Source organism: Corallibacter vietnamensis, assembly GCF_039537875.1.
In the GTDB taxonomy this organism is placed as follows: Bacteria; Bacteroidota; Bacteroidia; order Flavobacteriales; family Flavobacteriaceae; genus Corallibacter; species Corallibacter vietnamensis.
This window is the reverse complement of record NZ_BAABBI010000001.1, coordinates 717,226-1,178,598: the sequence shown is the minus strand read 5'-3', so window position 1 is coordinate 1,178,598 and position 461,373 is coordinate 717,226. Positions and strand designations below refer to the sequence as shown.

At 32.3% G+C, this 461,373-nt stretch carries 422 protein-coding genes, 6 tRNA genes and 2 pseudogenes (2 of these 430 cut by a window edge); 198 read left to right on the top strand and 232 right to left on the bottom strand.

Translation table 11 applies throughout. From position 1 onward, the window contains the following. The 7 genes from ABD690_RS05385 to lspA all read left to right on the top strand — a co-directional run. A protein-coding gene (locus tag ABD690_RS05385; RefSeq protein ID WP_344728045.1) for a bifunctional nuclease family protein crosses the window boundary here: on the top strand, positions 1 to 189 show its 3' portion. 426 nt of this gene lie to the left of the window's left edge; only the last 189 of its 615 coding nucleotides appear in the window; the start codon falls outside the window, past its left edge; the stop codon is at positions 187 to 189. 17 nt (positions 190 to 206) lie between these two features. Further along, positions 207 to 1,919, top strand: a complete 1,713-nt coding sequence (locus ABD690_RS05380) for a NupC/NupG family nucleoside CNT transporter (RefSeq protein ID WP_344728041.1) — start codon at positions 207 to 209, stop codon at positions 1,917 to 1,919. A gap of 91 nt (positions 1,920 to 2,010) precedes the next feature. Next, positions 2,011 to 2,835 carry a thymidylate synthase gene (locus tag ABD690_RS05375; protein WP_344728036.1) on the top strand — a complete coding sequence of 275 codons (825 nt, stop codon included), beginning with the start codon at positions 2,011 to 2,013 and terminating at the stop codon, positions 2,833 to 2,835. Between the two features lie 146 nt (positions 2,836 to 2,981). Further along, a complete protein-coding gene (locus ABD690_RS05370; RefSeq protein WP_344728033.1) occupies positions 2,982 to 3,905 on the top strand; it encodes a dihydrofolate reductase in 924 nt (307 codons plus the stop codon). Positions 3,906 to 4,040: 135 nt separating this feature from the next. After that, positions 4,041 to 5,597, top strand: a complete 1,557-nt coding sequence (locus ABD690_RS05365) for an NAD(P)/FAD-dependent oxidoreductase (protein ID WP_344728031.1) — start codon at positions 4,041 to 4,043, stop codon at positions 5,595 to 5,597. Between the two features lie 73 nt (positions 5,598 to 5,670). After that, a complete protein-coding gene (fabD, locus tag ABD690_RS05360) occupies positions 5,671 to 6,552 on the top strand; it encodes an ACP S-malonyltransferase (protein WP_344728028.1) in 882 nt (293 codons plus the stop codon). Positions 6,553 to 6,594: 42 nt separating this feature from the next. Next, entirely contained in the window at positions 6,595 to 7,080 is a 486-nt protein-coding gene (gene lspA / locus ABD690_RS05355; protein WP_344728025.1) for a signal peptidase II, read from the top strand. Positions 7,081 to 7,123: 43 nt separating this feature from the next. Here lspA and ABD690_RS05350 read toward each other — a convergent pair whose 3' ends face one another. The 3 genes from ABD690_RS05350 to ABD690_RS05340 form a co-directional block, all read right to left on the bottom strand. Beyond that, positions 7,124 to 7,315 (bottom strand): hypothetical protein, encoded by a 192-nt coding sequence (locus ABD690_RS05350; protein ID WP_344728021.1) that lies wholly within the window; start codon positions 7,313 to 7,315, stop codon positions 7,124 to 7,126. Positions 7,316 to 7,511: 196 nt separating this feature from the next. Then, positions 7,512 to 8,531 (bottom strand): UDP-glucose 4-epimerase GalE, encoded by a 1,020-nt coding sequence (galE, locus tag ABD690_RS05345; RefSeq protein WP_344728017.1) that lies wholly within the window; start codon positions 8,529 to 8,531, stop codon positions 7,512 to 7,514. Next, complete coding sequence (locus ABD690_RS05340; protein WP_344728014.1) at positions 8,524 to 9,642, bottom strand: DegT/DnrJ/EryC1/StrS family aminotransferase; 1,119 nt, start codon at positions 9,640 to 9,642, stop codon at positions 8,524 to 8,526. Before ABD690_RS05340 ends, galE begins: the two co-directional genes overlap by 8 nt. Before the next feature lie 70 nt (positions 9,643 to 9,712). Between ABD690_RS05340 and ABD690_RS05335 the strand changes: the two genes are divergently transcribed. Both ABD690_RS05335 and ABD690_RS05330 read left to right on the top strand, forming a co-directional pair. Beyond that, positions 9,713 to 10,975, top strand: coding sequence for a 3-deoxy-D-manno-octulosonic acid transferase (locus ABD690_RS05335; RefSeq protein ID WP_344728011.1), 1,263 nt, complete (start codon positions 9,713 to 9,715; stop codon positions 10,973 to 10,975). Positions 10,976 to 11,097: 122 nt separating this feature from the next. Continuing rightward, positions 11,098 to 11,472, top strand: coding sequence for a hypothetical protein (locus ABD690_RS05330; protein ID WP_344728009.1), 375 nt, complete (start codon positions 11,098 to 11,100; stop codon positions 11,470 to 11,472). A 516-nt stretch (positions 11,473 to 11,988) separates the two neighbouring features. Here the strand turns inward: ABD690_RS05330 and ABD690_RS05325 are convergent. The 3 genes from ABD690_RS05325 to mutS all read right to left on the bottom strand — a co-directional run bounded on the left by ABD690_RS05325 (position 11,989) and on the right by mutS (position 14,891). Further along, positions 11,989 to 12,073: transfer RNA gene (locus ABD690_RS05325), tRNA-Leu, on the bottom strand. Positions 12,074 to 12,105: 32 nt separating this feature from the next. Beyond that, a tRNA-Gly gene (locus ABD690_RS05320) sits at positions 12,106 to 12,177 on the bottom strand. Between the two features lie 98 nt (positions 12,178 to 12,275). Next, positions 12,276 to 14,891: a DNA mismatch repair protein MutS gene (mutS, locus tag ABD690_RS05315; RefSeq protein WP_344728007.1), complete on the bottom strand. Its 2,616-nt coding sequence runs from the start codon at positions 14,889 to 14,891 to the stop codon at positions 12,276 to 12,278. Between the two features lie 122 nt (positions 14,892 to 15,013). Between mutS and ABD690_RS05310 the strand changes: the two genes are divergently transcribed. The 6 genes from ABD690_RS05310 (at position 15,014) to arsB (ending at position 18,838) form a co-directional block, all read left to right on the top strand. Further along, the gene (locus ABD690_RS05310; RefSeq protein WP_344728005.1) at positions 15,014 to 15,544 is read left to right on the top strand and encodes an RNA methyltransferase; all 531 of its coding nucleotides are present in this window, start codon (positions 15,014 to 15,016) and stop codon (positions 15,542 to 15,544) included. After that, positions 15,544 to 16,200 carry a class I SAM-dependent methyltransferase gene (locus tag ABD690_RS05305; protein ID WP_344728002.1) on the top strand — a complete coding sequence of 219 codons (657 nt, stop codon included), beginning with the start codon at positions 15,544 to 15,546 and terminating at the stop codon, positions 16,198 to 16,200. Before ABD690_RS05310 ends, ABD690_RS05305 begins: the two co-directional genes overlap by 1 nt. Positions 16,201 to 16,273: 73 nt before the next feature. Then, a complete protein-coding gene (locus tag ABD690_RS05300) occupies positions 16,274 to 16,603 on the top strand; it encodes an ArsR/SmtB family transcription factor (protein WP_344727999.1) in 330 nt (109 codons plus the stop codon). Between the two features lie 60 nt (positions 16,604 to 16,663). Further along, entirely contained in the window at positions 16,664 to 17,134 is a 471-nt protein-coding gene (locus ABD690_RS05295) for a DUF6428 family protein (protein ID WP_344727994.1), read from the top strand. 13 nt (positions 17,135 to 17,147) lie between these two features. Then, positions 17,148 to 17,780 carry an arsenate-mycothiol transferase ArsC gene (locus ABD690_RS05290; RefSeq protein WP_344727990.1) on the top strand — a complete coding sequence of 211 codons (633 nt, stop codon included), beginning with the start codon at positions 17,148 to 17,150 and terminating at the stop codon, positions 17,778 to 17,780. A 2-nt stretch (positions 17,781 to 17,782) separates the two neighbouring features. After that, positions 17,783 to 18,838 (top strand): ACR3 family arsenite efflux transporter, encoded by a 1,056-nt coding sequence (arsB, locus tag ABD690_RS05285; RefSeq protein ID WP_344727986.1) that lies wholly within the window; start codon positions 17,783 to 17,785, stop codon positions 18,836 to 18,838. Between the two features lie 47 nt (positions 18,839 to 18,885). On the opposite strand, the gene ABD690_RS05280 is transcribed toward arsB, so the two are convergent. Beyond that, positions 18,886 to 19,242: a DUF983 domain-containing protein gene (locus tag ABD690_RS05280; protein WP_344727981.1), complete on the bottom strand. Its 357-nt coding sequence runs from the start codon at positions 19,240 to 19,242 to the stop codon at positions 18,886 to 18,888. A gap of 92 nt (positions 19,243 to 19,334) precedes the next feature. Between ABD690_RS05280 and ABD690_RS05275 the strand changes: the two genes are divergently transcribed. Continuing rightward, the gene (locus ABD690_RS05275; protein ID WP_344727976.1) at positions 19,335 to 20,210 is read left to right on the top strand and encodes a helix-turn-helix domain-containing protein; all 876 of its coding nucleotides are present in this window, start codon (positions 19,335 to 19,337) and stop codon (positions 20,208 to 20,210) included. Positions 20,211 to 20,236: 26 nt separating this feature from the next. On the opposite strand, the gene ABD690_RS05270 is transcribed toward ABD690_RS05275, so the two are convergent. Continuing rightward, a complete protein-coding gene (locus ABD690_RS05270) occupies positions 20,237 to 20,725 on the bottom strand; it encodes a GyrI-like domain-containing protein (RefSeq protein WP_344727972.1) in 489 nt (162 codons plus the stop codon). Further along, a complete protein-coding gene (gene folK / locus ABD690_RS05265) occupies positions 20,715 to 21,848 on the bottom strand; it encodes a 2-amino-4-hydroxy-6-hydroxymethyldihydropteridine diphosphokinase (protein WP_344727969.1) in 1,134 nt (377 codons plus the stop codon). Before folK ends, ABD690_RS05270 begins: the two co-directional genes overlap by 11 nt. A 71-nt stretch (positions 21,849 to 21,919) precedes the next feature. Here folK and ABD690_RS05260 point away from each other — a divergent pair, with 71 nt between their 5' ends. The 9 genes from ABD690_RS05260 to ABD690_RS05220 all read left to right on the top strand — a co-directional run bounded on the left by ABD690_RS05260 (position 21,920) and on the right by ABD690_RS05220 (position 31,841). Continuing rightward, positions 21,920 to 22,624, top strand: coding sequence for a queuosine precursor transporter (locus ABD690_RS05260; protein ID WP_344727967.1), 705 nt, complete (start codon positions 21,920 to 21,922; stop codon positions 22,622 to 22,624). Between the two features lie 84 nt (positions 22,625 to 22,708). Further along, positions 22,709 to 25,360: an AsmA family protein gene (locus ABD690_RS05255; protein ID WP_344727965.1), complete on the top strand. Its 2,652-nt coding sequence runs from the start codon at positions 22,709 to 22,711 to the stop codon at positions 25,358 to 25,360. Positions 25,361 to 25,533: 173 nt separating this feature from the next. Beyond that, complete coding sequence (locus tag ABD690_RS05250; RefSeq protein WP_344727963.1) at positions 25,534 to 26,397, top strand: sigma-70 family RNA polymerase sigma factor; 864 nt, start codon at positions 25,534 to 25,536, stop codon at positions 26,395 to 26,397. 33 nt (positions 26,398 to 26,430) lie between these two features. Next, complete coding sequence (gene rpsU, locus ABD690_RS05245) at positions 26,431 to 26,625, top strand: 30S ribosomal protein S21 (protein WP_344727960.1); 195 nt, start codon at positions 26,431 to 26,433, stop codon at positions 26,623 to 26,625. Between the two features lie 3 nt (positions 26,626 to 26,628). Beyond that, positions 26,629 to 27,072, top strand: coding sequence for a GNAT family N-acetyltransferase (locus ABD690_RS05240; RefSeq protein ID WP_344727958.1), 444 nt, complete (start codon positions 26,629 to 26,631; stop codon positions 27,070 to 27,072). Between the two features lie 121 nt (positions 27,073 to 27,193). Next, positions 27,194 to 28,480: a sodium:solute symporter family protein gene (locus ABD690_RS05235; RefSeq protein WP_344727954.1), complete on the top strand. Its 1,287-nt coding sequence runs from the start codon at positions 27,194 to 27,196 to the stop codon at positions 28,478 to 28,480. 10 nt (positions 28,481 to 28,490) lie between these two features. Then, positions 28,491 to 29,624 carry an amidohydrolase gene (locus ABD690_RS05230; protein WP_344727952.1) on the top strand — a complete coding sequence of 378 codons (1,134 nt, stop codon included), beginning with the start codon at positions 28,491 to 28,493 and terminating at the stop codon, positions 29,622 to 29,624. Continuing rightward, positions 29,617 to 30,762, top strand: coding sequence for an alanine racemase (gene alr / locus ABD690_RS05225; RefSeq protein WP_344727950.1), 1,146 nt, complete (start codon positions 29,617 to 29,619; stop codon positions 30,760 to 30,762). The genes ABD690_RS05230 and alr overlap by 8 nt, the downstream gene beginning before the upstream one ends. Positions 30,763 to 30,767: 5 nt before the next feature. Then, on the top strand, positions 30,768 to 31,841 hold the full coding sequence (locus ABD690_RS05220; protein WP_344727948.1) for an alanine racemase: 1,074 nt from the start codon (positions 30,768 to 30,770) through the stop codon (positions 31,839 to 31,841). Here ABD690_RS05220 and ABD690_RS05215 read toward each other — a convergent pair. Then, a complete protein-coding gene (locus ABD690_RS05215; protein ID WP_344727946.1) occupies positions 31,838 to 32,632 on the bottom strand; it encodes a DUF2797 domain-containing protein in 795 nt (264 codons plus the stop codon). The two genes, ABD690_RS05220 and ABD690_RS05215, sit on opposite strands and share 4 nt — an antisense overlap. A 41-nt stretch (positions 32,633 to 32,673) precedes the next feature. On the opposite strand from ABD690_RS05215, the gene ABD690_RS05210 reads away from it, so the two are divergent. Further along, the gene (locus ABD690_RS05210) at positions 32,674 to 34,188 is read left to right on the top strand and encodes a GH3 auxin-responsive promoter family protein (protein WP_344727939.1); all 1,515 of its coding nucleotides are present in this window, start codon (positions 32,674 to 32,676) and stop codon (positions 34,186 to 34,188) included. A 213-nt stretch (positions 34,189 to 34,401) separates the two neighbouring features. Here the strand turns inward: ABD690_RS05210 and ABD690_RS05205 are convergent, their stop codons facing one another. Continuing rightward, positions 34,402 to 35,277: a MerR family transcriptional regulator gene (locus ABD690_RS05205; protein WP_344727935.1), complete on the bottom strand. Its 876-nt coding sequence runs from the start codon at positions 35,275 to 35,277 to the stop codon at positions 34,402 to 34,404. A 150-nt stretch (positions 35,278 to 35,427) separates the two neighbouring features. Between ABD690_RS05205 and ABD690_RS05200 the strand changes: the two genes are divergently transcribed. From ABD690_RS05200 to ABD690_RS05180, 5 genes are all read left to right on the top strand, one after another. Next, a complete protein-coding gene (locus ABD690_RS05200) occupies positions 35,428 to 36,852 on the top strand; it encodes a fasciclin domain-containing protein (protein WP_344727931.1) in 1,425 nt (474 codons plus the stop codon). A 100-nt stretch (positions 36,853 to 36,952) separates the two neighbouring features. Further along, positions 36,953 to 38,422 (top strand): phytoene desaturase family protein, encoded by a 1,470-nt coding sequence (locus tag ABD690_RS05195; RefSeq protein WP_344727926.1) that lies wholly within the window; start codon positions 36,953 to 36,955, stop codon positions 38,420 to 38,422. Beyond that, positions 38,419 to 39,255: a phytoene/squalene synthase family protein gene (locus ABD690_RS05190; protein ID WP_344727924.1), complete on the top strand. Its 837-nt coding sequence runs from the start codon at positions 38,419 to 38,421 to the stop codon at positions 39,253 to 39,255. Before ABD690_RS05195 ends, ABD690_RS05190 begins: the two co-directional genes overlap by 4 nt. Before the next feature lie 18 nt (positions 39,256 to 39,273). Next, positions 39,274 to 39,726: a sterol desaturase family protein gene (locus ABD690_RS05185; protein WP_344727921.1), complete on the top strand. Its 453-nt coding sequence runs from the start codon at positions 39,274 to 39,276 to the stop codon at positions 39,724 to 39,726. A gap of 3 nt (positions 39,727 to 39,729) precedes the next feature. After that, a complete protein-coding gene (locus tag ABD690_RS05180; protein ID WP_344727919.1) occupies positions 39,730 to 40,416 on the top strand; it encodes a lycopene cyclase domain-containing protein in 687 nt (228 codons plus the stop codon). A gap of 45 nt (positions 40,417 to 40,461) precedes the next feature. On the opposite strand, the gene clpX is transcribed toward ABD690_RS05180, so the two are convergent. The 6 genes from clpX to ABD690_RS05150 all read right to left on the bottom strand — a co-directional run bounded on the left by clpX (position 40,462) and on the right by ABD690_RS05150 (position 45,816). Beyond that, the gene (clpX, locus tag ABD690_RS05175) at positions 40,462 to 41,694 is read right to left on the bottom strand and encodes an ATP-dependent Clp protease ATP-binding subunit ClpX (protein ID WP_344727915.1); all 1,233 of its coding nucleotides are present in this window, start codon (positions 41,692 to 41,694) and stop codon (positions 40,462 to 40,464) included. Positions 41,695 to 41,722: 28 nt separating this feature from the next. Continuing rightward, positions 41,723 to 42,397: an ATP-dependent Clp endopeptidase proteolytic subunit ClpP gene (gene clpP, locus ABD690_RS05170; RefSeq protein WP_344727912.1), complete on the bottom strand. Its 675-nt coding sequence runs from the start codon at positions 42,395 to 42,397 to the stop codon at positions 41,723 to 41,725. A 95-nt stretch (positions 42,398 to 42,492) separates the two neighbouring features. Continuing rightward, positions 42,493 to 43,821, bottom strand: coding sequence for a trigger factor (gene tig / locus ABD690_RS05165; RefSeq protein ID WP_344727909.1), 1,329 nt, complete (start codon positions 43,819 to 43,821; stop codon positions 42,493 to 42,495). Positions 43,822 to 43,936: 115 nt separating this feature from the next. Then, entirely contained in the window at positions 43,937 to 44,284 is a 348-nt protein-coding gene (locus ABD690_RS05160) for a phage holin family protein (RefSeq protein ID WP_344727907.1), read from the bottom strand. 43 nt (positions 44,285 to 44,327) lie between these two features. Then, complete coding sequence (locus ABD690_RS05155; RefSeq protein ID WP_344727905.1) at positions 44,328 to 45,098, bottom strand: alpha/beta fold hydrolase; 771 nt, start codon at positions 45,096 to 45,098, stop codon at positions 44,328 to 44,330. 4 nt (positions 45,099 to 45,102) lie between these two features. Continuing rightward, positions 45,103 to 45,816, bottom strand: coding sequence for a pyridoxine 5'-phosphate synthase (locus ABD690_RS05150; RefSeq protein WP_344727901.1), 714 nt, complete (start codon positions 45,814 to 45,816; stop codon positions 45,103 to 45,105). A gap of 91 nt (positions 45,817 to 45,907) precedes the next feature. On the opposite strand from ABD690_RS05150, the gene ABD690_RS05145 reads away from it, so the two are divergent. From ABD690_RS05145 to murI, 8 genes are all read left to right on the top strand, one after another. After that, positions 45,908 to 46,567, top strand: a complete 660-nt coding sequence (locus ABD690_RS05145; RefSeq protein WP_344727898.1) for a CBS domain-containing protein — start codon at positions 45,908 to 45,910, stop codon at positions 46,565 to 46,567. A gap of 4 nt (positions 46,568 to 46,571) precedes the next feature. Beyond that, positions 46,572 to 47,456, top strand: a complete 885-nt coding sequence (locus ABD690_RS05140; RefSeq protein WP_344727896.1) for an NAD kinase — start codon at positions 46,572 to 46,574, stop codon at positions 47,454 to 47,456. 99 nt (positions 47,457 to 47,555) lie between these two features. Next, the gene (gene porG / locus ABD690_RS05135) at positions 47,556 to 48,245 is read left to right on the top strand and encodes a type IX secretion system protein PorG (RefSeq protein ID WP_344727892.1); all 690 of its coding nucleotides are present in this window, start codon (positions 47,556 to 47,558) and stop codon (positions 48,243 to 48,245) included. A gap of 58 nt (positions 48,246 to 48,303) precedes the next feature. Continuing rightward, a complete protein-coding gene (gene uppS / locus ABD690_RS05130; protein WP_418513040.1) occupies positions 48,304 to 48,987 on the top strand; it encodes an undecaprenyl pyrophosphate synthase in 684 nt (227 codons plus the stop codon). Continuing rightward, positions 48,920 to 51,595: an outer membrane protein assembly factor BamA gene (gene bamA, locus ABD690_RS05125; RefSeq protein ID WP_344727885.1), complete on the top strand. Its 2,676-nt coding sequence runs from the start codon at positions 48,920 to 48,922 to the stop codon at positions 51,593 to 51,595. Before uppS ends, bamA begins: the two co-directional genes overlap by 68 nt. Positions 51,596 to 51,768: 173 nt before the next feature. Next, on the top strand, positions 51,769 to 52,770 hold the full coding sequence (locus ABD690_RS05120; RefSeq protein ID WP_344727881.1) for an OmpH family outer membrane protein: 1,002 nt from the start codon (positions 51,769 to 51,771) through the stop codon (positions 52,768 to 52,770). 44 nt (positions 52,771 to 52,814) lie between these two features. Then, positions 52,815 to 53,324: an OmpH/Skp family outer membrane protein gene (locus ABD690_RS05115; protein WP_344727879.1), complete on the top strand. Its 510-nt coding sequence runs from the start codon at positions 52,815 to 52,817 to the stop codon at positions 53,322 to 53,324. 64 nt (positions 53,325 to 53,388) lie between these two features. Further along, positions 53,389 to 54,168: a glutamate racemase gene (gene murI, locus ABD690_RS05110; RefSeq protein ID WP_344727877.1), complete on the top strand. Its 780-nt coding sequence runs from the start codon at positions 53,389 to 53,391 to the stop codon at positions 54,166 to 54,168. Between the two features lie 4 nt (positions 54,169 to 54,172). Here the strand turns inward: murI and ABD690_RS05105 are convergent, their stop codons facing one another. From ABD690_RS05105 to ABD690_RS05090, 4 genes are all read right to left on the bottom strand, one after another. After that, positions 54,173 to 54,685: a gamma carbonic anhydrase family protein gene (locus ABD690_RS05105; protein ID WP_344727875.1), complete on the bottom strand. Its 513-nt coding sequence runs from the start codon at positions 54,683 to 54,685 to the stop codon at positions 54,173 to 54,175. Between the two features lie 12 nt (positions 54,686 to 54,697). Next, positions 54,698 to 55,432, bottom strand: coding sequence for a LytR/AlgR family response regulator transcription factor (locus tag ABD690_RS05100; RefSeq protein WP_344727873.1), 735 nt, complete (start codon positions 55,430 to 55,432; stop codon positions 54,698 to 54,700). Positions 55,433 to 55,446: 14 nt separating this feature from the next. Beyond that, positions 55,447 to 57,606: a tetratricopeptide repeat-containing sensor histidine kinase gene (locus ABD690_RS05095; RefSeq protein ID WP_344727871.1), complete on the bottom strand. Its 2,160-nt coding sequence runs from the start codon at positions 57,604 to 57,606 to the stop codon at positions 55,447 to 55,449. A gap of 224 nt (positions 57,607 to 57,830) precedes the next feature. Further along, positions 57,831 to 58,832 carry a PorP/SprF family type IX secretion system membrane protein gene (locus ABD690_RS05090; protein WP_344727869.1) on the bottom strand — a complete coding sequence of 334 codons (1,002 nt, stop codon included), beginning with the start codon at positions 58,830 to 58,832 and terminating at the stop codon, positions 57,831 to 57,833. 248 nt (positions 58,833 to 59,080) lie between these two features. Here ABD690_RS05090 and ABD690_RS05085 point away from each other — a divergent pair, with 248 nt between their 5' ends. The 4 genes from ABD690_RS05085 to ABD690_RS05070 all read left to right on the top strand — a co-directional run bounded on the left by ABD690_RS05085 (position 59,081) and on the right by ABD690_RS05070 (position 61,577). Continuing rightward, positions 59,081 to 59,983: a NifU family protein gene (locus ABD690_RS05085; RefSeq protein ID WP_344727867.1), complete on the top strand. Its 903-nt coding sequence runs from the start codon at positions 59,081 to 59,083 to the stop codon at positions 59,981 to 59,983. Between the two features lie 74 nt (positions 59,984 to 60,057). Then, positions 60,058 to 60,258 (top strand): dodecin family protein, encoded by a 201-nt coding sequence (locus tag ABD690_RS05080; protein WP_344727865.1) that lies wholly within the window; start codon positions 60,058 to 60,060, stop codon positions 60,256 to 60,258. Positions 60,259 to 60,305: 47 nt separating this feature from the next. After that, positions 60,306 to 60,662 carry a DUF1304 domain-containing protein gene (locus tag ABD690_RS05075; RefSeq protein ID WP_344727863.1) on the top strand — a complete coding sequence of 119 codons (357 nt, stop codon included), beginning with the start codon at positions 60,306 to 60,308 and terminating at the stop codon, positions 60,660 to 60,662. A 102-nt stretch (positions 60,663 to 60,764) separates the two neighbouring features. Then, a complete protein-coding gene (locus ABD690_RS05070; protein WP_344727861.1) occupies positions 60,765 to 61,577 on the top strand; it encodes a mechanosensitive ion channel family protein in 813 nt (270 codons plus the stop codon). Positions 61,578 to 61,582: 5 nt separating this feature from the next. Here the strand turns inward: ABD690_RS05070 and tsaB are convergent, their stop codons facing one another. The 34 genes from tsaB to ABD690_RS04900 form a co-directional block, all read right to left on the bottom strand. Beyond that, entirely contained in the window at positions 61,583 to 62,257 is a 675-nt protein-coding gene (tsaB, locus tag ABD690_RS05065) for a tRNA (adenosine(37)-N6)-threonylcarbamoyltransferase complex dimerization subunit type 1 TsaB (RefSeq protein WP_344727859.1), read from the bottom strand. Between the two features lie 2 nt (positions 62,258 to 62,259). Then, a complete protein-coding gene (locus ABD690_RS05060; protein ID WP_344727857.1) occupies positions 62,260 to 63,600 on the bottom strand; it encodes a TolC family protein in 1,341 nt (446 codons plus the stop codon). Then, positions 63,587 to 64,699 (bottom strand): efflux RND transporter periplasmic adaptor subunit, encoded by a 1,113-nt coding sequence (locus ABD690_RS05055; protein ID WP_344727855.1) that lies wholly within the window; start codon positions 64,697 to 64,699, stop codon positions 63,587 to 63,589. The genes ABD690_RS05060 and ABD690_RS05055 overlap by 14 nt, the downstream gene beginning before the upstream one ends. 22 nt (positions 64,700 to 64,721) lie before the next feature. After that, complete coding sequence (locus tag ABD690_RS05050) at positions 64,722 to 65,966, bottom strand: ABC transporter permease (protein WP_344727853.1); 1,245 nt, start codon at positions 65,964 to 65,966, stop codon at positions 64,722 to 64,724. Between the two features lies 1 nt (position 65,967). Beyond that, entirely contained in the window at positions 65,968 to 67,197 is a 1,230-nt protein-coding gene (locus tag ABD690_RS05045; RefSeq protein WP_344727851.1) for an ABC transporter permease, read from the bottom strand. Further along, the gene (locus ABD690_RS05040) at positions 67,190 to 67,891 is read right to left on the bottom strand and encodes an ABC transporter ATP-binding protein (RefSeq protein ID WP_344727848.1); all 702 of its coding nucleotides are present in this window, start codon (positions 67,889 to 67,891) and stop codon (positions 67,190 to 67,192) included. The genes ABD690_RS05045 and ABD690_RS05040 overlap by 8 nt, the downstream gene beginning before the upstream one ends. A gap of 129 nt (positions 67,892 to 68,020) precedes the next feature. Next, positions 68,021 to 68,932, bottom strand: coding sequence for a carboxypeptidase-like regulatory domain-containing protein (locus tag ABD690_RS05035; protein ID WP_344727844.1), 912 nt, complete (start codon positions 68,930 to 68,932; stop codon positions 68,021 to 68,023). After that, positions 68,932 to 69,159 (bottom strand): hypothetical protein, encoded by a 228-nt coding sequence (locus ABD690_RS05030; RefSeq protein ID WP_344727840.1) that lies wholly within the window; start codon positions 69,157 to 69,159, stop codon positions 68,932 to 68,934. Before ABD690_RS05030 ends, ABD690_RS05035 begins: the two co-directional genes overlap by 1 nt. Next, entirely contained in the window at positions 69,152 to 69,688 is a 537-nt protein-coding gene (locus ABD690_RS05025) for a DUF420 domain-containing protein (protein WP_344727836.1), read from the bottom strand. The genes ABD690_RS05030 and ABD690_RS05025 overlap by 8 nt, the downstream gene beginning before the upstream one ends. Beyond that, on the bottom strand, positions 69,681 to 70,427 hold the full coding sequence (locus ABD690_RS05020) for an SCO family protein (RefSeq protein ID WP_344727832.1): 747 nt from the start codon (positions 70,425 to 70,427) through the stop codon (positions 69,681 to 69,683). The genes ABD690_RS05025 and ABD690_RS05020 overlap by 8 nt, the downstream gene beginning before the upstream one ends. Continuing rightward, complete coding sequence (locus tag ABD690_RS05015) at positions 70,417 to 71,136, bottom strand: hypothetical protein (RefSeq protein WP_344727828.1); 720 nt, start codon at positions 71,134 to 71,136, stop codon at positions 70,417 to 70,419. The genes ABD690_RS05020 and ABD690_RS05015 overlap by 11 nt, the downstream gene beginning before the upstream one ends. A 145-nt stretch (positions 71,137 to 71,281) precedes the next feature. Beyond that, positions 71,282 to 71,665 carry a cytochrome C oxidase subunit IV family protein gene (locus ABD690_RS05010; RefSeq protein WP_344727825.1) on the bottom strand — a complete coding sequence of 128 codons (384 nt, stop codon included), beginning with the start codon at positions 71,663 to 71,665 and terminating at the stop codon, positions 71,282 to 71,284. A 23-nt stretch (positions 71,666 to 71,688) separates the two neighbouring features. Continuing rightward, a complete protein-coding gene (locus ABD690_RS05005) occupies positions 71,689 to 72,669 on the bottom strand; it encodes a cytochrome c oxidase subunit 3 (RefSeq protein ID WP_344727821.1) in 981 nt (326 codons plus the stop codon). Between the two features lie 126 nt (positions 72,670 to 72,795). Continuing rightward, positions 72,796 to 73,377, bottom strand: a complete 582-nt coding sequence (locus ABD690_RS05000) for a cytochrome c oxidase subunit 3 (RefSeq protein WP_344727819.1) — start codon at positions 73,375 to 73,377, stop codon at positions 72,796 to 72,798. Positions 73,378 to 73,382: 5 nt separating this feature from the next. After that, positions 73,383 to 74,276, bottom strand: a complete 894-nt coding sequence (gene cyoE / locus ABD690_RS04995; RefSeq protein WP_344727816.1) for a heme o synthase — start codon at positions 74,274 to 74,276, stop codon at positions 73,383 to 73,385. 62 nt (positions 74,277 to 74,338) lie between these two features. Beyond that, positions 74,339 to 76,450 (bottom strand): gliding motility protein RemB, encoded by a 2,112-nt coding sequence (locus ABD690_RS04990; protein WP_344727815.1) that lies wholly within the window; start codon positions 76,448 to 76,450, stop codon positions 74,339 to 74,341. A gap of 117 nt (positions 76,451 to 76,567) precedes the next feature. Beyond that, entirely contained in the window at positions 76,568 to 77,359 is a 792-nt protein-coding gene (locus ABD690_RS04985) for an energy transducer TonB (protein ID WP_344727811.1), read from the bottom strand. Positions 77,360 to 77,473: 114 nt separating this feature from the next. After that, positions 77,474 to 78,190: an energy transducer TonB gene (locus tag ABD690_RS04980; RefSeq protein ID WP_344727807.1), complete on the bottom strand. Its 717-nt coding sequence runs from the start codon at positions 78,188 to 78,190 to the stop codon at positions 77,474 to 77,476. A gap of 61 nt (positions 78,191 to 78,251) precedes the next feature. Next, positions 78,252 to 78,632, bottom strand: coding sequence for a VanZ family protein (locus ABD690_RS04975; protein WP_344727803.1), 381 nt, complete (start codon positions 78,630 to 78,632; stop codon positions 78,252 to 78,254). Then, a complete protein-coding gene (gcvH, locus tag ABD690_RS04970) occupies positions 78,625 to 79,005 on the bottom strand; it encodes a glycine cleavage system protein GcvH (protein ID WP_344727799.1) in 381 nt (126 codons plus the stop codon). Before gcvH ends, ABD690_RS04975 begins: the two co-directional genes overlap by 8 nt. Before the next feature lie 111 nt (positions 79,006 to 79,116). Continuing rightward, positions 79,117 to 86,382: a T9SS outer membrane translocon Sov/SprA gene (sov, locus tag ABD690_RS04965; RefSeq protein ID WP_344727794.1), complete on the bottom strand. Its 7,266-nt coding sequence runs from the start codon at positions 86,380 to 86,382 to the stop codon at positions 79,117 to 79,119. Positions 86,383 to 86,388: 6 nt separating this feature from the next. Then, complete coding sequence (gene ruvA / locus ABD690_RS04960; protein WP_344727790.1) at positions 86,389 to 86,970, bottom strand: Holliday junction branch migration protein RuvA; 582 nt, start codon at positions 86,968 to 86,970, stop codon at positions 86,389 to 86,391. A 64-nt stretch (positions 86,971 to 87,034) separates the two neighbouring features. Beyond that, positions 87,035 to 89,329: an NADP-dependent malic enzyme gene (locus ABD690_RS04955; protein ID WP_344727786.1), complete on the bottom strand. Its 2,295-nt coding sequence runs from the start codon at positions 89,327 to 89,329 to the stop codon at positions 87,035 to 87,037. A 42-nt stretch (positions 89,330 to 89,371) separates the two neighbouring features. Beyond that, a complete protein-coding gene (gene queG, locus ABD690_RS04950; protein WP_344727783.1) occupies positions 89,372 to 90,304 on the bottom strand; it encodes a tRNA epoxyqueuosine(34) reductase QueG in 933 nt (310 codons plus the stop codon). Further along, entirely contained in the window at positions 90,304 to 91,644 is a 1,341-nt protein-coding gene (locus ABD690_RS04945; RefSeq protein WP_344727778.1) for a cytochrome P450, read from the bottom strand. The genes queG and ABD690_RS04945 overlap by 1 nt, the downstream gene beginning before the upstream one ends. Continuing rightward, positions 91,645 to 92,667 (bottom strand): Holliday junction branch migration DNA helicase RuvB, encoded by a 1,023-nt coding sequence (ruvB, locus tag ABD690_RS04940; protein WP_344727774.1) that lies wholly within the window; start codon positions 92,665 to 92,667, stop codon positions 91,645 to 91,647. A gap of 69 nt (positions 92,668 to 92,736) precedes the next feature. Further along, complete coding sequence (locus ABD690_RS04935) at positions 92,737 to 94,527, bottom strand: cytochrome c oxidase subunit I (RefSeq protein WP_344727769.1); 1,791 nt, start codon at positions 94,525 to 94,527, stop codon at positions 92,737 to 92,739. A gap of 37 nt (positions 94,528 to 94,564) precedes the next feature. Further along, a complete protein-coding gene (locus ABD690_RS04930; RefSeq protein ID WP_344727755.1) occupies positions 94,565 to 95,635 on the bottom strand; it encodes a cytochrome c oxidase subunit II in 1,071 nt (356 codons plus the stop codon). 27 nt (positions 95,636 to 95,662) lie between these two features. Then, a complete protein-coding gene (locus tag ABD690_RS04925) occupies positions 95,663 to 97,042 on the bottom strand; it encodes a quinol:cytochrome C oxidoreductase (protein WP_344727751.1) in 1,380 nt (459 codons plus the stop codon). A gap of 25 nt (positions 97,043 to 97,067) precedes the next feature. Next, the gene (locus tag ABD690_RS04920) at positions 97,068 to 97,625 is read right to left on the bottom strand and encodes a c-type cytochrome (protein WP_344727747.1); all 558 of its coding nucleotides are present in this window, start codon (positions 97,623 to 97,625) and stop codon (positions 97,068 to 97,070) included. Position 97,626: 1 nt separating this feature from the next. Then, entirely contained in the window at positions 97,627 to 98,163 is a 537-nt protein-coding gene (locus tag ABD690_RS04915; protein ID WP_344727742.1) for a DUF3341 domain-containing protein, read from the bottom strand. 3 nt (positions 98,164 to 98,166) lie between these two features. Then, positions 98,167 to 99,891 carry an NrfD/PsrC family molybdoenzyme membrane anchor subunit gene (gene nrfD, locus ABD690_RS04910; RefSeq protein ID WP_344727738.1) on the bottom strand — a complete coding sequence of 575 codons (1,725 nt, stop codon included), beginning with the start codon at positions 99,889 to 99,891 and terminating at the stop codon, positions 98,167 to 98,169. A gap of 35 nt (positions 99,892 to 99,926) precedes the next feature. Further along, entirely contained in the window at positions 99,927 to 103,127 is a 3,201-nt protein-coding gene (locus tag ABD690_RS04905; RefSeq protein WP_344727734.1) for a TAT-variant-translocated molybdopterin oxidoreductase, read from the bottom strand. A gap of 29 nt (positions 103,128 to 103,156) precedes the next feature. Next, positions 103,157 to 104,446, bottom strand: a complete 1,290-nt coding sequence (locus tag ABD690_RS04900) for a c-type cytochrome (protein WP_344729297.1) — start codon at positions 104,444 to 104,446, stop codon at positions 103,157 to 103,159. A 214-nt stretch (positions 104,447 to 104,660) separates the two neighbouring features. On the opposite strand from ABD690_RS04900, the gene ABD690_RS04895 reads away from it, so the two are divergent. Continuing rightward, on the top strand, positions 104,661 to 105,065 hold the full coding sequence (locus tag ABD690_RS04895) for an SPOR domain-containing protein (RefSeq protein ID WP_344727731.1): 405 nt from the start codon (positions 104,661 to 104,663) through the stop codon (positions 105,063 to 105,065). A gap of 32 nt (positions 105,066 to 105,097) precedes the next feature. Here the strand turns inward: ABD690_RS04895 and ABD690_RS04890 are convergent, their stop codons facing one another. The 5 genes from ABD690_RS04890 to rimP all read right to left on the bottom strand — a co-directional run bounded on the left by ABD690_RS04890 (position 105,098) and on the right by rimP (position 110,961). Beyond that, positions 105,098 to 105,790: a T9SS type A sorting domain-containing protein gene (locus ABD690_RS04890; RefSeq protein ID WP_344727730.1), complete on the bottom strand. Its 693-nt coding sequence runs from the start codon at positions 105,788 to 105,790 to the stop codon at positions 105,098 to 105,100. A 9-nt stretch (positions 105,791 to 105,799) separates the two neighbouring features. Then, the gene (locus ABD690_RS04885) at positions 105,800 to 106,378 is read right to left on the bottom strand and encodes a phage tail protein (protein ID WP_344727729.1); all 579 of its coding nucleotides are present in this window, start codon (positions 106,376 to 106,378) and stop codon (positions 105,800 to 105,802) included. A gap of 93 nt (positions 106,379 to 106,471) precedes the next feature. Next, positions 106,472 to 109,225 (bottom strand): translation initiation factor IF-2, encoded by a 2,754-nt coding sequence (gene infB, locus ABD690_RS04880; RefSeq protein WP_344727725.1) that lies wholly within the window; start codon positions 109,223 to 109,225, stop codon positions 106,472 to 106,474. A gap of 30 nt (positions 109,226 to 109,255) precedes the next feature. Beyond that, positions 109,256 to 110,488 carry a transcription termination factor NusA gene (gene nusA, locus ABD690_RS04875; protein WP_344727722.1) on the bottom strand — a complete coding sequence of 411 codons (1,233 nt, stop codon included), beginning with the start codon at positions 110,486 to 110,488 and terminating at the stop codon, positions 109,256 to 109,258. Between the two features lie 11 nt (positions 110,489 to 110,499). Then, positions 110,500 to 110,961: a ribosome assembly cofactor RimP gene (gene rimP / locus ABD690_RS04870; protein ID WP_344727719.1), complete on the bottom strand. Its 462-nt coding sequence runs from the start codon at positions 110,959 to 110,961 to the stop codon at positions 110,500 to 110,502. 165 nt (positions 110,962 to 111,126) lie between these two features. Between rimP and ABD690_RS04865 the strand changes: the two genes are divergently transcribed. After that, positions 111,127 to 111,951 (top strand): universal stress protein, encoded by an 825-nt coding sequence (locus ABD690_RS04865; protein WP_344727715.1) that lies wholly within the window; start codon positions 111,127 to 111,129, stop codon positions 111,949 to 111,951. Between the two features lie 49 nt (positions 111,952 to 112,000). Here ABD690_RS04865 and ABD690_RS04860 read toward each other — a convergent pair. Further along, a tRNA-Gln gene (locus ABD690_RS04860) sits at positions 112,001 to 112,073 on the bottom strand. A 152-nt stretch (positions 112,074 to 112,225) separates the two neighbouring features. On the opposite strand from ABD690_RS04860, the gene ABD690_RS04855 reads away from it, so the two are divergent. Both ABD690_RS04855 and ABD690_RS04850 read left to right on the top strand, forming a co-directional pair. Next, positions 112,226 to 115,570 carry a DUF2723 domain-containing protein gene (locus tag ABD690_RS04855; RefSeq protein WP_344727712.1) on the top strand — a complete coding sequence of 1,115 codons (3,345 nt, stop codon included), beginning with the start codon at positions 112,226 to 112,228 and terminating at the stop codon, positions 115,568 to 115,570. Further along, positions 115,570 to 116,238 carry a polysaccharide deacetylase family protein gene (locus tag ABD690_RS04850; RefSeq protein WP_344727709.1) on the top strand — a complete coding sequence of 223 codons (669 nt, stop codon included), beginning with the start codon at positions 115,570 to 115,572 and terminating at the stop codon, positions 116,236 to 116,238. Before ABD690_RS04855 ends, ABD690_RS04850 begins: the two co-directional genes overlap by 1 nt. Here the strand turns inward: ABD690_RS04850 and ABD690_RS04845 are convergent. From ABD690_RS04845 to ABD690_RS04820, 6 genes are all read right to left on the bottom strand, one after another. Next, complete coding sequence (locus ABD690_RS04845; protein ID WP_344727707.1) at positions 116,219 to 116,515, bottom strand: thioredoxin family protein; 297 nt, start codon at positions 116,513 to 116,515, stop codon at positions 116,219 to 116,221. The genes ABD690_RS04850 and ABD690_RS04845 overlap by 20 nt on opposite strands. Positions 116,516 to 116,660: 145 nt before the next feature. Next, positions 116,661 to 117,896, bottom strand: a complete 1,236-nt coding sequence (locus ABD690_RS04840; RefSeq protein WP_344727703.1) for a metallophosphoesterase — start codon at positions 117,894 to 117,896, stop codon at positions 116,661 to 116,663. Positions 117,897 to 117,957: 61 nt separating this feature from the next. Further along, positions 117,958 to 120,426, bottom strand: a complete 2,469-nt coding sequence (locus ABD690_RS04835; protein WP_344727699.1) for a beta-mannosidase — start codon at positions 120,424 to 120,426, stop codon at positions 117,958 to 117,960. Then, positions 120,419 to 121,615, bottom strand: coding sequence for a PNGase F N-terminal domain-containing protein (locus ABD690_RS04830; RefSeq protein ID WP_344727697.1), 1,197 nt, complete (start codon positions 121,613 to 121,615; stop codon positions 120,419 to 120,421). The genes ABD690_RS04835 and ABD690_RS04830 overlap by 8 nt, the downstream gene beginning before the upstream one ends. Continuing rightward, positions 121,612 to 122,313, bottom strand: coding sequence for a copper homeostasis protein CutC (locus ABD690_RS04825; RefSeq protein ID WP_344727695.1), 702 nt, complete (start codon positions 122,311 to 122,313; stop codon positions 121,612 to 121,614). Before ABD690_RS04825 ends, ABD690_RS04830 begins: the two co-directional genes overlap by 4 nt. Positions 122,314 to 122,319: 6 nt before the next feature. Next, positions 122,320 to 124,590, bottom strand: coding sequence for a glycoside hydrolase family 20 protein (locus ABD690_RS04820; RefSeq protein ID WP_344727692.1), 2,271 nt, complete (start codon positions 124,588 to 124,590; stop codon positions 122,320 to 122,322). A gap of 41 nt (positions 124,591 to 124,631) precedes the next feature. Between ABD690_RS04820 and ABD690_RS04815 the strand changes: the two genes are divergently transcribed. The 4 genes from ABD690_RS04815 (at position 124,632) to ABD690_RS04800 (ending at position 130,406) form a co-directional block, all read left to right on the top strand. Then, positions 124,632 to 127,613: a GH92 family glycosyl hydrolase gene (locus ABD690_RS04815; RefSeq protein WP_344727690.1), complete on the top strand. Its 2,982-nt coding sequence runs from the start codon at positions 124,632 to 124,634 to the stop codon at positions 127,611 to 127,613. A 19-nt stretch (positions 127,614 to 127,632) separates the two neighbouring features. Continuing rightward, positions 127,633 to 128,943 (top strand): sugar MFS transporter, encoded by a 1,311-nt coding sequence (locus tag ABD690_RS04810; RefSeq protein ID WP_344727688.1) that lies wholly within the window; start codon positions 127,633 to 127,635, stop codon positions 128,941 to 128,943. Continuing rightward, a complete protein-coding gene (locus ABD690_RS04805) occupies positions 128,940 to 129,947 on the top strand; it encodes an isoaspartyl peptidase/L-asparaginase family protein (protein ID WP_344727686.1) in 1,008 nt (335 codons plus the stop codon). Before ABD690_RS04810 ends, ABD690_RS04805 begins: the two co-directional genes overlap by 4 nt. Positions 129,948 to 130,157: 210 nt before the next feature. Continuing rightward, positions 130,158 to 130,406, top strand: coding sequence for a hypothetical protein (locus ABD690_RS04800; RefSeq protein ID WP_344727684.1), 249 nt, complete (start codon positions 130,158 to 130,160; stop codon positions 130,404 to 130,406). On the opposite strand, the gene ABD690_RS04795 is transcribed toward ABD690_RS04800, so the two are convergent. Continuing rightward, positions 130,407 to 131,816 carry an aldehyde dehydrogenase family protein gene (locus ABD690_RS04795; RefSeq protein ID WP_344727682.1) on the bottom strand — a complete coding sequence of 470 codons (1,410 nt, stop codon included), beginning with the start codon at positions 131,814 to 131,816 and terminating at the stop codon, positions 130,407 to 130,409. Positions 131,817 to 131,931: 115 nt separating this feature from the next. Here ABD690_RS04795 and ABD690_RS04790 point away from each other — a divergent pair, with 115 nt between their 5' ends. From ABD690_RS04790 to ABD690_RS04770, 5 genes and pseudogenes are all read left to right on the top strand, one after another. Beyond that, positions 131,932 to 133,737 carry a tetratricopeptide repeat-containing sensor histidine kinase gene (locus ABD690_RS04790; RefSeq protein ID WP_344727680.1) on the top strand — a complete coding sequence of 602 codons (1,806 nt, stop codon included), beginning with the start codon at positions 131,932 to 131,934 and terminating at the stop codon, positions 133,735 to 133,737. A gap of 10 nt (positions 133,738 to 133,747) precedes the next feature. Then, positions 133,748 to 134,434 carry a LytR/AlgR family response regulator transcription factor gene (locus ABD690_RS04785; RefSeq protein ID WP_344727676.1) on the top strand — a complete coding sequence of 229 codons (687 nt, stop codon included), beginning with the start codon at positions 133,748 to 133,750 and terminating at the stop codon, positions 134,432 to 134,434. 129 nt (positions 134,435 to 134,563) lie between these two features. Further along, entirely contained in the window at positions 134,564 to 136,936 is a 2,373-nt protein-coding gene (locus ABD690_RS04780; protein ID WP_344727673.1) for a T9SS type A sorting domain-containing protein, read from the top strand. Between the two features lie 209 nt (positions 136,937 to 137,145). Beyond that, the gene (gene polA, locus ABD690_RS04775; protein ID WP_344727670.1) at positions 137,146 to 139,989 is read left to right on the top strand and encodes a DNA polymerase I; all 2,844 of its coding nucleotides are present in this window, start codon (positions 137,146 to 137,148) and stop codon (positions 139,987 to 139,989) included. A gap of 20 nt (positions 139,990 to 140,009) precedes the next feature. Continuing rightward, positions 140,010 to 140,963: pseudogene (locus ABD690_RS04770) on the top strand (bile acid:sodium symporter family protein). On the opposite strand, the gene ABD690_RS04765 reads toward ABD690_RS04770, so the two are convergent. Continuing rightward, the gene (locus tag ABD690_RS04765; protein WP_344727668.1) at positions 140,960 to 141,343 is read right to left on the bottom strand and encodes a Fur family transcriptional regulator; all 384 of its coding nucleotides are present in this window, start codon (positions 141,341 to 141,343) and stop codon (positions 140,960 to 140,962) included. The pseudogene ABD690_RS04770 and the gene ABD690_RS04765 overlap by 4 nt on opposite strands. Positions 141,344 to 141,434: 91 nt before the next feature. Between ABD690_RS04765 and ABD690_RS04760 the strand changes: the two genes are divergently transcribed. The 10 genes from ABD690_RS04760 to asnS all read left to right on the top strand — a co-directional run bounded on the left by ABD690_RS04760 (position 141,435) and on the right by asnS (position 152,260). Continuing rightward, complete coding sequence (locus tag ABD690_RS04760) at positions 141,435 to 142,337, top strand: NAD(P)/FAD-dependent oxidoreductase (protein WP_344727664.1); 903 nt, start codon at positions 141,435 to 141,437, stop codon at positions 142,335 to 142,337. A gap of 281 nt (positions 142,338 to 142,618) precedes the next feature. After that, positions 142,619 to 143,074, top strand: a complete 456-nt coding sequence (gene rplM / locus ABD690_RS04755) for a 50S ribosomal protein L13 (RefSeq protein ID WP_344727659.1) — start codon at positions 142,619 to 142,621, stop codon at positions 143,072 to 143,074. Continuing rightward, complete coding sequence (gene rpsI, locus ABD690_RS04750; RefSeq protein ID WP_344727655.1) at positions 143,074 to 143,460, top strand: 30S ribosomal protein S9; 387 nt, start codon at positions 143,074 to 143,076, stop codon at positions 143,458 to 143,460. Before rplM ends, rpsI begins: the two co-directional genes overlap by 1 nt. A gap of 181 nt (positions 143,461 to 143,641) precedes the next feature. Then, positions 143,642 to 144,415: a 30S ribosomal protein S2 gene (gene rpsB, locus ABD690_RS04745; RefSeq protein WP_344727651.1), complete on the top strand. Its 774-nt coding sequence runs from the start codon at positions 143,642 to 143,644 to the stop codon at positions 144,413 to 144,415. 103 nt (positions 144,416 to 144,518) lie between these two features. Continuing rightward, a complete protein-coding gene (tsf, locus tag ABD690_RS04740; RefSeq protein ID WP_344727647.1) occupies positions 144,519 to 145,484 on the top strand; it encodes a translation elongation factor Ts in 966 nt (321 codons plus the stop codon). A 155-nt stretch (positions 145,485 to 145,639) separates the two neighbouring features. Further along, complete coding sequence (gene pyrH, locus ABD690_RS04735; RefSeq protein WP_344727645.1) at positions 145,640 to 146,347, top strand: UMP kinase; 708 nt, start codon at positions 145,640 to 145,642, stop codon at positions 146,345 to 146,347. A gap of 61 nt (positions 146,348 to 146,408) precedes the next feature. Next, positions 146,409 to 146,966, top strand: a complete 558-nt coding sequence (gene frr / locus ABD690_RS04730) for a ribosome recycling factor (RefSeq protein ID WP_344727642.1) — start codon at positions 146,409 to 146,411, stop codon at positions 146,964 to 146,966. A 59-nt stretch (positions 146,967 to 147,025) separates the two neighbouring features. After that, positions 147,026 to 148,309, top strand: coding sequence for a DUF5686 family protein (locus ABD690_RS04725; RefSeq protein ID WP_344727639.1), 1,284 nt, complete (start codon positions 147,026 to 147,028; stop codon positions 148,307 to 148,309). A 59-nt stretch (positions 148,310 to 148,368) separates the two neighbouring features. Then, a complete protein-coding gene (locus tag ABD690_RS04720) occupies positions 148,369 to 150,792 on the top strand; it encodes an efflux RND transporter permease subunit (RefSeq protein ID WP_344727637.1) in 2,424 nt (807 codons plus the stop codon). Positions 150,793 to 150,826: 34 nt separating this feature from the next. After that, the gene (gene asnS, locus ABD690_RS04715) at positions 150,827 to 152,260 is read left to right on the top strand and encodes an asparagine--tRNA ligase (protein WP_344727633.1); all 1,434 of its coding nucleotides are present in this window, start codon (positions 150,827 to 150,829) and stop codon (positions 152,258 to 152,260) included. Positions 152,261 to 152,332: 72 nt separating this feature from the next. On the opposite strand, the gene ABD690_RS04710 is transcribed toward asnS, so the two are convergent. The 12 genes and pseudogenes from ABD690_RS04710 to ABD690_RS04655 form a co-directional block, all read right to left on the bottom strand. Beyond that, a complete protein-coding gene (locus ABD690_RS04710; RefSeq protein WP_344727631.1) occupies positions 152,333 to 153,625 on the bottom strand; it encodes an HlyD family secretion protein in 1,293 nt (430 codons plus the stop codon). After that, complete coding sequence (locus ABD690_RS04705; RefSeq protein WP_344727626.1) at positions 153,626 to 155,812, bottom strand: peptidase domain-containing ABC transporter; 2,187 nt, start codon at positions 155,810 to 155,812, stop codon at positions 153,626 to 153,628. A gap of 25 nt (positions 155,813 to 155,837) precedes the next feature. Further along, the gene (locus tag ABD690_RS04700) at positions 155,838 to 156,743 is read right to left on the bottom strand and encodes a hypothetical protein (protein WP_344727624.1); all 906 of its coding nucleotides are present in this window, start codon (positions 156,741 to 156,743) and stop codon (positions 155,838 to 155,840) included. Positions 156,744 to 156,799: 56 nt separating this feature from the next. Further along, entirely contained in the window at positions 156,800 to 157,045 is a 246-nt protein-coding gene (locus tag ABD690_RS04695) for a hypothetical protein (protein WP_344727622.1), read from the bottom strand. Positions 157,046 to 157,183: 138 nt separating this feature from the next. Beyond that, positions 157,184 to 157,516 (bottom strand): annotated as a pseudogene (locus ABD690_RS04690) (TlpA family protein disulfide reductase); the annotation flags it as partial. 149 nt (positions 157,517 to 157,665) lie between these two features. After that, on the bottom strand, positions 157,666 to 158,625 hold the full coding sequence (locus ABD690_RS04685; protein WP_344727618.1) for a hypothetical protein: 960 nt from the start codon (positions 158,623 to 158,625) through the stop codon (positions 157,666 to 157,668). Positions 158,626 to 158,634: 9 nt separating this feature from the next. Further along, positions 158,635 to 158,910, bottom strand: a complete 276-nt coding sequence (locus tag ABD690_RS04680) for a hypothetical protein (RefSeq protein ID WP_344727616.1) — start codon at positions 158,908 to 158,910, stop codon at positions 158,635 to 158,637. 132 nt (positions 158,911 to 159,042) lie between these two features. Then, positions 159,043 to 160,509, bottom strand: coding sequence for a TlpA family protein disulfide reductase (locus ABD690_RS04675; protein WP_344727614.1), 1,467 nt, complete (start codon positions 160,507 to 160,509; stop codon positions 159,043 to 159,045). Positions 160,510 to 160,584: 75 nt separating this feature from the next. Then, on the bottom strand, positions 160,585 to 160,830 hold the full coding sequence (locus ABD690_RS04670; protein WP_344727611.1) for a hypothetical protein: 246 nt from the start codon (positions 160,828 to 160,830) through the stop codon (positions 160,585 to 160,587). 122 nt (positions 160,831 to 160,952) lie between these two features. Then, positions 160,953 to 161,537 carry a DsbA family protein gene (locus ABD690_RS04665; RefSeq protein ID WP_344727609.1) on the bottom strand — a complete coding sequence of 195 codons (585 nt, stop codon included), beginning with the start codon at positions 161,535 to 161,537 and terminating at the stop codon, positions 160,953 to 160,955. Continuing rightward, positions 161,512 to 162,555 carry a vitamin K epoxide reductase family protein gene (locus ABD690_RS04660; RefSeq protein ID WP_344727606.1) on the bottom strand — a complete coding sequence of 348 codons (1,044 nt, stop codon included), beginning with the start codon at positions 162,553 to 162,555 and terminating at the stop codon, positions 161,512 to 161,514. Before ABD690_RS04660 ends, ABD690_RS04665 begins: the two co-directional genes overlap by 26 nt. 131 nt (positions 162,556 to 162,686) lie before the next feature. Then, positions 162,687 to 163,364 carry a response regulator gene (locus ABD690_RS04655; RefSeq protein WP_344727603.1) on the bottom strand — a complete coding sequence of 226 codons (678 nt, stop codon included), beginning with the start codon at positions 163,362 to 163,364 and terminating at the stop codon, positions 162,687 to 162,689. A gap of 178 nt (positions 163,365 to 163,542) precedes the next feature. Here ABD690_RS04655 and rpoN point away from each other — a divergent pair, with 178 nt between their 5' ends. Together rpoN and ABD690_RS04645 are read left to right on the top strand one after the other, a co-directional pair. Further along, positions 163,543 to 165,000, top strand: coding sequence for an RNA polymerase factor sigma-54 (gene rpoN / locus ABD690_RS04650; RefSeq protein ID WP_344727601.1), 1,458 nt, complete (start codon positions 163,543 to 163,545; stop codon positions 164,998 to 165,000). 47 nt (positions 165,001 to 165,047) lie between these two features. Next, positions 165,048 to 165,605, top strand: a complete 558-nt coding sequence (locus ABD690_RS04645) for a hypothetical protein (RefSeq protein ID WP_344727598.1) — start codon at positions 165,048 to 165,050, stop codon at positions 165,603 to 165,605. Here ABD690_RS04645 and ABD690_RS04640 read toward each other — a convergent pair. The 10 genes from ABD690_RS04640 to ABD690_RS04595 all read right to left on the bottom strand — a co-directional run bounded on the left by ABD690_RS04640 (position 165,600) and on the right by ABD690_RS04595 (position 172,227). Then, on the bottom strand, positions 165,600 to 166,319 hold the full coding sequence (locus ABD690_RS04640) for a porin family protein (protein WP_344727596.1): 720 nt from the start codon (positions 166,317 to 166,319) through the stop codon (positions 165,600 to 165,602). The two genes, ABD690_RS04645 and ABD690_RS04640, sit on opposite strands and share 6 nt — an antisense overlap. Before the next feature lie 89 nt (positions 166,320 to 166,408). Continuing rightward, entirely contained in the window at positions 166,409 to 166,894 is a 486-nt protein-coding gene (locus ABD690_RS04635) for an ExbD/TolR family protein (protein ID WP_344727592.1), read from the bottom strand. Positions 166,895 to 166,907: 13 nt separating this feature from the next. Continuing rightward, positions 166,908 to 167,543: an ExbD/TolR family protein gene (locus ABD690_RS04630; protein WP_344727587.1), complete on the bottom strand. Its 636-nt coding sequence runs from the start codon at positions 167,541 to 167,543 to the stop codon at positions 166,908 to 166,910. A 5-nt stretch (positions 167,544 to 167,548) separates the two neighbouring features. After that, on the bottom strand, positions 167,549 to 168,001 hold the full coding sequence (locus ABD690_RS04625) for a hypothetical protein (RefSeq protein WP_344727583.1): 453 nt from the start codon (positions 167,999 to 168,001) through the stop codon (positions 167,549 to 167,551). Positions 168,002 to 168,025: 24 nt separating this feature from the next. Beyond that, on the bottom strand, positions 168,026 to 168,805 hold the full coding sequence (locus tag ABD690_RS04620; RefSeq protein WP_344727579.1) for a MotA/TolQ/ExbB proton channel family protein: 780 nt from the start codon (positions 168,803 to 168,805) through the stop codon (positions 168,026 to 168,028). A 75-nt stretch (positions 168,806 to 168,880) separates the two neighbouring features. Then, positions 168,881 to 168,968 (bottom strand) — tRNA-Ser (locus ABD690_RS04615). A 74-nt stretch (positions 168,969 to 169,042) separates the two neighbouring features. After that, complete coding sequence (locus ABD690_RS04610; protein WP_344727574.1) at positions 169,043 to 170,071, bottom strand: asparaginase; 1,029 nt, start codon at positions 170,069 to 170,071, stop codon at positions 169,043 to 169,045. A gap of 2 nt (positions 170,072 to 170,073) precedes the next feature. Beyond that, entirely contained in the window at positions 170,074 to 170,841 is a 768-nt protein-coding gene (locus ABD690_RS04605) for a TatD family hydrolase (protein ID WP_344727572.1), read from the bottom strand. A 64-nt stretch (positions 170,842 to 170,905) separates the two neighbouring features. Continuing rightward, a complete protein-coding gene (locus ABD690_RS04600; RefSeq protein ID WP_344727570.1) occupies positions 170,906 to 171,643 on the bottom strand; it encodes a tetratricopeptide repeat protein in 738 nt (245 codons plus the stop codon). Positions 171,644 to 171,645: 2 nt separating this feature from the next. Further along, positions 171,646 to 172,227 carry an RNA polymerase sigma factor gene (locus tag ABD690_RS04595; protein WP_344727568.1) on the bottom strand — a complete coding sequence of 194 codons (582 nt, stop codon included), beginning with the start codon at positions 172,225 to 172,227 and terminating at the stop codon, positions 171,646 to 171,648. A gap of 141 nt (positions 172,228 to 172,368) precedes the next feature. Here ABD690_RS04595 and ABD690_RS04590 point away from each other — a divergent pair, with 141 nt between their 5' ends. From ABD690_RS04590 to ABD690_RS04565, 6 genes are all read left to right on the top strand, one after another. Beyond that, entirely contained in the window at positions 172,369 to 172,812 is a 444-nt protein-coding gene (locus ABD690_RS04590; protein WP_344727566.1) for a hypothetical protein, read from the top strand. Between the two features lie 85 nt (positions 172,813 to 172,897). Next, positions 172,898 to 173,920, top strand: a complete 1,023-nt coding sequence (locus tag ABD690_RS04585; RefSeq protein ID WP_344727564.1) for a hypothetical protein — start codon at positions 172,898 to 172,900, stop codon at positions 173,918 to 173,920. A 75-nt stretch (positions 173,921 to 173,995) separates the two neighbouring features. After that, entirely contained in the window at positions 173,996 to 175,954 is a 1,959-nt protein-coding gene (locus tag ABD690_RS04580) for a DUF7849 domain-containing protein (RefSeq protein ID WP_344727562.1), read from the top strand. Next, entirely contained in the window at positions 175,845 to 178,526 is a 2,682-nt protein-coding gene (locus ABD690_RS04575; RefSeq protein ID WP_344727560.1) for a CHAT domain-containing protein, read from the top strand. Before ABD690_RS04580 ends, ABD690_RS04575 begins: the two co-directional genes overlap by 110 nt. Continuing rightward, positions 178,519 to 178,983 carry a retropepsin-like aspartic protease gene (locus ABD690_RS04570; RefSeq protein ID WP_344727558.1) on the top strand — a complete coding sequence of 155 codons (465 nt, stop codon included), beginning with the start codon at positions 178,519 to 178,521 and terminating at the stop codon, positions 178,981 to 178,983. The genes ABD690_RS04575 and ABD690_RS04570 overlap by 8 nt, the downstream gene beginning before the upstream one ends. Positions 178,984 to 179,034: 51 nt before the next feature. Next, on the top strand, positions 179,035 to 179,667 hold the full coding sequence (locus tag ABD690_RS04565) for a response regulator (RefSeq protein ID WP_344727555.1): 633 nt from the start codon (positions 179,035 to 179,037) through the stop codon (positions 179,665 to 179,667). 727 nt (positions 179,668 to 180,394) lie between these two features. Here ABD690_RS04565 and odhB read toward each other — a convergent pair. Then, positions 180,395 to 181,612, bottom strand: a complete 1,218-nt coding sequence (gene odhB, locus ABD690_RS04560; RefSeq protein WP_344727552.1) for a 2-oxoglutarate dehydrogenase complex dihydrolipoyllysine-residue succinyltransferase — start codon at positions 181,610 to 181,612, stop codon at positions 180,395 to 180,397. 31 nt (positions 181,613 to 181,643) lie between these two features. After that, a complete protein-coding gene (locus ABD690_RS04555; RefSeq protein ID WP_344729295.1) occupies positions 181,644 to 184,400 on the bottom strand; it encodes a 2-oxoglutarate dehydrogenase E1 component in 2,757 nt (918 codons plus the stop codon). Positions 184,401 to 184,516: 116 nt separating this feature from the next. On the opposite strand from ABD690_RS04555, the gene ABD690_RS04550 reads away from it, so the two are divergent. Next, positions 184,517 to 185,047: an alpha-ketoglutarate decarboxylase gene (locus ABD690_RS04550; protein WP_344727550.1), complete on the top strand. Its 531-nt coding sequence runs from the start codon at positions 184,517 to 184,519 to the stop codon at positions 185,045 to 185,047. Here the strand turns inward: ABD690_RS04550 and ABD690_RS04545 are convergent. Continuing rightward, on the bottom strand, positions 185,044 to 185,394 hold the full coding sequence (locus ABD690_RS04545; protein ID WP_344727548.1) for a hypothetical protein: 351 nt from the start codon (positions 185,392 to 185,394) through the stop codon (positions 185,044 to 185,046). The genes ABD690_RS04550 and ABD690_RS04545 overlap by 4 nt on opposite strands. Then, entirely contained in the window at positions 185,394 to 186,368 is a 975-nt protein-coding gene (locus ABD690_RS04540) for a polyprenyl synthetase family protein (protein WP_344727545.1), read from the bottom strand. The genes ABD690_RS04545 and ABD690_RS04540 overlap by 1 nt, the downstream gene beginning before the upstream one ends. Positions 186,369 to 186,491: 123 nt before the next feature. Between ABD690_RS04540 and ABD690_RS04535 the strand changes: the two genes are divergently transcribed. From ABD690_RS04535 to ABD690_RS04505, 7 genes are all read left to right on the top strand, one after another. Beyond that, the gene (locus tag ABD690_RS04535) at positions 186,492 to 187,097 is read left to right on the top strand and encodes a TetR/AcrR family transcriptional regulator (protein ID WP_344727543.1); all 606 of its coding nucleotides are present in this window, start codon (positions 186,492 to 186,494) and stop codon (positions 187,095 to 187,097) included. A 1-nt stretch (position 187,098) separates the two neighbouring features. Next, positions 187,099 to 188,433 carry a TolC family protein gene (locus ABD690_RS04530; protein ID WP_344727541.1) on the top strand — a complete coding sequence of 445 codons (1,335 nt, stop codon included), beginning with the start codon at positions 187,099 to 187,101 and terminating at the stop codon, positions 188,431 to 188,433. 20 nt (positions 188,434 to 188,453) lie between these two features. Further along, positions 188,454 to 189,626, top strand: a complete 1,173-nt coding sequence (locus ABD690_RS04525; RefSeq protein WP_344727539.1) for an efflux RND transporter periplasmic adaptor subunit — start codon at positions 188,454 to 188,456, stop codon at positions 189,624 to 189,626. Between the two features lie 10 nt (positions 189,627 to 189,636). After that, complete coding sequence (locus ABD690_RS04520; RefSeq protein ID WP_344727537.1) at positions 189,637 to 193,155, top strand: efflux RND transporter permease subunit; 3,519 nt, start codon at positions 189,637 to 189,639, stop codon at positions 193,153 to 193,155. 114 nt (positions 193,156 to 193,269) lie between these two features. Beyond that, positions 193,270 to 195,024: an aspartate--tRNA ligase gene (aspS, locus tag ABD690_RS04515; RefSeq protein ID WP_344727535.1), complete on the top strand. Its 1,755-nt coding sequence runs from the start codon at positions 193,270 to 193,272 to the stop codon at positions 195,022 to 195,024. Positions 195,025 to 195,069: 45 nt separating this feature from the next. Then, on the top strand, positions 195,070 to 196,857 hold the full coding sequence (locus ABD690_RS04510) for a chloride channel protein (protein ID WP_344727532.1): 1,788 nt from the start codon (positions 195,070 to 195,072) through the stop codon (positions 196,855 to 196,857). A 2-nt stretch (positions 196,858 to 196,859) separates the two neighbouring features. Continuing rightward, positions 196,860 to 197,096: a hypothetical protein gene (locus ABD690_RS04505; protein ID WP_344727531.1), complete on the top strand. Its 237-nt coding sequence runs from the start codon at positions 196,860 to 196,862 to the stop codon at positions 197,094 to 197,096. Here ABD690_RS04505 and ABD690_RS04500 read toward each other — a convergent pair. Beyond that, positions 197,093 to 197,542 carry a nucleoside deaminase gene (locus ABD690_RS04500; protein WP_344727529.1) on the bottom strand — a complete coding sequence of 150 codons (450 nt, stop codon included), beginning with the start codon at positions 197,540 to 197,542 and terminating at the stop codon, positions 197,093 to 197,095. The genes ABD690_RS04505 and ABD690_RS04500 overlap by 4 nt on opposite strands. Positions 197,543 to 197,604: 62 nt before the next feature. After that, on the bottom strand, positions 197,605 to 200,322 hold the full coding sequence (locus ABD690_RS04495) for a T9SS-dependent M36 family metallopeptidase (protein WP_344727527.1): 2,718 nt from the start codon (positions 200,320 to 200,322) through the stop codon (positions 197,605 to 197,607). Between the two features lie 148 nt (positions 200,323 to 200,470). Between ABD690_RS04495 and dxs the strand changes: the two genes are divergently transcribed. Next, positions 200,471 to 202,243, top strand: a complete 1,773-nt coding sequence (gene dxs / locus ABD690_RS04490; protein WP_344727525.1) for a 1-deoxy-D-xylulose-5-phosphate synthase — start codon at positions 200,471 to 200,473, stop codon at positions 202,241 to 202,243. 9 nt (positions 202,244 to 202,252) lie between these two features. Here dxs and dgt read toward each other — a convergent pair whose 3' ends face one another. After that, positions 202,253 to 203,593: a dGTP triphosphohydrolase gene (gene dgt, locus ABD690_RS04485; RefSeq protein WP_344727523.1), complete on the bottom strand. Its 1,341-nt coding sequence runs from the start codon at positions 203,591 to 203,593 to the stop codon at positions 202,253 to 202,255. Between the two features lie 212 nt (positions 203,594 to 203,805). On the opposite strand from dgt, the gene ABD690_RS04480 reads away from it, so the two are divergent. Then, the gene (locus tag ABD690_RS04480; RefSeq protein ID WP_344727521.1) at positions 203,806 to 205,074 is read left to right on the top strand and encodes a hypothetical protein; all 1,269 of its coding nucleotides are present in this window, start codon (positions 203,806 to 203,808) and stop codon (positions 205,072 to 205,074) included. Between the two features lie 151 nt (positions 205,075 to 205,225). Continuing rightward, a complete protein-coding gene (locus ABD690_RS04475) occupies positions 205,226 to 208,096 on the top strand; it encodes a TonB-dependent receptor (protein WP_344727519.1) in 2,871 nt (956 codons plus the stop codon). Positions 208,097 to 208,168: 72 nt separating this feature from the next. On the opposite strand, the gene ABD690_RS04470 is transcribed toward ABD690_RS04475, so the two are convergent. Continuing rightward, positions 208,169 to 208,525, bottom strand: coding sequence for a toxin-antitoxin system YwqK family antitoxin (locus tag ABD690_RS04470; protein ID WP_344727517.1), 357 nt, complete (start codon positions 208,523 to 208,525; stop codon positions 208,169 to 208,171). Between the two features lie 294 nt (positions 208,526 to 208,819). Here ABD690_RS04470 and ABD690_RS04465 point away from each other — a divergent pair, with 294 nt between their 5' ends. The 3 genes from ABD690_RS04465 to ABD690_RS04455 all read left to right on the top strand — a co-directional run bounded on the left by ABD690_RS04465 (position 208,820) and on the right by ABD690_RS04455 (position 214,103). Further along, complete coding sequence (locus ABD690_RS04465) at positions 208,820 to 211,111, top strand: inorganic phosphate transporter (protein WP_344727515.1); 2,292 nt, start codon at positions 208,820 to 208,822, stop codon at positions 211,109 to 211,111. A 294-nt stretch (positions 211,112 to 211,405) separates the two neighbouring features. Further along, positions 211,406 to 212,140, top strand: a complete 735-nt coding sequence (locus ABD690_RS04460) for a LytR/AlgR family response regulator transcription factor (protein ID WP_344727513.1) — start codon at positions 211,406 to 211,408, stop codon at positions 212,138 to 212,140. 1 nt (position 212,141) lies between these two features. Then, on the top strand, positions 212,142 to 214,103 hold the full coding sequence (locus ABD690_RS04455) for a tetratricopeptide repeat-containing sensor histidine kinase (RefSeq protein ID WP_344727510.1): 1,962 nt from the start codon (positions 212,142 to 212,144) through the stop codon (positions 214,101 to 214,103). Here ABD690_RS04455 and ABD690_RS04450 read toward each other — a convergent pair whose 3' ends face one another. Then, positions 214,104 to 214,670 (bottom strand): DUF3109 family protein, encoded by a 567-nt coding sequence (locus ABD690_RS04450; RefSeq protein WP_344727508.1) that lies wholly within the window; start codon positions 214,668 to 214,670, stop codon positions 214,104 to 214,106. Positions 214,671 to 214,758: 88 nt separating this feature from the next. On the opposite strand from ABD690_RS04450, the gene ABD690_RS04445 reads away from it, so the two are divergent. Then, positions 214,759 to 215,340, top strand: coding sequence for a MarC family protein (locus tag ABD690_RS04445; protein WP_344727506.1), 582 nt, complete (start codon positions 214,759 to 214,761; stop codon positions 215,338 to 215,340). A 206-nt stretch (positions 215,341 to 215,546) separates the two neighbouring features. Further along, positions 215,547 to 216,149 carry an FAD-dependent oxidoreductase gene (locus ABD690_RS04440; RefSeq protein ID WP_344727504.1) on the top strand — a complete coding sequence of 201 codons (603 nt, stop codon included), beginning with the start codon at positions 215,547 to 215,549 and terminating at the stop codon, positions 216,147 to 216,149. On the opposite strand, the gene ABD690_RS04435 is transcribed toward ABD690_RS04440, so the two are convergent. From ABD690_RS04435 to ABD690_RS04420, 4 genes are all read right to left on the bottom strand, one after another. After that, positions 216,146 to 217,735, bottom strand: coding sequence for a S41 family peptidase (locus tag ABD690_RS04435; RefSeq protein WP_344727502.1), 1,590 nt, complete (start codon positions 217,733 to 217,735; stop codon positions 216,146 to 216,148). The genes ABD690_RS04440 and ABD690_RS04435 overlap by 4 nt on opposite strands. Before the next feature lie 42 nt (positions 217,736 to 217,777). Further along, positions 217,778 to 218,209, bottom strand: coding sequence for a deoxycytidylate deaminase (locus ABD690_RS04430; RefSeq protein WP_344727500.1), 432 nt, complete (start codon positions 218,207 to 218,209; stop codon positions 217,778 to 217,780). A gap of 98 nt (positions 218,210 to 218,307) precedes the next feature. Beyond that, positions 218,308 to 218,898, bottom strand: a complete 591-nt coding sequence (locus ABD690_RS04425) for a HupE/UreJ family protein (RefSeq protein WP_344727498.1) — start codon at positions 218,896 to 218,898, stop codon at positions 218,308 to 218,310. A 184-nt stretch (positions 218,899 to 219,082) separates the two neighbouring features. Continuing rightward, positions 219,083 to 219,469, bottom strand: coding sequence for a MerC domain-containing protein (locus ABD690_RS04420; RefSeq protein WP_344727496.1), 387 nt, complete (start codon positions 219,467 to 219,469; stop codon positions 219,083 to 219,085). 360 nt (positions 219,470 to 219,829) lie between these two features. Between ABD690_RS04420 and ABD690_RS04415 the strand changes: the two genes are divergently transcribed. From ABD690_RS04415 to ABD690_RS04405, 3 genes are read left to right on the top strand one after another with little or no spacing between them, the layout of a single operon-like run. Beyond that, entirely contained in the window at positions 219,830 to 220,459 is a 630-nt protein-coding gene (locus ABD690_RS04415; RefSeq protein WP_344727494.1) for an ABC transporter ATP-binding protein, read from the top strand. After that, positions 220,456 to 221,664, top strand: coding sequence for an ABC transporter permease (locus ABD690_RS04410; protein ID WP_344727492.1), 1,209 nt, complete (start codon positions 220,456 to 220,458; stop codon positions 221,662 to 221,664). Before ABD690_RS04415 ends, ABD690_RS04410 begins: the two co-directional genes overlap by 4 nt. Then, on the top strand, positions 221,654 to 222,112 hold the full coding sequence (locus ABD690_RS04405; protein WP_344727490.1) for a hypothetical protein: 459 nt from the start codon (positions 221,654 to 221,656) through the stop codon (positions 222,110 to 222,112). Before ABD690_RS04410 ends, ABD690_RS04405 begins: the two co-directional genes overlap by 11 nt. Before the next feature lie 57 nt (positions 222,113 to 222,169). Here ABD690_RS04405 and ABD690_RS04400 read toward each other — a convergent pair. Then, positions 222,170 to 222,251, bottom strand: a tRNA-Leu gene (locus tag ABD690_RS04400). A gap of 153 nt (positions 222,252 to 222,404) precedes the next feature. Between ABD690_RS04400 and ABD690_RS04395 the strand changes: the two genes are divergently transcribed. From ABD690_RS04395 to pth, 3 genes are all read left to right on the top strand, one after another. Further along, on the top strand, positions 222,405 to 223,346 hold the full coding sequence (locus tag ABD690_RS04395; protein WP_344727488.1) for a ribose-phosphate pyrophosphokinase: 942 nt from the start codon (positions 222,405 to 222,407) through the stop codon (positions 223,344 to 223,346). Between the two features lie 23 nt (positions 223,347 to 223,369). Beyond that, on the top strand, positions 223,370 to 223,996 hold the full coding sequence (locus ABD690_RS04390) for a 50S ribosomal protein L25/general stress protein Ctc (RefSeq protein ID WP_344727486.1): 627 nt from the start codon (positions 223,370 to 223,372) through the stop codon (positions 223,994 to 223,996). Positions 223,997 to 224,075: 79 nt separating this feature from the next. Next, the gene (gene pth / locus ABD690_RS04385; RefSeq protein ID WP_344727484.1) at positions 224,076 to 224,711 is read left to right on the top strand and encodes an aminoacyl-tRNA hydrolase; all 636 of its coding nucleotides are present in this window, start codon (positions 224,076 to 224,078) and stop codon (positions 224,709 to 224,711) included. A gap of 54 nt (positions 224,712 to 224,765) precedes the next feature. Here pth and ABD690_RS04380 read toward each other — a convergent pair whose 3' ends face one another. Further along, complete coding sequence (locus ABD690_RS04380; protein WP_344727482.1) at positions 224,766 to 227,498, bottom strand: reprolysin-like metallopeptidase; 2,733 nt, start codon at positions 227,496 to 227,498, stop codon at positions 224,766 to 224,768. 176 nt (positions 227,499 to 227,674) lie between these two features. Then, positions 227,675 to 230,443 (bottom strand): T9SS type A sorting domain-containing protein, encoded by a 2,769-nt coding sequence (locus ABD690_RS04375; RefSeq protein ID WP_344727480.1) that lies wholly within the window; start codon positions 230,441 to 230,443, stop codon positions 227,675 to 227,677. Between the two features lie 210 nt (positions 230,444 to 230,653). Here ABD690_RS04375 and ABD690_RS04370 point away from each other — a divergent pair, with 210 nt between their 5' ends. The 13 genes from ABD690_RS04370 (at position 230,654) to ABD690_RS04310 (ending at position 242,367) form a co-directional block, all read left to right on the top strand. Further along, positions 230,654 to 231,592: a bifunctional riboflavin kinase/FAD synthetase gene (locus tag ABD690_RS04370; protein ID WP_344727478.1), complete on the top strand. Its 939-nt coding sequence runs from the start codon at positions 230,654 to 230,656 to the stop codon at positions 231,590 to 231,592. Further along, positions 231,579 to 232,913, top strand: a complete 1,335-nt coding sequence (locus ABD690_RS04365) for an HTTM domain-containing protein (RefSeq protein ID WP_344727476.1) — start codon at positions 231,579 to 231,581, stop codon at positions 232,911 to 232,913. Before ABD690_RS04370 ends, ABD690_RS04365 begins: the two co-directional genes overlap by 14 nt. Before the next feature lie 64 nt (positions 232,914 to 232,977). Beyond that, a complete protein-coding gene (gene serS / locus ABD690_RS04360) occupies positions 232,978 to 234,249 on the top strand; it encodes a serine--tRNA ligase (RefSeq protein WP_344727474.1) in 1,272 nt (423 codons plus the stop codon). Between the two features lie 438 nt (positions 234,250 to 234,687). Then, positions 234,688 to 236,466, top strand: a complete 1,779-nt coding sequence (locus tag ABD690_RS04355) for a tetratricopeptide repeat protein (RefSeq protein ID WP_344727472.1) — start codon at positions 234,688 to 234,690, stop codon at positions 236,464 to 236,466. Between the two features lie 44 nt (positions 236,467 to 236,510). Further along, entirely contained in the window at positions 236,511 to 236,834 is a 324-nt protein-coding gene (locus ABD690_RS04350; protein ID WP_344727470.1) for a DUF4286 family protein, read from the top strand. A gap of 5 nt (positions 236,835 to 236,839) precedes the next feature. Beyond that, complete coding sequence (gene rsmA, locus ABD690_RS04345) at positions 236,840 to 237,616, top strand: 16S rRNA (adenine(1518)-N(6)/adenine(1519)-N(6))-dimethyltransferase RsmA (RefSeq protein WP_344727468.1); 777 nt, start codon at positions 236,840 to 236,842, stop codon at positions 237,614 to 237,616. Positions 237,617 to 237,638: 22 nt separating this feature from the next. Beyond that, complete coding sequence (gene mgtE / locus ABD690_RS04340) at positions 237,639 to 239,012, top strand: magnesium transporter (protein WP_344727466.1); 1,374 nt, start codon at positions 237,639 to 237,641, stop codon at positions 239,010 to 239,012. 122 nt (positions 239,013 to 239,134) lie between these two features. Then, complete coding sequence (locus tag ABD690_RS04335; protein WP_344727464.1) at positions 239,135 to 240,070, top strand: 2-hydroxyacid dehydrogenase; 936 nt, start codon at positions 239,135 to 239,137, stop codon at positions 240,068 to 240,070. 9 nt (positions 240,071 to 240,079) lie between these two features. After that, positions 240,080 to 240,490, top strand: a complete 411-nt coding sequence (locus tag ABD690_RS04330; RefSeq protein WP_344727462.1) for a response regulator transcription factor — start codon at positions 240,080 to 240,082, stop codon at positions 240,488 to 240,490. Between the two features lie 108 nt (positions 240,491 to 240,598). Next, a complete protein-coding gene (locus ABD690_RS04325; protein ID WP_344729293.1) occupies positions 240,599 to 240,970 on the top strand; it encodes a VOC family protein in 372 nt (123 codons plus the stop codon). 34 nt (positions 240,971 to 241,004) lie between these two features. Beyond that, the gene (locus ABD690_RS04320; RefSeq protein ID WP_335972652.1) at positions 241,005 to 241,514 is read left to right on the top strand and encodes a DUF4199 domain-containing protein; all 510 of its coding nucleotides are present in this window, start codon (positions 241,005 to 241,007) and stop codon (positions 241,512 to 241,514) included. A gap of 6 nt (positions 241,515 to 241,520) precedes the next feature. Beyond that, the gene (locus tag ABD690_RS04315; RefSeq protein ID WP_344727459.1) at positions 241,521 to 241,979 is read left to right on the top strand and encodes a DUF1801 domain-containing protein; all 459 of its coding nucleotides are present in this window, start codon (positions 241,521 to 241,523) and stop codon (positions 241,977 to 241,979) included. A gap of 1 nt (position 241,980) precedes the next feature. Then, the gene (locus ABD690_RS04310) at positions 241,981 to 242,367 is read left to right on the top strand and encodes a VOC family protein (protein WP_131508719.1); all 387 of its coding nucleotides are present in this window, start codon (positions 241,981 to 241,983) and stop codon (positions 242,365 to 242,367) included. A 62-nt stretch (positions 242,368 to 242,429) separates the two neighbouring features. Here the strand turns inward: ABD690_RS04310 and ABD690_RS04305 are convergent, their stop codons facing one another. Genes ABD690_RS04305 through ABD690_RS04290 form a run of 4 tightly spaced genes read right to left on the bottom strand, consistent with a single transcriptional unit; the run spans position 242,430 to position 247,017 of the window. Then, complete coding sequence (locus ABD690_RS04305; RefSeq protein WP_344727455.1) at positions 242,430 to 243,446, bottom strand: carboxypeptidase-like regulatory domain-containing protein; 1,017 nt, start codon at positions 243,444 to 243,446, stop codon at positions 242,430 to 242,432. Continuing rightward, positions 243,433 to 245,265 carry a GNAT family N-acyltransferase gene (locus ABD690_RS04300; RefSeq protein ID WP_344727453.1) on the bottom strand — a complete coding sequence of 611 codons (1,833 nt, stop codon included), beginning with the start codon at positions 245,263 to 245,265 and terminating at the stop codon, positions 243,433 to 243,435. The genes ABD690_RS04305 and ABD690_RS04300 overlap by 14 nt, the downstream gene beginning before the upstream one ends. A 22-nt stretch (positions 245,266 to 245,287) precedes the next feature. Then, complete coding sequence (locus ABD690_RS04295; RefSeq protein WP_344727451.1) at positions 245,288 to 246,538, bottom strand: aspartate kinase; 1,251 nt, start codon at positions 246,536 to 246,538, stop codon at positions 245,288 to 245,290. After that, entirely contained in the window at positions 246,538 to 247,017 is a 480-nt protein-coding gene (locus tag ABD690_RS04290) for a GNAT family N-acetyltransferase (RefSeq protein ID WP_344727449.1), read from the bottom strand. Before ABD690_RS04290 ends, ABD690_RS04295 begins: the two co-directional genes overlap by 1 nt. Positions 247,018 to 247,139: 122 nt before the next feature. Here ABD690_RS04290 and fbp point away from each other — a divergent pair, with 122 nt between their 5' ends. Further along, positions 247,140 to 248,147: a class 1 fructose-bisphosphatase gene (gene fbp / locus ABD690_RS04285; protein WP_344727447.1), complete on the top strand. Its 1,008-nt coding sequence runs from the start codon at positions 247,140 to 247,142 to the stop codon at positions 248,145 to 248,147. Between the two features lie 70 nt (positions 248,148 to 248,217). Here fbp and ABD690_RS04280 read toward each other — a convergent pair whose 3' ends face one another. Both ABD690_RS04280 and ABD690_RS04275 read right to left on the bottom strand, forming a co-directional pair. After that, positions 248,218 to 248,937, bottom strand: a complete 720-nt coding sequence (locus ABD690_RS04280; RefSeq protein ID WP_344727445.1) for a tetratricopeptide repeat protein — start codon at positions 248,935 to 248,937, stop codon at positions 248,218 to 248,220. Between the two features lie 71 nt (positions 248,938 to 249,008). Further along, positions 249,009 to 251,309 carry a M28 family peptidase gene (locus ABD690_RS04275; RefSeq protein WP_344727443.1) on the bottom strand — a complete coding sequence of 767 codons (2,301 nt, stop codon included), beginning with the start codon at positions 251,307 to 251,309 and terminating at the stop codon, positions 249,009 to 249,011. 125 nt (positions 251,310 to 251,434) lie between these two features. On the opposite strand from ABD690_RS04275, the gene ABD690_RS04270 reads away from it, so the two are divergent. The 5 genes from ABD690_RS04270 (at position 251,435) to ABD690_RS04250 (ending at position 257,259) form a co-directional block, all read left to right on the top strand. Then, entirely contained in the window at positions 251,435 to 251,902 is a 468-nt protein-coding gene (locus ABD690_RS04270; protein WP_344727441.1) for a CBS domain-containing protein, read from the top strand. A 221-nt stretch (positions 251,903 to 252,123) separates the two neighbouring features. After that, the gene (locus ABD690_RS04265; RefSeq protein ID WP_344727439.1) at positions 252,124 to 254,319 is read left to right on the top strand and encodes a tetratricopeptide repeat protein; all 2,196 of its coding nucleotides are present in this window, start codon (positions 252,124 to 252,126) and stop codon (positions 254,317 to 254,319) included. Continuing rightward, positions 254,316 to 255,047: a LytR/AlgR family response regulator transcription factor gene (locus ABD690_RS04260; RefSeq protein ID WP_344727436.1), complete on the top strand. Its 732-nt coding sequence runs from the start codon at positions 254,316 to 254,318 to the stop codon at positions 255,045 to 255,047. Before ABD690_RS04265 ends, ABD690_RS04260 begins: the two co-directional genes overlap by 4 nt. A 134-nt stretch (positions 255,048 to 255,181) precedes the next feature. Further along, on the top strand, positions 255,182 to 255,772 hold the full coding sequence (locus tag ABD690_RS04255) for a hypothetical protein (RefSeq protein ID WP_344727434.1): 591 nt from the start codon (positions 255,182 to 255,184) through the stop codon (positions 255,770 to 255,772). 92 nt (positions 255,773 to 255,864) lie between these two features. After that, positions 255,865 to 257,259 (top strand): leucine-rich repeat domain-containing protein, encoded by a 1,395-nt coding sequence (locus ABD690_RS04250; RefSeq protein ID WP_344727432.1) that lies wholly within the window; start codon positions 255,865 to 255,867, stop codon positions 257,257 to 257,259. A gap of 222 nt (positions 257,260 to 257,481) precedes the next feature. On the opposite strand, the gene ABD690_RS04245 is transcribed toward ABD690_RS04250, so the two are convergent. The 3 genes from ABD690_RS04245 to ABD690_RS04235 are packed head-to-tail and all read right to left on the bottom strand — an operon-like array spanning position 257,482 to position 259,108. Beyond that, a complete protein-coding gene (locus ABD690_RS04245) occupies positions 257,482 to 257,832 on the bottom strand; it encodes a hypothetical protein (RefSeq protein WP_344729291.1) in 351 nt (116 codons plus the stop codon). After that, positions 257,832 to 258,362 carry a GNAT family N-acetyltransferase gene (locus ABD690_RS04240; RefSeq protein ID WP_344727430.1) on the bottom strand — a complete coding sequence of 177 codons (531 nt, stop codon included), beginning with the start codon at positions 258,360 to 258,362 and terminating at the stop codon, positions 257,832 to 257,834. The genes ABD690_RS04245 and ABD690_RS04240 overlap by 1 nt, the downstream gene beginning before the upstream one ends. Positions 258,363 to 258,412: 50 nt before the next feature. Further along, complete coding sequence (locus tag ABD690_RS04235; protein ID WP_344727428.1) at positions 258,413 to 259,108, bottom strand: spermidine synthase; 696 nt, start codon at positions 259,106 to 259,108, stop codon at positions 258,413 to 258,415. A 139-nt stretch (positions 259,109 to 259,247) separates the two neighbouring features. Here ABD690_RS04235 and ABD690_RS04230 point away from each other — a divergent pair, with 139 nt between their 5' ends. Then, entirely contained in the window at positions 259,248 to 259,580 is a 333-nt protein-coding gene (locus ABD690_RS04230) for a single-stranded DNA-binding protein (protein ID WP_344727426.1), read from the top strand. A gap of 56 nt (positions 259,581 to 259,636) precedes the next feature. Here ABD690_RS04230 and ABD690_RS04225 read toward each other — a convergent pair whose 3' ends face one another. Both ABD690_RS04225 and ABD690_RS04220 read right to left on the bottom strand, forming a co-directional pair. Beyond that, positions 259,637 to 261,418 (bottom strand): ribonucleoside-diphosphate reductase subunit alpha, encoded by a 1,782-nt coding sequence (locus ABD690_RS04225; protein ID WP_344727423.1) that lies wholly within the window; start codon positions 261,416 to 261,418, stop codon positions 259,637 to 259,639. A gap of 21 nt (positions 261,419 to 261,439) precedes the next feature. Further along, a complete protein-coding gene (locus tag ABD690_RS04220; protein ID WP_344727420.1) occupies positions 261,440 to 262,714 on the bottom strand; it encodes a ribonucleotide-diphosphate reductase subunit beta in 1,275 nt (424 codons plus the stop codon). Positions 262,715 to 263,182: 468 nt separating this feature from the next. Between ABD690_RS04220 and ABD690_RS13505 the strand changes: the two genes are divergently transcribed. Next, entirely contained in the window at positions 263,183 to 263,416 is a 234-nt protein-coding gene (locus ABD690_RS13505) for a hypothetical protein (protein WP_425554913.1), read from the top strand. A gap of 297 nt (positions 263,417 to 263,713) precedes the next feature. Here ABD690_RS13505 and ABD690_RS04210 read toward each other — a convergent pair whose 3' ends face one another. The 7 genes from ABD690_RS04210 to metG form a co-directional block, all read right to left on the bottom strand. After that, positions 263,714 to 263,890: a hypothetical protein gene (locus tag ABD690_RS04210; protein ID WP_344727418.1), complete on the bottom strand. Its 177-nt coding sequence runs from the start codon at positions 263,888 to 263,890 to the stop codon at positions 263,714 to 263,716. Positions 263,891 to 263,964: 74 nt separating this feature from the next. After that, entirely contained in the window at positions 263,965 to 264,483 is a 519-nt protein-coding gene (locus tag ABD690_RS04205; protein ID WP_344727416.1) for a ferritin, read from the bottom strand. Positions 264,484 to 264,568: 85 nt separating this feature from the next. Continuing rightward, entirely contained in the window at positions 264,569 to 265,468 is a 900-nt protein-coding gene (locus tag ABD690_RS04200; protein ID WP_344727414.1) for a DMT family transporter, read from the bottom strand. 80 nt (positions 265,469 to 265,548) lie between these two features. Beyond that, a complete protein-coding gene (locus ABD690_RS04195; RefSeq protein ID WP_131506278.1) occupies positions 265,549 to 265,878 on the bottom strand; it encodes a DMT family transporter in 330 nt (109 codons plus the stop codon). Then, positions 265,875 to 267,995: a Tex family protein gene (locus tag ABD690_RS04190; RefSeq protein WP_344727410.1), complete on the bottom strand. Its 2,121-nt coding sequence runs from the start codon at positions 267,993 to 267,995 to the stop codon at positions 265,875 to 265,877. The genes ABD690_RS04195 and ABD690_RS04190 overlap by 4 nt, the downstream gene beginning before the upstream one ends. A 79-nt stretch (positions 267,996 to 268,074) precedes the next feature. Then, positions 268,075 to 269,478 (bottom strand): hypothetical protein, encoded by a 1,404-nt coding sequence (locus ABD690_RS04185; RefSeq protein ID WP_344727407.1) that lies wholly within the window; start codon positions 269,476 to 269,478, stop codon positions 268,075 to 268,077. A gap of 2 nt (positions 269,479 to 269,480) precedes the next feature. Continuing rightward, the gene (gene metG, locus ABD690_RS04180; RefSeq protein ID WP_425554912.1) at positions 269,481 to 271,580 is read right to left on the bottom strand and encodes a methionine--tRNA ligase; all 2,100 of its coding nucleotides are present in this window, start codon (positions 271,578 to 271,580) and stop codon (positions 269,481 to 269,483) included. A 73-nt stretch (positions 271,581 to 271,653) separates the two neighbouring features. Between metG and ABD690_RS04175 the strand changes: the two genes are divergently transcribed. Together ABD690_RS04175 and ABD690_RS04170 are read left to right on the top strand one after the other, a co-directional pair. Further along, positions 271,654 to 272,670: a S66 peptidase family protein gene (locus ABD690_RS04175; protein ID WP_344727404.1), complete on the top strand. Its 1,017-nt coding sequence runs from the start codon at positions 271,654 to 271,656 to the stop codon at positions 272,668 to 272,670. Positions 272,671 to 272,716: 46 nt separating this feature from the next. After that, on the top strand, positions 272,717 to 273,076 hold the full coding sequence (locus ABD690_RS04170; RefSeq protein ID WP_344727401.1) for a YraN family protein: 360 nt from the start codon (positions 272,717 to 272,719) through the stop codon (positions 273,074 to 273,076). Here ABD690_RS04170 and ABD690_RS04165 read toward each other — a convergent pair whose 3' ends face one another. Both ABD690_RS04165 and mfd read right to left on the bottom strand, forming a co-directional pair. Next, entirely contained in the window at positions 273,077 to 274,387 is a 1,311-nt protein-coding gene (locus ABD690_RS04165; protein WP_344727399.1) for a TlpA family protein disulfide reductase, read from the bottom strand. A 21-nt stretch (positions 274,388 to 274,408) separates the two neighbouring features. Next, a complete protein-coding gene (gene mfd, locus ABD690_RS04160; protein WP_344727397.1) occupies positions 274,409 to 277,762 on the bottom strand; it encodes a transcription-repair coupling factor in 3,354 nt (1,117 codons plus the stop codon). 208 nt (positions 277,763 to 277,970) lie between these two features. Between mfd and ABD690_RS04155 the strand changes: the two genes are divergently transcribed. Next, the gene (locus ABD690_RS04155; protein WP_344727395.1) at positions 277,971 to 278,402 is read left to right on the top strand and encodes a TerB family tellurite resistance protein; all 432 of its coding nucleotides are present in this window, start codon (positions 277,971 to 277,973) and stop codon (positions 278,400 to 278,402) included. An 80-nt stretch (positions 278,403 to 278,482) separates the two neighbouring features. On the opposite strand, the gene ABD690_RS04150 is transcribed toward ABD690_RS04155, so the two are convergent. Both ABD690_RS04150 and ABD690_RS04145 read right to left on the bottom strand, forming a co-directional pair. Then, complete coding sequence (locus ABD690_RS04150; RefSeq protein WP_344727393.1) at positions 278,483 to 280,582, bottom strand: M13 family metallopeptidase; 2,100 nt, start codon at positions 280,580 to 280,582, stop codon at positions 278,483 to 278,485. Between the two features lie 105 nt (positions 280,583 to 280,687). Further along, entirely contained in the window at positions 280,688 to 281,200 is a 513-nt protein-coding gene (locus tag ABD690_RS04145; protein ID WP_344727391.1) for a hypothetical protein, read from the bottom strand. 152 nt (positions 281,201 to 281,352) lie between these two features. On the opposite strand from ABD690_RS04145, the gene ABD690_RS04140 reads away from it, so the two are divergent. Both ABD690_RS04140 and ABD690_RS04135 read left to right on the top strand, forming a co-directional pair. Next, the gene (locus ABD690_RS04140) at positions 281,353 to 282,297 is read left to right on the top strand and encodes an NAD-dependent epimerase/dehydratase family protein (protein ID WP_344727389.1); all 945 of its coding nucleotides are present in this window, start codon (positions 281,353 to 281,355) and stop codon (positions 282,295 to 282,297) included. Between the two features lie 108 nt (positions 282,298 to 282,405). Beyond that, a complete protein-coding gene (locus ABD690_RS04135; protein WP_344727387.1) occupies positions 282,406 to 283,005 on the top strand; it encodes a hypothetical protein in 600 nt (199 codons plus the stop codon). 42 nt (positions 283,006 to 283,047) lie between these two features. On the opposite strand, the gene ABD690_RS04130 is transcribed toward ABD690_RS04135, so the two are convergent. Then, a complete protein-coding gene (locus tag ABD690_RS04130; RefSeq protein ID WP_344729287.1) occupies positions 283,048 to 284,292 on the bottom strand; it encodes an NAD(P)/FAD-dependent oxidoreductase in 1,245 nt (414 codons plus the stop codon). 109 nt (positions 284,293 to 284,401) lie between these two features. Here ABD690_RS04130 and flxA point away from each other — a divergent pair, with 109 nt between their 5' ends. From flxA to flxY, 33 genes are all read left to right on the top strand, one after another. Further along, the gene (gene flxA / locus ABD690_RS04125) at positions 284,402 to 285,922 is read left to right on the top strand and encodes a flexirubin biosynthesis tyrosine ammonia-lyase FlxA (protein WP_344727385.1); all 1,521 of its coding nucleotides are present in this window, start codon (positions 284,402 to 284,404) and stop codon (positions 285,920 to 285,922) included. 123 nt (positions 285,923 to 286,045) lie between these two features. Beyond that, positions 286,046 to 287,176: a WG repeat-containing protein gene (locus ABD690_RS04120; protein ID WP_344727383.1), complete on the top strand. Its 1,131-nt coding sequence runs from the start codon at positions 286,046 to 286,048 to the stop codon at positions 287,174 to 287,176. A gap of 56 nt (positions 287,177 to 287,232) precedes the next feature. Then, entirely contained in the window at positions 287,233 to 287,964 is a 732-nt protein-coding gene (flxB, locus tag ABD690_RS04115; RefSeq protein WP_344727381.1) for a flexirubin biosynthesis SDR family reductase FlxB, read from the top strand. A gap of 11 nt (positions 287,965 to 287,975) precedes the next feature. Then, entirely contained in the window at positions 287,976 to 289,208 is a 1,233-nt protein-coding gene (locus tag ABD690_RS04110; protein ID WP_344727379.1) for a beta-ketoacyl-[acyl-carrier-protein] synthase family protein, read from the top strand. Further along, entirely contained in the window at positions 289,201 to 289,443 is a 243-nt protein-coding gene (locus ABD690_RS04105; RefSeq protein ID WP_344727376.1) for an acyl carrier protein, read from the top strand. Before ABD690_RS04110 ends, ABD690_RS04105 begins: the two co-directional genes overlap by 8 nt. Positions 289,444 to 289,463: 20 nt before the next feature. After that, the gene (locus ABD690_RS04100; protein WP_344727374.1) at positions 289,464 to 290,357 is read left to right on the top strand and encodes a lysophospholipid acyltransferase family protein; all 894 of its coding nucleotides are present in this window, start codon (positions 289,464 to 289,466) and stop codon (positions 290,355 to 290,357) included. Next, positions 290,354 to 291,277 carry a dialkylrecorsinol condensing enzyme DarA gene (locus ABD690_RS04095; RefSeq protein WP_344727372.1) on the top strand — a complete coding sequence of 308 codons (924 nt, stop codon included), beginning with the start codon at positions 290,354 to 290,356 and terminating at the stop codon, positions 291,275 to 291,277. The genes ABD690_RS04100 and ABD690_RS04095 overlap by 4 nt, the downstream gene beginning before the upstream one ends. 14 nt (positions 291,278 to 291,291) lie before the next feature. Continuing rightward, a complete protein-coding gene (gene darB / locus ABD690_RS04090; protein ID WP_344727370.1) occupies positions 291,292 to 292,425 on the top strand; it encodes a dialkylresorcinol biosynthesis protein DarB in 1,134 nt (377 codons plus the stop codon). Between the two features lies 1 nt (position 292,426). Next, on the top strand, positions 292,427 to 292,858 hold the full coding sequence (locus ABD690_RS04085) for a hotdog family protein (RefSeq protein WP_344727368.1): 432 nt from the start codon (positions 292,427 to 292,429) through the stop codon (positions 292,856 to 292,858). Next, positions 292,858 to 293,313, top strand: a complete 456-nt coding sequence (locus tag ABD690_RS04080) for a hotdog family protein (RefSeq protein ID WP_344727366.1) — start codon at positions 292,858 to 292,860, stop codon at positions 293,311 to 293,313. Before ABD690_RS04085 ends, ABD690_RS04080 begins: the two co-directional genes overlap by 1 nt. A gap of 7 nt (positions 293,314 to 293,320) precedes the next feature. Further along, complete coding sequence (DarG, locus tag ABD690_RS04075; protein ID WP_344727364.1) at positions 293,321 to 293,731, top strand: flexirubin biosynthesis protein DarG; 411 nt, start codon at positions 293,321 to 293,323, stop codon at positions 293,729 to 293,731. Beyond that, positions 293,721 to 294,719 carry a BtrH-related acyltransferase DarH gene (darH, locus tag ABD690_RS04070; RefSeq protein ID WP_344727362.1) on the top strand — a complete coding sequence of 333 codons (999 nt, stop codon included), beginning with the start codon at positions 293,721 to 293,723 and terminating at the stop codon, positions 294,717 to 294,719. Before DarG ends, darH begins: the two co-directional genes overlap by 11 nt. A gap of 3 nt (positions 294,720 to 294,722) precedes the next feature. Continuing rightward, positions 294,723 to 295,466 (top strand): ABC transporter ATP-binding protein, encoded by a 744-nt coding sequence (locus ABD690_RS04065; protein WP_344727360.1) that lies wholly within the window; start codon positions 294,723 to 294,725, stop codon positions 295,464 to 295,466. Next, positions 295,459 to 296,727: an ABC transporter permease gene (locus ABD690_RS04060; protein WP_344727358.1), complete on the top strand. Its 1,269-nt coding sequence runs from the start codon at positions 295,459 to 295,461 to the stop codon at positions 296,725 to 296,727. The genes ABD690_RS04065 and ABD690_RS04060 overlap by 8 nt, the downstream gene beginning before the upstream one ends. Further along, positions 296,705 to 297,151, top strand: a complete 447-nt coding sequence (locus ABD690_RS04055; protein ID WP_344727356.1) for an acyl-CoA thioesterase — start codon at positions 296,705 to 296,707, stop codon at positions 297,149 to 297,151. Before ABD690_RS04060 ends, ABD690_RS04055 begins: the two co-directional genes overlap by 23 nt. Beyond that, entirely contained in the window at positions 297,144 to 298,295 is a 1,152-nt protein-coding gene (locus ABD690_RS04050; RefSeq protein ID WP_344727354.1) for a beta-ketoacyl synthase N-terminal-like domain-containing protein, read from the top strand. The genes ABD690_RS04055 and ABD690_RS04050 overlap by 8 nt, the downstream gene beginning before the upstream one ends. 6 nt (positions 298,296 to 298,301) lie before the next feature. Beyond that, positions 298,302 to 299,363 carry a methyltransferase gene (locus tag ABD690_RS04045; RefSeq protein ID WP_344727352.1) on the top strand — a complete coding sequence of 354 codons (1,062 nt, stop codon included), beginning with the start codon at positions 298,302 to 298,304 and terminating at the stop codon, positions 299,361 to 299,363. A 1-nt stretch (position 299,364) separates the two neighbouring features. After that, a complete protein-coding gene (locus tag ABD690_RS04040; protein WP_344727350.1) occupies positions 299,365 to 299,988 on the top strand; it encodes a 3-oxoacyl-ACP synthase in 624 nt (207 codons plus the stop codon). A gap of 1 nt (position 299,989) precedes the next feature. Continuing rightward, positions 299,990 to 300,247, top strand: coding sequence for a phosphopantetheine-binding protein (locus ABD690_RS04035; RefSeq protein ID WP_344727348.1), 258 nt, complete (start codon positions 299,990 to 299,992; stop codon positions 300,245 to 300,247). Between the two features lie 88 nt (positions 300,248 to 300,335). After that, positions 300,336 to 301,541: a beta-ketoacyl-[acyl-carrier-protein] synthase family protein gene (locus ABD690_RS04030; protein WP_344727346.1), complete on the top strand. Its 1,206-nt coding sequence runs from the start codon at positions 300,336 to 300,338 to the stop codon at positions 301,539 to 301,541. Beyond that, the gene (locus ABD690_RS04025; RefSeq protein ID WP_344727344.1) at positions 301,542 to 302,606 is read left to right on the top strand and encodes a beta-ketoacyl synthase N-terminal-like domain-containing protein; all 1,065 of its coding nucleotides are present in this window, start codon (positions 301,542 to 301,544) and stop codon (positions 302,604 to 302,606) included. It begins immediately after the preceding gene. A 98-nt stretch (positions 302,607 to 302,704) separates the two neighbouring features. Then, positions 302,705 to 303,376, top strand: coding sequence for a polysaccharide deacetylase family protein (locus tag ABD690_RS04020; protein WP_344727342.1), 672 nt, complete (start codon positions 302,705 to 302,707; stop codon positions 303,374 to 303,376). After that, positions 303,369 to 303,986, top strand: coding sequence for a flexirubin biosynthesis/transport protein LolA2 (gene lolA2, locus ABD690_RS04015; RefSeq protein ID WP_344727340.1), 618 nt, complete (start codon positions 303,369 to 303,371; stop codon positions 303,984 to 303,986). The genes ABD690_RS04020 and lolA2 overlap by 8 nt, the downstream gene beginning before the upstream one ends. Further along, complete coding sequence (gene lolB2 / locus ABD690_RS04010; RefSeq protein ID WP_486303587.1) at positions 303,967 to 304,581, top strand: flexirubin biosynthesis protein LolB2; 615 nt, start codon at positions 303,967 to 303,969, stop codon at positions 304,579 to 304,581. The genes lolA2 and lolB2 overlap by 20 nt, the downstream gene beginning before the upstream one ends. 14 nt (positions 304,582 to 304,595) lie before the next feature. Then, on the top strand, positions 304,596 to 305,267 hold the full coding sequence (locus ABD690_RS04005) for a porin family protein (RefSeq protein ID WP_344727335.1): 672 nt from the start codon (positions 304,596 to 304,598) through the stop codon (positions 305,265 to 305,267). Between the two features lie 6 nt (positions 305,268 to 305,273). Continuing rightward, positions 305,274 to 305,639 carry an ApeI family dehydratase gene (locus ABD690_RS04000; RefSeq protein WP_344727333.1) on the top strand — a complete coding sequence of 122 codons (366 nt, stop codon included), beginning with the start codon at positions 305,274 to 305,276 and terminating at the stop codon, positions 305,637 to 305,639. Positions 305,640 to 305,643: 4 nt separating this feature from the next. Beyond that, positions 305,644 to 306,135 carry a hypothetical protein gene (locus ABD690_RS03995; RefSeq protein WP_344727331.1) on the top strand — a complete coding sequence of 164 codons (492 nt, stop codon included), beginning with the start codon at positions 305,644 to 305,646 and terminating at the stop codon, positions 306,133 to 306,135. Continuing rightward, positions 306,136 to 306,783 carry a hypothetical protein gene (locus ABD690_RS03990; RefSeq protein ID WP_344727329.1) on the top strand — a complete coding sequence of 216 codons (648 nt, stop codon included), beginning with the start codon at positions 306,136 to 306,138 and terminating at the stop codon, positions 306,781 to 306,783. A 49-nt stretch (positions 306,784 to 306,832) separates the two neighbouring features. Then, positions 306,833 to 308,029 (top strand): DUF2062 domain-containing protein, encoded by a 1,197-nt coding sequence (locus ABD690_RS03985; RefSeq protein ID WP_344727327.1) that lies wholly within the window; start codon positions 306,833 to 306,835, stop codon positions 308,027 to 308,029. Then, complete coding sequence (locus ABD690_RS03980) at positions 308,022 to 311,702, top strand: MMPL family transporter (protein WP_344727325.1); 3,681 nt, start codon at positions 308,022 to 308,024, stop codon at positions 311,700 to 311,702. The genes ABD690_RS03985 and ABD690_RS03980 overlap by 8 nt, the downstream gene beginning before the upstream one ends. Before the next feature lie 13 nt (positions 311,703 to 311,715). After that, positions 311,716 to 313,236, top strand: coding sequence for a phytoene desaturase family protein (locus ABD690_RS03975; RefSeq protein WP_344727323.1), 1,521 nt, complete (start codon positions 311,716 to 311,718; stop codon positions 313,234 to 313,236). A 16-nt stretch (positions 313,237 to 313,252) separates the two neighbouring features. Continuing rightward, positions 313,253 to 314,923, top strand: a complete 1,671-nt coding sequence (locus ABD690_RS03970) for a C45 family autoproteolytic acyltransferase/hydrolase (RefSeq protein ID WP_344727321.1) — start codon at positions 313,253 to 313,255, stop codon at positions 314,921 to 314,923. Continuing rightward, positions 314,920 to 316,209 (top strand): flexirubin biosynthesis putative acyl-CoA ligase FlxY, encoded by a 1,290-nt coding sequence (flxY, locus tag ABD690_RS03965; protein ID WP_344727319.1) that lies wholly within the window; start codon positions 314,920 to 314,922, stop codon positions 316,207 to 316,209. The genes ABD690_RS03970 and flxY overlap by 4 nt, the downstream gene beginning before the upstream one ends. A gap of 23 nt (positions 316,210 to 316,232) precedes the next feature. Here flxY and ABD690_RS03960 read toward each other — a convergent pair whose 3' ends face one another. Then, on the bottom strand, positions 316,233 to 316,787 hold the full coding sequence (locus tag ABD690_RS03960) for a PH domain-containing protein (RefSeq protein WP_486303586.1): 555 nt from the start codon (positions 316,785 to 316,787) through the stop codon (positions 316,233 to 316,235). A 271-nt stretch (positions 316,788 to 317,058) separates the two neighbouring features. On the opposite strand from ABD690_RS03960, the gene ABD690_RS03955 reads away from it, so the two are divergent. The 3 genes from ABD690_RS03955 (at position 317,059) to ABD690_RS03945 (ending at position 319,659) form a co-directional block, all read left to right on the top strand. Beyond that, positions 317,059 to 318,270: a tyrosine-type recombinase/integrase gene (locus ABD690_RS03955; protein ID WP_344727315.1), complete on the top strand. Its 1,212-nt coding sequence runs from the start codon at positions 317,059 to 317,061 to the stop codon at positions 318,268 to 318,270. 28 nt (positions 318,271 to 318,298) lie between these two features. Beyond that, positions 318,299 to 318,931 carry a helix-turn-helix domain-containing protein gene (locus tag ABD690_RS03950; protein WP_344727313.1) on the top strand — a complete coding sequence of 211 codons (633 nt, stop codon included), beginning with the start codon at positions 318,299 to 318,301 and terminating at the stop codon, positions 318,929 to 318,931. 71 nt (positions 318,932 to 319,002) lie between these two features. After that, a complete protein-coding gene (locus ABD690_RS03945) occupies positions 319,003 to 319,659 on the top strand; it encodes a winged helix-turn-helix transcriptional regulator (RefSeq protein ID WP_344727311.1) in 657 nt (218 codons plus the stop codon). Positions 319,660 to 320,363: 704 nt separating this feature from the next. Here ABD690_RS03945 and ABD690_RS03940 read toward each other — a convergent pair. The 18 genes from ABD690_RS03940 to ABD690_RS03855 all read right to left on the bottom strand — a co-directional run bounded on the left by ABD690_RS03940 (position 320,364) and on the right by ABD690_RS03855 (position 340,910). After that, complete coding sequence (locus ABD690_RS03940) at positions 320,364 to 320,660, bottom strand: hypothetical protein (RefSeq protein WP_344727309.1); 297 nt, start codon at positions 320,658 to 320,660, stop codon at positions 320,364 to 320,366. After that, entirely contained in the window at positions 320,650 to 321,228 is a 579-nt protein-coding gene (locus tag ABD690_RS03935; RefSeq protein ID WP_344727307.1) for an XAC2610-related protein, read from the bottom strand. Before ABD690_RS03935 ends, ABD690_RS03940 begins: the two co-directional genes overlap by 11 nt. 9 nt (positions 321,229 to 321,237) lie before the next feature. Further along, on the bottom strand, positions 321,238 to 322,173 hold the full coding sequence (locus ABD690_RS03930; protein ID WP_344727305.1) for an endonuclease/exonuclease/phosphatase family protein: 936 nt from the start codon (positions 322,171 to 322,173) through the stop codon (positions 321,238 to 321,240). 4 nt (positions 322,174 to 322,177) lie between these two features. Beyond that, positions 322,178 to 322,924, bottom strand: coding sequence for a transglutaminase-like domain-containing protein (locus tag ABD690_RS03925; protein WP_344727302.1), 747 nt, complete (start codon positions 322,922 to 322,924; stop codon positions 322,178 to 322,180). Continuing rightward, complete coding sequence (locus ABD690_RS03920) at positions 322,917 to 323,570, bottom strand: flagellar motor protein MotB (RefSeq protein WP_344727300.1); 654 nt, start codon at positions 323,568 to 323,570, stop codon at positions 322,917 to 322,919. The genes ABD690_RS03925 and ABD690_RS03920 overlap by 8 nt, the downstream gene beginning before the upstream one ends. A 1-nt stretch (position 323,571) precedes the next feature. Further along, positions 323,572 to 325,083 carry a hypothetical protein gene (locus tag ABD690_RS03915; protein ID WP_344727298.1) on the bottom strand — a complete coding sequence of 504 codons (1,512 nt, stop codon included), beginning with the start codon at positions 325,081 to 325,083 and terminating at the stop codon, positions 323,572 to 323,574. Positions 325,084 to 325,175: 92 nt separating this feature from the next. Then, complete coding sequence (locus ABD690_RS03910) at positions 325,176 to 325,946, bottom strand: hypothetical protein (protein WP_344727296.1); 771 nt, start codon at positions 325,944 to 325,946, stop codon at positions 325,176 to 325,178. 13 nt (positions 325,947 to 325,959) lie between these two features. Continuing rightward, on the bottom strand, positions 325,960 to 329,331 hold the full coding sequence (locus ABD690_RS03905) for a hypothetical protein (protein ID WP_344727294.1): 3,372 nt from the start codon (positions 329,329 to 329,331) through the stop codon (positions 325,960 to 325,962). A gap of 6 nt (positions 329,332 to 329,337) precedes the next feature. Continuing rightward, positions 329,338 to 330,816 (bottom strand): hypothetical protein, encoded by a 1,479-nt coding sequence (locus ABD690_RS03900; RefSeq protein ID WP_344727292.1) that lies wholly within the window; start codon positions 330,814 to 330,816, stop codon positions 329,338 to 329,340. Positions 330,817 to 330,819: 3 nt separating this feature from the next. Then, on the bottom strand, positions 330,820 to 331,248 hold the full coding sequence (locus tag ABD690_RS03895; protein ID WP_344727290.1) for a hypothetical protein: 429 nt from the start codon (positions 331,246 to 331,248) through the stop codon (positions 330,820 to 330,822). Positions 331,249 to 331,250: 2 nt separating this feature from the next. Then, the gene (locus ABD690_RS03890) at positions 331,251 to 332,720 is read right to left on the bottom strand and encodes a hypothetical protein (RefSeq protein ID WP_344727288.1); all 1,470 of its coding nucleotides are present in this window, start codon (positions 332,718 to 332,720) and stop codon (positions 331,251 to 331,253) included. Positions 332,721 to 332,788: 68 nt separating this feature from the next. Further along, positions 332,789 to 334,078 (bottom strand): Piwi domain-containing protein, encoded by a 1,290-nt coding sequence (locus tag ABD690_RS03885; RefSeq protein ID WP_344727286.1) that lies wholly within the window; start codon positions 334,076 to 334,078, stop codon positions 332,789 to 332,791. A gap of 8 nt (positions 334,079 to 334,086) precedes the next feature. After that, a complete protein-coding gene (locus ABD690_RS03880) occupies positions 334,087 to 334,677 on the bottom strand; it encodes a hypothetical protein (RefSeq protein WP_344727284.1) in 591 nt (196 codons plus the stop codon). Then, positions 334,664 to 334,903 carry a hypothetical protein gene (locus ABD690_RS03875; protein WP_344727282.1) on the bottom strand — a complete coding sequence of 80 codons (240 nt, stop codon included), beginning with the start codon at positions 334,901 to 334,903 and terminating at the stop codon, positions 334,664 to 334,666. The genes ABD690_RS03880 and ABD690_RS03875 overlap by 14 nt, the downstream gene beginning before the upstream one ends. A gap of 28 nt (positions 334,904 to 334,931) precedes the next feature. Beyond that, on the bottom strand, positions 334,932 to 336,824 hold the full coding sequence (locus ABD690_RS03870; RefSeq protein WP_344727280.1) for a DUF262 domain-containing protein: 1,893 nt from the start codon (positions 336,822 to 336,824) through the stop codon (positions 334,932 to 334,934). A gap of 576 nt (positions 336,825 to 337,400) precedes the next feature. Next, a tRNA-Asn gene (locus ABD690_RS03865) sits at positions 337,401 to 337,474 on the bottom strand. Between the two features lie 70 nt (positions 337,475 to 337,544). Beyond that, entirely contained in the window at positions 337,545 to 338,891 is a 1,347-nt protein-coding gene (gene rseP / locus ABD690_RS03860; protein WP_344727278.1) for an RIP metalloprotease RseP, read from the bottom strand. Between the two features lie 78 nt (positions 338,892 to 338,969). Further along, positions 338,970 to 340,910 (bottom strand): M1 family metallopeptidase, encoded by a 1,941-nt coding sequence (locus tag ABD690_RS03855; RefSeq protein ID WP_344727276.1) that lies wholly within the window; start codon positions 340,908 to 340,910, stop codon positions 338,970 to 338,972. 119 nt (positions 340,911 to 341,029) lie between these two features. On the opposite strand from ABD690_RS03855, the gene ABD690_RS03850 reads away from it, so the two are divergent. From ABD690_RS03850 to ABD690_RS03835, 4 genes are all read left to right on the top strand, one after another. Beyond that, on the top strand, positions 341,030 to 341,701 hold the full coding sequence (locus ABD690_RS03850; RefSeq protein ID WP_344727274.1) for an SCO family protein: 672 nt from the start codon (positions 341,030 to 341,032) through the stop codon (positions 341,699 to 341,701). A 73-nt stretch (positions 341,702 to 341,774) separates the two neighbouring features. Beyond that, positions 341,775 to 342,002, top strand: a complete 228-nt coding sequence (locus ABD690_RS03845; RefSeq protein WP_344727272.1) for a FeoA family protein — start codon at positions 341,775 to 341,777, stop codon at positions 342,000 to 342,002. Next, positions 341,999 to 344,098, top strand: coding sequence for a ferrous iron transport protein B (gene feoB, locus ABD690_RS03840; protein ID WP_344727269.1), 2,100 nt, complete (start codon positions 341,999 to 342,001; stop codon positions 344,096 to 344,098). The genes ABD690_RS03845 and feoB overlap by 4 nt, the downstream gene beginning before the upstream one ends. Before the next feature lie 7 nt (positions 344,099 to 344,105). Next, complete coding sequence (locus tag ABD690_RS03835; protein WP_344727267.1) at positions 344,106 to 344,249, top strand: FeoB-associated Cys-rich membrane protein; 144 nt, start codon at positions 344,106 to 344,108, stop codon at positions 344,247 to 344,249. A gap of 34 nt (positions 344,250 to 344,283) precedes the next feature. Here ABD690_RS03835 and ABD690_RS03830 read toward each other — a convergent pair whose 3' ends face one another. Beyond that, positions 344,284 to 344,700: a hypothetical protein gene (locus tag ABD690_RS03830; protein WP_344727265.1), complete on the bottom strand. Its 417-nt coding sequence runs from the start codon at positions 344,698 to 344,700 to the stop codon at positions 344,284 to 344,286. A gap of 22 nt (positions 344,701 to 344,722) precedes the next feature. Beyond that, positions 344,723 to 345,379 (bottom strand): metal-dependent transcriptional regulator, encoded by a 657-nt coding sequence (locus tag ABD690_RS03825; protein WP_344727263.1) that lies wholly within the window; start codon positions 345,377 to 345,379, stop codon positions 344,723 to 344,725. Positions 345,380 to 345,479: 100 nt separating this feature from the next. Here ABD690_RS03825 and ABD690_RS03820 point away from each other — a divergent pair, with 100 nt between their 5' ends. Genes ABD690_RS03820 through ABD690_RS03800 form a run of 5 tightly spaced genes read left to right on the top strand, consistent with a single transcriptional unit; the run spans position 345,480 to position 351,706 of the window. Next, positions 345,480 to 347,735, top strand: coding sequence for a TonB-dependent receptor (locus tag ABD690_RS03820; protein WP_344727261.1), 2,256 nt, complete (start codon positions 345,480 to 345,482; stop codon positions 347,733 to 347,735). Positions 347,736 to 347,777: 42 nt separating this feature from the next. Further along, positions 347,778 to 348,692 (top strand): metal ABC transporter solute-binding protein, Zn/Mn family, encoded by a 915-nt coding sequence (locus ABD690_RS03815; protein WP_344727259.1) that lies wholly within the window; start codon positions 347,778 to 347,780, stop codon positions 348,690 to 348,692. Further along, positions 348,692 to 349,426: a metal ABC transporter ATP-binding protein gene (locus tag ABD690_RS03810; protein ID WP_344727257.1), complete on the top strand. Its 735-nt coding sequence runs from the start codon at positions 348,692 to 348,694 to the stop codon at positions 349,424 to 349,426. Before ABD690_RS03815 ends, ABD690_RS03810 begins: the two co-directional genes overlap by 1 nt. Next, positions 349,426 to 350,553 carry a metal ABC transporter permease gene (locus tag ABD690_RS03805; RefSeq protein WP_344727255.1) on the top strand — a complete coding sequence of 376 codons (1,128 nt, stop codon included), beginning with the start codon at positions 349,426 to 349,428 and terminating at the stop codon, positions 350,551 to 350,553. Before ABD690_RS03810 ends, ABD690_RS03805 begins: the two co-directional genes overlap by 1 nt. After that, a complete protein-coding gene (locus ABD690_RS03800) occupies positions 350,546 to 351,706 on the top strand; it encodes a metal ABC transporter permease (RefSeq protein ID WP_344727253.1) in 1,161 nt (386 codons plus the stop codon). The genes ABD690_RS03805 and ABD690_RS03800 overlap by 8 nt, the downstream gene beginning before the upstream one ends. A gap of 1 nt (position 351,707) precedes the next feature. Here ABD690_RS03800 and ABD690_RS03795 read toward each other — a convergent pair whose 3' ends face one another. The 3 genes from ABD690_RS03795 to ABD690_RS03785 are packed head-to-tail and all read right to left on the bottom strand — an operon-like array spanning position 351,708 to position 353,145. Then, a complete protein-coding gene (locus ABD690_RS03795) occupies positions 351,708 to 352,130 on the bottom strand; it encodes a hypothetical protein (protein WP_344727251.1) in 423 nt (140 codons plus the stop codon). Between the two features lie 55 nt (positions 352,131 to 352,185). Continuing rightward, a complete protein-coding gene (locus ABD690_RS03790) occupies positions 352,186 to 352,371 on the bottom strand; it encodes a hypothetical protein (RefSeq protein WP_344727249.1) in 186 nt (61 codons plus the stop codon). Beyond that, on the bottom strand, positions 352,372 to 353,145 hold the full coding sequence (locus tag ABD690_RS03785) for a TerB family tellurite resistance protein (RefSeq protein ID WP_344727247.1): 774 nt from the start codon (positions 353,143 to 353,145) through the stop codon (positions 352,372 to 352,374). It abuts the gene before it with no gap. Positions 353,146 to 353,262: 117 nt separating this feature from the next. On the opposite strand from ABD690_RS03785, the gene ABD690_RS03780 reads away from it, so the two are divergent. The 5 genes from ABD690_RS03780 (at position 353,263) to ABD690_RS03760 (ending at position 356,806) form a co-directional block, all read left to right on the top strand. Continuing rightward, positions 353,263 to 353,673: a BrxA/BrxB family bacilliredoxin gene (locus ABD690_RS03780; protein ID WP_344727245.1), complete on the top strand. Its 411-nt coding sequence runs from the start codon at positions 353,263 to 353,265 to the stop codon at positions 353,671 to 353,673. Positions 353,674 to 353,734: 61 nt separating this feature from the next. Next, the gene (locus ABD690_RS03775; protein WP_344727243.1) at positions 353,735 to 354,472 is read left to right on the top strand and encodes a lysophospholipid acyltransferase family protein; all 738 of its coding nucleotides are present in this window, start codon (positions 353,735 to 353,737) and stop codon (positions 354,470 to 354,472) included. Between the two features lie 10 nt (positions 354,473 to 354,482). Next, on the top strand, positions 354,483 to 355,466 hold the full coding sequence (locus ABD690_RS03770) for an acyl-ACP desaturase (protein ID WP_344727241.1): 984 nt from the start codon (positions 354,483 to 354,485) through the stop codon (positions 355,464 to 355,466). 2 nt (positions 355,467 to 355,468) lie between these two features. Next, entirely contained in the window at positions 355,469 to 356,125 is a 657-nt protein-coding gene (locus ABD690_RS03765; RefSeq protein ID WP_344727239.1) for an HD domain-containing protein, read from the top strand. 114 nt (positions 356,126 to 356,239) lie between these two features. Continuing rightward, positions 356,240 to 356,806, top strand: coding sequence for a Crp/Fnr family transcriptional regulator (locus tag ABD690_RS03760; protein WP_344727237.1), 567 nt, complete (start codon positions 356,240 to 356,242; stop codon positions 356,804 to 356,806). Between the two features lie 133 nt (positions 356,807 to 356,939). Here the strand turns inward: ABD690_RS03760 and ABD690_RS03755 are convergent, their stop codons facing one another. From ABD690_RS03755 to ABD690_RS03720, 8 genes are all read right to left on the bottom strand, one after another. Beyond that, positions 356,940 to 358,013 (bottom strand): PA0069 family radical SAM protein, encoded by a 1,074-nt coding sequence (locus ABD690_RS03755; RefSeq protein WP_344727235.1) that lies wholly within the window; start codon positions 358,011 to 358,013, stop codon positions 356,940 to 356,942. Between the two features lie 107 nt (positions 358,014 to 358,120). After that, positions 358,121 to 358,750, bottom strand: a complete 630-nt coding sequence (locus ABD690_RS03750) for a hypothetical protein (protein ID WP_344727232.1) — start codon at positions 358,748 to 358,750, stop codon at positions 358,121 to 358,123. 8 nt (positions 358,751 to 358,758) lie between these two features. After that, a complete protein-coding gene (locus tag ABD690_RS03745; protein ID WP_344727230.1) occupies positions 358,759 to 359,541 on the bottom strand; it encodes an enoyl-CoA hydratase/isomerase family protein in 783 nt (260 codons plus the stop codon). 5 nt (positions 359,542 to 359,546) lie between these two features. Beyond that, on the bottom strand, positions 359,547 to 361,001 hold the full coding sequence (locus tag ABD690_RS03740; protein ID WP_344727228.1) for a sensor histidine kinase: 1,455 nt from the start codon (positions 360,999 to 361,001) through the stop codon (positions 359,547 to 359,549). 59 nt (positions 361,002 to 361,060) lie between these two features. After that, positions 361,061 to 361,612, bottom strand: coding sequence for a CopD family protein (locus tag ABD690_RS03735; RefSeq protein WP_344727226.1), 552 nt, complete (start codon positions 361,610 to 361,612; stop codon positions 361,061 to 361,063). Between the two features lie 4 nt (positions 361,613 to 361,616). Further along, the gene (locus tag ABD690_RS03730) at positions 361,617 to 362,969 is read right to left on the bottom strand and encodes an MATE family efflux transporter (RefSeq protein WP_344727223.1); all 1,353 of its coding nucleotides are present in this window, start codon (positions 362,967 to 362,969) and stop codon (positions 361,617 to 361,619) included. Continuing rightward, entirely contained in the window at positions 362,959 to 364,002 is a 1,044-nt protein-coding gene (hemH, locus tag ABD690_RS03725; RefSeq protein ID WP_344727221.1) for a ferrochelatase, read from the bottom strand. The genes ABD690_RS03730 and hemH overlap by 11 nt, the downstream gene beginning before the upstream one ends. Before the next feature lie 17 nt (positions 364,003 to 364,019). Next, positions 364,020 to 364,922 (bottom strand): helix-turn-helix transcriptional regulator, encoded by a 903-nt coding sequence (locus ABD690_RS03720; RefSeq protein ID WP_344727219.1) that lies wholly within the window; start codon positions 364,920 to 364,922, stop codon positions 364,020 to 364,022. Between the two features lie 191 nt (positions 364,923 to 365,113). Between ABD690_RS03720 and hemA the strand changes: the two genes are divergently transcribed. The 12 genes from hemA to ABD690_RS03660 all read left to right on the top strand — a co-directional run bounded on the left by hemA (position 365,114) and on the right by ABD690_RS03660 (position 378,093). Further along, on the top strand, positions 365,114 to 366,376 hold the full coding sequence (gene hemA, locus ABD690_RS03715) for a glutamyl-tRNA reductase (RefSeq protein ID WP_344727217.1): 1,263 nt from the start codon (positions 365,114 to 365,116) through the stop codon (positions 366,374 to 366,376). After that, positions 366,369 to 367,943 carry a hydroxymethylbilane synthase gene (gene hemC / locus ABD690_RS03710; RefSeq protein WP_344727215.1) on the top strand — a complete coding sequence of 525 codons (1,575 nt, stop codon included), beginning with the start codon at positions 366,369 to 366,371 and terminating at the stop codon, positions 367,941 to 367,943. The genes hemA and hemC overlap by 8 nt, the downstream gene beginning before the upstream one ends. Before the next feature lie 59 nt (positions 367,944 to 368,002). Further along, the gene (gene hemE, locus ABD690_RS03705) at positions 368,003 to 369,028 is read left to right on the top strand and encodes a uroporphyrinogen decarboxylase (RefSeq protein WP_344727213.1); all 1,026 of its coding nucleotides are present in this window, start codon (positions 368,003 to 368,005) and stop codon (positions 369,026 to 369,028) included. A gap of 5 nt (positions 369,029 to 369,033) precedes the next feature. Further along, complete coding sequence (locus ABD690_RS03700) at positions 369,034 to 369,567, top strand: GNAT family N-acetyltransferase (protein ID WP_344727211.1); 534 nt, start codon at positions 369,034 to 369,036, stop codon at positions 369,565 to 369,567. A 27-nt stretch (positions 369,568 to 369,594) separates the two neighbouring features. Further along, positions 369,595 to 370,884 (top strand): Na+/H+ antiporter NhaA, encoded by a 1,290-nt coding sequence (gene nhaA, locus ABD690_RS03695; protein ID WP_344727209.1) that lies wholly within the window; start codon positions 369,595 to 369,597, stop codon positions 370,882 to 370,884. A gap of 2 nt (positions 370,885 to 370,886) precedes the next feature. Next, positions 370,887 to 371,795 carry an oxygen-dependent coproporphyrinogen oxidase gene (hemF, locus tag ABD690_RS03690; RefSeq protein ID WP_344727207.1) on the top strand — a complete coding sequence of 303 codons (909 nt, stop codon included), beginning with the start codon at positions 370,887 to 370,889 and terminating at the stop codon, positions 371,793 to 371,795. 11 nt (positions 371,796 to 371,806) lie between these two features. Beyond that, entirely contained in the window at positions 371,807 to 372,796 is a 990-nt protein-coding gene (hemB, locus tag ABD690_RS03685; RefSeq protein ID WP_344727205.1) for a porphobilinogen synthase, read from the top strand. A gap of 25 nt (positions 372,797 to 372,821) precedes the next feature. Further along, positions 372,822 to 373,910, top strand: a complete 1,089-nt coding sequence (locus ABD690_RS03680; protein WP_344727203.1) for a CNNM domain-containing protein — start codon at positions 372,822 to 372,824, stop codon at positions 373,908 to 373,910. Beyond that, a complete protein-coding gene (locus tag ABD690_RS03675) occupies positions 373,910 to 374,383 on the top strand; it encodes a methylated-DNA--[protein]-cysteine S-methyltransferase (protein WP_344727201.1) in 474 nt (157 codons plus the stop codon). Before ABD690_RS03680 ends, ABD690_RS03675 begins: the two co-directional genes overlap by 1 nt. Positions 374,384 to 374,418: 35 nt before the next feature. Further along, positions 374,419 to 375,570 (top strand): serine hydrolase domain-containing protein, encoded by a 1,152-nt coding sequence (locus ABD690_RS03670; protein WP_344727199.1) that lies wholly within the window; start codon positions 374,419 to 374,421, stop codon positions 375,568 to 375,570. A 4-nt stretch (positions 375,571 to 375,574) separates the two neighbouring features. Continuing rightward, positions 375,575 to 376,288, top strand: a complete 714-nt coding sequence (locus ABD690_RS03665) for a 3'-5' exonuclease (RefSeq protein WP_344727197.1) — start codon at positions 375,575 to 375,577, stop codon at positions 376,286 to 376,288. A gap of 116 nt (positions 376,289 to 376,404) precedes the next feature. Then, entirely contained in the window at positions 376,405 to 378,093 is a 1,689-nt protein-coding gene (locus tag ABD690_RS03660) for an ABC transporter ATP-binding protein (RefSeq protein WP_344727195.1), read from the top strand. A gap of 397 nt (positions 378,094 to 378,490) precedes the next feature. Here ABD690_RS03660 and ABD690_RS03655 read toward each other — a convergent pair whose 3' ends face one another. The 9 genes from ABD690_RS03655 to trhO form a co-directional block, all read right to left on the bottom strand. Next, positions 378,491 to 379,144, bottom strand: coding sequence for a 3-oxoacid CoA-transferase subunit B (locus ABD690_RS03655; RefSeq protein WP_344727193.1), 654 nt, complete (start codon positions 379,142 to 379,144; stop codon positions 378,491 to 378,493). A gap of 4 nt (positions 379,145 to 379,148) precedes the next feature. Beyond that, the gene (locus ABD690_RS03650) at positions 379,149 to 379,850 is read right to left on the bottom strand and encodes a CoA transferase subunit A (RefSeq protein ID WP_344727191.1); all 702 of its coding nucleotides are present in this window, start codon (positions 379,848 to 379,850) and stop codon (positions 379,149 to 379,151) included. Positions 379,851 to 379,946: 96 nt separating this feature from the next. Next, positions 379,947 to 380,246 (bottom strand): DUF805 domain-containing protein, encoded by a 300-nt coding sequence (locus ABD690_RS03645; protein WP_344727189.1) that lies wholly within the window; start codon positions 380,244 to 380,246, stop codon positions 379,947 to 379,949. Between the two features lie 324 nt (positions 380,247 to 380,570). Continuing rightward, complete coding sequence (locus ABD690_RS03640) at positions 380,571 to 381,680, bottom strand: TlpA family protein disulfide reductase (RefSeq protein ID WP_344727187.1); 1,110 nt, start codon at positions 381,678 to 381,680, stop codon at positions 380,571 to 380,573. A gap of 441 nt (positions 381,681 to 382,121) precedes the next feature. Then, positions 382,122 to 384,473, bottom strand: a complete 2,352-nt coding sequence (locus tag ABD690_RS03635; RefSeq protein WP_344727185.1) for a penicillin-binding protein 1A — start codon at positions 384,471 to 384,473, stop codon at positions 382,122 to 382,124. A gap of 2 nt (positions 384,474 to 384,475) precedes the next feature. Then, positions 384,476 to 384,970, bottom strand: a complete 495-nt coding sequence (locus tag ABD690_RS03630) for a gliding motility lipoprotein GldH (protein WP_344727183.1) — start codon at positions 384,968 to 384,970, stop codon at positions 384,476 to 384,478. Continuing rightward, on the bottom strand, positions 384,960 to 386,132 hold the full coding sequence (locus ABD690_RS03625; protein ID WP_344727181.1) for a PSP1 domain-containing protein: 1,173 nt from the start codon (positions 386,130 to 386,132) through the stop codon (positions 384,960 to 384,962). Before ABD690_RS03625 ends, ABD690_RS03630 begins: the two co-directional genes overlap by 11 nt. A gap of 119 nt (positions 386,133 to 386,251) precedes the next feature. Then, on the bottom strand, positions 386,252 to 387,256 hold the full coding sequence (locus ABD690_RS03620) for a radical SAM protein (protein WP_344727179.1): 1,005 nt from the start codon (positions 387,254 to 387,256) through the stop codon (positions 386,252 to 386,254). After that, positions 387,257 to 388,327, bottom strand: coding sequence for an oxygen-dependent tRNA uridine(34) hydroxylase TrhO (trhO, locus tag ABD690_RS03615; protein ID WP_344727177.1), 1,071 nt, complete (start codon positions 388,325 to 388,327; stop codon positions 387,257 to 387,259). 456 nt (positions 388,328 to 388,783) lie between these two features. On the opposite strand from trhO, the gene recA reads away from it, so the two are divergent. From recA to ABD690_RS03595, 4 genes are all read left to right on the top strand, one after another. Then, positions 388,784 to 389,785, top strand: a complete 1,002-nt coding sequence (recA, locus tag ABD690_RS03610; RefSeq protein WP_344727175.1) for a recombinase RecA — start codon at positions 388,784 to 388,786, stop codon at positions 389,783 to 389,785. Between the two features lie 109 nt (positions 389,786 to 389,894). After that, positions 389,895 to 390,305 carry a hypothetical protein gene (locus tag ABD690_RS03605; protein ID WP_344727173.1) on the top strand — a complete coding sequence of 137 codons (411 nt, stop codon included), beginning with the start codon at positions 389,895 to 389,897 and terminating at the stop codon, positions 390,303 to 390,305. A gap of 28 nt (positions 390,306 to 390,333) precedes the next feature. Next, positions 390,334 to 390,879, top strand: coding sequence for an RNA polymerase sigma factor (locus tag ABD690_RS03600; RefSeq protein ID WP_344727171.1), 546 nt, complete (start codon positions 390,334 to 390,336; stop codon positions 390,877 to 390,879). Further along, positions 390,880 to 392,514 carry a porin family protein gene (locus tag ABD690_RS03595; RefSeq protein ID WP_344727169.1) on the top strand — a complete coding sequence of 545 codons (1,635 nt, stop codon included), beginning with the start codon at positions 390,880 to 390,882 and terminating at the stop codon, positions 392,512 to 392,514. 78 nt (positions 392,515 to 392,592) lie between these two features. Here the strand turns inward: ABD690_RS03595 and ABD690_RS03590 are convergent, their stop codons facing one another. After that, the gene (locus ABD690_RS03590) at positions 392,593 to 393,333 is read right to left on the bottom strand and encodes a lysophospholipid acyltransferase family protein (protein WP_344727167.1); all 741 of its coding nucleotides are present in this window, start codon (positions 393,331 to 393,333) and stop codon (positions 392,593 to 392,595) included. Positions 393,334 to 393,432: 99 nt separating this feature from the next. Between ABD690_RS03590 and trpS the strand changes: the two genes are divergently transcribed. Beyond that, positions 393,433 to 394,401 (top strand): tryptophan--tRNA ligase, encoded by a 969-nt coding sequence (gene trpS, locus ABD690_RS03585; protein ID WP_344727165.1) that lies wholly within the window; start codon positions 393,433 to 393,435, stop codon positions 394,399 to 394,401. A gap of 159 nt (positions 394,402 to 394,560) precedes the next feature. On the opposite strand, the gene dprA is transcribed toward trpS, so the two are convergent. Beyond that, a complete protein-coding gene (dprA, locus tag ABD690_RS03580) occupies positions 394,561 to 395,664 on the bottom strand; it encodes a DNA-processing protein DprA (protein WP_344727163.1) in 1,104 nt (367 codons plus the stop codon). Between the two features lie 104 nt (positions 395,665 to 395,768). On the opposite strand from dprA, the gene ABD690_RS03575 reads away from it, so the two are divergent. Together ABD690_RS03575 and ABD690_RS03570 are read left to right on the top strand one after the other, a co-directional pair. Then, the gene (locus ABD690_RS03575; protein WP_344727161.1) at positions 395,769 to 396,707 is read left to right on the top strand and encodes an HU domain-containing protein; all 939 of its coding nucleotides are present in this window, start codon (positions 395,769 to 395,771) and stop codon (positions 396,705 to 396,707) included. 89 nt (positions 396,708 to 396,796) lie between these two features. Beyond that, entirely contained in the window at positions 396,797 to 397,306 is a 510-nt protein-coding gene (locus tag ABD690_RS03570; protein ID WP_344727159.1) for an acyl-CoA thioesterase, read from the top strand. Between the two features lie 8 nt (positions 397,307 to 397,314). Here the strand turns inward: ABD690_RS03570 and ABD690_RS03565 are convergent, their stop codons facing one another. From ABD690_RS03565 to ABD690_RS03460, 22 genes are all read right to left on the bottom strand, one after another. Continuing rightward, a complete protein-coding gene (locus ABD690_RS03565) occupies positions 397,315 to 398,097 on the bottom strand; it encodes a hypothetical protein (protein WP_344727157.1) in 783 nt (260 codons plus the stop codon). Positions 398,098 to 398,164: 67 nt separating this feature from the next. Next, complete coding sequence (locus ABD690_RS03560) at positions 398,165 to 399,394, bottom strand: murein hydrolase activator EnvC family protein (RefSeq protein ID WP_344727155.1); 1,230 nt, start codon at positions 399,392 to 399,394, stop codon at positions 398,165 to 398,167. Further along, positions 399,394 to 400,173: a lipoprotein insertase outer membrane protein LolB1 gene (gene lolB1, locus ABD690_RS03555; protein WP_344727153.1), complete on the bottom strand. Its 780-nt coding sequence runs from the start codon at positions 400,171 to 400,173 to the stop codon at positions 399,394 to 399,396. Before lolB1 ends, ABD690_RS03560 begins: the two co-directional genes overlap by 1 nt. Further along, the gene (locus tag ABD690_RS03550) at positions 400,173 to 401,534 is read right to left on the bottom strand and encodes a tetratricopeptide repeat protein (RefSeq protein ID WP_344727151.1); all 1,362 of its coding nucleotides are present in this window, start codon (positions 401,532 to 401,534) and stop codon (positions 400,173 to 400,175) included. Before ABD690_RS03550 ends, lolB1 begins: the two co-directional genes overlap by 1 nt. Before the next feature lie 6 nt (positions 401,535 to 401,540). Continuing rightward, positions 401,541 to 401,840 (bottom strand): antibiotic biosynthesis monooxygenase family protein, encoded by a 300-nt coding sequence (locus tag ABD690_RS03545; protein ID WP_344727149.1) that lies wholly within the window; start codon positions 401,838 to 401,840, stop codon positions 401,541 to 401,543. A gap of 9 nt (positions 401,841 to 401,849) precedes the next feature. Further along, positions 401,850 to 402,869: a sugar phosphate nucleotidyltransferase gene (locus ABD690_RS03540; RefSeq protein ID WP_344727147.1), complete on the bottom strand. Its 1,020-nt coding sequence runs from the start codon at positions 402,867 to 402,869 to the stop codon at positions 401,850 to 401,852. A 92-nt stretch (positions 402,870 to 402,961) separates the two neighbouring features. Further along, entirely contained in the window at positions 402,962 to 403,396 is a 435-nt protein-coding gene (dut, locus tag ABD690_RS03535) for a dUTP diphosphatase (protein WP_344727145.1), read from the bottom strand. Position 403,397: 1 nt separating this feature from the next. Then, a complete protein-coding gene (locus tag ABD690_RS03530; protein WP_344727143.1) occupies positions 403,398 to 404,858 on the bottom strand; it encodes an oligosaccharide flippase family protein in 1,461 nt (486 codons plus the stop codon). A 146-nt stretch (positions 404,859 to 405,004) separates the two neighbouring features. Further along, positions 405,005 to 405,865, bottom strand: coding sequence for an ATP synthase F1 subunit gamma (gene atpG / locus ABD690_RS03525; protein WP_344727141.1), 861 nt, complete (start codon positions 405,863 to 405,865; stop codon positions 405,005 to 405,007). A gap of 48 nt (positions 405,866 to 405,913) precedes the next feature. Beyond that, on the bottom strand, positions 405,914 to 407,494 hold the full coding sequence (gene atpA, locus ABD690_RS03520; protein WP_344727139.1) for a F0F1 ATP synthase subunit alpha: 1,581 nt from the start codon (positions 407,492 to 407,494) through the stop codon (positions 405,914 to 405,916). Positions 407,495 to 407,523: 29 nt separating this feature from the next. Continuing rightward, complete coding sequence (gene atpH, locus ABD690_RS03515) at positions 407,524 to 408,060, bottom strand: ATP synthase F1 subunit delta (RefSeq protein ID WP_344727137.1); 537 nt, start codon at positions 408,058 to 408,060, stop codon at positions 407,524 to 407,526. 8 nt (positions 408,061 to 408,068) lie between these two features. Next, a complete protein-coding gene (locus tag ABD690_RS03510) occupies positions 408,069 to 408,569 on the bottom strand; it encodes a F0F1 ATP synthase subunit B (RefSeq protein ID WP_344727135.1) in 501 nt (166 codons plus the stop codon). A 101-nt stretch (positions 408,570 to 408,670) separates the two neighbouring features. Continuing rightward, positions 408,671 to 408,859, bottom strand: a complete 189-nt coding sequence (gene atpE, locus ABD690_RS03505) for an ATP synthase F0 subunit C (protein WP_004569351.1) — start codon at positions 408,857 to 408,859, stop codon at positions 408,671 to 408,673. Positions 408,860 to 408,898: 39 nt separating this feature from the next. Further along, a complete protein-coding gene (atpB, locus tag ABD690_RS03500) occupies positions 408,899 to 410,041 on the bottom strand; it encodes a F0F1 ATP synthase subunit A (RefSeq protein ID WP_344727090.1) in 1,143 nt (380 codons plus the stop codon). 116 nt (positions 410,042 to 410,157) lie between these two features. After that, positions 410,158 to 410,529 carry a DUF6168 family protein gene (locus ABD690_RS03495; RefSeq protein ID WP_344727088.1) on the bottom strand — a complete coding sequence of 124 codons (372 nt, stop codon included), beginning with the start codon at positions 410,527 to 410,529 and terminating at the stop codon, positions 410,158 to 410,160. Between the two features lie 2 nt (positions 410,530 to 410,531). Continuing rightward, positions 410,532 to 410,759 carry an AtpZ/AtpI family protein gene (locus tag ABD690_RS03490; protein WP_344727086.1) on the bottom strand — a complete coding sequence of 76 codons (228 nt, stop codon included), beginning with the start codon at positions 410,757 to 410,759 and terminating at the stop codon, positions 410,532 to 410,534. Further along, entirely contained in the window at positions 410,731 to 411,138 is a 408-nt protein-coding gene (locus tag ABD690_RS03485; protein WP_344727084.1) for a bactofilin family protein, read from the bottom strand. The genes ABD690_RS03490 and ABD690_RS03485 overlap by 29 nt, the downstream gene beginning before the upstream one ends. 18 nt (positions 411,139 to 411,156) lie before the next feature. Beyond that, the gene (gene porW / locus ABD690_RS03480) at positions 411,157 to 413,718 is read right to left on the bottom strand and encodes a type IX secretion system periplasmic lipoprotein PorW/SprE (protein ID WP_344727083.1); all 2,562 of its coding nucleotides are present in this window, start codon (positions 413,716 to 413,718) and stop codon (positions 411,157 to 411,159) included. A gap of 106 nt (positions 413,719 to 413,824) precedes the next feature. Continuing rightward, the gene (locus ABD690_RS03475; RefSeq protein ID WP_344727081.1) at positions 413,825 to 414,532 is read right to left on the bottom strand and encodes an ABC transporter ATP-binding protein; all 708 of its coding nucleotides are present in this window, start codon (positions 414,530 to 414,532) and stop codon (positions 413,825 to 413,827) included. A gap of 13 nt (positions 414,533 to 414,545) precedes the next feature. Further along, positions 414,546 to 416,027: a DUF5687 family protein gene (locus ABD690_RS03470; RefSeq protein WP_344727079.1), complete on the bottom strand. Its 1,482-nt coding sequence runs from the start codon at positions 416,025 to 416,027 to the stop codon at positions 414,546 to 414,548. A 45-nt stretch (positions 416,028 to 416,072) separates the two neighbouring features. Then, positions 416,073 to 416,762, bottom strand: coding sequence for a hypothetical protein (locus ABD690_RS03465; protein ID WP_344727077.1), 690 nt, complete (start codon positions 416,760 to 416,762; stop codon positions 416,073 to 416,075). Positions 416,763 to 416,805: 43 nt separating this feature from the next. Beyond that, complete coding sequence (locus tag ABD690_RS03460) at positions 416,806 to 417,144, bottom strand: PadR family transcriptional regulator (RefSeq protein ID WP_344729285.1); 339 nt, start codon at positions 417,142 to 417,144, stop codon at positions 416,806 to 416,808. 112 nt (positions 417,145 to 417,256) lie between these two features. On the opposite strand from ABD690_RS03460, the gene ABD690_RS03455 reads away from it, so the two are divergent. Then, a complete protein-coding gene (locus tag ABD690_RS03455; RefSeq protein ID WP_134198367.1) occupies positions 417,257 to 418,312 on the top strand; it encodes a ferredoxin--NADP reductase in 1,056 nt (351 codons plus the stop codon). A 151-nt stretch (positions 418,313 to 418,463) separates the two neighbouring features. Here ABD690_RS03455 and ABD690_RS03450 read toward each other — a convergent pair whose 3' ends face one another. Both ABD690_RS03450 and ABD690_RS03445 read right to left on the bottom strand, forming a co-directional pair. After that, the gene (locus ABD690_RS03450) at positions 418,464 to 419,489 is read right to left on the bottom strand and encodes a glycosyltransferase family 9 protein (RefSeq protein ID WP_344727073.1); all 1,026 of its coding nucleotides are present in this window, start codon (positions 419,487 to 419,489) and stop codon (positions 418,464 to 418,466) included. Between the two features lie 25 nt (positions 419,490 to 419,514). After that, on the bottom strand, positions 419,515 to 420,123 hold the full coding sequence (locus tag ABD690_RS03445) for a DUF4254 domain-containing protein (protein WP_129759747.1): 609 nt from the start codon (positions 420,121 to 420,123) through the stop codon (positions 419,515 to 419,517). Positions 420,124 to 420,193: 70 nt separating this feature from the next. Here ABD690_RS03445 and upp point away from each other — a divergent pair, with 70 nt between their 5' ends. Continuing rightward, positions 420,194 to 420,853: a uracil phosphoribosyltransferase gene (upp, locus tag ABD690_RS03440; RefSeq protein ID WP_344727070.1), complete on the top strand. Its 660-nt coding sequence runs from the start codon at positions 420,194 to 420,196 to the stop codon at positions 420,851 to 420,853. Here the strand turns inward: upp and ABD690_RS03435 are convergent. Next, the gene (locus ABD690_RS03435; protein ID WP_344727068.1) at positions 420,842 to 421,768 is read right to left on the bottom strand and encodes a DUF6427 family protein; all 927 of its coding nucleotides are present in this window, start codon (positions 421,766 to 421,768) and stop codon (positions 420,842 to 420,844) included. The genes upp and ABD690_RS03435 overlap by 12 nt on opposite strands. Before the next feature lie 79 nt (positions 421,769 to 421,847). On the opposite strand from ABD690_RS03435, the gene ABD690_RS03430 reads away from it, so the two are divergent. Beyond that, complete coding sequence (locus ABD690_RS03430; protein ID WP_344727066.1) at positions 421,848 to 422,075, top strand: DUF6341 family protein; 228 nt, start codon at positions 421,848 to 421,850, stop codon at positions 422,073 to 422,075. On the opposite strand, the gene purD is transcribed toward ABD690_RS03430, so the two are convergent. After that, complete coding sequence (gene purD / locus ABD690_RS03425) at positions 422,070 to 423,341, bottom strand: phosphoribosylamine--glycine ligase (RefSeq protein ID WP_344727064.1); 1,272 nt, start codon at positions 423,339 to 423,341, stop codon at positions 422,070 to 422,072. The genes ABD690_RS03430 and purD overlap by 6 nt on opposite strands. A 56-nt stretch (positions 423,342 to 423,397) precedes the next feature. On the opposite strand from purD, the gene ABD690_RS03420 reads away from it, so the two are divergent. Both ABD690_RS03420 and ABD690_RS03415 read left to right on the top strand, forming a co-directional pair. Continuing rightward, positions 423,398 to 424,735: a phenylacetate--CoA ligase family protein gene (locus ABD690_RS03420; RefSeq protein WP_344727062.1), complete on the top strand. Its 1,338-nt coding sequence runs from the start codon at positions 423,398 to 423,400 to the stop codon at positions 424,733 to 424,735. Continuing rightward, positions 424,736 to 425,899, top strand: coding sequence for a glycosyltransferase family 4 protein (locus tag ABD690_RS03415; protein ID WP_344727060.1), 1,164 nt, complete (start codon positions 424,736 to 424,738; stop codon positions 425,897 to 425,899). It begins immediately after the preceding gene. On the opposite strand, the gene ABD690_RS03410 is transcribed toward ABD690_RS03415, so the two are convergent. The 29 genes from ABD690_RS03410 to ABD690_RS03270 all read right to left on the bottom strand — a co-directional run bounded on the left by ABD690_RS03410 (position 425,896) and on the right by ABD690_RS03270 (position 455,345). After that, on the bottom strand, positions 425,896 to 427,254 hold the full coding sequence (locus tag ABD690_RS03410) for an undecaprenyl-phosphate glucose phosphotransferase (protein WP_344727058.1): 1,359 nt from the start codon (positions 427,252 to 427,254) through the stop codon (positions 425,896 to 425,898). The genes ABD690_RS03415 and ABD690_RS03410 overlap by 4 nt on opposite strands. Next, positions 427,255 to 428,241: a UDP-glucuronic acid decarboxylase family protein gene (locus ABD690_RS03405; RefSeq protein WP_344727056.1), complete on the bottom strand. Its 987-nt coding sequence runs from the start codon at positions 428,239 to 428,241 to the stop codon at positions 427,255 to 427,257. It lies immediately after the preceding gene. Beyond that, positions 428,241 to 429,551, bottom strand: a complete 1,311-nt coding sequence (locus ABD690_RS03400; protein WP_344727054.1) for a UDP-glucose dehydrogenase family protein — start codon at positions 429,549 to 429,551, stop codon at positions 428,241 to 428,243. Before ABD690_RS03400 ends, ABD690_RS03405 begins: the two co-directional genes overlap by 1 nt. An 88-nt stretch (positions 429,552 to 429,639) precedes the next feature. Beyond that, a complete protein-coding gene (locus ABD690_RS03395) occupies positions 429,640 to 430,389 on the bottom strand; it encodes a WecB/TagA/CpsF family glycosyltransferase (protein WP_344727052.1) in 750 nt (249 codons plus the stop codon). After that, entirely contained in the window at positions 430,367 to 431,584 is a 1,218-nt protein-coding gene (locus ABD690_RS03390; protein ID WP_344727050.1) for an O-antigen ligase family protein, read from the bottom strand. Before ABD690_RS03390 ends, ABD690_RS03395 begins: the two co-directional genes overlap by 23 nt. Then, on the bottom strand, positions 431,550 to 432,698 hold the full coding sequence (locus ABD690_RS03385) for an O-antigen ligase family protein (protein ID WP_344727048.1): 1,149 nt from the start codon (positions 432,696 to 432,698) through the stop codon (positions 431,550 to 431,552). Before ABD690_RS03385 ends, ABD690_RS03390 begins: the two co-directional genes overlap by 35 nt. Positions 432,699 to 432,702: 4 nt before the next feature. Beyond that, complete coding sequence (locus ABD690_RS03380; protein WP_344727046.1) at positions 432,703 to 433,563, bottom strand: glycosyltransferase family 2 protein; 861 nt, start codon at positions 433,561 to 433,563, stop codon at positions 432,703 to 432,705. Then, entirely contained in the window at positions 433,556 to 434,038 is a 483-nt protein-coding gene (locus tag ABD690_RS03375) for a hypothetical protein (protein WP_344727044.1), read from the bottom strand. Before ABD690_RS03375 ends, ABD690_RS03380 begins: the two co-directional genes overlap by 8 nt. Positions 434,039 to 434,045: 7 nt before the next feature. Then, positions 434,046 to 435,512 carry a lipopolysaccharide biosynthesis protein gene (locus tag ABD690_RS03370; protein WP_344727042.1) on the bottom strand — a complete coding sequence of 489 codons (1,467 nt, stop codon included), beginning with the start codon at positions 435,510 to 435,512 and terminating at the stop codon, positions 434,046 to 434,048. 12 nt (positions 435,513 to 435,524) lie between these two features. After that, complete coding sequence (locus tag ABD690_RS03365; protein WP_344727040.1) at positions 435,525 to 436,367, bottom strand: sulfotransferase domain-containing protein; 843 nt, start codon at positions 436,365 to 436,367, stop codon at positions 435,525 to 435,527. 27 nt (positions 436,368 to 436,394) lie between these two features. After that, complete coding sequence (locus ABD690_RS03360; protein ID WP_344727038.1) at positions 436,395 to 437,420, bottom strand: NAD-dependent epimerase; 1,026 nt, start codon at positions 437,418 to 437,420, stop codon at positions 436,395 to 436,397. Between the two features lie 49 nt (positions 437,421 to 437,469). Continuing rightward, a complete protein-coding gene (cysN, locus tag ABD690_RS03355; RefSeq protein ID WP_344729283.1) occupies positions 437,470 to 438,723 on the bottom strand; it encodes a sulfate adenylyltransferase subunit CysN in 1,254 nt (417 codons plus the stop codon). 65 nt (positions 438,724 to 438,788) lie between these two features. Next, positions 438,789 to 439,694, bottom strand: a complete 906-nt coding sequence (gene cysD, locus ABD690_RS03350) for a sulfate adenylyltransferase subunit CysD (RefSeq protein ID WP_131506372.1) — start codon at positions 439,692 to 439,694, stop codon at positions 438,789 to 438,791. Further along, on the bottom strand, positions 439,694 to 440,218 hold the full coding sequence (locus ABD690_RS03345; protein ID WP_344727035.1) for a hypothetical protein: 525 nt from the start codon (positions 440,216 to 440,218) through the stop codon (positions 439,694 to 439,696). Before ABD690_RS03345 ends, cysD begins: the two co-directional genes overlap by 1 nt. Next, a complete protein-coding gene (gene cysC / locus ABD690_RS03340) occupies positions 440,208 to 440,813 on the bottom strand; it encodes an adenylyl-sulfate kinase (RefSeq protein WP_344727033.1) in 606 nt (201 codons plus the stop codon). Before cysC ends, ABD690_RS03345 begins: the two co-directional genes overlap by 11 nt. Position 440,814: 1 nt before the next feature. Continuing rightward, a complete protein-coding gene (locus ABD690_RS03335; RefSeq protein ID WP_262732445.1) occupies positions 440,815 to 441,243 on the bottom strand; it encodes a DUF2061 domain-containing protein in 429 nt (142 codons plus the stop codon). Further along, complete coding sequence (gene cysQ, locus ABD690_RS03330; RefSeq protein ID WP_344727031.1) at positions 441,244 to 442,044, bottom strand: 3'(2'),5'-bisphosphate nucleotidase CysQ; 801 nt, start codon at positions 442,042 to 442,044, stop codon at positions 441,244 to 441,246. Between the two features lie 3 nt (positions 442,045 to 442,047). Continuing rightward, entirely contained in the window at positions 442,048 to 443,265 is a 1,218-nt protein-coding gene (gene wecC / locus ABD690_RS03325) for a UDP-N-acetyl-D-mannosamine dehydrogenase (RefSeq protein WP_344727029.1), read from the bottom strand. A 2-nt stretch (positions 443,266 to 443,267) separates the two neighbouring features. Next, a complete protein-coding gene (gene wecB / locus ABD690_RS03320; RefSeq protein ID WP_344727027.1) occupies positions 443,268 to 444,392 on the bottom strand; it encodes a non-hydrolyzing UDP-N-acetylglucosamine 2-epimerase in 1,125 nt (374 codons plus the stop codon). Positions 444,393 to 444,580: 188 nt separating this feature from the next. Next, the gene (locus tag ABD690_RS03315; protein ID WP_344727025.1) at positions 444,581 to 445,636 is read right to left on the bottom strand and encodes a GDP-L-fucose synthase family protein; all 1,056 of its coding nucleotides are present in this window, start codon (positions 445,634 to 445,636) and stop codon (positions 444,581 to 444,583) included. A 9-nt stretch (positions 445,637 to 445,645) separates the two neighbouring features. Then, the gene (gene gmd, locus ABD690_RS03310) at positions 445,646 to 446,764 is read right to left on the bottom strand and encodes a GDP-mannose 4,6-dehydratase (RefSeq protein WP_344727023.1); all 1,119 of its coding nucleotides are present in this window, start codon (positions 446,762 to 446,764) and stop codon (positions 445,646 to 445,648) included. A gap of 94 nt (positions 446,765 to 446,858) precedes the next feature. Further along, positions 446,859 to 447,716, bottom strand: a complete 858-nt coding sequence (gene rfbD / locus ABD690_RS03305; RefSeq protein ID WP_344727021.1) for a dTDP-4-dehydrorhamnose reductase — start codon at positions 447,714 to 447,716, stop codon at positions 446,859 to 446,861. Continuing rightward, the gene (gene rfbC / locus ABD690_RS03300) at positions 447,717 to 448,259 is read right to left on the bottom strand and encodes a dTDP-4-dehydrorhamnose 3,5-epimerase (protein WP_344727019.1); all 543 of its coding nucleotides are present in this window, start codon (positions 448,257 to 448,259) and stop codon (positions 447,717 to 447,719) included. It abuts the gene before it with no gap. Next, positions 448,260 to 449,126, bottom strand: coding sequence for a glucose-1-phosphate thymidylyltransferase RfbA (gene rfbA / locus ABD690_RS03295; RefSeq protein WP_344727017.1), 867 nt, complete (start codon positions 449,124 to 449,126; stop codon positions 448,260 to 448,262). 1 nt (position 449,127) lies between these two features. Then, positions 449,128 to 450,180, bottom strand: coding sequence for a dTDP-glucose 4,6-dehydratase (gene rfbB, locus ABD690_RS03290; protein ID WP_344727015.1), 1,053 nt, complete (start codon positions 450,178 to 450,180; stop codon positions 449,128 to 449,130). After that, on the bottom strand, positions 450,170 to 451,240 hold the full coding sequence (locus ABD690_RS03285; protein ID WP_344727012.1) for a hypothetical protein: 1,071 nt from the start codon (positions 451,238 to 451,240) through the stop codon (positions 450,170 to 450,172). The genes rfbB and ABD690_RS03285 overlap by 11 nt, the downstream gene beginning before the upstream one ends. Positions 451,241 to 451,253: 13 nt before the next feature. Further along, complete coding sequence (locus ABD690_RS03280; protein ID WP_344727010.1) at positions 451,254 to 452,945, bottom strand: DUF6909 family protein; 1,692 nt, start codon at positions 452,943 to 452,945, stop codon at positions 451,254 to 451,256. 28 nt (positions 452,946 to 452,973) lie between these two features. After that, a complete protein-coding gene (locus ABD690_RS03275) occupies positions 452,974 to 454,476 on the bottom strand; it encodes a GH3 family acyl-acid amido synthetase (protein ID WP_344727008.1) in 1,503 nt (500 codons plus the stop codon). Further along, positions 454,476 to 455,345: a M23 family metallopeptidase gene (locus ABD690_RS03270; protein ID WP_344727005.1), complete on the bottom strand. Its 870-nt coding sequence runs from the start codon at positions 455,343 to 455,345 to the stop codon at positions 454,476 to 454,478. Before ABD690_RS03270 ends, ABD690_RS03275 begins: the two co-directional genes overlap by 1 nt. A 120-nt stretch (positions 455,346 to 455,465) precedes the next feature. Between ABD690_RS03270 and tatA the strand changes: the two genes are divergently transcribed. Continuing rightward, positions 455,466 to 455,645 (top strand): twin-arginine translocase TatA/TatE family subunit, encoded by a 180-nt coding sequence (tatA, locus tag ABD690_RS03265; protein WP_344727003.1) that lies wholly within the window; start codon positions 455,466 to 455,468, stop codon positions 455,643 to 455,645. A gap of 75 nt (positions 455,646 to 455,720) precedes the next feature. Here tatA and ABD690_RS03260 read toward each other — a convergent pair whose 3' ends face one another. From ABD690_RS03260 to ABD690_RS03250, 3 genes are all read right to left on the bottom strand, one after another. Continuing rightward, the gene (locus tag ABD690_RS03260) at positions 455,721 to 456,695 is read right to left on the bottom strand and encodes a DUF4837 family protein (protein WP_344727001.1); all 975 of its coding nucleotides are present in this window, start codon (positions 456,693 to 456,695) and stop codon (positions 455,721 to 455,723) included. A gap of 24 nt (positions 456,696 to 456,719) precedes the next feature. Next, positions 456,720 to 458,303, bottom strand: coding sequence for a LysM peptidoglycan-binding domain-containing protein (locus tag ABD690_RS03255; protein ID WP_344726999.1), 1,584 nt, complete (start codon positions 458,301 to 458,303; stop codon positions 456,720 to 456,722). An 87-nt stretch (positions 458,304 to 458,390) separates the two neighbouring features. After that, on the bottom strand, positions 458,391 to 459,581 hold the full coding sequence (locus tag ABD690_RS03250) for a phosphoglycerate kinase (protein ID WP_344726997.1): 1,191 nt from the start codon (positions 459,579 to 459,581) through the stop codon (positions 458,391 to 458,393). 166 nt (positions 459,582 to 459,747) lie between these two features. Here ABD690_RS03250 and ABD690_RS03245 point away from each other — a divergent pair, with 166 nt between their 5' ends. Beyond that, the gene (locus tag ABD690_RS03245; RefSeq protein ID WP_344726995.1) at positions 459,748 to 460,902 is read left to right on the top strand and encodes a DNA polymerase III subunit; all 1,155 of its coding nucleotides are present in this window, start codon (positions 459,748 to 459,750) and stop codon (positions 460,900 to 460,902) included. A 26-nt stretch (positions 460,903 to 460,928) separates the two neighbouring features. Here ABD690_RS03245 and ABD690_RS03240 read toward each other — a convergent pair whose 3' ends face one another. Beyond that, on the bottom strand, positions 460,929 to 461,373 hold the 3' portion of the coding sequence (locus tag ABD690_RS03240) for a DUF4249 domain-containing protein (protein WP_344726993.1). 401 nt of this gene lie beyond the right edge of the window; only the last 445 of its 846 coding nucleotides appear in the window; the start codon falls outside the window, past its right edge — the gene reads right to left on this strand; its stop codon occupies positions 460,929 to 460,931.

Here is a 461,373-nt window from a genome sequence, read left to right as displayed (position 1 = left end):
GAAAGCCCTGCAAATGAAGACAGTATTTTAGTAGATGATTTAATTGCTGAAGAAGTAGAAACAGGAAACCCTCAAGAACAGTTTAAAGGTAAAACACTTGAAGAATTACACAACCTTCTAGATGAAGCTGTTGCTAATGAAGACTATGAAAAAGCAGCAAAAATAAGAGACGAAATCTCTAAACGTTAACTAACTTTCTAAAACAAATGAAACATTTTTTACTAGCGATTACTGCTATTTTTTTTGGATTAACATCATCCGTATTCGCTCAAGACATAGAAAAAAAATGGCATGTTGAAGCAGTAGCTCAAACAGTTAATGATTCTCTTGCAACAATAAAAAAATCTGACACTTTAACTCTTGATGATAGTGCTTTTAAAATCACCAATCAATCTAGAACAAAAGCAACTGGTGATTACATGTATCAAAACAGCTTACTTGTCGCTTACTATGCCACGCCAAAAGAGCATACAGTACGCTATAAAATTAAAGATCTAACAGATTCTACACTAGTTTTAACAACTAAAAACACAACATATACGCTTTCATCAGTAAAAAATTTAGATGACGTTGCGGCAACAACATTAAGTAAATCTGAAGATACCATTATTCCTAGTCAAGGATTTTCTATGCAGAGTCTTGCCAGAGGAGCTTTAGGAATGCTCGTGCTTTTATTTGTTTCTTTTATATTAAGTAAAAATCGTAAAGCTATTAACTGGAAAACCATAGGTTTTGGTTTAGCCGCACAATTATTACTGGCTATTGGTGTTCTTAAAATTCCTTTTGTTCAAAAATCATTTGAATTTGTCGGAAAAATATTTGTCAAAATATTGGAGTTCACACAAGCTGGTAGTGAGTTTTTACTTGGCGGTATGATGGACGTAGAAAGTTTCGGGTTCATTTTTGTTTTTCAAGTATTACCAACCATTATTTTCTTTTCAGCGCTTACCTCATTATTATTTTATTTAGGAGTTATACAAGTAGTCGTAAAAGGCATGGCTTGGATTTTAACAAAATTATTAGGTATCTCTGGCGCCGAAAGTTTAAGTGTTGCTGGTAATATCTTTTTAGGTCAAACAGAAGCACCCTTAATGATAAAAGCCTATTTAGAAAAAATGACTAAATCTGAAATACTATTAGTCATGGTTGGCGGTATGGCCACAGTAGCTGGTGGTGTTTTGGCGGCTTACATTGGTTTTTTAGGCGGTGGTGATCCTGAATTAAAAGTTTTTTATGCTAAACACTTACTTACAGCCTCTGTAATGGCAGCTCCTGGAGCTATTGTTATTTCTAAAATATTATATCCGCAACAAGCAAAAATAAATTCAGAACTCGAAGTTTCTCAAGAAAGTATTGGTTCTAATATTTTAGATGCTATTGCTACAGGAACTACTGAAGGCTTAAAACTAGCAGCTAATGTTGGAGCAATGCTACTCGTATTTGTAGCCTTTATTGCTATGATAAATTATGGGTTTGGTAAACTAGGTGGCATTGTAGGGTTAAACACATGGATTGCTCAAAATACGCCATATACGGCATTTTCTTTAGAGTTTATTTTAGGATACATATTTGCGCCATTAATGTGGCTTATAGGTGTCGCTAAAGAAGACATGGCGCTTATGGGACAATTACTAGGTATTAAACTAGCAGCTAGTGAATTTGTAGGATATATTCAATTAGCAGAATTAAAAAACGCATCAAGCATCATGCACTTAAAGTTTGAAAAATCTATTATAATGGCAACTTATATGCTATGTGGATTTGCAAACTTCGCCTCAATAGGTATTCAAATTGGTGGTATTGGATCACTAGCTCCTGGCCAACGAAAAACACTTTCTGAATTTGGATTAAGAGCATTAATTGGAGGAACAATTGCATCCTTATTATCAGCAACTATAGCAGGAATGATTATAGGATAAGCAGTTAATAACTTTTTATATCATTTAAGGGTTATATCTTTTTGATTTAACCCTTTTTTATATTTTTATTTTTTCAGAAAAAGCAAAAATCATGAAGCAATATTTAGATTTAGTAAAGCATGTTTTAGAACACGGCAATGAAAAAGGAGATCGCACAGGCACTGGAACAAAAAGTGTTTTTGGTTACCAAATGCGATTTGATTTAAGCGAAGGATTTCCTATGGTAACAACTAAAAAGTTACACTTAAAATCTATTATTCATGAGTTATTATGGTTTTTAAAAGGAGATACCAATATCAAATATTTAACTGATAATGGCGTGCGCATTTGGAATGAATGGGCTGACGAAAAAGGAGATCTTGGACCTGTTTACGGACACCAATGGCGTAACTGGAATAGTGATGAGATTGACCAAATAAAGGAAGTCATTGAAACTCTTAAGAACAACCCAAATAGCAGACGCATGCTAGTTTCTGCTTGGAACCCTTCAGTATTACCAGATACATCAAAAAGTTTCAGTGAAAATGTAGCCAACAATAAAGCTGCTTTACCACCTTGCCATGCGTTTTTTCAATTTTATGTAGCTAACGGAAAATTATCTTGTCAATTATATCAACGTAGTGCTGATATTTTTTTAGGAGTTCCTTTTAATATTGCATCTTATGCGTTACTAACAATGATGATGGCACAAGTATGTGGTTATGAAGCAGGAGATTTTATACACACATTTGGAGACGCACATATTTACAGCAATCATTATGAGCAATTAGAGTTACAATTATCCAGAGAACCAAGGCCACTTCCTAAAATGCAATTGAATCCTGAAGTAACAGATATTTTCGACTTTACTTTTGATGATTTTACATTAGTAGATTACAATCCGCATCCACATATAAAAGGAGCCGTAGCTATTTAAAACCTTATAGCTACTCTTTATCTCACCTACAAACAAACCCCATAAACTATTCAATACAAATAAAATACAAAACAAACATCTCTAGCGTTGATTAATATTTTTTTATGAAAAAGCAGTAAATTTATTGTCTCATTTATTTTAAAATTATGTTCGGAAAGAAAAAGCAAACACCTCAAATAGATAAAGAGCAATTAGAACTTATAAAAACAGCTCAAAAACGTATTAAGCAAAAAAAACGCTTGTATGCTCATTTTATAGTTTTTATTATTGGTGCTGTTTTTTTAATTCTCGCTAACACTGCTTTAGGTATTGGTGAAACTATAAAACCTCTTGGAGTTGACTGGTTTGTTTATGCTATTTTACTTTGGTTCTTTTTATTTGTTTATCACTTTTTTAATGTATTTGTAACATCAAAATTTTTAAGTGAAAAGTGGGAACAAAAACAATTAGATAAATTAGTAGCACAACAACAAGAACGTATAGACGCAATAAAGGAAAAACTACTTATTGAAGAAACGCAAATTGCAAAACGAGAAGTGCAAAAAACACTTCAAGAGAAAAAGAAAGCAAACAAATCATCAACGCTAACAATAATTGTAGCTGCTGGTGAAGATAATGCTATAGGCAAAGACAATGATTTAATATGGCATTTAAGTAACGATTTAAAACGATTTAAATCCTTAACCAATGGGCATCACATTATTATGGGACGCAAAACTTTTGAAAGCTTTCCAAAACCACTACCAAACAGAACTCATATAGTTATCACAAGACAAGAGCGTTATCCTGCACCAGACGGAGTTATAGTTGTAAACAACCTAGAAGACGCTCTAGATGCTGCTCGACTAGACAAGCAACCATACATTATTGGTGGTGGCGAAATATACAAACAAGCTTTGTCTCTTGCTGACAAAATTGAACTCACGCGTGTTCATGGTACATTTGATGGCGCCGATACATTTTTCCCGATAATTGATAGAACTATTTGGAAAGAAACCAATAGTGTATTTCATGATAAAGATGAGAAACATCAATACAGTTTTTCTTTTATAACATATGAAAGAATTTAAAGAGAAGAACTATTGAGTTTACTTTGATCTAACACCTATAATCAAATTACAATCACTGTTTTTACATATAGACTTTAAACAAAACTCTCAAAATTTAATCTGTTACATTTCACGCTTTTTGCCTAATTTCGCTTTATGGTAAAAGAGGTACAATTACGTGTTTCTCTTCAAGAAGAAGAGCGCACGGATATTTTGGTTTTAAAATCGGCTAAAGCTTTAAAAATTCCAAAAGAAGACATTTCTGGTATAAAAGTAATGCGTAAATCTATTGACGCACGTAACCCAAAAATAATTTTCAATTATAAAGTTGCTGTTTATATCAAGGAGCCATTACCTCAATCATCACAATATACTTTTAATTATAGTGATGTTTCTAATGCTAAACCTATTCATATTATAGGATTTGGTCCCGCTGGCATGTATGCAGCTCTTCGCTGTATTGAACTTGGGTTTAAACCAATCGTTTTAGAACGCGGTAAAGATGTTCAAAATAGACGCCGTGATTTGCGTGCTATAAATCAAGATCATTTTGTTAACGAAGACTCTAATTATTGTTTTGGCGAAGGTGGTGCAGGCACTTATAGTGATGGCAAACTCTATACAAGAAGTTTAAAACGTGGTGATGTTCGTCGTATTTTTGAAAACCTGGTTTATCATGGTGCTACAGATCAAATTTTGGTAGATGCGCATCCTCATATTGGTACAAACAAATTACCTAAAGTTGTTCAGAATATCCGTAAAACTATTTTAAAATACGGTGGCGAAATACATTTTGAATCTCGCGTTACTGACTTTATTATTAAAGACAACCGCATACAAGCAATTCAACTAAAGAATGGTGATGAGCTAACTGCTAACCGCGTTATATTAGCAACAGGACATTCGGCTCGTGATATTTTTTATTTATTACACAAAAAAAACATAGCCCTAGAAGCTAAATCGTTTGCAATGGGAGTTCGTGTTGAACATCCGCAGCATATTATTGATTCCATTCAATATCATTGTCAAGGTGAGCGTCATGACTTATTACCAGCAGCGTCTTACAGTTTGGTACAGCAAGTAAATGAACGTGGTGTATACTCTTTTTGCATGTGTCCTGGCGGATTTATTGTTCCTGCTGCAACAGCAAATGGAGAAGTTGTAGTAAATGGTATGTCACCATCTAAACGAAATAATGAATTTGCTAATTCAGGCATTGTTGTTGAAATAAATGCTGATAAAGATTTATTCAAATATGAAGCGTTTGGTGTTTTAAAAGGTCTTGAATACCAAAAAGATTTAGAGCGCCTTGCTTACACAGCTGGAGGCCGTAGCCAAGTTGCGCCAGCACAACGCTTAACAGATTTTGTTGAAGGCAAATTATCAAATGATTTAAACCCTACATCATATCAACCTGGTTTAAACACATCACCAATGCATTCTTTATTACCAAAGCTTATAGGTAGTCGTTTACGTCAAGGATTTAAAGCCTTTGGAGAAAAAATGAAAGGCTACTATACAAGCGAAGCAAATATTATAGGTGTTGAGTCTAGAACATCATCTCCGGTAAGCATTCCTAGAAATAGCAAATTAGAACATCCTGAAGTGGCTGGATTATTTCCTTGTGGCGAAGGCGGTGGTTATGCTGGCGGCATAATAAGTGCTGCTATGGATGGCGAACGCTGTGCTGAGGCGGCTGCCGCAGGTTTATAAATAAAGGGATTAGTAAACCATCCGTTCTCTAAAAAAAATATTCCTATTTTTGCAGCATTAAAATTCAGAACACATGAACGCATATATTTTTCCAGGTCAAGGTGCCCAATTTTCAGGAATGGGATTAGACCTATATGAACAATCAACATTAGCTCAAGAATTATTTGAAAAAGCGAATAACATTTTAGGGTTTTCAATCACTGACACCATGTTTGAAGGATCTGCAGATGATTTAAAACAAACTAAAGTGACGCAACCTGCTATATTTTTACATTCGGTTATTTTAGCAAAAACATTAGGAGATAGCTTTAAGCCTGATATGGTTGCTGGACATTCATTAGGCGAGTTTTCTGCTTTGGTTGCCAATGGTGCCTTAAACTTTGAAGATGGTTTAAAGTTAGTTTCTCAACGTGCTTTAGCTATGCAAAAAGCTTGTGAATTACAACCTAGCACTATGGCTGCTGTTTTAGGTCTAGATGATGCTATTGTAGAAAAAGTTTGTGCCAATACAGATGGTATTGTTGTTGCAGCAAACTACAACTGCCCAGGACAGCTAGTTATTTCAGGAGAAGTAGAAGCGATAAACAAAGCTTGTGAAGCGTTAAAAGCAGAAGGTGCTCGTCGTGCTTTAGTATTACCTGTTGGTGGAGCTTTCCACTCGCCGCTTATGGAACCTGCACGAGAAGAATTGGCAGCTGCTATTGAAAACACGGCATTTAGCAAACCTATTTGTCCTATTTATCAAAACGTATCTACTACAGCTGTTACAGATGAGAACACAATAAAAGCTAATCTTATATCACAATTAACAGCTCCTGTAAAATGGACCCAATCCGTGCAACAAATGATTACTGATGGTGCTACATTATTTACTGAAGTTGGTCCAGGTAATGTATTACAAGGCTTGGTAAAGAAAATAAACAGAGAAGCCCAAACAGCATCTGCTTCTAAATAAGTCTTTTTTTAAAACATTGTTTACAAACACAAATTAGGTAATATGAAACTTTCTCGTAATGCTTTAATCAGCATCTTAATTATTGTTAGCATTGCGCTAGATCAAATTTCTAAAGTTTTGGTACGACTATATGTAACCCCGTATCAAGAAACAGAATTAATAGGCAAGTATTTTATACTAACAAATGTTGAGAATTCTGGAGCATTTTTGGGCATGGGAAGCGACTTAAACCCAACTTTACGTCTAATCTTTCTTTTATTACTGCCTATAGCTGTTTTAGGATATGTGCTATTTCATATTATAAAAAATAAAGATTTAGATAAATGGTCATTAATGGGCTTTTGTGTTATCATAGGTGGCGGAATAGCCAATGTTTATGACCGCATAGTTTATGGATCTGTAACAGATTTTTTTCATATCGATTTAGGTGGTGTTCTCAAGACTGGTATTTTTAATGTAGCCGATATGTTTGTAATGCTAGGCCTCGGATTTTTAATTTTAGGAAATTTTAAAAACAAAAAAGCATAAATAAAAAAGCCTCTGAATTTTCAGAGGCTTTTTTGTATTGAATTTACCTGGCTAAATTACAAGCTTCGCAATCTTTAATTTCCCCATAATAAGTTTCGCGATACTTATGGAGAGTTTTATAAGGAACACTTAAAAATTGCTTTCTAATATAGGTCACTTTGGTTAATAATTCACCCATCTTTGGGGTGTGTCTTTTCTCGTCTTTTGTTTGTCTTTTTACAGTAATCAGTTTCATAATATCATTTATCATTAAATACAAAGAAACAAACTTATATACCCAATTCCAAAAAACCAAAGTTAAATCATTGTTAATCAATGTGTTATTTTAAATTTGACAATTATATTGCTATATGATTAAAATATTTACAATTTAAACAGACATCTGTTTAGAATATTTTAATCGCTAAAAAGCCTTTTTTTAATATAAATATCTAGTTTTTCAACTTTTTTTGCCAATTCCATGCAGATCGCATTGCGTCATCAAGTGATAATTTTGATGTCCAACCTAATACATTATTAGCTTTTTCAGTATCTGCATATGCAGCAATTACATCGCCTTCTCGTCTATCTGCAATTTTATAGTTTAGTTTTTCTCCAGATACACGTTCAAAAGATTTTACTACTTCCAAGACAGAACTTCCTGTTCCTGTTCCTAAATTGAAAACCTCATAATTACTATCATTAGATCTAGATAACAACCGCTCTAGCGCTATAACATGTGCTTTGGCAAGATCCACTACATGAATATAATCACGAATACAAGTACCGTCTTGTGTAGGGTAATCATCTCCATAAACAGATAATTGCTCTCTAATTCCTATTGCTGTTTGGGTAATAAAGGGCACTAAATTTTGAGGTACTCCTATTGGCAACTCTCCAATATGCATAGACTCATGAGCTCCTATCGGGTTAAAATATCTTAAGGAAATTGCGTTTAAATCTTCATTTACCTTACAGGTATCTTTTATTATTTTTTCACCTATTTGTTTAGTGTTTCCGTAGGGTGACTCTGCAGGTTTTACTGGTGCACTTTCTTTTATTGGCAGCGTATCTGCTTGACCATAAACAGTACATGAAGAGCTAAAAATAAAGTTTAATAACTTTAAACCTTTTAATTCTTGAAGTATATATATAAGTGTATTTATGTTATTTTCATAATACAATAATGGGTTCCCAACACTTTCACCAACAGCTTTACTTGCTGCAAAATGTATAATCCCCTCTATATCTGCATGTTTTTTAAAAAACGCTTGTACTTTAGATTTTTCTCTTAAATCTAACTTTTCAAATTCTGGTTCTTTTTTTGTTATAGCAGTAATACCTTCTAAAACATTGATAGATGAGTTTGATAAATTATCAATAATAACAACATCAAATCCTTTGTTTTGAAGCTCTACAACAGTATGCGAACCTATAAAACCTAGCCCGCCAGTTACCAATATTTTAGCCATTAATAAATACTTTTATTTTTTCAGCTATAAAATTGATTTGCTCATCATCAAGCTCTGTATGCATTGGTAGCGATATAACCTCTTTTACTAATGCATTAGTTACATTAAAATCTGCCTCATTATATCTTTCATCTTGATAAGCTTTCTGTCTATGCAACGGAATTGGGTAATAAACACCACAAGGTATACCGTTTTCGTTTAAGTATTTGACTAAAGCGTCTCGATCTACACCATTTAATTTTAAAGTATATTGATGATAAACATGATTATCAGCTGTACCACATTCAAAAGGTGTTGTTATACTATCAATGTCTTTAAATGCTTCGTTATATTTTTTTGCTGCGTCTCTTCTTGCTTGATTGTAAGCATCTAAATGCACCAATTTAGCATCTAAAACAGCTGCCTGAATAGAATCTAACCTAGAATTTACACCTACTACGTCATGATGGTAACGCTCATACATCCCATGATTAACTATCCCTCTTATGGTATGTGCTAATGCATCGTCATTTGTAAAAATTGCACCTCCATCACCATAGCATCCTAAATTTTTAGAAGGAAAAAAAGATGTTGAAGCTACATGCCCTATAGTTCCTGCTTTTGCTTTTTGTCCATTACTGTAAGTATATGTCGCTCCTATTGCTTGTGCGTTGTCTTCTATCACATATAAATTATGCTCATGAGCAATCTCCATAATTGCCTCCATATTAGCACACTGCCCAAATAAATGAACAGGCACAATCGCTTTGGTTTTTGGCGTAATAGCCTTTTTAATAGCGTCTACATCAATATTAAAAGTATCTGGCTCAACATCAACCAACACAGGTGTTAATTGTAGTAAAGCAATCACCTCAACGGTTGCAGCAAAAGTAAAATCGGCCGTGATCACTTCATCTCCTGGTTTTAACCCAAGTCCCATCATGGCTATTTGCAGAGCATCTGTACCATTAGCACATGGTATAACATGCTTAACACCTAAATAGTTTTCTAAATTTTTTTGAAACTCATGAACCTTTGGTCCATTTATAAATGTTGTTGTCTCTATCACCTCTTGAATAGCTGGATTAACAACATCTTTTATACCGGAATATTGACCCTTTAGGTCAACCATTTGAATTTTTTTCATATCCTACGAAATTACAAAATTAGCAAACGTAAACCAATGAAATTTTACCAAAGAAATGTATTTTAGCATCAAAGAAAGAACTTTGGGTATTTTTTACAATTTTACTATTTATCTGGCTCAATTTGTATTGCACGTTTTATCTCTATTTAATGCTAAAATTAAATTGGGTGTGCGTGGTCGTAAAGAGACATTTCAAAAATTGAAAAATGCGATTCAAAAAAACGACAAAACACTCTGGTTTCATTGTGCTTCTCTTGGAGAATATGAACAAGGCCTTCCTGTTTTTAGAGCGTTAAAAAGTCAATTTCCTACACACAAAATTGTATTAACCTTCTTCTCTCCTTCTGGTTATGAAATAAGAAAAAACACAGATATTGCTGATGTTGTTGTGTATTTGCCTCTTGACTCAAAACATAACGCCAAACACTTTTTAAACATGGTAAATCCGGAGCTTACCATCTTTGTGAAATATGACATTTGGCCTAATTATTTGAAAGAGGTTAAAAAACGAAATTTAAAAGCCATTTTAATCTCTGCTCTTTTTAGAAAAAATCAATCTTTTTTTAAATTTTACGGAAAAGGTATGCAAGAAGCTTTATTTGCTTTTGAACATATTTTTACCCAAGATAATGACTCAAAAGAACTTTTAGAATCTATAAATTATAATTCGGTTACCATTTCTGGAGACACAAGGTTTGACAGAGTTTATAATCAATTAAAAATTGACAACACTTTAGACTTTGTTAATACATTTAAACAAAACAAACTATGTGTTGTAGCTGGTAGCACATGGCCTGAAGACGAAAATTTACTGATAGACTTTATAAACAATCACCAAAATGATAACGTGAAATTTATCATAGCGCCTCATAATATTAAGTCAAATCAAATAAGCAAACTAAAAAGCAGTCTCAATAAAAAAACAATTTTATTCTCTGAAAAAGATAGTAATGATCTCTCTCAATATCATGTTTTAATTATTGACACCATTGGGTTATTATCCAAAATATATAGCTATGCAAACATTGCTTACGTTGGTGGAGCCATAGGAAACACAGGATTACACAACACACTTGAACCTGCGGTTTTTGGAGTTCCTATAATTATTGGTAACCATTATGAAAAATTTCCTGAAGCTAAAAGCATGATTAAAAATCAAGGCATGTTTAGTATTTCAAATCAAGGTGAATTAAACATTATTCTTTCAGATTTGATTACAAATCAAACTAAACGTGAACATTCAGGCCGCTTAAACTTTGCGTACATAAAAAAAAATAAGGGTGCCGTCATCCAAATTATAGATTTCTTACGTAAATAGAATGATTTTAAATTTCGAAATAACACCCTATGTTAAAAAATGTTAAAAAACACTTGCATAGTTAACCAATAAGTTGTTACATTCGTATTTATTATAATAATTAACACTAAAACTTTAAACTAATGAAAAAATTAATTTTAAGCGCCGCTTTATTATTAGCTATAGGCGTAACTTTTACTTCTTGTAGAGATGAAAAAAAAGCTGAAGATGTTGAAAACAGTATAGAAAATGCTGCTGAAGCTACTGAAGAAGCTGTAGAAAATGCTGCTGAAGCTACTGAAGAAGCTGTAGAAGACGCTACAGAAGCTACTGGTGATGCTTTAGAAAATGCTGCTAACGCAACTGAAGATGCTTTAGAAGATGCTGGTGATGCTGCTGAAGAAGCTGTAGATAAAGCTGGTGACGCAGTAAACAATGCTGCTGACAAAACTAAAGAAGCTGCAGACAAAGCCGCTAAAGCTGCTAAAGACAAAGTGGACGAATTAAAAGCTCACTAATCCTTTAACGGTAAAAATTCTATAGCCCATACTTTTGTATGGGCTTTTTTTATGCCTAATTCACACAGCTCATCATAGTTAATTAAATAACTTTCAAAACTAAAGTTTATTTAATAAATAATTGGATTTCTCTTTTATAGGGTCTACTGATTTAGCAGCAATAATTTCATGCTATGCACTCGAAAAATTGATAAAAATTTTTCTGATAGCCACTTTCTTGGCGACCAAAGTTTAACTGGTGCTGCAATTGCAGATTCCTTATTACTTAATTATTTACAAACTGATCTACTGAACAAATAGTAAACTTAAACGACCTAGCATACAAAGAAATAATTTTAGTTAAGGCTAGGAAAACACTAGCCGCTATAGCAATGATAATAATCGCATTATTTTTACTACTAAGATACTTAAAAGGCAGTATAGCAGTTACTCCCATTTTCACTTATAAAGAGTTTATAATCAAAAACGCAAACAATTATAAAACAAAAAAAGCCTTACATTTCTGTAAGGCTTTTGTACTGAAGGCGGGACTTGAACCCGCACGGCCATAATGGCCATTGGATTTTAAGTCCAACGTGTCTACCAATTCCACCACTTCAGCATCTTGGTATATTTTCAAGAAAGTATTTCAAGAGCGAAAGACGGGATTTGAACCCGCGACCCTCACCTTGGCAAGGTGATGCTCTACCCCTGAGCTACTTTCGCAGTCTTTTAAATGAACGTGCAACGTTGTCATTGCGGATGCAAATTTAATATATTTATTATAATACCAAAGGTTTTTTTAAAAAATAATTAAAAATATTTTAAACCATCTTTTTTTTAACCAACATTCGCTTTATTTCATTGAGCTTCATCAAGGCTTCAACAGGTGTTAAGGTATCAATATCGGTATGCAAAATTTCTTCTTTAATCTGCTCTAAAAGAGGATCATCCAAATTAAAAAAGCTTAATTGCATCTCGTCATCTTTTAATGTTTTTACTTTATCTGTGAGTTCTTCACTAGAATGCGACTTCTCTAATTTTTTTAAAATTTTATTTGCTCTATGTAAAACTTGTTGCGGCATTCCTGCCATTTTTGCTACGTGAATACCAAAACTATGTTCACTTCCTCCTGCTACAAGCTTTCTTAAAAAAAGCACATTATCTTTAAGTTCTTTTACGGAAACATTGTAATTTTTTATTCTATTAAATGTTTCTGTCATTTCATTTAGCTCATGATAGTGAGTCGCAAATAATGTTTTTGCTTTTGCTGGGTGTTCATGTAAGTATTCACTAATTGCCCATGCTATAGATATACCATCATACGTACTTGTACCGCGACCAATCTCATCAAGAAGCACTAAACTTCGCTCTGAAATATTATTCAAAATTGAAGCTGTTTCATTCATTTCTACCATGAAAGTAGATTCTCCCATAGAAATATTATCACTTGCTCCTACTCGGGTGAAAATTTTGTCAATCAATCCTATTCTAGCTGATTTTGCTGGCACAAAACTTCCTGTTTGGGCTAATAAAACAATTAAAGCAGTTTGACGCAATATAGCTGACTTACCAGACATATTAGGCCCAGTAATCATAATCATTTGTTGCTTTTCTCTATCTAAATATACATCATTTGCAATATAGGCTTCACTTGGAGGCAGCTGTTTTTCTATTACAGGATGGCGACCTTCTTTTATATCTAAATCATACGAATCATCAATTGTTGGATACACATAATTACTATCATTTGCCAATTGTGCAAAACCGCACAAGCAATCAATTTTTCCTATTAAAAAGGCATTTTGTTGTACAGGCTTAATGTATTGTGTCATCCAATGAATTAGTTCAGAAAACAATTGTTGTTCAATAGTAAGAATACGCTCTTCTGCACCTAATATTTTAGCCTCATATTCTTTGAGCTCTTCAGTAATATAACGCTCGGCATTAACTAATGTTTGTTTTCTAATCCATTCTTCTGGAACTTTATCTCTATGCGTATTTCGCACCTCTATGTAATATCCAAATACGTTGTTTGATGCTATTTTTAGTGATGTAATTCCTGTACGTTCACTTTCTCGCTCAAGCATCTTATCTAAATATTCTTTCCCTGAAGTTGATAATGCCCTAAGTTCGTCAAGTTCATTAGAAAACCCTTTTGCAATGGTATGTCCTTTTAGGACATTTACTGGCGCATCTTCATTAAGTGTTTCTTTTATTTTTTCACGAAGCACATCACAACTTTGCAAGGTATCACCTATAACTTTTAAGGCGTCATTATCACAATTTGTTGCTATAGCTTTTATAGGCACAATAGCTTCTAGTGAATTTTTAAGCTGAATCACCTCTCGCGGGCTTACTTTTGCGGTTGCTGTTTTAGAAATTAGGCGTTCTAAATCGCCTATATGTTTTATATGGTTTTGAATCTTTTGAAGTGTAGGTGCATTTTTACTTAAAAAATCTACAACCTCATGACGTTGTTTTATTTTTTCAACATCTTTTAGCGGCAAAGCTAACCAGCGTTTTAATAAACGTCCGCCCATTGGCGAGATCGTTTTATCAATCACATTTAGTAAAGTAACCGCATTATTATTGGTAGAATGATAAAGTTCTAAATTTCTAATAGTAAACTTATCCATCCAAACATAGTCATCTTCAGCAATTCTACCAACAGATGTAATATGCTGGAGTTTGTTGTGTTGCGTTTCCGCTAGATAATGTAATATAGCTCCAGAAGCTATAATCCCTTCGTGCAAATCTTCAATACCAAATCCTTTTAAAGTTTTAGTATTAAAATGCTTTATAAGTGTTTCGTTAGCGTAGTCTGTTTGGTATACCCAATCTTCTAAATAAAACGTATGGTAATCTTGCCCAAACACTTCATTGAAATGCATCCGTTTTTGTTTTGAAACCAAAACTTCGCTCGGGTTAAAGTTCTGTAGTAGTTTATCAATGTATTCAGCATTTCCTTGAGACGTTAAAAACTCTCCAGTAGAAATATCTAAAAATGAAATACCAATAAACTGCTTACCAAAATAAACAGAGCATAAAAAGTTATTTGATTTAGATTTTAATACTTCATCATTAAGTGCTACACCAGGTGTTACCAATTCAGTAACGCCTCGCTTTACAATAGTTTTGGTTTGTTTAGGGTCTTCAAGCTGATCACAAATAGCAACACGCTCACCTGCTTTTACCAATTTGGGCAAATATGTATTTAAAGAATGATGCGGAAAACCTGCTAACTCGGTTTCACTGTCACTACCTGCTCCACGCTTGGTTAATATAATATCTAATATTTTGGCCGTTCGCACAGCGTCTTCACCAAAGGTTTCGTAAAAATCACCCACTCTAAACAATAATAAAGCATCTGGATATTTTGCTTTAATTGCATTGTACTGCTTCATTAATGGTGTTTCTTTCTTTGCTTTTTTTGCCAACGGTAAACTGGTTTTTATGTGTTACTTTTGCCTAAAATGTAGGATTGCTAAAGTAGTTATTAATTTAAGTTTTCTAAAACGTAGAAAGCAGAAGTTATTTACAATTATCAGAAGAAATTAACATGCGAAAATTAAAAAACAGCGAATTAGACCGATTGAGTGTTGACGAATTTAAAGATTCAAAAAAAACACCTATCATCATCATATTAGACAACATTAGAAGCCTAAATAACATCGGCTCAGTGTTTAGAACAAGTGATGCCTTTTTAATTGAAAAAATATATCTATGCGGTATTACTGCAAAACCACCACATAAAGACATACACAAAACAGCACTAGGCAGTACCGAAACTGTTAATTGGGAATACGTAGAAGACACTCTAGAACTCATAAAAAAACTAAAACAAGAAGGTGTTAAAATAGCCTCTATTGAGCAAGCCGAACAAGCCACAATGCTTGATAAGTTTGCACCTGAAACCAATACTACCTACGCACTTGTTTTTGGTAACGAAGTAAAAGGTGTGCAACAAACTGTTGTTTCTGAAAGTGATTTGGTTTTAGAAATACCACAATATGGCACCAAGCACTCTCTAAATATTTCGGTAAGTTGTGGTGTTGTGGTTTGGGATGTGTTTAGCAAAATGAAGAAATAGTGTCTAAAAAAAGCAAAAAGCCTTGGCCTACCAAAGCAGTTATGGAGCAAATCTATGACAAGCATTTTTGGGGCGGCAAGGAATTCGATTTTTATTCTGGTGACGGTTCACATAAAGCAAGTATTGTTACACCCTATTTACAAAGTGTAAGCGCGTTTTTAAAAAACCAAAACCCTAAACTGTCTGTTAGCGATTTAGGCTGTGGCGACTTTAATATTGGAAATCAGCTAACACAATTTACCAAACATTATCACGCGATAGATATTGTTGCACCTCTTATAGAAAGAAATAGAAAATTATATCAAAGCAACAATATTGAGTTTTATTGTTTAGATATTTCTAAAGACGATATTCCGCTTGCCGATTGCGTTATTTTACGACAAGTCTTACAACATCTATCCAATACCGAAATACAAGATATTTTAAACAAAATTGCACATTATAAATACATAATTCTAACAGAGCATATTCCCTTAAGCAAATTCACTCCCAATAAAGACATCATAGCTGGACAAGGCATTAGATTAAAACAGCAAAGCGGCGTCCTTATTCAGGAACCGCCTTTTAATTTTAAAACAACTAGCGAAGCAGTTCTTAACGAACATATTTTACCCCATAAAATGGGACGCATTATTACAACACTTTACACAACATAAACTTAAAATCACACAAAATGTTTTGCAGTTAATTTTATTCATCGTAATATTGCAATATAATAATAAACTGATTATGGGATTAGCCAAAACCGAAATTTTTACTGACAGCCAAAACGAAATCGCAACCTTTGCAAAAGTATTTGGTCATCCTGCTCGTGTTGCTATTTTACAGTACCTATTTGAATTAAACACGTGTGTTTGCGGCGATTTGGTAAACGAAATAGGTTTGGCGCAACCCACTATTTCACAACACTTAAAAGAGCTAAAACAATTAGGTTTAATAAAAGGAACTATTGAAGGAACAAGTGTTTGTTATTGTATTGACACTGATAACTGGGCAAAAATGAAACGTATTATGAACGCGTTTTTAGATCAAGATCTTTCTAAAAATGATTGCTGCTAGTTAAAAAAATTTATTCATATTAATCGTAAAATCGCAATAAACAAATTAAACATATCATCTATGACACTAAAAGATATAAAAACAGCTTTAAAAACATTAGATAAAATTGCTTTTCAATTACCAAATGGACAATTAGTACCAAGTCATTTTCACGTAACAGAAGTAGGCAAAGTATCCAAGCATTTTATTGATTGCGGCGGAACTGTGAGGCATGAAGACGTTGTAAACTTTCAGCTTTGGAATGCCAATGATTACAACCACAGGTTACATCCTGAAAAATTGATTCATATTATAGAACTCTCAGAAAAAACATTAGATATCAACAATAATCTTGATATTGAAGTGGAATACCAAGGTGAGACCATTGGAAAATTTGGTTTAGACTTTGACGGGACCAATTTCCTTCTTACAACAAAACAAACGGATTGTTTAGCAAAAGACAACTGCGGCATTCCTGAAAAAAAGCCTAAAATAAAATTAGCAAGCTTAAATGATGAGCCTTGTTGTTCACCAGATGGTAACTGCTGCTAAAAAAACAAAACAAATGACAACAACACAAGACACCTTATTTCTAGAGATAGAAACGATTATTAAAAGCCTAAACACTAATATAATTTCACAAGAACGAAAAGAGATTTTACAACCGCTTGTTGATTATATTCAAGATAAGGTTTCAAACAAACAAGCCGTACGCATAAACTTTATATGCACACACAACTCTCGCCGAAGTCACCTATCCCAAATATGGGCACAAACCTTGGCGCATCATTTTAATATAGAACATGTGGTTTGTTATTCCGGTGGCACTGAAAGTACCGCATTGTTTCCTATGGTGGCTGAAACACTGAAAAATTCTGGTTTTAATATTGAAACTATTAGCCAAGGAGACAACCCTATTTACAGCATAAAGTATTCAGACAATGCTCATCCAATTATAGGTTTTTCAAAAAAATTGGACGCAACATTCAACCCTAAATCTGGATTTGCTGCTGTTATGACATGCTCTCAAGCAGATGACGGCTGCCCGTTTATTGCTGGTGCAGAAAAACGTATTCCAATTACTTTTGATGACCCAAAAGCTTTTGACAACACACCGCAACAAGCTGAAAAATACAACGAACGTAGTTTACAAATTGCATCTGAAATGCTATATGTTTTCTCACAAATAAGCGCTTAAAAATGGCACAAAAAAAACAATTAAGCTTTCTAGACAGAAACCTGACCTTATGGATTTTTGTAGCTATGGCGCTTGGTGTTGCCCTTGGTTATTTCTTTCCAAAATTTCCAGATGTAATCAACACTTTTAGTAGTGGAACTACAAATATTCCTATTGCAATAGGTTTAATTTTGATGATGTATCCGCCATTAGCAAAGGTGAATTACAGTTTGCTTCCTAAAGTATTTAAAAACACAAAAATCCTATCCATTTCATTAATCCTAAATTGGATTATTGGACCTGTATTAATGTTTGTCTTGGCCATCACTTTTCTTCGTGACTATCCAGAATATATGACAGGCTTAATTTTAATTGGACTTGCAAGATGTATTGCTATGGTTTTAGTTTGGAACGATCTAGCTGAAGGAAGCAGTGAATACGGCGCTGGATTAGTAGCGCTAAATAGTATTTTTCAAGTGTTTGCTTATAGTTTTTATGCATGGATTTTTATTACTGTATTACCTCCATATTTTGGTTTTGAAGGTGCTATTGTTGATATTTCTATTGCTACTATTGCTGAAAGTGTTGCTATCTATCTAGGCATCCCATTTTTGCTAGGCATTTTAAGTCGCGTAATTTTAATAAAGCTAAAAGGTGAAACTTGGTATACACAAAAATTTATCCCAACGATTTCTCCTTTAACTTTAATCGCATTATTATTTACCATAGTGATTATGTTTTCATTAAAAGGTGAATTAATTGTTGAAATACCTATGGATGTATTAATTATTGCCATTCCGTTGCTGGTTTATTTTACATTGATGTTTATTATTGGTTTTTTTGTTACCAAAGCTACTGGCGCTGCATATGATAAAACAACATCTGTTGCATTTACCGCTGCTGGTAATAATTTTGAATTAGCTATTGCTGTTGCTATTGCTGTTTTCGGTCTTAATTCCGGACAAGCTTTTGCAGGTGTGATTGGACCATTGGTAGAAGTACCTGCGCTAATTTTTCTTGTAAAAGTATCTTTTTGGTTGAAAAAGAAGTATTATAAAAAAAGCCTTGCATCTAACTAATATGCAGGCTTTTTTTTCTAACAAAACATTACGTTTAAATACTAAAATCAATTATTACTTTTATAAAATAAATATATCCAAATAGACCTTGATAGTTTGTAGTTGAAAGTGCTTAACAATAATGCTATGACAATAATAACTGCAAACACTCTCAATGGCGATAAATCTACCATATACCAGAACAGAAAAAGGCTCGCTATCATTTGAGCAGCCGCTAGCGTATAACTCACAAACATAGCCCCAAAGAAGAACCCAGTTTCTTTTTCAAATTTAAAGCCGCATTCCTGGCAAGTTGGGTTCATTTTAGGTATGTTAAACATCAAAATGTTACCTCCTTTTTTGAATATCTTACCACGCTTACAATTGGGACATTTACAACTTAAAGCATCAACTACTTTACTCATAACCTAACATATTTACTTTATGCAAAATTAAGACCTGTTTTTATTGTAAATACTATAAAATTTGCGCCATTATTTGTACTTTTAAGACATATATGAAAATCCCTATTTTAAATATTAGTCAATTTAAAAAACATTCTCATCACAATGATGTGTATATTAACACATTTTCAAATCACATAAAGCGCAACAAGAATTTAATAAACAAACCACATAGTCATAATTTTTATCTCTGCGTTCTTTTTACTAAAGGCACAGGAACACATGAGATTGATTTTAATTCCTACACCATAACACCAGGAAAAATCTTTTTTTTAAAACCAGGACAAACTCATTTTTGGAAATTTGAAACACCACCTGAAGGCTATATATTTTTTCATTCTCAAGAGTTTTATGAGCTAGCATTTTTAGAACACACATTACAAGCGTTTCCTTTTTATTATTCGTATCAAAATCCTCCTGTACTTGACACAACAGAAGAAAAAGCAGAAGATTTACAGCGTCTTTTTAAAAATTTACACTCTGAATATTTACAAAACAATGTATTACGAGAATTAAAAATAGTCAACTTAATAAACCACATTTACATAGATCTCACTAGAATGTATATCCTTGATACCGATTTTGAGGAAGTAAAATTCAATAGTTATTCAAGAATTATAGAAAGCTTGGAAACGTTGGTAAACATTCATTTTCAAGAAGAAAAATTTCCCAAATTTTATGCAGACAAACTAAACATAAGCACAAAACATTTAAATAGAGTTGTAAAAAAAACAATTAACAAAACTACAAGTCAACTTATCGCTGAACGCACAATTCTTGAAGCAAAAAGACTTATGGTACATTCTCAAGATAGCTTAACAACTATTTCGCATACACTAAACTTTTCAGATTATGCTTATTTTTCAAAATTTTTTAAATCAAAAACAGGATTGACTCCACTTAATTTCAGAAAAAAATATTTTGATTAACACTATTACTGGAGTTAGAAAGGCACTTATGACACTTTTTTAACAGGAATCCAAACGGTCTCTTCGTTGATTTGGTTTTGTGGGTTGTAAGTTTCTGGAAGCTTTTCAAAATGAGGTCTATCATCAATGACATATTCTGAATTTGGTAACCATTCTTTTAAGACAAACTGCCAAATTTTAGGAAAATCAGCAACAGTTCCTTTGTAGTCTATGACTAAATAATCGCCTCCTTTTAGTGTAAGTGATTCCATGCCTTTTGGAACAGTGTTTAAGTCTGTAACCTCAACAGCAACCCATTTATCAAATAATGATTCAGGTGTGATGGTTTTAAAATGTTGTTGTTTATAATCTTGAATAGAAAAAGCGTGAGTACCTATTCGGTTAATAATCTCATGTCTACGAGGCATAAAAGCACGAGCTAACTTTGCCATTTCAATATGCATGGTTTGAAAGTTTACAGACATTTTCATTCCAATAGCATATATGTCTTTTACGGTAATAATACTATACTTCATTACTAATTTCGTTTAATATCCAAAGGTAATCTTCACGATTCTTCACAAAATCCTTATCAGAGATATCAATTATTTTAACGTTAAGCTCTGTTTTATTTTTTAAGAAGTCTAAATACCCAGCATTGATTTTTTCCAGATAAGCATTCTCTATATTTTGCTCATAATCCCGACCACGTTTTTTTATGTTTTCTTGTAAACGTTCTGTGTTTTGATACAAATACACATACAACTCTGGTTTTGCAATATCTTTATACATGAGATAAAACAGTTTTCGGTAAAGCTTAAATTCATCATCAGGTAAAGTGATTTTTGAAAAAATCAAAGATTTATATATATCATAATCACTTACAATAAAATCTTTAAACAAATCTAATTGTGATAAATCATCGCTTATTTGTTGATATCTATCTGCCAAAAAGGACATTTCTAACGTAAACGCATAACGTTTAGCATCTTCATAAAACTTTGGTAAAAACGGATTGTCTGCAAAACGTTCTAAAATCAATTTTGCATTAAAATCATGAGATATTTTGTTTGCCAAACTAGTTTTCCCTGCACCTATATTGCCTTCTATAGCTATGTAATTAAAGTTAGAAAGTTTGTATTGTTTACTAGGGTTTTTCAGCCAAATATTAATAGGCTCTAAAACACTTTCATCTTGGCATTCTTGCAGTAATTCAGATATAGATTTCTTAAAAACAGGATGTATTATTTTTGCTGCTATCTCGCTTAAAGGCTGTAGTACAAAACGCCTGTTCTGTAACTCTGGGTGTGGCACTTGTAACGCTTGATTCTGAATTATTTCTTCATCAAAAAATAGCACATCCAAATCTATTGTTCTAGATTCATAGGTATTTACATCACTTCTCGTTCTACCTAGTTTTGTTTCTATTTGCAATAAGGCTTGAATAAGTTCATCTGAAGGTAATTCAGTTTCAATAAGCGCACAAGTATTTAAAAAATCGGCTCCATCAAAACCTATTGCTGGCGTATTGTAAACTTTTGCAATAATATTAACCTTACCAATCTCTTTAAAAATAAGATTTATGGCATCTTGCAAGTGTTTTATTCGGTCGCCCTTATTACTGCCTAATGATATATAAACTTTGTGATGTGTATTCATGGAAAAAACAAAATAACTAAAAGAAAATTTAATAGCTTATATTTACGTTGCCTATTTATTCACAATTTCAAATGACCTTAAAAGACAAGCTTTTAGCGCAACGCATTTATTTATTATTAGCTGCATTATTTATAACCTCTTTGGTGGTTTCTAATTTAATTTTTCAAAAGTTTTTTTATTGGTATCCTTTTGAAGTAGAAGTTTTTGGTACAAAATTATTTGAAATATCTGTAGGCATCTTACCTTATCCTATTACGTTTTTAATCACAGACTTGATTAGCGAAATATATGGCAAAAAACGTGCTAACCAAGTGGTTGTTACTGGTATTTTTGCTTCATTGTTTTCGTTACTTATTGTGTTGGTTTCTGATATGGTTCCTGCAACTACTTGGTCTCCTGTTGGTAACGAACTCTTTTCTACCGTTTTTGGCAGCACAGCTATTGCTGTAACAGCCAGTATGCTAGCTTACTTATTTGCGCAATTTGTTGACATTCAAATTTATCATTTCTGGAAACGACTTACAAAAGGAAAATATTTATGGATTCGTAACAATTTCTCAACGTTTTTCTCACAATTTGTAGATACCTTTACCATCTTAATGTTACTATGTTCTTTCAATATTATAGAATGGGATAAATTTGCAGGTTTACTTGTTGCTGGTTTTTTGTTTAAAGTGCTTATAGCTATTCTTGACACACCGTTTTTATACCTTGGTGTTTACATCTTTAGGAAGCGTTTTAAATTAAAAATTAATGAAGAAATAAGCTTGATATAAAACTATTAAAGTTTTATTAAACATTTGCCTAATGGCAACCATTCTTCTATTTTATATCGTATATACCTCAAACTTATCAAGTACATGAAAAAAGCTTTAAAAATCATAGGAATCTCTTTACTAATCATATTCCTTTTACTACTAGCAATTCCATTTGTTTTTCAATCTAAAATAAAAGATATCGTTAAGCAAACTATAAATAATAACTTAAACGCTCATGTTGAATTTAGCGATGTAAATTTAAGTTTCATAAAAAGCTTTCCTCAAGCCCAAGTAGATGTTAACGATTTAGTAATCACTAATTTTGAACCTTTTAAAGATGAAAAACTAGCTACAGCAAAATCTATTTCTTTAAACATGTCAATTAAAGAATTATTTAAAAAAGCTAGTGAAGGCCCAATTGTTATTAACGAAATATACCTTGACGAAGCTTTAGTCATACTTAAAACCAATAAATTTGGCGACACTAATTTTGACATTGCAAAAAAAAGTGAAGAAACTACGACTGAAGCACCTCAAGACACTACCAAAGGATTTTCTTTAGATGTTAAAGATTATGCCATTACTAATAGCGCACTAACGTATCTAGATGAGAGCTCAAATACAACCTTTTACATAACCGAACTTAACCATTCAGGAAAAGGAACGTTTTCAGGTGATGTTTCAGAATTAGACACCAGCACAAGTGCCAGAGTAAGTTTTAGTATGGATAGCACTGAATATTTAAGCAACAATGATATAAAGTTAGATGCCTTAATTGATTTAGATTTAACCAATAGTAAATATACCTTTAAGGAAAACAAAGCTTACATAAACCAATTACCATTAGAATTTCAAGGCTATGTGCAGCTACTTGACAATGGCCAAGAAGTAGATATAACATTTAAAAATCCTGGTTCTGATTTCAAAGATTTTCTTGCTGTAGTTCCTAAAGAATATTCTAAAAATATTGAAAACGTAGAAACTTCTGGAAACTTTAAAATAAATGGTATGGTTAAAGGTTTAGTTTCTGAAAAAACCATTCCTCAATTAAATATTAATGTCTTATCAAATAATGCGTCTTTTAAATATCCTGATTTACCAAAACGTGTTCAAGATATAAGCATAAATGTTGCTATAAAAAATAACACAGGCAATGTTGATGACACTTATGTAAACATTAGCACTTTAAACTTTAAGATAGATCAAGACATGTTCAAATCGTCTGCGACACTTAAAAACTTAACAACTAACATGCTTGTAAACGCCAATATTGATGGTGTATTAAACCTATCTAATCTTACAAAAGCTTACCCTATAGAATTAGAAAAAGAGTTAAGCGGAATTTTAAAAGGGAAACTTCACACGGCATTTGATATGAATGCTATTGAGACCAATGCCTATGAGCGTATTAAAAATGACGGTTCTGTATCTGTAACAGATTTTGTTTTCTCATCAGAAGACATTGTAAACCCTATCCATATCAAAAAGGCTGACATGACCTTTAACCCTGGAACTGTTTCATTAAACCACTTTGAAGCAAAAACAGGAAGCAGTGATTTAAACGCAAAAGGCTCTATTAAAAACCTTTTAGGATTCTTATTAAGTGATAAAAACCTGCAAGGAAACTTTAATGTTGACTCAAACATGTTTAAGGTTAGCGATTTTATGGTTGAAAGCGATACTGCTGAAGCAAAAAACAACAAAACCTCATCGGATGAAGAGTCATTAAAAATTCCAGCCTTTTTAGATTGTACGCTTTATGCCGATGCTAAACACGTAGTTTATGATAATCTAGATCTAAAAAACGTTAAAGGAACTCTTGTAATAAAAGATCAACAAGCCACATTAAGTAATTTGACATCTAATATATTTGATGGGCAACTTGCTGTGAACGGTAATGTTTCTACAAAAAACGACACACCAACCTTTGATTTAAATCTGGGAGCTGATAATTTTGATATTTCAAAATCTTTTAAAGACTTAGACTTACTTCAAGCATTAGCACCAATTGCCAAAGTATTACAAGGAAAGTTAAACTCTACAATTAACCTAAAAGGAAATCTAGATGAAGAATTTTCTCCAGATTTAGCATCAATTTCTGGTGATGCTTTTGCTGAATTATTAACTTCTGATATTAACACAGAAGACAGCAAGCTATTAAGTTCTTTAAATGGCGCATTAGGCTTTGTAGATTTTAATAAACTAAACTTAAAAGACCTAAAAACAAAACTAAACTTCAATAATGGTAATGTAGATATAAAACCATTTAACATAAAATATGAAGATATAGACATTCAGGTCTCTGGAGCTCATAATTTCAACAAAACTATGAACTATGGCGTTGTTTTTAATGTACCTGCAAAGTATTTAGGCAGTGACATAAATAGGCTTATTGGTAAAATAAACGATCCGGAAGTAAACAAAATTGCTATTCCTGTTACAGCAAACATTACAGGAACATTTACAAATCCTTCTATAAAAACCGACTTAAGTTCTTCTGTTACTACCTTAACAAAAAAACTTATTGATATAGAAAAACAAAAACTTTTAAATCAAGGCTCAAACGCTATAAAAGATTTACTGGGAGGAATAAGCAATAACAACAACTCCCAAACACAAAACCAAACAACATCAGATACCACTAAAACAAATTCAACAAACAATAATAATGCAGTACAACAGGGTATTAAAAATGTTCTTGGTGGCTTATTAAACAAAAAGAATAATAGCAAAAAAGAAGACTCTATAAACTAAAAACAACCTTAAGAAAAAGTCAAATCACTATTTTAATGAAAAATCACTAAAAAATTCAGCTTTTTTCAATTGAATTATAGATTTTTTACAAAGAAATCGCTTTTTTCTTGCATATTATAAAAAAAAAGTTATGTTATAAAGATAGATATTGAGTATTAATCTAAACTTTATACATGAGGCAATTAAAAATCACCAAGCAGGTTACCAACAGAGAGTCTAAATCTTTAGACAAGTATTTACAAGACATAAGTAAGCTCCCATTAATAACCGCAGAGGAAGAAGTTGAATTAGCGCAACGTATTAGAGAAGGTGATCAAGCTGCTTTAGATAGATTAACAACCGCAAACTTACGTTTTGTTGTATCGGTTGCAAAGCAATACCAAAATCAAGGATTAAAACTCCCTGATTTAATAAACGAAGGAAACGCCGGTTTAGTAAAAGCCGCTAAACGTTTTGATGAAACCCGAGGTTTTAAGTTTATATCTTATGCCGTTTGGTGGATTCGTCAATCTATATTACAAGCACTTGCAGAGCAAGCAAGAATTGTTAGGTTACCATTAAATAAAATTGGTTCTATAAACAAAATAAACAAAGCATATTCGCATTTAGAGCAAGCACATCAACGCCCTCCAAGTGCCGAAGAAATTGCTAAAGAACTAGATATGACTGTTAGCGATGTAAAACAGTCTATGAAAAATTCAGGGCGTCATTTATCCATGGATGCACCTTTAAAAGAAGGTGAAGACTCTAGCTTATATGATGTTGTAAAATCTGGAGAATCTCCAAACCCTGATAAAGATTTAATGAACGACTCTTTAAATGTTGAAGTTAATCGCGCTTTAAACACATTATCACAAAGAGAAGCTGATGTTATTAGACTATATTACGGCATTAGCAACGAACAGCCAATGAGCCTAGAAGAAATAGGAGAAACTTTTGGACTAACTCGTGAGCGTGTAAGACAAATAAAAGAAAAAGGTATTCGTAGACTACGACATACTTCAAAAAATAAAATATTAAAAACCTATTTAGGATAGTCCTAGATAATAATCATTTACTAAAAACAACTTATGTTAAAAATTGAAATCAAAGAAGGAGAAAACATTGAACGCGCATTAAAACGCTACAAACGTAAACACCGTAACGTAAAAGTTATGCAAAACATCAGAGAAAAACAATATTTCACAAAACCCTCAATAAGACGTAGACGCGAAGTTCAAAAAGCGGCCTACATTCAGAGTTTAAGAGACCAAGAAGACATATAATTTATGAATGTATTCAAAATTTATAATGCTAATACAAAACCAACTCAAACAGAAAAAGAAACCATAATAAACTTCCTGCATACTCATTTGCAGGAATATGGCGATGAAAAGACAGATATTTCAAAATGTCTAGATTACGCTGTAAAAGACAACATTTCTGCACATGGTGGTTTTGTATTAGTTATTAAAGATCAAGAAGGCATACAAGGAATTACAATTATAAACGAAACTGGAATGCATGGTTACATTCCAGAAAACATTTTAGTTTACATTGCCGTACACAGTAACGCAAGAGGAAAAGGCATCGGTAAACAATTAATGCAAAAAGCGATAGAGTTAACAAAAGGAGATATCGCACTTCACGTAGAACCAGAAAATCCAGCACTACACTTATACAAAAAATTAGGTTTCGAGAACAAGTACCTTGAAATGAGACTTAAAAAATAAGTATTATGCACCCTATTGATATTGCTGTATTTGCTATATACATGATTATTGTATTAGCAATAGGCTTTTATTATTACAAAAAAACAAAAGTGCAAAAGATTATTATGTAGGCGGCAACAGCATGAAAAGCTGGCACATCGGGCTTTCTGTAGTTGCTACCGATGTTGGCGGTGGTTTCTCTATAGGCCTTGGAGGTTTAGGTTTTGTAATGGGACTTTCAGGCTCCTGGATGCTACTTACTGGTTTAATAGGCGCTTGGATTAGTGCTGTTCTCTTAATCCCAAAAGTGATAAATGAAGGGCATAAATTTAATTTACTAACCTTTCCCGAGCTTTTAAAACGAAACTATGATAAAAAAGTAGCACTTGTTGCTGGTATTATATCTTTCATAGGATATTTAGGCTTTACCTCATCTCAACTTTTAGCAGGTGCAAAACTTGCCGTTGGCACATTTCCAGAGTTAAGCTTAACAAATGCTTTAATTATTATGGGAACTGTTGCTATGCTATACACAGTTTTTGGAGGTATTAAAGCTGTTATTTACACAGACACTTTTCAGTGGATAATATTAATGTCTGGTTTAATTTTCATTGGTATTCCTGTTTCTTTTTATGCTTTAGGCGGTCTTGATGGAATTTTAAAAGTTTTGCCTAATGAATTTTTCAGATTAGATAACATCACATGGATACAAATGCTCAATTGGGCCATTACAATCATTCCTATTTGGTTTGTTGGTATGACATTATATCAAAGAATTTACGCTTGTAAAAATGAAAAAACAGCAAAAAAAGCCTGGTATATAGCAGGTATTTTTGAATACCCAATTATGGCTTTTATGGGAGTTGCGCTTGGACTTTTATCTAGAGTTGCTGTTGAACAAGGCATGTTTGCTACTGATGGTTTTTTAACAGCCGCTAATTTAGATCCAGAAATAGGGCTACCTCTATTATTAAAAAACATATTACCTGTTGGACTAATGGGATTAATGATGTCTGCTTACTTTTCAGCCATAATGTCTACAGCAGATAGCTGTTTGCTTGCCGCTTCTGGAAACTTTACAACAGATATTTTAGGACTTAATGACAAAAACCCTAAAACGATAAAAATATCTCAAGTAATTACTTTTATCGTTGGATTTGTTGCCATTTTAATTGCCACAGCCATGACTAGCGTTTTAGATCTCATGCTTCTATCCTATTCATTTATGGTTTCTGGTTTATTAGTCCCTGTTCTTGGAATGCTTTACTCAAAAAACAAAAAACCTTTAGCGGCATTATTAGCCATGCTTTTTGGTGGATTTTCAACATTAATCATTACCTTTTTAGAAGTTCAAATTCCTTACGGATTTGATCCTATATTGATTGGTATTTCTATCTCATTAGTTACTTATTTAATCGTGAAAAAATAACACCATTCTTGTGGAAACAGACTATTTAAAGCTATTTAGACAAAACCTTCATAAGCAACCTGAACTTTCTGGAAGCGAAAAAAACACTGCAAAAACTATTGCTAGTGAGCTTAAAAAATACAATCCTTCTAAAATTATAACAAACCTTGCTGGTTTTGGAGTCATTGCTATTTTTGACAGCAACAAAAAGGGTAAAACCATTGTTTTTCGAGCAGAGCTAGACGCACTTCCTATTCAAGAAACCAACACATTTCCACATGCTTCTAAAACAAGTCATGTTTCTCATAAATGTGGTCATGATGGTCATAGCACCATACTTATTGGTTTGGCTCAAGCACTTCAAAAAAATCCGTTAAAAAAAGGAAGCGTTGTTTTACTATTTCAACCAGCTGAAGAAACTGGACAAGGCGCTAAAGCTATATTACAAGAAACAAAATTCACAAACTTAAAACCTGATTTTGTATTTGCGTTACATAATGTACCTAGTTATAAAAAAGGCACTATTATTTGCAAACCGGATACATTTACGCCTTCTGTAGTAAGCTTGGCTATAACACTAAAAGGTAAAACATCTCATGCAGCTGAACCAGAACATGGCATCAATCCAGATTTAGCTTTACACGAGCTCATTTACAAAATAAAGATGCTGGCAAACCCTAATCAGTCAAAAGAAGATTTTTCAACGATAGCTACAGTTTATGCATGTTTAGGCTCTAAAGATTACGGTATTTCTGCTGGAGAAGGCGAGCTTCATTTTACTATCAGAACATGGACTCCCAAACAATTAGAAATTTTAAAACAAGCTATAAAGAACTTAACTCAAGAAGTATGCTCAATACACAACTTAAACTTTGAAATTGATTGGTTTCAGGAATTTTCAGCAAATAGAAATAACCAAGACGCCTTTGACATTATTGAAAGTGCAGCTAAAAGCAATCATTTCGAATTTATAAATAAAGAACACCCTTTTAAATGGGGTGAAGATTTTGGTTTATTTACACAACATTATAAGGGCGCTATGTTTGGTTTAGGTGCTGGAACAGAAACACCAGCCTTGCATAATCCTGACTATGATTTTCCTGACGACATCACATCATATGGCGTTACAATGTTTCACACAATTTTAAAACTTATTTATGCCTAGCTCATTCATTGAAATAAATAAAAATGCATTAGCAAACAATATAAAACACATCACATCTCTTATTGATGATAACGTTGTTATATCATCTGTTTTAAAAGGAAATGCCTACGGACATGGAATTAACATCATGGTTCCTGCTCTACAAGAAATTGGTATAAACCATTTTTCTGTATTCAACTCATTAGAAGCACAGCAGGTTTACAATAGTGCAAAAGGCAATTTTACGATTATGATAATGGGCGATATTAATGATGAAGATGCAGAATGGGTTATTGATAACGAAATTGAATTTTATGTTTTCAACTTACACAGAATAGAAAACATGCTTAAAATTGCTGTAAAAAAACAAAAACCAATAAACATTCATTTAGAAATTGAAACCGGTATGAATCGCACTGGTTTTAATAAAGAAAACTGGAATGAGCTCGCTGAACTTATCAATAAAAATAAGACGCACATCAATGTAAAAGGGATTTGCACGCATTATGCAGGTTCAGAAAGCATTAGCAATTATATGCGTATTAAACAGCAACGACAAGCATTCAAAAAAAGCATTAAATACTTTAAGAGTCAAGATATCAAGCCAGAACGCATTCACAGTTCTTGTAGCGCAGCCATATTGGTATATCCTAAAGATAATTTTGATATGGTACGCATTGGTATTTTACAATATGGGTTATGGCCAAGTCGTGAAACATTTATTTCTCATCTCACAAAAAAGAAACTAACCAACGATCCTTTAACACCTATTCTTTCTTGGAAATCTTATGTTATGGACATAAAACACGTTTCTAAAGGCGAATATATTGGTTACGGAAATTCTTATCTCGCTGAAACAAATATGACAATTGCCTCTATCCCGGTAGGTTACAGCTATGGTTATAGTAGAAGCTTGAGTAATCAAGGTCGTGTTATCATTAAAAATTCCAGACTTAGTGTCATTGGAATTGTCAACATGAATATGCTGTTAATTGATATCACAACCAACGAAAACATAACTATTAAAGATGAAGTAATTCTTATAGGAAGCAATAATGCTTTAGAAATCACTGTTTCCTCTTTTGGTAACATTACAGATCAACTTAATTACGAAGTTCTATCTAGAATAGATAAAGACATTCCTAGAACTATAAAATAAACACTATGGCATTTTTTACATTAAACAAAGCGTCACTTACACACAATTACCGTTATTTACAAAAACTGTTCAGCAAGAACGACATGTCTTGGGCTCCGGTATTAAAAATGCTTTGCGGTAACGAAAAATATATTGAATTTATTTTATCTCTAGGTGACGAACAAGTTTGTGATGCCAGGTTATCTAACCTAAAAACGATAAAAAAGTTAAAACCTGGAATAGAAACAATTTACATAAAACCTCCCGCCAAACGAAGCATTAAAAACATTATAAAATATGCAGATGTAAGCTTCAACACTGAATACACAACAATAAAATGGCTTTCAGAAGAAGCAAAAAAGCAAAATAAAATTCACCGAGTCATTATCATGATTGAACTAGGCGACCTTCGCGAAGGTATTATGGGAGATCATTTAATGGATTTTTATAAAAAGATTTTTCAATTACCAAACATTAAAGTAGCTGGTATAGGCACAAACTTAAATTGTTTAAGTGGTGTTATGCCTAGTAAAGACAAGCTTATACAACTATGCTTATACGAACAACTGATTGAAGCAAAATTTGACCAAAAAATTGATGGCGTTTCTGGAGGATCATCGGTTATGGTACCACTTCTCCTTAAAGGCATTGTACCACAAGGAATTAATCATTTCAGAGTTGGTGAAACCCTATTTTTTGGTAGTGATTTATTTACAAACGAAACCATACCCGGAATGAAAGACGATATTTTCACACTTCATTCTGAAGTAATTGAAATCACTGAAAAACCAAGTGTTCCTTATGGAAATTTAGAAAAAAATCCATCAGGAGATATGTTTGAAGTTGACGAAACTAAATTCACTGATATTCAAAAACGCGCCATATTAGATATTGGTTTACTAGATATTTCTAAAGTAGATTTTTTAAAACCACTTGATAGCTCGTTAAACTTTGTTGGTGCAAGCTCTGATATGCTAGTAATTGATATTACAAATGCAAAAAAAGACTACAAAGTAGGCGACATTATTACTTTTAGAACCGATTACATGGGTGCATTACGCGTTATGAATTCAGAATATATTGAAAAACGATTTATTTAATTTATAGTAATTGCTACTACCAAACCTTCATTAGCTCTTACATTAAAAACGGTATCATCTTCAAAAATGAGATATTGCCCTTTTACACCAACCAACTTACCTGTGTAATTTGGTGTTTTTTTAAGATTTAAACTTTTTGGCTTTGTAGGATATTTTATAACAGGGAATTGCAATTCTGTTTCTTTATTTGATGCTATAAAATACGCTTTGGCTTCGTCAGGAATATATTGTTTTAAGCGTTCTCGCCAAGTTACCAAATCTTCATCTTGAATTTCATTTTTCAACATAGTTCGCCAATTTGTTTTATCACTAACATGATCTTTTAAGGCAACTTCTGTAATGCCTGCCAGGTAGCGATTTGGCACCTCAACAATTTCAATAGCTTCATGAGCTCCCTGATCTATCCAACGTGTTGGCACCTGGCTTTTTCTAGTTACTCCAACTTTTACATTACTAGAGTTTGCCAAGTATACAATATGTGGCTGTAATTGTACTTTTTTCTCGTAAGCCAGATCTCGATCTTCTTTGCCTAAATGTGCTGTACTTAATTCTGGACGCATAATCCAATCAGCAGCTTGCGGAATATCAAAAAAACAACTTTTACAAAACCCTTGCCTATAAATAGGCTTATCTAAACCGCAGTTTAAACATTGATATTTAACAAATTGAATCGTTATAGTAGAATTTAGCAACTGATTCATGGTTAAAAAGTCATTATCAAACACCAAATAATATTGAATTGGCTCTGAATATTCACTCTCCATTTTTGTTAGAACACCTTGGTAGGTCATAAAAAAAAGTATTATTTTTAAAACTTAAATATAATGCAAATATGCCAATTCCTATAGTAAATTCTATTGCTTCCTGGTTTTTAAAAAAACGATTTCATCAAATTGAGTTATTTTTAAAATACCCTAATGAAGTTCAGCAAGAATTGCTTTCGCATCTTTTAAACAAAGCAAAAGACACTGAAATAGGCAAACAGTATGATTTTCAATCAATAAGTGATTACAAAACTTTTGCCGAACGCATTCCTATTTCTACTTATGAAGATTACCAAGACAATATAGAACGTTCTCGTAAAGGTGAAAACAATATTTTTTGGCCAGAACCTATTAGATGGTTTGCTAAATCTAGTGGCACAACAAGTGCTAAAAGTAAGTTTATACCAGTAAGTGAAGACTCTCTTGAAGATTGTCACTACGCAGCTAGCAAAGATTTGCTTTGTATGTATTTAAACAATAATGAAGCTTCTCAACTATTCACAGGAAAAAGTTTAAGACTTGGGGGCAGCAAAGAATTATACAAAGAAAACGGTACCGTATTTGGCGATTTATCAGCTATTTTAATTGACAATATGCCTTTTTGGGCAGAATTTAGTAGTACGCCAAGCAGTAAGGTTTCTTTAATGAGCAATTGGGAAGAAAAAATGCAAGCCATTGTAGATGAAACCATAAACGAAAACGTTACTAGTTTAGCTGGTGTTCCGTCATGGATGCTTGTGTTGCTTAACAATGTATTAGAAACCACAGGTAAAAAAAATCTTTTTGATATTTGGCCAAATTTAGAAGTCTATTTTCATGGTGGCGTAAGTTTTGTTCCTTACAAAGATCAATATAAAAGCATATTACCAGATAACAATTTTAGGTATTACGAAATTTACAATGCCTCTGAAGGCTTTTTTGCCATTCAAGATTTAAATAAATCTAGTGAACTCTTGTTAATGCTAGATTACGGTATTTTTTATGAATTTATACCAATGGACACTTACGGAACTAAAAATGAAAAAGTGATTCCTTTAAGTCAAGTTGAAAAAGATAAAAACTACGCCGTTATTATTACCACAAATGCTGGATTATGGCGCTATAAAATTGGAGACACTGTACGTTTTACCTCAATAAGTCCGTATCGTATAAAAGTCTCTGGACGCACAAAGCATCATATTAATGCGTTTGGCGAAGAGTTAATTATTGAGAATGCTGAAGATGCTTTAAAAAAAGTGTGTAAAAAAACTAAATCTGAAATAGTTGATTATACTGCCGCACCAATTTTTATGTCTGGAAAAGAAAAAGGCGCTCATGAATGGTTGATAGAGTTTAAAACAGCACCACAAAACATCGACTATTTTAATGAATTATTAGACAACGCTTTAAAAGCTTTAAATTCAGATTACGAAGCAAAACGTCTTAACAACATGACGCTTAATAAACCTAAAATACATATTGGCAGACAAGGTTTATTTTACGATTGGTTAAAACAAAACAACAAGCTTGGTGGTCAACATAAAGTACCTAGACTTTCTAATACACGAGATTACCTAGATGATCTTTTAAAACTCAATTCTTAAGTTACCTTTTAACGGATAAAATAGCTGTTAAATTTCAGTTAACGAGTATTCTATTAGGTTTATCTAAAACAAAGCTTGGTAATTTTTTTCTTACAAATAAATAAATAGTTTTACACCGCTATTAATTCCTGTTAAAACATAATAACACATAGTGTTAACGTATTAATTAACATCCATTAAAATATCAGCCACTCCCCAAAAGAGTGGCTTTTGTTATTTATTGTAATCAGCTAATGTGTTGATCAACACATCTGGGTGAGACAGAAAGTTAATACGATTGTCATTAATATAATCATCTAAAATTTCAGGATTTCCAGACACCAACAACGGAACACTTATTTGACTTAAAATCGCTTCTATTCTTGACTTGATAGAGTCTTGATTTGGTGTTATAAACATTGTTAGCAAAGCTTTAGGGCTCACAAAATCTACTACTTGTTTTATGTTTTCTGTAGGAACATTTTGCCCTAAATAATAAACTTTCCAACCTATTTGCATTGCTAAAAAATATGCAAGCAGTAAACCTATTTCATGTTGCTCATTTTCAGTTAAAAACATAACTATTACTGGTGCATCTTCTTTAGGATACGGTAAAGCACTTATTGAAGAAAACATTTTTTTCTTGATGAGATTAGAAATAAAATGCTCTTGTGCCGGTATAACTTTACTAATTCCCCAAAGAATACCTATTTGTGCTAAAAATGGATAAATAATTTGAGTTGTTACATTGAGTAAGCCTTTTTTAGCTATTTGAGTATTTAAGTTTTTCTCAAAAGCAACTTCATCCATCTTCAATGTACAAATTATTAAAATACTAACATCATCTTCTTGAGAACCATTTAAAAGCTTTTCAGCAATCACGTCGTTAATTTCAGCATCGCTCATTTTATCAATTTTGGATATTCTAAAACCATTTCGGGTTAGAATACCAATATTTAATAACCGCTTTAACTGCTCATCTGTATAGTATCTAATATTGGTATCTGTTCTTTCAGGCGTAAGAAACGTATATCGCGTTTCCCATTTACGTAAAGTATGAGCTTTAATACCAGTTAAAGCCACGATTTGTGCCATTGAATACGTACTCATGTCTAATTTTTTACAAGACAAAGTTAAACAAAAAAGCACAAGAAACAATCAACGCAAAATTATTTTTGTCTAACTTTTTTAATTTTTATGTAGACAAATTGATTTTTGTTTGTATATTTGTCCAAGTTAAACAGAAAAAATATAGACAAAATGAAAACAAAATTCTTTTATCTCGTCCTAGTAAATCTGTCATTACTATTAAGTTCTTGTAGTAATGATGATGATTTCACAGTCCCACAATCTGTAAACTCCGAACAAAGCATAGTCAGTATTGCATCAGACACACCTGAATTGTCTGTATTAGTTTCTGCACTTACAAGAGCTGACGGAAATTTAGTGAACGTGCTTAATGGCAACGGACCTTTCACAGTACTTGCACCTACAAATACTGCTTTTAACAACTTTTTAAGTGACAATGGCTTCAATTCACTTGACGATGTACCTACAGATGTATTATCGCAAATACTACTAAACCATGTAATTATGGCTGATGTTAAATCAACTGATTTAACAATATCAGGTTCAGGCTACGCATCAGGAAGTGCCACAGGAGCTAATAACCAAAACATCAGTATTTATTTCAACACTGAAAATGGTGTAACTTTTAATGGTATTGCCAATGTAACTACTGCTGATGTAGATGCTAGCAATGGTACTATACACATTATTGATGCTGTTTTAGGCTTGCCAGACATTGTAGATTTGACTGTTGCTAATTCAAACTTTTCTAGTTTAGTTGCTGCCTTGGGAGCAGCAGATGGTGATTTAGTAACTGTACTGCAAGGCAGTGGTCCTTTTACTGTTCTAGCTCCAGACAACAATGCATTTAACACCTTTCTAGATGGAACACCTCTTGAAGATGTTGATACAGCAACACTTTCTCAAATATTATTAAATCATGTTGTTGCTGGCTCTGCCATTACATCAAACATATTGATTGATGCTGGTTCTGGATACACAAATACAGCGGCAACAGCAGCAAACAGCAATGCTTTGAGTTTATATTACAACACAAGCGATGGCGTTACATTTAATGGTACATCTACTGTAATGTCTGCAGATATTGTTGGCACTAACGGCATTATCCATGCTGTAGACGCTGTAATTGATATTCCAACGGTTGTAACGTTTGCTGCTGCAGATCCAAACTTTTCAACACTTGTCACAGCTTTAACAGATTTAACGCCTAATACGGACTTTGTATCTATTTTATCTAGAACGGAAGGCGGAAATTCTGATGGTATAAATCCGGACTTTACCGTATTTGCTCCAACAAATGATGCCTTTGATGATTTAGCTTCAATCCCTGAAGAAAGCGCACTTACACAAGTGCTTTTACACCATGTAATAGGAGGCGCCAATGTAACCTCATCAAATTTAAATAATCCAGGAAACACTACTGCACAAACCCTGCAAAGCGACAATATAACTATTACGCTACCAGGTAGCGGAGATAATATTGCAAATATTACAGATGGTTCTGGTAGTTCAGATGTAGGAATTATTGCTGTAGATGTTCAAGCTGGTAATGGTGTTATACATGTTATAAACAAAGTTATGATTCCAAACCTGTAATATGAGATCTTAAAGACATTATGAAAAAGAAAGATGGTGAGTTTTAATTAATAGATAGTAAACCGGTAATCTTCAGGTTATCGGTTTACTTAAACAAACAATGGCTACAAAAAAAATAATCATAATAGGTTCTGGGTTTTCATCACTTGCCGCATCATGTTATTTGGCAAAACAGGGATTTGATGTTACTGTTTTAGAAAAAAACAAAACCGTTGGTGGTCGTGCTAGACAACTAAAAAAAGACGGATTCACTTTTGATATGGGTCCAACATTTTATTGGATGCCTGATGTGTTTGAACAATTTTTTGGAGACTTTAATTCCTCAACAAAAAATTATTACAATCTAACAAAACTCAATCCTGCTTATAAAATTTACTACGGAAAAAATGACTCAATAAGCATCTCTGATAATTTTGAAAATATAAAAGACACCTTTGAAAATGTAGAAAAAGGAAGCGGTAAAAAACTTGAAAAATTTATATTTAAAGCTCAAAACAATTATAACATTGCGATTAAAAACCTAGTTTACAAGCCAGGACAGCATGTTTTTGAGATTATAAACTCTAAAACCATTTTAAAACTTCATGAGTTTATACTTACAATTAAAAAACAAGTATCTGGCTATGTTAAAAACAAGAAACTTCAAAAGATACTAGAGTTTCCTGTATTGTTTTTAGGAGCCAAACCTAGCAATACGCCTTCGTTTTATAATTTCATGAATTATGCCGACTTAAAACTTGGCACTTGGCATCCTGAAGGCGGTATGTATGAGGTTGTAAAAGGCATTACCACACTTGCTCAAAGTCTTGGTGTAAAAATTATTACTAATAGTGATGTAGAGAAAATTAAAATCACCAATAAAAGAGCCTCTGGAGTATTAACAAAAACTGGATTTTTTCCATGCGATATCGTATTAAGCGGTGCAGATTATCATCATACAGAAACATTACTTCCCCAAAAATTAAGACAATACTCTGAAACTTACTGGAACAAAAAAACCTTTGCGCCATCTGCATTAATGTTTTATGTTGGGTTTAATAAAAAACTAAAAAATGTATCACATCATACTTTATTTTTTGATACAGATTTTGAAACCCACGCCAAAACAATTTACAACACAAAAAAATGGCCCAAAAAGCCATTGTTCTATGCTAGTTTTCCAAGTATAACAGATAACAGTTCTGCTCCCACAGGAAAAGAAACAGGTATTTTTTTAATACCAATTGCTCCAGATATTGAAGATACACCAGCTATTAGAGAAACTTATTTTAATCAACTTATAGAGCGTGTTGAGAAAATTACTGGAGAATCTGTAAAAGCGGATATTCTTTTTAAAGAATCATACTGCGTTAGCAATTTTAAAGAAGATTACAACTCCTACAAAGGAAATGCTTACGGATTAGCAAATACACTTTCTCAAACGCATGTTTTAAGACCAAAACTAAAAAGCAAAAAAGTAGATAATCTTTACTTCTGTGGTCAGCTTACTGTTCCTGGCCCAGGTGTTCCTCCATCATTAATATCCGGAAAAATAGTAAGTGATTTAATAATAAAATATCATAAAAAATGAAACAGCTATTTGATACCTCAAGCTTAAAGTGCAGTAAAATAGTTACAAACACTTACAGCACATCATTTTCATTGGGCATAAAACTTTTTGCGCCATCAGTGAGACCGCATATATATGCTATTTATGGTTTTGTTAGATACGCTGACGAAATTGTAGACTCTTTCAACGCTTACAATCAGGAAGACTTATTCAAAGATTTTGTGAACGATTACAAAAAAGCTTTAGATAGAAAAATAAGTCTAAACCCAATTATAAACGCTTTTCAAGAAGTAGTTCATAATTACAATTTACATACATATGCAGATGATTTTCTCAAGCGTATGGAATCTGATTTATTTATAACAGATTATACAACTAGAGAGGCTTATGAAAACTACATATATGGATCTGCTGATGTGGTAGGATTAATGTGTTTACGTGTTTTTGTTAATAATGACGAAACAAAATTTAACGAGCTAAAACACGCTGCAAAACATCTTGGATCTGCTTTTCAAAAAATAAATTTTTTAAGAGACATTAAAGATGACATAGAACAATTAGGCCGCTCTTATTTTCCTAACTTATCTAACAAAACACTAAATAGCCTTACTAAAGAAGAAATAATCGCTGATATAAACACAGATTTGATTGAGGCTTATTCTGGCATAGTAAAACTACCATTAGAAAGCAGATTTGGAGTTTATATAGCTTACAGATATTATTTAAAACTTCTTAAAAAACTTAAAAAAGCTGATTCTGAAAAAATCCTAAAAGGACGCATTAGAGTTTCTAACACTTTAAAATTTTTAATTTTCACAAAGTCTTACATAAGATATAAGCTAAATGTTTTATAATACACACGCTCTAATAATATGGTAACTATTTTATTATACAGTATTGTAACTCTTGCTACATTTTTATTAATGGAAGCCATAACTTGGCTTACACACAAGTATATTATGCATGGCTTTTTATGGTATTTACATAAGGACCATCATCAACCAAAGTATCCGCATGTTTTTGAAAAAAATGATGCTTTCTTTATCATATTTGCAACTCCTAGTATTCTACTATTCTATTTTGGTGCTGTGCCTAGTTTAAACTTTTTGTTTTTTATTGGATTAGGTATTTTTTTCTACGGAGTTACTTATTTTTTAATCCACGATGTACTTATTCATCAGCGTTTTAAATGGTTTAAAAAAACAAAAAACAAATACCTTATAGGACTTCGAAAAGCTCACAAAGTACACCACAAACACCTTGGCAAAGAAAAAGGAGAATGTTTTGGATTACTATATGTCCCTAAAAAACATCATAAAAAATAGCGTATGAAAGCTTATACTTACTTATTGGTAGATTTAGCTTGTATCTCAATACCTCTAATTGCTAGTTTTTATAAAAAACATGCTTTTTACAAAGACTGGAAGCCATTTATTAAGGCCAACCTTATTATTGCGCTTTTATTTTTGATATGGGATGCGTTATTTGTTCAAAAAGGCATTTGGGGTTTCAACAACACGTACCTAACTGGCTTTTATATAACAAACCTTCCTATTGAAGAAATCCTATTCTTTATCTGCATTCCTTTTTCATGTGTCTTTACATATTTTTCTACAATATATTTAATAAAAAACAACCCGTTAAAAAACATACAGCGCTATATAACACTTATTGTTTTATTAATTTTGCTTTTTACTGCTATTATAAATTACAATAAACTCTATACCTCGGTTACTTTTTTTGTTACTAGCGCCTACTTAAGCATTCATCTATTAAAAAAAACAGACTTATCTTATCATTATCTAAGTTACATATTGGTGCTTCCTTTTTTCTTTATAAGCAACGGCATTTTAACAGGTAGTTTTATAGTGGCTCCTATTGTGTGGTACAATGATGCCGAAAACCTAGGAATACGCCTAGGAAACATTCCTATAGAAGATTCAATTTATGGTTTACTTTTGATAATAAGCAATATTGATTTATATCGTTATTTTAAACAAAAAAGTCATTCGTAAAATATTACAAATGACTTTTGTTTTTATATTAAAACCTACTTTACGTTAAGAAACTGCCTTTAGTTTTTTTAATGTGATTTTAGTTAATTTTTCTTCAGTATAAGCTTTAGTTACTTTAAGCTCTTTTTCTTTACTTCCTGGCAACTCAAACATAGCATCAGTAAGCACTTCTTCACACAATGAACGCAATCCTCTAGCCCCTAATTTGTATTCAATAGCTTTTTCAACAATATAGTCTAAAGCGCCATCTGTCATACTAAAAGCAATGTCATCCATTTCAAACAGTTTTTTATACTGTTTTATAATGGCGTTTTTAGGCTCTGTTAAGATAGCTCTCAATGTTTTAGCATCTAAAGGATCCATGTATGTTAGCACTGGAAGTCTTCCTATTATTTCTGGAATTAATCCAAAATCTTTTAAATCTTTTGGAATAATGTACTGCAATAAGTGCTCGTGGTCAACACGCTCATCAGACATTGATGCGCTATAACCAACAGCCTGCATATTAAGTCTTTTTGAAATAATTTTATCTATCCCATCAAAAGCTCCACCAGCAATAAATAAAATATTTTCTGTGTTAACTTCAATAAACTTTTGATCTGGATGTTTACGTCCTCCTTTAGGCGGCACGTTTACAGTTGTTCCTTCAAGAAGCTTGAGTAGAGCTTGCTGAACGCCTTCTCCAGATACGTCTCTAGTTATTGAAGGATTATCACTTTTACGAGCTATTTTATCAATCTCGTCAATAAAAACAATCCCTTTTTCTGCTTTTTCTAAATTGTAATCTGCTGCTTGTAATAAACGTGTTAAAATGCTTTCAACATCTTCTCCTACATAACCAGCTTCGGTTAACACAGTAGCATCTACAATAGCTAATGGCACATTAAGCATTTTTGCTACGGTTTTTGCCATTAAGGTTTTTCCTGTTCCGGTTTGTCCTACCATAACGATATTACTTTTTTGTATTTCAATATCGTCATCAGAAGGTGTTTGTAATAATCGCTTGTAATGGTTGTAAACAGCCACAGACATTACTTTTTTTGTCATTTCTTGACCAATAATATACTCATCAAGAAATGTTTTTATTTGCTGTGGTTTACGCAACATAAGCTCGGCAGACAAGTCGGTATTATCACTTTGTTTTGACTCTTCTAAAACAATACCATGTGCTTGTTCTATACATCTGTCACAAATGTGTGCATCTAGCCCAGCGATTAATAAGTTTGTTTCGGGTTTTTTTCTACCACAAAACGAGCATTCTAAATCTTCCTTTGCCATAAATCAGTTTTCTTTTCTTTTTTTAGAATTATTCACGAACTAAAATCTCGTCAATCATTCCATATTCTTTTGCTTTATCAGCTTTCATCCAGTAGTCACGGTCACTATCTGCGTATACTTTGTCGTAATCCTGACCTGAATGTTTACTAATAATGTTATAAAGCTCTTCTTTTAATGTTAATATTTCTCGTGCTGTAATTTCAATATCACTAGCTTGACCTTGCGCTCCTCCTAATGGTTGGTGAATCATAACACGTGAGTGAGATAAACCGCTTCGTTTTCCTTTTTCTCCAGCACATAATAATACAGCACCCATTGATGCTGCCATTCCTGTGCAAATAGTTGCTACATCTGGTTTTATAAACTGCATCGTATCATAAATTCCTAAACCAGCATAAACACTACCTCCTGGTGAATTGATATATATTTGAATGTCTTTAGATGCATCTGTACTTTCTAAAAACAATAATTGTGCTTGTATAATATTTGCTACTTGATCGTTAATGGCTGTTCCCATAAAGATAATACGATCCATCATTAAACGAGAAAACACATCAAAAATAGCGATGTTCATTTGGCGTTCTTCAATAATATTTGGAGTGAGGTTTGTTGGATACATACTACTCATTATTTTATTGTAATACGTACTACTAATCCCTTGATCTTTTATAGCGAATTTCTCAAATTCTTTTGCGTAATCCATAGTTTGTCGTGATTGTTTTAATGAAATAAAAAGGCGTTAAAATATAAAATTTCAACGCCTAAATATAAGGATTTATTCTTTAAAAGTTTGTTAACTTATTTATCGCCGTAAACTTCTTTTATAAAGTCATCGTAAGTAACTTCTTTTGCTTTAAGGTTTGCTTTTTCTTTGTAGATATCAAGCAATCTTTGACTGATAATTTGTTCTGATATACGACGTGCTTCATCTTGATTTGATAAAACTCTAGCTGCAATATCTTCTAATTCTTTATCTGAAGGATTCATTTGACCAAATTGAGCCATTTGCGCTTTTATCATTTGCTTGGCATGGTCTTTAATATCATCCATAGTTACCTTAATGTCGTTTTCTACGATAAGTTTACTTTCAATTAATTGGTAACGTAAGCTTTTTTCAGATTTTTCGTACTCTTCTTTTGCTTGCTCTTCTGTTAATTCTTTTTCGCCTGCAGTTTGCATCCATTTTGTTAAAAACTCTGATGGTAAATCAAATTTAGTATTGTCTACTAAATATTCAGTTACATCATTTAATAACTTTTGGTCTGCTTGTTGCTTAAATTGTTTTTCAGCGTCTTCTTTTATTTTTTCTTTTAATTCTGTAACACTTTTTACAACGTCTTTACCAAATAATTTATCAAATAATTCTTGATCTAAATCTGCTAATTCACGTTCGTTAATTTCTGTTACAGTAAAAGTTACTTCAATGTCTAAGCCATGAACATCGTCATGTGTTAATTTAAGAGCGTGCATTAATTCATGCTCATCATCATAAAGTCCTTTTGTTTTAAGTTTGATAACATCACCTACTTTTGCTCCTACAAATTTCTTTTCGGTTGCTTTTCCTTTAAATTTATCTAAAGTTAAGGTTACGGTGTTTTCAATCTCTTTTTCTTCGTTTTTAAAAGTACCTGTTACTTCGCTATCTTTTGCTATTTCGTCTTGAGAGATTAATTTCCCGTATTGTTTTTGAATGTTTTCAATTTGATCATCAATCATTTTATCTCCAGCTACAATTGTATAACTAGTGATAGCTTTTTTAGATTTTAATTCTACATCAAATTCTGGTGATAATCCTAATTCAAATTCAAATGATAGTTTGTCAGAATCCCAATCTAAATCATCTTGAGGCTTTGGTAGCGGATGCCCTAAAACGTCAAGTTTCTCTTCTGTTAAATATTTGTTTAATGCATCTTGAAGTAATTTGTTTACTTCATCAACCAACACAGCTTTTCCGTATTGTTTTTTCACCATTCCCATTGGCACGTGTCCTTTTCTAAATCCTGGAATGTTTGCTGTTTTACGGTAATCTGATAAGATTTTTTCTACTTTATCGCTATAATCTTCTTTAGCAATATCAACCTTTACCACAGCATTTAATGCGTCAATGTTTTCTCTTGTAATATTCATCGTGTTATGACATAAGCCCAAAGGGCATTTTTAAAACTATTATTTAATTAAAAAGGGTTGCAAAAGTATAACTTTTTTACAACCCTACAAAGTTTTTAACAGCTTGTGTTTCAGTCTATTTTTTATCGTCTTTTAAAAGTGAATATAAAATAGATTGCATCAGTGATAGTAGTAAGCTAAATAGCAAGGCTGTCCAGAAGCCACTTACGCCAAACCCATCTATAAATTTATCTGCCAATAAAATGATACATGCATTGATAACTAGCAAAAACAATCCTAATGTTACAATGGTAATTGGCAATGTAAGTATTACCAAAATAGGTTTTACTATAGCGTTAAGCAGTCCTAAAACTATGGCTACAATGATTGCTGAACCAAAACCTTCAACAGCAGCTCCTGGCAAAAGTTTTGCTAAAATAACAACTGCTACAGCTGTTAATAATACTCTAATAATAAGGTTCATAAAAATTGGTTTTTTAGTCTCTTTTCATAAAGATACAAAAAACCTATGATGCTTTTACAAACGCTATTACAGCATTATAAAAATCTTCAGGATTTTCAGCATGTAACCAGTGACCTGCATTGCTTATAGTTACTATTTGCGCTTCAGGGAAATGATTTTTTATAAGTGTTTCGTCCTGTTGTGCTATGTACTCACTTTTATCGCCTCTTAAAAAAAGTGTAGCTCCGTCAAACTTGGCATGCATAGGTAATGCTTCACCTACTTCTCCTACATGTTTTTTTAGCGCATCTAAATTCATGCGTAAAGCAAGTGTCCCTTTTTCTACCCAATACAGGTTTTTTAGTAAAAATTGACGTGTTCCAAAATCTGATACGTAACGAGATAATTGTTCATCGGCTTCGCTACGACTTTTTAGCTCTGAAAAGTTTAAACTGCTTAACCCTTCTAGTATGGTATCATGATGTATTGGGTAATATCTAGGTGAAATATCGGCAACCAACAATTTAGAAACCAATTCAGGGTAAGTTGAAGCAAAAAGCATTGCTGTTTTGCCTCCCATAGAATGCCCTAGAAGTACAATGTTTTTAAGTTGGAACTTATCACAATATTGTTTTAAATCTTCAACAAGAAGTTCATAATCAAAAGCATCAGAATGAAAACTTTTTCCGTGGTTACGTTGATCAATCATATGAACCTCAAAACCTGTTTCACTAAATTTTTTTCCTAATGTTTTCCAGTTATCCCCCATACCTAAAAAACCATGAAGTATGATAAACGGCGTGCCTTCTCCTAATACATTTGCATGTAAATCCATAATGTTATTTTAGTTTTCGTAAATACATTTGAACAACGTTTTCTATTCCTAAATATAAGCTCTCAGAAATAAGTGCATGACCAATAGACACTTCTAATAAGCCAGGAATGTGCTGTTTAAAAAACTGAATATTATCTAACGATAAATCATGTCCTGCATTTACACCCAAGCCAAGCTCATTGGCCAACTCAGCACATGCCGCATAAGGCTTTATAGCTTCATGATTACCTAAACTATATTGATGTGCAAAAGCTTCTGTATACAATTCTATTCTATCTGTTCCGGTTTCTTTAGCGCCTTCTATTTGTTTTAAATCTGGATCTACAAAAACGGATGTTCTAATTCCATTTTGTTTAAACTCCTGAATCATTTCAACTAAAAAATCCTTATGCTTAATGGTATCCCAACCTGCGTTACTAGTTATAGCATCTACAGCATCAGGCACCAAAGTTACCTGCGTAGGCTTTATCTCTAAAACCATATTGGTGAATTTTTCTATTGGATTACCTTCTATATTATATTCGGTATATACTTCAGACTTTAAATCATAGGCATCTTGGTAACGAATATGTCTTTCATCTGGTCTTGGATGAATAGTAACACCTTCTGCTCCAAATTTCTGAACATCTTTAGCAAATTGCACAACATTGGGCATATCGCCTCCACGAGAATTTCTTAAAGTTGCTATCTTATTAATATTTACACTTAACTTTGTCATAAGTTTTATTTTAAGAATACAAAAATACAAACTCAATCACGCTTATTGTAGCATTTTTTAATTAATTTGCAGGAACAACAAAAACACATTTATGAATCTTTCAGACTACATAATAAACGACATAAAGCCTATTTTAATAACAGACAAAATAAGTGATATGCAGTTGTTATTTAATCAATTGACATACTCTCATATTCCTGTTAAGAATGAAGACAATGTGTATTTGGGTTGTTTATCAGAAACTGATGTACATTGTTTTACTAGTAATAAAATCATTTCTGAATGTCATCATGCAATAGAGGGCTTTTTTGTAAGAGACAATACGTTATGGCTTGATGTTCTAGAAGCATTTGCTCAAAACTCAACAAACATTATGCCTGTGCTTGATAGTCGCAACACCTATTTGGGTTACTACGAGTTAAATGATGTTATAAACCTTTTTAATGAAACACCTTTCTTTTCTGAAGCAGGCGCTATACTTATTGTTGAAAAAGGATTTAACGATTACTCCTTTAGTGAAATAAGCCAGATTGTAGAATCTAACGACGGAAAGCTGCTAGGCGCTTTTATTTCAAAAATTGAAAATGACGTTGCTCAAATTACTTTAAAAATTGGTAATACAAGCCTAAATGATGTTGCACAAACATTTAGACGTTATAGTTATAATATTATTTCTGGTCATGAAGAAGACAACTACATACAAAGCCTAAAAGATCGTTCTGAATATTTAGACAAATACTTAAACATTTAGCGTAATGAAAATAGCCATTTTCGGACAATTCTATCATATTAACGCTGAAGAAGCGGTTAAAATTCTTTTTGATTATTTAAACAAGCATCACCTAAAAGCATTTATAGAGGAAAACTTTTTTAACATAATAAACAGCCAGTTAAAGACGCAAAAAAACTACGACAGTTTTAATACGTTTACCAATCTTGATAAAAGCTTTGATTTGCTTATTAGTATTGGTGGAGACGGAACTATACTTAGAGCCATTACATTGGTAAAGGATCTAGGTATCCCTATAGTAGGTATAAACACTGGTCGTTTAGGATTTTTAGCAACGATTCAAAACGATTATATTACCACAGCTATAGACCATATTTTAAAAGGCAACTATAAAATATCTGAACGCAGTTTATTAGAAATTAAAACCACACCCGAAAACCCTGATTTAGTTGACATCAATTTTGCTCTAAACGAAATTGCTGTAAGTCGAAAAAACACAACATCTATGATTACTGTAGAAACACAGCTTAATAATGAATACCTTACTTCTTACTGGAGTGATGGCCTAATAGTTGCCACACCTACAGGCTCTACAGGATATTCCTTAAGTTGTGGCGGTCCAGTTATAACACCAGACACAAACAGCTTTGTATTAACACCTATCGCGCCACACAACTTAAGCGCACGACCGTTAATTATTCCTGATGCAACTGAAATTCAACTTAAAGTAAGTGGCCGTGAAGAAAATCATTTAGTATCACTAGATTCTAGAATTGCAACATTGAGTAACGAAACCCTTATCACAATAAAAAAAGCACCTTTTAAAATCAAAATGATTGAATTGTTAGATGAAAGTTTTCTAGATACATTAAGAAAAAAGCTACTTTGGGGTGAAGACCGACGTAATTAAGCAATAAATTTTAATAAAAGCTGTTTTATCCTAATACAATTTGATTCAAATTGTTATAGGCTAATCTTATTTATTATATTTGCAAACTTTTGAACATTTATGAGGTATTTAACCACAATAGTAATTATCATATTAACAAGCCAATTAAGCTACTCTCAAACCCATGAACTAGGTGTGTTTTTGGGAGCAAGTAATTTTATTGGAGACGTTGGATCAACAAGTCATATTGCTCCTAACAGTCCAGCTTTTGGAGGTATTTATAAGTGGAACAGGAGCCCAAGACACGCATTTCGTTTTTCTTTAATATATTCAGAACTAGAAGGAAAAGATTCTGAATCTGATGACCCTAGACGTATAGAACGAGACTATAGTTTTAAAAACCAAATTATTGAAGCATCATTAGGTATAGAATTTACATTTTTAGATTATGACTTACATGATGAGCGCCCAAAAACAACACCTTATTTATTTACTGGTATTACTGCTGCTTATCATGACAACTTCTTTTTCTCAAAAAACAGAGGTTTAATTTCTGAAGACACTTCTAGTATTGCATTTGGTATCCCGATGGTTTTAGGTATAAAAACCAGTATTCTTGGCAACTTTATTTTAGCTGCTGAAATTGGTGCCCGTTACACATTTTCTGACGAAATAGATGGTAGCGTTCCTGATTATGACAATGAAGCTCCTGCAGCTTTTGGAAACACAAATAATAATGATTGGTATGTTTTTACTGGAGTAACCTTAACATATACCTTTGGTAAAAAACCATGCTTTTGCTCTTTTTAATGTGGATTTAAAAAAACAAATACATACAAACGCCTTACCCAAACACATTGCCATTATTATGGATGGTAATGGACGCTGGGCTAAACAAAAAGGTATGCTACGAGCTTTTGGTCATGAAAATGGCACCAAAGCGGTAAGGCAAGTTGTAGAAGGATGTGCTGAACTTGGCGTTGAAAACCTAACGCTTTATGCGTTTTCAACAGAAAACTGGAACAGACCTAAAATTGAAGTACAAACACTTATGAAACTTCTTGTTTCTTCCTTAAAAAAAGAAATAAGTACACTTCAAAAAAACAATATAAAACTAGCAACCATAGGCAATTCCGAAGCTCTTCCTGAAAAGGTTTATAAAGAGTTACAAGATGTTATTGAAAAAACAAAAGATAACAATAGGATGTGCCTAACATTAGCTTTAAGCTATGGCTCTAGAGAAGAAATATTAAATACAGTTAAAAAAATAAGCCTTAAAGTTAAAAATAATATAATTTCGCCTGAAAAAATTGATGAATCGGTTATAAATAAGCATCTTTACACGCAAAATTTACCAGACGTAGATTTACTTATTAGAACCAGCGGCGAACAACGTATAAGTAATTTCCTACTATGGCAAATTGCTTATGCTGAATTATATTTTACAAATGTGCTTTGGCCTGATTTTACAAAGCACCATTTGTATGAGGCCATTATTGACTATCAAAAAAGAGAACGAAGATTTGGGAAAACAAGTGAACAAATTAACTAAACAACTACCTTTGAAAACATATTTAAGTTTAACACTTACCTTATTACTTATAGTAGTTTGCCATAATACCAATGCGCAAGAATTAAATTACAATGATGGCAAAACATATACCATTGGAGACATTACTGTTTCTGGTGACACCCATTTTAGTGCACAAACAATAGTGACCTATTCTGGCTTAAGAAAAGGCGAAGAAATTCTTATCCCAGGTGAAGAAATTAGCAAAGCCATTAAAAAACTTTGGGACTCTAATTTATTTAATGACATCAATATATACCTATTAAAAACTGAAGGCAATGTTGCCTATCTTGAAATAAGACTCTCTGATTTACCTGAATTAAATGAGCTTAAAATCAATGGAATTAAGAAGTCTAAAAAAGAGAAAATTATAGAAGAAAACAAATTAGAAAAAGGTGTTAAGGTAACCGAAAACCTAATTACAACAACAAAAAATTACCTAATAAACAAATATAAAAAGGACGGCTTTTACAATGCAAAAGTTTACATAAATACCATAGAAGTAAATGACTCTATAGAGAAATCAAGAGTTAATATGGTTTTAAACATTGACAAAGGGAAAAAGGTAAAAATAAAAGACATTATCATTACGGGCAATGATTCTATAAAATCAAGAAAGCTACGTAGAGCGATGAAAAACACAAAACAAAAAAGCATCAAAAACCTTTTTAAACGCTCTAAATATATAGAAGCTGATTACAAAGATGACCTAACAAACCTTGTAGATAAATATAAAGAGAACGGATACAGAGACGCACGTATAATTTCAGACACGCTTATCGTAAACGACAAAAAAAATGTCACATTAAAGATTGATGTAGAAGAAGGTACTAAATACAAATTTGGTGATATTAAGTTCATAGGTAACACAGTTTACAGCGACAAAGTATTAAGCAGTATATTACGCATTGAAAAAGGTGACACATATAACGGTGTACTGCTAGACAGACGTATTGCAGACAATACTAAACCTGATGCTGATGATATAACCAACCTATATCAAAACAGCGGTTATTTATTCTCAACCATAAACCCTGTTGAAGTTAATGCTGAAGGAAATGTCATAGACATGGAAATAAGAATTTCTGAAGGTAAACCTGTATATTTTAACAACATTTCTGTAACAGGAAATGATGTTACAAATGATAATGTTATATACCGAGAATTATACACAAGACCAGGGCAGTTATATAGTAAGTCTAATGTGGTAAGAACCATAAGACAGTTAAGTCAATTAGGCTTTTTTGATACAGAAAAAATAGCAACCAATTTCAAAAACCCAAATCCAAACGAAGGTACAATTGATTTGGAATATGGCCTTGAAGAAACTGGTTCTAGTCAAGTTGAATTACAAGGAGGCTACGGTGGTGGTGGCTTTATTGGAACTCTAGGATTATCGTTTAATAACTTTTCGTTAAAAAACATATTTAATCCTGATGCATACCACCCAGTACCACGAGGTGACGGACAAAAATTAGCGCTTCGTTTACAAGCTAGCCGTTTTTACCAGACCTATAGTTTTTCTTTTACAGAGCCTTGGCTAGGAGGAAAAAAACCTGTTCAATTCTCAACATCATTATCACACTCAAGACAGTTTTTATATAACTCTTACACTGGTGAAGCTGATAAAGACAAGCGTTTCAATATTACAGGTATTACATTAGGTCTAGCAAAACGACTTACCATTCCTGATGATTACTTTACGTTATCACAAGCTATAAGTTACCAACATTATGACTTAAAAAACTACAACACTGGTTTATTTACATTTGGTGATGGTTACTCTAACAATTTAGCATACACAATAGGTATCAGTAGAGATAATAGAGGGAATGATCCTGTATTCCCACAAAGAGGATCGTTATTTAGCTTAACAGCAAAACTTTCTGTGCCTTACTCATTGTTTAACAACGTTGATTATGAAGCGTTAAAAAACGAACGTGATGAAAAACAAGCTGTCGTAAATGATGCTAATGAAACGACAACTGTAAGAAATAGTGCTGCAGACCGTATTGCCGAAATAGATCAAGAACGCTTTAAATGGTTAGAGTTTTACAAAATAAAATTTAAAGCAGAATGGTATACAGAACTTGCTAAAAAGCTTGTTTTAAGACCTAGTTTAGAGTTTGGATTTTTAGGAGCCTACAATCAAGATCGTGGTGTAATTCCTTTTGAAAGATTCTTTCTTGGTGGAGATGGTTTAGGAGGTTATAACCTAGATGGTAGAGAAACTATTGCTTTACGTGGTTATGAAAACCAAAGTTTACAACCAGCAGACGAGAATGGATTTTCTACACAAGACGGTGGTACCATCTATAATAAATTCTCTTTAGAGCTTCGTTACCCTATCACATTAAAAGCATCAGCAAAAATTTATGTTCTAGGCTTTTTAGAAGGTGGAGTTTCATATAATGATTTTCATGACTACAACCCATTTGATTTAAAACGTTCAGCTGGATTAGGTTTACGTATTTTTATGCCTGCTTTTGGTTTATTAGGAATAGATTTTGGTCATGGATTTGACCCTGCAACAGGACAAACAAGCAAGAGTGGTTGGCAAACACACTTTATAATTGGACAACAATTTTAATTTTGGCACGATATTTTCTATAAACAAATTGATTATTTTAAACCCTGAATTAAAATTTTTAAAATTAAAATTCGTTAATTTTGAAAACATTAATTCAAAAAAGGGACAGAATAATAATCATCTGTCATTTTTTTAAGAATTTATTATGCTATTAAATTATAAACATGAAACAGATGAGATTTAAAGTTCTTTTTTTAGTGATCGCAGTATTTATGATAAGCTTATCTAGCTTCTCACAACGAGGTGTTAGAATAGGTTACATAGATACAGAATACATACTTGAGAACGTTCCAGAATATCAAGAAGCTACATCGCAGCTAGAATCTAAAGTGCAAAAATGGAAAACCGAAATTGAAACCCAATTAAGTGGTATCGAACAAAAGCGCAAAGATTTAAGCAACGAAAAAGCCTTATTAACAAAAGAACTGATTGAAGAGCGTGAAGAGGACATTGCTTTTGAAGAAAAAGAAATATTAGATTATCAACAAAAACGATTTGGGCCTAATGGCGATTTAATAATTCAAAAAAAGCAATTAATACAACCTATACAAGATCAAATTTTTGCTGCAGTTCAAGATATCGCTGCAAAAAGAAAATACGATTTTGTGTTTGACAAATCAGCAGATGTTGTAATGCTTTACTCGGCAGATCGTTTTGACTTCAGCGAAGAAGTTATTAGATCTATAACTAGAAGTGCAAAACGTAAACAAGCACAAACCAGAGCCGAGCGCCGAATGGCAGAACAAGAAAGTGTTGTTCCTGAAGTAAACAAAGAGCTAGAAGCAAGAGAAAAAGAAGCTAGTAATCGTAGAGACAGTATTATGGATGCTAGAGAAGCTAGAAAACTTGAAATTCAAAGAAGACGTGACAGTATTATTCAAGCTCGTGCTAAAGCAAGACAAGACAAACTAGATGCTAGAAACCAAACCAGCAACGATGACACGGCATCTGAAGAAGAAACTGTAGAAGAAAACAAAACAAGCGACCAAAATCAAGAACCAAAAACAAGAGAAGAAATTCTTGAAGAACGACGCCAAAAAAAATTAGCTGATAGAGAACGTAGAAAATTAGAATTAGAAGAACGTAAACGACAAATACTAGAAGAGCGTGCAAAGGCTAAAGAAGAAAGAGAAAGTAATAATAATGAACAGTCTGACGAAGACGAAGACAATTAACAATAAATAACTTAAACACACATTAATACTTAATTAAAATTAAAATGAAACAATTTAGAACCCTTTTATTTGCAGCAGTACTATTTTTAGGAGCAACAAGTTTTATGCAGGCTCAAAGTAAAGTTGCTCATATCAATACGCAAGAATTAATTCAAGCGATGCCAGAATGGAAAACCGCTCAAGGTGAAATGGATAAATTAGGTAAAACCTATGAAGCTGATATTAAAGAAATGGTAACTACATATCAGAATAAAATGAAGCAATACGAATCTGAAGCTTCAACAAAAACTGATGAAGAAAACCAAAAACGTTTAGTTGAAGTACAAACTATGCAACAAAACATTCAGCAATACCAAGGTACTGCACAACAAGAAATGCAAAAGAAAGAAGTTGAATTACTAAAGCCTATTACTGAAAAAGCTAAAGCAGCTATATTAAAAGTAGCTAAAGCACAAGGTTACCAATACGTGCTTGACTCTACTCAAGGTGGTGGCGTTATTATGGCTGATGGTAAAAACTTACTTGAAGATGTAAAAAAAGAATTAGGATTTTAATTTAAACCCTAATAAAAATCTAAAAAAAGCCACTTTACATAAGTGGCTTTTTTATTTTTGTAATATGAGTAAACAACCTATTGGTGTTTTTGATTCTGGTGTTGGCGGCACTTCCATCTGGAAAGAGCTTAACTTACTATTACCTAATGAGAGTACAATCTATTTAGCCGATAGTAAAAATGCACCTTACGGCAACAAGTCTAAACAAGATATTATAGACTTAAGCATAAAAAACACCGAACTACTTATCAAAAAAGGTTGTAAAATTATTGTTGTAGCCTGTAACACGGCAACAACAAACGCCATAAAAATACTACGAGACAAATATGACATCCCATTTATAGGTATTGAACCTGCTATTAAGCCTGCTGCTTTAAACACAAAAACAAAAGCCGTTGGTATTTTAGCCACAAAAGGAACGCTATCTAGTGAACTGTTTCATAAAACATCAGATTTATATAGTAACGGGATAAAAGTTATAGAACAAGTCGGTGAAGGCCTTGTACCACTTATTGAACAAGGACAAATAGGTAGCGAAGAAATAAAAACACTTTTAAAAAAATACTTAAAACCTATGATTGATGCTGAAATTGATTATTTGGTTTTAGGATGTACACATTACCCCTATCTGATTCCTGAATTGCTCAAACTACTCCCTAAACATGTAAAAATTATAGACTCTGGTGAAGCTGTTGCAAGACAAACCAAAGCTATTTTAGAAAAAGAACACCTTTTAAACCAGCTTCCTATTACTGCAAAACACACATTTTACAGTAATGCTCATCCGGATGTTATGACAACACTATTAGGAAATAAAAATAAGGCTGAATATCTAGATTTTTAGTTCTCTATTTAAACCAACTAGAATACTTCACATAGTTATTAGCAATACGGTCAATCTCTCCAGAAATTAATTCCTTACTTATATCCTTGACTTTTTTTGCTGGAACACCCGCATAAATGCTTCCTGCTTCTACTCTAGTGTTTTGTGTAACAACTGCTCCTGCCGCAATAATACTATTACTTTCAATAACACAATCGTCCATAACAATGCTTCCCATACCAATGAGCACATTATCATGAATAGTACAACCATGTACAATGGCGTTATGACCAATAGATACATTATTACCTATAGTTGTTGGTGACTTTTGATACGTTGCATGAATTACAGCGCCATCTTGTACGTTTACTTTATTACCCATTTTTATAAAATGAACATCGCCTCGTATAACAGCATTGAACCAAACGCTACATGTATTTCCCATAATCACTTCTCCTACAATAGTGGCATTTTCTGCGATGTAGCAATCGTCTGGTATTTGTGGTTGTTTTCCTTTTACTGGTTTTATGATTGGCATTTGTATTATTTTTTATTTAAAGTAAGACAATAAATTAGACTTTTTTGAAGCAGATACTAGTATTTCTTTTCCGTTACTTAAAACAACACTACCGCCTTTTCCTTTAACATACTTTACAACTTCATTGATATTTACTAAATATGATTTATGTACTCTTACAAAACTATCGTTGCTTAAAGTATCTTCAAAATGTTTTAATGTTTTACTTACTACTTTTTTCTTATTGGTAGTAAGATATATTTCTGTATAGTTATCATCAGCTTTACAAAATAGAATGTCGGCTGTATTAATAATCTCAAAACCATCTTGCTGCGGTATAGTTACCTTCCCATTTATCTGTGTTGTTTTTGGCACTAACACCTGATCTTGCAAAGCTTGTTCTTTGGTTTTTATTTCTGTTACATAATCAACGGCTTTTATAAGCTCATCTATGGAAATAGGTTTCATTAAATAATACGAAGCGTGTGCGTTTAGCGCATCTATTGCATAATGATTATAAGCGGTCACAAAAATGGTTTCAAAAGCTACATCACCTACCTTATCCAATAGATCAAAAGCATTTCCGTAAGGCATTTCTACATCTAGAAAAACAACATCCAAGTCATGATTTCTAATAAGTACCAAACCTTCTTCAATATTTTCAGCTTCTCCAATAACATTTACATTGGGGCAATATTTTTTAAGATAATTTCTTAAAATATCTCTACTTGCAGCTTCATCTTCTACTATTATAGCGTTTAGTTTCATAAGTTTAATTTTCTTTATTTCCTTAACGTAACAACCACTTTTGTTCCTGTATCTTGAGCGTTTGATAAATCATCTACAAATACATCTACTTTATCTTTATACATCGTATTTAAGATATTTACACGTTTTTTTATGTTATTCATAGCTGTAGATTTTTGTTTTTTCTGATGATCTGTTTTAAGAGATCTAGATCGGGCTCTTCCTACTCCATTATCGGTTATTGTTATCGTGATTTCTGACGCTGTTTTTTTACTAACTACAATTTGTAACAAACCTTTTTCGGTTTTGTAACGCAAGCCATGCCATACCGCATTCTCTATATATGGCTGAAGTAACATTGGTGGAATTTGAAAATCTTCTACCTCAACATTGTCATTTACAATAATGGAATAATCAAACTTATCTTGAAAACGAAAATGTTCTAACTTGGTATATAACTCTAGTAGCTCAATTTCTTTCTCTAAGGGAATAAAGTCTTTTTCACTGTTTTCTAAAACAGTACGCATTAAGGTTGAAAAATCTGACAAATACTTGTTTGCGGTACGCTCATCGTTTGTAGCTATAAAGCTATTTACCGAGTTTAAAGCATTAAAAATAAAATGCGGATTCATTTGACTTCGCAAAGATTTTAATGCCAATAAATTGTTTGCAAGACGTTGTTGTTTTATGTATTTAAACATAAAATATGCTGTAACCAATAGTAAAACTAAACCTCCAATAAGTGAGTAAATTACAAGTTTTTGACGCTTATTTCGCTCGGCAGTTAACTGATACTTGCTTTCAGCAAGTTGGCGTTCATTTTCCAGACTCATTATACGATTTTGCTTATTTGCTAAATCTCTACTAAATCTTGCTGCTTGTATAATTTCTTGTTCCTTTTTTATATAAAGTTCGTCAACTAATCGTTCGTAAACTTTTGCTGTAGATAGTGCTTTGTTATAATCTCCTGCATCACGATATACTTCAGAAAGCTTTCTTGTAGCATCTTTTTGAATGACCAAATCTTCTTTATCTTCGGCAACCTCAATACTCTTCTTTAAGTACGGAATGGCTTTTTCATAATCATTTTGCATGGCATAAGCTGTACCTATTTTATAGTTTTGCTTTTGAATTGTTATTGGGCTATCATTTGAAATAATTGAATCTTTTTCAATATCCTGAACGTCCTTTACAACTTCTTCTCTCAAGGCAATTTCAGCTTCAATAGCGTTATTTTTACTTTGAAACTCGGCAACCTTTTCTTTCTCTTCTACTGCACGTTTCTTACTTTGTTGTGAGGCTAAACTCATTGCAGATTTGTAAAAAGATTCTGCTAAATTTGTAGCACCCATTTTTTCATAAGCCTGGGCTATTTTAGAATTTAAATCGGTTATTTTAGGTGATAGTTTTTTATCCTTGGCTATTTCAAGAGCTTTTTTATAGGTATTTAAGGCTGTTTTTAAATCTTCTGTTTTTAAATAAACATCTGCAAGACCTTCGTACTTTGTTGTTATTTGCCAATTAGATAGCTCTGGCTCTTCTAGTGAATTATAAAGCTCAATACTCTCTTGGTAGTTACCATTAAGTTCATATGCTTTGGCCAATTTTAACTTTACTTCATTAGTTTGCACATTATTGAGGCTTATTCGGTAATTTGATATTGCTAAATCGTATTGTTTCCAGTATGCGTTAACATCTCCTAAAACTTCATAAACTTCTGAATTTTGCTTTACAGACTTACTCTCTGCTAAGGCTTCTGTTACAAATTGAATACTTTTTTCTGCATCAGATTTGAGATATACCAACGCAGAGTCTATTAAGGCATTGAACTGTTTAGGGCTTTTATATTTGCTTTTTACAGAGCTTGATGTAATAGCAGGCTCTACAATTACATCTATACGCTCTCGGCTATTAATAGTGTAATAAATGGTATTGAAATCTTTGTGTCTAATTATAAGCTCATCGCCATATTTAACCTGAATTCTAAAGTCTCCAGCTATATTGGTTGTTGTGTAAGCTCCGCCATTTACTTCTATATTTACTTTTGCTATGGGTTTTCTAGTATCTTTTTCTGTTACAGAGCCTCTTACTGTAAAAATCTCATCGTTGTTTAACGACTTAAATCTTTGAGCAGACAAGCTGTTTACCTGTAAGTAAACAACAAAAAAAATGATACACTTTAAAACTATTTTCATGTAAATATTGGCTTCAAAATATAAACTTACGCACTTTAACTGATAAAATAAAATAGCCTGTAGCCGGAATTAAAAGCTTTAATATGCAATTACAAGGTATAACTAAATAAGTATATAGTATCACTCATTTTAACAACCTATTTACTCATTCATAGTTTTTAAATAAAAAAAGCGCCTTGAATATAAGTTCAAGGCGCTTTTTTATTTTATAATAAGATGAATCATTAGTTTACTGCAGGACAATTACAGTGGTAACGCTCTTTTCTACAGTTAAAGTTATAACCAAGCGTTATTTGATGAAAACCACTATTATTAAACACTACAGAGTTTGCTTGATAAGCATACGTATAAGCAAACATGAAATTGTTATAGTTTACACCTACAAGTGGTGAAAAATACTGAAGTTTTTGACTGCTTACGCTGCCATTCTCATAATATTCAGCACCATCAAAACTACGTCTGTAAGACAAACCTGCCCAAAGCTTACCAAACTCCATTTCTTTGTAAACTTTTGCATTAACATCTATAGATGATTCTTTTGTAGCATCTTTATATTGATACATAAGTGATGGTTCATAAGACCACTCACTACCATATTTGCCAAACACAGTTCCGGCAGATACTAAATAACGTCTTAAATTACTAGTAAACTGACGATCATTATTTATACCTTCATTTTTTAAAATGTTTTTTACCGTAGCGTGTGCATAAAAGTTATACAAGTGGTAAGAGAAACCAAAATCCATATTAAAATTAGTAGAACTTTGTTCTATACCTGCAATAATAGGATCGAAAGGTTCGTTTACAAACGCAGTTTCGTCAAGTTTATATTGAATAGCACCTACGCTTAAACCAAACGATAACATGTTTAAGTCTAACTCACTTCTTGAAAACATAATATGGTGTGCATACGTTACATACGCACCGTTTTGAGAATGGTAACCATTTTTATCTGAATAAAAAATAGCACCAATACCTGATTGTGAATCTCCTATTCTTCCATTAGCACTTATTGTTAAAAGTTTAGGCGCATCTTCATGACCAAACCATTGCTGGCGACCTGTCATTCTTATTTTAGCACAATTTGCTGCACCTGCCATAGATGGATGAATTAAATAATAGTTATCTGTTAGATAATCTGTATAAACAGGAAGTCCTTCTTGAGAGTTTGCAAATTGTGTGAAAAATATCACTGATACTAATATGTAGAATCTTTTCAACATCATAAATTTAGTTTTCAGGGCAGACTGATTAAAACTTATCGTCTGTTTTTATCTTATATAAACTTGTTTTTGACCATAAAATTATAATCAGAAGCCAAATATATAAAATTTACTTTTTACAAAAGGCATCATAATAGTTAAAGCCTTTTAATATTCTGAATTTTTAAATCGATTTTTTTTCAAAAAAACAATAATGGCCAAATATATGGATAACTGAAGTTAACTTTTAGTATTTTTGTAAAAAAAATAAAATGAGTCAATATCAAGTTTCAATAAAAGAAACTAACAATCATACCATAATAAAATTTGAGGTAAACACCTTTATTACCCAACATCAAAGTTTTGAATTTAACAACATAGATGATGCTAAAAACTCTCCGTTAGCGCAACAGTTATTTTACTTACCGTTTGTAAAAAAAGTTTACATTTCTGGTAATTTTATAGCTGTAGAGCGCTACAATATTGTTGAGTGGAAAGATGTACAAGAAGAAGTAGCACAACAAATTGAAGCATTCTTAAATAATGGAGGCGTTGTTGTAGAAGAAGATGCTCAACCTAAAAAGGTTCCCGTAACAGTATATGCGGAAAGCACACCAAATCCTGCAACCATGAAATTTGTTGCAAACAAAAAGCTTGTTACAACATCTTATGAATTTACTTCTATTGATGAAGCCATTGTGTCTCCTTTGGCTAGCGAATTATTCCATTTTCCTTTTGTGAAAGCTGTTTTCTTTGATGAAAACTATGTGTCTATTACAAAATATGACATGGCAAATTGGACAGATATTACAATGGAAATTCGTGAGTTTATAAGAAGCTATATCGAGCAAGGTAAAGAAATTTTAAAACCAGATGCACAACAAGTTTTAAAGAAAACAACTGAACAACTAGACGAGTCTTTTGAGGCGCTTGATGATACGTCAAAAGAAATTGTAAATATTCTTGAAGAATATGTAAAACCTGCTGTAGCTAGCGATGGTGGAAATATTCAGTTTGAATCTTACAATCCAGATAGTAAAGTTGTAAAAGTTATTTTACAAGGTGCTTGTAGTGGTTGTCCGTCTTCAACATTTACTCTAAAAAGCGGTATAGAAAATATGCTTAAAGAAATGTTGCAAGGAAAAATTTCTACTGTAGAAGCTATAAACGGCTAAATAAGTGACTAAATAGCTTTTATGGTGTCAAAAAAATAAGTAACTTTAAAAGTATACTTATAAACGACAAAATCATGGCAGTATTAAAAGTTATAGAAGTCTTATCAAACTCTGATAAGAGCTGGGAAGACGCAACTAAAAAGGCTGTAAAAGAAGCCTCTAAAACAGTAAAAAACATACGTTCTGTTTATGTTCAAGACCAAAGCGCCATTGTAAATGGTGATAATGTAACAGAATTTAGAGTAAATCTAAAACTCACTTTTGAAGTTAAATAACCTATAAAAAATCACCTGTAAAAAGGTGGTTTTTTGTTTTTATGACTATGACGTTATTGATATATATACTTTTAGGGTTTATTGCTTTTGAACATTTGTACTTTTTATATTTAGAAATGTTTCTTTGGACAACAAAAAAAGGCATAAAAGCATTTGGGTTAAAATCAAAGGAATTTGCTGAAGACACAAAAGTATTAGCAGCCAACCAAGGTTTATACAATGGTTTTCTTGCTGCTGGTATTATTTACGCACTGTTAAACAACAATATGAATTTTGCTGTTTTCTTTTTGACTTGTGTTTCTATAGCTGGTATATACGGTGCATATTCTACAAAAAAGATTACGTTATTTTATATTCAAGCCGTTCCAGCTATTATGACACTTATTCTAGTACTATTAACATAAATTCAACACATAGAATTTTGTGTTTCAATTTTTAACCTTATATTAAATTTAAGTGTTTATCACTTTATTATTTTTACATATTAATTAATTTAAAACAAAAACATGGATTTAGAAAAATGGACAAACACAGCCGTTGAATTTGCAACCGAATACGGCTTAAAAGTCATTGGCGCAATTGTATTTTGGATAGTTGGCTCGTGGATTATTAAAAAAATCATGAATGCTACTAAAAAACTTATGACAAAAAGCAATTATGATGAAAGCCTTCAAAAATTCTTAATAAACCTATTAAGTTGGGGATTAAAGATATTGCTAGTTATAACACTATTAGGTGTATTGGGCGTGCCAACCACATCATTTGCTGCTGTATTAGCTGCTGCTGGACTAGCTGTAGGTATGGCGCTTCAAGGGTCTCTAGGCAACTTTGCTGGTGGCGTTTTATTAATGATTTTTAAACCTATTAAAATAGGTGACCTAATAGAAGCTCAAGGAGAGATAGGTGTTGTTAAAGAAATAGAAATATTTACTACAAAATTAACAGGCTTATCAAATAAAGAAATTATTATTCCTAACGGTGCTTTATCTAACGGTAATATTGTAAACTATTCAACTGAAGGAACAAGACGTGTAGATTTAGTGTTTGGTGTGGGCTATGAGTCTGACATAAAACAAACCAAAGAAGTACTAATGAATGTACTTACATCGCACCCTAAAGTTTTAAAAGATCCTGCACCTGCTGTTACGGTATTAGAGTTGGCAGACAGTTCTATTAATTTTGCTGTAAGACCTTGGTCTAAAACTGAAGATTACTGGGCTGTTTACTTTGATGTAACAGAACAAACTAAAGAAGCGCTTGATGCTGCTGGTATTGAAATACCTTATCCACATCAAGTAGAAATTCATAAAGGTGAATAAAACTTTTATTTAGATTTTGGCTTTATAGCAACAAAATCTTTTAAGTAATATGGTTCAAAATAAGCGACGTCTTCTACGTCGCTTATTTTATATTTATTATAAGCTAATAAACTCATACTACTTGCCGATGGTAATTTATCTTCAATAAAAACGGCATTTTTATGAGTCACAACTGTTTTAGTTTTTTCTACCGCGTTACCAATAAAGTAAACAGTTCCGCTTTCTAAATATGTACTAAAAGATGTTGTTTCAATAATTTTTGCCTCTATATCCTGAATAGGTTTATAATCAGCATCAAAAACAGCCGTATAAGCCTCCATACGCCTTGCGTCAAGCATTGGTACTATAACACCGTTTTTTGCTTTAACTTGGTGTGCTAAAGCCTCTAATGTTGAAACTGCTATTAACGGCTTATTTAATGCAAAACAAAGCCCTTTTGCTGCAGACACACCTATACGAAGTCCTGTATAAGATCCAGGCCCTTTACTTATAGCTATAGCGTCAAGCTGTGAAGGCTCAATGTTATTTTCTTTAAGTAGTGTATCTATAAACACGTGTAAGCGTTCGGCATGTGAATAACCGTTATTGTAATCTTCTTTTAAAGCAAAAGTCTCTCCTTTTTTTGAAAGAGAGACTGAACAGTTTGTTGTTGCTGTTTCTATGTTTAGTATAAGTGCCAAAATTATTCTGTCAAAGGTTTACCAAGGTAGAAATCTAATACTTTTGTTTTAAATACAAAATCATATTTTGCATTTATCAATGAAGCTTGAGCATTTACTAATCGAATTCTTGTCTGTTCTAAATCAAATGCATTCATCGCTCCAATATTATAACGTTCTTGAGAGTTTTTAAAAGCTAATTCTTGTGATTCTAATGATTTTTTTGCTGCTAAAAACGCTTTATATGCTGCTTGAGCATCTGTAAAAGCTCGTTGTACGTTAGATTCTAAATTTAGTTTTGCTTGATCTAAATTAAGTTTACTATTATTCTCCTGAATTAAAGATTTAGCAACTGCGGTTTTGTTTTGAAATCTTGAAAAAATAGGAATTGACACACTTAAATTGAATGTATGACCTTTGTTAACATCAAGCTCTCTAAAAAAAGCTTGTTTTTGAAAATCATTTTTAGATTCACTCCAAACGGAACCAAAACCATAACTAAAACCGACAGATGGATAATAACCTGATTTAGATATTTCAGTGCTTAATTCTGCATTCTCAATATTTTTTTCAGCAACTTTAATTTCATTTCTATTAGCCATAGCATAATCTAGAACCGGATCTACACTGTTATATAGTAACGCTTCTGATGGAGAGCCTATCTCAACAACTGCAACATCAAAACCTTGAAAAGGAACTTGAAGCAATTGTGATAATGATAATAATGATAGCGTATAATTATTCTCTGCTATTGTTACATTTTGCTCGTCAGCACTTAATGTTGCTTCAGAATCATAAATATTTGCTCTTGGCTGAACGCCTGCATCTACTAATGATTTTACTTGGTCTAATTGCTTTTTTGAAAACTCATATTGTGCTTTTGCTGTCTCTAAATTTTCAATATTAAACAAGACATTTAAATAAGCATTAACTACGTTTAATGAAATATCATCTTTAATTCTAGCTAATTCTAGCTTATTTATTTCTAGATTCAGTTGTGATTGCTTGTAAAGGTTTAATGTTCTAAATCCGTTAAAAACATTTTGATTAACTCCAAGATTATAACTAAACGAATGTGTTGTTTGGTTATTAATCCTTTGATTTGTTACTTGATCAAATCCTGAACCAATACTTAATCTTTCTCCTAAACTTCCACTCACAGATGGTAAAAAGTTACCTTTTGCGGCTATAATATCTTGTTCATTTGACAATAGTGTATTTTCTCCTTGCTTTATTGTTATATTATTCTCTAAAGCATAATCTACACATTCTTTTAATGTCCATTTTTTTTCTTGAGAAAAGCTATTAAAAGAGACAGCTGCAAATAAAACAGCACCTGCTAGTAGTTTATTAATTTTCATCATTGTTATCTTTTGATGCTTTATTCCACACTTTAATTTTATCGCCTTCTGCAACACCTTCTACTATTTCTACATTAATTCCGTCAGAAATACCTAACTCAACATATTTTTCTTCGTATGAGCCGTCGTCTTTTTTAATTTCAACATAAGGCTTTTCTGTAATTCTATTAAACTGTAATAATGCTTCTTTTATTACTAGAATACTATCCTTGCTTTCCATTTCAATTTCAGCATTTGCACTGTATCCTGCTCTTATTTTTGTAGATTGTTCTACTTGTACATCTGCTTTAATAGTAAATTGTACGGCTCCGTTTTCTTCTAATCCCTTTGGAGCTACAAATGTAAGTTTTGCAGGAAACTCTTTTTCATTTATCGCTCCTAAAACTACAATAATCTCTTTGCCTTCTTCTAGTTTTCCTACTTCAGCTTCATCAACTTTTCCTTCAAAAATCATTTTGCTCATATCTGCCACTAAAGCAATTGTAGTACCCTCGTTAAAGTTGTTACTTTCTATTACTTGATCTCCTTCTCTAACAGGTATTTCTAATACAGTTCCAGATATTTGGGCTATAATGTTTGTGTTTGCAGAACTGCCTCCTGAAAGCGATCCTTGTCTTATAATTTGATAATCATTTTGTGCTTGGTTTAGAGATTCTCTTGCTTGGTTTAGAGATAGCTCACTGTTCTCAAAATCTTGTTTTGATATAACGCCTTTATCAAATAACGCTTTATTTCTATCGTAAAGGGTTTTGGCGTTATTATATGATAGTTGAGCTGTTTTTATTCGACTGTTGGCGCTTACCAAACTTTGTTCATTAGGCACAACTCTAATTTTTGCTATTAAATCACCTTTTTTTACAACATCACCTTCTTCTACCATAATTTTGTCTACAATACCAGAAATTTGAGGTTTCAATGCAATTTCTTCTTCGGGATTAAGCTTACCTGTTGCGACTACTTTAGTTTTAATAGACGTATAAAAAGGTTCTTCTACTTTAAATTCCTCTACTTCTTTAGAGTTGGAGTCTTTAAAGTATTTTATTACCAAAACAAATAGCACTAGTAGTACTATACCAATAATTATTTTTACTGTTTTATTCATTTTAAATTTATGATTGATTATTCTATTCTTCTCTTAATGCTTCTATAGGTTTTATACTTGTGGCTTTGAACGCTGGAATAAGCCCTATTAAAGTGCCTAAAACTACCAAAATAATAAGAGCCACAAAAACAACTGTAATAGAAACTGATGCGTTTACAATAGCTGCGTCGTCACCTTGCCCAAAAGCAGCATCCATAGCAATAAGTATCCAGCCGCCACTTATTATTCCCATAAAACCAGCTAGTAGTGTAATAAATACGGCTTCTACTAATATTTGTCGTTTTATTTCATAAGGTGTTGCGCCTAATGCTCGCCTTACTCCTATTTCTTTGGTACGTTCTTTTACTGTTATAAGTAATATATTGCCTATGGCAAATACACCTGCTATAAGTGTTGCTATACCTACAAACCAAGTTAAAAATTGCATTCCTGTTAAGAAACCTGTCATTTTAGCAAATTCGTTTCCTAAATTAAAACTTCCAAAAGCTCGGTTATCTTTAGGGTGAATACGGTTTAAGTTTTTAAGTAATAATTTAGAATCTTCTTCTATTTGTTTTATATCAAAATCTGGTTTTCCTGTTATCATCATCCAGCCTATACGATCTCCTTGATTGTATATTTGTTGGAAGGTTGTAAATGGAATGTGCATATCTGATGATGGTCCCATATTCATATTACCGTCTTCAAAAATACCAATAACCAAAAAGTTCATTTCGTTAATTTGAATGAGCTCTCCCATGGCTTGCTCATCTTTTTCAAAAAGTTGTTTATAGACATTTTCAGAAATAACAACTACTTTTCTGTTATTATCTATATCATTTTGATTTATAAATCGCCCATGGATAAGCTTTTTCTTTTGTACTTTATCTAAAAGTGGATAATCACCATTGACACCAAATGTTCCTGATAAAAAATTGCGAACTACAGTTGCCTGGTTTTGATTTCTAGGCACGACAAACTCAATTCCTTCTATATTCTCTTCAACCTTTATTGCATCTGATAATGATAACTTTACTTGCTTACCCTCTTGAAAACCTTTGAACGGTTTACTTGTATTTTGCCCCCAAATAAAAACACTATTTGTTGCAAAATCACCAAAAAGTCTATTAAAGGCATTCTCTAAACCTCGAGCAGAGCCTAATAAACCTATAAGCAATAAAATGCCCCACCAAACGCCTACCATAGTAAGTATAGAACGAAGTTTGTTTTTGCTTAAACTATCAAAAACCTCTTGCCAGGTATCTCTATCTGTTAAAAATTTAAACATATTAGTCGTCTCTTAATGCTACAATAGGTTTTATTTGTGATGCTTTTTTTGCTGGTAAATATCCTGCTATAGAACCTGCTAAAATTAATGTGATAGTTGCACCTATTATTAATGAAGGTTTTACGCTTGGGTCTTTTATAAAATATGTTTCTAGCATAGGTCCTGCCCATTCTAAAACACCCATTCCTACTAATAAACCAACATAACCAGCTATGGCAGTAATAAGAATAGATTCTATTAAAATTATAGAAATTATAGATTTTGGCGTAGCACCTAATGCTTTACGAATACCAATTTCTTTAGTGCGCTCTTTTACTATAAAAATCATAATGTTGCTTATTCCTACAACACCTGCTATTAGTGTACCAAAACCTATGATTAAAATTATAATTCCTAAAGCTCCTGTCATTTGTCCAACATTTTTGTTGGCTTCAGCCATGTTTTGAATTCTTATAGCTCTTTGATCTGAAGAAGCCACATCAAAACGGTCTTTCATTTTATTGGTAATGGTTCTACCAAAACTAATGGCTTCATCATAATCCATTTCAGGATTATAGGTCAAGTTAATTTGATCAATATAGTCGTTATTACCATAAATACGCTGTGCAGTAGATACGGGCATATAAATGATACGCTCTTCATTATCGTTTCCTTCATCAGTAAATACACCTACAATTTTATATTGAATGCCATTAAGGTTTATATACTTTCCTAAAGCTGTTGTTTTAAGAAATAAGTCTTCTTCAACCAACCGGCCAATAACGACAACTTTAGATTTTTCGTCTATATCACGCTGGTTTATATAACGTCCTTCTTTTATAGAAGTTACTTCTAAATATTGATGATCTGGATGAACGGCTCTTACCGAGTAGCTATTTTTTTCGTTTCTAAATGTTGCAGTAACATTTCTATAAATTCGTGCTGTGATGTATTGTACTTTATCTGAAAACTCTTCCTTTACATAGTCATAGTCTTCATTTTTAAACTGAATACGTCTGCCTGCTTGTAATCCCTTATGTGCCTTTGCTGTTCTGCCTGCGTAAATAAAAATTGCATTATTAGCATCGTCATTAAAGGCGTCAGAAAACGTGTTTTCTAAACCTTTAGCTAAACCAAATAGTATTGCAAATAATAAAATAGCAAACGCCACTGTAAATCCTGATAATAGACTTCGTGTTCTATTTTTATTTATACTTTGAAATATTTCACGCCAAAGATCTAAATCAAACATATTGTTCTGCTCTTACTTGTTCTACAAAAGCATCTTCCATAATAACACCATCTTTTAAACGAACAACTCGCTTACACATGCTTGCTATATCTTCTTCGTGAGTTACCATGAGTATGGTTTTGCCTTCATCATTTAATTGCTGAATAAACGCCATGATTTCATGAGACGTTTTAGTATCTAAAGCACCTGTAGGCTCATCTGCTAATAATAATTTAGGATTTGCTGCTAAAGCTCTAGCAATTGCAACACGTTGTTTTTGACCTCCTGACAACTCATTAGGTAAATGGTGTGCCCAATCTTTTAGACCTACTTTTTCTAAATGAAACAATGCTTTTTCTTGTCTTTCAGAACGTTTCATACCTTGATAATATAATGGTAATGCTACGTTTTCAAGAGCGTTTTTATAGTTTATAAGATTAAATGATTGAAATATAAATCCTAGAAATTTATTTCTATAAATGGCTGCTTTCTTTTCAGTAAGGTTTTTAATAGGAACTTCGTCTAGAATGTAATCGCCTTCATCTGCTTCGTCTAGCATTCCTATAATATTTAGCAATGTAGATTTTCCAGAACCGGAAGACCCCATAATTGCTACCATTTCTCCTTCTTTTACAGAAAGATCAATACCCTTTAATACATGCAAACTAGAATCTCCTATTGGATAAGATTTATGTAGTTTTCGGATGTTTAACATACCAAATATTTTGATTGATTGTTTTGTCTTATACACATTAGACTATAAACAGCCTAGAATGTTACAATAAAAATAAATAATATTTATTGAGAGGTGCTTTTATAAGTGTTAAACATTTAATAAAGTACATTACTGTTTTTCAAACTGAACGCCTATTTTCATCATTGGATTTGCGTAGTAATAACTTGTTTTACCAAAGGCTTTCCATTTCATTTTTCTCGTCATATGTGTCCATAATTGCCCTCTGTAACTTGACCAAGTAAGTGCTTGCTCATTATAAGTTACAACCAAGTTTGGCGCAGTGAGATACATAGTTTTTTTAGGCTGATTAGGTTTTGGATTTATTGCTTCTATACAAGCACAAATTCCTGAATTGGAAAAAGGCATATAAGTCTCATTAAGGTTTATAGTTACCTTCTGGTTTTTATTTTTTGGCTTTATGATACTATCAAAACTTGACAGTGGCGTATCAGGAATGTTTTTGGCTTTATTAAATTCATAAAATTTAATTCTATAATATGTAGGAAACATATCATAACCTTCTCTAGGTTTTTTCTTTTTAAGATCAAAAGAAACCCATAGTAGCTTACCTTTTTTACCTTCTTTGTTTTCTATATACAAGCATCGCTCATAACCATAAGGCACAGAAGATCTAAATTTTATTTTACTACGATTAACTCCTAAAGTTTTTACTGATGTATAGGTCTTTTTTTTATTGGAAATAAGAACTTCATCTAAAATAGATTGTGATTCTAAAAGTATAATCTTTACAAAGGTTTGATTTATTAGAGAGTTTACTGGAATTTTTTTAGTCTGGTATCCTAGTTGAGAAACAAATATTGTATCCCCTAAATGTTTACTAACATTAAAATTAAAAACTCCTAAACTATCAGCCGATGTGCCTATGTTTTTATTCAGAATACTTACATTAGAATATGGTAATGGCTCATCATTTACAGCTGTGATTTGTCCAGAAATGTTTTGTGCTTGTATGTTATTTAGTACTACTAACCCAAAGAAAACACAAAACAGATATTTCATTATTTTTTTTTGGTTCTAAATTTTCTGTAAATAAAAAACCCTATTCCACCTACTAAAATATAAGGTATTGCCATAAGGTAAATAATACCATCATTAATTCCTTTTGCTGTGGCTTGTCCTTCTTCACTTTCTAAAACAGCACGACACATAGCACACTGGGCATTGGCACTAACAAAACTTATTACTGTAAAAACAAGAACTAATATATTTCGCTTTAAATTATACATAGTAAGGAGAGATCATAACATAAACAATTACGCCTGTGGCAGCAACATACAACCATAACGGGAATGCTATACGGGCTATTTTTTTATGACGCTCAAAGTTTTTAGTTATTGCGCGCACATAAGTAATTAACACAAAAGGTATAATAATGATGGATAACAAAATGTGTGTTATCAGAATAAAATAATATATATATTTCACAATACCTTCTCCACCAAATTTTGTTGAATCACTAGTCATATGATAAGCTACATACATAGCTAAAAAAGCAACTGAAAGCATAATGGCAAATTTCATTAGCTTTTCATGAAGTGCTTGTTTTTTTGTTTTTATTGCCCAAAAAGCTATAATTAATACTATTGCTGTGATTGCATTAATGGTTGCATAAATAGGAGGCAAAAATGTTAAAGGCTCAACATTAGGGATTTTAATTCCAAATAATACAGCTACTACAATAGGTATTAGTACTGACAATACAACAATCCATTTATTGTATTTTTTTTCGTCTTGAAGTGTCTCCTGATTATTCATTTAATAGTTTTTTTATGTCTTCTTTTAGCATGGTGATTTCTTCTTTTTGACCGTCTTCATCAACCTTTTCTTCTTGACTAATAACACCAGCATAGAAAATTTTAGGGTTATCAAAGTTGTCTTTTCTTGATCTTATAAAACCATTTTTATCAATAAGTGCAAAATTTCCAGAATGTTCAAAACCACCATCAATGTTTTCATTTTCGCCTACATAGATGTTAAATCCTTGATTAGCTAATTTGTAAATAGCTTCTTCATCTCCTGTCATTAAATGCCAATTAGGATTTGTAATACCATATTGGTCTGCATAAGCCTTTAAAACCTCGATTGTATCATAATCAGGATTGATTGTAAAAGATGCAACGCCAAAATTTTCAAACTCTTTAAAAGCATTTTGAATTTGTACTAAATTTTTATTCATTTTAGGACAAATTGTTGGGCATGTTGTAAAAAAGAATTCAACAACATAAACTTTACCTAAATAATCTTTTTCGGTAATTGTCTTTCCGTTTTGATCTGTAAAAGTAAAGGCTGGTACTTTTTTAGGTTCTCCGTTTATTTTAATAAACTCTAAAGCAGAATCATCGCTAAAGTTATTATCTTGACCTTGGCTCATTCTATCGTTACGAGTAATGTCATTGTTTTTTACTCTGTCAATAATTTTTGGAATAAAAATAATTCCAAATACTAATATGATAAATGCAATGCCTACGTATGAATAATTTGTTTTATTGCTCATGATGTGTTTTTAAATCGTTTGCTCTTCTGGTATTTGAGTCAAAATTTCCTTTACGTTTTTGTCTATATTCTGTAAATAAAACGCGCATATCTTCACTCATTTTATTTTTAAGTTCGGCTACTTCTATACAATTATATGAATATAATGAATATATAGCTGCTTGCTTTTCTATCTCATTATCTGTACGATCATCTAGACGACCTCTCTGGTTTAATTCCTTATCAATTATAAAAACATTGCTTGAAGAAAGATTATCATCTAGTTTAAAATTTGCATTTAAACTATTAAAAAAAGCCTGAATAGATTGCCCATCTGCAAATGCAAATTGCCAATACTCTAATGGCTCGTACTTCATTATTTCTTGCTTTAAACTTGCTAATTGATGTTTTGCCTCATTAGGTAAAACAACAACTATTTGAAAGGTTTTAAATCCTTTAAACTTATCGTAAACTAGTTCTTTAAGGTTTAAGGCTTCGGTAAGTCTGGATTTGGGGTTACTTCCCAAAAAGCTTAATACGGTTAAGTGATTTTCTAAATTTACAGGTAAGCCTTCTTCTGTTGAAAAATTAACAAGCTCGCTAACTTGAGGTTTTACAACATCTAGCGCATTGTAATTATGCTTTGCTGGATATAGAAACAATAAAAATGTAACTGGAAGAAAAAACAAAATTCCTAGTATCAGGTTTCTTTTTACTTGTTTTGATATCATGTAAGTATGTTTTTATTTACATATAAATAAACACTATGTGTTTTACTTTTTAAGAACAACATAAAGTGTTTGTTATTGATATGCAAAAATAAAAAAAGGCGGTTTAAAAAACCGCCTTTTTTATCTATTTAACGTTGTTCTATTATTAAAACCCGTGTTGTTTTATGTATCCGTTTTCATAAACGCTCTGTACATAACCACCTTCTTGTAATAATATGAAAACTAGGTAACAAATTAAGAATACTGCTGTCCATACAACAACGCGTCTTAATCCTGCTGTTTCATCTCTCATGTGCATAAAATCCCAAGTGATATAATATGCTTTTACTATTGTTAAGATTATAAAAATCCAATTAAGAATTTTCATTCCAATAAAATGCTCATTTAAAGCTTCAGGCTTATAGATACCTAATACTACTTCAATCGCTGTGATAATAGAAAGTAAAATTAATACTCCCCAAATTTTTTGTTGATTAGATTTGAATTTAACAAATCCTCTAAATATTTCTAATTTATGTGCGTCTGCCATTTTGAATGATATTATCTAATTAATTAAACTAGGTAGAAGAATGTAAATACAAATACCCAAACTAAATCTACAAAGTGCCAATAAAGACCTACTTTCTCAACCATTTCGTAGCTTTTTCTTCTCTCGTAAGTTCCTATTATTACGTTAAAGAAAATAATGATGTTTAACACGACTCCTGAAAGTACGTGGAATCCGTGAAATCCTGTGATAAAGAAAAAGAAGTCTGCAAATAAAGGAGAACCATACTCATTATGTTGCAAATTAGCTCCTTCAACAATTACAGCGCCATTATTTTTAAGTTCTTTAATAGATTCTTCTCTTGAAAGTACTGTTTTATGACCTTCTTCATTAAGCAACTGTGTTCTTACTAAAACATTTTCATTTGCAACAACACCGTTTATAACCTCATCTACAGTGTAAGCTGGTAGTTCAGTTTCATCAACAAACCAAATACCATTCTTGCGCTCGTGAGTTGTTCTTTCTTTATGCTCAATTAATGCTACATCTCTTAATGCGACTCTATGTCCATCTGTATCTACCAATTGAAGAATGTTTCCTCCTTTAGTTTCAATAGCACCATAATCTCCTTTAATGAATGTTGCCCATTCCCAAGCTTGAGAACCAACAAATATAACACCACCAATAATGGTTAAGAACATATACAAGGTTACTTTAGCCTTGTTCATATGATGACCTGCATCAACAGCAAGTACCATAGTTACAGATGACATAATAAGTATAAATGTCATAAACGCTACGTAAATCATAGGTAATTCTTGCCCATGTAAAAACGGAACGTGAGTAAACACTTCATCAGCTATAGGCCAATAGTCAATAAATTTAAATCTTGAAAACCCGTAGGCAGCTAAAAACCCAGAAAACGTTAAAGCATCAGAAACGATGAAAAACCACATCATCATTTTTCCATAACTCGCCTTTAAAGGCTCGTTTCCTCCACCCCAAGTTTTACCTTCTGTACCAGTATTTACAACTGTAGTATCCATATGTTTGGTTTAGTTATTAAAAGTTGCACAAAAATAATCATTTTATTTTTCTAAAGAAATATCCCTTGCTAAATTTTAAAGACTCTAAATAAGATATCGCTTTAGTTGATTATTTTATATTATTATTTATTTAAAAAAGTATAAAAAGAAAAATAAGTATAACCACAGAATATCAACAAAATGCCAAAATGTTGCCGCTAGTTCAAACCCTAACATGTTTTCTGCTGTATATTTATTTCTAAAATGGTTTATAACTACTACTAACAAGCAAATTAAACCAACTACAACGTGCAGTATATGTACAATTGCAATAAGGTAGATGTAAGACATTGTTACATTACTTGTTGGGCCTGTAAAATTATATCCTGCGTTGATAATATCTCTAAACCCAGAAAACTGATTATAAATAAAAATAATTCCTAAAGCAAAGGTAACTAGCAACATACTTGTTGCTAATGGTCTGTTATTATTTTTCAAAGCATATTTTGCTACAAGTAGTGTTACACTACTTACAAGCATAATTACAACACTCATCATGAACGCTTCAGGCATTTGAAAATCGCTTAACCAATCTGGTCTGGTGCTACTCACAACAAACGCACTTGTCCAGCCTGCAAATGACATTACTAATGAAATAATGCCAAACCAAAGCATCATTTTTTTTGCTCTACCTGTTTTTTCTTGTATTGTTCCTTGGGTTAAATCCATGGTTTTTATCTTAAAAATTTATCTAATACGTATACTATTTGAAGTAATGTGATGTAAGAAACACTAGCCAGCATAAGTTGTCGTGCTGCTACAACAGTCATTTTTTTGTACAACTGAATTGCGTAATATAACATACCTAACCCTAGCAAAAACACAACAATAGCTGATACGGGTGTTAAACATAATCGGCCTGTAAAACCAAATACTGGTACAATAGAAACTAAAATTGTCCAAACAGTATACATGATTGTTTGTACGGCAGTACCTTTATCTTGCTTTCCTGTTGGCAACATAAAAAAGCCGCCTTTCTTATAATCGTCAAACAAAAACCAACCTATGGCCCAAAAATGAGGAAATTGCCAAAAAAACTGAATTGCAAACAAAGTGCCTGGCTCAATACCAAAATCATTAGTTGCTGCAACCCAACCTAACATAAATGGAATAGCTCCTGGAATAGCTCCAACAAAAACAGCTAGTGGTGTTTTAGTTTTTAACGGTGTATAAGCACATGTATATAAGAATATAGAAATAGCGCCAAACATAGCCGTTTTAGGGTTAATAACATACAAAATAGCTATCCCCAAAATTGTAAAAACACAAGCAATTACAAAGGCTGTAGATACTGACATACGCCCAGAAGGAATAGGTCTGTTTTTTGTGCGTTTCATTAACGCATCAAGATCTTTTTCTATAATTTGATTGAAAGCATTAGAGGCTCCTACCATAAAATAGCCGCCAAGTGCAAGCAATACTAAAGTTTGATAGTTTACTGTTTCAACTCCCAGCAAATATCCAGCTAGCGATGAAAACACGACACTTACAGACAAGCGAATTTTTGTAATTTCTTTGAAGTCTGAAATTAGTGATGGTCTTGCTGTTGAAGTAATTGTTTTACCCAAAGTGATATCTTGCTTTATCGCTGATTATATTGCGACTGCAAAGATACTTTGAAAAGTTAATTCTACAAATCAAAATACCAATTAAATAAATCGGTACGGATTCCAAAATTAAACCAAACCGTATTAGATTTAAAAGTTGATACTGTTTGCGCTTCAGGATTAAAGTCTCTAAAAGTTACATCAGCAAATATTCTTAAGTTAGTTGCAGGGTTTATAACATAACCCGCTTGTAAGTTTCCAAAAAAAGTGGTTGTATTATTACCTTGACCAATAACAACACCTGTATCATAAGGTCTCTCATTATAATTACGGTAAATATCTCCACCATAACTAAAGTCGTCTGAGCCGTCATTAAAATCAAAACCACGCTCGCCAACAACAAGTTTTGCATTACCAAACCAACGTTTATAATGATAACGTCCTATAAGGATAAACTCACTAAAGTTTGCTCCCCAAAGATGCGCCATAGATTGGTTATTATGCCCATAGTTTAAAAAAGTAGTATTATGAGAGTATGTATAAGGTCTTACACGGTTATATTCTGCTTGAAGCATTAAATTTTTTAGCTTAAAAGCATTGTAATATTTTATCCCTAATTGGTACCCGTTTTTATTTTTCCAACTTTTATTTCCTGCGGATACATCACTCAACGAAAATTCATCTAAAATAAACTGTCCATAAACATTAATATTATCATTTATTTTATATTTCGCTGAAAGCCCCATAATAGCATTTCCAGAATCCTGACCTGTTTCAAACTCTATTGCTCGGTAAAATATAATGGGGTTAATATAATTGATATCAAAACCTCTATTTGCTGTTTTTGCCCAAATAACAGATTCAAAAAAACCAATATTTAATCGTTTGGTAGCATTCCAACTTAAAAAGTGTGTTGCCATATACTTACTTAAGTAAGCCCCGTTTATATCAGTAGCACTTGGTCTTACATCTTTAAGCCACATCCATGTATTGGTATATTTTATTTTCCAAAAGGTGGTGTTCAGTTTTAAAAAAGGCGAAGGACTTGCTACATCACTAACAAATAAGGACCTATAACCATCGCCAATAAAGTTTTTACCGTGACCAAACTGTACGTTAAAAAACGATACTGGTGTGTAAGACAAATAAGCTTCGGCTACTGGATAATCAAAGGCATCAGTATTAAATCGCTTTGCAATACCTCTGCCTGGCACAATGCCTGCTTCGTCAACGGCTTTTATTGATTCAGCATATTGATTATAGTATTCAGGAAAGCGGCCTTGACTTTCAAAAACCGATGCATAAAAATTAAATTTCTTTCCTAAACCTCCTTGAATATTTACACCTCGAGTATTATTATATGTTGTTCCAAAACTTGCATCAGTATCTTTTCCTACTTCAAAATCAAAAATAGGATCTATTGCAAACCAATAATGTTTAGCCTCAACACGTACCAAACGTTCGTTCCATAATTTTCTTGATACAAAAGAATCTGATCCTTTTTTTAACGAATCTTTTTCTGCTTTGAAATCATAATATCTTGAAACATCTTCATAAACATAAGGCTTTGAAGCTGTATGACTATTAGTACCAACTAAATTTATGCTTCGGTCAAATCTAGAATAATAACTGTGTGTAAACGGAATATTTAGCTGACTTTTATATTCTTTTCTTGAGTACGGTGTCAACTTTTTATTTACACTATCATACTCGGTTTTTGAAGCTTTCTCTAATGCTGTTAGCTCATTAGGATTTGCTGGTGATTTTGATAAATCTTGGGTTGTAACAGCTTGGTTTACCAACGGAATTTTAATAGGAATAGAATATTGTTTAAATGTTGGGTTACCGTTATAAGTTGCAGGCTTTATTTTAGGCAATTCATCAAAAACACGTTTAGCTTCTTCTTTAAGCGATTCGTATACAGCATCAACATAAATAACTCTAAAACTTCCTTCTTTATCAACTTCAAAAAGCACAACGACATCACCTTTATAGTTCTCTGAAGTTACCGTTTCAGGAACATTAAACGTATTAAATATATGTGTGAAAATTTTATTATCGAAACATGATTGCAACATCTCTAGATCTACATTATCACACTCGGAAAATGTTGGTGGTTTTTCGTATAAAAAATTGGTTTGTGCTAAAAAACTATATTGAATAAATAGAAAGCTTATTATTACAAATTTCTTCATGTTGATACGTATGAATTTGAATGTTGAAAGATACTATTTTTTTAATAACAGCCATATAAAAAGCCGTTATCTAAATACTTAATAACGGCTTATAAAAAATAACATTATGTAATGGCTTTAATTTCGCACATCAAACCGAATTGGTAATGCATAAAGTACTTCTACATTTTTTTCACCATGTTTTCCTGGTGTCATTTGAGGTAGTTTTTCTATAACCTTGTTTGCTTCTTTCTCTAATTGTGGATGTGGTGCTCTAGACTTTATATCTACTACGTGTCCGTTTTTATCAATTTTAAAAAGCACATTGATTCTTTGAATTCCTGAAAGCCCCAAATCTTGTGCTAAATCAGTATTAAATTTTTTTTGAACGAATTTTGACATTTTTTGAGACAAGCATTCGCGTCGTTCTTCATTTGATGTTGCATATTCACAACCAGGAAAAATTGGTACTTGTTCTACTAGCATAACATTCATAGGAGGTAAATCTACCGGTGGTTCGTAAACAGTAACACTTCCTGGATCGAGAACCGGTTCATCTGAAGTTGTTTGTGGAAAAATCTCGGATTCCTCTTGAGAATCATCATCATTGTCAACAACGTCTGGTTCTAAATAGGGATCATAACTACGCTTTGTTTCCTGTTGTTTTTCAGGTTGCTCTTCATAAACCGCATACGTTTCATTATAAACATAGAGATCTTCTTGTGGAAGGTCATGAATAACTTCTGCTGCGTAAGTTTTTGTTTTAAATGTCATTTGAAACAACCCATAGGTTACAAACAGAGACAGTATTAGTCCTATTTGAAAATAGAGCGTTGAGTTTTTTTGTAAATTTGCATCATGCTTTTGTGGCTTTTTTGTACGAGACTCGTTTTGGCGAATGAGCTCGTGATTCTTTTTAATAGAATTCATAATAATATCGTTTAAATGTTAATATTATTATAAAATCACAATAAGCATACCAAAAAAGAAATCCCGTTATAAAGTTTATAACGGGATTTTAATTTTTTAGAAAAACGTCAGTATTTACTGCACTTGGAATTTAATTGGTAAGTAGTAAGGTACTCTTACAGCTTTACCTCTTTGCATTCCAGGTTTCATTTTAGGTAGCATATTTACTACACGTTGTGCTTCTTGCTCTAATTTTGGGTGTGGAGCTCTTGACTTAACATCTACAATGTTTCCGTTTTTATCAATTTTAAAGAATACACTAATTTTTTGTACTCCTGATAGTCCTAAATCTTGAGCTAAATCTGTATTAAACTTTCTAGCGATGAACTTATTTATCTTTTGGTTCATACATGCTTTTTTAGCATTGTTATCTCCTTTTTCACATCCAGGAAAAACTGGTACATTTTCAATTATTGCAAAAGGTACTTCAACGTCTTCTTCTACTTCTTCTACTTCTACTTCTTCTACTTCTACAATTTCTTCTTCTTGACTTGTTTCTGTAGACTCTATAACTGTTTCTTCCACTTCTTCTTCGTCTTCAACAACCTCAATAACTTCTGGTGCTGCTGGTGGCGGTGGTGGTGGCGGTGGTGTTTGAAGTGTTTCAGTAATAGGAACTTCTTCTTCTAATTCTTCATCTAGGTTTAATTTACCTATATCTACAGTTACTTTGTCATAGGTTTTATAATTTATAGCATAGTTTGCTAAAAATAACATTAATGCAAGACCGATTGCAAAAAACAGCGAACTGTTTCTACCTACATTTGCTTTAGGATTTTTTTTAGGTTCCATATTATTCTTTTTTTCCTGATTGCTAAAATAACCATTTATCTGGCAAAAAAGCAAACGATTATTATTTTTTAACTTCTGTTTTTATTTTATATAACAGTATTATAACCGCTATAAGTACTCCAGTTGTGTTTGATAAGATGTCAAACACATCAAAAACTCTTGTGCTTGTGAACACCTCTTGTAATACCTCAACCATTATGCCAAAAATTATTACTGCTACGGCAACATAAACCAAGGCTTTTATTGGCTTTAGTTTAAACTGCTTTTTTATAGTGTAATACCATAGTGAGGTTAAAATGGTATAGGATAAAAAATGAAAAATTTTATCACTATATGATGGTGCTACATCGTCTACGCTATCAAAATCAATAGTGATTAGGCAAAGTGTGGTGAGCACAATGGTATAACCTATTGAAATGAGTAACGCAGATTTATTATGCACCTATCAAATCTTTATAATCACTTGCAGACATTAAGTTATCAAACTCTGAAGTATCAGAACACTTTACTTTTATCATCCAGCCATCTCCATAAGGATCTGAATTTACTTTTTCTGGTTCATCTTCTAGAGATTCGTTAAACTCTATTATTTCACCAGATACTGGTAAAAATAAATCTGACACGGTTTTTACGGCTTCTACGGTACCAAAAATCTCTTCGGCATCTAGTGTTTCGTCTACTGTTTCTACTTCTACATAAACAATATCTCCTAGTTCGCTTTGAGCAAAATCAGTAATACCAATTGTTGCTACATCACCATCTATTTTTACCCATTCATGGTCTTTTGTGTAGTTTAAATCTGCTGGAATATTCATTAGTTGTATTTATTAATTTCTGTTGACAAATGTATTTATTCAATTTATAAATTCAAACAAATAATACTAACTGTTTTATAATTTGTGACTAATTTTTACTTCTTATAAAAATTAATTCCCAAAATTATAACGCAAGGTTATTCCTGAACGTATTGTTGTTTGAGGAAATGCTGTTGAAATGGCATACTCTGAAAAAGCGTAATCAAAATAGAAAAGCGCTGTTAAACTCTTACTGAAAGAGTAATCGGCAGAGAATTTGGCAGACCATATTGTTTGTCCAGATGTTATCTGGTTATTATCGACATCTAAATATCTTATAATTGTTTTATTGTCACGACGAGAAACATCTGCTTTCATATTTATATCGCTAACAATGGTCTTTCTTGGCCCGGCTAATTTTGATTTAATTTTTACGTCTTTCACTCTATATCCTAGTCCTAAAATATATTCGTTACCTTGAACCTCTGTCATTAAATTATTGTCAAAACTTAATGATAACAATCTGTCTTTTTTCATTTCTGCAAGGATCTTGATTGAGTTATTCATCTCCATATCTATTCGCAGAAGTGGGCTAAACATTTCAGATAAGTTTATGTTACTATATAGAGTTTCGTTTTTATAATTACCGCCTTGGTTTATGGCGTTTTGTGGCTGGTCATCATAAGCTACACTAAAATCTATTGGTTTATAATCTAAATTTGACCTGTATTGATTTATTGTGTAATTAGAACGATAACCATGAACTAATGAAAAACGTTTAAATCTATCTTTAAACCATTTTAAGTTCATCAATCCTGTATATTTAATATCCCAGTTTGGTATTGGGATATCTCGTAATGCAGATAATTTTACCTTACCAGCATCTTGTCCTGAATATGCAGCTAGAAATGCAGGTAATAAAACAGACTGACTTGTTTTTCCAAATCCTTTTGGAAAGCCGTTAACGTCATTATTTTCAAAATTGTTAGGATTATTTAAATCTATACCTCTTTCTTGTGCTAGTCTACGAGCTACCAAAAGTCTGTTTTCTTTAAACTCATTAAAGGCTTTTGATTGCGCTTCATCACTACTACTAAATGCTGTTTTTATTAAAACAGTAGAGATGTTGAAGTTTCCGTAAGTATTAGGTGTTAATGATTCGTACTCATATTCACCATTGAAATTATTTACACGATAGTTTTCGGTATAGTTTTCAGAATAAACTCTGTTTCCTACTAAATCTATTTGTAAATCATTAAGCGGTTCAACATTTGCTGAAAAGTCTAATTGTTTGGTTTTATTTGTTGTGTATTGCTCATTAAATTCTGGATATAATGTCAACCATCCTTTTCTTGCAGCTTCTTCTCTTACATCTCTTTGACTACCAAATGTAAATCCTGTAGTTGGCTTTAATGTCCCTATAAAGCCTGGCGATTGTGTATATCCTGGTAAATAGGTTCCGTTTGTTTCAGAATAGTTTAATTGAATTCGTTTAACACTCGTTAATAAATCTATACCTGCATTTAAGAACTTGGCACCTGTATTTTTTGATTTTTTAGGGGCAGCATCTTTATTGTCTACAGCTCCGGGAGGCATTGTTTTAGACGTACGTCTAGCTGCTAGAGAAGCAGATCCGCCTCTTCTTATGTTTTTCTTTTTAAGGCCTATATAGTTATACAACTTACTCATATTTAAAGTTGTATTAATGTTATGCTGATTTGCGTTTGAAATTGTATTTCCTAAATCGTATGTTTTACCATCTACTTCTAGGTCACCGAATAAATCTGAACCTTTTTGCCATTGAAATTCTCCACTATAAGAATAAGTAGCATTTATAAAGTTAAATGTTGGTATCTTATTTATTGGTATTTCATAGTTAATTCCTAATTGTTGATATTGACTATTTGGGTCTCCAAAATCAAAAAATCCGTCCCAAATATCTAATTCAGGGTCTTGCTTTCCGTTTATAACATCATCTATAAAATAGTTTCTAACAATATTATTATTTGATGCTGTAAAGTTTAATTGCAAAGATTTTGTTAGGTTATAGTTTAGGGTGTAACCAAAGTCAAAAGTATAGTTACGTCTAAAAAGTTCTTCAAGTGCAATGTTTGCTCCTGTTAAATCTGTGTCTCTGAATTTTTGCTTATTATACTGTCTGTTAAAGTTTGTTGTAATTGTGAAGTTAGACGGCAATAAGTTAAGATTAAAATCTTTTAATAGTTTCCAGTATTTACCAGTAAACAATGAATCATTTTTCTTAAAAGGCTCAATATTTACAGGCTCAAAATTATGTGCATAGTTTACTCCTGCTCTTAAGCTTTTGTCTACAGAGTTTTCTATTTCAAAATCTCTATGCTCTACCTTATTATAAGAATAGTTGAATGTTAAATTTTCTACATCATAGAATCTAGGTTTTGCATCTCCTGTTCTGTTTTTCTTAACTCCTATAAAGTTTATACTTTTTCGTTTTGTATAATCTTCTGATTGTTCTAAAATTTGATCTTCTTCAGCGCTAGAGTTTGCAGCATCTAATCGAGATTCTAAAGTTAAATCTTTATAAAATTGATCATATTTTGGTGTTATTGTTTCTTCTCCTACACCATAGTTAAAAGGAATTTGAATACCCCATTTTTTTGGTAATAACTGTCCAACATTCACATTTGTAACAACATCATATTGAACAACATCTTCTCTACTACGCTCATTAGGGCCTTGCTCTATAGTTCCAAATCCTGCTGTACTTTGTCTACCAGTAGCACTTACTGTAGCAAAATCTGCTATGTTTGAATCCATGCTTAAAACAGCTGCCCAACCGCCTTCATTATCTAATTCAGCTAATCGTAATTCATTATACCATAAGGTTGCACACTCTTCAGTAGTTGAAGCATTTTTGACTCCTACCATTAAGGTTCTAATGTCTCCAAAGTTAGGATTTCCTTTTATAGCAACACGTTGTTGCCCTATAACATAAGGTGCATATTCATTTACAGAATTTGCACTTACAACTTCGTTTACAACATCATAAAAAGTTGCATTAGGACTACTTATATTACCATCACTTATTGCTCTAGCTTTTATATCTTGAAGTACTTTTAACGGAATATTAATCTCGTTTTCAGTAGGCCATAATGCTGCACTAGAAATACCTTGAGAAACTTTTAACGGAACTTCTATTTGATAATAGTTTTGAGTTAAATCGTTACCCATTCTTATAAAACCTACTAAATCGCCATCTGCTAATCCAGGAGTTTCTCCCGGTTCAGCATGCATAAACATTCTCAATCGCTTGTATTGACGCATATCTACACTAATGTTTTTGTAAACAGCTCTTGCATCATGAGATTCTAAATCGCACACATTAGCTACTAATGATTGCTCATTTTGACGAATTACAGTATTGTTATTAAACAACTCTTCTGGTGTAACTCCTGGAGGAGATTGATAGCTACCATCGTTTTCAAGTGTACTAATAACTCCTATACTAAAATCTGTATTATCTAATTCAGGATCTCCTAAATCTTCATCAAGTGTTTGTGTGTAACGTCTCCATTCGCTTCTTACTAAATCTAATGTTCCAAAACGAAAAACAGTTGCTTCTGAAAACTCTTTAAGATACATACGAGCAAAACGAATAGATCTTAAATCTGAAATACCTCCTATAGCATTGGTAAATTCACTAACAGGGATTCTAAATTGATACCATTTTGGGATTACTGTTTGACCATTAGGTAAAACTCTAAATTCAGAATCTTTTATATCTACAACATAAGGGTTGTTTATATTTAATGATGCTGGTGTGATATCTAACTCATACTCAAAATAACTATCTATTGTATTCATTGTATTATCACGGTTTACATCTTCTACATCTGGTTGTGTGGTTGCTCCACGATTTGTATCAGAAAACGTATCTGGTGAATTGCCTTCTACACCATTGTATCTTTTATAACGATCAAATACATTACCAGAAGCATTTAAAAAATAAGCATAATTATCATTTGCAGGATCAGGTAATGCTGCATAATTAGGAAATGCTTGTTGCTCTTCTGCATCATCATAACCATCATAACCTACATCTTGATTGGCGCGTTGTTGTCCTGTTGTATCAAAGGCATAAATCAATGATTGGTTTTGTGGATAAACTGTTCCCCAAGATGATTGTGGTAACATAGCTGCATTTCCATCATCAGGCAAACCGTTTTCATACAGTTTTCTTCCATCTTTTATAATATCTTCTGAAATATTCCCTAAATTGAATACTAATTTTCCTCCTGGATTTGCACTATTTTCTTGATATGGATCTTGTAACCAAAACTCAATATACTCAACATTGGCCTGTTCAAAATCAGTAGAGGTTAACTGTCTTGTTATACCTGCCCAAGAGTTTTCTGGGTTTGTAAGTGTGTTTGAAGGAATATCAACTCCTGTTGTTTGAAAGTTATAAGGACCTCTTTCTGATGGATAATATGCTAAATCTAAAGTGTATAAAACTGTTGTTTGCCCTTGAGCTATATCTTGCTGTGGAAATAATTCATTTATAAAAACACGGCTGGTAAAAAGGCTTGAAATATCTTCATCTGAAATTCCATCTGGACTTTGATTACTGTAAAAAATTGGATCAATAGTATACCAGTTTAATAAAGCTCTTCCAAACCCGTTTTGAATTCCTAAATCATCATCTCCAGGCACGCTACCTGGAAGTAATCTTGGTCTACTTGAAAGAAACCATGATTGTGGTGATTTTAAATCAATATTATTTTGTGTTCCTTCAAAATCATCAATATAAGATGTTGCTTCTCCTTGAAAATCGGTTCCTTTTGGTGCTCCTGGAGCTAGATAGGCAAATTCTCCTCTTAAAGAAATGTTTGAAGGCACATCGGTATCGATATTAGGTAATTTATTGACCATTCGTGTTAAGAAAGGTACTTCGGTAGAGTAATTACCATTTAAACCAAATATGTGGTTGTTAATTGGCTCTTGACTATAATTTGCTTTTTGAGTTATTGGTCGTTCATTTAAATGTAACCATGTTGCCCCTAAAACAAAATTCTCATTAAATTTATGTTCAACATTAATTCCTGTAAAACGTTTGGTTTGTTGCCCAAAAATCGCATTGTTTTCGGTAGATACTTGAATAGGTGTATTTGAAGCTTTTAATGCTTCATCTAGTATTTGAACTGTTCCTAATTGGTAATTTACTGTATAATCTACACCTTCTACAAGTGTTCTTCCTCCTGCTGTAACATTTACTGAACCTCTTGGTACGTTAAAAGCGCCTATTGAAATCCCATCACTACCTGAAGATTTGTAACGCCCTTTTATTTTAAACTTATTCTTATCTGCTTCTTCTAAAGCAGCTGTTTTAGTTTCTTTATAAAGAACATCAAACACATATTTTGCTTGGTTAGGGTTATAAGTAGCATCGTTATTATAATCTTCTGTACCAGTAGATAATACCTCAAATAAATATTCCCCAAAAGGTTCTGCTTTTGTGAATATTATTTTTCCGTTTTGAGGTAGCACAGTGATGCCTGAAACAAAATCAAAAAACCCATCACCGCCTTGTTGCGGATCGTTATTAAAGTTTAATCTATCTAAATTAAACAGCCTTAATAATGTTGTATTCTCTATTAACTCATCACTTGGTGTTGATGGCGTAATCGGGTTACCGTTTATATCAACACCAAAAGTTCCACCTACTGGTGAAATAAAATTTAAAGGAGATGCTTCGTTGTAAAAAATATTTAGTTTAAAATCTTCTTGACTTAATTGATATGCTCCAGTATCATAAATGTTTTTCATCATCAAATCCCAAATAGGTTGATTTACATTTGTTACTGGACTTTTAAGTAATTTAACTATTAAGCTATTGTTAGTCACAACAGGTATTGTTCCTGTTCCTCCTGTATTATCTATTCCTGTTGCATCTACTCCATCATTTGCAAATTCTCCTACTTGGTATACTTGACCTCCCACCGTATATTGGAAAGCAACACCTAAAACTTCATCATTGTTTAATCTCTGGTTTAGAGAGATATAACCAAGTTGTGAGTTTAATGTATATTCTTGTCCTTCTTGTAATTTTCTGGCATTTTCTAATTTTGCATAATCTGAACCTTCATTAACGCTAGCTGATAAGCTGCCAAAGCCTTGTTGTACTGTTGCTATATCTCTTATTGCTGTTGTTAGAATAGATCCTGAACCTATTCTTGTAGGGTCAAAATCATTATTACCGTTATTTGGATAAGCATTTGGTCCTGCATTGATAAAGCCTCCAGGAATTGGATTTAAGTAAATATTATTGGCATTAGGATCTGGATTTGATTCACCTAAATCTTGTAATGCAACAACATTTCTAACGTTTTCTGTTTGATTGCTTCTATTTGTAACCCAAACTTCAACTCTGGTTATTTGTACATTGGTATTTATAAATGGATAGTTTTCTAATGCTTTATCATAATTATCTCTAAAATAATGCGCTAAAAAGAAGTGTCTATTCTCATCGTAATCTCTAGCAAAAAAGTCAAATTCTTCTAAAGTACCGCCACCTTGAGCTACAACAGTTCTTGTATCAGATTTTTGTTCAGAAAACACACCGGTAATAGTTGTTTTTCCAAATTGCAACTGTGCTTTTACACCAAATAAACTTTGTGCGCCTGTTATTAGAGAACTGTTAAGAGGCATACTTACGTTACCAACTTCAATTTTCTGGATAATATCATCTTCTGTTGGTGTGTATTCTAATTTTATTAAATTTTGAAAGTCAAAAGTAGATTCTGTATCATAATTGGCTGTTACTTGCAACCTAGTACCTACTTTACCTAATAAGCTTAAACTAATTCTCTGATCAAAATCAAAAGTAAAACTACTTCGGTTTCTTGGTGAAAATGCTGGATTATCTTGTTTTGTAAATAAAATTCCTAAATCCATTTCTACAGATCCTTGCGGAATTACCTCTATGGTATTACTACCAAAAATGGTTTCAAAAAAGCCTGAATTCACATAAAATTCTGGAAGTAAATTTTTTTGTTCTTCTTCAGTTCCTTCTTTTTTACCATCAAAAGCATCGGTTTTTTGCTTATAATATTCTTTTAATTTCTCTTTAATAACTAAATCCTGAAACTCTTCTGGTGTAAGAATAATTGGGTAGTTTATATTGAAATTACCAACGGTTTCTGTATAAATATATCTATCTGTTATTGGGTCATAAGTGTATTTAGACTCTATACTGTTAGGGTTAGGCATTTGTAAATTACCTAAACTATGTCCTGTTTTGATGGAGTCTTGAGCTACAGGCTCTTGAGACCAAGCAATAGATGTAAGCAATAATATAAAAACAGTGAGTAAGCGTGTTTTTTTTGATATACAAAAGTTATAGTTGGTTATAGTATTCAAAATATATTATAAGTTTTTTAATGCTTGTTTTATGATTGTTTCCACATCTGCATCTGACTGCATTTTTAGGATATTATCCACAACGCGCTCTGATTGCTTTTTTTGAAAACCTAAAACATCTAAAGCAGATAACGCTTCATCTTTATTTGTATTGCTTTGCGGAGCCGAAAGTTCATCAATATCATAAACTTTCAAAATTTTATCTTTTAAATCCAAAATTACTCGTTGAGCAGTTTTAGCTCCTATTCCTTTAATAGATTGGATTAAAGCAACATTTTCTGTGGCAATACCTTCTCTTATTTCTTTTGGCGATAATGATGAAAGCATGGTTCTTGCTATACTAGCTCCAATACCGTTTACTGAAATTAATAGTCTAAAAATTTCTCGTTCACTTAATGATGAAAAACCAAATAGGGTATGTGAATCTTCTTTTACTTGAAGATGTGTAAATAACTTTATATTCTCCTGATCTGGAATTTTTGAAAAAGTATGTAAAGATATATTAAGTAAATAACCAACGCCATTACAGTCTATCGTAACATCGGTTGGGTTTTTCTCTACAAGTTTACCTTGAATGTGTGTAATCATCAACTAACTATAATTAAACCTCTCAAATGTAATAAAATTATTCACATTATTGAGGCTTACATTATTAACGTTCTTTTTTGGTGGCTTTTAAGTATTCCTTTTGCTGGGCATCTATTACTGCTATGGCGGTCATATTTACAATTTCATCAACACTTGCTCCTAGTTGTAAAATGTGAACTGGCTTTCTCATACCCATCATAATTGGCCCTATTGAATCTGCCTTGTTTAGTTCTTTTAGTAACTTATAGGTAATATTAGCCGATTCTAAATTTGGAAAAATTAAAGTATTCACCTTTTTGCCTGCTAATTTAGAAAACGGGAATGTTGCTTGTAGCATATCACTATTTAGTGCAAAATCTGTTTGCAACTCACCGTCTACTAATAAATTAGGGTGTCTTTTGTGTAAATAAGCAACAGCTTCTCCTACTTTGGTTGCTGTTTGATTTTTTGAAGAACCAAAATTAGAATATGAAATCATTGCCATTACGGGTTCCATACCAAACATTTTCACAACTCCGGCTGTCATTTGGGCTATTTTGGTTAAGTCATTCGCAGAAGGATTTATATTTATTGCTGTATCGCTTAAAAACATAGGACCTCTTTGTGTCATTAACACATTGGTGGTTGCTAACCTGCTTGAGCCTTCTGCTAATCCTATTAGTTCTAACATTGGTTTTACTACAGACGGATAATTTCTTGAATATCCTGATACTAAGGCATCTGCATCACCTTGATTTACCATCATAGCTGCAAAATAGTTACGCTCTCTCATTATTTTTTGTGCAGAAAATAATGTCACACCTTTACGCTTGCGCTGATCCCAATATACTTTAGCATATTCATTTTTTCTTGACTCTTCTTCATCTGATTTAGGGTCAATAATAGGAACATCGGCATCAAACTCAATTTCATCTTTTAAAATCTCTATTGTTTCTTTTCTTCCTAATAAGATTGGAAAGGCAATGCCCTCATCATAAGCTATTTGAGCTGCCTTTAAAACATCTAGCTGATCAGCTTCTGCAAACACCACGCGTTTTGGGTTGATTTTTGCTCTATTCAGTAAAAGTCTTACTGTTTTATTATCAGAACCTGAACGCTCTAAAAGTTCTTCTTCGTATTTTTTCCAATCTGTAATTGGCTCTTGTGCAACACCGCTTTCCATAGCTGCTTTTGCTACAGCTGGTGGAATTTGAGATATTAATCTAGGATCAAATGGTTTTGGAATAATATAGTCTTTACCAAATGCCAATCGTGTTTCTCCATAAGCTATATTTACTTGTTCTGGCACTGACTCTTTGGCTAAACGTGCTAACGCAAGTACCGCTGCCATTTTCATTTCTTCGTTTATTTTTGTTGCTCGAACATCTAAAGCACCTCTAAAAATAAACGGAAAACCTAATACGTTATTTACTTGATTAGGATGGTCACTACGACCTGTTGCCATAATAATATCTTCTCTAGTATCTACTGCTAAATCATAGGCTATTTCTGGATCTGGATTTGCCATAGCAAATACAATTGGGTTATTAGCCATGGATTTTAGCATCTCTGGAGATACAATATTTGAAGTTGATAAGCCTATAAATACATCAGCATCTTTCATGGCTTCATCAAGCGTGTCAATTTTTCTATGAGTTGCGAATTCTGCTTTTTCTTTAGTTAAGGTTTCTCTGTCTTTTCTTATGACACCTTTACTATCTAGCATAACCATGTTCTCTAATGAAGCTCCACATGATTGATAAAGTCTTGAACATGAAATTGCAGCTGCTCCAGCACCACTAATAACAATTTTTACATCTTCAATTTTTTTATCAGCTAGCTCTAATGCATTTATTAATGCTGCTGCAGAAATGATAGCCGTTCCATGCTGATCATCATGCATAACAGGAATATCTAATTCGTCTTTTAATCTTCGTTCAATTTCAAAAGCTTCAGGAGCTTTAATGTCTTCTAAGTTTATACCGCCAAATGTTGGTGCAATATTTTTTACTGTAGCTATGAACTCTTCTATGTTTTCTGTATCAATTTCAATATCAAAAACATCTATATCTGCAAATATTTTAAAAAGAAGTCCTTTACCTTCCATTACAGGTTTTGAGGCTTCTGGACCAATATTTCCTAATCCTAAAACAGCAGTTCCGTTAGAAATTACAGCAACTAAATTTCCTTTAGTTGTATACTTATAAACGTTATTTACATTTTTTGCTATTTCTAAACAAGGTTCGGCAACGCCTGGTGAATATGCCAATGATAAGTCTCTCTGACTTGCATATTTTTTTGTAGGTACTACTTTTATTTTACCTGGTGTTGGTTTTGCATGATAAACCAATGCTTCTCTTCTCCTGCTCTGTTTACTCATAAAAATGATTTAGTATCAAATACAAATGTAGTAAACTATCAATTAATCACTATGGTTTAAAAACTTAATATTTCGTGTTAACCCAGAATACTTGGTTCGCTTTACTGCTGATTTTTTAAAGACTTTTTTAAATGTTTCTTCGGTAATTTCTTCCCAATCCTTTTTGGTCATGTCTAAAAGCTCTGGATGTGGATTGAATAATGGCTCATTATGCGGTTTTGAAAACCGGTTCCAAGGGCATACATCTTGGCATACATCACAACCAAACATCCAATCGTCTGTTTTGTTTTTAAACTCTGAAGGTATGTTGTTTTTTAACTCAATGGTTAAATACGAGATACATTTACTACCGTCTACAACATAAGGCTCTGTAATGGCTTGTGTTGGGCATGCATCTATACAGGCGGTACAACTACCGCAATGGTCTGTGGTTGGTGTATCGTAATCTAATTCTAAATCTATGATTAACTCTGCAATAAAATAAAAAGAGCCAACTTTTTGTGTTAATAGGTTACTGTGTTTTCCTATCCAGCCCAAACCACTTTTTGCGGCCCAAGCTTTGTCTAAAACTGGGGCTGAATCTACAAAAGCACGACCGTGAACATCGCCAATTTCATCTTGAATAAATTGTAATAGCTGCTTTAACTTATCTTTTATTACAAAATGATAATCGGTTCCGTAAGCATACTTTGATAGTTTGTAGCTTTCGGTGTTTTGAGTTTGTGAAGGAAAATAATTAAGTAGTAACGACACTACGCTTTTAGAGCCTTCTACTAGTTTTGTTGGATCTAAACGCTTATCAAAATGGTTTTCCATATAGCGCATTTCTCCATGCATATTGGCGTTTAGCCAACGTTCTAACCTTGGTGCTTCAACTTCTAGAAACTCTGCTTTACTTACACCACATGACAGAAAACCTAGCCTTTTAGATTCCTCTTTTATAAGCTTTGTGTATTTTGATTTATGGTTATTCATTAAGCTCGAGGTTGAAACCTAACAATGGCGTTTTTAGGCTTAAGCGTTATTAATGGATTTATTTCTATGGTATCTTTAGTTGGATGTATTTCAAATTTATATAGCATTTCAGAAATAGCTATAATCATTTCATACATAGCAAAATTGTTTCCGATGCATTTTCTTGGTCCTGCTCCAAATGGAAAATATTGCGATGAATAATTTTTAGCCTTTTCGGGAGAAAACCGATTGGGGTCAAATTCCTCCGGGTTTTCCCACAGGTTTTTATGTTTATGAATTTCTATAATAGATAATAAAATGCTACTCTCTTTTTTAAACTGATAGTTTTTAAAACTATCATCTTCTAAATTAACACGGTCAATAAAATACGCAGGCGGATACAACCTTAAAGTTTCTTCAACAACCTGTTTTGAGTAAGAAGACATAGAAATAGCAGACATTATATCGGTATCATGTTGCTCTAATACTTGTTTGTATTGTTGTGCTACTTTTTTTTGCCAATCGGGATGTTGCGCTAATAATTGCACTGAAAAACTTAAAGCGTTTGCTGTTGTTTCATGACCTGCTACAAACAAAACTAATATCTCATCTATTAACTGCTCATCACTCATTTGTGAACCGTCATCATAACGTGTTTGCAGGAGCATATCTAACAAATCGTTATACACAGTTGAAGAATTCCTACGCTTATCAATAATAGCTTGTAAAATATCTCTAGAAGCTTTTGTTCGCGACAAATGCTTTTCTATAATCCCGAAATGTTTAAAATACCACGACAAGTAAGGTTGTCTTAATTCCTTGACTAACATCTCTTGATTTTCTTCAGTTACATCTTGAAGTAGTTTTATTTCACTTTCAGATGCTGCATTGCTAAACAATGCTTTTACAACAACTTTAAACGCTAAATTGCTAAACATTGGTAAAACGTCAATGTCTTTATTAGGCTGAATACGTCTTAACTCATCAACAATGGTTTCTTTAATAACCGTTAGTAAATGCTCAATGTGTTTTTTATGAAATGCTGGTTGAATAAGTTTTCGTTGGGTTCGCCAATGGTTACCTTCTGCTGTAAGAAGTCCTTTTCCTAAATACTTAGCAAGGTCTTTAGTTTGAATTGGTGATTTTTTATAATTTTTCCAGTTTTTTTGTAATACATATTCTGCTAATGCTGCATCTCTAGAGAATATTGCATAGCTTTTGGGTCCTATATTTAATTTAAAAGTATCGCCATAACGCTCAAAGTTTTTATGATGAAATGGCAATGGGTTATTAAGTATAGATATTGCTTGTCTTAAAAAAGTAAAGGTTGAAACTTCTGGTATGTTTTTTACAACACTCATTTAAAATAAACCTCCTTGGGTACCACCTTTTATTCGACCAAGATGCTTGTAAGCTTGTTCTGTAACTTCTCTTCCTCTAGGTGTGCGTAAAATAAATCCCTGTTGAATAAGAAAAGGTTCATAAACTTCTTCAATAGTTTCGGCACTTTCGCTAACAGCTGTTGCTAATGTTGTTATACCAACAGGACCACCTTTAAACTTATCTATTATTGTTAAAAGTATTTTATTATCCATCTCATCAAGGCCATGTGCATCAACATTAAGAGCTTCAAGTGCAAACTTGGCTATCTTTATATCTATACGCCCATTTCCTTTTATTTGAGCAAAGTCACGAACACGACGTAATAAAGCATTAGCTATTCTTGGTGTTCCTCTACTTCTTCCTGCAATTTCAACTGCGGCTTCCATAGATATTGGTACATTTAATATAGAAGCACTACGTTGCACAATAGTAGTTAGTAACTCTGTATTATAATACTGTAATCTGCTTTGAATCCCAAAACGTGCTCGCATTGGCGATGTTAATAAACCAGATCGTGTGGTAGCTCCTACTAAAGTAAAAGGGTTTAAATTGATTTGAACGGTTCTAGCATTTGGCCCAGACTCAATCATAATATCGATTTTGTAATCCTCCATAGCAGAGTAAAGATATTCTTCAACTATAGGGCTTAATCTATGAATCTCATCTATAAAAAGAACATCTCTTTCATCTAAATTAGTTAGTAAACCTGCTAAATCTCCTGGTTTGTCTAATACTGGACCTGATGTAATTTTAATACCTACATTAAGTTCACTTGCTAGAATATGTGCCAATGTTGTTTTTCCTAATCCTGGAGGCCCATGAAACAGTGTGTGGTCTAAAGCTTCATCACGAAGATTTGCAGCTTTAACAAACACCTGAAGATTTTCTAAAACTTGATCTTGACCTGTAAAGTCATTAAATGACAATGGCCTTAATCTTTTTTCGACATCTACCTCTTCTGGAGTATAACTATGATTTGTAGGGTCTAGATTTTCGTTCATAAAAACAAAGATAAAGAAAAAGCCTTTCCGTATTGGAAAGGCTTTTGAATATTATTATAATAAAGAATTTTAATGTTGTAATTCTTCTTCTCCTTCTTTTAGAGGTACATCTTGAGGAACAAAATCTACATCATGTCCTGGTTTACTATAATCATAAGCCCAACGGTGTACATGAGGAATTTCTCCAGGCCAGTTACCATGAATATGCTCAACTGGTGTAGTCCATTCTAAAGTTGTAGATTTCCAAGGGTTCTTTGTTGCTCTCTTACCGTAGAACATGCTAACAAAGAAGTTGTATAAAAATATAACTTGGAAAACCGCTCCTACTATAGCAAATACAGTAATAACTACGTTTACATTCGCTAAATCGTCAAATAATGGAAACGCTGAATTAGTATAATAACGTCTTGGTAATCCAGCCATTCCTATAAAGTGCATTGGGAAGAATACGCCATAAGCACAAATTGCTGTTACCCAGAAGTGAATATAACCAAGATTTTTGTTCATCATGCGTCCAAACATTTTTGGATACCAGTGATAAATTCCAGCAAACATACCGTATAGTGCAGATATACCCATTACTAAATGGAAGTGAGCAATAACAAAATATGTATCGTGAACGTTAATATCTAAAGCACTATCACCTAAAATAATTCCTGTTAATCCTCCTGTTATAAATGTAGATACGAAACCTATAGAGAATAACATGGCAGTGTTCATTTGCAGATTACCTTTCCAAATTGTTGTTATCCAGTTAAAGGCTTTTACCGCAGATGGAATTGCAATTAATAATGTTGTAAAAGTAAATACAGATCCTAAAAATGGATTCATACCTGAAATAAACATATGGTGACCCCAAACAATCGTTGATAAAAATGCAATTGCTAAAATAGATGCAATCATAGCACGGTAACCAAAAATAGGTTTACGTGAGTTTGACGCCATAATTTCTGATACCATACCCATTGCAGGTAGAATAACAATATATACTTCAGGGTGTCCTAAAAACCAGAATAAATGTTCAAATAAAACTGGAGATCCACCTTGGTAGTGTAATACTTCTCCTTGAATGAAAATATCTGATAAGAAGAATGATGTTCCGAAACTTCTATCCATGATAAGTAATAACGCTGCAGATAATAATACAGGGAATGATACTATACCAATAATAGCTGTTACAAAGAATGCCCAAACTGTTAAAGGTAGTCTTGTCATAGACATTCCCTTTGTTCTTAAGTTTATTACAGTTACTACGTAGTTAAGAGAACCTAAAAGTGATGACGCAATGAATATAGCCATAGATACTAACCATAATGTCATACCCATACCAGAACCACCTTGTGCCATTGGTAAAGCTGATAAAGGTGGATAAATTGTCCAACCTGCAGCAGCAGGTCCAGCTTCTACAAACAATGAGATAATCATTATAACACTAGATAAGAAAAACAACCAGTAAGATACCATGTTAAGGAATCCAGAAGCCATATCTCTTGCTCCAATTTGTAACGGAATTAATAAGTTACTAAATGTACCACTTAATCCAGCAGTTAATACGAAGAATACCATTATAGTACCGTGTATTGTAACTAATGCTAAATAAATATCAGCATCCATTACACCATCTGGAGCCCACTTACCTAAAAGAGCTTCAAATAATACGTTAGGTTCTTCTGGCCATGCAATTTGCATACGAAACATAATAGACATAAAAACACCTATAACTCCCATAATAGTACCTGTAATAAGATACTGTTTAGAAATCATTTTGTGATCTTGACTAAAAATGTATTTAGTTATAAATGTTTCTTTATGATGATGTCCGTGGTCGTCGTGTGCGTGTGTATCTGCGTGTGTTGACATAATCTAATATATAATACTTTTAAAAAACCGTTATTAATTACTTAAGTAAAGAATCTTTGAATTCTTTTTGTTCTTTCATCCAAGCTTCAAACTCTTCTTGAGTTTCAACTACTATTTTCATTTGCATGTTATAGTGTGATTTTCCACATATTTTATTACAAAGTAATAGGTAGTCAAATTCGTAGCGATCTAGTGGAGCTTCTCCTTTTGTAGCTAGCTCTTTACTTTTTTCTACTCTAATTTCATTAATATGTTGAACTTTCTCTATAATTTGAGGAGTTTGTCTCATATCTGCTGTAGTAACAGTAGGTGTAAATCCAAACTGTGTTATCATACCAGGCACACAGTTCATTTGTGCTCTAAAGTGAGGCATGTAAGCAGAGTGTAACACATCTTGAGATCTCATTTTGAATAACACTGGTCTTCCTACAGGCAAGTGAAGTTCTTTAGTGATAACATCATCTTGAGCGTTAGGATCAGACTCATCAACTCCTAATATGTTTGCATTATCAAGATTTATTAATCTTACGTTTGCTTTCCCTAAAGTATTGTCTTTCCCAGCATATCTTGCTGTCCAACTAAATTGTTGTGCATATAATTCTACAACAATTGGATCTTCATCTTGGTCTATATTCATAATGCTTGTCCAAGTAAATAATCCATAAATTATTAAACCTGCTAAAACAATTACTGGTATAATTGTCCAGATAGCTTCTAATGTATTGTTATCAGCATAGAATAATGCTTTTTTACCTTTTTCACCTCTGTATTTGTAAGCAAAATAATGAAGTAAAAATTGTGTAACTGTTTGAACTATAAATATGATAACTAATGATATAATCATTAAGTTATCTATTTGTGGTCCGTGTTCTGAAGCAGAGTTAGATAATAATGGTAAATCACCCCATTTAACAAAACATACAATGGTTATAATGTATATGAAAGCTAGGAATCCTAGCATTAAATAGGCGTTTAATTTATTATCATAGTCGGTTGCTACCGAGCTATCACTTGATGAGCCCACTTGAGCTAAATCAAATATTTTTACCATTTGCCAAATGGCAACAGCTATGAAAAGTACTATTATAATTGTTAAAAAAGCTGTCATTGTCTTTTCTCTTCTTTAATTAATTTTTTAATAATGAAAATGTTCACTCTCTTTAATAAATGGGTTTCCTTTTGCTAGTAAAGGTGCTTTTGTTAATGCTGTAAATACTATAAAGATAAACAAGCCTGCAAATAACAAAATTGAACTAATTTCAGGAATTCCAATAAACCATCTATCTCCTACAGTTGCAGGCATTATCATATTAAAGACATCTATATAGTGACCAAATAAGATAACTATTCCTGCCATAACAATAAACCATGGCACACGTTTATAATCACTATTCATTAATACTAATAATGGGAATATGAAGTTTAATGCTACCATACCTAAGAATGGTAATTGGTAATCATTGAATCTTGTAACAAAATATGTTACCTCTTCTGGAATATTTGAATACCATATTAACATAAATTGAGAGAACCATAAGTATGTCCAGAAAATACTAATAGCGAACATAAACTTTCCTAAATCATGAATATGACTATCGTTTACAAACTCTAAATAACCTCTAGATTTTAAGTAGATAGTAGTTAATGCAATAACTGTAATACCACTTACAAACATACTTGCAAATACATACCATCCAAAAAGAGTACTAAACCAGTGAGGATCTACACTCATAATCCAATCCCATGACATCATAGATTCTGTGTAAATATAGAATACTAAAAATGCTGCAGATATACGGAAGTTCTTTTTGAAGTTGCTGTTGTCATTAACATCGGCATTATCTTGTGCTATAGAAAATTTTCTAGAAAATTCTCTATATAAAGCCCAACCAGCAATAAAAATTAAGCCTCTTATTGCAAAACCAGTAATGTTTAACCATCCTGATTTTCCTTGAATTAGTTTGTCATGAGCAACTACATCTGGATCCATCCATATAAATATATTGTAATGACCTATTGTACCTGATGCAATAGCGATAGCTAGTACAATAATTGCTCCTGGTAACATGTAGGCAGTAATAGCTTCCATAACTCTAAATAAAACAGGAGACCATCCTGCTTGAGCTGCATATTGAATAGCATAAAAAGCAAGTACACCTAGTGCTATCATAAAAAAGAAGAAAGCAGCTACATATAATGCAGACCAAGGTCTGTTTGCTATTTGATGCTGTACATGTTCAACATGTTTTTTGTGCTCATCAACATGTGTTTCAGCTGAATCATTATGATTATTTGCTTCGTGTGAATTTGTTACTGCGTGTTCTTCATGACTTGTTGAAGCATGAGCAGTGTCTTCTACGTGTCCACCACCATGATGAGATGCTTCAGCTGCAAGAATGGCTTCTACATCTTCAAAAGATTTATGAGATGTCATAAAACCAGAAATAACACCTATTGCTCCAATGATCATTAATGCAATAGAAAGTGTCTTTAATTTATTTGAGAATGTGTACATATCTATAATATAATCTTTATCTATCTTACTTTTCTAGTTTCGTTTTCAAATCTAAAACGTAAGCTACTACTTGCCAACGCTCTTCTTCATTTAACTGATTTGCATAAGAACCCATAGCATTTTTACCATAATAAATTACGTGATAAATACTTCCTTCTGTAATGGCTCTTCCTACGTCATCATAGCTTGGTATACCAAGTATTTTTTCTCTCTTTACAAGATTACCTTGTCCATCTCCTTTTGTTCCATGACAGATAGCACAATAAATATTGTAAAGCTCTTTACCTCTTTCTAAATCAATTTCGTTAGAGTCTAACGGGTTTAGTAGTGTTGCTTTAGCAAGTTCAAATCCTTCTGTTGTGTTTTCTATTTCGTAAGGTGTAAAGCCTCTTGGAATAGTACCATCAACAGGAAGTTGAGCTTCTACACCGTTTTTAAATGCATCAGATTCTGAATATGTTTCATAACCAACTGGTTCATACATATTAGGCATGAATTGATAGTTTGGTCTTGAGTCTTTTTTACATGACACAACCGCTACTAATACTAATGCTATAAATGAAATTTTAATTAAGCTTTTCATATTAATGTGCTTCTTCTTTATCTACAATATTAATTTCTACTGCTCCAGTTTCTTTAAGTAAGCTTTCTAGTTCACTTTCATTATTATGAACAGCTATTTCCATTAAGAAATGATCATCTGTTGTTCTTGGGTCTGGATTTTCTGCCTTTTTAAATGGCCACATTCTACTACGTAAATAAAATGTTATTACCATTAAGTGAGCCGCGAAAAATACTGTAAGCTCGAACATAATAGGTACAAATGATGGCATGTTTTCTATATAACTAAAGCTTGGTTTACCTCCTATGTTTTGAGGCCAATCTTCAATCATGATAAAGTTCATCATTGTAACAGCAACTGTTAAACCTACGCAACCATATAAGAAAGCTGTTATAGCTATACGTGTTGGTGCTAATCCCATTGCTTTGTCTAATCCGTGTACTGGAAAAGGTGTGTATACCTCTTCTATATGATGTTTTGCAGCTTTTACTTTCTTAACTGCAGCCATTAGTACATCATCGTCTGTATAAATAGCGTGTATTACTTTTGATACTTCCATTATCTACGCTTGATTTATTAATGATTTTGCTTGTCCTGACCAATCATCACGTTCTGCTCTTCCTGGGAAAGAACCTGTAATTTCGTCTAACAAGTCATATTCTTTTTTAGTCATCTTACTTACTTGGATAAATGTGTAGATACCTATGCTATTTAAAGCTTCTTCCATTTTTGGTCCTACTCCATTTATCTTTTTTAAGTCATCAGCTGTTTGTGTTGTAGAATCAAATGTTCCTATACTAGCTAACAAGCTGTTTACCTTTTCAGAGTTATCTACTTTAGATGTATTTTCTGTAATTGCAGCACCAGAAGTTCTTGCATCAGCTCCTGTACCAACTAAACTATCACCTCTTTCTCTAATATTTTTATAACGCTCTCCTGAAGATTTTAAAATTGTTTTTACTTCAGCTTGAGCTATTACAGGGAAAGTTCTTGAGTATAATAAGAATAGTACAAAAAAGAATCCTATAGTACCTATAAAAATACCTATATCTACAAATGTTGGTGAGAACATAGTCCATGAAGATGGTAAGTAATCTCTATGTAATGATGTTACAATAATTACAAAACGCTCAAACCACATACCTATATTTACTACAATAGAAATAAAGAATGAGAACATAATACTTGTACGTAGTTTTTTGAACCACATAAACTGCGGAGAGAATACGTTACAAGACATCATCATCCAGTATGCCCAAGCGTAAGGTCCTGTTGCTCTGTTTAAGAACGCATATTGCTCATATTCTACTCCAGAATACCATGCAATAAACAGCTCTGTTATATAAGCTACACCTACTATAGAACCTGTAATCATAACTACAATGTTCATTAGCTCTATATGCTGTACTGTAATATAATCTTCTAGATTACACACTTTTCTCATTATAATAAGAAGTGTATTTACCATGGCAAATCCAGAGAAAATCGCACCTGCAACGAAATAAGGAGGGAAAATTGTAGTATGCCATCCTGGTATAACTGACGTTGCGAAGTCAAAAGATACAATAGTATGTACTGAAAGTACAAGTGGTGTTGCCAAACCTGCTAATACTAATGACACCTCTTCAAAACGTTGCCAATCTTTTGCTCTACCTGTCCAACCAAAACTTATTAAAGAATATATTTTCTTTTGAAAAGGTTTAACAGCTCTATCACGAATCATTGCAAAATCAGGTAATAAACCAGTCCACCAGAAAACTAATGATACTGATAAGTATGTTGAAATCGCAAAAACATCCCAAAGTAATGGTGAGTTAAAGTTAACCCATAGTGAACCAAACTGGTTTGGAATTGGTAACACCCAATATCCTAACCATGGACGCCCCATGTGAATGATAGGGAACAATCCTGCTTGTACTACAGAGAAAATTGTCATTGCTTCTGCAGAACGGTTAATTGCCATTCTCCATTTTTGACGGAATAAAAGAAGTACAGCAGAAATAAGTGTTCCTGCGTGACCAATACCTACCCACCAAACAAAGTTAGTGATATCCCAGGCCCAACCTACGGTTTTGTTTAAACCCCAAGTACCAATACCTGTTGATACGGTATATAATATACATCCAATTCCCCAAAGAAAAGCTACCAGTGAAATTCCAAAAACTATCCACCACTGCTTATTTGCTTTACCTTCAATTGGTCTTGCTACATCCACAGTAACATCGTGGTATGATTTTTCGCCTGTAACTAAAGGTCTTCTAATAGGTGCTTCGTAATGAGACGCCATAATTTGTTTATAATTGTTTCTTAATAATTCTTTTGTTAAGCTTCGGTTGTATTTCTAACTTTAGTTTGATATACAACATTTGGTTTTGTTCCAACGTGTTCTAATAAGTGATAAGCTCTATCATCATCTTTTAAATGTGAAACCTTACTTTCTTTATTGTTAATGTCACCAAAAATCATTGCCCCACTACTACAAGCAGCTGAACATGCTGTTTGGAATTCATCTTTACCTACTTCTCTACCATCACGTTTAGCATCAAGCACTGTTTTTTGAGTCATTTGAATACACATTGAACATTTTTCCATAACTCCTCTTGAACGCACTACAACATCAGGGTTTAGAACCATACGTCCTAAATCATCATTCATATGGTAATCAAACTCATCATTTTCACTATATAAGAACCAGTTAAAACGTCTTACTTTATAAGGGCAGTTGTTAGCACAATATCTTGTACCTACACAACGGTTATAAGCCATATGGTTTTGACCTTGACGTCCGTGTGAAGTTGCTGCAACAGGGCATACAGTTTCACATGGTGCGTGATTACAATGTTGACACATTACTGGTTGGAAAGCTACTTGAGGATTATCTGCTGGATGCTCCATTTCGCCAAAACCACCAAGAGAACCTTTGTCACCCCAAAGTCCTGAAAACTCATCTTTCTTCACATCATCTTCAGCAAAAGTATCTTCTGAAGAATAATATCTATCTATACGTAACCAGTGCATATCACGGCTACGTCTTACTTCTTCTTTACCTACAACAGGAACATTGTTTTCTGCATGACATGCTATAACACAAGCCCCACATCCAGTACACGCATTTAAATCTATTGAAAGGTTAAAGTGATGTCCAATTGAACGATCAAATTCATCCCAAAGATCAACATCTGGTGATGTTACAGGTGTTTCTTCATGATCTAAAGACACAACTGGTATAGCATTCCAGTGATTTTTATCTTTGGTATTAAATATTTCTAATGTTGTTTCTTTTACAATATCGCCACGTCCCATTAGGGTGTTGTGTAACTGAACACAGGCAAATTCGTGCATTCCAGAAGCTGGAGATACACTTACGCTCTGAACTGTATTAAAGTCTTGATACAGTGTGTAAGCATTTACACCTGTTTTCATCTCATCTTTTATACCTAGCGTTCTACCATATCCAAATGATAATCCTACAGATCCTTTGGCTTGACCTGGCTGAATAAGTACAGGAACATTTTTTAATGTTTTTCCGTTTACAGTAACATCAGCATAGCTTCCGTCTAATGCGCCAGTTGCTACATGCTCATTTTTAAGTCCGATTGCATCTGCATCGGCTTTAGATACTGTTAAATAGTTATCCCAAGATACTCTAGATATTGGATCTGGGAATTCTTGTAACCATGGGTTGTTGGCTTGTTGACCATCTCCCATTCCTGTCTTGCTATATAATGTAAGTTCTAATCCTGAACCAGCTTTTGCAGAAGACGCTAAAGCTCTTGCTGCTTCACCTCCAGAAGGTGCCGAAATTGACGTAGTCTCTTCTGAAGTTTCTTCAGATTTTTTAAGACCTAAACCTTCAGCAACATCGTCTATAATTCCTCCTACTAAAGTTTTGTCATCACTCTCTGATGCTGAACTAGTGCTTGATGTTGTAAATCCTTCAGCTACAAAAACACCATCATGTAATGCTTTATTAAAAGATCCTCCACCTAGAACACTTTGGTTCCATGTTTGTTTTATGTAGTCATGATAAGACATGCTACTACCATTCCACTTAAGCAATGCTTCTTGGAATTGTCTTGTATCAAATAATGGGCGAATTGTAGGTTGCATTAATGCAAAGTGCCCTTTCTTGATTTCAACATCACCCCAAGATTCTAAATAATGTGGTGCTGCTGCAATATATTGTGTTTCAGAAGCTGTTTCATCTGCTTTTAATGAAAAAGCAATAGATAGCTCTGTGTTTTTTAATCCTTCAGCAAAATCTGCTGCATTTGGTAATGTATATAATGGGTTAACACCACTCATGATGATACCACCTACATTTCCAGCTTTCATATCAGCAACTAATTTAGCAACTGCTTTATCGTTACCTTGTCTTGTTTTAATAGGTGATGAAGCATCAAAGGCTTTACTGTTTAAGTAACTGTTTATTTCAAGAGCAACTGTTTGCGCGTTTACATCTTGAATTCCTGTTATAACAACACCTTTACTTCCTGCCTTTTTAAGACGAGATGCAGCTTTTTGAACTGCCTCATCAATATGTGCTGGTAACTCACCAGAAACAGAACCTCCAACTATGTAACTATATAGTTTAGCTAAAGCTACTTTTTGCTGACTTGGCGTTAATGGCACTCTTTTATCAGCATTTGCTCCAGAAAGCGACATGTTAGACTCAAACTGTGTATGATGAGACATTACTCCATTTTTAGGAATACGTCCTTTTGCATACCCAGAATCAAATCCACCACCTTGCCAATCTCCTAAAAAGTCAGCTCCAACAGAAACTATGGTCGTTGCTTTTTCAAAATTGTAACTAGCAAGACCACGTGTACCATATTTAGCTTGGTACGCATCCAAAGCTGCTGATTCAGACACAGCATCGTAAACTACATGACGTACATTACCATACTTTGCTTTGAATTCAGAAATCAACTTGCTAGTTGATGGACTTGCAAATGTTTGCGTTAGCAACACAATTTGTTTTCCTGCTGTTTTTAAGTCTGTTAATTTTTGATTTGTTTCAATATCAAATGCACTCCAAGAAATAGCATTCCCTTCTTTCATTGGACCTTGAACCCTCATGCTGTCGTACAATCCTAAAACAGATGCATTAACTCTAGCGTTAGCACTACCGTGAGTAGTTGCCAAAGTATTATTCTCTATTTTAATTGGACGTCCTTCTCGAGTTTTCACTAAAACACTTGCAAAATCATACCCATTAGCAATTGTAGTTGCGTAGTAGTTTGCCACACCAGGAATAATTTCTGTAGGCTGAACCACATAAGGAATAGACTTAATTACTGGTCCTTCACAGGCGGCTAAAGAAGCTGCTGCTGTACTAAAACCAACATACTTTAAGAAATCACGACGTGTTGTTTTAGAACCTTCTAACGACTCTTTATCACCTAAAAACTCGTCAGTTGGAATTTCTTGAACAAATTCGTTTTGTTTTAGCGTCTCAACAATAGAGCTATTCTCGTTAAGCTCTTCAACACTTTTCCAGTATTTCTTGTTTGATGACATATTATATAATTGAATTACTTCTTAATAAATTAATAATGACATTTACCACATTCCAATCCACCCATTTGAGCAGCTGTTAATTGGTCTACACCATACTTTTTAGATAACTCTTCGTGAATCTTAGTATAGTATTCGTTGTCTTTTACTTTTACGTTTGTTTCTCTGTGACAGTTAACACACCAACCCATTGTTAATGGCGCATGTTGCTCAACAATTTCCATTTCTTGAATAGGACCATGACATGTTTGGCACTCTACACCAGCAACAGTAACGTGTTGTGAATGGTTAAAGTAAACAAAGTCTGGAAGGTTGTGTATACGAACCCATTTAACCGGTTGAGAATTTCCTGTGAATTTTTGATCAGCATCACTCCATCCTGCAGCTGCATATAATTTTTGAATTTCACCATCATAAAATTCTTTAGAATACTCTGGAGACGTTTCACCATTATACTCATAAATTGATTTATGACAATTCATACATACATTTAACGAAGGAATTCCTGATGTTTTACTTACTCTAGCTGAAGAGTGGCAATACTTACAGTCTATACCATTATCACCAGCGTGAATTTTATGAGAAAAATGAATTGGCTGAACTGGTTGATACCCTTGATCTACACCAACTTGCATTAAATACCCATAAACAAAATAAGCACTGGTCAACATTAAGAAAATTACAGTAACTAATACTAAAAATTGATTTTTCGCAAATGCTTTCCAAAGCGGCAATCTTTTATCTTCTACCGGCAACTCAACACCTTTAGCTTCAGCAAAACGCTTTAATGTGCGTCTTACTAAAATAAGCGCCATTGCTAATAAAGCAAATAACAACGCTAGCGCACCTAAAATAAGCTCGTTAGATGCAGCGCCAGAATTTGTACTTGTTGCCTGACCATCTACAGCTCCTTCAGGTTTTGGATCAACAGGAGGCTCTTCAGCTGTATAAGCTAAAATATCATCAATATCTTTCTCTGATAATTGAGGAAAAGCAGTCATTGCAGAACCACCATACTCATCAAATATTTTGTTTCCGTATTCATCACCTGCCTTTATCATAGACGAACTGTTATGAACCCAATCATAAATCCACTGTCTATCAAGACCAGCTTCTTCTAACCTTGACTCCACATTACGAAGTGCAGGCCCAGTCATTTTCTTATCAAGCTTATGACAAGAAGCACAGTTGGCATTAAATAATGATTTTCCATTTGCGGGATCTCCTTCTTGAGCAAAAAGAGAAGTTGAAATTGTTAGCAAAAAAAGAACACTTAACTGAAGTACTTTCCTACTTAACTTACGGTGATTCACCTGTTTCATATTATTGGTTGAATTAACTTCTAAACTTTGGTATGATTTTTTCATCTAATAAAATAAAAAAACACAGTTATAAAATCTCTCGCAAAAGTAACACTTATAGTCGATTTTAGAAATGTTAGATATGTGTTAATTTATAATTTAGAGGAATTCTAAATAATAAATTAGCACAAATTTAAGTTTATAAGACATACATTTGCATTAAATCCCATTGAAAATGATAATATTGAGACAAAAATTCACGAAGTTTTTTGCTTTTACTGCACTAATGTTCTACTGCGGTAGTTATGCCCAAAATGGAAGTTTATCTATTAATCAAGATCAAAAAATAGATAAACTACTTGCTATTAAAAAAGATATTAACACTTCTGAAAACGGTTCTGATCGATATAAAATTCAGATTTTTTCAGGAAATAGAGATGGTGCTACTACTGCTATAAGGAATTTTAAAGATGCGTTTTCTAAATGGAAAGCCACTGATGTTTATGAAACACCGAACTATAAGGTTTGGATTGGAAATTTCAGAACCCGTTTAGAGGCTGATAGAGCTTTAGTTGAAATACAAAAAAAGTTCCCAAATGCTTTCAGGTTTAAGCCTAAAAAGGAAAAAGAAATTGAATAAAAAAAGCGGCTGTTGCCGCTTTTTTTATGTTATTATTTTTTAATAAGCTTTTGATAAAAGACGTTATTATCATAACTCTCTAACTTGACAATATATATTCCCGATTGACATTTAGAAATATTTATTTCCTGTAAATTATTATTGATTTTTATTACTTCTTTTCCATTAAGTTTAAAAATTTGCACCGACTTAATATAGTTATTTTCATCTTTTAAGGTAACAAAGTCACTTGCAGGATTAGGATATAATGACACATTAGCTGATAACAATGCTTCATCTGTATACAGAGTAGTGTCTTGTACATCTCCAGAAAGAAGGGCGTTACTAGTTGATAAGCTACCTCCACAACCTGACCCAGTTATGACTGTGTTTTCAACCCAAGTTCCTAATAATAAACTAGGCGGATTTGGAATTGAAGCTTCAGTATTATAATAAATTAGATATGAGCTAGAAAAATCTCCATTGCCATCATCTGCAATAAACTCCCAACGTGTAGAAACTTCATTCCAAAAAATTTGAAATTCACAAACACCTATTCCGCCACAATCTTGACTTCCATCAACTGGATTGGTTATAAATATATTTCTTCCTGTAGTATCTTGACCATCATTTACGAATGTATAATCTTGATCATCAAACAAGGGATGACAGCCATTAAACTCTATTTGTGCTTGACTTGATATTCCTATTAGGATAAAAATAAAGCATATTGTAATATTTCTCATGGTATGTAATTAATTTCTGCTTGGATATATTCCTTGAACACAAATAACATAACGCAATCCTAAATAAGGCTGTTTGTTATTTATTGGAGAATTCTGTCCTTGACTTGATATCATATTGCTATTCATTGTGGTTGGCGTTCCTGATGATGCATATTCTTTATCTAATAATTTTGTTCCAGCAGGATAATTACCAGTTGGGTCTGAACTTGTGCCATCTTCAACAAACGCATTAACAGCATGGTTATGTGATGGCATTTGAGCTACTGTAAGCACATTGCTTTCAACACCTCCAACTTCACCTTGAACAACTGGAGACAAGCCATTGCCTTGACCAATACCTACAGGAACACGGCCTCTTAAATCCGGCAATGCAAATGTTGTAACACCATCTCCTCCATAAGTTGTACCTAGTAAAGAATATAATGCTGCATTTTGATTTATTGGCAATAATTGTCCTTCACAAGACATCCAGCCTCTTTGATTAAAGTTTACAGCTGTTAGTTTAATATCTCCTAGATAAGCATCTTGAGCCTGAATTGCGCTACTTAAGCAAATAAATAATAGTAGTGTAGTAATAGTTTTTTTCATGATTAATAGTTTATGTAATTGATTATCACTAAGGTACAATATAAAATAAAAAGAGCGGCCTGATGGCCGCTCTTTTTTCTTTATAAAAACTGATTATTTCAATTTCTTTTTAACTTCTACTTCTCTAAATGCTTCAATAACGTCACCTTCTTTAATGTCATTGTAGTTTTTAATTTGCATACCACAATCGTAACCTTTAGAAACTTCTTTTACATCGTCTTTAAATCGTTTTAGAGATGCTAATTCTCCAGTATAAATAACTACACCATCTCTAATTAAACGTACTCCAGCATTTCTATAAATTTTACCTGAAGTCACCATACAACCAGCAATACTACCAATTTTAGATACTTTGAATATTTCTCTAATCTCTGCATTACCTGTAATTTCCTCTTTAAGCTCTGGAGAAAGCATTCCTTCCATAGCGTCTTTAAGGTCGTTTATAGCATCGTAAATAATAGAGTATGTTCTGATATCTATTTCTTCTTTATCAGCTATTTGACGTGCATTACCCATTGGTCTTACATTAAATCCGATAATAATGGCATCTGATGCTGATGCTAATAAGACATCACTTTCTGTAATTGGCCCAACACCTTTATGGATGATATTTACTTGTATTTCTTCAGTTGATAATTTTTGGAATGAATCTGTAAGTGCTTCAACAGATCCGTCCACATCACCTTTAAGAATTATATTCAACTCTTGGAAATCACCTAAAGCAATACGACGACCAATCTCGTCTAATGTAATATGACGTTGAGTACGTACAGATTGCTCTCGCTGTAATTGTGTACGCTTTGCTGCAATTTGTTTTGCTTCACGCTCGTCTTCAAACACATTAAATTTATCACCTGCTTGTGGCGCACCGTCTAATCCTAAAATTGATACTGGTGTAGATGGTCCTGCTTCTGCAATATCTTTACCTCTTTCGTCATGCATAGCTTTTACCTTACCACTATTTTTACCTGCTAAAACATAATCTCCTATACGCAATGTTCCTGCTTGTACTAAAATAGTAGATACATATCCACGTCCTTTATCAAGATAAGCTTCAACAACAGTTCCTTGCGCTGATTTATTTGGGTTTGCTTTAAGCTCTAATAATTCAGCTTCTAGCAACACTTTTTCTAATAATTCCTTAACACCTGTTCCTTGTTTTGCTGATATATCTTGGGATTGAATTTTACCACCCCAATCTTCTACTAATAAATTCATATTAGCAAGACCTTCTTTAATTTTATCAGGATTTGCGGTTGGTCTATCTATCTTGTTTATAGCAAATACAATTGGTACGCCTGCTGCTTGAGCATGAGAAATTGCTTCTTTTGTTTGTGGCATGATATCATCATCAGCAGCAATTACAATAATAGCAATATCTGTTATTTGCGCACCACGCGCACGCATTGCAGTAAAGGCTTCGTGACCTGGTGTATCTAAAAATGCAATTTTTTGACCGTCTTCCAATTGTACGCCATAAGCTCCAATATGTTGGGTAATTCCACCTGATTCTCCTGCAATTACATTCTCTTCACGAATATAATCTAAAAGTGATGTTTTACCGTGATCAACATGTCCCATTACAGTTACAATAGGAGCTCTTTCTACTAAATCTTCTGGTTTATCTTCAACCTCTTCTATAGACTCTTCAATATCAGCGGTTACAAATTCTACCTCATAGCCAAATTCTTCAGCTACAATAGACAGGGTTTCTGCATCAAGACGTTGGTTCATAGTAACCATCATACCTAGCGACATACATGCTGATATAATTTGTGTTACAGAAACATCCATCATGGTAGCTACCTCGCTAGCTGTAACAAACTCTGTCACTTTAAGAATCTTGCTTTCTGCTGCTTGACTCTGTAAGTCTTTTTCAGTTTGTTCTCTGTGCTGATCTCTTTTCTCTCTACGGTATTTTGCTCCTTTTCCTTTGTTAGATTTTCCTTGAAGTTTTTCAAGGGTTTCTCTTACTTGTTTTTGTACTTCTTCTTCGCTTGGTTCTTCTTTAACAATATTACGTCTTCCTTTTCCTGAACCAGATTTTCCTCTAAATCTGTTATTGTTTCCAGAATTTCCACCTCCTGTATTGTTAGGCCCTCCAGCTTTACTTATACGACGACGTTTTCTCTTGTTATTAGAGTCTTTATCGTCTTTTTTCTTTTCTTCTTTTTTCTTTTTAGGCTTATTAAATTGAGATAAATCAATTTTGTCTCCTGCAATTTTTGGCCCTGTTAACTTTTGATATTTTGTTTTTAGGGTTTCTTCTTCAGGTGGCTTTTGTTCTGTTTTAGGTGTTTCCTTTTTAGGAGCAACAACTTCTTTTTTAGGCGTTTGTTTTATGGGAGTTTTTGCAGAATCGTTTTTCTTTTCTTTCGGTTCTACTTTTTCTTCTTTTTTAACGTCCTTTTCTGGCTGATTAGTTTGGCTTAAAGTTTCTTTTTCAGGCTCTTTTGGAGCGTCCTTCTTTTTAGAGTCCAAGTTTATTTTGCCAACTTGTTTTGGTCCAGAAATAGACTTTTTGGCTTTAATAACTTCAGCTTCTTTTGCTTCGGCTTCTTTTCTTGCCTTTTCTTTTTGTTTTTCTTTCTCTTCAAGTTCGCGCTCGCGTTGTACTCTAAGGGCTTCTTTTTCTTTATGCTTGGCCTCACTAACTTCTTTAGACGCCATTTTTTTGCTAGCATCTGTTTGAAATTCATCAGAAAGTGTTTTATACACTTCTTGAGTGATTTTTGTAGTTGGTCGCTTCTCTATTTCGATGCCTTTTGAATCTAAAAATTCAACAGCACGATCTAAAGAAATATTGAGCTCTCTTAATACTTTATTTAATCTAATTGTTTCAGCCATAAATTGCCTTTAATATAACCTAAAATCTGTTTATTCTTCAAATTCTTCTTTAAGAATTCTTATAACCTCATTAATTGTTTCTTCTTCTAAATCTGTTCTCTTAACTAAATCATCAACATCTTGCTCTAACACGCTTTTTGCTGTATCTAAACCTACTTTGCTGAATTCTGCAATAATCCAAGGTTCTATTTCGTCTGAGAACTCTGTTAACTCTACATCTTCTTCTGCTCCTTCTCTAAACACGTCTATTTCATAACCGGTTAATTGACCTGCTAATCGTATGTTGTGTCCGCCTCTACCAATTGCTTTACTTACTTCTTCTGGCTTAAGTATTGCTTCGGCACGTTTATTTTCTTCATCTATTTTTATAGATGTTACTCTTGCTGGGCTTAACGCTCTTGTTATGTATAGTTGTAAGTTGTTTGTAAAGTTAATTACATCTATATTTTCGTTTCCTAATTCTCTAACGATACCGTGTATTCTAGATCCTTTCATACCTACACAGGCTCCTACTGGGTCTATTCTATCGTCATAAGAATCTACGGCTACTTTTGCTTTTTCGCCTGGAATTCTTACTACTTTCTTTACTGTTATTAAACCATCAAAAACTTCTGGTATTTCTTGTTCAAATAGTTTTTCTAAAAATACTGGAGATGTTCTAGACATGATAATGGCTGGCTTATTTCCTTTTAGCTCAACGTTTTCTATAACGCCTCTTACATTATCTCCTTTCCTAAAAAAGTCTGATGGTATTTGTTTGTCTTTAGGTAAAACTATCTCATTTCCTTCGTCATCTAATAAAATAATTGCTCTATGACGAATATGATGTACTTCTGCAGTGTAAATATCTCCTATTAAGTCTTTAAACTGCTTGTATATGTTTGTATTATCGTGTTCGTGAATTTTAGAAATAAGGTTTTGTCTTAATGCTAAAATTGAACGACGTCCTAAATCTATTAATTTTACTTCTTCAGATACATCTTCACCAACTTCAAAATCTGGTTCTATTTTTCTAGCTTCACTTAAAGATATTTCTTGATTAGGTTCTTCTACTTCTCCATCTGCTACAACAACACGGTTTCTCCAAATTTCTAAATCGCCTTTATCTGGGTTTATAATGATATCAAAATTATCATCATCTCCAAATTTCTTTTTCAATGCATTTCTAAATACATCCTCTAAAATCGCCATTAATGTTACACGATCTATTAGTTTGTCGTCTTTAAACTCTGAAAAAGATTCAATTAACGCAAGATTTTCCATGCTCTTCTAAATTAAAATTTAATCATAACTTTTGCTTCTACAATATTTTCATAAGCTATTTCAGCTTGTTTCTCTACAGTTACTTTCCCTTTCCCTACTGGTTTAGGTTCGCGAGATTTCCACTGTAATACAATTTCATTTTCTGTTGCGTTTAAAAGATTTCCATTTATAACATTATCTGAAGTTTTTACCTCTAATGTTCTTCCTATGTTTTTAACAAACTGTCTTTTATTGGTTAACGGTGAAGCTGCTCCTGCAGATGCAACTTCTAACGAGAAGTCTTGTTCTTCTCTATCTAGATTATGCTCTACAGCTCTGCTGATATATATACAATCATCAACGGTTACTCCGTTGTCACCATCAATAATAACTTTTATGCTATTGTCACCACCAACAGTCATTTCAATAAGAAATAAATCCTGTCTTTCTTCTAGTGCTTGACTTAATAATTTTTCTACAGTTGTTCTAAACATTTCTTGGTATAAAAAGAGGGGACTTTTCGTCCCCTCATTTAATCTTTTTTCTTACAACGCTGCAAATATACAACTTTTATATTGATTTACATAATGATTGAAATGTCATTTTTTATTCTTAAATTTAAGAATCAGACTTATTACTTAACAGATTACCTATATTTTATGAAAAAAATACTTGTTCCTACAGACTTTTCTAAAGAAGCTGAAAACGCTTTAAAAGTTGCTGCACATTTAGCAAAAAAACACAATTCAGAAATTTATTTACTTCATATGCTTGAGCTACCATTAGATCAAGTTGACATGTTAAGCCAACATAGCGAACTTCCCGAAGCTATGTTTTTTATGAAGTTAGCTCATCAAAAATTTGAAGAGACAATGTCTCAAGACTACCTTAATGATGTTACAGTTCACGAAACTGTAGATTTCAATCAGACTTTTACGGGCATTTCTAACACATGTAAAGAGCATGGTATCGATTTGATTATTATGGGATCTCATGGTGTTAGCGGCATTAAAGAGATATTTATTGGTTCTAATACCGAAAAAGTTGTTCGCTCATCTGACATACCTGTTTTGGTAATAAAAAATCATCATGATGCTTTTGAAATAAATAATTTTGTTTTTGCTTCAGATTTTAAAAATGATAACAAAGAAACTTACAAACAAGCATCTCAATTAGCGTCATTATTTAACGCTAAAATTCATTTACTTTTAGTAAATACCGCAGGCAACTTTATAACTACATCAAAAGCAAATAGTAGAATTTTAGATTTTATTAAAGATACAGATTTCAAAAATTACACTATAAATATTTACAATGATGAAAGCGTAGAGAAAGGTATTTTAAATTTTTCTCATGAAATAAACGCAGATTTAATTGGCATTAGCACACATGGCAGACAAGGTATAGCTCACTTTTTTAACGGAAGCATTAGTGAAGATTTAGTGAACCACGCAAAACGCCCCGTAATTACCTTTAAGATATAACCTAAAAGTGATATAAATAAAAAACCTCCTAAAATAGGAGGTTTTTTTGTTGGCCTACTAGGGCTCGAACCTAGACTCTTCTGGACCAAAACCAGACGTGTTGCCAGTTACACCATAGGCCATCGCTTTATTGCGGTTGCAAATTTATAACAAAGTTTTATTTTGACAAACATTTTTTAAAGAAAAATATTTTTCAATACTTAACGTTTCCTTAAAAAGACCTTTCATTACATAATTATTGTTAAATTCGCTTCGGTTTTAAAACACAGAATACATGACACATATTAGCTTTAAAAAATGGAATACCATTTTAGGTTGGTTAGCCTTTTTAATTGCTTTAATAACATACAGCTTAACCGTTGAGCCAACCGTAAGCTTCTGGGATGCTGGAGAATACATCCTCACCTCTTCTAAATTACAAGTAGGACATCCACCTGGCGCTCCACTATTTCAAATGTTTGGCGCCTTCTTTTCTATGTTTGCACTAGACCCAAGTCAAATAGGTTTGGTTATGAATATGATGAGTGCTGTTTCTAGTGCATTCACCATTTTATTTATGTTTTGGACCATTACATTATTACTAAAAAAATTAATTTCAAAAGATGATACGCTTTCTGAATCTCAAAAAATAGCCGTTCTAGGCAGTGGTTTAGTGGGTAGTTTAGCCTTTACTTTTACAGATTCATTTTGGTTTAACGCCGTTGAAACCGAAGTGTATGCCATGGCAACACTTATTATGTCTGTTTTATTTTATTTAGGCTTACGCTGGGAACAAGACATGCACAAGCCTCGCGGTAATAAATGGCTTATTTTAATTGCCTTTATTATAGGACTTTCGTTTGGAGTTCACTTTATGGGGTTATTAACTATTCCTGCAATTGGATTAATTTATTATTTTAAAAACTATAAAGAAATAACAGTAAAAAACTTCATTATAGCCAATGCTATTTCTGTAGCTATTTTATTATTTGTTTTTAAATTGTTAGCACCTAACATTCTACGCTTTTTTAGTAGTTTAGAAATATTCTTTGTAAATACTATTGGTTTACCATTTAATTCCGGAACCATTATTGCAGGACTTATTATTGTTGCCTTTGTATATTTTGGATTAAAATATACCAGAGAGAAACAATACAAGCACCTTAATACGACTTTACTTTGCATCACGTTTATCGTAATCGGGTTTTCTTCTTGGATGATGCTTCCTATTCGTGCTAATGCTAATGTGGTAATTAATGAGAATGACCCTTCTGATGCCAGAGAGCTTTTAGCGTATTATAATTTAGAACAGTATCCTGAAACACATTTATTTTACGGACCACAGTTTACAGATCAATATTCAGGGTTAGATGAAATAGAGCCTTATGTTGATGACAAACCTAATTATGAAAAAGACGATAAAAATGGTAAATACGTTATTATAAACGATTGGAAAAATGCCAAGCAAAATTACAACCACAAACACTCGTCAATTCTTCCACGTATGTGGAGCCCTGAAAACGCAGAAAACTATATGATATTTACCGGGTTTTTAGATTTTAATCTAAAACCAGAATATCAAATGGAAAATAGGCTTCGTAAAGCTGTTTCTGATTTTAAAAACGATGTTGTTCAAGGCCTAATTGACTATGAAGACTATAACAGATTTTTAAAACAGTTTGGTCAATACATTGATGTTGAAAAACCTTCATTAGGAAGCAACATCACTTATATGCTAGAATACCAGTTAGGTTATATGTATTGGCGCTATTTTATGTGGAACTTTGTAGGACGTCAAGATGACATTCAAGGAAAACTTGACAATCACGGAAATTGGTTAAGTGGCATTAAATTTATTGATGAGTGGCATTTAGGCTTATCACAAGACAACTTACCTAGCGATGTAAAAAACAACAAAGCCAGAAACACCTATTACTTTTTACCATTTATTCTTGGGTTGATAGGACTATTTTTCTTGTTTAACACAGACAAAAAACGCTTTTGGGTAATGTTGGTGTTTTTCCTTTTCACAGGATTAGCGATACAAGTTTACACCAATGTAAGACCTTTTGAACCAAGAGAACGTGACTATTCGGTAGTAGGTTCATTTTATGTATTTGCCTTATGGATTGGATTTGGTGCTTATGCCATTTTTAATTTCTTAAAAACACGTATTCAATCAAAGTTTTTACCAATAGGCATTACTTTGGCTTGCCTAGTTTTAGTTCCTGGTATTCTTGCTGCAAACAATTGGGATGACCATGATAGATCCAACAAGAAAACAGCTTTAGCTATGGCTAAAATGTATTTAGACTCTTGTGCTGAAAATGGTATTCTTTTCACTATTGGTGACAATGACACCTTTGCCCTTTGGTATGCTCAAGAAATTGAAGAATATCGCCGCGATGTTCGCATTATTAACACAAGCTTATTTCAAACAGATTGGTACATTGATCAAATGAAACGTAAAGCTTACGAAAGTGACCCAATTCCTTCACAACTTACACATGATCAATACAAATTTGGCACGCGTGATTACATCATGAAAAAAACATATTATCTTGATGCCAGAGGAAACCCAAAACCAACCATAAACACAGACACTTTATTTATCAAAGACTTTTTGGATTTTGTAACTAGCGAAAACCCAAAAACAAAGTTCAAATACATATTAGAATTACAAGGTGAAGACCCTAGTTTTTATCCGTTGCAATTTCAAAAGGCTAATTATTTCCCAGTTGAACATGTTAGAATACCTGTAAACAAGGAAAATGCTATAAAATATGGTATTGTAAAAGAAAAAGACTCAGCTAAAATTGTTGATTATTTAGATATAACTATTGATGATAGCGCTTTGTACAAAAACCGTTTATTAATGCTAGATATCGTTGCCAACAACGATTGGAAACGTCCTATTTATTTTACTGGAGGCGCATTTGGTAATGATGATTACATCTGGATGAAAGACTACTTACAACTTGACGGAATGACCTACAAACTTGTTCCTATAAAAACACCAATTGACAGGGCAAATCCGTTTGACATGGGTCGTGTTGACAGTGATTTAATGTATGATAAAGTAACTAAATGGGATTGGGGAAATAGTGGCGACCCTGACTTATATCACGATACAGAAACGCGTAAAAACTCTATTACATACCGTGGTAATTTAGCACGACTTATAGAGCAACTCATTAACGAAGACAAGCCTAAAAAAGCCGAAGAGATAGCTGATATAGCCATGAAAAACATGCCTGTTAATTACTATGGATATTACACCCTTTTAGAACCATATATTAGTGCATATTATGAAGTAGATGCCCCAGAGAAAGCTAGAAAGCTTTTTAAAGAAGTTTCTAAAAAATACCAAGAAACCCTAACCTATTATAGCTCGCTAACTGTAGATAAACAATATGAGGTTATTGAAGACATTATTACAGACATTGAACGTTACAAAGGGCTTGTTGATGTAGTAAAAGAGTACGATAAAGAAATGGCTATAACAGAAACTAAGACGTTTACTAACTATTTAAACTTGTTTAATCATTTTTATCAAGATGAACCAAGCTATCGAGACAGACCAGCTGAACCAGATTTAGCTCCAGAAACTAAAATAGATAGTTTGCTAATTGAAGAATAATGAGTTTAACAACACCTGTTAAAATACCAAAACTAATAAAAGGCATGTTCCCAAAATACATTTGGAACATGCCTTTAAACATAGATAAAACAATTTATCTAACCTTTGATGACGGCCCAACTCCTGAAATTACCGGTTGGACTCTAAAAACGCTTAAGCAATATAATGCTAAAGCGACTTTTTTTTGCATAGGAAATAACGTTGAAAAATACCCAGAGATTTTTAATAGCATTCTAAAAGACGGGCATGCCGTAGGAAACCACACGCACAATCACATAAAAGGCTGGAAAACAAAAACGAAAGACTACCTTAAAAATATAGAGAAAGCCCAAAAGGTTTTTGCATTGCATGTAGAAAGCAACGAACATCAAGTATCACGACTATTTAGACCACCATATGGCCAAATAACACCCAAACAAGGAAAAAATATTTTAAAAAAAGGGTACCAAGTAGTTATGTGGGAAATTATCTCTATAGACTGGGATAAAAATATAGCCCCAGAAACCTGTTTTAAAAACGTAATAAACACCGCTAAAAACGGAAGCGTGATTGTGTTTCATGATAGTGTTAAAGCATCAAAAAATATGATGTACGCACTTCCTAAAGTTTTAGAATATTATAGTAAAAAAGGGTATGCCTTTAAAGCTATCACAAGTACTCCTGAATAATACCTATAAGCGTATTAGCATCTTGTTCACCGCTATGACGCCATTTCATTTCGCCGTTTTTATAAATAATTAATGTTGGCAAACCTTTTACACGAAGTGCTTCTGCTAGTTCTTTGTTTTTGTCAACATCAATTTTTATGACCTTGGCTTTATCTCCAAGCGCAGCAGCTACATCACGCAACACAGCATGCATTTCTTTTGATTGCTCATTCCATTCTGTAAAAAAATCTAACAGAACAGGAATATTTACATCTATTAAATCTCCAAATTTTGACATACTTTAAAGTTTTAAGCCAAATGCAGTAATATAAACCTACACATTTATTTATTATTCTTATTTGACAGCCTAATTATACCCATCTAGCAGTGTGCTATTTATAAAAATACGCAATTTCTTAATAATAAAATAGGTTGAAGAGCAACTAAACGTTTTTAGTTGCTTTTTTTAGTTCAATAACAGTAATTTCTGGCCATATACCAACACGCCCTGGGAATGCGTGATAGCCAAATCCTCGATTTACATTTATATAACGACCAAACTCCTTATACAATCCTGCCCATTGTTTATAGACATACTGCGACGGACTCCATTTAAAAAAGCCTGGTATCTCAATACCCATTTGCAAACCATGAGTATGTCCGCTTAAGGTAAGCTGGTAATTAAAGTCGTCTTTTTTCACCTTATATTCCCAATGAGAAGGATCATGCGACATTAAAATCTTAAAATCATTCTGGCTAACTCCTTGGGTTGCTACCTCAAGATCTCCAGCTTGATTAAAACCTTTTCCCCAGTTCTCAACACCAATTAAAGCTAGCTTTTGGCCATCTTTTTCGATATATCGATGTTCATTTAACAATAAGTCAAAACCTATTTTAGGGTGAATACCTTTAACTGCTTCAAAGTTTTTAATCTTATCTACACGATGTTCCCAATCAACATAATCACCGTAATCATGATTTCCTAGCACAGAAAACTTACCATAAGGTGCCTTTAACACTTTAAAAACATCTATCCAATCATCCATTTCAGAGGCAACATTGTTTACAATATCACCTGTAAAAAGCATTAAATCAGATTTTTGCTCATTAATTAAATCTACACCATACTGTATTTTTTCTTTGTTAGTAAAACTACCGGAATGAATATCAGTTATTTGCGTTATCGTAAAGCCATCAAAAGCTTCTGGTAAATCATCAAATTCTAAATGATATTTTAAAACCTTATAGTTATATCGTCCTTGAATAATACCATAAATGAATCCTGCAAACGGAATAGCAGCAAGCCCTAATGCTAATTTAGCCACAAAAGTACGCCTACTGGCTAGAGGCATGGTTTCTCCTGGCATGAAAAACGATATCAGTTTTTGAATAATTCGCACAACATCTTCCCCAAACATCATTAAAATTAGTACCGCTTTAGGAATTAATATAGTCAACATAAACCCAACAGCATACTGGAATTGTAATGTTTGCCCCATACTTCTAGGGGTTGAAAAAATAACGTAAATTAAATTGATATATACTAAAGCAGAAACTCCCAACCAAACCCAACGTATAACGCGGCTTTTGGTTACTGTTTTTAAAGCTTGAAATGCATAAATTTCTGCTATAAGAATAATAACAGATAGTATGATTAGTCTAATAACCCAACGAGACATAAAGTATGTTTATCATGAAACAAAGATAACTGTTAAAAACTCAAGGTCTTTTAACATCTTGTTAAAGTTGATTCAAAGTTTTAATTTTAAGATTGCTTAATGAGGCTGATTGTGTTTTAAACACAATGCGTTTTTCTTCATTTGGCAACAAGTCAAAATAGTTGTCGGAAAAGCGTCCTTTTTCATTACAAAATAAAAACACATCTTTTTGAAGCGTTTTACTTTGCAAAACAATTTCAAAACCTTCATCTACTTTAAGTATTTTTTTCTGAATAGTTTCTTTTACTAAATTCAAATCTTTAGGTTTCTCCAAATAAAAGTATGATTTATAATCTTTAAATTCAGTAACAACTACCACGTCATTGAATGCTATATTTTTGTTTTTTAAAGGAATCTCATATATCAAGTTACTTGAGTTTTCTGGCACATCAATTACCGAAGCGCTTTCCCAAATTTTAACACCGTAAAAGTCCATAATCTTAACAGAAAAAACACCTGAAAGCGATTTATAATTATCATTTACAACAAACAAATTAAGATCATCTCCTTCTAATTTTGAAGAAATCAATACATTTTCAAAACTACGTTTTGCCTTGTAATGCAAGGCTTTCCAGTTTCCAAAAAAATCAATACTAGACCACGAAACAGCAGGCCAACAATCATTGAGCTGCCAATACAGTGTTCCCATATTATAAGGCCTTGCCCGGCGTTGCGCCTCAATACCTTTGGTAATACCATAAGCCTGTAACAACTGACTCACATACACATAGTCTTCCACGTTATCAGGAACAGGAAAGTCCCGTTGCATATAGGCATCGATGATTTGAAATCCTCTAGAGTGTTTTTGGTGGTTTTTAAATGCTTTAGAAGTAATATTTAGCGTATCATTTTGATTGATATAATTAATCACTTCATAACTTGGAAATGACTGAAAGCCAAACTCACTCATAAATCGTGGCACATGCGTTTCTAAATGCTCAAATGGATAACCATCATGCCAAATCCACCAATCATGCGCATCGCCTTCAAATTCGTAGTTTGGATTGCCGCGACCATATTTTGGAGAACTTTCCCAATAATCAACATTTGAATATTGTCTGACCGTTTTGGGCAAAATAGAATCAAAAACCTTTAAATAATTTTCCCAAATCTCACTTTTTTCGGCTTCACTTCTATCGGCTTGCCAGCCCCAACGATGCCAACCTTCAGAGCTTTCATTATTACCACACCACAACGCCACAGATGGATGGTTTCGCAAACGCTTCACATTATCAATAGCCTCTTGCTGTACATTTTCTAAAAACGTATCATCACCTGGATACATAGCACAAGCAAACATGAAATCTTGCCAAACCAAAATGCCTTTTTCATCACATAAATCATAAAACACATCATTCTCATAAATGCCGCCACCCCAAACACGAAGCATATTCATATTAGCATCAACAACATCATTCAACAACTGCTCATAATGCTTGTTTGTGACTTGATTTTGAAAACTATGCTGTGGAATGTAATTGGCTCCCTTGGCATATACTGGAATGCCATTAACCTTAAAATAAAATGATTCGCCCAAGCTATCTTTTTCAGTAACTAAATCAATTGTTCGTAAGCCTACTTTTTTAGAAACACTATCTAAAATAGTTTCTCCATCTTTTACAACCACTTTTACATCATACAAATAAGGCTCGCCTAAATTATGAGGCCACCAGCGCTTTGGATTTTTGATATTAAAAATAATATCTGATTTATCTTGTTTTGAATATGACGTATTCAATGTATCATTAACATAAATATCATAAGTCACATGACTTTTATCTTCTGAAGAAACCGAAACATTCAAAATACATCTCGCAATCGAATCATTTAATACTTTCTGCTCAATATAAATATCTTCAATTTTAAAATCATCCCAAGTTTCTAAATTTACATCTCGCCAAATGCCACTTACATTGAGTTTTGGTCCCCAATCCCAACCGTATTGAAATTGTGCCTTTCTTGTAAAAATTCGGTTTCCTTCCGGTAATGTGTAATGTAATTTTGATTTAGCTTCCGCTTCATGCTTTGAGGTATTTTCAAATAGAATTCGCAAGCTATTTTTAGCTTTTAATAACGGCTTAACATCTACCGAAAACTCACGAAATGCATTATTGGTTTTCAAGATAAGACTATCATTTAAAAACACAGATGCATACGTATCTAAACCTTCAAAATTCAACACTATGTGCTTTCGCTTTAAAGTTTCAGGAGTAACTTTAAAATGGGTTTTATATTCCCAATTGGTTTGTGAAACCCATTGCACATCCTCTTCATGATTACCAATAAAAGGGTCTGGAATTTTATTGTGTTGCAACAAACCTGAAAACACATTTCCAGGAACATTAGCTGGTAACCAATTGGTAGTATTTTCAGCTTTAAATTGCCAATTAGAATTTAAAGAAATGGTTTCTGGCACATGGTTTTTATCTTGACAACCATGCAAAACCATAAAGGTGAAAATAGCCAAAGAACATTTTAATAAATTACTCATCATAAACTAAATATGCTGAAACCATCCAATAATTAATTTTATCATCTTCCAAGGCTTGCGCTTCAGGAATTGCAAACTCAAAAATATGTGTTCCTTTTTCTAGGTTTCCAAGAGAAATCACTTCTGGCTTCACATCGCTTCCAGGACACCAATTTGATCTTGAGTAGTCTGACGAAGCAATACGTTCTTCTATCTCTTCACCTTTCCAAGTAGCTTTTTCCATCCAAACACCTGAAGTTGGATTAAAACGCCTGAAGCTAGCGCAATCGTCACGCCAAGGAACAAATTGCTTAATAACCGAATCGTTGAGTTTAATGATATTTTCTTTTTTGGTAAATTCATCACCTTCTGCATGTCCGCCATGACCAGTAGTTATGTAGTACAACCTGGCATTTTTCAGGATTTTATCTGTTGGAATTTCAATTTTTAAATTACCTCTTGAAAAAGCATCATAAAATTTTTGATCCGCAGCATATTTTGCTGTATTAACTACAGGAATAACGCCTTGTTTCTTTTTTGTATGATTAGGAATGGTGCTTTCTTCAAAATGTAAATTGACCGAAATGTTATACCCTTCTTTGGTCCACGTATCAATAAAAACACCTATGTAAACTTCATTTTCAAGAAGTGGCAATAACTGGGTAATATCTTGCTGCCATGTTACTTGTTCTTCCCATTTTGGAATGTAAACAGGTTTTAAAGCTTCTACACGTTTATCTTCATTAAAAAAACCAATACCAAAAGGTGTCATAAAGCGTAAAAGCTCAATATTAGGTTGATAGATTTTATCATCAATTACTGCTGTTTTAATACCAGGAAAACTATCTGTAAACTGTTCTTTTTTAAGTGTTTTATTTTCTAAATCTAAAAAGCTTAAATCTGCAGAAGCAGGAACAACAAACAAAGAACCTGATTTGTCCCAAGGATCACCGTTTGATGTTAGTGTGACATCCGCAATAACTTTAGGCTGAATTTTGTATGTTGGTAATGTCACTTTTTTAAGTAATACGCGACCAGCATCTAACCGTAAAATACTATCCGATTTTTTAATAGAATCGTTTTTAAAAGCCACATCAAAATATAAGTTGGTATTATTAAAAACCTCAACATCAGTATTTCCAATGGGTTTAATTTGCGGTTTACAAGCACTTACTACAACAGCAAAGATTATTAAGAATTTTATTTTCATGTATGAATAATTTTTAGAATAGTTTTTATTGTATCTACATCTGATACCGTTTGAGGATTTTCACCAAAGAACACTGAAGATTCTGTAGCAATCACTTTTGAAGCCGAAGTATGAATTTCCTCAAATCCTGCTTTTTTAAATTCGGCGATATTTTCAACATTAACTCCACTTCCTACAAGAATTTTTATTTTTCCTTCGGATTGTTTTTTTAAAGATTTAAGTAACGCTATACCATCTAAAGCTTTAGGATGTTGCCCTGAAGTTAGAAGACGATCAGCACCTAAATTTATTAATTCTTTTATTGATTTTTCTGGATTCGGCACACAATCAAAGGCACGATGAAATGTAAACGACAGCGGTTTGGATAATGCTATTAGTGCTTCAGTTCGTTTTAAATCTATAGTAGAATTCTCATTTAAAACACCTGATACAATGCCTTTGACTCCAAGATTTTTGCACATTTGAATATCCTGTTTCATGATGTCAAATTCTGCATCAGAATAACAAAAATTACCACTTCGTGGTCTAATCAATACAAAAACAGGAATATTTAAAACTTCAACAACTTCTTTGATGAGTCCGTAACTTGGTGTGATACCACCTAAAGACAATTCACTACACAATTCTATACGATGTGCTCCTGCTATTTGAGCATTTACAGCTGATTGATAGGAATTGGCACAGATTTCTAACAACATTCTTTTTTAATTAATTATTATTTCATCAATAAAGGTCCATGCTTTATTTCCTGAACCTTGCCTTCCTTCTGGAATAACGCCATAATTTGGAATTTTCAACTTAATAAACCTCGTTTTTAATTTACGGTTGAATGATGTATTCACTAAAATATCATTTGTATTGGGAATATTTATACTTTCTATTTCAGAATCAAATGTAAACTCTATTTTTTTAGGCGCATAAATCCATTGTCCTTGCCCGTTGTAAAAACGCGTTTTAATTGAATTAATTTCCATCGCTTTGCCCAAATCAATAGTTATCTCTACATCATCGCCCCAAAACCCTAACCATTCTTTATCGCCATAACGCGAATCGCTTCCTGAAATACCGTTTATTAAACCTTGAGCTCCACTGCCTGAATACACTTTACTGGGATCAGGATTTAGGGTGATATTTTTACCCACAGCTTTATGATAATTAAAGGTTTCAGTAAATGTTGTTCCTAGTTGCTTTTTCTCATTAAAAACAGCAGCTGTTATAGTCATATCTTCTGTAAAAGGAATAGGTTTCTTATAAACCTGTGACTCTTGTGTTGGCAAAGAACCATCTGTTGTAAACCGAATAATTTTATCTTTAATTAATGTTTCTAATTTATAAGAAGGCACGCCTTGTTCTGAAATCAATTCACCTTCTACCTCATATAAATGATTGGCATAATTAATTTCCAACGCTTCCAAACGCTTATTAAAAGCTTCTACTCTTGATACAAAATCTTCATAGTTTATATTTTCTCGTTTACTCCACGCTATTTCACTCATGGCAAGAGCTCTTGGAAACACCATGTATTCAACTTGGTTTTCTTTAGGAATATATTCGGTCCATAAGTTCCCTTGAACACCTAAAACATATTGCGACTCCTCTTGATTTAACGCCTCTGGAATAGGATTAAAACTATATACTTTTTCTAGCGGCAAATAGCCTCCAATAGCTAGTGGTTCGTCTTTATTAGTAGATTGATAATAATCAAAATAACAATGACTAGTTGGTGTCATTATAACGTTATGATGTTGCTTGGCAGCTTCAACCGCACCATTGGTTCCTCGCCATGACATAACCGTGGCATTGGGCGCTAATCCGCCTTCTAAAATCTCATCCCAACCAATGATTTGTTTACCTTTATTATTTAGATATTTTTCTATACGCTGAATAAAATAGCTTTGTAACTCGTGCTCGTCTTTTAATCCTTCTTTTTTAATTCGGTTTTGACAAGCCTCGCATGTTTTCCAATGCGTTTTTGGCGCTTCATCGCCACCAATATGAATATATTTACTTGGAAATAATGTGATAACCTCATCTAAAACATCTTGTAAAAACACGAATATTTCATCTTTTCCAGCGCAAAAAATATCATCAAAAACGCCCCAAGTTTTTGCTACTTTTATAGAGTCTTCATGACAACCTAATTCAGGGTAAGCTGCAATAGCTGCTTGTGCATGACCAGGCATTTCAATCTCCGGAATCACTTTTATATGTCGGTTTTTAGCATAAGCCACAACATCTTTGATGTCTTCTTGTGTGTAAAATCCACCATAGCGTTTGCCATCATAAGTTGAGGGTTGATCAGAAAAATGTCCTACCAAGGTTTCATCTCTAAAAGCTGCTGTTTGTTGTAGTTTGGGATATTTTTTTATTTCTATGCGCCAACCTTGATCGTCTGTTAAATGCCAATGAAAAGTATTCACTTTTAGCATCGCCAAAGCATCAATATATTTTTTGATAAATTCTACTGAAAACATATGTCTAGCAACATCTAGATGCATACCTCGATACTGAAATCTCGGCGCATCTTCTATCTTCAAACACTGTATTGCTATTTCTCTGCTTGCAAAAGAACCATTTTCAAAACCAACAGGTAATAATTGCCTTAAAGTTTGTACAGCATAAGAAGCACCTTGATCTGTTTTTGCTTTAATAGTGATTTGACTAGGAGTTATCTCTAGCTGATATCCCTCTGGGTTTTTGATATTTTCATCTTTAATAAATGTAATATCATTGTTGTCTTTAATTTTTATCGAGCTACCTTCTTCTATAAATGTTTTTAAAAAATCAGCAGATGTCTTAAATGCAACATCATATTGCATCCCTATATTACTGCTTAAAATAAAATATGATTCACTTACAACCTTTTCATTAGGAACGGGGATTATTTGAGAAGCAACAACTTCTGTAGGTTTTTGATCGCAATTAAAAATCAAAATCAGAAAAACAATAGAAACAAAAAAATTCTTGGTTAGCATTTTAGTATATTAGATGCTTTAAATTTAGCAATCTAATTTTAATGAAACTTCATTTTTTACCTCTATTTATTACGATTTTATCAATTACAAGCTGCAAGAAACCTTCGCCTTCTACGCCTGCTCAAAAAGACAAATCTTTAATTTCTTATGTTAATCCGTTTATTGGTACTGGTGGTCATGGTCATACCTATCCTGGAGCAACTATGCCTTTTGGTATGATGCAACTATCTCCAGATACGCGACTTGATGGTTGGGATGGTTGCTCTGGTTATCATTATTCAGATGAATATATCTATGGCTTTTCACATACACATTTAAGCGGAACAGGAGTTTCTGACTATGGTGACATTTTATTGATGCCAACAAACAAGGTTGCTTTTAACAATGGAGCTGACGGACAATCAGGTTACAGAGCACATTTTTCTCATGACAACGAAATGGCTGAACCAGGTTATTATAAAGTACATTTAGATTCTACAGAAATTGATGTGGAACTGACCGTTTCTAAACGAAGTGGTATACATAAATACCTATTTCCTTCTTCTGAAAATCAATACGTGATTTTAGATTTAGACCATCGCGACCAACTTTTGGACTATAAAATTCAGATGGTAGATAGTCAATCGATTAAAGGTTATAGACATTCCAAAGCTTGGGCAACAGACCAACGTTTGTTTTTTGACATGCATTTTTCAAAATCTATTGAAAGCATTTCTTATGTTGAAAATGATACTGAAGTTTCTAAAAACTACAAATACCAAAGCAAAAAGGCTGCTATAAAATTCAAAAACCCAAACAATGATCCTATTTATATTAAAATAGGTATTTCAGCAGTTGATGAAGCTGGCGCTAAACGCAATTGGGAAACTGAAATAGGAGACAAAACCTTTGACGATATTAAAACCGAAGCTCAAAACACTTGGGAGCAGCAACTAGAAAAAATTGTGGTTGAAAGCACAAATAATGACTACAAAACCAACTTTTACACGGCATTATATCACACTATGATTGCGCCAAACTTATATCAAGATGTTGATGGAAGATATCGTGGTATGGATTTGGAAATTCATGAAACCAAAGATTTTGAGTATTACACAGTATTCTCGCTTTGGGACACCTATCGTGCAGCGCATCCGCTTTACACCATTATTGAAGAAGACCGAACGAACGATTTCATCAATACATTTTTAGCAAAATACGACGAAGGCGGCATCATGCCAATTTGGGATTTAAGCGCTAATTACACGGGTTGCATGATTGGTTATCACGCAGTACCTGTAATTGCTGATGCTTACTTAAAAGGGATTCGTGGGTACAACACCGAAAAAGCTTTTGAAGCCATGAAGCACAGTGCAACACGAGATAAGTTAGGATTGAAAAGCTACAAAGAACTTGGGTTTATTCCTGTAGAAGAAGAAAGCGAATCTGTTTCAAAAACTTTGGAATATGCCTATGACGACTGGACCATTGCTCAAATGGCAAAAGCCATGAACAAAACCGAAGATTACAAAACTTATACGGAACGTGCGCAATATTATAAAAACAGTTACGACCCAGAAACCAAATTTATGCGTGGTCGTTTTAGAAATACATGGTTTGCACCTTTTGACCCTTATGAAGTGAACTTCAATTATACCGAAGCTAATTCTTGGCAATACAGTTTTTATGTGCCGCAAGATATTTCTGGGTTTATAAACTTATTAGGCGGAAAAGATAAACTCGAAATCCAATTAGACACGTTATTTACTGCCAATGACAAAACTTCTGGGCGTCATCAAGTAGACATCACAGGTCTCATTGGGCAATATGCACATGGTAATGAGCCAAGTCATCACATGGCTTACCTTTATAATTTTGTAAATAAGCCACATAAAACTCAAGAACGCGTTCACCAAATTTTAACCGAATTATACACTAACACACCTGATGGTATTTCGGGTAATGAAGATTGTGGACAAATGAGTGCTTGGTATGTGTTTTCATCAATGGGATTCTATCCTGTTACGCCAGCAAGTAATCAATACATTATTGGCACACCTTTATTTGACAAAGCCACAATCAATCTAGAAAATGGTAAGCAATTTAATATCGTAGCAACTAACTTAAGCGATAAAAACATTTACATTGAGCATGTTTACCTCAACGGAAAATCGCTTGACAGAACATTTATTTATCACAACGAAATTGCAGAAGGTGGCACATTAGAATTTAAAATGACCGACAATCCAGCTGTTTGGGGAAGTCAAGAAGGACAAGAACCTAATACAAGCATTGACGAACATCTCGTTGTTCCTGTGCCTTTTATTGCAAAAGGCGATGTCGCTTTTAAAGGTGAAACTGAAGTTGTTTTAGAAAATGTAGATAATGAAGTTTCCATTTTTTATAGTTTGAATGATGAAGATTTCAAATTATACGATGCGCCTTTTACAATTTCAGAAGCTACAAACTTGAATGTGTATTCAGAAAAAAACAAAATCAAAAGCGCAACGGTTGAAACCAAGTTTTATAAAATAGACCCTAACCTTTCTATTACTCTTGAAACCGAATACGCCAACCAATATAATGGTGGTGGTAATGATGCCTTAATTGATGGCATTCTTGGAACTCAAGATTTTAGAACTGGTACTTGGCAAGGATATCATAATACTGATTTGATAGCAACAGTAGATTTAGGAAAAGAAACCCATGTTAATCTGGTTACCATAAACTTCTTGGAAGACCAACGCTCTTGGATATTTTATCCTACTGAAGTTGCTTGTTTTGGTTCCACTGATGGTGAAAATTTCGAATCTATAGGAAAATATAGTTTATATGAAATAGTACCTTCTGATGAAGTTGACATTAAAAATGTAGAATTTATTATAGAAAACAATGCAAACTATCGATTTAGTAAACCACTAAAAAACAACTATCGTTACATAAAAATAAAAGCCAAAACACTAGGCGAACTCCCAAAATGGCATTTAGGTCACGAACACGACGGAAGAAGCTGGCTATTTGCTGATGAAATTACTATTAAATAAAACTAACTAACATTTAATCATGACCCAACAAAAATCCTATCGCTCATCATTCATTCTACTTACTGTATTATTTTTCCTTTGGGGATTTATAACAGTTTTAGTCGATTCCCTCATACCTCGATTAAGAGAGCTTTTCACACTCACCTACTTTCAAGCAGGTATGGTTCAATTTGCGTTTTTTGGTGCCTTTTTCTTACTGTCAATTCCTGCGAGTTACATCCTCTCAAAAATTGGTTATAAAAAAGGAATTATTCTAGGCTTGGTTACTATGGCATTAGGCTGCTTGTTGTTTTATCCTGCAGCCTCATATCGTGTATTTGGAATATTTATGTTGGCTTATTTTATTTTAGCTGGAGGCATTACCATTTTACAGGTAGCAGCAAATCCGTATGTTGCAGTTTTGGGTTCTGAAGATGGTGCATCTAGTCGATTAAATTTATCGCAAGCCTTCAATTCATTAGGAACTGCAATTGCTCCTGCCATTGGTGCATTGTTCATTTTAAGTGATAAAATTAAAACTAAAGACGAAATAGGTGCTTTGGTTGGCACTGCTAAAGAACAATATTTAATTGCTGAAGCTTCAGCTGTTCAAACACCTTTTATTGGTCTAGCATTGTTTATCGTACTTATTGCTATCTATTTCTTTTTTGCTAAACTCCCAAAACTTATCAGCGAAACCGAAACAGGAACTTATAAAGATGCCTTAAAGCAGAAAAACCTTATGCTTGGTGTATTTGGCATTTTCTGTTATGTAGGAGCCGAAGTTGCTATAGGTAGTTACTTGGTAAATTATTTTATGGATATGAATTTAGTATCACTCATCAAAGAAGAAGGGTTTATGAAATCAATCGCTGAATCACTACTAAATTCTGGTTTAGCTGAAAAAGATGACAAAGCAGTTGTTGGTGTATTTGTTACCTTTTATTGGTCAGGTGCTATGATAGGACGTTTTATAGGTTCGTACTTAACCAAAATCATCAACCCTGGAAAAGTACTTGGTATATTTGCTACTTGTGCTGTTGCTTTAATCTTGCTATCTATAAGCACAACAGGGTTGGTCTCCATGTGGAGTATTTTAGCGGTAGGATTATTCAATTCTATTATGTTCCCTACTATTTTCACATTGGCTATTGATGGTATTGGGTCGTTAAAACCAAAAGGTTCAGGGCTTTTATGTACTGCTATTGTTGGTGGAGCTATTATTCCGCCTGCATACGGATTTCTAACAGATAACATTGGATTTAAACCTGCTTTGTTTTTGGTGATTTGTGCTTATACTTACATCTTGTATTATGGTTACCGAAACTCTAAAAAAACTTTTAATCTATGAAACGCAGACACTTTATAAAAAACGCTTCACTTACAGGAGTTGGATTAACCGTTGGTTCATCATTAATTGCATGTGCTCAAGAGAATTCAAAAAACGAAAAAACTTCAGTTGTTGCAAACCCGAAAGCATCACTTCCATTAGTTATTGCGACTTGGAATGTACCTAATGCTACTTCAAAAGCTTGGGAAACTCTAAAAAAAGGAGGTTCTGCATTAGATGCCGTTGAAAAAGGCTGCATGGTTGAAGAAGCTGATGTCAATAATACTTCCGTAGGAAAAGGCGGTTTACCAGATCGTGATGGTCGCGTAACGTTAGATGCTTGCATTATGGACAAGCATGGTAATTGTGGTTCAGTAGTATATCTTGAAAATATTGTACATGCCGTTTCAGTAGCCCGTAAAGTTATGGAAGACACACCACATGTTATGCTTGCTGGAAAAGGCGCTGAACAATACGCCTATGAATTAGGAATGCCAAAGGACAACTTACTAACGGAATCATCAAAAAAAGCTTGGGAGGCATGGAAAGTAAAAAGCGAGTACAAACCTATTATTAACATTGAAAATCACGATACTATTGGCATGCTTGCTATTGATGAAAATGGCGATATTTCTGGTGCCTGTACAACAAGTGGTCTTGCTTATAAAATGGCTGGTCGTGTTGGTGATAGCCCAATAATTGGTTCTGGTTTATTTGTAGATAACGAAATTGGTGCTTGTGTAGCTACTGGATTGGGTGAAGAAGTTGTAAAAACAGTTGGTAGCTTTCTGGTGGTTGAATTGATGCGCCAAGGTAAATCGCCGCAAGAAGCTTGTGAAGAAGCTATAAATCGTATTGTTAGTAAACCTAATAGCAATTACAAGGATTTTCAGGTTGGGTACATTGCTGTAAACAAACAAGGAGAAACAGGAAGTTATTCTATTCATAACGGTTTTAGTATGACAAAATTTCAAAATGGAGAGAATACCAATCAAACATCTAATCATTTTATTAAAACAGAATAAGCATTTTATCTATGAAAGTAATACCGTCATCTGAAAAATAACAAATAAATCACTGATTATAAATGACTTAAAAACAAAAATGCACTTTATCGATGTTTTATGTTTTAACTCCCAAATCATCAAATAATCCTGCATTACATCTATTTTTTTATACCATAACTAGCTTTGCGTTGTTTCTTTGTTTCGGATTTAAAAAACACTATGTCCGTCATGAAAAATTTAGTTACAATAATAGCTTTCTTAACAATTTCTTTTAGTGCGTTTTCTCAAGAAAAAGCAAACGAGACTACTGCTGCTATTAATGTTGATACAACAACTGTAATTAAAGAAATTAAATCTTTAAACAAAGACATAGTATTAAGTAATACAACAAAGAAAAAGTTATTAATTCAAAATAACTTTGATAAATCTGCTTTCTTATTCAGAGGTAAAAAATCAAGAAGAGAAAAAATCTGCTAATTAAAACCACTTTAAGGTTATATCCACAATTTTTTGTTTTAATGTCGTATAAGGTGGGAATAGAAACTCAACAGAACCTTTAGTATGTTGTTTCATAACAGAACGCATATTAGAAAATTCTTGAAAACCAAAATAACCATGACTCTTACCTATACCACTATTATTACTACCGCCAAATGGCAAATTATGATTTGAGTATTGCACGACATTATTATTAATACATGAGGTTCCAGCTCTCGTATTACTAATAACTTTATCAATAGTTCTTTTATGCTTACTGTAAATATATAGCGCTAGTGGTTTTTCTTTTGTGTTAATATAAGTAATGACCTCATCTATATTTTCATAGACTTTTATTGGTAGAATTGGTCCAAAAATCTCTTCTTGCATTAACAAAGAATCTTCAGGTAGGTTAGACACAACTGTTGGCGCAATGTAGCAGTCGTCTTGATTTGTTTGTCCACCTATTTCAATAGTTGCGCTATGGCTTTTGGCATCTTGTAAATAACTTACCAAACGGTTAAAATGTTTTTTATTTACAATCCTTGAATAAGAATCAGACGTTTCCGCATTGGTTGAATAAAACTTTTGTAGTTGCTTTCTAATTTCTGCTATAAAAACATCTTTTAAAGACGCTTTTATAAATACATAATCAGGCGCAATACATGTTTGTCCGTTATTTACAAACTTTCCCCAAACAAGTCTTTTTACTGCTCTTTTTAAGTTAATTGTGTCATCTATAATTGCAGGAGATTTACCTCCTAGCTCTAGTGTAACTGATGCTAAATGATTTGAAGCAGCTTTCATAACAATTTTACCAACTTGCGGAGATCCTGTAAAAAATATATGATTAAACGGTAGTTCTAGCAATGCTTGAGATGCTTTAACATCGCCTTCAATCAAAGCAACTTCATTTTCTGAAAATAATTCAGAAATAATTGCCTTCATTACTTTTGAAATATGAGGCGTCATTTCAGACGGTTTAATTATGACTGTATTTCCTGCTGCAATAGCTGACACCAAAGGTCCAAAGGTTAAGTTTAAAGGAAAATTCCAAGGAGAAATAATTAAACAAACGCCTTTTGGCTCATATATGTACCAAGAAGACGAACCAAGTAACGCTAAAGGCGTTTCTACTTTTTGCCGTTTCATCCATGATTTCAAATGCTGCTTGGCAAACTTAATATCACCAATTACTGGATATATTTCAGTTAAATCGGTTTCTGCGTATGGTTTTTTAAAATCGGCATAAATAGCCTCTCTTATAGCGTCTTTATAGGTGTTCTCAATAGCATTTTTTAGAGCATTAAGTTTATTAATTCGCTTTTTATAACTTGCTTTTGCTACCGCAAACTGATTGCTTTTTTGAGAATTAAACACATTATAAAAAGGATTACCCATGTAACTCATATTCGAGGATGTTGATTTTTGTAAAAAAATAAAACTAAATTTATGAAATCTGATTGAGATTACATGCTTTTCAGATTTTATAAATATTCAAGTATAATATTTTAAAAAACAATTTATGAGATTTTCAATACTATTCATAGTGTTTTTGAGTACTATTTTAAGTTCGTTTTCACAAAATAAACTTAAAGTAGATAGTCTTTTAAATATCGTAACATCAAGAACTAACGATTCAATAAAAATGGTTGCGTATAATAAGTTAAGACGCGCTACGTATTTTTCAAATCCTAAAAAAGCACAAGAATACACTCATAAATATCTTGAATATGCAAAGAGACGCAAAGATTCATTTCATATTGCTATTGCACATTTTTATTTAGGAAACACATTTGTTACCCAGAGTGATTTTAAACCAGCTTTAGAGCACTATTTCAATGCTTCTTCTTATTTTGAACGTGTAAAAGATTCAACCAGATTAAGTTCTATATTAAATGCCATTGGAGCCGTCTATTTAAACAACAAAAATGATTCTCTTTCTTTAAAATACTTCAAACAATCACAAAAAATAAGTGAATCTCTTAAGGATTATAGAAGAAATGCTATCGCATTAAATAATATAAGTGATATATATAAAACCAAAGGCGATATAGAAACCTCTATTTACTATTTAGAGTCAGCTTACGAAAGCTTAAAAAAAGATGGCAGTAAGCAGTATGTAATACCATTATCTTTAAATCTAGCCAATGCTTATTCTGAAGTAAAAAAACACAAAAAAGCCTTAAATTTATACAACAACACTTTATCTATAGTAGATACCATAAATGATGTAGTAAATTATGCTAATATTTTAAAAAGTATGGGGAATTTTTACATCAAAAGAAAAGAATATATAACAGGTACAGAATATTTAAAATCAGCATTTGATAAATATACCAAAGCAAATTTTTTTGACGACAGATACCATATGATGCCCGAATTAATAAACGCGTATACAACTACCAATAATCCAGATAAAGCTCTATCCTTATTTCATGAATATAACACTATAAAGGATTCACTTTTTACCATAGAAAAAGATAAAAATCTAACAGAATTGCTTCAAAAATTTGAAGTAGAAAAAAAAGACGCTCAATTAAAACTACTAAAACTAGAAACTCAAAGAAAAGAGCAGCAAAAACGCTTATACCTTTACATTTCAATATCTATCTGTTTTATAGCTTGTTTCCTTGGTTTTTTTTACTACAAAAATCAATTAAAAAACAAACAACTTGCTAAACAAAAATTACTATTAGAAAATACCATTGATGAAAAAAACATTCTATTAAAAGAAGTTCATCATCGAGTAAAAAATAGTTTTCAAATTGTATCAAGTTTATTGTATTTACAATCAGAAAATCTAGATGACAAAGAAGCAAAGCTAGCTATAAAAGAAGCAGAAAACCGTGTTAAATCTATGGTTTTAATACATCAAAAATTATACAATAAAGACGAATTAATAGGTATTAATACATATGAATATTTCAATGATTTAGTTAAAGATATTTTTGAAAGTCATCAATTAAAAAAAAGGAACATAACTTACAAATTAAATGTTGATGCGCTTGTTTTAGATATTGAAACAATAACACCCATTGGCTTAATTTTAAACGAACTTATTATAAACACACTAAAACACGCCTTTATGCCAGCAAATAAGCATAATAGTTTAATTATTATTACCTTTAAAAAAATTAATAGTTTATTAGAGTTAAAAGTTATTGATAATGGCAAAGGATTCTCTGGAGAAGTAAAAGAAACCTCCTTTGGTATAAAAATTATAAAAGCGTTATCTAAAAAACTAAAAGCATCATTAAATTATAATTCAAAGCCCAATACAGGCACTACTGTTACATTAATTATTAAGAAATTTAATATTCTTTCTTAATTTTAACCTAATGAAACCACTTTCTGTTTTTATTATCGAAGATGAGCCACTAATTGCATCTACAATTGAAACCGCTTTAAAAAAGCATCGTTATTATATTTGCGGAGAAGCAGACAATGCTAATGATGCCTTAAAAGACATTTATAATCTTGCACCTGATTTAGTGTTAGTTGACATACAATTAGAAGGCTATAAAACAGGTATTGATGTAGCTATAAAGTTAGATGAATTAGATATTCCTTATTTGTATTTAACATCACAAACAGACCCAAAAACAATTTTAGAAATTAAGCAAACCCAACCTTTAGGCTATATTGCAAAACCGTTTACAGAAGCAGGCTTGATCAGTAGTATTGAAGTTGCTTGGAATAATTATAGAAAAATCTCACAAGACTACTTACTATTTTCTTCAAACAATCAAACGCACAAGGTTAAACAATCTCAAATTTTATATTTAAAAGCTTTTGATAATTATTGCTACATTGTTACAAATACAAACAAATATTTAGTTCCAAAAACGTTAAAACATCTTGAAAAACAAATTAATAAAGAGCTCTTTGTAAAAACACATAGATCCTATATTGTTAACATCACAAAAATTACTTCTTTAGAGCTACAACATGTCATACTTACCAACATTAAAATACCTCTTTCTCAAGCAAACAAGTCTAAAATTAAACAGCTTTTAAAACTTTAAAAACACATTTCACTAAAAAAAACACAGCATTCGCTAAAAATATTAACCTCAACGTTTATAATTAAAATAATTTCATAGTTAAAACAACAATTATAGTACTCAAAACTATCAATTTAAAAACTTTTGATTATGAAAAAAACTATTACTTTACTTATTTTTTATCTTACCACTTTTGGTGCTTTTACCCAAAACATAGACATTCCAGATACTAACTTTAAGAACTATCTTCTTGCAAATTCGAGTATTAACACAAATGGAGATAATGAAATACAGCTCTCCGAAGCTCATTCTGTAACTGGAACCTTAAACTGCTCTGGGTTGAATATTTCAAATTTATCAGGAATTGAAAACTTTATTAATATTACAGAGTTACTTTGTTATAATAATCATTTATCAACGCTTGATGTGAGTCAACTTCCATTGTTAGAGAAATTGTATTGCGCCAATAATAATCTAGAAGCTCTTGATGTAAGTCTAAATGAAAATTTAATACACCTAACCTGTCAAGGTAATGATTTGGTTTTGTTAAATGTAGCTAACGGAAATAATACAAATTTCGTCTATTTTTCTGCTAATTCTAATGCAAATCTAACATGCATTGAAGTCGATGATGCACAATGGGCAACAACCAATTGGACAAACATAAGCAGCGCATCTTCATTTAGCGAGTCGTGTTCTGATTATACATACATACCTGATGACAATTTTGAACAGTGGCTTATAGATCATGCTTACGATACGCAGCTCAATAACTATGTAGCTACAAGTGATATAGAGAACATTGTTTCCTTAAATTTAATTAGTCAGGATATTGATGACTTGACTGGCATTGAGGGATTTGCAGCTTTAGAGCATTTGTTTTGTTCTAACAATAATTTAGAAAGCGTAAACTTGAGTGAAAACGCAAACCTTAAAACCTTGATAATTTCTTTAAACAATCTTACAGAATTAGACCTAACTAATAATTATTATTTAGAGACCCTTAATTGCTCAAAAAACCAACTGAATAGCTTACAGATAAATTCGCCTGTTTATTTAGCCGAACTTTACTGTCAAGAAAATAATTTAACCCATTTAAATATTTATAGCTACACACATTTGGAAGCTATAAATATTTCAGACAACCCTATATCTAGTTTGGGGTTAAGCACCAATAATGAGCTTGTAACTCTTGAGGCTTCAAACACCGAGTTAACCAGTTTGTCTATTGATGGTAAACCCGATTTAGCAACACTCACATTAAACGATAATCCTGATTTGGCATATTTAATTCTTATGCCTAGTTATTCTACCAATGTACCTATTGGCGGTAGTTTAGCCACTTTTAGTGCTACAAATTGTCCTGCTTTGCAGTGTATTGAAGTGCTTGACTCAAACTGGAGTGCTTCAAACTGGACACAAATTGATGCTTCTGCAAGTTATAGTGAAGACTGTCATTATAACGAAACCTACGTGCCAGACGATGCTTTTGAACAAGCATTAATAGAGATGGGTGTCGATTTTTATTTAGATGACTATGTTAATACAAATTATATTTCAGGTGTTAATGAGTTGGTGATTAGTAGTTCAGGAATACTTGATCTTACTGGTATTGAAGACTTCACCGCATTACAAACACTTTATGTTGGCGGAAATGGATTGCAAACCCTAGATGTTAGCCAGAATACAAACTTAATATATCTGTCATGCGGTAGTAATATGATTAATACTATTGATGTGAGTAATAACCCTTATTTAGAAACCTTAATCATAAGTAATACAAATTTGACAACCATTGATGTGAGCAATAATAGCTTACTAAAACGACTAGAAATAAATAACACAAATCTAGGCACCATAGATGTGAGTAATAACCTAGAATTAGATATATTATCATGTCAAAACACAGGTATTTCAAGTTTAAATGTGAGTAATAATGCCTGGTTAACAGAGTTGCGTTGTGCTAATAATGCCTTATCAGAGTTAAATGTAAGCAACAACACCATGTTAGAGTTTTTAGGGTGTCAAAATAATCAAATAACATCGCTTGACCTTTCGTTAAATGCATCTCTAAACGCCGTTTTTTGTAATAATAATGCTTTGACATCGCTAAATATTCAAAATGGAAATAACCAATATATATCACCTTCATATACTTTTAATGCCTCAAATAATCCAGACCTTGAGTGTATCCAAGTTGATAGTGTTGCTTGGTCTGAATCAAACTGGCCTAACATTGATAGCCAAACAAGTTTCAATGAAAATTGTGAATCTTTAAGTATAAACGACAATCTTCACACTGAAGACATTCTAATTTATCCAAATCCTACAAATAATGTAATCTATATAAAGCACAATAATACATTTGAAACATACGCAATAGAATCTATTACAGGAAAAACTATTTTAAAAGGAAAAAACATCTCGCAGCCTATTGATATTAGCAACTTACCTTCTGGCATTTACTTTTTATCACTAGAAAAGGGAACTAGAAGTTTTGTGAAAAAAATAATTAAAAACTGAAAACATAAGATAAATATAAAAAAGGTCGCTTTTATAGCGACCTTTTTTTATGCTATGATTGTTGCAGTAATCAATCTTTCCCTGTTAGCTATAAAGAATATTTTTCAACACAATAACATCATGCTTATAAGAAAAACACAAATTACAATTCAATTACCCTATAATCATTATTAGATTTTGTAATTTTATAGACTTCAAAATTCAAACTCATGTCAGACCAAAAACGTCTTTTCCTAGTCGATGCTTACGCTTTAATTTTCCGTGGGTATTACGCCTTTATTAAAAATCCAAGAATCAACTCAAAAGGCATCGATACGTCGGCCATTATGGGTTTTATGAACTCACTTTTAGATGTTATAAAACGTGAGCGTCCAGACCATTTAGCCGTATGTTTCGATAAAGGCGGAAGTGCTGACCGTGTAGAAATGTTTGAGGCTTACAAAGCCAATCGTGACGAAACGCCAGAAGCCATAAAAGTTGCCGTACCATACATTCAAGAGATTTTAAAAGCCATGCATATTCCCATTATGGTGAAAGAAGGTTATGAAGCCGACGACGTTATAGGGACTTTATCTAAACAAGCCGAAAAACAAGGGTATCAAACCTTTATGGTTACACCTGATAAGGATTTTGCGCAGTTAGTGTCTGAAAATATTTTTATGTACCGCCCAAAATCGTTTGGTGGTGGTTACGAAACTTGGGGCATTCCTGAAGTTCAGAAAAAATTTGAAGTTGAAGATCCGTTACAGGTGATTGATTTCTTAGGAATGATGGGAGATTCCAGCGACAACATCCCAGGTTTACCTGGTGTTGGCGAAAAAACCGCAAAAAAATTCTTGAAAGCCTACGGAAGTATGGAAGGTTTGTTTGAAAACATCCACGAGCTTAAAGGTAAAATGAAAGAAAAGGTAGAAGCAAACCAAGAATTAGGCTTACTTTCAAAAAAACTGGCTACCATAATGCTTGATGTTCCGGTGGAGTTTGATGAAAAAGATTTTGAAATGTGCGACCCAGACATTGAAGCAGTAAAAACCATTTTTCAAGATTTAGAGTTTAGACGACTTACTGAAAATTTCTTAAAAACTTTTGCTGCCGAAGATACTCAAGCAACTTCTGAAACAACATCGAAAACAGAGGAAAAAGTAAAGACAACCTCAACAGCTGGTGCAGGACAATTTTCATTATTTGGTGGTGATGTTAATGAGCCTAATACCGAAACAAATTCTGCATCGCACACCCGAAAAACCGCAGAAAACACAAGCCATTTTTACCAAAGCGTCGCCTCTGGTATGGCAACAAAGCTTTTCATTAAAAATTTAATGAACCAAACTTCGGTGTGTTTTGATACCGAAACCACAGGTTTAAATCCGTTAACTGCCGAATTGGTTGGCATTGCATTTTCATGGGAGGTTGGTAAAGGCTTCTACTTGCCATTTCCTGAAGACAAAACCGAAGCACAAGATTTAATCGAGGAATTGCGTCCGTTTTTTGAAAGTGAAACCATCGAAAAAATAGGTCAGAATTTAAAATATGATATTAAAGTTTTAGCCAAATACAACATCGAGGTAAAAGGCAAACTGTTCGATACCATGTTAGCGCATTACCTAATCAATCCAGATATGCGCCACAATATGGATGTGTTGGCAGAAACCTATTTGAATTATACACCAATTTCTATTGAAACGTTAATTGGCAAGAAAGGAAAAAATCAGCTTTCAATGCGTGATGTTCCTTTGGAAAAACAAACGGAATACGCGGTTGAAGATGCCGACATCACGCTGCAATTAAAAGAACATTTTCAAAACGAATTAGGCGAAGCCAATACCCAAACCCTTTTTGATGATATTGAAATTCCGTTACTACGCGTTTTAGCGGCCATGGAATTGGAAGGCATCAATCTTGATAAAGACTTTTTAGCGTCATTAGCCGAACAACTAAACAACGACATAGCCACACTCGAAAAAAGTATTTACGAAGCTGCTGGCGAAGAATTCAACATTGCATCGCCAAAACAATTAGGTATTATTTTATTTGAAAAAATGAAGCTGGTTGATAAGCCTAAAAAAACTAAAACTGGGCAATATTCTACTGCAGAAGACGTATTGAGTTATTTGGCAAAAGACCACGAAATCATCCAAAATATTCTGGATTTTAGAGGTTTAAGCAAACTTAAGAGCACGTATGTAGATGCGTTACCGCTTCAAGTTGAAGAAACCACAGGACGCGTACATACAGATTATATGCAAACCGTTGCAGCTACTGGTCGTTTAAGTAGTAACAACCCAAACTTACAGAACATTCCTATTCGTACCGAGCGTGGTCGTCAAGTGCGAAAGGCATTTATTCCGCGTAGCGAAGATTACACGCTTTTAGCTGCCGATTATTCTCAAATTGAATTACGCATTATCGCTGCGTTAAGTGAAGAAGAAACCATGATTGAAGCCTTTAATAACGGTGAAGATATTCACGCTTCAACTGCTGCAAAAGTTTTTAATGTAGCTATTGATGACGTTACGCGCGAACAACGTAGCAACGCAAAAACCGTTAACTTCGGTATTATTTATGGTGTTTCTGCTTTTGGTTTAAGCAACCAAACCGATTTATCGCGTAGCGAAGCAAAGGAATTAATTGACACCTATTACGAAACCTATCCAAAGTTAAAAAATTACATCAGCAAGCAAGTCGATTTTGCTCGTGACCATGGTTATGTGCAAACGGTTTTAGGCAGACGCAGATATTTAAAAGATATTAATTCTAGAAATGCGGTTGTTCGTGGTGCTGCCGAACGAAATGCGGTAAATGCACCAATTCAAGGTAGTGCAGCCGACATTATTAAACTCGCTATGATTGCCATTTACAACAAACTTGTAGCTGGCAATTACAAAACAAAAATGCTACTGCAAGTGCATGATGAATTGGTTTTTGACGTTTATAAACCAGAACTGAAAGAAGTTTCAAACCTAATAAAAACCGAAATGGAAAATGCTTATAAACTAGCTGTTCCGTTAGATGTTGAGTTAGATACTGGTGATAATTGGCTGGAGGCGCATTAATTTTTTAATCTTTTTATAATTTGAAAATAGACAAGTTTGTTCTTGCTATTATAATCGTTGTTATAACAGCATATATTTACCCACATTTAGGTGCTGGTGAAAGCGTAAAAGTTTTAAATACGCTGAGCAGTATCGGTATTTCACTCATCTTTTTTTTCTACGGATTAAAATTGAGCCCAGAACAGATAAAATTAGGATTAAAAAACTGGAAGTTGCACGCCTTAATACAAGCGACAACCTTTATTGTTTTCCCTTTAATTGTATTAGCAGTACACCCTTTTATCTCCTCCGATAATAAATCGTTGTGGTTAGCTTTTATGTTTTTGGCAGCGTTGCCTTCAACTGTTTCATCATCTGTAGTTATGGTTTCTATTGCAAAGGGTAACATTCCTGCAGCAATTTTTAATGCGAGTATTTCGGGATTAATTGGAGTTGTACTCACACCACTTTGGATTGGTTTTTTTATGACTTCTACCAATACCGATTATAGTTTAATCGATGTTTATCAAAAATTGTTTTTGGAAATTTTAGCGCCTGTTATTCTTGGTTAGTTATTACGACGATTTTTAGGTGCTTTTGCTTTAAAACACAGTAAAAAAATAACGCTGTTTGATAAAAGCGTGATTTTATTAATTATCTATAAAAGCTTTTCAAAATCCTTTTTAGATCGCATTTTCGACAACTTAAGCATTATCAACTTAATTGGTGTTTTTTTTATGGCTGTTGTATTATTTTGGCTCGTATATTTATTAATCGGATTTATCAGTAAGAAACTTAATTTCACTATTGAAGATCGCATTACTGCTCAATTTTGCGGCACCAAAAAATCGTTAGTTCATGGTACGGTTTTTTCGAAAATACTATTTCAAAATGCTTCTTTTTTAGGCGTTATTCTACTTCCTATTATGATGTTTCATGCCTTTCAAATTGTAGCTATCAGCGTTATTGCTTCAAAACATTCTAACCGAAATTAAGCACTAATTAAACACTCATTACATGTACCTGTTAAAACACAGTTTACATGCTCTACGTGATAATTTTCAGGCAAAGAAAAATGAACAGGAACTGGTAAACATTCAATAGTATCACAAGACTCACAACGGAAATGAAAATGATGCTGTGGCTTTTTATTATCATCACATTTAACACACAAAGCAAAATATTGTTTACCATCATCGGCTACAATTCTATGTAAAATACCATCTTCACAAAAGCGATTTAACACTCTATAAATAGTAGCTCTATTTATGTCTAAATCTATTTTTTTTTCAATAGCATCTTGACTCATCGCTTTTTTTGAGGCCGTTAAAACCGATAGTACAGCTTCTTTTGATGGCGTATTTCGTCTTTTCATAATTATTTTGCGACTTTGTTGCAATAATACAAAAAGCTTTTATATTTGCAAAAAACACTATTGCGATTGTGTCGCATTTAAAAAATCAATTATGGAAGAAAAATTTGAAGTAATTATTATAGGAGGAAGTTATGCTGGTCTATCAGCTGCAATGGCTTTGGGACGTTCATTAAGAAAAGTCTTAATCATTGATAGTGGTTTACCTTGTAATAGACAAACACTATATTCTCATAACTTTATAACACAAGATGGTGTAAAGCCAGGTGTCATTTCTTCAATTGCTAAAAAACAGGTACTCGAATACAAAACTGTTGAATACTTAAACGATAAAGCTGTAAAAACCAAGAAGATTGATAAAACTTACAAGGTTGACACCGAATCAGGAAAAACATTTAGCGCTCAAAAAATAGTATTTGCCACAGGTATAAAAGACAACTTACCAAAAATTAAAGGATTTTCTGAATGTTGGGGAATATCAGTTGTTCACTGTCCTTATTGTCATGGTTATGAACTAAGAGGAAAAAATACTGCTATAATAGCAAATGATGAAAAAGCAATTCATTTGGCTTCTTTAGTTAATAACCTTACAAGCAAAATTACCATTTGTACAAATGGTAAAGCGACCTTTAACACAGAACAAAAAATCCAATTAGCACGTCATGATATAAATATTGTTGAGAAACAGATAATTGAAATCATACATAAAAATGGGTCTATAGAAAAAATAGTATTTACAGACAATACTACAATGGCATTTGAAGCAGCATATGGCGCTGTTCCTTTTACACAGCATAGCAATATACCAGAATCATTAGGCTGCAAGTTAACAGAGCAAGGATATATAGACGTTGATATGTTTGGAAAGACATCAGAAGTAAACATTTATGCATGTGGAGACAATAGTTCTCCTATGCGATCTGTAGCAAATGCTGTATCAAAAGGAAATTTTGTTGGAGCATTTATAAATATGGAGCTCACAAAAGAGCAATTCTAACATCAATTAATTTTTTTGGTAAAACTTAAGAGACTTCTAAACAACAAAAACAAACAAATAAAAAAGTGAGTAGCAACCTATAGCCTTTAATCACAAGTAAGACGTGACCAATTAAATATCAAATAATTAATTGATAAAAACGCTATCAAAAAAAGTAGAATAAAAGATATTAACAAACTTATCAAAAATAAGTTAACTCACTATTTGGTAATCAAATATATAATCGTAAATTTGCAAACTCTTTTTAAGAGAGGAATGTTTAATTAGAAAAATTAATAAGTGTGGACACATTAAGCTACAAAACGATTTCAGCAAACAAAGCTACTGTAAACAAAGAGTGGGTTTTAGTTGATGCTGAAGGTCAAACGCTAGGGCGTCTTGCTTCAAAAGTTGCAAAACTTTTAAGAGGTAAGCACAAGCCTAACTTCACACCACATGTTGATTGTGGAGATAACGTAATAGTTATCAATTCTGAAAAAATCAACTTAACAGGAAACAAGTGGAATGACAAAACTTACATTCGTCACACAGGTTATCCAGGTGGTCAAAGAAGTTTATCTGCTACTGAAATGTTTGGAAAAGATCCAGCAAGATTAGTAGAGAAATCAGTAAAAGGAATGTTACCTAAAAACAAATTAGGTGCAGATTTATTCCGTAATCTAACTGTTGTTGTTGGTACAGAGCACGCTCATGAAGCTCAAAAACCAAAAACAATTAACTTAAACGAATTCAATTAATGGAAGTAATTCACAAAATTGGCCGTAGAAAGACGGCTGTTGCTCGTGTGTATGTAGCTCCTGGAAAAGGAAACATAACAGTGAACAAAAAAGACATGGCGGTTTATTTTCCTACTGCAACATTACAGTACAAAGTAAACCAACCTTTAGCTATGACTAACAATGATGGCAACTTTGATATTACAGTAAATGTATATGGAGGTGGTATCACCGGTCAAGCAGAAGCAATCCGTTTAGCATTATCTCGCGCTATGTGTGAAGTTGATGCTGAAAACAGATTAATTCTAAAACCAGAAGGTTTATTAACTAGAGACCCAAGAATGGTTGAGCGTAAGAAATTCGGTCAGAAGAAAGCTCGTAAGAAATTCCAGTTCTCTAAACGTTAATACTCAAAACTTGGTTTGGGGTTTATTAAAAATCCCAAATCAATTATTAAAAGATTTAACCAGTTATTGTTGCCCATGATTTTACAGTCAGGGTTTAGTTTAGCATCTAAATGTTTAAGGCGATTTTTTTCAAAAGACCACTTAATCATTGCTAATTCAACAGAACGTAAACTATTACAAAATGGCAAAAGCAGAAGTAAAAGAATTATTAGAAGCAGGTGTACACTTTGGTCACTTGACTCGTAAATGGGATCCAAACATGGCTCCTTATGTATATATGGAGCGTAATGGTATCCATATTATCAACCTTTACAAAACAGCAGCTAAAATTGACGAAGCAGGACAAGCATTAAGCAAAATCGCAGCTTCAGGTCGTAAAATTTTATTTGTTGCAACAAAAAAACAAGCAAAAGACATCGTTGCTGAAAAAGCAGGAAACATTAACATGCCTTACATCACAGAAAGATGGCCAGGTGGGATGTTAACTAACTTTGTTACTATTAGAAAAGCGGTTAAGAAAATGGCTGCAATTGATAGAATGAAGAAAGATGGTACTTTTAACTCATTATCTAAAAAAGAGCGTTTACAAGTAGATCGTCAACGTGCTAAATTAGAAAAGAACTTAGGTTCTATTAGCGACATGACACGTTTACCAGCAGCTTTATTTGTTATAGACATCAAGCGTGAGCACATCGCGATTAAAGAAGCTCAAAAATTAAACATTCCAATCTTTGCAATGGTTGATACAAACTCTGACCCACGTCAAGTTGATTATGTAATCCCAGCAAACGATGATGCTTCTAAATCTATCGAGAAAGTATTATCTCACGTTGCAGATGCTATTTCAGGTGGTTTAGCTGAACGTAAAGCAGAAAAAGACGCATCAAAATCTGATGACGCTCCTAAAGCAAAAGCAGCTACAAAAAAGAAAGCAACTGCTGAAGAGGAAGAATAAACAAAAAATAATTATTACATAACATAAAATAAGTCGTTTAGTTCGTTTCTTCGCAGAAAATAATTGAACGACTTTTTTTTAAATTTTAAATTATACAGAAGCTATGGTAAAAGTAACAGCCGCAGAAGTAAATAAATTAAGACAAGCAACTGGTGCAGGAATGATGGACTGTAAAAAAGCATTAGTTGAAGCAGAAGGTGATTTTGACAAAGCTATTGAAGTTCTTCGTAAAAAAGGACAAAAAGTAGCTGAAAAGAGAGCTGACAGAGATTCATCTGAAGGTGCTGCAGTTGCAAAAGTAAACGATGATAACACTGTTGGTGTTGCTATCGTATTAGGATGTGAAACTGATTTCGTTGGTAAAAACGAAAACTTCCTTGCTTTAGCTAACGAATTAGCTGATATCGCAATGAACCACAGTACTAAAGAAGAGTTTTTAGCTGCTGATTTTGGTGGTATGACTGTTGCTGATAAGTTAACAGAGCAAACAGGTGTTATTGGTGAAAAATTAGACATTACTTCTTTTGAAAAATTAGAAGCTCCTTATGTAGGGTCTTATGTTCACATTAACAAAATTGCTGCTTTAGTAGGATTATCTTCAAAAGTTGATAACGCTGATACTTTAGTAAAAGACGTTGCTATGCAAGTTGCATCTATGGGAGCAACAACATTATCTTACAAAGATTTTGACCCTGCATACATCGCTTCTGAAACTGAAGCTAGAATTGCAGTTATAGAAAAAGACAACGAAGAGCTAGAGCGTTTAGGTAAAACATTAAAAAATGTTCCTAAATATATCTCTATGGCTCAATTAACTCCAGAAGTTTTAGCTCAAGCAGAAGAAGATGCTAAAGCTCAATTAAAAGCTGAAGGTAAGCCAGAACAAATCTGGGATAAAATTTTACCAGGTAAAATGGAGCGTTTTATCTCTGATAACACAACCTTAGATCAAGAACAGTGTTTATTAGATCAAAACTTCATTAAAGATGAAAAAATGAACGTTGCAAAATACGTTTCTTCTTACGGAGATGTTGAAATCACAAATTTCAAACGTGTATCTGTAGGATAATAAATATCTTATCACAAAAAAGCTTCTCTTTTAGAGGAGCTTTTTTTTTTAATTAAACACTACATAATTTCTCAAATTAAAAAGAAAAAAATTATGTAGTTTTGCTAAACGCTTGTTCCCTAAAAAAGGGAAACTATTAATAGTCACAACTAACAATGAAATACAAAAGAATTCTCCTTAAACTTTCTGGCGAAGCATTAATGGGCAATCGCCAATACGGTATTGATCCTGACAGACTTGCAGAATACGCACAAGACATAAAATCTATCACAGACAAAAATGTAGAAGTAGCTATAGTTATTGGTGGTGGAAATATTTTTAGAGGAGTTGCTGGTGCTAGTAAAGGTATGGATCGTGTTCAAGGTGACTACATGGGTATGCTAGCCACTGTAATTAATGGTCTTGCCTTACAAGGCGCTCTAGAAGATGCTAAAGTACCTACAAGATTACAAACAGCAATAAAGATTAATGAAGTTGCTGAACCTTTTATAAGACGTAAAGCTATGCGTCATCTAGAAAAAGGTCGTGTTGTTATTTTTGGTGGAGGCACAGGAAATCCTTATTTTACAACAGATTCTGCTGCAGTATTAAGAGCAATAGAAATAGAAGCTGATGTAATCCTAAAAGGAACTCGTGTAGATGGTATTTATAATGCTGACCCAGAAAAAGACAAATCTGCTATAAAATTTGACCATATCTCTTTTGATGATGTTTTACAACAAGGCTTAAAAGTTATGGATACAACAGCATTTACATTAAGTCAAGAAAACGAGCTTCCAATAATAGTGTTTGACATGAATAAAAAGGGCAACTTACTAAAAGTTGTATCTGGAGAAAAAATTGGAACAAAAGTAAATTTATAATACCTATTTTGGTTTTTGGCAAATTTTTTGAACTAACCAAAAAAATTAAATTTTTTAAAAGATGAACGAAGACATTAAATTTATATTAGATTCTACCAAAGAGGCTATGGAAAATGCCATTAAACACCTTGAAAAGCAGCTTGTAAACATTAGAGCAGGAAAAGCTAGCCCTGCCATGTTAGGAAGTGTTATGGTAGATTATTATGGCTCTCAAACACCTTTAAGTCAAGTAGCCAATGTAAATACTCCTGATGGTAGAACTATTTCTGTACAACCATGGGAAAAAAATATGCTTCAAGAAATTGAAAGAGGCATTATGCTGGCAAACCTAGGTTTTAACCCAATGAACAACGGAGACTTAATAATAATTAATGTTCCGCCATTAACAGAAGAAAGACGTCTTACACTTGCTAAACAAGCAAAAGCTGAAGCTGAAGATGCCAAAGTTGGTGTTAGAAATGCAAGAAAAGACGCTAATAATGACATCAAAAAATTAAGTGATGTATCAGAAGATCTTCAAAAAAATGCAGAAATAGACGTACAACAAATGACTGATGCATACGTTAAGAAAATTGATGCCATTTTTGAAAACAAAGAAAAAGAAATTATGACCGTATAATTAAAAAAGCAACTACACTAGTTGCTTTTTTATTCTATTTTTTAAAATCCCTACAATTAATGCTTAAACACGTTGCTGTTGTCTTTTTCTTTTTGATGTGTTTTTGCGCACAGGCTCAAATAACGCCAAAAACCGAAACAGATTCAGTAAAAACAGTTCAGGATTCTCTTAAGCGAGCTAACTTTATTAAGCATTTAGGATTGGGATACTTCCCTACAAGATTTTTAGATCTTGACTTAAGATACTTAATAAAATATAATCAATACGAAGCCTTAAGAACCGGATTAGGTGGCGTTACAAACAATGCTTTCTCTGAAAAATATAAGATAAACTCGTATGTGGTTTATGGCTTTAGAGATCATCGTTTTAAATATAGTATAGGTGGTGGTTTTAGGGTAAATCCAGAAACAAACACATGGATAAACTTATCATATACAGATGATTTACAAGAAACAGGTAGTTCGGTTTTTTTAACAGACAAACGCTTTTTTCAGTTTTTTGAACCTAGGCTTTTAAATATAGATTTGTTTCACAAGCATATTACAAAAGCCATTTCTTTAGAGCATGAAATATCAAAAAACTTACTTTCTGAAACAGAGTTTTCTGTTAGTAATATAAACCCTACTTATGATTACGAATATGTTCTCAACAATAAATCTTATCGGGAATTTAATTTAAGTTTATTGAAATTCTCATTACAATGGGAACCTTTCAACACATATAAATTAGATCCTAAATCTGAAAAATACATCTCAAAAGAAGCGTTTCCTAAATTCACCTTACAGGTTACAAAAAACTTAAAAAACGTTTTTAAAAGTGAGTTCAGTTTCTTTAAAGTAGACTTTAGAACGGTTTATGAAATATCAACTACAAGTTTAGGGTTATCAAAATTCACATTAAGTGCTGGGTATGCACATGGAGAAACACCTCTCACCCACTTATATCATGCCTATCCAAACAACATAAATAAAGAAACCATTATGCAACGTTTCTCTGTAGCTGGTATAAATAGCTTTGAGACCATGTATTTTAATGAGTTCTTCTCTGACAGATATTCAACATTACAATTTAGACATTACTTTAAGCCTTTTAAAATATCTAATCGTTACCGACCACAACTTGTGTTTATTTCTAGGTTTGCAATTGGTGACATGAATAAGGCTGAAAGACATCAAAATGTTACGTTTGGCACACTAAACAAAGGCTATACAGAATCAGGTTTAGAACTTAACAAATTGTTATTTGGCTTTGGCTTGAGCTTTACATACCGCTATGGTGCTTATCATTTACCAAACCTTGATGATAATATTGCGTTAAAGTTCACATTTAACGTGACATTATAAAGAATTCCCTTTATGTAATACATAGGTTTTTCCTAACTTTGCGCTTCTTTAAGAAAAGTATGTTTAAATTATTTACAAAAGGATTTTGGGACGTAATAGCTAGACTCATTTTAAGAAATAAAATTGGGATTCTTGCTAGCATTATCATTGCAACAATACTGTTTAGTACGCAATGGAAAAACATGCGTTTTACCTACACCGAAGCAAACTTACTACCAGACGACCATGATGTAAATCAGGTTTACAATAACTTTTTAGATATTTTTGGGGAAGAAGGAAACCTAATTGTTTTTGGCGTAAAAGACTCAACGCTTTTTACAGTTGAAAAATTAAATGCTTGGAATAAACTCTCTGAAACGTTTAAAACTTTTAATGAAGTTGAAACCGTAGTATCTATCAAAGATTTACAAAAACTTGTAAAAGATACAGACAACGAACGTTTTCTATTAGAGCCTTTTATAAAAGACTCGATAACTTCAATGTCTCAAATAGACACATTAGAGCAAGAGCTTTTTAAGCAATATCCTTTTTATGACAATTTCTTATATAATAAAGAGACTAAAACTGTTAGAACAGCTGTTTACTTAAAAAAAGACATTGTAAATACTGCTGCTAGAAAAGATTTTGTTTTTGATCTTTTAGTACCCGAAATAGATGCTTTTGAAGCCAAAACAGGTATAGATGTTCGTGTTTCTGGTATGCCTTACATTAGAACATTAAATGCTCAAAATATTGTTGATGAAATTGGTGAATTTATTGCAGCAGCGCTTTTTGTAACCTCTTTAATATTCTTTTTATTCTTCAGATCGTTTAGAGCTACACTTATATCACTTGTTGTGGTATGTCTTGGTGTTATGTGGACGTTTGGTATTATTGGCTTTCTAAACTATGAAATAACAGTACTTACTGCATTAATCCCACCTTTAATTATTGTTATTGGTATACCTAATTGCATTTTCTTAATTAACAAATACCAGCAAGAAGTAAAATTACACGGTAATAAAGTAAAATCACTACAACGTGTAATTACTAAAATAGGTAACGCCACGTTAATGACAAACGTTACTACAGCATCTGGTTTTGCTACTTTTATTCTTACTGAAAGTCAACTTTTAAAAGAATTTGGTCTGGTGGCATCATTAAGCATTTTAGCCATTTTTATTTTGTGCTTATTGATTATTCCTATTATTTACACGTTTTTACCTTACCCAAAAGACCGTCATTTAGAACACCTTAACAAGCGCTGGATTGGTGGTTTTGTAGATTGGATGGAACGTATGGTGAAGCAGCGTCGTATTACGATATATATTTCTGCTTTATTGCTTTTAATAGCAAGTATGATAGGTATCAATCAAATAAAAATTTCAGGAAGTTTGATTGAAGACATGTCTAAAGAAGCACAGTTTTTTAAAGACATTCGTTTTTTTGAAAGCGAGTTTAATGGCATTATGCCTATGGAAATTTTAGTAGATACAAAACGTAAAAAAGGCGTTATGAAGTTATCTACTTTAAAACGCATGAATGAACTTGAAGACCTTATTAACGAAATTCCAGAGCTTTCAAAACCTATATCTGTTGTAAGTCTTGTAAAATATTCTAAACAAGCCTACTACAACGGAAACCCTAAATATTATCAGTTACCAACTAGCCAAGAGAACAGTTTTATCATGAGTTATGCTAAAAACTCATCAGCTGAATCTAACTTACTTGAAAATTTTGTAGATAGCACCGGACAATATGCGCGTATTACAACATTTATGAAAGATATTGGCACAGATAAAATGGAGCGTATAGAAGAAGATCTTCAAGCTAAAATAAACAAGCTTTTTCCCAAAGAACAATATGATATAACTATAACAGGAAAAGCGCTAGTGTTTCAAAAAGGCACAAAATATCTTATTAAGAATTTAGTGATTTCGTTATCACTAGCCATTTTACTTATATCCATTTTTATGGCATATATGTTTAGATCTTTTAGAATGATTGTTGTATCACTTATTCCTAACTTATTACCATTGGTTATTACAGCAGGTTTAATGGGATATTTAGGCGTTCCTATAAAACCATCAACAATATTAGTTTTTAGTATCGCTTTTGGAATCTCTGTTGACGACACCATTCACTTTTTGGCAAAATATAGACAAGAGCTTCAAAGCAACCATTGGAAAATTAGAAAATCTGTTTACGGTGCTTTACGTGAAACAGGCGTAAGTATGTTTTACACGTCTATTGTATTATTCTTTGGTTTCTCTGTATTTACCATTTCTAGTTTTGGTGGCACAGTAGCATTAGGTGCTTTGGTTTCAGCCACGCTTTTATTTGCAATGCTTTCTAATTTATTATTATTACCATCATTACTATTATCATTAGAAAGAAATATAGCCAATAAAGAAGTTCTTAAAGAACCTGCCATAAATATCATACCAGATGAAAATGACTCTGATACTAACGAGATTAATTCTAGTACAGAAAAAAACACATAAACATTTATCTTTGCATTCATAAAATATAAATATCATGAACACAAGTACAGTAGCAGAATTACTTGATAAAGACATAACATTACAAGAAATAGAAATTAAAGGTTGGGTAAGAACATTTCGTGCCAACCGTTTTATTGCTTTAAATGATGGTTCTACATTAAATAACATACAATGTGTTGTAGACTTTGAAAACACAGATGAAGCTCTTTTAAAGCGCATTACAACAGGTGCTGCTGTTCATATAAAAGGAGAGTTAAAAGAAAGCCAAGGAAAAGGCCAACGTGTAGAAATTCAAGTAAATTCTATTGAAATTTTAGGTGATTCAGATCCTGAAACATACCCTATTCAGCCTAAAAAACACTCATTTGAATTTTTACGTGAAAATGCACATTTACGCACAAGAACCAACACATTTAGTGCCGTAATGCGTTTACGCTCGTCGTTATCTTTTGCTATTCACAAGTATTTTAATGATAACGGCTTTTACTACATGCATACACCAATCATTACAGGAAGTGATGCCGAAGGTGCCGGAGAAATGTTTAGAGTTAGTGCTTTAGATGCTAAAAACCCACCATTAAATGAATCTGGTAGTGTAGATTATAAGCAAGATTTCTTCGGAAAAGAGACAAACCTTACGGTTTCTGGACAATTAGAAGCTGAAACCTATGCTATGTCACTTGGTAAAGTGTATACCTTTGGACCTACATTTAGAGCTGAAAACTCAAATACATCGCGTCATCTTGCCGAATTCTGGATGATAGAACCAGAAGTAGCCTTTATGGATTTAGCAGGCAATATGGATCTTGCTGAAGACTTTATGAAATCGGTTTTAAGCTATGTGATGGAGCACAACCGCGAAGACCTTGAATTTCTTGAAAAACGTTTGCTTGACGAAGAAAAAACAAAGCCTCAAGCAGAGCGTAGCGAGATGAGCCTTATAGAAAAAATAAACTTTGTTATAGATAACAACTTTAAGCGTGTAAGCTATACTGAAGCTATTGATATTCTTAAAAACTGTAAACCTAACAAAAAGAAAAAATTTAAATATCTTATTGAAGAATGGGGCGCAGATTTACAAAGTGAACACGAACGTTACCTTGTAGAAAAACACTTTAAATGCCCTGTAATTTTGTTTGATTACCCTGCAAACATTAAAGCGTTTTATATGCGCTTAAATGACGACGGAAAAACAGTAAGAGCTATGGATATTTTATTCCCTGGTATTGGTGAAATGGTTGGTGGTTCACAACGTGAAGAAAGACTAGATGTCCTACAAGAAAAAATGAAAGCTTTAGATATTGATGAGAAAGAGCTTTGGTGGTATCTAGATTTACGTAAATATGGAACAGCTGTCCATTCTGGGTTTGGACTTGGTTTTGAGCGTTTAGTTATGTTTGCTACGGGCATGACAAACATTAGAGACGTCATTCCATATCCAAGAACACCACAAAACGCAGAGTTTTAAAAAAATAAGCTATAATATTTTCATAAAACAATCTACTTAACCTTATAAGTAGATTGTTTTTTTATTTATATATTATCTCTTAAACACATTCTTTAATTGATAGAAAAACCGCTCAATTAACCTTAAATCTTCAGTGATAATTTCTGCAGATCCTCGCATTTCTTGCTTGAAGTCGATTTCTTTGTTATAGGATGTGATTAGTTTTTGGGGAAGCTCAACATCTATGTAATAAAAACCTTCTGAATCTGCAATAAGTGATATGTTTTTAACGGTTCCGTTTAATACTCCGAATTCAGTATCTGGATAATTTTCGAGTTTGATATTGACTTGTTGGCCAACTTTAATCTTTCCAGAGTTTTGAACTGGTGTTTTTAATTTGGCTACATAAGATTCATTATCACTTGGAATAACCGTAAAAACCAAATCTCCTTGATTTACGGTTTGGTTAATGCTCCAATAATTTAAAAAGGACACTTTACCTTGTATTTCAGATTGCAATACATAAAGATATTCCCAATCCTTAATTGCTTTTTTTAATTGGTTAAAAGATTGTATGACATTTTTAAGCAAGGTCATTTCTTCCTTTACTTGATTGATTTCTGTTCCTTTTGAAGTTTTATGGGCATTACTAATGGCTTCACGGATTTGTGATATAGAGGACTCAAAGTTTTTAAAATTTCGCTCTGCTTGGGCATATTCCAATTGTTTACTTTCAAAATCCTGCGCTGAAATAATACCTTTCTCAAAAAGGGATTTGTTTCGTTCTAAATCCTTTTCTTTAAACTCCAATTCTGTTCTGTTGATTTCCTTTTGCGATTGTAAACTCCGTAGTCTATTGTTCAATTCGGAAACAGAATAGCTATTGGCTATGGCTTCATTCGTAAAAGGCTGCAACTGTTTGTTCAATTGGTATTGGATGTAGCTATTTTCAAACAAAGCATATTGTGATTCAATATCCCCTAAAAACAACATTGGAACACTATCAATAGGGAAGCTAAAGTTTCTTGTATTCACCTTAATGGTGTCTATTATGGATTTTAGTTTAAAAACATCTTGATAATTGGCTGTATTTTCTATAATGGCCAATGGTTGTTTAGTATATACCAATTCGTTTTCTTCAACTAAAATAGCATCAAACTTGCCTGTAATTTTTGCATATTCTTTTTGTGGCGGAACAAGGGTAGTCACCGTAGCTTCAGAAACAATAATGTCCGGATATTTTACAAACCAGGAAATAAGCAACAACATTAATATTAAAACCAAAAATAGTACATTACCCCAACGTATCATCCAATGTGGTACTTGGGTAAGGATTTCTTGAACTTCCTCACTTCTTAATTCTATATCTTCTAGTTTTTCAGGCATTTACTTTCCAAGTTCTAATTGATTTTTAACCAAGTTGTAATAATCCCCTTTTTGTTTTATCAACTCATTATGGTTTCCAACTTCCACAATTTTACCTTTGTCCAAAACCACAATTTGATGGGCGTTTTTCACTGTACTTAACCTATGGGCAATAACCACAACCGTTTTATCCTCAAAAAAAGTATCGAGTTTTTCCATAATGACTTTTTCATTATTGGCATCTAACGCCGAGGTAGCCTCATCAAAAAACAAAAAGTTTGGATTTTTATAAACAGCTCTTGCAATTAACAATCGTTGTTTTTGCCCTGTACTTAAACCAACGCCTTCCATACCTATTTTGGTGTTGTAAGACAGTGGTAAGGTTTCTATAAATTCTTTTATATTTGCGACATCTACAGCATGAGCCAGTTTTTGTTTATCAACATAGTCTTCACCTACAGCAATGTTGTTTGCAATGGTATCATTAAAAATATAACCTTCCTGCATCACCACACCACATTCATCCCTCCAGGTTTTTTGGGAAATGTTTTTAAGATCATAATTGCCTAATTTTATTTCTCCTTCAATTGGGTCATAAAACTTTAATAAGAGCTTCATTAACGTTGTTTTCCCACTACCACTAACACCGACAATAGCGGTTACCTTATTGGCTGGTATGGTTACATTCAATTCCTGGAGGACCATTTGGTCTGAACCTGTGTAACGGAAAGACAAATTAGAAACCGTAATATCAGCTTCTTCATCAACATCTTTTACAAAATCAATATCTGCTGGTTCCTCATCATTTTTGTTATGTATTTCAGACAATCTATCCAATGATATTTTGGCATCCTGTACCTCACGAATAAAATTGATAAGCTGTGAAATGGGTGAGTTCAATTGCCCGACTATATAACTTATTGCCAACATCATACCCAAAGTAATATCACCATCTATTACCAATTTGGCCGAAAGGAATGTTATTAATATATTTTTAAGCTCATTGATAAAACCAGAGCCTACACTTTGGTATTGTTCCAAAGCCAATCCTTCAATGGACACTTTAAACAACCGTGCCTGAACAAACTCCCAGCCCCAACGTTTTTGCTTTTCGGCATTGTGCAACTTTATTTCCTGCATACCATTAATAAGCTCAATCACCTTACTTTGTTCTTGACTCACTTGGGAGAAACGCTTATAGTCCAAATCTTTACGTTTTTTAAGAAATACGGTTATCCATACAAAATAGAAAATACTTCCCAATACAAAAACGCCAAAAATCTTGATGTTATAATAGGCTAACACCAAGCTGAACACAATTAAATTGACCATTGAGAACAAGACATTCAAAGAAGAGGTAGTCAAAATACGCTCTATACGTTTATGGTCATTGATACGCTGAAGAATATCTCCAGTCATTCTGGTATCAAAAAAGGCTATTGGTAGATTCATTAATTTTATAAAGAAATCTGAAACCAAAGAAATATTAATGCGTGTACTTAAATGCAACAATATCCAACTCCGTATGACTTCAATAGACGTTCTGCCTACAAATAAAGCCAACTGCGCAAAAAGGATGAGATAAATAAAATGTACATCTTGATTTTTAATACCAACATCTACCACGCTTTGGGTTAAAAACGGAAAAATAAGTTGCAATAAACTAGCGGCAATAAGACCAATGACCAATTGCCATAAAAAGCGTTTATATTTAAAAAGGTATTTACTTAAAAAAGAAAAGCCCAACCCCTCTTTATCTTTATCAAATTCGGTATTATAAAGTTTAGGCGTTGGCTCTAATAATAATGCAATGCCTTCTTGGGTTTGCTCATTAGCATTATTACCTATCCAATGTTTTAAAAATTCCTCTTTAGTATAGTTTATTAAACCATGTGCAGGATCTGAAATGTAATATTGTCCTTTTCTAACTTTATACAGAACCGCAAAATGGTTCTTATTCCAGTGTATGATACAAGGCAAGGGGATTTCAGCAATTTTTTTCAAATCAATCTTGACTCCCAAAGACCGAAATCCCATTTTTTCAGTCGCATCACCTAAACCTAATAAACTACTACCTTCTCTTGTAGTTTCACTTAATTGCCTGATTTGTTGTAAAGAGATAACTTTGTTGTAATGTCTAGCAATTATTTTTAAACAAGTTGGACCACAGTCTTTGGTGTCGGGTTGTTTATAAAATGGGAAGCTCATTTAATAATAATTCATATAAGTATCATTAATCTATTGAAATTATTTCAATTCCAAAGTCAAAACATTGCTCTCTTCGCTGACTATATCCAGCTTCAATCCAACTATTTTCATTCGCCAAATAATGTTTTTTATATTCTCTAAACTGTGATCTTTCTTTAATTTGTACTACACCAAAAGATGGTCTCTTATCAAATCCACTTTGTAAATAAAACTCTTCACTATATAACGATACAAAAATACAGATTCCTTCTTTTGGAAAAATTACCTCTTCTTGATTCTTTAAATCAATCTCTACTAATTTCTGATTTTCTAACTTACCTACTGATAAATCCTCTTTAAAAATTTTTTTATCAGGTAAGTGTGTGGTGGTATCGATTGTCATTAAATTTACCTTGAATGGAATATATTTATTATCGCCTTTTTGAGCTTTGTTTTTTGAATTAAGAATTATTTTATTTATAAAATATTCCTTTTTTTTGTAATTCGGGATGTAAACTGCAATCTCTAAAGAATTAGGAAAAGTCACGTCTTTTCTATCATATAGAGGATCTAAAACTGATCGTTCTGGCAATAATCTATTAGTTTTTTTTCTTTTTCCTGTTTTTAATATAACTTCATCTAAAGAGTTTATTTTTTCATTGAGATAAATGTTTTTAGTTCTTTTTAAATCTTCATAACGAATTGTTATTTGTGAATATGTTAAATGAGATAGTTTCAAAACATCATTGTCCTCTGGAATGTTTTCATCAAATATAATCTCTCCTTTTTGATTTGAATATGCTAAAATTTTTTCATTTAAAAGAATATGTGCATATTCTATACTTGTTGAATCTTTAGCACTCAACACTTTATACACAACTTTAGATTGACAAAAACAATTTAAAGTAAATGCAAAAAAAAGTATAACTTTAATTTTAAGAATTTTAAACATAATTAGTGTATTGTATAGTCTAGAGTGCTAATACAACACCCTAGACTAATAATCAATTATTCAGGAACACAACTTAAAGATTCCATAGTTTGAGCAGGGCATGGTCCAGTTTGCTGTTGCCAAGAGCCAAATAATCCCTCTTTAACTTCCCATGTACACTCACAGGCATAAACGCCACCATTATACACCATAATATTGCCTGTACCTTGTAAATTACGTATTCTACGTCCACCTGTAATTTCTTTTTGCTGCTTTTTGTCGAGAACAGCAACACCTTCTAAATCTAAAATGTTTTTTAACATAATGTAAAAAATTAATAAAATTATATTTGCTGTGAACATTTTAAGACACTCACAGTTTGTGTCTATTCCTCGCGAAAGAATATTTTAATATTTCGTTTGCTTTAGAATAAAAAGTTAAGATTATTAAACACCCAATACTTACTCCTGTATCGCTTCAATTCTATTAATCACCTCATTAAATTGAACCGTATTACCTGGTGATGGCGCATTCATTAAAAACACATTATTTTTTCCATCAAGAATAGCATAATGCGGAATAGAACTAACATTAAAAAACGTTCTTAAGGCTGAATTATTCGTTTCGGGTATTAAGTATTGATACTTATCCATGCCAAACTCTTCCAATTCTTCAACTTTTTGCTTCCATTTTTCAGGGTCTTTATCAATTGAAACATATATAAAACTTATGTTTTTTTCTTTAATCAATTGCTGTCTATATTGATAACTATTTTTAATTTCCTTGATACAAGGCGCACACCAACTTGTTCAAAAATCTAGATAGACAATCTTACCTTTTTGATTTGAAAGAAATGAATCAAACGACTCATTTTTTTTGTACTTGAGCAAAGGTAATCTCTATTAAAATTAATTTTTTTATGTTAAAAATGATTGCAAGCATCTTATTGTTCAATCTCAATTATATAATGCCAATTTACCATTGACCATCCAAAAGCAACCAACCTATTATTGGCTAGATAACCAGGTGAAAATTGTTGAGTAGCACTAAAAAATTGATAAGATTTAGAAATATAATCCTCATCAAATTTAAATACTTCTAAAGCTGGAACAGCAGAAATAGCACCAATTTGAGATTGAAGCCATTTAACTTCATAATAGTCAAAATCAAGTAACTCATAAACAATATACAGGCCTTCTTTTGGTATTAAGACATTTTCGTTTGACACATCAACAACAGCCCATTTTTTTCCTTGTTCTTTACTTACTATCGTATCACCAAGCAATGCTTTACTAGGTAAACCAGTATTTTTATCTACCGAATAGATATTAGCAATAAATGGCAAATACTCAATACCTTTAACCCCTTTAAAATTAGTTGTCTTATATTTTATTTTAAGTATGGGTTTGTCTTGATTTTTTTTATTCTGAGGTATATAAACAGCTACTTTATCTTTCCATCCAAAATTTCTTTTAAATTTATTTAATTTTTTAAATAGTGAAGGTGTTAACTTATCCCTATTATTATCTTGTTTAGAAACAATAATTACTTCTTGTAGCTCTTCAATGATTTTATTCGTATAATATACTTTTTGAGTCAAACATTCTTTAATAATTTTCTCATAACCTAAAGCAGAGAACTCTATATTTACGTTTTTGCCAATTAAATCTTTATTGACATTAAAAACTCCATCTTGATTACTCACATATACTATTTCGTTCTCTTCTTGTTTAATTAGTAAATGAGCATTCACAATGGGCAAACTATCTGTTAGAGAAAGCAAAACTAATTCTACGCTAGATTTATTCTGACAAAATAAGATGCCATTTATAAAAAACAAAAGGACAAGAAGTGTCTCTTTGATATTAAAAGTGACACTTTTGATAATGAAAAAAATATTCATTTAATTAAATCAAGGTGTATATGGGTTAGGCTCATAAGGTAAATTTAACGGACAACCACCCCAAGCATTATAACCATCACAATACCATTTACAAGATTCACCAACTACTACTCCACCAGAAACTAGCCATTGGTGATCAGATGTAGTGTTTCCTAATGTACAACCACCATCTCCACCACTACTTCCCCCACCTACGCCATTATGATGTTTTCCACCAATAATCTCTTTTTGCTGTTTTTTATCTAGAACAGCAACTCCTTCTAAATTTAAAATGTTTTTTAACATAATGTAAAAAAATTAATAAAATTATATTTGCCGTGAACATTTTAAGACACTCACAGTTTGTGTCTATTCCTCGCGAGAGAATATTTTAATATTTCTGTTTTTTTGAAAATAAAGAAGTCATAACCAACTGATTTACTTCTCTATTGCTTCAATTTTATCAATTATATCATTAAATTGAACTGTATTATTTGGTGATGGTGCATTCATCAAAAACACATTATTTTTTCCATCAAGAATAGCATAATGCGGAATGGAAGCAACATTAAAAAACGTTCTTAAGTTTGAATTATTCGTTTCAGGTATTAAGTATTGATACTTATCCATGCCAAACTCTTCCAATTCTTCAACTTTTTGCTTCCATTTTTCAGGGTCTTTATCAATTGAAACATATATAAAACTTATGTTTTTTTCTTTAATCAATTGCTGTCTATATTGATAACTATTTTTAATTTCCTTGATACAAGGCGCACACCAACTTGCCCAAAAATCAATAATTTTTGTTTTATCTTTTTGTTCCTTCAGTACCTCTTTAAAGGTCAGAATTTCTCCTTCTGGATTTATAAGTGTATCAGAAAAGACCTTATCTATTAACTGGTTGTTTATAGTATTTAACCGTCTATTTACTTTTTGTAAAACAGCTTTAAACTTTTCATTTTCAATTTGCGGCAGGTAGTTATCAATTTTATCTTGAAGAATATCTATGTTTTTTAAATCTAGTTGTTTATTAAATTCAGAAAGCATTTTTGTAATGGCATATTCTTTTGTTTCGCCCTTGAGGTGCTTTTCAATAAAATTTAATTGGAATTCAAGTACTTCTCTTGAAAAGGCATTATCTCCGAGTTTCATTTCTGTTATAACCTTAATATAATTAGTTAAGGCCAACTGAAAATACACATTATCATCTTGATCATTACGGTTAAAAATTTCAACATCTATATCTTTTAAATAATCTGTATAATCTGTTATTGCTCCTTTAGGTAACAGTTTTGTGTTTAACATACCATTAATGTACTGAAACCTTAAAACAGCTCTAATCTTTTGATAAAATGAATTGGAAGTGTTTCTGTCTTTTGCGTATTCTTCTAAAAAATCCAATCGCTTTTGATAGTCTGTTTTTCTATTCTCAATAAAATCTGAAAGTCCTAATTTTTCATCATAATCCGGATATTTTAAATTTAAATCATTGAGCTCCTTAAAAAAATTGTAATGTGCTGCATTTGTTCCCTTAAATATTATTGTATTATTCTCCAATCTGTAAACTAACGAATCTCCGGGAGTAACATATACCATAAACGGAATAGACATAGGTTCAAAGCTGTAAAACTTAAACAATCTTGGTGTTTCTAAATTAAAATGAAAGTTTAAATCTTCTTTATCACTTTTTCTTTTTAACATTGAAAACTCATTATTAAACTCCACATTAGTTTCATCAAGTAGTACGGACTTTATTAGAGTATCATTCTTATAGCGATAGTATAAATTAACTTGCTCTAAATTGACATCCTTTTCATACGATGATTTTTTTTTCTGACAATTAGATAATCCAATAACTATTATAATTATCAACAATAATTTAATAAATTTTTGATGTTTTTTCATAGAAACTAATTTAATTCTAAATTAAAGTATGACAAACCGTTTCAGATAAGAAACGGCTCATCACATATAATTTTTCTAATTACTTATTGGCGGATCAAATGGCCCTGGATGCCCACAACTACAACTCCTTGAACCCTTAGCTGTACCTCCACAAGAACCTGTTGGAATAGGGTTGCAACTAGCAACAGTTACAATACTACCGTCATTACAAGTAGCTTTACAAACAGTTGCCCCACCTTCTTCTTTCCCTCCAAAAATACTTTTCTTTTGTTTATTAGAAAGTACTTTGACACCTTCTAAATTTAGAATGTTTTTTAACATAATATAAAAATTTATACAATTATATTTGCTGTGAACAATTTTAAGACACTCACAGTTTGTGTCTATTCTTCGCGAGAGAATATTGTTCAAAACATAAAGCCCGTATATACGGGCTTTATTATTTATATATATTGTTTTACGAGCTTCTGTCCCTTATTAACATTACTTTCTTCTATAAACTTTTCTGAAAGTTTATCGATAAAAAACAATAAATCACTTCTATCGTATTCTTTAGGAAATTGCTTTCCATTTATTAATAAAGCTGGGGTAAAATTAATTGCATTTTGGTGACACCATTTTTGCTCATACTCTAATACTTCATCAAACTTTGCAATGTCTAAATGACTCCATTTTTCTAGCCATTTTTCTCTATCTATTCCTTCTTTATAAATCTGGCTTAACGATTCTTTACAAGATTCTGGTGAAATATCATAGTAAATTGCTAATAAAGCACTAGCTATTCTGTAAGGCAATTTTGTTTTTTCATCAGTCATAACATTAAACCGTATTGTTACTCTAACATCATTATTATATTTATTTAAAATATTCTCAATATCTGCGTGTGCTGCTTTACAATAGTGACACATAGGATTTGTAACTAATACAATATTTACAGGAGCATCTATATTTCCAAATGTGATTTCCGAAACATTAATATCAGTAGATAAATACTTGTTTTGATTATAAACTGTAAAAAAACAAATCAAAATTTCTTTTGAATTTTAAATACTTAATTTGTAAATCTTCTAATAGAACTTCCTTTTTTAATAATGGCTTTAAGAATAACCACAAAACCATGGCTAACAAAAAACTAGATAGCACTAAAAAATCACCTTTAAAATCAAACTTGAAATTGGCTAGTGAAGTATCTAAAGTAAAAACACATAATACTTGAAAGAATAATATTGCTACTATGCCTAGGCACATAGTACACCAATTCTTAATTATTGAATATTGATAATACAAAGAATAAAGCATGACAGGTATGGTAAGCACCGAAGAGAGAGGAAGTAAAGTGCTAGACAAACCCAAGTTAATGCCCAAAAGCCAACTAATTACAAGGCCTGAAAAATATATCAAGCTTATATCTGACAACTTAATTAGCTCAAAAACGGTTGCGCCTTTAGAGTTCAATACAGCATCACAGTCTACTTTCCCTCCAATTGCACATAAACCATCTGTTAAACTAGAACTAAAACCAAGCTCTTGTTTTGAAATTAACACACTTAATGCAAGCCCTAATACAGACAACAAAAAATGAATTCCCTCAAAAATGGTAGGTGTTGAATTGAAAAAGGAGTAAAGAAACCCTAAAGACAAACAGAAAAATAAAACATTTAGAATTGTTTTGTTTTCGTACAACTCACTTCTTTCAAGCCTAATAGGTTTTTCATTGTCTATTACAACAACTATTCCGTTCCAAATGCTTAAAAATTCTTGATAATTACAGTTTATATAACTTTTTGTATAAGTAGAATATTTGATTTTAGTTTTCTGTTTTTTTATTACAGCATATTCATTTTGTCCCTCAATGTTTAATACTGCAAAAAAAGTATTTGGCAACTGATTTAGAACATCTACACTCTTTGGGATTTCCAAAGCAATATTCTCTATTTTAAAATGATCTAAAACACCTGTAACTGCATGTAAACTTGGGTACGAAGGATGACTTAAAAGCTGTATAGCTAACTCTTCGGCAGGTATCTTAATCTTGTTTCTTTTCAAAAACTCATACAAGATTTTATGCAACTGGTCTTTCAAAATACAAATAAGTTTACAAGTACAATCAAATCTAACTAAAAGCAATATGTTAACTTTTTATTTTTGCGTACAAAAAGTAAGCAAAAGTGGAAAATTTATATAAACCCCATCTCTTTGGCTTTAAGAACCAAATCTCTATCACTATTGCTTTTAACATTAAGTTTCTCTTTTAATAAACGACGACGTTTTTCAATACCACTTTTGGTTAATGGTAGTAGCTCTAGAAGCTCTTTCATTTTAGCACCATTAGATAACTCAACTAAAAGCTGTATGTCATGGTCGTCCAAAACTTTATTTTGGGTTACCCGTTTTTTTAAAAGCGCTACAATGGAGTGGCTACAGTAATCACGCCCTTTAATAACATTTTTAATAGCGGTTGTTAATACCTCACCATCCGTATCACTTTTTATCAACAATCCATGAGGGCTTAATTTCTTTATAATATTTAATAACCTAACGGTATCATTTAAGGCTGTAATAGCAATGATTTTGACATTTGGTAATTTTGACTTTATAAACAAACCCAAATCTTCACCTGAATGCATTTTGGTAGTATTACCATCAGGTAGGCTAATATCCAAAAAGACTAAATCAAACTTGTTCTGTGGTAAAATATTGTCAACTAACTTAACTGTTTCATCAATACTCGTAGCGCTTTCAATATTGAATGAAAAGACAGGATGTTCCTTAAAGTGCCATTTAATGGTATTGCTATAACCTTCAATGATCATTGGGTGGTCATCAACAATTAGAATATTAAAAACTTTCTTCATAAGATTATCTTTGGAGCTATCAATCAAATCTTAATAAATGGGAAAGTGATTAAAAATAGAAAAAAATACACAAAAAACATTATTAACCTAAAATTTGTTTTAAGTAAAAACTATATTAGCCATTCAATTTTAGAAAACAAATTGTTTTTTTTATTTTTATAAAAACAGGAAATCAATAATGCTAAAGCAGTATTTACAATTCAAATTATCACAAAAATTATCGCCTCAACAAATTCAGTTGATGAAGCTGATACAATTGCCTACACAAGCTTTTGAGCAACGTTTAAAGCAAGAATTAGAAGAAAATCCTGCACTTGAAAGCGGCAAAGAAAGATCAGATGATTTTGATGATACATTTGATAATAGTACTGATGAGTACAATGATAATGAAAGCATTAATTCAGAAGACATTAACGTTGATGAATACTTAAGTGATGATGAAATTCCTAGTTATCGTACGCAAGCTAATAATTACAGTAGTGATGATGAGGAAAAAAATGTACCCTATGCAGCTGGAACATCATTCACACAATATTTAACCAACCAACTTAATACCTTTAGGCTAACCGATGAAGAACGTGACATTGCCGAATTTCTAGTTGGAAGCGTTGATGAAAGCGGTTACATACGTCGTGATCTTCTTGATATAGTTGATGATTTAGCATTTACCCAAAATGTATATACTGATGAGGCTTCGGTTGAAAAAGTACTGCATAAAGTACACCAATTAGATCCCGCAGGTGTTGGCGCTCGTAACCTTCAAGAATGTTTGAGCATTCAACTACATAGAAAAGAAAAAAACGCTGATACCGAATTGGCTATTGAAATTATTGACACTGCTTTTGAGCAGTTCACTAAAAAACACTACAAAAAACTCCTTCAAAAGTTTGATATCACAGAACAGCAACTAAAAGATGCCATAGATGAAATAGAGCACCTAAACCCTAAACCAGGTGGTTCTTATTCTGGCAATAATAGAATTGTAGAACATGTTGTTCCTGATTTTGCCATTAAAATTGTTGACGGCGAATTAGAGTTAACACTCAATGGCAGAAACGCACCAGAACTTCATGTATCTGCCGAGTATAACAATATGCTAAAAGGCTATAAAGCATCAAAAGAAAAATCAAAATCGCAAAAGGATGCTGTATTGTTTATTAAACAAAAGCTAGATGCTGCTAAATGGTTTATTGAGGCTATTAAACAACGTCAACAAACACTGTTTGTAACCATGAGTGCTATTATGCATTATCAAAAAGAATATTTCTTAACTGGTGATGAACGTAAGTTAAAACCAATGATTCTTAAAGATATTGCTGATGAAATTGATATGGATGTATCAACCGTTTCTCGTGTAGCAAACAGCAAATATGTAGACACGCCTTACGGTACCAAATTAATTAAAGAATTCTTTTCAGAATCAATGACCAATGATCAAGGTGAGGAAGTTTCTACAAGAGAGATTAAAAAAATTCTTGAAACAGTTATAGAAGAAGAAAACAAGAAAAAACCGCTTACAGATGAAGCTCTTGCTAAAATTCTAAAAGAAAAAGGATATCCTATTGCTAGAAGAACAGTAGCTAAATATCGTGAACAGCTTGATATTCCTGTGGCTAGGTTGCGTAAGAAGATTTAATGGATCGTCTTTTTAAATGCATATCGTTGGTTTTTCACCCTGTTTTGATGCCACTTTTTGGGGTGACTTTTTATTTTGCTAAATCACCAAGGTTTATACCAACTCCTATTATACAAGCCAAGATAATATCACTTTTCATTCTTACAGTATTACTACCTATTCTTCTTTATTTTTTATTAAAAACCATTGGGAAAACTAAAACCATTTATTTAGAAACTCCTGAAGAACGTGTTTTACCGTTATTATTAAACTGTATTATAACCTTTTTAATACTATTTAGAGTGCTTCCTAGCACTGAAATCATTGAGCTATACTACTTTTTTGTGGGGATTCTTATATCGTCTTTAGCATGCTTAATATTGGCTATACTCAAATTTAAGGCAAGTATTCACATGATTGGGGTATCTGGTGTTTTTATGTTTTATGTTGCCTTAAGCATTCACTTCAGCATCAATATTATTGGTACTTTAGCGTTAATGTTTATTATAATGGGAAGCGTTGCTTCTTCAAGACTACACCTAAAAGCCCACAATGGAAAAGAGTTGATTATAGGGTGTTTTTTAGGGCTTTTACCTCAACTGATTTTAGTTAATTATTGGTTATAGGATGTAAAATATCAAACCTAATTTTATAGCACTTACATCTAAATTTTTATTATTTATCATAGCATCATCACTAAAAATAGTATTCAAACCATAATAAAAATGTAAGTTCCAGGTATTGTAACCTGCGCTTAAAGTCAGTCCATACTGAAAATCATTCATATCAGACAAATTGGTGTGTTTTATAGCTCCTATATCACCTTTAAACTTATATGTATCTGCTAACACATACCCTAATTTAATACCTGTATAAATACGCCAAAACTTATACTCATTTGCCGTTGATGTTCGCCACCTAAACTCTATAGGTAATTCAACCTTATACATTGTTAATTTATTTTTAGAATAGGATATATCTGAATCACTTAAAATACTATAGTTATAATTACCTAAAGCATCTTTATTAATAAACATATTATTATTAAAAGAGTTTGATGCTAAACCTAGTCCTAAACCAATAGCTACATTTCTACGTTTATTAATAGGCATATCTTTAATAAAACCAAGTAAAACTCCAATTGAAAACCCACTTTGAGAAAGATTAGCTGGTTTATTTACTAGTATATTGTAAGTAACTCCTGCATAAAATTGATCCTCTTTATAAGACGCATACGTTGTCTTTAAAGAATCTGAAACAGCTTTATCATTCAATGTTTCTTGTGAAAAAGAATGCGTGTAAACTAGCGAGAATATAAAAACCAAAAAAGAATATTTCATATAACTAAAAATAATATAACATTTACAATAAAACAAAAGGCGTATTGATTTCTCAAAACGCCTTTGTAATATTTAAAATTAAGATAAAATTAATTATCACTTACACCTTGTAAGGCATCACCTTTTCTGGTTTTATAATTAATTTTAAGAGCATTAACTTCTCGCAATTCTTGCTTAATATCAGAAACAAGTCCCATATTAGTTTCCTTATCAACACTCAAAACGGTTGTTAAGAAAGGAACTTCTTCTTCTCTTTTAGCAGCGCGCTCTGCAGCTATAAAAGCTTTAATCTCATCTACTCCAGCAAATTTATCATTTAACTGAATTCTAGATAATGATCCGTATTGCTTATAACTACTGCTAGGCTTTCCTGCATAAATGTACATAAGTAAATTACGTTTGGCTAACTTTTCTACTTGGTTAGCTGCAGGTAAACGGTTTTCAATTTTCAAAGTGTTTTGACGCATAACCGTAGCCACCATAAAGAAGAATAGCAACATGAATACAATATCAGGTAATGATGCTGTAGATATTGCTGGCAAATCGCCACTTTTTTTCTTTTTAAATTTAGACATAATATTTATTTATCTAATTAGACTTTTTCGGCTCTGCTTCAGAGAACTTTTGAGGAATTAAAACTTTTATTGCTTCAATTTTATCCTTTAATCTTGCTTTGTCTTCAGCTGATGTTCTTGGGTCAGAATACATCTTATCTGCTTCAACATAACCCATATTTAAATTTGGGTAAGCTAATTTAAATTCTCTATCTCGCAACTCATTGTAAGCCGCTATAATTTCATTTTGAACAGCTATATAGGTATCATACCTTGTTAACCTATCATTTTGTAATGAAATAATGGCTTTTTGAAAGTTATCAGAAGATTGCGGGTTACGCTTTCCTTTACATTTCTCACATTTATCTGGTCCAGTTCCTCCTCCATTATCTAAAAAAGCAACAGCTTTTTTACGTAAATCTTTAAGTTTAACAACTTCTCCATCGTTACCATTGGCTTTTAAGAAAAGTTGATTCTTTCCGTTTACGGTTAATTGAAAGATGTTACGCTCCTTAATAATAGGAGGTTCAGTCTCTTCAATTGGAGGCAACTTTCTATTTAAACCTGAATCAATTTCTATGGTTGTAGTAACCAAGAAGAAAATTAACAGTAAGAAAGCAATGTCAGCCATAGAGCCTGCATTAACTTCTGGTGCTGATCTTTTTGCCATAATTATTATTTATTCATTATTTTTTTAACTCCAGAGAATAGCATTGATATTGCTGCTACAACAATTAATATGTAGAACGCTAATAAACCAGCTCCTACCATAGTTGATTCTCCTTCTGTAACTGCTTCTCCATTATATAGGTATTGTGTCGTATCGCCTCCTGACATAGCATAAGAAATAACTAGTATAGCGGCAAAAATACCTACACCTACTAATGTGTTTTTTAATGTTGCTGCATTTGTAAATAGGTTTTTAAATACAAACACTACTACAAACAATATGACTAAAGCCATAATTGCATAAGCAACATATGCGATTGGATCTACTATTGCAGTATCTCCCATAGCAGCATCAGCTTTGATAGCTTCGTCTCCAGCAGAAATAATTCTTACTAGAAAGACAATACCTAACAAACCTAACACGGCTGCTACAATTTTTAAAATTTTATGTAAACTCATAATGTTTTATTGAATTTATGATTATTACTTCTTGTTTCTGATTAACAAGTCCATTAATGTAATTGACGCATCTTCCATATCGTTTACGATACTGTCAATTTTAGCAATAATGTAGTTGTAGAAAATTTGAAGAATAATCGCTACGATAAGACCAAATACTGTTGTTAAAAGTGCTACTTTAATACCACCTGCAACAAGTGATGGTTGCATATCTCCTGCAGCTTGAATCTTATCAAAGGCTTGAATCATACCGATTACCGTACCCATGAATCCTAACATTGGCGCTAATGCGATAAATAAAGAAATCCAAGATACGTTTTTCTCTAATTGTCCCATTTGAACACCACCGTAAGCTACAACAGCTTTTTCTGCAGCCTCGATACCTTCGTCAGTTCTATCTAATCCTTGGTAGAAAATAGAAGCAACAGGTCCTTTTGTGTTTCTACAAACTTCTTTTGCAGCTTCAACACCACCTGATTGTAATGCTTCTTCTACATTTTGAGTCAATTTTTTTGTATTTGTTGTTGAAAGGTTTAAAAAGATAATTCTTTCAATAGCTATCGCTAACCCAAGAATTAAACATAATAAAACGATTCCCATAAATCCAGGGCCACCTTCTATAAAACGTTTTTTAAGTTCTTGGTGGAATGATTCACTCTCTGCTGCTGCTGCTGCATCATCAGTAGCTTCATCTTGAAATGTAGTAACAACAGTTGTAGCACTTGTTAATGCTGTAGTTGCTGCGTTAGCTGTTCCGAATGCCATAAAACACATAATGGCAAGGATAGAAAATAATCTTTTCATTGTTCTTGTTCTTAATTTTATTAGTTAAAGTGTTAAAGATATAAAAAAAATACGATTAAAAAATAAAAATAACTGCAGAGAGGAAGGGATTCGAACCCTCGATACGCTTGTGACGTATACACACTTTCCAGGCGTGCGCCTTCGACCACTCGGCCACCTCTCTGTATTTTAATTTTTTAATACAGTGTAGCAAATAACAAAAAAACTTTTGAAAGCTAAAAATTTTGAAAGTTAATTTTAAGACAATTCTCCTCTTAAACTCGTTTCAAATATGGTTCTGAACGTATTAGAAGCTATATTTTCACCTAATAAATACATAAGTTTTGCAATGGCCGCCTCGGTTGTTATGTCTTTTCCTGAAATAACACCTATGGTTTTAAGCTGTGAGCTAGTTTCGTATTGCCCCATATTGACACTGCCTCCTGAACATTGTGTGACATTTATTACTTGAACTCCTTTTTTTATCAACTGCTCAATCACATCAACAAACCAATTTTCGGTAGTGGCGTTTCCTGCGCCATAGGTTTCTATAACAATACCTTTTAAGTTAGGGTTGTAAACCATACACTCTAAAACAGGTTTTGAAATACCTGGAAACAGCTTTATTAGAGCTATGTTTGTATCAAATGTTTTATGAACTACTAGTTTTTTTCTGGCGTTGGGTTTGTATAAATCATCATAATTTACCTTAATATGAACACCAGACTCTGCTAAATGAGGATAATTCAGAGATTCAAAAGCCTCAAAATGTTCGGCATTAATTTTTGTGGTTCTATTGCCTCTATATAATTTATACTCAAAATAAAGTCCTACTTCTCTAATTACTGGACGGTTTCGTCTTTGTAAAGACGCCATTTGTATAGACGTTATTAGGTTTTCTTTTGCATCAGTCCGTAAATCGCCTATTGGTAATTGAGATCCTGTAAGTATTACTGGCTTGGCAAGGTTCTCTAACATAAAGCTCAATGCTGATGCCGTATAACTCATTGTATCGCTACCATGTAAGACTACAAAACCATCATATGACTCATAATGTGTTTCAATAATTTCAGCTATTTGAACCCAATATTTAGGACACATGTTTGAAGAGTCTATAGGTTCATCAAAAGAAACAGTAGAAATATCACAATCTAAAAGTTTTAATTCAGGGATTCGTTTTAATAGATTATTAAAATCAAAGGCTTTTAAAGCGCCTGTATTGGGATTTTTTATCATCCCAATGGTGCCTCCTGTATAAACTAAAAGTATTTTAGGATTGTTTTCCATACTTATATATTAAAGATATCTTTTGAATTTTGCGTGGTAACTTCAGCTATTTTTTCTTGCGGAAGCTCATAAAGCTCTGACAGTTTTTCTAACACCTTTATAATGTAGGCGCTTTCATTACGCTTACCGCGATATGGTTTTGGTGCCAAATATGGTGAATCTGTTTCTAAAACAATATGCTTTAAATCTATTTGATTTAAAAATTGATCTATTTTACCATTCTTAAATGTAGCCACACCACCTATTCCTAGTTTCATATTGTAGGAAATAGCTTTTTGAGCTTGTTCTAATGTCCCAGTAAAGCAATGAAAAATCCCAAACAAATCATCTGACTTTTCGGTTTCTAATACGTCAAAGATTTCATCAAAAGCATCTCGGCAATGTATTACTATTGGTAATTTATAATGCTTTGCTAATTTTATTTGATGTTTAAAAGCGTCTTTTTGAATAGCCAATGTAGATGTATCCCAATATAAATCGATTCCTATCTCACCTACCGCATAAAAATGACGTTTTGCAAGCATCTCTTCTACATGTGCTAACTCTTTTTTGTAATTTTCTTTTACTGATGTTGGATGCAATCCCATCATTAAAAACACATGGTCAGGAAAATCTTGCTCTAACTGCAACATAGAATCGGTATACCCTGAATCTATTGCTGGGATAAAAAAACGTGAGACATTATTATCTATAGCACGTTGAATCATTGCTGCTCTATCATCATCAAAAGCGTCACTATATAAATGTGTATGTGTATCAGTTACTATCATAAAGCAAAAATAAAAAAGTCATCAGCAACCTGATGACTTTTTTACTACTATTTGTATAATATGTTTAATCTAACTTTTTGATAAGCTTTTGTGCTTGTTTATAGTCATCTGCGTCTTTAGGTAGGGTTTGAAGTATTTTTAAACAAGCTATATTATCTTCTTGTTTAAGCTTACTTAATGCCAAATACCAAGTAGCTTTATTACGATATACTGATGGCGAAGCAATTATGTTTTCAAAAACAGCATCAGCTTCATCAAAACGATCTAGCTCTACGAGAGCCACAGCATTATAAAGTTTTAACTCAAGGTTGCTTGCATCGGTTTTTATTAATTCTGAAAAATACTTATTAGCGTTTTGATAGTTTTTATTATTGAAAGCTGTTTCAGCTTTTGTTAATACATCTTGTTGTGAACCTCTTACGGTTAAACTTATTGATTCATAATTAGCATAATCATCATAAACTGGATTTGAAAATTGCTGACCAATAAAAAATCCTATAAATAAAATAGCTGCTGCTGCCACAGAATAATACCAAGGATTTATACGCTTTACCTTGTTTTTGGCAACTGCTTTGTTTTGAAAATATGTATTTGAAACCGATTCTAGATTCGTTTTAAAAGCCTGATTTTTTTCATCATTCTCTATATGATGTTTTAAAAATTTAGAAGCGTTTTTATAGCTTTCAAAAGCCAACTTCACATCTGCATCAGTGCTTAAGCGTTTTTCAAAAGCCAACTGCTCTTCAGGTTTTAAATCACCTGTTAGGTATGCTTCAAATGTTATATAATCTTGTTCTTGCATGATTACTGTTTTAGGTTTTGATACTTGGGAGACTCTTGAACCATTTTAGTTAGTTTACCTATGCATAAGGATTTCTTTTTTCTGGCATAGGCATAGGTAACTCCTAGACTTTGAGCAACGGCTTCCATTGATTTAATTTTAAAAGTTGCTTTTAATAAATCTTTACAAGCTTGCCCTAACTTTTGAAACATCTCTGTAAAAAGATGATGTTGTTGTTCAAACAAACTGCTTTCAAAGGCAAGTTCTTGAGCATCGTCATCTTTAGATAATACTTCTTCATTAATTGTTACCTCTTTATTGTTTGTTTTTTTTAATTGATTGAGCCATTTACGCTTACACAGTAAAAAAAAGTAAGCATCAAAAGGACATGTTAACTGCAAGCCTTTTTCATTTGCTTGGTTATAAATAGTTATTATTGTTTCTTGAATAATATCTTTTGCTTGGGATACATCACCACTATTCTGCTTAATATAGTTTATCACTTTTGGTGCAAACTTATCATAGATGGTTTGTATGACAAACGTGTTGTTTTGTACCAACCCATCTATATATTTCTGGTCTTCGTGAATTTTTTTTTGGCTCATGAACCCTTGTATTTTCTACTAATTTAAAAAAACTTTCAATTAAAAGGGTAACAAATTTAGAATGGTTTTGATATAAGGGTGTAACAGCAAAACTGTTGCATTAAAAAAAAAAGAAACTCAAACTCAAAAAACATTAAAGTCATGAAAAATTCAATTTTAATTATCGCTACAGTAGTTTTTACTTTTCTTAATGTAAACGCTACAAATGAAAAAATGATCCTTAACACTTCTAATGAAGTGATAGAAATCACAAAAGATAAAATCGTAAAAGTTTATGATTGGACAGTAAAAACAAACAAAGGCACTTATTCTGGAACATCGCTAAATCTAGAACACGCCAATAATATGATAACGCTAGTAAGCTCTGGAGAAATCATTTTAGAAAAAAAAGTAGAAAGCTTCTTTATGCTTAATAGCGAAGTAAAAAACAAGGAAAAGAGAAATTACTTTTGGGAAGTAACAAGTACCAAAGGCTATGCTAAAGGTTATTCATCTTCAGAGAAAGATGCTCACAAAATGATAAAACTTGTAGCATCTGGCGACATTATCACTTCAAAAATAATTTTCAGTCAGCCAAGACAATAAATAACCTTTAACAACATACAACAGGGTAACAAAATTGTTGCCCTGTGTATATAAACATGAATACTAATATAAAACCGTATTAATTATGAAAAATTCAATTTTATTTCACAACCCATTAAAACACTTTAATGCTGTGAGCAAAACATTAAAAACCTTATTTGGAACCCTACTTGCACTGATTATATTAAGCAGTTGTAATGCAAATGATGATGCTGGCTCTATTTACATTGGTAGCAATGCACCAACATCTCAAGAATTTGAAAACATTAGAGAGCAAGCATTAGAAAATATTAAACAAAATTTTCAATTTAATGCAGACGACGGGTTCATCACGTTAACGTCAGATAATAATGTTACCATTTCTATAAACGCAAATTGCTTAACAAAAAATGGCAATCCAGTAAGCGGTATGGTAGATTTAGAATACATAGAGATTTTCAACAAAGGGAACATGTTTACCACAAACAAACCTACCATGGGCATTATGCCAAATGGAGACAAAGCCCTATTAATTTCTGGGGGCGAATTTTACCTAGAAGCTACACAAGATGATGTTGTTTTAGCTACTAATTGCCAAATACAACTTAATGTTCCTGCTAGTTTAACAGGTGGTCCAGATAACGACATGAGCTTATGGACTGGCGAAATTGACGAAGATGGAAATCTTGCTTGGAGAGAAGCTGAAGATGTTACTGGACAAGGTGGCGTTTTTGCTGAAGGAGGCGAATATTATGCATTTTTAGATAATTTTGGATGGACAAATATTGATCGATTTTACAATGATCCTAGACCAAAAACAACCATTTATGTGCAAGCGCCATTTGGTTACGATTATGAAAACAGCGCTGTTTATTTATCTTATGATGGAGAAGATTCTGGACTTGCTGCTCTAGATACTTATGAAAGCGGTTTGTTTAGCGAACATTATGGACAAATTCCTATAGGATTAGAATGTCATGTGATTTTTGTCACTGAACTAGATGGCTTATGGAGATATGCTATAAAATCTGTAACCATAGCTGAAGATGATATTATAACTTTCACCCTTGATGAAACAAGCACAGCAACAGAAGCAGAACTGATAACAATTATAAATAATCTGCCTTAATTTAACCTTGAGAAAAGCGGCGGCTATTATTGCCGCCGCTTTTTGTATTTTAGCTGTAACCATAACCTCAACGATATGAAAACACTATATATTACAATTGTTGTTTTTTGTTGTTTCTTTTCTGTTTATGCTCAAGAAACAATAACAAATGATTCTATCTCTAGAATAGCCACAATAAAGCATCGTATAGAAGGTACTCATGTTGAGTTTACTCCCGAAACTCCAACGCTAGAACAAATAGCTGGTGCGCCAAAAGCATTTTACTCCTATTATTGGGAGTTTGGAGATGGCACTTACAGTAAAGAAAAAAACCCAAAACACACATATAAAGCCACAGGCGATTACAACATTAAATTCTGGGCAACAAATAATTACGATACCGGAAAGCCACCAACTACAAGACCCAAGAAAATAAGTGTAACTCAAGCAGACCCTTCTTATCTTGATGAAACCTCTATGACCGAAGATTTTACCCTGCAACGTAATAGAGAACCAATGCCTAATGAAGAAATTGCGGTTATTATGAGTTACAGAAATTATCTAAACTACACAACTAATGGCAAACTATACATATTCTACAACGAACAAAAGTACAAGGCCAACAACTTTGAAATTACTGATGTAAGAGCTCATCATGGTGAAAAACAAATATCTACAGAAGGTTTTGTTTACACCAATACTATAGACAATACTGAAAACACCTTACTTGCTTCAGCAGAAAACAATTTACTACAACTCAAAGCAAAACCTCAAGACACAACCATAAAAACAAACCTTCCATTAACACTAGAGGCGTCTAAACTTTACTATAAAGACTGGAATCTTTTTGAATTCGACAATATGAAACCTAATGAAGAACGCAACGTATTCTTCACAATGAGAACACCACCAGAAATGCTAAAAGACACAAGTGCTATTATTTCTATTCGTGGTGTTTATGTTCCTGACGCTAATTATGACAACCATAAAGTAAAAGATATGGAGATGGAAATTGTTACATCTCACGACCCGAATAAGATGTCTAGCAATGGTACGTTTATGAATTATAGACTTGTTAGATTTAAAACTTTAAAATATAAAATAAAATTTCAGAATAATGGCGAAGGCCCAGCAAGAACCATAAGGCTAGAAACTGATATTCCAGAGATGCTAGACAAATCAACAATTGAGGTAAAAGACATGTACCCAAAATGTAAAATATGCCCTAAAGAGGAAGTTCGCTATAGCTGTCTAGACACAACTTTTACTGATACGCAAGCTATTTTTACATTTAAGAATATATACCTTCCCGGAAGCGAACAAAAAAATGTAAAAGAATATGATTCTACTAAAGGTTTTGTAAAGTACACCATTAAGTTTGCTAAAGATTTTCATAAGAAAAAAACCAAAAGTAGAACAGCTATTATTTTTGACAAGAATGAACCAATAATCACTAACTATTCTACTACCAGATTTGTTCCTGGATTATCTATTGGTGTTAAAGCAGGGTATAATTCATTTTCAGATTTAAAAGATTCTGAAAGCTACTTTTTTGGAGCCACATTATCACCTTACAAATCCTATCGCTGGTATTGGCAAGTAGAACTGTTAAATAGTTTTCATCGTTATAAAGATGACACAACCGTTCAAGAGTCTTTCACTGATGGCCCTCAAGGTTTTCAGTTTTTACAGCGTACTACAACCAATACTAGCTATGAGAATATAGATTGGGAAATCCCTGTACTTGTTCGCTACAACATAAATAATTTTATTGGCGTTGGCGCAGGCTTGCAAGGCATGCTCACAATAAGTGAAAAAACATCGCAATCACAATTGGTTGAAAATTTTGAAGGCACAGATCCTGATGCTCCTATTTTTGAGTCGTTAGAGACAAGCTCTGAAAATTCAGAATCCTTTACAAATTTCAAAACCGGATTATTGCTTGATGTCACTGCTGGATTTGCTAGAATTGGTCCAAGTGTTGGCGCACGTTATGTTATCAACTTTAAAGAAAATTATAACTACTGGCAGTTATATGCTATCTGGAAATTTTAATCTGATGCAAAAGGCGTTAGTCATATTTATCACCTTTTTAAGCTTTACTTGTTTTTCTCAAGATTTAGAAGAACAAATATACGTGGCTACAGAGACTTTTATTGCTAACAAAAATCCTGAAACATTTCTAGAACTAAACAAACAGGAAGCGCTTTTCTTAAATAAAGTCACGACTAAAGACGAACAACTTGCTTTAATTTTTTTATTGTGCAACAAAGCGTTCTACCAAAAAGACATTAACAAACAAAATGATGCTATAACCACTTATGAAAAAGCATGGAAGCGTTACAATGATTTTAAAATAAGTACCATTTCTGATTATGATATTATAGAATATTGTTTAAAACCATTAGGAAATTTATATACCAAAACTAATGATTACACCAATGCTGAAAACACCATAAAACAATACATTGCTATCGCTAAAGCAAAAAACAATATGGATCAGGAAATTTCTGGGATTATTAATTTATCTGCCTTGTATCAAGCTTTAGGAAAACATCAATCAGTTTTAGCTTTAATAGAGCAAACGCATCAAATTTCAAAAATCAAAAGCGCTCAAAAGGAAAAACTACAACGCTTAAAAGCAACAAGCAGCCTAGCGTTAAACAAAAACTTACTATCTAATGATATTGTGCTTCCTAATTTTAACGTGTTACATAATAAACATCAAGTTGCTTACGAAAGTGCTTTGAGGTCGCACGATTACAAATCGGCATTAAAACACTTTAATCTTTTAAACGCTTATTCTAAAAAAGACACGCTTTCGGTTCGTCAACTGGCAAAAAAGCAACTTGAAAAAGCGCAATTACACTATTTGCTTAATGAAAAAGACAAAGCTAACACCAGTTTACAATTGGCTTTAAAACTTTTACTTCCTAACCATAAAAAAAATAGTATTCCTAAACCCACAAGCTTATATACTGAAAATACTTTTATAGATATTTTTGATTTTTTAGCAAGGCTTGAACCCGATTCGAAAAAGGCATTGGCTTATTATGATTTAAGTTTTTATGTCTCGAAATTACTAACTAAAAACATCACTTCGCAACAAGCCAAAATAACCAACCAAGCCATTAATAGAAAACGTAGCGAAAGCTGTATTGATTTGCTGTTTTATAGCTATCAAGAAAATTCTAAATCAATATATTTTTATAGCGCTTTGCAATATGCTGAAATGAATAAAGCATCTGTTTTAAAAGATAACTATGTAAAGCAATCGTTGCTTGAAAAACATCCTAATGATTCTTTATTACTTAAGGAACAACAACTTTTAAAAACACAAGAACTACTTACTAGCAACTTAATAAAAAAGCAATTAGGTTATGAGGCTACTAAAAATGATAGTTTAAACAAACAACTACTAGATGTAAGCATTGCCTTAAAAGCTGTTCAGAAAGCTATTGAGCACACTTATCCAAATGCAACAAGCATCATAAATATTGAAAAGCTTCAAGAACAACTAAAAACAGATGAGGCTATTCTTGTTGAATATTTTTATGGTAGCCAAGCCATTTATCAGTTTATTATTTCAGAAAAACATATTGATTTTATTAAAATACCGTTGCAGGAAACCACTCAAAACTCATTGGTGAATTTTATTCATTTATTTGATAATGCTTCTGCTATAAACAATAATATAAAAGCATATACAAGTGTAGCCTTTACTGCTTATAATATATTAGGAATAGAAAAAATGTCTTCCAAAGAAAATTTAATTATCATTCCTGATGGACTACTTAACTTTTTACCTTTTGAAGCATTACTAACCAAGGAAACTTTGACAACCAGCTTTACAAGCATGCCTTTTTTGGTAACATCTCATAATGTGGTTTATAATTCTAGCATTGATTTTTACTTAAACAATAAACAACTACCAACTCAAGAAAAAAATATACTAGGCATATTTCCTGTTTTTGAAAACACAAGTCAGCCACTTACCTATTCTATATCTGAAGCTAAATCGTTAGAAAAACAAACAAAGGCAACTCTTTATATGCACGATGAGGCCACCAAACAACAATTTTTGAATTCGGTTGCCGAATACAACATGCTACACCTGTCTACACATGCCACAAGTGGCGATTTCATAAATCCTGCAAGTATTGCTTTTTATGATGAACCTATGTTACTAAATGAACTATATAGTTTAAACATAAAACCAAATTTGGTTGTATTAAGTGCTTGTGAAACTGGTGTTGGAAAACTACAAAAAGGAGAAGGTGCTATGAGTATAGCACGTGGCTTTCAATATGCTGGCGCGAAAAACGTTTTATTCTCATTATGGCAAATAAATGATGCGTCTACCACTGAAATCATGAATCGTTTTTATAAAGTTTTTTCTAAAAATCACGCTGTAAGTTATGCCAATAGGCAATCAAAACTATTATATATAAACGATGCATCTATCAGCAACTTAAAAAAATCTCCTTACTATTGGAGTGCCTTTGTTTACTATGGTAGTATATCAAAACCTCAAAAAACATCTTATGTTATTTATTATATAATAGGGATTTTTCTGGTTTTAATTATTGTATTTTTGATAACAAGAAAAAGAAGAAAACATGAGTGATACAGGTATTACAAAAGATGTACCTCTGAAAGATTTTTTATTAGAAAAAGGCTACACAAAAATTAAATTACATCTGACCAAAACCAATCATTTTGAAATAAAAGCTAGTATAAATGGTGTTAAAGGATTGTTTATATTAGACACAGGCGCATCAAGCTCTTGTGTTGGTTTTGAAGCTATTAATACATTTAAACTTAAAGCTAAAGATTCTGAAATTAAAGCTGCTGGAGCTGGTGCTATTGATATGTTAACCCAAATTTCAAAAAAAAACCAATTACGTATAGGTAAATGGAAAAAAGACAAAGTTGCTTTAATTCTATTTAATTTAACTCATGTAAACACAGCTCTTACCAATCATAACTCAAAACCAGTTGATGGTATTATAGGAGCTGATATACTAAAAAAAGGAAAAGGAGTTATAGATTATGAAAAAAAATACCTATATTTAAAATTGTAGTATAATTCTTTCTGGTTATCTTTATAAAAAATTCTTCACAGCTATTAATTCATGCAAAATTCTATTATCATAGCAGACGATCATCCGCTGATGTTAAGAGGTTTAAGTGACTTTTTAAAATCTAAAGGCTATAATATAATTGGTAGTGCTAAAGATGGTAAAGAAGCTTATAATCTTATTGTAAAACTAAAACCAGATATTGCTATTCTAGATATAAGAATGCCTTATAAAACTGGACTTGAAGTTGCTGAAGATTGTAAAAAAAATGGCATCCCTACCAAAATCATCCTTATAACGTTTGATAAAGGTGAAGACTTATATGATAAAGCTAAAGAACTAAACATCTTTGGGTATATCCTTAAAGAATTTGCCATTGAAGAAATTGAAACATGTTTAACTCATGTCAATAATAATGAGTCTTACTTTAGCGAAGAAATAGCTGATTACCTTAATGCAAACACCAATTCTAGACCAGAGATATTAGATATGCTCTCTAAAACCGAATTGAAGATTCTACATCTAATTTCAAAAAACAATACAGCAAAAGATATTGGCGATATACTTTCAATATCTAATAGAACTGTTGAGAAGCATAAAAGTAATATTATAAAAAAGCTTGATATACCTCCTATTCAAAACAGTTTACTTATCTGGGCTAAAGAAAATCAGGAGTTCTTAAATTAAATTACGTAACGTTACGTATTTCATAACCATTTGTTTTACAGTATATTTACAGTATTATTTTTAGTAAAAGGGTTGTTAATTAACAACATACATCTAATAATTAAAAACGATATATTATGAAAAGCAAATTCAACTTATTTCATTCATTAATAATAACTACTTTCATTTTTATTATTGTTGCTGTTGTTTTCCTAAACATTATTGTTTTTTTCAAATAATACCTAATCACTTTTATACAAAAATACGTAACGTTACGTATTGTCCACTATTCATACTTTATAGACATTTGCTGTTCTATTAATTAGTTCTTAGGGAGAACAAAAAGGTCTTAAACACACTTGTTGTTTAGGGCCTTTGTTTATTTAAGACCTTTGTTTTCTGTAAAAAATACGTAACGTTACGTATTGTTTTAATAACATTCTTTAGTGATCTTTACAGTGCTATTAATCAAGTAATTTTATAAAGGGAGTTACAGGCTCTGTACTAGAAATTAGTGCAGAGTCTTTTTTAACAAAAGCATTGTATCTCTCAAAATCAGATAAATTATTCAATCATGGATGATAAAAACTCATTAAACAAATTCTTTATTGTAGGATTAGTTGTATTAGTTATCATTGTTATATCAATAAACATTTTTGTTAATTTCTTTTAGTTAGTTATTACCAAGAAAAAAGCGCCACTTATTTAAGTGGCGCTTTCTTTTTATAAAAATTATAGTTTTTAGCTATTATAGTTCTAGAGCTTTCTTAACATCGTTATTCATTAATAACTCAACTGGGTTTTCAAGTGCTTCTTTAATTGCAACTAAAAATCCAACAGACTCCCTACCATCAATAATTCTGTGATCATAAGATAATGCTAAATACATCATTGGGTGAATTTCAACTTTACCATCAACAGCAATTGGACGCTCAATAATATTGTGCATTCCTAAAATACCACTTTGTGGTGGGTTGATAATTGGTGTAGATAACATACTACCAAACACACCTCCATTAGAAATTGTAAATGTACCACCTGTCATTTCATCAACAGTAATTTGACCATCACGAGCTCTTAATGCTAAACGTTTTACTTCAGCTTCAACACCTCTAAAGGTTAAGTTTTCAGCATTTCGTATTACTGGAACCATAAGTCCTTTTGGTCCTGATACTGCTATACTAATATCGCAGAAATCGTAAGAAATCATTTCTTTTCCATCTATCATAGAGTTAACAGCTGGATATTCTTTTAATGCTCTCACTACTGCTAGAGTAAAGAAACTCATAAACCCAAGACCTACACCATGCTTTGCTTTAAACGCTTCTTTGTATTGTTTACGCAATTCAAAAATAGGTGTCATGTTAGCCTCATTAAAAGTGGTTAACATCGCTGTTTCGTTTTTAGCAGATACTAAACGCTCTGCTACTTTACGACGTAACATTGATAGTTTAGAACGTGACTCTCCACGGCTTCCTCCTGTTGGAGTTCCCATAGATGGTTTTGCGTTTACAGCATCGTCTTTGGTTACTCTACCGTCTTTACCTGTGCCTTGTATTTGAGAAGCATCCATTCCTTTTTCAGCTAAAATCTTTTTTGCTGCAGGACTTGCTGTTCCTGTTGCATACGTTTTGTTCTCTGCAACTGGTTCTGCTTTCTTTTCTTCAGTTTTAGGTGCTTCTTCTTTTTTCTCTTCTTTTGCAGGTGCATCAGATCCTTCTGGTTTTGCTGCACTTGTATCAATTAAACAAACCACTTCACCTACTGCAACTGCATCACCTTCTTCTGCTTTTAAGGTAATAGTTCCGCTAGCTTCAGCTGGAAGTTCTAGAGTTGCCTTATCACTATCTACTTCAGCAATGGCCTGATCTTTTTCTACATAATCACCATCTTGCACTAACCATTCTGCAATTTCTACTTCTGTAATAGATTCACCTGGTGAAGGTACTTTCATTTCTAAAATCATTGTTCTATAATTTTATATTGTTGGATTGTTTTTATCGTTGATTATTTTTTGTTTTGTCAAAGACATAGTCTATCACTTCTTGATGACGTTTTTTAGAACGCACTGAACTTCCGGCTGCTGGTGCACCATAAGCACGACGAGATGCTGCTCTAAATGTTTTTGCTTCTTCAAGATGCATTAAGATATGACTATAAGCTCCCATGTTTCTTGGTTCTTCTTGAGCCCAAACAACATCATTAGCATTTTTATATTTACTTAATATATCTTTTATTTCTTGCTCTGGTAATGGGAATAATTGCTCTATTCTTACTAAAGCAACATCGTCTCTACCTAATTTCTCTTGTTCTTCAAGTAAATCGTAATAGAATTTTCCTGTAACAAATACTAAAGTTTTTACTTTATCTGCATTTGCATTTTTATCGTCTATTACCATTTGGAAACTACCGTTTACAAACTCATCAACTGTTGATACACATAGTGGATGACGTAATAAACTTTTTGGTGTAAACACAATTAATGGTTTACGGAATTTTGCTTTTACTTGTCTACGTAATAAATGAAACATGTTAGCAGGTGTTGTACAGTCTGCTACATACATATTATCTTTTGCACATAGTTGTAAGTAACGTTCCATACGTGCTGATGAATGCTCTGCACCTTGACCTTCATAACCATGAGGCAATAACATTACCAAACCATTTTGAAGTTTCCATTTATCTTCAGCTGCAGAAATATATTGGTCTAGCATAATTTGAGCTCCATTACTGAAATCTCCAAATTGTGCTTCCCAAATGGTTAAGGTTTTAGGGCTTGCCATAGCATAACCATAATCAAAACCTACCACACCATATTCTGATAGTAGTGAGTTATAGATAAAGAATTTTCCTTGTTTATCACTCAACTGATTAAGTAATACAATTTCTTCTTCGCTATCTTCTACTTTTACAACGGCATGTCTGTGAGAGAATGTACCACGTTCTACATCCTGACCAGATATACGAACATCGTGACCTTCTTCTAGTAAACTACCATAAGCCAAATGTTCAGCCATTGCCCAGTCTAACTTGTTTTCATCAAACATAGTTTGTCTGGATTGTACTAAACGCTCTATTTTACGTATGAATTTTTTGTCTTTTGGTAATGATGATATAACCTTTGTGATTTTTTCTAACCCTTCTTTTGAATAGGTTGTATCAATTGGTTTCATCATTTTATCTTCTTCAACAGTAATATAGTCTGTCCATTCATTTTGCATAAATGGTGTAATTACTGTTTTATCCTCTTTACGAGAATCTTCTAAATCGTCTTCTAATTTAGTTTTATAATCTTGTTCTAATTTTAAAACATGATCCTTATCTATAACGCCTTGCTCAATTAGTTTTGCAGCATAAATATCTCTTGGATTTTTATGCTTTGCAATAGCTTTGTATAATAATGGTTGTGTAAATTTTGGTTCATCACCTTCGTTATGACCATACTTTCTGTAACCAAGTAAATCTATAAATACATCGCGTTTAAATTGCATTCTGAAATCTAGAGCAAACAACATGGCATGTACTACAGCTTCAGCATCATCAGCATTTACATGTAATACTGGTGATAAGGTTACTTTACCAACGTCTGTACAGTATGTACTTGAACGACCATCAAGGTAGTTTGTAGTAAAACCTACTTGGTTGTTTACTACAATATGAATGGTTCCGTTAGTTTTGTAACCTTCTAATTGTGCCATTTGAACCACTTCATAAACTAATCCTTGTCCTGAAATAGCGGCATCACCATGTACCACAATTGGTAATACTTGTGATGGGTTTTCTGGGTACTTATCGTCTTGTTTTGCACGTGTTATTCCTTCTACAACAGCGCCTACTGTTTCAAGATGTGAAGGGTTTGGTGCAATATTTAAGTTTATCTTATTTCCGTTTTCGGTTTCTCTATCGCTTGTCCAACCTAAATGGTATTTAACATCGCCATCAAAAACTTCTTGTTCGTAATCTTTACCATCAAACTCACTAAAAATATCTTTAGCAGATTTCCCAAATATATTTGTAAGGGTGCTTAAACGACCACGATGTGCCATTCCCATAACAAACTCTTTAACTTCATATTCAGAAGCTCTTTCTATAAGCGCGTCAAGTGCTGGAATTAAAGATTCACCACCTTCTAAAGAAAAACGTTTTTGGCCTACATATTTTGTGTGTAAGAAATTTTCAAAAGAAACCGCTTCGTTCAATTTTCTTAAAATATGCTTCTTTTGATCAGTGCTAAACTTTGGTTGATTATCGTTTATGTTAAGTTTTTCCTGAATCCATTTTATTTCTTCAGGATTTCTAATGTACATATATTCAACACCTATGGCATCACAATAAATGTTTTCAAGGTGTTTAATGATTTCACGTAAAGTTTGTGCACCTATACCTAAAATTTCTCCAGCATTAAAAACAGTGTCTAAATCAGAATTTGATAATCCAAAGTTTTCTAATGCTAATGTTGGTGCATATTTTCTACGCTCTCTAACTGGGTTTGTTTTTGTAAACAAATGCCCACGAGTTCTGTAACCGTCTATAAGTTTTACTACTTGAAACTCTTTTTGAACGTGTTCTGGTATTTGTGTAGAAACACCTTCTATAACCTCGCCTTGCATGCCGTAGCTTTCACTACCAAAATCGTAACCTTGAAAAAAGGCTCTCCAACTTGGCTCTACAGAATCTGGGTTTTGTAAATATTGTTCGTATAAATCAGCAAAGTATGCTGTATGTGCTGCGTTTAAAAAGGAATATTTATCCATAAATAATTTAAAACTGAATAGTTCAGACAAAATTTATACAAAAGTACAACTTTTACTAAAATTAGATATGCTTTTATTATTTTTATAACATAGTGTTTATATGTAAATAGTGAATTATGAAAAATGTTCTTGATTTATTAATAAAAAAATGGTTGTTTGGTGTTTTATTTTGCTTGTTTTCAATAACCCTTAATGCGCAAAACGAACAACGTGATTTTTGGAGTCATGTTCGTTTTGGCGGAAGTCTTGGTTTAAGTTTTGGAGACGGTTTTTTTAGCGGAACATTAGCTCCAAGCGCCATTTATGAACTGAATCAATATGTTGCTCTTGGCGTGGGACTTAATGGCACATATAGTTCTAGAAAAAATTACCATAAATCTACAATTCTTGGAGGTAGTCTTATTGGACTTTTTCGCCCTATTAACGAGCTTCAGCTTTCAGCAGAATTTGAAGAACTTCATGTTTCCAGAAACTGGGATAGTAGATTAGCAATTCAAGATGAAGATTATTGGTATCCTGCTTTGTTTATTGGCGCTGGATATCATGCTCAAAATGTTACAATAGGCATACGTTATGATGTGCTTTATGATGACAATAAAAGCATTTATGCTAATGCTTGGATGCCATTTGTAAGGGTATACTTTTAAGAATATTGCTGTCTAAACCAGACTTTTTGCCACTCTCTTACTAATATTAAAAAAGCAACATTTTCAGCTAGTTGTAGTGTGTCGTTTCCGTCTAGTTGTTTTATTTTTTCTTCAGAAACATCTATGATGTAAAGTAGGTTTAAATAATCAGCAAATTTTTCTTGAATGAGTTTATATATGGTTTCGTGTAAAATTAACTTTAAACTCGTTGGAGGTATTTCGTCATCAAAATCTAAATCAATATTTGCATAAAGAAAGTCTTTATTGATTTGCTTGATAAGTTTTCTATACAACTCATGCTTGTTAGCCTCAAGTATTAATGCATCAAATGTTTCTGGTAATTGCATTATACATTTCTATTCATTAACTCTTTACCAAATGTTTTTAAAACAGCTTTTTTGTCGGCAGAAATATTTAAGCTCTCTAAAACATCAAAAGCTTTATTGGTATACTTTTCAATCTCTTTTTTTGTTGCATCCGCAGAACCACTTGATAAGAAAAACCGCTTTACGTCTGTAATTTTATCTGTTGCGTCTGTAGGGTTTATACCAAATAAATGCTGAAGCTGTATTTTGTCTTCTTCAGATAAAAACTCTATAGCCTTTAAATACAAATATGTTTTTTTGTTTTCAATAATATCACCGCCTACTTGCTTTCCAAACGTTTTTGGGTCTCCAAAAGCATCTAGGTAATCGTCTTGTAACTGAAACGCAATACCAAGGTTTTTACCAAAATTATAAATACCTTCTTGATCTTCTAAAGAAGCATTAGCAACAATAGCTCCCATTTGCATTGCTGCTCCTACCAGCACAGCTGTCTTGTATTCTATCATTTTTAAATACTCTGCAATGGTAACATCATCACGTGTTTCAAAATCTATATCATATTGTTGTCCTTCACAAACCTCTAACGCTGTTTTACTAAACAGCTTTGCTAATGCCTGAAATGTCATGGCATCATAATTTTCAAACAGTTGATATGCCATAATTAGCATAGCATCTCCAGAAAGAATGCCGGTGTTTATATCCCATTTTTCATGTACAGTTTCTTGACCTCTTCGCAAAGGTGCATCATCCATAATATCATCATGAACTAATGAAAAATTGTGAAAAACCTCAATACTTAAAGCCGCATCTAGCGCCTTTTTATAATCACAATTATAAACCTCTGATGCCATTAATGTTAAAACAGGTCGCAAACGTTTTCCTCCCAATTTTAATATATAGTTTACAGGATCATACAAGCTTGCCGGCTCTCTATCTTTAGAAAAGCCTTCTAAATACGCTATAAACTCTCTTTGATAATCTTCTACTTTTTGCATGAAACAAAAGTCGGTATTTGTCGTCATTATACAAAGCATAAAGTAACAATATTAAATAATCGTTAAAACTTTGGAAACTTTTTTTGTTTTTAAAGTTTCCTATTGTACTTTTGCCATCAAATTATGAAAGAAGACATTTTAAAAACAGCAGTTGAATTATTCTTAAACTACGGGTTTAAGAGTGTAACAATGGATGATATTGCCAATGCGCAAGGCATCTCTAAAAAAACAATCTATCAGTATTTTGAAAACAAAAATATTCTTGTTAAAGAAGCTGTTATGCATTTGTTTCAAACTGTTTCTAGTGGTATAAAGGATATTTGTGATTTAGAAAAAAACCCTATTGAAGAAATTTTAGAGATTAAAAAATTCTTAATGCACAACTTAAAAGATGAAAAATCTTCACCTCAATACCAATTAGAAAAGTATTATCCAAAAATTTATAAAGACATCAAGGAAAAGCAGTTTTGTGTTATGGAAAACTGTATCATTTGCAATCTAGAACGCGGCGTTCAATTAGGCTTATACAGAGAAACTATTAATGTAGATTTAATATCAAAAATATACTTTACATGTATAATGGCTCTTAAAGATAAAGAGCTTTTTCCTCTAAACAATTTTTCTATGCACACACTTATGAATAATTATTTAGAGTATCACCTTCGTGGCATATGCACCCAACAAGGTCTTAAAAAATTAGAACATTATTTAACAATCAATCAATCATAAAATGAGCAACAAACCCATATTATTTTTATTTCTATTTCTATCGGGCATTGCGTTTTCTCAAGAAACACCAACTAGTTTTAGCTTACAAGAAGCTATAAACTACGCATTAGAAAACAACCGAACTGCAAAAAATGCAGAAAGAGATATTGAAGCTGCACAACAACAAAAATGGGAAACCACCGCATCTGGTTTACCTCAAGTGAGTGCAACAGTAAACTATCAAAACTTCTTAAAACAACAAGTTACTCCGGTAGATTTTGATGGTGATGGCATAAACGAAGAGCTTGTTTTAGGTCAGCCACAATCTCTAACAGCAACTGCTACGTTATCTCAAAAAATATTTGATGGCTCGTATTTAGTCGGTTTACAATCTGCAAAGGTATATTTAGAAATCTCTAAAAATGCCAAAGAAAAAACAGATTTAGAAGTTAGAAAAAACGTTATTAACGCCTATAGCAATGTACTTCTTGCTGAAGAGAGTCTTACTATTTTAAATAAAAACATAGAAGTGTTACAAAAAAACCTTGATGACACAACTAAAATTTATGAAAATGGTTTAGAAGAAGAAGAAAGTGTTGAGCAACTTCAAATTACATTATCTGGTGTAGAAAGTCAGCTTAACAATACCACGCGTTTAAAAGATATTGCATACCAAATGCTAAACATTACATTAGGTATAGACTTAAATTCTCAAATAACTCTAACAGATAATTTAGAAACATTAACAGCTCAAAACATAAACCTAGGGCTTCTAGAAACTGATGATAGTGTAGAAAACACTATTGATTACAGAATTGCAGCCAATGACAAAATATCTAAAGAGCTTTTATTAAAATTAGAAAAGAGCAAATATTTACCAACATTAAACGCTTTTATAAATGGTGCTTATGCTGGAAACAGTGACACATTTACATTTGCTCAAGGCGACCAAAAGTGGTATGGTTCTTCATTATTTGGAGTAAGCTTAAACATTCCAATATTTAGTTCAGGAATGCGAAATGCATCAACACAGCGCGCAAGAATAAATCTTGAAAAAGCTGAAGCTGACTTAACCGAAACCGAACAACAATTAAAACTTCAAATTGCATCTGCAAAAAGCGATTACCAACTTGCTATTGAAGAATACGACAATAAAAAACAAAATTTGAGTCTTGCTGAACGTATAGAACGTAAAAATCAAACCAAATTTTTTGAAGGTATCGGATCTAGTTTTGAATTACGCCAAGCGCAAACACAATTATACACAGCACAACAAGAGTTTTTACAAGCCATGCTAGACGTTATCAACTCTAAAGCAACTTTAGAAACCACTTTAAACACCGTACAATTAAATTAATCAATCAAAAAAACCACACTATGAAACATATATATTCATTATTAATCGTGACGCTTTTAATCGTTTCGTGTTCTGGAGAAAAAAAGAAAAATTCTGTAGAAAGCGTTTTAGAGAGTAACAACCTTGAAACCATTCGTCAAAAACGTGCTGATTTGGTAAGTGAACAAGAAACTATTCAAGGAAAAATAAAAATGCTAGATGCTGCTATCTCAAAAATTGATACCGTTAAGCATGTACCACTTATAACAACACTTGTTGCAAAAGAAGAAGTATTTAAGCACGTATTAGAAATACAAGGAAACGTTACAACAAAAAACTTATTAGTAATTACTCCTGAATACAACGGAATTCTTACTAATGTATATGTAAAAGAAGGTCAAAAAGTAACTAAAGGTCAAACCCTTGCTAAAATAGATGATGGCGGATTAAGTCAACAATTATCTCAATTACAAATTCAAGCAGATTTAGCAAAAACCACTTACGAACGTCAAAAACGTTTATGGGAACAAAATATTGGTAGTGAAATTCAATACTTACAAGCAAAATCTAGCTACGAATCGCAAAACGAAGCTGTAAACCAACTAAAACAACAAATAGCTAAAACCACGGTAAAAGCACCATTTACTGGAACTATAGATGATGTTATAACAGAGCAAGGAAGCGTTGTTGCCGCTGGTCAAACGCAACTTATGCGTATTGTTAACCTAAACGATATGTACATAGAAACAGATGTTCCTGAACGCTATGTTACAGATGTAACAAAGGGAAAACATGTAAATGTTGAATTTCCAGTTTTAGGAAAAACTTTAGATACTGAAATAAGACAAGCTGGTGATTTTATTAACCCAGCAAACAGAACTTTTAAGGTAGAAGTTGCAATTCCAAATGCTGATAAAGCCATAAAACCAAACTTAACGGCCAAACTAAAAATCAACGATTACACAAACAAAAATGCCATTTTAATACCTCAAAGTATCATTTCTGAAAACGCTGAAGGCGAACAATATGTTTATGTTATTAATGATAAAAATGCCAAAGAAGAAGGCGTAGCAAAAAGAGTTATCATTAAAACAGGTAAAACTCAAGGCGATGTTATTGAAGTACTTGACGGTATTGAAAACGGCATAGAAATCATACAAGAAGGTGCTCGTAGCGTAAAAGACGGACAAACTGTAAAAGTGATCAACTACTAAACCAAAAAACATGACAAAAAAGAAAAAACAAGTCGATAAAGAATTTGGTTTATCATCTTGGGCAATAGACAACAAAACCACAATGTATGTCTTAATTGCAGTAATTTTCTATTTAGGTATATCTGCTTTCTTTAGTATGCCTCGAGAAAATTTCCCTGAAGTAAACGAAACCAAAATTTATGTAAGCTCTGTATTTCCTGGAAATACAGCAGAAGACATAGAAAAACTTATAACAGATCCTCTTGAAGATAAGCTTAAAACAGTAAGTAATGTCGTAGAAATAACTTCTACATCTCAAGAAGATTACGGGATGCTAATGGTTGAGTTTGACGAAAACATTACCGTTGAGCAAGCCAAACAAAAAGTTAAAGACGAAATAGATAGCGAAACTGCCAGTGAAGATTGGCCTACATTCAACGGCGCAAAAGTTGAGCCTGATGTATTTGAGTTAAGCCTATCTGAAGAAATGCCTATTCTTAACATTAACCTTTCTGGAGATTACCCTATTGAAAAACTTAAAGAATATGGCGAATACCTTCAAGACGAAATTGAAGACTTATTAGAAATTAAAAAAGTTGATATTCGTGGTGCACAAGAAAAAGAAGTTGAAGTTGCCGTAGACATCTACAAAATGATGGCTGCCAATGTCACCTTCAATGATATTATTGGAGCCATTAACAATGGTAACGTTACAATGTCTGCCGGAAACCTAAAAGCAAGTGGTCAACGTCGTACTATTCGTATTCTGGGTGAAATTGAAAACCCAAATGAACTAGAAAATTTTGTAGTAAAATCTGAAAACGGACACGCTATCTATCTTAAAGATGTTGCCAATGTTTCTTTTAAAGAAGAAGACAAAACAACATACGCAAGAGAATTTGGTCATCCTGTAGTGATGCTTGACGTAAAAAAACGTGCCGGCAAAAACATGGTTGCTGCTGCAGAACAAATTCAGGTTATAGTAAAAGATGCTGTTGAAAATGTTTTCCCTCAAGATTTATCTGTAACTATTGCCAACGACCAATCTTCTGTAACTATTGGTCAAGTAGATGATTTAGTAAACAATATCATTTTTGGAGTTATTCTAGTAGTAACTGTTTTAATGTTCTTTTTAGGATTTAAAAACGCCATTTTTGTTGGGTTTGCAATTCCCATGTCTATGTTTATGTCCTTAATGATTCTGGAATTATTAGGTCAAAGCTTAAACACCATGGTGCTTTTTGGACTTATCATGGGATTAGGAATGCTAGTAGATAATGGTATTGTAGTTGTAGAGAACGTATATCGTCTCATGGACGAAGAAGGCATGAGTAGATTTCAAGCTGCAAAAAAAGGTATTGGTGAAATTGCGTTTCCAATTATTATCTCTACAGCAACAACCGTAGCCGCTTTTATACCATTAGGATTATGGCCTGGAATTATGGGTGAATTTATGATGATTCTACCTATTACGCTTTCCGTGGTATTAGGTTCCTCTCTTTTTGTAGCCATCTTTTTCAACTCTGTTTTAGTATCTCAATTCATGAATACTGAAGACAAAGATATGCCGCTCAAAAAAATAATTAGAACAACCATAATTATGGCTGTTATTGGCATTCTTGTTTTAATTGTTGGCGGTGAATACCGTGGCTTAGGAACACTTATGGTCTTTACAGCTGTTATGCTTTGGGTATACAGATTATTCTTAAGAAAATGGGCTAATAGCTTTCAAACAAAAACGTTAGTTAAACTAGAGCGTTGGTATGAGCGTCAATTACGTTGGGCGCTTTCAGGCAAGAAACCTTATTTTTTAAGCATAGGTACGTTTGTTTTATTAATTCTCTCATTCATAGCTTTCGGAGCATCACTTGCTACTCAAAGAACCAAAGTAGAATTCTTCCCAGACAATAAGCCTAATCAAATTATTGTCTATATAGAATATCCGCAAGGAACAGCTATAGAAAAAACAAACGCCATAACAAAAGAAATTGAAAAGCGCGTTTTTGACGTTGTAAATCAAGACCAATATACAGACAACGGCTACAACTTTATGGTAGAAAGTGCTGTTTCTCAAGTTGGTGAAGGTGCTGGAAATCCACAAACAGACGGTGGTTCTAGTGCAGAAATGCCACACAAAGCAAAAATAACAGCTTCTATGCGTGAGTATAAATACCGTCGTGGCGAAGACAGTGAGTTATTACGTCAAAAAGTACAAGAAGCATTAGTTGGTATTTATCCTGGTGTATTAATTTCTGTTGAAAAAGATGCCAATGGACCACCTGCTGGATCACCTATTAACATAGAAATTGAAGGCGATGATTATAACGAGCTAATTAATACTGCTGAAAGTATGCGTGAATTTATCAATAACAAGAATATTGCTGGTATTGATGAATTAAAGATAGACGTTAACAAAGACAAGCCTAGCATGCAGGTTGTTGTAGACCGTAAAAAAGCTGGTGAATTAGGCGTTAGCGCATCGCAAGTTGGGCAACAACTACGTAACTCTATCTTTGGATCTAAAGCAGGTATTTACAAAAAAGATGGTGACGATTATGATATTTATGTTCGCTTTAATGAAGAAAACAGGTATAACACAAGTGCCCTATTTAATCAAAATATTACCTTTAGAGATAATACTGGACAATTAAAGACCATACCGCTATCAGCGGTTGCCAAGCACGAAAACAATTCCGGATTTAGTGCTATAAAGCATAAAGACACAAAACGTGTTGTAACTGTTTACTCTGCGTTATCTCCAGGATATACTGACGCTGGTGCTATTGTAACTCAAATTCAAAATGAAATGAAAAGTTACGAAGGGTTACCAAAAGGCATTAAAATAGATTACACAGGTCAAATTGAAGAGCAAAACAAACAAATGGCTTTCTTAATGGGTGCATTTTTCACTGGGTTAGGTTTAATTTTCTTTATCCTAATATTTCAGTTTAATTCAATCTCAAAACCAGCCATCATTATGCTTGCCATCTTTTTAAGCTTTATTGGTGTATTTGGAGGTATTGTAATTACAGGAAGCGCTTTCGTAATTATGATGACTATGGTTGGTATTATTTCTTTAGCCGGAATTGTAGTAAATAATGGTGTAGTATTATTAGACTATGCCCAACTATTAATAGACAGAAAGAAACAAAACTTAAATCTTGATGGAGATGCTTATTTAGAAACAGATGATTTATTTGAAAGTATTGTTAAAGCTGGTAAAGCCCGTTTAAGACCTGTACTACTAACAGCAATAACAACCATTTTAGGTTTAATTCCGTTAGCCATTGGACTAAACATCAATTTCTTTACATTATTCGCAGATTTTGATGCCAATATTTACATGGGTGGTGACAACGTAGTATTTTGGGGACCATTAGCTTGGACCGTTATTTACGGACTACTAATAGCAACCTTCTTGACACTTATTGTTGTTCCTATATTATTTTTCTTATCCATGAAATTAAAAATGTGGATTAGAAGTAAAACATCTTCTCACGTACAAGATGAACAAATCGCTTTTTCTACGAATGAGCGTATAAAAGAGTAGTTAAAGCTCACCCTAGAGCTTAATTAATAGCAGGAAAAAGCCTCAACAAATGTTGAGGCTTTTTCTATTTATAATCATTTAACTTCATTAAATTTGCACATCAAATTTTTTAGTATGTATAGAAGTCATAACTGTGGTGAATTACGAGCATCACACATAAATAACGAAGTAACTCTAGCTGGTTGGGTTCAAAAATCTAGAGACAAAGGATTTATTGTTTGGGTAGATTTACGTGACCGCTACGGTATTACACAATTAGTTTTTGATGAAGAACGCACGCCAAAGACCATGATGGAAAAAGCGCAAAAGCTAGGTCGTGAGTTTGTAATTCAAGTAACAGGAACCGTTATAGAACGTGCTTCTAAAAACCCTAATATACCAACTGGAGATATTGAAATACTAGTGTCTAAACTTACCATTTTAAATGATGCTTTATTACCTCCTTTTACAATAGAAGATAAAACAGATGGTGGTGAAGACATCCGAATGAAATACCGCTATTTAGACATTCGTCGTAATCCAGTAAAAAACAGTTTAATTTTTAGACACAAAGTCACTCAAGAAGTTAGAAACTACTTATCTAAAGAAGGTTTTATTGAAGTAGAAACTCCGTATCTTATTAAGTCTACACCTGAAGGTGCTAGAGATTTTGTTGTGCCAAGCCGTATGAACGAAGGTGAATTTTATGCACTTCCGCAATCACCTCAAACATTCAAGCAGTTACTTATGGTTGGCGGTATGGATAAGTATTTTCAAATCGTAAAATGTTTTAGAGATGAAGATTTACGCGCCGACAGACAACCCGAATTTACACAAATAGATTGCGAAATGGCGTTTGTAGAGCAAGAAGACATTTTAAATGCTTTTGAAGGCTTAACACGTCATTTACTAAAAGAAATAAACGGTGTTACTATTGATAAGTTTCCAAGAATGCTTTATGACGATGCCATGCGTTTATACGGAAACGATAAACCAGACATTCGCTTCGGAATGCAATTTGGCGAGCTAAACGAGGTTGCACAACATAAAGATTTTGGTGTTTTTAACAATGCTGAACTTGTTGTTGGTATTGCTGTACCTGGCGGGAATAGTTACACCAGAAAAGAAATTGATAAACTTATTGATTGGGTTAAGCGTCCACAAGTAGGTGCTTTAGGTATGGTTTACTGTAGATGCAACGATGACGGAAGTTACAAATCATCTGTAGATAAATTTTACGACCAAGACGATTTAGCTAAATGGGCAGAAACAACCGGCGCCAAACCTGGTGATTTAATTTGTGTTCTTTCTGGCGATAAAAATAAAGTTCGTGCGCAATTAAGTGCTTTACGTATGGAACTTGCAGAGCGTTTAGGCTTACGCAAACCAGGTGAATTTGCGCCACTTTGGGTTATTGATTTTCCACTTTTAGAATGGGATGAAGAAACCGAACGTTACCACGCTATGCACCACCCTTTTACATCACCTAAACCAGGGCAATTAGAATTACTTGAAACCAATCCAGGAGATGTTAAGGCCAATGCTTATGATTTAGTACTTAACGGAAATGAAATTGGTGGAGGTTCTATAAGAATTCACGACAAGAAAACACAATCATTAATGTTTGATTATTTAGGGTTTACACCTGAAGAAGCTAAAGCTCAATTTGGCTTTTTAATGGATGCTTTTCAATATGGAGCACCTCCTCATGGTGGTTTAGCTTTTGGTTTAGACAGGCTAGTAGCTATATTAGGTGGTCAAGAAACCATTCGTGATTTTATTGCATTCCCTAAAAACAATTCAGGGCGTGATGTCATGATAGATGCTCCTGCTCCTATCGATGAAGAACAACTCACAGAACTCAATTTAAAACTCAATTTAAAATCATAAAAATAAAATCCTGCAACTTGCAGGATTTTTTAGTAGATTTAGTTTATGCCAAAAAAAACATTTTTTAAGAAACTTCTTATTTGGAGAGCCAAGTACATCTCTCACAAACAATTTGTTTATTTATTAAGTATTGTTATTGGCTTTACATCTGGTGTAGGTGCAGTAGTTTTAAAAAACCTTACGCACTTTATACAACACTTATTAGAAGGAAATCTAGTACAGTATTATCATCATGCGTTTTACTTTTTATTCCCAATTATAGGTTTTACACTCGTATATTTCATTATGAAATATGTTGTAAGACACAAAGTAAGCCACGGCATCCCTTCAACACTTCTTGCTATATCAAAACGAAAAGGGATTATGAAACGCTATCAAATGTTTGGCTCTATTCTAACCGCACCAATTACAATTGGTTTTGGTGGTTCTGTAGGTCTTGAAGGACCAACCGTTGCCACAGGCGCTGCTTTGGGCTCAAATATTTCTAGACTGTTTCACATGAATCAAACTACAAGAAATTTACTTGTAAGTTGTGCAGCAGCAGGCGCTATGTCTTCAATTTTTAAAGCACCAATTGCTGCAATTATTTTTGCTATTGAGGTGTTTAGTTTAGATCTCACAATCGCATCTTTACTTCCTTTACTACTGGCTTCGTTATCTGCAATTTTAACATCATTTTTCTTTTTTGGTGACGATGTATTATTACCGTTTCAACTTGAAGACAAGTTTGATGTTGCTGATGCTCCTCTTTATATGATGTTGGGTGTTACCGCCTCATTAGTCTCTATATATTTTACAGATATATATGAACGTGTTCAAAAAATATTTGACAAAGTAAAATCACCTGCCAAACGTGTTGTTTTTGGAGGCATTGCTATTGGTATTTTAATTTATTTTATTCCACCGTTATATGGAGAAGGCTTTGATGTAATTAACAATTTGGTAGCAGGAAATCCTGAAAAAGCACTTGAAAATAATTTTCTAGATATGGATTTGTCTAATATTTGGGTTGTTATTTTGTTATTAGCGGGTTTGGTTGTCTTTAAAATTATTGCAAGTGCCATAACATTTGGCGCTGGTGGTGTTGGTGGTATTTTTGCTCCTACACTTTTTATGGGAAGCATTATGGGTAATTGTATGGCTAAAATCATAAATAATAGTGGCTTAATAAGTACACCTGTATCTGAAAGTAATTTCACACTTGTTGGTATGGCTGGTTTACTTGCTGGTGTTTTACAAGCGCCACTAACGGCTATTTTTTTAATTGCTGAACTAACAGGCGGATATGACTTGTTTATTCCCTTAATGATTACAGCTGCGATTTCATTTAGTATCACAAAATATTTTGTCCCTCACTCGGTTTACACAATGGAATTAGGCAGGAAAGGTGAACTTATTACACATGATAAAGATCATGCAGTTTTAACACTAATGGACATAAACACTGTAATAGAAACAAATTTTAAAAAAGTAACTCCAAATATGACACTTGGAGATATTGTTCACAAAGCTGTAATAAAATCTAACAGAAATATTTTTCCTGTGGTTGAGGATAAATCAAACAAACTAAAAGGCATTATTTTACTTGATGATATTAGGCCTATTATGTTTGATCAATCACTTCATGATGAAGTTAAAGCAAAAGAAGTTATGCAAAACCCTCCTGCTATTATTAATATGGAAACCGATAAAATGACTGTGATTATGAAAAAATTTCAGGATAGTAATGCTTGGAATCTACCTGTTGTAAAACATGGCGAATATGTTGGTTTTATTTCAAAATCTAAACTACTTACGGCTTATAGAAGAAAATTAATAAACTTAACACATTAACAATGAAATACATTATAGCTGTAGCTACAATAGCATCTTTAGCAAGTATTGTTTGTGGATATATAATAGATACTGATTATTCTCAAAAATTAATCGGACTAGGAGTTGTTGGGCTTTTTATTATTGTTTTTCCTTTGTTTTCTTACTACAGATGGAAAGATAAAAACATAAAAGATTACATGCTAACCAAAGAGAATTTTGAAAAAATGCGTGAAAATGAAAGAAAAAACAATTATTAGTTTAAGTTTCTTTTTTCAATAAAAAATCGTTTAAGCAGTTGTGATGCTTCATCTGCTAAAACACCACCTTCTATTTTAGTTTTAGGATGAAGTTTTGTTTTTAGATTGATACAACCTCTATTTTCATCTCTAGCCCCAAAAACAATTTTACTTATCTGACTCCAATACAAAGCACCTGCACACATTTGGCAAGGCTCTAAAGTAACATACAACGTGCAATTTTGAAGGTATTTACCTCCTAAAAAATTAGCTGCTGCTGTTATGGCTTGCATTTCGGCATGAGCAGTTACATCATTAAGTAGCTCGGTTAAGTTATGAGCGCGAGCTATTATCCTATTATCTATTACTATAACTGCACCAACAGGTATTTCACCTTTATGAAAAGCTTCTTCTGCTTCTTGAAGTGCTCTTCGCATAAAATAAGTATCATCAAAAGGGTTTTCCATAGTATAAAAATAAAAAAAGGCAACTTCATGAAGTTGCCTTTTTTATAGATTATTTAAAAAAATTATTTTTTAATAATCTTATTATTTGCATTAAGTGAATCTCCGTTTATGTTAAGGATATAAATTCCTGTTTGAAGATTACTTATATTAATTTCAATTTGTCCAGATAACTGTGTTTGTTTTGAAAGTACTCTACGTCCATTAATATCTGTAACAGTTACAGTAACCTCTCCAAAGTTTTTAGATGTTTTAATATATAACACATCATTTACTGGGTTAGGATATACTTTGTAATCGCTAGTATTAAACTCGTCTACACTTAAACTTGTACAGTTTGATAAAGAAGGATCTGTATCTAAAGGCATATTAAAATCTTCAATCTGATCTGTCATAGAAAAAGAAAAACCTTGAGATGCATTTACACCTAATCCTCTCGCTGCAAAAACTTCCCATATCAAACACTGATCTTCTCCTCCTGTTAACATCATATCTGCTTGTAAAATAGCATCTCTACCATCAACAAATCCTGGTCCACAAGGCTGAAGCTTTAAGCCGTCCATTACTATCTGCATCACTTTGTTATTTCCTCCTGTACCATTATATAAATCAGGATCAAAACCATATTTATCAATATAAGCCCAAGTTAAATCCCAAAGCATTGTAGCCCAAACAAATCCTACATTATGTTGACTGTCATTCCATCTTACAATATTACCGTTTGAATCTTGACCTAATACGGTATCATCATTAGTGGCATCATAAGTAAAATCATTTACTGCAAAATCTGTACTGTATTTCGCTGGCCTAATACCAACACCATCAACATCTTCTCCATTAGCAAAAACAGCGATCCCTTTTCCTATTTCTGGGGAGTCTCCTGCTTTCATTGTTAGCATTAATCCAAACCAGTCAGACCAACCTTCTCCCATTTGTTCTCTGTTTGTAAGGCAACTTGCAGCACTTGGTCCTCCTGTTAGCCTATTAGATATTCCATGCCCATATTCATGAGCAATAACACCATTATCGAAACTTCCATCTCTATTGAATGGTCCATTGTTAACAATAGTTCCATTTATTGGTTGATTAGCTATTAAAGCCGCTATAATTTGTTCTCCATCTGCATTATTAACAAACACTGAAGGGATTGTAAATACAGGATTACTTTGTCCAGCCATATTAACATAGTCTACATAATCAGGATCATTATCAGGGTTATTATGATTTACCATTATAACTCCAACTGCTCCTGCATTTTGAGCGTTTTGAATTTTATCAACAAAAGGACAATTTCCTCTTTTTATGACTGCTATTTTACCCATTACATCTGCGCCATTAACAAGGGCATTACAGCCTTCTGTTCCGTTAGCAGTACCATCATTTACTAAAACTAAATCTGCTGTTACAGGAATATCTGATGGACCAGTAATGTTATTACCAACACCTGTTGCTGGTATAGCTGCTACAAAATTACCTGCTAGACTTGTGTTATTAATAATTAAAGGCGTTGGTAAACCTGTTGCCTCCCATAAAAACATTTGCATTCTGGGGCTATTACCTTCAGGTGGTGTACTAAAGTTTGCGTTATTTAAACTAGATCCATCTTGACCATCTGCCAATACATAATCATTTCCTAAACCACCGTTACCATAATTGTTTTGTTGAAAATTCCCACTTGCCTCATCAAACCCGTAATGATACCAAATATCATGCATCACATTATTCATGTAAAATAGGTTTGTCAATGATGCCTCTTGATAACCGATAGGCTCTTGATTTAAATTCAATTCAAAATCAAAATTTAAGCTTGCAGAACCGACTGCTGAAACACCAAAACCATTGTTACCGTTTACATCTTCTTGCGCCCAAACATTATTTCCTCTTGTAATAGTAAATTCAGCACCTGCAGCACCATTTGTATCATGCCACCCATATGGAGACGCTGTATCATCAGAAGGATTTGTTAGTAACGCTCTACCGCCGTGAAGAGGACTCTCTTCTGGCAAAGGAAAAACGTTATACTGTGAGCCATCATTTGTAACTACATAGTTTTCATTGAAAAGGCTAAAAGTTTCTTCTTTATCAAGTTTATTAGTACTTTGAGTATGATTATGATGAGCATGATTATCATCACTAAAATTACATGATACAACCCAATCATTAAATTCTAAAATATCTCCAGATGCCGCGTCTACTCTTACACTCCACCAATGTGAGCTATCATTTGTGTAAATACTCAAATCCCAAGCTAACTTTAAAGTGTTTTCATGTAGAACATATACTTGTTCAACAGGAATATTTTCTTGAGAAATTCCTCCGTTTGAGTATATGAATTTTTTACCACTAACTGCTATAACATTTAAATCTTGTGGTGTATTTAAGTTAAATCGCCTTGCCGTATTTTGAATTGCATTTTCAGGAGACAGTGTTGCTGCTTGTGTACTAATTTTATCTTCTATTTGAGGAATAAAATTATTTGCATAATAAGAAACTCTACCATTTTTTATTGCAACACTTGATAATGCATTAAATATCTTTATCCCTTGATATCTTTGATTAACATATACATGAGTTACTTTTGTCTGTTTTGTTAGATATTCATCTGTTATGTACAAATCTGAAATATCTTCTGCCTGAAGGTTAAATTTCTCTTTATTAACATTCAGATAACTTTCTATTATCGCTCCATATTGAGAACTTTCTAAACGGTTTTGAGAATAGGCTGCTAGACTCACAGAAAGCACTAATGATAGGAATAAGAAAGATTTTAAATTCTTTTTCATTATTTAAGTATTTATTAATCAATTTTTTTTGTGTATTTCACAAATATAGCTATGGAAGTTTGATATTTACAACAAAACTTTAAATTATTATTTTGAATTTCGTGAATTCAAACATTTATTATCATAATTTTGCAAATAATTAACCCTAATGACAGCGCCTCTTTTAAATTCTATTAAATTTCCAAAAGATTTAAGAGCTTTAGAAAAAGACCAACTTATAAAACTTTCTAAAGAGCTTAGAGGCTTTATTATAAATATAGTTGCCACTAAAGAAGGGCATTTAGGCGCCAGTTTGGGTGTTGTAGAACTTACCATAGCTTTACACTACGTTTTTAACACGCCTAGTGATTTGTTAGTATGGGATGTTGGTCACCAAGCTTACGGACACAAAATACTAACCGGCAGAAGATCTACCTTTCATACAAATCGACAATTTAAAGGCATAAGTGGGTTTCCCAAACGAGAAGAAAGTACTTATGACACATTTGGCGTAGGCCATTCTTCTACATCTATTTCTGCAGCATTAGGCATGGCTATGGCATCAAAACTAAAAGGCGATACACAAACACAACATATCGCAGTTATTGGCGATGCTTCTATTGCAAGCGGCATGGCTTTTGAAGGTTTAAATCATGCAGGAGTAAGTGACACAAATCTGCTTGTAATTCTTAATGATAACGCCATTGGTATTGATCCGAGTGTTGGTGCTTTGAAACAATACCTTACTAACGTAAAAAAAGGCACTCAAAAGCAAGACAATATTTTTGAAGCTTTAAATTTTGAATACGCCGGCCCTATTGACGGACACGACATTCATAAGTTAATTGATGAATTAAAGCGATTAAAAACCATAAGTGGCCCTAAACTTTTACACGTTATCACTACTAAAGGAAAAGGCTTAAAACAAGCTGAAACTGACCAAGTAAAATATCATGCCCCGGGGAAATTTGATGCAAAAACTGGTGAGTTACTAAAAAAAGCTTTCATAAATCAACCTCCAAAATATCAGGATGTTTTTGGAAAAACCATTTTAGAACTAGCAAAGACTAACAAAAACATTGTTGGAATTACTCCAGCAATGCCAACGGGAAGTTCTTTAAAATATATGATGAGTGAAATGCCCGACAGAGCTTTTGATGTAGGCATAGCAGAGCAACACGCTGTAACACTAGCAGCGGGTATGGCAACACAAGGTCTTATTCCTTTTTGTAACATATACTCAACATTTTTGCAACGCGCTTATGATCAAATAATTCATGATGTAGCATTACAAAAACTGCCTGTGGTTTTTTGTTTAGATAGAGCTGGATTAGTTGGTGAAGATGGAGCCACACATCATGGTGCTTTTGATTTGGCTTATTTACGATGTATTCCTAATTTGACAATTTTTGCACCTAGAGATGAGATTGAGTTGCGAGACATCATGTTTACAGCTCAAATGGGAAACTTAAAACAACCTATTGCAATAAGATACCCTAGAGGTCGTGGCATAACTTTAGACTGGAAAAAACCATTTAAAGAGATTAAAATAGGAACAGGCAAGCTTTTGAAAAAGGGTAACAACATTGCTGTTTTAAGTATTGGTGCTATTTCAAAAAATGTTACAGAAGCAATTAACAGTATTAATAATCATGATAAAATTGCGCATTATGATATGCGCTTTGTAGCTCCTCTAGATGAAACACTACTACATGATATAATGAAAAATCACACCTCTATAATTACAATAGAAGATGGTGTTATAACTGGCGGTTTTGGTAGTAGCATTTTAGAGTTTGCCGCTGCTAACAACTACAAAAACAGTATTAAAAATTTGGGTATCCCTAATAAGTTTATAGAACAAGGCTCTATTGATGAACTACAAAAACTTTGTTCTATAGATGCTGATAGCATTAAACAAATACTTTCAACTTACCTGTAAAATATAACACTATAAGCGATTACCTCTTAATGTTTTAAAAGTTAAAATAGCGTTACTATCAGAAAGTAATGACACATAATTACAGATTCTTAACAAGCATTCATAAAGTGAATCAGACGCATTATAAATAGAAGGATAAGCTTTCAAAATTAACTTATCATAATTAGACATTTCCTGATTATGCTTATTTGTAGCTGCAACCACAAAAACGTGCAAAAGCTCTTTTAAAACTTCATAGCCAGCTATTTCTTTATCAATAACCTCTTTAGATTCATAAATGTTAGCTACACTTATTTTTATAATATCATCTATTTGTGCTTCATACTTGCTCTTATCAAGTAAAGACACAGAAAATGTTCCATTTAATATATCTGCTTCATTAGCAACAAAAACCTCAACAGCTTCATTAATTAGCGTATTTATAGCCAGTGCTCTTAAATAACTAACACGATCTTTGGTATTGGTAAGTTGGTTGTATTTTTTTATTTGTATAGAATCTTTTACAAGTTTTATCAAATATTCTAAAGCAAAATCTTCATTAATCAAGCCTAGGTTAATTCCGTCTTCAAAATCAATAATAGTATAACAAATATCATCAGCAGCTTCAACCAAGTAGGTTAAAGGATGTCTTGAGAAACTTATCGCATCATCTTCCTCTTTTTTTATAAGACCTAAATCATTTGCAACATCAATAAATGCAGATTTATCCTGCTGAAAAAAACCGTATTTTTTATCAGCAATATGTTGCGTTGGCTTTTTAGGTAATGACTCTTTAGGGTATTTCATGAAAGCGCCTAAAGTTGCGTAGCTTAAGCGAAGACCTCCTATTCTACCTGAACGACTTTCGGTTAAAATTTTAAAACCGTTGGCATTGCCTTCAAAGTCACACAAATCTTGATATTCTTTTTTTGTTAGTTTATCTTCAAAAAAATTACCGCTACCAGACTTAAAATACTCTCCAATAGCTTTTTCTCCAGAATGTCCAAAAGGCGGATTTCCTATATCATGAGCCAATGCTGCCGCTGCAACAATAGCACCAAAATCATTAGGCTGATATCCATGAACACTTTGTAAATGTGGATGTTTTTCAAGAATTTTCACACCTACTTTTCTTCCTAATGTTCTTCCTACAACACTGACCTCAAGACTATGTGTAAGCCTTGTATGAACAAAATCAGTTTTTGACAAAGGAATTACCTGTGTTTTATCTTGAAGGCTTCTAAATTCTGAAGAAAATATAATACGATCATAATCTACCTCAAAACCAAGTCTTGTTTCGTCTTGTTCTTTTCGCAATCGTTTATTAGTATCTCCAAATCGTTTTAGTGAGAGTAGTTGTTCCCAGTTCATAATGTAATTTAAATGAATTGCAAGATACTATTTTCAATGTTAAATAATTGTTTCGAATCATGAAAACAATCAAATAACAGATAACATTAATCTAACCTTTTCATTACAGATGTTTAATTCTTGCATAACTTAAACTTTACACTTTAAGAGTTTCTTTGCCGAAAGATTTTTACTTAAAAACTATAATTACAAAAACGCAAAACAAAAACACAATGAGAAAATTAACATTAGCCGTTATAGGCCTATTATCAATAACTTTAACAGGTTGTTTTAAAGATGATGACACACCTATAGTTATAGAAGAAACTACTATTTACCAAAACAGTGGTAATGAGGAGACTTGCCCAACTATTATTAAGGCTGGTGGTATTGCGATAGATGAAACTTGGACAAGTGACAATATTTATATTCTTGACAGAAAAGTTGTTGTTCAAGAAGATGTTACTCTTACAATAGAGCCTGGTACAATTATAAAAGGTAGAGCTGGTCAAGGTTCTTTATCTTCTGCATTAATCGTTGCTAGAGGTGGTAAAATAAATGCTGTTGGTACTCCTAGCCAGCCTATAATTTTTACTTCTGAAAGCGATAATATTTCTTGTGGACAAACTTCAGGAGACAACCTAGATGAAGACGATCGTGGTCTTTGGGGTGGTGTTTTAATTCTTGGATATGCTCCTTGTTCTCTTTCAGGAGATATTGAAGAAACTCAAATTGAAGGTATCCCTGCTGATGATACTTTTGGTCTTTACGGTGGTACAGATGCTGATGATGATTCAGGAAAATTCAAATACGTTTCAATCAGACATGGTGGTACTTTAATTGGAGATGGAAATGAAATAAACGGATTAACACTAGGTGGTGTTGGTAGAACTACAGAAATAGACCACGTTGAGGTTGTTGGTAACGTTGATGATGGTGTTGAGTTCTTTGGTGGAACTGTTGACGCTTCAAACCTATTAGTATGGGCTCAAGGAGATGATGCTTTAGATATTGACCAAGCTTATTCTGGTACTGTAAGCAATGCTGTTATCATTTTAGGAGCAAGCTCTGACCACGCATTAGAGATTGATGGTCCAGAAGGATCTGCTGTTGGTTCTTACACACTTGAGAATGTTACAATGAAAGGTAATCTTGATACTGCTGCTGGTGAGTATGCTGACTTTAGAAGTAACGCAATGGGAGCAAACAACAATATTTATGCATTTGGATTTAAAGATAGCTCTGATGTTGAATTAGATAACGATGGTGTTGCTACTAACTATAACAATGGAGACTTAACATTATCTAACTGGGAAGTTGTTTTACCAGCTGGTATTTCAAACGTGTTAGACATATTTAACAATACAGCTTCAGGTACTACACCTACTCCAAACTACGGTTCTGAAGCAACTGCAGTAACTGAAGGTTCTCAAACTGTAGGAGCAGACACTTCTGTATTTACTTGGACATACGCTAGTGAAGCAGGAGCATTAAACTTCTAAACAATAATATAACTGTAAGCACTAAAGCTATCCTTTAAGAGGCTTTAGTGCTTTTTTAAAATCTTTCTTAAAGATTAGGAAACACTATAGGAATGTAAACTCTATTTTTTTATAGTAACACCTGAAAGTTAAGAAATAACAAAAAGCTCAGATGAAAAAAAACAAAATACTAATCACGCTATCTTTGTTGTTTATTACTTTGTTTGGTTATGCACAAACTGGAAAGGTGACAGGTACCGTAATTGATGGAGAATTTGTTGATCCGCTACCATTTGCCAATATTTTAGTTAAAGGCACAAGCAAAGGAACATCTTCTGATTTTGATGGTAAATATACTTTAGAATTAGAACCTGGAACCTACACCATTGTATTCTCTTACGTTGGTTATGAAACCAAAGAAGTTAGCGATGTAGTAATCAAAAGTAATGATGTTACTGTTTTAGATATGACATTAGCGCCTAATGCTCTAGATGAAATTGTAATTACAACAAGTATAAAAAGAAACACAGAAAACGCTGTTCTTAATATGCAACGAAAATCTGTTGTTGTATTAGATGGTTTATCAGCTCAAAGTATAAAAAAGACAGGAGCAAGCAATATTGCTAGTGCTGTAAAAAGTGTTCCTGGTGTATCAGTTCAAGGAGGAAAATATGTATACGTTAGAGGTCTTGGTGATCGCTACACTAAATCTATTTTAAATGGTGTAGACATCCCTGGTTTAGATCCTGATAGAAATACAATTCCTATGGATATTTTTCCAACTAACATTATAGACAACGTATTGGTTGTTAAATCTGCAGCAGCAAATAACCCTGCAGACTTTACAGGTGGTATTGTTGATGTGGTTACCAAAGACTTTCCTACAAAAGCAGAATATAGTATTTCAGTAGGTTTTGGTTTTAACCCAAGCATGCACTTTAAAGACAACTATTTAAAATACGATGGTGGAGACACAGACTTTTTTGGATACGATGATGGCACAAGAAACAGACCTATAAACAGATATCAACCTATTCCTGGAACTTTTGAAAACAAGCTTTTATTAAATAGCTTAACTAATAGATTTCAAAAACAACTTAAAGCTGAACAAGCAACAAGTAATCCAAACTTTAGCCTAGGGTTTACAGCAGGAAATCAATACGAGCTTAAAAACGGTAATAAAATTGGGTATTTAGCATCTGCTTCTTACAAAAACAACACTACGTTTTATGAAGATAGAATTGACGGTGGAACCATAAAAGCTGCAGACAAAAACAATTATCAACCACGTTACTCTCTTTACACAAAAGGTTCTGAAGGTATAAACGAAGTACTTGTTAATGCATTAGTAGGTTTGGCGTATAAAACAGATTTATCTAAATACAAATTTACAACATTACACATCCAAAACGGAGAGTCTTCAGCTGGTTATTTTGACCAAGATTTATCTCAAGATAATACTGGTGGCGCTTACGAAGATGTTGTAAAAGACGCTTTACTTTATACTGAAAGATCGATTACAAACTTTAACTTAAGTGGTAGCCACAAATTAGGTGTTGATACTGGTTGGGGGCTTGACTGGACACTATCGCCTTCTTTCTCTAAAGTAGAAGATAAAGACCATAGAATCACACCTTTATTAGTAACTCAAGAAGGCGAATACATAATCAACCCAAGTACAACTACAAACCCTACTAGAATTTGGAGAAGTTTACTTGAAGAAAACTGGGTGTTTAAAGCAGATTTAGATAAAAAATACGAACTATTCGGAAGACCTGCTAAATTTCAAATAGGTGGTAACTTTATTTACAAGTTTAGAGATTTCAGTATTGATGAATTCTTTATGACAGCTACAAACTTAACAGTTCCTAATGGCGATACAAACTTGCTACTTATGAATCAAAATTTATGGACTCCTGAAAATGACAACGGAACCCATTTAGTAGCAACTTCTAACAATCAAACATTTAAGCCTTCAAATGCTTATGAAGGTGAACAACAAGTTTATTCAGTATATCTTTCTAATGAGTTTAACTTAAGTGAAAATCTAAAAACTGTTTTAGGATTAAGAACGGAGTTATACCAACTTTACTATACTGGAGAAACAGCCCAAGGAGATGTTTATGATAGAGCAAATACTATAGACAAGCATGATTTTTATCCATCTGCTAATGTTATTTATTCACTATCAGAAAAATCAAACGTTCGTGCTTCTTACTCAAGAACAACAGCAAGACCTTCTTTTAAAGAAGCTTCTAGAATACAAATATTTGATCCTATTACCAATAGAACATTTATTGGTAATGGTTTTGGTATATTTGACCAAGATGGATCTGTTATTTATGACGCTGTAAAACCTACATACATTAATAACTTTGATGTACGCTATGAAATGTTTAGAGACAAAGGACAAATGTTTGCTGTAAGTGGTTTTTACAAAGGTTTTAAAGACCCTTTAGAAACAGTATTTTTCCCAAACTCTTCTGAACAATTTACGGTAGCTAATTTAGGTGATGCCACAGTTTTTGGTGCGGAGTTTGAGTTTAGACAAAACTTTGGATTTGTTACTGAAAATTTAGAAAAATTAAAGCTTAATTTAAATGTTTCTTATATCTATTCAGAGTTAACAATGTCTGATATTGAGTATGAAAGACGTCTTCTTGCTGCAAGAACAGGAGAATCTATAGATAACAAAAGAGAGCTTCAAGGGCAATCGCCATATTTAATAAATGCTGGTTTTGATTACGATAATGAAGATATCGGTTTTCAGGCAGGTTTATTTTACAATGTACAAGGTAAAGCTTTAGAAGTTGTTGGTTCTGGTATTGTTCCAGATGTATATAGCCAACCTTTCCATAGCTTAAACCTTACAATAAACAAGAAGTTTGGTAAAGAGAAGAAGTCTTCTATCGATTTAAAGATAAATAACATACTTGGAGATGAAAGAGAAAGTCTTTATGAGTCATTTAGAGCAAGTGATTTAATTTTCACTCAAAGAAATCCAGGAACAGAATTCTCATTAGGATACAGCTATAAATTCTAATTACAGAACTCATTATATAAAAAAACCCTTTTCATAACTTGAAAAGGGTTTTTTTATTTTTTCACTAACGAATTAGTCTCTTAACGCAATGTTAGATTTACTTTTCCATTCATTCACACTTGTTATTTTAGAGTCTTTAAAATCAACTTCATTCAGTGTTTCATTTGTCCAAAATAACCACTTACCTACTTTCTTACCATTATCATAATTTCCTATAGCAAGTTTATTTCCTTGTAAATCATAACTAGTCCAAGTACCTTGTAATTTACCTGATTCATTAAAGAAACCATGTTGTTTTACAACACCATTATCATAATAATAAGTTACTTCTGTTTTATCACCAATTTTTTCTACTTTAGGACTAATCTTTTCTTGAGCAAAAGAAAAACTAACACATAACACAATAACTACTAATACTATCTTTTTCATAACTTAATATTTATTAATTAAACTTCTCTTAACAAATATATGTATTAATTTACATTTAAAAAACATTTAGTTAACACTGGCTTAACATTGAAGTTATAATTAATTGATTTGTAGGCCTTTAAAAAATTCAATAATTAAAAACTTAACATTAGAGCTATAAAATAAGGCAGAAAAATGCATTATTTTGAAGCATTTACTCATATACAAATAAAAAGAACATAACATTGGCTTAACATACTGTTGCTAATAAAATAGGAAATTTGCAACCTAATATGTCTATTTTTTATTGATTAAATGGAAAACGTTTACATTTATATGCTTGTTGCTCTTGCTGTTTTAGCAATAGCAGATCTTGTTGTTGGTGTTAGTAATGACGCTGTTAACTTTCTTAATTCAGCAATTGGTTCAAAGGCTGTTTCTTTTAAAACAATCATGATAGTAGCCAGTTTAGGTGTTGCTATGGGAGCAATGTCATCTAGCGGTATGATGGAAGTTGCAAGGAAAGGTATATTTAACCCTAGCCAATTTATGTTTGATGAAATCATGATTATTTTCATGGCAGTCATGATAACAGACATTCTCTTGCTAGATTTCTTCAATACGCTCGGCCTTCCAACATCAACTACAGTTTCAATTGTTTTTGAATTATTAGGAGCTTCAGTATGCGTTGCTTTACTTAAAATCTCTGCTAACGATTCGCAAACATTATTTGATTTAAGCCAATATATTAATAATGAAAAAGCCATAGAAATTATCCTGGGAATCTTACTCTCTGTGGTTGTTGCTTTTTCTATAGGTGCTATAATTCAATACATATCAAGAATACTTTTATCATTCAATTTTCAAAAAAAACCTTCTTGGTACGGAGCTATTTTTAGTGGCTTTGCAATAAGTGCCATCATGTACTTTATTCTTATAAAAGGTTTAAAAAGTGCTTCTTTTATGGATGCTGGCTTTATTGAAGTCATTACGCAAAATACATTTGCATTTATAGGCATTAGCTTTATTGCTTGGTCTTTAATCTCAATGCTTATTATTTCTTTCTTTAAAGTAAATATTTATAAAATTATTATTGTAATAGGAACGTTTGCTCTAGCAGTTGCCTTTGCTGGTAACGACTTGGTAAACTTTATTGGTGTACCAATTGCAGCTCTTAATTCATTTGAAGCTTGGTCTGCTAGCGGTATATTACCTTCAGAGTTTAGTATGGAAATACTTGCTGAAAAAGTGCAAACACAACCCTACTTGCTACTTATTGCAGGACTTATTATGGTACTTACATTATGGTTTTCAAGCAAAGCTAAAGCTGTAGTTAAAACATCAGTAGATTTATCTAGACAAGAAGATGTTAAAGAACGCTTTGAGCCTAACTTTTTATCTAGAGGTATTGTAAGAGTTGCTATAGCTATGTCAAAAGGGTTTAACAGTATTCTTCCTGAAAATACAAGAAAGAAAATAGACACCAAGTTTACAAAGCCAAAAATGAACTATGCAGCTACAAAAAGCCAAGATTTACCAGCTTTTGATTTAGTTAGAGCTGCTGTAAACCTTATGGTTGCTAGCGTACTTATATCTATTGCTACTTCTATGAAATTACCTCTTTCTACAACCTATGTAACGTTTATGGTTGCAATGGGTACATCACTTGCTGATAGAGCCTGGGGAAGTGAAAGCGCTGTATATAGAGTTGCCGGAGTATTAAATGTAATTGGCGGATGGTTTTTCACGGCATTAAGTGCCTTTGCTGCTGCTGCCTTAATGGCTTTAATTTTATTTTATGGCAAAGCTTATGCATTAACAGCTTTACTTACAATAGCCGCTATATTACTAGTAAAAAACTATTTATCACACAGAAAAAAATCTCTTGAACAAAAAGCTGAAGATAGCCTTGAGCGAGCAGAAAGTAGTTCTACACAAGGAGTGATTCATGAAAGTGCAAAAAACATTGCCAATGTTGTAAAACGAGGAAACAAGATTTATTCAAGTGCTATAAATGGGTTAGCAACACAAAACCTATCATCGCTAAAAAAGAATAAAAAGAACATTGAAAAATTATCTAATGAAATAGATGATTTGAGAGATAACCTATTTTATTTCATAAAAAACCTAGAAGAACCTAGTCTTACAGCAAGTAATTTTTACATCAACATTTTAGGTTATTTACAAGATATGACACAATCTTTAGAATACATATCTAAAGCAAGTTACAAGCACATAAACAACAATCACAAAAAACTTAAGTTTAGCCAAATAAAAGAGCTTAAAGATGTTGATGAACGTTTAGAAAACTTATTTAAAGACACTAAAGCTGCTTTTGATTCAGAATCATTTGAAGAGATAGGAAACATCTTAAATAACAAACGTGGAATTTTTAATTTAGTTACCGAAAAAATTCAAAAACAAGTTGAAAGAACACGTACTGAAGAATCGAGTCCTAAAAACACTACACTGTATTTTAGCTTACTTTTAGAAACTAAAGATCTATTAACGGCTACTATGAATTTACTTGAAGAGTATCATAATGCTCATGATGACACTGTAGAACCAGCTAAAATAATAGAAAAAGCTAAAAACGAAGAAGAGTAATAACAACCTCACATACCTATTAAATATAAAAAGCCAGAAATAATTCTGGCTTTTTTAATAGTTTACCCCTTTAAAATAAACTACTGCGTTTTTGATTAATAGCAACGCTAATATCTATAAAATTATCTGAAACACTAATAAAAAATGTATAATTGGTACAAAATAATGTACTATTGGTAATTATAACATGTTTAATTTTAATTTTTCTTAAAATAAATAGCGCTTTACACACAAAACACTACCAACCTTACAACAACTAAAAACAAAACCCTAGATATTATTATATTTGATAATATGATAAAAGCAATAATTGTAGACGATGAACCTAAAGCTATAGAAAGCTTAACTTGGGAACTCACTCATTTTAGAGAAGACATTGAAATAATCAGCAGTTTTAACAAGCCCGAAGAGGCACTAGCTTATTTAAAAACCAATAGGCCAGACTGTGTTTTTCTAGATATTAATATGCCAACTATGGATGGCTTTCAGTTTTTAGAAAAATTAGAAAAAAAAGACTTTGCTGTTGTTATCACTACTGCTTACAACGAATATGCGCTTAAAGCTCTAAAAAATGAAGCCATAGATTACTTGCTTAAACCTATAGATTCTGATGACTTACATGACACTATAGTAAAATTAAAAAAACACAAAACCAATTATTTAACCGTATCAAAGGTTGAAGAAGTACTTTTAAATTTTAATGAATCATTAAATCAGAAAAAAATATCTATAAACACTGACGGAAAATTGATATTTGTAAATACGGATGATATTCTTTTTGTAGAATCTGATGGTAATTACAGTACCTTTAACATGGTAAACGACAAAAAAATAGTTGTTACAAAAAAACTTAAAGAAGTCAACACCATACTTCCTGAAACCTGCTTTTTTAGAATACATAATTGCTATATCATAAACCTAAACAAAATAAAAGAGTTTATAAAAAGTGATGGTTATGTTATTATGGATTCTGATGACAAAATACCTGTAGCTAGACAGCGTAAATCAGATTTTTTAGAAAAATTATAGTATGCCATTTCAATCTACATATTATAGCTTATTTATAAAAGTGCTTTGCTTTCTTATAAGCATGAGTTTTTATCAAGGGTATTCTCAAAACTATTTTGAGACACTAGTAGATAGTATTATAGATATTAAAACATCAAACTATCAAGATATAGACAACACATTTAGAGCTTTCAAAACTGACACTCTAAAAATGATGTATCTTTCAAAAAAAAGTAAAGAAACAAACTATTACGAAGGAGAAAGTTACGCTCTTAACATGATTGGTATTGTATACCGAAACCTATCACTATATGATAAAGCTATTAACGCACATACAGAAGCTCAACAACTAGCAAAAAAAACAAAAAATATAGAGCTTGAAACCATAAGTTTGAATATGCTAGGAGTTGTATACAGGCGTATGGATGCCATACGTTCTGCTTTAGACTATCATAAACAAGCACTTGATCTTGCTGAAACCGCAAACCCACAATCACTTGCCTTAAAAAGAAGTATTGCTGTATCTCAAAACAGCATGGGAAACATCTATTTAGCATTAAAACAATATGATTTAGCCATAAGACTTTTTCAAAAGTCGCTAACTATAGAAGTGGGCTCTGATAATAAATTAGGTCTTGCTATAAACTATCATAATATAGGATATGCACAAGAAGCAAAAGGGCTACTTAAAAGCGCTTTAAACAATTACCAACGCTCATTAAAGTATAACAATGATATAAACTCTGAAATAGGTCGTGTAATCTGCTACAATAGTATCGCTGGTATTTATATAAAACAAGGGAGAAACAAAAAAGCTCTACCATTGATTAATAGCGCACTAAAAAAAGCTTTAAATATAAACGACCAGTATTACATAGCTACTTCTTATTTAAATTTAGGTCTTGTAAACTTGAAGTTAAACAACTTAAAAAACGTTGAGAAAAATTTAAACACCGCATTAAATATTGCAGAAAAATACAATTTAAAATCCTCTAAAATTGAGACTTACAAAACTCTATCTGAATATAATAACGAGGTAGGAAACTACAAAGAAGCTTTAAATTACTACAAGAAACATATTGAACTTGACAACACACTAACCAATGAGCGCAACTTGCAATATGTAAATGATTTAATCATTAAGTATGAAAGTGAAAAGAAAAACAATCAAATTAAAGCTTTAGCCAATGAAAATGAGTTAGTGAAAATAAGATTAGCTCAAAACAAACGTGTACTCATATTATGTCTTGTTGGTATTGCATTAATAGGTGCTATATTATTTATATTATACAGGCAACATCAATTAAGAAATGAAAAAAAAATAATCACTTTAGAGCAAGAAATGTTGCGAAACCAAATGAATCCACATTTTATTTTCAATTCATTAAACTCTATAAAACTCTACATAATAAATAACGAGAAAGAAAATGCTGTTTACTATTTAAATAAGTTCTCAAAACTTATCAGGAAAATTCTCATTGCTTCAACCGAAAAAGAAATTTCCCTAGAAAATGAATTAGAAACAATGACGCTATACATGAATATTGAAAATATTCGGTTTTCAAATAAAATACATTACAATGTAATTATAGATGAAAACGTGAGTCTGTCTAATATAAAAGTGCCTTCACTTATTTTACAGCCTTTTCTAGAAAATGCCTTATGGCACGGGCTTTCGTCAAAAAACGGAGAGAAAAAAATATCATTACAGGTAAGCAAAAACTCTAACAAATACGTTACAATATCTATTACAGACAATGGCATTGGCCGTGTTGCTTCTCAAAAAATAAAAAGTCAGAGTAAATTACAACGAAAGTCTGTTGGTTTAAATATTACAAAAGCTAGACTAGATAACTTTTCAAAAAACTTAAACGCTCAATACAGTATTCAAATAGAAGATTTATACTCTGATAATAATACACCTACAGGAACAAAAGTTATAGTAAAAATACCTTTAAAAAACCTTGCAAGCAAAGCTTCGTGATTATCGGTAATTATTTGATACTTTTTCAAGCTCCATATACCAATCTTCACCAAACTTTCTAATAAGAGCTTCTTTTACAAACTTATATATTGGCACTTGAAGTTCTTTTCCTAATGAGCAAGCATCATCACATATATGCCATTTATGGTAATTTACAGCCGAAAACTCACTGTAGTCTTTAACTCTTATTGGATATAAGTGGCAAGAAATGGGTTTTTTCCATGAAATTTCACCTTGATTATAAGCCTCTTCAATACCACAAAGTGCAGTTCCTTTGTTATCAAAAATCACATAGGCACAATCTGCACCATCAATAAGTGGTGTTTCTAGCTCGTCATCTTCAGTCGTAATAAATGTACCTTGTTCTTCTATGGCTTGAATTCCTTTTTTGCGTAAAAAGGGTTTTACTTTTGGGTAGATTTTTTTTAAAATATCAGCCTCTTCTTTTTCAAGTGGTGCTCCAGCATCACCATCAATACAGCAAGCGCCTTTACACGCAGAAAGATTACAAACAAAATCCTTTTGGATTATATCTTCTGAAACTATGGTTTTTCCTAATTGAAACATGTTGCAAAAATAGGCAAACTTTATTTTAAATCTTATTGTAAAAAATTATTAATGGTTACTTTTGCAAAAAAATTAAACCCATAATATTATGCAACTCAATTTTAAAGAAATATTTACAGCCTTTATGGTTTTATTTGCTGTAATAGATATTATTGGAAATATACCAATTGTTATAGACTTAAGAAAAAAAGTTGGTCATATACAAAGCGAAAAAGCCTCTCTTGTTGCTGGTATAATAATGATTGTTTTTTTGTTTTTAGGTCAGAATATTTTGTCACTAATTGGTGTTGGCGTAAATAGTTTTGCTGTTGCTGGTTCTTTTATTTTATTTTTTATTGCTTTAGAAATGATACTAGGCATAACATTATATAAAGATGATGAAAATGCAGCTATGACAGCTTCTGTATTCCCTTTAGCGTTCCCTTTGATAGCTGGACCAGGAAGTTTGACTACGTTGCTATCATTACGTGCCGAATTTAGAATAGAGAATATTATTGTTGCTGTAATATTAAATGTTTTAATTATCTTTATTGTATTAAAAACATCTTCAAGAATAGAGCGTTTAATTGGTCCTAACGGGATTAATATAATTAGAAAAGTTTTTGGAGTTATTCTACTAGCCATTGCAGTAAAACTTTTTGCTCATAATATAAAAGCATTATTCGTTTAGTTTATGAAAATAGCCATTCCATTACTTACAGTTGTTGCGTGTATTTTAATTATTTACAACCTAACAAATTTAAATTATGACGCGTTACTAGAAGGTGAAAGCGTAATTGCACTAATAACAATTTTTGCATCATTATGTGCTATTTTGTTATTACAAATATTAAGGGTTTCAAAAAAAATTGAAAAACTAGATAAAAGAAAAAAATAATGTTTGATGTATTAATTATTGGTGGTGGTGCTGCAGGTTTATCTTGCGCATTAATTCTAGGTTCTGCAAAAAACAAAGATTTTGCAAAAGATAAACGTACTGGAATAATTACTCACCAAAAAACATCACACTTAAACACGGCATTATTTAATAATGTTTTGGGACTTAATCCTGGTACAACCGGACTTTCTATTTTAAATAATGGCAAACAGCAATTGACTGATTTATATCCTCATGTTGAACAAATTGATGAAGAAAAAGTCTCTCAAATAACGCAAACCGATACTGGCTACATCGTTGTAACAAACAAAAACACATACGCAACAAAGCTAGTAGTCATTGCTGTTGGTTACACCAATTTATTAACTATAAAAGGCCTAGAGAACTATGTTGGCCCTCACCCAAGAGCAGCTATTGAAAAGGATAGAATTTGGTTAAAAAACGAAGATCATTTAGTAACTAAAGGCATGTATGTTGCAGGTACTTTGGCAGGTTGGCGTAGTCAGTTTGCAATTGCGGCTGGTAGCGGATCTCAAGTTGGTACAGATATTTTAACGCTTTGGAATAACGGAAAGCACACCAAGGTTCATGATAAGATTTAATTAGCTGAATTAAGCTCTAAAACTTCATCAATCATAATATCATCCTGATTTATAACTTCTTCAAAAGCACCATTGCCAAATAATTGATTTGCTAATGTCGCTTTTATATATAACTTCACTTCATCATTATAAGCTACAAAAGTGATATTTGCTTTAGTTTTAAAATTTAAATAATCTTGAAAAGCAATTACCATTTCGTCATCAATCTCATAATCAGAAATAAAGTTTTCTCTTGTTAAATTTTGATAAGCTTCTCTATTTTTATCTAATTCTTCAAACACAAAATAACTAATGAATCCGCGTCTTTGCAGAAATGTTAGGGTTTCATTTTGCATGCTTGTATCTAGAGGAACAAATACATCAGGTATAATTCCGCCGCCGCCATATACAACTTTTCCTTTTGGGGTTGTAAATTTTAATGAATCTGCAACTTGTATTTTTTCAGGATCAAGCAATTCTCCACGTTCTAATCGTTCAAAATAATCGTCATAGTAATCTTTATTACCATGGTCATAAGAGCGTTGAATAGAACGTCCTGTTGGTGTGTAATAGCGAGACACTGTTAATCTTACAGCACTGCCATCTCCTAATTCCATTTCACGTTGTACCAATCCTTTTCCATAAGAACGGCGACCAACTATAGTACCTTTGTCATTGTCTTGTAAGGCGCCTGCTACAATTTCGCTGGCAGATGCTGAATTTTCATCAATTAAAACATAAACTTTGCCTTTTTCAAAATCGCCTTTTTTGGTGGCAAAACTCTTCTTTATATTACCGCGTTTATTTTTTGTAAAAAGAATAAGTTTATCTTCTTCTAAAAACTCATCAACAATACTTTCGGCAATTGTTAAAAAGCCTCCAGGATTACCTCTTAAGTCTAAAACAAGTTCTGTTGCCCCTATTTTTTGAAGGTTTTTTAGTGCTGTTTTAAATTCCTTGTAAGTAGACTCTGCAAACCTGTTTATCTTGATATAACCAAGCGTATTACTTAACATATAGGCAGCATCAATACTTTTTATTGGTATATGATCTCTTTTTACGGTAAAATCTAACAGTTCTGATTCGCCTTTTCTAAATACTTTTAGTTTTACATTTGAGTTTATAGGACCTTTAAGCTTTTTTATTATTTCGTCATTGGTGATGTCTTTACCAAAAATAGGCTCATTATCTGCCATGATTATACGATCTCCACCAACAATACCTGCTTTTTCACTTGGACCTCCATGAACAGCTCGTATTACCGTAATGGTATCATTATAGGTATAAAAACTTACGCCAATACCTACAAAATCTCCTTTCATGTTTTCTGTAACACGTTGCATATCCTCTTTAGGTATGTATACAGAGTGAGGATCTAGATTTTCTAAAATCCCGTTTACAGTAACATCTACAATACTATCTGTATTAACATCATCAACATACTCATAGTCTATATAATCTATAAGTCTATTAAGCTTGTCTTTTTTACTATTTGATGAGAATAATCGATCAGAATCATCAGAAAAATTAAGTTTACCCCCAATAAAGATACCGGCTGCAATGGCAACACCTAAAAGAAGTGGTAAATATTTTTTTCTAATTTTCATTATTAATTCTGTTTAAATAATCAATTAAACATCCTACGCTTGTTAAGCATTAAGGTCATCAATTAATGTAAGTTCTATGCCTGCTTTTTTTAAAAAGCGTAACCCAGAGTCGTCTTTATAAGCTTGTTTATAAACAACCCTTACTATACCAGCTTGATGAATTAACTTACTACACTCTTTGCATGGTGATAACGTAATATACAAGGTAGCGCCTTTACAAGATTGTGTTGATGCTGCAACTTTTAAAATAGCGTTGGCTTCGGCATGTAAAACGTACCATTTTGTATATCCTTCTTCATCTTCGCAAAAGTTTTCAAATCCAGAAGGCGTACCATTGTATCCATCTGATATTATCATTCTATCTTTTACTATAATGGCACCTACTTGTTTTCGTTTACAATATGATAGTTTTCCCCATTCTGTAGCCATTCTTAAATATGCTTTATCATACTTAAGTTGTTTATTATCTGTCATACGCATAAATCATTATAACGAAGATACAGGCTTCGTATTTTAATTACAACCTTGATTGTAGAAGTTTATGAAAACTTTAGGTTACAGTTTTACTTTATTTAAGAAATAAAGTCGCTATTGAGTATCATAGGTATAACTAACCCTATTACAATTGATGAAATTACCATAACCCAATCGCGTTTTGAAAACCTAAAAATTGTTTGCATTATGTATGCTAAAAATAGCACAACAATAACCACAATTATTTGCGCAATTTCAATACCTAAAGCAAACTCTAATAAGGTTAATATTTTGTTATCTGACTTTCCTACTAAAATTTGAAATTCTCTAGCAAAGCCTAATCCGTGTACTAAACCAAAAAATAAGGTTGAAAAAAATAAAACACCTACTTTTTCTTTTTGAGCGCCTTTTCCTGCTGTAAACACATTAAACAACGCTACTACCAATATTGTAACTGGTATAAGAAACTCAACAATGATACCATTAACACGAACTACATTATAAGCAGCCAAAATAAGTGATAAGGTGTGTCCTAATGTGAAAGTTGACACTAATAACAATACACGTTTCCAATCTTTAAACAAATAAGGAACTGTTAAAACAATTAAAAATAATACGTGATCGTAAGCATTTATATCTAGAACATGGTAAATACCATACTCTACATTAAACCAAAAATTTTCTAGCATAGTTTTTTATTGTAGGGTTGGGTTGAATTTCAAAAATACAATTTAAAATGAATTCTTCTCCATTTCACACAAAAAACAATATGCTAAAGATTAGAGTTTGCTATAAAAACTATTTGACAAACACTAAAATGGCTTAACATTTTTACAAACACACTCATAAATGCAAATGCTAACACCCTTTAAATCAACTAACACCTTTCTGAATATTGCAACACTTATGATTATAAAAATGAAGTCCGATTATTACAAATGCAGGTATATAAATAAAAAGCTCTGATACTAAAACTATTTCAAAAGTTTCATTAACTATAGCCAATAACAGTATAGACCAAGCAATCCAGAAAACATTTGGCAACCAATTTTTAGTTACTTTTTTTGTTGCCTGCTTAATAGCTACAAATGATACAATTAAGAATAAATAATCAATAGATTGCCACCAAACAGGCGCATGTGAACAAGTTGTAGCAGAACATGTTTTAGCTAAAAACAAAAAAGGCGTTGCCAAACAATGCACAAGACATAAACCACTTGAAACTATTCCTAATTTGTCTGCTTTTAGTTTTAATATCATTCAATCAAATATTATTGCAATTAAATTGCAATAATAAACAAAAGCACTTATTATTGCAACATTGTATCATTAATATTTTACCAGCGTTATAATTAAGCAATGTATTTAGTATACTGCTATCAATTTTGCGATTAAAATTAACTTATGAAAACAGTGTTTTATCAACATATCATTAACACTTTTGTAGGTTTTTTTTGTTTAGTTTTGAATAATGATATTTTATAAAAATTGATTAGAAAAAACAACTGTTGTTTTGAGTTAAATCACAATCTTCAAACAACAATTACAGCCTTAATATTTAAAGTTTAACAATCCTTTTAGATTTGAGCTGAATCTAAAAAAATAGATAAAAAAACAAGTATGATTAAAACAGAAAACATATCATACCAATACAACACAACAGAAAATATTCTTGAATTCCCTGATATTGCATTAAAAAATCAAGAATCTTTATTAATACTAGGTAAATCTGGAATTGGTAAAACAACATTATTACACCTTATGGCTGGTTTACTAAAACCAAAAACCGGCAAAATAACAATTGACGATGTTTGCCTACAAACATTAAACAGAAAACAACTAGATTTATTCATTGGTAAGAATATTGGTTTAGTTTTTCAAAAAAATTATGCCGTAAAATCATTAAATGTTATTGAAAACATTAAAACACGCTTACTATTTTGCAATAAAAAAGCTAACGATTCTACGATATCAAACTTACTTCAGCAACTAGATATAGAACATTGTAAATTCAAAAAGATTAATGAATTAAGCGAAGGTCAATTACAACGTTTAGGCATTGCGCTTTCAGTAATTCACGAACCGAAATTAATTTTGGCTGATGAACCCACAGCAAGTTTAGATGATGAAAACTCTAAAACAGTTATGGAGCTACTATTAAACCAAGCTAGCAAAAGTAACGCCAACCTTATAGTAATTACACATGATCAAAGAGTAAAACCGTTGTTTCAAAACATCCTTGAGTTATGAATATTTGGAAAATCAGCATAAAAAATCTATTTCATAAACCACTATATACGTTTTTAAGTATTCTTTCTTTAGCAATTAGTATTGGATTACTTTTAGGCATAAAGCAATTAGACGCTTCAGTAAAACAACAATTTGATAATAGTTTAGGTAATATTGATTTAGTTATTGGCGCCAAAGGAAGTCCGTTGCAATTAGTATTAGCCTCTATTATGCATATAGATAATCCTACTGGCAATATCTCTTATAAAGAAGCAAAAAAAATAGGTAAAAACCCTTTAATTAAAACAGCAGTACCTATATCATATGGTGACAATTACAAAGGATATAGAATTGTAGGAACAACAGAATTATTTGCGAATTTTTATGAAGCTGAACTTGAAGAAGGAAAACCAATAAAAAAGCCTATGGAAGTTATTTTAGGCCATACCGTTGCACAACAACTTGGTCTTAAAATAGGAGATACGTTTTTAAGCTCTCATGGTTTTAAAGACAACACAATGGATGTGCATACTGAACCACTAACCGTTGTAGGCATTTATAAACCAACACAAAAAGTTATAGACAGACTTATAGTAACAAATTTAGAAAGTATTTGGGATGCTCATGATCATGAAGCGCATGAAGCCGGAGAAGCTCATGAACATCATGATGATGAAAACAAAGAAGTAACATCATTACTTATTTCTTTTAAAAGCCCTATGGGACTTTTAACAATTCCTAGACAAATTAACGAAAAAACAGATTTTCAAGCCGCTTTGCCTAAATATGAGATACAACGCTTATTTCAATTTACAGGAATTGGTGTAAAAATCGTTTCTTGGATAGCTTATATCATTTTAGTTATTTCATGTATTACTATATTTATTAGCTTATTTAAAATGGTAAAAGAACGTGCTTTTGATTTAGCGTTATTAAGAACCTATGGAGCCAGCAATTTTCAGTTAATTAAAATTGTGGCTTACGAAGGATTTACAATTGGATTCCTTGCCACAATTTTAGGGATACTTATATCACAATCTGGTTTAATCATAGTATACAACATGATAGAAAATCAATACAAACAAAATATTGTACAAAGCATATCATATACAGATATATTAGAAACAAGCTTATGGGTTTTTATAATGATTATTGTAGCAATTTCATTATCAATACTCCCAATAATAAAAATGAACATTTCAAAAATATTAAGCAATGAAAAATAATTTAGTACTTATAATAGCAATAATAACATGTAACATCTTCACATGTTTTAGCCAAAAAGAAGTCACTTGGAAGGATTTATCAAACGTAAAATTTTCTGAAAAATATTTTCCTGCTTTTGAAGACACTTTTTTATATCCAAATTTCAGCCCTGAAGTAAAAGAATTACACGGTAAAGAAATAACTATTGTTGGATACTTTCTTGATGTTTCGCCAGAAGAGAACACCTATATCTTATCAAAAAACCCAATGGCATCTTGCTTTTTTTGTGGAGTAGGCGGACCCGAAACAGCTATAGAATTACAATTTTCTAAAAAACAAACACATAACACTGATGATTTTATCATGGTTACAGGAACTTTAGAGCTTAATGCTGATGATGTAGAACACTTCAACTACATTCTAAAAAACTGTAAAATCATGAAAACCATACCTAACGAAGACTTTTAGGTAAAAAACAAGCAATAAAAAAAGCCTGCTAAACATCTGTTTATCAGGCTTAACACGTACTCAAGGTGGGAATCGAACCCACACTCCCGAAAGAACTGGATTTTGAATCCAGCGCGTCTACCAATTCCGCCACTTGAGCTAATTCTAAAAACGGGATTGCAAAATTATAAAATAAATAGCTACAAACAATCAAAATAGTCTCTTTTATCTTTTTGCAGTTAAAATAAATTTCTAAATTTGCACCTCATTAAACAAGAATGAATATAATTCATTATTAAACAATAGATTAACAATGCCTAATTTAAATACCGAAGCTAAAATTTTCGCTTGCGCTCAAAGTAAAGTACTTGGAGAAAAAATTGCCGCAAATTTTGGAGAGAGTTTAGGAAATGTTATTACTTCAACATATAGTGATGGTGAATTTCAACCATCTTATGAAGAATCTATTAGAGGTACGCGAATATTTATAATCGGATCTACACATCCGGGACCAGAGCATTTAATGGAAATGCTTTTAATGATAGATGCTGCAAAACGCGCATCTGCAAGACACATAACAGCCGTATTACCTTACTTTGGTTGGGCTAGACAAGACCGAAAAGATAAACCTAGAGTTCCTATAGCTGCAAAATTAGTAGCTAAAATGCTTGAAACAGCTGGAGCAACTAGAATTATAACCATGGATTTACACGCAGATCAAATTCAAGGATTTTTTGAAAAACCAGTAGATCATTTATTTGCCTCTACAATTTTCTTACCTTATTTGAGAAGCTTAAACCTTGACAACCTAACAATAGCGTCACCAGACATGGGAGGTTCAAAAAGAGCCTATGCCTATTCAAAAGCACTAGAAAGTGATGTTGTTATTTGCTACAAACAACGTGCTAAAGCAAATGTTATCTCTCACATGGAGCTTATAGGTGATGTTACTGGAAAAAATGTTGTTTTGGTAGATGATATGGTTGACACAGCTGGCACACTAACAAAAGCTGCCGACTTAATGATGGATCGTGGTGCAAAAAGCGTAAGAGCCATTTGTACACACCCAATATTATCTGGCAATGCATATGAAAAACTTGAAAACTCTAAATTAGAAGAATTGATTGTTACTGATTCAATTCCTTTAAAACAGGAAAGCAAAAAAATTAGAGTATTAAGTTGTGCTGAACTATTTGCTGATGTTATGTATAACGTACATTACAACAAGTCAATTAGTTCTAAATTTATAATGTAATTAATAATTAATATAAACAAAGAATGAAATCAATTACAATTAACGGATCTAAAAGAGAAAGCGTAGGCAAAAAGTCAACAAAAGCCTTACGTAATGCTGGACAGGTACCTTGCGTATTATACGGAGGTGATAAGCCATTGCATTTCTCTGCAGATGAAATAGCATTCTCAAAACTGGTTTATACGCCTAACGCGCATACAGTTGTGATTGCTTTAGACAATGGTGAAACACTTAATGCTATCATGCAAGACATTCAGTTTCATCCAGTAACAGACAACATTTTACACATAGATTTCTATGAGTTAAATGACGAAAAACCAATTACTATGGAGGTTCCTGTACACTTTATTGGAAACTCAAGAGGTGTTAAAGCTGGTGGTGTTTTACGTAAAAACTCACGTCGTTTAAGAGTAAAAGCTTTACCTAAAAACTTACCTGATTTTATTGAAGTAGATATTACTCCTTTAAAAATTGGTGATAAGTTATATGTAACTGCTTTAGAAAATGAGGCTTACAAAATAATGCATGCTGACAGCACTGTTGTTTGTCAAATAAAACGTGCAAGAGCAGCAATGGCTTTAGCAGCGCTTGAAGATGATGAAGACGATGAAGAAGAAACTTCAGCTGAAGCAACTGACGCTCAAGAATAGTAAAAACTAATCTAGTTTATTTAAAAAGCATTCTGATTCTATTTCAGAATGCTTTTTTATTTTTACACAAACTATTAAAATGTGTAAATTTCTATACCGTTTATTTAAAAAGCAGACAGCATCTACTTTAATTAATGAAACAAATTCTATGAAAAAATTTTTAATCGTTGGACTTGGTAACATAGGAGAGAAATACGCAAATACCAGACATAATATTGGCTTTAAAATCCTTGACCATTTAGCACAAAAGGAGACACTTACTTTTGAAACTCAAAAATTAGGAGATATAACCACCTACAAATTCAAAGGAAGAACATTTATCTTGCTAAAGCCAAGTACTTATATGAACTTAAGTGGTAAAGCTGTACAATATTGGCTTACTAAAGAAAAAATACCATTAGAAAACTTACTTGTCATTACAGATGATTTAAATCTTCCTTTTGGCAGTATTCGATTAAAAACCAAAGGAAGTGATGGTGGCCACAATGGTTTAAAAGACATTCAAGATAAACTACAAACAAACAAGTACAATAGATTTAGGTTTGGTATAAGTAATGAGTTTAGTAAAGGCAAACAGATTGACTACGTATTAGGAGACTGGAATGAAGATGAGTCGCTTAAACTACCTGAAAGATTAAACACCTCTATTGAGCTTATAAAATCTTTTGGAACAGCAGGCGTAAACAATACCATGAACTCATTTAATGGTAAATAAAAAAAGGAAACTCTCATTTGAGTTTCCTTTTTTGTTTAATTTTTGCTTAATATATTATTTTACAATTAACTTTTTGGTAACTGTTTTTTGTCCATCAGATATATTTAATAAATACATTCCTGATTGCACACTTCCTAAGTCTATAGTCTCATTAAAGTCTGGAGATGCGTTGTGTACGTTATCAAAAACACGTCTTCCTCTTATATCATAAACTTCAATATCAATCTTATCACTAGATATTGACTTCATTTTTACATTAAAACTACCGTTATTAGGATTTGGGAAAACACTAAATTCAGAAAAACTAAACTCTTCCGTACTTAACCCAGCTACAGTTGAACATATTTCAATAGACCAACTATTCAGAACACCTGTATCTTGATTATAGTTATCTACAACAGCAATATTCCAATCTCCACTACTATCTAAACCTGAAAACACGTTAAGTGGTTGGGCAGGCGCATAAGTTCCTGTTGTAGGAGTAGCACAAACAATAGAAGCAGCTCCATCTTGAAATGTTACGTTTATATTATCATCACCATCATTACAATCTCTATTCCACACATTTGTAAAAGTAGTACCGTTAGGATGTTGAATTTGAATAACTAAATCACCAATCCATGTATGAGATATATTAGCACTAACAGATATTTGACTAATAGTTTGAGAATCTGGCACATTTATAGTATTAAAAAGAGCAGAACCTCCCTGGTTAGGTCCAACTCCATCTGGAATTGCTAAACCTAAAGCATCCGCTGATGAATAAGTATTACATGTTATAGCATAGCCTATTGAAAATGCTTCTGAATTAACTGCATAGAAAATATTATCAACAGCTTCAATCATAACCCTACAAAACGGAGCCGCTAAACCAGGTGGTAAAGTAATTGTTTCTGTACCATCATTAGGAGTATTAGCCGCTAATACGGTATCAAAAGTAAGTCCGTTATCTGTAGACAGTAAAATATTTACATGAGATGTATTAATTCCGTTGGCATTAGTTCCTGCAACATCCCAGGTAAAGGTTTCTATTGCTCCTTGCTCTAAAGTTAATCCACTTGTATTTTGAGATGTAACAGCAAAAGGACCTGCTGATGCATTTACATTAACAGACATTAAATCTGCATCTGTCTGCCCAATACCTTCGGCAAAACCACTACCATTATCTCTTACTATAAAAGAAAATTCCATACTCCTAGTTACAGATGGAGTTACTTCCCAAGTTGTTATTAAATTTCCACTTAACACATCAGATAATTGCGGCATATAACGATTAGGAGACGTAGATGGTAGAACGGAGCGATATAATGGTCCTTGAGCCCATGTAGACTCTGGTGATCCCGTTCCTGGTGCTCGCTCTGGGTCATTTTGCGACCAATTGTAAGTTAGTGACTCCATACCATCTGGATCAGAGGCTGAACCCCTTAAAACAAACGCTGTATTTGCAGGTATTGTATAATCATCGCCTGCATCAGCAATTGGTGGTTGATTTACTAAATTAGTCTCTACATCACAACTACTACTAACACCTGTTTGAATATTTTGAGAAATATCACGAATACTCACATAGTTAAAATGAGCGTCACTATTTGACTGAACGTTTGTTGGACAGATTCCTGCATACCCCATAATAGAACTTCCAGATGCTGGCTCTACTTCTGTAGCTCCATTTCCTGATCTGCTACAAGTATTCATAGTATGCCATCCGTCAAATTGGTGTCCCATTTCATGTGCAACATAATCAATATCAAAAGGATCTCCTGTCGGGTCATTTCTCCCTGTATATCCTCTACCTTTATGAAAATCACTTTGGCTTTGAGATGAGCAAACACACCCTAAACATCCTGCACTTCCACCTCCTGTTGTATTAAAATTATGCCCTATATCGTAATTAAATACACCTATTACATTATCAATAGTTTGTGCTGTTGTTGTATTAAATTCATTTACCCAAGGATCTGACGCCGGATTTAAATATATAATATCATCATTATTTGCAACAAATATTAATCTAATAGCTAAATCACGCTCATAAATTTCATTAACTCTATTCATAGTAATAGCCATCTGAGCTTGAACATTTGCTTTTTGCTGAGCAACAGTTCCTGTTCCTGCAAATATTTGCGCATATTCACCATTACATGATAATGCTAAACGATATTCTCTTAACTTTTGATCATTTGTATCATTTCTGTTAGAAGCGTGATCGTTTTCAAGAGATTGTAGATTAATGTTTTCATCAACCAAACATTCAAAGTTTTGTAAATCTTCTCCTAAAGAAACTCGATCATAAACGATGTATGATTCTCTATTTTCTGTAAATGGATCTATATAAACTGAACTTCTCTTTCCTGATAAAGACATTGCATGTAATCCAAATTGAGTAACACTAAATCTCATTGTAGCTGTAGGATCATCAACACCTATAGCTTTATAAGTTTTTATCATAGGGTAACGTGCTGCCAAACCAGGCTCCATAATTGAAGATTCTGTTACAGAAAATTTTTCATATGTTCCATCTGCTGTAGGAAACTCCATTACTAAAGAAGCTCCAGCTCTTCTTGTCGATACAGACTCTTGTAATGGAGCTTCGCTCAACACACTTTTAAATCTATCTATATCTAAATTAAAAACTTCAAATTCTGAAGGGTAAGATGCTCTATGCACTTTTTTTCCCAGCCTATGAGTTTCAGGGCTCGATTTTGACCAATAGTCATTTTGGGCATAAATCGAAAAACAAAAGAAACACATTGCTGATAAAAAGACATAATGTAGTTTTTTTCTCATAATATTATATTAGTCTTAAGGGTTTTTCAAATTTAACATTTATTTCACATATGGCAAATAATTGTAATTAGATAAAAAATTACGATTTTAAATCTAGTCAAAACCAAAGAATTGTAACATAAAAAAGGAAACCCTCATAAGGATTTCCTTTTTTTGTTTAATTTTTGTTTAATGAATTAATTTACAATTAATTTTTTGACAACTGTTTTTTGTCCATCAGACACATTTAACAAATATATTCCTGATTGCACATCTCCTAAATTTATAGTTTGATTAAAGTCCTGAGAGGCATTATATGTGTTATCAAAAACACGTCTTCCTCTTATATCATAAACTTTAATATCAATATTATTACTTGATATGGCATTCATTTTCACATTAAAACTTCCGCTATTAGGATTTGGATAAACACTAAAGCCTGAAAACACATTTTCAACAACTGATAAAGACCCAAGCACGTTTACAGCATAATCTTCTACTTCAGCGTCAAAACTTGAACCCGCTCCAGTGGTAACTTCACATGGTCCTGGAGCTGCATTATACTGTGTAGACACCCTCATAGTTGTAGTTCCTAAAACGGCATTAACAGGCACAGTAACAGTTAATGGAGAATTTGAAGTTGCGCCGTTTGACACATTTTGAGCACTTCCTAAATCATACTCTTCATTTGCATCAAACACACAATTTTGGTTCCAATCAATCCAAACTCTTGTAAAGCATTCCCAGTTTCCGTCTGTGTTTAAATGAACTGTTAAATCATATTCAGACTCTCTATTTACATCTGTTGAAATACTAGCGGTATAATCGCTATAACCTGAAGGCTTACCTGAAGCATTATTAATTTCATTAAAAACGACCAACGTAGTACTAGTATCGTATACAGTATTCCCTTCTGAAGGGCACAAACTATCACAAGACACACAATTACTTCCAGAAACAACAGAAATATAATCAGTTAATGTAATTGTATCTGTTCCGAAAGAATTTGTAACTGTTAGTGTAACATCATATGTACCATCTGAAGAATATGTTACTGTAGGGTTCTGATCTGTAGAAGAACTTGGTGTTCCTCCTTCAAAAGACCAAGACCAAGATGTAGCATCTGGGACTGAATTATCAGAAAAAACAACAATGTTGTTAGTATCTAAACAGATACTTTCATTATCAACACTTAAAGCTGCAACTGGCGGTCCTGGTAAAGCTGGTAAAGTATAACCACAATCTGTTAATGATGAATGTATCGTATTGATATCTGACTGACTATAATTAAGGTTTACTGCTGCTTGATAAACTGCAACTGCAGCATCATTCTGGCTTGAGGCACCATTCGTCATCCCTAAACCTTCATAAAAAATCTTGTCCATTTCTTGCTGACCTATTTCATCCCAAATACCCATCAAACAAGTAGCCCAGATTTGTCCATCTGTATGTATTTGACCCACAAGACCATCTGGGTAAGTTGCTGTATGAGCTGTGGTTCTACCACCCCAACATGTATTGTGTCCATCCCAGTTAAAAACCCAATTATATTGAGGGTCTGTAGAGTTCCAGTTTCCTAAACTTCTATTGTAAGATTGCGCTACATAATCTCCACAACCCTCACTTAATCCATCAACTTGAGAAAGACCTCCTGCTGTTACCCAGTCATGCAATCCATGCCCTAATTCATGATGAATCACATCAGAATCTTCGCCATCATCAACACAACCTTCTCCAAAAGAAAGTCTCCCTGTTCCTCCTGTATAATATGAATTATCAGCTCCTCCTGCTCCATGAGCATCATATCTTACACCACCTGAATACTGATACGGCATGACATCACAACCTAATGTGTTATTGATGTAATTTATTAAATAATCTATATGAAAATATATGTTTACTGGTTCAAAGCCTTGCTCTTGTCGTGTAAAACTAAAATCTGATGAATTTTGAGAAAAAAGTCCCGTACTTGGTGCATCAAAATCAACAATTTCTGCACGTGGGCCAACTAAAGAGTATGTACTTCCTGTTTGAGTTATGTCATTTAATATTACACTAAACCTTGCATTATTGAGTTCAGTAGTATTAGCGTCATTACCATCAACATATCCTCCACCGTAAGCAACACCATTGGATGATAATGGATCTGGATTAAATACCATCCCTGTTCCAGTTGCTCGACGACGATATTCATTAGACTTATCTAAAGAATTACTCTTATTTACTTTCTTTTTTTTCTTGTCTTTATCAGTATGATAATGATTTAAATCAACCACTTTAAAAACCTCACCTGTTTGAGCGTCAACAAAAACATGCCATTCACCTAATGGATCTGTAGCTGATATAACTACTTCGTGGGCCAATTTTGTGATTTTCGTGTTATTGTAAACAGTTAAATGGGTGTTTCTATAACTTACAGCGCTATTTATATTTAAGTATTCATTAGCTATCTCGTATGCTCTATCTTTTGATATTGAAGGGTTTTGATTAAAAGCTTTAAGTTTTTGATAACTATTCATCACATAAACTATCTTGTTTTTTGGCGAAATAGATATAGTAATTTCATTTTTATTCACAGGATAATCTCCAGAATATTGTCTATACCTCACTACAGTGCCTGAACTTGTAGATCTTGTAGCATGGTGTCTTAAATTTGACAAATCCTTCTTTTCTAGTCCTAATGTTTCATATTCATTACCTAAATAGTATTGCGCCATAGTTTCTGGTGAGCCTTGAGGAACCTCATAGTTTAAACCATATAGAGCCACCGGAAACCCTGTGCTTGCATTATAACGGCCAGTTTTTTTTATTTCTGTAGGAAACACCTCGTCGTGTTCTAATGAGATTTCAAAACCTTTTTTAGCTTGTGGTTTTTGTGCAAATAGTACAAAATTAAAAAGTACCACAAAGAGAACTAAAAAAACATTTTCACTTTCAAAAACACTTTTTGAGTAATTTTTTTTCATGATTTTATGTTAAATGTTAATAAGATCCTAAAATTACTAAAAAAAACACAACAATTATTAATAGTTAAACAAAAACAACATAACATTAAATCTTTTTATAAACCACATACTATTCAAACTTCAAACATTTCCTTGTTTAAGCAAATAAAAAAAGTAGATTGAAACTTATTCAATCCTCTTTTTTATTTTTGTATCATCAATATTTGTAATTTGAAAATAATAAAATCTAAAAAAGAATCTTTTCATCAAGCAACTGCTATTACCATTGGCACCTTTGATGGTGTACATATTGGGCATCAAAAAATTATTTCCAGGTTAATTAATACTGCAAAAAAACAAGGTCTAGATGCTGTAATTCTGACGTTTTTTCCTCATCCTAGAATGGTATTGCAAAAAGATACTAGTATAAAACTTATTAATACGTTAAATGAAAAAGCCGAGATTTTAGAAAATCTTGGTTTGGATATTTTATATATAAAAGAGTTTACTCAAGAATTTTCCAGACTTACTGCTGAAGATTTTGTTTCTAAAATTCTAGTAAATCAATTAAACGTAAAAAAAATAATTATAGGTTATGATCATCATTTTGGAAGAAACAGAACAGCTAATATTGATGATTTAATTGCTTTTGGTGAACAATATAATTTTGAAGTTGAAGAAATTACAGCACAAGAAATCAATGATGTTTCTGTAAGCTCTACAAAAATTAGACAAGCATTACTGCAAGGAGATATTAAAACCGCAAATAGTTATTTAGGTTACCACTTTATGCTTAATGGTAGTGTTGTAAAAGGCAAAGGCCTTGGTCATACAATCGGTTTTCCTACGGCAAATATACAAATTGATGAAACCTACAAGCTTATACCAAAACATGGCGTATACGTTGTGTCATCTATCATAAATAACAAAACGTATTATGGCATGATGAATATTGGTGTAAACCCGACAGTAAGTAATGATATTAAACAGTCTATTGAAGTACATTTTTTTAATTTTAACAATAGTATTTACGGCAATGCGTTAACAATAAAACTACTTCATAGACTTCGAGATGAAATAAAGTTTGAATCTGTTGATGCTTTAAAAGAACAACTAAAAAATGATGAAATATCATCAAAATTATATTTAGAAAACAATGAACCTAAATAATGTGTTATTTAAACATATAGACAATAGCCCTCTAATTATTTTCAGGGTAATTTTTGGGTTATTATGTTTTTTAGAATCGGTTGGAGCCATAGCAACTGGTTGGGTAAAACGCACATTAATAGATCCTCAATTTACATTTTCTTTTATTGGTTTTGAATGGCTACAACCATTACCTGAAAATTGGATGTATGCTTATTACCTTGTAATGGGTGTTTTTGGTTTTCTTATTATGCTTGGCTACAAATACAGAATGAGCACCATTATGTTTACGCTTATGTGGCTTGGCACCTATCTTATGCAGAAATCATCTTATAACAATCATTATTATTTACTGATTTTTTTAAGTACTATCATGGTTTTTCAACCTGCAAATAAATATTTTTCTATTGATGCCAAACAAAACCCAAGCATAAAAAGCATATCTATGCCATATTGGTGTAGCTTATTGTTTATCATACAAATGTTTATTGTTTACACCTTCGGCTCAATTGCAAAAATATATCCAGATTGGCTTGACGGCACCGTCATGGAGCTTCTTATGAGAAGCAAACAAAACTATTACCTTATAGGCGATTTTTTACAACAAACCTGGCTACGATACTTTTTGGCTTATGGCGGTATTCTTTTTGACGGACTTATAATTCCTTTATTGCTTTTTAAACCTACAAGAAAATGGGCTTTTTATGCATCTATTTTCTTTCACCTATTCAACTCTATTGTTTTTCAAGTTGGTATTTTCCCTTACCTATCACTTGCCTTTGCCTTATTCTTTTTTGAACCAAAAACTGTGAGAAACATTTTTTTGAAAAAGAAACCGTTTTATAATAAAGGCGAAGTAATAATACCTGCATACAAAAAGCCTTTAATTATTATTGGCACCATATATTTCATCATTCAAATAGGGCTACCATTAAGACATCATTTTATAAAAGATAATGTTTTATGGACAGAAGAAGGCCACAGAATGTCTTGGCGCATGATGTTACGTACTAAGCATGGTATTGCTACCTACAAGATTGTAAATAAAGAAACTCAAGAAGCTACACTAGTAAACCTAGATGACTATCTTACAAAAAAACAACAACGACTAGCTAGTGCAAAACCTGATGTAATTTGGCAGTTTGCCCAACACTTAAAAAAAGAATATGCAAAAAAAGGAGACGATATTTCTGTATATGTAGATTCAAAAATTAGTGTAAACGGAAGACCTTACAAATCACTAACAGATCCTAAAGTAGATCTTGCTGCACAAAAATGGCTTACTTTTAAGCATAGTCCGTGGCTTTTACCGTCAAGTTTAGAAGAAAAAACATCTAATTAAACCCTTTTTTAAAGATTATATCTCTTTGTAATTGTTTAAATTTGTCGCTTAAATTTTTAAACGTATGTTACAAATTCCTTTTATTAGAGAAAACAAAGCATTGGTTATTGAGCGTTTAGCAAAACGAAATATTGATGCAACACAGTCTATCAACGACGTGATTACTTTAGATGAAGACAGACGTAATCTTCAAACACAGTTAGACACCCTTAAAGCAGAATCTAACAGCATCTCCAAAGAAATAGGAAATTTGTTCAAATCCGGAAAAGCACAAGAAGCAAATGCTTTAAAGGAGAAAACAACGCAAATAAAAGAAGAGACTAAACAACTTGAACAAGCTTTAAATGATAAAGCCGAAGCATTAAGTCATTTATTATACCAATTACCTAATGTACCTCATGAATCTGTTCCAGCTGGTAATACAGACGAAGACAACGAAGAGATTTTTAGAGAAGGTGACATTCCAACACTTGTTGATGGTGCATTACCACATTGGGAATTAGCTAAAAAGTATGATATTATCGATTTTGAATTAGGTAATAAAATTACTGGAGCAGGATTTCCTGTATACAAAGGCAAAGGTGCAAGATTACAACGTGCACTTATTGCTTACTTTTTAGATAAAAACACAGCTGCAGGTTATACCGAGTACCAGTTACCACATTTAGTGAATGAAGCTTCTGGATATGGCACCGGACAATTACCTGATAAAGAAGGACAAATGTATCACGTTACTGGTGATAACTTATATTTAATTCCAACTGCTGAAGTTCCTGGAACCAACCTTTTCAGAGACACACTACTTAACGAGAGTGATTTACCAATTGGTATTACAGGTTATACACCATGTTTTCGTCGTGAAGCAGGTAGTTATGGCGCTCATGTTCGCGGATTAAATCGTTTACATCAATTTGATAAAGTTGAAATTTTACGTGTTGAGCACCCTGATAATTCTTACAAAGCGTTAGATGGTATGGTTTCTCATGTAAAAGAGATATTAAACGAATTAAAGCTTCCATATAGAATTTTACGTCTTTGTGGTGGAGATTTAGGGTTTACATCTGCATTAACTTATGACTTTGAAGTATTTTCAACCGCACAAGACCGTTGGTTAGAAATTTCTTCAGTATCAAACTTTGAAACCTTTCAAGCAAATCGTTTAAAATTACGATTCAAAAACAGTGAAGGTAAAAACGAATTAGCACATACACTAAATGGTAGCTCATTGGCACTACCAAGAGTGCTTGCCGGAATATTAGAAAATTACCAAACAAAAGATGGTATAAAAGTTCCTGAAGTTTTAATTCCTTATACAGGATTTGATATGATAGATTAAGATTATTACTTCTGTAATATTATTCTTGTTTTATCGATAAAACGCTAAAAATTAACGTTGTTTAACGAATTTTTAGCGTTTTTCTTTTTTTTATAAATATTTTTTTTGAAGTTCGTTATACCAAATCTAAAATGAAATCTAACATTGAAAAATCTGAAACGAATTTTTCTATTAATAACCGTAATTACTGTAGCAAGCATCGTGCTTTTTTCTGATTTAGACAAAAACGAAACTAAAAGCAATGCCTTATCTACTACAGAAGTTATAAAATAAAAATAGTCCCAATCGAGTAATTGAATCATGTTTTAACTTAACAGTGATTAATAGCACATTTATTTTGATTGGCAAAATGCCTGAATATTAATTCAGGCATTTTTTTTATAATAACATTTACATTTTCTACCCATAGCATTTGCTATATTTACACAAAGTTAAAATATGAGACTAGTTGTTTTTTTATGCTTTCTTTTAAGTTTTAATGCCTTTTCACAAGAAGACCTTGAAGCTAAAGAATATTATAAAAACGGAGAATTTGAAAAAGCACTTCTCTCCTATCAAAAGCTATACAAAAAGAATCCTAACAGCAATTATTTTATCCAGCTAATAAAGTCTCATCAACAACTAGAACATTATAATACGGTTGAAAATTTACTTCAAGAGCGCTTAACAAAAGTTAAAGACCCTAGACTATTTGTAGAATTAGGATATAATTTTAAGCTTAAAAACGATACCATTTCAGCCAATGTAAACTTTAATAAAGCGATAGATTTTATAAACCAAAACCCCAATTACGCTTACACTATAGGTCGTACTTTTGAAGACCACTCGCTACTTGAACAAGCTATTCAAGTTTATGAAAAAGGATTAGAATTAAGTCCTAACCCTAATTTCAAACTTCAACTTGCCAGAATTTATGGTGAGCAAGGACATATTGAAAAAATGTTTAAAAGCTATCTGGAATTTGTAGAAATTAATGAAAATGAAACTTATATAAACTCTATAAAAAGAGCTTTTAATGAATTTATTAGTGAGAATAGCGAAAACGAAAACAATATTATGCTTCGTAAAATTCTTCTAAAAAAAATTCAAGAAGAACCTAAACTACTTTGGAATGAAATGTTAAGCTGGTTGTTTATTCAACAGAAAGATTATAACAAAGCATTTGTTCAAGAAAAAGCTATTTTTAGCAGGCAGCCTGAATCTCTTGACAGAATAAACGAGCTGGCTTTAGTAGCTCTAAACGATAAAAACTATGACATTGCTCAAGATATTTACACCTATTTATCTGAAACAGCACAAGAGCTAAACACAAAACTAAACGCGCATTATAACTTATTACAAATTGAAACACAGCTAGCAACTTTAAAAGATTTAGATGCTATTGATACTAAATACCAAAACCTATTCAAAACCTACGGTAAGTTTTCTCAAACTTTACAACTGCAAATAGCTTACGCTCATTTTTTAGCATTTAACAAACATCTACCTAAAGAAGCAACAACATTTCTAAAAGAAACCTTACAACTGCAACTTACAGTAATTCAAGAAGCCCAAGTAAAAATAGAACTTGCAGACATATTAGTCCTTCAAGAAAAATTTAATGAAGCTTTAATTTATTACACACAAATACAGCGTAGCTCAAAAAACAGTACTATTTCTCAAGAAGCAAGATATAAAGTTGCAAGAACAAGTTTTTTTAAGGGCGATTTTAAATGGGCAGAATCTCAACTTAAAGTCTTAAAAGCATCAACATCGCAGCTTATTGCAAATGATGCACTAGACTTAATGTTGCTAATTACAGATAACAAATACGAAGACTCAACACAGTTAGGGCTTAAACTCTATGCAAAAGCAGATTTAATGGATTTTCAAAACAAACCACAAGAAGCCATTATCTTATTAGAGGAAATTTTAACACAGCACAAAGGCAAAACAATAGAAGACCAAGCATTATTTAAACAAGCCCAACTTTTTGAAAAAAACAAACAATACGACAAAGCCATAAAAAACTACCAGGCTATCATCACAAATTTTAAAGATGATATTCTTGCTGATGATGCCTACTATTATCTTGCTGAACTTTATAACAATATCTTAAGCAATCCAGAAAAAGCCAAAGAAAATTACGAGCAAATAATCTTTAATCATCAAGACAGTATTTATTTTGTTGAAGCACGAAAAAAATTTAGAATGCTTCGCGGTGATGCTATTAACTAGTATAATTGTATTTTTGAGCCATAAAACATTAATGTGCTTAAAAAATGATTATTTACAACGTAACTGCAAACATAGATGACAGCATTCATAACGAATGGTTAAACTGGATAAAAAACCATATTCCATTAGTGTTAGCAACAGGTCATTTTTCCGAAGCTAAATTAACTCGTGTTTTAGTAGAAGAAGAAATGGGTGGCTTAACCTACTCTATTCAATATAGAGCAAAATCTCGTGAAGATTTAGATGCTTATTATAAAAACCATGCTGATGCTTTACGACAAGACGGACTAAAACGATTTGCAGACAAAATGCTTGCATTTAGAACCGAACTAGAAATAGTTGATGAATTTTCAGTAACTTTTAACTAACAACAATGTCTGTAAAAGCAAAAAAACATTTAGGACAACACTTTTTAACCGATGAATCTATTGCTGAAAAAATTGCCGATAGCTTATCGCTTAAAGGTTATAAACATGTTTTAGAAATTGGCCCAGGAATGGGTGTGCTTACTAAATATTTGCTCAAAAAAGACATCACAACCCACGTTATTGAAATTGACACAGAATCGGTTGAATACCTTAAAGCCAATTACCTAAATCTTGCTAATAGAGTTATAGAGCAAGACTTTTTAAAATACGATATCACAAAAGTTTTTGGCGAGCAGCCTTTTGCTATCATAGGTAATTACCCTTACAATATTTCATCGCAAATTGTATTCAAAACTTTAGAAATGCGCGACCAAATTCCAGAGTTTTCAGGGATGTTTCAAAAAGAAGTTGCGCAACGTATTTGCTCTAAAGAAGGCAGTAAAGTATATGGTATTTTATCTGTTTTAACACAAGCATTTTACCATGCCGAATATTTATTTACAGTTCCACCTTCGGTGTTTAATCCGCCACCAAAAGTAGATTCAGGTGTGCTTTTATTAACAAGAAAAGAAAACTACACCTTACCATGTGACGAAACCTTATTTTTCAAGGTTGTAAAACAAGGATTTCAACAACGCCGAAAAACACTTCGTAACAGTTTAAAAACATTCAATTTGTCAGATAATTTAAAAGCAAATGCTATATTTGGCAAACGCCCAGAGCAATTAAATGTTAGCGATTTTATCATGCTTACACAATTAATTGAAAACGATAATTCATAATTCTCTAAAAAAAACATTCAATTTGTCTGAAGAAAAAGAAAACATACAATTTGAACTCACAGATGAGCTTATAGAATCCGTAGAGCTTCTTATCGAAGAACAAAACGATAAAGAACTCCGCAAGTTTTTAAGTGATTTTCATTATGCTGATGTCGCCGAAATTCTAGATGAATTAAATCTAGACGAAGCCATTTATGTCATAAAGTTATTAGATTCTGAAACCACTTCAGACATCTTAATGGAGCTTGATGAAGACAATCGTGAAAAAGTATTAGACCAATTATCTTCTAAAGAAATTGCTGAAGAAGTTGAGGAATTAGACACTGATGATGCTGCTGATATTATTGCAGAACTCTCTGAAGAACGACAGCTAGAAGTAATCTCTCAAATTGAAGACGAAGAACATAAAGCAGAAATTAGAGAACTTCTTGCCTATGACGAAGATACAGCTGGTGGACTCATGGCTAAAGAACTTGTAAAAGTTTATGAAACCTGGACTGTTGCTGGTTGTTTACGTCGTATTCGCGGTCAAGCAAAAGATGTAAAACGCGTACACTCTATTTACGTGGTTGACAAACAAGACAAACTTATTGGAAGACTTTCTTTAAAAGACTTAATTGTTGCTAAAAGCGATCAAAAAATTGCTGATATCTACATAAAAAGTGTTGACTATGTTACCGTTGATGAAGATGCAGAAGAAGTTGCAAGAGTCATGCAAAAATATGACCTAGAAGCCATTCCTGTCATTGATGAAAACCAAACCCTTTTAGGCCGTATTACCATTGATGATATTGTAGACGTAATTCGTGAAGAAGCTGATAAAGATTACCAAATGGCTGCCGGTATCTCTCAAGATGTAGACTCTGACGATAGCATCTGGAAACTTACCAAAGCCCGTTTACCTTGGTTACTCATAGGTGTATTTGGAGGTATTGGAGCTGCAAGTATCATTAGTGGTTTTAGTGAAGCTATGCTTAAATTTCCTGAATTACTTCTTTTTATACCTCTTATACAAGCAACAGCCGGAAATGTTGGTGTACAGTCTTCAGCTATTGTAGTTCAAGGTCTTGCCAATGACACCATAGATGGCAACATTGTAAAACGTCTATTTAAAGAGTTTGGTCTCGGTTTAGTAAACGGTCTTGCCATTGCCTGTGTAGCTCTGGTAATTAGTCATTTTGGTTTTGGTACAACCTATCATGTATCTATAACTATTGGTGTTGCATTAATATCTGTAATTGTAATGGCGGCTCTTATAGGAACATTTATTCCTATTGTTTTAGATAAGCGAGGTATCGATCCAGCAGTTGCAACAGGTCCTTTTATCACAACAAGCAATGATGTATTTGGTATTTTAATTTACTTTTTAATAGCTAAACTTATTTTAGGGTTTTAATTAGGGCGTTACCCTTTTGGGTCGCGCTTTTACCAGTCGCTTTTTTTTAAAAAAGAGCTCCAACAATGGCGCAATCGCTAACGCAAAACTTCGTAATTTTACAAAGCAACAACCATTTCATTATGCAAATATTACATCTAGACACCAATCACGAGCTTCTCATTAATCAACTTAATGCATTAGGATTTACAAATCATGAAGATTACACGGCATCAAAAACTGATATTGAAGCAAAAATTCATGAGTATGATGGTATTGTAATAAGAAGTCGTTTTACTATAGACAAGCAGTTTCTTGATGCTGCCACAAACTTAAAGTTTATAGGTCGTGTTGGTGCTGGTTTAGAAAACATAGATTGTGATTATGCCCAAAGCAAAGGCATTTATTTAATTTCAGCACCAGAAGGCAACCGCAATGCTGTTGGCGAACACGCTTTAGGAATGTTACTTTCCTTATTCAACAAGCTCAATAAAGCTGATAACGAAGTACGACATGGTCAATGGTTACGTGAAGCCAACAGAGGTATTGAGCTAGATGGCAAAACCGTTGGACTTATTGGTTATGGCAACATGGGAAAAGCCTTTGCTAAAAAACTTCGTGGTTTTGATGTTGAAGTTCTTTGCTATGATATAAAACCTAATGTTGGCGACGACAATTGCAAACAAGTATCTCTTGAAACTTTACAAGAAAACGCAGATGTTTTAAGTTTACATACACCACAAACACCACTAACGCTCAATATGGTTAATGCTGATTTTATTAACGGGTTTCAAAAACCATTTTGGCTCATTAATACAGCACGCGGAAAAAGTGTTGTCACTACCGATTTGGTTTCAGCTTTAAAAAGTGGTAAAATTTTAGGTGCAGGATTAGACGTTTTAGAATATGAAAAAGCCTCTTTTGAAAGCCTATTTTCTTCTTATATGCCAGAGGCATTTCAATACATAATTCAAGCCGAAAATGTATTACTAACACCTCATGTAGCGGGTTGGACAGTTGAAAGCAAAGAAAAACTAGCGCAAACTATCGTTGATAAAATTAAAGCTAGATTTTGTTAACTTTCAACTATGAAAAAAACAATAGCTGTTTTTGCTGGTTTAATTTTTGCCTTGTTACTACTTTTTCAGGTTAGCAAATACGCTATCATATCTGGAAATGTAAACATTGAAATTATAATTGCTGTTATTGCGATTGTTTTCCTAATTGTTGGTATTTACCTCAACAAAAAAAGTCTTCAAAAAGAAACTGTTGATACAACCAAAATTGACCACAATAAAATAAAAGAATTAGATATTACATCACGAGAATATGAAGTGCTTCAACATATTGCTCAAGGGTTATCAAACAAAGAAATTGCCGAGACATTATTCCTATCAGAAAGCACCATAAAAACGCATGTATCTAACTTATTGGTAAAATTAAATGCCAAAAGACGCACGCAAGCACTTCAAGTTGCAAAAGAGCTTCAAATACTGTGAAATTATGTATTTTAGACCAAAGTACTAACGGTTTGGTACTTTAGTATGAGTCGATTTTTAAAGGCTTCTCGTAGTTTTGTATCAAAAATTAATCAATACCACTCAATTATGGAATTAGGCGCATTTTCAATTAGTTTAAGCGTAAAAAACATTACTGTTTCAAAGGCATTTTATGAAAATTTAGGATTCACCGTTTTTGCTGGTGATTTAGAAAAAAACTACCTCATCATGAAAAATGGTAAGGCTTTAGTAGGCTTGTTTCAAGGTATGTTTGAAAACAATATACTTACCTTTAATCCTGGTTGGGACGAAAATGCAAAAACATTAGATGCGTTTACAGATGTTAGGCAAATTCAGCAGCATTTAAAAAGTAAAAACATAGCGTTGCAAAGTGAAGCAGACGAGACAACTTCAGGGCCTGCAAGTTTGGTTTTAACCGATCCTGATGGTAATACCATATTAATTGATCAACATATTTAAAACCCTTTTTTAACTTATAAAACTAACTAACAACATGAAAAAAACTGTACTAAAATATGGTGGCTACGGACTTATAACTGCCGCTGTTTTATTCTTTTTAGCATTAACCTTTGGTAAAAACTTAAGCTATTCGGCTCAAGAAGTTATTGGTTATGCGTCAATGATTGCCTCATTATCATTTATATTTTTTGGGATAAAACACTATCGCGACAAAGTAAATAATGGTGCTGTAAGTTTTGGAAAAGCTTTGGTTATTGGCTTATTAATTTCAGCTTTAACAGGACTTGGAATTGCTATGGTAGATTACATTTATACAACCGTAATTAACCCTGATTTTGCTTCAGAATATTTAGAAGTCACTTTAAAAACTTATGAAAGTACCTACTCTGGTGCAGAACTAGAAGCTAAAAAAGCAGAACTCACACAACAAATGCAAGATTATGGTGGCTCTGGATTTATGGCAGTCTTAATGTTTGTAACCGTTGTATTAATTGGGTTTGTACTATCTTTAATATCTGCTTTAATTTTACAACGAAAAAAATAAATTATTATGCAATACAAAGCATCATCTCCCGAAGATTATATAAGTCAAGTTCCTGAAGAACGTCAAGACGTTTTAAAAGCATTACGCAAAACCATTAAAGCCAACTTACCAAAAGGTTTTGAAGAAGGTATTCAATATGGTATGATAGGCTATTATGTACCACATAGCAAATATCCTGATGGTTACCATTGCACACCAGAAGAACCATTACCATTCATGAGTTTTGCTTCACAAAAAAATTCAATAAATCTTTACCATAGTGGTATTTATGCAGTACCAGAAATACACGATTGGTTTGTAAACGAATACCCAAAACACAGTAAGTACAAGCTAGATATGGGAAAAAGTTGCGTGCGTTTTAAGCGTATTAATGATATTCCAATGGAATTAATTGCTGAACTCTGCACAAAACTAACTCCAGATCAATGGATAGATATATACGAAACCAACCTTAAAAAGAAATAAAATGAAAAAACGCGTTACAGGCATTGGCGGATTGTTCTTTAAAACAAAAGATCCAAAAGCAACAAAAGACTGGTACAAAAAACATTTAGGGTTTAACACCGATGATTATGGTTGCACTTTTTGGTGGAAAGATAAAGAAGGTAACGATTGCTCAACACAATGGAGTCCGTTTGCTGAAGACACAGCGTATTATCAGCCTTCAAAAAAAGATTTTATGTTTAATTATCGCGTAGAAAATCTTGAAGAATTACTAAAAACATTAAAAGACGAAGGCGTTACCATTGTTGGAGAAATGGAAGAATACAGCTACGGAAAATTTGGTTGGATTATGGATAACGATGGCAACAAAATTGAACTTTGGGAACCTATTGATAAAGCTTTTTTGTAAACCATTATATTTTTTTAAACTAAAGAATAAAAAAGCCACAAACACTGTTTGCGGCTTTTTTATTAAAAATTTGATTCATAATCAAGTGGTAAGGTATCTCCCATTCTTTGATTTCCAAAATGCCCCGTAAATATGACTTCGTTTACTGGAGAATGATTACCGTAGCTATCAATATAAAAATAAGTACCAAGTGTTTTAATTGAAGACTGCCTACTAACATTATTATCATAAACAACTATCAATGGTTTAAAAAGTCTCACTTTGTAAATTAATGGGTTATCTGTAGCATAAATGCTTATAAAATTTTCTGGTGGAACATCGCGCTTATCATAAATAATTCTATAACCTTGATCTTTAAGTTTTCCTTTTAAAAGTGCTCTCATAAAATGTAATACTGAGCCTTTATAAACCTTACCTCTACGTTTTAAAATACGCTGTTTGTCATCACCTTCAGATTTGTAATAGGATGTCCCTGCGTAATATACCGAAGTAGCTATATAAGGTTCAGCATCACCATCAGATGTATATTTGACTTCAAAGTCTTTTAACTCGTAATTGATTTGGTACTTAAGATTATTATTTACAATAATTAATGGCTTTTTTGCAATAGCTACTAATTGTTTTTCAGATTTTATAAACTTTAAGACAAGTGCATCTTCGTTAAGAATCTTACATGATTTTGCATTTTCAGACACACCTAAAAAATGCGTTTTAAATTGATTTAATTTATAGGCTCTTGACCATTCATCTTCTGAAGATAAAAACACTTCGCTTAAAGCACTAACATCTTCTTCAAGGTAAATTTTTAAAGGTGTATTAGAATTATAATTTGTAACTGTTTTCTTTTTATAACCTAAAAAAGAAACTATTAATGGTGTGTTTAAGGATCTATCAAAATCTAATGAAAAAAAACCTTTAGAGTTTGATATAGTTCCTTTTGTTGTATTATCAAAATAAATAGTAGCGCCTTCTAGCGGCAAATTGTTTTTTTTATTTAAAACGACACCAGTTATTTCTTGAGAAAAAAGATTAGAAATACAAAATAGCAATGCTATATATGTAAGTTTACTCTTCTTCATTTTGCTCTGAAAGTTTTTGTTCTAATTCTGCTTGAAACTCTTCCATAACAGGTCTGACAGTACTCTCTGGCAAATCGGCAATTTTTATATACATCAAGCCATCAACAGAGTTATTAAATAAAGGGTCTACATTAAAAGCTACAAGCTTTGCATTTTGCTTGATGTACTTTTTAAGTAAAACGGGCAGCCTTAAAGCTCCTGGCTCTACTTCATCTATAATTTTATCAAACTTGTTTAAATCTGCTTCTGTTTCATCAAAAACAAAGTCCTTATCAGCATCTTTCAGTTTTACTTTAAACTCTTTTTTAGGATGAACATACTGTGCTATGTAAGGATCGTAATAATGAGATTTCATAAACTCTATCATAAGAGATTTTGAAAAGTTTGTAAACTGGTTACTAATACTAACGCCTCCTATTAAAAACTTGTGCTCTGGATACCTTAAGGTTGTATGCACAATACCTTTCCATAGTAAAAATAAAGGCATTGGTTTTTGCTGATATTCTTTAATGATAAAAGCACGTCCCATTTCTATAGACTGGCTCATCATTTTATGTAATTCAGGCTCAAAACGAAATAAATCTTGAAGGTAAAAACCATCTATACCAAAACGTTTAAATATTTCAGAGCCCAATCCCATTCTGTAAGCACCAGCAATAAGCTGTTGTTCATTATCCCATAAAAACATATGATGATAATAGGTATCAAAAGCATCTAAATCTATGGCTTCATTAGTTCCCTCTCCTACTTCCCTAAAGGTTATTTCGCGTAAACGACCTATTTCTCTTAATACATTAGGTATAACATTTGCTGGTGTTAAAAACACCTCGTAGTTTTTACTTTGTAGTAATCTATAATCACCATCTCTTGCTGCTTCAACCTCTTTATTCATAACAGCCTTATCTATTGGTGTTGCAATACGTTTAGGTGGTTTAGGCACTTTTAATGTTGACGAAATATTACTTAAAAACTTCCCTTTTTCATCAAAAGAATTTGATAGCATATATGTTTTTCGTCTTAAAAACTCTGAAAACTCTGGTAAGGTTGCGTGTTCTTTTTGATCATTTACAGATATAGGTCTTCCTATTCTTACTTTAATAACACGTCGTTTTTGTGTAAGTAGTTCTGACGGAAGCTTGGCTGTTCTAAATGTATCGCTAATTTTGGATAACTTATAAAACAACTGACTGTTCTTGGCATGGAAATATATAGGAACAACTGGAACTTCAGCTTTTTTTATTAATTTCATTGCTGCTTCTTCCCAAGGTTTATCAACTACTAATTTGCCATCTTTGTAAGTAGAGACTTCTCCTGCCGGAAAAACACCAAGCGGATGCCCTTCTTTTAAGTGAGAAATAGCACTTTTAAAACCTGAAATACTAGACTTTACATCTTTCCTGCTTTCAAAAGGGTTTACAGGCATTATATATGGCTTTAAAGGCTCTATTCTATGCAAAAGAAAGTTGGCTATAATTTTAAAGTCTTCGCGTTGCTCTAACATTAATTTTAGCAATAAAATGCCATCAATTCCACCTAGAGGATGGTTTGAAACTGTTATGTAAGCACCATCTTTTGGTAAACGTTTTAAGTCTTCTTCAGGGATTTCAAATTTGATTTGAAATTCATTCAAAATACTATCTAAAAACTCTAATTTCTCTAAATGTTTATTTCTATTGTATATGTTATTAAGTGTCGATATTTTTAACACTTTCATAAGCATCCAACCAAAAAAAGTTCCTGCAATTCCGTACTTATCTAACTGTATGGCTTTTGCTACTTCTTTTGCGGTTACTAATCCTTTATCTTGTGGTTTGGTCATAATTGTAAATGTACTAAATGTTTTATTTAGTTACTATTTGCACTGTTTTTTGTGTCAGCTGCTTTAATAATACGTTTTTCCCGGTTTCTATTTGCTTTACAGAAGCGTCGTTGTAATGCCTAATGGTATAAAGCGATACATTTTCGTTACAGGTTACTCTAAATCTAGCTCTTAAATGCTGTAGTAATTTCTCAAGGTTTCTATACATATCGTCAACACAAACGGAAAAGCTAATAGCTGAATTCTGAATCATGTGTACTTTCATTTTGTATAAATGTAATAGATTAAAAATATCGCTAATATTCTCTTCTACAATGTAAGAGAAGTCTAATGATGATAATGAAATTAACACTTGGCTTTTTTTCACAATAAAACAAGGAACTGCAGGCTCTATACCATAACCTTTGCATACTATTGTGCCTTCATTCTCTGGTTTTAAAAACGATTTTACTTTTAGCGGAATTTCTTTTTGCTGTAAAGGCTGTAGTGTTTTAGGGTGAATTACTGATGCTCCATAAAAAGCAAGTTCTATCGCTTCTCTGTAAGAAATTGTGTTAAGCAACTGCGCGTTTTCAAAATATCTAGGATCGGCATTTAGAACACCTGGAACATCTTTCCATATGGTAACACTTTTTGCATTGAGACAATATGCAAAAATTGCAGCGGTATAATCACTTCCTTCTCGCCCAAGTGTTGTTGTAAAGTTATTAGCATCACTTCCTAAAAACCCTTGAGTAATGTTTAAAACACCTGTGTTAAAATTTGTTGCTATTTGAGCTTGGGTAATCTCCCAGTTTACATGCGCGCTACGATAATAATTATCTGTTTTTATAAACTCCCTAACATCTAGCCAATAATTATTAAGACCAATATCATTCAGGTAACAACTTACAATCGTTGTAGATACTAGTTCTCCAAAGCAAATTGTTTGATCATAAACAAAATTATAGTCAGGAGATTTATTTCTATCAAAAAAAACTCCTAGCTCATCAAAAAGTGTCGCAACTTTTTTAAAGACTACATGCTGTTCATTATCAAACAAATCTAATAAAATAGCATTGTGGTATTTTTTTAAATCTTGAATTGAACTTTGAAGTTCTGCTTTATTATTAAAATAGTTATCTATAACTCCTTCTATAGCATTGGTGGTTTTTCCCATAGCAGAGATAACAACCAATGTGTTTTCATACCCAACTGTTTTTAATACAGTTGCCAAATTTTTTACTCCGTTGGCATCATTTATTGATGCGCCTCCAAATTTAAATACTTGCATTATAGTTTTGATATATACGCTTTAATAGCATTTTCATCAAGTTGAACAACATTCCAATCTCTCATAACGTTGGCACCCTTTTTTTCATAAAAAGCTATTGCAGACTCATTCCAGTCTAGCACTTCCCAGCTTATTCTTTTCACGCCTAACTGATTTCCATATTTTACAACTTCATCAAGCAAAAGAGTTCCTAATCCTTGGCCTCGCATATCTTGACTTACTATTAAATCTTCTAGATGTAAAACAGCGCCTTTCCAAGTAGAGAATCGCATATAAACCAACGCTATCCCTACTATTTTAGTGTGATACTCTGCAACAAAACAATGAAAAGATGGATTATTAGAAAAACCATAATTAACTAAATCATTTACAGTCACCTCAACAGCATCTGGTTCTTTTTCAAAAACAGCAAGTTCATTAATTAAATTTAATACAGCAGTCATATCACCCTTTTCAGCGACTCTAATAGTAAAATTCATATGAATTATTTTAATACCAAATATAACTTAAAGTAAGTGATTATCTATTATTAATCTTTGACGAAAACGTTGTAGTTTCGTAAAAAATACGATATTTGTAAAAACACAACACTACAGGTTTCATGTCTCGAAAAAATCAAACTCTAGGAGAGTTTATCATTGAAAATCAAGCATCATTTAAGTATACATCTGGAGAATTATCTAGACTTATTAATTCAATAAGGCTAGCTGCAAAAGTTGTAAATCACGAAGTAAACAAGGCTGGTTTGGTTGATATTATTGGCGCAGCTGGTGATACTAACATTCAAGGTGAAGACCAACAAAAGCTAGATGTTTATGCGAATAACAAGTTTATACAAACCATGACCAAGAGAAATATTGTTTGTGGTATTGCGAGTGAAGAAGAAGATGATTTTATAACTATAAACAGTCAAGATGAAAATAATCAGAATAAATATGTGGTTTTAATTGATCCGCTTGATGGTTCTTCAAACATTGATGTTAATGTTTCTGTTGGAACAATATTTTCTATTTATAGACGTGTTACACCTGTTGGAACTCCTGTAACTATTGAGGATTTTCTTCAAAAAGGAAACCAACAAGTTGCTGCAGGCTATGTTGTTTATGGAACATCAACAATGATTGTTTATACTACTGGAGATGGCGTAAATGGTTTTACACTTAACCCAGCAATTGGAACATTTTACTTATCACATCCTGATATGAAGTTCCCTGAAGATGGTCATATTTATTCCGTAAACGAAGGAAACTACATCCACTTTCCACAAGGCATCAAAGATTACATAAAGTATTGCCAAATGGAAGAAGGTGATCGCCCTTATACAAGTAGATATATAGGCTCTTTAGTATCTGACTTTCATAGAAATATGATAAAAGGTGGGATTTATCTATATCCAAAAAGTTCTAAAAACTCAAATGGTAAATTACGTTTACTTTATGAATGCAATCCGATGGCTTTTTTAGCAGAACAAGCAAGCGGTATGGCAAGTGACGGATTTACTCGTATATTAGACATACAGCCTACAGAGCTGCATCAGCGTGTACCATTTATTTGCGGTAGTAAAAACATGGTGAAAAAGGCTGAAGAGTTTATGGCCAAATACGCATAGTCATATTTTAAAACAATAAAAAAAGCAGCATAAAATTATGCTGCTTTTTTTGTTCTAAATATATCGTTATCTAATTTTTATTTTCTCCTGAATTTTGAGTTTCAGCAGGTTTCTGTTTTTGAGATAACAGGGCGTTTTTACTAATATTTGCCATATTGAAATTTGGCGCCATTGATAACGCTTGATCTAAAAACGAAATAGCAGTATCAATATTCTCTGTTTTATTTTCGTTAAACTTTACCAAGCCTTTTAAATACAAAAAAGCTGCTTTTAACGGCACTCTATATGGCTGCTGTGTTTCATAAAATGTTTTTGCCATATCATCTTGAGAGTTCAATAACCCGTATTGAATATAAGTATTTGCCTCTGTTAGTTTTTGAGTTTGTAAATATAGTTCTGCTAACTCGTATGCAGCACCTACATTTGGCTCTCTATCATACATCACTTTAAATTGTTCAATAGCACGTTCTGTTTCTCCTAATGATTTTAACGATACAGCTTTTACCTCTAATGCCATATCAGAATCTGACACGTTTTTTTCAATACCAATAGTATTTAATGCCTGAACGTATTTACCTTCGCTCATGTAAATGTATGACAATGTATCTTTTCTAGCTTGAGATGGTGCTAGCACATTAAGATGCGTTAAACCATTTATCATGCCTTGAATATCGCCTTGCTCTCGCATTTGTTTATAAAAAGCTTCATAATGCTTTAGCAATTGCTGATTTGTTTGTGCATTTGCTGAAAAAGCAGTTACTAATACAACAAGTAGTAATAATCGTTTCATTATTATATATTTTTAATTTATCGTCTCAAAACTAAAAAAAATCTGTATGTAAACTCTTAAAGCAATGCTAATTATTTAATAGTAAGCGAGCTTTTTATTACTACAGCATCATTTAAAACAAATGGTTTTGGAATCATATTTGCTTTTCTATCTGGAACAGAAAACATCGCATTTGTAAGTAAATCGTATGTGCACTCATAAAACTGCAAACTTGTTTCTTGACTTTCAGGAACTGTAATAATTATATCTAATAGTTCATTGTCTGTCACAAAATAACTAAACAACCTGTTATTTAGCCTTTCACTGAACACGTATTCAGAATCTGTGTTTTGATAGGCGCTTACACCATTTATTGTTGCGCTATAAAATACATTTGTTGTATCAGAAAAAACCTCAACACGCTCTGCTTGTCGTTTTGAAGTAATACAAATAGCAATTTGTCTTTTTCCATTTACAATGGTATCGTGTGATATATCTATTACTGGTTTTTGTAACTGTTTTAAAGGTGCCTTTTTAGTATACGTAAACCCTGATTTGTATTTACTACCTATGGTATTTTGCTTTAGTAAATCGGCATTATCTGGAGTTTTAGTAAGATAAGCTTCTGTCCACGTATCTAAAACATCATCATATGTTGCCCAAACAGCAGTATTTGAATTAGTATCTAACATGTAAATTAAGCTATTCGGTTTAGGAGTATTTTGTGTAAAATGAGAATTTGTATGGGCTGATATCAAGAACCAAACACTTGCTATTATAAATACAACTGATAATCTATTTTTATGCTTAAAATATCCAAAAACAGAGATTAATAAACTAAAAATAAGTACTACAAAAATACAGGACACAAATAAAATTTTGAGTCCTAAACCAACGGGAAACATTTTTACTAAAGGCGCCATAATTGTAAGCAGCGGCATTCCTAATAAAGCAAGTAAAATAAGGTTTGGTTTTTTTTGTCTAATGACAACAAACAAACTCAATAACGCAAAAAACACGGGAATAATAAAAAAGCTAGCGCCTTGTAGTTTAAATGCTACTATTGCACAAATAAGCAACCAAAACGACAACGGAGCAACTAACAAACTAGCTGTATTTTCAACGTTGTAAACTTTATGATATACATAAAAACAAATAGCTAAAGCAATACAAACAAACAGTGCTATATATGTATGCCCGTTGTAAGTAAATCCGTGAAGCATCTCATTGTATTGAGGATATACAATAAGTATAAGTTTCCATAGGCCAAAACCAATTCCTCCAGATACTAGTAATGCTATGAAAAATGCACCATATCCTTTTCTAATTTCAGAAACAGTTATCGCTTTTCTTTTTAAACCATAAACCAACAACCCTATAAATAAAACCAAAGCAATTATAAGCATAGGAATAATCCAAGAAAAAGGATAAATCACCGTTTTAAATAATGGTACGTTAAAATAAATGTAGTCTTCTGTGCTTTTTATGTTTGTTAAATCAGCATCAGCAAAATATGTTAAAAGCGGCATTAAATAACTACCTTGATGTTCAAGTGTATTTCTATCTAATCGTTCATAAGTATCCAAAGCTGTGTGATAATCAAAATGATCATCTATAAAGGCGAAATTAAATCCGTCAATATCTTTATCTGCTCTAAAACGTGTTAAATCGGTATCGTTTGGAAGCATTTTATAAATACTATAGGCTAAAGAATTAGCTACAGGAAACTCTGGATTTGCCGCAACAAAACCTTTCATTAAATTAGCGTTTCCTTGGTTTGTTTCTATTAGCATATAGCTTGGTCCTCCGCTTCCACGAGCTTCAAAATTTAATACTAAACCAACATCTTTTGCCCAGGGATGTTTATTAACAAAAATATCAGCACCATTAAGTCCCAGCTCTTCGCCATCGGTTATAAGAATAATAATGTCATTTTTAAGTTGTTTTCCGGTACTTAAAAAAGCACGTATTCCTTCCAGAATTGTAACCACTCCAGATCCAGCATCACTTGCGCCTACAGACGAATGCGGATTACTATCATAGTGTGACAATAATAAAAGTGCTTTGCCAGAATTGCTTCCGGGTATTCTTGCCAATACATTTTTAGGCTTTGATAAATTGCCCCATTGACTCATAGAGTAATCTATTTGTACTTCTGTTTTTAGTTCTAATTTTTCTAATTCACTTATGATATAATCTCTAACTTTTGCATGCGCTTCATTACCTAAATAATGAGGTGCTTTAGAAATTTCTTTTAATTGAACTAAAGCGCGATCTGTAGAAAACGCATTATTAGGCGCATCTATATTTGAGATTTTACTTGGCAAAAGCACGTAAAAACTCCAAAAAACAGTAATAGCTATAAGTATAAGAGCAATCGCTTTTTTTATCATAATGTATGAGCATATTGGTTAGCAGTTATAAAAATACATATTTATAAAGCAAGTTCATACCACAACAATCACTTTAGGATAACTCATTAAAAAAGTGTATATTAGAAACACTAAAAACACGTATCATGGGTATAAAAAGTTTTCAAGGTGCTAGAAAGCAACAGCAAAATTCTATTGTAGATGAACCTTTTAAGGTAAGTGATTATATGACTCGAGACTTAATTACGTTTAAGCCAGAACAGTCTGTTGAAGAGGTTATTGAATCTTTGATAACCAATAAAATTTCTGGTGGACCTGTTGTAAATGACAAAAACGAGCTTGTTGGTATTATTTCTGAAGGGGATTGCTTAAAACAAATAAGTGATAGCCGTTATTACAACATGCCTATGGAACAAGATAATGTAGAAAAACGCATGATTAAAAATGTAGAAACTATAGATGGCAATATGAATGTGTTTGATGCTGCCAAAAAATTCTTAGATTCTAAAATACGTCGTTTTCCTATAGTTGAAAATGGTAAACTTGTAGGACAAATAAGCCAAAAAGATATTCTTAAAGCTGCCCTAAAACTTAAAGGGCATAATTGGAAATAAAACACAAAAATGCTTTTTTGTTTAAATGAAGCAAATATGTAATGAAACCAAGCACATATTTAATGAAAGCTGTCATTTATATAATACCTATTTAGTGTTATTATTAAAACCCCTATTTTAACTTTTTTATGTTTATATTTAAAACCATTGATATGTTTTAAATATTGCTATTCGCCTTATCTGATAACACATCATCATAAAACAACCCATTTTACAGGTTCATGAAGAGCATTAACTTAACCTTATTTTTTTTAATCTGTTTTTTTACAGCATTACAAACTACGTTTTCTCAAAAAACAGCTATAGACAGTTTAGAAAACGTTTTAAAAACACATCAAAAAAAAGATACCATTCGTGTCAATACACTCAATTACTTGGCGTTTTATAATTATAGAAACAATCCACCTCAAGCTATAAAATATATAGATGAGGCTTTGTCTTTAGCTGAAGAATTACAAATTGTAAAGTTTTTAGCGCACAGTTATTACATAAAAGGTGTTGTGTATACAGAACAAGCCAATTTTGAAGTAGCGATAGAAAACTATGAAAAGTCTGTACAACTATATACATCTATTGATGATAAAAACGGCTTAAAGAAATGCAACAATGGGTTGGGTGTATTAAATGCTTATAGAGGAAATTTTGATCTTGCTATAACGTATTACAAAAAGGCCCTAGAGCTTGCCAAACAAATTGATAATGACGAAACCGTCCATAAATATTTATATAATATTGGAAACATTCAAGCTAACACAGGAAATTACAAGGATGCATTAATCAATTTTAAAAAAGCCTTAAAGGTTAATAGAGAAACAAAGGACTCTTTAGGAATACTTAACTCTTTAAACTCTATAGCCAATATCTATTACAGTCAAGGCAATTATCCTGTAGCTTTAGAGTACCATAATAATTCTTTAGAAATTGCTAAAAGCGCTAAAGATTCTATAGGAATATTTCAATCATTAAATAACATAGGAAATGTTTACCGTTTTCAAGGTCTTAATAATAAAGCGCTACATTTTTACAACAAAGCACTAGAAATTGACAAGGCCAAATTCAATGTTAAAAACGTAACAGCTTTAAAAAATAATATTGCAGGCATTTACTATGATAAAAACGAATTTGATAAAGCCATTACTTATTACAATGAATCTATCGCTTTAAGTAAAGAAATTAATGACAATGTAAATTTAGCTACGGCTCTTAATGGGCTTGGCTTTATTCATTTAGAAATTGACAAATACACACAAGCTTTAAGTTATTTTAAAGAAGCAAATACAATAACTTTAAACAATAACAATTCATACAATTTAGCAGATTCTTATCACGGTATGGCTGAAGCCTACTATCTCATGAAAAAATACGATCTCGCTTTATCTAATGCAGAAAAATTAGGGCAACTATCAGAAGAACAAGAACTTTTATTACATCAAAAAAACGCTTATTACATTCTGGCTAATGTTTACGAAAAAAAAGGAGACTTTAAAGCCGCCTTATTAAATCATCAGCAATTTAAAACTATAAATGACAGCCTTTTCAATGAAGAAAGCATAGAGAAAATCACACAATTAGAGTATGAGTATAAATACAAACAAGCGCTAGATTCTGCAAGTATTAGAGAGTTAAAGCTTACAAAAACAGTAATGGCTACTTCTCAACATTTAGAGAAAACACAACGCAATTTATTTATAGGTGTTATTGCATTTTTAATGACTGCTATTGTTTTAGGAGGTATTATTTTTTCATTAAAATTGAGAAATGAAAAAGCAAAAACACAAAACATTGTCATTGAGCAGAAGTTATTGCGCTCTCAAATGACACCGCATTTCATTTTTAATTCACTCTCTGTGTTACAAGGCATGATATTAAATAAAGAAGATAAAAAATCAATATTTTATTTGTCTAAATTTTCAAAGCTATTACGTATTACACTAGAGAACTCCAGAGATAAAATGGTTTTACTCTCACAAGAGCTTTTAGCAATTCAAAACTACCTAACACTGCAAAATTTAGAAAATGATGCTTTTAAGCATACCGTTTTAGTTGATGATACAATAAATGTCTCGTTGTTTGAAATTCCTCCTATGCTTATTCAACCCTTTGTAGAAAATGCTATTGAACACGCATTTAAAAACAAAACAGACGATAAGCAAATAGACATAAAACTTACTTACAATGACAAAAAATTAATTTGCACTATTGCTGATAACGGCATTGGCATTGATTGTTCTATTATAAAAAGCAATAATAAAAACAAAAGCTCTCTAGCCACAACCATTACTGCTGAACGCCTTGCTGTACTTTCTAAAGATTATAATATGGAAGGATCCGTAACTATTGAAGACAGAAAAAAGTATAATGAACAAGGCACTTTGGTCACTTTAGTAATACCTCATAAAATCATTCCTATATCATGAAAACGTTACTCGTTGAAGACAAAGCATACATAAGAAAAGGCTTATTAAATTTGCTACAGCTTATTGATACAGATGTTACTATTATTGGCGAATGTGAATCTGTTAAAGATGCCGTTGTAGTTGCAAATGCTTGTAAACCAGATTTGATTTTTTTAGATATAAATCTTACTGATGGTAATGCCTTTGATTTTCTAGATCAGACTGAGCATCTAAACTTTAAAATCATTTTTATTACTGCTTATGAAGAATATGCCTTACAAGCACTAAAAATTGGTGCTGTAGATTACATTCTAAAACCTGTTGATATAACTGATCTAGAGATAGCCTTACAAAAAGTAGCTGCCTTGACAGTTACTGAACAAAAGCAACAAATAAAAACAGTAAAATCAGTTTGGAACAATGAAGATTCTAAACTCATTTTATCACTTCATGATAGCTTTCAGGTTATAGATCTTAACGAACTTATGTATTGTGAGTCTGACAAAGGTTATACGTCATTTTATTGTAGTAATGGCAAAAAACATGTGGTTTCTAAAACGCTAAAAACATTTGAAGATCAACTCAATGCTGCAAATTTCACACGACCTCATCAATCATATATGGTCAATTTAAAATTTATTGACAAGTATGATAAATCGGGGACTATTTACTTAAAAAACGGGAAAAAAATACCTGTTTCTTCAAGAAAAAAAGATGCGTTTGTCTCTTCTTTTTTAAACAAAAACTAGAAAACCTAGCTCAATTCACTTTTCAAATATAGTTTCTAGTGCAACGCTTATGGATTTATAGCCCATATATATCTATTTGCTATTTCACACGTAATAACCGTAGCATACATTTATCATAAGCAACAGATAAAAGTATGTCTATAAACACCTCTAAATCAAACAAACAAAAGCACATAGCTTTAGTTTTTATTTTATCTCTTCTTTTTTATTCATGTAGAGATAATTTAAGTCAACAACCTACTACTGCTAAAGGTTTTAGTGTTTTAGAACAACACCTTAAAAGCAAGTTTGGTGAAGATGCTTACTATACTAATTTAAGTGTTGTTCATAACTCAACTATAGGCAATAGCTTAAATGTTATTGTTGCTGAAAACCCAGAATCATTAAAAATGGAAGAATGGAATATGGTAAAAAATGATTGGCAGCAAAATTCTGATATAGCAATTGAAGTACCTCAAGGCACTAAAGCTACCGATTACATGTACCAACTGAATAACAATATAAACCTAACAAAATTGGGCGGTTTGGTAGAAACATCCAAACTAAAATTAAAGAAAAGTAAAAACCTTAAAAATCCAAAATTGAGTATCGCGTCAATAAAGTTTCCAAAAAACGGAGACATATCTAAAGCAGAATACTTGGTGACTTTAGAGCCTGAACATGGCGGAACCACTTTTAGCTTTTTCTACACTTTAGATGGCAACCTAATTAAAATAGATTACTAAACATTAAAACAATTTTAAATCAATAACCTTAAATCTTTAATATTATGAAAAACTTTACACGTTTTCACAAACACTTAAGCAATAGATGTTACATGAGTAAAAAAAATCTACTTGCATTAATCGCTTTTTGTATAGCTGTGATTGGGTATTCGCAGACTTTTGTTGATAATTATTTTACTTATCAAATTATAAATAATTCAACTTCGGTTGTGATATCAGATTATGATGCAACCGGAGGTACTGTAGTTAATATACCTGCTACTGTTGACTATAATGGTACAGCGTATAGTGTTACGATTATAGGTTCTAATGCTTTTGAAAGTAAAGGATTGACGAGTGTTTCTATGTCCAATAACATTACAAGTATTTACCCAAATGCCTTTAGGAATAATGCTATTTCTACCTTAAATTTATCAGACAATATTACGTTCTTAGGGGCTACATCATTTTTCAATAATCAGCTAACTAGTATTACTATTCCAACGGGAATTACTGAAATAGCCAATAGTACTTTTGGTAATAATCAAATAACAAATCTTGTCATTCCAGATAATATTACTAGTATAAATTTTAATGCTTTTACTAATAACCAATTGCAAAGTGTTACTATTGGAACAGGAGTTACAGATATAGGAGATCAAGCATTTTTAAATAATGCGATAACAAATGTTGTAATACCAGATAATGTGACTTCAATTGGCACAAATTGCTTTTCTGTAAATCAATTACAAAGCGTTACCATTTCCTCTAATATCACGAGCATACCAAATCAAGCTTTTAGAGACAACCAATTATCAAACGTTGTAATACCAGATAATGTAACAAGTATTGGCTCTAATGCTTTTTCTAACAATCAAATAGCTAACATCATTATACCAGATAATGTTACTGGCATAGGAACCAGTGCTTTTGCTAATAATAATGCAACAAACCTAACTCTTGGAAATAGTGTATCTTCAATTGGAGTTACGGCATTTACGGGCAATAATTTATCATCAATTACTATTCCTGCTAGCGTTACTAATATAGGTTCAATTGCTTTTGGATATAACCCAAATTTAACAAGTGTTACATCGTTAGCAACAACACCTCCAACTGTGGTTACTGGTGGTAGTTCGGATACTTTTGGGAATTACGTATATCGTGGCAATATGCACTTACACATACCTCCTGGCACTATGGGAGCGTATGCGACTGATGCAGGAGCCTTATGGACTGGGTTTAATTCAGTAACCGAAGACGCTTTAAGTGTGGATGAGTCTCAACTTCAAAATACTGTAAAAATCATAACAAACCCTGAAAGCTTAACTATAACATCAACCAATAACCTACAGTTGAATAGTTATACACTATATACTATTACTGGAGCAAAAACACATACTGGTACAAGTAGCGAAATTTCAACGAGTACAATGTCAAAAGGTGTTTACATCCTAAAATTAGATTTCAATCAAGGAACGCTTGTTAAGAAGGTTTTTATTCACTAAAAACTATTTTACAACAAGGTTATGTGTTTGCTATAACAACTATTATGCAGTCTTGGTCAATAAAATCGAGCTGCATAATAGTATTAAATTAAAGAAAGCCTCAATTTTTAAAAAAACTAACTATGTCTAAATTGTTTTATAAATACAAATTAGAATTATTTTTATTGGTGTTTTACAGTCTTACATCCTTACTGCTATGGTGGATTTTTTAAGGTAATAAAATTAACTTTCTCGCTTTACTAGTGCATAATAATCGCCTTCTAAAGGCAAATAACCTTGGTCATAAACAAAATAATAAACCGTTCCGGCCTTTGTGGTATAAATGCTTGTTATGTAATTAAAATCAAAACCTTTTTCAATGAGTCTTGCTCGTGAGGTTTTAGTTTTTTTATCAGGGTTTAAAGCTTCTAAAATGCGGTAATTTTTACGCAGACGATTATTTGTATTTCTAATTAAGTTTTTGCTGTCCTTGTTTATTCGGTTATTATAAGAATTACGGCATGCATCACTACAGAATTTTTTATCAATTCTGCCTACTATTTTTTCACCACATTCTGGACACTGCTTTTGAATCATTTATTTTCAATTTTATACCAACGTAAATCCATAGCTTCTTCTTCAAAATAAAAATCTTCTACATAATGCAATCCTATTTTTAAAAGCGCATTATGAGATGCTCTATTGTTTTTTTCTGTTGTTGCATAAAGCGCTGGTAGTTTCATGGTATGAAATGCATATTGCACTGCAGCTTTACCTGATTCGGTAGCATATCCATTTCCCCAAAAACGCTCAATTAGTCTGTAACCTACATCATAGTATTTAGTAAAACCATTCATATTATATTCTGTATTTAATCTAATACCAGACCATCCCATAAACTCATCTGTTTCTTTGTTGATAACAGACCATCTACCTATACCACGCTCTTTATACTGCTGCTTTACTCCTTCTATTACTTTCTGCGCTTCGGCAATTTTCTTGATAGGTTTATTACCTAAATAACGATGAACATTAGGATTGGAATCAAGCTCAAACATCCCTTCCAGATCTTCGCCTCTCATTTCTCTTAAAAGAAGTCTTTCGGTTTCTATATTAAATTTCATACTACAGAAATAAAGTCTTATAAATATATAAATTATTCACTTACAAACATCTAAATAGAATTTGCAACTACAACGGTGTTAGTATCATTCACTTTTTCGTAAACATCAACCTTATAGACTTTCGTTTTTAAATAACTAATTACAGTTTCTAAATTTTGCTCTATATGTGTTTTTAATGAAGCATTAAAAAGCAAACAACCTTTTGCTGATTTAAGTCTTATAACATTTTGCCAGAATTGATGTTCTAAAAATTGTTTTGGAACTTCTGTGTCTATAAATAAATCAACAATTATTAAATCATATGTAGATGAATTTTGAGCTACATAATTAAGTGCGTCATCGCATATTATATGTAACTTGTTGTTGGTTTGAAGCGCAAATTCTTCTTTTGCTATTTTAATAATTTCTGGGTCAATATCAACAGCCGTAATAACTCCTTCAAAGTTAAAATCCTCATGAAGGGTTTTTATAACACTTCCGCCTCCTAATCCTAAAAGTAAAACAGAACGTACTTTATGAAGGTCTATTTTCTCTAAACCAAATTTTAAAATACGCTGTAATGAACCGTAGGAATAATTTGCATTTTTAGAGTTTAAATGTTTTTTCCCATTATACCAGGTTATTTCCAAAACACCATTTACATCAGATTTTATCTTTTTAGTAATAGGATACAAATAGCTTAAAAGTCTTACCATACATACAAATATAATGAATAATGATGCTTTATTAGGACAGTGCTTATTCATTTACAAACGACTACAAACATTTACAAACGAATTTAATTAGGTAACTACCGACTTTCTATTAGTAGTCATAGCATCTTTGCCTTGTCGAAACGTAAGAACTCGATAGTATTAACTGTTTAACATTTAAAAAATTAAAATTATGAACACGCTTAGAAACAAAGTACAGTTGATTGGTAGATTAGGACAAGATCCTGAAATTGTAAATTTTGATAATGGCAATAAAATTGCCAAATTCTCTCTTGCTACAGATGATAGCTACAAAGACAAAAACGGAAACAAAGTAGAACGCGCTTACTGGCACAATATTATTGTTCGTGGTGGTCTTGTAAAAGTAGTAGAGAATTATATTTCTAAAGGACAAGAAATTGCGGTTGAAGGGAAACTTACCAATCGTTCTTGGGAAGACAAAGAAGGCAAAAAACACTATACTACTGAAATAGTTTGTAATGAACTTTTGATGTTAAGTAAATAAACTGCAATAAAAAAACCGCTCATTCGAGCGGTTTTTTTTATTATTCAATATTGTGATTAAGCCTCACAGCTTGTACACTCTTTTTTCTGTTTGAATTTTTGTGCAGCATTCATACTGTGTTGGTAGTACAATGATTTTAAACCAAGTTTCCAAGCTGTAACATGAATGTTGTTTATTTCTTTTACTGGCATTTCAGGATGCACAATAATGTTTACAGATTGTCCTTGATCTATAAATTCTTGTCTTGCTGATGCTTGATAAACTACATCTAGTTGGTCAATTTCAGAGTACGTTTTAAACACGTTTTTTTCTTGCTCTGTTAAAAACTCTAAATGTTGTACAGAACCATCCATATCTCTAATGCTTCTCCAAACTTCGGTAGTGTTTTGTCCTTTTTCTTCTAATAAATTTTCCAAGAAAGGATTCTTTATCGTTGTTTTTATTTTAGCAATATCTTTTACATAAATATTTGACCATATTGGCTCAATACCTTGAGATACTTGTCCTAAAATAAACGCCGAAGATGTTGTAGGCGCTACAGCGTTTAATGTTGTGTTTCTACGACCGTAACCTTTTAACACTTTAGGCTCTCCAAATTTCACAGCTAACTCTTCTGAAGCTTTGTATGAACGCTCTTTTATAGTTTTAAAGATTTCACGGTTTAAGTTAAATGCTTCTTGACTATCAAAGGCATGCATTCTAGATTGTAATAATGAGTGCCATCCTAAAACACCTAATCCTAATGCACGGTTTTCTTTTGCAAAATTATAAGCGCGCTCCATAAACAAGAATGTTTGACGGTCGTCTCTGTTATCAGAATCACGATATACTTCTAGTTTTTCAACGAATTCTGTTATTACAGCATCCAAGAAGTAAATCATAGTTTCTACTGCGTCTGTGCTTTTCCACTTATCGTAGTGTAATACGTTTATACTAGAAAGTACACATACAAACGACCAATCATCGTTTGATGGTAACATAATTTCAGTACATAAGTTACTTGCGTGTATGCTATGGTTTTTATCTTTATAAACTTCTGGTTTACCATTGTTAGCATTGTCTGTAAAGAATACATAAGGGTAACCCATTTCGCCACGACTTTGTAATACTTTTGCCCAAATAGTACGTTTTTCAACATCACCAGCAATCATTTCTTCCATCCATTTGTTGGTAACTGTTACACCATGTGTCAATTGCTGTATTGGGTTACCTTCAGTTCCTATTTCTAAAAACTCTTTAATATCTGGATGCTCAATTGGTAAATATGGAGAAAAACGACCACGACGTACAGAACCTTGACTAACCACATCAACCATAGATTCAAACAACTGCATAATATGAACTGCACCAGATGCTTGCCCATTGTTTTTTACTGGAGCTCCTCTATGACGAATTTTACCAAAAAACCCAGAAGTACCACCACCTAATTTTGACATCATACCTACTTCTGACTGTGTGTAAAGAATATTACCCATGTCATCATCAATATGAGAACCAAAACAGCTTATTGGTAAACCACGTTCTTTACCAAAGTTAGACCAAACTGGAGATGCTAAAGAGAAAAACCCTTCAGACATATAGTGATAAAACTTATCTGCATATCCAGGAATTTGAAGAATATGTTCTGCGCGTTCAGCAATTTCTCTAATACGTTGCTTGGGCGTTACACCTTCGGTTAAGTATCCTGCTTCTAAAAACTGTTGACTGTATTCGTTTAACCACTCAAATCCTTCTTCCTTTTTCGTGTTGGTTAAAAATTCTTTTCGGGCATTTACTAGTTCATCAGTTGTGTTTTTTTGATCTTGTAGTTGTGGCTGGTGTATTGTTTTGTTCTCCATAGGTTATAAAAAATAGTCTGGTTAAAATAAGTCGTCGCTTGTTATACTTTGTGTTCTTTTACTGTAATTGATAGAGCGTTTTACAAAGAAATCGCCATGTTTTGTACCAATAATCTCGTCATCAAACCATTCGGTTTGTGTAAGTAGTGTTTCGTCTATATCAAATACTTTTTCAATACCAATGCTTTCTAAAGATTTATTGAAACGGTTTTTAATAAACTCGTTTACAACTGCTTTTGGTAAGAAATCTAATTCGCCTTCTTCAAAAATCCAATCTACAATCTTGCTTTCAGCAACATAGGCTTCTTTACACATATCTTGAATCATGGTATTGTAGCTTGCATCAAACCATTCTGGGTGTTCATCTTTGATAATATTGATGATATCTATACCAAAATCTCCATGAATTTGCTCTTCTTTTGATGTTGCTTCAACCACATTAGAGATACCTTTAAGCATATTTTTATGCTTGTTGAATGCCATAATAATTAAGAATTGAGAGAATAAAGACACGTGCTCAATAAATAATGAGAACAATAATACAGACTCTGCATATTCTTGATTGTTTTCACTTTTAGCGTTTTTTAATGCAGTTTCTAAATACTGCACACGCTTCATAATTACTGGTTTTTTCTTTAGCTCTTCAAATTCTTTGTTTAGTCCTAAAATTTCAAGAAGGTGCGAGTATGCATCAGCATGTCTTACTTCACTTTCTGCAAATGTTGAACCTACAGATCCTATTTCAGGCTTTGGCATTCTGTGGTAAATATCTCCCCAAAACGTTTTTACTGCAATCTCAATTTGAGAAATTGCTAGCATCGTATTTTTTATAGCAGATTTTTCTACTTCAGAAAGATTTGATTTGAAATCTTGTATATCACTTGTGAAATTAAACTCGGTATGTATCCAGTATGAATGACGAATTGCTGGAACATATTCGTATAATTGAGGATACTCGTAAGGTTTTAAGTTTACACGTTTTTCAAAAATGTTACTCTTACGATTTAAAGCTTGTTTGTTTCTGTATAAAATGTAAGCTTTTGCAACATCATGAAAAGAACTTTCCATTAATTTATCTTCTACAACATCTTGTACTTCCTCAACCGTAGGTAAATAATCTTTATCCTGATTTTTCCTTTGTAACAATACGTCATAAACGTTATTTGCTATAAGTTGAGCGTCTCCAAATTCTCCATTTTCAACCGCTTTCATTGCCTTTAAAATAGCGTTTGTGATTTTGCTTAATTCAAAAGGTTTCTGGCTAAAATTTCTTTTAGTAATGTGTAAAATTTCCATAAGTAATAACGAATTAGAATATATCTAAAATAAGATAATGTAAAAGTCATAAATTATTCCAAACGAAATGAAATACCTCAAATATTGTTCTTAACATTTTATCAACATTCCTTTTAATGATCTAATTTACAGAAACTTAAAAACCCCTATTAAATACCGCACAAAAGTCCACAAACACTAGACTTTATAAATGGTTTTGAAATAATTTTAAAATAAAAAATAGGTTTTTATTGATAAAAAAAGACTATAGAAAATGCTTTGACAAAAAAGCAAAAAGAAGGTAATTAAAAGCTCTTTTTTTGATTTAAATACAATTATCTTGACAAAAAGATCAAACCTTAATAAACATAACAGTCGTTTCATGAAGCTTTATTATTTTCATAAAAAAGCTTTATACCTACACAACCTAAATTAACAAGATTTAAGCAAAACGTTTTATAAAAACATCAAATATACAATAGTATATTCATGACACTTTCTTTTAATACCATGTCAAAAACAGATGCGTTACTTCCGCTTTTTCGTGAAACTTATAAAAAAGGTTTTGCGAATGGAGATAACCCAACAACTGCTGTTGAGACATTCTCTAAAACAACAATTAGAAACTATATGATGACATTATCAAAATCATTCTTTAATTCAACAAAGTATATGCTTGATGATCCAGAATTTGGAGGAATTTTAGAAAACTATATACGCTGAATTTGAAACTTCTAAACGCCTTATACTAAACTGACTGAATATAAGGTTCTTATGGAATAAGAACGAGCAGGCAAAGCTTCAATTGATGTTCGGGAATCTATAGTGTTATACCACTTTTAACCATTCAGCAATTTGCACTAAAGAAAATTCAAGAGCTACAAAAACAAACCCTGATGATAAAGATCAAATAGAAGTTTTTGAAAAATTAGTAACCCGATCTTTGTTTGGAAATATTAATGCGAGCAGAAACTCTACTTAATTTTAAATAAAAAAAAACCCTCGAAAATCGAGAGTTTTTTATGCTACTTTTTTTAATAAATCAAAGCAAGGGCATTTACCACAGCGCTTATTTTCACCTTTTTTATACTTTTTACAACATTTGCTTTTTACCTTATCGGCATTGATAATCCCTGCTTCATGTAAGGTTTTTAATGCTTTTTTTTGTTGTTTCTTTTCTTTCTTCTTTTTACCCAATGTATACTAACTTGTAGAATATGAGGCAAAAATAAATTATTTTAATTAATTCTAAATAAAATTAACTGTTAAAATTATTCAGGACTTTCTGAAGCTGCTGTACTTATTGTTATTTGTTGAATATCTCTATCAAACAAATACAATCCACCTTTATCATTTCCTATCATATTTATTTTATCTAGAATGGTACGAGCCATAGCTTCTTCTTCTATTTGCTCACTTACATACCATTGTAAGAAGTTATGTGTTGAGTAGTCTTTTTCTTGTAACGCAATATGTACTAACTCATTAATACTTTCTGACACAAACACTTCGTGGTCAAACAATTTTTCAAACATTTCCTTAAATGATTTAAAGGTTACATTTGGTGCATTTAAGGCTGATACATGAGCGTGTCCACCACGTTCGTTTATATATCTAACTAGCTTAAGCATATGCGCACGTTCTTCATCTGATTGTGAGTACATAAAACCAGCAACACCTTCAAGGCCTTTTACTTCAGCCCAACAAGCCATTGCTAAATATATTTGAGATGATTCTGCTTCTATTCGTATTTGGTCATTTAATGCTTTTTCTATTTTTTCTGATAACATAATATCTTTCTTTTTACGTAAAGTTAAGCATTTTTAAACGTTAAAGATGTTAGAATAGTTTTAAATTACCTTCGTTGCAGTAATATTATAAAGGCTTTACTTTTGACTTAATTTTTCTAAATGAATATGATGTTAGTGGTGTTTCTTTAAAAGTAATCCCAATACCTAAAAGCAAAATGATTCCTCCCATTATCATTTGAATAGTTACTTGCTCTCCTATAAACATCCATGCAAGAACAGTTGCTAAAATGCCTTGTCCGAGCAAACTCACAGAAACTCTTGTAGCGCGCATATGTTGAGTTGCGTAACTAATAAGAAGCCAAGCTAACAACTGACAAACTAACGCTTGAATAATCAAAACAATCCACCCCATGTTACTAAACCCATAAAAAGGTTCATTAAGAAAATAACTTAATACACCTAAATGAATACTTGAAGCTATTAAGTTAAGTGTCATAAAACTTAAAATATCCATCGTTCTTAAAACATACTTACTTATCAGCATATAGAAAGCATAAAGCACTCCAGACAGCACACCAAAAACAAATGCCAAATCAAAATCTAATGTTTTAAATACCTGAAATCCTACTAGTAATACCATACCAAAAATAGCAACAAGGGTTCCTATCCAAAAATTAGGTTTTGGTTTATTCTTTAAAAATAGAAATGCTAAAATACCAACCCACACAGGAGACAAATTTGTCAATAATGATGCTTGCGTAGCAGTTGATTCTTGAATAGCAATATTCCAAACTGTGACATCAGTGCCAAAAATAATACCGCAAACAACAGCTAGCAAACCCGCTTTAAAACTAGGAATTTTTAATGCTCGCTTGTACAGCATATAAGGCAGCAATACAAGTATTGAAAAAAACATTCTGTAAAATGCAGAAATTACACCAGAGGTTAAACTTAACTTAACCAAAACAGGGAATACAGAAATACATATAATCCCAATAGCCAAAGCCATTCTCGCTTTTTTCATAAACTAAAAAAATGCAAAGCTAAATCTTATATTGACTTTTAAGGCTTTATTTTCACACAAAAAATGTTAAATATTATCAGCTAATGTTGAGACACAAATTTTAGTCCTACAATAGAGATAATTAAGGTTGAAATAAAAAAGACACGCCAAAAATTTGCAGGTTCGTTAAACACAAAAATGCCAACCAAAACAGTGCCTACAGCACCAATACCTGTCCAAACAGCATAGGCAGTTCCTATGGGTAAGGTTTGAGTGGCTTTTACCAAAAGCCACATACTAATAGCTAAACATAATAAAAACCCTAAAAACCAATAGGTAGACGTGTTTCCAGAGGTTTCTTTTACCTTTCCTAAACAAAAAGCAAAGGCAACTTCAAATAATCCTGCGATAATTAAGATAATCCAATTCATGATTTATGTAGTTTTAATTGAATGCGCTTACGCGGAATGTCAACCTCTAAAACTTTTACAATGACATGTTCGTGTAAACTAATATGCGCACTAACATCACTTACAAAACCATCTGACAAGTTTGAAATATGAATTAAGCCGCTTTCTTTAATTCCAATATCAACAAAAGCTCCAAAATTGGTTACATTATTAACAATTCCGGGTAGCAATTGACCTTCTTGCACATCATTGATGGTTTTTATGTTTTGATTAAAGGTAAACACTTTGGCTTGTTCTCTAATATCCAAGCCTGGTTTTTCTAGTTCTTTTACGATGTCTTTAAGTGTTGGCAAACCAACGGTATCTGTACAATAGGGTTTTAAATCAATACCATTTAAAACGGTAGAATTTCCTATAAGCTCTGAAACACGTTTTCCTTCATTTTTTGCAATAGCTTTTACAATACTATAGCTTTCAGGATGCACAGCAGAATCATCTAATGGATTTTTTGCATCTTTAATTCTTAAGAATGCCGATCCTTGCTCAAAAGCTTTATCTCCTAAACGTGGTACTTTTTTTAAATCGGTTCTTGATGAAAATGCACCATGTTCATCGCGATAACTCACAATATTTTCAGCTAATTTAGGACCAATTCCAGATACATAACTCAATAAACTTTTACTTGCTGTATTTAGATTAACACCAACAGCATTCACGCAACTTTCTACAACAGTATCTAGTTCGGTTTTTAGCTTGGTTTGATCAACATCATGCTGATATTGACCAACACCAATAGATTTTGCATCAATCTTAACCAACTCGGCTAATGGATCTTGCAAACGACGACCAATAGACACAGCACCTCTTACCGTAACATCATAATTAGGAAACTCGTCTCTAGCAATTTTTGACGCCGAATAAATACTAGCTCCTGCTTCACTTACCACAAATACCTGAATATCATTTTTAAAACGAATACGCCTAATCAGTGATTCTGTTTCGCGTGAAGCGGTTCCGTTTCCAATAGCAATAGCTTCAATTTTATAAGCTTCAGCAAGTGTGCTTATTTTTTTTATGGCACCTGTACTATCATTTTTAGGTGCATGCGGATAAATGGTTTCATTGTGTTTAAGTTGCCCTTGCGCATCTAAACACACTACTTTACAACCGGTTCTAAAACCAGGATCGATAGCTAAAACACGCTTTTCTCCTAATGGTGAACCCAACAACAATTGTTTTAGGTTTTTGGCAAAAACAGTTATCGCTGCTTCATCGGCTTTTTCTTTGGCATTTTGTAACGCTTCATTACTCAATGATGGTAACAATAAGCGCTTGTATGCATCTTTTATAGCAATCTCGATTTGGTCAGAACACGCATTATCAGATTTTATAATACGCTGCGCCATTTTATCTAAAGCACGATCATCATCAATTTCAATTTTCACACGAATAAAGCCTTCGTTTTCGGCACGTAAAATGGCTAACAAACGATGCGAAGGAATACGACTCAACGACTCACTCCAATCAAAATAATCACGGAATTTTTGAGCATCTTCTTCAGTGGCTTTCTTTTTTACAACTTTAGTTGCAATGGTTGCAAAACGTTCTAATTGATAACGCATATTGTTTCTTACGTCAGTACGTTCATTAATCCATTCGGCAATAATATGTCGCGCACCTTCTAGAGCTTCATCAACCGAACCAACAGCATCTTTTACATAGTTATATGCTATGCTTTCAATATCGTGAGCGTTTTGACTCATTATGATTTTAGCTAAAGGTTCTAATCCGTTAGCTTTAGCAGTATCAGCTTTTGTTTTTCGGCTTTTTTTGTATGGCAAGTAAATGTCTTCAAGCGTTGTAATATCTTGAGCGTTGTTTACTTTTTGCTCTAATTCTGATGTTAAAACATCTTGTTCTTCAAGTGCTTTTAAAATGGCTGCTTTGCGTTTTTCAAGCGCCTCAAAGAGTTCTTTGTATTTTACAATATCACCTATTTGAACCTCGTCCAGATTTCCTGTAGCTTCTTTTCTGTAACGCGAAATAAATGGAACAGTACACGCATCGTTAAGTAGTTGTATGGTGTTTTTTACAGAGTTTTCTGATAATTGAGTTTTAGAGACTATATAGGGAATCATATTAAATAGAAAAAGTACTCGCTAAATTTCACGAGTATATTGGTTTTTAAATATAACTAGTAATCAATGAAAATTCTTTTTAAAAAGAATAAAATTTATACATTTTTGAAACATCGCTATAAAAGCCCCAAATGTATAAATTATCATATTTAAAGACTGTTTGAGCGCTCATTTCCTTTAATTTTTTATCTTCAATAAAACTATGAATTGCATCAAATTTATTATCTGGAATATCTCCTTGAACATGATTAAAGTTACTATCTAATAAACTTAATATTTTTACAGATTTACTGTTAGAATACGAATCAAACATTGAAAAAATAATAGCTCCTGTAAGACCTCCAACCATAGCGCCAACCATTGTTATTGCTCCTGGTTTTGGTTCATAACTACCAATAGTCACAACATAATTAGCATCTAATTTGTAAACAGACAATGCCATTTTAGAATACAATATTTTTCTAATAAATTTTGTTGTCTTTTCAAACTCTCTATAGTTATCAAAATCACCTCCTTCTTGGATAATTGGGGTGTTTTTAAAATAAATAGAGTCTTTTTCAGTAATAGAAAACTGCTTTAATGATTTTTGACTTTCTAAATCAATAATATCCATTACAAACCTCTCGTTGGTTATATATGCTTCAAACAATTTATCGCCTAACAAAAAACTATTATGAGTATTGTAATAATTCCCTTTTTTAAAGCTTTCATTTGTGATCTTCTTAAAATCATAACGAGGTTCTTTTAAGCTTAATTTAATGATATAAGTAAACTTACTTGTGAGATTAATCGTTAAAAAAACATGTCCGTCTTGAGAAAAAATTTTTGTAGGTAATGAAGCTTGTTCTAAAGAGCAAGGCAAACTGTTATCTATAAATTCAAATTTGGTTAGTTTATTAATTACATACAGAAACGAGTACAGTGAATATGTTAGTTCATTATCACTCTCAAAAACCTCATCTGACAAATCATAAGATTTCTCAATAAAACCTCCTTGAACATTGAAAGAATATAATTTTAATATTGATTTCTTTTTTTCTACAGTAAGCAAATGGAGTTTGTTTTCATCTGTAATAAATTGGATAGCTTTTTCTCCTTTTATACTTAAATTCAGATCTTTAATTACTGTATAAGTCCCTGTTGTAAAGTCTATTTTAACGCAGCCGATTTTACTCTTTGAACGATTAGAAAAAAACAAAGTATATGTGTTTTTTTCATAGATGCAGCCCACCAAATCACCTGAAGAAATGTTGGAAACAACTGTTTCATATAGCAATTCTTTTTTGTCATTATAAAGTTCTGCCACATACCCTTTTTTTACTTTATAAAACAATGCAATATTTCTTGTTTCCTTGTTTACAACAGGTGCAATATCACTAACAGGATGTGTCTCAAAATGATAATTAGAAGATTGTAACCAAGCATTTTGAGCTATAGAGGTGTAGCATAATAAGCAAAAAAAGAAGGCTATAAAACTCCTCATAATTAACTTATCTGTAAACCGTTCGCAACGTCTTGGTTCGCATCAGGATTTACAAACACCAATTTACCTTCAGGGCTTTCGGTCATTAAAATCATACCTTCGCTTTCAACACCACGTAATTTCCTTGGTGCTAAATTCACTAAAACGGTAACACGTTTTCCTATAACTTCTTCGGCAGTAAAGCTTTCAGCAATACCAGAAACTATGGTTCTGGTGTCAATACCTGTGTCAACTTTTAAGACTAAAAGCTTTTTGGCTTTCGGCATTTTTTCGGCTTCAATAATCGTTCCTACACGTAAATCTAACTTTGTAAAATCATCAAAAGTGATTTCTTCTTTTTGTGGTTCGGTTGCTTTATTAGCAGCTTCATTAGCCTTTTTACTCGCTTCTAGTTTATCTAATTGTGCTTGAATGTCTTTATCTTCAATTTTATTGAATAACAATTCAGCTTTTCCTATTTGATGTCCTGCAGGAAGCAAAATATCTTTAGTTGAAATGTCTTCCCAAGAGTTCTCGATACAATTCTCCTTCGTCGAATCACTCGAACTGACGTTGTCATTCAGAGCAACGCGAAGAATCTTTTTCAATTTCTCTGAAGTAAACGGTAAAAACGGTTCGCTTATAGTTGCTAAAGCCGATGCTATTTGTAGTGCTACAAACATAATTGTTTTTGTACGAGCTTCATCTTCTTTAATGACTTTCCAAGGTTCTTCATCAGCTAAATACTTATTACCCAATCGTGCAAGATTCATCAATTCCTGACTTGCCTCACGAAAACGGTAACGCTCAATAGAACTTGCAATAACATCTGGATACGCTTTTACAGCAGCAAGTGTTTCTTCGTCAACTTGAGAATAGTCACTTAGCTCTGGAACAATACCATTGTAATATTTGTTGGTTAAAACAACAACACGGTTTATAAAGTTTCCAAAAATGGCTACCAACTCGTTATTGTTTCTTGCCTGAAAATCTTTCCAAGTAAAATCGTTGTCTTTGGTTTCTGGTGCATTGGCTGTTAATGCATAACGCAAAACATCTTGCTTGTCAGGAAAATCTTCTAAATATTCTGGCAACCAAACTGCCCAGTTTTTAGACGTAGATAATTTATTGCCTTCTAAATTTAAAAACTCGTTAGCTGGCACATTATCTGGTAAAATATATGAGCCTTCTGCTTTTAGCATACTTGGGAAAATGATACAGTGAAATACAATATTATCTTTTCCTATGAAGTGAACCAATTTGGTGTTTTCGTCTTTCCAGTATGGTTCCCAATCTTTTCCTTCGCGTTCAGCCCACTCTTTGGTTGCCGAAATGTAACCAATTGGAGCATCAAACCATACGTAAAGCACTTTGCCTTCGCCACCTTCAACAGGGACAGGAATTCCCCAATCTAAATCACGTGTTACAGCACGAGGTCGTAAACCATCGTCAATCCAAGATTTTACTTGTCCGTAAACATTAGGTTTCCAATCTTTTTTATGACCTTTTAAAATCCATTCTTTTAAAAAATCTTCGTGTTTATCTAATGGTAAAAACCAGTGTTTCGTTTCTTTTAGGGTTGGCGCATTGCCAGTAATAGCCGATTTTGGGTTAATTAAATCGGTAGCATTATGGCTGGTTCCACATTTTTCACATTGATCACCATAAGCTTCTTCATTACCACATTTTGGGCAGGTTCCAATCACAAAACGGTCTGCCAAAAACTGTTTAGCTTCTTCATCATATAACTGCTCGGTAACTTCTTCAATAAACTCCCCTTTTTTATACAACTCCAAGAAAAATTCTGAAGCCGTTTCATGGTGAATTTGCGCTGATGTTCTTGAGTAATTATCAAAGGTAATTCCAAAATCTTCAAAAGATTTTTTAATAATGGCATGATATTTATCAACGACATCTTGAGGTGATACACCTTCTTTTTTTGCTTTTATAGTAATAGGAACACCATGCTCATCGCTACCGCAAACAAAGGCCACATCGTTTCCTGTTAAGCGTTGGTAACGCGCATAAATATCAGCAGGAACATAAACACCTGCTAAATGTCCTATATGAATTGGACCGTTTGTATATGGCAAAGCCGCCGTAATGGTATATCTTTTTGACATGTTATCTCGTTTTCTGAAGCTACAAAAATACGTAATTTAAGAGCGTTTCTGAAAAAAAATGTACATTTACAATATGTCTAAATTTGTCCTTAAAATATGTTTATGTTGTTTGGTTTTTTTCTTCGGAATACAAGCCTTTTTTGCACAAAATAAACACTCACAAACCACTACTAATTTGATACAACCAGAATATCTTAAAGCAGGCGATACCGTTGCTATTGTAGCGCCTTCAGGAATATTAAAAAATCGCCAAGGCGAAGTACAACAAGCTGTTGATTTACTTAAAAGTTGGGGCTTGCATGCTGTTGTTGGCAAACATGTTTTTAGTCAAGCAAACCATTTTGCTGGAACTGATGATGAGCGTTGTGAAGACTTTCAAAAAGCTATGGACGACCCAACTATAAGTGCTATTTGGTGTGCTCGTGGTGGATATGGAGCTGTAAGAATTTTAGACAAACTGGATTTTACAAAACTTAAAACACAACCCAAATGGCTTATAGGTTATAGTGATATAACTGCACTTCATAATTTATTTCATAACCAAGGATTTGAAACCATACATGCTATGATGTGTGTGAGCCTTACAAAAGATTTAACCGAAATTCCAGAAACTGTGAGCACGTTTAAAGCTGCTATTTTTGGTGAGTCTCTTTCTTATACTCTAAAAGGTTCAAGCTACAATAAACCTGGTGTTGTTACAGCTCCTATTGTTGGTGGTAACTTAACTATGTTACACACAATGTTAGGATCAAGCACCAGTATTAATACTTCTGGAAAAATTTTATTTATAGAAGAAATTGGTGAGTATAAATATCATATAGACCGCATGTTACAAAGTTTAAAACGCGCTGGATATTTTGATAATTGCGCAGGTGTTTTAGTAGGCGACATGACAAAGCTTCGTAAAAACACAACGCTTTGGGGAACATCTATTGAGCAACTTATTTTAGATGCTTTGGCTGATTACGATTTTCCTATTGCGTTTAATATGCCTGCTGGTCATGAAAAAGACAATCGCGCCATGATATTGGGAAGCACTGTAAAATTGACTGTTGACAAGGATAAATCAACGGTGGTTTTTGAAAAGTGAAACGATTTTAAATTGAAGCAGGGATTTCTGCTTTCGTAGGAATAAAATGGCACAACATAACGAACTTGGTAAAATAGGCGAACAGTTAGCTACAGATTATTTAGAATCTAAAGGCTATGAAATTATTGAGCGAAATTTTAGATTTCAAAAAGCTGAAATTGATATCATTGCCAAATATAAAAACACCATGATTTGTGTTGAAGTTAAAACTAGAAATTCAGCTTTTTTTGGCGATCCTCAAGAATTTGTTACACCTTCAAAAGTTAAGTTACTGGTAAAAGCCATGGATGCCTATATTACTGAAAATGATATTGATCTAGAAGCACGCTTTGACGTGATTGCTGTTTTAAAAAACAATACAACCGAAACGGTTACGCATTACGAAGATGCGTTTTATCATTTTTAATTAATCTTGAAAATACGCTTCTAAATCTTCGGCGTGTTCTGGTTTTGCTAATATAGTTTTATCGCTATCTAATATAAAATAACTTGGTGTCGCTTGAACTCCATAATCTTCAACCAATGGGCTATCCCATTTTCCTAAATCATAAGTATGAATAAAACCTGGAAAGTCAGTAATTGTTTTTTTCCAATTTAAAACACCATCTTCAAGTCCATACGCTATAACTTTAACATCAGGATGTTTTTCCATTATAGCCTTTACTTTTGGCAGTTCCTGTAAACAATGACTGCAGGTACTACTCCAAAAAATCAACAATCCTTTATGAGGCATATCTACCTCGTATAATGAAGTTTTTATTGGTTTCTTTTTTTCTAAATATGTGAACTTAAAATCTGTTGCTTTCTTGCCTATAGCGGTTTTGTTATAATTAACAAGTACCTGTTCTAAATCTGCTCTATTAAATGCTTTAGCCAGCGGTAACAAATAAGTGTCACTAATGTACGTTGCAACTGATGCTTGATTATTATTAAGCATGTGTTGCCAAAGTGTTTCTAGTAAATAAATTTTTGTTTGTGAGTTTTGATCTCCTACAGCCTTTACCACGTGATCTATTGCTTTTTTATACGCGTTTTCATTTTCTGGCATTGCAAACACATAGGCTTCTACTCTATTTATCAAAAAATCTGAACTTTGAATTAATGGATTACCAAAATCTATCGCATCAAAATAATGTGTCATTAAGTTTACTGAATACGTTTCTACATCTTCAAATGCTTTAGGAACATACATTTTGTTTGATTTTACAAAAGGCAAAACCATCATGTTTGCTGCTTGCTTTTCAAAACCATCTTGCGTTTTATAAAGTGTTTTAAAAACGGCTTCCAATGATTTTTTATTAGGTGAATTTGAAGCGTAAAGTTTACTTATCTCGCCATTTAATTTTGAAATACTATCAGTATATGTATGCCAAAGTATATTTTCTGAAGATTCTGAAAAGCTTAAACCTTTATCCAAATCAAAGTGAAAAGTCACATGCTCTCTACCGTTGTAAAACACCTCAAAATTATTATCCTCTGGCGGAATTGCATAAACAATTTTATAGATACCTGTTTCTGCGTTTTGATCTAAATTAAATACAAACGATCCGTCAGATTCAATTTTTGATTGGTTTATATAACTTGCTCCTTCTGGAGTAGACTTGTATAATAATGCAAATGTGAATGATTCGGCAGGTGAAAAAACACCTTTAATATTGTGCTGTGAAAACAGCATTATTGGAAACAAAAGCAGTATTAAAATATGTTTTTTCATCATTGTTTTTTCTTTTACATTCAATTATTGAGCCAAAATTGGTTTTAAAACGGCTAGTGCTTGATCTACAGTTTTTATACGCTCAAAGGTTAGCAACAAACGAAGGCCTGCTCGTGTTTGCTTTTCTTTCATTTTACAAGCTTGCGGATGTGATTGAACAAACTGTAAGACTTTTGTAAAACCACTGCTTTGGTAAAAACCACTTTGTTGATTATTGATAAAATAACCTACCATTTTACCATGCTTCATCACTAATTTTTCTAGGCCAATTTTTGCTGCGATCCATTTTATTCTCACACTATTTAATAAATCTACAACTTGTGTTGGCAGTTCTCCAAAACGGTCTATAATTTCAGATTCAAATTTTTGTAATTCCTCTTCAGTTTTAAGATTATTTAGTTGCGTATACAGATTTAAACGCTCGGTAATATTATTGACGTAATCATCTGGAAATAAAAGCTCAAAATCACTATCAATTGTAATATCTTTTACATACTCTTTCGGTTTACCTTCGTCTTGATACAGCTCTTTAAACTCGTTTTCTTTAAGCTCTTCTATGGCTTCGTTCAATATTTTTTGATACGTATCAAACCCTATATCGTTAATAAATCCGCTTTGCTCTCCGCCTAACAAATCACCTGCTCCACGAATTTCAAGGTCTTTCATTGCAATATTAAAACCACTTCCTAGCTCGGTAAATTGTGATAAAGCTGTAATACGTTTTCTGGCGTCTTCGGTCATAGCAGAATACTCTGGAGTTATAAAGTAGCAAAACGCTTTTTTATTGCTTCGACCAACACGACCACGCATTTGGTGTAAATCACTTAAACCAAAATTATTAGCATTATTAATAAATATGGTGTTAGCATTTGGTACATCAAGTCCGCTTTCTATAATGGTTGTACTAACTAAAACGTCAAATTCGCCACTCATAAACGACAGCATAAGTTGCTCTAGTTTTTTACCATCCATTTGACCATGACCAACGGCAATTTTGGCATCTGGCACCAAACGTTGAATCATTCCTGCTACTTCTTTTATATTCTCTATACGGTTATGAATAAAGAAAACTTGTCCTCCACGTTCTATTTCATAACTCACAGCATCACGAATGGTTTCTTCGCCAAAACGAATTACGTGACTTTCTATAGGGTATCGATTTGGCGGTGGTGTTGTAATTACCGATAAATCTCTTGCTGCCATTAGGCTAAATTGAAGTGTTCTAGGTATTGGCGTTGCAGTAAGCGTTAACACATCAACATTTTGTTTTAGTGTTCGTAATTTTTCTTTTACAGCAACTCCAAATTTTTGCTCTTCATCAACAATAAGCAACCCTAAATCTTTAAAAGCAACATTTTTATTTGCTAACTGATGAGTACCGATAATAATATCTACGGCGCCACTTTCAAGATTTTCAAGCGTGTTTCGTTTTTCTTTAGCGGTTCTGAATCGGTTTACATAATCTACCGTTACAGGAAAATCTTTTAAACGCTCCTTGAACGTACGATAGTGTTGATACGCCAAAATAGTTGTAGGCACCAAAACAGCGACTTGTTTGCCATTATCTACCGCTTTAAATGCTGCACGAATAGCTACTTCAGTTTTACCAAAACCTACGTCACCACAAACCAAACGATCCATTGGGCGTTCACTTTCCATATCTGCTTTAATATCAGCAGTAGCTGTACTTTGGTCTGGTGTGTCTTCGTATAAAAATGATGCTTCTAACTCATGCTGCATATAACTATCAGGGTTATACTGATAGCCTTTTTCTAACTTACGCTTGGCATAAAGTTTTATCAGATTGAAAGCAATTTCTTTTACACGTGTTTTAGTTTTTTGCTTTAGAGTTTTCCAAGCTTTACTTCCTAGTTTATAAACCTTTGGTGGTTTTCCATCTTTACCATTGAACTTGGTAATTTTATGAAGCGAATGTATACTTAAATATAACACATCACGCTCACCATAAATAAGCTTTATAGCTTCTTGTTTTTTGCCTTCAACATCTATTTTTTGCAAACCTCCAAATCGTCCAATACCATGATCTATATGAGTTACATAATCACCTATATCAAGATTTGTAAGCTCTTTTAATGTTATGGCTTGCTTTTTTGCATAACCATTTTTTAAATGAAATTTATGATATCGTTCAAAAATTTGGTGATCTGTATAACACGTAATTTTGTTATCGTGATCTACAAAGCCCTGAAACAAGGATAAAACAACCGTTTTATAATGCACATCGTGATCTACATCTTCAAAAATATCATGAAATCGTTTGGCTTGCTGTTCACTTACACATGCTATATAATTTGTATAACCCTTATTATGATGCAGGTTTAAATCATCTATCAACACATTAAATTGTTTGTTGAAAGATGGCTGTGGTGTTGTGTTGTATGTAATAACTTTTGCAGCATCAGAACTACTTGTCAAAATATTTGACGTTCCAAACTCAACCAAAGTAAAATCTAACAATTGTTTTTTTAACAAGGCAGCATTACAAAACAAAGCTTCAGGTTCTGCATGTTTTATGTCTTTTGATAACTTTTGAAAAGCTTCTTCTGCTTTACCATAAAAGTCGTCAATTCTTGAAAATAGCATATCGGCATTTTTTATAAACACCACCGTTTTTTGAGCCATGTATTTCAAAAAACTCTGTCTACTTTCTTCTAAAAACTTATTAGCAACATTAGGAATGATGCTTATTTTCTTTATTTGCTCTGTTGATAATTGTGTTTCAACATCAAAAGTTCTAATACTATCTACCTCATCGCCAAAAAACTCAATTCGGTAAGGTTCATCATGAGAAAACGAAAACACATCTACAATACCACCACGTACTGAAAACTCGCCTGGTTCTGTAACAAAATCTACACGTTTAAACTTGTATTCAAATAACACTTCGTTTACAAAGTCAATAGAAAGATTATCATTAACGGCGATTTTTAAGGTGTTTTTTTCTAATTCACGTCGCGTAACTACTTTTTCAAAAAGTGCGTCAGGATAGGTTACAATGACCGCGGGTTTTTTTTGAGAGTTAATACGGTTTAGCACTTCTGCTCTTAATAATACATTGGCATTATCAGTCTCTTCTATTTGATAAGGCCTACGATAACTGCCTGGATAAAAAAGCACGTCTTTACCATTAAGCATTACCTCAAGGTCGTTAAGGTAAAAAGCAGCTTCTTCTTTATCATTAAAAACAAGCAAGAAAGGCTTATTAGATTGCTTAAAAGTTTCAGCTAAAACGAAAGAAAAAGACGACCCTACAAGTCCTTTAAGATGTGTTCTACTTTGAGATTGGGCAATAGCGGTGTGCAGATTTTGCGTTTGCAAAGCCTGATCATACGTTTGCGAGAGGATAGATTTACTCAAGACTCTATATTTTGATGACAAAGATAAAACTTACATTGTTTTGGACTATTTATTGCTATGAGAAATTTTTGTTAAGAGTTATACTAAAAATCAAAACTCATAGTTACTATTCTATTTGCAAATACTTGCTATTAAAAAAGGCGGAGTTTTCATTTAAATAATGAAGGAAGTTTAATTATATTTGCACGACTTTAAAAAACAAGAACATATGTCAATTTCAGATTTATTTGATAGCGGGTTTAAAAAACGTAACGAAGATCATTTTGCTGCCATAGTTAGAGTAGCTATGGATGATGGTATTATTAGTGAAGACGAAAAGGCTTTTTTAGACCGATTAGCTAGAAATTTGGATATCAGTGAAGCTGATTATAAATTAATTTTGAAGGATTATCAATCTCATCCTATCAACCCACCAACATCTTATGATAAGCGTTTAGAGCGTTTATATGATTTAGCACGTATGGTTTATGTAGACCACATAAAAGGAGATCATGAAGAGTTGGTTTTAAGAAAGATTGGTATTGGTCTTGGGTTTACTCCAGATAACGTAAAATACGTTGTTGACAAAGCTTTAACGCTAGTAAGCAATGGTGTAGATTTAGAAACTTTTATGGAAGAAATAAAAAACATGAACAAGTAAAAACCTGTTTATATTTTTTTTAAATACTAAATAAAAAAAGCGAACTTTTCAGTTCGCTTTTTTTATGCTGTTACGATTTATTACCAAATCTTAACACGTTCTTCTGGTGCTATATACATACTATCTCCTTCTTTTATACTAAATGCTTCATAAAAAGCATCAACATTTAATAAAGGTTGTACAGCACGGTTCATTCCTGGTGAATGTGGGTCTGTTTTAATTTGCGTTTTGAGAGCATCATCTCTATATAATGTTCTCCAAACAGTTGCCCAAGACATAAAGAAACGTTGTTCTGGCGTGTAACCATCTATTTCTCCTGGATTTCCATTTTCTTTTAAACTCATTTGTAGCGCATCGTAAGCAGCATTAACACCACCTAAATCTCCAATGTTTTCACCTAAAGTAAACTCACCGTTAATGTGTACACCTGGTAATACTTCTAAACTACTATATTGATCAGCTAGTGCTTTACCTAGCTTTGTAAACTCTTCTAAATCTTCATCTGTCCACCAGTTGTTTAGGTTTCCATCTTTGTCATAACGTGCTCCAGAATCGTCAAAACTATGAGATATTTCATGACCAATTACAGCACCAATACCTCCGTAATTTACTGCATCGTCAGCTTTGTAATTATAGAAAGGTGGTTGTAATATTGCCGCTGGAAATACAATTTCGTTATAAGAAGGGTTAAAATAAGCGTTTACAACTTGAGGCGCCATATACCACTCGCTTTTATCTACTTGTTTTCCTAATTTTTCAATATCTTCTTGATAGTTCCAAGCTTTTGCATTTTGCATATTTTGAAGGTAGCTTCCTCCTTCTTCTACACTTTTTATTTCTAAAGCTGAATAATCTTTCCATTTATCAGGATACGCAATTTTAATTTGCGTAGCTTGAAGTTTTTCAATAGCTTTTTTCTTTGTGTCTTCACTCATCCAAGGCAATACCGAGATTCTTTGCTCAAATGCTTTAATAACATTTTGAATCATTTCTTCAGCTTTTGCTTTTGCTTCTGGTGGGAACTTTTTATCTACATAAAGTTTTCCTAATGCCTCACCAACTGTCCAGTTTATTGTTTGTAGCGCACGCTCGTCTCTTGGTCTTTGCTTTTTAGCACCACGAAGTGTTTTACTATAAAAATCCCAGTTTGCTTGGTCCAACTCATCGTTTAGCATGCCAGCTGCTCCATTAAGTGCTGACCAACGTAAGTAAGCTTTCCAATTGGATACATTTTCTTTAGCCAAAATATTTTGTAGTTCTTTCATGTATTTTGGTTGACTAACAATAACTGTATCTAAATTTTTAGCACCAATTCCGTCAAAATATGTTTTCCAATCAATTGCAGGCACCATTTTTTGTAAATCTGAAACAGCAGTTGGGTTGTAAGTTTTTCTAGCATCTCTCAACTCAACTTTATCCATTTTTGGTTTTGCTAGGCTTGTTTCAAATGCCAAAATTTGTTTTGCTTGGGCATTTGCTTGGGCTTCTGAATCTCCTAAAAACTGAAGCATTTTTGTTATATGCGCCACATATTTTTCTCTTTTCTCTTTAGAGTCTTCATCGTCTTTTACATAATAGTCTCTATCAGGAAGTCCTAATCCTCCTGTTCCTAAATACCCAACATTTCTGTTGCTATCTTTGGCATCAGCTCCTACTCCAAACCCAAAAAAACCAGCGCCTCCTTTAGGCTCCATTTCTATTAAATAAGCTTGAAGATCTTGAATATTTTTAATGTTGTCTATTTTTTCTAAAACTGGCTTTAGAGGTTCGATACCTTGTTTGTTTCTAGAAACTGTATCCATAATAGTTTGATAAAGAAAAACTGCTTTTTCTTGATCTGAACCCGGTAATACATCTATTTTTTCTAGATCTTTATTATCAGACATAGCTGCTTTAAGAATTCCTAAAGCGTCTTCATCTGTTTTTTGTCTAAGCTCATCAAAACTTCCCCAACGAGATCTATCGTCTGGAATTGTGTTTGTTTTAAGCCAGTTTCCATTTACATGTTTAAAGAAATCCTCGCTTGGCTTTACCGAGGTATCCATGTATTCTAAATTGATTCCAGGAATTGTTTCTTCCTCTACAATAGCTGTTTCTTTTTTAGCGTCTTCTTTACAAGCTGTTAAGCTCATAAACGCAATAGCACTAAATAAAGAAAGCCTTTGAATGTTGGTTTTCATAAAGTTTGTGTTTAATTTTTGGTAGTACAATTTACTACTATTTAGAGCCTTGAAGCTTAAAATTGCTACATATTAACAAAATATTAATAAATAGTTTTTTTGTGTTTAAGGTTTTTGAATTCTTTGGCTCTCTCTTTCAACCTGTTTATTCATTTGTAGGTTTAAGTTAGAAAAAGCCACGAATACTTCTTGTACAGATAATAGAAGTTCTTTTTTTTGAATGTTTGATAAATTTGCAACACCTTCTAGCTTATAAAGTTTTGTTTCTAATGCTAAAATTCTAGCTTGTATTAAAGGTGTTTGAAATTTTTCTGGAATGGTACTTTTTAAGTCTTTTATAAGTGCTTCAAGAATTTCAGCGTTGTTTTTAAAATATGATATATCTGCTTTTTTTAGATTAGAAACCACTGTTTCTAACTCGTAATATTTCATCCAATTTGAAATAATTTTATCCGCTTTACTGTCTAATGCGTAATCTACATATTTTAAGGTTTCAATATCGCTAATTGATATAATAGAACTCTCGGTATTATTTTGAACTGACACCTCTGTACTTGTTGATGTTTTCTTGCAAGAAAACAAACAAACCGCTAAACATAAAATACTTAAAATTTTCATTCTCATCATTTAAGGTAAACACTACAAATATATTGCTTTCATTATTTTTTTGTAGCAATTACACAAATACTTTTAAACTAGGTATTTTATACTAAAAACTTTATTTCGTCATTAAATTCTTGTTATTTTTGTGAACTTTTTAATAGGAAATAATGAGTTCAAAAATTTTAATAATAGGCGCTTGTGGCCAAATAGGATCTGAATTAACCTACAAATTAAGAGACATTCATGGTAATGAAAATGTTATTGCTAGTGATATTAATTACGGAAATTTAGACGTTGTTAACTCTGGAATTTTTGAAATTCTTGATGCTCAAGACTATTCTGCCGTAAAAATTTGTGTAGAAAAATATAACATAAAAACCATTTACTTAATGGCTGCCATGTTGAGTGCTACTGGTGAAAAATTTCCTATGAAAGCATGGGATTTAAATATGGATTCATTATTTCATGTTTTAAACCTTGCCAAAGAAGGTTTTATTAAAAACGTGTTTTGGCCATCTAGTATAGCCGTTTTTGGTTCTACAACCCCAAAAGAAAACACGCCGCAATATACCATTATGGAACCTTCAACAGTTTACGGTATTACAAAGCAAGTAGGAGAACGCTGGTGTGAATACTACCATAACAAATATGGCGTTGATGTAAGAAGTATAAGATACCCAGGAATTATAAGCTGGAAAACGCTTCCTGGTGGTGGAACAACAGACTATGCTGTTGATATTTATCACAAAGCTATTGCTGACAAAACCTACGAATGTTTTTTATCTGAAAACACCGAGTTACCAATGATGTTTATGGATGATGCCATTAAAGCAACTATAGATTTAATGCATGCTGACAGTGATTCTGTAAAAATAAGATCCTCATACAATTTAGCTGCAATTAGTTTTACACCTACTGATATTGCCAACGCAATAAAAAAGCATATTCCAGATTTTACAATTTCTTACAAACCAGATTTCAGACAAGAAATAGCAGACTCTTGGCCTAAAAGCATTGATGATTCTCAAGCACGCCAAGACTGGAATTGGACACACAATTTTGATTTAGAAGCCATCACTAAAGAAATGCTTACAAACTTATCTAAAGAGTAAAATATCTTTTATCGCTTTTCTTAATTTAAAAATACGTTGATTGTCGTATACTTTTTTAGAAAAAGTTCTATTATTTTAGCTATCTAAATCAATTATTTTTAAAACATTATGAAAAACATTTTATTTGTCGCTGTATTATTTGTGTCTACTACTATTATGGCTCAAAAGGCAAAAGTCACAAAAGGAGATTGGAGTGCCTTAAAAGGAATTTCTGTTTACAATTTAGAGTTTGATTACTCTAATTTGGAAATCCCTAAATATGATTCTGAAGAAGAATTCTTAAAAGACAAAATGGCCAAACGTGAAGAGAAAGAAGTAGGCGGTGGTGAAAAATTTAAAAACTCGTGGTTTGCTGATAGAGAAGATCGTTACGAACCAAAATTTATTGAATCATTTAACAAACGTTGGAAAAACAACGAAGTTTCTGTAGGTAAAAACATGGGCGCTGAATACACGTTAAAAATTCACACAACCTTTTTATACCCAGGTTATAATGTTGGTGTTATGAGACAAAACGCAAAACTTGAAGCTACAATTTCATTAGTAAAAAGCGACAATCCTGATACTGTATTATTTTCTGTAAACTATACTAAAGTTGAAGGCTACGGTGCTATGGGTAACGATTATAATTCTGGCTACCGAATATCTGAAGCTTACGCTAAATTAGGTAAAGAGTTTGCGGCAAACATTAGAAAAAAAGCTAAATAATATTTTTATTTAAACCAATACTAAAAGCGAATGAACAGTGTTTTATTCGCTTTTTTCTTTTTCCATATTGATTAAATGTGCCATTGTTTTAACAGCTCTGTTATGCTTTTTTACAAACGGATTAGTTTCATCCCAAACATAACCTGCTAAAACTGCACATATTTGACGTTTTACATCTGGGTTTTCTGGTCTGTGAAAAAACAAAGTTTGTAAATTTCCTGTATACCATTCTTTTACATACGTTGCAAAAACATCAACACCTTTTTTTATGTAGCCTTCATATGCTTCTTTCCAATCTACAGTTTCTCCTTTCAGCTCTTTAGCTATAAGCTTGGATGCTCGCAAAGCAGACTCGGTTGCAAATGTAACGCCTGATGAAAAAACAGGATCTAAAAACTCTGCACTATTACCTGTTAAAGCAAATCCTTTTCCGTAAAATTTAGTTACCGCTTTAGAATAATTTTTTATGGTAATAGGTTCAAACAAATAATCTAAATCTTGAAACCTGTCTCTGTAGTATTTTGAGTGTTTCAACAAAGCGTTTAAGCGTTGAGCAGTAGTTCCACTTTCAGATTCTATAAATTCATGCTTACCTACAAAGCCTATACTTGTATTTCCATTAGAAAAAGGAATAACCCACAACCACGTATCTTTATCTAAAACATCAAATGTTATAATTGTTCCTTCTTCTCCTTCAGGTCTTCTAACATCTTTTACATGTCCAAAAATTGATGAATGTTCTGGTATTTGAGACGGCTTGTCTAAACCTAAAAGTCTTGGTAACACTCTACCATAACCACTAGAATCTATAATAAAATTGGCGTTTACAAAATATGTATCTCCGTCTTTGGTTTTTACAGATGTTTTAGATGTTCCGTCATCTGCAATAACAACATCGGTAACCTCATGCTCAAAAGCAACATCAACACCTTTCTTTATTATTTCTTGTACTAATGTATTGTCAAAATCGGCTCTTGGAACTTGCCATGTCCAATTCCATCCATCAGTATGTTTTTTACTAAAATCAAAATTACAAACAATATCGTCTCTTAAAAATCGTGCGCCAGATTTCACTTCAAAACCTTGAGCTTTTAAACAGTCCAACAAACCAACCTCTTCGAAGTGGTCCATACATCTTGGTAACAAACTCTCGCCTATAACAAACCTTGGAAACTTGCTCTTTTCTAAAACTTTTACACGTATTCCTTGCGAATGAAGATAAGCTGCTGCCACACATCCTGAAGGTCCAGCACCAATAATTAAAACATCTACATTTATATCACTCATAGTCATTGTAGTAAAATTCATTTATTATTTTAAATTTGCAATCCAAAATAACTATTTTAGTTTAAGTTATTAAAATAAATTATCAAAAAATAATAGAACAAACACATAGATGCTAACATTTAACGGAACATTAAGTATAGAAGATTTTTATAAAGTTATTATTGAAAACAAGCCTATCTCTATTGATACAACTGTTTTAGAAACAGTAGAAAAGAGTTTCAATTTTTTAAAAGAATTTTCTGAAAACAAGGTTATCTATGGTGTAAACACTGGGTTTGGCCCAATGGCCCAGTATAAAATTAAAGACTCTGAACGCATTAGATTGCAGTATAATTTGATACGTAGTCATGCTTCTGGAACAGGACAACCAATTCCACCAATGTATGTTAAAGCAGCTATGCTTGCCAGATTAAACACATTATCATTGGGGCACTCGGGAGTTCACAAATCTGTTATTGAATTAATGACAGAACTTATAAACAGAGACATAACACCATTAATTTATGAGCATGGTGGTGTTGGCGCAAGTGGAGATTTAGTACAGTTAGCGCATTTAGCTCTAGTTTTAATTGGTGAAGGAGAAGTATTTTATAAAGGAGAAAGACTTGCCACAAAAGACGTTTTTAATGCCGAAGGCTTAAAACCTATCTCTGTTGAATTAAGAGAAGGTTTAGCTTTAATGAACGGAACCTCGGTTATGACTGGAATAGGTATTGTAAACACAATATACACCAGACGTTTACTTGACTGGATGATTTCTTGTTCTGCAGCAATAAACGAAATAGTAAAAGCTTATGATGACCACCTATCTCTAGAACTTAACGAATCTAAAAAACATGTTGGTCAACGCAAAATAGCTGAAGCAATGCGTGAGCATTTAAAAGACAGCAAACTAACTAGAAAAAGAGAACACCATTTATATTCTAAAAATGAAGATGTTTCTGTATTTAAAGAAAAAGTACAAGAATATTACTCATTACGATGCGTCCCTCAAATTTTAGGACCTGTTTTAGATTCTTTAAATAGTATTGAAAAAATATTAATTGAAGAAGTAAACTCTGCAAATGACAACCCAATTGTAAACGTAGATAAAAAACACGTATATCACGGCGGAAATTTTCATGGAGACTACGTTTCTCTAGAAATGGATAAATTAAAAATTGTCACTACAAAAGCTACTATGCTAGCAGAAAGACAACTTAATTATTTACTAAATACTAGGCTGAATGATATTTTACCTCCTTTTGTAAATTTAGGAGAGTTAGGTTTAAATTTTGGTATGCAAGGTGTACAATTTACAGCTACTTCTACCACTGCTGAAAACCAAATGCTTTCAAACCCAATGTATGTACACAGTATCCCTAACAACAATGACAATCAAGACATTGTAAGCATGGGAACAAATGCTGCATTAATCACAAAAAAGGTAATAGAAAACGCATTTGAAGTTTTAGCTATAGAGTTAATTACTGTCGTTCAAGCCATAGAATACCTAAACGTACAAGATCAAGTATCTACTAATACCAGAAAAATATATAACGATATTCGTAATATAGTACCTGCTTTTAAAGAAGACATTACCATGTACCCTTATGTAAACAAGGTTAAAGAGTTAATAATGAATAGTTAATAAAGGAGTGCTAGTTTCTAAAAATTACTTCTTATCTTTACAAAAACCGTTTTATTCCTACCCTACTGTTAACTTTATTATGATAGCGCCATTAATAAATAAAACATAATTAAAACATTCATTATGAAAACAAAGTTACTATTATTTGGACTGCTTTTATTAAGCATAACAGGATTCTCACAAAAACTTGCTTTAGCTAGAAAAGACGGTAAATTCGGGTATATCACAAAAGCAGGAGAATGGCATATTAAACCACAGTTTAAAACTGCAAAGAATTTTTCTGAAGATTTAGCCGAAGCTACTAGCAACGGAGACTTATGGGGCTACATAAACAGAAAAGGCGAATGGGTTATACAACCTCAATTCAACAAAACAAAAGCTTTTAACTCTGGTTTAGCTATCGTTTTAAAAGATAAAGAGTGGATTTATATCAACACAAAAGGCGAACAAACCTTAACCAATGTCTCAACAGACAAGTTATACGATTTTAGCGAAGGTTATGCAGTAATAAAATCTGGAGATAAAATTGGTTTTATTAACACAAAAGGCGATGTTGTTATATCACCTAAATTCACCAAAGCTTTTGATTTTGTAAACGGCTACTCAAAAGTTCTAGAAAACGACAAATGGGGATTAGTAGACCCTACAGGAAAATATCTTGTAAAAACAGAATATGATGGCGTAAGCAACTTTTATAACGGCAACATAGTAGCCAACAAAGGAGAAACTTATGGCCTTATAATAAACGGAGAATTCAAACCCGTTTCTGGCGCAAATAAAATTTGGGATTTTTCAAAAAACCCTGATTACACATATGCCAAAAAAGATGAAAAAGTAGGCTTTATAAACAAAAAAGGCGAATGGATTATAGAACCTTCTTTTGACAAAGCTAGAGCCTTTAAAAACGGTTTAGCTCCAGTTTCAAACAAAAAACTATGGGGTTATATTAACCTAAAAGGAGAACTTATTGTTCCAATGCAATATAGAGACGCTGAAACATTCAGTGATGACGGTCTTGCACCTGTAAAAACCAAAAAACTATGGGGTTTTATAAACAAAAAAGGTGAACTTGTTATTCCAGAAAACTATGTCATTACTGCTGGCGGATTTGCTTCTTTATTCAGCAAAAATCCAGAAAAAGGTTTCATAGACGGACTAGCTAGAGTAAAAGAAAAAAAGTCATGGATGTATATAGATACTCAAGGAAACACCTTAAAAAACATGACATTTGAAAATCTGGAATTATTTAAATAAATTCCACCCCAGAAAACCTAACAAACTAATTACCCCAACTAAACAATACCCAATAAATGAAATGTGCCTTAATTACAGGTGGATCAAGAGGAATTGGAAAAGCAATATGCATACAACTAGCCAAAGATTCTGATTACCATATCTTAATAAATTACAACAGCAACGAATCTGCTGCATTAGAAACCCTAAAAGCGATTGAATCTGAAGGAAACACTGGTGAAATCATAAAGTTTAACGTAACAAATTCTGAAGATGTAAAAACAGCTTTAGACAACTGGCAAGACCAAAACAAAGATGCCATTATAGAAGTTATAGTAAACAATGCCGGTATTACAAAAGATGGGCTATTCATGTGGATGCCACAAAACGATTGGCAAGATGTTATAAACACCTCGTTAAACGGATTTTATAATGTCACAAACCATTTAATTCAAAAACTATTACGCAACAGATACGGAAGAATTATAAACGTAGCCTCTGTATCTGGTGTAAAAGGAACTGCCGGACAAACCAATTATTCTGCTGCAAAAGGTGCTCTAGTAGCAGCAACAAAAGCTCTTGCTCAAGAAGTTGCAAAACGCAAAATAACCGTAAATGCTGTAGCTCCAGGTTTTATAAAATCTGATATGACAGCTGAACTTGATGAAAAGGAATTAAAAAACCTTATACCTGTTAACAGATTTGGAGAACCTGAAGAAGTAGCACACGCTGTTTCATTTTTAGCTTCTAAAAAAGCTTCGTATATTACTGGAGAAGTTTTAAATATTAACGGAGGTATTTACTCGTAAATTTTTAAAAAATGAAGAGAGTTGTGATAACAGGAATGGGGATATACTCTTGTATTGGAGAAAATTTAGAAGATGTAAAGGAATCTCTGTATCATGGTAAATCTGGAATTGTTATAGACGAAAACCGAATCCCTTACGGATATCGTTCCCCTTTAACAGGTATGGTAAAACAACCTAACCTAAAAAATTTATTATCTAGAAGACAACGTATAAGTCTTGGTGAAGAAGGAGAATACGCATACATAGCAACTTTAGAAGCACTTAAAAACGCAAAAATTACAGACGACTTTTTTGAAACTAATGATGTAGGTATTCTTTATGGCAATGATAGTACAGCAAAATCTGTTGTAGATTCTGTAGATAAAATTCGAGACAAAAAAGACACTACACTAGTAGGTTCAGGAGCTATATTTCAAGGCATGAATTCTTCTGTAACAATGAATTTATCTACAATTTTTAAGTTAAAAGGTATCAATTTCACAATAAGCGCAGCCTGCGCAAGTGGTTCTCATGCCATAGGCATGGCTTATCAACTTATAAAAGGTGGCTTACAAGAATGTATAATTTGTGGTGGCGCTCAAGAAATAAACCCAATAGCAATGGGTAGTTTTGATGGATTGGGAGTGTTTTCATTAAACACTGAACACCCAGAAAAATCATCAAGACCCTTTGATAAAAATAGAGATGGCTTAGTTCCTAGTGGCGGAGCAGCAACATTAGTATTAGAAACTTACGAATCTGCTGTAAAACGTGGCGCACCAATATTAGGAGAAATAATAGGCTATGGTTTCTCATCAAACGGAGAACACATATCAACTCCTAATGTAAACGGACCTGCGCGAGCCATGAAAATGGCTTTAAATCAAGCAAACATCAACGCCTCTGCCATAGAATATGTTAATGCTCATGCAACGTCAACACCAGTTGGTGATGCCAATGAAGCAAAAGCTATATTTGAAGTTTTTGGTGAAAACGGTCCTTATGTAAGCTCAACAAAATCTATGACAGGACATGAATGCTGGATGGCCGGAGCTAGCGAAATCATTTACTCAATGCTTATGATGCAAAATGATTTTATAGCACCAAACATTAATCTTGACGAACCGGATGAAGACGCTTCTAAATTAAATTTAGTAAGTAAAACTTTAGATAAAAAATTTGATGTATTTTTGTCAAATTCGTTTGGATTTGGCGGAACTAATTCAGCATTAATAATTAAAAAAAACAAAAGTGTAAATGAATAAAGAAGTTATTATTGAGAAAATAAACAACTTTCTTATAGATGAATTTGAAGTTGAGGAAGATGATATTTCACCAGAAGCAAATTTAAAAGAAACCCTAGAGTTAGATAGTTTAGATTTTGTTGACCTTGTTGTTGCTGTAGAATCTAACTTTGGAGTAAAACTAGTAGGTGAAGACTTTGTGGACGTTGTATCGCTTCAGGATTTTTACAACCTAATTGAAAATAAATTAAGCTAAAAAAGCAATTGTAATTTTTTATGGCTGCTGAATGGAAAGGTAAATCCAGAGGAACTGTTCTTGGGTATAGAATATTTGTGTTCTGTATGAAAAACCTAGGATTACGTGCAGCATATTTTGTTCTATACTTTGTTGCTGCTTACTTTGTGTTATTTGCCATGAATAGCTCTAAAGCTATTTACTATTACTTTAATGAGCGGTTAAAATACTCACGTAGCAAAAGCCTAATAAGCATTTATAAAAGCTACTACGTATTTGGAAAAACCATTATAGACAAAGTCGCTATATCATCTGGATTACGTGACAAATTCACCTATCAATTTGATGGTGTTCACCACATTAAAGATGCTTTAAAAAGAAAAAAAGGTGGTGTTCTTATAAGTGCACATGTTGGTAACTTTGAAATTGCCGAACATTTTTTTGGGGAGTTAGAAGAAAACGCCTCAATAAGCTTACTTACAACAGATATAGAACATACAGCTATAAAAGAATATATTGAAAGCGTAACAAAAAAATCTAATATTAACTTAATTATTATTAAGGAAGATTTATCACATATATTTGAAATAAATGCAGCATTGGCTAGAAACGAACTTGTTTGTATTACTGGCGATCGTTACATTGACAACTCTAAATACCTAACAGAATCTTTATTAGATAAAGAAGCCAAATTTCCTGCAGGCCCATTCTTATTAGCATCAAGACTTAAAGTGCCTGTACTATTTGTGTATGTAATGAAAGAGACCAATACACACTATCATTTATATGCAAGAAAAGCTAAAGCTAAACAAAAAGATGCACAAGCCTTACTTAAAGAATATACAGAAAGTGTATCTTGGATGCTAGAAAAATACCCATTGCAATGGTTTAACTATTTTGATTTCTGGGGAACCCAAAACAAAAAACAACCATGAAACACGTTTTAGTTTTACATTATTCACAATCAGGGCAACTTACAGAAATACTCAATAACGTTGTATCTGATATGGTTAATCATACCGAATTAACTATAGACTATCATAAAATTGAAATGGAAACACCATTTCCTTTTCCATGGAGTAAAGAAGAATTTTATGGTGTATTTCCAGATACTTACAAACAAAATGCAAGACCTGTAAAAGCCGTACCCAAACATATACTAGAAAAAAAATATGATTTAATAATATTTGGCTATCAAGTTTGGTACCTAACGCCATCATTACCTACAACATCCTTTTTAAATACCGATGACGCTAAAAAACTATTTAACAACACAAATGTTGTTACAGTAATAGGCTGTAGGAATCTCTGGATGATGGCTCAAGAAAAAATGAAACACAAGCTAAAAGCCTTACAAGCAAATTTGGTTGGCAATATCGCTTTGGTAGACAATCATATAAACCACATAAGCGTTATTACAATTGCGCAATGGATGTTTTCCGGAAAAAAAGAGCGCTTTCTCGGTATTTTTCCGAAACCAGGTGTAGCACAAAAAGATATAGATAATGCAAGTAGATTTAGCCCTACAATAGTAAAACACATACTAAAAAATGATTTTAGTACATTGCAAAATAGCCTTTTAGAGAAAAAAGCAGTAACCGTAAAACCATTTTTAGTAACTATGGACACTCGCGGAAATGTCATATTCTCAAAATGGGCCCAAATAATCACCTCTAAAAGTGAAAAAAACACACCAAAAAGAGTATTTTGGGTTAAAATATTTAATTATTACCTATTATTTGCTATTTGGATTATTTCACCAATAGTTTTTATCTTATTTTTGTTCACTTATTTACCTTTGTATGGCAAAATAAAAAAAGACAAGAAATACTACTCATCTGTTGTATTAAAATAGAAGATGTTAAAAAAATGAAGGAAGTTTACATTACCAAAATATCAAAGTTTTTACCAAACCGTCCCATTACCAATGATGAGATGGAAGAAAAATTAGGAACAATCAATGGGAAAACCTCAAAAGGACGACGCATTGTGTTACGTAACAATCAAATAAAAACTAGATATTATGCTATAGATGACAATGGTAACATAACGCACAATAATGCGCAACTTACAAAAGAAGCTGTTGAAAAATTATTTGATGAAAATTTAAAACCATCAGATATTGAAGTGCTTTCTTGTGGAACCTCAAGTCCAGACCAAATATTACCATCTCACGCAGCTATGGTTCATGGGTTTTTAAAAAATGGGAATATAGAAATAAACTCACCATCAGGCGCATGTTGCTCAGGAATGAACGCAATGAAATACGCCTACTTATCAGTAAAATCTGGACAAACAAAAAACGCTGTTTCTACGGGTTCTGAAAGAACATCATCATGGATGAAATCTGATATTTTTGAAGATGAAGTAAAACATTTAGAATCACTAGAAGAAAACCCAATATTAGCTTTTAACAAAGACTTTTTACGCTGGATGCTATCTGATGGCGCAGGCGCATTTTTATTAGAAGATGCTCCTAATGGTGACATGCCGTTAAAAATAGAATGGATGGAAGGCTACTCTTATGCTCATGAAATTGAAGCATGTATGTATGCCGGCGGAGATAAATTAGATAATGGCTTTTTAAAACCTTGGAGCGAATATCCTTCAGACCAATGGAGTAAAAAATCATTGTTTGCAATGAAGCAAGATGTTAAACTTCTTGGTGAAAATATTCTTGTTAAAGGTGTAGATAGCTTAAAAATGGCTATTGAAAAACACGGTGTAAAACCAGAAGAAATAAACTACTATTTACCTCATATCTCTTCTTACTATTTTAAAGAAAACCTATACCAAGAAATGGTTAATCAAGGTGTTGAAATCCCTTGGGAAAACTGGTTTATGAATTTAAGTAAAGTAGGAAATGTTGGTGCAGCATCAATTTATATTATGCTTGAGGAGTTAGCCACTTCTGGAAAACTTAAAAAAGGTGATAAAATTTTACTTTCTGTTCCAGAAAGTGCACGTTTTGCTTATGCTTATGCGCTTTTAACTGTTTGCTAAAATGACAACCAGCAATTTACCAATAACAACTATATCTCACCTAATACCGCAAAAAGCACCTTTTGTGATGGTAGATACGTTAGTAGATTTTTCTGAAACTAAAATTGTATCTTCATTAAAAATATTAGACACAAATATCTTTGTAGAAAACGGTATTTTTCTTGAACCTGGTTTGGTTGAAAATATGGCACAAACAGTAGCTTTACATACGGGCTATGATTACTTTTTAAAAGGCGAACAAGCACCTACAGGTTACATAGGGTCTATAAAAAAAGTAACCGTTAACAAACTACCAAAACTAAACGAAACCATAACCACTGAAGCTCAAATACTACATGAGTTTATGGGAGTAACCATGGTTACAGTAAAAGCTTTTAACTCCAATAATGAAGAAATTGCTTCAGGAGAAATGAAAACAGTTATTGCTAGCTAATGAATAGGTTTCAAAATTTAGATATCACAAAATTTCTTCCTCACAGAAAACCATTTTTAATGGTAGATGATGTGTTATCTATTGATGACGAACACGTTGCAACCTCATTCAAAATAGAAAGTTCTTGTATTTTTAACGACAATGGCTACTTTAACGAAGTAGGCCTTGTAGAAAATGCCGCCCAAACATGTTCTGCCATTGTGGGTAAAAGTTATTTTGAAGATGACGATATAGAAGGCAAAGGCACAAAACTTATAGGTTTTATTAGTGCAATAAAAAAAGTCACAATAAAAGAGTGCCCAAAAGTAAATACAACCATCATATCTAAAGCCAATTTAAAATCTAGGTTTGATACAGATGCTTATAGCATTTGTACTTTAGAATGTATTATCTCTCAAGACAACAAAGAATTAGTATCTTGTGAGATGAATTTAGTCATTCAAGAATTAAAATAGATTTTTTATGAAGAAGAATGAAGTCCCTCAAGACAAGAGTAATTTAGAGTCTGCTAATTTCAAAGAATTATGCTATGCTGTAGATGAAAACGGCGAGTATACAACAGCTCACAGTACAGGTTGGGCACCAAAAACAATAGCATTAGATAACGCAATCGAAGAGATAAACCAACGCATTTCTACTGCAAAAAATCGCGTGCTAAACAACGAAACTAGCCCTATAGAATACTATATGGAATTTCACAAAATGGATCCTCAAATATTAGCTAGTTATGTAGGTATGTGGCAATGGCGCGTAAAACGTCATTTTAAACCCAAAGTCTTTAATAAATTATCTCAAAAAACACTGCAAAAATATGCTGATGTTTTTGAGGTAAACATAGACCAATTAAAAAATATCACTTTACATGAAAATTAATTTCACGCATCATCAATCTGCACATTGCGAAAATGGTGTGATTTCTAATTTAATGAAATACAACGGGTTTAACGTTAGTGAACCCATGGCGTTTGGTATTGGCTCTGGTTTATTATTTTGTTATATTCCATTATTAATGGTAAATCACGCACCAGCAATAACCTATCGTGCAATGCCTGGATTTATTTTTAAAAAATTTGCCAAGCGTGTTGGAATTAAAATAAAACGTGAGAAATTTAAAAACCCACAACAGGCCAAAGCTAGACTTGACGAAAACTTAAAAAACAACAACCCTGTAGGTTTACAAGTTGGTGTCTATAATTTGGTTTATTTCCCTGACGAATATAGATTTCATTTTAATGCCCATAACTTAATTGTATACGGCAAAGAAAATGACACATATTTAATAAGTGATCCTGTTATGGAAACCGTAACAACACTAACAGATAAACAATTAGAAAAAGTACGTTTTGCCAAAGGCGCTTTTGCTCCTAAAGGTCATATGTATTACCCTATAGATTTTCCAAAAGAATTACAGCTAGAAAAGGCTATAATAAAAGGAATAAAACAAACCTGTCGCGATATGCTAGCACCAATTCCAATTGTTGGTGTAAAAGGTATCAGAAAAGTTGCAAAGCTTATAAGAAAGTGGCCAAAGAAAAAAGGCAATAAAGTTGCTAATCACTATTTAGGTCAAGTTGTTAGAATGCAAGAAGAAATAGGAACCGGCGGCGGCGGTTTTAGATATATTTTTGCTGCTTTTTTACAAGAATCAAGCAAAATATTAAACAATCCTAGACTCTCTGAATTGTCTAATGAAATGACTAATATTGGAGACCTTTGGCGTGATTTTGCCCTAGATGCTTCTCGTATTTATAAAAATAGAAGTGCCAAAGAAGATGCTTACAACAATGTTGCATCACAATTAGAAACTATTGCTGATAAAGAAGAAATCTTCTTTAAAAAACTAAAGAAAGCCATAAAATAATACATGATTAACGTTGAACAAGTCTCAAAAAAATATAAAGGTGCTGATCATTATTCAGTAACCAATTTAGACTTGTCTATTGATGAAAAAGAAATTTTTGGTCTATTAGGTCCTAATGGCGCTGGTAAAACCACACTTATTTCAATTTTATGCTCGTTAATAAAACCAACTTCTGGATCTTTTACAATTGATGGTTTAACATACCAGAAAAACAAAAACGTGCTTAAACAACGTATTGGTATCGTTCCGCAAGAGTATGCATTGTATCCATCTTTAACGGCTTTTGAAAACTTACAGTACTTTGGTAGCATGTATGGTTTAAAAGGGTCTAAACTAACATCAAAAATAAACAACACACTAGATTATTTGGGCCTATTACCTTTTGCCCATAAAAAAATAAACACATTTTCTGGTGGAATGAAACGCCGTGTAAATCTTATTGCTAGTATTTTACACGATCCTAAAGTATTATTCCTAGATGAGCCAACTGTTGGTGTTGATGTGCAATCTAAAAACGTTATTATTCAATTTCTTAAAGAGTTAAATAGTAACGGAACCACAATTATTTATACATCGCATCACTTAAATGAAGCTGAAAACTTCTGTACGCGAGTTGGTATTATAGACCATGGTAAAATTATTATAAAAGGAGAACCAAAAACCCTAATAAAAAATCAAGAAGGCGCTCATAATTTAGAGGATGTTTTTTTAAGTCTAACCGGAAAAGCCTTAAGAGATCATGCATAAATTACTGGCAACCACAAAAAAAGAGCTCTTATTGCTTACCCGAGATATTGGTGGCATTGCCATTCTTTTTATTATGCCATTGGTGCTTATTGTAACCATAACGCTTATTCAAGACGGAACTTTTAAAACAGTAACAGATGCCAAAATAGCTGTTTTAGTTGTTGATAATGATCAAGGTTCTGTTTCTGAAACCATATTAAACGGGCTACAAGACTCTAATGCTTTTGAAATCATAAAAAAGAATACCGAAGAAGAAGCAAAGGATCTCGTTTTTAGCGGAAAATATCAGTTAGCCATTATTATTCCTGAAAAACTATCTGAAGGGTTAGAGCAAAAAGTTGCTCAAAATGTTGAAGGCATCATTGCTAAATTCAGCATGAGTGATTCTAAAAATCAACAAGCGAGCTCACCGTTTCAAAGCAAAGAAGTAAAATTATATTTTGATCCTGCCACGCAAGTATCTTTTAAAAGCTCTGTAAAAAATGGCATTGACAAAATGATTTCAAAAATAGAAACTCAATCTATTTACAAAGCGTTTCAAGAACAAATCACTGATGATCCTTCAGAAACCATTTTTGCCACAGATAATTTTATCACTTTCAAAGAAATTTTACCAAAAGATGACGATAAAGAAATGATTCCAAACTCGGTACAACACAACGTTCCTGCTTGGACATTATTTGCTATATTTTTTATTATTGTACCATTATCAATAAATATAGTAAAGGAAAAAAGTCAAGGTACTTTTGTAAGATTACGAACAAATCCTGTTTCTTACGCTACGGTTTTAGGAGGAAAAACAGTTGTTTACCTTATTGTTTGTTTAATTCAGTTTGTATTAATGCTTTTAATAGGTGTTTACTTATTTCCGCATTTAGGATTACCAACTTTAGACATTTCAGGTCGTTTACCATTACTCTTTGTCGTTGCTACATTTGCAGGTCTTGCAGCTATTGGTTTAGGTTTATTATTAGGAACCATTGCTAGAACCCAAGAACAATCAGCACCATTTGGTGCTACTTTTGTTGTTATTTTGGCCGCATTAGGAGGTGTTTGGGTTCCTGTTTTTATTATGCCTAAAATAATGCAAACACTTTCTCATATTTCACCTATGAATTGGGGATTAAATGCATTTTATGATGTTTTTTTAAGAAATGGTTCTTTTTGGGACATTCTACCTGAAATAATTTTGTTATCATTATTCTTTATAATAACCACCTTAATTGCAATTGTTTATAATGAAAAGAAAAATGCCGTCTAAAGAAATAACGCATACCAGTCAAGTACGTGTACGTTTTGTTGAAACTGATCCTCTTGGAATTGTTTGGCATGGTAATTATATTCAATATTTTGAAGACGGTCGTGAGGCATTTGGAAGGCATCATGGCATCTCGTATTTAGATCAAAAAAAACATGGTTTTGCTACACCCATTGTAAAATCTAGCACCGACCATAAATTACCACTTAAATATGGTGATATTGCTACGGTAAAAACAATTTATGTAGATAGTCCCGCTGCAAAAATGGTATTTCGCTATGAGATTTATAATCAAAATCAAGAGTTAGTTTGTACCGGAGAAACCGTTCAGGTTTTTGTTGATAACATTGGTGAAGGCGATTTATGGCTTAATCTTCCAGATTTTTTTAAAACTTGGAAACAAAACGTAGGGCTTCTTGATGAATAACATTTACGCGTCATATAATAATATTATCTCATCATTAGGGTTTGACAGTAATACCGTTGTTGATAACATAAAAAACGAAACAACTGGACTACAACTTGTTAGCGACCCCAATATTTTACCACAAGATTTTTATTCGGCTTTAATAAACAATAATGATTTAGATACTGCTTTTAATAAGCTAAATCCCAAAGAATCCTATACTCGGTTAGAAAAAATGATGATAACCTCATTAAGTAAGGTTATATCAGATTCTGAAGTTAAAATCACAGATCGTGTTGGGCTAATTATATCTACAACAAAAGGGAATATTGATGCTTTAGACACCAGCAACCCATTTCCGGAAAGTAAAGCTTACTTAAGTGAATTAGGAAAAGCCATAACATCTTTTTTTAATTTCAAAAATGATGCTATAATAGTTTCAAACGCCTGTGTTTCTGGCATACTAGCAGTTGCAATTGCAAAACGCTACATAAACCAAGGTATTTATGACCATGTGTTTATTACAAGTGGTGATATTGTAACGCCTTTTATTTTATCAGGTTTTAACTCATTTCAAGCATTAAGCAGTCAACCCTGTAAGCCTTACGACAAAAACCGCACTGGAATTAATATTGGCGAAGTTGCTGCAAGTATTTTAATAACAAAAAGTAACAGTAATCTAGCTAAAGAAGCCGTAAGTATTCTGGGCGAAGGCTCTTGCAATGATGCCAACCATATTTCTGGACCGTCTAGAACTGGCGAAGGTCTTTACAGAAGTATTCAGTCTGCTATATCTCAATCCCAAATAAAACCCGAAGAAATTGATTATATTTCAGCTCATGGAACAGCAACTATTTTTAATGACGAAATGGAAGCAATTGCATTTAATAGATGTCAATTACAAAACATTCCCGTCAATAGCTTAAAAGGTTATTTTGGACATACGCTAGGTGCTTCAGGGTTACTAGAAACTATTGTTGGCATGCATGCTTTAAAAAACAATATGCTTTATGCCTCTAAAGGATTTGATACATTAGGTGTTTCCCAACCTATAAATGTTATAAAAGAAACTAAACAACCAACAAAACAGCTACAAACATTTTTAAAAACCGCATCAGGTTTTGGAGGATGTAATACCGCTGTAATATTTAAAAAAATTAACTAATTACCAATGTCAAATAAGCCAATAAGAGCCATAGATGCTGTTCAAGAAGCAGAAAAAATAGCCTTTGCTCCCTTTGTTTTTCAAGCCGTAGTTTCATTAAGAAAACTAGGAATTTTTAATCTTATTTTTGAAAAAAGAAGAAAAGGCGGTATTACTCTTGAAGCTATTTCAAAAGAACTCCGATTAACAACTTATGGCGTTGGCGTACTACTTGAAATTGCTGAAAGCTATAACATTGTTAATAAAGATGAGCAAGGAAATTTTGAATTAACCACAACAGGCTACTTTTTAGCTTTTGATCGTACGGTTGATGTAAACATTAATTTCACACAAGATGTTTGCTACAAAGGATTATATCACCTAACCGAAGCTATAGAAACTGGAAAACCAGCCGGATTAAAAGAACTAGGAAACTGGGACACTATTTATCAAGGGCTTTCTGTATTACAACCTGATGTTCAAAAAGCTTGGTTTGAATTTGACCACCACTACTCTGACGAAGTGTTTCAAGAGGCTTTAGAGTTTGTTTTTAGAAACAACCCTAAAACTATTTATGATGTTGGTGCAAACACAGGTAAATTTGCCATAAGCGGCAGCAAACACAGCGATACTGTTTCTATAAAAATGATTGATTTACCAGGTCAATTAAAAATAGCCCTTCAAAATGTTGAAAAAGCAGGCTATGCTAATCGCGTAACACATCATGAAATAGATTGGTTGTCAGAAAATCCAACATTACCAAAAGGCGCTGACGCCATTTGGATGAGTCAATTTTTAGATTGTTTTTCTGAAGATGAAATTTTAACCATTTTAAAAGCCTGTGCAAACGCCGTAAATGATAATGGTGAAGTTCTTATTATGGAAACCTTTACAGATAGACAGCGTTTTGATAATGCAAAGTTTATCCTAGAGGCTACATCTCTTTATTTTACAGTTATGGCAAACGGAAACAGCAAAATGTATCCTGCAACAGTGTTTAAAAAACTTATTGACAAAGCTGGTTTGGTACTTAAAGAAGATATTGCTGTAGGAGAATATCATACCATTTTAGTTTGTAAGAAAAAATAATATGCAGACCAACCATTACATAACATCTTTTTGCCACATAAAGAATCAAACTGTTTCTTTAAATAATGCTGTTGTGTACCAAGATAAAACAGCTGACACCTTTACTAGCTTTATAAAAGGAGCTTATAAATCGCTTAATACCAGCTATTCAAAATTTTTTAAAATGGATAGTTTAAGTAAATTAGCCTTTTTAGCTGCTGATGTTTTACTTCAAAACGAACACTTAAATATTGAAGAAGAAAACAATATCGCTGTTGTTTTATCAAATAGAGCTTCAAGTTTAGATACAGATAGGGCTCACCAAAATGCCATTCAAAATAAAAATGATTATTTTCCTAGTCCAGCAGTTTTTGTGTACACATTACCAAATATTTGTATTGGTGAGATAAGTATAAAATATAAGCTGTATTCTGAAAATAGTTTTTTTATATTTGACAGCTTTAATGCGCAACACCTATTTGATTATTCTAATAGCTTGCTAGCGTCAAAAAAAGCAAAAAGTGTACTATGCGGTTGGGTAGATTTTGATAAAAATCATTATGAAGCCTTTTTGTATCTTGTATCAGAAACATCAAGCAATATAAAACACAACAAAAACAATATAAACACATTATACAATACATAATATGGAAGCTTTAAAACAAGAATTAAAAGAGAACCTTATCGAGCAATTAAACCTTGAAGATGTAACCGTTGATGAAATCGCTGATGACGATATGCTTTTTGGTGACGGATTAGGGTTAGACTCTATTGATGCTTTAGAACTAATTGTTATGCTAGATAAAACTTATGGTATAAAACTAACAGACCCAAAAGAAGGTCGTGCCATTTTTGAATCTATCAATACCATGGCAGCTTACATTACAGAGCATAGATCTAAATAAAAACACCTTTAAACAATTAAGGGTTTCTAGGAATAGAAATAGAATCATTAAACTAAATAATAATTTTTCAGCTTTCGCATAAAACTATATGAGTAAAGGCGTCGCAATAACTGGAATGGGAATAATTTCTGCTATTGGAAACAATGTAGCAGAAAACTATCAGTCGCTTATTGATGGTAAAAAAGGGATTTCAAGAATTTCTAAAATACAAACCATTCATAAAGACGACATCATGGTTGGTGAAATTTCCCTAACAAACAGCGAGCTAGAAAAAGAATTAGGTTTAGATTCAAACAATAATTATTCTAGAACAGCCTTACTTGGTGTTATTGCAGCAAAAGAAGCTGTAAAAAATGCAGCTATAACAAACATATCTGCATACAAAACAGGGTTAATCTCATCAACCAGTGTTGGTGGTATGGATATGACAGAACGTTATTATTACGATTACTTAACCAATCCTGAAAATCAAAAATATATTGATGGTCATCATGCAGGTGATTCTACTCAAAAAATCGCTCAACAACTAGGCATAGATCAAAGTTTAGTCACTACAATAAGTACCGCTTGCTCATCAGCAGCAAATGCTATTATGCTTGGCGCTAGACTTATTAAGTCTGGGCAATTAGACCGTGTGGTTGTTGGTGGCACTGATTGCTTATCAAAGTTTACTATCAATGGTTTTAAAACCTTAATGATATTGTCTGACACTTACAGTACGCCTTTTGATGAAAACAGAAAAGGGCTAAATCTAGGTGAAGCAGCAGCTTTTTTAGTATTAGAATCAGATACTGTTGTTAAGACTGAAAACAAAACCGTTTTAGGCTATGTAAAAGGTTATGGTAATGCTAATGATGCTTTTCATCAAACAGCTTCTTCAGACAATGGAGATGGTGCAACTTTAGCCATGGAAAAAGCATTAAAAGTTGCCGGTTTAAAACCTGAAAACATTGACTATATAAACGCTCATGGCACTGCTACTGGTAATAATGATTTATCTGAAGGCCGTGCAATTATACGCGTATTTGGAGACAATCACGTGCCTGATTTTAGCTCAACAAAAGCCTATACAGGACATACGCTTGCTGCTGCAGGCGCTATTGAAGCTGTGTTCTCCGTTTTAGCTTTGCAAAACGATGTCATCTATCCGAATCTGAATTTTAAAACCCAGATGAAAGAATTTGATATTACGCCAGAACTACAACTTAAAAAGAAATCATTACAAACTGTTTTATCTAACTCTTTAGGATTTGGTGGTAATTGTTCAACAGTCATTTTTTCTAAACAACAATAAATGAAACAGGTTTATATAAATAGCGGTGGCTCCATATCTTCTCAAAAAACATTTGATAACACAATGTTTTTAGATGAGATTACTGCCTATGACGATAATGTTATTTCTACTATAGACCCTAATTATAAAGATTATATTCCTCCGGCTGCTGCGAGACGCATGGCAAAAGGAATTAAAATGGGGATTGTTACCTCAAAAATAGCACTAAATGAAGCTGGTTTAGATAACGTTGATGCTATCATAACAGGAACTGGCATGGGTTGTGTTCGCGACTCTGAAAAATTTGTAAGTGCCATTATAGACAACGATGAACAATACCTAACACCAACACCTTTTATACAATCTACGCACAATACTGTTGGCGGACAAATAGCTTTAGATTTGCAATGCAAAGGCTATAATTTTACGTATGTGCATGCAAGCATTTCGTTTGAGTCAGCTTTAATTGATGCTAAATTACAATTAGAACTAGACGAAGCTAACAATATACTCATTGGTGGTGTTGATGAACTTGCAGATCATACGGTTAAAATACATCATATTGCAAAACATATAAAACAAGACGCTGTAAAGTCTTCTGAAGTATTAACTTCTAATACCTCTGGAGCAGTTTTTAGTGAAGGCGCTAACTTTTTTGTTTTATCAAACAAAAAACAAACCTCAACCTATGCTGAAGTTGTTGCTGTAAAAACATTCAATACACTTCCTGAAGCAAACTTGCATGATGCTGCGATTACCTTCTTAAAAGAAAACAATCTTGATGTAAATGCTATTGATGCTGTAATACTTGGCAATAACGGCGATGTAGATTACGATTCTTTTTACAACACATTAACTAATACAACCTTTAGCCAAACACAGCAAGTATGTTATAAGCACTTATGTGGCGAGTTTAATACGGCTTCATCATTTGGCTTTTGGCTAGGAGCTAAAATTATTAAAACGCAATCTATACCTGAAGTTACAAAGCACAACCACATTGCGGCAAAGCACTTTAATACTGTTTTATTATACAATCAGTATCGTGGAGAAAACCATAGTTTCATACTACTTCGCAAATGCTAAACTTTAAATCAGTAAATATAACCGCGAGTGTTATTTTTATAGGTTTAATAGTATGTCATTATTTTTTTAGCCTTTCACTTTGGTATATTGTTTTACTAATGGTTTTTTGGTTTTTAATTACTGCTTTAGGATCTGGTTTAATTGGTTGGAATTATCATTTAAAAGCAATACTCTCAAATGCGTCAACAAAAACTAATCATGTTTCTATTACATTTGATGATGGCCCAAATTCTACCTTTACGCCTCAAGTTCTTGAATTATTAAAAAAGCATCATGCAAAAGCCACCTTTTTTTGCATAGGAAAACATATAGAAAATCATCCTGATATTGTAAAAAACATATTAGATCAAGGGCATACTATTGGCAATCACACCTATTCTCATGCTAATTCTTTTGGTTTTCTTTCAACAGAAAACGTAATTAAAGAGTTGCAGAAAACAAACAGTATTGTACAAAATCAAACAGGATTAAAATTAAATTTATACCGACCTGCTTTTGGTGTAACCAACCCGAATATTGCTCGTGCAGTAAAAGCGTTAAAACTTACCACTATTGGTTGGAATAAACGTTCATTAGACACCACAAAAATTTCTGATGATGCTATTTTTAAAAGAATAACAACCAACTTAAAACCTGGCGACATTATCTTGTTGCATGATACTAGTGAAAAAACTTTGATTGTTTTGGAACAGTTATTGTTATTTTTACAACAACAAAATTTAGAGTCTGTTACTGTAGATTCTTTATGCAAAATAAAACCTTATGCGTAACCTTGCTTACCTATGCTTTTTTATAGTTGTGTCATTACAAGCACAAACCAAAATGACTTTGGCAGAAGCAACAGCTTTAAAAGAAACTGTAAAATCTCAAGCAACAACAACAAAAACCATAACAAGTGATTTTGTACAAAACAAACATTTAGATTTTTTATCAAATGATATTATTACTAAAGGATCGTTAGCATTTAAAGTTCCCAATATGATAAAATGGGAATATGTAGACCCTTTTAAATATTCGGTAGTATTTAAAAACGATATGCTTTACATAAATGACGAAGGCAACAAAAGCGATATAGATTTAGGGTCAAACAAAATGTTTAAACAACTTAATACACTAATCATAAAAAGTGTAAAAGGCGATATGTTTGACGAAAATGAGTTTGATATAGAATACTTTAATAAAAACAATAACAGTTTGGTGTATTTTAGCCCGAAAGACAAAAAATTTGCCAAATATATTAAAGCCTTTCATATTACGTTTAATAAAAAAGGAGACGTCATTGCCTTAAAAATGATAGAGCCTTCAGGCGATTACACAAAAATTACTTTTACAAACAAAATACTAAACAGTCCGCTTGACGATGCGTTATTTACTAACTAGTTTTTGCGTTATATGGCTGTTTTTTTCATGTAGCTCCTACCCAAAAAAGCAACAGTTTATAACAACCCAAGTGGCTAAAAGTCACATTACAAATTCGTACTTTGCCGATGCGTCTAAAGACTACGTATATAAAACACGCATTTCAGTATATGATAATAATTTTGGTGGGTTACTAATCATAAAAAAAGTAGACAACAAACAACATCGTGTAGTTTTTACTACTGAAATGGGAAATAAAATATTTGACTTTTCTTTTTACACTGATGACTTTAAAGTAAATTACATTTTAGATGATCTCAACAAACCGCTATTAATTAATATTTTAAAACAAGATTTTAAAGTTTTAATCAAAGAAGACATTAGTATATCAAACGCATACAAAACCAACAATACACATATTTACAAAACAACAATAAATAATAAAGAACATTACTATTTTGTACAAGATACTATTTTGAATAAAGTAGTACGCGCAAACAATGGAAAAGAAAAAGTGCACTTTCTATTTTCAGAAATTAGTAATACTATTGCAAAACATATTGAAATAAAACATAACAATATACAATTACAAATCAATCTTAAATCAATTAAATAATCAATCTTAAAAACATGAAAAAAACAATTTTATTTTTCGCATTACTTACCGTAAGTATTACGGCTTTTTCTCAAGTAAAAGTACGTCCAGGTGTAAGATTAGGGCTTAACGCCGCTAACATCACAAACATTAGTGACTCAGACACTAAAATTGCTCCTAACGCAGGGCTTTTTGTTAATATTCATTTATCAAACTTTTATGAGTTACAAGTTGAAACTAACTACTCTAATCAAGGAGCTTCTAGGGACAATAATGCTGTACACTTTACAACAGTAGATCCATACGATCCATACAACCCATATTATAGAAACTATTTAAACAACGATATAAATGTTCACTATGTGTCATTAGCAATTGCAAACAAGTTTTTTGTTATTCCTGATGTAGGCTTACACCTTATTGTTGGTCCTAGCATTGATATTAATGTTTCTGATGATACTTTTTTTGATGTAACTCCTGTTGATTTTGCTTTATTTGGAGGTATTGGTTATGAGTTTCCGTTTGGTTTAGGTATTGAAGCGCGTTACAAGCAAGGATTTATTGATACAAGAGATGATTATGATGGAGACAGCTTCTATGTAGGAAGTGATGGTTATTATGTAGAAACCGATGGTGATTATTACGATGGTGACAACTGGTTAAACAGCGTTTTTCAATTAGGTGTATATTATAAATTCAACTTTTAGTAAAACATGCTATTAAAAGATTTTTACACAGTAAATAAATTAGCTGTTGCTAACAATCAGGCAACAGCTAATATTACCATAAACAAAGACCATGATGTTTTTAAAGGGCATTTTCCAGGAAACCCTGTAACGCCTGGTGTTTGTATGATGCAAATAATTAAAGAATTATCAGAACAAATTGTTGAAAAGGCACTATTTATGGAGTCTTCAACCAATGTAAAGTTTATGGCCATTATCAACCCAGAAAAAACACCTGATTTAGAGCTTACGCTAGACATATCAGAAACCGATGAAGGCTACAAAGTAAAAAACGTTACAAAATTTGAAGACACGGTTGCTTTAAAGCTATCAACTACGTTCAAAATAAAATAACAACATGAAATTTCTTGTTTTTCTTATTACGCTTTTTACTTTAAACACACTCTCTTTAGATATTAAAGATGTGCGTGTTGCTTACAGAGATGCAGCTCACAACAATGATAAAGTAACTGCTTTTAATAATTTAGTAGCCTCTGTAACCAAAAACGACGATGTTGCCCTAGTTGCCTACAAAGGCGCCGCAATAACAATGAAAGCAAAAATTGGCGGTAGCATAAAAGAAAAAAAAGAATTTCTAAAAGAAGGTGTAAGTTATATTGAGTTTGCTATTGAAAAAGCTCCTAATGACATTGAACCGCGTTTTGTACGCATAGGTGTTCAAGAAAACACACCTAGAATCGTGGGCTATAAAGACAATATAGATGAAGACAAAGCCTTTATATTAAAGCATTATAGCAACATAAAATCTACCGACTTAAAAAACCACATAAAAGACTACATACTAGAGTCTAAACTGTTTTCTGACGAAGAAAAACAAATCACAAATTAAATGAGAAGTACGATTACCTTTCTTACATTACTAATATCTTTTTCTTTATTTTCTCAAGACATTATAGTTACCAAAAATAATGATGAAATTTCATCAAAAGTTTTAGAAATAGGTATCAATAAAATTAAATACAAAAAACAAGAAAACCTTACAGGTCCAGACTATTTTATAGAAAAAGATCTTGTTGAAAAAATAATTTTTGAAAACGGTACTGTTGAGGATTTTAACATCATTCGTTCACAAGAAAAAGAAATTTCTCTACAAGAAACCAAAGCTTTTATAAAAGAGTATGTTGATAAATATGCCTATTCAGACAATGGCTTTTTAGTAAAAAGCTATAAAGTAAGTTATGAAGGTGACTTTTTGAGATTAACACTTTTAAACAAAAAGAAAAGCAAAGAAATAAACAGCATGCTTTTTGATGTTAAAAATGCTTATGCTTTTAAGCGCGCTTCAAGACGAGATAATAATCTGGCGTACTTAAATATTTATTTACCGTTTTTAGCAAACGAGAAAAAAAATAAGTGGGAGAAAACAAAACTAGTTATAAGTGTTGAAGGTTATGAAAACGCCGTGTCTATTCTAAAAGCCATGAAACACTACAAAACACTTTTAATAAATAAAAACAAAACTGAAAGCAAGTTTTAGGTAAAAATTAGTACTTTCGATATAGTAATACTAATAGCCCATTACGTTAGTGAATACCGTTCCAATCAAACAAAAAATAGCTAATTTAAACGTATGTGTTCTCATTCCAACATACAACAATGAGCGCACTCTAAAACGTGTAATAGATGGTGTTTTACAATATACTAACAACGTTATTATTGTAAACGATGGCTCTACAGATACCACAAAAACCATTTTAGATAGCTATACAGGCATAGAAACCATTCATTTTAAAGCCAATCAAGGCAAAGGTGTTGCGCTACGCAAAGGTTTTAAACATGCCGTTTCTTTAGGATATGATTTTGCCATAACTATAGATTCTGACGGACAGCACTTTCCTAGTGATATTCCTGCATTTATTGACACACTAGAAACTAGCGAAAACAAAGACATTTTGCTAATAGGTGCTAGAAACATGGAACAAGAAGGTGTTCCTGGAAAAAGTAGCTTTGGTAATAAATTTTCTAATTTCTGGTTTTGGTTTGAAACAGGAATAAAACTTCAAGACACACAATCTGGATTTAGACTTTATCCGCTTCAAGTTCTTGAAAAATTAAATTTTTACACTACCAAATTTGAATTTGAAATAGAAGTTATTGTAAAATGTGCTTGGAAAGATGTTATTGTAAAAAACATCCCTATTCAAGTACTTTATGATGAGTCCGAACGCGTTTCTCATTTTAGACCATTCAAGGATTTTACGCGTATTAGCATATTAAACACTTGGCTGGTTTTTTTAACGCTTATTTACTACAAGCCTAGAAGCATTTTTAGAAACTTAAAAAAAAAAGGGCTTAAACGTTTTTTTTTAGAAGACTTTTTGGGCAGTTTAGATTCGCCTAGAAAAAAAGCACTATCAGTAGCATTAGGTGTATTTATTGGACTATCTCCTTTTTGGGGATTTCATACTGCTTTGGTTATTTTTTTAGCTATTTTTTTTAAGCTAAACAAAACCATTGCTTTTGCTTTTTCAAATGTAAGTTTGCCTCCATTTATTCCTTTTATTGTCTATGCAAGCGTAAGAATAGGAAATGCACTTTTAGGATTAGAGCACACGTTTTCTATAAAAGATTTTACCACCAACTTTGAAGTTGTTACGCATTTAAAAATGTATATTATTGGTAGTTTATCACTTGCAACAATTTCAGCCATAGCTTTAGGATTAATTAGTTACCTGATATTTTTTATTGTTGACAAGAAAAAAGTAACTTTAAAAAATGGCTAATCTTTTCTATAATATTTATAAAACAATTTCCCTTAAAAAACGTGTTGGTTTTCTAGTGGCCATTGTTATATTTTTAGGTTTAGGTTACCTAGCATCTTTTATTACTTTTGAAGAAGACATTACCAAACTAATTCCAACAAACAACAAAAACTCCCAAGCACAAAAGGTTTTAAAAACTGTAAACTTTGCCGATAAAATCATTGTAAACTTTACAAAAGAAACCAATGGCTCTGTAGATGATTTAACAAGTTATGCGTCAGAGTTTATAGATAGTTTAAAAACAACATCTGGCGATTATTACACAAAAATTCAAGGCAAAATTGCAGATGAAGATGTGCTAAACACTTTAGATTTTGTCTACGAAAACTTACCCTTATTTCTAGACAATACTGATTATAAAAACATAGAAAAAAAGCTTCATGCAGATAGTGTGAAAGCCATAACAAAGGCTAATTATAAAACACTTATTTCTCCTTCTGGATTTGTAGCAAAAGAAACCATTTTAAAAGATCCTTTTGGAATCTCTTTTATGGGACTAAAAAAACTTCAGCAATTAAGCTTTGGAGATGCTTTTAGTTTACACAATGGGTTTTTATTAAGTAAAGACAAGAAACATGTGCTTCTTTTTATATCACCAACACATGAATCTAGTGAAACTGCTGAAAACAGTAAGTTTTCTGAAATTTTATACCGAATAAACAACAACCTAAACGATAAGTATAAAACCAAAGTAAATAGTGAATACTTTGGTGGCGCATTAATAGCTGTTGAAAATGCTAAACAAATAAAAAAAGACATACAACTTACAGTAAGCATTGCAATGAGTATTTTACTCATAATTCTTATCGTTTTTTATAGAAAGCTTGCGTTACCCATTATATTATTTGTTCCAACAATTTTTGGTGGTTTGCTCGCTGTGGCACTTTTGTTTTTAATCCGAACAAAAATATCTGCTATATCACTTGGTATTGGTTCTGTTTTGCTAGGTGTAACACTAGATTATTCGTTGCATGTATTAACACACATACGAAGTAATAATAACGTAAAAGCACTTTTTCACGAAATCACCAAGCCTATTTTAATGAGTAGCTTAACAACTGCTTTGGCTTTTTTATGCTTGTTGTTTGTAAAATCTCAAGCATTACAAGATTTAGGCATTTTTGCAGCAATAAGTGTTATTGGCGCTTCAATTTTTGCGCTTATTTTTATTCCGCAAGTTTATAAAGATGTTCCTAATAAGGTCTCAAAAAACACCTTTATAGACAAACTTGCTTCTTTTCCGTTACACAAAAGCAAATGGAGTTTTATAGTATTAGCCATACTTTTAGGAGTAAGTTTATTTACCTATAAAAAAGTAACTTTCAATCATGATATTACAAAACTAAATTACGAACCGCCAGCTTTAATGGCTGCTCAAAAACGTTTAGATGCACTTACTAATGTCTCTTCAAAATCGGTTTACCTTGCGTCTTATGGCAATACAAAACAAGAAGCAATAAATGCTAATGATGCAGTTTTAAATACGCTAAAATCACTTAAAGCAAATAAACAAATAATAAATTACAGCTCGGTTGGTGCTTTAGTGCAATCTGATATTACACAAAAAAACCGCATTCAAAGATGGCAATCGTTCTGGAATGATTCTTTAGTAAATAAAACCAAAACAAGTCTTATAGAAAATGGCGCTTCGCTTGGTTTTAAACCAACCACGCATAATGACTTTTACAGCTTACTAGAATCAGATTTCATTCCATTACAAATAAGCGATTATAATGCATTAAAAATGGTTGCTCTTGATGACTATATAACAACAAAAAACAATTTTACTACCGTTACATCGCTTGTCAAAGTTAGTACAGAACAAGCTACTGATATTGTAAACGCGTTTAAAGACCAACCTAATGTACTAGTCATAGACAGGCAACAAATGAATGAAACTTTTTTAGGAAATTTAAAAGATGATTTTAACCGATTGGTACAATATTGCTTTGTTGTTGTTTTGGTTATTTTATTGTTGTTTTACAGAAGTGTTTCCTTAACTCTAGTAACAGCAATTCCTATTGCTTTAACTTGGTTCTTAACCATAGGGTTAATGGGGCTTTTTGGTATAGAGTTTAATATTTTTAATATTATTATATCAACCTTTATTTTTGGGTTAGGTGTTGATTACTGCATTTTTATCACAAACGGTTTATTACACGAATACCGTACTGGGGAAACAGCATTACCTACACATAAAACATCTATTATACTATCTGTTATCACAACTATATTGGGTGTTGGCGTACTTATATTAGCAAAGCATCCTGCATTATACACAATGTCTTTAGTTTCTATTGTAGGGATATTATCTGCAATAACAATTTCATTTATTATACAGCCTGTACTTTTTAAACTTCTTATAGGATCAAAAAACAAAAAACCGTATCCGCTATTACTACTTATTCAATCTACCATTTCATTTACTTATTATGGTCTTGGCGGCTTGGTTTTATCTATTATTGGTGTCATCATCATTAAGGTTGTTCCTGTAAGCATGAAGAAAAAAATGGCTTGGTTTCATGGTGTTATGTCAAAATTCATGAAGTCTGTTTTAGATTCGTATCCATATGTCAAAACTAAAGTCATAAACAACCACAAAGAAACTTTTGACAAACAATGTGTAATGATTGCCAATCACACTTCGTTTCTTGATATTCTGGCTATAGGAATGCTTCACCCAAAAATTATTTTCTTGGTTAATGATTGGGTATACAACTCCCCTATATTCGGAAAAGCCGTAAGACTTGTTGGTTTTTACCCTGTTTCTAGTGGTATAGAAAATGGTGTTGCTCATTTACAGAAAAAAGTAGATCAAGGCTATTCGTTAATGGCGTTCCCAGAAGGAACACGATCGTATACTAATAAAATTCGTCGTTTTCATAAAGGTGCTTTTTATTTGGCTGAACAGTTTAAATTAGACATTGTACCTGTTGTTATTCATGGAAACTCTGAAATTTTACCCAAAGGGCGTTTTGTTATAAAACGCGGTACATTAACGGTAGAAATTCTTAAAAGAATACAGTATGGTGACTCTCAATTTTTTGGAGAAACAACAAAAGAAACAACCAAAAACATAAGTACGTACTTTAAACAAAAATTTCAAGACATTAGAAAACGCCTAGAAAATGACACTTATTTTCACAATGTAATTCTTGAGGATTTTAGATACAAAGGCTCAAACTATCTTAAAGACATAAAGCAAGACCTAAACACTTACAAAAGTGATTACAAAAAAATTATTGATACTGTTGGTAAAAGAGACCGTATTCTGCATATTTCTAAAGATAACGGACAATTAGATTTTTTACTTTCTCTTGATAGCCCTGATAGAAGCATAACAACACTTATTGAAGACACTCAAAAACGAGCAATAGCAAAAAACTGTTATATTAGCAACAATCACAGTAAGATACAGTTTACAAACTCTTTTAGTGACATGTTAAATATTGAGGCAAACACGATTATTATAAATACAGATGACATATCTGAATTAGAAATAGAATCGGTACTAAAAGAATCTGTTACATGCATTATTTTACTTAAACAAAGTTGTTTACTATACCCAAAAATAAACACTAGTAATTTTACAAAAACACTTGAAAACAATCAGCTTATTATATTAACCAAATAAGCAATCATTTACTATGAAATCGCACTACGATGTTGTTATTACCGGAAGCGGATTAGGAGGTTTAGTTTCTGCTGTGGTTCTTGCCAAGGAAGGTTATCGTGTGTGCGTTTTGGAAAAAAATCAGCAATTTGGCGGCAATCTTCAAACATTTGCTAGAGACAAATCTATTTTTGATACTGGAGTACATTACATAGGCGGCTTAAGTAAAGGGCAAAATCTTTATACCTATTTTAAATATTTAGGTATTATGGATGAGCTGTCTTTAGATAAAATGGACGAAGACGGTTTTGATGTTATCACTTTTGATAATGATGATTCTGAATACAAATATGCGCAAGGCTATGACAATTTTATTGAGACATTAAGCAAAATGTTTCCAGACGAAAAAGAAGCTATTCAAGCCTACTGCCATAAAATTCAAGAAACTTGTAGCAAATTCCCGCTATATAATGTAGAGCAAGGAAAACAATATGATATTAGTGTTTTTGGTGAACAAGCAAAAACCTTTATAGAGTCTATAACTTCAAACAAAAAACTACAAGCAGTACTTGTGGGTACAAATTTTCTATATGCTGGTGATGGCGAAAAAACACCTTTCTATGTGCATTCGTTATCTGTAAATTCTTATATAGAAAGCGCTTATCGCTGTGTAAACGGAGGAAGTCAAATTACAAAGCTTCTCATTAGAAGACTTAAAGAATTGGGCGGCGTTGTACATAAATACCATGAAGTTGTAGATTACAACTATAAAGATGGTAAGCTTACATCTGCCATTTGCTCTAATGGTAATGAATTTTATGGTGATATTTTTATATCAAATATAGAGCCCAAACTTACTCTAAAACATGTAGGTAAAGATAAGTTTAGAAAATCATACGTTAACAGGATAGAAGGCATTGAAAGCACAATTGCTGCTTTTAGTGTTTACATTGTTTTAAAACCTGAAACATTTAAGTATTTAAACAAAAATTACTATCATTTTAAATCCCCTGAATGTGTTTGGACGGCACAACATTACTCACAAGAAAGTTGGCCGGAAGGCTACATGCTTTCTATGGGACGCAAAAAAGGCCAAAGCGTTTATGGCGATAATATTACGATAATGACTTATATGCATTATGATGAAGTAAAACCTTGGGAAAATACGTTTAACACAACGGCGTGTCAAAATGATAGAGGACAATCATACGAAGCTTTTAAAGCTGAAAAAGCCGAAAAGGTTATTATTGAATTAGAAAAAAAATTCCCAAATATAAGAGCTTGCATACAAGAAATATATACATCATCGCCTTTATCTTACAGAGACTACATTGCCACTAACAATGGCTCTATGTATGGTTATGTAAAAAACGTGAATAAGTCTATGCAGTCTTTTATATCGCCTCGTACTAAAATAGAAAACTTATTATTTACAGGGCAAAGTTTAAATATGCATGGTATATTAGGCGTTACAATAAGTGCTATTGTTACCTGTTCTGAAATATTAGGTATGGATTATTTAGTATCCAAAATAAAAAAAACAAACAGTCAATAAAATACATTGTAAGCGAATGATTTTAAAAAGAGTATTCATAGTTCTATCCATGTTTATTTTGATTACATCCTGTGGTGTTTCAAAATCAAAACACGATATCCCAGATGTTAGCCACTATGATACGTCTGTTCCTAACCGCATTACACTATCAGACTCTACATTTAGCTCTGGCGCCAACTACTTAACAAAAAACCAACAACAACTTTGGGAATTATATGTTCAGGGCGATCCTTATCAAATAGGTTTAGAAACAGGAAGCCTAACCAGAGAACTATTTGAAAAACAAGAACGAGCTTTATTAAGCAAAGTTGCCGAAATGGTACCCTCAAAAACCAAACAATACCTACTACGTAAAGTTTTGGCTTGGTATAACAGAAAAATGTACCTACATATTCCTGAAGAATATAAAGCTGAAATTTTAGGACTTTCTAAATATGCTGGAGATGATTATGATTATATAGCAGATGATTATTTACGCATACTTTACTTACACGGCGCTCACGATATAGGTCATGCCTTTCAAGATTTAGCACTTGTAGGCTGCTCATCATTTGCTGCTTGGGGAGACAAAACCGAAGATGGCAGCTTAATTATTGGGCGTAATTTAGATTTTTATGCCGGTGATGCCTTTGCCGAAAATAAAATGATAGCCTTTGTAAGTCCTACAAACGGCCACAACTTTATGTCTGTTACTTGGGCAGGAATGATTGGTGTTGTTTCCGGCATGAATGATCAAGGACTAACCGTTACCATTAATGCAGGAAAATCTAAACTACCACTTATTGCAAAAACGCCAATTTCTATTGTAACTCGAGAAATCCTGCAATATGCTTCAACTATTGATGAAGCCATAGCTATTGCAAAAAAACGTGAAGTATTTGTATCAGAATCTATTTTCATAGGAAGTGCTAAAGACAAAAAAGCTGCCGTTATAGAAGTTTCTCCAGGTAACTTTGGTGTTTATGAAGTCCCAAATTCTAATCAGTTAATTTGCGCCAACCATTTTCAGAGTGATGCCTTTGCTGATGACGAAAGAAACTTAAAACAAATAGCCGAAAGTCACTCGCAATACCGTTACGAGCGCATGGAAGAACTTCTTAATAACACACCAAAACTCACACCACAAAGAGCCGTTGATATTTTAAGAGATAAAAAAGGATTAGAAAACAAAGCCATTGGTTACGGCAATGAAAAAGCATTAAATCAATTGCTAGCGCATCATGGTATTGTTTTTAAACCAGAACAAAATATGGTTTGGGTATCTTCAAACCCATATCAGTTGGGCGAATTTGTTGCTTATGATTTAAATGATGTTTTTGAACAAGCACCTAATAACACTCATAAAACTTCGCTGCAAAACGCTAATTTACTTATTGAAGAAGATCCGTTTTTATACACAAAAGCCTATGAAAATTATGAAGCATATCGTGTTTTAAGCAGACACATATCAAAAGCTATAAATAATGACGAACATATTGAGATATCTTCTTTAAAAGAATTACAAAATCTCAACCCAAACTATTGGGAAGCCTATTACTTAACCGGTCGTTATTATTATGAAAAGGGTTATTACACTGCAGCTTTGACTGCTTTTGAACACGCTAAAACAAAAGAAATTACAACAGTTCCAGATACACGAGCTGTAAACGATTATATTAAAAAATTAAAGAGGAAATTAAACCTATGATTCCTGATATAGAAAAAGCATCAAAAGAAAAAATTAAAGCATTACAAGAAGACAAGCTACAGGAATTATTAAGCTATCTTCAAACGCATTCTGCATATTATCAAGATGTTTTTAAAAAACACCAAATAGATATAAAAACCATTACGTCTCTAGAAGATTTAACCCAAATTCCTGTTACTACAAAAGACGATTTACAAAAGCATAACGATGCTTTTTTATGTGTTCCAAAACACAAAATTATTGATTATGTAACCACTTCGGGTACCTTGGGAGATCCTGTAACATTTGCCTTGACAGATGCAGATTTAGAACGACTAGCCTACAATGAGGCAATTTCGTTTGCGTGTGCAGGTGTAAAAGAAACAGATGTCTTACAACTTATGACAACAATTGATAGGCGTTTTATGGCTGGTCTAGCTTATTTTTTAGGAGTAAGAAAACTTGGCGCTGGTATAATTCGTGTTGGTGCAGGAATTCCAGAGTTACAGTGGGATTCTATTTTAAAATTTAAACCAACCTATCTCATTGCTGTGCCTTCTTTTTTATTAAAGCTTATAGAATATGCCAAGCAGCACGATATTGATATTAATTCTTCTGGTGTAAAAGGTGCTATTTGTATTGGTGAATCACTGCGAAACCAAGATTTTTCTTTAAATACATTGGCCGAAAAAATTACCTCGCAATGGCATATTGATTTATACTCAACCTATGCTTCAACCGAAATGAATACAGCTTTTACCGAATGTGAAGCGCAACAAGGAGGACATCACCATCCTGAATTAATTATTGCTGAAATTTTAGGTGATGACAATACCCCAGTTACACCCGGAAATGTTGGCGAACTTACAATTACAACTTTAGGTGTTGAAGGCATGCCTCTATTACGATTTAAAACCGGAGATATGGTTAAAGCCCATACTGATGCTTGTTCTTGCGGAAGAAATACCATGCGACTGGGACCACTTGTAGGTAGGAAAAAACAAATGATTAAATATAAAGGGACAACCTTATATCCGCCAGCAATGGATAATATTTTAAACGATTTTAATGAGGTTTTAAGCTATGTTATTGAAATTTCACACAACGACATAGGTACTGATGAAATATGTATTAAAATAGCAGCTTCTAACCCTGATGAGACGTTATTATCAAAAATTAAAGATCATTTTAGAGCTAAATTAAGAGTATCACCTAAAATTGAGTTTCACGACAAAAAAACAATTCAAGCAATTCAATTTCCAGCAATGAGCAGAAAACCCATATTGGTTATTGATAAAAGGGCTTGATAACATGTCGTTCTATTTTTATGTTATAATTTAATCTTCAAAAAATAAATTGAATTAATTAAATAGCCTAAATCAAAAATCCCTCGATTTACAATATCAATTTTGTTTTTGAAGATTTTATTTTTCTGTATTGTATTATATAAATTTTCATCAGATAAAGACGAAATATAAAATTTTGTGTTGTTTATAAAAATAAGTTCTATAAAATGAAATTGCTCAAAAGGCATAAGCTGAAATGAGCTTTTTCTATTCATAGAAGGACAAATATATATTTTTAAACCAACGATTTCTTCTTTATTAAAAACAACTTTTTCTTTTTTATTATTAATAATTTCAATCCTTTCTTCAAACAATCTCACTTCATTATTAGCATTTACATAATAATCAATTAACAAGAAGCATGCTATTAAAACAGGGGACAAAAAAAAAATTGACATCAAGGTAACATTTACTTCTACCTGATTTACATATGCATATAAAACTATAGAAATGAAAGCTAGAATAATAAAGAAACTAAATCCCAAATTTTTACAAACACTCTTTATATTTATTCTATAATATGTCAATTTATGCTTCACTCATTAATATTAACTAGTCTTCATATTCCTTAAAATTACAACAAAAAAAGCCTTACATTTCTGTAAGGCTTTCATTTTGCTCCCCCTCTTGGGCTCGAACCAAGGACCCTTTGATTAACAGTCAGGTTCCATTAACAATGCATAATTTCACAAAAACTCTTAAAACCCTTTATTTTATTAGACTTTCATAAAATCAGTTTCATTTTTGTTTCCTTATTATTCTATTTTATTATACATTTGTTTAACCTATGTTTAACCCAAAATAATAAATTTGGCATCTATTAGTGTTTTAAGAAGAAAAAAGGCTTTGAAAAATGGACAATACCCAATAATTATTAAAGCCATTAAGGACCGAAAAATTAAGATTATTTCTCTTGGGTTTACTTGCTCCGATAATGAATGGAATGAAAAGAGATCAGAGTTTAAAAAAAATCATGAGAACTATATTCAACGAAATGCATTATTAAACCAATACAAAAGTAAAGCTTCCAAGATAATTGATGATTTTAAGAGTGAAGGTATAGACTTTACTTTGAATCAATTTGAAGAACGTTTTAGAGGCGAACATAAAAAGAATAACACTTCAGTATTCGACTTCTTCGATTATAAAGTTGATCAATTAAATGAGGCTGGCAGAACTGGTAGTGCCAAGGCCTATAAAGATACTGGTGATGCGGTTTTTAAGTTCTGCCCCCGAAAGAACTTAAAATTTCAAGAAATCGATGTATCGTTTTTAGATAGTTTTGAAGCCCATCTACGTTCTCGCGGAAATATTGATGGAGGTATTGCGGTTCGAATGAGGCAATTAAGAGCTCTTTATAATGATGCTATATCAAAAAATCTTGTAGACGAATCATTCTATCCGTTTAAAAAATATAAGATTTCGAAACTGAAAGGCAAAGGTATTAAAAGGGCTTTAACCAGGTCTGAAATTCAAAAAATATATGAGTTTGATATAAATAAACATCCTCAATTATTACATTCAAGGAATTACTTTGTATTCTCATATTTCACTCGTGGGATGAATTTTGTTGACATGATGCACCTAACTTGGGACAATGTAAATAATGGTAACATTACTTACATTAGGTCAAAAACCAAAGGTCGATTTAGCATTAAAATTCTTGAACCCGTTGCAGAAATATTAAGTTACTATTCTGCCTTAAATCCAGGCACAAATTATGTCTTCCCAATTCTACTAAAAGAAAATCTTACTCCAACCCAAATCCAATATCGAAAGGCTAAAACACTTAAAAGGTTTAATAAAGACCTTAAAGAGATTGCTGAATTGGTTGGAATAGATAAAAAACTAACTAGTTATGTGGCCAGACATAGTTTTGCCACCAATTTGAAGCAGCTTGGAGTTTCAACTGATATTATTAGTGAGTCTATGGGACATCAAAATATTAATATTACTAATACCTACTTAAAAGAATTTGACAGTGACGTTATTAATGAAGCCAATGAAAAACTAATTTTTTAATAAACCCTTAAATCCTAATTAACCTTATATGCCAATTACAGAAACCCAATTCCATGAACCTATTTATACGCGAAGAGATAAATTCAATCATATTTATGATATAACCTTAAATGAAATTTCCAATAACTCTAATAAAAAGGGATTTTCAAATTTCGGCTATTGTAATTCCGTACTACAACGTCTAAATGGCTTAAGTCATCATGAAAGATTACTATTCTTAAGACATCAGTTAAATGCTTCTCCAAATCCAATGCGATGGCTGTTAGATTTAGAAAAACTATTGGAAGTTAATAGCTGGGAAACTGCGCAAGAATTCAATAACCAATATGAGAATATTCTTAATGATACCAAACCTATAATTAGTAATTTGTTCTGTGAAATTGAAAACGGAAACTACAGCACAAAACTTGATACCTCTGAAGGCAGCAACTCAAATAAAGATATAATTTACAGCACAGAAGAGGCTTGCGAGTTTTTAAATATATCCAAATCCACAATGTACAAATTAACAAGCTCTAAAAGCATTCCATTTAGTAAGCCTGGAGGAAAAAACATGTACTTTTTGAAAAGTGAACTTGAAAAATTTCTTTTAGGCAAAAGACAGATTACTAACAGTGAACTTGAGACTCAAACAAACAATTATTTAGCTCGAAATTATTAATATTAATTTTTCTAGTATTTATTTAATACTAGTAGACATTCAAAACTAGTTTAATTTTACAACTAGTTATAATGACAGACCAGAAAATGACAAAAAATCCAAAAAACCCTATTAATCAATCATTTAATATAATCGGAGATAGATGGACTCTTTTGATTTTAAGAGACATCATGTTCTATGGAAAAAGACACTTCAATGATTTTTTATCTTCAAAAGAAAAAATTTCAAAATCAATTCTAAACAATCGTCTTAAAAAACTTATTGAAAACTTCATCATAGTCAAGGCACCTGACCATTCTCATAAACAAAAAAACAAATATACACTCAATTATAAAGGAATCGATCTCATACCTTTGATGATTGAGCTTTATAAATGGAATGGATACCGTCCTAACCTATCAGAAGAAGAAAAAGAACAAAATTTTTATAATGAAATCCATTTTAATAGAATCGAGTTCGAAGATAAACTGAAAAAAGACTTAACATTAGAAATTAAACAGGTATTCAATGAAAATCACGATTTATTCATGGATACTATGCGAAAAATATCGCCAAATGTAAAAACCATTGCAGAATGCAAATTTGAAAGCCCTTCTAAACCACAGAAAAAAGAAAAATCTATTAAGACTAAACAAAAAGACCCTATCATGACCGATGAAAAAGCCAGAAAGTATATTTTGGAAACTGTTTTTGAGATAGACCATGAACATTTATATGAAGATGTGTGAAATTATCATAAAGTTATTTTCTATTAAGGAAATATAGCAGCAATGATTGATCATGTTTTTTGATTAAAGCTTTACACAAGATGGTTACAAATGACAACAAAAGCGATAATTCAAATTCAATTAAAAAGTTAAACAAACGTTTATTTAAGGCATAAATAATTGAAAAATAATTTTATAATTGTGAGTATTGTTTTAAAGAGATTAGAAAAGATTTAACTTTCAAAAGTATTATAGTAATACCTGTATATCAAAGGCGAATCATGGAAAATATCAAAACAAGATTCGCTAACTGGTGGTGATATTCGGAAGAATCAATAATCAGTTGGTAAAATTGATAAAATAAGTCTCGCAGAAATTTGAATCTATACTGCTGGAAGTTTACTTGCTCATGGAATAACAAAATTCACAATTCAAAGGGGCAATTAACAAGCAACCAACTCCTTTGGTTAATAAAGAACTATATGAATATCGTTGTCATGAAAAAGACTACATAAGCAGTCAATAGCAAGGGAGAAGAGTTAAATTAACAAAGATACTTTTTTTGAATTGCAAGGGTGATACAAAATCAATACTTGACCACATCAAGTGTCAATAACAAAACCTAGAAGCACCACTCTAACTCAATAAAATATTAATATTATAATAAATACTTGATCGCATTAAAAAAGGAAGCATATCAAAATATAACGTTTTATTCAATGACTTTATCTTAACATTAATTCGATTATAATAGTGGAAATCATCATAAAAACAAAATGCAAAGAACCTTCCTTATCCCATTCTGGATTTTCAATTCTTAAATGCAACTTCCCTTTAGATGTTTTATAAGCACATTTAAGCATACGCGTAAAGAACCTATAAAAATTTAATTTATTAGGAAAGGTTGTTTCTATGTTATTGGCTAATAAATGATATAGAAAGATTTTTGGTTTGTTTTGAAGTACGGCTACCGTTAAGCTTTTTCTAATTACACCTAATGATGATTTTTTCTTAATTACCATAATGCATTTTCTTAATCAACGTTAAATTATTTCCTTTAACTTGAAACCAATCATAATCACCTTTTAACGCTGTTCCATCTGGCTCTGTTAGTAACTGCTTCTTTGCCTTGTTTATTTTAAAAACATTAACATAATCCCATTCTTCATTGTAAACAAAAGTTGATGATGATTCATCAAAAAAATAATAATTTAATTGACAAACCTTACCGCAATCTATCCGAATAAAAAAATCTAAAAAACCATCCATATTAAAATCGTAAAAAACAATTGGAATTTCCCCTAATGCTATTCCGTCTTCAATATTTTTTATTGTTTGTATGTACTTTCCCTTAAAACTTAATTTTAATTCTGAAACCCCTCCATAATACCCTATGTTATTTGAATAACTTAATGAGTCATTCCATTTTACATCGAGCAATAAATCTTTAAATTTTATGGTTTCTGTTTTAATCATTGTTATACCTGACAAATCTTCATCATGAAACATTTTCCAATCTTCCAGTTCAAAATTTTGGGAAAAAGAAGAGGCTGCTATTAGGTTTAATATACTAATTAATAAATATTTCATGGGATTTTTTTAGTTTACAAGAAATTCCATATAAACAGGCAAATGATCTGATAAAAGACGTGCACTTTGAAGATTATAACAATCATTTACAAAATCATTACTTCCAGATTTCAACATTTCTATATTAGATGATGGAAAATAAATATTATCGATTGAATAATTTAAATAATTTTTCTTTTTGCATTTAGTTTTTAAAGTTGTTTTAGTGTTTTTTAAAGCCGATTTAAAACCTATATAATATAGGTGATCCCACACTTCATGATTTTCATTTAGGTTAAAATCACCAACAATTAAAACTCTATCCGATTTTAATCTTTTAGGGTAATCTTTAAAAAAGATAATTTCTTGCTCTGGATTATCATTAAATTTTCGAGAATGGAAGTTTATTACATAAAAGGGTTCATCTCCATTTTTTAATTGAAACTTTCCTATGTATGGTTCTCTAAAACATTTATCTTCTAATTCAGAATCTAAAAAAGCACGACTTGTTAATTTTACTTTAGAGGTTTTCCAAAGAAAAGCATACCGTTCACTAATATAAACTGAAGGACTTTTTGTTGGATCACTAATACGATAATCCCATTTGGAACCCATTCTATTCAATTCATCTGCAATTTTTGCAACTGCTTTTGCGCCTCCTGGATCTTTTGCTACCACTTCTTGTAAAGCTACTATATCATAATCTCTAATAATTTTAGCTATTTGAAGTATTTCTTGGTCATTTTTAGTTTTACCTAAATCTCTAATATTCCAGGATGCAATTGTTAACGCATTAGAGTTTTTAATGTTTGCTTTAGGATTACTTTGGGATTTTGAATCCTGAATTCTAGTAGTGTTTACTAAAGAATTTTTCTGATTGACTAAATTCGCAGCCCGTTTGCTATTAGGGTTACATGATATTAGAAAAACGAATAATAGGGCAGATAATAATTTTAAGTGTTTCATTTATCTATATGTCATCAAATATGCGAATATCATGAGTAAACCTGTTATGCTCGGAACCTTTAAACCAATCTAAACTAATCCATACACCATCGTAATCTTTTCTATAATCCAATCGGTTAAGTTGTGATACAGATAAAGATCTATCTGGTAGTAAAAATTCAGCAAATGCATGTCCTTCTCCATTATCAAATCCACCAACCATACGTGATTTTAAACCAATTTGTCTAGCCATAGAGGCTAATAAAATTGCAAAATCATCACAATCACCAGAATATTGCCCTTGATATTTTAAAGAAAGTGTTGCTTCTGCTGAACGCCAAGTATCACTTCCTGTATCTGGATCAAAAATATAATGCCAATTAGAGTACACATAATTTTGCATTGCCAAAATTTGCTCAACTTGAGATTGAGAAGTCTTTAGTTTTATGTTTAATTCCATAACTTCTTTCAGAACCAAACCTTCTACCTGAATTAAGTTTCCTTTTGCTGGAGGAATTTTATTTTTAATTAATTCCTTCTTTATTGATTTTTCTTCCTTGGGAGTAACTATATCTTCTATTTTAACAATTTCAGGGACTACATCTTTAACCATTGTATTAGGTTCAGGTACAGTTTGACTCTTTGCTGCTTCAGACTTGGCTTTGGCTATAATTTTAGCACGCCCAGAATTGGAACAACCTATACAGGATTGAAGCATCAGTAAAAATATTAAACTTACAGAAGTACAGATTACTTTTAATATCTTATTCATTTTCTTCAAGGTTATAATCTATCTTGGCAATTTTTGGGATAATTTGAATAGAAAAGCGCTTATTATTTTCTTCAACATTATCCCTACAAAGACCATTGAATCCACTACCACAAATTAAAACTTCAACATTTTTATCTCTAAAATTAATACCTTTAGCATTCCATAATTCGTAAACAGTTAATGCTCTTTCATAACTTTTTTTATAGCCATAATTAGAGTCCTCACTAAACCGTTTGTCCCATGAATTAGCCATATTTCCTTCAATAACCAATAAATAACTAAATTTAGAATTATTTTTACTTACGTTCTCTAAAAAGGAATTTACTTTATGTCCAACATTAATTATTGAAGCCTTGTATTCTGGTTTTATTTCAGTTTCATTTGATTCAAATATTTCAATGCCAATTAAATCTTTTGCAACATATTTTTCGCAATTTTCCAAATAATAAAAATCATTGTCATTTTGAAGTGGTTTAAATTGTTCTTCAATTTGAAGTATTTTTTTTAACTGTTCATTTTGAGCTTTTATTTTGCCTTGTTCTACCTGTAATATTACAAATGTAATAACATATAATACCAACATAACAAAAAACAAACTTGTCATTAAATCGGCATAGCTTACCCAAAAGAATCCAGTTTTTTTCATTTTATATGTTCATATAGATATAATAAACACCACCTGATATAACAACAATGTATGCCGTAATTTTTAAGCCTATAAATAATTTTGGTAATATCGACAATTTCAGATTTTCAGGAAGATTCTCTTCGGTTCCACCTTTGGAAGAAGTAGTGAATTTAATTGAATTTAATGCCGTGACAATACTTTTATTGCCACTACTTATTACATCGCTTAATTTGCTCTCAAGGTTAATCAATCTCTTTTCAATATCATCTAGTTTATCAAGTTTATTTAGTTTTTCAAATTTAGGCCTAGCCGTGTTAAATACCTCTTCTGTTCTTTTTACTTGATGATCCATTGATTGGGTGAAATTCTCAATAGACTTATTAAATGCTAAAGTTAATTTAGAATCATAGCCTGCAATTGCTTCGTTAAATGATTCAAATTGTTTATTTGCCAACTCTACAAGTTCATGAATTGCTTTAGACATTTTGGAGTCAGTATTCGCCACAGCCTCGTTAACCGCATCTCCATATTTTGAGAATGATTCTATATGGGAATTAAAAAAATTTGTAGCTTTATCACTTCTAGTTATATTACTTTTAATATCCTCGAGTACTACATTAATATTATGGGTGTTTGCAACAAAAGACTCAAGGTTTCGAAGTAATTCTGTAGTATTTAATAGTGATTTATCTAGTTTATTGTAATATTTAGCAAAATCCTGAAAAGAGTCCATCATGCCTTCCAACTGATTAAATACATCAATATTAACAGAAGCAACTTTTTTTACATCAAGACTTTTTATTTGTTCTATTAACTTTTGTTCCCTAAAGACCGCATCTGAAGAGTTTTTAACAATTCCATCTAATTTTGAAACTACGCTAGATGTGTTTCTAGAAAACGCATCTAATTTAGTTGAAAGCGTATGAACTTCTGGTAATTTAGACCTATTCATTTTTGGCAAGAGTTCCGACTGCAAAAGAGATAGAAACTCATTCTTTCCTTCTTCAACTTGAGACTTGGCTTTTTTAAAAATACTTACAGAAAATATTGTAGTTATTATTAGTCCTGTAACTGATGCAGCCATTGCTATTTTAACGCCATCTATTAATGGTTTAATGGCCTCTAAAGCCAATGATGAACTATCATTAGTAACATTAAAATTAATAGCAAAAAGACCAAGAATAATTCCTAGCATAGTAGCTGCAAGCCCAATATACAATGGAGCAGGAATCCGGTTATTAATCTCATCTTCAACAATTTCAATATACCTGTCTGCAATATCTTTAAGAATATGAAAGTCTATTGAGGCTCCTTTATTTTTAATGAGGTACGCATTTATTGTAGTTGAAATACTTGATACAGTTTTATTGGAAGATGTACTTTTTAGATATGCTATTTCCGTTTTTAATTCATCATCATCGATATCCTCTTCTGATAATATTTCCGAAACATTACCTTCATTATAAACGTCTACAGTAACGTTTTTTTGAGCTATAAAAGGCATTTTTGAAAAAATAGATTTATATGACATAATTTTGACATATAACCTAAATGCTAGATACAACTGAACTGCGATTAAACCAGATATTACTACAGTTTCTATAAACTTAACATCGTACATACTTAAATAAACTTAATTTTGATTTTTTGAGTAATCAACCAATCTTGATTCTCTAATTTAACTTTTCCTGGTTCGACAATATTTATCCCATTGGCATTAGGGCTAAAAGCATTTTCATAAATACAAGCTTTTTCTAAATAATGATCAGGAGAATTTAAAGCCCTTGTGAAATCGGCATTTTCTATTATTAATAGTTTTCCAGTGGTATTTGAAGCATCTAATATTATTTGATATAACGAGGTTGGCATTTGTTCGTTACTAACATCTTCTATAGAAAATCTATTATTTTCAAAAGGAGAAGGCAAATATATGGCAATAGGTTTAGGTATTTCAAAATCAACTGTTTGTGGTTTTTCATCTTCAATAAGTTGTGTTTTTATCGGTGATTGAATAGGTTGATTTTCCTCTATCTTCTCAAGATTATTGTACTTACTTTCAGAACTCAGTTTATTAGATTTTTGAAATGCGTGTAATTTATTTTCTAGACTACTTATTTTATTTTTTAAAGAACTATTTTCAATTTTATAAAAATTCTCGAAGTCATTATCATGTTTTTTTGTTGACTTGGAGTTTTGTCTTGAATTATTATTTACTCTGTTCAGTATAAAAACAATATTCAAAAGGATAGATAATCCAAAAATTAAATAAAAAATAATATCTAAAAAATTAAATGACGCTACACTAGTATTTGTTTTAATTTCTTGAGGCACCAAATTATTACTAACATCTAACAAAGGACTAACGTATGCTAATATTAAATAAAATATATTCATAAAAAGTCAAGTATTAGGATTCATTAATTGCTGAAGCCAAATCATATAATAAACCTATTAAAGGAAAAAAGAATAAACTTTGTGCCACAGGTTCATCTGGTGTTGAATCTTCTTCTAGCGATTTCACTCCTTGCATCAAATAATCTAGCTGATCGTGTGATTTAATTTCATTAAATTTTTCAATAGATTTATTAGAAACCCCAAATTCACCTTTAAAGTCTAATTCTAATACTAACTCATTAAACATCTCATAAAATTTGTTGACATTTTTAGCCACATCATTTAAATAAGCGTTGTCTACATCATTATAACAAATTGTATTTTTTATTCCTGCCGCTTTAGACTGTACTTTTGGATTTTCATAATTACCTATATTGATTTCAATTAAATCTGTATGCTTAATCCCATTTAATTCATCATCAATATTAAATCCTCCTTTACAAGTTACTTCTTTAGGATTCTCTTTTGTTTTGAGCGTTAATTTAGAATCACTAACATCATATACTTTATTAAAAATCCTCTCAAAAAGCGTTGAAAGAGAGTCTATTTTTTTACTGGAATCTACAATCTTCAATGTTTTAGAACCAGTTCCACTGAACACAATATTTCTAGGATGTGGAATCTCTTTTAGTTTCATTAATTCCGCTATATGGTATACGATTGATGTATAAAATAATAGGAATATAATTTTAAAATCATCGTCATCGGATAGTTTTTTACCAAAGTCGATGTCTAAATGCTTCTGTTTAATATTTTTGTTATCTTCTAATGAGAATAGGAAATTTATTAAATCTGTAGATGATTGATAATCTGAATAAATTTTTTCTAAAATCTTAATTTCCTCGACTAATTTATTTTGAGACAATGTGTGTTCTATTTGCTCTTTGTATTTTTGAACAAACCCATTAGCACTAATATTACCATTAAACCCATTACCGAAAATTGCATCTCCAGCAAATTTAAAAGAGGTTATTAATTGTGGTTTTTCATCAAAATATATCATAACATCCGTTGTACCTCCACCTATATCAATAGAAATTGAAGGTTTTGCAGCTGTACGAATGTTTCCATCACTTTTGTAATGATAAAAAGGTGCAATACTCTCTGGGAAGTCAAAAAGGTTTTCTTCAGATATATTGAAAACCTTATCAAAGGATTCTTGCCAAATTCTTCTAAATCTTTTTAAATGATTTGTAGTCATACTTACTGGATAAAACCAAATGATTTTTGTTTGACTTATATCTCCATTATTTTTTAGAACTTTATTTTTACAGAGCATTAACAACTCTTCTATATAATGCTTGACTTGCTTTTCATTATTAGACTCTTTAGACCATTTTAAATTTGTAAACGTTTTTAAATACGGTCTAATACCTTTTTTTTCGTAATCAAATCCAATATTTGCATCTGCAAAAGTAAACGTTGCCAACTCGTAGTTAACATTACTATTCTGAATTAAACAAGATCTAAATGGGGATTTCACCATTTCATCTTCTCCAATTTTTTTCGGTATTATTTCTTGCATTAAATGCGATTCTCCATCTTCTATATCTCTTATAGCTTCTGTCCTACGAGGCGCATTCGCTGGCATTAAAAACGCAATCTGTTCATCAATTTCTGAAATATTAAAAGCTTTAGCACTTCCTTGTCCTTCAATAGTATATTCAATATGTGTATTGGTTGTGCCAAAATCAATTGCAAATTTATAAGCATCGCCTCCTGCAACTGTATATTCTTCCCAAAGAGGTATTACATAATTAACACTACTACCTAAAGTGACAGCCATAGCATCAAAACCTTCATTAACTATTGTTTGGGAGGTTATGTAAGGCTTATTAGATCTTTCTTTAACTTTTCTAGGTGTAATAACATTTATATTGGAATCCTTAAATAACTGAACAGAAAGCTTGTTTGAATTATCAGGATAGATATCAGCTAAACCAACTGTATAATTAATTTTAGTTTGTTCACTTTTATTAAAGGGGTAAAGTGCCATAGCAAATGATTTCTCAATAATTCGTCCTTTATCTTGTCTATTCTCACTGGAGATATTTGATTTTAAGTTATAGATTTTTGTGTATGAAATAAAACCTTTTTTAATAGGAATGTTTAACTCCACTTGTACACTACTCCCTGCAAGTTCCTTTATTTTAATTAGATTTCCGTTTAATAAGTCTTTTGTAGAAAAATAATTAAAAAAGAGTGGTTGTAATGGGATCAAATATTGCTCATCACCAATAGTTAAGAATTTATCACTATCTATTTTGTAAGGTAACTTAATGATTGATTCTGTTAAAAAATCATTCATTGTTAGATAAGGATATTTATCCCCTTGGTCTGGTAAATGCCGTTGATTTAATGGCATATTAACTTCACAAGGTACTTTTGTTTTACTATCCCATTTATCTTCAGTATAAATGTATGGCAGATTTAAAACTTCTACTGGTAAAACTAATGGTTTAGTACCTTCAACAACTTTAGAGGCTTTAATAACAAAATCACTTTTACTTTCGATTAATGATGAATCCTTTTCAAATTGCTTTAAGAAAAGACCATTTATTACCTCTAAAGGCTGTCCTGAATTGTTATTATACAAAACACCATTAAGCGATTTTAAATAAGCCTCTGGATCAAAAGTCATAAGTTCCTGATGAAGATTCAAGTCTGTCTCATAAATCTTATCAATTGTTTTTATAATGTAACTATTAAATTCAGGGAATAACTGATTGAAATTATTTGATTTAGATAACGCTACAAGATATTTAATGTAATGCACATCTCTCCTATATAAAGGCAGTAACATGTCGTCTAACATTGTATCTTGCCCAAACTTTATTTCTGTTTCTAGAGCATTAGGTGCTGCAAAAAATAAAGTTCTTGGAGAGGTGCCACCTATAATCTTATGCTTGTATAATAAAATATAAATGTTCTCGAATTCACTAAAATTATATTGTTTCCTGTCTTGTTGTAAAAAGAGTTTCAACGTATTTCCCAAATGTTTTTGACTTGGGTTGCCATTCAATAAATTATTAAGGCTACGTTCCTTATTCCATTCGATCAGCTGTAAATCATTCTGATGCTTGTCAAAATTAAAAAGCAGTTGACCAATATCTAATGCATCCGAAACTAATTTATGATTATCTGTTGCTACTGCTCTACCGTTTCTTGTAATTCCATCTAAATTACCAGAAGATCCAATTGCAGCAAAAGCAGTTCTTACTAAATCAATTCTAGCGAAAGGACTGGGTATGGAAGTAGGTAATTTTTTGCCATCACCACCATCAGTAACTATATTGTCTATTAATGTTGCATTTATTTGATCGGAAGCAAACCAATCTGGATTTTGTGCTCCATCGTTATGTATACGAAAAACCTTTTTTGCCATTCTAAATTAATTTAAAATATTCTTTACATGTTCAGTTAAAACAACATCAAAAACTTTTAAAAACCTTGAAGCTTCTGTTTCATCATCATAAGTTTGTTCTTTGATGATTTTATCAGCACTGGTTATAATTTTATTAGCTGTAGATTTATTATTAATTCCAAAAGGCCCCCCTCTCGACACTTCTTTTCCTTTAATAAAATCTAAAAGTGTATCATGCTCTTGATTATCATGATATGGTGCGAATGACACATCGTTATTATCCATTTCGTTCATCCACTCATTAAAATATTCCATGAATTTTTTGAAGTAAACCGTATAAAAATCTTGATTGTAGAATTGTTTACTAACACCATTTTCCCCTTTGTTGAACCCTCCTTTGCTCTTAAATAATACATCTTGAGATTTTTTGAAGAACTTATACAACAATACCATTTTAGATAATGGTAAGCTTATTTGATTTTTAGACCATTGCCCTAGATGTTCTAGTTTCAACTTATTACCTTCATGTGCCTCAATCCCGAACTCTTTGATAGTGGTATTTTGCCCATTACCGAAACTTTGAAAATCTTTTGTGAAATCTATTATAGATAATGCCCCTGCTAATTCTAAAAAGTGTGCGTTATTTTTTTGCTCACTTTTCCCTTCAGCATATGGCATATTATTATTTGAATAATCACCTAAATAATAAAACGCATCTAAAGATTCTTCCTTGTCAAAAATAGCATGCTGATAATAACTTAAAGCTGCTTTAGATTTACTGTAAAAGGTAGAAGAATCTATTGCCTGACCTTCCTTATCTGTAGTTGAAACTTTGAAATAAGGCAAATAGGTTATTGCTCCAATTGTAGAAGTACTAATTTCGCTAGAATTGACTATAGCAGGATTATTTACCCTTAAATTTTTCAACAACAATGGAAAACCAGAAGCTCCTGTTCCTCCAAAAATTGAGCTTATAATAAAGATAGCGTCTCCTGGGTTAAAAGAATTGGTAAACTCTTTATACTCGGCAGATTCTGCAAAACGATTTAAAACTACACTCCCTATATTCGGATTTCCTTTAAAGCCAACAGTCATGTCGGCTTCCAAATTTTCAGGGCTAAATAAAAGATCTACGAGGGCTTTATTTTCTTTATCTAACCCATTATAATAAATATAGTCACCAAATTTTTGCCCCGTATTTGTCATACCAAATTTAAAATGATCTGATACATTAGGTAAGTTTTCATCTACCAACTGTTTTAGAGTTAAAATCTTGGTTCCAAACATCTGATTATTTTCTCCAACCGCATTATAAATGTTTTGATATTTTGTTAAAATATCTGCGGTTCTATTTAAATCGCCATTAGCGGCATCGGGATCTATTATTAATGGCACTACGGTATCAAAGCCATTTTGGAGTTTAACCCCTGAAGCTAACAACATGGTTAGCGATTTTAAAACTCTGGAACCAGTTCCTCCAATTCCAAATACATATAATTTTGCCATAATTTAAAAAGGATTATGTTTGTTACCTACACTTATATATTTAATTGGAATTGATAACAACCCTGCTAAAGCAACTCCATATACAAAGGAAATTACAGCCATTTGTAATATAAAATATTGAGGATTCGGTTCTCCTACATCTCCTGTATAATTGCCCAGATATTGTAATAGTTCAATATTATTAAATAATAAAGCATAACAAATAGCGAACATGAATATACCCGCAAATAGAAGTGTTATTATCCATTTAAAACGTGGTTTTTTTACTGGGTCCCAAAGTTTATAAAATACAAGAAGGAGGATTATCGAAACAATAATTAGGCTCCAGCCCAATTTTTGAAAATCGAAAGCATTAAACACACTATCTTGTAAATCTTTATATAACTCGTAATTAAACCAGGGGTCATATAAACTAGCAATAAAATCATTCATAGTTAAGGCTTTATTTTTAAATTGATATCGAGGTATTGACTATTATTATTAACTTTTTGATAGGCTTTAGAAATGCCAATCATTAATTGGTCGAAGGCGAAGGTGTGTGAAACATCATCAATAATATCACAATCATCATTTACACCAGTATTTTCAATCCATGCAGGTAGATTATTTTGTAATTGTATATTTAAATTACCATATAAGTTTTTATCTGCCTTAACGGTTATGACATGGGTGAAATTGGTTTTATTTTTATCATTAATATGCTGAACTTCTTTGAAAGTTTTTGAGGACTTGTCCATGTCAGCAACATTTGATACTGAAGTAACGGTATACCCCAATTGATCATCAACCCAATAGTTTTTTACAGCCTCCTTATATGTATTTGGTAAACTTATAGACGAATAATCAATTGCAACACCAAATTGCAAATAATTTTCACTTTTAGGTGTACCGTTAAATCCTGGTCTTTCGAACTTTTTAACATCTTCGATTTCTTCTATTAAATCAGACCCTTTCTTTGATGCTTTGAATGTTCCATGCTTTTCGTCGCCTGTTGTTAAAATGGTGTAATTAGCTTTCAAGTTTTTTGTTAAGAAGAATCTAGCTTGTTCTTCAAATCCAGGTAATTCATCGATGACTGTAATCTCATTGAGTGCTTTATCAATACTTTGAGAGTTCCCAAAAAGCATCACATAATATGGTCTATCCTGTTGATTAATTGTTATACCTCCTTTTTTCTTATTTGGGCAACTAGCTTCCTGATAATATTGTCCATTAAACTCTGATGATAACTTTAAAACTACTGTTTCAATTCCATTTTTGGTTAATGCATGTTTAAAAGCAGTTTCGATATCTATTGAAACAATATCAACATCACCATCTTTAACCGAATAAATACCATCGGTAACAACAATACTCAAGTTATTTTCTTTTGCATTTTCAATAGCATTTGAAAAAATAAACAGATGATCGGAATTACCGACATCACCTTCTTTTATATTACTATTGTCAATTTTATTAAGAACATCGTCTTGAGGGTATTCTTTGGTATTAACAAAAAAAGGATTTACTGTGTAAGCACCTAAATTACCATAAATACGATGCATTACTTGTTTGAAGTTTTTACCGCTTAAATACCCATTCATACTTAACGAATTCTCAAAATAGAAATTTACATTCATTTCAGAATTAGAATTCACTTCTTTTAAGTTGTTAAACTTATCAATTAGAGTCGCAATACTCTGCTCATCATTGAGAGATAACCTGAATTTATCTTTCCTTTTGATGAACAAATCAAGAGAATCACTTTTTTCCTTCCAATTAATTTTAGAATTCGATTTTTTTTGAAATTCCAGTTCATCTATGAATGCTGTGAAATTATCTAGATAATTTATTTTAGTCGTTGAAGATTGGCAACTTGCTATGAGTAAAATAAAAAAACAATAAAATGGTTTTAACTTTAGCATGAGGTGGTTAGTATAAATTTTAAATATCAGTTATTTTGACATAAAAACAAAGTATAAAAGTAACAATTTTACAAAAACCATAATTTATCTTTAGCATCTTCAGGGATGCCATTATTAAAGCGAGGTGCTATTTGCGCTACCATTTCAGGGTATTTGATTGTAATTGGTACATTTTGTTGGCGTAAGGATTTCCAATACAACCTACTAAATTGATACACTTGGGTTAATAACTCTTCAATTACCTCAACATCTTCAAAAGCATCTTCATCTGGACTACTTATTTTTATTGGGAATGGATAGCCATCGGTGTCTGAATAAAAACGGTCACTTGGATAACGTGCATTGTTAAACAATAAGAATTGGTTTTCGGCAATGCGAATGTACGTACCACTTACCGGCATTAGTTTGTTATCCCAATTTAAGTCGTAGGCAATGATGTCTTCGGATTCTGTTTTGTTGATGTTTAGTATGTATAAAGGCACTCCTAATTTTAGTTTGTGCATCCCTTCTATTATGGGTTTTAACTTCTCATATTTCATTTCCTTGTAAAAATGAATCACTACCTTATCTGCTTCTGCTACAGACGTAAAATCCCTAATAGCTTTTAAAATACTCCCTACCAATAACTCTGTTTCGTTCTGGTTGAAGTATTCAAAATTTCTAAATAAACCATTGTTTTGAAAACTGAACGCACTTGCTATATATCTTCTGTTTTCTCCTTGATTGGTAAATGCTCCTACACCTATAACCAATTCTTTTTTATCGGTTACTGCCAGCTTCCAAGGTGCTCCACCTAATTTGGCATGGATAGACAATGCCATATTTTGTAATGAGAATTGGAAGTTGTATTGATTTTCAATATTGACCACCATTTTTTCATAATCAACCACTTGAGTAACTATGCCTTCGTTTAAAAACAGTTCTTTAATACGGATGTAAATTTCGCGGTCGTCTGGATCTGGTGTAAACCTATCGAACGGGCTTAAATAAAACGCTGCGTATTTTATATTATCGTGGTCGAAAGTTAAGCTTTCTAACTTTTCAACAATTTCTGGAATCGGGTCGTTTTCATTGGTAAATTCGATAAAGCATTCTTTAGATGTTGCTACTTTAATATTTACATACGACTCAATACCGAGGAAGTATTTCTTCCTTGTGTCTGTTACATCAACACCATTTTTTAAATTACTATAAAATGATTTAATTGCTTCTTTATGTGATGTATGATAAATAAAGAAAAACTTAATATTTTGATTGTTTGGTCTGCGATAAGGACTTAAGATATTCATTGCCTTTTTAGGCACTAAATGGGTTTTCTTATTGCCATATTGGTCTTTACCAAACTCTAATAAGCCCAAGTTGGGATTTATGTGATTAATACGGTTGCCAGAACATCTATAAAAGCATCTTGTTTAAAAGGGAATAAAGCTTTAAATTCTTCTGTAAATAAATACTTCTCTGCAAAATTAGTAATGAGCGTTACATACTTTTGATATTTATTTTTTGGTCTTTCTGGTTCTTCAATCGGTATGTTTACAGCTCTTGCCAATTGTAAATTGAATATTGGAAAGGCTTGACTGAAGTCTATGCTATTATGAAAGTCTTGTTTATCCTCTGTATCAAGGTCCATTTGGTAATTAAACGTTTTTTGACCGTAGACACATCTTTTAATTAACTCTGTTTCCTCAACATCCTGAACTGACTTTGTCAGTACTTTTGATGTACCATCATATGAGACTATTAGCTCTGGTAAATCTGTAAGTTTTGCGAACTGTATCTTAAATGAAAATTTGTAGTATAAATTATAGTCTACTGTATTCCCTTTTTTTGAAGGTATCCACACTTGTACATCACGTACAAAGTTTTTGACTACGATATAGCCCTTTTCTAAAAAATAGGTTTTTAATTGGTGTTTAAGAAATTGCTTGTAAATGCGTAGTTCTTTAGCTTTTGTCAAGTCTATTTTTTATGCTTGGTGCATTCGGTATTTCTTGAGTAAAGGTGGTATAAATATGCTCTACTTTAGATAAATCTGTATCAGGGAATGCCTCTTTAATCTGCTTTGAAAACTTTGACCAATGAATTGGATGGCTTTCTTCTATATCCTCCAGTGATAAGTATATGGTAGGCGTGCTACTTGGCCATTTAAAATTGAGTATGTTGGTTTTTAAGTGTTCTTGCATTCGCACTTACAGCTGTTAGTTTACTTTATTATTCTTCTGTTAAATCATCATCAATCTCATCGGTAATATCTTCTTCTTGAGATTGGTAATATGGATTGGGGTATTTATCTTGAAACCAATCTTCTGTTTTCCAGTTCTTTTTTATGAATTTCAGCAATTCGACTTCTCTATTTGCTACACTTGTGGGGTTCCATTCGTTGTTGTTATCGGCAATTTCTATTTCGGAAAATGAACCGTAATAGTATTGCTTCTGTTTATTTTCGTAGCTTGAATTTCTCAACGATGAATTTTTATCAGTAGTGATCAGTAGTAAATTGCCCAATGAGTGCAAACACCTTTTAACTTCCTTTTCATCGTCTTTAATAGCTTCCATTTCATTTTCCCAAAATTCTTGGTAAGCTTGTGGTATAATATGCTCTACACTTTTGGTCTTTTTACTTGCAAAATCATAAGACAATTTTGAATCTTGATTTTTTCGTAAGTATTCTTCATATTCGTACAAGAAATAAGATAAGCCAACCCACGAATAATAACCCTGCTTTTTTGAGGAATCAAACAATTCGTTGATTTCATATTCGAACCTATCCCAATCACCATGGTTATCGATGTACCAAGCCAAATAAAATTTTGCGTGCGCAATCATCTCATCATTGGTATAATCATTATGCCAATCTGAACAATTCCGATAGATATCAGCTTTACCCGTATCTGAACGTTTTCTGTTCATTGAGAATAATCTAAAACTGAACACTTCTGCCAGTTGCGCAATCTCCAGAAGGTCATTAGGCTTTTTAGACATCAAACCTATAAAGCTTAATAATAATGGTCTTACCGTACTGTTATTAAGTCTATTTAATTTTTCAAAAGCCTTTTTGATTTTGTTTCGTAAGTTATTATTATCTACTTCTTTAAATGCTTGTTTTTCAGCCGGGTAATTGATAAATCTCCAATGCAAGGATGTCACTGCTAATGAGTTGGCATAAGTCTCTATATCTTTTTGCATTTTTAATGGGTCTTTTACCATTTGTTCAATGGTAAATATTTTATTTAAAATCTGGTCTTTGGCTTGGTTATCTTTTGTCCAGCCGTAATAGATCGTCCAATGGTTATTTAAAAAACTATTTTCGTCTAATGTTTGATGTGGCAATGTTAAGTTACGTAAGATAATAGCCCATTTTTGATTTATGTTGTCTACGACCTGTTTGGTACGGTGTTCTTCAGCTTCAATCTTAATTTTAGTAGCTAAAAACAATAAACGATTTTTAACAATTTCTAAATCTGATAGCCCAATACCTCTATTATTCATTGTTTCGAAAACTACGCCAATGTCGCCTGTTGTATTGACAATATATTCATTAAACATCAAGCGGTTTTCAATAGCCATTAAATATTCCAGCTCCTTGTCTTTTGCATGTGGTTGTTTAAAATATTCAGCTATATCCCTTTTTGCATTTTTTAGGTTAAATGTGTACAAGTTTTCGTCTGGCGAGGATAAACTTTGATGTTCTAAAATTACTGAATGGAAATAGTTCTGGCTTACTTGGTCTATTTCGTAACGAAATAAGTATGTGCCCTTATTAATAATATAATTAGCTGTTTTTTCTTTTACTTCTTCAGCGTAATCTGGTTGACTTCCTAACTTTTTTAATAGATAGTTTAGAATTAAGGTTATGGTGGTGAATCTCTGTTGACCATCTACCAAGTGATACATACTGTATTTAGTCATCCCTATTAATTCATCTTGGTCTTGTTTGTGAATGGTAATAGTTCCTGTGTAGTGATCTGACTCTAATTGATTAGCGTGTTTTAAATCGTTTAGTAGATCATAAATTTGTTTTGTCTTCCAACTGTACCCTCTTTGGTAATCTGGTATTACATAAATGCGTTTATTATAAAAATGGCTGATTGGTTTGAGCTCCATGGAATGAATGTGTTTTTTTGAAATTATTTAAAAACATAAACTATAATAATGACCTGTTTTAAACTTTACATTTTAGCATAAGATACATTGCTTGCAGCAGAATCAAAGTTGAAGTTTATTAGTGTTTCATATTTAGGGAGAGACTAAAGATAATAAAAGAAAAGGAAGTACAAATAAATTTAGACCAACTACTTAAATTTTAATATTTAGAGCTTTAGATTATAGAAGCGTTTTAACTAATGAACACAATCATAAATTAGATGTTTTTAAACGCATTATAAAACACCCAAAAGAGCTGTGAAATGGATCGATAATTCATTTCTTTCGAATGAGATGAAAACTAATTGCAGATCATTCTTTAAAGAAAGATATGATAGATTATGCTAAAAATTTGAATAATGTTCATCTTGTCTTAAGCTTATGTTTTAATGAATTAATTTGAGAAATTAAAAGTAAGCAATAGTTAAAACGCTTCTATAATCTAAAGCTCTAAATAACTAAATTTGTTTAACCCATGTTTAACCTGAATAAAAAACAAAAGCCCTTACATTTCTGTAAAGGCTTTCTGTTGTTAAGCTCCCCCTCTTGGGCTCGAACCAAGGACCCTTTGATTAACAGTCAAATGCTCTAACCAACTGAGCTAAGGAGGAGTGTTATTCGCTTTTGCGAGCGCAAAGATATATTATTTTTTAATCTCTGCAAACTTTATCATTAAATTTTTTAATTAAAAATAGCTTTAAAGATATCATTACCGTTCGCAAACAGTACTAATGCTATTAAAATGATGAATCCAACTAATTGTGCGTACTCTAAAAACTTGTCTCCTGGCTTTCTTCCTGATATCATTTCGTATAATAAAAACATCACATGACCACCATCTAATGCTGGTATTGGAAGCAAGTTTAAAAATCCTAGCATAATAGATAAGAATGCTGTTATTCCCCAAAAATACTGCCAACTCCATGTAGTTGGAAATATATCATAAATGGCTTTAAATCCTCCTACACCTTTGTAAGCTCCTGTGCTTGGTGTGAAAATTGCCTTTACTTGCTTAATGTAAGAAGCTAACTTATCTTTTGTTTTTACAAAACCAACTGGGATTGCTTCAAAAAAGCTATAGTTTTTTGTTTCAAACTGATAGTACCCTATTTTTTCTAATGTTTCTGGTGTTGCACCAGTTGCGTAAACAATTCCTAACTTACCTTTTTCATTGATAGTAAGTGGCAATGTTACTTCATTATTATCTCTTAAAACAGATGCTTGTACTTGTTGTCCTTTGTAAGTTTCTAGTAAAGGGATTAATTCATCAGCATATTTAGTCTTTGTACTGTTTAAACCAGTAATGATATCGCCTTTTAATAGACCGCTACTTTTATTGAAAGAAGAATCCGGAACCTCTGCTACTAAAAATGGCATACGAAGATTAATGAATGATTTTTCTTTAGAATCTATAAGTTGCGCTAAAAAATCTTCTGGTAATGTCACTGTAGATGTTTGTCCATTACGTGCTATCGTTATTTCTTTTCCAAAAAGTACCTTTTCTGATATTTCAGAATAGTTCTCAATCTCTTGACCATCAACCGCAATTATTTTATCGCCTGTACGTAAACCGGCATTATTTGCAACTGTGCTTTCTATAAGCAAACCATCTTTTACATTATTGTTAGGCAAAAATTTATCTCCGTAAAAATAACTCATACCTATATAAATAATAATTGCTAGTATAAAGTTTACTGTAACTCCACCTAACATTATGATAAGTCTTTGCCAAGCTGGTTTTGTTCTAAACTCCCATGGTTGTGGTGGTTGAGCCATTTGCTCTTTATCCATACTTTCATCAATCATACCAGATATTTTTACATATCCTCCTAAAGGTAGCCAACCAATTCCATAAACGGTTTCTCCTATTTTCTTTTTAAACAATGAAAACTTCACATCAAAAAATAAATAGAACTTCTCTACTCTAGTTTTAAATAATTTTGCAGGGATAAAATGTCCTAATTCGTGTAATACGATTAGTAAAGAAAGGCTCAATAAAAATTGAGATATTTTGATTACAAACTCCATGTAATTTTATGTCTTGTTAAAATGAACGCACAAAAGTAATGTTTTAGCACCATTTAGAAAACTATAATTAGTTTATTACTAATTTTTTAACAAGGTTTTATTAATAACTCCCTGATTAGTTTGAAACTGAACAAATAGCAATCCATCTGAAAATGAAGAGACATCTATTGTTGATTGCCACGTCGACACATATACTTTTTGTCCTAGCGTATTGTAAATAGTAACCTGTTCAACCATTAAATGGTCAGGTTTTGTTATATGAAATACACCTGCTGTTGGATTTGGATAAACGCTTAATATATCGTTTTTTAAATCAAAGTTATCAATACTTAATGTTACTGTATTGTTTCTAGAAATTAGATCATATTCTGGATCAAAAATAACATCAGCAACAGTAAAATTAACAGCTCTAGTAAAACCTTGATTATTTACTGTGTTTTCTAAAACAATATTGAGTTCTTCTCCGGAGGCTCCTAAAATTCGTATAGGCACAGGAGCTTCAAAAAATGATACAGATGCGTCACTTTGTGTTTGGTTTAATGCAATATAAATTGATGTTTCATCAACTTGATGCCAAGTAACGTTGTATGTTGGATAACCTTCATTATATAACCAATCATTAAAAAACTCGGTTAAATTGGTTGCTGTAGATGTTTCTACACTATTTATGAAACCTTCAGTTTTTGCATAATCATAAGCAAAATCTGGATGGTTTAGATAATCTCGCATAGCTTGATAAAATGCAGCATCTCCAAGTTTTTTACGTAGCATATGAATAACCATTGCTCCTTTGTTGTAGGATAATCTACTACTAAAAATTCTACCAATACTTAATGTATCTGTATCTGATAAATACACAGCACCATTAGGCTGTGATGTAATGGAATTTACGGTTTGCTGTTTCCAAGTTGTGAAATAATCATTTCCATCTAAATGCTCTACCGTCAAACCAGATAAGTACGTAGCAAAACCTTCGTTAAGCCAAATGTCTTTCCAACTACCACATGTTACTTTATCTCCAAACCATTGATGTCCTAATTCGTGAGCAATCAACCCTCTGTTAAAAGATCCCATAAATGAAACAGTAGTATGCTCCATACCGCCGCCCCAACCAAATTGTGCGTGGCCATATTTCTCGTCTGAAAAAGGGTACTCCTCAAAAAGCGAGCTAAACAAATTCATAATATCTACGGTAACTCCTGTATTTGCTTGAGCATATGCTAAACTTTCAGGATAAACATAGTTTACAATATCAAAAGGTTGCCCATTATTATCAACCTGATGACTATATACTTCGTAATTGGTAATGGCAATAGCCACCAAATACGCTGGTATAGGATACTTGTGTTTAAAGCGTGTTGTTTTTTCTCCTGCTTGGGTTGTTTGCGATATTTCTAATCCGTTGGCCACAGCAATATACGCTTCATTATCAGGATTAAATTCAGGCGTATTTAAATACACATCTATAGAATCTATTTTATCTATTAAATCTTGCTTACAAGGCCACCAACCTTTGGCTCCGTAAGGTTCAGAAAGTGTCCAAATAATTGGGTCTCCGCTATGAGTTGTTTGTTCAAAAGAGCCAAACCCAGAACTTTCAGGATTTCCAGAATAGCTTACTGTCAAAGAATCTAAAACACCTGCATTTTGTGTTTCTGGAAGCGTTATCACTATTTCATCATTGCTGTTTTGAGAAAAAGCTAATGAATTACCACGCTGTATTACTTGAGAAACAACCATATTATCAGTTAGCTCTAAAGTTATTTGGTTTAAGTTTTCTTTTGCTTCAAAATATGTTGTTACATCTCCAGAAATAAATGCCACAGAAGGGTCAATATTTAACTCTAACCTGTGATACTTAACATCATAATTACCTGTATTCAAATTGACGCGCTGCATCATTTGCCTAAAAGCGTTTCTTGCTTCGGCTTTTTGAATATCACTTTGAGTTTTTAAGTAATCCTGGCTATAAAAAACTGTTGTAAACAAACAGCAAATAAGGAGTAGTTTTATTTTCATTTTTCTTTTCATTTAAAGACGTAACATCTTAATTAGCATGTTAAAAATAGTGTATTTAAATTTATTGTATTGTAATTTTGTATTTGAATTTTATATGACAATACATTCAAATTAATTTTATGATTTCTTTTTTTAAACAATATAAGGGCTTCGGGATTGTTTTTTTAATACTCTCTGCAATTATTATTTCTATAATGTACAGCATTTTAACCCCAAAAAAAGTACTTCCTATTTATCAACCTACTATGGTAAATGCAGAATTGGTTGACAGCACACTTTTAGATACAAGAAAATATCATAAAATAGCCGATTTTAAATTACTTAATCAAAATGGCGAAACCATAACTCAAGCTACTTATAAAGATAAAATTTATGTTGCTGATTTCTTTTTTACTACATGCAAAACTATTTGTCCTATAATGACAGATCATATGTATAAAATACAAAAGGAAATAAAAAATGATGACGAAGTTATGCTACTTTCTCACACAGTAACTCCTGAAATTGATAGTGTTGCACAGCTTAAAAAATACGCTAAACTAAAAGGCGTAATAGACGGGAAATGGAATTTGGTTACCGGTGACAAAAAACAAATTTATGAGCTTGCCAGAAAAAGCTACTTGGCTGTAAAAACTAGTGGAGATGGCGGCCCTTTTGATATGATTCATACCGAAAACTTTATGCTTATTGACAAAAAGCAACAAATTAGAGGCTTTTATGATGGCACCAACCCTGATGATATATCGCGTTTACTTGATGATATTTCCACTCTAAAACAAGAATATCAATAGTTTTATTTGTAAGCATTTTTTTAGCCTAAATATTTCTCTTATTTTTGCTTTTTTAAAATCAATCTAAATAAGCTTGCAAACGACTTTAGCACAATTAAAACGTGGCCAAACGGGTATTATAAAAGATGTTTCATCTATACATATCCCGTTAAAACTATTAGAAATGGGTTGTCTGCCTGGCAATCAAGTAGAGCTTGTTCAAGTTGCTCCGTTTTCAGATCCTTTATACCTAAACATAAACGGTTCACATCTTGCAATTAGAAAAGAAACGGCTATCCATATTTTAATAGACATTGTATGAGTAAGCAAATAAATGTAGCTTTAATAGGAAATCCTAATACCGGAAAAACATCGGTTTTTAATGCCTTAACAGGTTTAAACCAAAAAGTAGGAAACTACCCAGGAATTACTGTTGAAAAAAAAGAAGGAATTTGTAAGCTACCTCGTGGTGTAAAAGCTCACATTATTGATTTACCTGGAACTTATAGTTTAAACGCTTCCTCTCTAGATGAAAGTGTTGTTATAGAATTACTTCTTAACAAAAATGATAAAGATTTTCCTGATGTAGCCATTGTGGTTTGTGATGTAGAAAATTTAAAACGAAACCTGCTACTTTATACACAAATAAAAGATTTAGAAATCCCTACCATTCTTGCCATTAACATGTCAGATAGAATGGCTTACAAAGGTATTTCATTAGACATAGATACTCTTGAAAAAGAGCTTAATACTAAAATAGCATTAATTAGCACTAAAAAGAAAACAGGTATTTCTGAATTAAAAACGCTAATTACAGATTACAAAAACCTGTCTACAGAACCTTGTTTAAATGCTAATGATATAGATCCAACCTATTTTAAGGATTTAAAAAGCGCTTTCCCAAACCAGTTACTATACAAACTGTGGTTAGTTATTACACAAGATGTTAATTTTGGAAAAATAGACCGTCAAGCTTTTGATGCTTTAGAAGATTTTAAAACCAAAAGCAACTCTGATTTAAAAAGGTTACAACAAAAAGAAACTATAAAGCGCTACCAGTTTATAAATAATACCCTAAAAAAAGGACAAACTATAGACTTAAGCTCTGCAAAAGATTTACGAATACGATTAGACAGAATATTAACGCACAAATTTTGGGGTTACTTGATATTTGCTACAATATTGCTGCTTATTTTTCAAGCCATTTACGACTGGTCTGGTATTCCAATGGACTTTATTGATAATACATTTGCTTCTTTAAGCGAATGGGCAAACAACACACTACCAGAAGGTTCTTTTACAAGTCTATTGGCTGATGGAATAATTCCAGGCATTGGAGGCGTTATAATTTTCATACCTCAAATTGCCTTTTTATTCTTTTTCTTGGCTCTTTTAGAAGAAAGTGGCTACATGAGTCGCGTCGTGTTTTTAATGGATAAAGTTATGCGTCCATTTGGTCTAAGCGGAAAAAGTGTTGTTCCTCTTATGTCTGGTACAGCTTGTGCTATACCTGCTGTTATGGCAACGCGAAATATTGAGAGCTGGAAAGAACGATTAATAACCATTTTAGTCACACCGTTTACTACCTGTTCTGCTCGTTTACCTGTATACTTAATTTTAATAGCTTTGGTTATCCCTGAAGGATCTTTTTTAGGGTTTAGTCTTCAAGCATTAACCCTGTTGTTACTTTACATTATTGGGTTTGTTGCTGCTATTGGCTCTGCATTTGTTTTACACAAAACACTAAAAATAAAGAGTAAAACATTTTTTGTAGTAGAAATGCCTAACTACAAAACACCTTTGTTTAAAAATGTAGCTATAACTGTTATTGAAAAAACTAAAGCGTTCGTTTTAGGTGCTGGTAAAATTATTTTAGCTATTTCAATTGTATTATGGTTTTTAGCCTCTTATGGCCCTGGAGAAAATTTTAATAATGCTGAAACTATAATAAGTGAGCAATTTGCTAATGATAATATATCTGAAGATGAACTAAATCAACATATTGCTTCATTTAAATTAGAAAACAGCTATATAGGTATTGCTGGCCATGCTATTGAACCAATGATTTCTCCTTTAGGTTACGACTGGAAAATAGGGATAGCTTTAATTACATCATTTGCTGCCAGAGAGGTTTTTGTAGGAACACTAGCAACTATATACAGTGTTGGTAGTGATGACGAAGATACTATTAAAAACAGAATGGCATCTGAAATTCATCCGGTTACAAAAAAACCTGTTTTTAATTTTGCTTCAGGAATTTCTCTCATGCTATTTTATGCTTTTGCCATGCAATGTATGAGTACATTAGCAATTGTAAAACGAGAAACTAATAGCTGGAAATGGCCAACATCACAATTAGTTTTCATGAGTTCATTTGCTTATGTTGTTGCTCTAATTACATATCAACTATTAAAATAAAACTGTTATGAATCCTTTTATTCAAGAAGTACTAGTCATCACAGCTTTAGTTATTGCTGTTGGATTTTTAGTTATGAAATTTGTTTGGAATCCAAGAAAAAAATCTTCCTCAAAAAACTGCGGAAGCGGTAGTGATTGTGGTTGTCATTGATTTGTTTTCAACCTTACCTATTGGCAATTATAATCTATTCAACAAGCTTGGTTACCAGCTGTAAGTAATATTCTTCTGGCTTAATTTTTATATCATATTCTGGATATGGAGCTAAATTCATTACATGTAGTTCTGAATCATCTAAAACAGTAACCAGAGACGCATTGCTTAAATAGCTGGAAGAAACTTTTATAATACGCTGCTCTCTTTTTACACCGTTTTTAAAAACATCAATTAAAACTTCTGCTTCTCCTGCCCAAATACAATTAACGCCTTTAGGACAACGAGAATCTGAAATTACCTTTACAAACTTAACAGAAATACCATCCTTATTTAACGTTTTACCATAACCCAACTTCGTAATGATTTTAGGCGATCTCACTTGAATGGTATCCTGAGAAAATCCAGATAGAGCAAAGAGAAAAATAAATATATAGATTAGTTTATTCAAGACGTAATGGTTTGTAAAGTCTTTAATTTTTCTTTAAATATAAGTTTTTTGCCACACTATTAGACACTGTAAATTCATTGTTGTTTACCTTTATCTTGATAGATTTATCAAATGGTTCTATGTACATGATTTCTATTTCAGATCCTAGTTGAATATTATTAGTATCTAAATATTGTAAAAATTCTGCAGAACTATCGTTAACACCAATACAACTATAAATATGCCCCACTTGTGCTTGAGATAGTAGTGTTTTTTCAACTATTGGCATATTTCCGTTTATATCAGGTATTGGGTCTCCGTGAGGGTCATGTTTAGGATAATCTAAAAAGCGATCTAACTGATTAATTAACTTTGGAGATTTTATATGCTCTAACTGTTCTGCTACTTCATGCACTTCATCCCAAGTAAAGCCTAATTTATCAACTAAAAAAACCTCCCACAAACGGTGTTTTCTTATAATACTAAGAGCGACTTTTTTTCCTGAATCTGTAAGAATAACACCTTGATATTTTTTATAATTAGCATAACCTTTTTCTGACAGCTTTTTAATCATATCTGTAGCAGAAGATGCTTTAGTATTCATTGCTTCTGCTAAATCATTGGTACTGACGGTCTCTTTCCCTTGCAAACTCAAATGAAAAATAGCTTTAATGTAGTTCTCTTCTGTTAGTGTTATCATAATTACTTTTTCTAAAAACAAATATACGTTATATAATTTTTTAAATATATTTTTAGTCTAGTCTAAAAATATATTTATATTTGATTAAAATTAATTTAAAATGAAGCTAATTTATATATACTTAATAGCAATAATCACTACAGTATCGCAAGCGCAAAACAAAGCTGACATTTCAGGGAATATTAAAAACGACGAAGGAAACCTTATGTATGCTAATGTTTATTTAAAAAACACAACTCAAGGCGATATAACAGATGAGAATGGTAATTACACTATAAAAAATGTTACTGAAGGAGATTATATTATTGTCGCTTCATTTACTGGTTATAAAACCATTGAAAAAAAGATATCTATAAACTCTAAAAACCTTGAAATTAACTTTACGTTTGAACAAGCTGAAAATCTTGATGAAATTGTTGTCACAGGCACACTCAAGCCCGTAAATAGATTAGAAAGTCCTGTGCCCGTTGAGATTTATTCACAGACATTTTTAAAGAAAAATCCAACCCCTAATATTTTTGAAGCATTACAAAACGTTAATGGTGTTAGGCCACAACTTAATTGCAATGTGTGTAACACTGGCGACATTCACATTAATGGACTAGAAGGTCCATACACATTAGTTTTAATAGATGGTATGCCTATTGTTAGTGGCTTATCCACTGTTTATGGATTGTCTGGAATTCCTAATTCACTAATAGATCAAGTTGAAGTCGTAAAAGGACCTGCATCTTCCCTTTACGGCAGCGAAGCTGTTGGTGGTTTGATAAATATTATAACGAAACATCCTGAAAACGCACCAAAATTTTCAGCAGACGGCTTTATTACTGGCTGGGGAGAAGCCAATCTAGATTTAGGTTACAAAGCTAAAATAGGACAAAAAGCAACCTTGTTACTTGGTACAAATTATTACAACTACTCTAATCCTATAGACAATAACAACGATAACTTTACTGATGTAACACTACAAGATAGAATTTCAATTTTTCAGAAATGGGATTTCAAGCGCAATAATAACCGTAAGTTCTCATTAGCAGGTAGATATTTTTATGAAGATCGTTGGGGCGGCGAAATGCAATGGAACAAAAACTTTAGAGGTGGAGATGTAATTTATGGTGAAAGCATATACACATCACGATTTGAAATTATAGGTAATTATCAATTACCAATTAAGGAAAAGGTAAATTTTCAGTTTTCATATTCAGACCATGACCAAAACTCTGTGTATGGCAACACACCATACATAGCTCAACAGCGTATAGGCTTCGGGCAATTGGTTTGGGACAAAACGTTAAATAAACATGACTTACTTTTTGGCGTGGCAGCTCGTTACAATTTTTATAACGATAATACTACTGCTACAATAAAAGCTGACGAAGTCGTGATTCCATCATTATTTGCTCAAGATGAAATAACACTTTCAGCAAAACAAAAATTATTGCTAGGCGCTAGGTATGATTATGACAAACGTCACGGCTCTATATTTACTCCAAGAATTGCTTATCGATATAAACCCACAAACAATGATATTATTAGATTAAATGCTGGTACCGGATTTCGTGTAGTAAACCTTTTCACTGAAGAGCATGCCGCTCTAACAGGTGCAAGAGATGTAGTTATTGAAGAAACATTAAAACCTGAAAAATCATATAATATAAACATTAACTACCTTAAAAAACTTTATACCAAAAATGGGATGATGTTTACATTTGATGCATCTATTTGGTATACACATTTCACAAATGCTATTCTTCCTGATTATGATACCAACCCAAACAAAATTATTTACAGCAACTTGGATGGTTATGCTACATCAAAAGGAGCTAGCTTAAATATAGACACTGTTTTTGGAAATGGTATAAAAGCACTTCTGGGAGTAACCTATCAAGATGTATCACAAACCGAAAATGACATCACAATAAATCAAATTCTAACCGAAAAATTTTCTGGAACTTGGGCTATATCTTATAAAAACTATAAAACAAACTTAACTTTAGATTACACCGGAAACATTTATGGACCAATGCGATTACCAACACTTGGAGAATTAGACCCTAGAAGTGACAAATCTCCAACATGGAGCATTCAAAATATACAACTAACTTATGATGGATTAAAAAATTTCGAGTTTTATGGCGGCATTAAAAACCTGTTAAACTGGACTCCTAATAAAGGAGAACCTTTCATTATAGCACGTGCTAATGATCCTTTTGATGAGCAAGTAAGCTTCAATCCTGATGGAAACGTTATACCTACTCCAAACAACCCTTATGCACTAACTTTTGATCCTTCTTATGTTTATGCACCTAATCAAGGTAGGCGCTTATTTTTCGGAATACGTTATAATCTTAATTAAATTATTGAATATTTAGTAAATTCGCAATAAATATTTAGACCTATGAAAAAAATATTTTTCTTACTACTATCTATACCGCTGATGTTTTCAAGCTGTAAACAAGAAAAACAAAGCAACGGCAAATTAAATGTAGTAACCACGACGACTATGATCACTGATTTAGTAAAAAACATTGGCGGCGATAGCATAAATGTACAAGGACTTATGGGAAGCGGTGTCGACCCACATTTATACAAAGCTAGTGAAGGCGATGTCACCAAGCTTGCAAATGCTGATATCATATTTTATGGCGGATTGCACCTTGAAGGCAAATTGGTTGAAGTCTTTGAAAAAATGGCACACCAAAACATAAAAACAGTAGCGCTTTCAGATGCTTTAGATCCTAAAACACTCATCAGATCAGAGTTCTTTAAAGGTAATTATGATCCTCATGTTTGGTTTAATATTGATTACTGGAAAACCATAACAGCGTATGTGGTTGAAACACTTTCTGAAGCCAACCCTGAAAACAAAGCTACTTTTGAAGCTAATGGTAAACACTACATCATGAAATTAGATGCTTTAGAAACCGAAATAAAAGCCATTATTGAAACTCTTCCTAAAGAAAAACGTATTTTAGTTACCGCCCATGATGCTTTTAGTTATTTTGGAAAAGCATACGGATTTAATGTTGTTGGCCTGCAAGGTATCTCAACTGCAGCAGAAGCCGGTGTTCAAGATGTACAAAAATTGGCTGCTTTTATTATAGAAAACAAAGTAAAAGCCATTTTTGTAGAAAGTTCTGTACCAAAACGTACTATTGAGGCATTACAAGCAGCCGTAAATTCAAAAGACCATCATGTAGAAATTGGCGGTACATTATACTCGGATGCATTAGGTAATGCTGGCACTGAAGAAGGCACCTATATTGGGATGTTTAAATACAATGTAAACACAATTGTAAACGCATTAAAATAATGAAAAAACTAGCCGTAAAAGTTGATGACTTAACTGTTGCTTACAACTACAAACCAGTACTTTGGGATATAGATTTAGAAATTCCTGAAGGCGTACTTATGGCTATCGTAGGACCTAATGGCGCAGGAAAATCTACGCTTATAAAAGCTATTTTAGGTATTTTAAAACCCATCGCTGGAAGCGTTTCAATATACGGAAAACCTTATGAAAAGCAACGAGAGCTTGTAGCTTATGTCCCTCAAAAAGGAAGTGTTGATTGGGATTTTCCAACTACAGCTTTAGATGTTGTTATGATGGGAACTTACGGAAGTTTAGGCTGGATAAAACGTCCTGGCCAAAAAGAAAAAAAAGCAGCATTAGAAGCTCTAGAAAAAGTTGGTATGCTTCCATTTAAAAACAGGCAAATTAGCCAGCTCTCTGGAGGACAACAACAACGTATTTTTCTAGCAAGAGCTCTTGTACAAGATGCTGCTATTTATTTCATGGATGAGCCTTTTCAAGGTGTTGATGCAACAACCGAAGTCGCCATTATCAATATTTTAAAAGAATTACGAAAAGCAGGAAAAACAGTCATTGTTGTACATCATGATCTACAAACTGTGCCTGAATATTTTGATTGGGTAACATTTCTAAACGTAAAAAAGATTGCTACAGGTCCTGTTATGGATATTTTTAATGATGATAACTTAACTAAAACCTACGGAATTAATTACAAAGTAAGCTTACAAGAGTAATGAATTTACAAGAGTATTTTTCTTTAATCATTAACGATTACACCTTAAGAACCATTACACTTGGAACCGCAATTCTTGGTGCTATTACAGGTATGCTAGGAAGTTTTGCTGTGCTACGAAAACAAAGCTTATTGGGTGATGCTATTTCTCATGCCGCATTACCGGGAATTGCCATTGCCTTTTTAGTCACAGGAATTAAAGACACTCATATACTCCTTTTAGGAGCCTTGATTAGTGGATTGATTGGCACCTTTTGGATTAGAGGTATCATTACAAAAACACATTTAAAATCTGATACGGCATTAGGACTTATTCTTTCTGTGTTTTTTGGTTTTGGTATGTTATTACTAACATTTATTCAAAAACAACCTAACGCTAACCAAGCCGGATTAGATAAATATTTGTTTGGGCAAGCCGCAACACTAGTCGTAAATGATGTTTGGCTTATGGCAATTGTAACAGGAGTTTGTTTAGTTATTATGTTGTTATTCTGGAAAGAATTTAAAATTTTACTCTTTGATGCTGATTACACAAAAACACTAGGGTTCAACACAAAAACTATTGATATTTTAATCACGTCATTTATTGTTCTAGCAATTGTATTAGGCTTACAAACCGTAGGTGTTGTTTTAATGAGTGCTATGTTATTAGCTCCTGCAGCCGCCGCAAGACAATGGACAAATAGTTTATCAACTATGGTTATTCTAGCAGCTATTTTTGGTGCCTTCTCTGGGGTTTTTGGAACAGCTATTAGTGCCAGTCAAAACAACCTTTCAACAGGACCTGTAATTGTACTTGTTGCAAGTGTATTTGTCCTTTTTTCATTTGTATTTTCACCAAGTAGAGGGTTATTATTTCGTCAAATAAGGTTTATAAAAAACAGACGTGATTTAGAGCTTCATAAAACTTTAGCTTTTATGTATCATATAGCAGAAGGTCACGAAAACATATCGCATCCGCATGCTATTAAAATATTAAACAACTTTCAAGGGTTTACAAGAGGAACACTTCAAAAACTAGTAGACAAAAACTATGTAATCATTGAAGGAAATATGTGGAGCTTAACAAAACAAGGGTTTGAAAAGGCGGCAAACCTATATAATCAACAAACCAAAGACGATGAGTAGCGCACAAATAGAAATACAGTTAATTGCTAGTTTAGTGGCTATTGCTTGTGCTATTCCTGGTACATTTTTAGTGCTTCGTAAAATGGCTATGATCAGCGATGCCATTAGTCACTCTATTTTACCAGGAATTGTTATTGGTTTTTTTATCACGCAAGACCTCAACAATCCGTTACTTATATTTTTAGCTGCTTTTACAGGCATTATAACCGTTGTGTTAGTAGAACGTATTCAAAAAACAGGATTAGTAAAAGAAGATACTGCTATTGGACTTGTTTTCCCAGCGCTATTTAGCATTGGTGTAATTCTTATAGCAAAAAACGCCAATGATGTGCATCTGGATATTGATGCTGTACTTTTAGGTGAACTTGCCTTTGCTCCTTTTGATAGATTAATGATTTCTGGAACTGATTATGGTCCGAAATCTTTATGGATAATAGGCAGCATATTAACAATAACCATAACATTGCTTTTTGCTTTTTTTAAAGAACTAAAAGTAAGCACTTTTGATGCTGGTTTATCTGCGGCTTTAGGGTTTTCTCCTGTGGCAATACATTATGGTTTAATGACCGTTTCTTCTATAACCACAGTTGGTGCATTTGATGCTGTTGGTGCAATACTAGTTGTTGCATTAATGATTGCACCTGCCGCAACGGCCTATTTACTTACCACAGATTTAAAAAAGATGTTATTGCTTTCTTGCTTGTTTGGTGTTTTAAGTGCCATTACTGGCTACTGGTTTGCCCACTGGTTAGATGCCTCGATAGCTGGTTCAATCACAACCATGCTTGGTGTGATATTTTTTATTGTATATCTTTTTGCTCCAAGCAAAGGCATAATCGCTGTGTTATACAGAGAAAAACAACAACGTACTGAAGTCTCTTTACTTACATTTTTATTGCATTTAAAAAATCATAACGAAGAAAACGAACGCCATGTAAATCACCTAAACGAGCATATTAATTGGCAAAAAGTACGAAGTAAAACTGTTTTAGATTTAGCATTAAAAAACAATATGATAGAAATTAATAATCGGATTGTCTCTTTAACCGAAAAAGGTGATGCATTCACGTCAAAAGCCATTGACTATATTATAACCAATGAAGATGCTCAAATAGAAGACATGAAAGATGATTTCTTTTTGTTTAGGGGCTAATTTATTTTTTTAATAAGTTTCTTCCTTTTACCCAAAAAATATTCGACTTAAAAAACCTTAACGAAGTTGGTATTTCCCTATTCGTTTTATCTCTTGGAGATTTTGTAATAAATCTTGCTTTAGAATTATTGAAATTTAATGTGTGTGTTTTATCAATATCTGATGTGGTTGTCTTGAAAAAAACAATATTATTTTCAAGTTTCCAGGTACCCTTTCCATACATATTTCTTTCTGGTGGAATACCTCCATCATGCTTGTCGTATACATGATAAACAAACGTACCATCATTGTTTAAAACTAACGTATCTACAACTAAAGCGTTACTAGAATCTAATCGCATTTCATAAGTCCCAACAATACTTTTTGTTTGAGCAACTGATAAAAAATGTATAATTATAGTGAATAAAGAAAGAGTGATTTTCATATGATTGGTTTTTTAGTTTATGATCTACCAAAAAAACAATTACTATGCCACAGTTTTACTTTATTGGTTTTTCGTCTTCACCTAAACGCTTATCAACCATTTCAATATCTTGTTTTTTAAATGTACTTGGATGATCCATAATACCCAATTGAGAATCTGGGTTTTCCTTTGTATTTACCGTTAGCTTAATGAGAATATAAGCTATCACAAACACCGCTATGGTTCCTAATAAATAATACATTTAGAATCCTTTCTCTTTTTGAAGTTTTTCGTAAGCTTCTTGTACTTGTCTAAATTTCTCTTCGGCGCCTTCTTGATGTTCTTTTCCTAAATGCACAACTCTATCTGGATGATATTTTTTTGCCATCTTTCTATAAGCTGCTTTTATTTCAGTCACTGAAGCACTTTTATCAATCTCTAGAATTTTATAAGCATTATCACTACTATTATAAAACATGGCTTTAATGCTTTCGTAATCGCGTGAGCTTATACCTAAATACCCAGAAATGGTATAAATTTGTTTTATTTCAGATTCAGTAACATGACCATCTGCTTTAGCTATTCCAAAAAGAAAATGAAGCAATTGCAATCGTGATGGATGATCCATCATACGCTGTATTTGCATACATACTTGGCGTGTAGGTATTTGTTGCTTATTAATTCCTTTAAAAAGTTTAAACGCATGATTAGCGCGTTCTTTACCGTACATATTAACAAATTGTTGACGTACAAAATCTAATTCGCGCTGATCTTGCTTGCCATCTGCTTTTATAACAACTGATGCTAATATTAATAAACTCACCTCAAAATCTCCCGATTGTGTTTGCGGGCGCTTTTGTCTAGATCTATAAGTTGTACGCTGTCTTTGTCTTGATTGGTCTTGCCCTAAAAACGGACGTTCCTTTCCATCAGATACTGCATCTACCATGCTTCCTAATGCCATACCAATAATAGCACCTATTGGTCCACCAAAAGACCATCCTAAAGCTGCACCAATCCATTTTGTAAAACTCATATAACTATCAATTTTATTTATCGTCAAATATACTATTTGTTAGTAGAACAGATGTGCTGTTTGTTACACAATTGGTATCTTTGCCATATTAAACAATAATCATAAAAAATATAATATATGTATCCAGCAGAATTAGTAAAACCAATGCGCGAAGATTTAACAAGTGTTGGCTTTGAGGAATTACAAACAGCAAGTGCTGTTGACACTGCTTTAGCTAAAGAAGGAACTACGCTTGTTGTAGTAAACTCGGTATGTGGTTGTGCCGCTGCAAATGCACGCCCAGGAGCAAAACAAAGTTTACAAAATGCAAAACGTCCAGATTACACCGTAACTGTTTTTGCAGGTGTTGACAAAGAAGCTGTAGACAAAGCTCGTGAACACATGATTCCGTTTCCTCCAAGCTCGCCATGTATGGCTTTATTTAAAAATGGAGAATTAGTTCATATGCTTGAGCGTCATCATATTGAAGGAAGACCAGCTGATTTAATCGCTGAAAACCTTATGGATGCTTACAATGAGCACTGCTAAACAGCTGTTAAATAAATTAAAATAAAACCACGTTTTAAAACGTGGTTTTTTAATTTTGTATATGATTAAAATTCTCTCATACATATTAACCACAATATATTCTTTATGCTTTTTAATAACATTGGTTATTTTTCATGCGATTCAGTGGTTTTGTCTTAAACTTTTTGGTTACAATGCTCATAAGGTAAGCGTTGATTGGTTACAGTTTTTTATAATGAGGTGTACTAATATTTTAGGAACCCGATATACGTTTACAAACCCGTATGATATAGAACCAAATCAACCGCTAATTATTGTAGCTAATCATCAAAGCATGTATGATATTCCTCCTATAATATGGTATATGAGAAAATACCACCCTAAATTTATTAGCAAAAAAGAATTAGGTAAAGGTATCCCGAGTGTTTCTTTTAATTTGCGTCATGGCGGCTCTGTTTTAATAGATCGTAAAAACCCAAAACAGTCTTTACCTGCCATAATGAAATTTGGAGAATACATAGAAAAAAATCATAGAGCAGCTGTTATTTTTCCTGAAGGTACACGAAGTAAAAACGGAAAACCAAAAGCTTTTCAAACAAAAGGCCTAGAAGTTTTATTCAAGAAAATTCCTTCAGCCACTATTGTTCCTATTACAATAAATAACTCTTGGAAATTATTAAAATACGGCAAATACCCAATGGGATTAGGCGCCAATGTATCATTTACGGTTCATAAACCAATAAAACTTGCATCTGTAACAGATAAACAAGAACTCATAAAAAACATAGAGACCACAATAATCTCTAGTATAAAATCATAAAAATCTAAACATGTCCTTAAAGAACGTAAGATTAGAAGTCATGCAATTTTTAGAAAAAGATGTTGACTCTCTAATAAAAAAATATTTAATGCCTATTGAAAAAATTTGGCAACCTACAGATTTTTTACCTAACTCTGAAAGCGATAGCTTTTTAGATGACGTAAAAGAAATACGTGAATTATCAAAAGAGCTACCATATGATTTTTGGGTTGTTTTGGTTGGCGATATGATTACTGAAGAAGCCTTACCTACTTACGAGTCATGGCTTATGGATGTAGAAGGTGTAGATCAAGTAGGTAGAAATTCTTGGGGAAAATGGGTAAGACATTGGACTGCTGAAGAAAACCGTCACGGTGATGTGCTTAACAAGTACCTTTACCTATCTGGTCGTGTAAATATGAAAGAAATAGAAAAAACCACACAGTATCTTATTGCTGATGGTTTTGATATTGGTACTGATCGAGACCCTTACAAAAACTTTTTGTATACAAGCTTTCAAGAGTTAGCTACTTATATATCGCACAATCGTGTGGCAAAAATCGCTAAAGAAAAAAGCAATAAACAATTAGCAAAAATGTGTAAAATAATTTCTGGTGACGAAATGCGTCATCATCATGCATATTGTGAATTTGTTGAACGTATTTTTAAGGTTGATCCAAGCCAAATGATGCTTGCTTTTCAGCACATGATGAAGCTAAAAATTACTATGCCAGCACATTTTTTAAGAGAATCAGGAGAAAAAATAAGCACTGCTTTTGAGGAGTTTTCAAATACCGCACAACGTATTGGCGTTTACACATCTCAAGATTATGTAGATATATTACAGAAACTCATCAAGCGTTGGGAAATAGATAAAATAACAAACCTATCAGATGATGCTGAAAAAGCTAGAGATTATTTAATGAAACTTCCTAGCCGTTTAACGCGCTTATCAGAGCGTATGAAAGTCCCTGAAAATTCATATCAATTTAAATGGGTTGAACCTGCTATTTAGCCATGAATCATTCAGACATAATTTTAAAAACAATTGCTTTTGTAAAACAAGCGCTGAAAGATGCTGAAGGTGGCCACGATTGGTTTCATATAGAACGCGTTTATAAAAATGCATTACTTATTGCCAACCATGAAAATGTTGACACTCTTGTTGTTCAGCTTGGTGCATTACTTCACGATATTGCTGACAGCAAATTTCATAATGGAGATGAAAGTATAGGTCCTAAAATAGCTAGTGAATTTTTAGAGAACCTTAATGTTGACACAGCAACTATTCAGCATGTAATTAAAATTATTGAAAACATTTCCTATAGTTCATCATTAGATATTAATAAAACGTTTCGTTCTCCAGAACTAGATGTAGTTCAAGATGCTGACAGACTTGACGCGCTTGGAGCTATAGGAATTGCTAGAGCTTTTAATTATGGTGGGTTTAAAGATAGAGCTCTTTACAATCCGGAAATAGCTCCTAATTTAAACATGAGCAAGGCTGAGTATAAATCATCAACAGCACCAACCATTAATCATTTTTATGAAAAGCTTCTTTTGCTTAAAGATAAAATGAATACAAAAACAGGAAAAAAACTTGCTGAAAAACGCCATACATTTATGCTTCAATATTTAGAGCATTTTTATGCTGAATGGGAAGGAAAACAGTAATTAATTTTATATTACTTTCTCATATTTTTAAGTGATTTAATTATGAATATTTTATGCTATTCACAAAATATAAATTTTACCCGTATATTTAAGGCTCATAAACATTATTAATTAATGCATCCTAATTTTGAGTATTTAAAATCCTATTTCAATATTTCAGAAGAATCTTTTTATTTATTACAGCAAATATCTTCAAAAAAAATATTAAAAGCGAATACAAAAATTGCCGAGGTAGGCAAAAAGCCAAATAAAATATACCAGCTTAATTCAGGTATAGCCAGATCTTTTATTGTTACTGAATCTGGTAAAGAATGGAATAAAAATTTATATTTTCCAACAGACTTTATTGGTCCTTTAACTGCCATTACTTCAAACAAACCATCATTACTAACATATGAAACCTTAACCAAATGTGAAGTTTATGAAGTTGATTTCGTTAAGTTTTTAGAGTATACTAGAAAACATATAGATATAAGCAACCTATATAATAAGATTTTAGAAAAGGTTTATATAAACTATGAAAAAAGACAGCTAGAACTCATTACATTAAACGCAACTGAACGCTATAGAAACCTACAAAAAAACATTCCGAATATTGATTCTATTATTCCTCAATTTCAAATCGCATCTTACTTAAACATAACACCTGTTCAATTAAGTAGAATAAAAAAACAAATTTAATTATTTTAAAATTAACATATGTTAACTTATAGTTATCATAAAACTTATAAATTGCCGCTACTATTAATTTTTCTCCCAAGACTAGTTTAATAGTTATCAATAATAAGAGCAGGTTTAAGCCTGCTCTTATTTATTAAAACAACTTCAACTGTCCATCTTTATATTGTTCGTGCAGTTCTAAATTAAGTTTAGGCATATTTTTATTTTTAAAGTACTTGAGCTTCGCTAAATGAATTAAATCATTTATCTGTTTTGCTATTTGTCCTTCGCCTCGCATACGACTACCGTATGTAGAGTTGTTTAGACTACCTCCGTGACAGCTTTCAATTTGGTGCAGTACTTTTTCTGCACGATTCGGCATTGTTTTTTGAATCCAATCGGTAAAGATTTCTCCAATAGCACCATTAAGCCTCACAATAGTATGACCTATACTTAAAGCTCCAGCTTCTGATACTGCTTTTGCCATAGGTAATATTTCATGACTATTTATTGATGGGATGATAGGCGCCAACATCACATTTACAGGAATGCCATTATCACTTAGTGTTTTTACAGTTTCTAATCGTTTTTTTATGGTTGCTGTTCGTGGCTCTAAAACACGACGTGTGTTTTCAGATAGTGATGTAATAGATATATTTACGTTTATAAGGTTATGCGTTGCTAATTCTTTTAAAATATCTAAATCACGAAGTATTAAAGCGTTTTTTGTGATAATCGCTACTGGGTGTCTATACTTTAAAAACACTTCTAGACATTGCCTTGTTATTTTGAATTCCTTTTCAGCAGGCTGATAACAATCTGTATTACCAGACATTACAATTGGATAGGCGTGCCAATTTTTTCGTGTTATAAAAGCCTCTAGTAGTTTTGGCGCATCTTTTTTTACTAAAATACGTCGTTCAAAGTCTAATCCAGCGCTAAAGCCCCAAAACTCATGGGTGTTTCTTGCATAGCAATAAATACAGCCATGTTCACAACCTTGATACATATTCATAGAATACGCCATGCCAACATCTGGACTTTTAACTTTATTGACAATGGTTTTAGGAAATATGGGCAAATAACGTGTTTTGTTTTTATCAGCTTCTTCACCTTCCTTGGCACAATACTCCAAGAAGTCATCACGCATTTCGTGACTCATTTCAAAGAATTTGTTGGGCACATTAATTTGTGCGCCACGACCTTTTATAGAAGACTTGGAACTCATTAAAAAATAAAATTAGGTGTTGTTATAGAAAATACGACACCTTAAAATTACATATTATTGTTCCTGAAAACTGTTAAAGGTTTTTTGGGTTATTAACAAACACTATATTAATCATCCTCAATAATTTCAATGACTTTAGACATATCTTTTAAAGGTGGTTTCGGTGGAGGCGGAACCTGTCTAAACCAATTAAAAAATATTGTTAATTCTATACTATCGTTTACCTCAGTTTTTATCTCATCAAATGTTCTTGTTATACTAATTAAAAAACTTTTTAATTCCTTTCCTGTTCTATTAGTATCAATTTCAACCTCTATAATTGGCACTTGCGGAAATTTAGAATAAGGATAGTTTTTATGGATATCTAAATAATGTTTTTTTAACACTGGTCTTAATTCTTGTATTGAATACTTTGTCGCATTATAAAGTCGGATAGAATCTAACTTAACACCAAGAGTATTTTTCTCATGAAAATAACAGCCGCTGCGAGAAAATGGAATTATTTTTTTTAAAGTCGATCCGTCTTGAATCTCAATAATTGTCTTTCTATTATCATAAAGATTTTCACTTATCAAATTCGTGATTTCTTTAAAATTCAAGCTAGTTGTATCTAAATCTAGTTTTAAATAATCTTCTTCTACAGAAAACTCGTTGGTAGGATAATACTTAATATTAACTGTTTTTTCTTGACAGCTTAAAATAATAAATACGGTTAATAAGTATAGAGTAATTCTCAAAACACAAACTATTCCCCAGGAAAATCAGCTTTACGTTTTTCTAAAAAGGCTGTGGTACCTTCTTTAAAATCGGCTGTGCCAAAGCAGTTACCAAACTCTTCTATTTCAACTGCAAAACCATCAACACCATCTTTATAATTGGCATTTACGGCTTTAATAGCTTTACTAATCGCTACAGATGAGTTTCTCATAATTTTACCGGCTATTTTTTCGGCTAGCGGTAATAATTCATCTACAGTGGTTACGTGGTTTACAAGTCCGTAATTGTGCGCTGTTTGAGCATCTATCATGCCAGCAGTCATAACCAATTCCATAGCACGACCTTTACCTATAAGTTGTGGCAAACGTTGTGTACCACCATAACCAGGAATAACTCCTAGCGATGTTTCTGGTAAGCCCATTTTTGCATTGTCGCTCGCCACTCTAAAGTGACATGCCATAGCTAGTTCTAAACCACCACCAAGGGCAAAACCATTTACAGCAGCAATTACCGGAGTGCTTAAATTTTCAACAAAATCAAATAACAATTCTTGACCTTTAGCGGCAAGTTTTCCGCCGTTTTCTACATCAAAATCAGCAAATTCACTAATATCTGCACCTGCTACAAAGGCTTTTTCTCCACTTCCTGTAACAATTACAACTTTGGTGTTTTTATCTGCATCTGCAGCTTTAAACGCTTCATGAAGTTCTTGAATAGTTTCTTTATTTAACGCGTTTAGCTTTTTAGGTCTATTTATTGTAATGGTTGTTATGCCGTTGTTAAATTCTGAAAGGATATTGTTATATGTCATTGTGTTTATTTTTTTGGAAAATTTACGACAAAAGCAGTGCCTTTATCTTTTTCAGTTGTAAAGGTAATACTTCCGTTATAAGTTTCCATAATATTTTTCACCATAGCAAGACCAAGTCCCATTCCACTTGTTTTTGTGGTAAATTTTGGTTCAAAAATCTTCGTTTTATTGGCTTCAGAAATACCTGCACCATTATCTGATATAGAGATAACCACATCTTTTTCTGTTTCTAAAACACTAACAACTATTTTTTTATTCTCTTGTTCGTCTGGAATGGCTTGAATACCGTTTTTCACTAAATTGGTTATTACCCTAATAAGTTGTGTTCTATCAAAATTTGCCCAGATTTCATCTTTTTCTGAAACAAATACTATATAATCTTCACTAAAAATATCAATAGCAAGTTTTGATATTTCTACTACGTTTAGTGATTCATTTTGTTGCGCAGGCATTTTAGCAAAATTTGAAAATGCCGAAGCGATAGAGCTCATTGTGTCTATTTGTTGAATAAGCGTTTTTGTGTATTCATCTAGCTTTTGATGAATGTTTTCATCTTGTGGGTCGAATTTTCGCTGAAAACTTTGCACGCTTAATCGCATAGGTGTAAGCGGATTTTTAATTTCATGTGCTACTTGTTTTGCCATTTCTCTCCAGGCTTGTTCACGCTCATTAGTGGCTAACTTTACTGCACTTTCTTCCAATTGATCAATCATAGCGTTATATGATTTTACCAATGTTTCAATCTCCTCACTTGAAGACTCAACCTCTATTTTTTTATTACGTTTTTCTAACCTAGTTGCGTTCATTTTATCGCTAATGGTTTTTAGCGATCTGGTAATGTATTTTGACAAAAGATAAGCCAAAATAACTGCTATAATTAGCATAAAAAGATAGGCATAAGCCAAGCGCTCTAAAAACTCTTTAAGTTTATTATCTAAAAAACCATCGTTTTCTAAATATGGTAAATTTAATATAGCTAGTGGTTTAAACTTCTCATCTGTTATGTAAGAAAATGACGTTTGATAGGTTTCTCCGTTTTCTATATGCTCACCTACATAACGATGCTCAACAGTGTTTGCTAATGTGTTTAAAACTTCGGCTTGAATACATTTTGGAATAGAATCTAAAGACAAACTCGCTTTTGATGATTTTAACAAACTTCCTTCTAAATCATACAAATTAATCTGAAGTTTATGAATAGCTGCTATTTCGCTTAATTTCTCTTTAAATATTAATGGAATTCGTTCTGTTTTGACCTCATAAGTAGTTTCACGAAGCGTGTAATTTATACTTTCACGAATGTTTTCTTCTTTACTATCTAAACGGTCTTTGTGGTAGTCTTTTGCTTCTTCGTTATATTGATAAATAGTTACTATCGCTATCAAAATAGACGCCATTAATACTAAAAGAATCATGGCGATAAAAATTCTAAATCGTAAGGATAGTTTTCTTAATTGCATTTAAAAATATTTGTGATGAGATAAATATAACAATAATCACACCAAAGATTTAAAGCTGTTTATGCATCTGGATTTTTAGCACGAATATTTTTGTAAATCTTAAAACCTAACATTAATAATATTCCTAAAACCAAGATTCCAATAACACCAAAAATCCAATTTATTGCATTTTTTAGAATAACTAAAAAAACAACAGCAAATAGAATGAATGTTGCGCCTTCGTTCCATAAACGCATAAAGTTTGATGATTTTTTAACCTCATCGCGTTGTAACTGTTTATAAAACTGATGTGTTTTTAGGTGGTAAAAAATCAATAAGATCACAAATGTAAGTTTTACATGCATCCAACCTTGTTGTAACCAAAACGGCTGTAAAATAAGCAACCAAATAGCAAAAACAATTGCCAAAATAGCTGACGGCCAAGTAATGATATTCCATAAGCGTTTTGCCATGAGCTTTAACTGCTTTCCTAAAATTTCCTTTTCAGGAGATGGCTTATGAAATGCTTCTATTTGATAAACAAACAATCTAGGAATGTAAAACAAACCGGCAAACCACGTGATTACAAAAATGAGGTGTAATGCTTTTATGTAATTGTAATATTCAGTCATAAAATTAAGTTTTGACAACTAATGTTTTACGTATTTCTCTATTTAAAAAGAAAGCTGTTACTACGGTAGCTAAAATATCTGAAATAGGAAACGACATCCAAACGCCCATTTCACCATAAAAATTAGGCAAAATTAAAATAAGTGGAATGAAAAAGAATCCTTGCCTTGTAAGAGTGAGTAATAACGCTGGAATAGCTTTCCCTATGGCTTGAAAATAAGCAGCTCCTATAAGTTGCACAGCAATAATAGGCGTCATTGCAAACACCCAACGCATATCATTAGGGGCTTCTTTTAGTACGTCAACATCTGAAGTAAATAAGCGTGTAATTTGCTCTGGGAATACCATTAATAATATAAAAATAGTAGTAGCCAATACTGTGGCATAACCAATAGCTGTATTTATAGTTTTTCTTACTCTAGAATAGTTTTCGGCTCCATAATTATATCCTGCAATAGGCAAAAACCCTTGGGTTATTCCAAAAACAGGAAATAAAGCAAACATGAGCATTCTACCTACAATAGCATATGCTGTTACTGATGTTTCGCCACCTAGATTATATAAAATATTATTCATAAATAAGTAAGTAATACTTACCACAGCTTGTCTTGCCAAGGTTACAAACCCCAAAGAGGCTATTTCTGAAACAACATTTTTTTGAAGTTTTAAATGCGAGGCATCAATTTTTAATTCAGATTTATTTGATAAAAAATACCAGATTATAAAACCAATACAAAGCATATAAGATCCTGTAGTTGCCCAAGCAGCTCCAGCCATTCCATAATCTAAAACATTAATGAATAAATAGTCTAAAACTAGATTTCCTATAGAAGGAATCATCATGGCATACATAGCAAATTTAGGCTTACCTTCAGCCCTAATTGCCGTGTTTCCCATCATACAAAGTCCTAAAAAAGGTACGCCATACAATACTATTTTATAGTAAATTTTTGCTGGGTCAAAAATTGCGCCTTTTCCTCCAAAAGCAGGAATAATATCATCTACATAAAGCAAACCAAAACAAGCAAAAGCTACAGTAAACAATAAGGTAAGCGTAATTTGATTTCCGAATGTTTTTAAAGCTTTTTCTTTATTATTTGCTCCGAGTGCTCTTGAAATAATTGATGATCCTCCAACACCAATACTCATTCCTAAAGCCGCAATAAAAAAGGACACTGGCAACACAACATTTATGGCTGCTATGGCTATTGAACCTATCCAATTTCCAACAAAAATGGTATCAACCAATATATTTAGAGACATAACCAAAATTCCTATAGCGGCAGGAACAGATTGCTTTATTAATAGCTTTTTTATAGGTTTAGTTCCTAAATCTTGAGATGATATTTTATTTGCCATTTACGGTTTGTGTTTCTGGTTTAGTCACCCAGTTATTTATCCATTTTGATAATAGGCTTACCCAAGCATCGTCATCATTTAAGCAAGGAACTGTAGTAAACTCCTTACCTCCCATTTCATGAAAAATCTCTTCACCTTCCATAGCTATTTCTTCTAAAGTCTCTAAACAGTCACTCACAAATGCTGGAGTTACTATAGCCATATTTTTAATTCCTTCTTTTCCTAAGCGCTCTATGGTTCTATCTGTGTAAGGTAATAACCAAGGATCGAAACCTAATCGTGATTGAAATGATGTTGAGTAAGTTCCTTCTTGTAATTGTAATTTTTCTGCAACTAATCTTGTTACTTCTAAGCATTGATGTCTATAACAAAACTCATGTGCTTTTGATGGTGTTTTACAACAACTTCCATCTATTTTACAATGAGATTTTGTTACATCGCTTTTTCTTATATGGCGTTCTGGAACACCATGATATGAAAACAATAAATGCTCATAAGATTTACCTGATAAATGTTTAGAAATACTATTTGAAAGCACATCTATATAGTCTGCATTGTTATAAAATGCGGGTAAATCTGTAATTTTTATATCAGGGAAATGTGCTTTTCTTATTTCTTCAGCTAATACCAAAATAGTTTCTGTAGTTGCCATGGCAAACTGAGGGTATAGCGGGATTAAAAAGACCTCATCAACGCCTTTATCTACTAATTCTTGAATACCTTTTTTTATGGTCATACTTCCATAACGCATTGCTAAAGCAACAGGAACTTGAACTTGTTCTTGTACTTTATTTTGCAAGCGTTCAGAAATAACAATAAGCGGCGATCCTTCTTCCCACCAAATTTTTTTGTATGCTGCCGCTGATGCTTTTGGCCGTGTATTTAAAATTATACCTTTTACCAATAAGTTTCTTGCCCAAAGCGGTACATCTATAACGCGCTCGTCCATTAAAAACTCACCTAAATATTTTTTTACATCTTTTGGATCAGGGCTATCTGGCGACCCTAAATTTACTAGTAAGACTCCTTTCATGTATGCTTTTTAAAGAGTTACGAAGATAATGACATTATATATTTTTTTGGCGTCGTGCCATACTTCTTTTTAAATGCTGATATAAAGTGGCTAGCGGTGCTATAACCTACTTTTAGTCCAACTTCGTTAACATTATTATTTCCTGATTCTAACAATTTCCTGGCTACTTCCATTTTGTAATCAAATAAAAAGCTAAAAACTGAATCGCCATAAATTTCTTTAAAACCTTCTTTAAGTTTTTTCAGGCTTAATTGTATCTCATCTGCAAGTTCTTGTAGCGTTGGCGGCTCGGTCATTCTAGAGATGATAATATCTTTAGCTTTTCTAATTTTTATTACGTTGGTTTCATCTATTAAAAACGGACACTGCTCTATATTAGCATCTTCACTTCTATTAAAATACAAACTCAATAACTCATATGCTTTTCCTTTAAAGTATAAACTCTTGATAGATTTATTGAGATTATAATGCAAAAGCTGCGTCAAAACTATCGCCATAGATGGTGATATAATTCCGTCTTTATAATATTTTTTATCCTTATTATCATCACTCAAAAATGTGATATAATCGGCTTCTTGAGAAAATAACCCGTGAAATTTCTTTATAGATATTAAAACCGAAACCAACCACGAATCTGGATCTATTTCTAAATGTATGGGTAAATCTCTCTGCGGATTATAAAGTAGCAATGTTTTTTCATCTTTAATATCTAAAGCGTATCTGCCTTCATTAAAAATAAACTTACATGTTCCTTTTAAACAAAAATGAAATTGTATAAAACTACTATCTATTTCTCGCTCAAGAGACTCTACAACACTATTGTTGTTTTGATAGGTTAAAACAAAAAAATCATTTTCAATAGCAACCTCATTAAACGACCCTTTAGCGTTATTTTTTAAAGCGTTAAAATCTGAATTCATTTCAAAGTTATTTAGATTGATTCTAAACTAATGTTTGCTAAAACGTTATTATTGCTACAAAAGTATGACATTTATCTTATTCTCATAAAAAACATAACAAAAAAACCAACAGCGACATTTATTGTTCTTTAAGCGTTATTTTATTTCGTATCAACCATATATTTTTGTTTCCAGAATATCCGAAGGGATTTATGAAAAATAAAACGATTACAAAAACAACATATTTCTATGCAATTGGCTTAAGCTATAAAAAGGCTGATGCCGAAATTAGAGGTCACTTCAGTTTAGATGACACAGCTAAAACCAATCTGCTAAAGCAAGCCCAAAACAGCGATATTGAAAGCTTAATTGTTACATCTACATGTAATAGAACAGAAATTTATGGCTTTGCAGAACACCCGTTTCAACTTATAAAGTTACTATGTGATAACACCAAAGGAACTGTAGAAGAGTTTCAAAAGGTTGCATACATTTACAAAGGTAAAGACGCTATTTATCACATGTTTAGAGTTGGCTCTGGCTTGGATAGTCAAATTTTAGGTGACTTTGAGATTATAAGTCAATTAAAAGCTAGCGCTAGATTATCAAAAAAATCTAGCTTATTAAACGCCTTTTTAGAACGCTTAATCAACGCTGTTATTCAAGCAAGCAAGCGCATTAAAACCGAAACAGATATTTCTTCTGGAGCAACTTCGGTATCTTTTGCATCTGTTCAGTACATTATGAAAAATGTAGAAAATGTATCAAACAAAAACATTTTACTTTTCGGAACAGGAAAAATAGGAAGAAACACTTGCGAAAACCTTGTTAAGCATACAAAAAATGAGCATATTACTTTAATTAACAGAACAAAAACAAAGGCTGAAGAAGTTGCTGGAAAGTTTAATCTAATAGTTAAAGATCATGCAAACCTACAAGATGAGATTAATCTTGCTGATATATTAATAGTTGCCACAGGCGCACAAAACCCAACAGTAAGCAAAGATTTAATTCAATCTGAAAAACCACTGTTAATTTTAGATTTGTCAATCCCTAAAAATGTACACGAAAATGTTACAGAATTAAAACATGTAACACGCATACATATAGATGACTTATCAACAATAACAGATGAAACTTTAGAAAAAAGAAAAGCGCAAATTCCACTTGCCGAAGCTATTATAAATGATGTAGAAACAGAGTTTAATAACTGGCTAGAAACACGAAAATTTGCACCTACAATAAAAGCGCTTAAACATAAACTGATAGACTTTAAAAACGCCGAGCTAGAAACACAACGCAAAAAATTAACTGGTTTTAACGAAGAGCAGGCAGAATTGATAAGTAATAATATTATTCAGAAAATCACCAATCATTTTGCGCATCATTTAAAAGATAACGATATTTCTACAATAGAAAGCCTTGAACTTATAAAAAAGGTTTTTCAATTAGAAGAACTTCAAGAACATGTCTAAAACAATACGTATTGGTACCCGAGATAGTCAATTAGCACTATGGCAAGCCAAAACAGTACAAAAACAACTAGAAAAATTAGGTCATAAAACAGAATTAGTACCCGTAAAATCTACTGGTGATCTTGTTTTAAACAAACCTTTATACGAACTAGGAATCACAGGTGTTTTCACAAAAACGCTAGATATAGCAATGCTTAACGGCGATATAGATATTGCTGTACACTCTATGAAAGATGTTCCTACAGTATTACCAAAAGGCATTGTACAAGCAGCTGTATTAAAACGCGGAAATATAAAAGACACTCTAGTTTTTAAAAACAATGAAGAATTCCTTTCTCAAAAAGAAGGAATAATCGCCACAGGAAGCCTACGCAGACGAGCTCAATGGTTAAATCGTTACCCAACTCACACTGTTGTTGGTCTTCGTGGTAATGTAAACTTAAGACTACAAAAACTAGAAAACAGCAACTGGAATGGAGCCATATTTGCTGCTGCGGGATTAGGCAGACTAAACATAAAACCAGAACTATCTATAAATCTAGACTGGATGATTCCTGCACCTGCTCAAGGCGCAGTTATGGTAGTTGCTATGGAAGATGATGAAGAAACTAGAGCTATTTGTGCTGAAATAAATCACGAAGAAACCGAAATATGCACCCAAATAGAGCGTGACTTTTTAAACTTACTAGAAGGTGGATGCACAGCACCAATAGGTGCATTAGCTTTTATAAAAGACAACGAAGTAAACTTTAAAGGCATTTTATTAAGCCCAGATGGCACTAAAAAAATTGAAGTAACTCGTACCGAAAAACTAGGCAAACACAAAAATATAGCAAGCTTTTGCTCAAATTATATTATAGAACGCGGAGGCAAAAGACTGATAGATGCTTTAAAAATAGAAACATCAAAAACTAACATATACTCCACCAAGTCTTTTACTGAAACACAACAACAGTTATTTAACGATAATCTTGTTGTAGAAAGTCATGATGCTATAAAAATTAGCCCAAACAGAATACAACCAGCTGTTTTTAAAGCACCTATAAAAAACGTTGTAATCACTAGTAAAAATGCGGTAGAATCTATAGTAACAAACCATCCTGCCAATGCACTTAAATTTGAAAACATTTATTGTGTAGGTCGCAGAACCAAAAAACTTATAGAGCAAAAAATTGGTGCTGTAACGCACTCTGAAAAAAACGCTAAATCTTTAGCTAAATACCTGTTGAATAATATTGACGGTAGCGAAATAACGTATTTCTGTAGTGATTTACGACTAGATGATTTACCAAGTATACTTGAAGCTGAACAAATAAAAGTTAACACTATAGAAGCCTACCAAACAAAGTACGACTCTAAAAAAGTTAGCAACTCACTAGATGGCGTTATGTTTTACAGCCCATCAACTGTTGAAAGTTTTATTAAGCAAAATACCCCTAACGGAATTGCTTTTTGCATTGGCGAGACAACAGCTAAAGAAGCAAAAAAACACTTTAGCGATGTAAGAGTAGCAAAAATACCAACAGTTGAAAGCGTTATAGAGTTAGTAAACGAACATTATATTTAATTTTATTACACTTATTTGTGTTTCAAATAAGTGTAACAACATAATATTTCAGATAAATTATGATTAAAAACGATTTATTTTTAAGAGCCTTAAAAGGCGAAACTGTTAATCGTCCGCCTGTATGGATGATGCGTCAAGCCGGGCGCTATTTACCTGAATTTATCGCAATTCGTGAAAAATATGATTTTTTTACGCGTTGTCGCACACCAGAATTAGCAAGTGAAATCACCGTACAACCTATAAGACGCTATGGTATGGATGCAGCTATATTATTTAGCGACATTCTGGTTATTCCTCAAGCTATGAATATTGAGGTACAAATGAAACCTAACTTTGGACCATATCTACCAAATCCTGTTAGAACACAAAAAGATGTAGACAATGTTATTGTTCCTGATGTCACTATAGAACTAGACTATGTATACCAAGCTATAAAGGCAACAAAAGAACTTTTAAACAACGATATTCCTCTTATCGGTTTTGCAGGATCTCCTTGGACCATTTTATGCTACTGCGTACAAGGTCAAGGAAGCAAAAATTTTGACAAAGCCAAAGAGTTTTGTTTTACAAATCCAGTAGCAGCTCATCAATTGCTTCAAAAAATAACAGATACTACCATTGCTTATTTAAAAGAAAAAGTAAAAGCTGGTTGTAATGCAGTGCAAGTCTTTGATTCTTGGGGTGGCATGCTGTCTCCTACCGATTATCAAGAATTTTCATGGCAATACATTAATCAAATCATTGAGGCGTTAAAAGACGATGCACCTGTAATTGCTTTTGGAAAAGGTTGTTGGTTTGCTCTTAATGACATGGCAAAATCTAACGCATCTGCTTTAGGCGTTGATTGGACGTGTTCAGCACGAAATGCACGTTATTTAACAGGCGGAAATATTACATTACAAGGTAATTTTGACCCATCAAGGCTATTATCACCTCCTGCTGAAATTAAAAAAATGGTACATCAAATGATTGATGAGTTTGGCAAAGACAAATATATCGTAAATTTAGGTCACGGTATTTTACCAAACATTCCTTTAGATCATGCTAAAGCATTTATTGACGCCGTTAAAGAATATAATGCCTAAAATTTATGTTAAGCGCTGAAACATTTTATCTAGCCCCACTTAACCTAGACGATGCTTCTAGCCTAAACAGTTTAATGATTTCTAACGGCAAAAGATTTCAAGCTTATTTACCAAAAACCCTTGAGCAAAATATTTCTGAAAACGCTTCTAAAACATACATTTCAAAGAAAAACAAAGAAATAAAAGAACAATCAGAATTTACATTTGCAATAAAAGATAAAGACACCCATAATGTTGCTGGGTTAGTTATCCTTAAAAATTTAGACTGGAACAAAAAACAAGGCGAATTTGCTTATTGTTTAGGGTCAAAATATTCTGGTAATGGTTGGATGACCAAAAGTATAAAAGCAGCAAAAGCTTATGCGTTTGATGAATTAGGATTAGAAACCCTTCAAATTATTATTCATAAAACCAATACAACAAGTATTCGTGTTGCCGAACGCAATGGATTTACCTGGAAACAAACACTAGAAAAAGAATATGTTACCGGAAAATCTACGTTAGATATGGAACTTTATGAATCTATTAAACAGACTTAATTCAAATTTTATAAAAGGACATAAATTATGACTGAAAAAACTTTACTATCTCCATTTCAAAAATTTGTAAAAATTGAAAGCTTTGGTGGCCTTCTACTTGTTATAGCCACTATTTTAGCTCTTGTCTGGTCAAATTCGCCATTTTCTGAAAGCTATACATCGCTTTGGGATTATAAAATTGGTTTTACAACAGAAGCTTTTGAGCTTAACAAACCAGTCATATTATGGATAAATGATGGTTTAATGGCTGTGTTTTTTTTCTTAATTGGTTTAGAAATAAAACGTGAGTTTTTAATTGGTGAACTTAATTCTCCTAAAAAAATAGGCTTTCCTTTAATTGGTGCTTTTGGCGGTATGGCCATACCTGTGCTATGCTTCTTTTTATTCAATAACAATCCTGAAACACAAAATGGCTGGGGAATTCCTATGGCAACCGACATTGCTTTTTCTTTAGCAATACTAACTGCTTTAGGCAAAAGAATTCCATTGGCATTAAAAGTGTTTTTAACAGCCTTTGCCATTGTTGATGATTTAGGAGCAGTACTCGTTATTGCTATTTTCTATAGCAGCTCTATAAAGTTTAGTCTTTTAGGCGTTGCTTTATTGCTTTTAGCCTTTTTATACATATTATCATATCGAGGTTTTTATTCAAAATTTTTCACTATAAGTTTAGGTATTGTAATTTGGGTGCTGTTCTTAAAATCAGGTATACATCCAACTTTAGCCGGTGTATTATTGGCTTTTTCGGTGCCTATTAGACAAAAAATAAACACTCCTGAATTTATTGATAATCTTGTTAAAATCACAACAAATATCAAACAAGCAAGTGTTCTTAACAAGCCTATTTTATCTAAAGAACAAATTCAGCAAATTGATGATTTAGAAGATTGGACATACAAATATCAATCACCATTACAACAAATTGAACACAATTTACATGATTGGGTTGCTTACTTTATTATTCCTGTTTTTGCCTTTGCAAATGCCGGTGTAGTGATTAATAGTTCAGAGCCTCTTGAAATTAATTTAGTAACAGCAATTGTTGCAAGTTTAGTTTTAGGAAAAAGCATTGGTATTACATCATTTGTAGTGTTAGCAAATAAAATAAAGCTGATTAATATACCTTCAGAAATTTCAACATGGCATATTATTGGCGTGTCTTTTTTAGCTGGTATCGGGTTTACTATGTCAATATTTATAGCTGGGTTAGCCTTTGTAGGAGAAACAGCTAATATAGACTCTGCTAAAATTGGTATTTTAATAGGTTCGCTAATTTCAGCTATTATAGGATACCTCATATTGCGATTTAAAAAATAGTTATGAAAACTGCATTTTATCAATACATACAAGACTTACAAGACACAATCACATCAAAACTTGAAGCTATAGATGGAAAGTCTAGCTTTCAAGAAGATATATGGAAACGCCCTGAAGGTGGCGGCGGAAGAACCCGTGTGATTGAAAATGGAGCTGTTTTTGAAAAAGGAGGCGTAAATATCTCTGGTGTTCACGGTAAATTACCCGAAAGTATGCAGGCTTACTTTAATGTAAAAGATGCTGATTTTTTTGCCTGTGGATTAAGTTTGGTTTTACACCCTAAAAACCCAATGGTTCCTACTGTTCATGCCAATTGGCGATATTTTGAAATGTACAATGCTAATGGCGATATTGTAGACCAATGGTTTGGTGGCGGACAAGATTTAACACCTTACTATCTCTTTGAAGAAGATGCCAAACACTTTCATCAGGTTTGCAAAACAGCCTGCGATAACCACAACCCTGAATTTTACCCAAAATACAAGGCTCGTTGTGATGAGTATTTTTTTAACACGCATCGTAATGAAGCACGTGGTATTGGCGGTTTGTTTTTTGATTATTGCAAAGCAACCGAAGAAATGAGCATGGAAAATTGGTATAATTTTGTAACTGAAGTTGGAAACAGCTTCCTTGAAGCTTATGTACCAATTGTTGAAAAACGCAAAGATTTACCATATACAAAACAACAACGCGATTGGCAAGAAATTCGTCGTGGTCGCTATGTAGAATTTAACCTTGTTCATGATAAAGGAACATTATTTGGATTAAAAACCAATGGTCGTATTGAAAGCATATTAATGAGTTTACCACCACATGTACAATGGGCTTACAACCACCATCCAGAACCAGATAGTGAAGAAGAAAAATTAATTAAAATACTTAAAAACCCTGTAAATTGGGTTAGCAAATAAAAATCACAACCATGTATCCTTTAAAAAGAAACAGACGATTAAGAACCAACGAAGCTATACGCTCTCTTGTTCGTGAAACCATAATATCTCCAAACGATTTTTTAGTACCGCTATTTGTTGTTGAAGGAAAAGGCGTAAAAGAAGAAATTCCTTCTATGCCAAATTACTACCGTTATAGTTTAGATTTACTTCAAAATGAAGTAAAAGAACTATGGAAACTTGGTTTAAAATCTGTATTGCTATTTGTAAAAGTTCCTGACAACTTAAAAGACAATAAAGGCACCGAAGCTCTTAACCCTAATGGCTTAATGCAACGCGCCATAAAAACAGTTAAAAATACTTGTCCTGACATGCTAGTTATGACAGACGTAGCTCTTGATCCTTACTCGGCTTATGGACATGATGGCATTATAGAAAACGGTGTAATTTTAAATGATGAAACCGCTGATGTTTTAGCCGAAATGAGTCTATCTCATGCAAAAGCTGGAGCCAATTTTGTTGCTCCTAGCGATATGATGGATGGTCGCATATTAAGCATTCGTGAACTTTTAGAAGATGAAGGTTTTACAAACACAGGCATTATGAGTTATTCAGCAAAATACGCATCGGCTTTTTATGGTCCTTTTCGTGATGCTTTAGATTCAGCTCCTGTAGATATGATTGATATTCCAAAAGACAAAAAAACTTACCAAATGGATTATGCCAATCGTTTTGAAGCTATAAGAGAAACCGAAATGGATATTGATGAAGGCGCTGATATTGTTATGGTAAAACCAGGACTTTGCTATTTAGATATTGTTAGAGAAATCAAAAATGAGGTTGATGTTCCTGTTGCTGTTTATCAAGTATCAGGTGAATATGCTATGCTTAAAGCTGCTGCTGAAAAAGGCTGGCTAGACCATGATGCCGTAATGCTAGAACAAATCACAGCTATTAAACGTGCTGGTGCAGATATCATTGCAAGCTATTTTGCTAAAGACGTTGTGAAATTGATTTCGTAACTTCGTAAAAAATCAAAACAAACTTATGGGTGCACTCATTTTTTGGGCTACTATTTCTATCTTTTTCTCATTCATGTGTTCTATTCTAGAAGCTGTGCTTTTAAGTATCACACCAACATTTATAAATATTAAAAAACAAGAAGGCAAAGCCTACGCCAATATTCTTGAAGATTTAAAAAAAGATGTTGACAAACCTCTTATCTCAATTCTAACATTAAACACTATTGCGCATACATTAGGTGCTATGATGGTAGGAATTGAAGCCGAAAAGCTGCCTTACAAAATAGAACTATTCGGTATTAATACCGTTGGAGTCGTTTCGGCTATTATGACATTATTAATCTTAATCGCTTCAGAAATTATACCAAAAACCATAGGTGCAACTTACTGGAAAAAACTAGCAAATTTTACATCAAAAGCCTTAATCGTATTAATTTTTCCTTTAAAATGGTCAGGTATTCTGTGGCTACTTCAATTGACCACAAAACTTATTGGAGGTAAAGGACATCATGGTAGTGTTTTAAGTCGTGAAGACTTTCATGCAATGACTAATCTCGCTGAAGAAAAAGGTGTTTTTTTAGAATCTGAAAGTAAAGTGATAAAAAACATGCTAACGTTTAAAGACGTTCAAGCAAAAGATATTATGACACCTAGAACCGTCATGAAAATTGAAAACGAATCAGAAACCATAGAGAACTTTTTTAATAAAAATTCTAATGTTAGGTTTTCTCGTATTCCTGTATATAGCGATAATTCCGACAATATTTCTGGTTTAGTTCTAAAAGATGAAATCTTTAAAGAAATGGCTTTTGGTAATGGTGACAAAAAACTAGCTGATATAAAAAGAAATATTATCATCATAAACCGTTCAATGCCCATACCAAGACTTTTTGAGCAATTAGTTGAAAGTAAAAATCATATGGCGCTTGTGGTAGATGAATACGGTTCTGTAAGCGGTTTAGTAACTATGGAAGATGTTATAGAAACGCTTCTAGGCATGGAAATTATGGATGAAAGCGATAATATTCCAGACTTGCAGCTACTTGCTAGACGTAGCTGGGAAACCAGAGCTAGAAGACTCGGTCTAATTAATGACGAAAACACAAATCAATAATGGAAAGTTGCATCATAAATAGCCCTTTAGGGTTTACCAAAATTACTGGTGATGCAAACGGAATTACTTCAATTTCTGTCTTAAACTCTGAAGAAACCATAACTTCCATTATTCCTGAAGTTTTAGAAGACTGTGTCTACCAACTCAATGAATACTTTAACGGAACACGAGAAAATTTCGATTTAAATTTAAACCCTCAAGGCACTGACTTTCAGAAAACCGTTTGGAATGCATTGTTTAAAATCCCATTTGGAAAAACAACAACATATTTAGCTCTCTCCAAACAATTAGGAGACCCAAAAGCAATTCGTGCTGTTGCCAATGCAAACGGCAAAAACCCTATTTTGATAATCATTCCATGTCACCGTGTAATAGGTAGCGATGGTAGCTTAACAGGTTATGCTGGTGGCTTACATAGAAAAAAATGGTTGCTAGAACACGAAAACCCTTATAAGCAACAACGCTTGTTTTAATTTTTTGTTTATATTTAATAAACTAAAAAAACTAAATGAAATTCCTTAAAACTCTCTTGAAATGGGTCGTTATTCTATTTGGCCTTTTAATTATTGTACTTTACATTACAGATACAGATTACCTACTAAAAGCTGTAAGAACCATTTACATGAAAGGCTACACAACAGCCTATCTTGAAGACTACAAGCACTTTGACAACCAACCATTAGAGATTGGTAAACCACAGCCTTGGCCTAATCATAAAGACTATAATTCTGTAAAAGAAACCGAAAAACTCTCTGAAACCAATAAACAAAATGGTACTATCGCTTATGTTATTATAAAAAACGATAGTATTTGGTTTGAAAACTATTATGATGGATTTGATGAAAACTCAAAAAGCAACTCCTTTTCTATGGCAAAAAGCTATGTTTCTGCTTTGCTTGGAAAAGCCATTATGGATGGTTACATAAAAAACCTTGATCAACCTGTTTGTGATTTTATACCTGAATTTTGTGACGGAAAAGCAGCAAAAATGACCGTTGGCGATTTATCTAGCATGGCATCAGGAACCAACTGGGACGAACGCTACTATTCTCCTTTTTCAATAACAACTCGCGCTTATTTTGATGATGATTTAACCAAAGTTATGACTGGATTAAAAGTTGTAAACGAACCTGGAACGGCATACAAATATGCCAGTGGTGACACACAAATGCTAGCCATTGTTATAGAACGTGCAACAGGAAAAAAACTTTACAACTACCTTACTGAAAGCTTCTGGAAACCTTTAGGAAGCGAAAACCAAGCTTTATGGCAAGTAGATAGTGAAGGTCATGATTTAGTAAAAGCCTATTGCTGTATAGCAAGTAACGCTAAAGATTTTGCCCGTATGGGAAAACTATATAAAGACCACGGAAAATGGCATGGAAAACAATTGCTTGACTCTGCCTTTATAGCAAAATCTATTAAACCTAGATTTAAAGCAAGTCCAGAATACGGTTACGGTTGGTGGCTAAAGAATGTTGAAGATAAGCACTTTTTTATGATGCGTGGTCATTTAGGACAATACGTTATTGTTGAACCAAATGACAATGTAATTATAGTACGTTTAGGACACTCTAAAGGTCCAGGAGATGCCGTAGCTACTTTTACACCAGATATTTCCACATACATTGAGGAAGCCTATAAAATGCTAGAAAAATAAAATTATGATTTCTAAACTTAATCTTGAAAATATTTTATTTCTGGACATTGAAACCGTTCCGGAAAAACAACATTTTTCAGATTTAGATGAAACCAAGCAAGCACTTTGGGAAGTTAAATCTCAATATCAGCGAAAAGACGAGTATACAGCCGAAGCATTTTATGATCGCGCTGGTATTTGGGCTGAATTTGGTAAAATTGTCTGTATCTCAGTTGGCTATTTTAAAATGCAAGGTGACATCAGAACTTTTAGAGTAACATCCTTTCATGGTGATGAAATCAAAATTTTAAAAGATTTTAAAAACTTATTAATTACTCATTTTAGTCAAAATAAACATCTACTATGTGCTCATAATGGAAAAGAGTTTGATTTTCCATACATTGCTCGCAGGATGATTATTCACAATATTGAGCTACCTTATAAGCTTAACCTCTTTGGAAAAAAACCTTGGGAAGTACCTCATCTAGACACATTAGAACTATGGAAATTTGGCGATTATAAAACCTATACATCGCTAAAACTATTAACTAATGTATTAGGTATACCTTCACCAAAAGATGACATAGACGGAAGCGAAGTTTATAATGTCTATTATGAAGAAAATGATATAGATCGTATTATTACCTATTGCGAAAAAGACACTATTGCTGTTGCTCAAATATTTTTAAGACTTCGAGGTGACTCACTACTTCACGACAATGAAATAATTCATATTTAACTAAGTATGTATAAATAAAAACTTAAGGGTAATGTTTTCCATAAACGGCTTTTATTATTAATTTCTTTGGAAAACCCGTAAATTAAATATAGAAAACGACTACATTTTACATTGTTATGAATAACGAAATACTCTCTATAAAAAACCTTTCAATTTCTATTTTATCAAACAAAATTGAAAAGGATATTATTCATAATATTTCTTATCATTTAAACAAAAATGAAATTCTTGGCGTTGTTGGAGAATCTGGTTCAGGTAAATCAATGTCCTCATTGGCTATTTTAGGATTGCTACCTAAAGGTGTTTCTAAAATCATCAATGGCTCTATACTATATGAGGGTAAAGATTTGACATCGCTTTCTTCTAAAAATTATGAAGCCTTAAGAGGAAAGGATATGGCGATGATTTTTCAGGAACCTATGAGCTCACTAAATCCCTCTATGACATGCGGAAACCAAGTTATAGAGATTTTACTATTGCACACCAAGCTTACTAGAAAAGAAGCTGTAGACAAAACATTAGACCTATTTGCAAAGGTTAAACTACCTGAACCTCAAAGGGTTTTTAAAGCTTACCCTCATGAAATTTCTGGCGGACAGAAACAACGTGTTATGATTGCTATAGCTATTGCCTGCAAACCTAAAATTTTAATTGCTGATGAGCCTACTACAGCACTTGATGTTACTGTACAAAAAGAAATTATATCTCTTTTAAAAGAACTACAGTCTCAAGAAGGCATGAGTGTTATTTTTATTTCTCATGATTTAGCCTTGGTGTCTGAAATATCAGACCGTGTGTTGGTTATGTATCAAGGCAAAATTGTTGAACAAGGTGATGTGTTAGATATTTTTAATAACCCTAAACATAGTTACACTAAAGCATTAATAAATTCTAGACCTTCACTAGACGTAAGGTTAAAAAAACTTCCTACCATAGCTGACTTTATGAATAAAACCGCTAGTACTGAAATCATTTCAAATGAAGATCGTAAAAGCTATCATAAAACACTTTACAGCAAAAAACCATTACTAGAAATACAAAACCTTGAAAAAACTTATATTTCAAAATCTGGTATTTTCGGAAAAAAATCATCGTTTAAGGCTGTAAACAATGTGAGTTTTAAATTATATGAAGGTGAAACACTTGGTTTAGTTGGCGAATCAGGCTGTGGGAAATCTACATTAGCAAACACCATATTACAACTAGATAAAGCCAGCTCTGGACATATTTTTTATAAAGGTATCGATATTACAACACTCTCAAAAAAGAGTGTGAGAAACTTGCGCAAAGATATTCAGATTATTTTTCAAGATCCGTATGCGTCATTAAATCCAAGGCTTTCTGTAGGACGCGCTATTCAAGAACCTATGAAAGTTCATGGCATTGGCACTAATAGTGAGCAACGAAAACAACTTGTTATTGATTTACTGAATAAAGTTGGTCTTGATGAAACATATTATGATAGATACCCTCATGAGTTTTCAGGAGGGCAAAGACAACGTATTGGCATTGCCAGAACGATTGCCTTGCAACCTAAAATTATTATTTGCGACGAGTCTGTTTCTGCATTAGATATATCTGTACAAGCACAAGTTTTAAACCTACTAAACGCTCTAAAAGAAAATTTTGGGTTTACATATATATTTATATCTCACGATTTAGCTGTAGTAAAATATATGTCTGACCAACTCATTGTAATGAATAAGGGTGAAATTGAAGAAAAAAATGATGCTGATACAATCTATGCCTCTCCTAAAAAAGACTATACCAAAAAGTTAATTCATGCCATCCCAAAAGGATTATAGCATGAATAATTTTTTAGTTAAATACAAAAGGCTTTTAAAAAAGTGCTTTGTATGGTTTAAATTCCCATAAATTTTACTCTCATAACGTGTAGGTTGTTCAGGTAGGTTTGAGGCAAAATTCATAAGTACGTTTATGGTAGATTTGGAGTTTGCTAAATATTTAACTTATAATAGATTTGGGACAAATTATAATTTAAACTTTAAACAAATGTTTATTGTTCGATTTGGTTTTGCTAATATGAAACAAATTTCAAGAAAAACAGTCAAAACACACAAAAAATCGATGAAACACATTTTATTTTAACATTTAAAAACAATAAATGTGTTTTTTCCTACAAAAAAGTAATGTAGCTACATAAAAAAACCACTTTTAAAAAGTGGTTTTAAAACTAAATTTTTATAATGTCATTTCGGGTATTTCTCCATCAACTATCAGAACTCCTTCTGTTGCGTTTTTAATATCATCTACAGATACACCTGGCGCTCTTTCTAATAATTTAAACCCTTTGTCTGTGACTTCTATAACAGCGAGGTTTGTTACTATCTTTTTTACACAGCCTACGCCTGTTAATGGCAAACTACATTGTTTAAGTAATTTTGATTCTCCTGCTCTGTTTGTATGCATCATAGCGACAATTATATTCTCTGCACTTGCAACCAAATCCATGGCACCTCCCATACCTTTTACCATTTTACCTGGTATTTTCCAGTTTGCAATGTCTCCATTTTCAGCAACTTCCATAGCTCCTAAAATGGTTAAGTCTACATGTTTTCCTCTAATCATAGAGAAACTCATTGATGAGTCAAAAAAACTAGCACCTGGTAAAGTTGTAATGGTTTGTTTTCCTGCGTTTATAATATCTGCATCTTCATCTCCTTCAAAAGGAAAAGGTCCCATACCAAGCACACCATTTTCACTCTGAAATTCAACTTCAATATCGTCTCTTACATAGTTAGCTACCAATGTAGGAATCCCAATTCCTAAATTTACATAAAAGCCATCTTGAACTTCTTTTGCGATACGCTTTGCTATTCCGTTTTTATCTAACATAATATTAATTTCTTTGTCTTACAGTTCGTTGTTCAATACGCTTCTCATAATTTTCTCCTTGGAAAATACGTTGTACAAATATTCCAGGAATATGAATTTCATTCGGGTTTAACTCACCTACAGGCACAAGTTCTTCTACTTCAGCAACAGTTATCTTTGCAGCGCCACACATGGCTGGATTAAAATTTCTTGCTGTACCTTTAAAAATTAAATTTCCAGCAGCATCTCCTTTCCAGGCTTTTACAAAAGAAAAATCGGCATCAAAAGCTTGTTCTAACACATACATTTTACCATTAAATTCTCTCGTTTCCTTACCTTCAGCTACTTCAGTACCATAACCAGCTGGTGTATAGAATGCAGGAAAACCTGATTGTGCAGCACGACAACGCTCAACGAGTGTTCCTTGAGGCACTAATTCTACCTCCAACTCTCCGCTTAACATTTGTCGTTCAAACTCATCATTTTCGCCTACGTAAGACGATATCATTTTATCGATTTGTTTTTTATGTAATAATAATCCCAAACCAAAATCATCTACACCTGCATTATTTGAAATACATGTAAGCCCTTTTATGTTCATTTTTACCAATTCTGAAATGGCATTTTCAGGAATACCACACAATCCAAAACCACCAAGCATAAAGGTCATGTTGTCTTTAACGCCTTTAAGTGCTTCGGTTACATTGGCTACTTTTTTATTGATCATTTTATATTGTTTTTGCTAGTGGAAAAATACGAAATAAAAAAGCCATTCAAAAATGAATGGCTTTGGTTTTTTTCTTCTATTGTGTTTCTTAAATTTTTAAATGTTCTCTTTAGGTGGAAATGCTGCTAACACCAAATTCACTATTGGTATTAAAAAAAGCCATTTATTAAATTTAGTTTCATTAAGCCTCCTAACCCCTAATGTTATAAACGGAAAAAGGAAAACTATTCTCAACGCTAGAGTAATATTATCACCAAGTAAATCAAGACCTCTAGCAAACCCAATTACAGGGCTAATAAAAAAAACATAAAACATAAAAAACACCCAAAATTCTTTTAAAGTTGCTTTTCCTGAAATATTAAATATATTCTGAAAAGGTTGTATAAGATATTTCATAATCAATTAATTTTAAACATTTGAAGTTTATTCTATTAATCAGTTTTTCTTAAGGGAATAAAAACTGACGCCAGTTAGTAATCATGATTTTGTTTCCAATAACAACTCAAGGTCTTCAAAACTTGAGGTTGTTATTTTCAACAAGATAAATTTATAAAAAAAAAAAAAAACAATCACGCAAGGTTTTCTTATAAATTAGTGTATATTATTGAAAAACAGCGAAAAGCGTTACGGTTTTTCCGTAAAATATATGCTGGAAGTCTGCTAAAAACGAAAATATTTGTAACATTTTATAACACACTCGAAATAAAAATACTGAAACTATTATTCTTGAATTATTTTTTCTATTAGATTAAAAATCTCCTTCTCTTTGTTTTCATCATAACCATATAGTGTAGAAATAATATTATACTTTTCATCAAGTATAATTAAAGTAGGGTATTCCTTAACTAATAATGGACTCTCATTAGTTAAAAAAATAGGATATTTAATTTTATTATAATTTACAAAGTTTTTTAGCTTTTCAACGTTTCTGTCAATAAGATTAACACCAATAACTTGAACTTCATTTGAAGAATATTTTTCGTTGATACGATTTAACATTGGTGTTGTTTTAATACAAGGATAACAAGCCATAAACCAATAATCTAAAATTATTACTTTGCTATTATATTCAACTAATTCTTTTTGCTTGTTATTTTCCAATACAACCCCTCTTATATCAGAAAATAACTTTAAATGACTTTTAGACTCTTTTTTTTCTAAATATTTTTGATTGGTATAATTCCCTAAAAGTTGTTTCAATTCTGTTTCAATGTCAATACTTACATTTAAGTTTAACTTCTCATATTCATTTGATATAAATTGACTTGTGTTTTGAAAATCTATCTCACTAGTAATATTGATTAGTTCATTGTTAACGAGAGAGAAGCTATATTTTTCCTTAATATTTTTAAATTCATTTTCATCCTCATATTTTTTTAATACAAAAACCCTATCTTCTAATGTATCAATAATTGTGTTATTACCGAACAAATCATCTTTTTTTAAATTACAGTTAGGAAATATTAGTTGATTTAATTGATTATTAATTTCACGTCTTTTTTTATAAGATCTATTAGAGTGATTTATAATATAAAGAGTATTATTAAAGTTATAAATCGTCTGAATAGAATCACTTATTTTAAAATTATACCCATAAACAGAATCAATAATACTTTTTTCTAAATAAACATTGTATTTTTTTATAAAAGTATCATTTTTGAAAAATGGTTTCTTTTTAAAATTAACATTATACAAAAGTGTGCTAGCATCTCTATGCATTCCAGATAATATAGTATCCGTTTTATTTTCACAACTTAAACTAAATAAAGAAACAACTAAAAAAAAAGTTGAAAATTGTAGTTTTTTCATAATTTCTAAAATTTTACCCATAAATCTCATAATACAGGTTAGTTAAACAAAATGTTGACTTTAAATAAAGCCATTTTTTTGAAGTTTTAACTTTTAGAAGTTTTACGCTATTAATCAGTTTTTCTTAAGGGAATAAAAAACTGACGCCAGTTAGTAATCATGATTTTGTTTCCAATAAAAACTCAAGGTCTTAAAACTTGAAGCTGTTACTTTCAACAAGTTAAACTTAAAAAAACTATTTACACAAACTTTTCTCACAAATTCATGTAGTTTATTGAAAAACAGCGAAAAGCGTTACGGTTTTTCCGTAAATGATGTTATTTATTAAGGTTTAGGGAAACAAAAAATATTAAATGTTTTGAAATTCCTCGATAAACTCAAAATGACAGTTTACTTTTTAATTTGCATTAAATTTATAGTGAAAAAGTGCAGCATCTATATTGTTATTCCCACAAAAATATCTTAAAAATCTAATTCATCAGGAACCTCTTCAGTGGGAAGCGAACCTGAATTCTCATTAGGATCATAATTGTCGCAATCTACCTCGATAGATAGCTCCATAGGAGCTTCAAATTCACCTTTGGACACATTAAGTTCTTCGTCCTCATAACAAGCTTTCATATATAAACCCCAAATTGGCAATGCCATAGATGCTCCCTGCCCATAAGTTATGGTTTTAAAATGGGCTGCTCTATCTTCTGCTCCAACCCAAACACCTGTAACTAAATTTGGCACCATTCCCATAAACCAACCATCACTTTGATTTTGTGTAGTTCCTGTTTTACCTGCTATAGGATTGCTGAAACCATAAGGATAACCTGTGATGATCTCTTTATAAACACCGCTTGAAGGCATCCAAGTTCTGCGAAGTCTTGCTCCAGAACCATCTGTTGTTACACCTTCCATAAGTTTTACAGTTACATAAGCTGCTTCGGCACTTAACACATCTCGAGATTCTGGCGTAAACTGATATAATATTGTACCATTTTTATCTTCAATATGAGTAATCATAACGGGCTTGGTATAAACGCCTTTATTAGCAAAAGTTGCATAAGCTGCTACCATTTCATAAACACTTAAATCAGCGGTTCCTAATGCTATAGATGGCACAACTGGAATTTCAGCCTCAACACCCAATTTTTTAGCTAAATCAACAACTGGTTGCGGACCTACTTTATCCATTAATCGCGCTGTAATGGTGTTTACTGAATTTGCTAAAGCTGATTTTAATGTTAAATTTCCGGCGTAATCACCATCAGAATTTCTTGGTGTCCAAGGTTGCATATTCCCATATTTACCTGCTTCTATCGTGATTTGAGAACGTGGTAACTCATCACAAGGAGATAGATGTAATTGGTCTATAGCCGTTGCATATACAAATGGTTTAAACGTAGACCCTACTTGACGTCTACCTTGCTTTACATGATCGTATTGAAAGTATTTATAATTCATACCGCCAACCCAAGCTTTTACATGACCTGTAAGCGGATCCATAGACATCATTCCCGGTTGTAAAAAAGATTTATAATACCTCATAGAATCCATTGGTTTCATTATGGTATCTATTTCTCCTTTCCAAGAAAAAACAGTCATTTGTGTAGGCTTATCAAATGATGCTATAATTTCTTTATCAGATTTTTTTAAATCATACTTCATATGTCTCCAGCGTTCAGATTGGCGCATACTTCGTTTCATTAATGCGTCTATCTGGCTTTGATCTAAATCTAAGAAAGGAGCTGTTGGGTTTCTTTTTGGTGTATTTTGATGATCAAACTCTGCTTGAAGTCTTGGCATATGCTGTTGTACAGCATCTTCTGCATAATTCTGCATGCGCGAGTCTATGGTTGTGTAAACCTTTAGTCCATCACCATAAATATCATACTTTGTACCATCAGGCTTTGGGTTTTGCTTCACCCAATCTTTAATAAATGCGTCAACATAAGCTCTAAAATATGTTGCAGTGCCATCACGATGAGATTGCGGCGTATAACGTAATCCTAAATCTGTTTTTTGTAATGAGTCTTTGACTTCTTCTGTTATAAAATCATATTTTTCCATTTGAGACAGCACAACATTACGTCGGTTTCTAGTTCCTACGGGATTTCTGTGTTCTCTTGGGTTATAGAGCGAAGAGTTTTTAAACATTCCTACCAACATGGCAGATTCTTTTAAATCTAAATCTTTTGGTTCTTTATTAAAGTAAATACTGGCTGCAGATCTTATTCCGTCAGCATTATTACCAAAATCATAAATATTAAAATACTGAGCTATGATTTCTTCTTTAGTGTATTGTCGTTCTAATTTTATAGCGATAATCCACTCTTTTATTTTTTGACTAATTCTTCCTAAAGTGTTTTTAGAACCTTCTCCGTGAAATAATTGTTTTGCTAATTGTTGTGAAATAGTACTTGCGCCACCACCTTTTCCTAGTTTAAAAATAGCACGAAGTGTTCCGCGAGCATCAATACCAGAATGGCTATAATAACGAGCGTCTTCAGTAGCTATAAGCGCGTTTACTAAATCTTGAGGTAAATCATCATAACTTACCGGTGTTCTGTTATCATTATAATAAATTTTACCAAGGGTTTTTCCGTCAGATGATATAATTTCTGTAGCGAGATTGGTTTTTGGATTTTCTAAAACAGTATGGTCAGGAAGTTCTCCAAAAACGCCCCAAGAGGCTAGTAAAAATAATAATACAACAAAGAAAATACCTGCTAAAAACAGCTTCCAGAACCATTTTATGTAGGGACTGAAATTCTCTTCCTTTTTTGCTTTTGTTTTTGTTTTTTTTGTTTGTGCTTTCTTTGCCATACTTATTTATTATTTTCTGACTTTTCTACTCTAAAACCAACGTCTGTAATTCCCTCAAGCTCAACAACCCCATTTACTTTTCCGTTTTCTCTCATTGCTTGTTGGATATTTACGGTATATTCTCCAGACTCATTAAAAACAACACCTTCTTTATACCATAGTTTGTTTTCTTTTATGTCAGTAAAACCTGTTCCTAATAGCTCACCATTAGGTTTAGCCATCTCGTACTCTAATGTGTCTTTTACTTTTTTTCCGTGAGGAAAATTCATCTCAACAATAAGAAATAAATTTTTGTATTTATAATCGTTTGTATTTCTTAAATTCACAAACAAATTATACGGTTTTATAGAATCAGGTGGTGATATTTTAAAGCTTACAACAGAGTCTTTGTGCCAAGTGTTAGGAACAGATTTGTACACATCGTATACGCTTCTAGAATCACATGAAACTATTGTTATAACTACGATAAAACACGCTAACAAAATGTTATTTCGCATTCTTTTTTTTGTTTTGAGGTGATCGCTTTTTTCGTTTGTTTCTATTATTTCTACGTTTTCTATTTGATTTTGGATTATCAAAACGTGTTAAACTATCTTGACCAACAACGTTTTCAAACTCAACTTTAGTATCATCTAGTAAACTTGCAGCATATTCTTCTAGGCTTGAAATTTTCTTTTTCTTTTTGTTAAGTTCAACAATTTCTTTAGCCTGTTCTTTTGTTATTTTATGCCAATTTGCCCATTCGCCTTCATAAGCAAACCACATATAACCTTTAAAAATATCTGTTTTTTGACAAACAGCTGTACCTTTTTCTGTATATAGCTTTACGTCAGATTTTGGAAAGTCTTTTATAGCGTCTAAATAGGTGTCTAACTCATAGTTTAAGCAACATTTTAGCTTACCACATTGTCCTGCAAGTTTTTGCGGGTTTAGAGATAATTGCTGATATCTAGCAGCAGATGTGCTTACTGACCTAAAATCTGTTAGCCATGTAGAACAGCATAACTCACGACCACATGAACCTATACCACCTAGTCTTGATGCTTCTTGCCTAAACCCTACTTGCTTCATTTCTATTCGGGTTTTAAATTCTCTAGCAAAAATTTTGATAAGTTCTCTAAAGTCTACACGCTCTTCTGCTGTATAATAAAACGTGGCTTTACTTGCGTCTCCTTGATATTCAATATCTGATATTTTCATTTGCAATTTTAAGTCTATTGCAAATTGGCGCGCTTTTACCTTCATAGGTTCTTCTTTTTCGCGCGCTGCACTCCAAATATCAATATCTTTTTGAGAAGCTTTTCTGTAAATTTTTAAAATCTCTTCGCTTTTTTCGGATATTTTTTTGCGCTTCATTTGAATACGCACCAACTCTCCGGTAAGAGTAACCATACCTATATCATGGCCTGATTGTGCTTGTGTAGCTACAATGTCACCAATACTTAAGGTTAATTTTTCTGTGTTTTTATAGTAATGTTTTCTTCCGTTTTTAAAACGAACCTCAACCCATTCAAATGGTTTTTCTCCATTAGGTAAAGACATGTTAGATAACCAATCAAAAACTGTTAGTTTATTACAGCTATCGGTACCACAAGTTCCATTATTTTTACATCCTTTTGGCTGACCATCTTTTCCTGTTGAACAACTTCCACAAGCCATAAATTTTGAATATATTGATTCTGAAAAAAGCTTTTTTCAGAAGACGATTAATAATCTGTTAAAGATGTAAAGATAAGATTATTCTAAAGACTTGAAAAGACTATTTTGAAATAGAGATTTTAATTAAATTCTACGTCGTAGTTTAATCTGTTTGCTAAAGATTTTAATTGTTTTTCAGACTTAAACACATTGGATAACAATTGCTTACTCCAACCTATTTTTTTTGAATATTGATTAAAGCTTTCTGTTTTCCAGTTAAAACCTTCTTTCCAGAATTTTTGCGGTGAGATGTAACAAAAAGTGTAGTCAAAAATAAGACTAGAATTATTTACATCGTTTTTGTTTGGTATAGCATCAGGTGCTAAAAGCGTGATGTTATTTTCTTTACAACGTGCCTTGATGTGATTTATTAATTTGGGATAATCGGCCCTTATTGTTTCTAAATCAAAATCGCTGTACTCGGTATTTCCTATTTTTTGAATAGGCCTTATTTGTAGTATATCAAAGCTCTTACCGTTAAAGTGTTTGAAAAAGTCTTCAAGCTCGTAAAAATTATCCTTATTAAAAGTATAATTGATGCGGACTTTAAAGTTGTATTGTGCTTTTAGCTTTTGAAAGGCCTTAAAAGCGTTATGAAATTTTTCATAACTCGCTTTTTTCATAAAGCTTTCATAGCTTTCTTTGTTTACACCATGAAGCGAAATTGTAAACTCGTCTAATCCCGCTTTTAAGAGCGCTTCTATTTTTTCTTCTGTAAGTAAGTTAGCGTTTGTAGTGATTGAGATATAAGGCACTTTATATTGTTTTCCCAAAGCGACAATTTTCACTAAATTTTTATATAAGGTTGGCTCTGTGCCGCAACCTATTTGTAGTTTTAATGCTCGCTTGAAAACTGTTTTTGCTACAAGGTCTATTTCTTCGTCTTTAAACTGCCCTTTTAAAGTTTTTATATAATCAGCATCTGTAAAATAACACATTTTACATCGCAAATTACACGCCATTACCGGATCTAGGTTAACCGCTAAATAACGCATATTAAGTTTATGTAACATAAAGAGCCCTAAAAACTTAATTCTATGACTCTTTATGTTTCTATTTAACTTTAAAAGTTTATAAACGTTCATTTATTGGGTTTTGCTTAAGGTATCAAATATATTCCTTAAGTCTTTTTTATAAGGCAAATGATCTGCGCGACCTTTCTTAAAAATGTCATTGCTATTTCCTTGCCCTTTTCGTAATGCTTTTTGCTCCTCATGAGGTAAACGGTTTATTTCCATACATGTTGTAGAGCAGCAATTTTCCATTTTTTCTTTACAAGAGTCACATTGTATAAATAGTAAGTGACAAGCTTCGTTAGCACAGTTTGTGTGCATATCAGCAGGTTCTCCACATTGGTGACATTGTGCAATAACGTGATCTGATATGCGTTCAGAACGACGTTGATCAAACACAAAATTTTTACCTAAAAATTTATTTTCCAGTCCTTTTTCTTCAATTTGACGAACGTAATTTATGATACCTCCTTCTAATTGATATACTTGCTTAAAGCCCTTGTGTTTGTAATATGCACTGGCTTTCTCGCAACGAATTCCACCTGTACAATACATAACTAGTTTTTTATCTTCTTTATGCGCTCTTAAATCTTCTTCAATCAAATCTAAAGATTCTCTAAAAGTATCTACATCAGGAGTAATGGCATTTTTAAAGTGACCTATTTCACTTTCGTAATGATTACGCATATCAACCAAAACAGTATCTGGATCTTCAATAAGTTCATTGAATTTTTCAGCATCAACATGTACGCCTTTGTCTCTTACATCAAAAGTGTCATCATTAAGACCATCTGCTACAATCTTCTCTCGCACTTTTACTTTTAGCTTTAAAAAGGCATAGTTATCGTGTTCTATGGCTATATTTAATCGTACATTTTCTAAAAATGAAATGGTATCTAAATGTTCTTTAAAAGCATTAAAATTATCTGCAGGAACAGATAATTGAGCGTTAATGCCTTCAAAAGCTACATAAATTCTACCTAGAACATCTAGTTTGTCCCAAGCTAAAAACATATGGTTTCTAAAAAGTTCTGGATTACCAATTTTGGCGTATTTGTAGAAAGAGATTGTCAAGCGTTCTTTTCCTGCTTGGTCTATAAGTTCAGCTCTTTCTTTAGCGCTTAAGTTATTGTACAGTTGCATGCTATACTACGTTTTTAAGGTTAAAGATTTATTTTGCTGCAAAGATACTATTTTTAAAACGTTTTAAAGTTTATATAAACAAAAAGCACTTTATGGCTTTCATAAAGTGCTTTAAGTAGACTAACTCGTTATTAATAATTTTTTAATTTATTTTCTAAATTGAAAAAACATTAATAAGAGTTAACCTCCATCGGCTTTACAGTTGCTGTTTATAAAAATAGCAACTGAAACACCTAATGCATTAATACATTTTTTAAAAAATTTCATCTGTTCATTTTTAAATAGTTACTAAAAAAATCAGATAAAATTCACCGTTCTTTACGGTTCATTTCATAGCAAAAGTTTCCCACTTTATTAAGTAGATGCAAAAAGTGTAAAAAGGTTGCGTCATAAAATTGTAAAGTGATAAAAGATGTAGTATTTTAGCATTAATTACACAAGAAAAAATATTGATAGATGAGCAACGAGAAAGAAGCAAAATTAAAAGCACTAAAACTAACTTTAGATAAACTAGACAAAGCCTACGGTAAGGGAACTGTTATGAAAATGAGCGACCAAGCTGTTGTAGATGTAGAAGCAATTTCTTCTGGGTCTTTAGGTTTAGATTTAGCATTAGGCGTAGGTGGTTATCCGCGCGGTCGAGTTATTGAAATTTATGGACCAGAATCTTCTGGTAAAACTACATTAACACTACATGCTATTGCTGAAGCACAAAAATCTGGTGGCATTGCTGCTTTTATTGATGCTGAACATGCGTTTGATAGATTTTATGCTGAAAAATTGGGTGTAGACATTGATAACTTAATAATTTCTCAACCTGATAATGGTGAACAAGCATTAGAAATTGCTGACAACCTAATTCGTTCAGGAGCCATAGATATTGTTGTTGTTGACTCTGTAGCTGCTTTAACACCAAAAAGTGAAATTGAAGGTGAAATGGGAGACTCTAAAATGGGTTTACATGCACGTTTAATGTCTCAAGCCTTAAGAAAACTTACAGCATCTATTAGTAAAACCAACTGTACTGTAATTTTCATTAACCAATTACGTGAAAAAATTGGTGTTATGTTTGGAAACCCAGAAACAACAACAGGTGGTAATGCACTTAAATTTTATGCTTCTGTAAGGTTAGATATACGCCGTTCAACTCAAATTAAAGCAACCGATGGCGAAGTTACAGGAAACAAAACCCGCGTTAAGATTGTAAAAAACAAAGTAGCGCCACCGTTTAAAACTGCTGAATTTGATATTATGTATGGCGAAGGCGTTTCTAAAGTTGGAGAAATTTTAGACATCGCTGTAGATTTTGAAATCATTAAAAAAAGTGGTTCATGGTTTAGCTACGGCGACACAAAGTTAGGGCAAGGTAGAGACGCTGTTAAAGCCTTAATAAAAGATAACCCAGAGCTTCAAGAAGAGCTTGAAACTAAAATTAAAGAAGAAATTAAAGCTTCATAATATTTTAAAAATCCCGAATTCTTCGGGATTTTTTTATTTTTAAACGCAACCTTTTTACACTTTATGCATCTTAAGGTTAAAGCATCTATTTTTAAATATAAAAATTAAAATGAAGCGCCTCCTAATCTTGCTTTTTACCTTAGCAACCTTATTCTCTTGTAGTGTTGGTGATGACTCACCAAATACTTACATGGAAATATTGCCTGTAGAAAGCGCCTCTTTACCTGATGAATTTGAACGCGGAGAAGTTTATGAAATATCATTAACCTATCTTAGAGTCTCAAACTGTCATACCTTTAGTGATATATATTACACTAAAGAAGCCAACAAGCGAACTGTTGCTATTGTGTCAACTGTATTTGTGAATAATGAAAATTGTATATCTAACAATGATGAATTAGAAACATCGTTTAATTTTGAAGTGACAAATTCAGATTCTTATATCTTTAAGTTTTGGCAAGGTGAAGATGAATATGGAGAAGATCAATACTTAATTGTTGAAGTGCCCGTTGTAGATTAATTTATGTTTAACTAATAAATGTAACTATTTGAGTTTAAAACAACTCATACATAAATGCATTAATAATGAGACAAAAGCACAAAGTGAACTATACCAACTCTATTCGAGTAAATTGTTTTCTATATGCTTAAAATACTCTAGAAATTATGCTGAAGCAGAAGATAATCTGCAAGATGCTTTTGTGACTATTTTTAACAAAATATCACAATATAAACACAAAGGTTCTTTTGAAGGCTGGCTAAAACGAATAGCTGTAAACACCGCGTTACAACGCTATAGAAACCAAGGTGTTTTTGAGATTATTGATGAAAGTAAAATTGAAATTGTAGAAGTTACTATTGATGATGATTTTGATATTTCAATAGATTTTTTACTACAAATCATTCAAGAGTTACCTGATCGTTACAGGTTAGTTTTTAACCTATATGTAATGGATGGCTATTCGCATAAAGACATAGCTGATATGCTAAAAATTACAACAGGAACCTCAAAATCAAACCTAGCTAGAGCTAGAATGATTTTAATAGAAAAAATAGAAGCCTATAAGGCAAGTTTAAACTCACAATCATTATAAATGAGTGATAAAAAACATATTGATAGAATATTTCAAGAAAAACTGAAAGATTTTGAGGCGTCTCCTAATCCTAAAGTTTGGAAAAATATTCAAAATCAACTTAACCAACAAGAACCAAAAACAAAACCAATTTGGCTTCGCTATGCAGCAGTAGCCGCATTGGTCGTTTTATTAGTATCTATAAGCACGGTATTAATTACCAACCAAATAAGTACTAACAAAACAACAAATGCTAAACAACCGTCAGAGATTAACAATAACGCTGTTATTCCTGAAAAACAAAATACTACCATAACAACCGTAAATCAGAAAGAGGCCAAACCTAACAACTCTACTTCTGAAGAAAAATCTTCTTCTAGCAGCATTAATAACACTGTAAAAGATGCGCTTATTGAAAACAAAAACACCGTTGTTTCTAATAATTCAACAACTAAAGAAATAGACGCAACAGCTCGCTACTCTACCCAAAATAAAGCCTCTATAAATTCTGATAAAACAGCAAACAGACAAACGAATTTAAATAAAACAAAGAGCAAGAGTAACAACAGTATAACTTCAAGCTCAAAAAATCAGTCAAGTAAAAGTGAGGAACAAACTATTCGCTCTAACAAAGTTATTTCTTCTAATTCTAAAAGAACAATAGCTGACAGTAACGGAAAAGACGTTGGCAACAACACTGACACCAGCATTTCTAAAAACTCATATACAACGGCGGCTACAACAAATAACAACAATACATATACAACCGAAAAAACATTTGACTATAACAAAAACACGGTAACTAAAACTCCATCTGAAACAAATAATACTGCTGTTGCTGATTCACTTTTAAGTAAACCTTTAAAAATTAATGAGTCATTAACCATAGAAGCTGCTATTGCATTGGCAGAGTTAAAAAACACACCAAAAGAAGAAAAGCTAAAAAACAGGTGGCAAGTTTACCCAAACATTGCTCCAGTTTATTACAACTCTCTGGGCAAAGGCTCTCATTTAGACAATCAGTTTGTATCTAACAATAAAAGTGGTGAAGTAAATACAAGTTATGGTATTAGTGTAAGCTATGCTTTGAGCAAAAAATTTGCAATTAGATCTGGTTTTAATAAGCTAAATTTAAGTTATGATACAGATGGTGTTATTCTTTATGAAACACCTGGCTCTGGAAACCCTGTAAATCCTTTACGAAACATCACCCTTTCTACAGGAAACGAAACATTATCTGCCTTAAGCATGGATAATCTTGGTGTACAAACCGTTGATGACGTTTACAATTATAACGCAGCTATTAGTCAACGTATAAGTTACTATGAAATTCCGCTTGAAGCACAATATAAACTAGTAAACAATACCCGATTTGGTTTTAATATCATTGGCGGTTTTAGCTCATTTCTATTAAGAGACAATCAAGTATACTCTGAATTTGATGAGTACAAAACATACATAGGAGAAGCTAATAACATTAATGATATGAGCTTTAGTGGTAATTTAGGTTTCGGAATTATTTATAAGTTTTCTGAAAAATTTAAATTCAACCTAGAGCCTACATTTAAATATCAGTTTAATGCTTTTGACAATACGTCTGGCAATTTTAAACCCTATATCATAGGTGCATATACCGGGTTTAGTTATAGATTTTAGTTTTTAGGTTGGTTAAACAGGTTTTTGTTATCCCAGACAAAAACCTTTAAAAAGCTACTCGATGCCAGGAGTAGCTTTTTATTTTAAATCGTTTTCTAACGCATTTAAAATAATACTTCTCGCTTGGTTATTTAATAGTTTTGTAGCCTGTGTTGTTAATCCTTCAGTGCTTAAAAAACGATGAATTTTAACGCGCATTTTTCCAGGACCACCACTAAAAAACGAAAATGAAAATCGTTTTTTATTATCATAAAATGTTAAAGGCACAATAGGAATTTGATGATTAATTGCTAACCTAAAAGCACCATCTTTAAATGTATCTAAAATAACTGATTCGTCATCAGGAACGCCTCCTTCAGGAAAAATACAAATACTCAAACCTTGTTTTAATCGTCTTTGAGCTCTTAAAAAAACAGCTTTTCTACTTTTTTCAGAGCTTCTATCAACCAAAATACATGTACGTTTATAAAAAAAGCCAAACAAGGGTATTTTTGCTAACTCTTGCTTACCAACAAACACATAAGGGTTTTTAACCGAAACAAGCATTAACATAATATCTGTCATTGATGTATGATTAGCAATAAACATATAACTCTTTTTAGGATCAGGAGTTTCTTCTCTAACTATCTTGTAGCGAAATCCCATACCAATTAAAATAAATCGCGCCCAAAAACGTGCTAATTTAAAAAAGAAAGGATACCACGATTCTTTTAAAATTGACAACAATAAAACTGGAAATAAAATAAGAATTGGTAAAGCAACAAGTATATAGAACCAAATACGATATAGGATCCAGAACAGATATTTAAATACTTTCATAAAAACAAAACTAACTAAATAAATTGAGCTATTGTAGTAAAAAAATTACCTTTGCTGTAATGTTTAATTAAAAAAGATTCCCATTTTACAGGGCATACTATGGCAAGAATACTAACAGGCATACAAAGCACAGGAACACCACATTTAGGAAATATTTTAGGAGCAATCATTCCAGCAATTGAAATGGCTAATAATCCAGAAAATGATTCTTATTTATTTATCGCAAATCTGCATACACTTACCCAGATAAAAGATGCTGCAGAATTACGAGCAAACACCTATTCTGTAGCTGCAACATGGTTAGCATTTGGCCTTGATGTTGATAAAACCGTGTTTTACAGACAAAGTGATATTCCTCAAGTAACTGAATTATCATGGTATTTAAGCTGTTTCTTTCCTTATCAACGATTAACATTAGCTCATAGCTTTAAAGATAAAGCCGACAGATTATCTGATGTAAACGCTGGGTTATTCACATATCCAATGCTTATGGCTGCAGATATATTGCTATACGATGCTGATATAATTCCTGTTGGTAAAGATCAATTACAACATATTGAAATGACACGTGATGTTGCTACACGTTTTCATGCAAAAATGGGAGACACTTTTGTACTACCAGAAGGAAAAGTAGATGATAACATCATGATTATTCCTGGAACAGATGGTGAGAAAATGAGTAAAAGTAGAGGCAATTTTATCAACATCTTTTTAGATGATAAAAAACTACGTAAGCAAGTTATGTCTATAGAAACTGATAGTACGGCACTTGAAGATCCTAAAGACTGGAAAACATGTAATTGCTTTGCGCTATATCGTTTATTAGCTTCAGAAAGTGAAGTAGAAACCATGAAATCTAATTATGAAAAAGGAGGTTATGGTTATGGTCATGCCAAACAAGCTTTATTTGAATTAATAATCACAAAGTTTGCTGAACAACGCGAGCGTTACCACTATTATATGAACAACCTTGAAGAACTAGATAAGGCGTTAGCTGTTGGTGCTAACAAAGCTAAACTAGTTGCTGATGCTGTTTTAAACCGTGTGCGAGAAAAGGTTGGTTACTAATGAATAAAGCTTATTTGAGTCCCATTTTAAACATGGTAGCCATGCTGCTTCTTATTGTTTCAAGACTCATTTCTGAAAAAAAATTTGATTGGTTAGCAATTGCTGGATGTGTTATTTTTTTATTATCAGGAATATCATTATTTCGTTTGATTAAAAAATCTAAATAACCTCAAATAATTTTCCTGGCAGCGGCCTAACAACACCTTTTAATTCCATATTAAGTAATATACTTGCAAGCTTATAAATGGGCATGTTACAATCTAATGCTATTACATCTAGCATTTGTTTATCATGCCCTTTTAAATAATTATAGATTTGCTTTTCTTCTTCTTCAAGCTCTACAAAAAGTTGTTTTTGCACCGTAGGTTGTTTCTCTTCTTCTAATTCCCAATTAAGCATATACGGAATATCTAATGGATTTGATAATAAGTGTGCTTTTTGAAATTTAATTAAATTATTACATCCTACGCTTTGAGTATCTGTAATACGTCCAGGAACAGCAAACACATCTCTATTGTAAGAATTAGCAATATCAGCCGTAACAAGACTTCCGCCTTTTTCAGCCGATTCTATCACAATGGTTGCTTCGCTTAAACCAGCAATAATGCGGTTTCGTTTTAAAAAGTTTTTTCTATCAAAATTTGATGTGCTCCAAAAATCTGTAAAAAACCCGCCATGTTTTTCTACATCAGCCATGTATTTTTTATGTGTTTTAGGGTAAACTTCGTTTAATCCGTGAGCTAAACAGCCTATAGTTTGCAAGTTGTGATCTATTGCTGATTTTTGAGCAGTAATATCAGTACCATAAGCAAAACCAGAAACAATTACCGGGTTAAAAGGCGCTAATTGTTCTACCAATTTTTTACAAAAGGCAACACCATTAACTGTAATTTTTCTGGCACCAACAATACTAATGATACGCTGATTTTTAAGATTAATATTTCCTGATTGAAACAAGAGAATTGGACCATCAATACAATGTTTCAGCTTTTCTGGGTAATCACTATCCATAAAATACGAGACAGAAATATCGTTCTCTTTTATAAATTGAATTTCGTTTTCAGCAGCAGTCATATGATATGCTCCAAAAAGATCACTAATTGTACTTGTGCCGATGCCATCAATTTTAAGCAAATTTGCTTTCTTTTCTTTTAAAACAGCTTCGGGAGATCCACAATGTTGAATCAATTTTTTAGCAGTTAAATCACCTATTTTTGATACATGTTGAAGTGCTAACGTATAAATTAAGTCTTGCTCGGTCATGGTATGTCACTGATATATAAGCTACAAGAAACTAATTTTTATGATGTTAATAAAAAAATTATGTGTAATTTTATTACAAAGCAAAAAATTCTAACTTTGTTTTTATGCAATTAGAAACCTACATAAGCGATTTACTATACCGTTACGAATGTGTTACTGTGCCTGAATTTGGTTCGTTTTTAACACAACGAGTATCTGCAACCATTCATGAATCTACTAATGCTTTTTATCCACCAAAAAAGCGTCTATCATTTAATGAGCAGATTCAAAAAAACGACGGTATTTTAGCACATTACATTGCTGATGTAGAAAAAATTCCTTTTGAAGTTGCATCAAAAAAAATTCAAAAGCGCGTAAAAGCTTTAAAATCATACTTAACAGAAGGCGAAACTATTTCGTTTGATGCTATTGGTGAATTATCATTAAACAATGAAGGTAAAATTCTTTTTGAACCTTCTTATCATTTAAACTACCTAACCGATGCCTTTGGTTTATCGCAATTTGTAACTCCAACTGTTACACGCGAAGTTTATAAAGAAACGGTTGAGACTATAGAAAATGTGGTGCCTATTACAGTAACACCAGAAAAACGTAAAGCGCGACCTTACTTAAAGTATGCTGCTGTAGCTGTTGTTGCATTAACTTTAGGCGGGTTTTTAGCATCAAATTATTACGTTAAAACTATTAACCAACATAATTCGCTTGCTCAAGAAGAGGCTAACCAACAATTGGAAAGTAAAATTCAAGAAGCAACTTTTGTTATTGACAACCCGTTACCAGCAGTAACGCTAAACGTTAAAAAACAATACGGCATGTATCATATTATTGCAGGTGCATTTCGTGTAGAAGAAAATAGTGATAAAAAAGTAGCTGAACTAAAAGCAAAAGGTTTTGATGCCAGAAAAATAGGTGTAAACAAATATGGATTACATCAAGTCGTTTATGCCAGCTATGAAGACAGGTTAGCATCTTTAGAAGCTTTACGTACTATTAAAAAAACACAAAGCAAGGACGCTTGGTTGTTGGTTAAAAAACTAGATTAAGAAACCTTCTTTATCTAAAGAATTCTTAAAATGTAGTCAGAAATCTAAAATTACGATTTACCTTTGCAGTGCATTTTAAAACATAAGTGATGACTGCAAAAACGCCAGAACAATCTAAAACAACTATGACTGACTTGGTATTGCCAAGTGAAACCAACCCATTAAACAACTTATTTGGAGGTGAACTTTTAGCCCGAATGGATCGTGCTGCTAGTATTGCAGCAAGACGTCATAGTCGTAGAATTGTTGTAACAGCATCTGTAAACCATGTAGCGTTTAATCGTTCAGTACCTTTAGGAAGTGTGGTAACTATAGAAGCCAAGGTTTCTCGTGCGTTTAAAACCTCTATGGAAGTTTTTTTAGACGTTTGGATTGAAGACCGCGAATCTGGTGAACGTACGCAGGCCAATGAAGCCATTTATACCTTTGTTGCTGTAGATGAAACCGGACGCCCAGTTTCTATACCAGAATTAACACCTGAAACATCATTAGAAAAAACACGTTTTGAAGGTGCTCTACGCCGTAAACAATTAAGTTTGGTATTGGCTGGAAAAATGAAGGCTAATGACGCAACAGAACTGAAAGCGTTGTTTGAGTAAAGTTAAAGTTATTCTTGATAAGTATAAGTTACTTCCACTAACAAATCACCATTTGAGTATTCTTTTGATGTTAAAGGATAACCGGCCTCGTTGTAAGTATATTCAATGTTGACTTCACTCGTTAAAAAATCATCTGAACGGATAGATTTAGTAATATTATTAAAACTATGCCCTACAATTTTATTCATCTCTTGGTTTTCAAAAGGTGTCTTAAGAGGGTTATTATAAGTATCATACTCAAAAGTATAATCTATAATTTCGGCACCAAAATTTCTTTCTTCATGCCTACTTTCAATATTGCCGTTTACATCAAATGAAAAATTTGACATAGCATATTCCTCGTTATCAGAATTAAAAAAATGCTTATTTATTAATTGATTGTCGTCATTATAATTATAAACGGTGCGTGAAACATTACCACTAATAGAATGTCTCTCTGATGACGTAATCAAACCATCCGTATAGATAAATTCAGTATATTCAGTACTACCATCAACCATAATAGAGAGCATCCGAATTTGTCCATTTGAATTATAAAAATATGTGTAAATAGCACGTAAATATTGTGATGCACTCCATCCCTCTTCAATTGCGTTTACAACTTTACCTTCTGCATTAAATGAATAGGTCGTTGTAGTGCGAAAATTTTCTTCAGGATGGATAATTTCTACTTTTACTAAAGCCCCTGAAGGCGCATTGTTTTGCGGTAAATCTGATCCGGAATCATCACTGCTACAAGCTGAAAATAAAACAATAGCTACAACACTCATGGAAAGTAATAGTTTTTTCATTTTTATTAGTTTAATTACAAAATGCTATCACATTTTGTAAACCCTTGATTTAAATTTCAAAATGCTATCACATTTTGTAAACCCAATCAGCAGGGTTTTTAGTTTTGGTTTCTTTAAACACGCTAAATCTTAATACCGTTTTTCCATCAGCTGGATTGGTAAAAATTTCGCCAATGTCTTGTTTTGTAGTGATATTATCGCCTGTTTTCACATAAACTTTAGACAGGTTTGTATACGATGTAATGTAATTACCATGCTGTATCATCACGGTTAAATTACCATGCCTAATTGCCTGAACACGCATTACTTTACCTTTAAAAACAGCGCGTGCTTTGGCATTTTTTTCGGTAGCAATACGCACACCACTACTTTGTATCATAACGGTTGGTACAATAGGCGATGGTTGTTTCCCATAGCGTACAGTAACAATTCCCTTTTCTACAGGCCATGGTAATTTGCCCTTACTCGCTACAAAATTACTTGCTAGTACTTTATCTTCTGGTGTTAAGGCAAAATTACTTGACGATGTTGAGGCTTTTCCAGCTTTTTTATTAGAAGCTGCTATAGCATCTCTAATTATTTTTTCTATCTCTCGGTCTATTCTATCAGCTTCTTGTTGCTTTTCACGAATTTGAGCGGTGTAATTACTTAAATTCTTTTTAATAGATGCCATAAGGCTTTCATGCTGCTTTAACTCACTTTCTAATTGACGTTGCGCCACACGGTTTTCTTCTATAAGCTTTTGCTTGTCTTCTTTTTGTTTTAAAAGCGCTTGGTTAGTGGCTTGAAGCTCGGCTGTTTTGGTTTTAATCATTTCGCCTTGCTCTTTTTGGTAATTGGCATATTGATTAATATACTGAATACGCTTATAAGCTTGCTTAAAGTTTGTTGATGATAATAAAAACATTATTCGGCTTTGCTCACTTTTACTTTTATATGACGTGAGAATCATTTTTGCATAATTATCCTTTAATGTTTTTAGTTCGTCACGTAACTCGGTTATTTTATTTTGATTGGTATTAATCTCTCGAGTTAATAAATTGGCTTGTTGATTGGTAACCTTAATCAAGTTTTTACGCACATTTACCTTATAGTTTAAGTCTTCAATAAGTGACGTTTGCGATTTTTGCTTGGTTTTATTTGCAAAAAGCAACTCATTAATTTGCTGGATTTCTTTACGAAGTTCCTGACGACGCTCTTCTAATTCTTGTTGTTTTTTACTTTGAGAAAACGTCAAGGTACTGCATAATAAAAGCAGCCATAAAAATGATATGTGATATGATGGTTTTTGTGGCATTATTCTAACCTAATTTCTTTAAATCCTGAAGGAATTTTAAACGGATATCTTAAATCTTCGTTCAAAGATACCGATTTGAATTCCATTTCAATAATGGTTTCGCTATCGCCTTCTAAAGCGATTACCTTTAGTTGCTCTGGCAATATTTGATCATCAACATTTTGATATTGTAAGTAATCTATTTCTAAAAATCTTGATTCTGTAGCTTGAGCTAATTGTTGTGATTGCATTTTAAAATTTACAGCGCTAACTACATAAAACAACTCAAATAAAGCTGTTTGTGTATGCGGTTGAAACAAATAGGCTTCGTCATGAATTGACATTTTGTAATCAGCTTTATTAAGTGGAAATAAAGCATTGCCTAACAATAAGTTTTGAACTTTTTCAAAGTCTAAATCAGTTCCTAAAAGGTTGCTTAAATAAGCAAAATCTCCATCAAAATATGTGTTATCAAGTTTGTTATAAAACTGTACGCTTTGTGGTGTTATCTTAAGTCTGATAAGGTTTAATGCTGAATTGATCCAAATAATTTCATCTTTTAGAATACGCATTGTAACCGTATGGGTTTGCGATTTGGTATCTTGTGTATAGCTTGCTTTTACTCGCGCTTGAAATGTTTTAAAATCAGGTGCGTTTTTATCATTGATTTTTATAACCTCTTTTGCTGAAAGCTTCAAGTTTTTTGTGCCGTCTGTTGCTATTTTGGATGATTTACACCCAACAAGACACATGATACATGTTACTACTAACAAGCATTTTATTATTGAAATTTTGTTCATTAATTGGTAGATTCTAACTTATTTGCTTTGTTACTAAACGTTTTTGCTTTTGCTGTATTGCCTAATTCAGAATGCGCTAAACTTAATTGTTTATAAAAATCAGCTTCCATTTTTGAGTCTTCTATGATATAGTCAAGTCCCATTTCTAATGTTGATATAGCTTCTTTAAAACGTTTTAATCTATTAAGAGACACGCCATTTACTAAATAAAAAACGGGTTGAGAAGGATAGCTTTCTAAAGCTTTGTTACTTTTTTCAACAGCTGTTTCGTACTGCTCTAAATCTATGTGAAGCAATAGAATGTTTCTTAAGATACCGTAATTGTTTCCCTCAATTTTTAAGGCCTCTTCATAATACTCTAGTGCTTTTTTCTTATCTCCTTTTGCTAAAAAGTATTGAGCAACTTCTACGTTAGATTTTCCGTTTGGTTCTGATGTTAAATTGGTTATTTCTACCAAATCATCTTCATATTCTGGATGAGAGCCTACAAAATTTACAAAGTCTGAAAGCACCATCATTTTTGCTTCAGGCTTAATTAGCGTGCTTTTTAGAGCTATTTTCATAGAATTTATTGCTTTATCTACATTGCCTTCTTCTAGATAAAACTTGTAAAGCGCTAGATGTACTAGTTGAGAATTTGGTTTTATTTCTAATAGCTTTTTGGCTGTTTCAAAAGCCTTTTCTTTATCGTTATTTTCACTATATCTATATATTAGTGCTAAATAGTTTGCTTCTTCATCTGGGTTTCCTTCTACGCGCTCTTCTAAATTTTCTATTTGTTTTTCTTTTTGACCTGTGGCAGCATAAATTTGGTTTCTTACAACATCTCGTGCATACGAAATACCATATTTTTCATCTAATTCATCTAAAATTTTTAATGCATCTTTATAGTCTTTTGTTCGCATATAAAGCGCAACTAAGTCTTCTTTATAATCAGGATGATAATCGGCTAACTGTTTTAGCGTTTTTATGGCTTTGTTATAATCGTTTTGCTGTGCATAAACATCATACAACTCATCAAGATACCACTCATTACTTGGCTCATCTTTTATAGCTTCTTTTAAAGCATCTTCTGCTTCTCCAAAATTTTTAAGCTTGTTGTAGTTTTTACCTAATTCATAATAGAATACCGATTGATCATCGTCTATTTCTATACACTTTAGTAGTATTTGTACAGCTTTATCGTAGTTTTCTATACCTTTTTGTTTTAAGGCCTCAAAAAACAATTCTTGCAGCTTATCATCTACTTCTCCTAAATCATCTTGATTTACTTTATTATAATCTATTTGAGACAAGGCAGTTTGGGGAATGATAAAAATTCCGAAGAGAAAATATAATATAAAAAAAATCTTTCCGCTCAATTTGATTTATTTTAAAAGGTCTTCAATGACATCTAACTTTTCTATAATATCAACTTTTTCACACGAAGCCTTCATTAAACATCTAAAGTGTTCTGCCTCTTGTGGCAGGTTTTTACCTGCGTTGTCAAAGGTAGTTTTATCAGGCCATTGTGCATAAGCTATATAAGTTAATGCGTCTTTTTTGTGTAATCTTGAACCTAAACTACCTTCATGTTTATATATCAATTTTGTTAAGCCTTTCCAGGCTTTTATAAAATCATCTTTGTGATTTTCCTTTATTTTAAATGTGTAAAGAACAATATACATTATCAATTGTTATTCCAAAACTGAATAATCGCCTATGCTTATTTTTGAAAATTGGCCATCATAAGTTACGTGGTTTCCTATCATGGCTTCATCTAAAGTAGCATTTTTTATAGTGGTGTTGGTTTGTATTAAACTATTTTTAACGGTTGTATTTTCGATACTACAATTGTTTCCTATAGATACATTTGGTCCAACAGTTGCATTGCTTAAAACCACGTTTTCACCTATAAAGCATGGTTCTATTATTGTTGCGTTATTAATAACGACAGAAGATGCAATTAATTGCTCTTTATTATCTTCTTGTAAAAAGCCTAGCATGCGTGTATTTGTCTCTACCGTTACTGCTTTATTTCCGCAGTCCATCCATTCATTTACAGTGCCTGTTTTAAAAATTTTGCCATCTGCCATCATACGTTTTATACCATCATTTATTTGGTATTCGCCACCATTCATAATGTTTTCGTCTAAAACCTCTTGTAGTTTTTCTTTTAAAACAGCGACATCTTTAAAATAATAAATACCTATTACTGCTTGATCAGAAACAAACGTTTGAGGTTTTTCAACCAACTCAATTATTTCATTATTATCATTTAGTTTCACAACACCATAGGCTTGTGGGTTTTCTACCTGTTTTGTCCAAATTACGGCATCAGCTTCCGGGTCTAAATTAAAGTTTGCTCTAATTAATGTATCTGCATAAGCAATTACAGCAGGTCCTGAAAGTGATTCTTTAGCACTCATAATAGCATGACCGGTTCCTAGTGGTTTATCTTGACGATATATAGACGCTTTTGCGCCTAATCCGTTTGCTAGTTTGGTAAGACTTTGCACAACATCTTCTCCAAAAAAAGCAGGGTCTCCTAAAACAAAAGCAATTTCATCTATAGGCTGTTTTAATATTTTGGCAATATCTTTAACCAAACGGTGAACAATAGGTTGCCCAGCCACTGGAATTAATGGTTTTGGAACTGTTAATGTGTGCGGACGCAATCTTGAGCCACGTCCTGCCATTGGTACAATTATTTTCATATTACTGTCTGCAAAAGCAGGTGTCTTTTTGTGTTAAACATTTTGTTTTTATTCTCTTGGTAGTCATAATTTACTGAATCTGCAAGAAATGACTATTTTACTCCCGTACTTCCAAAACCTCCTTCGCCTCTTGAGGTTTCAGAAAGTTCTTTTACTGATTCCCATTCTGCACGTTCGTGTTTTGCAATGACTAATTGTGCAATACGCTCACCGTTTTCAATAGTAAAATCTTCGTTTGAAAGGTTCACAAGTATTACACCTATTTCACCTCTGTAATCAGCATCTACTGTTCCTGGAGCGTTTAAAACTGTAATACCTTTTTTTGCTGCTAATCCGCTTCGTGGTCTTACCTGTGCTTCATAACCTACTGGAAGTTCTATAAACAAACCTGTTCCTACAATACTTCTTTCAAGAGGTTTTAATGTTCTAGGCTCTGATAAATTGGCACGTAAATCCATACCTGCTGAAGCAATGGTTTCGTAGTTTGGTAAATCGTGATTAGATTTATTTATAATTTTTATAGTCATTTTATCTGTTTATTAATTGTCTTATTTGTTGTTTTTCTGAAAAACCAACTATTGCCAAAAATACAATTAAGAGCGAAATACTTACTGGATAATTGTCTCTAAATTGATAGAAACTTATAAAAGAAAAAGCAATAGATAGCGTTAAATACAAACTAATCTTTTTTAAGTTATATGGTATTGGGTAATACTTTCTGCCAAAATAAAATGAAAGAAACATCATGATTGCATAAGCAGCAAGTGTAGCAACTGCTGAAGCTTTATAACTAAACTGTTTTATAAAAAGCAAGTTTATAACTAATGTTACTAATGCACCAATGACAGAAATATAAGCGCCAAATTTGGTTCTATCAGTTATTTTGTACCAAACCGAAAGGTTGTGGTAGATGCCTAAACAAAAGTTAGCTAATAGTATAATAGGCACAACCCACATAGCTTCCCAATAATCTTCACTTCTTACAATAAATAATTTTAAAACATCAGCAAAGACCACTACGGTAAGTAGAATGACCGAGCCTATAGCAACAAAAAATTCTAATATTCTAGCATAGTTTTTTTGAGGATTGCTGCTCTTTGCATGACTAAAAAAGAATGGTTCAATACCTAACCTATAAGCCGTTGCAAATAGTGTCATAAAAAGCGCTATTTTATAGCATGCCGAATACATGCCTATTTCGGTTTCTGCTATATTTTTAGGTAATAGCTTATCTAATAAAATACGGTCAAACGTTTCATTTATAGAAAAAGCCACACCAGCAACTAGAACCGGAGTTCCGTAACGCATCATTTTTTTCCAAAGTGATTTATTAAAACTAAATGAAATCTTGGTATAAAACGATAGCATAAGTAACAGTGTAACACCGCTTGCAACCAAATTGGCTATAAAAATGTAATTGATTTCGAAATTATCTTTACATATACTGTCAAGAAAACCAATATAATAAGAAGCGTCTGCAAGTGCTAATAAGAAGAATAAATTCAATCCTAAACTAATAACTACGTTAAGTATTTTTATAATAGCATAACGCATAGGTTGTTGGGTAGCGCGTAACCAAGCAAAAGGTATTATTACAAGTGCATCTAAAAGTAAAATCCAGATAACAAGCTTTATATACGAGACATTAATATCAGTGATATTAGCTATTTGATTTTGAAATAATAGTGCTAAAGCAAAAAAAACAAATGATGAAACAACTAGTGATATTGCTGATGTACTAATAACACTATTCTTATTATCTTCTTTATTGAAAAACCTAAAAAATGCGGTCTCCATACCGTATGCTAAAATTACATTAAAAAGCACAAAGTATGAGAAAATAACAGAAACCTTTCCATATTCTGCAACCGATGATAAAACACCTTCTGTTGTATAAAGAGGCACCAATAAAAAGCTTAACATTCTGGGAAGTACAGTTGCTAACCCATAAATAAATGTTTGTTTAAAAAGTGCTTTGAGTCCGCTCAAAATAATTTAGAATAGATTATGCTAAAAGTAGCTATTTAAGTAGAGCTATAAAAATAATCAGGAAACAAAAAAGCCTCACTAATAAGTGAGACTTTTTATTTTGATATTGACGCCTTGGTATGTAACCAAAACATCAAATATGTTTATTAGTTATTTAAAGCTTCTGCACCACCAACAATCTCTAGGATTTCGTTAGTAATAGCTGCTTGACGCGCTTTATTATAAGTTAGTTTTAATTGATCTCTTAACTCGGTAGCATTGTCTGTTGCTTTGTGCATTGCTGTCATACGAGCACCATGCTCTGAAGCAAAAGAATCTCTAATACCTTTAAATAATTGTGTTTTCAATGATTTAGGTATTAATTGCTCAACGATTTCTACTTTTGAAGGTTCAAAAATATAATCAAGGGTTACGTTTTCATCAGCCTCAACAGGAACAATTGGTAAAAACTGTTCTCTTGTTACTATTTGCGTAGCTGCATTTTTAAATTTGTTATAAACGATTTCGATTTTATCAAACTCGCCAGCCACAAATTTATCCATTAGCATTTCTGCTAATTCTGCTACGTTATCAAAAGTTAAGTCATCAAAAATGTCGCTTTTATTTGCTATAACCTTGTTGGTTTTCTTGAAAGCATCATTGGCTTTTTTTCCAACAACAACATAAGAAACATCTTTATTTGCATATGTTTCTGTAGTAAGCTTGTTAACAGCTTTTATGATGTTTGAGTTAAAAGCACCACATAAACCTCTGTTTGAAGTAATAGCAACAATTAATACTTTGTTTACTTCACGTTGGTCTGAAAACTTGCTTCCTGAATCTGCATCTAATGTTGCGCTTAAACTTTGTAAAAGTTCAGTTAATTTATCTGCATACGGACGCATTGCAGTAATAGCATCTTGTGCCTTCTTTAACTTTGCTGCCGATACCATTTTCATGGCACTCGTTATTTGCATCGTTGAAGATACTGATGATATTCTATTACGTATTTCTTTTAAATTTGCCATATGTTCTTTTTGAGATCCTGTAAATTTTTCAGGATGACATTAACATTATTACGCTTTATACTTACTTGATAAATCTTTTGCTACAGTGATTAATGTGTCTGTAACTTCATCTGTAAGTTTTCCTGCTTTAAGTGTATCTAAAACACCTCTGTGTTTAGCGTTTAAGAATTCGATATAATCTCTTTCAAATTCTTTTACTTTCTCTACAGGAACATCTTTTAATAAGTTTTTAGAACCTGCATAAATGATAGCTACCTGATCTTCTACAGTAAACGGATCGTTTTCAGCTTGCTTTAAGATTTCAACGTTACGTTTTCCTTTTTCAATTACATTTAAAGTAACTGCATCTAAATCAGAACCAAATTTTGCAAAGGCTTCTAATTCACGGAAAGCAGCTTGGTCTAACTTTAATGTACCAGATACTTTTTTCATTGATTTAATTTGTGCCGAACCACCTACACGAGATACTGAAATACCTACGTTAATTGCTGGACGTACACCAGAGTTAAATAAATCTCCATCTAAAAATATCTGACCATCTGTAATAGAAATTACGTTTGTTGGGATATAAGCAGATACGTCACCAGCTTGTGTTTCAATAATAGGTAAAGCTGTTAATGAACCACCACCTTTAACCATAGGCTTTAAAGATTCTGGTAAATCGTTCATATCTTTTGCGATATCATCATCAGCGATTACTTTTGCTGAACGCTCTAATAAACGAGAGTGTAAGTAGAAAACGTCTCCTGGGTACGCTTCACGTCCTGGTGGACGACGTAATAATAAAGACACCTCACGGTAAGCTACTGCTTGTTTAGATAAATCGTCATAGATAATTAATGCTGGACGACCAGTATCTCTAAAATATTCTCCAATTGCTGCTCCTGCAAATGGTGCGTATACTTGCATTGGTGCAGGATCTGATGCGTTTGCGGCAACAATAGTAGTGTATGCTAAAGCACCTTTATCTTCTAAAGTTTTAGCAATGTTTGCTACAGTAGATGCTTTTTGACCTACGGCAACATATATACAATATACAGGCTCACCTGCATCGTAAAATTCTTTTTGATTTAAGATGGTATCAATACAAACTGTTGTTTTACCAGTTTGACGGTCACCAATTACAAGCTCACGTTGTCCACGACCTACAGGAATCATTGCATCAATAGATTTGATACCTGTTTGTAATGGTTCGTTTACTGGTTGACGATAAATTACTCCAGGAGCTTTACGCTCTAGAGGCATTTCATATGTTTGACCTTCTATAGATCCTTTACCGTCAATTGGGTTTCCTAAAGTATCAACCACACGACCAACAATACCTTCACCTACATTAATAGATGCAATACGTCCTGTACGTTTTACTGTAGAGCCTTCTTTAATTCCTTGAGAAGCTCCTAATAATACGATACCTACGTTATCTTCTTCAAGGTTAAGTACGATTCCTTCTAATCCACCTTCGAATTCTACTAATTCTCCGTATTGTGCATTTGAAAGTCCGTAAGCACGTACAATACCATCACCCACAGTTAATACTGTTCCTACTTCGTCTAATGAAGCACCTGCTTCAAAACCTGAAAGTTGTTGTTTTAAGATTGCTGATATTTCAGCTGGTTTTACTTCTGCCATCTTATTATTTATTTAAGATAAAACTATCTTTAGTTTAATGTAAATTCTCTTTTTAACTTATTTAATTTGTTTGCAATACTAGCATTATATTGCATGTCACCAACACGTAATATGAAACCTCCTAATATTGTTTCATCTACAATGTTTTTAACTTCAACAGCTTTACTGGTTAACTCTTTTATTTTTGCTAACACTTTCTTTTCTAAATCTTCAGTCATTGGCACTGCTGTTGTAACTGTAGCCATTTCTTTTCCGTTTTGGATATCGAATAATTCAGAATATTTTTTTGCAACATTTTGAATAATGTCAACACGCTTGTTTGAAACAAGGATATTAAAAAGCTCTTTAGTAATGTCGTTACTACTAGAAAATACTTGTAATAGAACTTCTTTTTTTGTTTCAGACTTTACAACAGCGTTTTCTAGCATTGCTTTAAGCTCTGCATTATCTTCTATAGTTTTAGAGATTAAAACCATATCAGTGTTTATAGCATCAGCTATTTGCTTTTCTGTTGCTAAACTTAATACTGCTTTTGCGTATCGTATTGCTGCTCTTGTTCCTGCCATGGCATTTATTAGTTTAATGTTGCTTCACCTAACATAGACTCAACTAACTTCATTTGTTTGTCTTTGCTAGATAATTCTTCACGAACTACTTTTTCTGCAATATCTATTGATAAATGAGCTACTTGCGATTTTAATTCGGCAATAGCTGCTTTCTTTTCTGCTTCGATTGATGCTTGAGCACTTGCTACTAATTTATTAGCTTCAGCTTGAGCTTCGTTTTTAGCGTCTTCAATCATTTTAGCTTTCATGTCACGTGCTTCTTTAAGCATAGTTTCACGCTCTAATCTTGCTTCTTGTAAAAGTCTATCGTTATCAGCTTGAAGATTTTGCATTTCTAATTTAGCATTTTCTGCTGATTGTAATGCATTTTTAATACCATCTTCACGGTCTTGTAACGAGTTCAAAATAGGTTTCCATGCAAATTTACGCATTAATACTATTAAAATAAGTAAAATGATGGCTTGCATGAAAAACAAACCTGGTGAAAAATCGTTTAATAACTGATCCATGTTTTTTTGTTAAATGGGTTCTTTATTGTTTAATTTTTTTAAACCAGAACCTGTAACCAACCGTTACAGGTGTTCTGGTTTTTGTCTTAATACGGAAATAATTACTTTCCTAAGATTAATGCACCGAAAGCTAAACCTTCTAATAAGGCTCCGATGATGATCATCGCAGTTTGGATTTTACCAGCTGCTTCAGGTTGACGAGCAATACCTTCCATTGCTTTACCACCAATTTGACCTAAACCGATTCCCCCACCGATTACGATTAATCCTGCTCCAATTAAATTGTACATACTAATTGATTTTAAAATATTAATTAAACAAATTTATATTTAGTGATGCTCGTGTTCTTCAACAGCCATCCCTATAAATAACGATGATAACATCGTAAAAATAAACGCTTGTAAAAAGGCTACTAATAATTCAATAACCATAATAAACAATGACAACACTAGAGACATTCCTGTAGAGGCTACTGGCCCAAAAGATTGTTTCATGGTAATCATTAAAGCTATTAAGCTCATAACCACAAAGTGACCTGCGGTAATATTTGCAAATAAACGTACTAATAGTGAGAATGGTTTAATTAATACAAAACCAACCAACTCTATTACTGCTAGAATAGGACGCAAAATGACAGGAACTCCTGGCATCCATAATGTATGTGCCCAAAAATCTTTACTTCCACTAAAAAGATAAATTAGCATTGTAAAAATAGCTAAACATGCTGTTACTGCTATTTGCCCAGTTACGTTAAACCCTAATGGAGTTAACCCTAACAAGTTCAATATCCAAACAAAGAAAAACACGGTTAGCAAAAAGCCCATGAATTTTCTATATTTTTTCTCTCCAATATTTGGTCTTGCAATCTCGTCACGCACATATATTACTAGGGGCTCTAATACTCTTCCAATTCCTGTTGGCACGTGTCCTTTTTTATAACCTCTAGCTAAAGCACCAAATCCTAAAAGCATTAATAAACCTGTTAACAACATACCTAGTACGCTTTTTGTAATAGAAAAGTCTAAAACTTTTGTTGCATTAGTTGCATGATGCGCTTCGTCAAATTGAACTTCATTTGCGTCTGCATCTAATTCGTATATTTTACTATGAATTTTTGTTAGCTTAACGCCATCTTTTTCAACAACAACATGTCCTGCGTCATCATGGTGAAATTCTGAAGACATAAATGTTCGCAACCCTTTACTTGTCCAAACAATTACAGGAAGCGGAAAACCATAATGTTTCCCCGATTCATTATCGGTATAGAAATGAAAATCGTGTGAATCTTTTAAGTGATGCGCAATGTACTCTTTAATTTCTTCTGGAGTATCAACTTGGTTCCCTTCTGGATGCTGGTTTTTATTGTCGTCTCCATTAGCAAACACAGATAATGAAGTTGTTAATGCAAACAATACAACTAAAAACTTGATAGATTTTTTTGCTATCATAATTCCTTTTCTAAATAATAACATTTAGGCTTTCTAAAATTTTGTGCAAAGGTACACAATAATTTAAAAACCCAAGCGCTTTTTTTGTTTAGTTTTTTTTAACAGTAGTTTTTTACTTTTCATTTATTTAAAAGCCTCTTTTATTTACTGTTAAGAAGTCTTGCTACGCCAACAGCTTCAATTGTTAAAAATAAAAACAACGGAACTATTAATGCAACCGATTCTGCTTTTAGCAAACTCTCTTTTGCAAATACTGATTCTTGAAAAATTAAAACAAAAACTCCTATCTTGAAAAACATAAGCATCAAGTATGCATAACCTGCTTGATTAGGCATCTTTTCTGCCATAATTTCTACACAAACGTAAACTATGAATGCAGCAATTGCATGAAACAAATACACGCGCCATAATGCAAACGAAAGTGCTTGTGTGTTTAAATAATTATGGGCCGAAAAGACTATAACAAAACACCCAATTATAGAAAATGTAAATACTAGTATTCTTTTTATCAAGGCTAATCTTTTTTATTTGTAATATTTAAAACCTGTTTTATGACGGCATACATAGCTATAAAAACAGACAGCAAAGTTACTATTTTATAGTAAAGCTGATTTGTATTATTAAATTTAACATCAAGCCAAGCCCCCAACTCACTACCTAGGTATATGGTAACTCCCATTTGAATGGCTATTGTTGTAAACCTTATATATTTATTATACTGCTGTTTTGGTTTTTGAGACATGCTTATTGGCGTTCTGATTTACTCCTTTCATTGAGCAAGTCACATTAAATGTTGCTCCAGGATCTACCTCAAGTTTTCCTACGGTTACTTCGCCTTCTATTTTTGCTGTAGATTTTAGCGTAAGCGTTCCTGATAATATTAACTTTCCAGAAAATTCTCCTTCAAAATATGCATCGGCTCCTTCTATGGTTCCGTTTACGATTCCTGTTTTTCCAACAACTATTTTTCCTGGAGTTTTTAGTGTGCCGTCAATGGCGCCATCTATTCTAAAACCTCCGTCACTTGTTAGGTCTCCTGTAACTTTGGTTCCTTTTGCTATAATGTTTTGATTTGAAATGCTCTCTAGGTTATGATTGCTTTTTCTATTGTCAGAAAACATGTTTTTTGTATTTAAATATTATTGATTTGAAGCTGTATATTCGTCTACATTTTTATGTATTTGTATCACCCTGTAGTTTGATGAAGATACCGCAAAGAACGGTTTTGTTATTTTATTTTTTTTGCGTTCTAATAATGAGCTTGCATAGCCTTCAGCTCCTTCTTTACTTTTTAAACCATGAATAACAACAAACTTTGTTGTTTCATTGTAAACGTCTGTTGAAAGTGACATATCAAAAACGTGTACTTGCTCAATGGCTTCATTTAATTGTTTTTTAAAGTCTTCTATGGATTCAAACTCGTCTTTAGAAAATGTGTATACTATTTTAAAATTCTTTTCTTCAGGGTTATCAGTAAATTTCTTGTTTGCTATTTTTGGAAGCACATTGTCTACAATGTTTTTTGCTTGCTGCCCTTCTGGTGTGTTTGCATAATTTAAAGCTACAAAATTCATACCCTTACTATATGCTTCATAACCATGCAATCGTCCAGATGCTTGAGCCTTCAGCAGCTCTAACTTTGGTACTATTGGGTCGCCTTCAAAAAGTGTAATATATTCTTCTGCACCTTCTATTACTTCAGCGTACTGTTGATCTTGAAGTTTTCTGTAGAGGTTTTCGTAAATACTTTCAGGACTACTCTCATCTTTAAGATTTGCGCTTTCTGGATTTTTTAGGATAGCCGCATATCTAGATTCTGGATAGTTTGATATAATATCATTTTTACTAATTGTAGCCTCATCGTTTTCACCTAAAAGTGTATAAATTTTATATAAATTATACTTACTAGGTAATATTAATTTTTCTTCAGGAGAAAAACTTAAAAGTGCTTGAAACTTGTCTTTAGACAACTCGTATTCTTTAAATTTTTCTTTGTAAATCAATCCTAATTGATAGTATGCATAGTTTCGTTCTTTTGTAATACTATCTATTGCTTTATCTTCTGTTGGAATTTGATCTATATAAAATTTAGGGTCGAAAATTTCATTGCTTGCCTCATCGTCTAACAATCCTGCTAGTTCTGTGTTTAATGCTGATTTTGCTTTGCTAGACCATCTCCAATTATCAGCGTTACTTCTATTTCCCCAATTACTAACAAACTCTGTTTTTCCATAAGCTACAGTTGTTGGATTGTAAAAATAAAAGGTTGCTGCGACTCCTGGCATTGGGCCTTTTGATCTTGCTGCAACTCTAGACATTTGTGCCGTAAGCTTATCATTTGTGTTTGCTGGTTTTTGACTGCGCGCAGCTTGTTCTTGGCGTTCTTTTTCTTCTTCTGCTAGTTGTTTTAATTTCTCTGTGTAACCTTGAAAATACGTCAACCTTGCTTCGTTTGACATAGCAACTAAATCTAAAATACTATCGTCTACTTTTGCTATATCCTCATAATTTATAACGTCTTCTAAATTATCTCTTTTACGTTTTATAATACGATAAGGTTTACTATTGGTTTTAAGGTTTTTCATGGTGCTATCGTAGTAAGCACCAGCTAACTTATATTCAGAATTATCAAAATTTATATTCCCTATGGTTTCATAGTTTTTTGCTCGCAAAAGTTGGTCTTGCGTATTTGTTCGCAAAGATTTATTGTAATATGCAACCGCTAAAGAATCTGATTGATTTTGTAAATGATATTGAGCAATTTGAAAATATATTTTATCTAAAAAAGGCCTGTTTTCTCTGTTTTCTTCTAAATCTGTTAACAACTCTAAAAACTCAAGCTTATTTCCTTTATCATAATTAAAGTTTTTAGCTTTTTCTAAATGTGCAGTGATTAAATAAATTCTTGGAATTCTTCTGTTTAGTTCTATAACACGATCAAAAGCAATGTTTGCGCTGTCTTTATCTCCTAACGCATTGTATAATTGCCCTTGAATAAAACGGTATCTACCGCGTTCGTCATTGTTTTTTGTACTGCTAGCAGCAATATCTATTTGAGTTAAAGCACTGTCAAGAGATTTTGTGTTGATATAGGCTTGTGCTAGCATAGATGTTGCATCAGCTAGATCTTGCTTTTCTAGTTCTTCTTGCTCTAAAAGACGCTTAAGATTTTTTATTGCTAGCTCATCATTTTCTAGCCTTATATTGGTTTTTTCTCTCCAAATTTTTGCTTGATTAATCTTATCACTTGCTGGGTATTTATAAAGAATGTAGTTAAAGGCTTCTAAAGCTGGTATAAAGCGCTGGTCAAAATAGCGGGCTTTTCCTAACAGTAAATATGCTTCATCAATTTGAGGATTTCGTTCTTTACCATCTATATTCATGCCGTGCTTTTGCACTGCTTTTATGGCTTTCTCTTCTGCTCTAGAAAAACTTTCGTTTTTACTTTGCCCTGGAAGTGTAATTTCTTCAAAAATCTCCATACGCTCTATTGGTAAGATATCCCAATAGTTGTCTTGATATGAAGCTTTCAAATTAACAACACCTTGATTTAATGCGTTATACCCATTAAACAACGTATTGTCTCTAGCTGATAGTGCGTGATAATTTCTATTTAAAAAAGTATCTTTTTTTCTAGAACAACTTGCTGTGACTAGCACAATACCAGTAAGTAATATAATGATTCTTAAAGATGTCTTCAACGTTGGTGATGTTTGGTTAATACATAACTAAAAACAGCTACATATATTATGTAATGCTGTAAAAATAAGCATCTTTTTGAATTATTATGAAAAAAACGACGGACTTTTAAATAGTTTCTGTCCCAGAAAAATGTGCTTCTAACTCTTTTAGAGTTGCTTCGCTAGTTTGTAAATCTTTAATAATTTCTCCTTTTTCTAATACAACTATACGCTCACAAACATCAGTTACGTGTAATAAATCATGACTAGAAACAAGTACTGTAACCCCTTTTGTAGCTGCTAAATCTTTAATAATTCCTTTTAAACGAATTTGTGTTGTAGGATCTAAATTTGCAAATGGCTCATCTAGAATTACAACATCAGGGTTGCCTATGAGCGCTGCTACAATTCCAGCTTTTTTCTGATTTCCTTTACTTAAGTCTCTTAAATATTTTTTCTGCCCAAGTATTTCGCCATGAAAAAAGTCGGTGTATTGAGACACTAGAGCATCAACATCAGCTTTATTTTGACCGCGTAATTCACCTATGAAATAAAAGTACTCTTCAGGAGTTAGGTAGCCTATTAAAAAGCTTTCATCAATAAAGGCTGACGTAAATGGTTTCCAATCTTCACTTTCATCTACTTTAATATTGTTGTTTTTTATATATCCTGTTGTAGGTTGAATTAAATCTAACAACAAGCTAAAGTATGTGGTTTTTCCTGCACCATTATTCCCTACTAATCCAAAACTTTGTCCTTTAGGGATTTGCAAATCTGCTATATTTAAAACCGTTTTTTGGCCATATGCTTTTGAGAGGCTTGATGTGTGTATCATAATACGTTTTTAATTAATTATCTTGACTAAATGCACTAATCATTTTATACTTTGAGGCTAAATATTTTTTGGTAATAACATTCATTATTTTTTGATGAAGAACAATACCTAAAATACCTATAATCACCAATACTAAACACGCTATTTCGAAATTAACTAACCAATAGACAACCCCAAAAATAGCTAGAGGTAAAATCATAAGAGGTAAGCCTATTAACCACTGAACTGCGCCTGTTCCTTGATAATTAAAAGCTGCTCTTTGATTTAGGTCAATCTTCTTTCTGTTATAAGAGCCTCCTAATAAAATAACATGTGTGTTTATCCCTATATTATAAATTGCAGCTGCAAAATGAGCTAATAAAATTTTCCATCCAAAGTACACATACGGAATACTCAACACAAACAAGATTACTACACTCAAACTCATTAGTGTAAATTTTGACTTAAGATATTGTTTGTATTTAATATTCTGACTCATTAGCATTTTGTAATAACCGCTATCCCAAGCCGGCACAAACTGACCAAAATTGATTAAGAAAATTCCTGTAACAAAAATGCCTATAAACCCATAAAACCATGGCTTGTCAGCATAATTAGGATTAGGATAAAAAATAAGTCCATACAGTAAACCAAAAATCACCAGAAACACTGTAGATTTAGGACGTTTGTTTCTCCATATTAGTTTTAAATCTAACTGCATAAAAGGTGCAACATCACCAAATCTTTTTGTCCATTCTAAATTAGAAGAATTTACCTCCTTAACATTTGATTTTAAAGAGCTATCTAAAAACAGTTTTTTTCTCAGCATTTTAAAGTTTACAACATACAATGCTATCAAAATCAATATTGGAACTAGCAATAAAATAGGATTGTTGTAAACACCATTTACTGCCTGCGCTACTAAATCGGTAAACGAAATAATGTTGAAATAGTTTAAAGCAAATACTCCTCCTGAAATTGCAATTACCGGAAGAAAAGACAATTCCGTTTCAGCAGAAAAACTTTCTAAAATAAAATTTAGAAAATTAATAATTAGCGTTATACAAAGTATGGTTAGAACCCAAACTAGGACAGAAACAGTTGGGTAGTCGTTTATCAACAGCATTATCCCAAAAGGAATAATGGCAAACATTGGTAAAAAGTTGAAAAAAGAAAAAGCAGATTTCCCCAACACATAGTTTACCACCTTACTGCGTTTAACAGGCAATGTCAACAAAGGTTTAACACTCATTACTGGTAGCTTCTGAAAAAAGAACCTCATGAGTACATCAACAATAATCCAATAAAAAATATAACTATTAACTATAAATAATGGATCTTTATCTGGAAATTGGTCTTTTAGAATCGGATAAATTGCTACTCCTACTATCAAAAACATTACTACAAAGCACAAGGCAAAAAACACAAGTAAAATATTAAGCGCTATATTTTTTTGCCAGTAAGATGACCTAAAGTATTGTTTCCATTCTAAATTAATAAAGTGTTTTAAAGTCATTTTTTGTGCTGGTTTTATGTATTAGTAATATTACAACACTTTTTGTTACAAAGAAAACTCTGGATATGTTTCGTTTAGTAATTCTTCTGCTTTATCTGGTATTAATTTAAAGCTGATAAAATTCACCAGTGTAAGTAACGTAAATATTAGTGTCAACCCTATTACCGCATAGCTATTATTCACAAATTCTTCGGTAATATTAAAAACATTATAAAACTGTGATAAAAACAAAAAAGAAATACCACCTGCTTGTTTAAAAATCATTTCTTCAAGCAACCACTTTTTATTAGATATTTCTTTGCGTCTTCTAAACTGCCTGTTTAATTGCACGCTTTTATAAATACACCATGCAGAAATGATTAAGTAAAAAAACACAGCAAAAACACTTACATGATTTGAAGAAAAAGCTAAATAATACATACAAAACAAACTTATGGTTGTTAGAATTTGTGGCACTTTAAACCATTGTATAAGTTCTTTGAACAGGTAACTCATATAGCGCTTATTCATTGCTTTTTGTTTTTGCTCAATAGCTTCCATAAAGCCAAAAACGCCAAATTTTTTAAACGCTCTATCTCTTGCTGTTTCAAACTCTAACGCTGGCTTTTCTTGCCACATGGATTCAATATCATTTGCTAAATGATCAACCAATTCGGTTTGTAAATCATAATGCTCTACAAAGTGTTTTCTGGTAAACGCATAAAGATCCTGTATATGTTGTTCTGAAAGTTTCATTAGGTATTTGATAATTTTTGCACTTCTTTTTAGGTTAGGTACTTTAATCTAAACTAAATTTAGGATTAACTAACGTCTGCATTGTTTTAATATACTCTGCTAATTCTTCTAGCTTATTTACTGTTTCTTTAGTTCCGTTTTCAGTAAGTTTATAATATTTTCTTAAACGGTTATCTACTTTTACAACCTCAACATCTAGCAAACCTTGAGCCTCTAGTTTATGTAACGCCGGATACAATGCGCCTTCGGTAATTTGAAGCTCGCCTTTTGTAAGCGCCTTTACCTTTTGCGTGATCTCATAACCATACATTTTATCATTCTCGTTTAATAACTTTAAAATGATTGTGTTTAAACTGCCCTTATATAACTTTGAATTACTCATAACAACACAAATATACATAATTTTCTTATGCATAAGTTTGTTATGTATTATTTTAATCTTAAAAACGCATCAAAAACAACCATCCTTTCTTATTTTTGTAAAAAAATAATTCATGGCACAATTTCATAAACTCACCATAAAAGATATACAAAGAGAAACTGATAAATCTGTAACTATTAGTTTTCATATTCCTGAAACATTAAAAAGCGAATTCTCGTTTACAGCAGGACAATACATAACGTTGAGAACTACCTTAAATGGTAACGAAGTTCGTCGTGATTACTCCTTGTGTTCGTCGCCTAAAAGTGGTGAGATAAAAGTTGCTGTAAAAGAGGTAAAAGACGGTACATTTTCTGCCTACGCAAATAATGTATTAAAAGCAGGAGATACTATAGATGTTGCACCACCAAAAGGACATTTTACATTTGTTCCTAACGATAAAAAAACCAAAAACATTGCTGCTTTTGCTGCAGGAAGTGGTATTACTCCTATATTAAGTATTATAAAATGTGCGCTAGAAGAAGAAGTTCATAGTGAAGTGATTTTGGTTTACGGTAACAAAACCACACAAGACACCATGTTTCTAAACGAACTTTTAGAACTACAGCATAAATATAGCGAGCGTTTTTCTATCCAATTTGTGTTTAGTCAAGCTGATGAAGACGATGCTATTTTTGGTAGAATAGAAAAAAGCACCGTGAATTATGTTATGAAAAACAAACATAAAAACATAGATGTTGATGCTGTGTATTTATGTGGTCCAGAGGCTATGATTCACACCGTTAAAGATGTATTAACCGAAAACGGAATAGCAAAAGACCGAATTTTATTTGAACTTTTTAAAGCTGCAAAACCTACCGAAGTTGATAATAGTTCAATTGGCGAAGGACAAACAAAAATCACTGTAATTGTTGATGATGAAGAAGCAACTTTTGAAATGTCTCAAAAACAATCCATTCTTGAAGCAGCTTTAGATGAAGATTTAGACGCTCCATATTCTTGCCAAGGCGGAATTTGCAGCAGCTGTTTAGCACGAATTAAAGAAGGTGAAGCTACCATGCGTCAAAATAATATTTTAACCGATAATGAAGTAGCTGAAGGCTTAATTTTAACGTGTCAAGCGCATCCTACAACACCAACAATTGTTGTGGATTATGATGATATTTAATTAATAGATTCAGATTTTAGACTTTTTCACCTTAAAAAACAACTTGTTTTGTCATGCTGCACTACGATGCAGCATCCATTTATATTAATATGTTTCAATGAGATTCCGAGTCAATCGTGTAATGACAAGTTTCTTTAAATAGATTCCTTGCCTACGCAGGAATAACTGACTGTATTTTCTCTACAACTGTTTTAACCGGAATACTTCCAGCGGCATTTTTATAGTCTTCTGGAAATTTATTACCGTAAACCGACGTTGGAATTTTTGGATATTGTGTTCTATCTGCTAATAAGCAAAAATCTTCTGGTTGGTTAAAAGGAGTAAAACCAGCATACGGATGTGTAACACCCCAAACTGTAATGGTTTTTACACCTAGCATAGCAGCAATATGAGCGTTACCGGAATCCATAGAAAGCATAACATCTAAATTTGAAACAACATCCAATTCTTCATCAAGTGTTAATTTTCCTGCTAGATTAATAATGCCTTTTTCTTGAGATTCAAAATAGGTAAGTGTTTGTATTTCTTTTTTTCCGCCACCAAATAATAAAATAGTATACTTTTCAGCAAGTTGCTCTATCACTTCTTGCATTAAATCAAGCGGATACATCTTACTTTCGTGAGCAGCAAAAGGCGCAATACCAATGCGCTTTTTTTGCGCATTTCCAATAATTTCAATTCCTTTTTTACTTAATGGCTTCTTTTCAGGAAAGTTAGGATTTGATAAATCTATCGGAAATCCTAGTGTTTTAAAAACGTCGGCATATCGCTGATGTGTTGTTTTAAGTTGCTTGAATTCCTGCCCTGAAACAAGGGCTTTCTTTTCAGCACGACCTTTATCTATTTGTACGGTTTTTATTCCGAAGAGAAAGGTTTTTAAAATATTAGAACGCAACACATTATGCAAGTCGGCAACAGCATCTATTTTTAATGCTTTTAACTCTTTAGCCAACTTGTAAAGTCCTAAAACGCCTTTGTGCTTATGTTTTACGTCAGCATGAAACACGCTAACATTTTTTAAATCTCTAAAAAAAGGTTTAAAAAAAGCGCGTGTTAATACGGTAAGTTTTACATCAGGATATTGCTGTGTAAACGCACGTAACACATTTACTGTCATAGCAACATCTCCCATTGCTGAAAGACGAATAACGAGTATGTGTTTAGGCGCGTCTTGCATTAGATTGCTTTACTAGCAACGCTGTTTATTTACTAGCGCGAAGAACTGGGTTTAGCTCATCGTCGTTATACATTTTCATTTGCTTATACACTTTCATGTACTTGTCTCCGTTTTCAATATCTTTTAAAAGCGTATCAATTGCGGTAGAAAGGTCTACACGTTGCTCTAAAAGTACGTCTAACTTCTTTTGGCAAGCTGCTCTGTGCGCATCACTAGCATCAGTTCTTGTTGCCTCTACATTCATGTGATAAATTTTTAATGCTAAAATTGATAATCTATCAATTCCCCAAGCTGGACTTTCGGTATTTATCGTAGCATCTGGTTTTGGAGTAACATCTTTATATTTATCTAAAAAGTAGCTGTCAATATATTCAACAGTATCTGTTCTATCTTGGTTTGAAGCATCAATTTTACGTTTTAAAGCTAATGCATCAACAGGATCGATATTTGGGTCTCTAATAATATCTTCGTAAGCCCATTGTACCGTATCAATCCAGCATTTTCTGTATAATAAATGTGCAATGACATCTTCGTTTTTATCATACTTGTTAGTAAATGGTTGATCTACGGTATTTTTAATTTTGTACGTGTTTATAGCATCTTGAAAAATGCTGTTGGCTTTATCTGAAAACATATCTTTTAATTTTAAAGCTACAAATATAGCTCTATTTCTTAACTTTACCGAAACCAAACACCAATATCAAATGCAGATACATAACCTTACAGAAACGAATTCGGTTTTAAACACCTTTATTACAGAAATGCGAGATGTTAATACACAAAAAGATCCGCTTCGTTTTAGGAGAAACATAGAACGCACAGGAGAAATTCTAGGTTATGAATTAAGTAAAGTTTTAAATTATAAAGCAAAATCTACAACAACACCGCTTGGTGTTTCAGAAACCATGCTGATTAATGATGATATTGTGTTATGTTCTATTTTAAGAGCAGGAGTACCTTTACATAATGGCTTGTTAAACTATTTTGATAAAGCTGAAAACGCATTTATTTCGGCTTACAGACATCATAAAGACAATCCTGAAAGTTTTGAAATTATTGTAGAGTATTTAGCGTGTCCAAACCTAGAAGGCAAAACACTTATTTTAGCAGATCCTATGCTTGCTACAGGACAATCTATGGTTGCAACTTTTGAAGCTTTAAAGCCTTTTGGAACACCAAAAGATGTGCACTTAGTTAGTGTTATTGGCGCTCAAGAAGGTGTTGATTATGTTTCACAACATTTTGATACTAACACGCATTTGTGGATTGCCACTATTGATGAGACGCTAAACGAAAAAGGTTATATTATTCCTGGATTAGGAGACGCAGGTGATTTAGCTTTTGGAGCAAAATTACAGCACTAGGCTTATAATGGGCGTGATTATTAATATCCAAATCAATAATTCTTTAAACCATTTTTCTGAAATCATTTCTAAATAGTTTGTCATAATTATTGCTAATGGTGCAAAAAGAAAAATAAATTCAGCTCCTGTTTTTTGAGGAGAAATAATGATGATAACAAGCGCAATTAATGTGGCTATAAAAACCAAATAGTAAGCCGGTTTTTTAGTTCTTGACTTTGTATTTATTCCTTTAAAATAATACACCAACGCCCACACAAAATATGAGAACATTATTGTAGATGAAATTATAATGGACTGCTTGTTTAGTTTGCTGAAATCAAAACTAATATCATAATTAAAGCTTGAAATGTAAGTTTCAATATCTGTATTTGTAACAATTAAAACGCCAGTTGCAAGTAATGCAACAGCAATAATTCCTAGAAATGGAATAATCCCGTTTTTTATATCAGCAATGGCATATAATACTAAGGCTACAAAAATGAGAATAAAAAAAAGCGAAGCCCAAAAATACAAGAGTGTTGCAACACTTAACCAAAATGCAGCATCAAACAGTTTTTTCTTTATCTCTTTTTTACTACGTAAACTAATAATTCTTCTTAACGCTAATAAAACAAACAGATTAGAGACCAGTATTTTAGAATTCAAAAATGTTTGAGGAAGCATAATTAGAAACAACGTAAAAAACAGGATCTTGTAACTGTTTTTTTTTGTTAAATCGTTTTTTCCTGACAGAAAATCAAACACAAAAATTGAAAACAAACAAACCACAAAAAGGGCTATTTGTTTTAAAATATTTAGAGCTTCTATAGGTTCGTTACCAAGAAAAAACTTAACAAATATGTAAACAAACAACAACACACTACTTGTTACTACAAAATGTATTGGTTTTGCTTTGCTAAAAAAACTTGAAATCATTTATATTGTTTGTATATTTGCCTTGTAAATATATTGATAAACCATTTAAGCTCGTAAAGAGTACCTTAAATTATATACAATGAAAGATTTTTTCTACGCCATTCAAGACTTATTCGTCAATGTTTTATTTTCACCTCTTGATGCTTTAAGAGAACTTGAACTAGAAAATTGGTGGGCAGCCAATGGTCTAAACTGGATTTTTATGATTATCTGTTTTATCGCTTTTGTTTACTGGATGGGACAGCTTAAAAAATATAACGATAATAATGAAGAAGATAAAAGTATATCTTCGCATTCTTACCTATAAATCGAAACCAATATCTTTTCGATAATTCATCTTATCAAAATGTAGTTTATCTATGTTTTGATAAGATTTTTTTAGTGCCTCATTATATGTGTTTCCATAGCTAGTAATAGCCATTACACGTCCGCCAGATGTCACTACTTTTCCTTCTTTTACATTTGCCCCAGCATGAAATGGAATAGAACCTTCTACAGCTTCTAATCCTGTAATTTCTTTTCCTTTTTCGTAAGCTTCAGGATAACCGCCAGAAACTAACATAACAGTTGTTGCTGCACGCTTGTCAATCTCTATTTGTATGGTATCTAATGTTTGATTTGCTATGGCATTAAATATTTCTACAATATCGTTTTTAAGTCTTGGTAAAACTACTTCGGTTTCAGGATCTCCCATGCGTACATTATACTCTATAACTTTTGGGTCGTCTCCTACCTTTATTAAACCAATAAACACAAATCCTTTGTATGGTAAATTATCTTTTTGAAGTCCGTCAATTGTTGGTTTTACAATACGTTCCTCAATTTTATTTAAAAACTCTGGTGTGGCAAACGGCACAGGAGACACTGCTCCCATTCCACCTGTATTTAAACCTGTATCACCTTCGCCAATGCGCTTGTAATCTTTTGCTGTTGGTAAAATTTTATAGTTTTTTCCATCTGTAAGCACAAAGCAACTCAACTCAATGCCATCAAGAAATTCTTCAATAACAACTTTTGAACTTGCATTACCAAACTTGGCATCAACCAACATGTTTTTAAGCTCTGTCTTGGCTTCTTCCAAATTATCTAAAATCAAAACACCTTTACCAGCAGCTAAACCATCTGCTTTTAATACATACGGCGGATTTAAAGCCTCTAAAAAGGCGTAACCTTCCTCAACATTACTAGCATTAAAACTTTGATATGCAGCAGTAGGAATATTATGACGCATCATAAACTCTTTTGCAAACTCCTTACTACCTTCTAACTCAGCAGCCGCTTTTTCTGGACCAATTACAGACACATGCTTTAAGGCACTATCATTTAAAAAATAATCATGAACACCTTGAACCAATGGGTCTTCAGGACCAACAACAACCATATCTATTTGCTTGTCGATTACAAGCTTTTTTATGGCATCAAAATCAGTTACCGAAATATTGATGTTTTCAGCAATACTAGCAGTCCCGGAATTTCCAGGTGCTACAAAAAGGTTATTGCATAAAGGGCTTTGTGCTGTTTTCCAGGCAAAAGTATGTTCTCTTCCTCCTGATCCAAGTATTAAAATATTCATGTTGTGTTATGTTTGCTGCAAAAATAATTGCTTTTACGCTTAAAAAATAATTAGTTTTGAAAAAAGATTTTATGAGTTTTTACAACACTGTCCTTAAAAGCCTTATACTTCCTATCGGAGATAGGTTTTTTGGTGGCACATATTTAAAACATTTAAAATCTTGGCAAAAATTAGATACTAAATCAGAGTTTGAGTTAAAAGAAATACAACAACAAAACCTCAAAGAGATTCTTTTATATGCAAAAACGCATGTACCTTATTACAAAAACATAAGCCCCGATAACCTATCTGATTTCCCTATTCTTACAAAATCGATTTTAAGAGACCGTAAAACCGATTTGATTTCTTCTGAATTTGATATTACCACACTAGATAAGCATCATAGCAGCGGTAGTTCAGGCGTGCAGTCGTTTACATACATGACCAAGGATCACACATTTTACCTACGTGCTTTACAAACCCATTGGTGGCAATGGAGCGGTTATAAAATGGGTGATAATTTATTACAATTTGGTATTTCGCAAAAGCGTTCTTTTTTAAAAAAATTAAAAGATATTTTTTATAGATGCACATATGTCAAAGCTTTTGGCTTATCAGAAGAAGAATTAAAACTTACGTTGCAAAAAGTATCTAAAAAAAAGCGTTTGTTTATCGCTGGTTATCCTTCAGTAATAAACCAATTAGCTAAAGCAAGTATTGATTCTGGAATTACACCCAATGTTATTGGCGTTATTTGTTTTGGAGATAAGCTATTTGATTCATACAAAGCAACGATTCGTCAGGCTTTTGGAAATAATATAAATCTAGTTGACACATATGGCTGTGCAGAAGGCTTGCTCATGGCTTGTAAAAGTGATTTAGATTTCTATTATGTCATGTCACCTCATGTATATTTAGAGCTTGTTGATGACGCAGGAAACCCTGTTGAAGACGGAGAAATGGGACATGTTTTAGTAACATGTTTAACAAATAAAGCGATGCCTTTAATTAGATATAAGTTGGGTGACTTGGCTATAAAATTGCCTAAAGAGAAACATCCTAAAAATCAATTATTAAATTATCCTTTGTTACAAAAAGTTGTAGGACGAGAAACAGATGTAATAAAAACAACAAAGGGAATCACACTAAACATTCATAGCTTTACTGGTGTTTTAGAATACTATCAAGCTATTAAACAATATAAAATCATTCAAAACGATTTAGAAAGCATTACAATTGTTTATATTGTTGACACCAAATATGAATTTGATAACGTTATTTTAAACGACATAAAATCTAAACTTGATATTTTAACAAACCATTGTTTAACTATTGTTTTCAAAGAGGTAAATAAAATATCACCTACTAAATCGGGAAAACCTCAAATTATAGAGTCAAACTTGAAACCATCTTAAATGAAAGATGCCTTAATAATAACCAACTATTTTCCACCTGAAACAGGAGCTGCATCAAACCGTATTTTTCATTTAGCCGAAGGACTACAAAAACAAAATTATTCAGTTTCAGTAATAACACCATTACCTAATTACCCTAAAGGCGAAATTTTTGATGATTATAAAGGTGTTTTTAAAAACACCTCGGTAGAAAATAGTATTACCATACATCGTTTATGGATTTACGCTAGCAATTCTAAGAACAAACTAAAACGTTTAATAGCTATGCTTTCATATAGTTTTAGTTTAATTTGGTTTTTTATGTGGCATAAACTCCCTAATAAGGTTATTGTACAATCTCCGCCGCTTTTAGTTGCTTTTACTTGTATGTTTTTTATACGAAATAAGAATCGTAAACTTATTTTAAATGTTAGTGATTTATGGCCAATTGCAGGCTTAGAATTAGGCGCTTTTAAAAAGAACTTTAGTTACAAACTTTTAGAGCGCATTGAACGTTTTAATTATAAAAAAGCAGATTTAGTTTTAGGTCAAAGTGAAGAGATTTTGGCACACATAACATCTATTTTCCCCAAAAAAAACACCTTTTTATATAGAAACTTCCCAGATTTTGACCCGCCAAAACTTGTAGAAAAACCTACAAACCACAGAAAAATAAAAATGGTTTATGCTGGTTTGCTAGGCATTGCTCAAGGTATTTACAAACTTTGTACAGAATTAGACTATAACAACATACAGTTTCATATTTATGGCGCTGGTGCCGAGAAAGAAAGTATTGAAAACTTGATTGCTACAAACCCTAAATTAGATATTGTTTATCATGGTGAAATTACTCGTTCAGAACTCCATCAAGCACTCTTACATTACGATTTAACAATAATTCCGCTATTAAATAGAATTTATGGCTCTGTCCCTTCAAAAATATTTGAATATGGCAAATTAGGGCTTCCTATGCTTTATTTTGGTGGTGGCGAAGGAGAAACTGTTATAAAAAAACATAAATTAGGTTGGGTAGTTCCTTCATCAGATTATAAAGCGTTAAATCTTCAGCTTTCAAAAATTGCTATTACAGAATTAAATCATCGGTTTAAAAACCAAATACAAAAAACTGCCTTAAAAAACTTTGACTTTGAAAGACAGCTGCACGTATTGGTTAAATCTCTCTAATAAGCCTTTTCTTCTCCTTTTACTGCATTTATAAAGGTTCTTAATATAATTTTTAAGTCCAAGAGTATAGACCAGTTTTCTATGTAAAAAATATCGTATTTAACACGACCTATAATATCCTTATCGGTTTCTACTTCTCCTCTAAAACCACTTATTTGAGCCAAACCTGTTATGCCTGGTTTCACGAAATGACGCACCATAAACTTGTCTACTTTTTTTGCATACATGTTTGTATGGCTAACCATGTGTGGTCTTGGACCAACAACAGACATATCACCAAATAACACATTAAAAAACTGCGGTAGCTCATCTATACTAGTCTTTCTGATAAATTTTCCAACTTTAGTAACACGTTGATCTCCTCTTGTTGCTTGATGTAAATGCGCATCTTTGTTTGGAGTCATCGATCTAAATTTATAACAATCAAACTCTTTATAGTTAAATCCGTTTCTTGACTGTTTGAAAAACACAGGGCCTTTTGATTCAAGTTTAATTAATATTGCGATGATTGGCGTAAGCCATGAAAGAATAAAAATAATTACTAAAGATGAAAATAAAATATCAAAAGCTCGCTTTATAAACATGTTTACAGAATCCTCCAAAGGAATATCCCTTAACGAGAGTATAGGAAGATAGTCGTAATACTCATATTTAAGTTTTTTAGAGTAGATATCTTTATTATCTGGTAAAAACTTAAGAATCTTTAAGTTGTTATCTGCAAAGTCTATAACTTGATGCATTTGAGAATTTGATAGCTCTGAAATAGAACAATAAATTTCGTCTACATGTTCAGATTGAAGAAACTGAAAACAAGACTCTAAACTAAAATTATCTTTATCCTTAACATTAAACGTTTTTTTATGTATGTAACCATATTCTGGATTTTGATTAAAAAAACTCTCTAAAGCTAGTGTTTGTTTGTTTTTTCCAAGTATTGCCGTAACCCTATAGTTTCCACCAAAAGCTGTTCTATACTTTTGAAGTAAATAGTAAAGTGCAAATTTAAATAGACCTATAAGTATAAAAGCGTATAGGATGTACTTAAAGATTGTTTGAGGCCTTATGTTTAAATCATGATTAAACCCTGAGAATGCAAAAATTAATAACGTAAACAATACTAGTTGTCTAAAAATCAGTGTTAATATTGTTGTTTCTCGAGTATACCTATATACCTCATAAAACTTTGAAAAAATAGACAGTATAATCCATGATGTTGTTGAAACTATAAGAAATACAATCGGATCTATACTTTTAAAAAAGTATAGAATAGCCAAACTATTTATAATACTTAAATCTATTAAGTATGATATTGGCCTTAAATACCCTGAATATCTTCCTTGTTTAAATGAACTCACTTATCTTTTTATATGTTTAGTAAAATTTTTATGCTCGCTTTTTCGAAGCTCGTCATAAGAAAGGCTTTTAAAATAGTTGAACGTTTTTTTCATACCTTCTTCCCTATCAACTTTAGGTTCCCATCCTAAAAGTTTTTTGGCTAAAGAAATATTAGGTTGACGTTGAAGAGGGTCGTCTTTTGGAAGTTCTTTATAAACTATTTTTTGATCAGTTTCAGTTAATTTTATTATTTCTTCAGCAAAATCTTTAATTGTAATTTCATGAGGATTACCAATATTTACGGGATAAGAATAATCACTGAATAGTAGTTTAAATATACCGTCTACTTGATCATCAACATAACAAAAAGATCTTGTTTGAGAACCATCTCCAAAAACCGTTAAGTTTTCACCTCTAAGTGCTTGCCCCATAAATGCTGGTATAACACGACCATCATTGAGTCGCATTCTAGGGCCATAGGTGTTAAAAATACGAACTATCCTTGTTTCAAGGCCATGAAACCTATGGTAAGCCATCGTTATAGATTCTTGAAAGCGTTTAGCTTCATCATAAACGCCTCTAGGACCTATAGTGTTTACATTTCCGTAGTAGTTTTCATCTTGCGGATGCACTAATGGATCTCCGTACACTTCTGATGTAGATGCAATTAATATTCTAGCTTTTTTAGCCTTGGCTAAACCTAGTAAATTATGCGTTCCTAAAGATCCTACTTTTAGTGTTTGAATAGGAATTTTTAAATAATCTATTGGACTGGCTGGTGAAGCAAAATGAAGGATGTAATCTAAATCTCCTTCTATTTTCACAAACTCCGTAACATCATGTTCAATAAATTGAAAGTTTTCATTTTGTAATAGGTGTGTAATGTTTTTTTTATCACCGGTGATAAAATTATCCATTCCTATAACATAAAAACCTTCACTTATAAACTTGTCACATAAATGAGATCCTAAAAAACCAGCTGCTCCTGTTATTAAAATTCTTTTCATTAATGCACTGTCTTTCTACCTATAGAAGCATAATAAAACCCTTCATTTTTGGCATCATTTACATCATATAAATTTCTACCATCAAATATAACAGGGTGCTTCATGTTGTTTTTTAACTTTTTAAAATCTGGTGTTCTAAATATACTCCATTCTGTACAAATAATCAATGCGTCTACATCTTTTGCTACATCATACATATTTTGAATATAGTTTAACTTATCAGCAAACTTACGCTCTACATTTGACATTGCTTCAGGATCATAGACATTTATTTTTGCTCCTCTGGCTAACAATTCTTCTATTACATATAATGCAGGAGCTTCTCTAATATCGTCTGTTTCTGGCTTAAAAGCCAAGCCCCAAACAGCAAAGGTTTTTCCTTTTAAATCGTTATTAAAATAGCTTTCTATTCTTGGTATAAGAATTTTCTTTTGTGTATCATTAACCTTAATTACGGCGTTTAAAATATCAAAATTATAATGATTGTCTTTTCCAGACTTATGTAATGCTTTTACATCTTTAGGGAAGCAAGAACCACCATAACCTATTCCTGGAAATAAAAAGCGTTTTCCTATTCTTGAATCGGTACCCATACCAACTCTAACTTTATCGACATCAGCACCTACTTTTTCACAGAAATTAGCAATCTCATTCATAAATGTGATTTTGGTTGCTAGAAAAGAGTTTGCCGCGTATTTAGTTAGTTCTGCTGATTTTTCATCCATTATTAAGATTGGGTTTCCAGACCTTACAAAAGGTTTATAAAGCTTCTCCATAAGCTTTGTTGCTTTGTCAGAGCTTGAACCTATTACAATTCGTTCTGGTTTTAAGAAGTCGTCTACAGCAAAGCCTTCTCTTAAAAATTCTGGATTGGATACTACATCAAAATCTATAGTGGTTTCTTTTGCTATGGTTTCTTTTACCAAATCTGCTGTACCAACTGGAACAGTGCTTTTATCTACAATTACTTTATAGTTCTTTATAAGTTTACCTATATCTTTAGCGGCTCCTAAAACATAAGATAAATCTGCAGAACCATCTTCATCTTCTGGTGTTGGTAGAGCTAAAAATATGATATCTCCATGTGATAAACCTTCTTCTAAAGATGTAGAAAATTTTAAGCGATTTGCTTTAATATTTCTTTCAAAAAGCACATCTAGGTGTGGTTCATAAATAGGAACTACGCCTTGTTGCATTTTTTCTACTTTAGTTTTATCTATGTCTATACATAAAACATTGTTTCCTGTTTCTGCTAAACAAGTTCCTGTAACAAGACCTACGTAGCCTGTTCCTATGACTGATATGTTCATTTATATTTAATTTATTTTCAACAAAAATAAGCAAGTTACTTTAGAAACTTGTTTATTGATTAATAATTATTTAAGGTTAATACACAATTTATTTCTTTAAAAACTTGTGCTTAAAAACAAGTAATATAAAATTAGTGTTTCCTATCAGGTAACGTTTCCACATGCGTTTTGGTTCTTGAATAAACCTATAAAACCACTCCAAACCGACTTTTTGCATCCACATAGGGGCTCGTTTAACTTTACCTGCAATTACGTCAAAACTACCTCCCACACCCATAATAAAGTTAACATTTTTTAGTAAGTTTTTATTATCATATAAGAAGTTCTCTTTTGTTGGAGAGCTAATGGCTACAAAAAGTATATTTGCTCCACTATGCGCTATTTCTTTAGCTATGTTTTTTTCTTCTTCTTTTTTAAAATAACCATTTCTATAGCCTGCTATAATACTTGTTGAATATTGTGAAGCATAAATATCAACCACTTTTTTTACGACTTCTTCTTTAGCGCCAAAGAAAAATATCTTATAATTATTTTCATGTGCTTTTTTTACTAAATTCACCATAAGGTCGATACCTGCAACACGCTCTTTAAGTGGCTTTCCTAATATTTTAGATGCCCAAACAACAGCTTGACCATCAACATTTATTAAATCACTTTCATTAACACTTTTTCGTAGTTTTAAATCCTTTTGCATGGCTACAATTTTACCTGCGTTAACTACCACATGATGTATTTGCTCTTTTTTGTCTATAGATTCTTTAATTTTTGCAAGTGTTTCTTGCATACTAAAGTTGTCTATGTTTGCATTAAGAATATTATGTCTTATTGTTGTTTTCATTAAAAAAATATTGTGTTTTTTTTGGAGGGTAGGAAATTAATATTGTAACAAAAAAAGTGTAAAAAGTTATTCCTTTGTGAACATCTAAAATCGATTCTGTTAAGCTAATTACCATTACAGATATTATAAAAGATGATAACATCTTGTTATTGTCTCTAACACCAATAATCAAAGGGTATATAAAAATTATAAACAAAGAAAAACCTCCTCCTATTATTCCATTTCGCGCGAGGTTTTCCAAGTACTGATTATGAGGATTATACTTGTACTTATAACCCATAAGAAAATTCATGCTTTTGTATTCTTTTATTAATTCATCCATTAAATCTCCTGTACCTGTACCAAACCAAAAATTTTCTTTAATTATATTAGTCGCTGCTTCTATTTTCCCAAGTCTTGAAGATATACTTTGGTAATTATTTTCATCAAATCGAATTTGGTTTATCTGCTTAAACTGATAAAATTTTTGACTTACTGATGGAATACTAATCAATAACAAAACTCCAATTAACAAGTAAAAGCATATTAAAAAAGCTCTTCTCTTCTTTGATTCAATAAAAACAAATGTTGATATGATAGCGGAAAGTATAGCTAAAACAAAAATTATTCTAGCAGAGGTCATTATTGCAGAAAGCAGAAAAAAACATGCCAAAAAAACAAAAGCATTTCTTTTTTTGCCTTTTGCGTACTTCAAAGCAAACCAATAACCAACAATATTATACATTCCTAAATAAGTAGAATGATAAATATCTGTAGTTACAATCATATAAAACTTTGCTCCAAAATTGAAATTATAAATAAACAGATACGTTAAATAAACATCTATAATTACAAGAGAAATTAAAAACGTTAAGATGACTTTGTTTTTAAAAATGTACTCATTTAAACTTGTTAAAATAAGTGGAAAAGCTATAAAACTAAGGTTTTTTAATAAGAAACTTAAACCGCTATCTATATTTAAAGTGTTTAAAAAACCAAGTGAATAAACAAAAAAAGGAGAGCTTATTAAAAATAATTTAAATGAGTTTTTAAATATTGCTTTTTTGTAAAAAAAAGCAATATTTAAAAAACTTAAAGCTGTAAGGCTAATAATAACAATGCTGCTAAAATTTAATTTAACAGGTAGTATTGTAAAGAGTATAAATAAAGAAACCAGTGTTCTAGTTAATTTTGCTATGACATTTTTTATACTCATATATTAGAATTAGTATCAAAGTAATATTAAAAGGGTAATTAACTATGGCATTACCAAAAAACATGGGTATAGCCGCCATTATAACAATATTGAAGTTCTTACAGGTAAATTTATAAATTCTTTTGAAAAAACCTAAAAACAATATAACACCAAGGACACCATACTCTAATAAGACTTTAACAAAATCATTATGAGGGTCTTTATCCATAAATTCATACGGTAAATAGCCTTTCGTTAAGTGATCTACTCCTAGCCCAAATAACATTGTAAAAAAAGATTCTGAAAAAAAAGTAAAAATTAGTTTAGACCAATAAATAATACGCCACACAAAGGACCCATATCCTCCAGCTCTATTAACTCCATCAATAGTATAAATATCAACCCTATCTTTTATAAATTCCCAAGTCAAAAAATCTATTGAGCTTATTTGTTCTGAAATTTTATCAGAACTATTTATAACTAATAATGCTAATAATAGCAAAATAGTAAAAAAAACAGTTTTTTTAATAAAAGAAACTTTTTTAGTCTTAATAGCATTATATAATACTAAAGTCAAGACAACCAATAACCCTCCAGTAGACTTTGTTAGTAGTAAAGATAAAAACAGTGTAAACAAAATCACTATATATAAATACATCTTTTTAAAAGGATTATGAAACACCATGAAATATATACACATTGTTAAGACATAGGCCAAATGGTTGGAATGTTCAAAAATGTTTTTATAACGACCCCAATTCCAATCTAAATAAACCTGAAAAAAGCTCATGGGTAGCGTTATTAAAAAATATAATGCTATCAACATGAAGACTTTTTTTATATTGTCTATAGTCGTATATGATACAAGTACTGCAAAAAAGAAATAAGCTACAAATCGCAAACATCCCTTTAAAGAAAACATATTTAATTCAAAAAACAATAAGGTTTGTATAGCTACAAAACACAGGCAGAAAAAAACTACATAAGCATATGTTTTACTTATGGGGTTTAAAGTTAATATAGCTTGTTTTTTTAAAGAAATATGTAAAAAAGAAAGTATAGGTATAATTATATATAACCCTTGATGAAAAAAAGCAGATAAAAAAAAACAAACTAAAATAACTATTACAGTCATCTTTTTAATATTTATTTATTAACTTATTGTAGATATAAAATTTAAAATAGCGTCTTATCTGCTTGTTTTCTATTCTTTGTTTTTTATGTAGCATAGATGTTACATAACCCATAAAAAACTCACAAGCCATTTTAGGTTTGTTTTTTTTAACTGCCCAAAACAAAGCTTTTAATAATACATAAAACAAAGTATGTCCTCTATAATAAGCATGATAGCCTTTGTTACGAGAGTTTGAAATTCTTACATTTACCTCTCTAGAGATAACTTTGGCTGTTTTAAGTGTTTTGGTTTTCCAACCTTTTAAATGAGCTAAAGCTAATGATACCGTATCTGCTGTGTATGCTATAAGATAACCTGCATCTTCAAAACAGGCTTTTTTCCATATACGGCTATTCCCTCTTACAAAATTAGGATCGGCAATATGAAGTTTTCCTTCTTGAGTATATGTTAGTCCGCTAGAAATTCCTATTTCTGAATGTGTACTTAAAAATTTTGTCAACTTATCATAATAATCTATTTCAGGAAATACGTCACAATCTAAAATACCTATGTAGTCTATTGTAGTATATAAGTTTAAGTTTTTTATGTATTGAAACCCTGTGTTAATAATTGTGGCATATTTCTTTCCAACGCGATAGGAGGTATCTTCAAAGTTAATATTTATTACTTTAAAGTGTTTTACATTTTTAAGGCTAGAAACCTTACTTAAGTATTCTTTACTCCCATCAGTACTGTCGTTTTCAACAATAACTAAACAACTTATCGGAATAGACAATGATTCAATGGTTTTAAAAAACTTATCAATATTATCTATTTCATCTTTCAGCGGTGTTACTAACGCTATTTGTGGCTGTATATTAGTCATTATATGTGTTTATTTTGTGTAATAGGGTGTCTTTGCCAACTTTATGTTTTTTGTTATCTCTATTTTGATATATATAGAGTTTCATTTTTTTTATTTGGTGTTCCTTTACAAAAATTTCTTTAATTATATATTTATAGTCATTAACTTGTGTCAGCTTCGGTTTAAAGTCCCAATTTTCAATTCTTTTGTTTTTGTTTTTATCTTCTATCCAAACTCGGACACCTAATAGGTTTTCTGTTTTAAAAAAAGTATCGGTTACACTTTTGTTTAGTTTGAATACTAATGTTTTTTTGTTTTCTTTTTGATCTCTTATCACGCCTAATTCATCTATGATAAGATCTTGATATATTTTAAATTTTAATTCTTTTTTGTTGCTTAAAATGTCTAATCCACGTTCTAAATATAGTTCTACTTTTGGCTTGCAGGCCATACATGCTATAATGAAAATTAAAAATATTAGCTTCTTTTGGTTCATTTCTCTTTTATCGTTTACTTTTTATCTTTTTTAGAACAAGATTTACTTCGTTAGAGATACCCAGCGTATTTTTAAACCATAAAATTACAATTATTAAAAACCCAAAAACAATAAACAAATATAAAATTTCAGTTATTATAATATTTAAGGCAAGCAATCTTAATGAAGATAGTGTAAAATAAGCAAAAGCAAAAACAACAAGAGATAGTATTAATGGTTTAATATATAACAGGATAAATTTAATCCAATAATCTTTAAATTGTAAAAGGCTCAAATGAGTCATAAAAACAAAATTCAAAAAAATGGCTGCAAAAATTCCTAAAGCTACTCCTTTAATACCCCAAAAATGCCCAATATATGAAAAAGAGAAAACACATATAGCATATACAATTTGAACTATTGCTCTTCTATGCACATCTCCGAGAGCTTTTATTAAAGAATCGCTTATTTTATAACTCATTCTAAATATTGTCCCGACAGCTAAAATTTGGAAAGGGACAACTACCTGTAACCAATTCTCCCCTAACAAAATTAAAACAACCTCTCTTGCATTAACAATTAATATCCCTGAAATAATCAATGAAGCATATGCTACAAGTTGAGTAGATTTATAAAAAGCATTTTTCACCTTTTTCATATCGGTTTGTACGGACGCCAACGCAGGAAACAATACTATGTTTAACGATTGTCCAATTAAATTAACAGGAGCCACCATTAATTGAAACGCACGGCTATAAAAACCTAAATCGCTAGCTGTTAACATCTTACCCACAATTAAATTATCACCCTGACCAGCAACATAGTTTGCTATTTTAGCAATCGTTTGACCACTTCCATAAAAAAACAAGTCTTTAAAACTTTTTTTATTAAAATACGGAATTATTGAATGGGGTTCAAAAAAAGACAAAATAATAGCCCTTATAATAGCTTGTAATATATAAGCAAAAACTAACGCATACACTCCATACCCATAAAACGCAAGTACAATGCCCAAAGCACCAAAACCAATAGCATAAGATATTAACTCAGTTAATGCAAAATATTTCATTCTCATTTTTCTTTGAAGCAAGGCTTGTGAGATAGTAATAAAGCTATCAATTATGAAAATACTTGAAATTAATTTTAGAACCAATGCTAGTTCTTGTATTTCAAAGTAAACTGCTATTTGGTTTGCAAAAACTTGTATTAAAACACAAAAAAAAGTTCCAATTACTAGTGAGGTTGTAAAGGCAGTTCTTATATGACAAGTAGTTACTACTTTTTTTTGGACAATAGCAGCACCCATGCCTAATTGAGAAAATATTCTAGAAAAACCAATGAATACAGTCGCAATACTAATAACACCAAACTCAGCAGGCACTACTAATCTAGCTAATATTGATAAAACAATAACTTGTAAAATTGTTTGTGTGCTACTACCAGCAAACAACCAGAGAAACCCTATAAATGTTTTCTGCTTTAAACCTTTAGACATTATAGATAATTCTTATTCGTTCCAATCAAATCGTCTGCCTAAAACCTTAAACAGTTCTTCATTTGACTCCTTATAATCTGTTTTTAATTCATTAAGAATTTTCTTCTCGTCAGGGTCTTTTGTATAAGTGCCAATATTAAATTTCTTTTTTGTTTTAATCTTTAAATCAGAATCAACCTTTAAGAATTCTAAAACTTCTTTTACCATTTCTTGAGTGTTTTTAAAAAATTCTTTGCTATCAATTATCATGATATTTTCCTCTTTAAAATGAGTTTTTATTTCTTTTATTTGGCCCACATAATATCCTCTATCTTTATATGAAAATCTTTGCAGGTTGTAGCAATCGTGTTTGGGGTTGTTTTGAATATTGTCGAATTCTTTTTCAAGTCTTGTGTCTTCCATTTTAAAGGCTTCTCGCATACCTAAATCTTCCCTTTTATTTCTTACTTCGTGATAATAATGCGAAATAGCTCTGCTTGCTGGTTCTCTAAGTAAAACTATTATTTTGAAATTGGGGTTATATTCAGCTAATCGTTTCATTGACAATGGGTGAAACATATAGAACGGAGTGGCTTCTCCAGTAATGCTATTGTCATTTTTTTCTATTGGAAAAAATGCCTTATACCAAGAATCTCCTTTATAGTAATTTTTATCAAAATAATTTACTTCTTTTTTTAACGCTGATTTAATTGAAGGGTGTTGAATTAAATAATGGTATAGTGATGTCGTTCCTGCCTTTTGTGCACCAACTATCATAAAACTAGGTTGCATTCTATCGCCTCCTCTTAATTTTCTAAACTTAAATCTTAAAATAAAAATTATTTTTTTTATTAAAAACTTTACTCTTTTTTTCATTTCGCTATTTTTTAATTGTTTCTGCTATTATTTTTTATAATAAGCTTTATACCAATTGACAAACTCCAGAACACCATCTTCTATATTTACAGAGCTTTTATAACCAATTTTCTCAAGTTCAGATACATCAGCCCAGGTTCGAGGTACATCGCCAGGTTGCATAGGTAATAAATCTTTTTCAGCTTTTTTGCCTAAACTGTTTTCAATGGCATTAATAAAATCCATTAAAGATTCTGGACTTCCATTTCCAATGTTAGACAACCTGTAAGGTACCTGCTTTTTATCAACTTCCAACTTTGGTGGATTATTTAGTACAATTTGTATCCCATTAATAATATCATCAATATACGTAAAATCGCGACTCATTTTCCCATGATTAAAAACTTTTATAGGCTCTCCTTTATCTATGGCTTTGGTAAATAAAAACAAAGCCATATCTGGTCTTCCCCAAGGTCCATAAACTGTAAAGAATCGTAATCCAGTTGTTGGAATATTATAAAGATGACTATACGTATACGCCATAAGTTCATTGCTCTTTTTTGTAGCAGCATATAAACTTATAGGATGATCAACATTATCGGTTACAGAAAATGGTATTTTATCGTTTTCACCATAGACACTAGAACTACTAGCATATAGCAAGTGTTTTATATTGTTGTGTCTGCAACACTCAAGAATATTTAAAAACCCAACAACGTTACTGTCTATATAAGCTTCTGGGTTTTCTAAACTATACCTAACGCCTGCTTGTGCTGCTAAATTACAAACCACATCAAATCCTTGAGATTCAAAAAGTTTAGATACGTTTTCACGATCTTCAAGATGCATTCTAATAAATGAAAAGTTCTTGTAAGATGATGACGTTGTGAGCTTAATAAATTCTTGAGCTTCTGTTTGTAAAACACCCAACTCCTTAAGGCGGTTATATTTTAATGATACCTCGTAATAATCGTTGATGTTATCTAAACCTACTACTTCGTGGTTTTTTTCTAATAGTACTTTACACAAATGAAAGCCTATAAATCCTGCTGCTCCTGTAACGAGTATTTTCATTTTTTTAAATTAAAAAATTTTAAGCTATAAAAATTTTAAATCAGCACTTCTAAACAATCATTCCTGCTGCAACGGTTTCATTCGTTGCATCGTCAACAAGAATAATACTCCCTGTTGTACGGTTTTCTCTGTAAGCGTCAATCATTAACGGCTTTGTGGTACGTATTTTAACTTTAGCAATATCATTCATTGCTAAATCAGTATCTTCACTATTACGTTCTAAAGTATTGATATCGTATTTGTAAACCACTTCTTTAATCATTGCTTTTTGATCGTTAGAAGTGTGTTTAATTGTATATTTTGCTCTAGGTTTAGCCGCACTATTATTTAACCAGCATAACATCACCTCAATGTCTTGAGAAGGCTCTGGTTTATTGTTAGAACGCACAATCATATCACCACGACTAATGTCTATATCATCTTCTAAAGTTATAGAAACTGACATTGGTGCATAAGCTTCTTCTAATTCTTTATCATGAAGATTGATACTTTTTACTTTTGAAGTAAAGCCTGAAGGCATTACAGTAACCTCATCACCTTTTCTTAAAATGCCACTTGCAACACGACCTGCATAACCTCTATAATCTATAAAACCTTCACGTTGTGGTCTTATTACAGTTTGTACAGGAAAACGCGCATCTACTTTATTAATATCACTACTAATATGCATAGTTTCTAAAGTATGTAGCATTGGTGCTCCTTGATACCAAGGCATATTTTCTGATTTGTTTACCACATTATCACCTAAAAGCGCTGACATTGGTATAAAACGAACATCTTTTACTAACATTTTTGAAGATACTTCTTCAAACTCAGAAACAATTTTATTGAATACGTCTTCAGAAAAATCAACCAAATCCATTTTGTTTACACAAACAATAATGTGTGGTATTTGCAATAACGACGCTATAAATGCATGACGTTTAGTTTGCTCGATTACACCATGTCTTGCATCAATTAGAATAGTCGCTACGTTAGCTGTTGATGCTCCAGTAACCATATTACGTGTGTATTGAATATGTCCTGGTGTATCAGCAATAATAAATTTACGCTTTGGTGTTGTAAAATATCTGTAAGCAACATCAATGGTAATACCTTGCTCCCTTTCGTCTCTTAAACCGTCTGTAAATAGTGCTAAATCTACACCTTCATGACCTTTTTTCTTACTTGTGTTTTCAATAGCTTCTAGTTGGTCTTCAAAAATAGATTTAGAATCGTATAGCAAACGCCCTATTAATGTACTTTTTCCATCATCTACACTTCCTGCAGTTGTAAAACGTAATAATTGATTGTTGTCTAACATGTTATTCTTTATATGAGATGCCAAATTGTATTTGGCATGACAGTTAATTTTTTATTTAATTTTGATTAAAAGTATCCTTGACGCTTACGGTCTTCCATAGCAGATTCTGATCGCTTATCGTCACTTCTGTTTCCACGCTCGGTATTTCTCATACCAGCAACTTCAGCAGCAATTTTCTCTAATGTATCAGCATCAGATTCTACACCACCAGTAATTGTAATATCACCTAACGTTCTAAAACGTATCTTTTTAGTCACCACTTCTTCATGGTCTTCTAGCACTAAAAATTCAGAATTTGGAATCCAAGAGTCTTGTCTCCAAACGACTTCACGTTCATGAGCAAAGTATAATGATGGAATAGCAATATTCTCACGCTTTATGTAATTCCAAACATCCATTTCTGTCCAATTACTTATTGGGAATGCTCTAAAGTGCTCTCCTTCAAAATGCTTTCCGTTGAAGATATTCCACAGCTCTGGTCGTTGGTTTTTAGGATCCCATTGCCCAAAATCATCTCTATGAGAGAAGAAACGCTCTTTGGCTCTTGCTTTTTCTTCGTCACGACGTCCACCACCAATAGCACAATCAATCTTATTTGCCTCAATAGCATCAAGAAGTGTTGTAATTTGAAGTGCATTACGCGTAGCATTTTTCCCTTTTTCTTCAGCAACACGACCTTCGTCTATAGATTCTTGTACAGAACCAACAATAAGCTGCGCGCCTAATTCTTTAATAATATCATCTCTAAACTGAATGGTTTCTGGGAAATTGTGACCCGTGTCAACATGCATTAATGGAAATGGTATTTTAGCAGGATAGAATGCTTTTTTTGCTAAATGCGTTACCAAGATAGAATCTTTTCCTCCTGAAAATAAAATTACTGGGTTTTCAAATTGTGCCCATACTTCGCGTAAAACAAAAATTGCTTCACTCTCTAATTCATCTAAATAATTTAAATAGTACTTGCTCATTATTTGTTTTTTTCTTCTAATAAAATATCTTTTATAATTATAGTACTGATTCTTCCTGAAGCATTCCAATCTCTTCGAGTATAAGTATAGGCTTCTATGCTATCAAAATATCTAATATGATTAATTTTTTGATTTAAAATTATATAATTTGCCCCTTTCTTTTTTACTAAATTAGGTGTGAAATCTTTTTTAAGGTTATTCGTTTTATTATCACCTAACTCATAACTATATGATCTTAAACCAATACTGTATTTTTTAACCTCTTCTTTTGTAACATCATCTCCTAGTCGTAATACAAAAGAGAAAACACTATCGTTTTTTTTAATTGCCCCAAACCTTTTGATAGTATATGATTCATTAAAGGCCAAGTCAACATCTTTTAAATCTAATAAGTTTTTTTCAAAACTATTTATCTCTAACTTTGGTTCTGATTGTTTTTTAACTTGTTCTTCTTTTGGTTTTGTCTCGTCTTTACATGAAAACAATATCATTAAAACTATAAGAGAAAAGTGTTTAAATTGCATCACTGAATTTTAATTTTGGGGTTATGTAATCTACGATTCGTTGCGCAGCTGCTTCAACTGATTCGTTTTCTGTTTTTATTTCAATATCAGGGTTTTCTGGCGCTTCATAAGGTGCTGAAATTCCTGTCATATTTTTTATTTCTCCAGCTCGAGCTTTTTTATAAAGCCCTTTTACATCACGTCTTTCACATTCTTCAACGCTGGTGTTAACAAATATTTCGACAAAGTTAACATCTTTAACGATACTTCTAATGTTCTCTCTATCTTTTTTGTATGGTGATACAAAAGCTGCAAGTGTCACTAAACCAGCATTAACCATTAAATTGGCCACTTCTGCAATTCTACGGATATTTTCAGTTCTATCTTCTGGAGCAAAGGTTAAGTCTTTATTAATTCCTTTTCTAATATTGTCACCATCTAGCGTAAAGGTTTTAATACCATTCTGATGCAATTTTTGTTCAACCACATTAGCGATGGTAGACTTACCTGATCCTGATAATCCTGTAAACCATAATAAAAAAGAATTATGTCCATTCTGCTTTCGTCTATCTTCAATAGATATTTGATAATCGTGCGGAATAATGTTCTCTTTCATCTTATTCTTTTTTTCTTTTACTTAAACCAAAGTTTATTTTATACCAAACACGCTCATGTAAATAATACAATATCATTTTAGTAATCACTTCAGCGAAACCTATTTGTAAAGCAGCAAGAGGATTACCCGAAATAATCCAAGCCAACGTCATGGTATCTATTGTACCTATAAACCTCCACGTAATGGTTTTGGCAATATGTCGTTTTCTACTTTCAAGAAGAACACCATCTTTAGATAAGTTAATTTTATACCAAACACGCTCGTGTAAGTAGTATAATACTGATTTTGTTGTGACTTCTGCGAATCCTATTTTAAGACCTGCCAAAGGGTCTCCAGTAACTATCCATGAGAGAATTATTGTGTCTATTGTTCCAACAACTCTCCATGTAATGGTTTTGGCAATATGTCTTTTGTAAGAAACGTCTGCCATTTACTTACTGACTAAAAAGTAGCTGTTTAATAGGTTCTCTTTATTGTATGCTAATGGTTTATTTGTCTCTTTTGAAATAACTTGCAAACCAACAGCGTTACAAATGGCTTGACCTGCAGCAGTGTCCCACTCCATTGTTGGTGCATAACGCGGATATACATCAGCATTTCCTTCGGCTACCAAACAAAATTTTAACGAGCTTCCTTTTGAAACAATCTCAACCTCTTTACCATCTGCTTTCAAGCTTTCAACAAAATCCAACGTGTCTTGGTTCATGTGCGAACGACTACCAACCACCTCAACTTTATTTGAATTATTATTCTTTGGTTGTAATGGTTGGGCTAATTCTAATATCGTTTCAACAGCAACATCATGAGACTCTAAACCTGCCTTAAAGGCTTCGTTGTTTTCTACATTAGCAAAATAGATGGTTTTTACTGCAGGTACGTAAATAACTCCTAAAACAGGTTTTCCGTTGGTTACTAATGCGATGTTAACAGTAAATTCCCCGTTACGTTTTATAAACTCTTTGGTGCCATCTACTGGATCTACAACCCAGCACGTTTCCCAAGTTTTTCTAACAGCGTAATCCGTTTGTTTGTTCTCTTCTGAAATTATTGGAATTTCCGTAGGAATCAGGTACGAATTAATGACATCATTAGCTTTTTTGTCTGCCTCTGTTAAAGGTGATTTGTCGTCTTTTATTTCTACATCAAAAGCTGTATCATAGACTTGCATGATTACTTTTCCTGCTTCTAATGATGCTTTTATTGCTGTTTGTAGGTTGGCACTTAAAGTCATTTTTTATTTTTTAAAGACACCACAAAAATCTAATACTTTCTTGTTTTTTGGAATATCTAGTTGCCTAAACTCTTTATGAGCAACTAAAAAAGCAATTATATCGGCTTTTTCAACAGCTTTTTTATAATTTGTAATTTTAAAAACATTATGATCTGTAATATTAGGTTCAACAATATAGTAGTCTTCATTGTTAGAATTCTGAAGCACTTTTTGTGCAATGTATTTTGCAGGTGATTCTCTTAAATCATCTATATCTGGTTTAAATGAAAGTCCCATTAGTGCTATACTTGGTTTGCGTCCATGTTTTAACTCAAACTTTAATTTAGCTGATTGTATTTTCTCTGCACACCAAAAAGATTTGTAGTTATTTATTTCTCTAGCTTTCCCTATTATTTGAGACTCCATTGGGTATTCTGCTACAATAAAATAAGGATCTACTGCAATACAATGACCACCAACCCCACAACCTGGCTGTAAAATATTTACCCTTGGATGTTTGTTTGCCAAATTAATAAGTTCCCAAACGTTAATATCAGCCTTGTCACAAATAAGTGACAACTCGTTTGCAAAGGCAATTTGAACATCTCGAGATGAGTTTTCAACTAACTTACACATTTCTGCAGTTCTTGCATTGGTTTTATGTAAATCTCCTTTAACAAACTGTTGATAGAAAGCAACAGCTTTTTCTGTTGATTTTTCATCTAAACCACCAATAACCCGGTCATTATGGACCAACTCATACATAACATTACCTGGTAAGACACGCTCTGGACAATATGCAATATTTAATTTATCTTTTAACTCTGGTCTTTGTGTATAGATTAAATCCACCATCTTTTCTGTTGTTCCAACTGGAGATGTGGATTCAATGATATATAAATCGTCTTCCTTCAATAAAGGGATAACTGCTTTAGTAGCTGATTCCACAAAAGATATATCTGGTTCATTTTTACCTTTAAAAGGGGTTGGAACAACAATCAAGTACACATTAGCTTCTATTGGTGTTGTTGATGCTTTTAAATAACCTTCAGACACAGCTTTAGAAACAGCAATATCAAGTTCTGGTTCAATAATATGTATTTTTCCTTGATTAATTGTTTCAACAACCTTAGGGTTAATATCTACTCCATGTACACGTATTTTGTTTTGAGCTATTAATGCGGCTGTAGGCAATCCTATATAACCCAACCCTATCATTACTACACTTGAGTTTTTACTCATAATTATAATTTTGAAATAAAATCAACAATTCTTTGACAAGATAATCCGTCTCCATAAGGGTTATGTAACTTACTCATCTTAACATAAGCTTCATTGTCTTTTAATAGTTTATTCGTTTCTTTTATTATTTTTTGGCTATCTGTTCCTACTAAAAGAACTGTTCCGGCCTCTACAGCCTCTGGCCTTTCTGTTGTATCTCTCATTACCAATACAGGTTTCCCAAGACTTGGTGCTTCTTCTTGAACACCTCCGCTATCTGTTATAATTAAATATGACCTGCTCATAAGCCACACAAAAGAAGGATACGATAATGGTGATATTAGTTTGATATTTCCTACATTGGATAAAAGTTCAAAAACAGGCTTTTGAACTTTAGGGTTAAGGTGAACAGGATAAACAATCTCTACATCAGGGTTCTCAATAGCTATTTGTTTTAAAGCATTACAAATATTTATAAAACCTTGGCCATGATTTTCTCTTCGATGCCCTGTTACAAGAATTGTTTTTTTTGAATCACTAATGATGGTTTTTAGTTTATTTATTTCATCATCTGTATATGTCGCAGATGTTACTTTATTTGAACTGTATTTTAAAGCATCTATTACTGTGTTACCCGTTACTAAAATAGAAGAATCTTTTATGTTTTCATTAATAAGGTTTTGCTGAGATGTTGAAGTAGGAGCAAAATGATAATCAGAGATTGAACTTGCAATGTTCCTATTTACTTCTTCAGGAAAAGGTGATCGTTTATTAAACGTTCTTAATCCTGCTTCTACATGACAAACTTTAGCTCCAGAATAAAAAGCGGCAATACTAGCTGCCATTGTTGTTGTTGTATCACCATGTATATATACATAGTCTGGCATAAAACTTTCAAGTACTGGCTTTAAACTTGTAATTATATCAGCTGTTAGAGTGTATAAATTTTGATTGGGTTTCATAAGATTTAAATCAAAATCTGGAGTGATTTCAAAAAAATCTAACACTTGATCTAGCATTTCTCTATGCTGTGCTGTTATACATACTTTGGTTTCAAAATTTTCAGTATGTCTTTGAAACTCTTTTACTAATGGCGCCATTTTTATAGCTTCGGGGCGAGTGCCAAAAATAATAAGGTTTTTTTTCATTAGACTTTTATTTGTTGATTGATGTTCTTATTTAGCAAAAATACCATAATAATTTGTTTATCCTACTTTATAGTAAGGAGATTACTAGGCTAAACATTTTATATACAGTTTTTTAAACTTTTAGTACATTTTTCTATAATATTCAAGATTATCAAAAACAATAAATAGTTAAATACACATTTTATTAACTAATAAGTTGTGTTATTTATATACCAGTCATAAATTTTTTTAATTCCGTCTTCTAATTCAACCGAATGTTTCCAACCTAAACTATTCAGTTTAGAAACATCTGTTAATTTTCTCATGGTTCCGTCAGGCTTATCAGTATTAAATACCAAGTCTCCTTTAAATCCTATAATGTTTTTTATGGTTTCGGCTAGCTCTTTAATTGAAACTTCTTTTCCTGTACCTATATTAATATGGGTGTTTCTAATTTCGCTATCATTTTCGGAATATGTATCAGAAAACTCTCTGTTTTCCATAATAAATACACAAGCATCTGCCATATCTTTAGACCATAAAAACTCACGCTTTGGAGCTCCTGTTCCCCAAATTTCTACGCTATTTTCTGATACTCCAAATTTAGAAAGATACGCTTTTGCCTCTTCAATCGTTTCAAAACCAGTGTCACTAATAACAGTGTCAAAATTGTTTTCATTCAGCATTTTTGCTAAATATATTTTTCTAATTAATGCTGGTAAAACATGTGATTTTTCTAAATCGAAATTATCGTTAGGTCCATAAAGATTGGTTGGCATAACCGAAATAAAATTTGTACCATATTGAAGGTTATAACTTTCACAGGTTTTTATTCCAGCTATTTTTGCAATGGCATAAGGCTCATTAGTATATTCTAAAGTGTCTGTCAATAAATACTCCTCTTTCATTGGTTGAGGAGCATTTTTAGGATATATACATGTACTTCCTAAAAACAACAATTTTGATACGCCATTAAGGTAACTTTGATGAATTACATTGTTTTGAATCATCATGTTTGCGTAAATAAAATCGGCTCTGTATACATTATTGGCAACAATACCTCCTACTTTGGCTGCTGCTAAAAAAACATATTCTGGTTTTTCACTTTTAAAGAAGTCTTCAACAGCAACTTGATTGGTTAAATCTAATTCAGAATGTGTTCTGGTAATTAGGTTGGTATAGCCTTTGCTTTTGAGGTTTTCAACAATAGCACTACCTACCAAACCACGATGTCCAGCTACATATATTTTAGAATCTTTTTTCATAACTGCTTTTTATTCAAAGTAGTTATTAATTCTGTAACCACCATCTTGCAAAAATTGTTGTTTTTGCATTAGTTTTAAATCGCTAGACATCATATCATCAACTAAATTTTGAAGATCATATTTAGGAACCCATCCTAATTTTTCTTTAGCTTTTGTCGCATCTCCTATCAATAAATCAACTTCTGTTGGTCTGTAATATTTTTCGTCTACTGAAACTATTTCTTTGCCAATTTCAAGGTTGAAATCAGGGTTACTACAAGATTTAATATAGCCTTTTTCACCAGAACCTTTTCCTTTAAACTCTAGCTCAATGCCTACATGAGCAAAACACATTCTAACAAAATCTCTTACAGATGTCGTCTTACCTGTAGCAATTACCCAGTCTTCTGCTTGATCAGCCTGAAGAATCATCCACATCATTCTAACATAATCTTTGGCATGTCCCCAATCTCTCTTTGCATCTAGGTTTCCTAAATACATTTTATCTTGTAAACCTAATGCTATTCTTGATGTTGCTCTTGTGATTTTTCTGGTAACAAACGTTTCTCCTCGAATAGGAGATTCGTGATTAAATAAAATACCATTACATGCATACATACCATAAGCTTCACGATAGTTTACCGTAATCCAATAGGCATACATTTTTGCTACTGCATATGGACTTCTTGGGTAGAAAGGTGTGGTTTCTGTTTGAGGAACTTCTTGTACTTTTCCGTATAATTCAGATGTTGATGCTTGATAGATTCTTGTCTTTTTTTCAAGCCCTAGCATTCTAACAGCTTCTAGGATTCTTAATGTTCCTATTCCGTCTGCATTGGCTGTATATTCTGGAGTTTCAAAAGATACATGCACATGGCTCATAGCCGCAAGGTTATATATCTCATCTGGTTGTACTTCCTGAATAATTCTGATAAGGTTTGTGCTATCAGTTAAATCACCATAATGAAGAAAAAAGTTTTGGTTTTCAACATGAGGATCTTGGTATAAATGATCAATTCTATCTGTATTAAACAAAGAAGACCTTCTTTTTATACCGTGTACTATGTAATCTTTTTTTAATAAAAATTCACTTAAATAGGCTCCGTCTTGTCCTGTTACTCCAGTTATTAAAGCTACTTTTTTTTGCATTATATTATAAGCTCTGGTATTTTCTTTTTGAAATTTAAGTTACAAAAGTATGTTTTTTGCGCCTTACTTTCAAAGTATCAATAAGATATAGTTTTTAGTATAGATTTTTTATCGCGGTTTTTAAACGCTCTCTCCAGTATAAAGTTTCTATATTTAAATTTTCTTTTATTTTCTGTTTATCTAACACGCTATAACTTGGTCTTTTAGCAGGTGTTGGAAATTCTTTTGAAGGAATTGGGTTGACTTTTATTTCTATTTCAGAAATATCAAAAATAGCTTTAGCAAAATCGTACCAGCTAGTTACGCCTTCATTACTATAGTGATAAACACCATACTTATTACTATTTGAGGTAATTATACGAAGTAAAGCTCCAGCCAAATCTTTAGCATAAGTTGGTGTTCCTACTTGGTCTGCAACAATATTTAATTCTTTATTGGTTTGTGCTAAACGTAACATCGTTTTCATAAAATTGTTGCCGTGTTCAGAATATAACCAAGAGGTTCTAACTATAAAAAAGGCATTCATTACGTCTTTTATTGCTAATTCTCCTTGTAATTTTGATGTACCATAAACACCAAGTGGCTTGGTTTGATCTTCTTCATTATAAGGTGAAGATTTTGATCCGTCAAACACAAAATCTGTTGAAACATGTATTAGTTTAACATTGTGATTATTACAGGCTAAAGCTAGATGTTTTGGCCCTTGTTCATTAACCTTAAAAGCCTTTTCAGTGTCTGTTTCTGCTTTATCTACAGCTGTATATGCAGCACAATTAATACACCAATCAATTTTATTGGTTTCAAAAAACAAATTTATAGCTTCTTGATTTGTGAGATCTAGTTGTGATGAATTTGTATAAATAAATGAAAGATTTGGGTGTTGCCTTTCCAAATCTTTTATGCATGTAGCTAATTGGCCATTTGAACCTGTAATAAGGACATTTAAAGTCATTTAAAAAAGGGTTTCAAAGGTTGGTAATATTTTGTCTTTTTCAGAAAGTAAACATTCGCTTTCTGGTAATTTCCAATCTATATTTAGCGTTTTATCATTAAAGATAAGCCCGCCTTCTGATTCTTTGTTGTAAAAGTTATCACATTTGTAAGAAAAAATAGCGGTATCACTTAAAACAACAAAACCATGAGCAAAGCCTCTTGGCACAAAAAATTGTTTTTTATTTTCTCCTGTTAAAACCACCGATTCATACTTTCCAAAAGATGGTGAATCAGGGCGTAAATCAACTGCAACATCTAGTACTTCTCCTTTAATCACTCTTACCAACTTGGCTTGTGCAAATTCTCCTTTTTGAAAATGTAGACCTCGCAACACTCCTTTTGATGAAAATGACTCATTATCTTGGACAAAATTTATATTTTGACCTAAAGCTTTATTGAATTTCTCTTCATTATAGCTCTCAAAAAAATAGCCTCTATCATCAGCAAACACATTAGGTTCTACAACAAAACAGTCTTTAAGCTTTGTTTCTATTAATCTCATTTATTCTTTATTAAGTATTCCTAACAGGTTTTTACCATAACCACTTTTTAATAGTGATGTTGCAAGAGATTTAAAATCTTCTTTGGAGATATAACCCATCTCATAAGCAGCAGCTTCTATTGAACCTATTTTTAAACCTTGTCTTTCTTCTATAACCTCAACAAATTGAGATGCTTGCATAAGCGATTGAAATGTACCTGTGTCTAACCACGCTGTACCTCTATCTAATATACTTACGTTTAATTTTCCTTGCTGTAAATAAGCTTTGTTTATGTCTGTTATTTCTAATTCTCCTCTATGACTTGGTTTAATGTTTTTTGCTACGTCAACAACAGAATTATCGTAAAAATATATTCCAGGAACAGCATAATTTGATTTAGGCTTTTCTGGTTTTTCTTCTATTGATATTGCTTGACCTTCATTATTAAACTCTACAACTCCATAACGTTCAGGGTCATGAACTCTATAAGCATATATGATACCACCATCTGGATCATTGTTGCTTTGTAAAAGTGTTGATAAACCTGAACCATAAAAAATGTTATCACCTAAAATAAGCGCTACTTTATCATCACCTATAAAATCTTCTCCAATTATAAATGCTTCAGCTAATCCGTTAGGTGCTTCTTGAACGGCATATTGAAAGTTACAGCCGTATTTTTTTCCATCACCTAGTAAGTCTTTGAAAAGAGGTAAATCTTTAGGTGTAGAAATGATAAGTATATCCTTAATACCTGAATACATTAATGTAGAAAGGGGATAATATATCATAGGCTTATCATAAACAGGCATTAACTGCTTGCTTATTGATAATGTTAAAGGGTGTAGTCGTGTTCCAGATCCTCCTGCTAGAATTATTCCTTTCATTTTAATTATACTGTTTTTGGTAGTAAGATTGATATTCTCCACTGGTTACGTTATTTAACCACTCACTATTATTTAAGTACCAATCTATTGTGATGGCAAGACCTTCTTCAAAAGTTACCGATGGCTCCCAGCCTAATTTATCTTTTATTTTTGAGGCATCAATGGCATATCTTAAATCATGACCTGGTCTATCTTTTACATATGTAATTAATGCTTCTGAAGTACCAGCTTCACGATTCAGTTTTTTATCCATTTGATCACAAAGAAGCTTTACTAAATCTATATTTTTCCATTCATTAAAACCTCCTATGTTGTAGGTTTCAGCATTTTCTCCTTTATGAAAAACTAAATCTATTGCTCTAGCATGATCTACAACATACAACCAGTCTCTCGTGTAGTTTCCATCTCCATAAACAGGTAGTGCTTTATTGTTTAAAATATTATTTATAAACAAAGGTATAAGCTTTTCAGGAAATTGGTTTTGCCCATAATTATTAGAGCAATTAGTAATTACATAAGGTATTTTATATGTCTCTCCATATGCTCTTACAAAGTGATCAGAACTTGCTTTTGATGCTGAATATGGCGAATTTGGATCGTAAGGTGTGGTTTCTGTAAAAAGTCCAGTTTCTCCTAATGTACCATAAACTTCATCTGTGCTAATATGATAAAAACGTTTACCAGAAAAATCGTCTTTCCAAATATTTTTAAATGCATTTAATAAGTTCATGGTACCAATAACGTTTGTTTTCACAAAAGCCAAAGGGTCTTTTATTGATCTATCTACATGTGATTCGGCCGCTAAATGAATGACTCCATCAAATTTATGCTCTTCAAAAAGCGCATTAATAACATTTTCATCAATAATATCAGCTTTTATAAAGGTGTAGTTTGGTTTGTCTTCAACATCTTTTAGGTTTTCTAAATTTCCTGCATATGTTAAAGCATCTAAATTGAATATATGATAGTTAGCGTATTTCTCAACAAATAACCTTACAACATGAGACCCTATAAATCCAGCACCGCCAGTTATTAATATTTTTTTATTCATCATAGTTTTTTACAAACTTTATTATCTTACCTGTTAAGTATATTAAGCAGAGTAGAAGGAAAGCTAAAACAGGAAATATAAACATTAAATAGCTTTTCCAACTTAAATACTCGTTTCCAACTTCTTGAAAACCAGAAACAACATCAAAAAAGGTGTTTTCCTCGGTTTGCTGCTCATCCAATTCTTTAAGTTCATTTTGTAATTTAATTTTCTCCTTTAATAAATCGTATTCTCGTGTTTGAGATTTCTCATTAACCATTGGAAAACCACTCTCGCCCATATTAAGCTTGGCTTTTGTCGTTTTTGACTCTTCTTGTAATACACTAATGTAAACTTTTTGTAATGAGTCTATAACCCCTATTTGCTCCCTTAAAGTGTTTCTTTGTATGTTAATTAATGAATCCCTTTTTAACATTTTCTTTTTAGAATATGTGTTTTCAAAAGAAGAGTTCAGCCCTTTTTCTAAGCTTTTAAATATATTTTTCTTTTTAGAAAAGACATGTATTTCATAAAGCACAGAGCCTGAGTAAATACTTCTGTTTTCTATATACTCATCAAAACTAATCTCTTGAGCCCTTACACTATCTATTTGTTTAAGAAACTCATCATATTGTATAATTCTCTCGTTTTCAGTTTCTGGACCTGGGTAAATTTCAAAACGAGATATTTTACGAGCTTCATCTTCAGATATCTCAAAAACAGAAGATAATGTTTCATAGTCTTGTGTTGAGATTAAAGCATTGAAATAACCAATGTTTGTTATCAATTGATATTTAGAGTCAAAATAAGGCTTTACTAACATAAACGTAGTGTATACACTTGGTAAGGTTTTTTGAACTCCATAACCTAAAACTCCAGCAATAACAACTGTAATAACAATTATTTTTAAGTTTAGAATTATAGCTTTTAAAGCATAAACCATCGTTGAGAATATTGCTTTAAATATTCCTCCTATAAAACCAAAAAGTCTAGAAAAGGCATTACCTATTAAATTAAAAATAAGAACCAAGTCTATTTCGTCAGATTGGTTTCTATTATTTTGTTCTGGTAAATTGTTGCTCATACTGTGAATTAAATTAATTAAATATTTGCTGTAATATTTTTCTTGTTATTAAATAAGTTGGTTTGACCCCTGAAGTCCCTAATCCTCCTGAAGCCAATGTACTACCTGTCTCTAAAGGATTATCACTTGCATAATAAGCATAACGCACTTTAACGTTTTCATTAATGCTTCCTCGCACTTTTGATGCTGCTTGTATTGCTTTTTGGTAATGCGCACCTTCCATTTCTAAACCAATAACATTCCAAGTAGAATTATGGAAAAACTTTAAAATATCTTTATTCTGTAATGATGTTCCTAAAACAGTAATCATAGAGCCTTCGTAAATTGCGAGTCCATGACCATCTAGATCGGCTTTGTTTAGTTCATTCTTAAATGGGTAGTTATCAGCTGTTCCTTCAAAAATATGTGCTGAAGGAATCATTATATCTCCTTTTCCTCCTTCTAAAATACCTGCTTTCCCCATAATTGAGATAGACTCAACATTTAAGTGAATTTTGTTTCCATCTACTTTTATAGGTTTTAATAGCTCGTCTATGGTCTCATATGCTTGTTCGCCAAAAGCATAATCCATGACAAAAATAACAGGCTTATCTTCTAAATTGTTAAAGGTGTTATTTACTTCAATATCAGTTTTGGTAAAATCAATTTTTGATGTATCAAATATTTGTACATCTATGTTAGTTCCTGAAGTATCTTTAATATAAATCATTCCTCTCTGCAACGCTTCTTTAGAGACTTTATTGCGCAAGGTATCATTTTCTTTTAAACCTAAAGACTCATACATCTCTAAAGTACTTTTTTTAGTCTTTAGACTTTTTAGAGCTTCTGGAGCAAACAGCGTGTTCATAACACTGTGCATATTGGCACTAATAACATGTATTGGGCGTGATAATAAATTATGCTTATTTAAAGTTTCTTTTATTTTATTTGCCCATATTTCTCCGTGTATATGATGCCCTAATCGTTCTCTTAAAACTGGGCTAAAAGTCACTGTTCGCTTATTATTGTTTACAACTTCTTCTATAGCTAGTTTACCTAACCAATAAACAATGTGAAGGAATCTTTCTGGTTGTACAGCAGATGAAAACTGGCTATAAACTTCAGTTATTTCATTAAATGTTCTGCCTAAAATATTTGCAGTATGAGTTATAGCTATTTCTCTTTCTTGCTGTGTTAGCTTTTTTGATGATAATACTGCTTTTTCTAATTTAACCCAATCTCTTGTGGTGCTTCCTTGATCATCAATTAAAACACGTCTGCTTATTTTGTGAGATTCAACAAAAAGAAATGTTATATGTGTTAGTATGTCATAAATCTCTGATCGACCTCTAGTGATTTCAATATTCATTTGCTCACTATCAATACGGTAACAGTTTCTTCTTCTTTTGGGAGGGATTATGGCTTTAAAATGAGAGTTTCCGTAACCTTCATCACTTGTTAGGTTTATAAAAGTACATTCTTCAATACCTATTGGTAACCTGTCAATAACGTATAAAAGCCCTTCTAATTCTGCTTTTTCTTCTCCAATAGACCCATAAATTTCAGGTCTTAAAAGCAATAATGCTTCTCTTAATGTTTCTCCAGAGACGCCCATAGGCTTATAAAAACCTCTATTAAACAAGTGACGCATGGTAATATACATTCTCTCAATAGCATTTGAGCTTTCTTGAGCTCTCGTTCTAGCATGATGTTTTTTATTACTCATATAATTTGTTTAGCGAGCAAATATAACACTATTTACTCAAACTAAAAGGTTTAAGAGCATCTGCTATCTTTCTGTCATTTGACAACCTAGGTAATTTGTTTTGTCCTCCTAGTTTTCCTATGGATTTCATGTAACTTTGAAAACCATTTTTTTGTATTTTTCTGATTTCTAGTGTTTTTAAAACACTTCCTTGTATTAAATCAAAATAATAACTATTTTGTTTTTGGAGAGATTTATCTATTTTTTTTGCAAACTCTAGTATATTATTAGGTTCTGTTTCAAACTCAACAAACCATTCATGATATGGTAATCCGCTTATTGGGTTTATTTGTGGAGCTACTGTAAATTCTGAAACCTGAACGTCGGTTCCGTTAATGGCTTCTTGCATAGCCTGCTCTACTTCTTTACCAATAACATGTTCACCAAAAGCAGAGATAAAATGTTTTATTCTACCAGAAACAACAACACGATAAGGTTTTATTGATGTAAACATAACAGTGTCGCCTAAATTGTAAGCCCAAAGCCCTGCATTTGTTGATATTATCATAACATAATTAACATCAACTTCAACATCTTTTATAGTGATTCGTTTTGGGTTTTCTTCAAAAAACTCATCTGCTTTTATAAACTCATAAAAAATCCCTGAATTTAACTGCAAAAGCATACCTTTTTCATCTTGCTTGTCTTGATATGCAAAAAAGCCTTCACTAGCAGGATATAGCTCTATGCTATCAACTTTTCGTCCTATTAAGCTTTCAAATTTTGCTCTGTAAGGCTCATAGTTAACACCTCCAAAAATGAATAGATTGAAGTTTTTAAAAACATCCCCTACTTTTTTATTAGTTCGTTCTTGAATTTTTTCAAAATACATTTGTACCCATGATGGAATACCTGAAATTACAGTCATGTTTTCAGGCAAGGTTTCATCTACAATCGCATTTACTTTAACCTCCCAATCTTCTATACAGTTTGTGTCCCATGAAGGCATTCTGTTTTTTTGAAGATATTTTGGAACATAATGCGCTACAATACCAGACAATCGTCCTAATTGCACACCATTTTTTTTATCTAAAACAGGACTTCCTTGAAGAAAAATCATTTTTCCATTTACAAACTTGGCGTTTCCTGTTTCATGAATGTAAAGCAATATGGCGTTTCTAGCCGCCTCTATATGAGTTGGCATACTTTCTTTTGTTATAGGTATATATTTGACACCAGATGTTGTTCCTGATGTTTTTGCAAAATAAATAGGCAACCCTTTCCAAAGGATATCTTTTTCTCCAGAGACTACGCGCTCTACATAGGGTTTTAATGCTTCATAATCTCTTATAGGCACTCGTTTTGTAAAATCTTTATGATTATTTATACTCATAAAATCATGATCTTTACCAAACTGTGTTTGTGCGGCATCACTAATTAAGTTCTGGAATATTTTGTTTTGTGTCTCTATAGGGTTATTAGCCCATTTTTGAACTTTTTTATAAATACGTTTTGCAAATGGTTTTGCTAAAGCTGATTTGATTGATAACATTAATTAAAATCTATAAAGTTTGTTGGGTTAATAGGATAACCATCGCTCCATAACTCAAAATGCAAGTGTGGTCCTGTAGTTAATTCTCCTGTATTACCTATCGTTGCTATTACTTCTCCTGATTTTACTAACTCGCCTTGGGTTTTAGTCAACATAGCATTATGTTTATAAACCGATATTAATCCGTGGCTATGTTCAATGATAATTACATAACCTGCTTCTGTAGTCCATTCAGAAAAAATAACCGTTCCGTCATCGGTTGCTTTTACAGGTGTATTTTCCTTAACAACAATATCAACAGCATAATGCTTTTCCTTTGCATTGTACTCTTGGGTTATTGTTCCTTTTACCGGTGGAAACAATACAAAGCTTGCTTTAGATTTTGCTGACTCAAATAAGTTATATTTATCCTCTTTTTCAACCTTTTCTCTTAATAATGAGTCTTCTTTACTTGGTTTTAAATCTATTTCATCAACATCCTGTTTTGCTGCTTCAATGATAGAGTCTCTATTAAAATTTGCTGTGCTAACTTCTCCATGAAGTACTTGCTTTATTGATTCAAAATAACGTTCATTAACCGCAATAACTTGTTGAAGCGAATCTGTTTTATAGTTAAGCTCTGTTGCTTTTTTCTTTAAAGCCGTAGATGAATACCCTGGAATGTATTCTCGTAATGGTGTAAAGGCTATTAAAAGTGTTGTTCCTGCAATTAGTAAGATAGTAGAAATAGATAACAGTACAAATACGTTTAACCTCGTAAGTTTGAATGAAAGTCGCTCCTCAAAAGTATCTTCGTTTAAAATCACTAAACGGTACTTATGAAGCAACTTTTTAGTGAATTTTTTAGGCTGTTTTTTTTTATTGCTCATCATTTAAACAAAAATAAATAAAAATATGTCAGATGTTTGTTTGCTTTATGCTAAAGTTCATATTAAAAACGAAGATTTTAAACTTTAATTATTAACTTTGCTGTCATAAAATAAGATATAATGATTTCATTAAGTATATTTTTAGCTCCAGGGCCATGGCAAATAGTTTTAGTTGTTGTGGTTGTATTATTGTTATTTGGCGGTAAAAAAATTCCTGAATTAATGCGCGGTTTAGGAAGCGGTATTAAGGAATTTAAAGACGCTAGTAAAGACGAAAATGATACAAGTAAAAAAGAGTAAGTTTTTAATTTAAAAAAAATAAAAAACCAGTGACTTAAAAAATCACTGGTTTTTTTTATATCTTTTTTTTTTTAACTAGTCCATCTTTATAGATTTTATAATTGCTTCTAATTCAAACATGTAATCTCTTTTTTGAACAGATGGGGCAAAGGCAAAACCTTCAACCACTAAAAGCCTATTATTTTTTTCATCTTTTATAATATAATTTACAAAAGGCCCTGACATAAAAGCTCCTTTAACATCCCAAATTCCTTTGGTTTCTATTGCAGGTTTATTATTTATTGTTGTTTTTAATAAAAATGGTGAGTATGAGTTGTCTGTCACCATAAAACTCCCATCAAGAGGTCCAGGAATATGAACCTCTCCTATTGAGTCTCTCATTTTTATAACTTGATTTACTAGACTATCATTTTCCTTTATATAATCAAAAGGCAATTCGTATAACATCAAATCTGTAGTTCCTGTAGAAATATCTTTTCTTATCCAGTAAAATTTATCCGATTCTTTTGCTATTCTATAGGCAGAAGGGAAGTTGATTGTTAACCCTAAATTTTCCTTGATTGTATTGTTTTTATGAAGCGACAGCTTGATTCTACGTTGCTTTTCTTTTATTTCCTCTTCTTTAAAAGCATTGAGTATCTTTTCAGAATTATCAGTAATTAGCTTTACAATTTCATCTCCAGAATTGCCTGAAACCAAAACGACTTTTTGTGGCCTTGCAAACACGTCATTTAAAATTTTAATTTCAGGGGTTTGGTTTTTTTCTACTTTAAAAACTGTTCTGTTTTGGGTTGCAAAGCCTGAAAACACAGACGGAGGAATCTGATTCATAGAAAACATAGGCTCATCTTGAGGTAACCCATGAACATAGGTTGCCAGTGTATTTCTAATAGCTTCTCCAACTGGTCCATCCCACTGATCGTTATCTACAACAACAGAAATATTGTTTATTTTTCCTGATGATTCTGGTAAAATTTTTTGATTTTTTGACTTACCATTATTACATGCCATAAGCATGATCAATGGTAAAACAAGTAATAGTTTTCGCATGGTTTAGTTTTATTTTTTTGAAATTTATCCTTTAGCTATTTTTAGCTTCATTCCTGGTTTCAAATTATTACCACTAATATCGTTCCAATCTCGAATATTTTGAACAGAAACTCCAGGGAATTTTCTTGAAATGCTCCATAAGGAGTCTCCTTGCTTTACTGTATAGGTTTTTGAGCTTGATGAAGAAGCTTGAGAAGCATTGCTATTACTAGCTACAGACGTATTTACAACAGGGCGCCTTGGATAAATAGTTAGTCGTTGTCCTATTCTTAAATTATTACTACGTAACCCATTCCATTGTTTAATTTGGCTAACTCTTACACCGTATTTTCTCGCTATTTTTCCTAAATAATCACCGCTTCTTACACGGTATCTTACTCTTGATTCTGCTTCAAAAAACTGCGGTAACGGTTTTTCTCGCTTATCAAACTCGGCTTTAGCAAAGGCATAAATTTGCTCTTCATTGTTAACAAATGTGCCTATTGCTGTTCTAGGCAATCTTAAATAATAAGCCTTATCTTCAATAAATGGAATAATATCTAATTTATAAGATGGATTTAAAAACTGAAGCTCTTCTATGGGAACATTTGTTGTTTCAGCTACCTGATCTAGCGTAATCGTTTGCTTTACTCTAATTGTATCTGTTTCTACATAATGAAATTGTGGTTTTTCAGGTTGAAAACCATGTTCTTTAGCAAATTCAAAAATATACATCGTAGCTAAAAAAGCAGGAACATAACCTGCTGTTTCACGTGGAAGGTTATGTCTAATATTCCAGTAATTTTGGTAGCCTCCAGATCGTCTTATCGCTTTGGTTACATTTCCTGGACCAGAATTGTATGCAGCTAAAGCTAAATCCCAATCTCCAAAAATTTCATAAAGCTTTGATAAGTATACTGCAGCTATTTTTGTAGACTTTATAGGATCGCTTCGCTCATCTACATAACTGCTTACATCAAGCCCATATTGTTTTCCTGTGGCAAACATAAACTGCCATAAACCTGTAGCGCCTACTCTAGACTTTGCTCTTGGTTTTAATGCAGATTCAACAATAGATAAATACTTCATCTCCAACGGAATATTGAAGTTATCAAACTCACTTTCAAACATAGGAAAGTAATAGTGGCTTAACCCCATTAAACGTTCCATTGAGGTACGTCTGTTTTTTAAGAAGTTTTTTATAACATTCTCTAATGATGGATTGTACTCAACATTAAAAGGTGTTCTTGCGTTAAGTTTAGCAAGTCTTGCTTTTAGAGTATCTGTTGGTAATTCTGGGTAATCTACGGGTTTATAATCTAGCTCTGAAACTGTTTTATAAATGGTGTCAAAAAGGGTATTACTATATAACTCCTCTAACCATTTTTCATCTATTTGTAAAGCCAATTCATGATCCTGAAGCGACTGTATTTGCGTAGAGTCTATGACAGCTTGAATTGATGTTGATTGTAATTTTTTTCCATCAACAATAGAGTCTGTCGTTTTAGACACTGATATATTTACCTCTTTTTTATTGTTGTTTTTGATAGGTTGAATTGTATCTTGAGCAAAAAGCTGAAGAAAACAAACACTAAAACAAAAACAAATAAAAGCGAATTGGGTTTTCATGCTCATTGTTTTTTTTCAATACAACGTATTAAACTATAAAATCTTGTTTTATAGCTTTTAAAGATACGAAATTAGAATATTAGCGTTTTAAGCTTCTAAAATAGCTGCAATTCCTGGCAGTGTTTTACCTTCAAGGCTTTCTAACATAGCGCCACCACCTGTGCTCACGTAGCTTACTTTATCTTCAAAACCAAATTGCTTAACAGCAGCAACCGAATCGCCTCCGCCAACTAATGAAAAAGCTCCGTTTTTTGTAGAATCGGCAATGGCATTACCTAAAGCAATTGTTCCTTTGGCATAGTTTTCCATTTCAAAAACACCTAAAGGACCATTCCATAAAATAGTTTTGCACTGCATTACCACATCATTAAAGTTTTCTAAAGATTTTGGTCCTGCATCAAGACCTTGCCACCCATCTGGGATTGCATTTACATCTACTATTTGAGTTTCAGCAGTGTTACTAAAAGCATTTGCAGCAACAATATCAACAGGTAAATGAATTTGTACACCTTTTTCTTTTGCTTGTTTTAAAATATCTAATGCAAGTGGTATTTTATCATCTTCACATATAGAATCTCCTACCTTTCCGCCTTGTGCTTTGATAAAAGTAAAAGTCATTCCACCACCAATAATCATATGGTCTACTTTGTCTAAAATATTTTCAATAACTGTAATTTTTGATGACACTTTAGCACCTCCTAAAACAGCTAAAACTGGTTTTTCGCTAGTGTTTAAAACTTTATCTATACTTTCTATTTCTTTTGCTAGTAAGGCTCCAAAACATTTAGCTTCAGGGAAAAACTGCGCCACAATAGTTGTTGATGCATGCGCTCTATGTGCTGTACCAAAAGCATCATTTACATAAATGTCTCCTAACTTTGAAAGTGATTGAGCAAAATTTTCATCACCTGCTGTTTCTTCAGGATGAAAACGTAGGTTTTCTAATAGTAATATTTCTCCTGGTTCTAAATTATTTGCGGCCTCTTCAGCTTCAGCTCCAACGCAACTTGATACAAACTTAACTCCAACACCTAGTATATCTTCTACTTTTTCAATAATATGCTTTAAAGAAAATGTTTCATCAACACCTTTTGGTCTTCCTAAATGCGACATTAAAATACAGCTTCCTCCATCTTCTAAAATTTTTATAATCGTTGGTTTTGCAGATAAGATTCTTGTAGCATCTGTTACTTGAAAATCATCATTTAATGGCACGTTAAAATCTACGCGTATTAATGCTTTTTTATCTTTAAAATCAAAGTCGTTTAGAGTTTTCATCAGTTGTTTTTTAGTTGTTTATATCAATAATCAGATGGAATGCCTAAAAAATCATCATTTTTCTATGATAAATCAGTGAATAAGCATTTCATGATTTCTATTTTAGAAAGACAAATATAATTTTTTCAATTTATAAAAAAGATAGTATTTCTGTTATCTTTGTTTTATGCTATTTGAAGACGTTTTAGGACAAGAACATATAAAAAATCACTTAACTCAAAGTGTAGAAAATGGCCGTATTCCTCATGCACAATTGTTTGTAGGTCCTGAAGGATCCGGAACATTACCAATGGCTATTGCTTATGCACAGTATATTTTGTGCGGTAATAAAGGTGGCGAAAACTCAAATGGAAATGAAGCGTGTAATTTAAAGTTTAAAAACTATTCGCATCCTGATTTGCATTTTGCTTTTCCTGTTGCAACAAATGATCGGGTAAAAAAGCACCCTGTTTCTAGTTTGTTTTTAGAAGAATGGCGCGAGCTTTTAAAAGAGCAACCTTATGGCAATTTGTTTGACTGGTACAGAAAACTAGGTGTTGAAAATAAACAAGGCCAAATAGGTGTTGATGAAGCACAAGAAGTTGTAAAATCATTGGCTTTAAAATCTTATGAAGGAGGTTATAAAGTTATGCTTATTTGGATGGCTGAAAAAATGAACACTTCTGCAGCCAACAAGTTGTTGAAACTTATTGAGGAACCGCCAAACAAAACCATTTTTATACTCATTGCTGAAGATGAAGAACAAATAATTAATACTATTCGTTCTCGATGTCAAGTATTACATTTTCCGCCTTTGGCAGAGAATATTATAAAAACTGCTATTGTAAAAAATTACGATTTACAAGAAACCGAGGCTATTAAAATTGCGCATCAAGCTAATGGAAATTACAATAAGGCTTGTGATTTAGTTTTTCACGATAGCGAAGACACGCAGTTTGAATCGTGGTTTATTTTCTGGATTAGAAGCGCTTTTAAAGCCAAAGGAAATAAGGCTGCTATTCATGATTTAATTTCATGGAGTGAAGATATTGCTAAAACAGGAAGAGAAACTCAAAAACAGTTTTTACATTTTTGTTTATCATTTTTTAGACAAGCACTTTTAACAAACTATAATGCTCAAAGCTTGGTTTACATTGAAACAAAAACGGAAGGCTTTGACATTAGAAAATTTGCACCTTTTGTACACGGTAACAATATTTTAGAAATTTCTAACGAATTACAAGATGCTTTGTATCATATTGAAAGAAATGGAAATTCTAAAATTATACTCACTGATTTATCTATAAAACTAACACGTTTGTTACATAAAAAAGCCGATTAAAAAATTAATCGGCTTTTTCATTTTTGTTATTGAAAGGTGTAGGTTTCTCTTACTACTTGAGTTACTCTAAAATAACCAAAAGCATAATTACTAGGGTTACTAGGGTTTATACAATTTCCTCTTATTTCCGCAGCTGTTGATGAAAAAGGATTACCGCCGCCATCATACTGCTCTATAAGCAAACGTATGTAATTGTAATATTGTTCTGAAATGCCGTATAAACTAACGTCTACAACATCGCCTGGTAAAAAAGGCTGCTCATTGCTGTCTTCATCATCTTCTTTCTCCCAAAAGTCGTGTATTTCATTTCCGTTTGTAAACTCATCTGATACATCTTCTAGAGAAGCAAATAAATCACCTGTTTCGTAATAACGAATTAAATAATAGTTTTCTTCATCTACAGGATCATCAAAATATAAATTAAGTTCTAATAATTCATCATCAAAACCTCCTTCTATAGATTGTGTAACG

Excerpts from the sequence above, each read along its gene's own strand:
- ABD690_RS05380 (WP_344728041.1), top strand. The coding sequence starts at position 207 with ATGAAACATTTTTTACTAGCGATTACTGCTATTTTTTTTGGATTAACA.
- ABD690_RS05375 (WP_344728036.1), top strand. The coding sequence starts at position 2,011 with ATGAAGCAATATTTAGATTTAGTAAAGCATGTTTTAGAACACGGCAAT.
- ABD690_RS05370 (WP_344728033.1), top strand. The coding sequence starts at position 2,982 with ATGTTCGGAAAGAAAAAGCAAACACCTCAAATAGATAAAGAGCAATTA.
- ABD690_RS05365 (WP_344728031.1), top strand. The coding sequence starts at position 4,041 with ATGGTAAAAGAGGTACAATTACGTGTTTCTCTTCAAGAAGAAGAGCGC.
- fabD (WP_344728028.1), top strand. The coding sequence starts at position 5,671 with ATGAACGCATATATTTTTCCAGGTCAAGGTGCCCAATTTTCAGGAATG.
- lspA (WP_344728025.1), top strand. The coding sequence starts at position 6,595 with ATGAAACTTTCTCGTAATGCTTTAATCAGCATCTTAATTATTGTTAGC.
- ABD690_RS05350 (WP_344728021.1), bottom strand. The coding sequence starts at position 7,315 with ATGAAACTGATTACTGTAAAAAGACAAACAAAAGACGAGAAAAGACAC.
- galE (WP_344728017.1), bottom strand. The coding sequence starts at position 8,531 with ATGGCTAAAATATTGGTAACTGGCGGGCTAGGTTTTATAGGTTCGCAT.
- ABD690_RS05340 (WP_344728014.1), bottom strand. The coding sequence starts at position 9,642 with ATGGTTGACCTAAAGGGTCAATATTCCGGTATAAAAGATGTTGTTAAT.
- ABD690_RS05335 (WP_344728011.1), top strand. The coding sequence starts at position 9,713 with ATGTATTTTAGCATCAAAGAAAGAACTTTGGGTATTTTTTACAATTTT.
- ABD690_RS05330 (WP_344728009.1), top strand. The coding sequence starts at position 11,098 with ATGAAAAAATTAATTTTAAGCGCCGCTTTATTATTAGCTATAGGCGTA.
- ABD690_RS05310 (WP_344728005.1), top strand. The coding sequence starts at position 15,014 with ATGCGAAAATTAAAAAACAGCGAATTAGACCGATTGAGTGTTGACGAA.
- ABD690_RS05300 (WP_344727999.1), top strand. The coding sequence starts at position 16,274 with ATGGGATTAGCCAAAACCGAAATTTTTACTGACAGCCAAAACGAAATC.
- ABD690_RS05295 (WP_344727994.1), top strand. The coding sequence starts at position 16,664 with ATGACACTAAAAGATATAAAAACAGCTTTAAAAACATTAGATAAAATT.
- ABD690_RS05290 (WP_344727990.1), top strand. The coding sequence starts at position 17,148 with ATGACAACAACACAAGACACCTTATTTCTAGAGATAGAAACGATTATT.
- arsB (WP_344727986.1), top strand. The coding sequence starts at position 17,783 with ATGGCACAAAAAAAACAATTAAGCTTTCTAGACAGAAACCTGACCTTA.
- ABD690_RS05280 (WP_344727981.1), bottom strand. The coding sequence starts at position 19,242 with ATGAGTAAAGTAGTTGATGCTTTAAGTTGTAAATGTCCCAATTGTAAG.
- ABD690_RS05275 (WP_344727976.1), top strand. The coding sequence starts at position 19,335 with ATGAAAATCCCTATTTTAAATATTAGTCAATTTAAAAAACATTCTCAT.
- ABD690_RS05270 (WP_344727972.1), bottom strand. The coding sequence starts at position 20,725 with ATGAAGTATAGTATTATTACCGTAAAAGACATATATGCTATTGGAATG.
- folK (WP_344727969.1), bottom strand. The coding sequence starts at position 21,848 with ATGAATACACATCACAAAGTTTATATATCATTAGGCAGTAATAAGGGC.
- ABD690_RS05260 (WP_344727967.1), top strand. The coding sequence starts at position 21,920 with ATGACCTTAAAAGACAAGCTTTTAGCGCAACGCATTTATTTATTATTA.
- ABD690_RS05255 (WP_344727965.1), top strand. The coding sequence starts at position 22,709 with ATGAAAAAAGCTTTAAAAATCATAGGAATCTCTTTACTAATCATATTC.
- ABD690_RS05250 (WP_344727963.1), top strand. The coding sequence starts at position 25,534 with ATGAGGCAATTAAAAATCACCAAGCAGGTTACCAACAGAGAGTCTAAA.
- rpsU (WP_344727960.1), top strand. The coding sequence starts at position 26,431 with ATGTTAAAAATTGAAATCAAAGAAGGAGAAAACATTGAACGCGCATTA.
- ABD690_RS05240 (WP_344727958.1), top strand. The coding sequence starts at position 26,629 with ATGAATGTATTCAAAATTTATAATGCTAATACAAAACCAACTCAAACA.
- ABD690_RS05235 (WP_344727954.1), top strand. The coding sequence starts at position 27,194 with ATGAAAAGCTGGCACATCGGGCTTTCTGTAGTTGCTACCGATGTTGGC.
- alr (WP_344727950.1), top strand. The coding sequence starts at position 29,617 with ATGCCTAGCTCATTCATTGAAATAAATAAAAATGCATTAGCAAACAAT.
- ABD690_RS05220 (WP_344727948.1), top strand. The coding sequence starts at position 30,768 with ATGGCATTTTTTACATTAAACAAAGCGTCACTTACACACAATTACCGT.
- ABD690_RS05215 (WP_344727946.1), bottom strand. The coding sequence starts at position 32,632 with ATGACCTACCAAGGTGTTCTAACAAAAATGGAGAGTGAATATTCAGAG.
- ABD690_RS05210 (WP_344727939.1), top strand. The coding sequence starts at position 32,674 with ATGCCAATTCCTATAGTAAATTCTATTGCTTCCTGGTTTTTAAAAAAA.
- ABD690_RS05205 (WP_344727935.1), bottom strand. The coding sequence starts at position 35,277 with ATGAGTACGTATTCAATGGCACAAATCGTGGCTTTAACTGGTATTAAA.
- ABD690_RS05200 (WP_344727931.1), top strand. The coding sequence starts at position 35,428 with ATGAAAACAAAATTCTTTTATCTCGTCCTAGTAAATCTGTCATTACTA.
- ABD690_RS05195 (WP_344727926.1), top strand. The coding sequence starts at position 36,953 with ATGGCTACAAAAAAAATAATCATAATAGGTTCTGGGTTTTCATCACTT.
- ABD690_RS05190 (WP_344727924.1), top strand. The coding sequence starts at position 38,419 with ATGAAACAGCTATTTGATACCTCAAGCTTAAAGTGCAGTAAAATAGTT.
- ABD690_RS05185 (WP_344727921.1), top strand. The coding sequence starts at position 39,274 with ATGGTAACTATTTTATTATACAGTATTGTAACTCTTGCTACATTTTTA.
- ABD690_RS05180 (WP_344727919.1), top strand. The coding sequence starts at position 39,730 with ATGAAAGCTTATACTTACTTATTGGTAGATTTAGCTTGTATCTCAATA.
- clpX (WP_344727915.1), bottom strand. The coding sequence starts at position 41,694 with ATGGCAAAGGAAGATTTAGAATGCTCGTTTTGTGGTAGAAAAAAACCC.
- clpP (WP_344727912.1), bottom strand. The coding sequence starts at position 42,397 with ATGGATTACGCAAAAGAATTTGAGAAATTCGCTATAAAAGATCAAGGG.
- tig (WP_344727909.1), bottom strand. The coding sequence starts at position 43,821 with ATGAATATTACAAGAGAAAACATTGACGCATTAAATGCTGTGGTAAAG.
- ABD690_RS05160 (WP_344727907.1), bottom strand. The coding sequence starts at position 44,284 with ATGAACCTTATTATTAGAGTATTATTAACAGCTGTAGCAGTTGTTATT.
- ABD690_RS05155 (WP_344727905.1), bottom strand. The coding sequence starts at position 45,098 with ATGGATTTACATGCAAATGTATTAGGAGAAGGCACGCCGTTTATCATA.
- ABD690_RS05150 (WP_344727901.1), bottom strand. The coding sequence starts at position 45,816 with ATGACAAAGTTAAGTGTAAATATTAATAAGATAGCAACTTTAAGAAAT.
- ABD690_RS05145 (WP_344727898.1), top strand. The coding sequence starts at position 45,908 with ATGAATCTTTCAGACTACATAATAAACGACATAAAGCCTATTTTAATA.
- ABD690_RS05140 (WP_344727896.1), top strand. The coding sequence starts at position 46,572 with ATGAAAATAGCCATTTTCGGACAATTCTATCATATTAACGCTGAAGAA.
- porG (WP_344727892.1), top strand. The coding sequence starts at position 47,556 with ATGAGGTATTTAACCACAATAGTAATTATCATATTAACAAGCCAATTA.
- uppS (WP_418513040.1), top strand. The coding sequence starts at position 48,304 with ATGGATGGTAATGGACGCTGGGCTAAACAAAAAGGTATGCTACGAGCT.
- bamA (WP_344727885.1), top strand. The coding sequence starts at position 48,920 with ATGAGGCCATTATTGACTATCAAAAAAGAGAACGAAGATTTGGGAAAA.
- ABD690_RS05120 (WP_344727881.1), top strand. The coding sequence starts at position 51,769 with ATGAGATTTAAAGTTCTTTTTTTAGTGATCGCAGTATTTATGATAAGC.
- ABD690_RS05115 (WP_344727879.1), top strand. The coding sequence starts at position 52,815 with ATGAAACAATTTAGAACCCTTTTATTTGCAGCAGTACTATTTTTAGGA.
- murI (WP_344727877.1), top strand. The coding sequence starts at position 53,389 with ATGAGTAAACAACCTATTGGTGTTTTTGATTCTGGTGTTGGCGGCACT.
- ABD690_RS05105 (WP_344727875.1), bottom strand. The coding sequence starts at position 54,685 with ATGCCAATCATAAAACCAGTAAAAGGAAAACAACCACAAATACCAGAC.
- ABD690_RS05100 (WP_344727873.1), bottom strand. The coding sequence starts at position 55,432 with ATGAAACTAAACGCTATAATAGTAGAAGATGAAGCTGCAAGTAGAGAT.
- ABD690_RS05095 (WP_344727871.1), bottom strand. The coding sequence starts at position 57,606 with ATGAAAATAGTTTTAAAGTGTATCATTTTTTTTGTTGTTTACTTACAG.
- ABD690_RS05090 (WP_344727869.1), bottom strand. The coding sequence starts at position 58,832 with ATGATGTTGAAAAGATTCTACATATTAGTATCAGTGATATTTTTCACA.
- ABD690_RS05085 (WP_344727867.1), top strand. The coding sequence starts at position 59,081 with ATGAGTCAATATCAAGTTTCAATAAAAGAAACTAACAATCATACCATA.
- ABD690_RS05080 (WP_344727865.1), top strand. The coding sequence starts at position 60,058 with ATGGCAGTATTAAAAGTTATAGAAGTCTTATCAAACTCTGATAAGAGC.
- ABD690_RS05075 (WP_344727863.1), top strand. The coding sequence starts at position 60,306 with ATGACGTTATTGATATATATACTTTTAGGGTTTATTGCTTTTGAACAT.
- ABD690_RS05070 (WP_344727861.1), top strand. The coding sequence starts at position 60,765 with ATGGATTTAGAAAAATGGACAAACACAGCCGTTGAATTTGCAACCGAA.
- ABD690_RS05060 (WP_344727857.1), bottom strand. The coding sequence starts at position 63,600 with ATGATGAAAATTAATAAACTACTAGCAGGTGCTGTTTTATTTGCAGCT.
- ABD690_RS05055 (WP_344727855.1), bottom strand. The coding sequence starts at position 64,699 with ATGAATAAAACAGTAAAAATAATTATTGGTATAGTACTACTAGTGCTA.
- ABD690_RS05050 (WP_344727853.1), bottom strand. The coding sequence starts at position 65,966 with ATGTTTAAATTTTTAACAGATAGAGATACCTGGCAAGAGGTTTTTGAT.
- ABD690_RS05045 (WP_344727851.1), bottom strand. The coding sequence starts at position 67,197 with ATGTTTGATTTAGATCTTTGGCGTGAAATATTTCAAAGTATAAATAAA.
- ABD690_RS05040 (WP_344727848.1), bottom strand. The coding sequence starts at position 67,891 with ATGTTAAACATCCGAAAACTACATAAATCTTATCCAATAGGAGATTCT.
- ABD690_RS05035 (WP_344727844.1), bottom strand. The coding sequence starts at position 68,932 with ATGAAATATCTGTTTTGTGTTTTCTTTGGGTTAGTAGTACTAAATAAC.
- ABD690_RS05030 (WP_344727840.1), bottom strand. The coding sequence starts at position 69,159 with ATGTATAATTTAAAGCGAAATATATTAGTTCTTGTTTTTACAGTAATA.
- ABD690_RS05025 (WP_344727836.1), bottom strand. The coding sequence starts at position 69,688 with ATGAATAATCAGGAGACACTTCAAGACGAAAAAAAATACAATAAATGG.
- ABD690_RS05020 (WP_344727832.1), bottom strand. The coding sequence starts at position 70,427 with ATGAGCAATAAAACAAATTATTCATACGTAGGCATTGCATTTATCATA.
- ABD690_RS05015 (WP_344727828.1), bottom strand. The coding sequence starts at position 71,136 with ATGATATCAAAACAAGTAAAAAGAAACCTGATACTAGGAATTTTGTTT.
- ABD690_RS05010 (WP_344727825.1), bottom strand. The coding sequence starts at position 71,665 with ATGGCAGACGCACATAAATTAGAAATATTTAGAGGATTTGTTAAATTC.
- ABD690_RS05005 (WP_344727821.1), bottom strand. The coding sequence starts at position 72,669 with ATGGATACTACAGTTGTAAATACTGGTACAGAAGGTAAAACTTGGGGT.
- ABD690_RS05000 (WP_344727819.1), bottom strand. The coding sequence starts at position 73,377 with ATGGATTTAACCCAAGGAACAATACAAGAAAAAACAGGTAGAGCAAAA.
- ABD690_RS04990 (WP_344727815.1), bottom strand. The coding sequence starts at position 76,450 with ATGAAGAAATTTGTAATAATAAGCTTTCTATTTATTCAATATAGTTTT.
- ABD690_RS04985 (WP_344727811.1), bottom strand. The coding sequence starts at position 77,359 with ATGAATTCTATTAAAAAGAATCACGAGCTCATTCGCCAAAACGAGTCT.
- ABD690_RS04980 (WP_344727807.1), bottom strand. The coding sequence starts at position 78,190 with ATGGAACCTAAAAAAAATCCTAAAGCAAATGTAGGTAGAAACAGTTCG.
- gcvH (WP_344727799.1), bottom strand. The coding sequence starts at position 79,005 with ATGAATATTCCAGCAGATTTAAACTACACAAAAGACCATGAATGGGTA.
- ruvA (WP_344727790.1), bottom strand. The coding sequence starts at position 86,970 with ATGATTACACACATTCAAGGTAAACTTGTAGAGAAAAACCCAACCGAT.
- ABD690_RS04955 (WP_344727786.1), bottom strand. The coding sequence starts at position 89,329 with ATGAGTAAACAGAGCAGGAGAAGAGAAGCATTGGTTTATCATGCAAAA.
- queG (WP_344727783.1), bottom strand. The coding sequence starts at position 90,304 with ATGAATAACCATAAATCAAAATACACAAAGCTTATAAAAGAGGAATCT.
- ABD690_RS04945 (WP_344727778.1), bottom strand. The coding sequence starts at position 91,644 with ATGAGTGTTGTAAAAAACATACCAGAAGTTTCAACCTTTACTTTTTTA.
- ruvB (WP_344727774.1), bottom strand. The coding sequence starts at position 92,667 with ATGAACGAAAATCTAGACCCTACAAATCATAGTTATACTCCAGAAGAG.
- ABD690_RS04935 (WP_344727769.1), bottom strand. The coding sequence starts at position 94,527 with ATGTCAACACACGCAGATACACACGCACACGACGACCACGGACATCAT.
- ABD690_RS04930 (WP_344727755.1), bottom strand. The coding sequence starts at position 95,635 with ATGACAGCTTTTTTAACAATTATAATAGTACTTTTCATAGCTGTTGCC.
- ABD690_RS04925 (WP_344727751.1), bottom strand. The coding sequence starts at position 97,042 with ATGTACACATTCTCAAATAAATTAAAGACACTTTCTATTGCATTAATG.
- ABD690_RS04920 (WP_344727747.1), bottom strand. The coding sequence starts at position 97,625 with ATGAAAAGCTTAATTAAAATTTCATTTATAGCATTAGTATTAGTAGCG.
- ABD690_RS04915 (WP_344727742.1), bottom strand. The coding sequence starts at position 98,163 with ATGGAAGTATCAAAAGTAATACACGCTATTTATACAGACGATGATGTA.
- nrfD (WP_344727738.1), bottom strand. The coding sequence starts at position 99,891 with ATGGCGTCTCATTACGAAGCACCTATTAGAAGACCTTTAGTTACAGGC.
- ABD690_RS04905 (WP_344727734.1), bottom strand. The coding sequence starts at position 103,127 with ATGTCATCAAACAAGAAATACTGGAAAAGTGTTGAAGAGCTTAACGAG.
- ABD690_RS04900 (WP_344729297.1), bottom strand. The coding sequence starts at position 104,446 with ATGAAACAGGTGAATCACCGTAAGTTAAGTAGGAAAGTACTTCAGTTA.
- ABD690_RS04895 (WP_344727731.1), top strand. The coding sequence starts at position 104,661 with ATGATAATATTGAGACAAAAATTCACGAAGTTTTTTGCTTTTACTGCA.
- ABD690_RS04890 (WP_344727730.1), bottom strand. The coding sequence starts at position 105,790 with ATGAGAAATATTACAATATGCTTTATTTTTATCCTAATAGGAATATCA.
- ABD690_RS04885 (WP_344727729.1), bottom strand. The coding sequence starts at position 106,378 with ATGAAAAAAACTATTACTACACTACTATTATTTATTTGCTTAAGTAGC.
- infB (WP_344727725.1), bottom strand. The coding sequence starts at position 109,225 with ATGGCTGAAACAATTAGATTAAATAAAGTATTAAGAGAGCTCAATATT.
- nusA (WP_344727722.1), bottom strand. The coding sequence starts at position 110,488 with ATGGAAAATCTTGCGTTAATTGAATCTTTTTCAGAGTTTAAAGACGAC.
- rimP (WP_344727719.1), bottom strand. The coding sequence starts at position 110,961 with ATGTTTAGAACAACTGTAGAAAAATTATTAAGTCAAGCACTAGAAGAA.
- ABD690_RS04865 (WP_344727715.1), top strand. The coding sequence starts at position 111,127 with ATGAAAAAAATACTTGTTCCTACAGACTTTTCTAAAGAAGCTGAAAAC.
- ABD690_RS04855 (WP_344727712.1), top strand. The coding sequence starts at position 112,226 with ATGACACATATTAGCTTTAAAAAATGGAATACCATTTTAGGTTGGTTA.
- ABD690_RS04850 (WP_344727709.1), top strand. The coding sequence starts at position 115,570 with ATGAGTTTAACAACACCTGTTAAAATACCAAAACTAATAAAAGGCATG.
- ABD690_RS04845 (WP_344727707.1), bottom strand. The coding sequence starts at position 116,515 with ATGTCAAAATTTGGAGATTTAATAGATGTAAATATTCCTGTTCTGTTA.
- ABD690_RS04840 (WP_344727703.1), bottom strand. The coding sequence starts at position 117,896 with ATGTCTCGTTGGGTTATTAGACTAATCATACTATCTGTTATTATTCTT.
- ABD690_RS04835 (WP_344727699.1), bottom strand. The coding sequence starts at position 120,426 with ATGAGTAATTTATTAAAATGTTCTTTGGCTATTTTCACCTTTATGGTT.
- ABD690_RS04830 (WP_344727697.1), bottom strand. The coding sequence starts at position 121,615 with ATGAAAATAAAATTCTTAATAATCTTTGCTGTTGTAGTAAGTGCTTGT.
- ABD690_RS04825 (WP_344727695.1), bottom strand. The coding sequence starts at position 122,313 with ATGTTGTTAGAAATCTGTGCCAATTCCTATCAATCAGCTGTAAATGCT.
- ABD690_RS04820 (WP_344727692.1), bottom strand. The coding sequence starts at position 124,590 with ATGCTAACCAAGAATTTTTTTGTTTCTATTGTTTTTCTGATTTTGATT.
- ABD690_RS04815 (WP_344727690.1), top strand. The coding sequence starts at position 124,632 with ATGAAACTTCATTTTTTACCTCTATTTATTACGATTTTATCAATTACA.
- ABD690_RS04810 (WP_344727688.1), top strand. The coding sequence starts at position 127,633 with ATGACCCAACAAAAATCCTATCGCTCATCATTCATTCTACTTACTGTA.
- ABD690_RS04805 (WP_344727686.1), top strand. The coding sequence starts at position 128,940 with ATGAAACGCAGACACTTTATAAAAAACGCTTCACTTACAGGAGTTGGA.
- ABD690_RS04800 (WP_344727684.1), top strand. The coding sequence starts at position 130,158 with ATGAAAAATTTAGTTACAATAATAGCTTTCTTAACAATTTCTTTTAGT.
- ABD690_RS04795 (WP_344727682.1), bottom strand. The coding sequence starts at position 131,816 with ATGAGTTACATGGGTAATCCTTTTTATAATGTGTTTAATTCTCAAAAA.
- ABD690_RS04790 (WP_344727680.1), top strand. The coding sequence starts at position 131,932 with ATGAGATTTTCAATACTATTCATAGTGTTTTTGAGTACTATTTTAAGT.
- ABD690_RS04785 (WP_344727676.1), top strand. The coding sequence starts at position 133,748 with ATGAAACCACTTTCTGTTTTTATTATCGAAGATGAGCCACTAATTGCA.
- ABD690_RS04780 (WP_344727673.1), top strand. The coding sequence starts at position 134,564 with ATGAAAAAAACTATTACTTTACTTATTTTTTATCTTACCACTTTTGGT.
- polA (WP_344727670.1), top strand. The coding sequence starts at position 137,146 with ATGTCAGACCAAAAACGTCTTTTCCTAGTCGATGCTTACGCTTTAATT.
- ABD690_RS04765 (WP_344727668.1), bottom strand. The coding sequence starts at position 141,343 with ATGAAAAGACGAAATACGCCATCAAAAGAAGCTGTACTATCGGTTTTA.
- ABD690_RS04760 (WP_344727664.1), top strand. The coding sequence starts at position 141,435 with ATGGAAGAAAAATTTGAAGTAATTATTATAGGAGGAAGTTATGCTGGT.
- rpsI (WP_344727655.1), top strand. The coding sequence starts at position 143,074 with ATGGAAGTAATTCACAAAATTGGCCGTAGAAAGACGGCTGTTGCTCGT.
- rpsB (WP_344727651.1), top strand. The coding sequence starts at position 143,642 with ATGGCAAAAGCAGAAGTAAAAGAATTATTAGAAGCAGGTGTACACTTT.
- tsf (WP_344727647.1), top strand. The coding sequence starts at position 144,519 with ATGGTAAAAGTAACAGCCGCAGAAGTAAATAAATTAAGACAAGCAACT.
- pyrH (WP_344727645.1), top strand. The coding sequence starts at position 145,640 with ATGAAATACAAAAGAATTCTCCTTAAACTTTCTGGCGAAGCATTAATG.
- frr (WP_344727642.1), top strand. The coding sequence starts at position 146,409 with ATGAACGAAGACATTAAATTTATATTAGATTCTACCAAAGAGGCTATG.
- ABD690_RS04725 (WP_344727639.1), top strand. The coding sequence starts at position 147,026 with ATGCTTAAACACGTTGCTGTTGTCTTTTTCTTTTTGATGTGTTTTTGC.
- ABD690_RS04720 (WP_344727637.1), top strand. The coding sequence starts at position 148,369 with ATGTTTAAATTATTTACAAAAGGATTTTGGGACGTAATAGCTAGACTC.
- asnS (WP_344727633.1), top strand. The coding sequence starts at position 150,827 with ATGAACACAAGTACAGTAGCAGAATTACTTGATAAAGACATAACATTA.
- ABD690_RS04710 (WP_344727631.1), bottom strand. The coding sequence starts at position 153,625 with ATGCCTGAAAAACTAGAAGATATAGAATTAAGAAGTGAGGAAGTTCAA.
- ABD690_RS04705 (WP_344727626.1), bottom strand. The coding sequence starts at position 155,812 with ATGAGCTTCCCATTTTATAAACAACCCGACACCAAAGACTGTGGTCCA.
- ABD690_RS04700 (WP_344727624.1), bottom strand. The coding sequence starts at position 156,743 with ATGTTTAAAATTCTTAAAATTAAAGTTATACTTTTTTTTGCATTTACT.
- ABD690_RS04695 (WP_344727622.1), bottom strand. The coding sequence starts at position 157,045 with ATGTTAAAAAACATTTTAGATTTAGAAGGTGTTGCTGTTCTCGACAAA.
- ABD690_RS04685 (WP_344727618.1), bottom strand. The coding sequence starts at position 158,625 with ATGAATATTTTTTTCATTATCAAAAGTGTCACTTTTAATATCAAAGAG.
- ABD690_RS04680 (WP_344727616.1), bottom strand. The coding sequence starts at position 158,910 with ATGTTAAAAAACATTTTAAATTTAGAAGGAGTTGCTGTTCTAGATAAA.
- ABD690_RS04675 (WP_344727614.1), bottom strand. The coding sequence starts at position 160,509 with ATGAAAAAACATCAAAAATTTATTAAATTATTGTTGATAATTATAATA.
- ABD690_RS04670 (WP_344727611.1), bottom strand. The coding sequence starts at position 160,830 with ATGTTAAAAAACATTCTAAATTTAGAAGGTGTCAAAGTACTTTCTAAT.
- ABD690_RS04655 (WP_344727603.1), bottom strand. The coding sequence starts at position 163,364 with ATGAAGAAAGTTTTTAATATTCTAATTGTTGATGACCACCCAATGATC.
- rpoN (WP_344727601.1), top strand. The coding sequence starts at position 163,543 with ATGCTAAAGCAGTATTTACAATTCAAATTATCACAAAAATTATCGCCT.
- ABD690_RS04645 (WP_344727598.1), top strand. The coding sequence starts at position 165,048 with ATGCCACTTTTTGGGGTGACTTTTTATTTTGCTAAATCACCAAGGTTT.
- ABD690_RS04640 (WP_344727596.1), bottom strand. The coding sequence starts at position 166,319 with ATGAAATATTCTTTTTTGGTTTTTATATTCTCGCTAGTTTACACGCAT.
- ABD690_RS04635 (WP_344727592.1), bottom strand. The coding sequence starts at position 166,894 with ATGTCTAAATTTAAAAAGAAAAAAAGTGGCGATTTGCCAGCAATATCT.
- ABD690_RS04630 (WP_344727587.1), bottom strand. The coding sequence starts at position 167,543 with ATGGCAAAAAGATCAGCACCAGAAGTTAATGCAGGCTCTATGGCTGAC.
- ABD690_RS04625 (WP_344727583.1), bottom strand. The coding sequence starts at position 168,001 with ATGAGTTTACATAAAATTTTAAAAATTGTAGCAGCCGTGTTAGGTTTG.
- ABD690_RS04620 (WP_344727579.1), bottom strand. The coding sequence starts at position 168,805 with ATGAAAAGATTATTTTCTATCCTTGCCATTATGTGTTTTATGGCATTC.
- ABD690_RS04610 (WP_344727574.1), bottom strand. The coding sequence starts at position 170,071 with ATGGAAAACAATCCTAAAATACTTTTAGTTTATACAGGAGGCACCATT.
- ABD690_RS04605 (WP_344727572.1), bottom strand. The coding sequence starts at position 170,841 with ATGATAGTAACTGATACACATACACATTTATATAGTGACGCTTTTGAT.
- ABD690_RS04600 (WP_344727570.1), bottom strand. The coding sequence starts at position 171,643 with ATGCAAGAACAAGATTATATAACATTTGAAGCATACCTAACAGGTGAT.
- ABD690_RS04595 (WP_344727568.1), bottom strand. The coding sequence starts at position 172,227 with ATGAGCCAAAAAAAAATTCACGAAGACCAGAAATATATAGATGGGTTG.
- ABD690_RS04590 (WP_344727566.1), top strand. The coding sequence starts at position 172,369 with ATGAAAAATTCAATTTTAATTATCGCTACAGTAGTTTTTACTTTTCTT.
- ABD690_RS04585 (WP_344727564.1), top strand. The coding sequence starts at position 172,898 with ATGAAAAATTCAATTTTATTTCACAACCCATTAAAACACTTTAATGCT.
- ABD690_RS04580 (WP_344727562.1), top strand. The coding sequence starts at position 173,996 with ATGAAAACACTATATATTACAATTGTTGTTTTTTGTTGTTTCTTTTCT.
- ABD690_RS04575 (WP_344727560.1), top strand. The coding sequence starts at position 175,845 with ATGTCACTGCTGGATTTGCTAGAATTGGTCCAAGTGTTGGCGCACGTT.
- ABD690_RS04570 (WP_344727558.1), top strand. The coding sequence starts at position 178,519 with ATGAGTGATACAGGTATTACAAAAGATGTACCTCTGAAAGATTTTTTA.
- ABD690_RS04565 (WP_344727555.1), top strand. The coding sequence starts at position 179,035 with ATGCAAAATTCTATTATCATAGCAGACGATCATCCGCTGATGTTAAGA.
- odhB (WP_344727552.1), bottom strand. The coding sequence starts at position 181,612 with ATGATTTTAGAAATGAAAGTACCTTCACCAGGTGAATCTATTACAGAA.
- ABD690_RS04555 (WP_344729295.1), bottom strand. The coding sequence starts at position 184,400 with ATGGATAAATATTCCTTTTTAAACGCAGCACATACAGCATACTTTGCT.
- ABD690_RS04550 (WP_344727550.1), top strand. The coding sequence starts at position 184,517 with ATGAAAAATGTTCTTGATTTATTAATAAAAAAATGGTTGTTTGGTGTT.
- ABD690_RS04545 (WP_344727548.1), bottom strand. The coding sequence starts at position 185,394 with ATGCAATTACCAGAAACATTTGATGCATTAATACTTGAGGCTAACAAG.
- ABD690_RS04540 (WP_344727545.1), bottom strand. The coding sequence starts at position 186,368 with ATGCAAAAAGTAGAAGATTATCAAAGAGAGTTTATAGCGTATTTAGAA.
- ABD690_RS04535 (WP_344727543.1), top strand. The coding sequence starts at position 186,492 with ATGAAAGAAGACATTTTAAAAACAGCAGTTGAATTATTCTTAAACTAC.
- ABD690_RS04530 (WP_344727541.1), top strand. The coding sequence starts at position 187,099 with ATGAGCAACAAACCCATATTATTTTTATTTCTATTTCTATCGGGCATT.
- ABD690_RS04525 (WP_344727539.1), top strand. The coding sequence starts at position 188,454 with ATGAAACATATATATTCATTATTAATCGTGACGCTTTTAATCGTTTCG.
- ABD690_RS04520 (WP_344727537.1), top strand. The coding sequence starts at position 189,637 with ATGACAAAAAAGAAAAAACAAGTCGATAAAGAATTTGGTTTATCATCT.
- aspS (WP_344727535.1), top strand. The coding sequence starts at position 193,270 with ATGTATAGAAGTCATAACTGTGGTGAATTACGAGCATCACACATAAAT.
- ABD690_RS04510 (WP_344727532.1), top strand. The coding sequence starts at position 195,070 with ATGCCAAAAAAAACATTTTTTAAGAAACTTCTTATTTGGAGAGCCAAG.
- ABD690_RS04505 (WP_344727531.1), top strand. The coding sequence starts at position 196,860 with ATGAAATACATTATAGCTGTAGCTACAATAGCATCTTTAGCAAGTATT.
- ABD690_RS04500 (WP_344727529.1), bottom strand. The coding sequence starts at position 197,542 with ATGGAAAACCCTTTTGATGATACTTATTTTATGCGAAGAGCACTTCAA.
- ABD690_RS04495 (WP_344727527.1), bottom strand. The coding sequence starts at position 200,322 with ATGAAAAAGAATTTAAAATCTTTCTTATTCCTATCATTAGTGCTTTCT.
- dxs (WP_344727525.1), top strand. The coding sequence starts at position 200,471 with ATGACAGCGCCTCTTTTAAATTCTATTAAATTTCCAAAAGATTTAAGA.
- dgt (WP_344727523.1), bottom strand. The coding sequence starts at position 203,593 with ATGAACTGGGAACAACTACTCTCACTAAAACGATTTGGAGATACTAAT.
- ABD690_RS04480 (WP_344727521.1), top strand. The coding sequence starts at position 203,806 with ATGAGAAAATTAACATTAGCCGTTATAGGCCTATTATCAATAACTTTA.
- ABD690_RS04475 (WP_344727519.1), top strand. The coding sequence starts at position 205,226 with ATGAAAAAAAACAAAATACTAATCACGCTATCTTTGTTGTTTATTACT.
- ABD690_RS04470 (WP_344727517.1), bottom strand. The coding sequence starts at position 208,525 with ATGAAAAAGATAGTATTAGTAGTTATTGTGTTATGTGTTAGTTTTTCT.
- ABD690_RS04465 (WP_344727515.1), top strand. The coding sequence starts at position 208,820 with ATGGAAAACGTTTACATTTATATGCTTGTTGCTCTTGCTGTTTTAGCA.
- ABD690_RS04460 (WP_344727513.1), top strand. The coding sequence starts at position 211,406 with ATGATAAAAGCAATAATTGTAGACGATGAACCTAAAGCTATAGAAAGC.
- ABD690_RS04455 (WP_344727510.1), top strand. The coding sequence starts at position 212,142 with ATGCCATTTCAATCTACATATTATAGCTTATTTATAAAAGTGCTTTGC.
- ABD690_RS04450 (WP_344727508.1), bottom strand. The coding sequence starts at position 214,670 with ATGTTTCAATTAGGAAAAACCATAGTTTCAGAAGATATAATCCAAAAG.
- ABD690_RS04445 (WP_344727506.1), top strand. The coding sequence starts at position 214,759 with ATGCAACTCAATTTTAAAGAAATATTTACAGCCTTTATGGTTTTATTT.
- ABD690_RS04440 (WP_344727504.1), top strand. The coding sequence starts at position 215,547 with ATGTTTGATGTATTAATTATTGGTGGTGGTGCTGCAGGTTTATCTTGC.
- ABD690_RS04435 (WP_344727502.1), bottom strand. The coding sequence starts at position 217,735 with ATGAAAATTAGAAAAAAATATTTACCACTTCTTTTAGGTGTTGCCATT.
- ABD690_RS04430 (WP_344727500.1), bottom strand. The coding sequence starts at position 218,209 with ATGACAGATAATAAACAACTTAAGTATGATAAAGCATATTTAAGAATG.
- ABD690_RS04425 (WP_344727498.1), bottom strand. The coding sequence starts at position 218,898 with ATGCTAGAAAATTTTTGGTTTAATGTAGAGTATGGTATTTACCATGTT.
- ABD690_RS04420 (WP_344727496.1), bottom strand. The coding sequence starts at position 219,469 with ATGATATTAAAACTAAAAGCAGACAAATTAGGAATAGTTTCAAGTGGT.
- ABD690_RS04415 (WP_344727494.1), top strand. The coding sequence starts at position 219,830 with ATGATTAAAACAGAAAACATATCATACCAATACAACACAACAGAAAAT.
- ABD690_RS04410 (WP_344727492.1), top strand. The coding sequence starts at position 220,456 with ATGAATATTTGGAAAATCAGCATAAAAAATCTATTTCATAAACCACTA.
- ABD690_RS04405 (WP_344727490.1), top strand. The coding sequence starts at position 221,654 with ATGAAAAATAATTTAGTACTTATAATAGCAATAATAACATGTAACATC.
- ABD690_RS04395 (WP_344727488.1), top strand. The coding sequence starts at position 222,405 with ATGCCTAATTTAAATACCGAAGCTAAAATTTTCGCTTGCGCTCAAAGT.
- ABD690_RS04390 (WP_344727486.1), top strand. The coding sequence starts at position 223,370 with ATGAAATCAATTACAATTAACGGATCTAAAAGAGAAAGCGTAGGCAAA.
- pth (WP_344727484.1), top strand. The coding sequence starts at position 224,076 with ATGTGTAAATTTCTATACCGTTTATTTAAAAAGCAGACAGCATCTACT.
- ABD690_RS04380 (WP_344727482.1), bottom strand. The coding sequence starts at position 227,498 with ATGAGAAAAAAACTACATTATGTCTTTTTATCAGCAATGTGTTTCTTT.
- ABD690_RS04375 (WP_344727480.1), bottom strand. The coding sequence starts at position 230,443 with ATGAAAAAAAATTACTCAAAAAGTGTTTTTGAAAGTGAAAATGTTTTT.
- ABD690_RS04365 (WP_344727476.1), top strand. The coding sequence starts at position 231,579 with ATGAACCTAAATAATGTGTTATTTAAACATATAGACAATAGCCCTCTA.
- serS (WP_344727474.1), top strand. The coding sequence starts at position 232,978 with ATGTTACAAATTCCTTTTATTAGAGAAAACAAAGCATTGGTTATTGAG.
- ABD690_RS04355 (WP_344727472.1), top strand. The coding sequence starts at position 234,688 with ATGAGACTAGTTGTTTTTTTATGCTTTCTTTTAAGTTTTAATGCCTTT.
- ABD690_RS04350 (WP_344727470.1), top strand. The coding sequence starts at position 236,511 with ATGATTATTTACAACGTAACTGCAAACATAGATGACAGCATTCATAAC.
- rsmA (WP_344727468.1), top strand. The coding sequence starts at position 236,840 with ATGTCTGTAAAAGCAAAAAAACATTTAGGACAACACTTTTTAACCGAT.
- ABD690_RS04335 (WP_344727464.1), top strand. The coding sequence starts at position 239,135 with ATGCAAATATTACATCTAGACACCAATCACGAGCTTCTCATTAATCAA.
- ABD690_RS04330 (WP_344727462.1), top strand. The coding sequence starts at position 240,080 with ATGAAAAAAACAATAGCTGTTTTTGCTGGTTTAATTTTTGCCTTGTTA.
- ABD690_RS04325 (WP_344729293.1), top strand. The coding sequence starts at position 240,599 with ATGGAATTAGGCGCATTTTCAATTAGTTTAAGCGTAAAAAACATTACT.
- ABD690_RS04320 (WP_335972652.1), top strand. The coding sequence starts at position 241,005 with ATGAAAAAAACTGTACTAAAATATGGTGGCTACGGACTTATAACTGCC.
- ABD690_RS04315 (WP_344727459.1), top strand. The coding sequence starts at position 241,521 with ATGCAATACAAAGCATCATCTCCCGAAGATTATATAAGTCAAGTTCCT.
- ABD690_RS04310 (WP_131508719.1), top strand. The coding sequence starts at position 241,981 with ATGAAAAAACGCGTTACAGGCATTGGCGGATTGTTCTTTAAAACAAAA.
- ABD690_RS04305 (WP_344727455.1), bottom strand. The coding sequence starts at position 243,446 with ATGAAGAAGAGTAAACTTACATATATAGCATTGCTATTTTGTATTTCT.
- ABD690_RS04300 (WP_344727453.1), bottom strand. The coding sequence starts at position 245,265 with ATGACCAAACCACAAGATAAAGGATTAGTAACCGCAAAAGAAGTAGCA.
- ABD690_RS04295 (WP_344727451.1), bottom strand. The coding sequence starts at position 246,538 with ATGCAAGTATTTAAATTTGGAGGCGCATCAATAAATGATGCCAACGGA.
- ABD690_RS04290 (WP_344727449.1), bottom strand. The coding sequence starts at position 247,017 with ATGAATTTTACTATTAGAGTCGCTGAAAAGGGTGATATGACTGCTGTA.
- fbp (WP_344727447.1), top strand. The coding sequence starts at position 247,140 with ATGTCTCGAAAAAATCAAACTCTAGGAGAGTTTATCATTGAAAATCAA.
- ABD690_RS04280 (WP_344727445.1), bottom strand. The coding sequence starts at position 248,937 with ATGAAACGATTATTACTACTTGTTGTATTAGTAACTGCTTTTTCAGCA.
- ABD690_RS04275 (WP_344727443.1), bottom strand. The coding sequence starts at position 251,309 with ATGATAAAAAAAGCGATTGCTCTTATACTTATAGCTATTACTGTTTTT.
- ABD690_RS04270 (WP_344727441.1), top strand. The coding sequence starts at position 251,435 with ATGGGTATAAAAAGTTTTCAAGGTGCTAGAAAGCAACAGCAAAATTCT.
- ABD690_RS04265 (WP_344727439.1), top strand. The coding sequence starts at position 252,124 with ATGAAGAGCATTAACTTAACCTTATTTTTTTTAATCTGTTTTTTTACA.
- ABD690_RS04260 (WP_344727436.1), top strand. The coding sequence starts at position 254,316 with ATGAAAACGTTACTCGTTGAAGACAAAGCATACATAAGAAAAGGCTTA.
- ABD690_RS04255 (WP_344727434.1), top strand. The coding sequence starts at position 255,182 with ATGTCTATAAACACCTCTAAATCAAACAAACAAAAGCACATAGCTTTA.
- ABD690_RS04250 (WP_344727432.1), top strand. The coding sequence starts at position 255,865 with ATGAGTAAAAAAAATCTACTTGCATTAATCGCTTTTTGTATAGCTGTG.
- ABD690_RS04240 (WP_344727430.1), bottom strand. The coding sequence starts at position 258,362 with ATGAAATTTAATATAGAAACCGAAAGACTTCTTTTAAGAGAAATGAGA.
- ABD690_RS04235 (WP_344727428.1), bottom strand. The coding sequence starts at position 259,108 with ATGAATAAGCACTGTCCTAATAAAGCATCATTATTCATTATATTTGTA.
- ABD690_RS04230 (WP_344727426.1), top strand. The coding sequence starts at position 259,248 with ATGAACACGCTTAGAAACAAAGTACAGTTGATTGGTAGATTAGGACAA.
- ABD690_RS04225 (WP_344727423.1), bottom strand. The coding sequence starts at position 261,418 with ATGGAGAACAAAACAATACACCAGCCACAACTACAAGATCAAAAAAAC.
- ABD690_RS04220 (WP_344727420.1), bottom strand. The coding sequence starts at position 262,714 with ATGGAAATTTTACACATTACTAAAAGAAATTTTAGCCAGAAACCTTTT.
- ABD690_RS13505 (WP_425554913.1), top strand. The coding sequence starts at position 263,183 with ATGACACTTTCTTTTAATACCATGTCAAAAACAGATGCGTTACTTCCG.
- ABD690_RS04205 (WP_344727416.1), bottom strand. The coding sequence starts at position 264,483 with ATGTTATCAGAAAAAATAGAAAAAGCATTAAATGACCAAATACGAATA.
- ABD690_RS04200 (WP_344727414.1), bottom strand. The coding sequence starts at position 265,468 with ATGAAAAAAGCGAGAATGGCTTTGGCTATTGGGATTATATGTATTTCT.
- ABD690_RS04195 (WP_131506278.1), bottom strand. The coding sequence starts at position 265,878 with ATGAATTGGATTATCTTAATTATCGCAGGATTATTTGAAGTTGCCTTT.
- ABD690_RS04190 (WP_344727410.1), bottom strand. The coding sequence starts at position 267,995 with ATGATTCCCTATATAGTCTCTAAAACTCAATTATCAGAAAACTCTGTA.
- ABD690_RS04185 (WP_344727407.1), bottom strand. The coding sequence starts at position 269,478 with ATGAGGAGTTTTATAGCCTTCTTTTTTTGCTTATTATGCTACACCTCT.
- metG (WP_425554912.1), bottom strand. The coding sequence starts at position 271,580 with ATGTCAAAAAGATATACCATTACGGCGGCTTTGCCATATACAAACGGT.
- ABD690_RS04175 (WP_344727404.1), top strand. The coding sequence starts at position 271,654 with ATGTCTAAATTTGTCCTTAAAATATGTTTATGTTGTTTGGTTTTTTTC.
- ABD690_RS04170 (WP_344727401.1), top strand. The coding sequence starts at position 272,717 with ATGGCACAACATAACGAACTTGGTAAAATAGGCGAACAGTTAGCTACA.
- ABD690_RS04165 (WP_344727399.1), bottom strand. The coding sequence starts at position 274,387 with ATGATGAAAAAACATATTTTAATACTGCTTTTGTTTCCAATAATGCTG.
- ABD690_RS04155 (WP_344727395.1), top strand. The coding sequence starts at position 277,971 with ATGTCAATTTCAGATTTATTTGATAGCGGGTTTAAAAAACGTAACGAA.
- ABD690_RS04150 (WP_344727393.1), bottom strand. The coding sequence starts at position 280,582 with ATGAAAACCAACATTCAAAGGCTTTCTTTATTTAGTGCTATTGCGTTT.
- ABD690_RS04145 (WP_344727391.1), bottom strand. The coding sequence starts at position 281,200 with ATGAAAATTTTAAGTATTTTATGTTTAGCGGTTTGTTTGTTTTCTTGC.
- ABD690_RS04140 (WP_344727389.1), top strand. The coding sequence starts at position 281,353 with ATGAGTTCAAAAATTTTAATAATAGGCGCTTGTGGCCAAATAGGATCT.
- ABD690_RS04135 (WP_344727387.1), top strand. The coding sequence starts at position 282,406 with ATGAAAAACATTTTATTTGTCGCTGTATTATTTGTGTCTACTACTATT.
- ABD690_RS04130 (WP_344729287.1), bottom strand. The coding sequence starts at position 284,292 with ATGAGTGATATAAATGTAGATGTTTTAATTATTGGTGCTGGACCTTCA.
- flxA (WP_344727385.1), top strand. The coding sequence starts at position 284,402 with ATGCTAACATTTAACGGAACATTAAGTATAGAAGATTTTTATAAAGTT.
- ABD690_RS04120 (WP_344727383.1), top strand. The coding sequence starts at position 286,046 with ATGAAAACAAAGTTACTATTATTTGGACTGCTTTTATTAAGCATAACA.
- flxB (WP_344727381.1), top strand. The coding sequence starts at position 287,233 with ATGAAATGTGCCTTAATTACAGGTGGATCAAGAGGAATTGGAAAAGCA.
- ABD690_RS04110 (WP_344727379.1), top strand. The coding sequence starts at position 287,976 with ATGAAGAGAGTTGTGATAACAGGAATGGGGATATACTCTTGTATTGGA.
- ABD690_RS04105 (WP_344727376.1), top strand. The coding sequence starts at position 289,201 with ATGAATAAAGAAGTTATTATTGAGAAAATAAACAACTTTCTTATAGAT.
- ABD690_RS04100 (WP_344727374.1), top strand. The coding sequence starts at position 289,464 with ATGGCTGCTGAATGGAAAGGTAAATCCAGAGGAACTGTTCTTGGGTAT.
- ABD690_RS04095 (WP_344727372.1), top strand. The coding sequence starts at position 290,354 with ATGAAACACGTTTTAGTTTTACATTATTCACAATCAGGGCAACTTACA.
- darB (WP_344727370.1), top strand. The coding sequence starts at position 291,292 with ATGAAGGAAGTTTACATTACCAAAATATCAAAGTTTTTACCAAACCGT.
- ABD690_RS04085 (WP_344727368.1), top strand. The coding sequence starts at position 292,427 with ATGACAACCAGCAATTTACCAATAACAACTATATCTCACCTAATACCG.
- ABD690_RS04080 (WP_344727366.1), top strand. The coding sequence starts at position 292,858 with ATGAATAGGTTTCAAAATTTAGATATCACAAAATTTCTTCCTCACAGA.
- DarG (WP_344727364.1), top strand. The coding sequence starts at position 293,321 with ATGAAGAAGAATGAAGTCCCTCAAGACAAGAGTAATTTAGAGTCTGCT.
- darH (WP_344727362.1), top strand. The coding sequence starts at position 293,721 with ATGAAAATTAATTTCACGCATCATCAATCTGCACATTGCGAAAATGGT.
- ABD690_RS04065 (WP_344727360.1), top strand. The coding sequence starts at position 294,723 with ATGATTAACGTTGAACAAGTCTCAAAAAAATATAAAGGTGCTGATCAT.
- ABD690_RS04060 (WP_344727358.1), top strand. The coding sequence starts at position 295,459 with ATGCATAAATTACTGGCAACCACAAAAAAAGAGCTCTTATTGCTTACC.
- ABD690_RS04055 (WP_344727356.1), top strand. The coding sequence starts at position 296,705 with ATGAAAAGAAAAATGCCGTCTAAAGAAATAACGCATACCAGTCAAGTA.
- ABD690_RS04050 (WP_344727354.1), top strand. The coding sequence starts at position 297,144 with ATGAATAACATTTACGCGTCATATAATAATATTATCTCATCATTAGGG.
- ABD690_RS04045 (WP_344727352.1), top strand. The coding sequence starts at position 298,302 with ATGTCAAATAAGCCAATAAGAGCCATAGATGCTGTTCAAGAAGCAGAA.
- ABD690_RS04040 (WP_344727350.1), top strand. The coding sequence starts at position 299,365 with ATGCAGACCAACCATTACATAACATCTTTTTGCCACATAAAGAATCAA.
- ABD690_RS04035 (WP_344727348.1), top strand. The coding sequence starts at position 299,990 with ATGGAAGCTTTAAAACAAGAATTAAAAGAGAACCTTATCGAGCAATTA.
- ABD690_RS04030 (WP_344727346.1), top strand. The coding sequence starts at position 300,336 with ATGAGTAAAGGCGTCGCAATAACTGGAATGGGAATAATTTCTGCTATT.
- ABD690_RS04025 (WP_344727344.1), top strand. The coding sequence starts at position 301,542 with ATGAAACAGGTTTATATAAATAGCGGTGGCTCCATATCTTCTCAAAAA.
- ABD690_RS04020 (WP_344727342.1), top strand. The coding sequence starts at position 302,705 with ATGGTTTTTTGGTTTTTAATTACTGCTTTAGGATCTGGTTTAATTGGT.
- lolA2 (WP_344727340.1), top strand. The coding sequence starts at position 303,369 with ATGCGTAACCTTGCTTACCTATGCTTTTTTATAGTTGTGTCATTACAA.
- lolB2 (WP_486303587.1), top strand. The coding sequence starts at position 303,967 with ATGCGTTATTTACTAACTAGTTTTTGCGTTATATGGCTGTTTTTTTCA.
- ABD690_RS04005 (WP_344727335.1), top strand. The coding sequence starts at position 304,596 with ATGAAAAAAACAATTTTATTTTTCGCATTACTTACCGTAAGTATTACG.
- ABD690_RS04000 (WP_344727333.1), top strand. The coding sequence starts at position 305,274 with ATGCTATTAAAAGATTTTTACACAGTAAATAAATTAGCTGTTGCTAAC.
- ABD690_RS03995 (WP_344727331.1), top strand. The coding sequence starts at position 305,644 with ATGAAATTTCTTGTTTTTCTTATTACGCTTTTTACTTTAAACACACTC.
- ABD690_RS03990 (WP_344727329.1), top strand. The coding sequence starts at position 306,136 with ATGAGAAGTACGATTACCTTTCTTACATTACTAATATCTTTTTCTTTA.
- ABD690_RS03980 (WP_344727325.1), top strand. The coding sequence starts at position 308,022 with ATGGCTAATCTTTTCTATAATATTTATAAAACAATTTCCCTTAAAAAA.
- ABD690_RS03975 (WP_344727323.1), top strand. The coding sequence starts at position 311,716 with ATGAAATCGCACTACGATGTTGTTATTACCGGAAGCGGATTAGGAGGT.
- ABD690_RS03970 (WP_344727321.1), top strand. The coding sequence starts at position 313,253 with ATGATTTTAAAAAGAGTATTCATAGTTCTATCCATGTTTATTTTGATT.
- flxY (WP_344727319.1), top strand. The coding sequence starts at position 314,920 with ATGATTCCTGATATAGAAAAAGCATCAAAAGAAAAAATTAAAGCATTA.
- ABD690_RS03950 (WP_344727313.1), top strand. The coding sequence starts at position 318,299 with ATGCCAATTACAGAAACCCAATTCCATGAACCTATTTATACGCGAAGA.
- ABD690_RS03945 (WP_344727311.1), top strand. The coding sequence starts at position 319,003 with ATGACAGACCAGAAAATGACAAAAAATCCAAAAAACCCTATTAATCAA.
- ABD690_RS03940 (WP_344727309.1), bottom strand. The coding sequence starts at position 320,660 with ATGGTAATTAAGAAAAAATCATCATTAGGTGTAATTAGAAAAAGCTTA.
- ABD690_RS03935 (WP_344727307.1), bottom strand. The coding sequence starts at position 321,228 with ATGAAATATTTATTAATTAGTATATTAAACCTAATAGCAGCCTCTTCT.
- ABD690_RS03930 (WP_344727305.1), bottom strand. The coding sequence starts at position 322,173 with ATGAAACACTTAAAATTATTATCTGCCCTATTATTCGTTTTTCTAATA.
- ABD690_RS03925 (WP_344727302.1), bottom strand. The coding sequence starts at position 322,924 with ATGAATAAGATATTAAAAGTAATCTGTACTTCTGTAAGTTTAATATTT.
- ABD690_RS03920 (WP_344727300.1), bottom strand. The coding sequence starts at position 323,570 with ATGAAAAAAACTGGATTCTTTTGGGTAAGCTATGCCGATTTAATGACA.
- ABD690_RS03915 (WP_344727298.1), bottom strand. The coding sequence starts at position 325,083 with ATGTCATATAAATCTATTTTTTCAAAAATGCCTTTTATAGCTCAAAAA.
- ABD690_RS03910 (WP_344727296.1), bottom strand. The coding sequence starts at position 325,946 with ATGAATATATTTTATTTAATATTAGCATACGTTAGTCCTTTGTTAGAT.
- ABD690_RS03905 (WP_344727294.1), bottom strand. The coding sequence starts at position 329,331 with ATGGCAAAAAAGGTTTTTCGTATACATAACGATGGAGCACAAAATCCA.
- ABD690_RS03900 (WP_344727292.1), bottom strand. The coding sequence starts at position 330,816 with ATGGCAAAATTATATGTATTTGGAATTGGAGGAACTGGTTCCAGAGTT.
- ABD690_RS03895 (WP_344727290.1), bottom strand. The coding sequence starts at position 331,248 with ATGAATGATTTTATTGCTAGTTTATATGACCCCTGGTTTAATTACGAG.
- ABD690_RS03890 (WP_344727288.1), bottom strand. The coding sequence starts at position 332,720 with ATGCTAAAGTTAAAACCATTTTATTGTTTTTTTATTTTACTCATAGCA.
- ABD690_RS03875 (WP_344727282.1), bottom strand. The coding sequence starts at position 334,903 with ATGCAAGAACACTTAAAAACCAACATACTCAATTTTAAATGGCCAAGT.
- ABD690_RS03870 (WP_344727280.1), bottom strand. The coding sequence starts at position 336,824 with ATGGAGCTCAAACCAATCAGCCATTTTTATAATAAACGCATTTATGTA.
- rseP (WP_344727278.1), bottom strand. The coding sequence starts at position 338,891 with ATGGAGTTTGTAATCAAAATATCTCAATTTTTATTGAGCCTTTCTTTA.
- ABD690_RS03855 (WP_344727276.1), bottom strand. The coding sequence starts at position 340,910 with ATGAAAATAAAACTACTCCTTATTTGCTGTTTGTTTACAACAGTTTTT.
- ABD690_RS03850 (WP_344727274.1), top strand. The coding sequence starts at position 341,030 with ATGATTTCTTTTTTTAAACAATATAAGGGCTTCGGGATTGTTTTTTTA.
- feoB (WP_344727269.1), top strand. The coding sequence starts at position 341,999 with ATGAGTAAGCAAATAAATGTAGCTTTAATAGGAAATCCTAATACCGGA.
- ABD690_RS03835 (WP_344727267.1), top strand. The coding sequence starts at position 344,106 with ATGAATCCTTTTATTCAAGAAGTACTAGTCATCACAGCTTTAGTTATT.
- ABD690_RS03825 (WP_344727263.1), bottom strand. The coding sequence starts at position 345,379 with ATGATAACACTAACAGAAGAGAACTACATTAAAGCTATTTTTCATTTG.
- ABD690_RS03820 (WP_344727261.1), top strand. The coding sequence starts at position 345,480 with ATGAAGCTAATTTATATATACTTAATAGCAATAATCACTACAGTATCG.
- ABD690_RS03815 (WP_344727259.1), top strand. The coding sequence starts at position 347,778 with ATGAAAAAAATATTTTTCTTACTACTATCTATACCGCTGATGTTTTCA.
- ABD690_RS03810 (WP_344727257.1), top strand. The coding sequence starts at position 348,692 with ATGAAAAAACTAGCCGTAAAAGTTGATGACTTAACTGTTGCTTACAAC.
- ABD690_RS03805 (WP_344727255.1), top strand. The coding sequence starts at position 349,426 with ATGAATTTACAAGAGTATTTTTCTTTAATCATTAACGATTACACCTTA.
- ABD690_RS03800 (WP_344727253.1), top strand. The coding sequence starts at position 350,546 with ATGAGTAGCGCACAAATAGAAATACAGTTAATTGCTAGTTTAGTGGCT.
- ABD690_RS03795 (WP_344727251.1), bottom strand. The coding sequence starts at position 352,130 with ATGAAAATCACTCTTTCTTTATTCACTATAATTATACATTTTTTATCA.
- ABD690_RS03790 (WP_344727249.1), bottom strand. The coding sequence starts at position 352,371 with ATGTATTATTTATTAGGAACCATAGCGGTGTTTGTGATAGCTTATATT.
- ABD690_RS03785 (WP_344727247.1), bottom strand. The coding sequence starts at position 353,145 with ATGAGTTTTACAAAATGGATTGGTGCAGCTTTAGGATGGTCTTTTGGT.
- ABD690_RS03780 (WP_344727245.1), top strand. The coding sequence starts at position 353,263 with ATGTATCCAGCAGAATTAGTAAAACCAATGCGCGAAGATTTAACAAGT.
- ABD690_RS03775 (WP_344727243.1), top strand. The coding sequence starts at position 353,735 with ATGATTAAAATTCTCTCATACATATTAACCACAATATATTCTTTATGC.
- ABD690_RS03770 (WP_344727241.1), top strand. The coding sequence starts at position 354,483 with ATGTCCTTAAAGAACGTAAGATTAGAAGTCATGCAATTTTTAGAAAAA.
- ABD690_RS03765 (WP_344727239.1), top strand. The coding sequence starts at position 355,469 with ATGAATCATTCAGACATAATTTTAAAAACAATTGCTTTTGTAAAACAA.
- ABD690_RS03760 (WP_344727237.1), top strand. The coding sequence starts at position 356,240 with ATGCATCCTAATTTTGAGTATTTAAAATCCTATTTCAATATTTCAGAA.
- ABD690_RS03755 (WP_344727235.1), bottom strand. The coding sequence starts at position 358,013 with ATGAGTTCCAAGTCTTCTATAAAAGGTCGTGGCGCACAAATTAATGTG.
- ABD690_RS03745 (WP_344727230.1), bottom strand. The coding sequence starts at position 359,541 with ATGACATATAACAATATCCTTTCAGAATTTAACAACGGCATAACAACC.
- ABD690_RS03740 (WP_344727228.1), bottom strand. The coding sequence starts at position 361,001 with ATGCAATTAAGAAAACTATCCTTACGATTTAGAATTTTTATCGCCATG.
- ABD690_RS03735 (WP_344727226.1), bottom strand. The coding sequence starts at position 361,612 with ATGACTGAATATTACAATTACATAAAAGCATTACACCTCATTTTTGTA.
- ABD690_RS03730 (WP_344727223.1), bottom strand. The coding sequence starts at position 362,969 with ATGGCAAATAAAATATCATCTCAAGATTTAGGAACTAAACCTATAAAA.
- hemH (WP_344727221.1), bottom strand. The coding sequence starts at position 364,002 with ATGAAAGGAGTCTTACTAGTAAATTTAGGGTCGCCAGATAGCCCTGAT.
- ABD690_RS03720 (WP_344727219.1), bottom strand. The coding sequence starts at position 364,922 with ATGAATTCAGATTTTAACGCTTTAAAAAATAACGCTAAAGGGTCGTTT.
- hemA (WP_344727217.1), top strand. The coding sequence starts at position 365,114 with ATGAAAAATAAAACGATTACAAAAACAACATATTTCTATGCAATTGGC.
- hemC (WP_344727215.1), top strand. The coding sequence starts at position 366,369 with ATGTCTAAAACAATACGTATTGGTACCCGAGATAGTCAATTAGCACTA.
- hemE (WP_344727213.1), top strand. The coding sequence starts at position 368,003 with ATGATTAAAAACGATTTATTTTTAAGAGCCTTAAAAGGCGAAACTGTT.
- ABD690_RS03700 (WP_344727211.1), top strand. The coding sequence starts at position 369,034 with ATGTTAAGCGCTGAAACATTTTATCTAGCCCCACTTAACCTAGACGAT.
- nhaA (WP_344727209.1), top strand. The coding sequence starts at position 369,595 with ATGACTGAAAAAACTTTACTATCTCCATTTCAAAAATTTGTAAAAATT.
- hemF (WP_344727207.1), top strand. The coding sequence starts at position 370,887 with ATGAAAACTGCATTTTATCAATACATACAAGACTTACAAGACACAATC.
- hemB (WP_344727205.1), top strand. The coding sequence starts at position 371,807 with ATGTATCCTTTAAAAAGAAACAGACGATTAAGAACCAACGAAGCTATA.
- ABD690_RS03680 (WP_344727203.1), top strand. The coding sequence starts at position 372,822 with ATGGGTGCACTCATTTTTTGGGCTACTATTTCTATCTTTTTCTCATTC.
- ABD690_RS03675 (WP_344727201.1), top strand. The coding sequence starts at position 373,910 with ATGGAAAGTTGCATCATAAATAGCCCTTTAGGGTTTACCAAAATTACT.
- ABD690_RS03670 (WP_344727199.1), top strand. The coding sequence starts at position 374,419 with ATGAAATTCCTTAAAACTCTCTTGAAATGGGTCGTTATTCTATTTGGC.
- ABD690_RS03665 (WP_344727197.1), top strand. The coding sequence starts at position 375,575 with ATGATTTCTAAACTTAATCTTGAAAATATTTTATTTCTGGACATTGAA.
- ABD690_RS03660 (WP_344727195.1), top strand. The coding sequence starts at position 376,405 with ATGAATAACGAAATACTCTCTATAAAAAACCTTTCAATTTCTATTTTA.
- ABD690_RS03655 (WP_344727193.1), bottom strand. The coding sequence starts at position 379,144 with ATGTTAGATAAAAACGGAATAGCAAAGCGTATCGCAAAAGAAGTTCAA.
- ABD690_RS03650 (WP_344727191.1), bottom strand. The coding sequence starts at position 379,850 with ATGATCAATAAAAAAGTAGCCAATGTAACCGAAGCACTTAAAGGCGTT.
- ABD690_RS03645 (WP_344727189.1), bottom strand. The coding sequence starts at position 380,246 with ATGAAATATCTTATACAACCTTTTCAGAATATATTTAATATTTCAGGA.
- ABD690_RS03640 (WP_344727187.1), bottom strand. The coding sequence starts at position 381,680 with ATGGGTAAAATTTTAGAAATTATGAAAAAACTACAATTTTCAACTTTT.
- ABD690_RS03635 (WP_344727185.1), bottom strand. The coding sequence starts at position 384,473 with ATGGCAAAGAAAGCACAAACAAAAAAAACAAAAACAAAAGCAAAAAAG.
- ABD690_RS03630 (WP_344727183.1), bottom strand. The coding sequence starts at position 384,970 with ATGCGAAATAACATTTTGTTAGCGTGTTTTATCGTAGTTATAACAATA.
- ABD690_RS03625 (WP_344727181.1), bottom strand. The coding sequence starts at position 386,132 with ATGGCTTGTGGAAGTTGTTCAACAGGAAAAGATGGTCAGCCAAAAGGA.
- ABD690_RS03620 (WP_344727179.1), bottom strand. The coding sequence starts at position 387,256 with ATGAACGTTTATAAACTTTTAAAGTTAAATAGAAACATAAAGAGTCAT.
- trhO (WP_344727177.1), bottom strand. The coding sequence starts at position 388,327 with ATGCAACTGTACAATAACTTAAGCGCTAAAGAAAGAGCTGAACTTATA.
- recA (WP_344727175.1), top strand. The coding sequence starts at position 388,784 with ATGAGCAACGAGAAAGAAGCAAAATTAAAAGCACTAAAACTAACTTTA.
- ABD690_RS03605 (WP_344727173.1), top strand. The coding sequence starts at position 389,895 with ATGAAGCGCCTCCTAATCTTGCTTTTTACCTTAGCAACCTTATTCTCT.
- ABD690_RS03595 (WP_344727169.1), top strand. The coding sequence starts at position 390,880 with ATGAGTGATAAAAAACATATTGATAGAATATTTCAAGAAAAACTGAAA.
- ABD690_RS03590 (WP_344727167.1), bottom strand. The coding sequence starts at position 393,333 with ATGAAAGTATTTAAATATCTGTTCTGGATCCTATATCGTATTTGGTTC.
- trpS (WP_344727165.1), top strand. The coding sequence starts at position 393,433 with ATGGCAAGAATACTAACAGGCATACAAAGCACAGGAACACCACATTTA.
- dprA (WP_344727163.1), bottom strand. The coding sequence starts at position 395,664 with ATGACCGAGCAAGACTTAATTTATACGTTAGCACTTCAACATGTATCA.
- ABD690_RS03575 (WP_344727161.1), top strand. The coding sequence starts at position 395,769 with ATGCAATTAGAAACCTACATAAGCGATTTACTATACCGTTACGAATGT.
- ABD690_RS03570 (WP_344727159.1), top strand. The coding sequence starts at position 396,797 with ATGACTGCAAAAACGCCAGAACAATCTAAAACAACTATGACTGACTTG.
- ABD690_RS03565 (WP_344727157.1), bottom strand. The coding sequence starts at position 398,097 with ATGAAAAAACTATTACTTTCCATGAGTGTTGTAGCTATTGTTTTATTT.
- ABD690_RS03560 (WP_344727155.1), bottom strand. The coding sequence starts at position 399,394 with ATGCCACAAAAACCATCATATCACATATCATTTTTATGGCTGCTTTTA.
- lolB1 (WP_344727153.1), bottom strand. The coding sequence starts at position 400,173 with ATGAACAAAATTTCAATAATAAAATGCTTGTTAGTAGTAACATGTATC.
- ABD690_RS03545 (WP_344727149.1), bottom strand. The coding sequence starts at position 401,840 with ATGTATATTGTTCTTTACACATTTAAAATAAAGGAAAATCACAAAGAT.
- ABD690_RS03540 (WP_344727147.1), bottom strand. The coding sequence starts at position 402,869 with ATGAAAATAATTGTACCAATGGCAGGACGTGGCTCAAGATTGCGTCCG.
- dut (WP_344727145.1), bottom strand. The coding sequence starts at position 403,396 with ATGACTATAAAAATTATAAATAAATCTAATCACGATTTACCAAACTAC.
- atpG (WP_344727141.1), bottom strand. The coding sequence starts at position 405,865 with ATGGCAAATTTAAAAGAAATACGTAATAGAATATCATCAGTATCTTCA.
- atpA (WP_344727139.1), bottom strand. The coding sequence starts at position 407,494 with ATGGCAGAAGTAAAACCAGCTGAAATATCAGCAATCTTAAAACAACAA.
- atpH (WP_344727137.1), bottom strand. The coding sequence starts at position 408,060 with ATGGCAGGAACAAGAGCAGCAATACGATACGCAAAAGCAGTATTAAGT.
- ABD690_RS03510 (WP_344727135.1), bottom strand. The coding sequence starts at position 408,569 with ATGGATCAGTTATTAAACGATTTTTCACCAGGTTTGTTTTTCATGCAA.
- atpE (WP_004569351.1), bottom strand. The coding sequence starts at position 408,859 with ATGTACAATTTAATTGGAGCAGGATTAATCGTAATCGGTGGGGGAATC.
- atpB (WP_344727090.1), bottom strand. The coding sequence starts at position 410,041 with ATGTTATTATTTAGAAAAGGAATTATGATAGCAAAAAAATCTATCAAG.
- ABD690_RS03490 (WP_344727086.1), bottom strand. The coding sequence starts at position 410,759 with ATGTCTCAAAAACCAAAACAGCAGTATAATAAATATATAAGGTTTACA.
- ABD690_RS03485 (WP_344727084.1), bottom strand. The coding sequence starts at position 411,138 with ATGTTTTCTGACAATAGAAAAAGCAATCATAACCTAGAGAGCATTTCA.
- ABD690_RS03475 (WP_344727081.1), bottom strand. The coding sequence starts at position 414,532 with ATGATACACACATCAAGCCTCTCAAAAGCATATGGCCAAAAAACGGTT.
- ABD690_RS03470 (WP_344727079.1), bottom strand. The coding sequence starts at position 416,027 with ATGACTTTAAAACACTTTATTAATTTAGAATGGAAACAATACTTTAGG.
- ABD690_RS03465 (WP_344727077.1), bottom strand. The coding sequence starts at position 416,762 with ATGAAACTTTCAGAACAACATATACAGGATCTTTATGCGTTTACCAGA.
- ABD690_RS03460 (WP_344729285.1), bottom strand. The coding sequence starts at position 417,144 with ATGAGTAATTCAAAGTTATATAAGGGCAGTTTAAACACAATCATTTTA.
- ABD690_RS03455 (WP_134198367.1), top strand. The coding sequence starts at position 417,257 with ATGGCACAATTTCATAAACTCACCATAAAAGATATACAAAGAGAAACT.
- ABD690_RS03450 (WP_344727073.1), bottom strand. The coding sequence starts at position 419,489 with ATGCAAGACGCGCCTAAACACATACTCGTTATTCGTCTTTCAGCAATG.
- ABD690_RS03445 (WP_129759747.1), bottom strand. The coding sequence starts at position 420,123 with ATGTTTTCAGATAAAGCCAACAGCATTTTTCAAGATGCTATAAACACG.
- upp (WP_344727070.1), top strand. The coding sequence starts at position 420,194 with ATGCAGATACATAACCTTACAGAAACGAATTCGGTTTTAAACACCTTT.
- ABD690_RS03435 (WP_344727068.1), bottom strand. The coding sequence starts at position 421,768 with ATGATTTCAAGTTTTTTTAGCAAAGCAAAACCAATACATTTTGTAGTA.
- ABD690_RS03430 (WP_344727066.1), top strand. The coding sequence starts at position 421,848 with ATGAAAGATTTTTTCTACGCCATTCAAGACTTATTCGTCAATGTTTTA.
- purD (WP_344727064.1), bottom strand. The coding sequence starts at position 423,341 with ATGAATATTTTAATACTTGGATCAGGAGGAAGAGAACATACTTTTGCC.
- ABD690_RS03415 (WP_344727060.1), top strand. The coding sequence starts at position 424,736 with ATGAAAGATGCCTTAATAATAACCAACTATTTTCCACCTGAAACAGGA.
- ABD690_RS03405 (WP_344727056.1), bottom strand. The coding sequence starts at position 428,241 with ATGAAAAGAATTTTAATAACAGGAGCAGCTGGTTTTTTAGGATCTCAT.
- ABD690_RS03400 (WP_344727054.1), bottom strand. The coding sequence starts at position 429,551 with ATGAACATATCAGTCATAGGAACAGGCTACGTAGGTCTTGTTACAGGA.
- ABD690_RS03395 (WP_344727052.1), bottom strand. The coding sequence starts at position 430,389 with ATGAAAACAACAATAAGACATAATATTCTTAATGCAAACATAGACAAC.
- ABD690_RS03390 (WP_344727050.1), bottom strand. The coding sequence starts at position 431,584 with ATGAGTATAAAAAATGTCATAGCAAAATTAACTAGAACACTGGTTTCT.
- ABD690_RS03385 (WP_344727048.1), bottom strand. The coding sequence starts at position 432,698 with ATGACTGTAATAGTTATTTTAGTTTGTTTTTTTTTATCTGCTTTTTTT.
- ABD690_RS03380 (WP_344727046.1), bottom strand. The coding sequence starts at position 433,563 with ATGACTAATATACAGCCACAAATAGCGTTAGTAACACCGCTGAAAGAT.
- ABD690_RS03375 (WP_344727044.1), bottom strand. The coding sequence starts at position 434,038 with ATGAACCAAAAGAAGCTAATATTTTTAATTTTCATTATAGCATGTATG.
- ABD690_RS03370 (WP_344727042.1), bottom strand. The coding sequence starts at position 435,512 with ATGTCTAAAGGTTTAAAGCAGAAAACATTTATAGGGTTTCTCTGGTTG.
- ABD690_RS03365 (WP_344727040.1), bottom strand. The coding sequence starts at position 436,367 with ATGAAAAAAAGAGTAAAGTTTTTAATAAAAAAAATAATTTTTATTTTA.
- ABD690_RS03360 (WP_344727038.1), bottom strand. The coding sequence starts at position 437,420 with ATGAAAATACTCGTTACAGGAGCAGCAGGATTTATAGGCTTTCATTTG.
- cysN (WP_344729283.1), bottom strand. The coding sequence starts at position 438,723 with ATGTTAGACAACAATCAATTATTACGTTTTACAACTGCAGGAAGTGTA.
- cysD (WP_131506372.1), bottom strand. The coding sequence starts at position 439,694 with ATGAGCAAGTACTATTTAAATTATTTAGATGAATTAGAGAGTGAAGCA.
- ABD690_RS03345 (WP_344727035.1), bottom strand. The coding sequence starts at position 440,218 with ATGCAATTTAAACACTTTTCTCTTATAGTTTTAATGATATTGTTTTCA.
- cysC (WP_344727033.1), bottom strand. The coding sequence starts at position 440,813 with ATGAAAGAGAACATTATTCCGCACGATTATCAAATATCTATTGAAGAT.
- ABD690_RS03335 (WP_262732445.1), bottom strand. The coding sequence starts at position 441,243 with ATGGCAGACGTTTCTTACAAAAGACATATTGCCAAAACCATTACATGG.
- cysQ (WP_344727031.1), bottom strand. The coding sequence starts at position 442,044 with ATGACTTTAAGTGCCAACCTACAAACAGCAATAAAAGCATCATTAGAA.
- wecC (WP_344727029.1), bottom strand. The coding sequence starts at position 443,265 with ATGAGTAAAAACTCAAGTGTAGTAATGATAGGGTTGGGTTATATAGGA.
- wecB (WP_344727027.1), bottom strand. The coding sequence starts at position 444,392 with ATGAAAAAAAACCTTATTATTTTTGGCACTCGCCCCGAAGCTATAAAA.
- ABD690_RS03315 (WP_344727025.1), bottom strand. The coding sequence starts at position 445,636 with ATGAAAAAAGATTCTAAAATATATGTAGCTGGACATCGTGGTTTGGTA.
- gmd (WP_344727023.1), bottom strand. The coding sequence starts at position 446,764 with ATGCAAAAAAAAGTAGCTTTAATAACTGGAGTAACAGGACAAGACGGA.
- rfbD (WP_344727021.1), bottom strand. The coding sequence starts at position 447,716 with ATGACTTTAAATGTCCTTATTACAGGTTCAAATGGCCAATTAGCTACA.
- rfbC (WP_344727019.1), bottom strand. The coding sequence starts at position 448,259 with ATGAGATTAATAGAAACAAAGCTTAAAGACTGTTTTGTTGTAGAACCT.
- rfbA (WP_344727017.1), bottom strand. The coding sequence starts at position 449,126 with ATGAAAGGAATAATTCTAGCAGGAGGATCTGGAACACGACTACACCCT.
- rfbB (WP_344727015.1), bottom strand. The coding sequence starts at position 450,180 with ATGATGAATAAAAAAATATTAATAACTGGCGGTGCTGGATTTATAGGG.
- ABD690_RS03285 (WP_344727012.1), bottom strand. The coding sequence starts at position 451,240 with ATGAGCAACAATTTACCAGAACAAAATAATAGAAACCAATCTGACGAA.
- ABD690_RS03280 (WP_344727010.1), bottom strand. The coding sequence starts at position 452,945 with ATGAGTAATAAAAAACATCATGCTAGAACGAGAGCTCAAGAAAGCTCA.
- ABD690_RS03275 (WP_344727008.1), bottom strand. The coding sequence starts at position 454,476 with ATGTTATCAATCAAATCAGCTTTAGCAAAACCATTTGCAAAACGTATT.
- ABD690_RS03270 (WP_344727005.1), bottom strand. The coding sequence starts at position 455,345 with ATGAGCAATAAAAAAAAACAGCCTAAAAAATTCACTAAAAAGTTGCTT.
- tatA (WP_344727003.1), top strand. The coding sequence starts at position 455,466 with ATGATTTCATTAAGTATATTTTTAGCTCCAGGGCCATGGCAAATAGTT.
- ABD690_RS03260 (WP_344727001.1), bottom strand. The coding sequence starts at position 456,695 with ATGCGAAAACTATTACTTGTTTTACCATTGATCATGCTTATGGCATGT.
- ABD690_RS03255 (WP_344726999.1), bottom strand. The coding sequence starts at position 458,303 with ATGAAAACCCAATTCGCTTTTATTTGTTTTTGTTTTAGTGTTTGTTTT.
- ABD690_RS03250 (WP_344726997.1), bottom strand. The coding sequence starts at position 459,581 with ATGAAAACTCTAAACGACTTTGATTTTAAAGATAAAAAAGCATTAATA.
- ABD690_RS03245 (WP_344726995.1), top strand. The coding sequence starts at position 459,748 with ATGCTATTTGAAGACGTTTTAGGACAAGAACATATAAAAAATCACTTA.